Annotated in this window: 443 protein-coding genes, 5 tRNA genes and 4 pseudogenes (2 of these 452 only partly in view); 197 read left to right on the top strand and 255 right to left on the bottom strand. The window is 66.7% G+C overall.

What is annotated here, in order from left to right; genetic code table 11:
- Positions 1–831: the 5' portion of an acyl-CoA dehydrogenase family protein gene (locus ACZYZF_RS03360; protein WP_463834519.1), read on the bottom strand. Its footprint begins 372 nt before the window's first position; 831 of the gene's 1,203 nt are visible here — the first part of the coding sequence; the start codon lies at positions 829–831; its stop codon lies beyond the left edge, outside the window.
- Between the two features lie 59 nt (positions 832–890).
- Here ACZYZF_RS03360 and ACZYZF_RS03355 point away from each other — a divergent pair, with 59 nt between their 5' ends.
- Positions 891–2,027: an FAD-dependent oxidoreductase gene (locus ACZYZF_RS03355; RefSeq protein ID WP_463743530.1), complete on the top strand. Its 1,137-nt coding sequence runs from the start codon at positions 891–893 to the stop codon at positions 2,025–2,027.
- Here the strand turns inward: ACZYZF_RS03355 and ACZYZF_RS03350 are convergent.
- From ACZYZF_RS03350 to ACZYZF_RS03340, 3 genes are all read right to left on the bottom strand, one after another.
- On the bottom strand, positions 2,003–2,416 hold the full coding sequence (locus ACZYZF_RS03350; protein ID WP_463834518.1) for a cupin domain-containing protein: 414 nt from the start codon (positions 2,414–2,416) through the stop codon (positions 2,003–2,005). The two genes, ACZYZF_RS03355 and ACZYZF_RS03350, sit on opposite strands and share 25 nt — an antisense overlap.
- Before the next feature lie 97 nt (positions 2,417–2,513).
- Positions 2,514–3,773, bottom strand: coding sequence for an esterase family protein (locus ACZYZF_RS03345; protein ID WP_463744159.1), 1,260 nt, complete (start codon positions 3,771–3,773; stop codon positions 2,514–2,516).
- An 89-nt stretch (positions 3,774–3,862) separates the two neighbouring features.
- Complete coding sequence (locus ACZYZF_RS03340) at positions 3,863–4,741, bottom strand: helix-turn-helix transcriptional regulator (protein ID WP_463743532.1); 879 nt, start codon at positions 4,739–4,741, stop codon at positions 3,863–3,865.
- Between the two features lie 74 nt (positions 4,742–4,815).
- Between ACZYZF_RS03340 and ACZYZF_RS03335 the strand changes: the two genes are divergently transcribed.
- On the top strand, positions 4,816–5,409 hold the full coding sequence (locus ACZYZF_RS03335) for a class I SAM-dependent methyltransferase (RefSeq protein ID WP_463834517.1): 594 nt from the start codon (positions 4,816–4,818) through the stop codon (positions 5,407–5,409).
- Here ACZYZF_RS03335 and ACZYZF_RS03330 read toward each other — a convergent pair.
- From ACZYZF_RS03330 to ACZYZF_RS03315, 4 genes are all read right to left on the bottom strand, one after another.
- Positions 5,378–7,327, bottom strand: a complete 1,950-nt coding sequence (locus ACZYZF_RS03330) for a CocE/NonD family hydrolase (protein WP_463834516.1) — start codon at positions 7,325–7,327, stop codon at positions 5,378–5,380. The two genes, ACZYZF_RS03335 and ACZYZF_RS03330, sit on opposite strands and share 32 nt — an antisense overlap.
- Before the next feature lie 45 nt (positions 7,328–7,372).
- Positions 7,373–7,771: a heme-binding protein gene (locus ACZYZF_RS03325; RefSeq protein ID WP_463743535.1), complete on the bottom strand. Its 399-nt coding sequence runs from the start codon at positions 7,769–7,771 to the stop codon at positions 7,373–7,375.
- A gap of 303 nt (positions 7,772–8,074) precedes the next feature.
- Complete coding sequence (locus ACZYZF_RS03320; protein ID WP_463743536.1) at positions 8,075–8,512, bottom strand: DUF4383 domain-containing protein; 438 nt, start codon at positions 8,510–8,512, stop codon at positions 8,075–8,077.
- Positions 8,513–8,551: 39 nt separating this feature from the next.
- Positions 8,552–10,099 carry an acyl-CoA carboxylase subunit beta gene (locus ACZYZF_RS03315; protein ID WP_463834515.1) on the bottom strand — a complete coding sequence of 516 codons (1,548 nt, stop codon included), beginning with the start codon at positions 10,097–10,099 and terminating at the stop codon, positions 8,552–8,554.
- 49 nt (positions 10,100–10,148) lie between these two features.
- On the opposite strand from ACZYZF_RS03315, the gene ACZYZF_RS03310 reads away from it, so the two are divergent.
- Entirely contained in the window at positions 10,149–10,595 is a 447-nt protein-coding gene (locus ACZYZF_RS03310) for a PPOX class F420-dependent oxidoreductase (protein WP_463834513.1), read from the top strand.
- Positions 10,596–10,601: 6 nt separating this feature from the next.
- Here ACZYZF_RS03310 and lipE read toward each other — a convergent pair whose 3' ends face one another.
- From lipE to ACZYZF_RS03285, 5 genes are read right to left on the bottom strand one after another with little or no spacing between them, the layout of a single operon-like run.
- Positions 10,602–11,837 carry a lipase LipE gene (gene lipE, locus ACZYZF_RS03305; protein ID WP_463834511.1) on the bottom strand — a complete coding sequence of 412 codons (1,236 nt, stop codon included), beginning with the start codon at positions 11,835–11,837 and terminating at the stop codon, positions 10,602–10,604.
- Entirely contained in the window at positions 11,834–12,319 is a 486-nt protein-coding gene (locus ACZYZF_RS03300) for a peroxynitrite isomerase (protein WP_463834509.1), read from the bottom strand. The genes lipE and ACZYZF_RS03300 overlap by 4 nt, the downstream gene beginning before the upstream one ends.
- Positions 12,320–12,376: 57 nt before the next feature.
- Positions 12,377–13,012 carry an SRPBCC domain-containing protein gene (locus ACZYZF_RS03295; RefSeq protein ID WP_463834507.1) on the bottom strand — a complete coding sequence of 212 codons (636 nt, stop codon included), beginning with the start codon at positions 13,010–13,012 and terminating at the stop codon, positions 12,377–12,379.
- Positions 13,009–13,362 (bottom strand): ArsR/SmtB family transcription factor, encoded by a 354-nt coding sequence (locus ACZYZF_RS03290; RefSeq protein WP_463743542.1) that lies wholly within the window; start codon positions 13,360–13,362, stop codon positions 13,009–13,011. Before ACZYZF_RS03290 ends, ACZYZF_RS03295 begins: the two co-directional genes overlap by 4 nt.
- A gap of 32 nt (positions 13,363–13,394) precedes the next feature.
- Positions 13,395–14,036 carry a class I SAM-dependent methyltransferase gene (locus ACZYZF_RS03285; protein WP_463834505.1) on the bottom strand — a complete coding sequence of 214 codons (642 nt, stop codon included), beginning with the start codon at positions 14,034–14,036 and terminating at the stop codon, positions 13,395–13,397.
- 62 nt (positions 14,037–14,098) lie between these two features.
- Here ACZYZF_RS03285 and ACZYZF_RS03280 point away from each other — a divergent pair, with 62 nt between their 5' ends.
- Together ACZYZF_RS03280 and ACZYZF_RS03275 are read left to right on the top strand one after the other, a co-directional pair.
- Positions 14,099–14,641, top strand: a complete 543-nt coding sequence (locus ACZYZF_RS03280) for a hypothetical protein (RefSeq protein ID WP_463743544.1) — start codon at positions 14,099–14,101, stop codon at positions 14,639–14,641.
- Positions 14,642–14,748: 107 nt separating this feature from the next.
- On the top strand, positions 14,749–16,155 hold the full coding sequence (locus tag ACZYZF_RS03275; RefSeq protein WP_463834503.1) for a PepSY-associated TM helix domain-containing protein: 1,407 nt from the start codon (positions 14,749–14,751) through the stop codon (positions 16,153–16,155).
- Between the two features lie 2 nt (positions 16,156–16,157).
- Here the strand turns inward: ACZYZF_RS03275 and ACZYZF_RS03270 are convergent, their stop codons facing one another.
- Positions 16,158–17,258, bottom strand: coding sequence for a helix-turn-helix transcriptional regulator (locus ACZYZF_RS03270; protein ID WP_463834501.1), 1,101 nt, complete (start codon positions 17,256–17,258; stop codon positions 16,158–16,160).
- A gap of 230 nt (positions 17,259–17,488) precedes the next feature.
- Here ACZYZF_RS03270 and ACZYZF_RS03265 point away from each other — a divergent pair, with 230 nt between their 5' ends.
- Positions 17,489–17,647, top strand: coding sequence for a hypothetical protein (locus ACZYZF_RS03265; RefSeq protein WP_463834499.1), 159 nt, complete (start codon positions 17,489–17,491; stop codon positions 17,645–17,647).
- Positions 17,648–17,697: 50 nt separating this feature from the next.
- Complete coding sequence (locus tag ACZYZF_RS03260) at positions 17,698–18,366, top strand: GNAT family N-acetyltransferase (RefSeq protein ID WP_463834497.1); 669 nt, start codon at positions 17,698–17,700, stop codon at positions 18,364–18,366.
- Between the two features lie 9 nt (positions 18,367–18,375).
- Here ACZYZF_RS03260 and ACZYZF_RS03255 read toward each other — a convergent pair whose 3' ends face one another.
- Positions 18,376–18,990 (bottom strand): TetR/AcrR family transcriptional regulator, encoded by a 615-nt coding sequence (locus ACZYZF_RS03255; RefSeq protein ID WP_463743549.1) that lies wholly within the window; start codon positions 18,988–18,990, stop codon positions 18,376–18,378.
- A 110-nt stretch (positions 18,991–19,100) separates the two neighbouring features.
- Here ACZYZF_RS03255 and ACZYZF_RS03250 point away from each other — a divergent pair, with 110 nt between their 5' ends.
- The 5 genes from ACZYZF_RS03250 to ACZYZF_RS03230 all read left to right on the top strand — a co-directional run bounded on the left by ACZYZF_RS03250 (position 19,101) and on the right by ACZYZF_RS03230 (position 24,322).
- On the top strand, positions 19,101–20,093 hold the full coding sequence (locus ACZYZF_RS03250) for an NAD-dependent epimerase/dehydratase family protein (protein ID WP_463834495.1): 993 nt from the start codon (positions 19,101–19,103) through the stop codon (positions 20,091–20,093).
- A gap of 5 nt (positions 20,094–20,098) precedes the next feature.
- Positions 20,099–22,318: an acyl-CoA dehydrogenase family protein gene (locus ACZYZF_RS03245; RefSeq protein WP_463835126.1), complete on the top strand. Its 2,220-nt coding sequence runs from the start codon at positions 20,099–20,101 to the stop codon at positions 22,316–22,318.
- Between the two features lie 79 nt (positions 22,319–22,397).
- On the top strand, positions 22,398–23,549 hold the full coding sequence (locus tag ACZYZF_RS03240; protein ID WP_463744161.1) for a thiolase family protein: 1,152 nt from the start codon (positions 22,398–22,400) through the stop codon (positions 23,547–23,549).
- A gap of 5 nt (positions 23,550–23,554) precedes the next feature.
- Positions 23,555–23,965, top strand: coding sequence for a Zn-ribbon domain-containing OB-fold protein (locus ACZYZF_RS03235; RefSeq protein ID WP_463834493.1), 411 nt, complete (start codon positions 23,555–23,557; stop codon positions 23,963–23,965).
- Positions 23,966–24,043: 78 nt separating this feature from the next.
- Positions 24,044–24,322: a hypothetical protein gene (locus ACZYZF_RS03230; protein ID WP_463834492.1), complete on the top strand. Its 279-nt coding sequence runs from the start codon at positions 24,044–24,046 to the stop codon at positions 24,320–24,322.
- Here ACZYZF_RS03230 and mhpA read toward each other — a convergent pair.
- Genes mhpA through ACZYZF_RS03215 form a run of 3 tightly spaced genes read right to left on the bottom strand, consistent with a single transcriptional unit; the run spans position 24,273 to position 27,795 of the window.
- A complete protein-coding gene (gene mhpA, locus ACZYZF_RS03225; protein ID WP_463834490.1) occupies positions 24,273–25,814 on the bottom strand; it encodes a bifunctional 3-(3-hydroxy-phenyl)propionate/3-hydroxycinnamic acid hydroxylase MhpA in 1,542 nt (513 codons plus the stop codon). The genes ACZYZF_RS03230 and mhpA overlap by 50 nt on opposite strands.
- The gene (locus ACZYZF_RS03220) at positions 25,784–26,722 is read right to left on the bottom strand and encodes a fumarylacetoacetate hydrolase family protein (RefSeq protein WP_463834488.1); all 939 of its coding nucleotides are present in this window, start codon (positions 26,720–26,722) and stop codon (positions 25,784–25,786) included. The genes mhpA and ACZYZF_RS03220 overlap by 31 nt, the downstream gene beginning before the upstream one ends.
- Entirely contained in the window at positions 26,719–27,795 is a 1,077-nt protein-coding gene (locus ACZYZF_RS03215; protein WP_463834486.1) for a VOC family protein, read from the bottom strand. Before ACZYZF_RS03215 ends, ACZYZF_RS03220 begins: the two co-directional genes overlap by 4 nt.
- A gap of 100 nt (positions 27,796–27,895) precedes the next feature.
- Between ACZYZF_RS03215 and ACZYZF_RS03210 the strand changes: the two genes are divergently transcribed.
- Both ACZYZF_RS03210 and ACZYZF_RS03205 read left to right on the top strand, forming a co-directional pair.
- On the top strand, positions 27,896–28,552 hold the full coding sequence (locus tag ACZYZF_RS03210) for a TetR/AcrR family transcriptional regulator (RefSeq protein ID WP_463834484.1): 657 nt from the start codon (positions 27,896–27,898) through the stop codon (positions 28,550–28,552).
- Positions 28,549–29,451: an SDR family NAD(P)-dependent oxidoreductase gene (locus ACZYZF_RS03205; protein WP_463743557.1), complete on the top strand. Its 903-nt coding sequence runs from the start codon at positions 28,549–28,551 to the stop codon at positions 29,449–29,451. The genes ACZYZF_RS03210 and ACZYZF_RS03205 overlap by 4 nt, the downstream gene beginning before the upstream one ends.
- Here ACZYZF_RS03205 and ACZYZF_RS03200 read toward each other — a convergent pair.
- Both ACZYZF_RS03200 and ACZYZF_RS03195 read right to left on the bottom strand, forming a co-directional pair.
- On the bottom strand, positions 29,448–30,113 hold the full coding sequence (locus tag ACZYZF_RS03200; protein ID WP_463834482.1) for an enoyl-CoA hydratase-related protein: 666 nt from the start codon (positions 30,111–30,113) through the stop codon (positions 29,448–29,450). The genes ACZYZF_RS03205 and ACZYZF_RS03200 overlap by 4 nt on opposite strands.
- The gene (locus tag ACZYZF_RS03195) at positions 30,110–30,742 is read right to left on the bottom strand and encodes a TetR/AcrR family transcriptional regulator (protein ID WP_463834481.1); all 633 of its coding nucleotides are present in this window, start codon (positions 30,740–30,742) and stop codon (positions 30,110–30,112) included. Before ACZYZF_RS03195 ends, ACZYZF_RS03200 begins: the two co-directional genes overlap by 4 nt.
- Positions 30,743–30,844: 102 nt before the next feature.
- Here ACZYZF_RS03195 and ACZYZF_RS03190 point away from each other — a divergent pair, with 102 nt between their 5' ends.
- The 6 genes from ACZYZF_RS03190 (at position 30,845) to ACZYZF_RS03165 (ending at position 39,183) form a co-directional block, all read left to right on the top strand.
- Complete coding sequence (locus ACZYZF_RS03190) at positions 30,845–31,558, top strand: TetR/AcrR family transcriptional regulator (protein WP_463834480.1); 714 nt, start codon at positions 30,845–30,847, stop codon at positions 31,556–31,558.
- Complete coding sequence (locus ACZYZF_RS03185) at positions 31,558–34,131, top strand: ABC transporter ATP-binding protein/permease (RefSeq protein WP_463834479.1); 2,574 nt, start codon at positions 31,558–31,560, stop codon at positions 34,129–34,131. Before ACZYZF_RS03190 ends, ACZYZF_RS03185 begins: the two co-directional genes overlap by 1 nt.
- Complete coding sequence (locus ACZYZF_RS03180; protein WP_463834478.1) at positions 34,128–35,873, top strand: ABC transporter ATP-binding protein; 1,746 nt, start codon at positions 34,128–34,130, stop codon at positions 35,871–35,873. The genes ACZYZF_RS03185 and ACZYZF_RS03180 overlap by 4 nt, the downstream gene beginning before the upstream one ends.
- A 101-nt stretch (positions 35,874–35,974) precedes the next feature.
- The gene (locus tag ACZYZF_RS03175; protein WP_463834477.1) at positions 35,975–37,357 is read left to right on the top strand and encodes a hypothetical protein; all 1,383 of its coding nucleotides are present in this window, start codon (positions 35,975–35,977) and stop codon (positions 37,355–37,357) included.
- A 129-nt stretch (positions 37,358–37,486) separates the two neighbouring features.
- The gene (locus ACZYZF_RS03170; protein ID WP_463743564.1) at positions 37,487–38,695 is read left to right on the top strand and encodes a cytochrome P450; all 1,209 of its coding nucleotides are present in this window, start codon (positions 37,487–37,489) and stop codon (positions 38,693–38,695) included.
- A 65-nt stretch (positions 38,696–38,760) separates the two neighbouring features.
- Positions 38,761–39,183 carry a hypothetical protein gene (locus ACZYZF_RS03165; RefSeq protein ID WP_463743565.1) on the top strand — a complete coding sequence of 141 codons (423 nt, stop codon included), beginning with the start codon at positions 38,761–38,763 and terminating at the stop codon, positions 39,181–39,183.
- Positions 39,184–39,194: 11 nt separating this feature from the next.
- Here the strand turns inward: ACZYZF_RS03165 and ACZYZF_RS03160 are convergent, their stop codons facing one another.
- Positions 39,195–40,457 carry an amidohydrolase family protein gene (locus ACZYZF_RS03160; RefSeq protein WP_463744162.1) on the bottom strand — a complete coding sequence of 421 codons (1,263 nt, stop codon included), beginning with the start codon at positions 40,455–40,457 and terminating at the stop codon, positions 39,195–39,197.
- 25 nt (positions 40,458–40,482) lie between these two features.
- Here ACZYZF_RS03160 and ACZYZF_RS03155 point away from each other — a divergent pair, with 25 nt between their 5' ends.
- Entirely contained in the window at positions 40,483–41,355 is an 873-nt protein-coding gene (locus tag ACZYZF_RS03155; RefSeq protein ID WP_463743566.1) for an AraC family transcriptional regulator, read from the top strand.
- Here ACZYZF_RS03155 and ACZYZF_RS03150 read toward each other — a convergent pair.
- Positions 41,264–42,082: a DUF2127 domain-containing protein gene (locus ACZYZF_RS03150; RefSeq protein WP_463743567.1), complete on the bottom strand. Its 819-nt coding sequence runs from the start codon at positions 42,080–42,082 to the stop codon at positions 41,264–41,266. The two genes, ACZYZF_RS03155 and ACZYZF_RS03150, sit on opposite strands and share 92 nt — an antisense overlap.
- 27 nt (positions 42,083–42,109) lie before the next feature.
- A complete protein-coding gene (locus ACZYZF_RS03145) occupies positions 42,110–42,691 on the bottom strand; it encodes an O-methyltransferase (protein ID WP_463744163.1) in 582 nt (193 codons plus the stop codon).
- A gap of 107 nt (positions 42,692–42,798) precedes the next feature.
- On the opposite strand from ACZYZF_RS03145, the gene ACZYZF_RS03140 reads away from it, so the two are divergent.
- The 3 genes from ACZYZF_RS03140 (at position 42,799) to ACZYZF_RS03130 (ending at position 44,984) form a co-directional block, all read left to right on the top strand.
- Entirely contained in the window at positions 42,799–43,506 is a 708-nt protein-coding gene (locus tag ACZYZF_RS03140; RefSeq protein ID WP_463743568.1) for a histidine phosphatase family protein, read from the top strand.
- Between the two features lie 129 nt (positions 43,507–43,635).
- Complete coding sequence (locus tag ACZYZF_RS03135; protein ID WP_463743569.1) at positions 43,636–43,944, top strand: hypothetical protein; 309 nt, start codon at positions 43,636–43,638, stop codon at positions 43,942–43,944.
- A 113-nt stretch (positions 43,945–44,057) separates the two neighbouring features.
- Positions 44,058–44,984: a DMT family transporter gene (locus tag ACZYZF_RS03130; RefSeq protein ID WP_463743570.1), complete on the top strand. Its 927-nt coding sequence runs from the start codon at positions 44,058–44,060 to the stop codon at positions 44,982–44,984.
- Here ACZYZF_RS03130 and ACZYZF_RS03125 read toward each other — a convergent pair.
- Positions 44,981–45,631 (bottom strand): winged helix-turn-helix transcriptional regulator, encoded by a 651-nt coding sequence (locus ACZYZF_RS03125; protein ID WP_463834475.1) that lies wholly within the window; start codon positions 45,629–45,631, stop codon positions 44,981–44,983. The genes ACZYZF_RS03130 and ACZYZF_RS03125 overlap by 4 nt on opposite strands.
- Before the next feature lie 76 nt (positions 45,632–45,707).
- On the opposite strand from ACZYZF_RS03125, the gene ACZYZF_RS03120 reads away from it, so the two are divergent.
- Positions 45,708–46,112, top strand: a complete 405-nt coding sequence (locus tag ACZYZF_RS03120; RefSeq protein WP_463743572.1) for a DUF1761 domain-containing protein — start codon at positions 45,708–45,710, stop codon at positions 46,110–46,112.
- A gap of 6 nt (positions 46,113–46,118) precedes the next feature.
- On the opposite strand, the gene ACZYZF_RS03115 is transcribed toward ACZYZF_RS03120, so the two are convergent.
- The 3 genes from ACZYZF_RS03115 to ACZYZF_RS03105 form a co-directional block, all read right to left on the bottom strand.
- On the bottom strand, positions 46,119–47,270 hold the full coding sequence (locus ACZYZF_RS03115; protein WP_463744164.1) for an MCE family protein: 1,152 nt from the start codon (positions 47,268–47,270) through the stop codon (positions 46,119–46,121).
- A 240-nt stretch (positions 47,271–47,510) separates the two neighbouring features.
- Entirely contained in the window at positions 47,511–48,227 is a 717-nt protein-coding gene (locus tag ACZYZF_RS03110; protein ID WP_463743573.1) for an SDR family NAD(P)-dependent oxidoreductase, read from the bottom strand.
- A 42-nt stretch (positions 48,228–48,269) separates the two neighbouring features.
- Entirely contained in the window at positions 48,270–48,848 is a 579-nt protein-coding gene (locus ACZYZF_RS03105) for a TetR/AcrR family transcriptional regulator (RefSeq protein ID WP_463743574.1), read from the bottom strand.
- Between the two features lie 88 nt (positions 48,849–48,936).
- Between ACZYZF_RS03105 and ACZYZF_RS03100 the strand changes: the two genes are divergently transcribed.
- The gene (locus ACZYZF_RS03100; protein WP_463743575.1) at positions 48,937–49,497 is read left to right on the top strand and encodes a carboxymuconolactone decarboxylase family protein; all 561 of its coding nucleotides are present in this window, start codon (positions 48,937–48,939) and stop codon (positions 49,495–49,497) included.
- 7 nt (positions 49,498–49,504) lie between these two features.
- On the opposite strand, the gene ACZYZF_RS03095 is transcribed toward ACZYZF_RS03100, so the two are convergent.
- Positions 49,505–51,667 (bottom strand): elongation factor G-like protein EF-G2, encoded by a 2,163-nt coding sequence (locus ACZYZF_RS03095; RefSeq protein ID WP_463743576.1) that lies wholly within the window; start codon positions 51,665–51,667, stop codon positions 49,505–49,507.
- A 118-nt stretch (positions 51,668–51,785) separates the two neighbouring features.
- Between ACZYZF_RS03095 and ACZYZF_RS03090 the strand changes: the two genes are divergently transcribed.
- Positions 51,786–52,607 (top strand): hypothetical protein, encoded by an 822-nt coding sequence (locus tag ACZYZF_RS03090; RefSeq protein ID WP_463834474.1) that lies wholly within the window; start codon positions 51,786–51,788, stop codon positions 52,605–52,607.
- On the opposite strand, the gene ACZYZF_RS03085 is transcribed toward ACZYZF_RS03090, so the two are convergent.
- From ACZYZF_RS03085 to ACZYZF_RS03060, 6 genes are all read right to left on the bottom strand, one after another.
- Positions 52,587–53,930 (bottom strand): hypothetical protein, encoded by a 1,344-nt coding sequence (locus tag ACZYZF_RS03085; RefSeq protein ID WP_463834473.1) that lies wholly within the window; start codon positions 53,928–53,930, stop codon positions 52,587–52,589. The two genes, ACZYZF_RS03090 and ACZYZF_RS03085, sit on opposite strands and share 21 nt — an antisense overlap.
- A 7-nt stretch (positions 53,931–53,937) precedes the next feature.
- Positions 53,938–54,690: a hypothetical protein gene (locus ACZYZF_RS03080; protein WP_463834472.1), complete on the bottom strand. Its 753-nt coding sequence runs from the start codon at positions 54,688–54,690 to the stop codon at positions 53,938–53,940.
- Complete coding sequence (locus tag ACZYZF_RS03075; protein WP_463834471.1) at positions 54,687–55,874, bottom strand: hypothetical protein; 1,188 nt, start codon at positions 55,872–55,874, stop codon at positions 54,687–54,689. The genes ACZYZF_RS03080 and ACZYZF_RS03075 overlap by 4 nt, the downstream gene beginning before the upstream one ends.
- 102 nt (positions 55,875–55,976) lie before the next feature.
- Positions 55,977–56,261, bottom strand: coding sequence for a WXG100 family type VII secretion target (locus ACZYZF_RS03070; RefSeq protein ID WP_463743581.1), 285 nt, complete (start codon positions 56,259–56,261; stop codon positions 55,977–55,979).
- 96 nt (positions 56,262–56,357) lie between these two features.
- Positions 56,358–56,801, bottom strand: coding sequence for a TIGR03668 family PPOX class F420-dependent oxidoreductase (locus tag ACZYZF_RS03065; RefSeq protein ID WP_463834470.1), 444 nt, complete (start codon positions 56,799–56,801; stop codon positions 56,358–56,360).
- Between the two features lie 34 nt (positions 56,802–56,835).
- Positions 56,836–57,249, bottom strand: a complete 414-nt coding sequence (locus tag ACZYZF_RS03060; RefSeq protein WP_463834468.1) for a hypothetical protein — start codon at positions 57,247–57,249, stop codon at positions 56,836–56,838.
- Between the two features lie 151 nt (positions 57,250–57,400).
- Here ACZYZF_RS03060 and ACZYZF_RS03055 point away from each other — a divergent pair, with 151 nt between their 5' ends.
- From ACZYZF_RS03055 to ACZYZF_RS03040, 4 genes are read left to right on the top strand one after another with little or no spacing between them, the layout of a single operon-like run.
- Positions 57,401–58,540 carry an ABC transporter substrate-binding protein gene (locus ACZYZF_RS03055; RefSeq protein WP_463743584.1) on the top strand — a complete coding sequence of 380 codons (1,140 nt, stop codon included), beginning with the start codon at positions 57,401–57,403 and terminating at the stop codon, positions 58,538–58,540.
- 9 nt (positions 58,541–58,549) lie between these two features.
- Entirely contained in the window at positions 58,550–59,422 is an 873-nt protein-coding gene (locus tag ACZYZF_RS03050; RefSeq protein ID WP_463743585.1) for an ABC transporter permease, read from the top strand.
- Positions 59,419–60,192, top strand: a complete 774-nt coding sequence (locus ACZYZF_RS03045) for an ABC transporter permease (protein ID WP_463743586.1) — start codon at positions 59,419–59,421, stop codon at positions 60,190–60,192. The genes ACZYZF_RS03050 and ACZYZF_RS03045 overlap by 4 nt, the downstream gene beginning before the upstream one ends.
- Positions 60,189–61,229 carry an ABC transporter ATP-binding protein gene (locus ACZYZF_RS03040; protein ID WP_463834467.1) on the top strand — a complete coding sequence of 347 codons (1,041 nt, stop codon included), beginning with the start codon at positions 60,189–60,191 and terminating at the stop codon, positions 61,227–61,229. Before ACZYZF_RS03045 ends, ACZYZF_RS03040 begins: the two co-directional genes overlap by 4 nt.
- Positions 61,230–61,243: 14 nt before the next feature.
- Here the strand turns inward: ACZYZF_RS03040 and pyrE are convergent, their stop codons facing one another.
- The 3 genes from pyrE to ACZYZF_RS03025 are packed head-to-tail and all read right to left on the bottom strand — an operon-like array spanning position 61,244 to position 63,079.
- Positions 61,244–61,813: an orotate phosphoribosyltransferase gene (gene pyrE / locus ACZYZF_RS03035; protein ID WP_463743588.1), complete on the bottom strand. Its 570-nt coding sequence runs from the start codon at positions 61,811–61,813 to the stop codon at positions 61,244–61,246.
- 60 nt (positions 61,814–61,873) lie between these two features.
- On the bottom strand, positions 61,874–62,668 hold the full coding sequence (locus tag ACZYZF_RS03030) for a HugZ family pyridoxamine 5'-phosphate oxidase (RefSeq protein ID WP_463743589.1): 795 nt from the start codon (positions 62,666–62,668) through the stop codon (positions 61,874–61,876).
- Positions 62,669–62,689: 21 nt separating this feature from the next.
- Complete coding sequence (locus ACZYZF_RS03025; protein ID WP_463744165.1) at positions 62,690–63,079, bottom strand: hypothetical protein; 390 nt, start codon at positions 63,077–63,079, stop codon at positions 62,690–62,692.
- A 294-nt stretch (positions 63,080–63,373) separates the two neighbouring features.
- On the opposite strand from ACZYZF_RS03025, the gene treS reads away from it, so the two are divergent.
- From treS to ACZYZF_RS03010, 3 genes are read left to right on the top strand one after another with little or no spacing between them, the layout of a single operon-like run.
- The gene (treS, locus tag ACZYZF_RS03020; protein WP_463743590.1) at positions 63,374–65,122 is read left to right on the top strand and encodes a maltose alpha-D-glucosyltransferase; all 1,749 of its coding nucleotides are present in this window, start codon (positions 63,374–63,376) and stop codon (positions 65,120–65,122) included.
- Positions 65,119–66,441 carry a maltokinase N-terminal cap-like domain-containing protein gene (locus ACZYZF_RS03015; protein ID WP_463743591.1) on the top strand — a complete coding sequence of 441 codons (1,323 nt, stop codon included), beginning with the start codon at positions 65,119–65,121 and terminating at the stop codon, positions 66,439–66,441. The genes treS and ACZYZF_RS03015 overlap by 4 nt, the downstream gene beginning before the upstream one ends.
- A gap of 13 nt (positions 66,442–66,454) precedes the next feature.
- Positions 66,455–67,909 (top strand): MFS transporter, encoded by a 1,455-nt coding sequence (locus ACZYZF_RS03010; RefSeq protein WP_463743592.1) that lies wholly within the window; start codon positions 66,455–66,457, stop codon positions 67,907–67,909.
- Here ACZYZF_RS03010 and ACZYZF_RS03005 read toward each other — a convergent pair.
- From ACZYZF_RS03005 to glgX, 6 genes are all read right to left on the bottom strand, one after another.
- The gene (locus tag ACZYZF_RS03005) at positions 67,859–68,959 is read right to left on the bottom strand and encodes an acyl-CoA dehydrogenase family protein (protein WP_463743593.1); all 1,101 of its coding nucleotides are present in this window, start codon (positions 68,957–68,959) and stop codon (positions 67,859–67,861) included. The genes ACZYZF_RS03010 and ACZYZF_RS03005 overlap by 51 nt on opposite strands.
- An 8-nt stretch (positions 68,960–68,967) precedes the next feature.
- On the bottom strand, positions 68,968–70,125 hold the full coding sequence (locus ACZYZF_RS03000; RefSeq protein ID WP_463743594.1) for an acyl-CoA dehydrogenase family protein: 1,158 nt from the start codon (positions 70,123–70,125) through the stop codon (positions 68,968–68,970).
- Positions 70,126–70,196: 71 nt separating this feature from the next.
- Positions 70,197–70,949, bottom strand: a complete 753-nt coding sequence (locus ACZYZF_RS02995) for an ABC transporter permease (RefSeq protein ID WP_463744166.1) — start codon at positions 70,947–70,949, stop codon at positions 70,197–70,199.
- A 43-nt stretch (positions 70,950–70,992) separates the two neighbouring features.
- Positions 70,993–71,820: an ATP-binding cassette domain-containing protein gene (locus tag ACZYZF_RS02990; protein WP_463743595.1), complete on the bottom strand. Its 828-nt coding sequence runs from the start codon at positions 71,818–71,820 to the stop codon at positions 70,993–70,995.
- A complete protein-coding gene (locus ACZYZF_RS02985) occupies positions 71,817–72,269 on the bottom strand; it encodes a MarR family winged helix-turn-helix transcriptional regulator (protein WP_463743596.1) in 453 nt (150 codons plus the stop codon). Before ACZYZF_RS02985 ends, ACZYZF_RS02990 begins: the two co-directional genes overlap by 4 nt.
- Before the next feature lie 298 nt (positions 72,270–72,567).
- A complete protein-coding gene (gene glgX / locus ACZYZF_RS02980) occupies positions 72,568–74,691 on the bottom strand; it encodes a glycogen debranching protein GlgX (RefSeq protein ID WP_463743597.1) in 2,124 nt (707 codons plus the stop codon).
- A gap of 62 nt (positions 74,692–74,753) precedes the next feature.
- Between glgX and ACZYZF_RS02975 the strand changes: the two genes are divergently transcribed.
- Positions 74,754–75,569 (top strand): enoyl-CoA hydratase/isomerase family protein, encoded by an 816-nt coding sequence (locus tag ACZYZF_RS02975; RefSeq protein WP_463743598.1) that lies wholly within the window; start codon positions 74,754–74,756, stop codon positions 75,567–75,569.
- Here ACZYZF_RS02975 and ACZYZF_RS02970 read toward each other — a convergent pair.
- The 7 genes from ACZYZF_RS02970 to ACZYZF_RS02940 form a co-directional block, all read right to left on the bottom strand.
- Positions 75,562–76,113, bottom strand: a complete 552-nt coding sequence (locus ACZYZF_RS02970; RefSeq protein WP_463744167.1) for an isochorismatase family protein — start codon at positions 76,111–76,113, stop codon at positions 75,562–75,564. The genes ACZYZF_RS02975 and ACZYZF_RS02970 overlap by 8 nt on opposite strands.
- Before the next feature lie 25 nt (positions 76,114–76,138).
- Positions 76,139–77,422 carry a hypothetical protein gene (locus ACZYZF_RS02965; protein ID WP_463743599.1) on the bottom strand — a complete coding sequence of 428 codons (1,284 nt, stop codon included), beginning with the start codon at positions 77,420–77,422 and terminating at the stop codon, positions 76,139–76,141.
- Positions 77,419–77,844 (bottom strand): hypothetical protein, encoded by a 426-nt coding sequence (locus ACZYZF_RS02960; RefSeq protein WP_463834465.1) that lies wholly within the window; start codon positions 77,842–77,844, stop codon positions 77,419–77,421. The genes ACZYZF_RS02965 and ACZYZF_RS02960 overlap by 4 nt, the downstream gene beginning before the upstream one ends.
- Positions 77,841–78,032, bottom strand: a complete 192-nt coding sequence (locus ACZYZF_RS02955) for a hypothetical protein (RefSeq protein WP_463743601.1) — start codon at positions 78,030–78,032, stop codon at positions 77,841–77,843. The genes ACZYZF_RS02960 and ACZYZF_RS02955 overlap by 4 nt, the downstream gene beginning before the upstream one ends.
- Positions 78,029–79,855, bottom strand: a complete 1,827-nt coding sequence (locus tag ACZYZF_RS02950; RefSeq protein ID WP_463743602.1) for a hypothetical protein — start codon at positions 79,853–79,855, stop codon at positions 78,029–78,031. Before ACZYZF_RS02950 ends, ACZYZF_RS02955 begins: the two co-directional genes overlap by 4 nt.
- Positions 79,856–79,931: 76 nt before the next feature.
- A complete protein-coding gene (locus ACZYZF_RS02945) occupies positions 79,932–80,735 on the bottom strand; it encodes a DUF427 domain-containing protein (protein WP_463834464.1) in 804 nt (267 codons plus the stop codon).
- A gap of 36 nt (positions 80,736–80,771) precedes the next feature.
- A complete protein-coding gene (locus tag ACZYZF_RS02940; RefSeq protein WP_463835124.1) occupies positions 80,772–81,050 on the bottom strand; it encodes a hypothetical protein in 279 nt (92 codons plus the stop codon).
- A gap of 136 nt (positions 81,051–81,186) precedes the next feature.
- On the opposite strand from ACZYZF_RS02940, the gene ACZYZF_RS02935 reads away from it, so the two are divergent.
- The 5 genes from ACZYZF_RS02935 (at position 81,187) to ACZYZF_RS02915 (ending at position 85,357) form a co-directional block, all read left to right on the top strand.
- Positions 81,187–81,744, top strand: a complete 558-nt coding sequence (locus ACZYZF_RS02935) for a cysteine peptidase family C39 domain-containing protein (RefSeq protein WP_463834462.1) — start codon at positions 81,187–81,189, stop codon at positions 81,742–81,744.
- Complete coding sequence (locus ACZYZF_RS02930; RefSeq protein ID WP_463743606.1) at positions 81,719–82,174, top strand: PPOX class F420-dependent oxidoreductase; 456 nt, start codon at positions 81,719–81,721, stop codon at positions 82,172–82,174. The genes ACZYZF_RS02935 and ACZYZF_RS02930 overlap by 26 nt, the downstream gene beginning before the upstream one ends.
- A 130-nt stretch (positions 82,175–82,304) precedes the next feature.
- Positions 82,305–83,552 carry a glycosyltransferase family 4 protein gene (locus tag ACZYZF_RS02925; RefSeq protein ID WP_463743607.1) on the top strand — a complete coding sequence of 416 codons (1,248 nt, stop codon included), beginning with the start codon at positions 82,305–82,307 and terminating at the stop codon, positions 83,550–83,552.
- Positions 83,546–84,268, top strand: a complete 723-nt coding sequence (locus ACZYZF_RS02920; RefSeq protein ID WP_463743608.1) for a class I SAM-dependent methyltransferase — start codon at positions 83,546–83,548, stop codon at positions 84,266–84,268. Before ACZYZF_RS02925 ends, ACZYZF_RS02920 begins: the two co-directional genes overlap by 7 nt.
- A gap of 9 nt (positions 84,269–84,277) precedes the next feature.
- Positions 84,278–85,357 (top strand): prenyltransferase, encoded by a 1,080-nt coding sequence (locus tag ACZYZF_RS02915; protein ID WP_463743609.1) that lies wholly within the window; start codon positions 84,278–84,280, stop codon positions 85,355–85,357.
- Here the strand turns inward: ACZYZF_RS02915 and ACZYZF_RS02910 are convergent.
- Entirely contained in the window at positions 85,354–86,025 is a 672-nt protein-coding gene (locus ACZYZF_RS02910) for a class I SAM-dependent methyltransferase (RefSeq protein WP_463743610.1), read from the bottom strand. The genes ACZYZF_RS02915 and ACZYZF_RS02910 overlap by 4 nt on opposite strands.
- A gap of 54 nt (positions 86,026–86,079) precedes the next feature.
- Between ACZYZF_RS02910 and ACZYZF_RS02905 the strand changes: the two genes are divergently transcribed.
- Positions 86,080–86,649, top strand: a complete 570-nt coding sequence (locus ACZYZF_RS02905) for a TetR/AcrR family transcriptional regulator (protein ID WP_463743611.1) — start codon at positions 86,080–86,082, stop codon at positions 86,647–86,649.
- On the opposite strand, the gene ACZYZF_RS02900 is transcribed toward ACZYZF_RS02905, so the two are convergent.
- Positions 86,626–87,210 carry a TetR/AcrR family transcriptional regulator gene (locus ACZYZF_RS02900; RefSeq protein WP_463743612.1) on the bottom strand — a complete coding sequence of 195 codons (585 nt, stop codon included), beginning with the start codon at positions 87,208–87,210 and terminating at the stop codon, positions 86,626–86,628. The genes ACZYZF_RS02905 and ACZYZF_RS02900 overlap by 24 nt on opposite strands.
- A 79-nt stretch (positions 87,211–87,289) precedes the next feature.
- Between ACZYZF_RS02900 and ACZYZF_RS02895 the strand changes: the two genes are divergently transcribed.
- Positions 87,290–88,666: a cytochrome P450 gene (locus tag ACZYZF_RS02895; protein ID WP_463744168.1), complete on the top strand. Its 1,377-nt coding sequence runs from the start codon at positions 87,290–87,292 to the stop codon at positions 88,664–88,666.
- Between the two features lie 4 nt (positions 88,667–88,670).
- Here ACZYZF_RS02895 and msrA read toward each other — a convergent pair whose 3' ends face one another.
- Positions 88,671–89,183, bottom strand: a complete 513-nt coding sequence (msrA, locus tag ACZYZF_RS02890) for a peptide-methionine (S)-S-oxide reductase MsrA (RefSeq protein WP_463743613.1) — start codon at positions 89,181–89,183, stop codon at positions 88,671–88,673.
- A gap of 35 nt (positions 89,184–89,218) precedes the next feature.
- Here msrA and ACZYZF_RS02885 point away from each other — a divergent pair, with 35 nt between their 5' ends.
- From ACZYZF_RS02885 to ACZYZF_RS02870, 4 genes are all read left to right on the top strand, one after another.
- Positions 89,219–89,623, top strand: a complete 405-nt coding sequence (locus ACZYZF_RS02885; RefSeq protein ID WP_463834461.1) for a hypothetical protein — start codon at positions 89,219–89,221, stop codon at positions 89,621–89,623.
- Between the two features lie 42 nt (positions 89,624–89,665).
- Complete coding sequence (locus tag ACZYZF_RS02880; RefSeq protein ID WP_463743615.1) at positions 89,666–90,172, top strand: nuclear transport factor 2-like protein; 507 nt, start codon at positions 89,666–89,668, stop codon at positions 90,170–90,172.
- Positions 90,169–91,197 carry an NAD-dependent epimerase/dehydratase family protein gene (locus ACZYZF_RS02875; protein ID WP_463743616.1) on the top strand — a complete coding sequence of 343 codons (1,029 nt, stop codon included), beginning with the start codon at positions 90,169–90,171 and terminating at the stop codon, positions 91,195–91,197. The genes ACZYZF_RS02880 and ACZYZF_RS02875 overlap by 4 nt, the downstream gene beginning before the upstream one ends.
- 62 nt (positions 91,198–91,259) lie before the next feature.
- Positions 91,260–92,078, top strand: a complete 819-nt coding sequence (locus ACZYZF_RS02870) for a class I SAM-dependent methyltransferase (protein ID WP_463743617.1) — start codon at positions 91,260–91,262, stop codon at positions 92,076–92,078.
- A 9-nt stretch (positions 92,079–92,087) separates the two neighbouring features.
- On the opposite strand, the gene ACZYZF_RS02865 is transcribed toward ACZYZF_RS02870, so the two are convergent.
- Entirely contained in the window at positions 92,088–92,309 is a 222-nt protein-coding gene (locus ACZYZF_RS02865) for a hypothetical protein (protein ID WP_463834459.1), read from the bottom strand.
- A 135-nt stretch (positions 92,310–92,444) separates the two neighbouring features.
- Here ACZYZF_RS02865 and ACZYZF_RS02860 point away from each other — a divergent pair, with 135 nt between their 5' ends.
- Together ACZYZF_RS02860 and ACZYZF_RS02855 are read left to right on the top strand one after the other, a co-directional pair.
- Positions 92,445–93,818: an NAD(P)/FAD-dependent oxidoreductase gene (locus ACZYZF_RS02860; RefSeq protein ID WP_463743619.1), complete on the top strand. Its 1,374-nt coding sequence runs from the start codon at positions 92,445–92,447 to the stop codon at positions 93,816–93,818.
- 131 nt (positions 93,819–93,949) lie between these two features.
- The gene (locus tag ACZYZF_RS02855; RefSeq protein WP_463834457.1) at positions 93,950–95,461 is read left to right on the top strand and encodes an HNH endonuclease signature motif containing protein; all 1,512 of its coding nucleotides are present in this window, start codon (positions 93,950–93,952) and stop codon (positions 95,459–95,461) included.
- 46 nt (positions 95,462–95,507) lie between these two features.
- Here ACZYZF_RS02855 and ACZYZF_RS02850 read toward each other — a convergent pair whose 3' ends face one another.
- From ACZYZF_RS02850 to ACZYZF_RS02805, 10 genes are all read right to left on the bottom strand, one after another.
- Positions 95,508–96,095, bottom strand: a complete 588-nt coding sequence (locus ACZYZF_RS02850) for a heme peroxidase (RefSeq protein WP_463834456.1) — start codon at positions 96,093–96,095, stop codon at positions 95,508–95,510.
- 207 nt (positions 96,096–96,302) lie between these two features.
- Positions 96,303–96,830, bottom strand: a complete 528-nt coding sequence (locus ACZYZF_RS02845) for a hypothetical protein (protein ID WP_463745825.1) — start codon at positions 96,828–96,830, stop codon at positions 96,303–96,305.
- Positions 96,831–96,851: 21 nt separating this feature from the next.
- Complete coding sequence (locus ACZYZF_RS02840) at positions 96,852–97,832, bottom strand: hypothetical protein (RefSeq protein WP_463745824.1); 981 nt, start codon at positions 97,830–97,832, stop codon at positions 96,852–96,854.
- 69 nt (positions 97,833–97,901) lie between these two features.
- Positions 97,902–98,243: a metal-sulfur cluster assembly factor gene (locus ACZYZF_RS02835; RefSeq protein WP_463745823.1), complete on the bottom strand. Its 342-nt coding sequence runs from the start codon at positions 98,241–98,243 to the stop codon at positions 97,902–97,904.
- On the bottom strand, positions 98,240–98,692 hold the full coding sequence (gene sufU, locus ACZYZF_RS02830; protein WP_463745822.1) for a Fe-S cluster assembly sulfur transfer protein SufU: 453 nt from the start codon (positions 98,690–98,692) through the stop codon (positions 98,240–98,242). Before sufU ends, ACZYZF_RS02835 begins: the two co-directional genes overlap by 4 nt.
- A 2-nt stretch (positions 98,693–98,694) precedes the next feature.
- Entirely contained in the window at positions 98,695–99,951 is a 1,257-nt protein-coding gene (locus ACZYZF_RS02825; RefSeq protein WP_463834454.1) for a cysteine desulfurase, read from the bottom strand.
- Between the two features lies 1 nt (position 99,952).
- The gene (gene sufC, locus ACZYZF_RS02820) at positions 99,953–100,726 is read right to left on the bottom strand and encodes a Fe-S cluster assembly ATPase SufC (protein ID WP_463834453.1); all 774 of its coding nucleotides are present in this window, start codon (positions 100,724–100,726) and stop codon (positions 99,953–99,955) included.
- On the bottom strand, positions 100,726–101,934 hold the full coding sequence (gene sufD / locus ACZYZF_RS02815; protein WP_463745819.1) for a Fe-S cluster assembly protein SufD: 1,209 nt from the start codon (positions 101,932–101,934) through the stop codon (positions 100,726–100,728). Before sufD ends, sufC begins: the two co-directional genes overlap by 1 nt.
- On the bottom strand, positions 101,934–103,364 hold the full coding sequence (sufB, locus tag ACZYZF_RS02810; RefSeq protein ID WP_463745818.1) for a Fe-S cluster assembly protein SufB: 1,431 nt from the start codon (positions 103,362–103,364) through the stop codon (positions 101,934–101,936). Before sufB ends, sufD begins: the two co-directional genes overlap by 1 nt.
- Positions 103,361–104,137, bottom strand: coding sequence for a helix-turn-helix transcriptional regulator (locus ACZYZF_RS02805; RefSeq protein WP_463745817.1), 777 nt, complete (start codon positions 104,135–104,137; stop codon positions 103,361–103,363). Before ACZYZF_RS02805 ends, sufB begins: the two co-directional genes overlap by 4 nt.
- Before the next feature lie 116 nt (positions 104,138–104,253).
- Here ACZYZF_RS02805 and mptB point away from each other — a divergent pair, with 116 nt between their 5' ends.
- From mptB to ACZYZF_RS02785, 4 genes are all read left to right on the top strand, one after another.
- On the top strand, positions 104,254–105,930 hold the full coding sequence (gene mptB / locus ACZYZF_RS02800; protein ID WP_463745816.1) for a polyprenol phosphomannose-dependent alpha 1,6 mannosyltransferase MptB: 1,677 nt from the start codon (positions 104,254–104,256) through the stop codon (positions 105,928–105,930).
- Positions 105,927–106,859 carry an ABC transporter ATP-binding protein gene (locus tag ACZYZF_RS02795; protein WP_463745815.1) on the top strand — a complete coding sequence of 311 codons (933 nt, stop codon included), beginning with the start codon at positions 105,927–105,929 and terminating at the stop codon, positions 106,857–106,859. Before mptB ends, ACZYZF_RS02795 begins: the two co-directional genes overlap by 4 nt.
- Complete coding sequence (locus tag ACZYZF_RS02790) at positions 106,856–107,638, top strand: ABC transporter permease (RefSeq protein WP_463834451.1); 783 nt, start codon at positions 106,856–106,858, stop codon at positions 107,636–107,638. Before ACZYZF_RS02795 ends, ACZYZF_RS02790 begins: the two co-directional genes overlap by 4 nt.
- Positions 107,639–107,735: 97 nt before the next feature.
- Positions 107,736–108,638 carry a COX15/CtaA family protein gene (locus tag ACZYZF_RS02785; RefSeq protein WP_463745989.1) on the top strand — a complete coding sequence of 301 codons (903 nt, stop codon included), beginning with the start codon at positions 107,736–107,738 and terminating at the stop codon, positions 108,636–108,638.
- On the opposite strand, the gene ACZYZF_RS02780 is transcribed toward ACZYZF_RS02785, so the two are convergent.
- Positions 108,639–109,577, bottom strand: coding sequence for an ATP-grasp domain-containing protein (locus tag ACZYZF_RS02780; protein ID WP_463745813.1), 939 nt, complete (start codon positions 109,575–109,577; stop codon positions 108,639–108,641).
- Positions 109,578–109,609: 32 nt separating this feature from the next.
- On the opposite strand from ACZYZF_RS02780, the gene ACZYZF_RS02775 reads away from it, so the two are divergent.
- Positions 109,610–110,584 (top strand): quinone oxidoreductase family protein, encoded by a 975-nt coding sequence (locus tag ACZYZF_RS02775; protein ID WP_463835122.1) that lies wholly within the window; start codon positions 109,610–109,612, stop codon positions 110,582–110,584.
- On the opposite strand, the gene ACZYZF_RS02770 is transcribed toward ACZYZF_RS02775, so the two are convergent.
- Together ACZYZF_RS02770 and ACZYZF_RS02765 are read right to left on the bottom strand one after the other, a co-directional pair.
- A complete protein-coding gene (locus tag ACZYZF_RS02770) occupies positions 110,581–111,510 on the bottom strand; it encodes a DUF1254 domain-containing protein (RefSeq protein WP_463835121.1) in 930 nt (309 codons plus the stop codon). The two genes, ACZYZF_RS02775 and ACZYZF_RS02770, sit on opposite strands and share 4 nt — an antisense overlap.
- Positions 111,511–111,570: 60 nt before the next feature.
- A complete protein-coding gene (locus tag ACZYZF_RS02765) occupies positions 111,571–112,503 on the bottom strand; it encodes a heme o synthase (protein WP_463745812.1) in 933 nt (310 codons plus the stop codon).
- Between the two features lie 232 nt (positions 112,504–112,735).
- On the opposite strand from ACZYZF_RS02765, the gene tkt reads away from it, so the two are divergent.
- From tkt to pgl, 5 genes are read left to right on the top strand one after another with little or no spacing between them, the layout of a single operon-like run.
- Complete coding sequence (tkt, locus tag ACZYZF_RS02760) at positions 112,736–114,826, top strand: transketolase (protein WP_463745811.1); 2,091 nt, start codon at positions 112,736–112,738, stop codon at positions 114,824–114,826.
- A gap of 23 nt (positions 114,827–114,849) precedes the next feature.
- Positions 114,850–115,965: a transaldolase gene (gene tal / locus ACZYZF_RS02755; protein WP_463745810.1), complete on the top strand. Its 1,116-nt coding sequence runs from the start codon at positions 114,850–114,852 to the stop codon at positions 115,963–115,965.
- Positions 115,962–117,512, top strand: a complete 1,551-nt coding sequence (zwf, locus tag ACZYZF_RS02750) for a glucose-6-phosphate dehydrogenase (protein WP_463745809.1) — start codon at positions 115,962–115,964, stop codon at positions 117,510–117,512. The genes tal and zwf overlap by 4 nt, the downstream gene beginning before the upstream one ends.
- Positions 117,509–118,420, top strand: coding sequence for a glucose-6-phosphate dehydrogenase assembly protein OpcA (gene opcA / locus ACZYZF_RS02745; RefSeq protein WP_463745808.1), 912 nt, complete (start codon positions 117,509–117,511; stop codon positions 118,418–118,420). The genes zwf and opcA overlap by 4 nt, the downstream gene beginning before the upstream one ends.
- Positions 118,417–119,148: a 6-phosphogluconolactonase gene (gene pgl / locus ACZYZF_RS02740; RefSeq protein ID WP_463834450.1), complete on the top strand. Its 732-nt coding sequence runs from the start codon at positions 118,417–118,419 to the stop codon at positions 119,146–119,148. Before opcA ends, pgl begins: the two co-directional genes overlap by 4 nt.
- A gap of 9 nt (positions 119,149–119,157) precedes the next feature.
- Here pgl and ACZYZF_RS02735 read toward each other — a convergent pair whose 3' ends face one another.
- Positions 119,158–119,307: a hypothetical protein gene (locus ACZYZF_RS02735; protein ID WP_463745806.1), complete on the bottom strand. Its 150-nt coding sequence runs from the start codon at positions 119,305–119,307 to the stop codon at positions 119,158–119,160.
- Positions 119,308–119,363: 56 nt separating this feature from the next.
- Here ACZYZF_RS02735 and ACZYZF_RS02730 point away from each other — a divergent pair, with 56 nt between their 5' ends.
- From ACZYZF_RS02730 to ACZYZF_RS02715, 4 genes are all read left to right on the top strand, one after another.
- Complete coding sequence (locus tag ACZYZF_RS02730) at positions 119,364–119,741, top strand: ATPase (RefSeq protein WP_463745805.1); 378 nt, start codon at positions 119,364–119,366, stop codon at positions 119,739–119,741.
- A gap of 169 nt (positions 119,742–119,910) precedes the next feature.
- A complete protein-coding gene (locus ACZYZF_RS02725; RefSeq protein ID WP_463834449.1) occupies positions 119,911–121,203 on the top strand; it encodes an MFS transporter in 1,293 nt (430 codons plus the stop codon).
- Entirely contained in the window at positions 121,203–122,477 is a 1,275-nt protein-coding gene (locus tag ACZYZF_RS02720; RefSeq protein WP_463834448.1) for an ABC transporter substrate-binding protein, read from the top strand. Before ACZYZF_RS02725 ends, ACZYZF_RS02720 begins: the two co-directional genes overlap by 1 nt.
- A 17-nt stretch (positions 122,478–122,494) precedes the next feature.
- Positions 122,495–123,619, top strand: a complete 1,125-nt coding sequence (locus ACZYZF_RS02715) for an FAD-dependent oxidoreductase (RefSeq protein ID WP_463834447.1) — start codon at positions 122,495–122,497, stop codon at positions 123,617–123,619.
- Positions 123,620–123,641: 22 nt separating this feature from the next.
- On the opposite strand, the gene ppc is transcribed toward ACZYZF_RS02715, so the two are convergent.
- From ppc to uvrC, 13 genes are all read right to left on the bottom strand, one after another.
- Positions 123,642–126,458: a phosphoenolpyruvate carboxylase gene (ppc, locus tag ACZYZF_RS02710; protein ID WP_463834446.1), complete on the bottom strand. Its 2,817-nt coding sequence runs from the start codon at positions 126,456–126,458 to the stop codon at positions 123,642–123,644.
- Between the two features lie 52 nt (positions 126,459–126,510).
- Entirely contained in the window at positions 126,511–126,744 is a 234-nt protein-coding gene (secG, locus tag ACZYZF_RS02705; protein WP_166904538.1) for a preprotein translocase subunit SecG, read from the bottom strand.
- 45 nt (positions 126,745–126,789) lie between these two features.
- Positions 126,790–127,575 (bottom strand): triose-phosphate isomerase, encoded by a 786-nt coding sequence (gene tpiA / locus ACZYZF_RS02700; RefSeq protein ID WP_463745800.1) that lies wholly within the window; start codon positions 127,573–127,575, stop codon positions 126,790–126,792.
- A gap of 22 nt (positions 127,576–127,597) precedes the next feature.
- Positions 127,598–128,833 (bottom strand): phosphoglycerate kinase, encoded by a 1,236-nt coding sequence (locus ACZYZF_RS02695; RefSeq protein ID WP_463745799.1) that lies wholly within the window; start codon positions 128,831–128,833, stop codon positions 127,598–127,600.
- 3 nt (positions 128,834–128,836) lie between these two features.
- Positions 128,837–129,859 (bottom strand): type I glyceraldehyde-3-phosphate dehydrogenase, encoded by a 1,023-nt coding sequence (gene gap, locus ACZYZF_RS02690; RefSeq protein WP_463745798.1) that lies wholly within the window; start codon positions 129,857–129,859, stop codon positions 128,837–128,839.
- An 81-nt stretch (positions 129,860–129,940) separates the two neighbouring features.
- Positions 129,941–130,933: a phospholipase D-like domain-containing protein gene (locus ACZYZF_RS02685; RefSeq protein ID WP_463745797.1), complete on the bottom strand. Its 993-nt coding sequence runs from the start codon at positions 130,931–130,933 to the stop codon at positions 129,941–129,943.
- On the bottom strand, positions 130,930–132,705 hold the full coding sequence (locus ACZYZF_RS02680) for an ABC transporter ATP-binding protein (protein ID WP_463745796.1): 1,776 nt from the start codon (positions 132,703–132,705) through the stop codon (positions 130,930–130,932). Before ACZYZF_RS02680 ends, ACZYZF_RS02685 begins: the two co-directional genes overlap by 4 nt.
- Positions 132,706–132,835: 130 nt before the next feature.
- Entirely contained in the window at positions 132,836–133,765 is a 930-nt protein-coding gene (locus tag ACZYZF_RS02675; protein ID WP_463834445.1) for a sterol desaturase family protein, read from the bottom strand.
- A 16-nt stretch (positions 133,766–133,781) separates the two neighbouring features.
- Entirely contained in the window at positions 133,782–134,450 is a 669-nt protein-coding gene (locus ACZYZF_RS02670) for a TetR/AcrR family transcriptional regulator (protein ID WP_463834444.1), read from the bottom strand.
- A gap of 371 nt (positions 134,451–134,821) precedes the next feature.
- The gene (gene whiA / locus ACZYZF_RS02665) at positions 134,822–135,799 is read right to left on the bottom strand and encodes a DNA-binding protein WhiA (protein WP_463745793.1); all 978 of its coding nucleotides are present in this window, start codon (positions 135,797–135,799) and stop codon (positions 134,822–134,824) included.
- Positions 135,796–136,857, bottom strand: coding sequence for a uridine diphosphate-N-acetylglucosamine-binding protein YvcK (gene yvcK / locus ACZYZF_RS02660; RefSeq protein ID WP_463745792.1), 1,062 nt, complete (start codon positions 136,855–136,857; stop codon positions 135,796–135,798). Before yvcK ends, whiA begins: the two co-directional genes overlap by 4 nt.
- Positions 136,854–137,741: an RNase adapter RapZ gene (rapZ, locus tag ACZYZF_RS02655; RefSeq protein ID WP_463835120.1), complete on the bottom strand. Its 888-nt coding sequence runs from the start codon at positions 137,739–137,741 to the stop codon at positions 136,854–136,856. The genes yvcK and rapZ overlap by 4 nt, the downstream gene beginning before the upstream one ends.
- 64 nt (positions 137,742–137,805) lie before the next feature.
- The gene (uvrC, locus tag ACZYZF_RS02650) at positions 137,806–139,950 is read right to left on the bottom strand and encodes an excinuclease ABC subunit UvrC (protein WP_463834443.1); all 2,145 of its coding nucleotides are present in this window, start codon (positions 139,948–139,950) and stop codon (positions 137,806–137,808) included.
- Between the two features lie 50 nt (positions 139,951–140,000).
- Between uvrC and ACZYZF_RS02645 the strand changes: the two genes are divergently transcribed.
- Complete coding sequence (locus ACZYZF_RS02645) at positions 140,001–141,944, top strand: gamma-glutamyltransferase family protein (protein ID WP_463834442.1); 1,944 nt, start codon at positions 140,001–140,003, stop codon at positions 141,942–141,944.
- Between the two features lie 10 nt (positions 141,945–141,954).
- On the opposite strand, the gene ACZYZF_RS02640 is transcribed toward ACZYZF_RS02645, so the two are convergent.
- The 4 genes from ACZYZF_RS02640 to ACZYZF_RS02625 form a co-directional block, all read right to left on the bottom strand.
- On the bottom strand, positions 141,955–142,419 hold the full coding sequence (locus ACZYZF_RS02640) for a PH domain-containing protein (RefSeq protein ID WP_463745788.1): 465 nt from the start codon (positions 142,417–142,419) through the stop codon (positions 141,955–141,957).
- Between the two features lie 7 nt (positions 142,420–142,426).
- On the bottom strand, positions 142,427–142,906 hold the full coding sequence (gene ribH, locus ACZYZF_RS02635) for a 6,7-dimethyl-8-ribityllumazine synthase (RefSeq protein ID WP_463834441.1): 480 nt from the start codon (positions 142,904–142,906) through the stop codon (positions 142,427–142,429).
- Positions 142,903–144,231, bottom strand: coding sequence for a bifunctional 3,4-dihydroxy-2-butanone-4-phosphate synthase/GTP cyclohydrolase II (locus ACZYZF_RS02630; protein ID WP_358018203.1), 1,329 nt, complete (start codon positions 144,229–144,231; stop codon positions 142,903–142,905). Before ACZYZF_RS02630 ends, ribH begins: the two co-directional genes overlap by 4 nt.
- 95 nt (positions 144,232–144,326) lie before the next feature.
- Entirely contained in the window at positions 144,327–144,926 is a 600-nt protein-coding gene (locus ACZYZF_RS02625) for a riboflavin synthase (protein ID WP_463745786.1), read from the bottom strand.
- Between the two features lie 74 nt (positions 144,927–145,000).
- On the opposite strand from ACZYZF_RS02625, the gene ACZYZF_RS02620 reads away from it, so the two are divergent.
- Together ACZYZF_RS02620 and ACZYZF_RS02615 are read left to right on the top strand one after the other, a co-directional pair.
- Positions 145,001–145,714, top strand: a complete 714-nt coding sequence (locus ACZYZF_RS02620; protein ID WP_463745785.1) for an LppX_LprAFG lipoprotein — start codon at positions 145,001–145,003, stop codon at positions 145,712–145,714.
- Positions 145,714–147,369, top strand: coding sequence for an MFS transporter (locus tag ACZYZF_RS02615; RefSeq protein ID WP_463745784.1), 1,656 nt, complete (start codon positions 145,714–145,716; stop codon positions 147,367–147,369). Before ACZYZF_RS02620 ends, ACZYZF_RS02615 begins: the two co-directional genes overlap by 1 nt.
- Before the next feature lie 5 nt (positions 147,370–147,374).
- Here the strand turns inward: ACZYZF_RS02615 and ACZYZF_RS02610 are convergent, their stop codons facing one another.
- The 8 genes from ACZYZF_RS02610 to ACZYZF_RS02575 form a co-directional block, all read right to left on the bottom strand.
- The gene (locus ACZYZF_RS02610) at positions 147,375–147,530 is read right to left on the bottom strand and encodes a hypothetical protein (protein WP_463745783.1); all 156 of its coding nucleotides are present in this window, start codon (positions 147,528–147,530) and stop codon (positions 147,375–147,377) included.
- Positions 147,531–147,683: 153 nt separating this feature from the next.
- Positions 147,684–148,685 (bottom strand): bifunctional diaminohydroxyphosphoribosylaminopyrimidine deaminase/5-amino-6-(5-phosphoribosylamino)uracil reductase RibD, encoded by a 1,002-nt coding sequence (gene ribD, locus ACZYZF_RS02605; protein WP_463745782.1) that lies wholly within the window; start codon positions 148,683–148,685, stop codon positions 147,684–147,686.
- On the bottom strand, positions 148,682–149,359 hold the full coding sequence (rpe, locus tag ACZYZF_RS02600) for a ribulose-phosphate 3-epimerase (RefSeq protein WP_463745781.1): 678 nt from the start codon (positions 149,357–149,359) through the stop codon (positions 148,682–148,684). Before rpe ends, ribD begins: the two co-directional genes overlap by 4 nt.
- A gap of 5 nt (positions 149,360–149,364) precedes the next feature.
- Complete coding sequence (locus ACZYZF_RS02595; protein WP_463834440.1) at positions 149,365–150,774, bottom strand: RsmB/NOP family class I SAM-dependent RNA methyltransferase; 1,410 nt, start codon at positions 150,772–150,774, stop codon at positions 149,365–149,367.
- Positions 150,771–151,700 carry a methionyl-tRNA formyltransferase gene (fmt, locus tag ACZYZF_RS02590; protein ID WP_463745779.1) on the bottom strand — a complete coding sequence of 310 codons (930 nt, stop codon included), beginning with the start codon at positions 151,698–151,700 and terminating at the stop codon, positions 150,771–150,773. The genes ACZYZF_RS02595 and fmt overlap by 4 nt, the downstream gene beginning before the upstream one ends.
- Positions 151,701–151,733: 33 nt before the next feature.
- Entirely contained in the window at positions 151,734–152,270 is a 537-nt protein-coding gene (locus tag ACZYZF_RS02585; RefSeq protein ID WP_463745778.1) for a LemA family protein, read from the bottom strand.
- Positions 152,264–154,084, bottom strand: a complete 1,821-nt coding sequence (locus tag ACZYZF_RS02580) for a DUF2207 domain-containing protein (RefSeq protein ID WP_463745777.1) — start codon at positions 154,082–154,084, stop codon at positions 152,264–152,266. The genes ACZYZF_RS02585 and ACZYZF_RS02580 overlap by 7 nt, the downstream gene beginning before the upstream one ends.
- Positions 154,085–154,175: 91 nt before the next feature.
- Positions 154,176–154,964, bottom strand: coding sequence for an SDR family NAD(P)-dependent oxidoreductase (locus ACZYZF_RS02575; RefSeq protein WP_463745776.1), 789 nt, complete (start codon positions 154,962–154,964; stop codon positions 154,176–154,178).
- Here ACZYZF_RS02575 and ACZYZF_RS02570 point away from each other — a divergent pair.
- Complete coding sequence (locus ACZYZF_RS02570; RefSeq protein WP_463745775.1) at positions 154,963–155,520, top strand: MarR family winged helix-turn-helix transcriptional regulator; 558 nt, start codon at positions 154,963–154,965, stop codon at positions 155,518–155,520. The genes ACZYZF_RS02575 and ACZYZF_RS02570 overlap by 2 nt on opposite strands.
- Before the next feature lie 44 nt (positions 155,521–155,564).
- Here ACZYZF_RS02570 and ACZYZF_RS02565 read toward each other — a convergent pair whose 3' ends face one another.
- Positions 155,565–157,565 (bottom strand): primosomal protein N', encoded by a 2,001-nt coding sequence (locus ACZYZF_RS02565; RefSeq protein WP_463834439.1) that lies wholly within the window; start codon positions 157,563–157,565, stop codon positions 155,565–155,567.
- Positions 157,562–158,248 (bottom strand): lysoplasmalogenase, encoded by a 687-nt coding sequence (locus tag ACZYZF_RS02560; protein WP_463835119.1) that lies wholly within the window; start codon positions 158,246–158,248, stop codon positions 157,562–157,564. The genes ACZYZF_RS02565 and ACZYZF_RS02560 overlap by 4 nt, the downstream gene beginning before the upstream one ends.
- A gap of 34 nt (positions 158,249–158,282) precedes the next feature.
- Here ACZYZF_RS02560 and ACZYZF_RS02555 point away from each other — a divergent pair, with 34 nt between their 5' ends.
- Complete coding sequence (locus ACZYZF_RS02555; RefSeq protein ID WP_463745772.1) at positions 158,283–159,230, top strand: alpha/beta hydrolase; 948 nt, start codon at positions 158,283–158,285, stop codon at positions 159,228–159,230.
- Between the two features lie 3 nt (positions 159,231–159,233).
- Here the strand turns inward: ACZYZF_RS02555 and ACZYZF_RS02550 are convergent, their stop codons facing one another.
- Positions 159,234–159,800 carry a cytochrome b gene (locus tag ACZYZF_RS02550; RefSeq protein WP_463745771.1) on the bottom strand — a complete coding sequence of 189 codons (567 nt, stop codon included), beginning with the start codon at positions 159,798–159,800 and terminating at the stop codon, positions 159,234–159,236.
- Positions 159,797–160,876: a catalase family peroxidase gene (locus tag ACZYZF_RS02545; RefSeq protein ID WP_463745770.1), complete on the bottom strand. Its 1,080-nt coding sequence runs from the start codon at positions 160,874–160,876 to the stop codon at positions 159,797–159,799. The genes ACZYZF_RS02550 and ACZYZF_RS02545 overlap by 4 nt, the downstream gene beginning before the upstream one ends.
- A gap of 239 nt (positions 160,877–161,115) precedes the next feature.
- Between ACZYZF_RS02545 and ACZYZF_RS02540 the strand changes: the two genes are divergently transcribed.
- Positions 161,116–162,258 carry a suppressor of fused domain protein gene (locus ACZYZF_RS02540; RefSeq protein ID WP_463834437.1) on the top strand — a complete coding sequence of 381 codons (1,143 nt, stop codon included), beginning with the start codon at positions 161,116–161,118 and terminating at the stop codon, positions 162,256–162,258.
- A 16-nt stretch (positions 162,259–162,274) separates the two neighbouring features.
- Here ACZYZF_RS02540 and ACZYZF_RS02535 read toward each other — a convergent pair whose 3' ends face one another.
- Positions 162,275–163,321 (bottom strand): AraC family transcriptional regulator, encoded by a 1,047-nt coding sequence (locus ACZYZF_RS02535; protein ID WP_463745768.1) that lies wholly within the window; start codon positions 163,319–163,321, stop codon positions 162,275–162,277.
- 85 nt (positions 163,322–163,406) lie between these two features.
- Between ACZYZF_RS02535 and ACZYZF_RS02530 the strand changes: the two genes are divergently transcribed.
- Positions 163,407–164,786, top strand: a complete 1,380-nt coding sequence (locus tag ACZYZF_RS02530; protein WP_463745767.1) for a cytochrome P450 — start codon at positions 163,407–163,409, stop codon at positions 164,784–164,786.
- Positions 164,786–166,258, top strand: coding sequence for a flavin-containing monooxygenase (locus ACZYZF_RS02525; protein ID WP_463745766.1), 1,473 nt, complete (start codon positions 164,786–164,788; stop codon positions 166,256–166,258). The genes ACZYZF_RS02530 and ACZYZF_RS02525 overlap by 1 nt, the downstream gene beginning before the upstream one ends.
- A 4-nt stretch (positions 166,259–166,262) precedes the next feature.
- Here ACZYZF_RS02525 and ACZYZF_RS02520 read toward each other — a convergent pair whose 3' ends face one another.
- On the bottom strand, positions 166,263–166,736 hold the full coding sequence (locus ACZYZF_RS02520) for an SRPBCC family protein (protein ID WP_463834436.1): 474 nt from the start codon (positions 166,734–166,736) through the stop codon (positions 166,263–166,265).
- Between the two features lie 99 nt (positions 166,737–166,835).
- Here ACZYZF_RS02520 and ACZYZF_RS02515 point away from each other — a divergent pair, with 99 nt between their 5' ends.
- A complete protein-coding gene (locus ACZYZF_RS02515; protein ID WP_463745764.1) occupies positions 166,836–167,435 on the top strand; it encodes a TetR/AcrR family transcriptional regulator in 600 nt (199 codons plus the stop codon).
- Positions 167,436–167,567: 132 nt separating this feature from the next.
- Here ACZYZF_RS02515 and metK read toward each other — a convergent pair whose 3' ends face one another.
- The 5 genes from metK to mihF form a co-directional block, all read right to left on the bottom strand.
- On the bottom strand, positions 167,568–168,767 hold the full coding sequence (metK, locus tag ACZYZF_RS02510; protein WP_029107520.1) for a methionine adenosyltransferase: 1,200 nt from the start codon (positions 168,765–168,767) through the stop codon (positions 167,568–167,570).
- Between the two features lie 143 nt (positions 168,768–168,910).
- Complete coding sequence (gene coaBC / locus ACZYZF_RS02505) at positions 168,911–170,158, bottom strand: bifunctional phosphopantothenoylcysteine decarboxylase/phosphopantothenate--cysteine ligase CoaBC (RefSeq protein WP_463834434.1); 1,248 nt, start codon at positions 170,156–170,158, stop codon at positions 168,911–168,913.
- 19 nt (positions 170,159–170,177) lie between these two features.
- Entirely contained in the window at positions 170,178–170,498 is a 321-nt protein-coding gene (gene rpoZ, locus ACZYZF_RS02500) for a DNA-directed RNA polymerase subunit omega (RefSeq protein ID WP_463745762.1), read from the bottom strand.
- A 94-nt stretch (positions 170,499–170,592) separates the two neighbouring features.
- The gene (gmk, locus tag ACZYZF_RS02495) at positions 170,593–171,186 is read right to left on the bottom strand and encodes a guanylate kinase (protein WP_463834433.1); all 594 of its coding nucleotides are present in this window, start codon (positions 171,184–171,186) and stop codon (positions 170,593–170,595) included.
- An 11-nt stretch (positions 171,187–171,197) separates the two neighbouring features.
- On the bottom strand, positions 171,198–171,512 hold the full coding sequence (gene mihF, locus ACZYZF_RS02490; RefSeq protein WP_003880790.1) for an integration host factor, actinobacterial type: 315 nt from the start codon (positions 171,510–171,512) through the stop codon (positions 171,198–171,200).
- Between the two features lie 498 nt (positions 171,513–172,010).
- Here mihF and ACZYZF_RS02485 point away from each other — a divergent pair, with 498 nt between their 5' ends.
- Positions 172,011–172,535 carry a hypothetical protein gene (locus ACZYZF_RS02485; protein WP_463834432.1) on the top strand — a complete coding sequence of 175 codons (525 nt, stop codon included), beginning with the start codon at positions 172,011–172,013 and terminating at the stop codon, positions 172,533–172,535.
- A gap of 193 nt (positions 172,536–172,728) precedes the next feature.
- Here the strand turns inward: ACZYZF_RS02485 and pyrF are convergent, their stop codons facing one another.
- The 10 genes and pseudogenes from pyrF to ACZYZF_RS02435 form a co-directional block, all read right to left on the bottom strand.
- The gene (gene pyrF, locus ACZYZF_RS02480; RefSeq protein WP_463834431.1) at positions 172,729–173,556 is read right to left on the bottom strand and encodes an orotidine-5'-phosphate decarboxylase; all 828 of its coding nucleotides are present in this window, start codon (positions 173,554–173,556) and stop codon (positions 172,729–172,731) included.
- A 2-nt stretch (positions 173,557–173,558) separates the two neighbouring features.
- Positions 173,559–176,912, bottom strand: a complete 3,354-nt coding sequence (carB, locus tag ACZYZF_RS02475; RefSeq protein WP_463834430.1) for a carbamoyl-phosphate synthase large subunit — start codon at positions 176,910–176,912, stop codon at positions 173,559–173,561.
- Positions 176,912–178,078: a glutamine-hydrolyzing carbamoyl-phosphate synthase small subunit gene (carA, locus tag ACZYZF_RS02470; protein WP_463745757.1), complete on the bottom strand. Its 1,167-nt coding sequence runs from the start codon at positions 178,076–178,078 to the stop codon at positions 176,912–176,914. The genes carB and carA overlap by 1 nt, the downstream gene beginning before the upstream one ends.
- Entirely contained in the window at positions 178,075–178,575 is a 501-nt protein-coding gene (locus tag ACZYZF_RS02465) for a PH-like domain-containing protein (protein ID WP_463745756.1), read from the bottom strand. Before ACZYZF_RS02465 ends, carA begins: the two co-directional genes overlap by 4 nt.
- A 116-nt stretch (positions 178,576–178,691) precedes the next feature.
- A pseudogene (locus ACZYZF_RS02460) lies at positions 178,692–179,978 on the bottom strand (dihydroorotase); the annotation flags it as partial.
- The gene (locus ACZYZF_RS02455; protein ID WP_463745754.1) at positions 179,975–180,931 is read right to left on the bottom strand and encodes an aspartate carbamoyltransferase catalytic subunit; all 957 of its coding nucleotides are present in this window, start codon (positions 180,929–180,931) and stop codon (positions 179,975–179,977) included. The pseudogene ACZYZF_RS02460 and the gene ACZYZF_RS02455, both read right to left, overlap by 4 nt.
- Positions 180,928–181,485: a bifunctional pyr operon transcriptional regulator/uracil phosphoribosyltransferase PyrR gene (gene pyrR / locus ACZYZF_RS02450; RefSeq protein WP_463745753.1), complete on the bottom strand. Its 558-nt coding sequence runs from the start codon at positions 181,483–181,485 to the stop codon at positions 180,928–180,930. Before pyrR ends, ACZYZF_RS02455 begins: the two co-directional genes overlap by 4 nt.
- 100 nt (positions 181,486–181,585) lie before the next feature.
- Positions 181,586–182,869, bottom strand: a complete 1,284-nt coding sequence (locus ACZYZF_RS02445) for an MFS transporter (protein ID WP_463745986.1) — start codon at positions 182,867–182,869, stop codon at positions 181,586–181,588.
- A 117-nt stretch (positions 182,870–182,986) separates the two neighbouring features.
- Positions 182,987–184,399 carry an aldehyde dehydrogenase family protein gene (locus tag ACZYZF_RS02440; RefSeq protein ID WP_463834429.1) on the bottom strand — a complete coding sequence of 471 codons (1,413 nt, stop codon included), beginning with the start codon at positions 184,397–184,399 and terminating at the stop codon, positions 182,987–182,989.
- A gap of 17 nt (positions 184,400–184,416) precedes the next feature.
- A complete protein-coding gene (locus ACZYZF_RS02435; protein ID WP_463745751.1) occupies positions 184,417–185,544 on the bottom strand; it encodes an NDMA-dependent alcohol dehydrogenase in 1,128 nt (375 codons plus the stop codon).
- 158 nt (positions 185,545–185,702) lie between these two features.
- Here ACZYZF_RS02435 and ACZYZF_RS02430 point away from each other — a divergent pair, with 158 nt between their 5' ends.
- Both ACZYZF_RS02430 and ACZYZF_RS02425 read left to right on the top strand, forming a co-directional pair.
- Positions 185,703–186,905 carry a serine hydrolase domain-containing protein gene (locus ACZYZF_RS02430; protein WP_463834427.1) on the top strand — a complete coding sequence of 401 codons (1,203 nt, stop codon included), beginning with the start codon at positions 185,703–185,705 and terminating at the stop codon, positions 186,903–186,905.
- 48 nt (positions 186,906–186,953) lie between these two features.
- Positions 186,954–188,168 (top strand): FAD-dependent monooxygenase, encoded by a 1,215-nt coding sequence (locus ACZYZF_RS02425; RefSeq protein WP_463834425.1) that lies wholly within the window; start codon positions 186,954–186,956, stop codon positions 188,166–188,168.
- A gap of 7 nt (positions 188,169–188,175) precedes the next feature.
- Here ACZYZF_RS02425 and ACZYZF_RS02420 read toward each other — a convergent pair whose 3' ends face one another.
- Together ACZYZF_RS02420 and ACZYZF_RS02415 are read right to left on the bottom strand one after the other, a co-directional pair.
- Entirely contained in the window at positions 188,176–188,379 is a 204-nt protein-coding gene (locus ACZYZF_RS02420; protein WP_463745748.1) for a hypothetical protein, read from the bottom strand.
- Positions 188,380–188,434: 55 nt separating this feature from the next.
- On the bottom strand, positions 188,435–191,041 hold the full coding sequence (locus ACZYZF_RS02415) for a LuxR C-terminal-related transcriptional regulator (protein WP_463834423.1): 2,607 nt from the start codon (positions 191,039–191,041) through the stop codon (positions 188,435–188,437).
- A gap of 195 nt (positions 191,042–191,236) precedes the next feature.
- Here ACZYZF_RS02415 and ACZYZF_RS02410 point away from each other — a divergent pair, with 195 nt between their 5' ends.
- Both ACZYZF_RS02410 and ACZYZF_RS02405 read left to right on the top strand, forming a co-directional pair.
- Positions 191,237–193,507 (top strand): hypothetical protein, encoded by a 2,271-nt coding sequence (locus ACZYZF_RS02410; RefSeq protein ID WP_463834422.1) that lies wholly within the window; start codon positions 191,237–191,239, stop codon positions 193,505–193,507.
- Positions 193,504–193,803 carry a hypothetical protein gene (locus ACZYZF_RS02405; protein WP_463834421.1) on the top strand — a complete coding sequence of 100 codons (300 nt, stop codon included), beginning with the start codon at positions 193,504–193,506 and terminating at the stop codon, positions 193,801–193,803. The genes ACZYZF_RS02410 and ACZYZF_RS02405 overlap by 4 nt, the downstream gene beginning before the upstream one ends.
- 75 nt (positions 193,804–193,878) lie before the next feature.
- Here the strand turns inward: ACZYZF_RS02405 and ACZYZF_RS02400 are convergent, their stop codons facing one another.
- From ACZYZF_RS02400 to ACZYZF_RS02370, 7 genes are all read right to left on the bottom strand, one after another.
- The gene (locus ACZYZF_RS02400; protein WP_463745744.1) at positions 193,879–194,373 is read right to left on the bottom strand and encodes a DinB family protein; all 495 of its coding nucleotides are present in this window, start codon (positions 194,371–194,373) and stop codon (positions 193,879–193,881) included.
- Between the two features lie 168 nt (positions 194,374–194,541).
- Positions 194,542–197,238 (bottom strand): fumarate reductase/succinate dehydrogenase flavoprotein subunit, encoded by a 2,697-nt coding sequence (locus ACZYZF_RS02395; RefSeq protein WP_463834420.1) that lies wholly within the window; start codon positions 197,236–197,238, stop codon positions 194,542–194,544.
- A complete protein-coding gene (locus tag ACZYZF_RS02390) occupies positions 197,235–198,008 on the bottom strand; it encodes an ABC transporter ATP-binding protein (protein ID WP_463745742.1) in 774 nt (257 codons plus the stop codon). The genes ACZYZF_RS02395 and ACZYZF_RS02390 overlap by 4 nt, the downstream gene beginning before the upstream one ends.
- On the bottom strand, positions 198,005–198,817 hold the full coding sequence (locus ACZYZF_RS02385) for an ABC transporter permease (RefSeq protein WP_463835118.1): 813 nt from the start codon (positions 198,815–198,817) through the stop codon (positions 198,005–198,007). The genes ACZYZF_RS02390 and ACZYZF_RS02385 overlap by 4 nt, the downstream gene beginning before the upstream one ends.
- A gap of 44 nt (positions 198,818–198,861) precedes the next feature.
- Positions 198,862–200,292 (bottom strand): ABC transporter substrate-binding protein, encoded by a 1,431-nt coding sequence (locus tag ACZYZF_RS02380; protein ID WP_463745741.1) that lies wholly within the window; start codon positions 200,290–200,292, stop codon positions 198,862–198,864.
- A 10-nt stretch (positions 200,293–200,302) separates the two neighbouring features.
- Positions 200,303–200,530, bottom strand: coding sequence for a 4Fe-4S dicluster domain-containing protein (locus tag ACZYZF_RS02375; RefSeq protein WP_003880761.1), 228 nt, complete (start codon positions 200,528–200,530; stop codon positions 200,303–200,305).
- Positions 200,527–201,282, bottom strand: coding sequence for a GntR family transcriptional regulator (locus tag ACZYZF_RS02370; RefSeq protein WP_463745740.1), 756 nt, complete (start codon positions 201,280–201,282; stop codon positions 200,527–200,529). The genes ACZYZF_RS02375 and ACZYZF_RS02370 overlap by 4 nt, the downstream gene beginning before the upstream one ends.
- A gap of 266 nt (positions 201,283–201,548) precedes the next feature.
- Here ACZYZF_RS02370 and ACZYZF_RS02365 point away from each other — a divergent pair, with 266 nt between their 5' ends.
- Positions 201,549–203,102 (top strand): HNH endonuclease signature motif containing protein, encoded by a 1,554-nt coding sequence (locus ACZYZF_RS02365; protein WP_463834418.1) that lies wholly within the window; start codon positions 201,549–201,551, stop codon positions 203,100–203,102.
- A 63-nt stretch (positions 203,103–203,165) separates the two neighbouring features.
- Here the strand turns inward: ACZYZF_RS02365 and ACZYZF_RS02360 are convergent, their stop codons facing one another.
- The 4 genes from ACZYZF_RS02360 to ACZYZF_RS02345 form a co-directional block, all read right to left on the bottom strand.
- A complete protein-coding gene (locus ACZYZF_RS02360; RefSeq protein WP_463834416.1) occupies positions 203,166–205,421 on the bottom strand; it encodes a molybdopterin-dependent oxidoreductase in 2,256 nt (751 codons plus the stop codon).
- Positions 205,422–205,512: 91 nt separating this feature from the next.
- Positions 205,513–205,998: a transcription antitermination factor NusB gene (gene nusB, locus ACZYZF_RS02355; RefSeq protein WP_463745737.1), complete on the bottom strand. Its 486-nt coding sequence runs from the start codon at positions 205,996–205,998 to the stop codon at positions 205,513–205,515.
- Between the two features lie 2 nt (positions 205,999–206,000).
- A complete protein-coding gene (gene efp / locus ACZYZF_RS02350; protein WP_463745736.1) occupies positions 206,001–206,564 on the bottom strand; it encodes an elongation factor P in 564 nt (187 codons plus the stop codon).
- Positions 206,565–206,588: 24 nt separating this feature from the next.
- Entirely contained in the window at positions 206,589–207,674 is a 1,086-nt protein-coding gene (locus tag ACZYZF_RS02345) for a M24 family metallopeptidase (protein ID WP_463745735.1), read from the bottom strand.
- Between the two features lie 33 nt (positions 207,675–207,707).
- Between ACZYZF_RS02345 and ACZYZF_RS02340 the strand changes: the two genes are divergently transcribed.
- Positions 207,708–208,277, top strand: coding sequence for a B-4DMT family transporter (locus ACZYZF_RS02340; protein ID WP_463834415.1), 570 nt, complete (start codon positions 207,708–207,710; stop codon positions 208,275–208,277).
- A gap of 57 nt (positions 208,278–208,334) precedes the next feature.
- Here the strand turns inward: ACZYZF_RS02340 and aroB are convergent, their stop codons facing one another.
- The 9 genes and pseudogenes from aroB to ACZYZF_RS02295 all read right to left on the bottom strand — a co-directional run bounded on the left by aroB (position 208,335) and on the right by ACZYZF_RS02295 (position 217,691).
- Positions 208,335–209,414 carry a 3-dehydroquinate synthase gene (gene aroB, locus ACZYZF_RS02335; protein ID WP_463745733.1) on the bottom strand — a complete coding sequence of 360 codons (1,080 nt, stop codon included), beginning with the start codon at positions 209,412–209,414 and terminating at the stop codon, positions 208,335–208,337.
- A 181-nt stretch (positions 209,415–209,595) separates the two neighbouring features.
- Positions 209,596–210,120, bottom strand: a pseudogene (locus tag ACZYZF_RS02330) (shikimate kinase); the annotation flags it as partial.
- Positions 210,120–211,319 carry a chorismate synthase gene (aroC, locus tag ACZYZF_RS02325; protein ID WP_463745984.1) on the bottom strand — a complete coding sequence of 400 codons (1,200 nt, stop codon included), beginning with the start codon at positions 211,317–211,319 and terminating at the stop codon, positions 210,120–210,122. The gene aroC and the pseudogene ACZYZF_RS02330, both read right to left, overlap by 1 nt.
- 118 nt (positions 211,320–211,437) lie before the next feature.
- Positions 211,438–211,860 carry a prepilin peptidase gene (locus tag ACZYZF_RS02320; protein WP_463745732.1) on the bottom strand — a complete coding sequence of 141 codons (423 nt, stop codon included), beginning with the start codon at positions 211,858–211,860 and terminating at the stop codon, positions 211,438–211,440.
- 9 nt (positions 211,861–211,869) lie between these two features.
- Positions 211,870–212,703, bottom strand: coding sequence for a shikimate dehydrogenase (locus tag ACZYZF_RS02315; protein WP_463835116.1), 834 nt, complete (start codon positions 212,701–212,703; stop codon positions 211,870–211,872).
- Between the two features lie 37 nt (positions 212,704–212,740).
- Positions 212,741–213,985, bottom strand: a complete 1,245-nt coding sequence (locus tag ACZYZF_RS02310) for an endolytic transglycosylase MltG (RefSeq protein ID WP_463834414.1) — start codon at positions 213,983–213,985, stop codon at positions 212,741–212,743.
- Positions 213,978–214,496, bottom strand: a complete 519-nt coding sequence (ruvX, locus tag ACZYZF_RS02305) for a Holliday junction resolvase RuvX (RefSeq protein ID WP_463834413.1) — start codon at positions 214,494–214,496, stop codon at positions 213,978–213,980. Before ruvX ends, ACZYZF_RS02310 begins: the two co-directional genes overlap by 8 nt.
- Positions 214,497–214,501: 5 nt before the next feature.
- Positions 214,502–217,192, bottom strand: a complete 2,691-nt coding sequence (gene alaS, locus ACZYZF_RS02300) for an alanine--tRNA ligase (RefSeq protein ID WP_463834412.1) — start codon at positions 217,190–217,192, stop codon at positions 214,502–214,504.
- Between the two features lie 109 nt (positions 217,193–217,301).
- A complete protein-coding gene (locus tag ACZYZF_RS02295; RefSeq protein WP_463835115.1) occupies positions 217,302–217,691 on the bottom strand; it encodes a secondary thiamine-phosphate synthase enzyme YjbQ in 390 nt (129 codons plus the stop codon).
- Positions 217,692–217,818: 127 nt separating this feature from the next.
- On the opposite strand from ACZYZF_RS02295, the gene ACZYZF_RS02290 reads away from it, so the two are divergent.
- Positions 217,819–218,439, top strand: coding sequence for an antibiotic biosynthesis monooxygenase (locus ACZYZF_RS02290; RefSeq protein WP_463834411.1), 621 nt, complete (start codon positions 217,819–217,821; stop codon positions 218,437–218,439).
- A gap of 88 nt (positions 218,440–218,527) precedes the next feature.
- The gene (locus ACZYZF_RS02285) at positions 218,528–218,836 is read left to right on the top strand and encodes a GlsB/YeaQ/YmgE family stress response membrane protein (protein ID WP_463745726.1); all 309 of its coding nucleotides are present in this window, start codon (positions 218,528–218,530) and stop codon (positions 218,834–218,836) included.
- A 65-nt stretch (positions 218,837–218,901) separates the two neighbouring features.
- On the opposite strand, the gene ACZYZF_RS02280 is transcribed toward ACZYZF_RS02285, so the two are convergent.
- Positions 218,902–220,209 (bottom strand): replication-associated recombination protein A, encoded by a 1,308-nt coding sequence (locus ACZYZF_RS02280; RefSeq protein ID WP_463835113.1) that lies wholly within the window; start codon positions 220,207–220,209, stop codon positions 218,902–218,904.
- Between the two features lie 108 nt (positions 220,210–220,317).
- Positions 220,318–221,151, bottom strand: a complete 834-nt coding sequence (locus ACZYZF_RS02275; protein ID WP_463745725.1) for a DUF3097 domain-containing protein — start codon at positions 221,149–221,151, stop codon at positions 220,318–220,320.
- Positions 221,152–221,208: 57 nt separating this feature from the next.
- Here ACZYZF_RS02275 and ACZYZF_RS02270 point away from each other — a divergent pair, with 57 nt between their 5' ends.
- Positions 221,209–222,525 (top strand): serine hydrolase domain-containing protein, encoded by a 1,317-nt coding sequence (locus tag ACZYZF_RS02270; RefSeq protein WP_463834410.1) that lies wholly within the window; start codon positions 221,209–221,211, stop codon positions 222,523–222,525.
- Here the strand turns inward: ACZYZF_RS02270 and ACZYZF_RS02265 are convergent.
- Genes ACZYZF_RS02265 through ACZYZF_RS02255 form a run of 3 tightly spaced genes read right to left on the bottom strand, consistent with a single transcriptional unit; the run spans position 222,512 to position 227,167 of the window.
- A complete protein-coding gene (locus ACZYZF_RS02265) occupies positions 222,512–223,537 on the bottom strand; it encodes a zinc-binding metallopeptidase family protein (RefSeq protein WP_463745723.1) in 1,026 nt (341 codons plus the stop codon). The two genes, ACZYZF_RS02270 and ACZYZF_RS02265, sit on opposite strands and share 14 nt — an antisense overlap.
- Complete coding sequence (locus ACZYZF_RS02260) at positions 223,530–224,459, bottom strand: transglutaminase family protein (protein ID WP_463745722.1); 930 nt, start codon at positions 224,457–224,459, stop codon at positions 223,530–223,532. Before ACZYZF_RS02260 ends, ACZYZF_RS02265 begins: the two co-directional genes overlap by 8 nt.
- Positions 224,456–227,167, bottom strand: coding sequence for a circularly permuted type 2 ATP-grasp protein (locus ACZYZF_RS02255; RefSeq protein WP_463834409.1), 2,712 nt, complete (start codon positions 227,165–227,167; stop codon positions 224,456–224,458). Before ACZYZF_RS02255 ends, ACZYZF_RS02260 begins: the two co-directional genes overlap by 4 nt.
- 178 nt (positions 227,168–227,345) lie before the next feature.
- Between ACZYZF_RS02255 and ACZYZF_RS02250 the strand changes: the two genes are divergently transcribed.
- A complete protein-coding gene (locus tag ACZYZF_RS02250) occupies positions 227,346–228,050 on the top strand; it encodes a GAP family protein (protein WP_463745720.1) in 705 nt (234 codons plus the stop codon).
- Here ACZYZF_RS02250 and ACZYZF_RS02245 read toward each other — a convergent pair.
- The 3 genes from ACZYZF_RS02245 to ACZYZF_RS02235 are packed head-to-tail and all read right to left on the bottom strand — an operon-like array spanning position 228,037 to position 230,851.
- Positions 228,037–228,969, bottom strand: coding sequence for a DUF389 domain-containing protein (locus tag ACZYZF_RS02245; RefSeq protein WP_463745719.1), 933 nt, complete (start codon positions 228,967–228,969; stop codon positions 228,037–228,039). The two genes, ACZYZF_RS02250 and ACZYZF_RS02245, sit on opposite strands and share 14 nt — an antisense overlap.
- A 56-nt stretch (positions 228,970–229,025) precedes the next feature.
- Positions 229,026–230,381 carry a DUF4253 domain-containing protein gene (locus ACZYZF_RS02240; protein ID WP_463834407.1) on the bottom strand — a complete coding sequence of 452 codons (1,356 nt, stop codon included), beginning with the start codon at positions 230,379–230,381 and terminating at the stop codon, positions 229,026–229,028.
- Complete coding sequence (locus ACZYZF_RS02235; RefSeq protein ID WP_463745717.1) at positions 230,378–230,851, bottom strand: winged helix-turn-helix transcriptional regulator; 474 nt, start codon at positions 230,849–230,851, stop codon at positions 230,378–230,380. The genes ACZYZF_RS02240 and ACZYZF_RS02235 overlap by 4 nt, the downstream gene beginning before the upstream one ends.
- A 96-nt stretch (positions 230,852–230,947) precedes the next feature.
- Here ACZYZF_RS02235 and ACZYZF_RS02230 point away from each other — a divergent pair, with 96 nt between their 5' ends.
- The gene (locus tag ACZYZF_RS02230) at positions 230,948–232,135 is read left to right on the top strand and encodes a thiolase family protein (RefSeq protein WP_463745981.1); all 1,188 of its coding nucleotides are present in this window, start codon (positions 230,948–230,950) and stop codon (positions 232,133–232,135) included.
- 97 nt (positions 232,136–232,232) lie between these two features.
- Here the strand turns inward: ACZYZF_RS02230 and ACZYZF_RS02225 are convergent, their stop codons facing one another.
- Complete coding sequence (locus ACZYZF_RS02225) at positions 232,233–232,694, bottom strand: nitroreductase family deazaflavin-dependent oxidoreductase (protein ID WP_463834406.1); 462 nt, start codon at positions 232,692–232,694, stop codon at positions 232,233–232,235.
- Positions 232,691–234,466 (bottom strand): aspartate--tRNA ligase, encoded by a 1,776-nt coding sequence (aspS, locus tag ACZYZF_RS02220; protein ID WP_463834405.1) that lies wholly within the window; start codon positions 234,464–234,466, stop codon positions 232,691–232,693. The genes ACZYZF_RS02225 and aspS overlap by 4 nt, the downstream gene beginning before the upstream one ends.
- An 85-nt stretch (positions 234,467–234,551) precedes the next feature.
- Here aspS and ACZYZF_RS02215 point away from each other — a divergent pair, with 85 nt between their 5' ends.
- Both ACZYZF_RS02215 and ACZYZF_RS02210 read left to right on the top strand, forming a co-directional pair.
- Positions 234,552–235,484 (top strand): oxidoreductase, encoded by a 933-nt coding sequence (locus tag ACZYZF_RS02215; RefSeq protein WP_463834404.1) that lies wholly within the window; start codon positions 234,552–234,554, stop codon positions 235,482–235,484.
- Between the two features lie 36 nt (positions 235,485–235,520).
- Positions 235,521–236,024, top strand: coding sequence for an SRPBCC family protein (locus tag ACZYZF_RS02210; RefSeq protein WP_463834403.1), 504 nt, complete (start codon positions 235,521–235,523; stop codon positions 236,022–236,024).
- A 4-nt stretch (positions 236,025–236,028) separates the two neighbouring features.
- On the opposite strand, the gene ACZYZF_RS02205 is transcribed toward ACZYZF_RS02210, so the two are convergent.
- On the bottom strand, positions 236,029–237,504 hold the full coding sequence (locus ACZYZF_RS02205; protein WP_463834402.1) for a carboxylesterase/lipase family protein: 1,476 nt from the start codon (positions 237,502–237,504) through the stop codon (positions 236,029–236,031).
- Positions 237,505–237,578: 74 nt separating this feature from the next.
- On the opposite strand from ACZYZF_RS02205, the gene ypfJ reads away from it, so the two are divergent.
- The 7 genes from ypfJ (at position 237,579) to ACZYZF_RS02170 (ending at position 244,574) form a co-directional block, all read left to right on the top strand.
- The gene (ypfJ, locus tag ACZYZF_RS02200) at positions 237,579–238,472 is read left to right on the top strand and encodes a KPN_02809 family neutral zinc metallopeptidase (RefSeq protein ID WP_463745711.1); all 894 of its coding nucleotides are present in this window, start codon (positions 237,579–237,581) and stop codon (positions 238,470–238,472) included.
- The gene (locus tag ACZYZF_RS02195; protein WP_463834401.1) at positions 238,465–240,099 is read left to right on the top strand and encodes a DUF885 domain-containing protein; all 1,635 of its coding nucleotides are present in this window, start codon (positions 238,465–238,467) and stop codon (positions 240,097–240,099) included. Before ypfJ ends, ACZYZF_RS02195 begins: the two co-directional genes overlap by 8 nt.
- A gap of 153 nt (positions 240,100–240,252) precedes the next feature.
- Positions 240,253–241,134, top strand: a complete 882-nt coding sequence (locus ACZYZF_RS02190; protein WP_463835111.1) for an RNA polymerase sigma-70 factor — start codon at positions 240,253–240,255, stop codon at positions 241,132–241,134.
- Positions 241,134–241,580: an SRPBCC family protein gene (locus tag ACZYZF_RS02185; protein WP_463834400.1), complete on the top strand. Its 447-nt coding sequence runs from the start codon at positions 241,134–241,136 to the stop codon at positions 241,578–241,580. The genes ACZYZF_RS02190 and ACZYZF_RS02185 overlap by 1 nt, the downstream gene beginning before the upstream one ends.
- Positions 241,581–241,612: 32 nt before the next feature.
- Complete coding sequence (locus tag ACZYZF_RS02180) at positions 241,613–242,197, top strand: TetR/AcrR family transcriptional regulator (RefSeq protein WP_463745709.1); 585 nt, start codon at positions 241,613–241,615, stop codon at positions 242,195–242,197.
- A gap of 2 nt (positions 242,198–242,199) precedes the next feature.
- Positions 242,200–243,759 (top strand): flavin-containing monooxygenase, encoded by a 1,560-nt coding sequence (locus tag ACZYZF_RS02175; RefSeq protein WP_463745708.1) that lies wholly within the window; start codon positions 242,200–242,202, stop codon positions 243,757–243,759.
- Positions 243,756–244,574 (top strand): mycofactocin-coupled SDR family oxidoreductase, encoded by an 819-nt coding sequence (locus ACZYZF_RS02170; RefSeq protein ID WP_463834399.1) that lies wholly within the window; start codon positions 243,756–243,758, stop codon positions 244,572–244,574. The genes ACZYZF_RS02175 and ACZYZF_RS02170 overlap by 4 nt, the downstream gene beginning before the upstream one ends.
- A 16-nt stretch (positions 244,575–244,590) precedes the next feature.
- Here the strand turns inward: ACZYZF_RS02170 and ACZYZF_RS02165 are convergent, their stop codons facing one another.
- The gene (locus ACZYZF_RS02165; RefSeq protein WP_463745706.1) at positions 244,591–245,487 is read right to left on the bottom strand and encodes an acyl-CoA thioesterase; all 897 of its coding nucleotides are present in this window, start codon (positions 245,485–245,487) and stop codon (positions 244,591–244,593) included.
- Positions 245,488–245,500: 13 nt separating this feature from the next.
- Entirely contained in the window at positions 245,501–246,337 is an 837-nt protein-coding gene (locus ACZYZF_RS02160; protein WP_463834397.1) for an LLM class flavin-dependent oxidoreductase, read from the bottom strand.
- A 110-nt stretch (positions 246,338–246,447) separates the two neighbouring features.
- Here ACZYZF_RS02160 and ACZYZF_RS02155 point away from each other — a divergent pair, with 110 nt between their 5' ends.
- The 5 genes from ACZYZF_RS02155 to ACZYZF_RS02135 all read left to right on the top strand — a co-directional run bounded on the left by ACZYZF_RS02155 (position 246,448) and on the right by ACZYZF_RS02135 (position 251,415).
- Positions 246,448–247,086: a TetR/AcrR family transcriptional regulator gene (locus ACZYZF_RS02155; protein WP_463745704.1), complete on the top strand. Its 639-nt coding sequence runs from the start codon at positions 246,448–246,450 to the stop codon at positions 247,084–247,086.
- A 112-nt stretch (positions 247,087–247,198) separates the two neighbouring features.
- Complete coding sequence (locus tag ACZYZF_RS02150) at positions 247,199–248,428, top strand: amidohydrolase family protein (RefSeq protein ID WP_463745703.1); 1,230 nt, start codon at positions 247,199–247,201, stop codon at positions 248,426–248,428.
- Positions 248,429–248,467: 39 nt separating this feature from the next.
- The gene (locus ACZYZF_RS02145; RefSeq protein WP_463834395.1) at positions 248,468–249,628 is read left to right on the top strand and encodes an acyl-CoA dehydrogenase family protein; all 1,161 of its coding nucleotides are present in this window, start codon (positions 248,468–248,470) and stop codon (positions 249,626–249,628) included.
- Positions 249,625–250,899 (top strand): acyl-CoA dehydrogenase family protein, encoded by a 1,275-nt coding sequence (locus ACZYZF_RS02140; RefSeq protein WP_463834394.1) that lies wholly within the window; start codon positions 249,625–249,627, stop codon positions 250,897–250,899. The genes ACZYZF_RS02145 and ACZYZF_RS02140 overlap by 4 nt, the downstream gene beginning before the upstream one ends.
- 81 nt (positions 250,900–250,980) lie before the next feature.
- Entirely contained in the window at positions 250,981–251,415 is a 435-nt protein-coding gene (locus tag ACZYZF_RS02135) for an SRPBCC family protein (protein ID WP_463745700.1), read from the top strand.
- Here ACZYZF_RS02135 and ACZYZF_RS02130 read toward each other — a convergent pair.
- Positions 251,412–252,422 carry an Rv2578c family radical SAM protein gene (locus tag ACZYZF_RS02130; RefSeq protein WP_463745980.1) on the bottom strand — a complete coding sequence of 337 codons (1,011 nt, stop codon included), beginning with the start codon at positions 252,420–252,422 and terminating at the stop codon, positions 251,412–251,414. The two genes, ACZYZF_RS02135 and ACZYZF_RS02130, sit on opposite strands and share 4 nt — an antisense overlap.
- 232 nt (positions 252,423–252,654) lie before the next feature.
- On the bottom strand, positions 252,655–253,842 hold the full coding sequence (locus ACZYZF_RS02125; protein ID WP_463834392.1) for a hypothetical protein: 1,188 nt from the start codon (positions 253,840–253,842) through the stop codon (positions 252,655–252,657).
- Between the two features lie 143 nt (positions 253,843–253,985).
- On the opposite strand from ACZYZF_RS02125, the gene ACZYZF_RS02120 reads away from it, so the two are divergent.
- Positions 253,986–255,419 (top strand): hypothetical protein, encoded by a 1,434-nt coding sequence (locus ACZYZF_RS02120; RefSeq protein ID WP_463834390.1) that lies wholly within the window; start codon positions 253,986–253,988, stop codon positions 255,417–255,419.
- Between the two features lie 61 nt (positions 255,420–255,480).
- On the opposite strand, the gene ACZYZF_RS02115 is transcribed toward ACZYZF_RS02120, so the two are convergent.
- Complete coding sequence (locus tag ACZYZF_RS02115; protein ID WP_463745697.1) at positions 255,481–255,915, bottom strand: hypothetical protein; 435 nt, start codon at positions 255,913–255,915, stop codon at positions 255,481–255,483.
- Positions 255,916–256,151: 236 nt separating this feature from the next.
- Here ACZYZF_RS02115 and urtA point away from each other — a divergent pair, with 236 nt between their 5' ends.
- The 5 genes from urtA to urtE are packed head-to-tail and all read left to right on the top strand — an operon-like array spanning position 256,152 to position 260,936.
- Positions 256,152–257,420, top strand: a complete 1,269-nt coding sequence (gene urtA, locus ACZYZF_RS02110) for an urea ABC transporter substrate-binding protein (RefSeq protein WP_463834389.1) — start codon at positions 256,152–256,154, stop codon at positions 257,418–257,420.
- Positions 257,421–258,305, top strand: coding sequence for an urea ABC transporter permease subunit UrtB (gene urtB, locus ACZYZF_RS02105; protein ID WP_463745695.1), 885 nt, complete (start codon positions 257,421–257,423; stop codon positions 258,303–258,305).
- A complete protein-coding gene (gene urtC / locus ACZYZF_RS02100; RefSeq protein WP_463745694.1) occupies positions 258,302–259,432 on the top strand; it encodes an urea ABC transporter permease subunit UrtC in 1,131 nt (376 codons plus the stop codon). The genes urtB and urtC overlap by 4 nt, the downstream gene beginning before the upstream one ends.
- 56 nt (positions 259,433–259,488) lie before the next feature.
- Complete coding sequence (gene urtD, locus ACZYZF_RS02095; protein ID WP_463835109.1) at positions 259,489–260,244, top strand: urea ABC transporter ATP-binding protein UrtD; 756 nt, start codon at positions 259,489–259,491, stop codon at positions 260,242–260,244.
- On the top strand, positions 260,244–260,936 hold the full coding sequence (gene urtE / locus ACZYZF_RS02090) for an urea ABC transporter ATP-binding subunit UrtE (protein ID WP_463745693.1): 693 nt from the start codon (positions 260,244–260,246) through the stop codon (positions 260,934–260,936). The genes urtD and urtE overlap by 1 nt, the downstream gene beginning before the upstream one ends.
- Positions 260,937–260,949: 13 nt before the next feature.
- Here the strand turns inward: urtE and hisS are convergent, their stop codons facing one another.
- Positions 260,950–262,212 (bottom strand): histidine--tRNA ligase, encoded by a 1,263-nt coding sequence (gene hisS, locus ACZYZF_RS02085; RefSeq protein WP_463834388.1) that lies wholly within the window; start codon positions 262,210–262,212, stop codon positions 260,950–260,952.
- Positions 262,209–262,889: an MBL fold metallo-hydrolase gene (locus ACZYZF_RS02080; RefSeq protein WP_463834387.1), complete on the bottom strand. Its 681-nt coding sequence runs from the start codon at positions 262,887–262,889 to the stop codon at positions 262,209–262,211. Before ACZYZF_RS02080 ends, hisS begins: the two co-directional genes overlap by 4 nt.
- A 134-nt stretch (positions 262,890–263,023) precedes the next feature.
- Between ACZYZF_RS02080 and ACZYZF_RS02075 the strand changes: the two genes are divergently transcribed.
- From ACZYZF_RS02075 to ACZYZF_RS02065, 3 genes are read left to right on the top strand one after another with little or no spacing between them, the layout of a single operon-like run.
- Entirely contained in the window at positions 263,024–263,899 is an 876-nt protein-coding gene (locus ACZYZF_RS02075) for a peptidylprolyl isomerase (RefSeq protein ID WP_463745690.1), read from the top strand.
- 7 nt (positions 263,900–263,906) lie between these two features.
- Positions 263,907–264,908, top strand: a complete 1,002-nt coding sequence (locus ACZYZF_RS02070) for a peptidylprolyl isomerase (protein ID WP_463834386.1) — start codon at positions 263,907–263,909, stop codon at positions 264,906–264,908.
- Between the two features lie 19 nt (positions 264,909–264,927).
- Positions 264,928–266,028, top strand: a complete 1,101-nt coding sequence (locus ACZYZF_RS02065; protein ID WP_463834384.1) for a preprotein translocase subunit SecD — start codon at positions 264,928–264,930, stop codon at positions 266,026–266,028.
- Here ACZYZF_RS02065 and ACZYZF_RS02060 read toward each other — a convergent pair.
- From ACZYZF_RS02060 to yajC, 6 genes are all read right to left on the bottom strand, one after another.
- On the bottom strand, positions 266,004–268,373 hold the full coding sequence (locus ACZYZF_RS02060; RefSeq protein WP_463745687.1) for a RelA/SpoT family protein: 2,370 nt from the start codon (positions 268,371–268,373) through the stop codon (positions 266,004–266,006). The genes ACZYZF_RS02065 and ACZYZF_RS02060 overlap by 25 nt on opposite strands.
- Before the next feature lie 41 nt (positions 268,374–268,414).
- Positions 268,415–268,972 carry an adenine phosphoribosyltransferase gene (locus tag ACZYZF_RS02055; RefSeq protein WP_463745686.1) on the bottom strand — a complete coding sequence of 186 codons (558 nt, stop codon included), beginning with the start codon at positions 268,970–268,972 and terminating at the stop codon, positions 268,415–268,417.
- Positions 268,939–270,606, bottom strand: coding sequence for an ABC transporter substrate-binding protein (locus tag ACZYZF_RS02050; protein WP_463834383.1), 1,668 nt, complete (start codon positions 270,604–270,606; stop codon positions 268,939–268,941). The genes ACZYZF_RS02055 and ACZYZF_RS02050 overlap by 34 nt, the downstream gene beginning before the upstream one ends.
- Positions 270,607–270,612: 6 nt before the next feature.
- Positions 270,613–271,878 (bottom strand): protein translocase subunit SecF, encoded by a 1,266-nt coding sequence (gene secF / locus ACZYZF_RS02045; RefSeq protein ID WP_463745684.1) that lies wholly within the window; start codon positions 271,876–271,878, stop codon positions 270,613–270,615.
- A gap of 4 nt (positions 271,879–271,882) precedes the next feature.
- Complete coding sequence (secD, locus tag ACZYZF_RS02040) at positions 271,883–273,697, bottom strand: protein translocase subunit SecD (protein WP_463834382.1); 1,815 nt, start codon at positions 273,695–273,697, stop codon at positions 271,883–271,885.
- A 72-nt stretch (positions 273,698–273,769) separates the two neighbouring features.
- On the bottom strand, positions 273,770–274,123 hold the full coding sequence (yajC, locus tag ACZYZF_RS02035) for a preprotein translocase subunit YajC (protein ID WP_463745682.1): 354 nt from the start codon (positions 274,121–274,123) through the stop codon (positions 273,770–273,772).
- A gap of 182 nt (positions 274,124–274,305) precedes the next feature.
- Between yajC and gabT the strand changes: the two genes are divergently transcribed.
- Entirely contained in the window at positions 274,306–275,646 is a 1,341-nt protein-coding gene (gene gabT / locus ACZYZF_RS02030) for a 4-aminobutyrate--2-oxoglutarate transaminase (protein ID WP_463745681.1), read from the top strand.
- A gap of 4 nt (positions 275,647–275,650) precedes the next feature.
- On the opposite strand, the gene ACZYZF_RS02025 is transcribed toward gabT, so the two are convergent.
- Positions 275,651–276,271 carry a hypothetical protein gene (locus tag ACZYZF_RS02025; protein ID WP_463834381.1) on the bottom strand — a complete coding sequence of 207 codons (621 nt, stop codon included), beginning with the start codon at positions 276,269–276,271 and terminating at the stop codon, positions 275,651–275,653.
- A 67-nt stretch (positions 276,272–276,338) separates the two neighbouring features.
- Between ACZYZF_RS02025 and ACZYZF_RS02020 the strand changes: the two genes are divergently transcribed.
- The 3 genes from ACZYZF_RS02020 to car (ACZYZF_RS02010) all read left to right on the top strand — a co-directional run bounded on the left by ACZYZF_RS02020 (position 276,339) and on the right by car (ACZYZF_RS02010) (position 284,296).
- Positions 276,339–276,974, top strand: coding sequence for a maleylpyruvate isomerase N-terminal domain-containing protein (locus tag ACZYZF_RS02020; RefSeq protein WP_463745679.1), 636 nt, complete (start codon positions 276,339–276,341; stop codon positions 276,972–276,974).
- Positions 276,975–277,154: 180 nt separating this feature from the next.
- Entirely contained in the window at positions 277,155–280,640 is a 3,486-nt protein-coding gene (gene car / locus ACZYZF_RS02015) for a carboxylic acid reductase (protein ID WP_463834380.1), read from the top strand.
- A 182-nt stretch (positions 280,641–280,822) separates the two neighbouring features.
- Positions 280,823–284,296 carry a carboxylic acid reductase gene (gene car, locus ACZYZF_RS02010; protein WP_463834379.1) on the top strand — a complete coding sequence of 1,158 codons (3,474 nt, stop codon included), beginning with the start codon at positions 280,823–280,825 and terminating at the stop codon, positions 284,294–284,296.
- Positions 284,297–284,373: 77 nt separating this feature from the next.
- On the opposite strand, the gene ACZYZF_RS02005 is transcribed toward car (ACZYZF_RS02010), so the two are convergent.
- Complete coding sequence (locus tag ACZYZF_RS02005) at positions 284,374–286,026, bottom strand: outer membrane protein assembly factor BamB family protein (protein WP_463834378.1); 1,653 nt, start codon at positions 286,024–286,026, stop codon at positions 284,374–284,376.
- Between the two features lie 163 nt (positions 286,027–286,189).
- Between ACZYZF_RS02005 and ACZYZF_RS02000 the strand changes: the two genes are divergently transcribed.
- Positions 286,190–287,458, top strand: coding sequence for an HNH endonuclease (locus ACZYZF_RS02000; protein WP_463834377.1), 1,269 nt, complete (start codon positions 286,190–286,192; stop codon positions 287,456–287,458).
- On the opposite strand, the gene ACZYZF_RS01995 is transcribed toward ACZYZF_RS02000, so the two are convergent.
- The 4 genes from ACZYZF_RS01995 to ruvC are packed head-to-tail and all read right to left on the bottom strand — an operon-like array spanning position 287,455 to position 290,055.
- Positions 287,455–287,841: a DUF1304 domain-containing protein gene (locus tag ACZYZF_RS01995; protein ID WP_463745676.1), complete on the bottom strand. Its 387-nt coding sequence runs from the start codon at positions 287,839–287,841 to the stop codon at positions 287,455–287,457. The two genes, ACZYZF_RS02000 and ACZYZF_RS01995, sit on opposite strands and share 4 nt — an antisense overlap.
- 5 nt (positions 287,842–287,846) lie before the next feature.
- Positions 287,847–288,902 carry a Holliday junction branch migration DNA helicase RuvB gene (ruvB, locus tag ACZYZF_RS01990; RefSeq protein ID WP_463745675.1) on the bottom strand — a complete coding sequence of 352 codons (1,056 nt, stop codon included), beginning with the start codon at positions 288,900–288,902 and terminating at the stop codon, positions 287,847–287,849.
- The gene (gene ruvA, locus ACZYZF_RS01985; RefSeq protein WP_463834376.1) at positions 288,902–289,489 is read right to left on the bottom strand and encodes a Holliday junction branch migration protein RuvA; all 588 of its coding nucleotides are present in this window, start codon (positions 289,487–289,489) and stop codon (positions 288,902–288,904) included. The genes ruvB and ruvA overlap by 1 nt, the downstream gene beginning before the upstream one ends.
- Positions 289,486–290,055 (bottom strand): crossover junction endodeoxyribonuclease RuvC, encoded by a 570-nt coding sequence (gene ruvC / locus ACZYZF_RS01980; RefSeq protein WP_463745673.1) that lies wholly within the window; start codon positions 290,053–290,055, stop codon positions 289,486–289,488. The genes ruvA and ruvC overlap by 4 nt, the downstream gene beginning before the upstream one ends.
- Positions 290,056–290,149: 94 nt before the next feature.
- Here ruvC and ACZYZF_RS01975 point away from each other — a divergent pair, with 94 nt between their 5' ends.
- A complete protein-coding gene (locus tag ACZYZF_RS01975) occupies positions 290,150–290,809 on the top strand; it encodes an NAD(P)H-binding protein (RefSeq protein WP_463834375.1) in 660 nt (219 codons plus the stop codon).
- On the opposite strand, the gene ACZYZF_RS01970 is transcribed toward ACZYZF_RS01975, so the two are convergent.
- From ACZYZF_RS01970 to ACZYZF_RS01950, 5 genes are all read right to left on the bottom strand, one after another.
- A complete protein-coding gene (locus tag ACZYZF_RS01970; RefSeq protein ID WP_463834374.1) occupies positions 290,778–291,179 on the bottom strand; it encodes a hypothetical protein in 402 nt (133 codons plus the stop codon). The two genes, ACZYZF_RS01975 and ACZYZF_RS01970, sit on opposite strands and share 32 nt — an antisense overlap.
- Positions 291,179–291,934, bottom strand: a complete 756-nt coding sequence (locus ACZYZF_RS01965; protein ID WP_463745670.1) for a YebC/PmpR family DNA-binding transcriptional regulator — start codon at positions 291,932–291,934, stop codon at positions 291,179–291,181. The genes ACZYZF_RS01970 and ACZYZF_RS01965 overlap by 1 nt, the downstream gene beginning before the upstream one ends.
- 77 nt (positions 291,935–292,011) lie before the next feature.
- On the bottom strand, positions 292,012–292,338 hold the full coding sequence (locus tag ACZYZF_RS01960; protein WP_463834373.1) for a hypothetical protein: 327 nt from the start codon (positions 292,336–292,338) through the stop codon (positions 292,012–292,014).
- Positions 292,339–292,366: 28 nt separating this feature from the next.
- The gene (locus ACZYZF_RS01955) at positions 292,367–293,803 is read right to left on the bottom strand and encodes an acyl-CoA reductase (RefSeq protein ID WP_463834372.1); all 1,437 of its coding nucleotides are present in this window, start codon (positions 293,801–293,803) and stop codon (positions 292,367–292,369) included.
- On the bottom strand, positions 293,800–295,137 hold the full coding sequence (locus tag ACZYZF_RS01950; protein ID WP_463745667.1) for a hypothetical protein: 1,338 nt from the start codon (positions 295,135–295,137) through the stop codon (positions 293,800–293,802). The genes ACZYZF_RS01955 and ACZYZF_RS01950 overlap by 4 nt, the downstream gene beginning before the upstream one ends.
- A gap of 75 nt (positions 295,138–295,212) precedes the next feature.
- On the opposite strand from ACZYZF_RS01950, the gene ACZYZF_RS01945 reads away from it, so the two are divergent.
- The 4 genes from ACZYZF_RS01945 to ACZYZF_RS01930 are packed head-to-tail and all read left to right on the top strand — an operon-like array spanning position 295,213 to position 298,029.
- Positions 295,213–295,845, top strand: coding sequence for a TetR/AcrR family transcriptional regulator (locus ACZYZF_RS01945; protein WP_463745666.1), 633 nt, complete (start codon positions 295,213–295,215; stop codon positions 295,843–295,845).
- 48 nt (positions 295,846–295,893) lie between these two features.
- Positions 295,894–296,286 (top strand): carboxymuconolactone decarboxylase family protein, encoded by a 393-nt coding sequence (locus ACZYZF_RS01940; RefSeq protein WP_463745665.1) that lies wholly within the window; start codon positions 295,894–295,896, stop codon positions 296,284–296,286.
- A complete protein-coding gene (locus tag ACZYZF_RS01935) occupies positions 296,279–297,169 on the top strand; it encodes an NAD(P)-dependent oxidoreductase (protein ID WP_463745664.1) in 891 nt (296 codons plus the stop codon). The genes ACZYZF_RS01940 and ACZYZF_RS01935 overlap by 8 nt, the downstream gene beginning before the upstream one ends.
- On the top strand, positions 297,166–298,029 hold the full coding sequence (locus ACZYZF_RS01930) for an SDR family NAD(P)-dependent oxidoreductase (RefSeq protein ID WP_463834371.1): 864 nt from the start codon (positions 297,166–297,168) through the stop codon (positions 298,027–298,029). The genes ACZYZF_RS01935 and ACZYZF_RS01930 overlap by 4 nt, the downstream gene beginning before the upstream one ends.
- Here the strand turns inward: ACZYZF_RS01930 and ACZYZF_RS01925 are convergent.
- The 12 genes from ACZYZF_RS01925 to ACZYZF_RS01870 all read right to left on the bottom strand — a co-directional run bounded on the left by ACZYZF_RS01925 (position 298,019) and on the right by ACZYZF_RS01870 (position 310,073).
- Positions 298,019–299,905, bottom strand: a complete 1,887-nt coding sequence (locus ACZYZF_RS01925; RefSeq protein WP_463745662.1) for an ArnT family glycosyltransferase — start codon at positions 299,903–299,905, stop codon at positions 298,019–298,021. The genes ACZYZF_RS01930 and ACZYZF_RS01925 overlap by 11 nt on opposite strands.
- Positions 299,906–299,966: 61 nt before the next feature.
- Entirely contained in the window at positions 299,967–300,548 is a 582-nt protein-coding gene (gene pdxT / locus ACZYZF_RS01920) for a pyridoxal 5'-phosphate synthase glutaminase subunit PdxT (RefSeq protein ID WP_463745661.1), read from the bottom strand.
- Positions 300,549–300,570: 22 nt separating this feature from the next.
- Positions 300,571–301,419 carry an acyl-CoA thioesterase II gene (tesB, locus tag ACZYZF_RS01915; RefSeq protein WP_463745660.1) on the bottom strand — a complete coding sequence of 283 codons (849 nt, stop codon included), beginning with the start codon at positions 301,417–301,419 and terminating at the stop codon, positions 300,571–300,573.
- Positions 301,420–301,452: 33 nt separating this feature from the next.
- Positions 301,453–302,364 carry a pyridoxal 5'-phosphate synthase lyase subunit PdxS gene (pdxS, locus tag ACZYZF_RS01910; protein WP_463745978.1) on the bottom strand — a complete coding sequence of 304 codons (912 nt, stop codon included), beginning with the start codon at positions 302,362–302,364 and terminating at the stop codon, positions 301,453–301,455.
- Between the two features lie 101 nt (positions 302,365–302,465).
- The gene (locus tag ACZYZF_RS01905; RefSeq protein WP_463834370.1) at positions 302,466–303,524 is read right to left on the bottom strand and encodes an NUDIX hydrolase; all 1,059 of its coding nucleotides are present in this window, start codon (positions 303,522–303,524) and stop codon (positions 302,466–302,468) included.
- Between the two features lie 2 nt (positions 303,525–303,526).
- Positions 303,527–304,651, bottom strand: a complete 1,125-nt coding sequence (locus ACZYZF_RS01900; protein WP_463745658.1) for a glycosyltransferase family 4 protein — start codon at positions 304,649–304,651, stop codon at positions 303,527–303,529.
- Between the two features lie 34 nt (positions 304,652–304,685).
- Positions 304,686–305,528, bottom strand: coding sequence for a phosphatidylinositol mannoside acyltransferase (locus ACZYZF_RS01895; RefSeq protein WP_463745977.1), 843 nt, complete (start codon positions 305,526–305,528; stop codon positions 304,686–304,688).
- A 65-nt stretch (positions 305,529–305,593) separates the two neighbouring features.
- Positions 305,594–306,280: a phosphatidylinositol phosphate synthase gene (pgsA, locus tag ACZYZF_RS01890; RefSeq protein WP_463745657.1), complete on the bottom strand. Its 687-nt coding sequence runs from the start codon at positions 306,278–306,280 to the stop codon at positions 305,594–305,596.
- On the bottom strand, positions 306,277–306,894 hold the full coding sequence (locus tag ACZYZF_RS01885; RefSeq protein ID WP_463745656.1) for an ATP adenylyltransferase: 618 nt from the start codon (positions 306,892–306,894) through the stop codon (positions 306,277–306,279). The genes pgsA (ACZYZF_RS01890) and ACZYZF_RS01885 overlap by 4 nt, the downstream gene beginning before the upstream one ends.
- Positions 306,891–308,951, bottom strand: coding sequence for a threonine--tRNA ligase (thrS, locus tag ACZYZF_RS01880; RefSeq protein WP_463834368.1), 2,061 nt, complete (start codon positions 308,949–308,951; stop codon positions 306,891–306,893). Before thrS ends, ACZYZF_RS01885 begins: the two co-directional genes overlap by 4 nt.
- A gap of 61 nt (positions 308,952–309,012) precedes the next feature.
- Positions 309,013–309,444, bottom strand: coding sequence for a TIGR02611 family protein (locus ACZYZF_RS01875; RefSeq protein ID WP_463745654.1), 432 nt, complete (start codon positions 309,442–309,444; stop codon positions 309,013–309,015).
- A complete protein-coding gene (locus ACZYZF_RS01870; protein WP_463745653.1) occupies positions 309,441–310,073 on the bottom strand; it encodes a PaaI family thioesterase in 633 nt (210 codons plus the stop codon). The genes ACZYZF_RS01875 and ACZYZF_RS01870 overlap by 4 nt, the downstream gene beginning before the upstream one ends.
- Before the next feature lie 31 nt (positions 310,074–310,104).
- Here ACZYZF_RS01870 and ACZYZF_RS01865 point away from each other — a divergent pair, with 31 nt between their 5' ends.
- The 6 genes from ACZYZF_RS01865 (at position 310,105) to ACZYZF_RS01840 (ending at position 315,441) form a co-directional block, all read left to right on the top strand.
- Positions 310,105–310,602, top strand: coding sequence for a DUF1990 domain-containing protein (locus tag ACZYZF_RS01865; protein ID WP_463745652.1), 498 nt, complete (start codon positions 310,105–310,107; stop codon positions 310,600–310,602).
- Positions 310,603–310,721: 119 nt separating this feature from the next.
- Complete coding sequence (locus ACZYZF_RS01860; RefSeq protein WP_463745651.1) at positions 310,722–311,369, top strand: ABC transporter permease; 648 nt, start codon at positions 310,722–310,724, stop codon at positions 311,367–311,369.
- Positions 311,362–312,549 (top strand): ABC transporter ATP-binding protein, encoded by a 1,188-nt coding sequence (locus ACZYZF_RS01855; RefSeq protein WP_463834367.1) that lies wholly within the window; start codon positions 311,362–311,364, stop codon positions 312,547–312,549. Before ACZYZF_RS01860 ends, ACZYZF_RS01855 begins: the two co-directional genes overlap by 8 nt.
- The gene (locus ACZYZF_RS01850) at positions 312,546–313,325 is read left to right on the top strand and encodes an ABC transporter permease (RefSeq protein WP_463834365.1); all 780 of its coding nucleotides are present in this window, start codon (positions 312,546–312,548) and stop codon (positions 313,323–313,325) included. Before ACZYZF_RS01855 ends, ACZYZF_RS01850 begins: the two co-directional genes overlap by 4 nt.
- Complete coding sequence (locus ACZYZF_RS01845; protein ID WP_463834364.1) at positions 313,325–314,284, top strand: glycine betaine ABC transporter substrate-binding protein; 960 nt, start codon at positions 313,325–313,327, stop codon at positions 314,282–314,284. The genes ACZYZF_RS01850 and ACZYZF_RS01845 overlap by 1 nt, the downstream gene beginning before the upstream one ends.
- 89 nt (positions 314,285–314,373) lie before the next feature.
- Positions 314,374–315,441: an NAD(P)H-dependent amine dehydrogenase family protein gene (locus tag ACZYZF_RS01840; protein WP_463745647.1), complete on the top strand. Its 1,068-nt coding sequence runs from the start codon at positions 314,374–314,376 to the stop codon at positions 315,439–315,441.
- On the opposite strand, the gene ACZYZF_RS01835 is transcribed toward ACZYZF_RS01840, so the two are convergent.
- From ACZYZF_RS01835 to ACZYZF_RS01820, 4 genes and pseudogenes are all read right to left on the bottom strand, one after another.
- The gene (locus ACZYZF_RS01835) at positions 315,442–316,239 is read right to left on the bottom strand and encodes an SDR family NAD(P)-dependent oxidoreductase (protein WP_463745646.1); all 798 of its coding nucleotides are present in this window, start codon (positions 316,237–316,239) and stop codon (positions 315,442–315,444) included.
- 10 nt (positions 316,240–316,249) lie between these two features.
- Positions 316,250–317,113, bottom strand: coding sequence for a metal-dependent hydrolase (locus ACZYZF_RS01830; RefSeq protein ID WP_463835108.1), 864 nt, complete (start codon positions 317,111–317,113; stop codon positions 316,250–316,252).
- Between the two features lie 138 nt (positions 317,114–317,251).
- A pseudogene (locus ACZYZF_RS01825) lies at positions 317,252–318,028 on the bottom strand (NADPH-dependent oxidoreductase); the annotation flags it as partial.
- Positions 318,028–318,966 carry a TauD/TfdA dioxygenase family protein gene (locus ACZYZF_RS01820; RefSeq protein WP_463745643.1) on the bottom strand — a complete coding sequence of 313 codons (939 nt, stop codon included), beginning with the start codon at positions 318,964–318,966 and terminating at the stop codon, positions 318,028–318,030. The gene ACZYZF_RS01820 and the pseudogene ACZYZF_RS01825, both read right to left, overlap by 1 nt.
- Before the next feature lie 297 nt (positions 318,967–319,263).
- Here ACZYZF_RS01820 and ACZYZF_RS01815 point away from each other — a divergent pair, with 297 nt between their 5' ends.
- Together ACZYZF_RS01815 and ACZYZF_RS01810 are read left to right on the top strand one after the other, a co-directional pair.
- Positions 319,264–320,196 carry a LysR family transcriptional regulator gene (locus ACZYZF_RS01815; protein ID WP_463745642.1) on the top strand — a complete coding sequence of 311 codons (933 nt, stop codon included), beginning with the start codon at positions 319,264–319,266 and terminating at the stop codon, positions 320,194–320,196.
- On the top strand, positions 320,193–321,209 hold the full coding sequence (locus tag ACZYZF_RS01810; RefSeq protein ID WP_463745641.1) for a ketopantoate reductase family protein: 1,017 nt from the start codon (positions 320,193–320,195) through the stop codon (positions 321,207–321,209). Before ACZYZF_RS01815 ends, ACZYZF_RS01810 begins: the two co-directional genes overlap by 4 nt.
- Here ACZYZF_RS01810 and ACZYZF_RS01805 read toward each other — a convergent pair.
- The gene (locus ACZYZF_RS01805; protein WP_463745640.1) at positions 321,206–322,507 is read right to left on the bottom strand and encodes a cytochrome P450; all 1,302 of its coding nucleotides are present in this window, start codon (positions 322,505–322,507) and stop codon (positions 321,206–321,208) included. The two genes, ACZYZF_RS01810 and ACZYZF_RS01805, sit on opposite strands and share 4 nt — an antisense overlap.
- Positions 322,508–322,626: 119 nt before the next feature.
- Positions 322,627–323,496, bottom strand: a complete 870-nt coding sequence (locus ACZYZF_RS01800) for a polysaccharide deacetylase family protein (protein WP_463745639.1) — start codon at positions 323,494–323,496, stop codon at positions 322,627–322,629.
- Between the two features lie 59 nt (positions 323,497–323,555).
- Here ACZYZF_RS01800 and ACZYZF_RS01795 point away from each other — a divergent pair, with 59 nt between their 5' ends.
- Positions 323,556–323,912 carry a MerR family transcriptional regulator gene (locus tag ACZYZF_RS01795; protein ID WP_463745638.1) on the top strand — a complete coding sequence of 119 codons (357 nt, stop codon included), beginning with the start codon at positions 323,556–323,558 and terminating at the stop codon, positions 323,910–323,912.
- 8 nt (positions 323,913–323,920) lie between these two features.
- Here ACZYZF_RS01795 and ACZYZF_RS01790 read toward each other — a convergent pair whose 3' ends face one another.
- Positions 323,921–324,325, bottom strand: coding sequence for a DUF302 domain-containing protein (locus ACZYZF_RS01790; RefSeq protein ID WP_463745637.1), 405 nt, complete (start codon positions 324,323–324,325; stop codon positions 323,921–323,923).
- A gap of 90 nt (positions 324,326–324,415) precedes the next feature.
- Here ACZYZF_RS01790 and ACZYZF_RS01785 point away from each other — a divergent pair, with 90 nt between their 5' ends.
- Positions 324,416–325,129 (top strand): TVP38/TMEM64 family protein, encoded by a 714-nt coding sequence (locus ACZYZF_RS01785; protein ID WP_463745636.1) that lies wholly within the window; start codon positions 324,416–324,418, stop codon positions 325,127–325,129.
- A 3-nt stretch (positions 325,130–325,132) separates the two neighbouring features.
- Here ACZYZF_RS01785 and ACZYZF_RS01780 read toward each other — a convergent pair whose 3' ends face one another.
- Together ACZYZF_RS01780 and ACZYZF_RS01775 are read right to left on the bottom strand one after the other, a co-directional pair.
- Positions 325,133–327,523: a Tex family protein gene (locus ACZYZF_RS01780; RefSeq protein ID WP_463745635.1), complete on the bottom strand. Its 2,391-nt coding sequence runs from the start codon at positions 327,521–327,523 to the stop codon at positions 325,133–325,135.
- A gap of 105 nt (positions 327,524–327,628) precedes the next feature.
- Positions 327,629–327,703: transfer RNA gene (locus ACZYZF_RS01775), tRNA-Val, on the bottom strand.
- Positions 327,704–327,914: 211 nt separating this feature from the next.
- Here ACZYZF_RS01775 and ACZYZF_RS01770 point away from each other — a divergent pair.
- The 5 genes from ACZYZF_RS01770 to ACZYZF_RS01750 all read left to right on the top strand — a co-directional run bounded on the left by ACZYZF_RS01770 (position 327,915) and on the right by ACZYZF_RS01750 (position 329,200).
- Entirely contained in the window at positions 327,915–328,325 is a 411-nt protein-coding gene (locus ACZYZF_RS01770; protein WP_463745634.1) for a hypothetical protein, read from the top strand.
- Between the two features lie 109 nt (positions 328,326–328,434).
- Positions 328,435–328,507: transfer RNA gene (locus ACZYZF_RS01765), tRNA-Gly, on the top strand.
- 31 nt (positions 328,508–328,538) lie between these two features.
- Positions 328,539–328,612 (top strand) — tRNA-Cys (locus ACZYZF_RS01760).
- 17 nt (positions 328,613–328,629) lie between these two features.
- Positions 328,630–328,704: transfer RNA gene (locus tag ACZYZF_RS01755), tRNA-Val, on the top strand.
- A 169-nt stretch (positions 328,705–328,873) separates the two neighbouring features.
- On the top strand, positions 328,874–329,200 hold the full coding sequence (locus ACZYZF_RS01750) for a hypothetical protein (RefSeq protein ID WP_463745976.1): 327 nt from the start codon (positions 328,874–328,876) through the stop codon (positions 329,198–329,200).
- Between the two features lie 64 nt (positions 329,201–329,264).
- Here the strand turns inward: ACZYZF_RS01750 and ACZYZF_RS01745 are convergent, their stop codons facing one another.
- Entirely contained in the window at positions 329,265–330,974 is a 1,710-nt protein-coding gene (locus ACZYZF_RS01745) for a serine/threonine-protein kinase (protein WP_463745633.1), read from the bottom strand.
- Positions 330,975–331,156: 182 nt separating this feature from the next.
- On the opposite strand from ACZYZF_RS01745, the gene ACZYZF_RS01740 reads away from it, so the two are divergent.
- A tRNA-Gly gene (locus ACZYZF_RS01740) sits at positions 331,157–331,229 on the top strand.
- 11 nt (positions 331,230–331,240) lie between these two features.
- Here ACZYZF_RS01740 and ACZYZF_RS01735 read toward each other — a convergent pair.
- Together ACZYZF_RS01735 and ACZYZF_RS01730 are read right to left on the bottom strand one after the other, a co-directional pair.
- Entirely contained in the window at positions 331,241–331,693 is a 453-nt protein-coding gene (locus ACZYZF_RS01735; protein WP_463745632.1) for a hypothetical protein, read from the bottom strand.
- A gap of 38 nt (positions 331,694–331,731) precedes the next feature.
- On the bottom strand, positions 331,732–333,369 hold the full coding sequence (locus ACZYZF_RS01730) for an alpha/beta hydrolase (protein ID WP_463781822.1): 1,638 nt from the start codon (positions 333,367–333,369) through the stop codon (positions 331,732–331,734).
- A 160-nt stretch (positions 333,370–333,529) separates the two neighbouring features.
- On the opposite strand from ACZYZF_RS01730, the gene ACZYZF_RS01725 reads away from it, so the two are divergent.
- From ACZYZF_RS01725 to ACZYZF_RS01710, 4 genes are all read left to right on the top strand, one after another.
- Positions 333,530–334,096, top strand: coding sequence for a TetR/AcrR family transcriptional regulator (locus ACZYZF_RS01725; protein ID WP_463745630.1), 567 nt, complete (start codon positions 333,530–333,532; stop codon positions 334,094–334,096).
- A 91-nt stretch (positions 334,097–334,187) separates the two neighbouring features.
- On the top strand, positions 334,188–334,841 hold the full coding sequence (locus tag ACZYZF_RS01720; RefSeq protein ID WP_463745629.1) for a biliverdin-producing heme oxygenase: 654 nt from the start codon (positions 334,188–334,190) through the stop codon (positions 334,839–334,841).
- 224 nt (positions 334,842–335,065) lie between these two features.
- Positions 335,066–336,664: a PPE domain-containing protein gene (locus ACZYZF_RS01715; protein WP_463745628.1), complete on the top strand. Its 1,599-nt coding sequence runs from the start codon at positions 335,066–335,068 to the stop codon at positions 336,662–336,664.
- A gap of 118 nt (positions 336,665–336,782) precedes the next feature.
- Positions 336,783–337,592 (top strand): hypothetical protein, encoded by an 810-nt coding sequence (locus ACZYZF_RS01710; RefSeq protein ID WP_463745627.1) that lies wholly within the window; start codon positions 336,783–336,785, stop codon positions 337,590–337,592.
- Here the strand turns inward: ACZYZF_RS01710 and ACZYZF_RS01705 are convergent.
- On the bottom strand, positions 337,589–338,647 hold the full coding sequence (locus tag ACZYZF_RS01705) for a 3-deoxy-7-phosphoheptulonate synthase (RefSeq protein ID WP_463745626.1): 1,059 nt from the start codon (positions 338,645–338,647) through the stop codon (positions 337,589–337,591). The genes ACZYZF_RS01710 and ACZYZF_RS01705 overlap by 4 nt on opposite strands.
- A gap of 269 nt (positions 338,648–338,916) precedes the next feature.
- On the opposite strand from ACZYZF_RS01705, the gene ACZYZF_RS01700 reads away from it, so the two are divergent.
- Entirely contained in the window at positions 338,917–339,864 is a 948-nt protein-coding gene (locus ACZYZF_RS01700; RefSeq protein WP_463834363.1) for a LysR family transcriptional regulator, read from the top strand.
- A gap of 64 nt (positions 339,865–339,928) precedes the next feature.
- On the opposite strand, the gene ACZYZF_RS01695 is transcribed toward ACZYZF_RS01700, so the two are convergent.
- Both ACZYZF_RS01695 and ACZYZF_RS01690 read right to left on the bottom strand, forming a co-directional pair.
- Complete coding sequence (locus tag ACZYZF_RS01695; protein ID WP_463834362.1) at positions 339,929–341,062, bottom strand: TDT family transporter; 1,134 nt, start codon at positions 341,060–341,062, stop codon at positions 339,929–339,931.
- Positions 341,063–341,129: 67 nt separating this feature from the next.
- On the bottom strand, positions 341,130–342,383 hold the full coding sequence (locus ACZYZF_RS01690) for a CynX/NimT family MFS transporter (protein ID WP_463834360.1): 1,254 nt from the start codon (positions 342,381–342,383) through the stop codon (positions 341,130–341,132).
- A 47-nt stretch (positions 342,384–342,430) separates the two neighbouring features.
- On the opposite strand from ACZYZF_RS01690, the gene ACZYZF_RS01685 reads away from it, so the two are divergent.
- The gene (locus tag ACZYZF_RS01685) at positions 342,431–343,093 is read left to right on the top strand and encodes a FadR/GntR family transcriptional regulator (RefSeq protein WP_463745622.1); all 663 of its coding nucleotides are present in this window, start codon (positions 342,431–342,433) and stop codon (positions 343,091–343,093) included.
- Positions 343,094–343,104: 11 nt separating this feature from the next.
- Here ACZYZF_RS01685 and ACZYZF_RS01680 read toward each other — a convergent pair whose 3' ends face one another.
- Complete coding sequence (locus tag ACZYZF_RS01680) at positions 343,105–344,448, bottom strand: sensor histidine kinase (RefSeq protein ID WP_463745975.1); 1,344 nt, start codon at positions 344,446–344,448, stop codon at positions 343,105–343,107.
- Positions 344,449–344,614: 166 nt separating this feature from the next.
- Between ACZYZF_RS01680 and ACZYZF_RS01675 the strand changes: the two genes are divergently transcribed.
- Genes ACZYZF_RS01675 through ACZYZF_RS01660 form a run of 4 tightly spaced genes read left to right on the top strand, consistent with a single transcriptional unit; the run spans position 344,615 to position 346,968 of the window.
- On the top strand, positions 344,615–345,361 hold the full coding sequence (locus ACZYZF_RS01675; RefSeq protein WP_463834359.1) for a Clp protease N-terminal domain-containing protein: 747 nt from the start codon (positions 344,615–344,617) through the stop codon (positions 345,359–345,361).
- A 39-nt stretch (positions 345,362–345,400) separates the two neighbouring features.
- Entirely contained in the window at positions 345,401–345,826 is a 426-nt protein-coding gene (locus ACZYZF_RS01670; RefSeq protein WP_463745620.1) for a PPOX class F420-dependent oxidoreductase, read from the top strand.
- A 46-nt stretch (positions 345,827–345,872) separates the two neighbouring features.
- On the top strand, positions 345,873–346,406 hold the full coding sequence (locus ACZYZF_RS01665; RefSeq protein WP_463745619.1) for a hypothetical protein: 534 nt from the start codon (positions 345,873–345,875) through the stop codon (positions 346,404–346,406).
- Between the two features lie 28 nt (positions 346,407–346,434).
- Positions 346,435–346,968 carry a GNAT family N-acetyltransferase gene (locus ACZYZF_RS01660; protein ID WP_463834357.1) on the top strand — a complete coding sequence of 178 codons (534 nt, stop codon included), beginning with the start codon at positions 346,435–346,437 and terminating at the stop codon, positions 346,966–346,968.
- Here the strand turns inward: ACZYZF_RS01660 and zapE are convergent.
- Positions 346,965–348,002 carry a cell division protein ZapE gene (gene zapE, locus ACZYZF_RS01655; protein ID WP_463834355.1) on the bottom strand — a complete coding sequence of 346 codons (1,038 nt, stop codon included), beginning with the start codon at positions 348,000–348,002 and terminating at the stop codon, positions 346,965–346,967. The two genes, ACZYZF_RS01660 and zapE, sit on opposite strands and share 4 nt — an antisense overlap.
- Before the next feature lie 34 nt (positions 348,003–348,036).
- Here zapE and ACZYZF_RS01650 point away from each other — a divergent pair, with 34 nt between their 5' ends.
- From ACZYZF_RS01650 to aftC, 3 genes are all read left to right on the top strand, one after another.
- Positions 348,037–348,807, top strand: coding sequence for a pyrimidine reductase family protein (locus tag ACZYZF_RS01650; protein WP_463834353.1), 771 nt, complete (start codon positions 348,037–348,039; stop codon positions 348,805–348,807).
- Between the two features lie 87 nt (positions 348,808–348,894).
- Positions 348,895–350,472: an alpha/beta hydrolase gene (locus ACZYZF_RS01645; protein ID WP_463745615.1), complete on the top strand. Its 1,578-nt coding sequence runs from the start codon at positions 348,895–348,897 to the stop codon at positions 350,470–350,472.
- 33 nt (positions 350,473–350,505) lie between these two features.
- Complete coding sequence (gene aftC, locus ACZYZF_RS01640) at positions 350,506–351,798, top strand: arabinofuranan 3-O-arabinosyltransferase (protein WP_463835106.1); 1,293 nt, start codon at positions 350,506–350,508, stop codon at positions 351,796–351,798.
- Here the strand turns inward: aftC and ACZYZF_RS01635 are convergent.
- Entirely contained in the window at positions 351,790–352,353 is a 564-nt protein-coding gene (locus tag ACZYZF_RS01635) for a class I SAM-dependent methyltransferase (protein WP_463834352.1), read from the bottom strand. The genes aftC and ACZYZF_RS01635 overlap by 9 nt on opposite strands.
- Before the next feature lie 101 nt (positions 352,354–352,454).
- Between ACZYZF_RS01635 and ACZYZF_RS01630 the strand changes: the two genes are divergently transcribed.
- Together ACZYZF_RS01630 and msrB are read left to right on the top strand one after the other, a co-directional pair.
- A complete protein-coding gene (locus ACZYZF_RS01630) occupies positions 352,455–353,198 on the top strand; it encodes a helix-turn-helix transcriptional regulator (RefSeq protein ID WP_463834351.1) in 744 nt (247 codons plus the stop codon).
- A gap of 71 nt (positions 353,199–353,269) precedes the next feature.
- Entirely contained in the window at positions 353,270–353,686 is a 417-nt protein-coding gene (msrB, locus tag ACZYZF_RS01625) for a peptide-methionine (R)-S-oxide reductase MsrB (RefSeq protein WP_463745612.1), read from the top strand.
- A gap of 9 nt (positions 353,687–353,695) precedes the next feature.
- Here the strand turns inward: msrB and ACZYZF_RS01620 are convergent, their stop codons facing one another.
- From ACZYZF_RS01620 to hemE, 4 genes are all read right to left on the bottom strand, one after another.
- Positions 353,696–354,439: a class I SAM-dependent methyltransferase gene (locus tag ACZYZF_RS01620; RefSeq protein WP_463745611.1), complete on the bottom strand. Its 744-nt coding sequence runs from the start codon at positions 354,437–354,439 to the stop codon at positions 353,696–353,698.
- Between the two features lie 120 nt (positions 354,440–354,559).
- The gene (gene hemQ, locus ACZYZF_RS01615) at positions 354,560–355,255 is read right to left on the bottom strand and encodes a hydrogen peroxide-dependent heme synthase (RefSeq protein ID WP_463745610.1); all 696 of its coding nucleotides are present in this window, start codon (positions 355,253–355,255) and stop codon (positions 354,560–354,562) included.
- A 4-nt stretch (positions 355,256–355,259) separates the two neighbouring features.
- Complete coding sequence (locus ACZYZF_RS01610; protein ID WP_463834349.1) at positions 355,260–356,615, bottom strand: protoporphyrinogen oxidase; 1,356 nt, start codon at positions 356,613–356,615, stop codon at positions 355,260–355,262.
- A complete protein-coding gene (gene hemE / locus ACZYZF_RS01605) occupies positions 356,612–357,673 on the bottom strand; it encodes a uroporphyrinogen decarboxylase (RefSeq protein ID WP_463834348.1) in 1,062 nt (353 codons plus the stop codon). The genes ACZYZF_RS01610 and hemE overlap by 4 nt, the downstream gene beginning before the upstream one ends.
- 111 nt (positions 357,674–357,784) lie before the next feature.
- On the opposite strand from hemE, the gene ACZYZF_RS01600 reads away from it, so the two are divergent.
- Together ACZYZF_RS01600 and ACZYZF_RS01595 are read left to right on the top strand one after the other, a co-directional pair.
- Entirely contained in the window at positions 357,785–358,366 is a 582-nt protein-coding gene (locus ACZYZF_RS01600) for a DUF3000 domain-containing protein (protein WP_463834347.1), read from the top strand.
- Between the two features lie 6 nt (positions 358,367–358,372).
- Positions 358,373–359,644, top strand: coding sequence for an HRDC domain-containing protein (locus tag ACZYZF_RS01595; RefSeq protein ID WP_463835104.1), 1,272 nt, complete (start codon positions 358,373–358,375; stop codon positions 359,642–359,644).
- Positions 359,645–359,656: 12 nt separating this feature from the next.
- Here the strand turns inward: ACZYZF_RS01595 and ACZYZF_RS01590 are convergent, their stop codons facing one another.
- A complete protein-coding gene (locus ACZYZF_RS01590) occupies positions 359,657–360,556 on the bottom strand; it encodes an alpha/beta fold hydrolase (RefSeq protein WP_463745606.1) in 900 nt (299 codons plus the stop codon).
- Between the two features lie 78 nt (positions 360,557–360,634).
- On the opposite strand from ACZYZF_RS01590, the gene ACZYZF_RS01585 reads away from it, so the two are divergent.
- Positions 360,635–361,141 carry a phosphate-starvation-inducible PsiE family protein gene (locus ACZYZF_RS01585; RefSeq protein ID WP_463745605.1) on the top strand — a complete coding sequence of 169 codons (507 nt, stop codon included), beginning with the start codon at positions 360,635–360,637 and terminating at the stop codon, positions 361,139–361,141.
- Here the strand turns inward: ACZYZF_RS01585 and dxs are convergent.
- On the bottom strand, positions 361,138–363,051 hold the full coding sequence (gene dxs / locus ACZYZF_RS01580) for a 1-deoxy-D-xylulose-5-phosphate synthase (protein ID WP_463745604.1): 1,914 nt from the start codon (positions 363,049–363,051) through the stop codon (positions 361,138–361,140). The two genes, ACZYZF_RS01585 and dxs, sit on opposite strands and share 4 nt — an antisense overlap.
- Positions 363,052–363,078: 27 nt before the next feature.
- On the bottom strand, positions 363,079–364,371 hold the full coding sequence (gene nhaA / locus ACZYZF_RS01575; protein WP_463834346.1) for a Na+/H+ antiporter NhaA: 1,293 nt from the start codon (positions 364,369–364,371) through the stop codon (positions 363,079–363,081).
- Positions 364,372–364,561: 190 nt separating this feature from the next.
- Between nhaA and ACZYZF_RS01570 the strand changes: the two genes are divergently transcribed.
- Positions 364,562–365,650, top strand: a complete 1,089-nt coding sequence (locus tag ACZYZF_RS01570) for a GGDEF domain-containing protein (RefSeq protein ID WP_463745602.1) — start codon at positions 364,562–364,564, stop codon at positions 365,648–365,650.
- A gap of 20 nt (positions 365,651–365,670) precedes the next feature.
- Here the strand turns inward: ACZYZF_RS01570 and ACZYZF_RS01565 are convergent, their stop codons facing one another.
- Both ACZYZF_RS01565 and ACZYZF_RS01560 read right to left on the bottom strand, forming a co-directional pair.
- Entirely contained in the window at positions 365,671–366,900 is a 1,230-nt protein-coding gene (locus ACZYZF_RS01565; protein ID WP_463834344.1) for a class I SAM-dependent RNA methyltransferase, read from the bottom strand.
- Positions 366,897–368,891, bottom strand: coding sequence for an APC family permease (locus ACZYZF_RS01560; RefSeq protein ID WP_463745600.1), 1,995 nt, complete (start codon positions 368,889–368,891; stop codon positions 366,897–366,899). Before ACZYZF_RS01560 ends, ACZYZF_RS01565 begins: the two co-directional genes overlap by 4 nt.
- Positions 368,892–368,999: 108 nt before the next feature.
- On the opposite strand from ACZYZF_RS01560, the gene ACZYZF_RS01555 reads away from it, so the two are divergent.
- Both ACZYZF_RS01555 and ACZYZF_RS01550 read left to right on the top strand, forming a co-directional pair.
- Positions 369,000–369,674 (top strand): potassium channel family protein, encoded by a 675-nt coding sequence (locus ACZYZF_RS01555; RefSeq protein ID WP_463745599.1) that lies wholly within the window; start codon positions 369,000–369,002, stop codon positions 369,672–369,674.
- Entirely contained in the window at positions 369,674–370,342 is a 669-nt protein-coding gene (locus tag ACZYZF_RS01550) for a potassium channel family protein (RefSeq protein WP_463745598.1), read from the top strand. The genes ACZYZF_RS01555 and ACZYZF_RS01550 overlap by 1 nt, the downstream gene beginning before the upstream one ends.
- Here the strand turns inward: ACZYZF_RS01550 and ACZYZF_RS01545 are convergent.
- Together ACZYZF_RS01545 and ACZYZF_RS01540 are read right to left on the bottom strand one after the other, a co-directional pair.
- The gene (locus ACZYZF_RS01545) at positions 370,339–371,049 is read right to left on the bottom strand and encodes a DUF3159 domain-containing protein (protein ID WP_463834343.1); all 711 of its coding nucleotides are present in this window, start codon (positions 371,047–371,049) and stop codon (positions 370,339–370,341) included. The two genes, ACZYZF_RS01550 and ACZYZF_RS01545, sit on opposite strands and share 4 nt — an antisense overlap.
- Complete coding sequence (locus ACZYZF_RS01540) at positions 371,046–371,417, bottom strand: OB-fold nucleic acid binding domain-containing protein (protein WP_463745596.1); 372 nt, start codon at positions 371,415–371,417, stop codon at positions 371,046–371,048. The genes ACZYZF_RS01545 and ACZYZF_RS01540 overlap by 4 nt, the downstream gene beginning before the upstream one ends.
- Before the next feature lie 134 nt (positions 371,418–371,551).
- Here ACZYZF_RS01540 and ACZYZF_RS01535 point away from each other — a divergent pair, with 134 nt between their 5' ends.
- Positions 371,552–372,271 carry an alpha/beta fold hydrolase gene (locus tag ACZYZF_RS01535; RefSeq protein ID WP_463834342.1) on the top strand — a complete coding sequence of 240 codons (720 nt, stop codon included), beginning with the start codon at positions 371,552–371,554 and terminating at the stop codon, positions 372,269–372,271.
- 12 nt (positions 372,272–372,283) lie between these two features.
- On the opposite strand, the gene ACZYZF_RS01530 is transcribed toward ACZYZF_RS01535, so the two are convergent.
- Together ACZYZF_RS01530 and dut are read right to left on the bottom strand one after the other, a co-directional pair.
- Positions 372,284–373,090 carry a DUF3710 domain-containing protein gene (locus ACZYZF_RS01530; protein ID WP_463834341.1) on the bottom strand — a complete coding sequence of 269 codons (807 nt, stop codon included), beginning with the start codon at positions 373,088–373,090 and terminating at the stop codon, positions 372,284–372,286.
- Complete coding sequence (dut, locus tag ACZYZF_RS01525) at positions 373,090–373,554, bottom strand: dUTP diphosphatase (protein WP_463745593.1); 465 nt, start codon at positions 373,552–373,554, stop codon at positions 373,090–373,092. Before dut ends, ACZYZF_RS01530 begins: the two co-directional genes overlap by 1 nt.
- A 25-nt stretch (positions 373,555–373,579) precedes the next feature.
- Between dut and ACZYZF_RS01520 the strand changes: the two genes are divergently transcribed.
- Positions 373,580–374,062 (top strand): DUF3093 domain-containing protein, encoded by a 483-nt coding sequence (locus tag ACZYZF_RS01520; protein ID WP_463834340.1) that lies wholly within the window; start codon positions 373,580–373,582, stop codon positions 374,060–374,062.
- 19 nt (positions 374,063–374,081) lie between these two features.
- Here ACZYZF_RS01520 and ACZYZF_RS01515 read toward each other — a convergent pair whose 3' ends face one another.
- Positions 374,082–374,384: a DUF4193 domain-containing protein gene (locus ACZYZF_RS01515; RefSeq protein ID WP_209917335.1), complete on the bottom strand. Its 303-nt coding sequence runs from the start codon at positions 374,382–374,384 to the stop codon at positions 374,082–374,084.
- Positions 374,385–374,549: 165 nt separating this feature from the next.
- Between ACZYZF_RS01515 and cei the strand changes: the two genes are divergently transcribed.
- Complete coding sequence (gene cei, locus ACZYZF_RS01510) at positions 374,550–375,197, top strand: envelope integrity protein Cei (protein ID WP_463745591.1); 648 nt, start codon at positions 374,550–374,552, stop codon at positions 375,195–375,197.
- Here cei and ACZYZF_RS01505 read toward each other — a convergent pair.
- Positions 375,171–376,028 carry an inositol monophosphatase family protein gene (locus ACZYZF_RS01505; RefSeq protein ID WP_463834339.1) on the bottom strand — a complete coding sequence of 286 codons (858 nt, stop codon included), beginning with the start codon at positions 376,026–376,028 and terminating at the stop codon, positions 375,171–375,173. The two genes, cei and ACZYZF_RS01505, sit on opposite strands and share 27 nt — an antisense overlap.
- Before the next feature lie 168 nt (positions 376,029–376,196).
- Here ACZYZF_RS01505 and ppgK point away from each other — a divergent pair, with 168 nt between their 5' ends.
- Both ppgK and ACZYZF_RS01495 read left to right on the top strand, forming a co-directional pair.
- The gene (gene ppgK, locus ACZYZF_RS01500) at positions 376,197–377,018 is read left to right on the top strand and encodes a polyphosphate--glucose phosphotransferase (RefSeq protein WP_463745589.1); all 822 of its coding nucleotides are present in this window, start codon (positions 376,197–376,199) and stop codon (positions 377,016–377,018) included.
- Positions 377,019–377,223: 205 nt separating this feature from the next.
- A complete protein-coding gene (locus ACZYZF_RS01495) occupies positions 377,224–378,663 on the top strand; it encodes an RNA polymerase sigma factor (protein ID WP_463834338.1) in 1,440 nt (479 codons plus the stop codon).
- A 65-nt stretch (positions 378,664–378,728) separates the two neighbouring features.
- On the opposite strand, the gene ACZYZF_RS01490 is transcribed toward ACZYZF_RS01495, so the two are convergent.
- Both ACZYZF_RS01490 and ACZYZF_RS01485 read right to left on the bottom strand, forming a co-directional pair.
- The gene (locus tag ACZYZF_RS01490) at positions 378,729–380,201 is read right to left on the bottom strand and encodes a histidine phosphatase family protein (protein ID WP_463834337.1); all 1,473 of its coding nucleotides are present in this window, start codon (positions 380,199–380,201) and stop codon (positions 378,729–378,731) included.
- 176 nt (positions 380,202–380,377) lie between these two features.
- Positions 380,378–382,024, bottom strand: a complete 1,647-nt coding sequence (locus ACZYZF_RS01485) for a flavin-containing monooxygenase (RefSeq protein ID WP_463834335.1) — start codon at positions 382,022–382,024, stop codon at positions 380,378–380,380.
- Positions 382,025–382,228: 204 nt separating this feature from the next.
- Between ACZYZF_RS01485 and ACZYZF_RS01480 the strand changes: the two genes are divergently transcribed.
- On the top strand, positions 382,229–383,005 hold the full coding sequence (locus ACZYZF_RS01480) for an SDR family oxidoreductase (RefSeq protein WP_463834334.1): 777 nt from the start codon (positions 382,229–382,231) through the stop codon (positions 383,003–383,005).
- 5 nt (positions 383,006–383,010) lie between these two features.
- Positions 383,011–383,802, top strand: a complete 792-nt coding sequence (locus tag ACZYZF_RS01475) for an SDR family NAD(P)-dependent oxidoreductase (RefSeq protein WP_463834332.1) — start codon at positions 383,011–383,013, stop codon at positions 383,800–383,802.
- A 31-nt stretch (positions 383,803–383,833) separates the two neighbouring features.
- On the opposite strand, the gene ACZYZF_RS01470 is transcribed toward ACZYZF_RS01475, so the two are convergent.
- On the bottom strand, positions 383,834–384,901 hold the full coding sequence (locus ACZYZF_RS01470) for an acyl-CoA dehydrogenase family protein (protein ID WP_463834331.1): 1,068 nt from the start codon (positions 384,899–384,901) through the stop codon (positions 383,834–383,836).
- A 134-nt stretch (positions 384,902–385,035) separates the two neighbouring features.
- Between ACZYZF_RS01470 and ACZYZF_RS01465 the strand changes: the two genes are divergently transcribed.
- Entirely contained in the window at positions 385,036–385,926 is an 891-nt protein-coding gene (locus tag ACZYZF_RS01465; RefSeq protein WP_463834330.1) for an IclR family transcriptional regulator, read from the top strand.
- A gap of 11 nt (positions 385,927–385,937) precedes the next feature.
- Here ACZYZF_RS01465 and ACZYZF_RS01460 read toward each other — a convergent pair whose 3' ends face one another.
- Positions 385,938–387,074 carry an acyl-CoA dehydrogenase family protein gene (locus tag ACZYZF_RS01460; RefSeq protein WP_463745581.1) on the bottom strand — a complete coding sequence of 379 codons (1,137 nt, stop codon included), beginning with the start codon at positions 387,072–387,074 and terminating at the stop codon, positions 385,938–385,940.
- A 36-nt stretch (positions 387,075–387,110) separates the two neighbouring features.
- Here ACZYZF_RS01460 and ACZYZF_RS01455 point away from each other — a divergent pair, with 36 nt between their 5' ends.
- Positions 387,111–388,124 carry an acyl-CoA dehydrogenase family protein gene (locus ACZYZF_RS01455; RefSeq protein ID WP_463834329.1) on the top strand — a complete coding sequence of 338 codons (1,014 nt, stop codon included), beginning with the start codon at positions 387,111–387,113 and terminating at the stop codon, positions 388,122–388,124.
- On the opposite strand, the gene ACZYZF_RS01450 is transcribed toward ACZYZF_RS01455, so the two are convergent.
- Positions 388,071–389,510, bottom strand: a complete 1,440-nt coding sequence (locus tag ACZYZF_RS01450; protein ID WP_463834328.1) for a wax ester/triacylglycerol synthase family O-acyltransferase — start codon at positions 389,508–389,510, stop codon at positions 388,071–388,073. The two genes, ACZYZF_RS01455 and ACZYZF_RS01450, sit on opposite strands and share 54 nt — an antisense overlap.
- A gap of 147 nt (positions 389,511–389,657) precedes the next feature.
- Here ACZYZF_RS01450 and ACZYZF_RS01445 point away from each other — a divergent pair, with 147 nt between their 5' ends.
- Genes ACZYZF_RS01445 through ACZYZF_RS01430 form a run of 4 tightly spaced genes read left to right on the top strand, consistent with a single transcriptional unit; the run spans position 389,658 to position 393,898 of the window.
- Positions 389,658–391,304, top strand: coding sequence for an AMP-binding protein (locus ACZYZF_RS01445; RefSeq protein ID WP_463834327.1), 1,647 nt, complete (start codon positions 389,658–389,660; stop codon positions 391,302–391,304).
- Between the two features lie 26 nt (positions 391,305–391,330).
- Positions 391,331–392,275 carry an alpha/beta hydrolase gene (locus tag ACZYZF_RS01440; RefSeq protein ID WP_463834326.1) on the top strand — a complete coding sequence of 315 codons (945 nt, stop codon included), beginning with the start codon at positions 391,331–391,333 and terminating at the stop codon, positions 392,273–392,275.
- A 40-nt stretch (positions 392,276–392,315) separates the two neighbouring features.
- On the top strand, positions 392,316–393,113 hold the full coding sequence (locus ACZYZF_RS01435; RefSeq protein WP_463834324.1) for an SDR family NAD(P)-dependent oxidoreductase: 798 nt from the start codon (positions 392,316–392,318) through the stop codon (positions 393,111–393,113).
- Positions 393,114–393,115: 2 nt separating this feature from the next.
- The gene (locus ACZYZF_RS01430) at positions 393,116–393,898 is read left to right on the top strand and encodes a glucose 1-dehydrogenase (protein WP_463834323.1); all 783 of its coding nucleotides are present in this window, start codon (positions 393,116–393,118) and stop codon (positions 393,896–393,898) included.
- Between the two features lie 3 nt (positions 393,899–393,901).
- Here the strand turns inward: ACZYZF_RS01430 and ACZYZF_RS01425 are convergent, their stop codons facing one another.
- The 5 genes from ACZYZF_RS01425 to ACZYZF_RS01405 all read right to left on the bottom strand — a co-directional run bounded on the left by ACZYZF_RS01425 (position 393,902) and on the right by ACZYZF_RS01405 (position 397,831).
- Positions 393,902–394,339 carry a hypothetical protein gene (locus tag ACZYZF_RS01425; RefSeq protein WP_463834322.1) on the bottom strand — a complete coding sequence of 146 codons (438 nt, stop codon included), beginning with the start codon at positions 394,337–394,339 and terminating at the stop codon, positions 393,902–393,904.
- Between the two features lie 72 nt (positions 394,340–394,411).
- Positions 394,412–395,464, bottom strand: coding sequence for an alcohol dehydrogenase catalytic domain-containing protein (locus tag ACZYZF_RS01420; RefSeq protein ID WP_463835103.1), 1,053 nt, complete (start codon positions 395,462–395,464; stop codon positions 394,412–394,414).
- Positions 395,464–396,687 carry an LLM class flavin-dependent oxidoreductase gene (locus tag ACZYZF_RS01415; protein ID WP_463834321.1) on the bottom strand — a complete coding sequence of 408 codons (1,224 nt, stop codon included), beginning with the start codon at positions 396,685–396,687 and terminating at the stop codon, positions 395,464–395,466. The genes ACZYZF_RS01420 and ACZYZF_RS01415 overlap by 1 nt, the downstream gene beginning before the upstream one ends.
- Positions 396,688–396,774: 87 nt before the next feature.
- Positions 396,775–397,413 carry a TetR/AcrR family transcriptional regulator gene (locus ACZYZF_RS01410; RefSeq protein ID WP_463745573.1) on the bottom strand — a complete coding sequence of 213 codons (639 nt, stop codon included), beginning with the start codon at positions 397,411–397,413 and terminating at the stop codon, positions 396,775–396,777.
- Between the two features lie 43 nt (positions 397,414–397,456).
- On the bottom strand, positions 397,457–397,831 hold the full coding sequence (locus tag ACZYZF_RS01405) for a DUF952 domain-containing protein (protein WP_463745572.1): 375 nt from the start codon (positions 397,829–397,831) through the stop codon (positions 397,457–397,459).
- A gap of 159 nt (positions 397,832–397,990) precedes the next feature.
- On the opposite strand from ACZYZF_RS01405, the gene ACZYZF_RS01400 reads away from it, so the two are divergent.
- Complete coding sequence (locus ACZYZF_RS01400; RefSeq protein ID WP_055113266.1) at positions 397,991–398,182, top strand: DUF7455 domain-containing protein; 192 nt, start codon at positions 397,991–397,993, stop codon at positions 398,180–398,182.
- A gap of 64 nt (positions 398,183–398,246) precedes the next feature.
- A complete protein-coding gene (locus tag ACZYZF_RS01395) occupies positions 398,247–399,239 on the top strand; it encodes a YihY/virulence factor BrkB family protein (protein WP_463745571.1) in 993 nt (330 codons plus the stop codon).
- Here ACZYZF_RS01395 and ACZYZF_RS01390 read toward each other — a convergent pair.
- Positions 399,229–399,465, bottom strand: a complete 237-nt coding sequence (locus tag ACZYZF_RS01390) for a DUF3039 domain-containing protein (protein WP_044517849.1) — start codon at positions 399,463–399,465, stop codon at positions 399,229–399,231. The two genes, ACZYZF_RS01395 and ACZYZF_RS01390, sit on opposite strands and share 11 nt — an antisense overlap.
- Positions 399,466–399,542: 77 nt before the next feature.
- Between ACZYZF_RS01390 and ACZYZF_RS01385 the strand changes: the two genes are divergently transcribed.
- The 3 genes from ACZYZF_RS01385 to ACZYZF_RS01375 all read left to right on the top strand — a co-directional run bounded on the left by ACZYZF_RS01385 (position 399,543) and on the right by ACZYZF_RS01375 (position 401,983).
- Positions 399,543–399,971, top strand: a complete 429-nt coding sequence (locus ACZYZF_RS01385; RefSeq protein WP_463745570.1) for a DUF3099 domain-containing protein — start codon at positions 399,543–399,545, stop codon at positions 399,969–399,971.
- Positions 399,972–400,088: 117 nt separating this feature from the next.
- Complete coding sequence (locus tag ACZYZF_RS01380) at positions 400,089–401,078, top strand: sigma-70 family RNA polymerase sigma factor (RefSeq protein ID WP_463745569.1); 990 nt, start codon at positions 400,089–400,091, stop codon at positions 401,076–401,078.
- A 215-nt stretch (positions 401,079–401,293) separates the two neighbouring features.
- Positions 401,294–401,983, top strand: coding sequence for a metal-dependent transcriptional regulator (locus ACZYZF_RS01375; RefSeq protein ID WP_463745568.1), 690 nt, complete (start codon positions 401,294–401,296; stop codon positions 401,981–401,983).
- A 4-nt stretch (positions 401,984–401,987) separates the two neighbouring features.
- Here ACZYZF_RS01375 and ACZYZF_RS01370 read toward each other — a convergent pair whose 3' ends face one another.
- Positions 401,988–403,055 (bottom strand): DUF4192 domain-containing protein, encoded by a 1,068-nt coding sequence (locus ACZYZF_RS01370; RefSeq protein WP_463745567.1) that lies wholly within the window; start codon positions 403,053–403,055, stop codon positions 401,988–401,990.
- 176 nt (positions 403,056–403,231) lie between these two features.
- Between ACZYZF_RS01370 and sthA the strand changes: the two genes are divergently transcribed.
- Positions 403,232–404,647 (top strand): Si-specific NAD(P)(+) transhydrogenase, encoded by a 1,416-nt coding sequence (sthA, locus tag ACZYZF_RS01365; RefSeq protein ID WP_463745566.1) that lies wholly within the window; start codon positions 403,232–403,234, stop codon positions 404,645–404,647.
- Here sthA and ACZYZF_RS01360 read toward each other — a convergent pair.
- Entirely contained in the window at positions 404,644–405,450 is an 807-nt protein-coding gene (locus tag ACZYZF_RS01360; RefSeq protein ID WP_463745565.1) for a trypsin-like serine peptidase, read from the bottom strand. The genes sthA and ACZYZF_RS01360 overlap by 4 nt on opposite strands.
- 188 nt (positions 405,451–405,638) lie before the next feature.
- Between ACZYZF_RS01360 and ACZYZF_RS01355 the strand changes: the two genes are divergently transcribed.
- The 3 genes from ACZYZF_RS01355 (at position 405,639) to ACZYZF_RS01345 (ending at position 408,477) form a co-directional block, all read left to right on the top strand.
- Positions 405,639–406,664 carry a proteasome assembly chaperone family protein gene (locus ACZYZF_RS01355; RefSeq protein WP_463745564.1) on the top strand — a complete coding sequence of 342 codons (1,026 nt, stop codon included), beginning with the start codon at positions 405,639–405,641 and terminating at the stop codon, positions 406,662–406,664.
- Between the two features lie 36 nt (positions 406,665–406,700).
- Positions 406,701–407,723 (top strand): alpha/beta fold hydrolase, encoded by a 1,023-nt coding sequence (locus ACZYZF_RS01350; protein WP_463745563.1) that lies wholly within the window; start codon positions 406,701–406,703, stop codon positions 407,721–407,723.
- 67 nt (positions 407,724–407,790) lie between these two features.
- On the top strand, positions 407,791–408,477 hold the full coding sequence (locus tag ACZYZF_RS01345) for a PhzF family phenazine biosynthesis protein (RefSeq protein ID WP_463745562.1): 687 nt from the start codon (positions 407,791–407,793) through the stop codon (positions 408,475–408,477).
- A gap of 12 nt (positions 408,478–408,489) precedes the next feature.
- Here ACZYZF_RS01345 and nrdR read toward each other — a convergent pair whose 3' ends face one another.
- Entirely contained in the window at positions 408,490–408,945 is a 456-nt protein-coding gene (gene nrdR / locus ACZYZF_RS01340) for a transcriptional regulator NrdR (RefSeq protein ID WP_463745561.1), read from the bottom strand.
- A 164-nt stretch (positions 408,946–409,109) separates the two neighbouring features.
- Positions 409,110–409,637, bottom strand: a complete 528-nt coding sequence (locus ACZYZF_RS01335; RefSeq protein WP_463745560.1) for a LysM peptidoglycan-binding domain-containing protein — start codon at positions 409,635–409,637, stop codon at positions 409,110–409,112.
- A gap of 242 nt (positions 409,638–409,879) precedes the next feature.
- On the opposite strand from ACZYZF_RS01335, the gene lexA reads away from it, so the two are divergent.
- Positions 409,880–410,599: a transcriptional repressor LexA gene (lexA, locus tag ACZYZF_RS01330; RefSeq protein WP_463745559.1), complete on the top strand. Its 720-nt coding sequence runs from the start codon at positions 409,880–409,882 to the stop codon at positions 410,597–410,599.
- Positions 410,600–410,649: 50 nt separating this feature from the next.
- On the opposite strand, the gene ACZYZF_RS01325 is transcribed toward lexA, so the two are convergent.
- Together ACZYZF_RS01325 and ACZYZF_RS01320 are read right to left on the bottom strand one after the other, a co-directional pair.
- Positions 410,650–413,001, bottom strand: a complete 2,352-nt coding sequence (locus ACZYZF_RS01325; protein WP_463745558.1) for an LGFP repeat-containing protein — start codon at positions 412,999–413,001, stop codon at positions 410,650–410,652.
- Between the two features lie 179 nt (positions 413,002–413,180).
- Entirely contained in the window at positions 413,181–414,341 is a 1,161-nt protein-coding gene (locus ACZYZF_RS01320) for an acyl-CoA dehydrogenase family protein (RefSeq protein ID WP_463745557.1), read from the bottom strand.
- 100 nt (positions 414,342–414,441) lie between these two features.
- Here ACZYZF_RS01320 and ACZYZF_RS01315 point away from each other — a divergent pair, with 100 nt between their 5' ends.
- Both ACZYZF_RS01315 and ACZYZF_RS01310 read left to right on the top strand, forming a co-directional pair.
- Positions 414,442–416,730 carry a molybdopterin-dependent oxidoreductase gene (locus ACZYZF_RS01315; protein ID WP_463745556.1) on the top strand — a complete coding sequence of 763 codons (2,289 nt, stop codon included), beginning with the start codon at positions 414,442–414,444 and terminating at the stop codon, positions 416,728–416,730.
- A 108-nt stretch (positions 416,731–416,838) separates the two neighbouring features.
- Positions 416,839–418,347: a PE-PPE domain-containing protein gene (locus ACZYZF_RS01310; RefSeq protein ID WP_463745555.1), complete on the top strand. Its 1,509-nt coding sequence runs from the start codon at positions 416,839–416,841 to the stop codon at positions 418,345–418,347.
- Between the two features lie 9 nt (positions 418,348–418,356).
- Here the strand turns inward: ACZYZF_RS01310 and hflX are convergent, their stop codons facing one another.
- From hflX to ACZYZF_RS01290, 4 genes are read right to left on the bottom strand one after another with little or no spacing between them, the layout of a single operon-like run.
- Positions 418,357–419,766 (bottom strand): GTPase HflX, encoded by a 1,410-nt coding sequence (gene hflX, locus ACZYZF_RS01305; protein WP_463745554.1) that lies wholly within the window; start codon positions 419,764–419,766, stop codon positions 418,357–418,359.
- Positions 419,767–419,811: 45 nt separating this feature from the next.
- Entirely contained in the window at positions 419,812–420,678 is an 867-nt protein-coding gene (gene dapF, locus ACZYZF_RS01300; RefSeq protein ID WP_463745971.1) for a diaminopimelate epimerase, read from the bottom strand.
- A 19-nt stretch (positions 420,679–420,697) separates the two neighbouring features.
- On the bottom strand, positions 420,698–421,636 hold the full coding sequence (gene miaA / locus ACZYZF_RS01295) for a tRNA (adenosine(37)-N6)-dimethylallyltransferase MiaA (protein ID WP_463745553.1): 939 nt from the start codon (positions 421,634–421,636) through the stop codon (positions 420,698–420,700).
- Positions 421,624–422,310, bottom strand: a complete 687-nt coding sequence (locus ACZYZF_RS01290; protein ID WP_463745552.1) for a class III extradiol ring-cleavage dioxygenase family protein — start codon at positions 422,308–422,310, stop codon at positions 421,624–421,626. The genes miaA and ACZYZF_RS01290 overlap by 13 nt, the downstream gene beginning before the upstream one ends.
- Positions 422,311–422,538: 228 nt before the next feature.
- Here ACZYZF_RS01290 and ACZYZF_RS01285 point away from each other — a divergent pair, with 228 nt between their 5' ends.
- Positions 422,539–423,894, top strand: coding sequence for a DUF349 domain-containing protein (locus ACZYZF_RS01285; RefSeq protein WP_463745551.1), 1,356 nt, complete (start codon positions 422,539–422,541; stop codon positions 423,892–423,894).
- Positions 423,895–423,900: 6 nt separating this feature from the next.
- Here ACZYZF_RS01285 and ACZYZF_RS01280 read toward each other — a convergent pair whose 3' ends face one another.
- Complete coding sequence (locus tag ACZYZF_RS01280; protein ID WP_463745550.1) at positions 423,901–424,554, bottom strand: Rv2732c family membrane protein; 654 nt, start codon at positions 424,552–424,554, stop codon at positions 423,901–423,903.
- Positions 424,542–426,098: a tRNA (N6-isopentenyl adenosine(37)-C2)-methylthiotransferase MiaB gene (gene miaB, locus ACZYZF_RS01275; protein WP_463745970.1), complete on the bottom strand. Its 1,557-nt coding sequence runs from the start codon at positions 426,096–426,098 to the stop codon at positions 424,542–424,544. Before miaB ends, ACZYZF_RS01280 begins: the two co-directional genes overlap by 13 nt.
- A gap of 158 nt (positions 426,099–426,256) precedes the next feature.
- Between miaB and ACZYZF_RS01270 the strand changes: the two genes are divergently transcribed.
- Genes ACZYZF_RS01270 through ACZYZF_RS01255 form a run of 4 tightly spaced genes read left to right on the top strand, consistent with a single transcriptional unit; the run spans position 426,257 to position 429,452 of the window.
- Positions 426,257–426,985: an amino acid ABC transporter ATP-binding protein gene (locus ACZYZF_RS01270; protein ID WP_463745969.1), complete on the top strand. Its 729-nt coding sequence runs from the start codon at positions 426,257–426,259 to the stop codon at positions 426,983–426,985.
- A 24-nt stretch (positions 426,986–427,009) separates the two neighbouring features.
- A complete protein-coding gene (locus tag ACZYZF_RS01265; protein WP_463745549.1) occupies positions 427,010–427,822 on the top strand; it encodes a glutamate ABC transporter substrate-binding protein in 813 nt (270 codons plus the stop codon).
- 21 nt (positions 427,823–427,843) lie between these two features.
- The gene (locus tag ACZYZF_RS01260; RefSeq protein WP_463745548.1) at positions 427,844–428,524 is read left to right on the top strand and encodes an amino acid ABC transporter permease; all 681 of its coding nucleotides are present in this window, start codon (positions 427,844–427,846) and stop codon (positions 428,522–428,524) included.
- Between the two features lie 31 nt (positions 428,525–428,555).
- Positions 428,556–429,452, top strand: a complete 897-nt coding sequence (locus ACZYZF_RS01255; RefSeq protein WP_463745547.1) for an amino acid ABC transporter permease — start codon at positions 428,556–428,558, stop codon at positions 429,450–429,452.
- Positions 429,453–429,518: 66 nt separating this feature from the next.
- Here ACZYZF_RS01255 and recX read toward each other — a convergent pair whose 3' ends face one another.
- From recX to ACZYZF_RS01230, 5 genes are all read right to left on the bottom strand, one after another.
- On the bottom strand, positions 429,519–430,082 hold the full coding sequence (gene recX, locus ACZYZF_RS01250) for a recombination regulator RecX (RefSeq protein ID WP_463745546.1): 564 nt from the start codon (positions 430,080–430,082) through the stop codon (positions 429,519–429,521).
- On the bottom strand, positions 430,051–431,106 hold the full coding sequence (gene recA, locus ACZYZF_RS01245) for a recombinase RecA (RefSeq protein WP_463745545.1): 1,056 nt from the start codon (positions 431,104–431,106) through the stop codon (positions 430,051–430,053). Before recA ends, recX begins: the two co-directional genes overlap by 32 nt.
- 157 nt (positions 431,107–431,263) lie before the next feature.
- Positions 431,264–431,467, bottom strand: coding sequence for a hypothetical protein (locus ACZYZF_RS01240; RefSeq protein ID WP_463745544.1), 204 nt, complete (start codon positions 431,465–431,467; stop codon positions 431,264–431,266).
- 56 nt (positions 431,468–431,523) lie between these two features.
- Entirely contained in the window at positions 431,524–431,718 is a 195-nt protein-coding gene (locus ACZYZF_RS01235; protein ID WP_463745543.1) for a DUF3046 domain-containing protein, read from the bottom strand.
- Between the two features lie 10 nt (positions 431,719–431,728).
- The gene (locus ACZYZF_RS01230) at positions 431,729–432,901 is read right to left on the bottom strand and encodes a glycosyltransferase (protein WP_463745542.1); all 1,173 of its coding nucleotides are present in this window, start codon (positions 432,899–432,901) and stop codon (positions 431,729–431,731) included.
- Positions 432,902–432,941: 40 nt separating this feature from the next.
- Between ACZYZF_RS01230 and ACZYZF_RS01225 the strand changes: the two genes are divergently transcribed.
- The gene (locus ACZYZF_RS01225; protein ID WP_463745541.1) at positions 432,942–433,376 is read left to right on the top strand and encodes a limonene-1,2-epoxide hydrolase family protein; all 435 of its coding nucleotides are present in this window, start codon (positions 432,942–432,944) and stop codon (positions 433,374–433,376) included.
- A gap of 4 nt (positions 433,377–433,380) precedes the next feature.
- Here the strand turns inward: ACZYZF_RS01225 and pspM are convergent, their stop codons facing one another.
- The 5 genes from pspM to pgsA (ACZYZF_RS01200) all read right to left on the bottom strand — a co-directional run bounded on the left by pspM (position 433,381) and on the right by pgsA (ACZYZF_RS01200) (position 436,751).
- On the bottom strand, positions 433,381–434,199 hold the full coding sequence (gene pspM / locus ACZYZF_RS01220; protein WP_463745540.1) for a phage shock envelope stress response protein PspM: 819 nt from the start codon (positions 434,197–434,199) through the stop codon (positions 433,381–433,383).
- A 20-nt stretch (positions 434,200–434,219) separates the two neighbouring features.
- Positions 434,220–435,035: a phage shock protein PspA gene (pspA, locus tag ACZYZF_RS01215; RefSeq protein ID WP_463745539.1), complete on the bottom strand. Its 816-nt coding sequence runs from the start codon at positions 435,033–435,035 to the stop codon at positions 434,220–434,222.
- Between the two features lie 207 nt (positions 435,036–435,242).
- Complete coding sequence (clgR, locus tag ACZYZF_RS01210; RefSeq protein ID WP_463745538.1) at positions 435,243–435,584, bottom strand: transcriptional regulator ClgR; 342 nt, start codon at positions 435,582–435,584, stop codon at positions 435,243–435,245.
- Between the two features lie 95 nt (positions 435,585–435,679).
- Positions 435,680–436,168 (bottom strand): CinA family protein, encoded by a 489-nt coding sequence (locus tag ACZYZF_RS01205; RefSeq protein ID WP_463745537.1) that lies wholly within the window; start codon positions 436,166–436,168, stop codon positions 435,680–435,682.
- On the bottom strand, positions 436,146–436,751 hold the full coding sequence (gene pgsA, locus ACZYZF_RS01200; RefSeq protein ID WP_463745536.1) for a CDP-diacylglycerol--glycerol-3-phosphate 3-phosphatidyltransferase: 606 nt from the start codon (positions 436,749–436,751) through the stop codon (positions 436,146–436,148). Before pgsA (ACZYZF_RS01200) ends, ACZYZF_RS01205 begins: the two co-directional genes overlap by 23 nt.
- A gap of 42 nt (positions 436,752–436,793) precedes the next feature.
- On the opposite strand from pgsA (ACZYZF_RS01200), the gene ACZYZF_RS01195 reads away from it, so the two are divergent.
- Positions 436,794–437,315 carry an amino-acid N-acetyltransferase gene (locus ACZYZF_RS01195; protein ID WP_463745535.1) on the top strand — a complete coding sequence of 174 codons (522 nt, stop codon included), beginning with the start codon at positions 436,794–436,796 and terminating at the stop codon, positions 437,313–437,315.
- A 56-nt stretch (positions 437,316–437,371) separates the two neighbouring features.
- On the opposite strand, the gene ACZYZF_RS01190 is transcribed toward ACZYZF_RS01195, so the two are convergent.
- The gene (locus ACZYZF_RS01190; protein ID WP_463834319.1) at positions 437,372–439,948 is read right to left on the bottom strand and encodes a DNA translocase FtsK; all 2,577 of its coding nucleotides are present in this window, start codon (positions 439,946–439,948) and stop codon (positions 437,372–437,374) included.
- Between the two features lie 159 nt (positions 439,949–440,107).
- Between ACZYZF_RS01190 and ACZYZF_RS01185 the strand changes: the two genes are divergently transcribed.
- From ACZYZF_RS01185 to ACZYZF_RS01175, 3 genes are read left to right on the top strand one after another with little or no spacing between them, the layout of a single operon-like run.
- Positions 440,108–440,422: a putative quinol monooxygenase gene (locus ACZYZF_RS01185; RefSeq protein WP_463745533.1), complete on the top strand. Its 315-nt coding sequence runs from the start codon at positions 440,108–440,110 to the stop codon at positions 440,420–440,422.
- Positions 440,422–441,249 carry a mycofactocin-coupled SDR family oxidoreductase gene (locus ACZYZF_RS01180; protein WP_463745532.1) on the top strand — a complete coding sequence of 276 codons (828 nt, stop codon included), beginning with the start codon at positions 440,422–440,424 and terminating at the stop codon, positions 441,247–441,249. Before ACZYZF_RS01185 ends, ACZYZF_RS01180 begins: the two co-directional genes overlap by 1 nt.
- A complete protein-coding gene (locus ACZYZF_RS01175; RefSeq protein ID WP_463745531.1) occupies positions 441,246–442,115 on the top strand; it encodes an SAM-dependent methyltransferase in 870 nt (289 codons plus the stop codon). Before ACZYZF_RS01180 ends, ACZYZF_RS01175 begins: the two co-directional genes overlap by 4 nt.
- Here ACZYZF_RS01175 and ACZYZF_RS01170 read toward each other — a convergent pair.
- Positions 442,112–442,516 (bottom strand): group III truncated hemoglobin, encoded by a 405-nt coding sequence (locus ACZYZF_RS01170; protein WP_463745530.1) that lies wholly within the window; start codon positions 442,514–442,516, stop codon positions 442,112–442,114. The two genes, ACZYZF_RS01175 and ACZYZF_RS01170, sit on opposite strands and share 4 nt — an antisense overlap.
- 176 nt (positions 442,517–442,692) lie before the next feature.
- On the opposite strand from ACZYZF_RS01170, the gene ACZYZF_RS01165 reads away from it, so the two are divergent.
- Positions 442,693–443,130, top strand: coding sequence for a hypothetical protein (locus ACZYZF_RS01165; protein ID WP_463745529.1), 438 nt, complete (start codon positions 442,693–442,695; stop codon positions 443,128–443,130).
- Here ACZYZF_RS01165 and ACZYZF_RS01160 read toward each other — a convergent pair.
- The 4 genes from ACZYZF_RS01160 to thyX are packed head-to-tail and all read right to left on the bottom strand — an operon-like array spanning position 443,116 to position 447,227.
- Positions 443,116–443,790: a hypothetical protein gene (locus ACZYZF_RS01160; protein WP_463745528.1), complete on the bottom strand. Its 675-nt coding sequence runs from the start codon at positions 443,788–443,790 to the stop codon at positions 443,116–443,118. The two genes, ACZYZF_RS01165 and ACZYZF_RS01160, sit on opposite strands and share 15 nt — an antisense overlap.
- Positions 443,791–443,837: 47 nt before the next feature.
- Positions 443,838–445,514, bottom strand: a complete 1,677-nt coding sequence (locus ACZYZF_RS01155; protein ID WP_463745527.1) for a ribonuclease J — start codon at positions 445,512–445,514, stop codon at positions 443,838–443,840.
- Complete coding sequence (gene dapA / locus ACZYZF_RS01150; protein WP_463745526.1) at positions 445,514–446,416, bottom strand: 4-hydroxy-tetrahydrodipicolinate synthase; 903 nt, start codon at positions 446,414–446,416, stop codon at positions 445,514–445,516. The genes ACZYZF_RS01155 and dapA overlap by 1 nt, the downstream gene beginning before the upstream one ends.
- 58 nt (positions 446,417–446,474) lie before the next feature.
- Positions 446,475–447,227: an FAD-dependent thymidylate synthase gene (gene thyX / locus ACZYZF_RS01145; protein ID WP_463834317.1), complete on the bottom strand. Its 753-nt coding sequence runs from the start codon at positions 447,225–447,227 to the stop codon at positions 446,475–446,477.
- Between the two features lie 197 nt (positions 447,228–447,424).
- Here thyX and ACZYZF_RS01140 point away from each other — a divergent pair.
- The 8 genes and pseudogenes from ACZYZF_RS01140 to ACZYZF_RS01105 all read left to right on the top strand — a co-directional run.
- Positions 447,425–448,279 (top strand): annotated as a pseudogene (locus ACZYZF_RS01140) (hypothetical protein); the annotation flags it as partial.
- A gap of 27 nt (positions 448,280–448,306) precedes the next feature.
- The gene (locus tag ACZYZF_RS01135) at positions 448,307–448,516 is read left to right on the top strand and encodes a DUF4926 domain-containing protein (RefSeq protein ID WP_463745968.1); all 210 of its coding nucleotides are present in this window, start codon (positions 448,307–448,309) and stop codon (positions 448,514–448,516) included.
- Positions 448,517–448,667: 151 nt separating this feature from the next.
- Positions 448,668–449,156 carry a hypothetical protein gene (locus ACZYZF_RS01130; protein WP_463834316.1) on the top strand — a complete coding sequence of 163 codons (489 nt, stop codon included), beginning with the start codon at positions 448,668–448,670 and terminating at the stop codon, positions 449,154–449,156.
- 205 nt (positions 449,157–449,361) lie between these two features.
- Positions 449,362–449,658, top strand: a complete 297-nt coding sequence (locus tag ACZYZF_RS01125; RefSeq protein ID WP_463745523.1) for a hypothetical protein — start codon at positions 449,362–449,364, stop codon at positions 449,656–449,658.
- A 71-nt stretch (positions 449,659–449,729) separates the two neighbouring features.
- Positions 449,730–450,515 (top strand): bestrophin-like domain, encoded by a 786-nt coding sequence (locus ACZYZF_RS01120; RefSeq protein ID WP_463834315.1) that lies wholly within the window; start codon positions 449,730–449,732, stop codon positions 450,513–450,515.
- Between the two features lie 145 nt (positions 450,516–450,660).
- A complete protein-coding gene (locus ACZYZF_RS01115) occupies positions 450,661–451,272 on the top strand; it encodes a TetR/AcrR family transcriptional regulator (RefSeq protein ID WP_463834314.1) in 612 nt (203 codons plus the stop codon).
- Positions 451,269–452,345, top strand: coding sequence for a DUF1214 domain-containing protein (locus tag ACZYZF_RS01110; RefSeq protein ID WP_463745520.1), 1,077 nt, complete (start codon positions 451,269–451,271; stop codon positions 452,343–452,345). The genes ACZYZF_RS01115 and ACZYZF_RS01110 overlap by 4 nt, the downstream gene beginning before the upstream one ends.
- Positions 452,342–452,716, top strand: the beginning of a protein-coding gene (locus tag ACZYZF_RS01105) for a sulfotransferase family protein (RefSeq protein WP_463834313.1). Its footprint extends 888 nt past the window's final position; 375 of the gene's 1,263 nt are visible here — the first part of the coding sequence; the start codon lies at positions 452,342–452,344; its stop codon lies off the right edge, out of view. Before ACZYZF_RS01110 ends, ACZYZF_RS01105 begins: the two co-directional genes overlap by 4 nt.

Below are 452,716 nucleotides of genomic sequence, written 5' to 3'. Positions count from 1 at the left end.
ACGCAGCCAGAGCTGAGTCAGCCGATCGCGCAGCACCGGGGTACGCAGATCGGAGCGAGATGCCCACAGTGCCACGGCATCCGAGATCGTCCCGGCTCCGCGCCGGTTGCCGCTGCCACCGAGCGCGCTGCGCTCGTTCATGAGCGTCGTCATCGCGACGTTCCAGCCGTTGCCCACCGCGCCGAGCCGGTGCGCATCGGGGATACGCGCGTCGGTGATGTAAACCTCGTTGAATTCGGCCTGGCCGGTCATCTGTCGCAGCGGCCTGGTCTCGACGCCCGGACCGTGCATGTCCAGCACGAAGTACGTCAGGCCCTTGTGTTTGGGCACATCGGGATTCGAACGGGCCAGCAGGAGGCCCCAGCGCGCCCGGTGGGCCAGGCTGGTCCACACCTTCTGCCCGTTCAGCACCCACTCGTCCCCGTCGAGGACCGCGGACGTGGCCAGTCCGGCCAGATCCGATCCGGCGCCCGGCTCGGAGAAGAGCTGGCACCAGATGTGTTCGGTACTGGCCAGCGGCCGCAGCCAGGACTTCTTGAGTTCGTCGGACTGGGCGTGCTCGCGCACCGTCGGCGCGGCCATGCCGTAGCCCATCGGATTGAGGCTCAACGGTATGGGGCCGCCGGCGCCCTGCAGAATGCGGTCGGCGACGGCTTGCAGACCGCGCGACACCCCGAGACCGCCGAGGCCCTCCGGGAAGTGCACCCAGGACAGGCCCGCGTCGTAACAGGCGGCCAGGTACTCGGGGATCGGAACTTTCGTGGGGTCGTGGTCGGCCACGACCCGGCGGGCGAGGTCGGCGACCCGGTCCGCATCAGCGACGCTGCTCATCCAGCCACGATAGGGAAAGGGATCTGATGGCCTGCAGGCGGGCGGTAGCGTCCACGAGCATGGACCGAAAGCGCGTGGTGATCGCTGGACTCGGCGACACCGGCGTGCTCACCGCGATCCGCCTGGCGCGCCGCTTCGACGTGGTCGGCATCTCGGTGAATCCTGGCCTGGTCAGCGGTCAGGAACTGGGCACGCGGCTGGCCCGGCCCGATGCCTGGGCGCGCGACTACTGGATCGGCTTCGACCGGTTTCGCGAACTCGACCGGGTCCGCACCGTGCACGGCACCTTGATCGGGGCCGATCTGTCGGCCCGCACCGTCAGCGTGCGCGATGCCGACGGGAACCCTCGGGTCGAACACTACGACGCACTCGTCATCTCCACCGGTGTGACGAACGGCTTTTGGCGCCAAGCGGTTCTGCAGTCAGCCGGTGATGTCGATGCCGGGCTGCAGACTGCGCACGAGCGGTTGGGGTCGGCCCAGTCAGTGGCCGTCATCGGCGGCGGCGCTGCGGCGGCCAGCAGCGCAGCCAACATCGCCCTTCGGTGGCCGGATATCAGGGTGGGGCTGTACTACCCGGGCGAACGCCCTCTGCCGCAGCATCATTGGCGTGCCCGCCGGCGCGTCGAAAGCAGGCTGACTGAGGCAGGGGTGGCGCTGCACCCCGGGCATCGAGCAGTGGTGCCCGAAGGCTTCGACTGCGCGGCCATCACGTCCGACCCCGTCCGCTGGAGCACCGGCCAGCCGCCCGCGAAGTCCGACGCGGTGTTGTGGGCTGTCGGCCGGGTTCGGCCGAACACGGCCTGGCTGCCGGCAGACGTGCTCGATGAGGATGGTTTCGTGCGGGTGACTCCCGAACTGAGGGTGCCGGGCCTTGACAGCGTGTTCGCCGTCGGCGACGTGGCCGCTACCGACCCGCTGCGCTCCTCGGCGCGCAATCGGGCCGATGGGTTGCTCGCCCGCAATGTCACCGCCTACTTCTCCGGAGGACGGATGCGCAGTTACCGGCCACCGGCCAGCCGTTGGGGATCGGTGCTCGGCGTGCAACCGGACGGGTTGGAAGTCTTCGCGCCCAACGGGTTTGCATTTCGATTTCCAGCCTGGTCCATCGATCGGATTCTGCAGCCGTGGATCGTCCGGCGCGGCATCTACCGTGGCGTGCGGTCCGGGGATCAATACATGGTCACCAACGGTTGATCGACGGGCACCACGTAGGTGGACAACATCAGTGTCCGCACGGTGCCGACGTTGTGGGCGTCGTGGATGACCCCGGCCGGGATGAGGAACGGGTCGCCCGAATGCAGGTGCTGGGTGGGCCGATCGTCGAAGACCATGTCGACGTCGCCCGCGACGATGTAACCCACTTCCGGTCCGGGGTGGCTGTGGCGGCCCGACTCCTTGCCCACCGGGATCTCGAAGCGGGTCTGGATGATCTCGAACCCGGGGGTCGGGGCGGCCGAGCGCTGAAGCTCGGTGCGGGAGACACCCGCTGTCGGGTCGTCGGCGAGAGCCGTGGGAGCGCTGAAGGTCGCGGCTGCCGCGGCGATCGACGCGAATGCGGCCAGGGCGAGACGTGTGCGTGTCATGCCTCCATGACAGTCGCCTCGGCCAATCGAGTCCAACGATGCTTTTAGATGGAAGTCATCTCTGTTGGTGATGCTGCTTTCGCGTTACGCATGTGGCTCACGCCCGCGGCAGTGCTACCGGAACCGTCTGCAGGCCGGGGCTCAGCGGAGCGACCGGAGCGGCCGGAGCGACCGGAGCCATGCCCGGCACCCCGGCTACCCGAGGCGCGGCGGCTAGACCCGGCACCTGGCCGGGCACCTGGCCCGGTATGACCGGTGCAGCGGGTGCTGCCGCGACGCCCGGCACCTGAGCCACTTGACCTGGCACCGGAGCGACCTGACCGGGCACGGCCGGCGCCGGAGCGACCTGACCGGGCACGGCCGGTGCCGGAGCCGCGGGCGGGGGCGCGGCGGCCGCGGCCGCGTTCTGGTCCAGGACCCGCAGCATGTCGGGCTTCATCTGCTGCAGCTGCGATCCCCAGTAGTTCCAGCCGTGGGTGCCGTTCGGCGGGAACTCGAACCGCGCGTTGCGCCCGCCCGCGGCCACATACTTCTGCTGAAAATCCTTGTTGGAGGCGATCGTGATGTTCTCCAGGAACTGTGCGCTGTACATCGTGCCGAAGTTCCCGCCAGGACCGTCGAGTTCGGAGGGAACGCCGTTGCCGCAGTAGACCCATACCGCGGTGTTGTTGGCCACCAGCCGGTTGATGTTCACCGTCGGGTCGTTGCGCCGCCAAGCCGGATCGTTCGTGGTGCCCCACATGTCGCTGGCGTTGTAGCCGCCGGCATCCTTCATCGCGAAACCGATCATGGTTGGCCACAGGCCTTGCGACGGATTCAGGAAGCCGGACAGGGCGCCGGCGAAGATGAACTGGGCGGGGTGCCAGATGGCCAGGTTGAGGGCCGCACCGCCGGACATCGACAGCCCGACAACGGCGTTGCCGGTCGGCGCCACATCGCGTTTGGCGGCCAGGTAAGCCGGAAGTTCCTGGGTGAGGAAGGTTTCCCACTTGTAGGTGGTGGTGCCGGCGCTGCCGGCCGCGGGGCGGTACCAGTCGCTGTAGAAGCTGGATTGCCCACCCACCGGCATGACCACCGATATGCCCGACTTGTAGAACCACTCGAACGCCGCGGTGTTGATGTCCCAACCGTTGTCGTCGTCCTGCGCGCGCAACCCGTCGAGCAGGAACAAAGCGTGCGGGCCGCCGCCCTGGAACTGAACCGTGATGTCGCGGCCCATCGCGGCCGACGGCACTTGTAGGCGTTCCACCGGCAGGCCATCGCGCGAATACGCAGCGGCGGTCGGTGCCGGTCCGGCGATGGCCAGCCACGGCAGCATCAGCCCTGAAATTGCCACTGCCGCCACGCGGCGCGACATCCGACCGAAATTTCTCAGTCTCACACCGGCACGCTAACAACGCCTGAGCTGTGGCTACTGTGGCCGCGCCCGGCGTAACCCCTCTGTTATCAAGGTGATTCGGTTCTGATGCCGGCCGAGTTTGGTCGGCGCCACTCCCGCGGCGACATACCGTGCGTCCGGCGGAACTGGCGGCTGAAGTATCCAGGGTCGGCCAAGCCCACCCGCCTGGCGACCTGGGCGACGGAAAGGTCCGTATCGCCGAGCAGTGCCCGCGCCCGACTCATCCTGCGCTCGTTGATCCACTCACCCACGGTGCGTCCGGTCCGCCGGCGCACCAACGTGGTGAGGTGACCCGCTGTCATCCCGATCTCGTCGGCGACGTCGCTCAGCGAAAGGGGATCCGACAACCTACGGTCGATCACCGAGAACACCTCGGCCAGCAACGGCTCGCCGCTACGCCGCAGATCGCTCACCACGTCGTCGGCCAGGCGGGCCAGGTCGATGAGTAGCAGGGTCAGATGGGCCAGCACCGCTTGGCGGTAGCCCTCACACCGGGCGGCGAGCTCCTCCTCGATCGATCGGATGGTGTTGTCCCACAGCGGCTGTCGATAAGCGGGCACGTGCAGTTGCAGCAGTCCGCCCGTCCTGCCGTGGAGGAACGGGAACAGTAGGGGGTGGGCCTGCCAGGTGGGCCAGGGCGACGCCGGGTCGTGCCCCAGCGCGGTGGGGTCGAAGTACACGCCGATCCCATCGGCGTCGGTGGTCAGCGGCCGTGGGTCGATCACCTCGCCTGCTGCCACCACATGGATTACCCCGTCGGTCGGTACGTACCAGAGCACCGGGAAATCATGGATGTGCGGCCGGTGCTCGGGGAGTTCCGCACGCCGGCCCCGGGTCACGGACACCGGCGGCGCGTCACGTTCGGTCCAGTACCGGTAGACCGGTACGCCGTCGCGGTGGCGAACCAAGCGTGACATGTCGGGCACGATGCCAAAGATAATCCTGATATTGCCGATCGTCACCCAACTATCGGGGTATCAGCCGCAGGACCATGGAGGTCATGACCGAACATCGTCCACATCTTCTGACAAACCGGCACGACTACCTGCCCGCCGCGGGCCACGACGTGTTCCTGCCCGGCTACGACCTGCTGACCCGGCTATTGGGGATGAACCCCGCCTATCGCGAGTTGGTCGCGCAGGCCGGACTCTCGGCCGGCCAGCGGGTCATCGAAATAGGTTGTGGAACCGGTAATCTCACCGTCCGGGTCAAGAGGGCCTGTCCGGGTGCCGAGATCATCGGGACCGATCCTGATCTGCGCGCGCTGCACCGGGCGGAGCGAAAAGCGAAGGGCATGACGGGCATCGGGTTCACCCGGGCCTATGCCCAGGAACTCCCGTTCGGCGACGGCGAGTTCGACCGGGCGCTGTCGTCGATGATGATGCATCACCTCGACGAGGTGACCAAGGTGGCCGCCGTCGGTGAACTGTTCCGGGTCTTGCGCCCGGGCGGTCGGTTGCACGTCGTCGATGTACGTGGCGACGCCTTGCCGCGGATGCTCGAGAGCGCCGGATTCGATTGCGCGGTAGTGGGATCCGGACATATCCGGCTGGCCGGAAGTCTCACGTACCTCCGCGCGACGCGTCCGGTGTGAACGCTGCGGGTGTGGCCAACGGGATGAGCAGACTCGACGGCGAATGCCCGCCCTGACGGATACGGTATGTGCCCGCGTTCAGTGCCGCCCGTGCCGGCGCTGTGGGAACCAGATGCGGAAAGTCGTAGGTGGTCAGGGTCAGCCGTAGCCGGTGGCCCGGTTCGAGCACGGCGGCGGTGGGGAAGATCTCCAGGTCGTATCGGGTCAGCTCACCGCGCACGACCGGTTGGGCCGCGGCGCGGGTGCTGAAGTGATGCGGCCGTAGCACTTCTCCTTCTGGCCCGTCCGGCGTAAACCACGTCTTCTCCGGATCCAGGGCCCGGTGCGAACCCAGCAGGGCTCCCTGGGTCAGCGGCCGGCTGGCGCCGTCCGGGGCGACGTCGTCGAGGTGGGCCACCCACAGGGTCTCGGTCGTGTCGGCCGTCGCCTGCACGGTGAGGGTGACCGGGCCTGCGATGAGCCGCGCTTCGGTGAACTCGGCCGTGGTGTAGGTCAGGGCCTCGCGCTGGAGGCGGCGGTTGTCCAGGTCGTAACGGATCCGCCGTCCCGTCTGGGCGGCCATGAAACTGCCCATTCCCAGGGTCCACTGCTCCAGGCTGCGACCCGACACCGGACCGCGCACCGTGTAGCGCAACGTGGCCTCGGTTTGGTCGGTGGCCGGTTGGGAGACAAGGTGCCCGCCCTCGGCCAGGTACATCCGGGTCGGTGTGGGCTCGGGGAACGGATAGTCCTGCGCCTGGAACCATTCCGAGCTGCCGATGGCCTGGAACCGGATGGGCGAGCCGGTCACCCCGGCGTCGGTGTCGTCCTTGAGCCAGCGATCGAACCAGCGCAATTGCAGCGCATGCAGATGCAGGCCGTCCAGGTCGGAGACGTGGTACCAGGGGCCCATGATCAACTGCACCCGGTCCGTCACCGGTTGGCCGGGCTGCATCGGACTGTTCGGCGGCCGACCGGTGTAGGCGTTCTGCAGTGCGGCGTAGTTCAGCGGTGCACCGCGCTGGAAGGCATCGTGCCAGCCGCCGACCAGGAAGACGGCAACGTTGTTGTCGGCGATCTGAGGCAGCACGTCCGAAGCCCGCATGGTGTCCCAGAACGGCCCGTCGAAAGCGGTGTCGCCGCCGGCGGTCGCGTCCCCGATCATGGTCCGGAAGTACTGGCGCTGGTCACGTCCGCGCCGGCGCACCGCGGCCAGGCCCCCGGCCCGGGGCCGTTCATGAGTGCCGCGTTTGGCGAACTCCAGCACCGGGTTGACCACATTGAGCAGTGAATAGACCGCGCCATAGGCGCGCACGGTGCGCATGTGCGGCACCCCGCCCATGGTGACCACATCGCGGTAGAAGTCATTGGCGGCCATCACCGGAAAAATTGCCTTCAACGGTGAGTCGGGGCCGACGGCCGCGGCAGTGAGAAGTTGGTTGATGGCCAGATAGGAGATGCCGAACATCCCGACCTTGCCATTCGAATTCGGCAGCCGTGCAGCCCAATTCACCAAGTCGACACCGTCCTGGGCCTGGACCGCGCCCAACATCTCGAACGATCCGCCCGAGGCTCCGGTGCCCCGCACGTCGGCCATCACCTCGATGTAGCCGCGCCGGATCAGGTACGGGGTGGCCCCGCCACCGATCTGGGCGGCCGGCGGCGGGGCCTTCTTGCCGTAGGGCGTGATGGACAACAGCACCGGGAACGGCCCAGGTGCCGGTGCCCCCGTCTCGGGGACCGTCGGATAGTGGATGTCGGCTCGGAGAACGGTGCCGTCGGAGGCGCGGACGGCCACATTGTGGTGGATCCCGACGCCGTAGCGGGCCGGCTCAGGCGTCCAGGCCGGTTCCAGCGGTGACGGGGTGCGTTTGCGGACGCGGGTGGTCGACTGTCCGGCGACCTTCCTACCTCGGACCATCTGCCACGGGTTCGCCATCCGTCCTCCTTGACGTGTCGGCCTGGCTCCACGGTATCCAGTGGACTACCCGGCCATGAACTCCGAGTAGGCCGAGGCCAGTTCGGGCGACAGTCCCGTGACGTTGCACGTGCGCTGGGTGTCCCCGATCGGGGCCAGGATGCCACGCAGGTCGTTGTACTCCTGCGGGTTGGCGGTGAAGTAACCACGCAGCGTCGCCGCGGCCTGCGGACGCGGCTGGGTGAACGCGGTGCTCACGGCCTGGTTGGCACCCGGGTGACTGTCGAGGTACGCACGTGCGGCGCCGGTGGTGCTGCTGACGGTGCCGGCCACCCCGCTGGCACTGCAGTCGGGTGCGGCGGCTGCGGTCGGTGCGCCGATCATCGTTGCGGCGACCCCGCCGAGCAGGCCCGCAGCACAAGCGCCGGCAATTCCACGACGCGCGGTGATTCCAGTGAATTTCATGATCATTTCCTTCGGGATTCTGGGATTCTCATTGGGTCGCGATCAGTGATCGCTCATGTCCCCGGCCCGAATTCGAAAGTAACCGCAGCGCAGACGAGCAAATCTTCTGCCGCGTGAAACAGCTGTGGCGGGTGTGGTGGTGTTACAGCGGACCCCGTGAACTGCGCCTCAATACCGCCGAAAAGTGGCCGATGATCTTGAAATGTCTCAAAGACCGGAGACCATTCTTAATTGATCGTGATCTGTGCCGCCGGCTGCGGTGACCGAATTGTTATCCGCAGGCCGCTCAGCTAACTGATTTGTTCACCGCTTCAGGGTTAGCCCGGACAGCGAGTTACCTAGACCGCCATCGCGGTAGATCTGCACACCCGCCACGGCCAGCATCACCGCGGCGGTTGCCAGGTGCACGACCGCGTCGGTGGTGTTGTTGGGGAAGGCGAATATGTAGGCCACCTGGTTGGAGAAGAACGCCCAGATTCCCGGCAGCGCCCCGGCCACCGCGGCCAGCAGCAGATAGAGCACGGCCCAGGATTTTCTCCAGCACAGCACCAGGCCCGGACCGAACAAAGCCAGGCCGGCCACCGCATGCCAACCGTTGTAATCCATGCCGAGAATCGGGGTCGTCGGCGCGTCCGGGCCGATGGCGAAACTCGGCTCGGCAATGAATCCGATGATTGCCTGCACCACGTGGAACAGCGAGATGATCAGCAGTCCCCATTGAGCGAAACTCCACCGCCGCATGCCCGGACGTTACGTCTACTACAGCGTGTAGTCAACGGTTCACCAGGTGTCGACGAACCTCGCGCGTGGTGCGGGCCGTTCGTGCTGCGCGGCCGCGGCGAGTGTTGCGGCGATCAACTTCCGGGTCTCCGCCGGGTCGATGACGTCGTCGATCTCGAACAACGATGCGGAGTTGAGCGCCCGCGCGTTTTCCTCGGCGGCTGCCGTGGCAGCCCGAACGGCCTGCTCGCGCTCGTCGTCGTCGGCGATGGCCTCCAGTTCCTTCCGCAGACCGAGTCGGACGGCGCCCTCCAGGCCCATCGGACCCAGGTGGGCGCCCGGCCACGCCACCGTGAGCAGCGGCTCGTGGAGGCTTCCACCGCACATCGCCTGTGCCCCAAGACCGTAACCGCGCCGCAGGATCACCGCCACCAGCGGCACCGTCAGTGCTGCACCGGCCACCAGCATTCGGGACCCGCGGCGCACCAGGGCTTCGGCTTCGGCAGCCGGACCGACCATGAATCCGGGGCAGTCCACCAGCGACACCACCGGCAGACCGAATGCGTTGCACAACTGCAGGAACCGGGCAGCCTTGTCGGATGCCGCGGCGGTGATGGCGCCGGCCATCACCATGGTGTTGTTGGCGATGACACCGACGGGCCTACCGTCGATGTGCGCCAGGGCCGTCACCATCTCCGGGGCGAACTTCTGACGCAAGAAGGTGACCGAGCCGGCATCGGAGAGGGTCTCGATGATCGGTGCCACCGGATAGGCACGCCGCGCCCGTTCGGGAATCATTGTGCGCAGGGCTGTTTGGTCGGAAGCTGGGCCTGATTCCGTCGACCCGGTGAAGTACCCCATCAGCTTCCTGGTGGTCGCGACCGCCTCCTGTTCGTCCGCCACGACGATGTCGACGACGCCGTTGGGTGCCTGCACCGAGATCGGGCCGACCTCGTCGGGGGCGACCTCGCCGAGGCCACCGCCGGCGATCATCGCCGGTCCGCCCATCCCGATCGAGCTGTCCTCGGTCGCGACGATCAGATCGGCCGCACCGGCGATCACCGCGTTGCCGGCGAAACACCGGCCCTTGACCACGGCAATGCGCGGAACCAGGCCGGACAGCCCGGCCCACAACGCGAATGCCCGGATCTCCAGGGACGACACCGTCGGGATGTCGGTGTCACCCGGGCGGCCACCGCCGCCCTCGGCGAAGAACACCGTCGGCAATTTCAGCCGCTCGATGATCTCGAACAACCGGTCCTTCTTGCGGTGGCCGATGGCGCCCTGGGTTCCGGCCAACACGGTGTAGTCGTACGAGAGCACCGCACACGCGGCGCCGTCGATCCGTGCCGTTCCGGCCAGGAGACCGTCGGTCGGGGTGCGTTCGATCAGGTCGTCGAGGCTGCGACGCTGTCGCTGAGCCGCGATCGCGAACCGCCCGTACTCGACGAACGATCCGTCATCGATCAGGTCGGTGATGTTCTCCCGGGCGGTGCGGCCTCCCGCGGTGTGGCGGCGGGCCACCGCCTCGGGTCTGCCGGCGTCTTCCGTGAGCGCCTTTCGGCGCAGCAGTTCGGTGAGATCCTCGCGGAGGGCATCGTCGGGCATTCGGCAGCTCCTGGAATAGCGGGCGTGCGGTCGGAGGTTGCGCACAGATGTGACCGCCAACACCTCATCTAACCCGCCGTTCGATCCGCGCGATGTACTGGCCGAGGCCCGGTTGGGCGTGCTGGCCACCATCAAGGCCTCCGGCGTCCCGCAACTCTCGCCGGTGACGCCCTATTTCGACCGGGCCGCCGGCGTCATCTACGTGTCGATGACGGAAGGACGCGCGAAGACGGTCAACTTGCGTCGAGATCCGCGTGCCGTGCTCGAAGTGACCAGCGCCGACGGCTGGTCCTGGGCCACTGCCGAAGGTGCGGTAACGCTCACCGGGCCGGGAACCGACCCGCATGGCCCCGAGGTCGAGACGCTGGTCGACTACTACCGCCGCGCGGCCGGGGAGCATCCCGACTGGGATGAGTACCGGTCGGTGATGGTCTCCGATCGCCGGGTACTGATGACCCTGACCGTCGAGCGGGTGTACGGGGAGAAACTGCGCTGACTCGCCTCAGCCGAGCGGAATCTCGGCCGAGATCCGGTTCAGCACAGCGGGGTAGCGGTTCGCCTCGCGGTGTGCCCCGGGTTTGCCGCTGCTGACGATCGCGGCCGAGAGGCTGCGCTGCGGGTCGGCCCAGACCGCGATGTCGACGAGGCCGGTGTGTCCGAACGCCGAGGGCGTGTTGCGGCCGAAGGGTCCGAACCGCTTTCCGCCGAGCATGTAGCCGGTGCCCCAGCGCATCGGTTTGAGGCCGGTCGCCACATCCGGACGCATCCGGCGGCACGGCGCGGTCGCGGCCTGAAGCGTCTCGGGCTTCATGATCCGGACCCCGTCGAGTTCACCTCCGCGACGCAGGATCTCGGCGAACCGGGACAGCTCGTCGGCGTTGGACACGGTGGTCGACGAGGGGATGACGCTGGTGAGGAACAACGGCGTATTGCTGAGCGGGATGATCCGGTCCAGCGTCCCGCCCACTGCGGCCCGGAATGCCGCCGCGATCGGAGCCGGCAGCGGCTTGCCGGTCACGTGGCTGGGTGCCACCAGCGGAACCTCTTCTGGGGCAACACCGTAATTCGTCCACCGGAAGCCCAGCGGGTCGAGGATCTCGTCGGCCAGGATGTCGCGGATGTTGCGACCGGTGGCCGCCGAGACGATCTCGCGGATCAGCGGACCCCAGGTCAGGCCGTGGTAGATGTGCACCAGGCCCGGCCGGTACACCGGTTTGAGGAGGGCCAGTTGCTCACGGGTGTACTCGCTGTCGTCGACGCGGGTGACGTCGGGACGTGGTCCGGTATGGATCGGGACTCCGGCACTGTGGGTCACCGCATGCCGGATGGTGGTGCGGTCCTTGCCGTGGCTGGTGTAGCTGGGCAGGTAGTCGCAGACCCGGTCGTCGAGGGAGAAATGCCCCTGCTCGACGAGCATGTGCACCACGGTGGTGCTGATCGCCTTGGCCGCCGAGTAGACGCAGAACGGGGTGCCGGTGGTGACGGGAATCTTCTCGGCATCGGGCGCGTCGTCGGGACCGTTGCCCCAGCCGTGGCCGATGGCGCGGTTCAGTACAGTTTTTCCGTTGCGCCGCAAGCACACCTGGATGGCGGGGTGCATGCCGGATCCGTACCAGTACCGCACCGATTCCCAGATGCGCTCGACGGCTCGCGGGTCGATCTCCGAGTGATCCTCGTCGCCGATGTCGGTGACGGTGTCGAGGTCGGAGGGGAGGGCGATCTTGCCGTCTTGGCTCATGCGGTCTTCCTGGTCAGCGTGGCGGAAAGATGGTGCTGCAGTGGTTTTCCGACCGCGCCCATCTGCAGGGTGTACGTCAGTAGGTCGCCGTCGACATGGACGGAACGTGACAGTGCCGCAACATTTTTGGCCGAGGCGGTCAATCCGATCGTGGTCGCGGACAGCTCCATGTCGATGCGTCCGTCGACGGCACGCACGGTGCCTTCCTGGATCTCGGTGATGCCCGTCGGGTGTGCCAGCACCCATTCGACCCGGCCGGGTTCGGGGACCCGGAGGTATCCCGTCTCGGCGTGCAGCGGGCGGCCGTCGTCGGGGGCCGCGGTGCGCTGGCTGTAGGTCAGGAACGGCTTGCCGACGTGACCGAAGGTGATCTCTTCGAGGTACTCGAACGCCTCGATGGTCGGATACTCACCGGCGCCGGGCCCGGACCAGGTGCCGAGTAGGGGAGCCAGCGCGGTCAAGTTCGGGTGGAGGTCAGGCACACCGACAGGGTACGGCCGTGGTCCGGCAGCTCCCTGTCACGGGCGCGTCTGCCCAGGTCAGCCCCCGGTGTATGCCGCTGAGGTGCGATCCGCCGCGGCGCGTGCCTGAGCGGGATCCTCGCCGCCGGCCAACGCGGCCTGGTACCAGAGTTCGCTCGCGGACGTCATGAACTCGCGGCCCTCGTCGCCGGCCGCCCAGGCCGCACCCTCCTCCGGTGTGATGCGATCACCGCTGCCGAGGTATCCGGCGAGACCGAGAAGCCCAGAGTCCCAACCGACTCCGACCGCTCCCGGCCCGAACTGAAGCCAGAACTCGTCATCGTCCTCGGCGTGCATGATGTGGTCGAGGGTGAAGGTGGCGCGGTTCTCGCCCGCTGCGGTGATGGTGACCTCTACCCAGCTGGTGGCCCCCATGGACTCCCACGTGGTCGTGAAGGAGCGCGGCGGTTCGCAGGTCAGCACCTCACCGGAAGCGTTTCCTTCCAGTTGGAAACGGCCGCCCACCTGTAGATCACCCGTGATCGGCAGGAACCAGCGCGGGATCCGCTCGAGGCTGGTGCAGGCATCCCAGAGATCGGCGGCGTCGGTGTCGTAGGTCTGGCTGACGCTCACGACGCGCGCCGCTCGGGCTTCGAACGTCTGGCGGCCCACACTGCGGCGGACAGCGTTGAGCTGGTGTTGGACGTCGATCACGGGGAAGCCTCCTTGTTCGTGGTTCTTCTTCGTTCACGTTTGCCGCGCGCGATCTCGGTCGCCAGCGCATCCAGATGCGGTGTCCAATTACGCCGGAAGCGCTCAAGCCACTGGTCGACCTCGCGTAGCGGCGTGGCGTCGACGCGGTACAACCGCCGCGTGCCCTCCGCCCGCACGCTGGCGAAACCGTTGTCCCGCAACACCTTGAGGTGTTGTGATACCGCGGGCTGGCTTATCTCGAACTCGGCTCGGATCACCTCGGTGATGGCACCGGATGACAGCTCGCCGGCCTGGATGAGCTCCAAGATCCGCCTGCGCACCGGGTCTCCGAGAATGTCGAAGGCGTGCACAGCTTCAGAATAGAAGCGGGGGCTTATATAAGTCAACAGTTATTCGTCTGCGCGATCACCATGGCCTGGGCCGTGGGCTCATCCAGCTGCGCCTGACGGGCGCGCTTGGTTGTCGCGTACACGGTGTATCCCGCCGACTCCAGGGCGGCGCACACCGCGGCGGTGTCGTGGCGCAGGAACGTCAGTTCCACGTCCCGGCCGAAGGCGTGGTCGTAGACCGCGGGTTCACCGTCGGTTTGGAAACCCAGCAGTATCCATCCGGCGTTGCTCAGGACCCGGCGGTACTCGGTGAACAGTTCCGGCAGAGCCACGGTTGGGGTGTGGATGATCGAGTACCAGGCACATACCGCATCGAAGGTCCCCGCCGTATACGGGAGATCGAACATGTCGGCGGTCTGAAACCGCAGCCGCGGCCACCGCTGGGCGGCCAGAGAAACCATCGCCGCCGAGCCGTCGATGCCTTCGACCCGAAGGCCGCAGTCGGCAAGCTCGGCGGTGGGCTCACCGGGCCCGCAGCCCACGTCGAGGGCGCTCGTGCCGCCGGACCGCACCACCAGGTCGGCGAAGGACCGCAGGACCGCGCGATCGAACGGCCGGTCGTCGAATTCGCCGGCAAAGGCCCGGGCGTACTCGGTGGCGATCAACTCATATTGCTCATAGGCCCCGCCGGTCACGCCGCCAACTCTAGGGCGCGACACGGGGAGCCCAGCTCAGGCTGGACGGTAAGGTTCCGCAGGTGAGCACCCCCGTCAAGCACGCCGCGTACTTGCGCGGTGGCCTGGTCGGTGGGTGCTCGGCGCTCACCGCAGCGGTCGCTCACACCGCGGCCGGCGGCATGGCCCCGACGAGTAGCCCGTTGATCGTGTTGCTGCTGTTGTGTGCCGCCCTCGGTGCCGCCGTCGGCGGGTTGAACACCCAGACCCGATGGGCCAGGACCGGCCTGCTGATCGCCGGCCTCGGCGCCGGACAACTCCTGGGCCACCTGGCACTCGCAATGTCCGGCGGCCACCATCACGCGGCATCGCTGCTCACAACCCCGATGATCGGGATGCATGCCGCTGCGGCGGTCGGCCTCGGCTTGGTGATCGGTATGGCCGAATACCTGTACGTGGTGTGCGCCTCGGTGCTGTCCTGGATGCGGATCTTCGCCGCCGCCCAGATCCACCCGTCGGTGCGCGAGCTCTGGCGGCCTTCGAATATCGTTGTGGCGCGGCCTGTTCTGCTGCGCACCGGCCTCGGAATGCGGGCACCGCCGGCAACGTCCGGCATCGGCTTCTAACCCCGCCTCCTTCATCTGAGCCCGTCGTCAGCGACGGGCTGTTACGCGTTGTGCCCTGTGCGCACCTCTCTGGTTCTCTCAAAATTCTTTTCCGCGAAGGCATTTCCATGACCATCACACCTGACGATCAACTCCGCGAGGAATCCCCTCCGCCCGTCAGCCGCCACTCCCTGCGTCCCCTTCTGGTGCGGCTGCACTTCTATGCCGGCATATTCGTCGGGCCGTTCATCCTGATCGCCGCCGTCACCGGCCTGCTCTATGCGCTGATCCCGCAGATCGACACGCACGTCTACCGGCACGAGCTGACGGTCGACCAGGTGGGCACCGAGCGGCTGCCGCTGGCAGACCAGCTTGCCGCGGCGCGGCACGCTCATCCGGAAGGCGTGGTCGAGAGCATCCGCCCGCCGGCTGCGCCTGACGAGACCACCCAGATCCGCCTGCTGGTGGGACCGGAATTCAAGGACATTCCGCCGGACTACTCGCGCACAGTGTTCGTCGATCCCTACACCGGTGAGGTGCGCGGGGCGCTGACCACCTACGGGCAGTGGATGCCGGTGCGGGCCTGGTTCGACGAGCTGCATCGCAACTTGCACCTCGGCGCGTTCGGACGCAACTACAGCGAGCTGGCTGCCAGCTGGATGTGGGTGATCGCACTGGCCGGGCTGGCCCTGTGGATCATGCGTCGCCGGGAGAACCGCACGATGCGCGACCTTGTCCTGCCGGACCGCACAGCTTCGGGGCGTCGACGCACGCTGTCCTGGCACGGTGCGGTGGGCGTGTGGATAGCGGCGGTCCTGCTCGCGTTGTCGGTCTCGGGTATCACCTGGTCCCGTTATGCGGGCGAGACGGTCAACGGGATCCAGGCACAGCTGAACACCACGGCACCTGCCGTCGACACCTCCCTGTCGGGTGGCCCGGTCGCTGAGGCCGCACACCACGGCCACCACGGCGGCCCGTCCGAGTTGCGCGGCGCCGACACCGTGTTGCGGACGGCTGAGCAGGCCGGGCTCCGCGGCCCGATGTGGATGTATCCGCCGGCTGAAGCCGGTCAAGCCTGGAAAGTGGCTGAACGCAAACGTGATTGGCCCACGCGTGCCGACGAGATCGCGGTCGACGCTGATTCCGGGAAGGTGACCGACCGGGTGAACTTCGCACAGTGGCCCATGCTCGCCAAGCTCACCGACTGGACGATCGATGCCCACATGGGCCTGCTGTTCGGTATTGCCAACCAGGCTGTGCTGGCGCTCACCATGGTCGGATTGATCACCGTCATCGTGCGGGGTTATCGGATGTGGTGGCTGCGCCGGCCCACGCGGGGGTCGGCCTGGGCGGTGGGCCGCCCACCGCTGCGCGGGGCGCTGCGCCAGTTGCCGCCGTGGGGCAGCGTGGCCGTGGTGGTCGTCGTCGCCGTCATCGGATGGTCCTTGCCGTTGTTCGGGTTGAGCCTGCTGGCCTTCCTGATCGTGGATGCGATCATCGCCATGCGGAAGCGCAGTGCCCACGGCCGGGGCTGAACTCAGGCCACCGGATGCAGGGTCAGGAGTAGCCGCACCAGTTCGACCTGGCGGTGGGTGTCGGTCTTGTCGAACACCCGGTGCAGGTGGGTGCGCACGGTGGTGATCGACACCGACAGGTCCTCGGCGATCTGCTTGGGATCAGCGCCGTGCGCCACCCGCAGCGCGATGTCGGCCTCGGTGCGCGTCAGGTGGTACAGGCGTTGCAGGAGGTCCGTGCCGGGTTCGGGCTCATGGCCCGGATCGGCCAACACCACCAGCGCCCGCCGGCGGTCGGGCTCGTCAAAGCGGTGGAGCGGCAGCACGTGAATCACGAATGGCCTGGTACCCGAGGGTCTTTGGGCGGTGAACGAGTGACCTCCCCGCACGCTGTCGGAGGTGCCGGTCAGCGCCGAGCGCAGAGCACGGTGCAGGGTCCGATTGGTTGGGGCATTGGCCGCCGTGATGCGCCTGGACACCACCTGAAGGCCGTCACCGTCACGCAGGACCTTTTCGGCCGCGGCGTTGAGGTTCAGTACCTGGCCGCCTGCCCCGATCACGACGATGCCGTGATCCACGGAATCCAGGGCGGCCTGCAGGTCTGCGTCCTCGCGGGCGAAGTCGTCGAGTGAGTGTTGCGCGCGTAGGGCCTGTTGCAGGTGCGGAACCAGGCTGCTGAACTGTTTGACCCTGTCTCTGGATCCGAACGACTCGGATGCCAACGGGGCGTGGACCAGGAAGCACGCCGGGCGCGGCCCTTGGGAGAGCCGGGCGAACAGGCCGTCCTCCAGTTCATTGGGGTGCAGCCAGTCGGTGTAGAACTCCGAATTGCGATGGGGGACGACCAGTTCTGTCCCGGTCCGGACGGTCCCCACCGCGCCCTTCTCGACGGTCGCCAGGGGCGCGTCGAGCCGGTGGTAATACTCGGCGTAGCTGGCGGCCGCGCCCGTGGGCAGAATCGAGTTCTGGATCGACCAGATCGACTGGTTGGCGGTGAGCAGCGCTCCGCCGTTGCCGCCGATCGCCCGGTGGATGTCGCGGATCGTGGACTCCCAGTGCTGGGGAGCGATCGCGGCGGCGTAGACGCCGGCTACAAGACGCGAGAATCCTTCGACCGTGAGCATGTCACGCGTCCCGATTCGTTCGTAGGCAGATGCATCGGCAGTTGGTGTGTCGGTACGTAGCTGGTGGACCTCGTTGGTGCCGACCGGTCCAGATGTCCGAGTAAACCACAGTCAATATCAACCGGATAGAGGATGTCCGGCTCCGATCTGGGTGGTTGTCTGCGGTGATGAATGGCGCCGGATGTTGATCACCGGGTCGCCGAAAATGAAGCCAGCAAAGGGGGCTCGGCATGTTTTCGTTCACCTCACCACGACCATCGGAGGTTGCCGGACAATTGTGGCGACGGCCGATCGACGGTCACGACCATGGGCGGCACTCCTACGAGTGCGCCTCGCGGTTGGTCTATTTCGAGTGGTCGGTGATGGCGCGGGAAATGGACCGGTTGTGACCTGACGGCTGCACTCCACAGAGCACAGACCGCTGATCTACGCTCGCGGTATGACCGATCACGACAAAGCCGCGGCGCGGCGCGAAATTGCCGACGCTCTGCTCAACGCCCTGAACCGGCGCCACGAGGTGCTCGACGTGATCGTGGACGCCGACGATCGCGCGGCCGCGGTCGAGGCGGTTGCCCAGCTTCTCGGCACCTCGCACGTGGCGTCGGAGGCCGTGGTGGGGTTGTCGTTCGCACAGATCACAAAGGATTCGCGACGGGCGATCGCGGCCGAACTCGATGACCTGAACAGCCAGCTCAGCTTCACGGTGTCCGAGCGCCCGGCGGCTTCGGGCGAATCCCTTGAGTTGCGGCCGTTCAGCGCCGACACCGACCGCGACATCTTCGTCGCCAGGACCACCGACGTGGGTGCCTCCGGCGACGGGTCGGGCGCTCCGGCGGCCGATGTCGACGACGAGATCCGCGCCGCGCTGCGCCGGGTGGACGCCGAAGAGGCTGCCTGGTTCGTGGCGTCGGAGGGCGACCAGAAGGTCGGCATGGTGTTCGGTGAGCTGACCCACGGTGAGGTCAACGTCCGGATCTGGATCCACCCGGACTTCCGTAAACGCGGCTACGGTACCGCCGCGCTGCGCAAATGCCGTTCGGAGATGGCGACGTACTTCCCCGCCGTGCCGATGGTCGTGCGAGCGCCGGGGGCCGAACCCCGCGCGTAGCTGACAGCCTCAGCTGTCAGTCTGGCCCCGCAGGCTCGCGACGATGGTGCGCGCCACGGTTTCGGCTCGCTGCCGGGAGTAACTCTGACCCTCGGACAGCAGCGGGTAGACCACTCCGCCGAGCAGGGCATCGGCGGCCGCCGACGCCAGGTCGGGCTCGATCCGGTCGGCCAGCAGTCGGGTGCGTACCGAGTCGAGGAGTGGCCGGCTGAAGCCTGCCCGCAGCCGCGCTGCGGTGTCCTCGTGTTCCAGTGAGGCGGCGGTCAGGATGCGCAACATGGCGTTGCCGCGCTTGGTGGTCAGGGCCGAGGCGAGCGTGCCTGCCCACGAGACCAGGTCCGCGGTGACGTCGTCGGTGTGGGGCATGGTGGCCAGGATCTTGTCGGCGTCCTCCAGGAGCACGTCGGCGACCAGTGCGGGCCGGCTCGGCCACCACCGGTAGATGGTCTGCTTGCCCACCCCGGCCCGCGTGGCGACCGCCTCGATGCTCAGCCCGTCAAAGCCCCGGTCCAATAGCAGGGCGCGGGTGGCCTCGATGATGGCCACCCGCGATTTCTCGCTGCGCCGCCGGGTCGGCCCTGAGTTTGTCGGCACTGTTGCGTCGCTGGTCGGGGTCGTCGGCATGCCCTTCTCGGTCCTTTGCAGGGATCTTTACACGGAAAGCTACCCACCGTAGTCTCCCACAAGACGAGACGTAGCGTCTCGTAAAACTGGAGAGACGAACGCAAGGGCACATGGCAAAAAAGAAACTGGTCATCGGGGCCAGCGGATTCCTCGGCTCGCATGTTGCCCGACGACTCGTCGAGCGCGGCGAGGATGTTCGCGTGCTCATCCGTAGCACCAGTTCCACCCGCGGTATCGACGATCTCGACGTGGAGCGGGTCTACGGCGACATCTTCGACCTCGAGTCGGTGCGCGCCGCGATGGACGACTGCGACGTGGTGTACTACTGCGTCGTCGACGCCCGCGCCTGGCTGAGTGATCCGGCTCCACTGAGGCGAACCAATGTCGAAGGGCTGCAAGGGGTCTTGGATGTCGCGGTGGAAGCGGGCCTACGAAAATTTGTTTTCACCAGCTCGATCGCCACGATCGGTATCGCCGAATGCGGGCCGGCCACCGAGGATCTGCCGCACAACTGGCTCGACATCGGCGGCGACTACGTGCACACCAGGGTGCTCGCCGAACAGATGGTGCTGCACTACGCCCGCGAGCGCGGCCTGCCCGCCGTCGCGATGTGTGTGTCGAACACCTACGGCCCGGGGGACTGGCTGCCGACGCCGCACGGCGGTCTGGTCGCCGCCGCCGTCCGGGGCAAGATGCCGTTCTACGTCAAGGGCGCCGCGGCCGAGACCGTCGGCATCGCCGATGCGGCCGAGGCGCTGGTCCTGGCCGGTGAACGGGGCCGGGTCGGCGAACGTTACATCGTGTCCGAACGATTCCTGAGCGCCCGCGAGATCTACCGAACCGCCTGCGCAGCAGTGGATGTCGAGCCACCACGGCGCGGTGTTCCGATCCGCCTGCTGGCGGGGGCGGGTGCAGTGGTCGATCCGCTGGCGCGACTGTGCAAGAAGGAGAACAAGCTCAGCCCGCTGACCGTGCGACTCATGCACGTGATGTCGCCGATGGATCACGGTAAGGCGGTCCGTGAACTCGGATGGCAGCCCAGGCCGACGACGGAATCCATCGCCGAGGGTGCCCGCTTCTTCGCCGCCAGGAGGCGCTCGTGACCCATGTGTCCATCGCTCTGACCCCGGAGCAACAACAGCTCAGCGAGGCCGTCGAGCAGTTCGCGGCCCGCCACGCACCGATCGACGCGACCCGGTCCGGGTTGGACGATCTGGCCGCAGGCCGGTTGCCAAGCTGGTGGGACGCACTGGTGGACAACGGCTTCCACGCCGTACATCTACCGGAATCAGTGGGCGGCCAGGGTGGTGGACTGGAAGACATGGCCTGCGTGCTCGAGGCCGCTGGATCGACCCTCCTGCCGGGCCCCCTGCTCACCACGGCGATCACCGGGGCCGCGGCGGCCTCGCAGCCGAGCCCCGCCGCCGATGCGTTGCTCAAGGAGATCACCGCCGGCACCCCCGCCGTCGTGGTGTCCGGAGACCACTCGGACTTCACGGCCCGGCGCGACGGCGACGAGTGGCGCCTCACCGGTTCGACGGGCCTCACCCTGGGAATGTGCTCGGCCCAGCGCGTCGTGGTGCCGTTCACCGACGAGACGGGCGCCCTGCTCTGGTTGGTGCTGAACCCGGTCGAGGGGCAGGTCGAGCCGCGTCGCGGCACCGACCTGACCACCGATCTGGGAATCCTGCGCCTACGCGATCACGCGGTGCCGGCCGGTGCGGTTCTGACCGGGTTGGACGCCGGCCGGGTCAGCGATCTGACCGTCGCGTTCACCGCCGCGGCGGCGGCCGGCATCACCCAGTGGTGTGTCGACACCGTCACCGAACATCTACGCACCCGTGAGCAATTCGGCAAGCCGATCGGCACATTCCAGGCGTTACAGCACAAGGCGGCAATGCTGCTGGTGAACAGCGCGCTGGCGACAGCAGCGGCCTGGGATGCGGTGCGGGCACTCAATGGGTCCACCGACACCGACCAGCACCGGCTGACCGCCTGCTCGGCCGCGGTGATGGCGGTCATGCCGGTTCCCGGCCTGGTGCTCGAGGCACTCACCATGCTCGGAGCGATCGGGTTCACCTGGGAACACGACCTGCACCTGTACTGGCGGCGGGCCACCAGCCTGGCTGCCTCGATCGGTCCGGTGTCGCGCTGGACCCGTAACCTCGGCGAGTTGTCGGCCAGCGCCACCCGCGATGTCACGGTGAACCTCGGCGAGTCAGATGCCGAATTCCGGGCCCGGGTTGCCGAGGTGCTCGACCGCGCACTCACATTGTCCGACAACGGCTTCGGGCGGCAAGGCGACTACCCGGAGTTCGCGGTGGGTGCACGGCGTGACCTGCTGGCCGACGCGGGGTTGATCGCCCCGCACTGGCCCGCGCCGTGGGGCCGTGACGCCAGCGTGCGCCAGCAGCTCATCGTGGACGAGGAGTTCGGCAAGCGCGCCGACCTGGGGCGACCTTCGGTGGGTATCGCCGAATGGATCCTGCCGAGTGTCATCGCGGCCGGAACTCCCGAATTGCAAGAACGTTTCGTGCCCGCGACGCTGCGCGGCGACCTGTCCTGGTGCCAGCTGTTCAGTGAGCCGGGCGCGGGCTCCGACCTGGCCTCGCTGAACACCCGGGCGGTGCGGGTAGAGGGTGGTTGGCAGATCAACGGGCACAAGATCTGGACCTCACTGGCTCATCGGGCCGATTACGGTGCGCTGCTGGCCCGAACCGATCCCGACGCCCCCAAGCACCGCGGTATCGGCTACTTCATCCTCGACATGCGCTCCCCCGGAGTGGAATTCCGTCAGATCACCCAGTCCAGCGGGCGGGCCGAGTTCAACGAGGTGTTCCTGACCGACGTATTCGTGCCCGACGAGATGCTGCTCGGCGACCCAGCTTCGGGCTGGCAGTTGGCCATCAGCACCATGGCCCACGAACGGGTGGCGATCAGCGGCTACGTCAACATCGACCGGATGGGCGCTCTGCGCGAACTTGTCACCGTCAGCATCGATCCCGATCCGGTGCTGCACGCCATCGGTGAGATCGACGCCTACACCAACGCACTCAAGGCGCTGGGGGTGCGTGAGACGTTGCGTCTGCTCGACGGGCAGGCGCCGGGTCCGGCGTCGAGCATCGCGAAGGTGGCCACCAATGTGATGTTGCGCCGCGCAGCCGAACTCACCCTGGGACTGATCGGACCGCTTGCCCTGGAACAGGACAGCCAACCGGCAGTGGTGGCGCCCTACCTGGACCTTCCCGCCGAGCTCATCGGCGGCGGAACCACCGAGATTCAGCTCAACATCATCGCCCAGCTGATCCTGGGTCTACCCCGCAAATAAGGAGACGATATTGGGATCGCGTAGGGGACTACGGGGCGAGGCCGCGATCGTCGGCTACGTCGAGCTTCCGCCCGAGCGGATGGCCAAGGCTGCGCCGGCCCCGTTCACCCTGGAACAGTGGGCGCTGTTGGCGGCCGCGGCTCTGGAGGACGCCGGTCTGTCGGCTGAACAGGTCGACGGCATCGTCACCTCGCACCTGGGTGAGTCTGAGATCTTCGTACCGTCCACGGTGGCCGAATATCTGGGCGTGCGAGCGAACTTCGCGGAGTTGCTGGACCTCGGCGGGGCCAGCGCTGCGGGCATGGTGTGGCGGGCAGCCGCCGCGATCGAACTCGGCCTGTGCGACGTGGTGCTGTGCGCCCTGCCTGCGCGTTACATCACCGCGACCTCCGAGCGGAAACCAAAGGTGCTGACCGACGCGGTGTTCTTCGGTTCGTCCAGCAACCAGTTCGGCTCGCCGCAGGCCGAATTCGACATTCCTTACGGCAACCTCGGCCAGAACGGCCCCTATGGCCAGGTCGCTCAGCGCTATGCCTATGAGTACGGCTATGACGAGCGGGCGATGGCCAAGATCGTGGTGGACCAGCGGGTCAATGCCAACCACACCGACGGCGCCATCTGGAAAGACAAGCCGCTGACCATCGAGGACGTCCTGGCCAGTCCGGTGATCGCCGACCCCCTGCACATGCTGGAGATCGTGATGCCCTGCGTCGGTGGGGCCGCAGTCGTCGTGGCCAGTGCCGAGGTGGCGGCACGCGCCCGCAACCGGCCGGTGTGGGTCAAGGGGTTTGGCGAGCATGTGCCGTTCAAGACACCCACCTACGCGGAGAACCTGCTGGACACCCCGATCCGTAAGGCCGCCGACACCGCGTTCGGGATGACCGGGCTAACGCGCGACCAGATGGACATGGTGTCGATCTACGACTGCTACACCATCACGGTGTTGCTCAGCCTGGAAGACGCGGGGTTCTGTGAGAAGGGCAAGGGCATGTCCTTCGTGTCCGATCACGACCTCACCTTCCGCGGCGATTTCCCACTCAACACCGCCGGCGGCCAACTCGGGTTCGGACAAGCAGGATTGGCCGGAGGTATGCACCACGTGTGTGATGCCACCCGCCAGATCATGGGCCGAGCGGGTGCGGCCCAGGTCGACGATTGCAACCGGGCGTTCGTCTCCGGCAACGGCGGCATCCTGTCTGAGCAAACCACCCTGATCCTGGAAGGCGACTGAGATCGATGACCGGATTCGCCCGGCCCATGCCGGTGAAAACCCCTACCAGCGAACCCTTCTGGGATGCGTTGGCGCAGCATCGCATCGTCATCCAGTATTCACCGTCGACGCAGGCCTGGGTGTTCTACCCCCGGGTGCTGGCACCCCGCACCCTGGCCGATGACCTGCAATGGCAGGAAATATCCGGGATGGGCACGTTGTACTCGTATACGGTGGCGCGCAGGCCCGTCGGGCCGCATTTCGCCGATGCCGTTCCGCAAATTCTGGCGATCGTCGAATGGGACGAAGGGCCGCGGTTCTCCACCGAGCTGGTCGATGTCGCGCCCGAAGATGTCAGCGTCGGGATGCGGGTGCGTCCGGTGTTCTGTGACTACCCGGAGTGCGACGTGACAATGCTTCGCTACACACGCGCCTGACCTCTGCGTTTCTCCAAAGATGGTGTCCGCCCTCACAAATTACTTGGCAGCGGGCTCACAGGAGAGGAGTATGGAGTCATGCTAACCATACGAAAACTCATGGGGTCAGTGTTCGTAGCGGGAGCGGCAGTCGCGATTGCAGCAGGACCCACTGCTGCACTTCTCACCGACGCGCCTACTACAACAATCAGTGCTCAGCCCAGCGGCGGCGGCGACGCCGGCGGTGGTGGTGGCTGCGACAGCGGACCGGGCTGGAACGGCTGCGGCGGCTGGAACCCGGCCCAGGGTGGCTTTGGCCACGGCTGCATCAACGGCGTCTGCGGTGGCTGGGACGGCCAGCGCGGCTGGGGCGGCTGACCAACCCCGCTGACGACGGCACCCACCGGCAGAGCGCTGCGGCATCTGTCCCCGATCGCATCACGGTGCCGTCGGGCCGGATGACCGCGGCCGTGGCTCGGCCGGTGCGTAACCACCGACCCAGATCGCTGTCGGCTCTGACCACGAGGACCGTCGTTCCCCGTTCGGTCAGTGCGTCGTGGGCAGCGGGGGGCACTGGTGTCGTCGAGACGAACGCAAAGCCTTTCGACTGCACTGTGATAGGGCAAAGCCTGCCCGCGAGCGACCGCTGACACCACGATCGGTGTACGAGCGCTGACCGTCGCAATGGCGGGGTGACTCCATCGAGCAGCCGCAGACGCAGCGCGGGAAGCTGGCTCAGTCCGGGCAGCAGCACGCGGCGCACGGCGTTGCCGAACCCACCGCCGGCGGTCATCGCCCATCCCATTGCCAATGCGAGCCGGATCAGGGCGCGGGCATGGGGCATTCGTTCCTGCGGGTAACTGTCCAGGATGTGCTCGGACAGGTCGCCCGCGATCACCGCAGCCAGTTTCCAGCACAGGTTCACCGCATCCCGCACACCTGCACCCATGCCCTGGCCGATGAACGGCGGTGTGAGATGCGCGGCATCCCCGAGCAGGAACACATTTCCGGCGCGCCAGCGCTCGGCGATCGCCGCCCGGAACGTGTACTCGGCTACCCGTACCAACTCGATGTCGCCGGCGGCACCCACCCATGGCGCTATCAGCGGCCGAAGCGTGTCGAGTGTCGCGTAATCTGCGGTCGATTCGTTCGGCAGGAGCCGGAACTCCCAGCGATAGCGGTCGTCCCCGATTCGCATGTAGGTCGCGGCACGATCCGGGTTGCACACCTGGTGCACCCCGTCCCACTGCCTGAGGTCGACGGTGCTCCGTAGGTCGGCAACCAACCAGCGTTGCTCGAAGTGCATGTCGGTCATCGCCACACCGAGCGTCCGACGGATCACACTGTTGGCCCCGTCGCAGCCGAGCAGGTAGTCGGCCTCGACATGTTCGATGGCCGTGGTGGTGCGGTCGACGAATGTCACCTGAATGCGGTCCTGGCCCAGCCGGGTGAAACCGGTGACCTCGACGTTGCCCCGCAACCGAACCTGGGGATACTGCGCCAGATTCGTGCGAAGCAGGTCCTCGAGCTGGGGTTGGTCGAACATGTTGGCTTGAGGGAAACCGTGCCTGCCGACGGGCTCACGAGTGAATCGGGCCAGCACCTGCAGGTCAGCGTCGAGCAGCTGCAACCCAGCTGCGGGTCGGGAGATCGCCGCGAACTGTTCGGAGAGACCGAGATCAGCCAGGACGCGGTAGATCTCATCGTCGAGGTGTACGGCACGTGGCTGCCGGTAAACCCCGGGCCAGCGATCGAGCACCAGGCAGTCGACTCCGTATCGGGCCAACAGTGTTGCGGCCATGACGCCGGTCGGTCCGGCACCGACGATGACGACCGAGGTCACTCGAACCGCACGGTGTTGCGTTGGCATCCGAGGTCGATCACGCCGTCGTCGGTGGAGATCGAAGCCTCGACCACGTCACCCTGGTGCAGGTAGCGCGGGTTGTTGGCCTGGCGTTTGAAGAATGCCTTCCACTTCACCGCCGGCGGAAGCAGCGCGCCGATCATCTCGATCGGCTTGGGAGGCGCGCTCAACGCCGTGCCCGCCGGGGTGCCGGTGAGGATGAGATCGCCGACGGCCATGTCCTGGAACCGGGCCAGGGACTGCAATGCCTGCGCGGGTCGGTACAGCATGTCGCCGTCGACCAGCATGTCCTGACGGACTTCACCGTTGACCCGAAGCCGCAGCCTCAGCTCGCCGAACCGGGCGAGCTCGTCGCCGTCGAGCAGGACAAGCGCGGGTCCGGTCGGAGTGAAGCTCGGGTAGGACTTGGCTTCGTAGAACTGTGTCTGCGGCAACTGGACGTCGCGGGCTGACACGTCGTTGGTGACCACCAGCCCGGCGATGTAATCCGCGAGACGGTCTGCGGAAACGACGGTGCCGGCCGGGATCTCCCGCCCGATCACCAGTCCGATCTCCACCTCGTAGTCGAGCAGCCGCACGTGAGCCGGTTTGACGATGTCGCCGTGCGGGCCCGTGATCGAGGCCGACGACTTGCGAAAGAACGTCAGCGGAACGTTGTCCGGGTCCATCCCGGAATCCCGGACATGTGAGGCGTAATTGGTCATCTGAGCCACGACCCGGCAGGGCCTGGTGATCGGAGACACCAGGTCCAACGAGTCCACGGGGACGGTCTCGGTGCCGGACGCCGCCGCGCGCACGGCTTCGCGGTCGGCCAGCAGCCCGGCTGTGGTGGTGGCCGGCGTGGCGATCCTGGCCGCACCCGAAGATGTATGCAGCCACCAGGATTCAGCGGTGCGAAGGACGGAAAGTGTCATGACTGGGCAACTTTCATCAGGCCGAGCAGGCGGTTGAGGTCGAACTCGTTGGCGGAACGCAGCGCGCTGAACATCGAACGCGCTTCGCCGGGAATCGATCTGGGGCCGATACCGAGGAAGTCCCGGGTGACCGGTGGGCCCCACTGGGCCAGCCCGGACGCGGTGAACGGGGACCATTCGGGTGTTGCCGTGCAGTCGAACATGTCGCCGTCCGTGAAGTGTTCGACGAGGAATCCGTCCGGATCGCGCCAGTAGTCGAACAGCTGACTGCCCTGGATGTGGCGACCGATACCCCATGACCGCCGGTAGCCGCGGTCCGTAAGGTGCTGACCGCCCGCGGCGAGTGCGTCGAGGTCGCACACCTGAAAGGCTGAGTGCACGTAGCGGTTTGCGGGTCCGAGCGCGAGCGCCAGGGTGTGATGGTCGGTGGGCGTCGTGCCGCGGTCACAACGGATGAAGCTCATCGTGGGGCCCCGCTCGCGTTGTCCGGGGAAGTACAGGAAATCGCTGACGATCAGTCCGAGATGTTCCAGATACCAGTCAAGAGTTTCGCGGTAGCGCGTGCTCTGGAGTACCAGATGTCCGAGGCGCTGCACTGTGGCGGGGACCCGAGGCGGGCGCTGGGTGGCGTTGATGCGCGGGACGTCGTGACCGAAGTTGAGCGGCAGCGGTTCCTGGGTTCTCAACCGTCCGAGTTGGTGGGTTCCGGTCACCACGCGCACCGGAAGGCCGGTTGGATCGGACAGCTCGACCGCGATGCCGCCGAGCGATTCGGGCAGTGGCCGGACCGGAGCGCCCGTGTGCTGTGCCAGCGTGTGCACGTCGCGTTCGTCGGCCGCGGTGAATGCCACCGCGGTGAAGCGTGAGCGGGAACCCGGCCGAGCAAGAACACAGGGCGGACCCGGGTCGGTGCCGCGCAACTGCAGTTCGGTCGGTGCGCGTGCGGCGATGCCGAACCCGAAGGCACGGGCGAAAGCCTCGGCCTTGACCAGATCGGGCTTCTCGAATTCGAGCCAGGCGAGGTCGTGGACTTTGATCACCGGGTTGGGTGCCCGGCCGGGGTGCTCCTGCATCGCTCTCTCCTTTAGCTGACGAAATCGTCACATACGACGCAACCATCAGTCAATAAGATTTGACGAAACCATCAGAACTGAATGTGGCCTGTTAGCCTGGGTGACCGTGAGTGGCGAGGAACAACCGAGGCGACTCGAGCGGCGCAAGCAGCGCACCCGAGCGGCATTGATCGGCGCCGCGCAGTCGTTCATCGCAGCCGGGAAGCTGAATGCACCGGTGCTGGAGATCACCCAGGCGGCAGATGTCGGAATGGGCTCGTTCTACAACCACTTCGACAGCAAGGAACAGCTGTTCGATGCGGCCGTCGCCGACGTGCTCGATGCCCACGGCGCACTGATGGACCGGCTCACCGAAGAAATCGACGACCCGGCCGAAGTCTTCGCCGGCAGTTTCCGGCTGACCGGACGGATGTTCCGCCGGCGTCCGCAGGAAAGCCAGATCATGCTCGCCAACGGGCTGCAATTGCTGGCATCCGATCGGGGCCTGGCGCCGAGGGCCCGGCGCGACATCGAGGCCGGCGCGCGCGCCGGGCGGTTCGCGGTGGACGACCCCGACCTGGCGCTGGCAGTCGCGGCGGGCGCGCTGATGGGTCTGGGCCGGCTGCTTCGCGATCAACCCGACCGCGACGACGCCGCGGCTGCCGACAAGGTCACCGAGGATGTGCTGCGGATGCTCGGCATGGATGCCTCGGAAGCGAAGGAGATCTGCGGCAGGCCGCTGCCCGATCTCGACGCGTCACTACTGTCACCGATGTGACGACTCAAGGAAACCTCAGGTGGACGCCCAGCCGGCTCGGCGATCTCACCGGCAAACGCATCATCGTGACCGGGGCGACCAACGGTGTCGGCCTCGGTACGGCCAAGGCGCTGGCGCGCGCTGGCGCCCACGTGATCCTTGCTGTACGCAACACCGCGCTGGGCGCGCAACGTTCGGCGGAGATCGGCGGATCCACCGAGGTGATCGAACTCGACCTTGCCGACCTCTCATCGGTGCGCGCCTTTCCGGGGCGGCTGGACGGTGACGTCGACGTCCTGATCAACAACGCCGGCGCGCTCACGCAGCATCGGACCGACACGGTCGACGGTTTCGAGATGACCATCGGCACAAACCTGCTCGGCCCGTTTGCGTTGACGAATCTGTTGTTCGACCGAATTGGCTCGCAGATCATCAACGTCGGCTCGGACGCGCACCGGTCCGCCACACTGCAGCTGGACGATCTGCACCTGCGCCGCAACAAGTGGACGGTGATGGGCGCCTACGCTCGGTCCAAGCTCGCGGTGATGCTGTGGGGACTCGAGCTGGACCGGAGACTGCGAGTAGCCAAGTCGCCCATCATCACTCAACTGACCCACCCGGGTTGGGTTGCTTCCAACCTGCCGAACGTCTCTGACAAGCCACTGATGTCGGTGGTACAGCGCGGGGTCAAGGCGGTGGCCGACGTGTTCGCCAACGACATCGACGCGGGAGCCGCCCCCACGCTGTACTGCCTGAGCGAGCCGATTCCACCCGGCAGCTACGTCGGCGTCGACGGCAGATTCGGATTGCGCGGCGGGCCGGTGCTGATCGGGCGGTCTGCGGTGGCCTGTGACTACGAAATCGCCGCAGGTGTGGTCGAATTCGCCGAGCGGGAGACGGGGACGACGGTCCCCGTCTAGCCCGCGGAGGGGGCGGTCAGGGCCTGCACCGCAGGGCCGAACATGCCCTGCTTGATGGCGCCGAGGGTGCCAGAGTCCTTGCCGCTCAACGGGCGCAGCAGGTCGGTGGCCGCCGTGGTCACCGAACCCTCGGGCGCGGTGGCGTCGACCAGTGCGTAGGCCTTGGCATCGACCCCGCCGAACCGGCGGCCCGTGGTCATGGACGCCATCGCTGCCTGCGGGGTCAGCTTGGCCTGGATCAGCGCGGCCATTCCCGGAGTGAACGGGATCCGGATGTCGACCTCGGGGAAACAGAAGAAGCCGCGGTCGTCTCGCATCACCCGGAAGTCGTGGGCGATGGCGAGCATCGCGCCGGCGCCGAACGCGTGTCCCACGACCGCGGCAGCCGTCGGGATCGGCAGCGTCAGCATCCGCGCCAACAGGCCTTGCACCCGGCCGACGTACCAATCGCCTTGATCGCTGTGGGCGCCGAGCCAATCCAGATCGAGGCCGTTGGAATAGAACTTGCTGTCGGCGGTGGTGACCAGGCCGTGCGCGCCCTTGGTCAGGACGGCGTCGAGGTGTGCGTCGACCGTATCGAGGAACTCGGGGGAGAACCGGTTCTCGTCGTCGCCCAGGTCAAGGATGGCGATGTCGCCGTCGTAATCCAGGGTGGGGGTCATGAGATTCCTTTCTTGAGGGGCTGTTTCTGGACGTGTTTCGGGGCGGGGCCCACCGCCAGTACGGCCGCCACGGCTGCATTGAGATGGGCCCGGGCGGTCGGGTCGGCGAGGCGGTTGCGGTGCAGCAGGATGGCGGTCGGCAGGTCGATGATGCACGTCGTCACGGTGTCCACCGCAGCCCGGTCACGCCGATCCCAGGTAGCCATGGCGAGTTCGATCATCAAGTCCACCAACTGTTTTTCCAACTCCTGCGCCTGCTCGGCCAAATCTGCGGGTAGGTCGTCGCCGAGTACCTGCTCGCGTCGGACCTGTAGCAGGAGTCGCGCCGAGGCCGGGTGCCGTTCGGCGAAGATCACCGGTGCGTAGGCGGCGGCAGCGATCGCGTCGGCACCGCGATGCGCCGCCTCGACCAGTTCACGTTGCAGCATCAGGAACCGCCGTCCGGCACGGAGCCAGACCTGGCCGAGCAGGCCAGCCCGCGAGCCGAAGGAGTGGTACAGCGCGCCATTGGACAGCCCGACCGCGTCGCTGATGGCGCGGATGGTCACCGATGCCGGTCCCGAGCGCACCGCGAGGGCTTCGGTGGCATCGAGGACCGCATCTGGGTCGTAGACGCGAGGGCGTGGCACAGCGCAACAATAACAGAGCAGCTGCTCTGTTATTGAGCGGGCGGTTGACGATCACTAAGGTGACCCTTAGTTTGTGGGGGTAACTTTCCTGTGGAGGTGGTCGTGGCCGGATCCGGTGTCCCCGCGCGAGTAGGCGGACGTCCGCCGCTCATCGCGGTGCCCGACATCGTCTCCGCGGGCCGCGACCTCGGCATGCGCAACCTGAGCATCAACGCGGTGGCCGCCCGTCTGGGGGTGTCCGCGACCGCGCTGTATCGCCACATCAGCGGCCGCTGGGAGTTGGAACGCCTGGTCGGGGAGAGCCTGCTCGCCGAGCTTGAGCTCGCCGATGATCCAACCCGATCCGCTCAAGACCATCTCCTGGCCTTCGGGGTGAACCTGCACCGCTACGCACTCGGTCACCCCGGCCTGGCTGCCTACATGCAGGTGCTGTTCCCGCGCGGCGAAGCCGGCGCCCGGTTGCTCTCCGACGAGATCGCCGCATTGGGCCGGCGTGGCTATACCGCCGAGGGCGCAGCGCTGCTGAGCAGTTCGGTGGCCGTGCTGGCCATCGGGCTGGCCGCCCAGCACGAGCTCAAGGCCGAGGCCAGCGGCGGCGACGACGGGTTCGTCCTGGAACGGGACGCCGCCGCCGAGCGGCTGGCAGGCGACGCCGCGCTGGGTCCGGTGCACACCGCGGGCATGCAACTGAGTGGCCCGCAATACCTGGAACTTCTGATGAATGCGCTGATCCGGGGACTGCTGACGTCCGTTGTCCCCGGCAGGCCGATCACCGACATCGTGGCGGAGCTGACCGCCACAGGAGAGGACCGCTGATGGCACGCGGATTTCAAGGAGTGATGATGCGCGGCTTCGGCGCGCGCGATCACCAGGCCACCGTGGTCGAGACCACCTACCTGACGCCGAACATGCTGCGCCTGCGCATGGTGTCACCGACCGTGTTCGAGGACGCCGTCGCCGAGCCGACGTCGTACCTGAGATTCTGGGTTCCAGACCCTGACGGCTCGAAAACCGAGTTCCAGCGGGGCTACACCATGTCCGAAATGGATCCCGCCACCGGGCATTTCGCGGTCGACGTGGTGCTGCACGAACCGTCTGGCCCGGCGTCGAAGTGGGCCAGGACCGCCAAGCCGGGCGACACCATCCCGGTGATGGCCCTGGGCTCGACGGGATTCACCGTGCCCGAGGATCTGCCTGCCGGATACCTGTTGATCGGTGATGCGGCGGCCACGCCGGCCATCAACGGCATCATCGGCGTTCTGCCGCATGACATTCCGATCGAGGTCTATCTAGAGGAGCACGACGAGAACGACCTGCTCATCCCGATCGCCGAGCATCCGCGACGGCGGGTCCACTGGGTCAAGCGTCACGATACGACGTCACTGGCCGCCGCCATCGAGGCCCGGGACTGGTCGGACTGGTACTGCTGGGTGACGCCGGAGGCCGGCTCGCTCAAGCATCTACGCACCAGGCTGCGGGACGAGTTCGGCTTTCCCAAGTCCGAACTGCATCCCCAGGCCTACTGGACCGAGGGCCGGGCGATGGGCACCGATCGCACCGAAGCCGAGCCGGGCACCGCGACCGACTCTGAAGCCGCGGTGGCCGAGCCCGCCCCCGCGCCCGCAGCGCCCGCACGCGGCACCTGGCGGGCACAGGGCGCCGGGCGCCTGCTGTCCCCGCTGAAAACCCCGTTGATCGTGTCGGGTGTCTTGCAGGCGCTCATCACCCTGATCCAGCTCGCCCCGTTTGTCCTGCTGGTCGAATTGGCTCGGCTGTTACTGGCCGGGGCCGAGGAATCCCGGTTGTGGACACTGGGTTTGACCGCCGTCTGGCTGCTGGGCCTGGGCGCGCTGCTGGGTGCCGGCCTGACCCTGTGGCTGCACCGCCTCGACGCCCGGTTCGCCCGTGAACTGCGGACCCGATTGTTGACCAAGATGGCGCGGCTGCCGCTGGGCTGGTTCACTGCGCGCGGGTCGGGTTCCATCAAGCAACTGGTGCAGGACGACACCCTGTCGCTGCACTACCTGGTCACCCACGCCATTCCCGATGCCGTCGCCGCGGTGATCGCGCCGGTGGCCGTGCTGGTGTACCTGTTCACCGTCGACTGGCGGCTGGCGCTGGTGCTGTTCATCCCGGTGCTCACCTATCTGGTGCTGATGTCGGTGATGACCATCCAGTCCGGAGCCAAGATCGGCCAGGCACAACGCTGGGCCGACCGCATGAGCGGCGAGGCAGGCGCCTACCTGGAAGGCCAGCCCGTGGTCCGGGTGTTCGGCGGTGCGGCATCGTCGAGCTTCCGGCGCCGACTGGACGAGTACATCGGCTTCCTGGTCGGCTGGCAGCGTCCCTTCACCGGCAAGAAGTCGTTGATGGACCTGGTGACGCGGCCCAGCACCTTCCTGTGGTTGATCGCCGCCGTCGGCACCCCGATGATCATCGGCGGCTCGATGGACCCCGTCGACCTGCTGCCGTTCCTGTTGCTGGGCACCACATTCGGGGTTCGGCTGCTGGGAGTGGGCTACGGGCTGGGCGGAATCCGCGGCGGCATGCTGGCCGCCCGGCGCATCCAGAACGCGCTCGACGAGGCGGACCTCGCGGTCCGGGAGGACGCAGGTGGGGCCGGTCAGCGGGGTGCCGTGATGTTCGACCGCGTGACCTTCGGCTACCGGCCGAGCGTCCCGGTGATCCAGGACGTGTCGCTGACCTTGCGCCAGGGCACGGTGACCGCGCTGGTCGGCCCGTCGGGCTCCGGTAAATCCACCCTCGCCGCTCTGCTGGCCCGCTTCCACGACGTCGACTCGGGTTCGATCATGCTGGACGGCAGGGATATTCGATCATTCGCGGCTGACGAGCTGTACCGGCAGGTCGGATTCGTGCTGCAGGAGACCCAGCTGGTGGCCGGCACCGTCGCCGAGAACATCGCCCTGGCCGACCCCGAAGCCGATCAAGAACGGATCGAACAGGCCGCGCGCGACGCTCAGATCCACGAACGCATACTGCGGTTGCCCGACGGCTACCAGACGGTGCTTGGCGCCGCGTCGGCCTTGTCCGGCGGTGAACGGCAGCGGCTCACCATCGCCAGGGCCATCCTGGCCGACACCCCGGTGCTGATCCTCGACGAGGCCACGGCCTTCGCCGACCCCGAGTCGGAATACCTTGTGCAGCAGGCACTCAACCGGCTCACCAAGGACCGCACGGTCCTGGTGATCGCGCACCGGCTGCACACCATCACCCACGCCGACCAGATCGTGGTGCTCGACGGCGGGCGCATCGCCGAAACCGGGACCCACGGAGAACTGCTGGCCGCCGGTGGGCGCTACCACCAGCTCTGGCAGACCGGCCAGTCGTTGCGCCCCGGCGATGCCGTCACCGCAGGAGAGGCACGATGATCCGCACCCTGATCAACCTCATCCCGACGGACCGCCGGGCCCGAGTAGGCATCTACGCCACGCTCACCCTGGCCTCGGTGGTGATCCGCGCGGCAGGCACGGTCCTGCTGATCCCATTGGTGGCAGCATTGTTCAGCGATGCGCCGCGTGAGGCGTTGCCCTGGCTGGGCTGGCTGACTGCCGCGACCGTCGTCGGCTGGATCATCGACACCGCGACCTCGCGGCTGGGATTCGACCTCGGATTCGCGCTGCTCGACCACACGCAGCACGATGTGGCCGACCGGCTGCCCAGCATTCGGATGGACTGGCTGAGTGGCCAGAGCGCGCAAGGCGGAGCGAACACCGCCAATGCGCGCCAGGCCATCGCGGCCACCGGACCGGAGCTGGTCGGAATGGTGGTCAACCTCCTGACCCCGTTGATCGGGGCGATCCTGCTGCCCGCAGCCATTGCGCTTGCGCTGCTGTTGATCTCGGTCCCGTTGGGACTGGCCGCACTGGCCGGTGTCGTGGTCCTGCTCGGCGCCTTCTGGGCCTCGGGCCGGCTGAGCCGCAAGGCCGATGCGGTGGCCGACGAGACCAACCGGGCGTTCACCGAGCGCATCATCGAATTCGCCCGTACCCAGCAGGCGCTGCGCGCCGCCCGGCGCGTGGAGCCGGCCCGCAGCATGGTCGGCGATGCGCTGGCCGCCCAGCACGGGGCGAGCATGCGGCTGCTGCTGATGCAGGTGCCCGGGCAGCTGCTGTTCAGCCTGGCCAGCCAGCTCGCCCTGCTGATCCTGGCCGGGATGGCCACCGCCCTGACGGTGCGCGGCTCACTCGGCGTGCCCGAGGCGATCGCGATGATCGTCGTCGCCGCCCGCTACCTCGAGCCGTTCACCTCACTGTCGGAGCTCGCCCCGGCGATCGAATCCACCCGGGCCACGCTCGGCCGGATCCGCGCCGTGCTCGACGCCCCGGTGATGGCCACCGGCACCGCCACACTGTCCGGGAACGCCGCGCCCCGCATCGAATTTGACGGCGTCACCTTCGGTTACGGGAGCACCCCGGTGTTGCAGGATGTCAGCTTCGTACTGGAGCCCGGCGGCACCACCGCGATCGTCGGCCCGTCCGGGTCGGGAAAGAGCACCATCCTGTCCCTCATCGCCGGGCTGCACCACCCGAGCTCGGGACGGGTGTTGATCGACGGTGTCGACACCGCCCAGATGGATGCCGAAACCCGCAGGGCAGCAACGAGTGTGGTGTTCCAGCATCCCTATCTTTTCGACGGGTCCATCCGGGACAACATCCTGGTCGGTGATCCTGGTGCCGACCCCGTGCAGCTCGCCACCGCGGCACGGTTGGCTCGCGTGGACGAGTTGACGGCGCGGTTGCCAGATGGCGACGACGCCTTGGTCGGTGAAGCCGGAAGTGCACTGTCGGGCGGCGAGCGTCAGCGCGTGAGCATCGCTCGCGCCCTGGTCAAACCGGCGCCGGTGCTGCTGGTGGACGAGGCGACGAGTGCGCTGGACACCGAGAACGAGGCCGCGGTGGTCGACGCTCTGACCGCCGATGAGCGGTCCCGGACCCGGGTGATCGTCGCGCACCGGCTGGCCAGCATCCGGCACGCGGACCGCGTGCTGTTCCTCGACGGCGGAAAGGTTGTCGAGGACGGCAGCATCGACGAACTGCTGGCCGTGCGCGGCCGGTTTGACGAGTTCTGGAATCAGCAGCGCGAGGCTGCCGACTGGCAGCTCACCCACTGACCGAACTGCGCTGTCCCTGAGCTCAAATTGGTGTCCGGGCTGCCCTCCCACCATTGCTAATGTCGCCGTTGTCCGGGCCGACGAAATTTGGGGGGTATCGCGTGCGTGAGTCGGAAGCGGAATCCGGTGGGCGCTGCCGGAAGTGGTGGCCGGCGACGTTCGTCGGCATCGCAGGCCTCCTCAGCGGCTGTTGGTTCCCTTTTCCGTCCGCGGTTGAACTCGATCCGGTCACGTACCCCGGCAAGGTCGGTGTGCCAGGCCAGAGGTTGTTGCCCTCGCTGCAATCGGAGCCGGTGCCAGGGTGGCGGGTGGATCTCAACAAGCTCCTTTCGGAACCGGTCAGGATGAATGCCGAATACATCGGCAACGACGGCGACCGCGCTTACTTCACTGTCGAGTACCTTGTCCGCACAAAGGGACTGAGGAAAACCGCGGTGCTGGGCACCGATGTCTCCAACGGTACGACGCTCTTTCCTCCGGTGGAGATCCCCGATGCCCGATCAGCGGACTGCTTTCTCAACGGCCCGCGACGGCTCGTGTGTGTGAACGATCAGTTGAGCGATGACCGCGACGATGTGTGGGTGGTCGACAGTGACGCAGGTGCAATCATCGCGCACGTTCCGACCGGACTGCGTTCACCACAGGAAGGCGCGGAAGCGCTCGAAGTCAAGCAGGTGGGCAACTATGCGGTCGCGTTGGAAGGTGGTGTGGGCGCGCACGGTATCGGCGACCAGGGACAGCTGACGTGGTCGGTGGCGGGCGACGGTGACCTGCTGTCCACGTTTGACCAGAGCCGATTCCCCGGCGACCCACCGGCAACGGTCGCGGCGACCATGAACGCTGACGGTCCGGAGACCGTGTTCTCCGTCGCCGACGGGGCGGTGCTGGCCGAAAACGTCGACCGGCACGTCGAACCCGTCATCGGCGGCTTCATGGTGGACGAGCAACGCGGCCGTGGCCCCCAGGTGTTCGGGTTCTACGACGAGCAGGGCACCAAGGTCGGTGAATATCGCCCACCTCAGGGGGCATCAGCTGTGCCCACCGGTGAAGGTGAGTTGCCGGTGTTGGCGATCAATCTCGACGACGCGCAGCTCGTGCTCGACAATCACGGCACCCCGATGTCAGTGGTCAAGACGGAGAATGCCGTAGCGACCCGATTCATCGGCGAACACCTCTTCATCAACCACGACCTCGGGGTCCACGGCAGTGACGTGGTGTGGAAGAAGTTCGACTTGGCGACCGGAGACCGAGTCTCGACGTGTTCCGGGGTACCGCTGGATTCGATGGACTTCGTCGGCTCCGACGGCACGGTGGTGGTCGGGCGTTTCGAACGTGACGGGGCATTGCTGGCAGTCGACACCAATACCTGCGAGACGCGGTGGCAGATCGCCGATCCGCCCGACATGTGGGCGGCCGGTTCAACGCTTGTGCAGCTGCTGCCGCAGAGCGCCGAGTTCACCGCGCTGGTGCCGCCGACCAGGTGACGACGTCGTACCGGTGTGTGGGGGCATTCCCACGGTAGCCGATCGGATACTTGAACTGAACCTACTGTAACTATTACAGTTGGGCGTCCCGGAATGATGTCGGGTTTATTGCCTATCCGGCGGGAGATCATGTTGACGACGTCGCAGGTGGTGTTCGATCCGTTTTCGGCGGATTTCTTCAACGGCCCGTACGAGACGTATCGGCGCATGCGGGAGGAAGCTCCGGTCTACTACAGCGCCGAGTACGACTTCTACGCGCTGACGAGGCACGTCGATGTGGCGGCGGCGTTCAAGGACTTCGAGACCTACTCGTCGGCGTACGGCGTCGATCTGGCCATGGTCCGGACCGGGCAGAAGGCGCCGGCGAAGATGATCATCTCGCTGGATCCGCCCGAGCACCGGCACATGCGCAGCCTGGTGAACAAGGTCTTCACCCCCAGGGCGATCGGCGCGCTGCAGGACATGGTCGCCCAGCAGATCGACCGCTACCTCGCGGCCGTCGATCCGGTGGAATTCGACGTGGTGTCCGACTTCTCGGCGTACTTCCCGGTCGAGGTGATCACCACGATGCTCGGGGTTCCCGCGGAATCACGCCAACAGGTGCGGCTGTGGATCGATGCTTCGTTGCATCGCGAGCCGGGTCAGATCGAGATGTCGGAATCCGGGATGGAGGCGATGGCTCAATCGTGGCTGTTGTACTACGACCTGATCGGCAAGCGGCAGGCTGAACCGCGCGACGACATGATCAGCCGGCTGATCGCCGCCGAGGTCGAACGCGAGGACGGTGAGGTAACCCGCCTGCGGAATTCCGAAATCGCCGGCTTTGCCACACTTCTCGGTGGTGCCGGCGCGGAGACGGTGACAAAGCTGGTGGGTGCGGCCGTGGTGATGTTCGCCCGCCATCCCGATCAGTGGCAGCGACTCGTCGCGGACCGCAGCAAGATCCCCGCCGCGATCGAGGAACTGCTGCGCTACGAAGCTCCGGCCCAGTACAACGTGCGGCGCTCGCAACGTGAGATCCACCTGCACGGTGTGACGATTCCCGAGGGTAAGCCCGTGTTCCTGGTCGGTGGCTCGGCCAACCGTGACCCCGACGCGTGGACGGACCCCGACGCCTTCGACATCGACCGGGACCGCACCCAGGCCCAGAACCTCGGATTCGGATACGGGATCCACAGTTGCCTCGGCGCCGCGCTGGCCAGACTGGAATGCAACATCGCTCTGGACAAGCTCCTGGACTTCATGCCCCGTTACGAGGTGGCCTGGGACCGCTGCGAGCGAGTGAGTATGCAGAACGTCGCGGGATGGGCCCACGTCCCGGTGCGGGTACTGCGATGAAGGGCGAAAAGCCCTGCGGCACCGTGACTTACCGCATGCATGTGGTGGCTCGAGATGTGGCTGAAATGGCCGTCAATGCCGGCGGACTGATGGTCGACCGGATGATGAGTGGTTGGCGGGTGAGCGTGCAGCTTTCGCACGAAGGCGACGTACGGCCGGTGCAGATCCTCGGCGCGGAGTTGGTCGATGCGGTGACGTCACCGGACCTCGGGGACGAGGAACGGTGTGTCCTGGTCATGGCCGCCGATGCGTATGCCCGCGCGATGTCCGGCGATGATCGACAACTCCCGGCCGGTTGGGTAGAGGCCCTGGTCTGGGGTGAATCCCCCGACCAGGGCCACATATTCGGCCACAACCTGAGTGCAGCCGCGCGGGCGTTCAAGGCCCAGGCGTTTGCCGCCGCTCACCTCGCTGTCGAAGAGGTGGCCGCCGCCGAGGCGTTCACGTCGATGAACGCCGGAGTCAGCGGCGTCACCCTGCGCGCCTGAGCCAACGGCGGTCAGGCCTTGGAGAGCTGCTTCTGCTCGTAGATGCGTGCCCACTCTGCGCGCGGGCGGATCGAGGTGTCGACATCGGTGGCCTGGGCGCGCAGTGCACCGACGGTCGCCTGATTTCGGGGGGTCAACTTGAACGGGTCCCAGCCGAAGAAGCGCGCCGAGTTCTCCCAGGTGATCTTGTTGATGTCGGAATCGCTTGCGCCGGCGGCATTCAACTCGGCCAGCACCTGCTCCGGAGCATCGGGCCAGAAGCAGTCGCTGTGCGGGTAGTCGCACTCCCAGGCGATGTTGTCGATGCCGATCTCGTGGCGCAGCTTCAGCGAGGTCTTGTCGGTCACGTAGCAGGCCAGTGAATGCTCGCGGAACACATCCGAGGGCAGCTTGTTGCCGAAGTCGCGGCGCAGCCACTTCTGGTTCGTGTAGTGCCGGTCGCTGCGATCGAGATAGAAGGGGATCCAACCGATTCCGCCCTCGGAGAAGGCGAACTTGAGGTCGGGGTAGTTACGCATCGCCGGTCCCCACAGCAGGTCCTGGGCGCACATCGCCGAGACCTGGGTGGCCAGGATGATGAGGTTGTCGATGGGGGCGTTGGGCGCCATGCTGATCGCGCCGAAGCCAGTGCCGATGTGCAGGCACATCACCACGTTCTCCTCCGAGAGCGTCCGGAAGACCGGGCCCCAGTAGTCCTCGTCGTGGTAACTCGGCAGACCCTCGAGGTGTGGCAGTTCGGGCATCGTGACCGCGCGGCAGCCCTTGGCGGCCACGCGGCGGATCTCGGCGCACATCCCGTCGGGAGTCCACGTCGGCAGGATCGCGATGGGGATGAACCGGTCCGGATAGCTGCCCGCCCACTCGTCGATGTGCCAGTCGTTGTAGGCCGACACCATCACGAGTGTGACGTCTTCACGCGTCATGTTGAGGTGCCGGGCGGAGAACCCGGTGAAGGTCGGGAAGCACATCGAGGCCAGGATGCCGTTGCGGTTCATGTCGCGGACCCGCTCATGCACGTCGTACACGCCCGGGCGCATCTCGGCGAATCCCGCCGGATCGCGGCCCCATTCCTCGGCCGGCCAGGACACCACGGCGTTGAGTCCGGACACCCCCTGCGGGCGTCCCTGATACATCCACTGGTCGACGCCCTTGTCATCGGTCACCACGATGGGCGCCTCGGGCTTGAACTTGGCCGGCACGTGGTTGAGGAACATGTCGGGCGGCTCGACGACGTGGTCGTCGATGCTGATGAGGATCAGGTCGTCGGTCTGCATCATTCAACTAGTACTCTCGGACAGCGTGACCGTCTCTGCACTTTCGGACAGAGGTTTAGCCGAATCGGCCAAACCTCGGCATATCGATCTGCGCCGAGGCGGACGAGCAACGGCAGGGAGCTATCTCTACGAGGGCGAAGGGCTCATCACCGGCTGGCACTTCCACGACGTGCATCAGATCGAGTACGCCCTGCACGGGGTGGTCGAGGTGGAAACCGAGACCGCGCACTACCTGCTCCCACCGCAGCAGGCCGCCTGGATCCCGGCCGGACTTCGCCACCAGGCGGTCATGAATCCCGACGTCAAGACCATTGCGGTGATGTTCGACCCCCAACTCCTCCCCGACGGTGGTGACCGGGCACGGATCATCGCGGTGTCTCCGTTGATCCGCGAGATGATGGTCTACGCGCTGCGCTGGTCGATCGAGCGGCCCCCCGGCGACGAGGGCGACGGTCACGTATCCGACACGTTCTTCGGGACCCTTGCCAACCTGGTCGCCGATGCGCTCGATCACGAAGCTCCGCTGAGCCTTCCGACCACCGAGCACCCGATCGTGGCGGCCGCGCTGGCCTACACCAAGGAGCACCTCGCCTCGGTGACAGCAGAGGACGTCAGCCGGGCCGTAGCGGTGTCCGAGCGGACGCTGCGCCGATTGTTCGCCGAGACGATCGGAATCTCTTGGCGCACATACCTTCTACATGCACGGATGCTGCGGGCGATGGCGCTGCTGGCCGGGCCTGACCAGTCGGTCCAGGCGACCGCCACGGCCGTGGGATTCGAGAACCTCAGCTCGTTCACCCGTTGCTTCAGTCAGTTCTGTGGTGAGACTCCGTCGGCGTATCGGTACCGCGCACGTGAGGAGCATCTGGAGCAGCCAGCCCGGCCCGCTCGACACTGAGCAGGCTCTCGGTGTGATGCTCGGCGCGGTAGGCCTCGCCGCCGCCGTTGATTCCGAAAAGCCTTTTGCTCCAGAGCAACCAGATCACCGCGGCCAGGTTGATCGTCAGCGCGCCGACGCGTAGTACGGTCACCTTCTCGGTGAGCTCATAGATTTCCAGCGGCAGGAAGACGCCGGTGGCGATGACCGCGAAGTACTCGCCCCACCGTTTCATGAGCCACAGCCCCACGGCTTCGGTGAACTCGATGAGGGCATAGGCGGCCACCCCGGCGGCGATCCACAGCAGGGTGGTCGACGACAAGGTGAACGCCTCGCCGATGTGCCGCACGATCTTGGAATCGTCTATGTTCCAACCGATTTGATCGGCCAGCGGCCGCATCAGCGGGATGTCCTTCTCGAACGCGTCCTGTAGCTGACTGCGTGACGCACGGACTTTCAGGATGCCCACCGCCAGCAGCACGAAGACGATGCCGCGGACCGCACGCTCGGCGGCGAGCAGTCGCATGATGGTGCGGTCTCGCAGGAGCCGGCCGCGGGGGATCTCCGGTGCGGTGTCGGCAGGCCCGTGACCGCGAGGAGGCCCGACGACAAACGTCTCGCACCGCAGGCAACGCCACGCCTCACCGACGGGGGTGTCTACGCGCAACCGGACGCGCAGTTCCGGTTCATCGGGGGCGAATGTCGCGTGCCCGCGCAGCCCGCACGACCGCAGGGCGAAATCCACCATGCCAGCACCGTAGCGCTGCCGAACCGGCTAGGTGCGGCAGCTGAGCTCCATGCTGTCGCTGTCGCGGGCCAGGAAGTTCACGCTGACATACCCGTTGGCGGGCTCGCGGACATGGTCGAGATAGGGCTCGGTGTCGGCCATCGACGTGTTGTCCGCGACCAGCAGCGCGCCCGTCGTGAGCTGCGGCTCCAGGAGTTCGACCACCGGCAGGTAGAGCTCCTTCCAGCCGTCGAGCAGGACGAAGCCGATGTCGCCCGTCACCGACTTCAGCGTCTCCAACGCATCGCCGTCGAGCACGGTGATCACATCGTCGAGACCGGTTTCGGCGAACGTCTTCTTGGCCGCGGCGATCTTCGTGGCACTCAGTTCGGTGGTGAACACCTGCCCAGATCCGTTGTCGCGCACCGCCGATGCCAGGTGCAGCGCCGAGAGCCCGAACGACATCCCGAACTCGACCACGATCGCGGGCCGGGTGGCCCGAACCAGGGAGTACAACAACCGGCCGGCCTCCCGGGTCACCGGCATGTATATGTCGCTGAGCGCATCCGCACGTTCCTGTGCGCTGGCATTCGACAGATCGGCGAACCGGCGCGACCCGTCCTCGCGCATCTTCTTGAACTGCTCGTCGGCCGCGGCGTACATCCGGTCCAGCGCGCCGGCGACCTTGTCATCGTTGAGGGTAGTCACGCTAACGAAGCTACGCCCGAGGGTGAATTATGGCCGGTGTGCGAAAACTACGAGCACTCCCGCTGTCCGCCGCAATCGTCCTCGTCCTCGCCACACTGGTGGCGCCGGTGGCGGCCGCAGGTGGCTACCGCTCCATCACCCTGACCTTCGTCCGTCACGCCCAGTCCGCGGGCAATGCCTCAGGCCTGATCGACAGCTCCACACCGGGGCCGCCGCTCACCGATCTGGGTCGGCAACAAGCCGTCGCCAGTGCGCAGCGCCTGGCGCCGCACCATTACGACGGAATCTTCGCCTCCACGATGATCCGGACCCAGCAGACCGCCCAGCCCATGGCCGACACGCTTCACGAGCCGGTCACCGTGCTGCCCGGACTCCACGAGATCGAGGCCGGCATCTATGAGGGGCAACCTGAGGCGAGCGCCGTGGAGACCTATTTCGCCGCGCCGGAACAGTGGTTGCGTGGCGACCGGAACGCCCGGATACCCGGATCGACCGACGGCAACGAGTTCGACGCTCGCTTCGACGAGGCGGTGCAACAGATCTACGACAGCGGCGACGACGATCCCGTCGCGTACTCGCACGGTGCCGCGATCATGTTGTGGGTCCAGATGAACGTCCGCAATCCCGATCCTCAACTGCTGATGCAGCACCCGCTCGACAACACCGGCTACGTCGTCATCAAAGGCAACCCGACCGACGGTTGGACGCTGACCGACTGGGACGGGGCCGGAAGCTAGCTGCCGGCCAGGAGCAAAAGTGATCCGCCGGCCATAAACTGGCGGAATGCGGCGCCGGTCACGTCTGGGTGGCACCACGCCCGGGCGCGGATACTGTGAGCCAAGGCAAGCGGAGATGGGAGCGGGGCTATGAGGTTTCGGTTGTTGCCATACGTGACCGTCGAGGTCGACGACCGGGTCCGACTGCGGGCGCGCAGGGCCGGCGAGCGGCTCCGGGTCAACCTCAGGGCCTACCTGCGTAGTGCTGCCGACGAGGTCGAGACCGCCAGCGGCCGGGTCCGCGACCTGTGCGACACCGCGGTTGACCGCGTCGACCACGCGGTGGCCAGCGTCAACGACAAGATCGCCCCCGAACCGCAGTCCGCCCCCGACGCCCCGTTCACCGGATCCGTCGGCACCTCCGACGAGCCCCCGAAACGGCATCTGCAGGTCGTCTAGCTCCCGGTCCAACCCCGGGCGGCGCGACAACCGTCGGCGCTCTACGGTTGGAGGGCACTGGCCTTCTCCCTCTGGAGGGGTCGACACATCGGCCCGGGAGGGGTTGACGAGGCTTGCTCGGCAACAGTCTTGCGGTGCTGTTCGCCCTGTGCGCAGCAGTTTTCGCGGCTGTCGGCATCGTGGTGCGACAGCGCGCCACCATGGACGTTCCGCCAGGGAAGGGCGTCAGCACGGTCATGCTGCGCACCCTGCTGCGCCGCAGGTTGTGGTGGGCGGGAACCGCGTCGGCTGTGGCCGGGTACGTGTTCCAGGCGTTGGCGCTCGGGTTCGGCTCGCTGCTACTCGTCCAGCCGGTGCTCGTGTCGGCGTTGTTGTTCGCACTCCCCTTGAGCGCCCGACTGGCCCACCGGAAGGTCAGCCGCGCCGAATGGGCCTGGGCCCTGCTACTGACCGGGGCGTTGACCGTGTTCGTCGCGCTGGCCAGGGCCAGCACCGGGACTTATGGGGTATCTGTGGCCACCACGGTCACCGTCGTCATCGTGTGCGCAGCGGCCGTCGGCCTGTGCGTCCTGGCAGCCACGCGGAGCACCAATTGGCGCCGCGCGGTGCTCTTGGCACTTGCGGTGGGCGTGATGTTCGGCGTGGTCGCCGTGCTGACCAAGATCGTGATGCACACGATCGCCGTGGACGGCGTGCTCGCCGTGCTGACCACGCCGGCCCTGTACCTGGTGGTGGCGCTCGGAGTGGTCGCGACGCTGCTTCAGCAGTCGGCATTTCACGCCGGATCGCTGCAGACCTCGGTGCCGACCATGCTGGTGCTCGAGCCCGTGGTGGCAGTCGTGCTCGGCTCAGTCGTCCTGGGCGAGCACCTGTCGATCACGGGCTGGGAACCGGTGGCCCTGTCCGTGGCGGTCGGAGCGATGGCCGCAGCCACCATCGCACTGGGCCGTGACGAGGGCGCCTACGAGGAGAAGCTCGAGGCCGAACTCGAAGGCAAGGCTGCCGTGCCGCGCATCCAGACGGCCGGCGAGGACCGCTAGGTTTTCGGCGCGTTTCGCCGGAACGCTTTGCGCAGGTCTGTGGCACGGCCCTGCAGGTGCCCCGTGTTGATCGCCTGATCGACTGTGATTGTGCCGGCTGCGAGAGTGACCACGGTGTCTGCCGATGCGCTCAAGATCGTGTGCGGACGCGGATCGGGGCCGGCGCTGGCGTGAGGACCGGTTTGATCGATGCGGAGATTGATGAGGAAACCATCGACCTCGAGGCCGATGGAAACAGGCGGATTCGCCGTCGCGCCCTGGAGCAGCGCGGGGATCGCGAGGACGAGCCAGCGGGGATGGAAAGAATCGTCGCCGCGGCCTGACGCCACGAGCGGGGCGCCCCACCGGCCCAGTGCCTCCATCGGTTCGCGTAGTTCGGAGCCCCATCGCGTGAGCGCATAGACGACCCCCGACTCTTCCAGGCGGCGTTCAAGAATCCCGTTGCCTTCGAGGCTCCTCAGCCGCTCGGCGAGCAGGTTCGTGGCGATTCCTGCGAGCGAGCTTCTCAGTTCGCCGTATCGCAGGGGGCCGGGCAGCAGTTCTCGCACGATCAGCAGGTTCCAGCGGTCGCCGACGACGTCGAGCGCCCTTGCCAGCGCGCAGAACTGGCCGTAAGAACGTGAAGTAGAACGCTTGACTTCATCCATCGCGATTGATTTTATAAACTACCAGCGTTTCGCCGCAAGGTGTACTTCAGTCAACCGACAGTCAGGATGCCTTGACATGCAAATCAATTGGCTCAGCGTCGTGCTCGCCCTGATGGCGGGCATGGTGGTTGCCGGTGTCTGGTACGGGAAGCTGTTCGTCGAGGTCTGGTGGAATCTGACCGGCATCACCCCGGAGCAGTCCAAGGCGGCAAGCAAGCGGAACATGGTCCAGCTGTTGATTGCCAACGCAGTCACTGCGGTAGGGCTCGCTGCCGCGATCGCGGTGACGGTTTCGGCAACCGGGATCCACTCGGTCTGGCTGGCACTCGTCGTCGGGTTCGCAGCATGGCTGGCGTTCTCGGCGACGACGCTTTTTCAGCACAACGCATTCGAACTCAAGCCGCCGAAGTTGACGGCGATCAATACCGCGTATCAGCTCACGCTCTTTCTCGCGATGAGCTTGGTGATCGGTCTTTTCTAGCGACGGCTAGGGGTTGATCGTGTGCTCGCCGATCTGGCGTCCCCACACGTACTCGGACACCAGCGGCTGGCCGAGTTCGAAGTGGTTGTAGGGCGCGATCGAGGCACCGATGTCCATCACCAGATACGGGGCCGGCCACAGGTCCTTGGTGACCGGCTGCCAGCAGCCGGGCCGGCCTTCGGGCCCACCGGTGGCATTCACCCGCGGCAGGTTGTCCGGATACACCCACGCATTGGGCGCACCGACGAGGAAGTCCTGTAGCTCGAATCCATAGCCGTTTCGGGTCTGCTGGGCGAACTTGGGGGCGGCCAGGGCGTAGTTGTGGATCATGCAATACAGCGCCGGGCTGTTGCGGTCGAGCATCGCACTGACCGGCAGGAGGTCCTGTGCGCCGCGGACCAGGTAGGGGCCGCCGCGCTCGAAGATGTCGCCGCCGGTGTTGCCGAAGCCGACCGCGGCCACGAGGGCCTGGTCGAGGTTGCCGCGCTGCTCGTTGAGGGTGCGGGCGGTGGTGACGGCGTTGGTCAGGCCGTCGAACAGGTCCGGGGCGGCGTTGGCGTAGACCTCGCCCAGATCGGCCAGACCCGAGATGTCGCGCCGGATCTGGGGCATGCGCGGGTTGAGGTCGGACAGGATGTCGTTGCCGTTGACGATCGACTGGCCGAACTTGTCACCCAGACCGTCGAGCGCCTGCGCGGTCGCGGTCAGGGTTTCGTTGAGTTTGATCGGGTCGATCTGCTCGGAGATCGCGGTGATCGTCTCGAACAGTGTGTTGAACTCCGTCGTCACGCCCTCGGCCCGGATCGGCGTGTCCGGGGAAATCCGCTGTGGCGACGGATTGTCGGGCGCGACGAACGAGATGTACTTGTTGCCGAACACCGTGGTGGCCTTGAGTTCGGCGGTCACATTCTCGGGGATCAGCCTGAGGTATTTGGGCTTGACGTCCACGGTCAGTCGGGCCTGCTGGTCGCCGTCGACCTCCGCTACGTCCACGGCGGTCAACCGGCCGATGGGCACCCCGTTGAAGGTGACCTTCGAGCCCGGGTCCATCGACAGGCCAGACCGGTTGGACAACACCGTGAGCTGCGTTTTTTCCTCGAAAACCCCGCGGAACTGCATCCACGTCAGCACCAACACCGCGACCACGAGGATGACCATGCCCGCGCACGCGGACTTATACGGTGGGTCGTACCGCCAGTGCTTGAACCGCTGTTGGAAGCGGTCCCGCACCGTCGCGGTGGATGAGGCCACGGCAAACCTCCGACGTATTGACGCAGCCAGCTAGTAAGTGAGCAAACTTTCGCAAACAACTAGAGACAACTGCAACTACAAGCCGCCCAGTGCGGCGAACATCAAATTGCCAACTCTGGGAGACCCCCGTCACAGCGTAAGCGCTGATCAGGTATTTCTGCCGCCATTCACCCCGACGACCTGGCCGGTGATGTAGCCGGCCTCCTCCGAGATGAGGAATGAACACGTTGCTGCAATGTCCTCCGGTCGCCCTATCCGCCGGACCGGGGTGGCGTCGATGGTGTTCTGGATGTCGCCTAGCTCGCCACGGGATTCGGCGGCGCGCAGCATCGGCGTGTCGATGAAACCCGGCGGGACGGCGTTCACCGTGACCCCGGCCGGACCGAATTCCAGTGCCAGAGACTTGGTCAGCCCGTTGACGGCGGACTTGGCGGCCACATAATCGGACATGTACGGGACACCGGAGTGCGTGCTCGACGAGGAGATGTTGACGATGCGGCCCCAGCCCGCGGCGATCATGTCGGGCAACGCGGCCTGCACGACGTGGAAGACGCCGTTGAGATTGACGTCGACGACCTTCTGCCAACGCTCGAAGGTGAGGTCGGTGAACGGCGTGAAATCGCTGAGACCGGCCGAGTTCACCAGGATCGTGACGGGGCCCAGCTGCTCACGGACCGCCTTGAACACCGCGTCGACCTGGGCCCGGTCGGTGACATCGGCGGCGTAGGAGTGCTCGTCGTCAGTCGAGTTGAGGTCGAGGGTGGCGACCCGGTATCCGTCGGCGGCGAGGCGGTCGGCGATCGCCTTGCCGATTCCGGATGCGCCTCCGGTCACCAGTGCTGTTTTCTGTTGCGGGGTGGTCATGCCTCGTCCTTTCGACAATTCGTTGAATATCAAGCGTTTTCGTCAACGCCGCGGAGTCCGCAGGCCGAGCGTGCGGCGCGCCGCGTCGACCAGGTAGCGCGAGAGGTCCTCATCGGAGGCATCCGCTCCGGCGACGCCGGCCGCCCCGGCGATCCCGGCGAACACCATTGCTGCCTTGACCGTCCCGGCCGGGCCCGGATCGACATCGGCCAGCAGAGCCATCTGCCGGTTGATCACGCCGTCCCATTCCGGTCGGTTCCGCAGCGCCTCGTTCACACTGGGATCGTTGGCCAGAGCGGACACCAGCGCCCGGTTGCGGACCGCCAGTTCGGCGTAGCCGCACACCATCTGATCCGCGCGGGCCGCCGCGCTGCGCTGAAGCTCGGCATCCTCGATCACGGTCAGCATCCGAGCCAGGAATGGCTCGACGACCGCGGTCAACAGCTGTTCGCGGGTGCGGAAGTGGTAGTAGATGGCAGCTTTCGTGAAGTCCAATTCATCGGCGATCATCTGCAGGGACGTGCCGGCGAAGCCGTGTCGGGTGAACAACCGGACGGCAGCCTCGACGAGGCGTTCGCGGGTGGTGTTGGAGCCGGCCGGTTCGGCCGTGCCGGTGTCCATCGGTGCATCCCCTCGTGTGCGCTGCAGCTGAACTTCCTTTACGATCGTAAAGGAAGTTACTAGTCGATCGTAAAGTAGGGCTATTCGCATGTTGACGCCATTGCCGGCCGAGGACTGGGACGATGAGGCACGCGAGGCGTTGGCCTCCACGGTGCCACCGGAGCGCCGCCGCCCGGACAAGGTGGGCAACGCGTTGTCGACGCTGGTTCGCCACCCCGCGCTGGCCGCGACCTTCCTGCCGTTCAGCGCATACCTGCAGAAGGACTCCACGCTGCCCGAGCGCATTCGCGAGTTCGTCATCCTGCGGACCTCTTTCCATCATGGCTGTGCGTACGAGTGGGCACATCACAACGCGATGGCGCGCCAGGTGGGGTTGACCGATTCCGATATCGAAGCAGCTCAAAGTGGTTCGGCGGCGGATGAATTCGACCAGGCCGTGCTGGACGCAGTCGATGAACTGCATTCCGGATCCCGGATATCCGCCGCGGTCTGGGAGCGCCTGGGGCAGCGACTCGACGACCGGCAGCGGATGGACCTGATGTTCACCTTCGGCGGCTACAGCACACTTGCCTTCGCCCTCAACACCTTTGACGTCCAGCCTGAGGAAGGCGCAGGCAGCGAGGAGTTCTACGCCACACAGGCGAACTGAAGAACCGCTATGCCGAGCGGCGCACCCGAGCCGCAGCCGATTCGGGCATCGGCTCGTAGCGGGCGAACTGCCGGGTGAACGCTCCGGACCCGTGCGACAGGGACCGCAGGTCGATCGCGTAACGGGTCAGCTCCACCTCGGGAATTTCCGCCTTCACCACGGTCCGGTCCTCGTCGGCCTTGTCGGTGCCCAGTACGCGGCCGCGCCGGCTGGCCAGATCGCTCATCACCGCACCCACCAGATCGTCGGGAACCACCACGGTCACGTCGTCGATCGGCTCGAGCAGGTTCACACCGGCGGCCGCAGCGGCTTCCCGCAAGGCCAGCCCGCCGGCCATCTGGAAGGCGAAATCCGAAGAGTCGACACTGTGAGCCTTGCCGTCGACCAGCGTGACCCGGATATCGACGACGGGGTAGCCGGCCTCCCCGTGATCGACGGCCATTCCCTTCTCCATCTGGGCCCGCACGCCTTTCTCGACGCTCGGAATGAACTGGCGCGGGACGGATCCGCCGACGACCTTGTCGACGAACTCAAATCCGGTGCCCTCCGGTAGCGGCTCGACCTCGATATCGCAGACCGCGTACTGTCCGTGCCCACCGGACTGTTTGACGTGCCTGCCGTGTCCTTTTGCCTTGCCGCCGAGCGTTTCCCGCAGTGGTACCCGCAGCTCGACGGTGTCCACCGTGACTCCGTAGCGCCGGGACAACGCGTCGAGCACCACCCCGGCGTGCGCCTCACCCATGCACCACAGCACGATCTGGTGGGTTTCGGGATTCTGCTCGATGCGCAGCGTGGGGTCCTCGGCGGCCAGCCGCTGCAACCCGACGGAAAGCTTGTCCTCGTCGGTCTTGGCGCGGGGCTGCACCGCGATCGGCAGCAACGGGTCGGGCATCGTCCACGGGCGCAACACCAGGGGATCGGCCTTGTCGCTGAGGGTGTCGCCGGTCTCGGCCCGGCTGAGCCGCCCGATCGCGCAGATATCGCCCGCCACCACCGACGGTGCGGGGCGCTGCTGCTTACCCAGGGGGAACGACAGAGTGCCGATGCGCTCGTCCTCATCGTGATCGGCATGTCCGTGTGACCCCTTGGCAGCCACAGAGTCGTTGAAGGCAGAAAAATGGCCCGACACATGCACGGTGGCGTCGGGCCTGATGGTGCCGGAGAAAACCCGGACCAGGCTGACCCTGCCGACGTAGGGATCCGACGTCGTCTTCACCACCTCGGCCAGAAGCGGCCCGGACGGATCGCAGGCCATCGGCTTGCGGGAGGCACCGCTGGCGGCGAACACCTCGGGCAGACGGTGCTCGGGCGGTGACGGGAAGCCACGGGTGGCGATCTCGAGCAGTTCGAGCGTGCCGACCCCGGATCCGCTGCACACCGGGATCACCGGGAAGAACGAGCCGCGGGCCACGGCCTTCTCCAGGTCGGCGATCAACACCGCCTCGTCGATCTCCTCGCCGCCGAGGTAGCGCTCCATCAGCGTCTCGTCCTCGGACTCTTCGATGATTCCCTCGATCAGGGAGCCGCGGAGTTCGGCGATCTCGTCGTCATAGGCGCCGTCGGGCGGCTGGGTGGTCCTGGTGCCGCCGCTGTAGCAGTAGTAGGTGCGGGTGAGCAGACCGATCACTCCGTCCTGGGCCGGGAAGTAGAGCGGCGCGACCTTGTCACCGAAAGCCTGCTGGGCGCCGGCCAGCGCATTGGCGTAGTTGGCGCGCGCGTGATCGAGCTTGGTGATCACCACCGCCCGCGGCATGCCCACTGTCGCGCATTCCTGCCACAACGCCTTCGTCGGTTCATCGATGTCCTCGTTCGCCGCGATGACGAACAGCGCGCAATCGGCGGCGCGCAATCCGGCACGGAGTTCCCCGATGAAATCCGCGTATCCGGGAGTGTCGATGAGATTGACCTTGATCCCGTTGTGCTGCAACGGGGCCAGCGACAGCCCGACCGAGCGCTGCTGACCGATCTCGGCCTCGTCGAAATCGCAGACCGTCGACCCGTCGACCACCGAACCCGCGCGGGTCAGCACACCGGCGGCGACCAGCAGTGCCTCCACGAGGGTGGTCTTGCCTGCACCCGAGGGGCCGACGAGCGCGACGTTGCGAATGGCGGCGGGGCTGTCCGCGGTGGGAACAGCCCCGTTGCCGGCCGAATGGGATTTGTCCGCCATGGCACTCCTCCTGGTGTCCCCGGGGCGCCCCGCTGCGGCCCGCCGGACCTGCTCTCCACAATTCCCCGATGTGACCTGGAGCACAAGATCTGCCGGATCAGGCTGTCAGAATATGTCCATGACGCATGCGCCCAGCCTCGGTACGACAGAGCCTCTGCACGCGGTGGGCGCTGTGGCGGTGGTCGATCTGGAGGCGGCCTGCGAACTGTATGGCCGCGACACACTGCCGTTTCCGTTGGGCCGCAGTCGACCGGTGGGGTCGGTGTGGCTTCTCACCAGACAAGTGGGGCCGATCGAAGATCGCCTCAACGGTGGCGATCTTGCCGGAGTCCGGGCGTGGGTGGAAGCCTTTGTGCGGGCTGATGATTGCGTGGGATGCCGGGTGAGCTTCTCCGATCAGGGCACCCCCGATCTTCGTCTGAACGGCCTGCTGGCGGATGAGTCGGGGTTTGTCGCGGTGCAGCGTACTGACCATGACGGTGTGGACACCGTTGACATCTACGCGGTCGCACCGGGGGACGTGAGCGCGGTGATAGCTGATTCGGTCGGCCTGCTCGGTGCCGGTTCACATGCGCGTATCACGGTTGCAGGCTTGGGCGATCGACTTCCGGCGCCACCACGTGAGGCGGTCGAAATGTATGACGACCTCGGCTTCCCGATTCCCCACGCTGAGCCGGAAGGCCCGCCGGTGCGCGTTGTGGATGGGAGTGAAGTCGTGGCGATCGGGACAGTGCATTCGGCGTCCGGCCTGTTTCGGTACTGGGTCAACGTCGACGATGATGGCGACTACCTGTACGCGCCTGATGATGCCGGCTATGCCGAACCGCTTGACGCCGAGACCCTGCGGGCTTGCATCGATGGATCTGTCGCCGACGACGTTGCTGATTTGGGCAGCGAGATATCAGGCGGGTGGGACGAGTCAGCCGGGTGGGACGAGTGACGAAAGCTCGTTGTTGACGCGTAGGACGAGTGACGTGTTCACCCGCCAGATGTCTTTGGCTTCGTCGGTGGTAGCTCCGGGTAGCGTCCACAGGATTTCACACGTATTCAGATCCATGGCCTGAGCCAGAGCCGGCGTCCGACCACCGCTCATCACGACCACGTCGCCGCTGGAACCCAGGTAGGAATACCAGAGCGCTTCGTTGTCGCAGGTTTTGCCTTCTTTGCCGGTCCGCAGGTCGAACTGCCTCCAGACCCTCCGGTCCTCATCAGTCGAGACCAGCAGTGTCGTGCCGGCCAGGCGGGTGTAGGGCATCAGTTTCGGTTGCGGCAGCTCCAGGAGGGGCTTGCCGGCCATGGTGAGGAATCGGTCCGCGGTATCGGTTCGTGCCACCGGAATGACTTCAGAGCCGGAGAGCAGCTTTGCCTCACCGTCGAGTCGGCCCTGTTCGCGGCCGGCTTTGTCGAAGAATGTGATGCCGGCATCTCTGTATCCGCGCTCGCGCTGGTAAGCAAAGCCATTCGGGTAGACGACAGCTCCGCGAGCTTCTTCACCGGCGGGCACCGTCGGTGGGAGCACCTTGCCATCGGCGAGAGAGAACACCGCGTCGGGTTCACGGAGGCGGGACGCCACGGCCAGGGACGGCGCGGGGACATCGCTGGCGTCGTCTTTCGGGAAGTCCACGAACCCGGTGCCGGGCACGTGCCAGGTCAGTTCGGCGTGCGGGCCGACACCGTAGACGCCCCGATTGTCGACGGTGGCCACCAGGTAATCGCCGAGTTGCTGGACGGCCGGATCTTCCTTGGGCATGGACCATTTCAGGTCGGTCGGCCCGTCATACAGCAATCCACCGGTGTCGGTGTCGATGACCCAGGCATGTGCCGGGACACCCGTCCCACCTCGAAGACAAACGACCATCTTCGGGCCATTGCCAAAACAGGCCGAGCCCAGCATGGCTTCGGCGCTTTCGTGACGGCCCAACCGGATTGCATCGAACAGTTTGTGTCCACTGCTCACGTCGATGCCGATCACGGACCAGTCCTGAACGGTCGTCGCCAGAAAGATCGCCCGGTCCCCGAGGTTGCGGATCGGTGTGTAACGGATGCGGGCTTTGGGATCCAATCCGAGTGTGGCTGCGCCGAGCCTCCAGCCCCGTACCGGCCGGCTGTGCATCGGCATCGCGAACAGGGATTGCTGGGGCAACCCCAATTCTGTTGCGGTCGGCAATGCGTCGCGCACCGGGCGCCCGTCGACGACACACGCGGTGGCGGTCAGCAGCACGAGCACGCAAAGTGCCGCAGTCAGGCGAGACCGGATACGCATTGCGGAGTCACCAGACGTCGAACTTCTCATCATCGAGTCGCTGCAGGGCACGTCCGTCGGTCAGTTCGTCGCGGCATTCGGGATGCTGCCAATAGAACCGCACCCACTCGCGCAGCGCATTGCTGTTGGCGGTGATGGTGCCGGAGCCCAGCTTTGCGCTGCGACCGTTGGGGAGGACGAAGACAATCAGATCGGTGAATGACGTCTTGCCCTTGAGGGGGTGGTCCAGGATCTGTTCGGCATTTTCCCACGGCCCACGTGCGAATGAATTCCACTGGCTGTCCCACATTTCGAAACCTTGTGGACCCAAGTGAAGATGCTTTCCGTCCCGGTATTTGAAAATTCGATAGAGTACCGGCGCACCATAGATGACGTAGAAAATGCAACCGGCCGGCAAAATCAGGCGGTTGGTCCCCGATGGAATGAAATCGACCATATCGAACTGCGCGAATATGAGAAACGCACCCGCAGACAAGACGCCCAACAAGAGGCCGATGCTGAATATCAGATCGGCATGTCTCTGCGGGCGGACCTTGGTGCCTTCGGGACCGCACTCGACCCTCGGATGAGCTGTCCCTGACAGTGGGTAAGCAAGGTGGAACAGCAAGCTGAAGAGCAACAGCGATGCGCCGAGGCAGAGGGCTGCCGTCAAATAACTCGCGCGCGTGAACCAGATGACGGCCCAAGCGGCGACGAAGCCGCCGCCAGCAGTCAATATGCCGAGGATGAATGCCAAACGTAGGTAACCGGAGGTCTTCATCGGGGACAAAAGGTGTTGCCGATCCAGTTGCCGAGGGCTTCGCCGCCCAGGGCAGCGGTCAGGCCGATCGGTATGGCGAGCGGGCCTGTCTCTGACGCCGCGATGCCCGCGAGCGTACCGGCGGTAACCGAGGTGACGCCCTCAGCTGTGGCGACGCATTTCTGGAAACTCGTCTCTGCCACGGCGATGTCCCACAATGAGGTGGCAATACTTACGCCCGGCCCGAAGTATTTGCCGGTAGCGCCCAGCGGGCTCAAAATAGGATGGTCGATGAGGTTGATGGGAACGTCTGCCTGACGACCATCCGGTGTGCGGACGTAGGCGGTTTCCTTGCCATCTGGCCACTTCGTCACCTCGGCGATCGTGCCATTTGCGTATTGGGTCGTGCTGATGGTCTTTCCGGCCATCCCGTACTGAGCCCAATCCGCAAAAGTGACAGTCGTTGTCCTGGAAACCTCGTTCCCGTTTTTGTCGATATGCACGTTGGTGGTGAGCGGCCCTCGATCTGAGAAATTCGGTTTGGCATCGACGGTCTCGATGTGCTTGCTGCCGTCCATCATGTATCTGGTCGTGGTTGTCGAGACCGCTTCTCCGGTGGCGGGGTTGTACTGCGTCTCCACTTTTGTTTCCCGGACAGTTTGCGACATGTCAGTGTCGCGCAGCATGCCCTGCTGCAGCATTCCGATCGTTGACAACGGGTTCGGCACCTCGTCGCCGGGCTTCTGGATGCCGGGCAACAGACTGCCCAGGCCGCCTGGGTTGGGCACCTCGAATCCGTGCTGTTGCGCCGCACTCGTCACTTTCCCGGCTGCATCCTCGTCGGCCGCACCCACCTTCGCCAGCAGCAAGTTGACATTGACTTGCTCGGACTGAGCGCGCTTCTCCAGCGCGGCAGCCTGTTCGACGGTCATCTGACCGCCGTGGATCAACACCACCCACTGATCGCTGACATGCAATTGGCCGGTTGCGTCGATCTCGTCGGCTTTGTTCAGCAGCGCGGTGCGGGCACTACCGATCGGGCCGGCGGCGCCGCTGAGCGCATCACCCACGGCCGTGGTGTATTTCGAGAATTCATCGGTCTGCTTTTTGGCCCGGTCGAACATGCCCGTCGCGGCGTTGTGCGCATCGCCTGACCATGCCTTGGTCTCCGGCATGGCCTTGAGGTTGCTGTTGATCCGGGACACGGCTTCACCGACGGCCGTACCGGAACTCTTGATGGCTTGTCCAGCGGGCGTCAGCGAGTCTGGATTCCAGCGTTCCAGTCTGGGGCGTGAGGGCAACACCGGTCAGAAGATCCCTTTGAAGCTGCCTGCCAGGTCGGCGTCGCTCACCTCATAAGTGTCGCCCGCACCACGCACCGCGGTACCCATCGCGTTCACACTGGTGGCGATTTTCTCGGCCACCTGTTTGACGTGCGCGCCGACGAGGCGTGCCGCCCACTGCGTGGTCGATCCGTCCAAGCCGTCCGCCGCGGTGGCGACCTTGTTGCCGACATCGGCCTCGCGGATCAGCCCCGACGCGATATCCACCTGACCGGCAAAGGCGCGCAGGACCTCCGGGTCAACCTCCATGACGGCCTCCGTTCAGCTGTTGGCTCGTTGCATCATCAATGATGTTAGGGCAGGTCGGTGGCCGCGCTGATCACCAATTTGGCTGCTCGGAGACGTTCACACCTGCCAGGACGACCAGCGCGTGACCTCGACGGTGACAACGGGGCCGTTGAGCGCAATCCGCTCGTACTGGGGGTATTTCGCGCGCAACAGCCCATAACCGGTGGCCATCGCATCACCGCTGTGATGGACTGCGGCCCGTCCGTCGGCGCGTACCCACCACAGGTGCGCCCACTCGTCGGCGTAGTGGTCGACCAGCAGGCTCACCCGGGAATCGCCCTCGATGTTGGCCAGCCTGCGCAGCCGCTGGGTGGACTTGGGCTTGGCGTCCACCGCGGTGTAGATGGTGGCCGGTGTGGGTCCGTCACCGGATAGCAGCACCGCGAACACCACCGGCACCAGATGCGGTGCCCCGTCGGCACCCAGCGTCGCGAGTACCGCACAGGGTGCCGCGGCGAACCGCGCTGCGGCATCGAGAGCTGCGGCATCGAGATCGGCCATCACTCCAGACTATGTGGATGACGCCGGCAAAGTCTCAGGGCGGCGGTACGTCGCCGGGCAGCTCACCGTCATCCGGCAGCGGCGGCAGCTTCATCAGCTCGTCGTAGGTCAGGTCGTCGCCCTCACCCGGTGGCGTGGGCCGGCTCGGCATGACGATGGTGGGCCGGTAGTCCTCCGGCGGATTCTCGACGGGCGCGACGCAGCCTACGCCGTAGGTGGTGTTGGCAGGCACTCCGGCGTTGTCGACGCAGCAGGTTGTGGCGACGGCGTCGAAGTTCTGGTCGGGACCGGGTGCCGTCGTAGAGGTACATGCCTCGTATCCCTGCACGTCGAAGGCCGCCGAGGCGGTTGCGATCGTCGATTGACCTGCGGCGCAGACGGCCACGAAGATGGCAGCTGTGGCGAGCGGACGCCGCCGACGTGTGAGGCTGGTGCGGATGGGCGTCATGGGCGCCAACCCTAATCAGCCGGTATCGCCACCGTCCACTGTCGGGCCCGCGGTGCGATTCGGGTCCAGCGGATTTCGATGAGTCTCGCGTTCGGTGACGTCGCGATAGGGTGCCGGTGCGCGCGCTTGGTGACCGACGGAGGGTTTCGTAATGATCACGTCCCGGATCGTGACAGCATCGGCGGCTCTGGCCGCCTCGGCCCTCGTCGCGGCGGGTCTGGCGGCGTGCGCGCCGCCGCAGAAAGGCGCGGCGGGCGGCGATACCGATACCGGCGTCAAGATCGCCGAGGCCACGTCTGCGGCCGACTTCGGGGGGATGGAGAAGCTCGTCGCGGCGGCCAAGGCCGAAGGCGAACTCAATGTGATTGCGCTGCCCCCGGATTGGGCGAACTACGGCGCCATCATCAAGGCCTTCGAGGAGAAGTACGGCATCGAGGTGAACTCGGCGCAGCCCGACGGTTCCAGCCAGGAAGAGATCAACGCGGCCAACCAGCAGAAGGGCAAGAGCACCGCGCCCGACGTGTTCGATCTGGGACAGTCGGTAGCACTCGCGAACACCTCGATGTTCGCTCCGTACAAGGTGGCCACGTTCGACGACATCCAGGAGAACCTCAAGGACCCCGACGGCACCTGGGTCAACGACTACGGCGGCTTCATGTCGATCGGCTTCGATTCGACGAAGGTCCCGCCGATCACCTCTGTCGAAGACCTGCTCAAGCCGGAGTACCACGGCAAGGTTGCGCTCAACGGGGACCCGACCCAAGCCGGCGCAGCCTTCGCCGGGGTGTTGATGGCGGCGGTGGCGCAGGGTGGGTCGGCCGATGACATCGCTCCCGGAGTCACGTTCTTCGAAAAGCTCAACGAGGCAGGCAACTTCCTGCCACTCGACCCGACCCCGGCCACGATCGAATCGGGGCAGACCCCGGTGGTGATCGACTGGAATTACCTCAACGGCACCGAGAGCCAGAAGGTCCCGGGCTGGCAGGTGGTGGTTCCCCACGAGGCCCTGGTCGCGGGGTACTACTACCAGGCGATCAACAAAGACGCACCGCATCCCGCCGCAGCCCGGCTGTGGCAGGAATTCCTGTTCAGCGACGAAGGCCAGAATCTGTATGCCAAGGGTGGGGTTCGCCCGGTGCGCGCGGACAAGATGATCTTGGCGGGCACTGCGGACCGCGCAGCATTCGGTCAGTTGCCACCCATCGACGGTCCGGTGACGGTTGCGACCCAGGCCCAAACCGACACCGCCAACAAGTATCTGGCCGACAACTGGGCCAAGGCGATCGGCTGAGGTACGCCAATGCCGGGTAGTACTGCTCGCCGGGATCTACGCGCGGATATCCGGGACGCGCTGCCGTTGCTGCCGTTCGTCGCGGTGGTGACGGTGTTCCTGATCGTGCCGACGGTGACGGTGATCGTCATGGCGTTCTTCGCCGACGGATCCTTCTCTTTTGACCGAATCGCCGCGCTGTTCTCCGGTACCGCACTGGCCGCGCTCGCCAAAAGTATTGCGCTGTCGGCCAGTACCGCACTGATCGGGGCGGTACTGGGCGCCGCGCTGGCGTGGTTGATCGTCAGCAGTCCGCCGGCGTCGATGCTTCGCCGCACGGTGCTGGCCCTGTGCAGTGTGCTGGCCCAGTTCGGCGGTGTGGCGCTGGCTTTCGCTTTTCTGGCCACCATCGGGCTCAACGGCGTACTGACGCTGTGGGTTAGAGAGAACCTCGGCTGGGACCTGGCCGGCTCGGGCTGGTTGTACGGGTTGGGCGGGCTGATCCTGGTTTACAGCTACTTCCAGATCCCGTTGATGGTGATCGTCTTCCTGCCCGCCCTCGAGGGGTTGCGTGCGCAGTGGCGCGAGGCCGCGGTGAGCCTCGGCGCGTCACGGTGGCAGTACCTGCGGGAGGTCGCGGTGCCGCTGCTGACCCCGGCGTTCCTGGGATCGGCGTTGTTGTTGTTCGCCAACGCGTTTGCCGCGTATGCCACCGCGGCCGCTCTGGTCAGCCAGGGCAGTCCGATCGTGCCGCTGTTGATCCGGGCCGCCCTCACCAGCGAGGTCGTGCTGGGTCAGTCCGGCTTCGCCTATGCGCTGGCGTGCGAGATGATCGTGGTGGTGGCCGTGGTGATGATCGCCTACAACGCGCTGGTGCGCCGCACGGCGAGGTGGCTCAAATGAACCGGGCTGCCCGCGTGGCGCTCTGGGGGGCGTTCGGCCTGTTCTTCCTGTTTCCCCTGTACGCGATGGCCGACTTCTCCACCCGCAACCTGCTGGCCGGCGGCCGCACCGGTGCGGCATGGCGCAACCTGGTGGCCGATGAGGCGTTGTATCAGGCCATTCTGATCTCGCTGCTGCTTGCGGTGTTCACCGTCATCGCGATGTTGGCGCTGCTGGTGCCGACGATGATCTGGGTGCGCGTGCGGGCCCGCTGGGCCGCACCGATGGTGGAGTTCCTGTGCCTGCTGCCGTTGACCATCCCGGCCCTGGTGATCGTGGTGGGCCTGCGCAATGTGTACCTGTGGGTCACTTACCTTCTCGGCGAATCGGCGCTGACCCTGACTTTCGTCTACGTGGTGCTGGTGCTGCCGTTCGCCTACCGGGCAATCGATTCCGCACTGTCGGCGATCGACCTGCAGACGTTGTCGGAGGCCGCCCGATCGCTGGGGGCCGGTTGGTTGTCGACGATCACCCGGGTGATCGTGCCCAACATCTGGTCCGGGATCCTGTCTGCAGCCTTCATTTCCATTGCCGTGGTGCTCGGTGAATACACGGTCGCTTCGTTGAGCGGTTTCGAGACGCTCCCGGTCCAGATCGTGGCGATCGGTAAGAGCGACGGGGCGACATCGGTGGCGGCCTCGCTGGCCACCCTGCTGCTGGGGTTCGCCCTGTTGTTGGTCTTGGCAGCGCTCACGCGGGGCCGCCGTCGGACGTTGGGAGTTCAGACATGAGTCTCGGGGCCGGTGTGCGCGTTGAACTTCGTGACCTCACCCGCACTTACGGCAACGTCCACGCACTCGACGGGCTGAGCCTGTCCATCGAGCCGGGGGAGTTGGTGGCGCTGCTCGGGCCGTCGGGCTGTGGCAAGACCACTGCGCTGCGAATCCTGGCCGGACTGGAGGAGGCCACCTGCGGAACCGTGCTCGTCGGTGGTCGTGACATCAGCTCGATGCCGGCGAACAAACGAGATATGGGCATGGTGTTCCAGGCCTACAGCCTGTTCCCGCACCTGACCGTGTTGGACAACGTCGCCTTCGGTTTGAAGATGCGCGGAAAGTCCAAGCAGGACAGGCTGTTTCGAGCCGCAGATATGCTCGATCTGGTGGGCCTGGCCGCGCACAAGGGCAAGTATGCCGGCGAGTTGTCCGGCGGCGAACAGCAGCGGGTGGCGCTGGCCCGGGCCCTGGCGATCGAGCCGAGGGTGCTGCTGCTCGACGAGCCGCTATCGGCGCTCGATGCCAAGGTGCGTTCCCAATTGCGCGACGAGATCCGGCGGGTGCAGCTCGAGGTCGGCACCACGACGTTGTTCGTCACGCACGACCAGGAGGAGGCCCTGGCGGTTGCGGACCGGGTCGGCGTGATGAGTCATGGCAAACTCGAGCAGCTCGCCGCTCCGGCCGAGCTCTACGCCCGCCCGTCGACGCCGTTCGTCGCCGAATTCGTCGGCTTGCACAACAAGGTGCGCGCTCGGGTGTCGGGCGGACGGGCCAGACTGCTGGGCGCCGAGTTGCCGACGCTGCCCGGATCGATCAGCTCGGGGGCGGGTACTGCGATGGTGCGGCCGGAGTCGATCCGGGTGCGCGCCGATCCGGACGGGCCGGCGGTGGTGGAATCCGTGGCGTTCCTCGGCCCCACATCGCACGTGTACATGTCACTGCCCGACGGCTCGCTGATCCACGCGCAGCTGCCCAGCTCACGCGCTCGTGCCTTCCGGTCCGGCGTGGTGGTCAGCCTCGCCCTGGAGCGGACGCCGGTGCTGGTGATCTAGCTCAGACGCCTGCTCTAAACATCCTTGACCGGTTCGATTCCCAGATCGCGGTAGGTGACCAGCGCTGCGAACGGCACGCCACGCTTGGCGAACCTTCCGGTGGCCACGTCGCCACGGTCGACCATCGGGATGACGCCGGTGACGACGGCGCCGACGGCGGTGACCCGCTCGTAGGCGATCTCGGTGGACCCGCCGGTGCTGATCACGTCGTCCACCAGAAGCACCCGGGTGCCTTGCTCGAGCCGGGTGCCTTCGATCCACTGCTCGCGACCGCGTGACTTCTGTTCCTTGCGCACCGAGAACCACGCCTTGCCGGTCACCATCGCGACACCGTGGGCCAGCGGGTCGGCGCCCATTGTCAGCCCGCCGACGGCATCGAATTCGATACCGGTCGCGGCCGCGAGATCGGCGACCGCGCGACTGACGATGGCCATCCGCTCGCCGGTGTCGATGGCGAACTTGCCGTCGATGTAGTCGTGGCTCAGCTGTCCGCTCGCCAGCCGGAACGGTTCCTCACGGTGTTCGTAGCCGCGGGTGCGGATCAGATCGAAGGCGGCTTGCCAGGTCTCGGGGCGCTCAGGCATACCCGCGATCGTATTGCACGCCCCCGACGGGTCGCGGGCCCAGCCGGCGCGGTGCGCCGATCAAGCCTGAGCGCGCTGAGCCAACTCGACGGTGGCCGCCCGCAACTCGCCGTACGAGCTGATCGGTGCGGCGTAGCCGACGCGGGTGTAGGCGATCCCGCGCTCGGTGGTGACCCGCAGATCCAGGCCATAGCGATCGGCCCCGGCGCATACCGCCGCGTCGGCGTCGGGATAGCCGCCGAGGGTGCGCGCCATGTCGGCCAGCGAATCGGCGTGATCGGCGTTGAGATGCTCGATCGCGCCGGCGGCGTGCGGTGCGACGGGGTCGGGTTGGGCGGCGGCATAGGCCTCGCCGGTGGTCGAGTCCATCCGGCCGTATCCGCCGACCCAGCGCACGCGCCGTACGCGCAGCACCCAGAGCGAGAAGTCGCTGAAATCGATGTAGTAGCGCGCGGCGGCCACCGCGTCCAGGTGGGCCTGGCGGGCTGCGGCGAGCTCGTCGCCGGTGGGCCGCTCGACGATCCCGGCCAGGGTGATGCGGCTGCCGGCCAACGGATCTGACCCGGTGTCGGGGGCGACGACGGAGATGCTGGCCCGGGGATCACCGATCAGGTTGCGGCCGTGCTCGGCCATGTTGGACACGCACAGCACCGGTGCGCCGGCCAGCAACCCGTAGGTGATGAAGGACGCCCACGGGTCACCGTCGGCGGTGAGCGAGGCCAATGTGCCTGCGTTGGTCGACGCGGCGACCGTGCGGGCTTCCTCGGCCGCAGACGGGCGTGCCCCCTCGATTACCTCCGTAAGCGGGGGAGGAACCGAGGGGGCATCACCGGGGTCACCATGATCTCGAGTCACGCAGCGACCCTATCGGGCGGCTCAGCCGCCGAGTGCGGCGATCAGATCCTTGATCTGAGCGGTTTCGGCTTCGGTCGCGGGCTCCTCGGCCTCGACGGCCTCGATGAGATCCTTGCGCAGTCCGACGCCGTTGGCGGCTTCCGCGGTGGACAGCTTCGCGCGGCCGCGCGCAACGTAGAGACGCTGACCGAGCGTGGCACCGGGGCCCTCCGACGCCGTCGTCATCAACTCGTCGTAACGGTGCCGTACGCCGCTGAGTGCGACGATCACCGACGGGGTGACCCGGCTGCGGCCGGCCGCCTCCGACAGCGACGTCTGCAGCTTGCGCAGACCGCTGAGGACCACGGACGCCCGGTCGGCGTACTCCGGGTCGCCGGTCGGCGGTAGCGCGTCGATCGCGGCGATGTACATGTGCATCGCCGCATCAGACAGACCAACGATTACTGGTGCTTCACCGTCATTTGGTGCGGACTCACCCACAGGCCATCCCTCGTCGAATGTGTTATCGCCGGCCCATAGCCGACGAGGAGATCAAATGCGGGAGAAACGTAACCCGTCGCCGTCTCTTATTCAACCGTTAGTTTTTCCGCAAACACGTCCTTGGCGGTGAATTACGTTGCTGCAGGATCGTTTCGGATCGTCATGCTCCGGGCGAGGTTCCGTGCAGGTGTCGAGGACGGATGAAGTGGGTACGTTGGGAAGCTGATGGACAACGTTCACGATGATCACTGCATGGTCGAGCACCCGACCGCCGAGGACTTCGACCATGCCAGAACGCTGCCCACCGACCGAGACTGGTTCAAGCGGGCGGTGTTCTATGAGGTGCTGGTCCGGGCGTTCTACGACTCGAACGCCGACGGTGTCGGTGATCTGCAGGGTCTGACCCAACAACTCGACTACCTCAAATGGCTGGGTGTGGACTGCCTCTGGCTGCCGCCCTTCTACGATTCGCCGCTGCGTGATGGTGGCTACGACATCCGGGACTTCTACAAGGTGCTGCCCGAGTTCGGCACCGTGGAGGATTTCGTCACGCTGCTCGACGGGGCGCACCGCCGGGGCATCCGCGTCATCACCGACCTCGTGATGAACCACACCTCCGACTCACACGCCTGGTTCCAGGAGTCGCGGCACAACCCCGACGGTCCCTACGGGGACTTCTACGTCTGGAGCGATACCAGCGACCGGTACGCCGATGCGCGCATCATCTTCGTCGACACCGAGGAGTCGAACTGGACCTTCGACCCGGTGCGCCGGCAGTTTTACTGGCATCGGTTCTTCTCGCACCAGCCCGATCTGAACTACGACAATCCGGCCGTGCAGGAGGCGATGATCGACGTCCTGCGGTTCTGGCTGGATCTCGGTATCGACGGCTTCCGGTTGGACGCGGTGCCCTACCTGTTCGAGCGCGAGGGCACCAATTGCGAGAACTTGCCCGAGACGCACGCCTTCCTCAAGCGCTGCCGCAAGGTGGTCGACGACGAGTTCCCCGGCCGGGTGCTGCTGGCCGAGGCCAATCAGTGGCCGGCCGATGTGGTCGAGTACTTCGGCGATCCGGGTACCGGTGGCGACGAATGCCACATGGCCTTCCATTTCCCGTTGATGCCGCGGATCTTCATGGCCGTGCGGCGCGAGTCGAGGTTCCCGATCTCGGAGATCCTGGCCCAGACACCGGAGATCCCGGATACGGCGCACTGGGCGATCTTCCTGCGCAACCACGACGAGCTGACCTTGGAGATGGTCACCGACGACGAGCGCGACTACATGTACGCCGAGTACGCCAAGGATCCGCGGATGAAGGCCAACGTGGGTATCCGCCGCCGGCTGGCTCCGCTGTTGGAGAATGACCGCAACCAGATCGAGCTGTTCACCGCGCTGCTGCTGTCTCTGCCCGGATCCCCGATGCTCTACTACGGTGACGAGATCGGCATGGGCGACATCATCTGGCTCGGCGACCGCGACAGCGTGCGCACCCCGATGCAGTGGACACCGGACCGCAACACCGGGTTTTCCACCGCCAACCCCGGCCGGCTGTACCTGCCGCCGAACCAGGACGCGGTTTACGGGTATCAGTCGGTGAATGTCGAAGCCCAGCGGGACAGTTCGACGTCGCTGCTGAATTGGACCCGCAGCATGCTGGCCGTCCGTGGCCGCCACGACGCGTTCGCACTCGGCACGTTCCGCGAGCTCGGTGGCTCCAATCCGTCGGTGCTGGCCTACGTCCGCCAGATCGAGAGCGACGGCGATGCGGTGCTGTGCGTGAACAACCTGTCGCGGTTTCCACAGCCGATCGAGCTGAATCTGCAGGAGTGGAGCGGATATACGCCCATCGAGATGTCCGGCCAAGTCGAGTTCCCCAGTGTCGGTCAGTTGCCTTACCTGCTGACCCTTCCCGGCCACGGGTTCTACTGGTTTGAGCTTCGCGGGCCCGAGCGAGATCCCGGAGTGCAGCAATGAGCCTCGAATTCGGTGATTGGCTGAGCCAGCAGCGCTGGTACGCCGGCCGTGGCCGCGAGTTGGCCGCCGTCACACCAGGTCTGGTGCTTGAGTTGGCCGACGGTCTCGATCTGGTGCTGCTGCTGGTGTCCTATGCCGACGGCGGCGCCGAGCGCTACCAGGTGCTGGTGAAGTGGGATGCCGACCCGATCGACGAGTACAGCTCCGTGGCCACGATCGGCAGCGACGCCGGGCGGACCGGCTATGACGCCCTCTATGACCAGGACGCCGCGCGATACCTGCTGGAGATGGTCGACCGGTCGGCCACGGTGGGCACGCTGAGGTGCACCAAGGAGCCGGGGGCCACGCTGCCCTTGGATGCGCTGCCCCGGGTTTCGGCGGCCGAGCAGAGCAACACCAGTGTGGTGTTCGGTCAGGATGCGGTGCTCAAGGCGTTCCGCCGGATCACTCCTGGCATCAACCCCGACATCGAACTCAACCGCGTGCTGGCCCGCGTTGGCAATCCGCATGTGGCCAAGTTGCTCGGATCGATCGATATTGACTGGGACGGCGAGTCTTTCGCCTTGGGTATGGTGACCGAGTTCGCCGCCAACTCGGCCGAGGGCTGGGACATGGCCAACGCCAGCACCCGCGACCTGTTCGCCGAGGGCGATCTGTATGCCGACGAGGTCGGCGGTGACTTCGCCGCCGAGTCCTACCGGCTGGGGGAGGCCGTCGCCTCGGTGCACGCCTGCCTGGCCGAAGAGCTCGGCACCGAGTCGGTACCCTTCCCTGCCGAGCTGATGTCCGCGCGCCTGGCCACTGCCGCAGCGGCGGTACCCGAACTGCGCGAACATGTCTCGTTGATCGAGGACCGTTACCGCAAGCTGGCCGACGAGCAGGTGAGTGTGCAACGGGTGCACGGCGACCTGCATCTCGGGCAGGTGCTGCGCACCCCGGAGCGCTGGCTGCTGATCGACTTCGAGGGTGAGCCCGGCCAGCCGTTGCAGCTCAGGCGCAGCCCGGACTCCCCGCTGCGCGACGTCGCGGGGATGTTGAGGTCCTTCGACTACGCGGCGTACGCCCGCCTGGTGGACCTGGCCGGAGACGATGACCGGGCCCGGCAGTTGGCTGCCCGGGCCCGGGAGTGGGCCGACCGCAACAGCACGGCGTTCTGCGACGGCTATGCCGCGGTGGCCGGCGCCGACCCGCGCGAGCACGCCGCGTTGCTGGCGGCCTACGAGCTGGACAAGGCGGTGTATGAGGCCGCCTACGAGGCCCGCTTCCGGCCCAGTTGGCTGCCCGTTCCCCTGGGGTCGGTGGCACGGCTGATCGGCTGATACCTTCCTTAGCGTGCCTAATCAGCCTGTGCGCCGATCGGCGCCCGACGGGCTGCTGATCGCCGTTCTCGCGGCGGCCGGGATCAGCGTCTCGCTGATGCAGACCCTGATCATCCCGTTGATCCCGCAGTTGCCTGCGCTGCTCGACACCACCGGAGCCAACGCATCGTGGGCGATCACCGCGACCCTGCTGACCGGCGCCGTCGCCACCCCGATGTTGGGCCGGCTCGGAGACATGTACGGTCCCAAGTGGATTCTCGTGCTGTGCGCGGCACTGCTGTTCATCGGATCGGTGATCGCGGCCCTGACCACCTCGCTGATCCCTTTGATCATCGGGCGTGGGCTGCAAGGGTTCGGCGTCCCGGTGATCCCGCTCGGCATCAGCGTGCTGCGTGCTGCCCTGCCGCCTGAGCGGGTGGCCTCGGCCATGGGATTGATGAGTGCGTCATTGGGCGTCGGCGGCGCGCTGGGCCTGCCGTTGTCGGCGGTGATCGCCGAACAGTTCAACTGGCATGCACTGTTCTGGTGTGCGGCCGCACTGGGCCTCGGCTCGGGAGTCCTGTTCGTCCTGCTGGTGCCTGACCTCGAACCGGTGTCCGCCGATCACCGCTTCGACCCGATCGGCGCCATCGCGCTGGGCACCGGCCTTGTGTTGCTGCTGCTGCCGATCTCCAAGGGCGGGATGTGGGGCTGGACCAGTACCACCACGGTCGGCATGTTCGCCGCCGCGGTGGTGACCTTCGGGGTCTTCACCTGGTGGCAGTACCGGGTGCCCTCGCCCATCGTGGACATGCGGACCACGTTGAAACGACCTGTGCTGCTGACGAATCTGGCTTCCATTGCGGTGGGCTTCGGCATGTTCGCGCTGTCGCTGGTGGGCCCGCAGTTGCTGGAGATGCCCCGCGAAACCGGATTCGGCCTGGGCCAGAGCATGATCGCCACCGGTCTGTGGATGGCGCCCGGCGGCCTGGCGATGATGGCCGCGGCTCCGGTCGCCGCGCGGGTGGTGTCGTCGCACGGGCCGAAGATCGTGCTGGTGATCGGCAGCACGATCATCGCCACGGGCTACCTGGCCGGCACCCTGATGCTCGGCAGCCCCGTCGGCCTGTTGGTGCTCGGCCTGATCGTCAGCTTCGGCGTCGGGTTCGCCTTCGCCGCACTGCCCGCCTTGATCAACGCCGCGGTGCCGGTGTCGGAAACCGCATCGGCCAACAGCATCAACTCACTGGCCCGTTCGCTGGGTACCTCGACGTCGAGTGCGGTGATGACCGCGGTGCTGGCCCAGATGACCATCAACTTCGCAGGGCACGCGCTGCCCTCGTTGCCGGGATTCCGTGTCGCACTGTTGATTGCCGCGGCTGCGGCCGCCGGTGCCGCCCTGGTCGCGATGGCGATCCCGAAAGCGCCCGAGATTCCCTCAGAGCGTGGCGATCTCGTAGCTGTCGAGCTGACCGACCAGCGTCCGTAGCTGATCGGCGGACGAGCCCAGGGTGTGCTCGATCGCGGTCAGCCGGGCGGCGTAGTGCCCGATCGGGTACTCCGCGGTGACACCGATACCGCCGTGTAACTGGATCGACTCCTGCGAGATGTGCCGTCCCGAGCGGCCGATCTGCAGCTTGGCCCGCGCCGCGATCACCGGGTCGAGTTCGCCGTCGGCAATGGACATCGCGGCGTAGGTGCCCATGCTCCGCGCCAGCTCGAGCGACATGTACATGTCGGCAGCGCGCTGGGTCAGGGTCTGGAACTTGCTCAGCGTGACCCCGAACTGCTTGCGCTGCTTGAGGTAATCGGCGGTCAGGCGCAGCGACTCGTCCATCACTCCGACGGCCTCGGCACACAGTCCGGCCGAGATCCGTACCAGCGCACGGGTGATCGCGGCACCGGCATCGGCGGCCTCGCCCAGCGGCTCGGCGGGCGTGGCATCCAGCGTGACCTGGGCGCCGCGCTGGCCGTCGAACGTGCGGTAGCCCTGACGCGCGACGTCGGCTGCGTCGACCAGGAACAGTCCGGTCCCGCCATCGGGCAGCGCTGCGGTCACGATCAACGTGTCCGCGACGTCGCCGGCCAGCACCGGGTTCTTGGTGCCGCTCAGCGTCCACCCGTCCCCGGTGCGCGTCGCGGTGGTCGTCACACCGGCCGATCCGCGCACGCCCGGTTCGGAGTGGGCGAAGGCCAGAATCCGCTCGCCGGAAGCGACTTCGTCGAGAAGTGCGCGCTGGGCGTCGGTGCCCACCTCGGCGATGATCGCGCCGGGACCGATCGCCCCGTGCAGCACCGGCTCGGGCGCCAACCGGCGCCCGATCTCGCCCAGCACCACCATGATCTCGATCTGGCCACCGGAGTCCTCGTCGAAACCCAGTCCCAGAACGCCGATCTCGGCGAGCTGTCCCCAGACCTGGCGGTCGAATCCGGGCTCGGACTCCACCACCTTGTTGCGCTTTTCGGTGTCGTAACCCGACAGCAGGTCACGGGTGGTGTCGGCCAGCAGGGCCTGTTCATCAGTTAGCTGAAAGTCCATGGCTCAACTCACAATCCGAGAATGGTGGACGCGATGATGGTGCGCTGCACCTCGTTGCTACCGCCGTAGATCGAGGTCTTGCGGTAGTTGAGGTAGTGCGGAGCGGCCTGCTGGGCCCATTCCGGCGAGGCGATGTCGCCGGCCTCATACGGCAGCGCGTCGGCGCCGGCGACCTCGACGAGCAGTTCGGTGGCGGTCTGCTGCAGCTGGCTGCCGCGCAGCTTCAGCACCGAGGACGCCGGGCTGGGCTTGCCGTCGGCCGAATCGGAGGTCACGCGCATCTGGGTGACCTCCAGTGCCAGCACGTCATTTTCAGCCTCGGCCAGGCGCGCGGCGAACAGTGGATCGGCCAGCAGGCCATTGGCCGCGGCGCGTTCCTTCACCTCGGCGAGACGTACCTTGGTCCGGGCCACCTGGGCGATCCCGGTGCGCTCGTTGCCGAGCAGGAACTTCGCGTAGGTCCAGCCCTGGTTCTCCTCGCCGACGAGCTGGTTGGCGGGCACCCGGACGTCCTCGAAGAACACCTCGTTGACCTCGTAGCTGCCGTCGATCAGCTTGATCGGACGCAGCGTCACACCGGGGGTGTCCATTTCGAACAGCAGGAACGAGATACCCGCCTGCTTCTTGGGCGCCTGCGGGTCGGTGCGGACCAGGCAGAAGATCCAGTCGGCGTGCTGACCCAGCGTGGTCCAGGTCTTCTGGCCGTTGACCACGTAGGTGTCCCCGTCGCGGATCGCGGTGGTGCGCAGGGAGGCCAGGTCCGAGCCGGCCTCGGGCTCGGAGAAGCCCTGGCACCACCAGATGTCCAGCGCCGCGGTCGGCGGCAGGAAGCGTTCCTTGACCTCCTGCGAGCCGAACTCGGCGATCACCGGGCCGACCATCCTGGCGTTGAAGGTGAGCGGCTCGGGGACGCTCGCCAACTGCATCTCGTCGAGCCAGATCTGATGCTGGTTGGGCGTCCAGTCCTTGCCGCCCCACTCGACCGGCCAGTTGGGCACGGCGAGGCCGTGCTCGTGCAGGATCTTGTGCGCAGTGACGATGCCCTCTTTGCCGAGGGGTAACCCGAGCCGATTCTGTTCGCGAAGCTCGGCGGGGATTTTCGTCGTATAGAAGGTGCGCAGCTCATCGCGGAAAGCTGCTTCCTCCGGTGTGAGCGCCAGTTGCATGACCGTCTCCCTGTCGGTGGATCTGACTGCACACTAAACCACCCGGTTGGTTGGGGACGCCAGGGTTCGGTCTACCGGACCAGCCGGCGCAACAACAACGAGGCGACGGCGACGCCGAGCACCGCGGCCGCGATCAGCACGCTGATGTCGAGCGCCCAGTTGGTCGGGGTGCCGATCAGCAGCCCGCGCAGCGCGTTGACCTCGTAACTGAGCGGGTTGACCGTGGACAACCAGCGCAGCCAGGTCGGCATGATGTCGACGGGGTAGAGCGCGTTGGACGCGAAGAACAAGGGCATGGTGATCGCCTGGCCGATACCCATCAGCCGGTCCCGCTTGCGCACCAGCCCGGCCAGCGTCATCGACAGGCACGCGAAGAAGGCCGCCCCGAGCGCCACCACGGCCATCGCGGCCAGGATGCGCAGCGGATTGACCGTCATCGCGATCCCCATCAGATATGCCAGGAGCACGACGCCGACCACCTGCACCACCGAGCGCACCCCGGCCGCGAATGCTTTGCCCGCCACCAGCGCCGAAGCCGGCGCGGGAGTGACCATGAGCTTGGCCAGGATGCCGGCGTCGCGATCCCAGATGATCTGGATGCCGTAGAAGATCGAGATGAACAGTGCCGACTGGGCGATGATCCCCGGTGCCAGGAAGGCCAGGTAGCCCACACCGCCGGTGTCGACGAGGTGCAGGCGGCTGAAGGTCTGGCCGAAGATCAACAACCACAGCGCGGGCTGGACCATCCGGGTGAACAACTCGGTGCGGTCGTGGCGCAGCTTCTGCAGTTCGACCAGGGCGAAGGCCGACATCCGCCGTGCCATCGCGCGGACCCGGCGCATCCCGCGCGGGGCCAGGACCAGTGCTTCAGCTGACACGGCGGGCCGTCCTACGGGTCGCCCGAACCTCACGCATGCCGCCGGGTTGATGCCCGGCATCGGTCAGGTCCGACCCGGCGTAGTGGCGGAAGACGTCCTCGAGAGTGGCGTTCTCGGACTCCTCGGCCGTCGACACTCTGGCCTTGAGTTCGGCCGGCGTCCCGAGCGCCTGCAACCGACCATGGTGCATCAGTGCCACCCGGTCGCAGAGGGCGTCGGCCTCGCCCATGTAGTGCGTGGTGAGTAGCACTGTCATCCCGAACTCGGCCTGCATCCGGCCGACCTGTGCCCAGACGCTGTCGCGCGCGATGGGATCCAGCCCGACCGTGGGCTCGTCGAGGATCAGCAGCTGCGGACGGTTGACCAGTGCCTGAGCCAGCTCGAGGCGGCGCACCATGCCACCGGAGTACGTGCCCGCCACGGCACCGGCGACATCGAGCAGTTGCATCGACTCCAACGCCTGGTTCACCCGATCGGCGCGTTCGGCCCGCGGCACGTCGTACAGGCGCGCGAACAACTCGACGTTCTGTCGGCCCGTGAGCGCTGCTTCGATCGAGAGTTGTTGCGGGACATAGCCGATGTTGTGCCGGATGTCCATGGTGTGCCGGTCCGCGTCGAGACCGAATATCCGGACCTCGCCCTCCTGTACCGGCGTCAGGGTGGTCAGCACCCGCACTGCCGTGGTTTTGCCCGCGCCGTTGGGACCGAGCAGCCCCAGGGTCTCCCCGCGATGGACCTGCAGGGTCAGGTCGTCGACCGCGGTGAAGGCGCCGTAACGATGGGTCAGGTGCCGGCAGTCGATGGCCGGGGCGCTCATGTTTCGCTCTCGTGCAGGAGCCGGGTCAGTTCGTCCATGACATCCAATCCGTTTGCCAGATCGTTGATCTGGCCGTCGTCAAGTTGTGCCAGCACAGCCGACAGTGCGGCCCGGCGGGCCGCCCTGGACTCGTCGGCGATCGCCTGCGCGGGCGGGGTGAGCCGCAGGCGGCCGACGCGCCGGTCCGCGTCGTCGGCGGTTCTGGTGAGCATCCCGTCGGCGACCAGGCGTGACACCAGCGTGGACGCGGAGTTGGGCACCAGGCTGAGTTCGGCGGCCGCTTCCCGCACCGAGATGCCGGGCCTCCGGCCGACCAGGCGTAACAGTTCGCCCTGCGACTGGGTCAACCCGGTGCCGTCGAATCCGCCACCGGTGGACCGGCGCAGCTGTCTGCGGAACCGGCCGACGACGGAGAACAACTCGCTGACGAGATCGTGTCGGGCCTCCATGCATCCACAATAGCTCTGTTACAGAGGTATTGTGGATGAGAGAACTTTGGGGACTCGATGAGAAACCGATTTGAATGAGTTCGGAAGTGTTGCGGCAAACCCGAGGAGACGCCGCAGCCGTGGCCGCAGGGTAGTTGCCGCCGCTCTTCGGCTCGTACCCCCCAGCCCGCCCGGCCGGTGACATCAAGCAAGCGCTCGACGTCTACTTAGGCGGCCACGGCTGCTACATGTTCAAGGTACCAGACTTCCTGGTTAGGGCAGGGACTTCGGGCTGATGAGCAACGCTTTGAATTGACGCTCAATCTGATTCGGCCTGCAGCACCAGGACGGCGCGCGCATCCACGAGGACGGTGTTGCCGGCAGCGACTGCATCGCGTGTGGAGTTTGCCGAAGTGCTGATCGCCGGAATCCAGCGGGCGCCGAATTGTGCCGGTGGTAACGCGAACTCGATCGGTTCATAGTGCGCGTTGAAGCACAGCAGGAACGAGTCGTCGACCACCCGCTGACCCCTGACATCCGGATCGGCGATGCCCTGTCCGTTCAGGTACACGGCCACCGACTTGGCATACCCGGTCTCCCAGTCCTCGGCCGTCATGTCGGACCCATCGGGTGCGAGCCAGGCGATGTCGGGCAATCCGGCGGCGCCCGCCTCGCGTACCGGCCGGCCGTCGAAGAACCTGCGGCGCCGGAACACCGGATGCGCGGCGCGTAGGGCCGACACCGAGCGGGTGAACTCGATCAGATCGAGATCCGCTGTGGTCCAGTCGATCCAGGAGATTTCGTTGTCCTGGCAGTAGACGTTGTTGTTTCCGCGCTGGGTGCGGCCCAACTCATCGCCGTGCGAGATCATCGGAACGCCCTGGGAGAGCAGCAGAGTGGCCAGGAAGTTGCGTTGCTGGCGGCCGCGCAACGTGTTGACCGCAGGATCATCGGACGGACCTTCGGCACCGCAGTTCCACGATTTGTTGTTGCTCTCCCCGTCGCGGTTGTCCTCGCCGTTCGCCTCGTTGTGTTTTTCGTTGTAGGACACCAGGTCCCGGAGGGTGAATCCGTCATGGGCGGTGACGAAGTTGATCGAGGCGAACGGGCGACGGCCGGTCTGCTCATAGAGATCGGCCGAACCCGTCAGCCGGTAGGCGAACTCGTCGAGCGTGGCCGGCTCGCCACGCCAGTAGTCGCGCACGGTGTCGCGGAACTTGCCGTTCCATTCGGTCCACTGCGGCGGGAAGTTACCCACCTGGTAACCGCCGGGCCCGACATCCCATGGCTCGGCGATCAACTTGACCTGGCTGACAATCGGATCCTGTTGCACCAGTTCGAAAAAGGCGCTCAACCGGTCCACGTCGTAGAACTCGCGGGCCAGCGTGGCGGCCAGGTCGAAACGGAATCCGTCGACACGCATCTCGGTGACCCAGTACCGCAACGAGTCCATGATCAGCTGCAACGAGTGCGGATGGCCGACGTTGAGACTGTTACCGGTACCGGTGTAGTCCATGTAGTACTGCTTGTCGTCGTCGACCAGCCGGTAGTAGGCGGCATTGTCGATCCCGCGCATCGACAGCGTCGGCCCCAGGTGGTTGCCCTCGGCCGTGTGGTTGTAGACGACATCGAGGATCACCTCGATGTCGTTGGCGTGCAGTTCACGCACCATGGCCTTGAACTCCTGGACGTGACCGCCGGGGGTGCCCGCCGAGCTGTAGCGGGGGTCGGGCGCCAGGAACCCGATCGTGTTGTAGCCCCAGTAGTTCGACAAGCCTTTGTCGACCAGGGTGGAGTCATCCACGAAGTGGTGTACCGGCATCAGTTCGATGGCATTGACCCGCAGTGCTTTCAGATGCTCGATGATCGCCGGATGTGCGACGGCGGCGTAGGTTCCGCGCAGCTGCTCGGGGATGTCCGGGTGGGTTTGGGTGAGCCCCTTGACATGGGCCTCGTAGATGACGGTGTCCGCGTACTCGTGACTCGGCGGGTGGTCGACGCCCCAGTCGAAGTACGGATTGATCACCACGGCCTTGGGCATGTGGGCCGCCGAATCGTCGTCATTGCGGCTGTCCGGGTCGTCGAAGTTGTAGGAGAACAACGGCTGGCCCCAGTCGAAGGAGCCTTCGATGGCCTTGGCGTACGGGTCCAGCACGAGCTTGTTCGGGTTGCAGCGCCGGCCGGACCCCGGATCGTACGGGCCGTGCACCCGGTAGCCGTAGCGTTGGCCGGGCTCGATCCCGGGAATGAAACCGTGCCAGACGAATCCGTCGACCTCGGGCAGCGTCACCCGCGTCTCATGCAGCGCCCCCGACTCGTCGGGATCGAACAGACACAGTTCGACTCGCTCGGCCACCTCGCTGAACAACGCGAAATTGGTACCCGAGCCGTCATAGGTCGCGCCGAGCGGGTAGGGCTTGCCGCGCCACGTTTCGGAGGTCACTAATCGACGATACGGCGCCCGGGGACCTGCGGCCGGATGAATGTTCGGCGGTACAGTCAGCCGTGACCATCAGCTCTGACCCGCCGGAATACCAGACGGTGCGGGTCACCCTCGACAACGCGGTCGCGATCATCACGCTGGACCGTCCGCAGCAGCGCAACGCCTTCGGCGGCGGGATGCGCGAGGAGTTGGCCGACGCCTACCTGCGTTGCGACGCCGACGACGCGATCCGGGCGATCGTGCTGACCGGCACTCCACCGGCGTTCTGCGCCGGCGCGGACCTCGGCGCGGGGGAGCAGACCTTCACCGAACCGGGGCAGGAATTCAGCGCCGCCGGCCTGGCCGTGCCGGCCTGGACCCTGGACAAACCGGTGATCGCGGCGGTCAACGGACACGCCATCGGCATCGGGCTGACCCTGGCGTTGCAGTGCGACATCCGGCTTTTCGCCGCCGATGCCCGGTACGGCGTGGTGCAGGCCCGGCGCGGCATGGTCGGCGACGCCTACTCGCATTGGGTGCTGCCCCGGCTGGTGGGCCTGGCCAATTCCGCGGAGATCCTTTTGACCGGAGCCACGTTCGACGGATATCGCGCGGTCGAACTCGGCCTTGGCAGCCGCGTGCTCCCGGCCGAGCAGGTTCTGCCTGCCGCACTGGAAATCGCACACGACATCGCGGTCAACACCGCGCCGATGTCGGTCGCGGCCAGCAAACGGCTGCTGTGGGATTCCTATGATCTCGACCGCGCGGGAGTCGGTGCCCGGGAGACCCGGATACACCTGGAGTTGATGGCACACGACGACGCCCGTGAAGGCGTGCGTGCCCACGTCGAGCGTCGGGACCCGCGCTGGACCGGTCGGCCCGTCGACCCGACTAAGTGATTTCCACCCCGGTGGAACGCAATTCGGCCAGTGCCGCAGTGCTGCTCTCCGGCGCGACACCGGCGGTCAGGCCGGTCAGCACACGGGTGCGCAGCCCCGCCTTCACCGCATCGGCCGCGGTGGCCGCGACACAGTAATCGGTGGCGATGCCCACCACGTCGACCGCATCGACGCCGCGCTCGGCCAGCCAATCCGCCAGGGGTGTCCCGGAAGCGTCGACGCCTTCGAACCCGCTGTAGGCCGCCGAATGGTGGCCTTTCTCGAACACCGCCTCCACGGTGGTCGAGTCGAGATCGGGATGGAATGCCGCACCCGGGGTATCGGCCACGCAGTGCCGCGGCCACGACGTCCGGTAGTCAGGGCTGTCGGAGAAATGCTCACCCGGGTCGATGTGGAAATCCTTGGTGGCCACCACATGGTCGTACCCGTGGTCGGAGGCCAGTAGTGCGGTGATGCCCCGCGCCACCGCTGAACCACCCGCGACCGCCAGCGAACCACCCTCGCAGAAATCGTTCTGCACGTCGACGACGATCAGTGCCCGAATCTGCCTGGAGGACATGGTTCCGACGCTACCCGCCGAACAGCAGGTACAGCCCGGTGAAGGTATAGCCGACCATCACCAGCATCGTCGCCAATTGGCCGGTGAGCTGGTGTTGTTTCGGCAGCAGGCGCAGGGCTCGGTCGTGTGCGGCGATCACCCCGGCGACGTGACCGGCCAACACGAACCCGACCTTGAGACTGGCCAAGAGCGTGGGGTGAGCGGAGAGGAAGTAGCTGACCTGCACGTCGTGGAGCCCGAAGAGCAGGATCACTGTCTGCTGGCCGCGCTCGACCAGATAGGACAGGTAATGCGCGAACACATAGCCGATGACGATCGGGATCAGCGAATGCGCCATCAGCCCAGGCAACTTCCGCCGCAGCTCGCGATCCACCCCGCCCGTGGTGCGGGTAGCCGCCCAGAACGTGACCGCCACCGTGGACGCGAACACCAGCAGGCCCGCGGTACGGATCAGGCTGGAGCCCAGCGGCGAGCCCGCATGCGCGTCGACGAAGTTACGCCACTGCGGCATCGCCGAGAAGCTGTCGAACGCGGTCGATCCCAGCAGCACGGCAAGCACGGCGACCAGCCCCGGCCGCACCGGCAGCGAGGGCAGGTGATCGAACGGGTTACCGATCACGATCCGGCCATCGTGGCGGCGCAGCGGTGAGAGCCTCGATGCGACCGTGCTGTACACCTCGAACGGGTCCGCGCTCTCCAACCAGCGCTGACCGCAACACAGTGCACCGGCGAGCGTCACCACGAGGTAGATCAGCAGCCAGTTACGAATGGCCACAACCGATCCCGGGTCGGGGCTCGCCAGCTCCAACCACACGAACGCGAACAGCCCCGCGGCAGCCGGCCAGTAGCCGAGCCGTTCGGGATAGCTTCGGCCACCAGTCGGTAGGAACCGGGACAACGTACGGACCGGCGAGATCAGCCGCCACACCGGGCCGAACAGCACCGAGGCGGCGACCAACCCCACCCACAGCAGCACATAGAAGACCCCCGGCAGCGGATTGGCACCAGGCGGCCGGGCGAACGCGGTGTACGCCACCCACCCGGTGAACACGAGCGCGAGCAGGCCCACACCCCAGCGGGTCACGGGAGAGTCGAACGCCGTCGTCACCCAGCGCGGCAGCCCCAGACCTGGCTTGTCAGGATCGAACCGGGGCCGCCGCCAGGCCAGCGCCACCACCGCAAAGGTGAACGTCAGCGTCCAAGCCGCACCGATCAGGGCGTACGTGTAGGGGATCGGGAGGTCGGTCGAACCGCCCAGACCGTGGGCCAGTACCGCGGTCGCCCCGGGCGTCACTGCTGCACTTGCACGCCGGCGATCGTGCGGTTCAGGTGGTGCAGCTCGATGTCGACGGTGCCGGGCACGTCGACGGTGAACTGGAACTGCTGACCGTTACGTGCCTCGATCTTGAAGCTGTGTTCGGGATTCGAGTGCACGTGCAACTCATCGGCGGCGTCGCTGTTGACCCGCACCACGATCGGCTCGCCGACCTTGCCCGTCAGCCGCTCGTTGGTCGGAGTCACCTGACCGGCCTGGATGGTGACGTCGATCAGCAGCCGGGCGGGGGCCTGCTGCTGGTTGGTCATGTCCGACGGACTGACGGTGGTCGCCGAGGGAGCGGCAGACTCGGCGGACTCGCCGGAGCCGCCGCCACAACCGGCCGTCACCAGGGCGAGGGCGGACGTCAGGACGATGACACTGCTTTTGAGGTTGATCACGGTGAACCATCTTCGCCGCAGGAGTGCGTACCTTCATCTTGAGCGTCGCCGCTGTCGTCATCACGCGGCCTGCGCCGGTCGCGCATGGCGACGTACACCACGACACCGACCACGACCAGCGCCGGCGCGAAGGCCGGCAAGGCCAGCAGCAGCGTGTGGTCGGCCTGATACTCGATCGGATACGTCATGTGAGCCCGGCGGGTTCACGGCCGGCGGCCAGCTCCCTGGCGTTGATGCGGCCGGCACCCCAGGTCAGCCCGGCGATCAGGAGCAGCGTGCACACCAACACCACCAGCGACGCCACGTTGTACAGCCAGGACGGGTGATCGAGGTTGCGTTCACGCTGCAGAATCGTGATCTCCTGCACGAACTCTCGGCTGCTCGAGGTCAGCGCCGGGGTTTCGGGCGCTCCGATACCCGGGTCGGCGGGCAGGAAGATCGGGACACCGGCCATGGTGTTTCCGTCCTGCACGCGCAGCAGGGTCTTCCAGCTTCCGGACACCGGGATGGGCTGCGTCGAGCGGTAATGCCCCGGGCCCACCTTCTCCAACGGGTCGACGATCAGGCCACGGTCGTTGGGCAGGCCTCCCTGCCACGCCAGGATCGACACCCACTCCGGATTGTCGCTGACCACGTCGGCCGGGCTGATCTGCACATCGGCCGAGGCCATGCGATGCCCGTTGTGGGCCGGAAGATCCGTCAGAGTGATGGTGGCACTGGCATTTTGCGGAACTTCGGTGCGTAGCCCGTTGGCCACGGCGCCGCCGATCACCAGCACGGTGGCCACCACGATCGAGATGCCCACCGCGGGCCGGGGCAACGCCTGGCCGGTGAGCACCAGGGCCAGCAGTGCGCCACAAAGGCCCATTCCGACGGCGACCGGTATCGCCATGCCCAGCGCCTCACCCCACATGCTGGTCGGCCAGGGGTAGTGGTAGACCGCGCCGATCCACAACGATTCCAGCCACAGCCCCACGGTGCCGACGCCCAGCCCGCCTACCGCGCCAAACAGGATGGGTCGCTTCACAAGTGGGGTCAGGGCAATGAGCTCGACCACCAGTGCCGGCCCCAGGTACAGCGCGAACCAACTTGTTGGCGCACCCAGAACCGGGCCCACGATCAAGGCGACCGCTCCACGCAGCGCGATCGCGAACCCGGCGGCGATCAGCGCGGCACCGGGGCCGAGGACCAACCGTGCCGCGACTGCGGCGAATGCGGCCGCGGCGGCGATCATCATCGGTTGCAGCACCAACCGGAACTGCTCGACGCCGAAGTCGTATTCGATCTGGAACACCGACAGGCCGATGAACAGACCGCCGAAGGACAGGAAGTAGAGGAACTTGTTGAACTTACTGTCCTCACCTGCGTCCGGGCCAATCGCCACCCGTCCCTCGTGCTCGAGCAGCAGCACGGCGATCAGCGACAACCCGGCGCCGCCGATGAGCATCAAATGCGTTGGGCCCCAAAGGGTGACATCCTGGCCGAAGATCCGGTGCCAGATGTCGTCGAGCGGGAAACCGATGAGCGCATAGAGGCCGCAGAGCGCCATCAACACACCACCCACCGGGGCGTACCAGCTGCGGGTGATCCGGATGGCTGCCGGGCCGGGCTTGTCGTAGGGCAGGACGATGGCCATCGAACCGGCGATGAACAGCAGGAACAGCCCGAACAGGATGAAGTAGTGCGCAGGGTTGGCCAGGGGGCCCGGATCCCGGCCCTTGCCGATGTGCAGGCTGACATCCCAGATGAAGCCGAACAGCGCGCAGATGATGGTCGCGGTGAACAGGAACACCTGCAGCGCCACCCACGGCGGCCGGTGGAATTTGCGGCCCAACCATTCGGCGAAATCGTTGAGCCAGGTGATGCGCCGGTTGCGGTGCAGGTAACCGATCCACAGCAGGGCGACGGTGACGATGAGGGCGACCACCGACATGCCGACCACCTGGTCGAGTGCGGCGCCACCGCCCTCCGTCCCGGTGGCCGCGGTGAGCGTGACGTCCGGTGAGCTCATCATGACCTCCGGTCAACTGACAGTGGTGTCGGTGACAGATGTTGCCAGAAGCGGGCGGCCGCAAACAGGCGTTCCGTTAGCTCCGTCGGCTCCACGGTGTGACGGGACGGTCCACCCGCTCGCCGTCGACGAACACATCGACGTGCTCGTCGAAGAAGCAGACGCGGTCGCCGACCGGCACCGCGTCGTTCAGCGGTTCGTGATAGGCCCAGGCCAGATCGGTGGCCCCGCCGGGCACCGAGTAGTACGTGGCCCGGCCCTTGTATGCGCAGTATGTGACGGTGTTGCTCACGGCGAGTGCGGTGGTGACGTCTTCGCGGGGCAGGTAGTGCCGGGTGGGGAGCCCGGTCTCGAATAACAGCATGGGATCGCAGGATTCGGCCAGCACCCGTCCGTCGAGTTCGACGCGGATGCGTCGCCGGCTGCGCCGGATGTCGATCCGGTGGAACGGGTCGTGCGGGTGCGCGACGATCGCCTCGTCTTCCTCCCGCCATTCGAACGTCGAGAAGTCCAGGATCAGGTAGTCGGCCAGGTCCGCGTCGTCGGGCTGAAAGGCCGCGGCGGCACCGGCTTCGTCACCGGCGATGACGTCGAACGTTGTGCCCGGGCAGGTGTGCGCGGTGAACGGCACCGACGGGTCCAGGAAGCCGGGGATCTCGTCGTCGCCCACCTCCCCGCCGGCCGGAACCAGTTGTGCCGTCAATGCCGAACGCGGCACCGCGTACGTCGGGACGATCCGGCGTGGTTCCCAGACCAGGACCGCCGAATCGGTGTCGGCCACCGGCTCACCGCCCAGACAGATCCGAATTCGTTTGGCAGTGGGCTGGTATCGAAGGGAGTCAAGCCTGCTGCCCAGCAGATCCGCCATGTTCACTGCCATGCGGTCATTATCGACTCCTATGGCGGTGACTGTCTGCTACTTGACGTCGACGTACACGGTCCGCTGGGTGAGCGCGCTCAACGTGTCGGTGCGGCTGAAGTTAGGGCCGGGCCGAACGGCGACCACCGAAGCCTTGTCCAAGGGTGAGGAACCGAGACGATTGACTATCACCGTATAGCCCTGGGATTGCAGCTCTTTGATCGTCTGTTGGGCGTTGCTGGGCCCGTTGGGCGCGGCCGCGGCGGGGCCGGCCGATCCGATGACAGCCGCCACCGCGACGCCCACTGCCGCGGCGACGATTCGTGACCTACCGATGGCATTTCGCACTGGAGTGTCCTTCCCTGTTCCGGTTCGCGGCATTTCGATACGCTGCGATATGTCGGGTAAAACCGCCAGCTCAGAAGCTTTAGTTCCGATGGCAGGAATTGATCGATTCAATGACCGGATCTGTGTGAAGCCAGCGAAATTGGCGGCCTTACGGCTACGCCAGCGTGACGGGATCACTTGTGGCCCTACGGTCGCCGTGGTGGCCGGCGCCTTGCTGGATCACACCTATCGCGCGGAGTTGCTGAACCCCGACGGCCATACCTGGTTCGCCGAGGAGCAGGGCCGAATTCACGCTGCGGTCAACCGGATCTGGCCGCGACAGCTCGGGACCACGCCGGTGGGAATGGCCCGCGCGCTGTCCGACCACAGCGCGAAGCGTGGAGTCGGGTACCGGTGGCGGCGCTTCCGCGGCGCCCGCGACACGTTGTCGGATGTGCGTGGTGCTGTCGCGGAGGGCTGGCCCGTGGCAATGCTGATCGGTGAGCGCGGTATTCCACGGCACTGGGTGCTGATCGTCGATGCGGATGGCGATGTGCTGCAGTGCTACGAACCGTCGTCGGGCAAGGTGCTGCCGATCGACGTCGCGGCGGTGACCGGCGCGCGGCTGACGGGGTTGGGCTTTCCCCGGCCGTTCGCCTTTGTCCTACCGTCGAGGCATGGCCCGAAAGTATGCGACCGCTGACAACGTAGGAATCGACGAACTCCTGGACTTCGTGCGCCCACGTCACCACATGGTGCTCACCACATTCCGGGCCGACGGTTCGCTGCAGACCTCGCCGGTGACCGGCGGGGTCGACGAGCAGGGGCGCATCGTGATCGCGAGTTACCCGCAGCGGGCGAAGGCAGCCAACCTCCGCCGCACGCCCCGGGCCAGCGTGACGGTGCTGTCCGAGGAGTTCAACGGTCCGTATGTGCAAGTCGACGGTAATGCCGAGGTGATCGAACTGCCGGACGCGGTGGAGCCACTGGTCGACTACTTCCGCGCGGTCGCCGGCGAACATCCGGACTGGGACGAATACCGGCAAGCGATGGTGGACCAGGGCAAGTGCCTGATCAGGATCACTCCGACGCACTGGGGCCCCGTTGCCACCGGTGGCTTCCCTCCGGCCTGAGCGTCGGCCGACGCGTTGCGTTGGCTAGCAGGTCAAACTATAGTCTGGACACATGTCCAGAGGGTTCGGAGTCGACGCGTGAGCGTGTATTCCCAGCTCAGCAGTATTCCGGCCGTCGGGTGATCTCATTATGCGTATCGCGTTGCTGTCCTATCGGAGCAAGACTCACTGCGGTGGCCAGGGCGTCTATGTGCGCTACCTGAGCCGCGGGCTCGCCGAACTCGGCCATGACGTCGAGGTGTTCTCCGGCCAGCCGTATCCCGAGGGTCTGGACCCGCGGGTGACGCTGACCAAGGTTCCCAGCCTCGATCTCTACCGCGAACCGGACCCGTTCCGGGTGCCCAGGCCCAGTGAGATCCGCGACCACATCGACGCCCTGGAACTGGGGACGATGTGGAGCGCCGGGTTCCCGGAGCCCCGGACGTTCACCATGCGCGTCGCGCGGATCCTGGCAGCGCGCCGCGACGAGTTCGACGTGGTCCACGACAACCAGAGCCTGGGCTCGGCATTGTTGAAGATCGCCGCCCTCGGCCTGCCGGTCGTCGCGACCGTGCACCACCCGATCACCCGCGACCGGGTGGTCGAGATCGCCGCCGCCAAGTGGTGGCGCAAGCCGCTGGTGCGGCGCTGGTACGGGTTCGCCGAGATGCAGAAGAAGGTGGCCCGCAGGATCCCCGAGTTGCTCACCGTGTCGTCGTCCTCGGCCGCCGACATCGCCGAGGACTTCGGGGTGACGCCGAATCAGCTGCACATCGTGCCGCTCGGTGTGGACACCGAACTGTTCAAGCCCAGCGACCACCGGGTGAGCGGGCGCATCATCGCGATCGCCAGCGCCGACGTCCCCCTCAAAGGGGTCAGCCATCTACTGCATGCAGTGGCCCGGCTGCGGGTGGCACGCGACCTCGACGTCCAGTTGGTCTCCAAGCTCGAACCTAACGGGCCGACCGAGAAACTCATTGCCGAGCTTGGTATCTCGGACATCGTGCACAGCTCCAGTGGGCTGAGTGACGGGGAACTCGCCGCGCTGCTGGCCTCCGCCGAGGTGGCCTGCATCCCGTCGCTCTACGAGGGCTTCTCGTTGCCTGCCGTGGAAGCCATGGCCAGCGGCACCCCGATCGTGGCCAGCCGCGCGGGCGCACTGCCCGAAGTGGTCGGTGACGACGGCGCCTGCGCCCGGCTGGTGCGCCCCGCCGATGTCGACGAGCTCACCGAGGTGCTGGGTGAACTGCTCGACTCGCCGTTGGAACGCCGCAAGCTCGGCGCCGCCGGGCGGCAGCGGGCGCTTGACGTCTTCAGTTGGGAATCGGTGGCCGCACAGACGGTATCGGTATACGAGATGGCCCGTGAGCGGGTAGAAGCGAAGGAGGGCTCATGCTGACCGTCGATTTCGACCGTCTCGGTGTCGGACCGGGCACGACGGTGATCGACGTGGGCTGCGGTGCGGGCCGGCACACGTTCGAGGCCTATCGGCGCGGGGCCTCTGTCGTCGGCTTCGACCAGAGCGTGTCCGACCTCAACGACGTCGACACGATGCTGCAGGCGATGCGGGAAGCGGGCGAGGTTCCGCTGTCGGCCAAGGGTGAGGCCGTCAAAGGTGACGCTCTCGACCTGCCCTACCCCGACGCCAGCTTCGACTGCGTGATCGCATCGGAGATCCTGGAGCATGTACCGCAGGACGACCGCGCCATCGCTGAACTCGTGCGGGTCCTCAAACCCGGTGGCTCGCTTGCCATCACGGTGCCACGCTGGCTCCCGGAGAAGGTCTGTTGGCTCCTGTCGGACGAGTACCACGCCAACGAGGGTGGCCACATCCGCATATACAAGGCCGACGAGTTGCGGGACAAGGTCCTTGCGCACGGGCTGACGCTCACCCAGACGCACCATGAGCACGCGCTGCACGCACCGTACTGGTGGCTCAAATGCCTTGTCGGCACCGAGAAGAACGACCACCCCGCGGTCAAGGCCTACCACCGGCTGCTGGTGTGGGACATGATGGGCCGGCCCTGGCTCACCCGCACCGCCGAGTCGGTGCTGAACCCGGTGATCGGCAAGAGCGTCGCGCTGTACTTCCGCAAGCCCGAAATCGACGGGTAGGCCCGGGCGGTGCTAGTTCCTGAGATCCCCGGTGTGCCCGGAGTTTTGACGCCAGATGAGTGCCTGCAGACGGCACGTTCGATTGCCGAGACCCAGGAATCGTCAGGGGCTCTGCCGTGGTTCGACGGCGGTCACACGGACCCGTGGGATCACGTGGAGAATGCCATGGCGCTGACCGTGGCCGGATTGATCGAACCGGCCCGGGCGGGCTTCGACTGGTGCCGCAGCATGCAGCGTGCCGACGGCTCCTGGCCGATCCAACTGCGCAACGGGGTCATCGAGGACGCCAACAGCGACAGCAACTTCTGTGCCTACGTGGCCACCGGCGTCTGGCATCACGTGCTGATCACCGGGGACCGGGCCTTCGCCGAGTTGATGTGGCCGGTGGTGACCCGAGCGCTCGACTTCGTGCTGGGTCTGCAGGCCTCCGGAGGCGAGATCTACTGGGCCGCAAGTCCGTCCGGTCCGGTTGAGGAGGCGCTGCTGACAGGTTGCGCCAGCGTGTACCACAGCATCCGGTGCGGGCTGGCGCTTGCCGACTACCTCGACGATCCCCAACCCGAATGGGAGGTCGCCGTCGGACGTCTCGGCCACGCCATCGCCGCTCATCCGGAGGCGTTCTCCGCCAAGGACACCCACGCGATGGAGTGGTACTACCCCGTGCTCGGCGGTGCGCTGCGCGGGTCGGCTGCCCGAACTCGGATCGACGACCGTTGGAACGATTTCGTGGTGCCCGGACTGGGCATCCGCTGCGTCGATCACCGTCCCTGGGTCACCGGTGCGGAGACCTGCGAACTGGTCATGGCCCTTGACGCGATCGGTGACACCCGGCGGGCCCGCGAGCAGTTCGCGGCCATGCAGCACCTGCGCGAGGCCGACGGATCCTATTGGACCGGGCTGGTTTTCGCCGACGGCAAGCGCTGGCCCGAGGAGCGCACCACCTGGACCGGTGCGGCCATGATCCTGGCTGCCGACGCGCTGTCGCAGACCACCCCGGCCAATGGCATCTTCCGGGGCGTCGGGCTTCCGCGCGGCCTTGAGGGCGAGTACGACTGTGAGTGCGTCGGCGGGAAGGCCGGCGACCGCTAGCCCAACTGGCCCGGCTCGCCCGAGGTCCGCTCCAGCACCCGCATCGACCCCATCACCACGACTTCGTCGAACGCGCCCGTCGCCAGCGCGCGCTGGTAGATGTGGAACGGCGCCTGGCCGCCGTCATCGGGATTCGGGAACACATCGTGGATGATCAACGCGCCGCCCACCTCGACCCAGCGGGCCCAGCCGTCGAAGTCCCGCTGCGCCGCCTCTTCGGTGTGGCCACCGTCGATGAACAACAGCTGCAACGGCATTCGCCAGCCGCGGGACACCACGGGTGACCGGCCGACGACGGCGACCACATGTTCGTCCAAGCCGGCGGCGTCCAGGGTGTGGCGCATCGTGGGCAGGGTGTCGAACAGTCCGGTGACCGGATCCACCATGGTGGTGTCGTGGTACTCCCAGCCGGCCTGATGCTCTTCCGAGCCGTGGTGGTGGTCGACGGTGTAGAGCACCGAGTTGGTCTCCTGCGCGGCCGCGCCCAGCATGACGGTCGACTTACCGCAGTACGTGCCGATCTCGACGCCGACCCCGCCGCCGAGGTATCGGAGGCCGGCGTCGTAGAGGGCGCGGCCCTCGTCGGCGGGCATGAAGCCGGTGACCTGCTCGGCAAGGGCGAACAGGCGCTCGGCGCGGGCGGGCAGGGCGGTGTCAGCGGTGCTCATGAATGCCCAACCTACCGTTGCTGGCCATCGGCTGTTGTAGTAGCGTCCGGACACGTGTCCGAGACGGCTCTGGAGTCGACGCGCCGCCGTCTGAGTGCACGGCAGGCCGATACTGTCGAGCGCCTGGGTAAGGCCGCATTACAGCTGATCACCCGGGACGGATTCGCCGGACTGACGGTGCGCCGGGTGGCCGCCGAGGCGGGGGTCGGGGCGGCCACGGCCTACACCTACTTCTCCTCCAAAGAGCACCTCGTCGCCGAGGTGTTCTGGCGCAGGCTTTCCGCTGCTCCGCCGGCCGCTCATGAATCGCCCGACCCGGCCACCCGGGTGGTCGAGGTGCTGCAGCACATCGCCTCGCTGGTGGCAGACGAACCAGAGTTCGCCGGCGCGGTCACCAATGCTCTGCTCGGCAAGGACCCCGACGTGGACGCACTGCGGCAGCGCATCGGTGCGGATGTGCGGGGCCGGCTGGTCGCCGCACTCGGGCCTGACGTGGACCTCGATGTGATCGAAGCACTCGAATTGCTCTACACCGGCACGCTGGTGTGGGCCGGGATGGGATACGAGACCTACGCCGCCATCTCGCAGCGGTTGGAGAAGTCAGCGCGGTTGGTGCTGAGCTGAATTCGCAGTCATGATCGCCGTCGATGCGGCGACCGCGGGCCCGTAGATCTCCTGGATGTCCCCGCCGTCCTCGACGATCAGCGCGGTCAATTCGCGAAGCCCGCCCAGCAGGATGATGGCCATCGGCTCGGTGAGCCGGGGCAGGCCGGCGCGTTGGAAGCCTGCGCTGCCGCTGAGTTCGATCAGCAGATCGGTCAGTTCGCGTAGGGCTGCGCGCTGCAGCGGGCGCGCCCTGCTGCCCAGCGCCGGCAGTTCGCGGATCCAGCTCAGGGTGATGGCCGGGGCGGACGCGATGTGGTCGACATAGGCGCCCACGGCCTGTGCGATCTGGTCCGGCCACGACTCCTCGGGGTCGACGGCGGCCTGGATGCGGTCGACGAGTGCGGCGTTGTTGGCCCGCAACAGCTCGAGGAAGCCGTCCTCCTTGGTGCCGAACTGGTCGTAGAACGTGCGCTTGGATGTGCGCGCGTGGCGGACGATGTCGGCCACGGTGGTCTCGCGATAGCCCTTGTCGTTGATCGCCGCGGCGAGTCCGTCGAGCAGGCGCAACCGGTAGGTCATCGAGTCCAACCCCCCTTGCGCTGCCTGGTACCTGGTAGTACCGTACCTCACAACCGATTGGTACCACGCGGTACCAGGACTGGCTGGAGATGGTATGACCGAGCTTGCAGCTGCTGAGAAGACCACCGGCAACCCAGCCGCGGGCGCCGCGCCAGGCCGGATGCCGCCTCCGGCGCGATTTCCGAAGCCTTTGCAGGCCATCGGCTTCGCCCTGGCCAGGCGCCGGGTCGTCAAACAGCTCGCCCGCCGTCAAGGGGACGTCTTCAAGCTCAAACTCCCCATCTTCGGGCCCACTGTGATCGTCGCCGACGCTCAGCTGGCCAAGCAGCTCTTCACCGCCAACACCGACGACGTCGGCAACATTCAGCCCAACTTGAGCCGCATCCTGGGATCGGGATCGGTGTTCGCGCTCGACGGCACCGATCACCGTCGCCGTCGCAAGCTGCTGACCCCGCCGTTCCACGGCAAGAGCATCAAGAATTACGAGGAGATCTTCGAAGAAGAGACCCTGCGCGAATCGGCGAACTGGCCGCAGGGGAAAGAGTTCGAGACGCTCGAGCCGATGATGCGGATCACTCTCAACGTGATCCTGCGTGCGGTCTTCGGCGCCGACGGCGAACAGCTCGACGAGCTACGCCGCATCATCCCGCCGTGGGTCACCCTGGGTTCGCGGCTGGTGGTGGTGCCCACTCCGGCCCACACCTACGGCCGGTTCAGTCCGTGGGGCCGGCTGGCCAGATACCGCCAGGAGTACGACGCTGTCATCGATCGATTGATCGACAAGGTCGAAGCCGATCCGGACTTCGGCCGGCGCGACGACATCCTGTCCTTGCTGCTGCGTAGCACGTATGAGGACGGATCGGCCATGTCCCGCAAGGACATCGGCGATGAGCTACTGACCCTGCTGGCCGCCGGGCACGAAACCACGGCCTCGACCCTGGGCTGGGCCTTCGAGCGCATCACCCGCCACCCCCAGGTGCTGGCTGAGTTGGTGGACGAGGCGGCCACCGACCGCAACGAATACCGCCAGGCCACCATCCTGGAGGTCCAGCGCAATCGCACCGTCATCGACTTCTCCGGCCGCCACGTCTATGCGCCGTCGATCCGGCTGGGAGAGTGGGAGATTCCGCGCGGACACTCCATCATCGTGGCGATCTCGCAGATCCAGGAGTCCGAAAAGGAATTCCCCGATCCGGACCGGTTCGATCCGCAGCGATTCGTCGGTAGCCGCCCCGGCCTGGGCTGGCTGCCATACGGCGGTGGCACCCGGCGGTGTGTCGGTGCCGTGTTCGCGAACGTGGAAATGGACGTGGTGCTGCGAACGGTGTTGCGGCATTTCGTCATCGAGACCACCACCGCACCGGGCGAAAAGGTGCACTCCCGCGGTGTGGCCTACACCCCCGCGGCGGGCGGGCGCATCGTCGTGCATCGGCGCGCCACGCCGCTGGGGAACTGAGCAGCTATCCCGCGGTCTGACGTTTGGGCAGCGTCCAGCCCGCGCGCGGGAAATGGCAGGTGTACCCGTTCGGGTAGTGCTGCAGGTAATCCTGATGCTCGGGCTCGGCCTCCCAGAAATCGCCCGCCGCGGTCACCTCGGTGACCACCTTGCCCGGCCACAATCCCGAGGCATCCACGTCGGCGATGGTGTCCAGCGCAATGCGCTTCTGCTCGTCGTCGAGGTAGAAGATCGCCGACCGGTAGCTGCTGCCGACGTCGTTGCCCTGCCGGTCCTTTGTCGACGGATCGTGGATCTGGAAGAAGAACTCCAGCAGCGCCCGGTAATTGGTGCGAGTCGGATCGAATTCGATCTCCACCGCCTCGGCGTGACCGGGATGGTTCCGATACGTCGGATGGTCGTTGCGTCCGCCGGTGTACCCCACCCGGGTGGAGACCACGCCGGGTTGCTTGCGGATGAGGTCCTGCATACCCCAGAAGCAGCCGCCCGCCAGGATCGCTGTCGAATAGTTACCCATGTGCCCCATTGTGCTCCGTGGTTACCGTGGTGGTCATGCGTGTAGTTGCAACCGCGGCGCTCGTCGGTTCACTCCTGCTGGCCGGCTGCCCCACCGCGGCGGCCGATCCGGCCCCGGTCGCGGTGCCCGAGGTGCCTCCTGATCCCGCACGGACCCTCTTCACCGACAACCCCGCCATCGTCGATCCGCACATCACCCGGATCGAATCCTTCAGCCGTGATCAGGAACGCCTGCTGGTCAACTTCACTGCAGGTACCCCGGACTGCTTCGGCGTCCACGTGATCGCGCAGGAAACCGCCGATGCCGTCACGATCGACCTTCGCGGCGGGACACCGCCGGAATCCGTCGGCCGCATGTGCATCGCCCTTGCCGTGCACGGCACCGCGGAGGTGGCTCTGCAGGCCCCGCTGGGATCCCGTCACGTGCTGGCTGCGCAGTGACGGGTCTCGACAAAGGTCGATAGAACGTGTTCTAGTTTTGAGGTGACGAGCAGGTCTTTCAGCCGCGATGAACTCGCCGCTGCCTTTGAAACCTTCGAGCAGACCGTGGACCGGGCCGCGCAGACCAAGAACTGGGACGTGTGGGCGGACCACTACACCGTCGACGTCGACTACATCGAGCACGCCGTGGGCACCATGAAGGGCCGCGAGCAGGTCCGGCCCTGGATCTGGAAGACCATGACCACCTTCCCGGGCAGCTACATGACCTCGTTCCCGTCGCTGTGGTCGGTGATCGACGAACCCACCGGCCGCATCATCTGCGAACTGGACAACCCCATGCGCGACCCCGGTGACGGCACCATCATCAGCGCCACCAACATCTCGATCCTGACCTACGCGGGCGACGGCTTGTGGTCACGTCAGGAAGATGTCTACAACCCGCTGCGGTTCGCCTCCGCGGCCCGCAAGTGGTGCCGCAAGGCCGCTGAGCTCGGCACCCTGACAGACGAGGCCGAGGCGTGGCTCAAGAAATTCGGTGGCGGTAAATGAGCGCCAAGCTGGTCATCGGGGCCAACGGGTTCCTGGGCTCGCATGTGCTGCGGCAATTGGTCGCCGCAGACGAATGCGACGAAAACAACACTGAGATCCGGGCCATGGTTCGGCCGGGCGCCAACACCATCTCCATCGATGACCTCGACGTCCGGCGTTTCGAGGGCGACGTCTTCGACACCGAGGCCCTGCGAGAGGCGATGACCGGCTGCGACGTCGTCTACCACTGCGTCGTCGACGCCCGCGGATGGCTGCGGGACCCGGCACCGCTGTTCCGTACCAACGTCGAGGGCACCCGCAACGTGCTCGACGTCGCCGCTGGGATCGACGGTTTACGGAAGTTCGTCTTCACCAGCAGCTACGTCACCGTCGGACGCAAGCGGGGAAAGCGGTCCACCGAGGCGGACATCGCCGACGTGTCGAAGGTGACGCCCTACGTGCGTTCGCGGGTTCAGGCCGAGGAGCTCGTATTGAGGTACGCCCGCGAACGCGGGCTGCCCGCCGTCGCGATGTGCGTGTCCACCACCTACGGCAGCGGCGACTGGGGCCGGACCCCGCACGGGGCGATCATCGCCGGAGCCGCGTTCGGCAAGCTGCCGTTCGTGATGAGCGGCATCGACCTGGAGGCCGTCGGCATCGATGATGCGGCGAACGCCATGCTGCTTGCCGCCGAACGCGGCACCCCCGGTGAGCGCTACCTGATCTCCGAGAAGATGATCAGCAACGCCGAGGTGGCCAGGCTTGCCGCCGAGGCCGCCGGCGTCGCACCCCCACAGCGGTCGCTCCCGCTGCCGATGTCCTACGCGCTGGCCGCGGCAGGCACGCTCAAGGGCAAGCTACGCGGCACCGATGAACGGTTGTCGCTGGAATCCCTGCGGCTCATGCGGGCCGAAGCCGAGCTCGACCACTCCAAGGCCGTGCGTGAACTCGGTTGGCAGCCAAGGCCGGTCGAGGAATCGATCGCCGAGGCAGCGAAGTTCTGGGTGGGCCTGCGAGCGGCCAAACGCGCACAGAAGAGCAGCTGAACACCACGCCGTGCCGCGTTAAGCCACTGGGCGGCAAGCGTATTGCGGCCTAACCTGGCGATATGACCGACAAGCTGAAAGTCGACCTCTCCGGGGCACCGCAGACCATGCTGGCGACGTTCTATGCCAAAGCGCTCGATGCCGGCATGCCCAACCCGGTCCTCGGCGACAAGTTGGCGAAAGACATCGCCGACCGCATCGACTACGACTGGAGCCGCACCTCGATCACCGAGGCGACCTCACCGTCGGTGACCACCCGCAGCGCGCATTTCGACCGGTGGACCCGCCAGTTCCTGGCCGTGCATCCCGACGCCGTGGTGCTGCACCTGGGGTGCGGTCTCGACGGCCGATTCTTCCGGGTTGAGCCCGGCCCCGGCGTGGAGTGGTACGACATCGACTACCCCGACGTCGCACACCTGCGTGAGCAGCTCTACCCGTCCGCCGAGCACTATCACGTCATCGCCGCCTCGGTGACCGACCCGGCCTGGCTGCGCGACGTGCCCGCCGACCGGCCGACCCTGATGGTCGGTGAAGGATTGACGATGTACCTCACCGAACACGACGGGGTCGCGCTGCTGCGGCGCATCGTCGACGGATTTCCTTCCGGGGAAATACAATTCGACGCGTTCAACACCCTCGGAATCAGATCGCAGTGGGTCAACACCGTGGTGCGCCGATCCGGGGCCAAACTGCACTGGGCCATCAACAGTCCCGAAGACATCCTGCGTGCGGTGCCCGGCACCCGCTTGCTGATCAGGGAATCGCCCTTCGACGATCCCATATTCACGACGCTGCCCTGGTACTACCGATTGATGCTGGCCGTCATGAAGCCGGTGCCGGTGCTGCGGTACATGGCGCAGTATCACCGCTACGCGTTCTGAGCTTCGGTGTCAGCGGGCGCCGCTGTGCCGAACAGTGGTGTCCACCTTCGGAACCACCGGCTTGGGGTGTAGCCGATCGAGCCAGTCGAGGCGGTCGACGCCTGCGGAGAAAGTGATGCTGCTGGGGGCCGCGGTGTGAGCGGGCTCGGCGGCCTGGGCAGGTCCGGCCAGACCCAGGACGGCGACGCTCAGCCCGCTGGCCGCGATGACTGCGAATCCGAACTTCTTCATTTCTCTGCTCTCCCTGTCTCACGGTTGTTATGCCTGTGTAAACCGAGAGGTCAGCCGGACAATTTCCAGTGGCAGAAACTTATCGGCGCATGGCAGAAAGAAGTATGTTCAGCCATCTCCTGGCAGAATCCAGCAGTGCCCAACACGCTAAACGGCCAGGTCTCCCACTGGTTCGACGAACTGCCTGCGCCCCGGCCCGCTCTCCCCGGGGACCGTGACGCCGACGTGTGCATCGTCGGCGCCGGATACACCGGGCTGTGGACCGCCTACTACCTCGCCCAGGCCGACCCGTCATTGCGAATCACTGTGCTGGAGACGCGATTCGCAGGTTACGGGGCCTCCGGCCGCAACGGCGGCTGGCTGTCCGGACTGGCGCCCGGTGACCGGCACCGGATGGCCGAGCAGCACGGCCGTGAGCGCGTGTTGGCCTGGCAACAAGCACTCAACGAGGCTGTCGACGAGGTCATCGCAGTGGCGGACCGCGAGGGCATCGACGCCGGAGCGGTAAAGGGCGGGACCCTGGAGATCGCCCGCAATCCCGCCCAGGCGGCCCGCCTGGCTGCTGCTGTCGCAGAGGAGCGGTCGTGGGGTATCGATGTGGCGGAGCTGTCGAAAGACCAAGCTGCCGAACGCATTCGCTTCGACGGTGTGCTATCCGCCTATCACACACCGCATTGCGCCCGGATCCAGCCGGCGCGGCTGACCCGTGGACTGGCCGAGGCCGTCGAACGCCGCGGTGTGACGATCTACGAGGACACCCCCGTCAGCGAAATCGCTCCGGCACGGGCGGTCACCGCCCGCGGCACAGTGCGAGCCCCGATCATCCTGCGCGCCACTGAGGGCTTCACCCCGGCGCTGCCCGGATTGCGGCGCAACTGGCTGCCCATGAACAGTTCGATGATCGCGACCGCTCCCATCCCGGCCGCGTTATGGGACGAAATTGGTTGGGAGGGACGCGAAACCGTCGGTGACAGCGCCCACGGCTTCTTCTACGCCCAGCGCACTGTCGACGACCGAATCGCGATCGGCGGACGCAGCGTCCCTTACCGCTTCGCGTCACGTACCGACGACGACGGGCAGGTACCTGCGCGCACGATCCGGCTGCTCACCGACGTGCTCCACTCGATCCTGCCGCAGGTGCGTGACGTGCCGATCGCTCACGGCTGGTGCGGCGTGCTGGGAGTCCCACGCGACTGGCAGGCCGGGGTGGTCCTCGACAAGGCCAGCGGACTGGGCTGGGCCGGCGGCTATGTCGGGCACGGAGTCACCGCGACCAATCTGGCCGGGCGGACGCTCGCCGATCTGGTGCTGGACCGCGACACCCCGATCACCGGGCTGCCGTGGGTCGGGCACCGATCGCGCAATTGGGAACCCGAGCCACTGCGCTGGCTCGGGGTGCGCGGCCTCTACGTCGCCTACAAGCTGGCAGACCGGCATGAGGCCGGCGGAAGTGCCCAGACCTCGCCGATCGCGCGCGTCGCCGACATCATCACCCGCAAGCCGCACTAGGCCTGTGCGGACGCGCAAGTGTCACCACCAAGACCGCCGGAACTGTCACCGATGTCCTGATGCAGAACTGTCACCGATGTCTTGATAGATAACACCTCCGCGTGTCGGGGGTGCATGGCATAATCGAACACATGTTCGACACCGATTCTGCTGCTGACCTGATCGACCGGGTCAGTGCCGGGGCGCGGGCCGAATCGGCGGCGATCGCGGGACGCCTGGCCGCGATCGGGGCATTGGATTCGCTGCGCGCACACGAACTGGCCGAATCGATCTTTTGGACCACCGACCCCTTCGCCGAGGTGGCCGCCGAAATCTCGGCTGCCCTGCGGATCAGCCGGCACCGGGCCGGCACCCAGATCCACCACGCCCGGGTGTTGCGCGACAAACTGCCCCTGGTCGCAGCCCGCTTCGCCACCGGGGACATCGACTATCGGGTGGTGCAGATGATCATCGCCCGCACTGGCATCGTGGACGCCTCGGTGTGGTCAGGGCTCGATGAGGAACTGGCCACCCGCGCACACCGGTGGATGCGCCTGTCCGAAAACCAGCTCCGCGACCGTATCGATCAGTGGATCGCCAAACTCGACCCCCACGGGGTACGGGTGCCACCCAATGTGGCCGAGGAACGGTTTGTTCAGGTCGAGGTGGGCAGCCCGGGCAAGGCCACGGTGTGGGCCAATGTGGATGTCACCGACGGGGCCGCCCTGGATCAACGTCTGGATGCTTTGGCCGACACGGTGTGTGAGCACGATCCCCGCACTCATGCCCAGCGCCGGGCTGATGCGATCGGTCCGCTGGCCCGCCTGCAATCCCAGCTGCAATGCCGGTGCGGGTTACCCGATTGCCCGGCCAGCCAGCAGCGGGCCGCCGCTACCGCCGCAATGGTCCATGTGTTGGCCACCGAGTCGACCCTAGACGGTACCTCTGATGATCCGGGCTATCTGCCCGGCTACGGGATCCTGCCCGCCGAGACGGTGCGTGACCTGGCCGCCAACGCCAAACACAAACCGGTCGTGGTGCCCGCCACTGACACCGGCACACACACCGGCACCGACACACACACCGAGAACACTGCGCAGACGGCCCACACCGAGAACGCTGACGCCGGCGCGGGCGAGCCGCAGTACCGCCCGTCAGCAGCATTGTCGGAGTTCATCCGGTTCCGCGATCTCACCTGCCGCTTCCCCGGCTGTGACGCCCCGGCGGTGGTTTCCGATATCGACCACACGGTGCCCTACCCCCTGGGCCCGACACACCCCTCCAACACCAAGCTCTATTGCCGCGCACACCACCTGGTCAAAACGTTCTGCCCCGGCTGGTCGGACCGCCAATTTCCTGACGGCACCATCGAATTCAGCTCACCCACCGGACACACCTACACCACCGAACCCCACGGCGCCGCCCTGTTCCCCACCCTGGCCCAACCCACCGGGAACCTGAACCTCCCCGAACCCGAACCGCACGCCCCAGAGACCAACCGCGGCGCCAAGATGCCCACCCGCAACCAAACCCGCGAACAAGACCGCCAAGACCGCATCGCCGAAGAACGCCGGCTACGCGCCGAAATCAACAACGACCTCAAATTCGAACGCGACTTCCAAGCCTGGATCGCCGAAGAATACGGACCGCCACCACCCTTCTGAGTGGGACGGGTTGCGCCGCTCGGTTCGACCGCGAGCGGCGACACCGTCATGACACGAGATCGCGTTGATGTGGCCGTCCGGAGTCGAAACGCCATATCGCGTGATCGAGCGCAAAGACATCCCAGCCCGCGGATGCAGCAACCTCACGCACCATCTCAGCTGCGCGTTCGGCACTGACGGCGCCGACTTGGCGGCCCACGTAGTCCGTCACCACACGGCCGGCCCTCGCGCCAGGAATCTGTGTGAGCTTCAGCGCGTACTCCCATGTGACACCCGACCGCTGCCCGGGCACTGCGCACCACGCCTTCTTGGCCTGTTCCCGGCGGTCCTCCTCCTCAACTACGGCACGCAGGTCAGCGGACGTGTGAACGCCCAGTGCGACAAGCGCTTCCGCGACCTGCTCGACGGCAACCGACTTCAACGGAGCGTTTGCCGTAGTCGAGGTGGGCCGGCGGTTCCCGATCTGTGTCGCCCATGGGTCGGGCCCGCCCAGCTCGGTGATGTTCTGCAGGAGTTCGGCGGCGCCATCGGCGTCGGCGTTCGCGCCCTGCACCGCCCGGTAGCCGCGGTACCGGGCGACGATCTTCTCGACGGTGGCATACTGCGCCCCGGTCGAATAGATCGAATCAATCACACACAGTGCCAATGAATCTGGATATCCGATCGGGCTGAACCACCGCTGTGGATCACCGAGATCGCGCAGGCATGCTTCGTGCAATTTTTCGACGTCCGAGCACATTGCAATTCCTTCCGGCTGTTCGGAACCCCTTCGGTTCCTGATGAGCTGGAAGCTAGCGAGGTCGGCCGACAGAAACCGGCCGGAATTCACGCACTGGCCAAGTTATCCACAAGCCTGTCGGACATTTGCCAGCAGCTGAGCCTCGCGCTTGGGCCACCAGACCAACTCCAAGACCAGTGCCGCCAAGTAGACGACCGAGACCACGGCATTGCCGACCGACCCGAATGCCGCGTCCCACAACGCGCTCGCCACCGCGACGACGAGCGCCAACGGCAAGAGCCAGCGAAACGGGCGGGCCGCCTGGGCGGCCTCAAGCACGCCCCGGCCGTAGTCGCGGGCAGCCTCGACCAGTCGCGGATCATCGATCCGTTCACCGATGCGGGCCGTGCGCACCACCGTGACCCGATCAACGCCGGTCAATTGTTTCGACATCGGCCAATACCGTGCCATGCGTCGCGCCATCCAGACGCCGTAGAACGTGCCCACGATGACGAGGACCAGCACGCCGGAGATCCAGAACCCCGAGTCCAGCCAGGCAAGCACACCCAACACGAAGCCCACGCTGCCGCCGATCATCAGCGCTCGGCCCCAGAAGCCGCTGCGCCAGATGAACGCCGGGACGGTCACCATGAACACATACGGTATCCCCCGTTACCAGCCTCCATCGGCAACGACGTCACCAGCCCCATCCTTGAGCGTGACAACTGTCGCGGGATCAACAGGAACAAAAGGCATTTCGCCTTCGCCGAACCACTCGCCGACACTCTTGACGTTCGTCAACGCGTCGGTGGCCGCCAAGTCTTGGGCGTCCGCGTCGTAATAGTCGAACCATGGCAGACCAGCTTCGACATAGGCGTCGCGGTCCACAGGAGTCGGTGGCGGCACCTCACCCGTGATCGCGGTCCACTGCGCCGCACTGCACAGATGCACAAACACCCGCCAGGAGCGGTCCTCGTCGTAGTCGGACAGCGGACGGTCGTCGGCGTAGACCTCCTGGCGCATCCGGCCGCCGGCACCCAGACCCATCGCCGGCGCAGCACAAGTCACCGGGAGAATGTCGCAAGAGTCGTAGTCGACAAAAACGTCCTCGAACCGAGGACGTGCCCGCCACTCCCGAAGTGCCTGCGGCGTCAGGCCGACAGCGCGCAGTTGGACACCGCCATGGACTTCCTGCCCGGTGACCTGTCCTTCGACCGTCGCCCCGGAACCGAGCGGCACGGCCACGAACTGGCGGATGAATCCGTCACCCGCGTTGATGCCGTCGAGCCACGGCTGATCGGGCAATGCGACATAGTTCTGCGGATCCCGGCCGAGGCGGTCGCTCCAGCCCTCGCCACTGACCGCACAAACCTTGCCGATGCCGACCTGGAGCGCGGCAGGTTCGGCCGAGTGGAACGACAACCACATCGCCTCACGTTGATAGACCGGAAGCATGACCCCGCCGCGTGCCAGCCACTCGGCCGGCACGCTGTCGGGGTAATCCTGAACTCGGCGCAACGGAAACGAACCGAGACTCGGTGGGAGCGGGTGTAATCCGGTGTTCGGGATCCGGAGCGTCCGCTCGAACGCCACTGTGGCCGGCCCCAACACCAATCCGTCATCGACGACCTTTACCTCAGGGCTGTGTCCCATCCGTGCCTCCATATTCGCCTGTTGGCGATATTGGTAGCACCGGGTACCGACAGCCCGAGGATTCAGGCGTCAGACAGTGAATCCGAGAGCACGCAGCTGTTCGCGACCGTCGTCGGTGATCTTGTCCGGGCCCCACGGCGGGTTCCATACCCAGTTGAGCTTGATGTCGCTGACCAGACCGGCACCGACCAGCGCGGTGCGGGTCTGATCCTCGATCACGTCGGTCAGCGGACAGGCCGCCGAGGTGAGGGTCATGTCGATCAGTGCGACCGAGCCCTCGTCGCCATCCTCGAGGTTGAGGCCGTAAACCAGGCCCAGGTCGACGACGTTGATGCCGAGCTCGGGGTCCACCACGTCGCGCATGGCCTCCTCGACGTCGGCGAGCAGTTCGTCGGAAGTGGTCTCGCTCATCGCTGTTCCTTCACGTCATCGCTGGCCTGCACCAGCGCGTCTTTGAATGCCATCCAACCCAGCAACGCGCACTTCACCCGCGCCGGGTATTTCGCGACGCCGGCGAACGCGATGCCGTCACCGAGTACATCTTCGTCCCCCTCCACGTTTCCGCGGGAGGAAATCATCTCGGTGAAGGCCTCGACCGTCTTGAGGGCATCGCCGACGCTCTGGCCGATCACCTGGTCGGTGAGCACCGAGGTCGCGGCCTGGCTGATCGAACAGCCCTGCCCGTCATAGGAGATGTCCGCCACCGTCTCGGCGTCGTCGGAGAGCGTTACCCGCAGAGTCACCTCGTCACCACAGGTCGGGTTGACGTGATGCACCTCGGTGGCGAATGGCTCGCGCAGTCCGCGGTGATGCGGATGCTTGTAATGGTCCAGGATCACTTCCTGGTACATCTGTTCCATTCTCACGAGAAGAACTCCACAGCACGTTTGATGCCGGCCACCAGGCGGTCCACTTCGTCGAGCGTGTTGTACACCGCGAAGGATGCCCGAGCGGTGGCCGCGATCCCGAAGCGACGATGCAGCGGCCAGGCGCAATGGTGCCCGACGCGCACCGCGATGCCCTCGTCGTCGAGCACCTGCCCGACATCGTGAGCGTGGATCCCGTCGACCACGAAACTGACCGGCGACCCGCGATGTTCCATCGACTGTGGCCCGATGATCCGCACCTGCGGAATCCCGGACAGCCCTTCCAGCGCAGCCGCGACCAACTCGGCTTCATGCGCCTCGACCGCATCCATCCCGATCGCAGTCAAATATCGTGCGGCAGCGGCTAATCCGACCACCTGTGAGGTCATCGGCGTACCAGCCTCGAACCGCTGCGGGGCCGGCGCGTAGGTGGTCTGCTCCATCGTGACGGTCTCGATCATGGAGCCACCGGTGATGAACGGCGGCATCGCATTCAGCAGATCCTGCCGTCCGTACAGAACTCCGATGCCGGTGGGCCCCAGCATCTTATGACCGGAGAACGCCGCGAAATCGACGTCGAGCGCGTGGAAATCAACCGGCTGATGCGGCACCGACTGGCAGGCATCCAGCACGGTGAGCGCACCGACGGACCTGGCCCGCGACACCAACTCGTCGACCGGCGCGACCGCACCCGTGACGTTCGAATGATGACTGAAGGCAACGACTTTCACTCGCTCGTCGAGCTGCAGCGAGTCGAGATCGATACGGCCGTCTTCCGTGACGCCATACCATTTCAGCGTCGCACCGGTCCGCTGGGCCAACTCCTGCCACGGAATCAGGTTCGCGTGGTGTTCCAGCTCGGTGGTGACGATGATGTCCCCCGGGCCGACTCCGCGGTCGAACCGCTTGTCTCCCAGCACATACGACACCAGGTTGATCGACTCGGTGGCGTTCTTGGTGAACACCAACTCGTCAGGCTCGGCACCGACCAACGCCGCGATGTCGGCACGGCCCTGCTCGTAGGCGTCGGTCGCCTCTTCCATCAGCTGGTGTGCACCGCGGTGCACCGCGCCGTTGGAAGTGGTGAGGAATTCCCGTTCGGCGTCGAGGACCTGCAGGGGCTTCTGCGACGTCGCACCGGAATCGAGGTACGCCAACTGCTTTCCACCGCGCATGACCCGGCTCAGAATCGGGAAATCAGCTCTGATCCTGGCCAACCCGGCTTGGTCCAACGTCGTCGCCGAAGTGGTCATATCAGGCTCCGACGGCTTGGGTGAAGCGCACGTATCCGTTCTCTTCGAGCTCGTCGGCGAGTTCCGGCCCGCCCGATTCCACGATGCGGCCGCCGACGAACACGTGCACGAACTGTGGCTGGATGTAGCGCAGGATGCGGGTGTAGTGCGTGATCAGCAGGACGCCGCCGTTCTCGGCCTCGGCGTAGCGGTTGACGCCCTCGCTCACGATGCGCAGTGCGTCGACGTCCAGACCCGAGTCGGTCTCGTCGAGGATCGCGATCTTGGGCTTGAGCAGACCGAGCTGAAGGATCTCGTGCCGCTTCTTCTCGCCACCGGAGAAGCCCTCGTTGACGCTGCGCTCACCGAACGCCGGGTCGATGTCCAGCTCGGACATCGCGCCCTTGACCTCTTTGACCCAGTGCCGCAGCTTGGGCGCCTCGCCCCGGACAGCGGTGGCCGCCGTGCGCAGGAAGTTCGACATGGACACCCCGGGCACCTCGACCGGGTACTGCATGGCGAGGAAGAGACCGGCGCGCGCACGCTCGTCGATGCTCATCTCGAGGACGTCCTGTCCGTCGAGGGTGATCGAACCGGAGGTGACGGTGTACTTGGGGTGCCCGGCGATCGCGTAGGACAACGTCGACTTGCCGGAGCCGTTGGGACCCATGACCGCATGGGTCTCCCCCGACTTCACGGTGAGGTCGACGCCCTTCAAAATCGGGATCTCGGTGTTCTCAGCGCCTTCGGTGGCGTCGACCGAGACGTGCAGGTCCTTGATTTCCAGAGTGGTCATTAGTGCGATGCTTTCGATTCGGTGATGGCAAGTTCTCTTTCGATGGCTGTGGTCAGGCGCTCACGCACCTCCGGGACAGCGATCTTGCCGATGATTTCGTTGAAGAATCCGCGCACGACCAGGCGTCGGGCCTGATCCTCGGGGATGCCGCGGGCGCGCAGGTAGAACAGCTGCTCGTCGTCGAAACGTCCGGTGGCACTGGCGTGTCCGGCGCCGACGATCTCGCCGGTCTCGATCTCGAGGTTGGGCACCGAATCAGCGCGGGCGCCGTCGGTGAGCACCAGGTTGCGGTTCACCTCGAAGGTGTCGGTACCGGTGGCCTCGGCCCGGATCAACACGTCGCCGATCCACACTGTGTGTGCATCGGGCTTTTTGGAATCCGGATCTCCCTGCAACGCACCCTTGTAGAGCACATCGGACTTACAGTGCGGCTGCGCGTGGTCGACCAACAGCCGGGACTCGAAGAACTGACCGTCGTCGGCGAAGTAGGTGCCGAGCAACTTGGCGTCACCGCCGGGCCCGGTGAACCGCACCGTGGCCGAGGTACGCACCACATCGCCACCGAGCGTGACGTTGACGTGTCCGAGTACCGCATCCTTGCCGAGCTTCGCGTGGTGGGCGCTGACATGCACCATGTCGTCGGCCCAGTCGGCGATCCAGATGACGCCGAGGCCGGCCGAATCACCGACGATGATCTCGACGTTGTCGGCGTAGGTTCCGCTGCCCCGCAGGTCGACCACCACGATCGCCCGGGACAGTTCCTCGACCCGGATCTGAAGATGCCCGTAGCCCACGGTGTCCACACCCGGGCCATCGATGACGATCTCGATCGGCTCGACCACCTCGGTGTCACGCTTGACCGTGACCACCGTCGCCGTCTCGAACGACGAGAAAGCTTGGGCTGCAACGCGATCGGTGGGCGTACCGCCCTCGCCGAGTCGTTTGTCGTCACGGCCGACGGTCTCCACGGTGACTCCCGGCCGCTCGGTCACGGTGACGCCGGCTTTGCCATTGGCGACGGCGGAGCCGTCGTGCAGGCCGCGAAGCCGCTTGAGCGGGGTGAACCGCCACAGCTCGTCGCGGCCGCCGGGCACCTCGAACGCGTTGACGTCGAACGACGCGAAAAGCTCGCCCTTGTTGGCCGCAGCCAACGTCGAGCCTGAGCCGCCGGCGGCCCCCTCGACTGCCTCTGTCAGGTTTGAACTCACTAGCCGACCGCGCCTTCCATCTGCAGCTCGATGAGCCGGTTCAGCTCAAGCGCGTATTCCATGGGCAGTTCCTTGGCGATGGGCTCGACGAAGCCGCGCACCACCATCGCCATTGCCTCGTCCTCGGTCATACCGCGGCTCATCAGGTAGAACAGCTGATCCTCGCTGACCTTGGACACCGTGGCCTCATGGCCCATCGTGACGTCGTCCTCGCGGATGTCGACGTAGGGGTAGGTGTCGCTGCGGCTGATCGTATCGACCAGCAGCGCATCGCATTTCACGCTCGACTTGCTGCCGTGCGCACCCTTGTTCACCTGGACCAGGCCGCGGTAGGACGCCCGGCCACCGCCGCGAGCCACCGACTTGGAAACGATGTTGCTCGACGTGTGGGGGGCCAGGTGCAGCATCTTGGCACCCGTGTCCTGGTGCTGGCCCTCACCGGCGAACGCCACCGAGAGCACCTCACCCTTGGCATGCTCACCGGTCATCCAGACGGCGGGGTACTTCATGGTGACCTTGGAACCGATGTTGCCGTCGATCCACTCCATGGTGGCACCGGCCTCGGCCCGGGCGCGCTTGGTCACCAGGTTGTAGACGTTGTTCGACCAGTTCTGAATGGTGGTGTAGCGCACGCGCGCACCGGGTTTCACGATGATCTCGACGACCGCGGAGTGCAACGAATCGGACTTGTAGATCGGCGCGGTACAGCCCTCGACGTAGTGCACGTAGGAGCCCTCGTCGGCGATGATCAGGGTCCGCTCGAACTGGCCCATGTTCTCGGTGTTGATCCGGAAGTAGGCCTGCAGCGGGATGTCGACGTGAACACCCTTGGGCACGTAGATGAACGAGCCACCCGACCACACGGCGGTATTCAGCGCCGAGAACTTGTTGTCACCCGCCGGGATCACGGTGCCGAAGTACTGCTTGAACAGCTCCGGATGCTCCTTGAGAGCGGTGTCGGTGTCCAGGAAGATGACGCCTTGGGCCTCGAGATCCTCACGGATCGAGTGGTAGACCACCTCGGACTCGTACTGCGCGGCAACACCGGAGACCAGGCGCTGCTTCTCCGCCTCGGGGATGCCGAGCTTGTCGTAGGTGTTCTTGATGTCGGCGGGCAGGTCATCCCATGTGGCGGCCTGCTTCTCGCTCGAACGCACGAAGTACTTGATGTTGTCGAAGTGGATGCCTTCGAGGTTGGAACCCCAGTTGGGCATCGGCTTCTTACCGAAGGTGCGCAGCGCCCGCAGTCGAATGTCGAGCATCCATTCGGGCTCACTCTTCTTGGCCGAGATGTCACGCACGACGGCTTCGGACAGGCCGCGCTGCGCGCTAGCGCCGGCGACGTCGGAGTCCGACCAGCCGTAGCCGTAGTTACCCAGCGACGCGATGGTCTCTTCCTGGGTCAATGGCGTTTCGGGCGTGATGGTCATGTCGCCGCTCCTTGTTTGCTCGCTGTCGTTTGGCTTGTCGCTGCGTCCGTCCGGGCTGGGACGTCCGCATCGAGTGGAACGTGGGTGGTGCAGGCGCAGTCACCGTTGACGATGGTGGCCAGGCGCTGGACGTGGGTGCCCAGAATCTCGGCGAACGCCTCACTCTCTGTCTCGCACAACTCCGGGAATTCCTCGGCGACGTGCGATACCGGACAGTGATGCTGGCAGATCTGCACCCCGTGAATCGGACCGTCCACCGGATTCGTCGTGGTGGCATACCCGGCCCGGGTCAATGCATCCGCGACACGCTCGGCCGCGTCGGCGACTCCGCCGGGCCCCTCGCTGACGCCGGCCAGGATGGTGTCCATCCGGCGCCGCGCGAAAGTCCGCACGGCATCCTTGCCGCCGATCTCACGCAGTTGCCGAATCGCGGCGACGGCGAGGTCGTCGTAAGTGTGGCCGAGCTTGGCCCGACCTGCAGCCGTCAACCGGTAACGCTTGGCCGGGCGGCCCCGGCCGTTGTGCTGCCACGCGGCGGCGGCACTGGCCTGCGCGTCCCCCGCCTCGATCAGAGCGTCGAGGTGTCGCCGTACGCCGGCCGCCGAGATACCGAGCCTGTCGCCGATCTGCCCCGCGGTGATGGGACCCTCGAGCAACAGGTGGATGATCGAGCGCCGGGTGTGCCCGTCAGATGCCGGCACGACATCGTTGACCGACTTCGGCACACCAGCCGAAGCAGGGCTCGAAACCAAGCCCGTAGTCTCCCGACGCATTTTCACAACACCATTGTGACGGAATTCCACTCCTGGTTCTAGCAAGGGCACCCTTACGTGATCTGGGCCACCGCTGCCCGGCGAAGACCGCTCCGGCCGACGGTTAGGCTGCCCTGGTGGCAAGCCGCCTGTCGACCTTCAGCACATCGATCGCCCGGTGGCACGGCGACGAACGGGCTGTCGGGTCCCCACTCAACGCCGCCGAGGTCGTCGCACAACGTCGCACCCGGCTTTTCGGCGCCACCGGCACCGTACTGATGGCGATCGGCGCACTCGGTGCGGGCGCCCGTCCCGTCGTACAGGACCCGACCTTCGGGGTGCGGCTGCTCAACCTGCCCTCCCGCATCCAGACCGTGTCACTGACCATGACCACGACCGGGGCAGTGATGATGGCGCTGGCCTGGCTCATGCTCGGGCGATTCGTCCTCGGCCCACGCCGGATGTCGCGCAGCCAACTCGACCGGACGCTGCTCCTGTGGGCCATCCCGCTGCTGGTCGCGCCGCCGATGTACAGCAAGGACGTCTACTCCTACCTGGCCCAGAGTGAGATCGGCTACATCGGCCTCAACCCGTATCAGGTCGGCCCGGCCACCGGCCTCGGCCTCGATCACGTGTTCACGTTGTCGGTACCCAGTCTGTGGCGCGAAACTCCGGCGCCGTACGGCCCGCTGTTCCTGTGGATCGGCGAGAGCATCTCCGCGCTGACCGGTGAGAACATCGTCGCCGCCGTGCTCTGTCACCGCGCGGTTGTGCTGCTCGGCGTCGGGCTCATCGTGTGGGCGACGCCCCGGCTGGCCCGCCGTTGCGGTGTCGCCGAGGTCAGCGCACTGTGGCTCGGCGCATGTAATCCGCTGCTCTTCATGCACCTGGTGGCCGGGATCCACAACGAGGCACTGATGCTCGGCCTGATGCTGGCGGGTACCGAGTTCGCACTGCGCGGCATCGACGCCGCAGCACCGCTCATCCCCCGGCCGTTGACCTGGCCACATTCACGCGAGGACTGGGACCACTGGTATCCCGCGGGGATGCTGCTGATCGGCACGGTGCTCATCACGCTCTCCTCCCAGGTCAAGCTGCCGTCACTGCTCGCACTCGGATTCGTCGGGATGGCGCTGGCCTGGCGCCTGGGCGGCACGATCAAGGCGTTCTTCGTGGCGAGCGTCCCGCTCGGCGTGATCTCGCTGGCGGTGATGGCCGTGATCGGCTGGGCCAGCGGGCTGGGCTTCGGCTGGCTGTCCACCCTCGGCACCGCCAACGTGGTGCGCAGCTGGATGTCGCCGCCGACCCTGCTGGCGCTGGGCACCGGTCAGGTCGGCATCCTGCTGGGCCTCGGCGACCACACCACCGCGGTGCTCGCACTCACCCGCGCCATCGGCGTCTTCCTGATCGCGATCCTGGTCAGCTGGCTGTTGTGGGCCGTGATGCGCGGCCGGTTGCACCCCGTCGGCGGACTGGGCGTCGCTCTGGGCGGCACCATCCTGCTGTTCCCGGTGGTGCAACCGTGGTACCTGCTGTGGGCGGTGATCCCGCTGGCCGCGTGGGCCACCCGACCGGGCTTCCGTGGGTCCACGATCGCCATCACGCTGGTTGTCGGGATCTTCGGACCGACGGCCAACGGCGACCGGTTCACCCTGTTCCAGATCGTGATGGCCACCCTGGCGAGCACGTTGATCGTGCTGATCCTGATCGGGCTGACATGGCGCCGACTGCCGTGGCGCCCGTCACGCGAACCGGACACAAGCCCACCGCCGACACCCACACAATCCCCCGACGCCTACGCTGAATCCCCGTGACCTCGCGTTCTGATCAACCTGTGCTGCTCCGCGGCGTCAGCAAGCGCTACGGATCGACGACAGCGGTCGCCCACCTGGACCTCGATGTTCAGCGGGCCGAGGTTCTGGCCCTGCTCGGCCCGAACGGCGCGGGCAAGACCACCACCGTCGAAATGTGCGAGGGATTCATCCGCCCCGACGACGGCCGGGTCGAAATCCTCGGGTTGGATCCCGTTGCCGACAACGCCCAGGTGCGCGAGCGAATCGGCGTGATGCTGCAGGGCGGCGGCGGCTACCCCGCCGCCCGGGCCGACGAGATGCTCAACCTGGTTGCCTCCTATGCTGCCGATCCACTCGATCCGGCCTGGTTGATGGACACCCTCGGCCTCACCGAATCCGCCCGCACCACCTACCGGCGACTGTCGGGCGGACAGCAACAACGCCTGGCGCTGGCCTGCGCCGTGGTCGGTCGACCCGAGCTGGTGTTCCTCGACGAGCCGACCGCCGGGATGGATGCCCACGCCCGAATTGTGGTGTGGGAGTTGATCGATGCGTTGCGCCGTGACGGTGTGACGGTGGTGCTGACCACCCATCACCTGGCCGAGGCTGAAGAACTGGCCGACCGGATCGTGATCATCGATCACGGTGTGGCGGTAGCCACCGGCACACCCGCCGAGCTGACCCACAGCGGAGCCGAGAACCAGTTGCGTTTCAGTGCGCCGCGCAAGCTCGACCTGTCCCTGCTGACCGCGGCCCTGCCCGAGAAGTACAAGACCACCGAGACGGCACCCGGCGAATACCTGGTCGAGGGGCACATCGATCCGCAGGTGCTGGCGACCGTGACGGCGTGGTGCGCCCGACTGAACGTGCTGGCCACCGACATGCGGGTGGAGCAGCGCAGCCTCGAAGATGTATTCCTCGACCTCACAGGACGGGAACTGCGGTCATGACGAGCGCTCCGAACCGATTCGCCCCGGGCACTTTCTCCCCCGATCCCCGCCCGGCCAAGGTCCCGGCCATGCTGGCGGCGCAGTACGGGCTGGAACTGAAGTTGCTGCTGCGCAACGGCGAACAACTTCTGCTGACCATGTTCATCCCGATCACCCTGCTGGTGGGGATGACGCTGCTGCCGCTGGGCTCGTTCGGCGACGATCGGGCGGGAACCTTCACCCCGGCGATCATGGCCCTCGCCCTGATCTCCACGGCGTTCACCGGCCAGGCCATCGCGGTGGCTTTCGACCGCCGGTACGGCGCCCTGAAACGCCTCGGCGCCACCGCACTTCCGGTGTGGGGAATCATCGCCGGCAAGTCACTGGCGGTGGTGACCGTTGTCTTCTTGCAGGCGATCCTGTTGGGCGCCATAGGCTTTGCGCTGGGTTGGCGGCCGTCGCCGCTGGGGCTGGCGCTGGGTGCGGTGATCATCGCACTGGGTACCGGCACCTTTGCCGCGTTGGGACTGCTGCTCGGCGGCACCCTCAAGGCCGAGATCGTGCTGGCGTTGGCGAACCTGCTGTGGTTCGTGTTCGCGGGCCTGGGCGCGCTGACCTTGGAAGGCGGCCCGGTGCCGTCGGCCTTGCGCTGGGCTGCCCGGCTGACTCCGTCGGGAGCCCTCACCGAATCCCTGACCCAGGCGATGACGCTGTCGATGGACTGGTTCGGCGTGGCCGTACTGGTGGCGTGGGGTGCCATCGCCGCGATCTGCGCCCTGCGCTGGTTCCGGTTCACCTGATCCACGCGGGCCCTACTACAGGCTGTAGTTCCTGATCAACTACGATCAGGCCGTGCCCGGCGGAACAGCTTTCCAGCGACTGGTCGACCTGCTGCCCATGCCGAGCCTGCGGGCCCAGCGCCTGATCGCGTTCCTGGTGATCCTCACCCAGGGCGGTATCTCGGTCACCGGAGCGATCGTCCGGGTCACCGCGTCCGGCCTGGGCTGTCCCACCTGGCCCCAGTGCTTCCCCGGTAGCTTCACCCCCGTCCCGCACGCCGAGGTCGCCGTCGTGCATCAGGTGGTCGAGTTCGGCAACCGGATGATCACGTTCCTGGTGGTGCTGACCGCCATCGCCGCCGTGCTGGCAGTGACCCGGGCCCGCCGACGCCGCGAGGTGTTGATCTACGCCTGGCTGATGCCCGCCTCCACCGTGGTCCAGGCCGTCATCGGCGGTATCACGGTGCGGACCGGCCTGCTGTGGTGGACCGTGTCGATCCACCTGCTGGCGTCCATGGCCATGGTGTGGCTCGCGGTGCTGCTGTTCGTCAAGATCGGCCAGCCCGACACCGGCGCCCCTACGACCACCGTGCCGAAACCGTTGCGGCAGTTGACCGTCCTGAGCGCCGTCATCCTGGCGGCAGTGCTGGTGACGGGCACGCTGGTGACGGGCGCCGGTCCGCACGCCGGGGACAAGAGCCTCGATCGGGTGGTGCCGCGCCTGCAGGTCGAGATCACCACGCTCGTGCACATGCATTCGTCGCTGCTGGTCGCCTATCTGGCCCTGATCGTCGCGCTCGGCTTCGGTCTCGCCGCGGTGCGCGCCGCCCGCCCGATCATGATCCGGCTCGGCGTCCTGGTCGCGCTGGTGTGTGCGCAGGGGCTCGTCGGGATCGTGCAGTTCTACACCGGGGTGCCGGCCGTGCTGGTCGCCGTGCACGTCGCCGGTGCGGCCACCTGCACCGCGGCTACCGCTGCGCTGTGGGCGTCGATGCGGGAGCGGGTCGAACCCGGCGCCTAGCTAGATCCCGCGGTGCGACAGCGGGCCCAGCCCGAAGCGCTCCAGCGCATTCTCGACGCCCACCGCGAACTGACGCTGGGCATGCTCCCGGTCCATCTGATCGAGCTGGCGGAATCCCAGTCCCGGCTCAACCAGCTCCAACTCGAGCAGGCGTGGATCGTCCGGTCCGCCGATCACGTCGACCCGCGCGTACAACAGATCCTGCGGCAACAGGTCGAACCTGCGTATCACCGCGTCGAGCGCCTGGCGACCGACCGCCCAGACCTCGTCGCCGGGATTCGCCGGCGACAACGACTCCTGCGCGTAGGTGCCCGTCTCCTCGAACTCGGGTGACTGTCCAGCCGCAGGCAGGATCGGCCCCTTGGTGAATGCGTGCGATTCCTCGCCGTCCAGGAACACCAGCGCGGTCTCACCGTCCGCGATCCGGGGGTCGTACGGCTGCACCAGCACCGCGCGGCCCTCGGCCTGCAGGGCCGCCGCGTGGGCCAGGGCCTCCGATGCGTCGACGAACCGCTGCGCGCCGGTCGAGCCGGCACCCACCGCCGGCTTGACCACCACTTCGCCATCGCGAACGCTGACCGGCTCACCGACCGCGAAATACCGCGTCGGCACCACGGGAACCCCCATCCGGTGCAGATCGCCGAGGTACCGCTTGTCGGTGTTCCACTCGACGATCTGCGCCGAGTTGATCAGGTGGGGCACCGCGCGCGCCCAGCCGAGGAACTCGTCGAGACGCTCGGCGTAGTCCCACGTGGCCCGGAGGATCACCAGGTCGGCATCGAGCGTGGCCGGGTCGTCCCACGGCAGCCAGCGGGCGTGCAGACCGCGATTGCGCAGCGCCATGACCAGGCCGGCGTCGTCGCCGTCCCCGTCGGGCAGTGCTGCGCAACCGGCCAGCACGATGCGGGGATGGAACACATCCGGGCGGGCGAGCTTCACCTCCGCGATGATAGGTGTGGATGATGGATGGCGTGTATGCCATCGAAGTTGCCGAGACCGGCGGACCGGAAGTCCTGAGCTACGTCGAGCGGCCAGAACCCGCTCCCGGCCCCGGCGAGGTACTGATCAGAGCCGAGGCCGTCGGCGTCAACTTCATCGACACCTACTTCCGCTCCGGGCTGTATCCGCGGGACGTACCGTTCATCGTCGGGTCCGAGGTGTGCGGCACCGTCGCCGCCGTCGGCGACGATGTCGCCGCGCTGGCCGTCGGAGACCGCGTCGTGACCGCGAACGCGACCGGCGCATACGCCGACTCCTGTGTTGCCCCAGCCGATTTCGTCGCCTACGTGCCTGACGGTGTGGCTCCCGACGCGATCGCGTCAGCACTGCTGAAGGGCATGACCGCGCACTACCTGATCAAGTCCACCTATCCGGTGCAGCCGAGCGACACAGTGCTGGTGCATGCCGGGGCCGGCGGCGTCGGCCTGATCCTCACCCAGTGGGCCACCAGCATCGGCACCCGCGTGATCACGACGGCCTCGACGCCCGAGAAGGCGGAGTTGTCCCGCCAGGCCGGCGCGATCGAAGTGCTCGAGTACCCCGAGGATCCGACCGAGTTCGGGGACAAGATCCGCGACCTCACCGGCGGGGCGGGCGTGGCCGCGGTCTACGACGGAGTGGGCGCGTCGACGTTCGACGCCAGCCTGGACAGCCTCGCGGTGCGTGGCACGCTGGCCCTGTTCGGTGCGGCCAGCGGCCCGGTACCACCGGTGGACCCGCAACGGCTCAACGCGGCCGGCTCGGTGTTCCTGACCCGGCCGACGCTGGCCCACCACACCCGCACGCCCGACGAGTTCTCCTGGCGTGCAGGTGAATTGATCAACGCCATCGCGGACGGATCGATCACCATCACCGTCGGCGGCCGGTACCCGCTGGCCGAGGCGGCCCAGGCCCACACCGACCTGCAGGGCCGCAAAACTGTCGGCTCGGTCGTCCTGGTCCCCTAGATCGGCTGCGCGTCGGGGAACGTCCACGAGCCGTCGAGGATTTCGGGGCGCGGGCGATAGAGACGCACGAGGTAATTCCAGCCCTCGGTGACCGGCAACAGGTTGGCTGCGCCGGTACCACCGAACTGCACCGTGGCGGCGCCGTCGGGATCCTTGACCGCGGTGACGTTGTTCACCGAGTAGGCGTTCTGCGGGTTCGGCGTGAAATAGCCGTCCTTGTTGTAGACGGTCACCGACCAGAATCCGTCCACCGGGACGTCTTTCACGGTCAGTCGGTGCACCGTCGTGCCGTCGTTACGCGGTGGCACCACGGTGAGATACAGCGCGTCGCGTGCCGGGTTGCCACCCCACGCGAAGGCCGAGCCGATCAGGTGACGTACCGGCTCCACTGCGTACCTGGGTCCGAACATGGATTTGGTGTCGCCGAGGGTGGTCGACAGGGTGATGAGTGCATCCCGAACCGTCTTCTGGCTGACCGGATCCCACTGCGGGATCTCGAAGAAGCCCGGCTCGACCTGTGACACGCCGATCGCGTCCTGCAGGGCGTGCACCGCGGCCAGGTCGGCGGCGTCGGCGGGATCGGCCAGGATGCGTACCGCCACGGCCGCATAACGGGTGTCCACGGAGTCGCGACTGAACGTCAGCTCGGCCGGCGCGTAGACCACGTTGGTGGTGTAGTGGTCCTCGCTGATGACCTGCAGTGACATGAACCTGCCCCCGACGTCGGGCAGCGTGATGGTGACCGGTCCGGCGTCGAGGTCGAACACCGCCGCGGAGTAGAGGGTGTCGCGGTTCTGCCGGATGACGATCTGGTGGTCGATCGAGCTCATCTCACGGTTGTGGAAGAACTGTCCGAAGCCGCCGTCGTTGACGATGCCGGCGAAGTACAGGTCGGATTCGGCGCGCGCGAAGTTGTCGGAGCTCACCAATTCGGTCATGGCCGCAACGCTGCCACACCGAGGAAGTGCCGGCAGCGGTTCGCGGGCTCAGTGACCGAAGATCGTCGGCAGCGCCAGCGCCGAGTCGATGGCCAGTGCGCAGAACACCACGGCCAGGTAGTTGTTCGACTGGAGGAACAACCGCAGCGGCTTCACCGGCTCGCCACGCTTCACCCCGGAGTACAACTGGTGGGCCATTACCAGGAACCACGCGCCCGCCAGCAGGGCGACCGCGCCGTACAACCATCCGGTGGTCAGCGCCAGCGCCAGCGTGGTGAGGACCGTCAACCAGGTGTAGATCAGGATCTGGCGAGTGACCTGACGCTCGGTGGCCACGGCGGGGAGCATCGGCACCCCGGCCGCCTTGTAGTCGTCCTTGTAACGCATCGCCAGAGCCCAGGTGTGCGGCGGCGTCCAGAAGAAGATGATCAGGAACATCACCAGTGCGGGCCACTGGATCGTGCCGGTCACCGCGGACCAGCCGATCATCACCGGCATGCAGCCGGCGGCCCCGCCCCACACCACGTTCTGCGAGGTGCGGCGTTTGAGCAGCAAGGTGTAGACGAAGACGTAGAACGCGATCGTGGCCACCGCCAGCACCCCGGACAGCAGGTTCGACGTCCAGGTCAGCCAGCAGAACGAGGTAACTGTCAGCACCAGTCCGAAGATGAGTGCGTGCCGCGTCGGTACCGAGGCCAGAGCCAGCGGGCGGCGGGCGGTGCGCTTCATCACCTTGTCGATGTCGGCGTCAGCCACACAGTTGAGGGTGTTGGCGCCGGCCGCGGCAAGCATGCCGCCCACCAACGTGTTCAGGATCAGGAGCGGGTCAACGGTGCCACGGTCCGCCAGCAACATTGCCGGAATGGTGGTGACCAGCAACAACTCGATCACACGTGGCTTGGTCAACGCCAGATACGACAAAAGGGTGGACCGTACTCGGCTCGGCGCCCCATGGATGAGCCGGCGCTCGCGAATGCTCACGCAAATAACTCCTCGGGTGGCGTCACGCGGCTTCTACTACAGACGATGGTAGACCGCGGCCCGCACGCCTCGGCACCGCAGGGTCTGTTCGGGGCAACAACCGGGTAAACGAGCGGGTATCGGTGCGAGAACCAGTCTGCATCGGATGAGTCCGCCCTACTAGGGTGTTTGTCGTAGCAGCATGGCAACCGCGCGCACCTGCCAGCAGATAGAAGACGAGGAAGTGAGCTTAGTGACCACCGCCGAAGAGATCACCGCTCTCACCCAGCCCAACCACCCGGAGGATTGGACCGAAGTCGACAGCGTTGCCGTCGACACCGCCCGGGTGCTTGCGGCTGACGCGGTGCAGAAGGTCGGCAACGGCCACCCGGGAACCGCGATGAGCCTGGCTCCCCTCGCCTACACGTTGTTCCAGCGGCAGCTGCACCATGATCCCAGCGACACTCATTGGATCGGCCGGGACCGTTTTGTGCTGTCCTGTGGGCATTCCAGCCTCACGCTGTACATCCAGCTGTACCTCGGCGGTTTCGGCCTGGAGCTGGCCGACATCGAGGCGCTGCGCACGTGGGGCTCGCTGACCCCGGGACATCCCGAGTACCACCACACCAAGGGTGTCGAGATCACCACGGGCCCGCTGGGCCAGGGTTTGGCGTCGGCGGTCGGGATGGCGATGGCCGCGCGCTACGAGCGCGGGCTGTTCGATCCGGACACCGCCCCGGGTGAGAGCCCGTTCGATCACTACATCTACGTGGTGGCTTCCGACGGCGACATGGAAGAGGGCGTCACCAGCGAAGCATCGTCGCTCGCGGGCACCCAGCAGCTGGGCAATCTCATCGTGTTCTGGGACGACAACAAGATCTCCATCGAGCACAACACCGACATCGCGCTGAGCGAGGATGTGCCCGCGCGTTACCGCGCCTACGGCTGGCACGTCCAGGAGGTCGAGGGCGGCGAGAACGTCGTCGGTATAGAAGAAGCCATCGCAGCAGCCAAAAAGGTCACGGACAAGCCGTCGTTCATCGCGCTGCGCACGATCATCGGCTACCCCGCACCCACCAAGATGAACACCGGTGGTGTGCACGGCTCTGCGCTGGGCGCCGACGAGGTGGCGGCCACCAAGAAGATCCTCGGCTTCGACCCCGACAAGAGCTTCGAGGTGCGTGACGACGTCATCGCCCACACCCGCGAGCTGGTGGACCGTGGCAAGAAGCTGCACGCCGATTGGCAGGTGGCCTTCGACGCCTGGGCCGAGCGCGAGCCCGAGCGCAAGCAGCTGCTGGACCGGCTGCAGGCAGGCAAGCTTCCTGAGGGCTGGGACGCCGACCTGCCGCATTGGGAACTCGATTCCAAGCCGGTGGCCACCCGGGCCGCCTCCGGGGCCGTGCTGGCCGCCGTCGGGCAGACGCTGCCCGAGTTGTGGGGTGGTTCGGCCGACCTGGCCGGCAGCAACAACACAACCATCAAGGGCGCGAACTCGTTTGGCCCGCCGTCGATCTCGACCGAAGACTGGAACGCGACCTGGTACGGCCGCACCCTGCACTTCGGCATCCGTGAGCATGCGATGGGCGCGATCCTGTCCGGCATCGTGCTGCACGGCCCGACCCGGCCTTACGGCGGGACGTTCCTGCAGTTCTCGGACTACATGCGCCCGGCTGTGCGTTTGGCCTCTTTGATGAACATCGATCCCATCTACGTCTGGACGCACGATTCGATCGGCCTCGGCGAGGACGGCCCGACGCACCAGCCGATCGAGCACCTGGCCGCGCTGCGCGCGATCCCGAACCTGTCGGTGGTCCGGCCGGGCGATCCGAACGAGACCGCCTACGCGTGGAAGACCGTCCTGGAGCGCACCGCGAGCACCGGCCCGGTGGGATTGATCCTGACGCGCCAGGGCGTCCCGGTGCTCGAGGGCACCAGCGCCGAAGGCGTCTCCCGCGGCGGCTACGTGCTGGGCGGCACGCCGGAGGACAACCCCGACGTGGTGATCATCGCCACCGGCTCCGAGCTCCAGCTCGCCGTCGCAGCGCAGAAGCTGTTGGCGGACAAGGAGATCAACGCCAGCGTGGTGTCGATGCCGTGCGTCGAGTGGTTCGAATCCCAGCCCAAGGAATACCGCGATTCGGTGCTGCCGCCCGCAGTGTCGGCCCGGGTGGCGGTCGAGGCCGCGGTGGCGCAGAGTTGGTACAAGCTGGTCGGAGACACCGGCGAGATCGTCTCGATCGAGCACTACGGCGCCTCCGCCGACGACAAGACGCTGTTCCGCGAGTTCGGTTTCACCGCCGAAGCTGTGGCAGCCGCGGCGGAACGATCCCTGGACAACTAGCAGACGACGAGGAGAAGGCGAACATGACTCAGAATCCGAACCTCGCAGCGCTGAGCGCCGCGGGGGTATCCGTCTGGCTCGATGATCTGTCGCGCGAGCGGCTGCAATCAGGGAACCTGACGCAGCTCATCAATACCCGCAGCGTCGTGGGCGTCACCACCAACCCGTCGATCTTCCAGGCTGCGCTGTCGAAGGGCACCGCCTACGACGCCCAGGTCAAGGAACTGGCCGAGCAGGGAGCCGACGTCGACGCCACCATCCGCACCGTCACCACCGACGACGTCCGCAACGCGTGCGATGTCCTGGCCAAGCAGTACGAGGCCTCCGACGGCGTCGACGGCCGGGTATCCATCGAGGTCGATCCGCGGCTCGCACACGACACCGACAAGACGATCCTGCAGGCCATCGATCTGTGGAAGACCGTCGACCGGCCCAACCTCCTGATCAAGATTCCGGCGACACTTGCCGGCCTGCCCGCGATCACCGCGGTGATCGCGGAAGGTATCTCCGTCAACGTCACGCTGATCTTCTCGGTCGAGCGGCACCGCGGCGTGATGGACGCTTACCTCGCCGGGTTGGAGAAGGCGCGCGACGCGGGCCACGATCTGTCCAAGATCCACTCGGTCGCGTCGTTCTTCGTGTCCCGCGTGGACACCGAGATCGACAATCGGCTGGAGAAGATCGGTTCCGATGCGGCGCTGGCCCTGCGAGGCAAAGCCGGTGTGGCCAACTCGCGTCTCGCCTACGCGGCCTACGAAGAGGTCTTCGGGGCCGAGCGCTTCGCCGCGCTCAAGGCCGACGGCGCCCGGGTGCAGCGCGTGCTGTGGGCGTCCACCGGCGTCAAGAACCCGGACTACTCGGACACGCTCTACGTCACCGAGTTGGTGGCCCCGCACACGGTGAACACCTTGCCGGAGAAGACGCTGGAAGCCGTCGCCGACCACGGCAAGATCACCGGTAACACCATCGCCGGGACCGCGGCAGCATCACAGGAGACCTTCGACCAACTGAGCGCCGTCGGCATCGACCTGGTCGACGTGTTCAAGGTGCTCGAAGACGAGGGTGTCGACAAGTTCGAGAAGTCGTGGCAGGAATTGCTCGACGCGACACAGGGCCAACTCGACGCTGCCACGCGATGAGCCCCGCCGACGGCAGGCCGAATACCGCCTGGCGTAATCCGCTGCGGGACAAGCGCGACAAGCGCATGCCCCGCATCGCGGGGCCGTGCGCGGTGGTGATCTTCGGCGTCACCGGCGACCTGGCCCGCAAGAAGCTGATGCCGGCCATTTACGACCTGGCCAACCGCGGCTTGCTGCCACCCAGCTTCGCGCTCGTCGGTTTCGCGCGCCGGGATTGGGCGGACGAGGACTTCGGCAAAGTGGTCTACGACGCCGTCAAAGAACACGCCCGCACCCCGTTCCGCCAGGAAGTCTGGGACCGGTTGGCCGAAGGCTTCCGATTCGTCCAGGGCACGTTCGACGACGAGTCCTCATTCGAGCGGCTGAAGGCGACCCTGAACCAACTCGACGTCGAGCGCGGCACCAGCGGCAATCATGCGTTCTACCTGTCCATCCCGCCGAAGGCGTTCCCCCAGGTCTGCGAGCAACTGTCGAAGTCGGGGCTCGCCGACAAGCCCGAGGGCAGCTGGAGCCGGGTGGTCATCGAGAAGCCGTTCGGGCACGACCTCAAGAGCGCCGAGGAACTCAACGGTGTGGTCAACAGTGTCTTCCCGGAGTCGTCGGTGTTCCGCATCGACCACTATCTGGGCAAGGAGACCGTCCAGAACCTCCTGGCACTGCGGTTCGCCAACGAGATGTTCGAGCCGGTTCTGAACTCGCACTATGTCGACAGCGTGCAGATCACGATGGCCGAGGACATCGGTCTCGGCGGGCGCGGCGGCTACTACGACGGTGTCGGCGCTGCCCGTGACGTCATCCAGAACCATCTGCTGCAGCTGCTGGCGCTGACGGCGATGGAGGAGCCGGTGAGTTTCTCCCCCGCCGAGCTGCAAGCCGAGAAGATCAAGGTGCTCTCGGCGACGCGGCTCGCCGAGCCGCTGGACGAGACCACTTCCCGCGGGCAGTACGCCGCGGGTTGGCAGGGCGGCGAGAAGGTCGTGGGCCTGCTGGACGAAGAGGGCTTCTCCAAGACCTCGACCACCGAGACGTTCGCCGCCATCACACTGGACGTGGACACCCGTCGCTGGGCCGGTGTGCCGTTCTATCTGCGCACCGGAAAGCGCTTGGGCCGCAGGGTTACCGAGATCGCACTGTTGTTCAAGCGTGCGCCGCACCTGCCGTTCGATGCCACGATGACCGATGAGCTCGGTCAGAACGCTCTGGTGATCCGGGTACAGCCGGACGAAGGCATCACCCTGCGGTTCGGGTCCAAGGTTCCGGGTCACATCATGGAGGTCCGCGATGTCAGCATGGACTTCTCCTACGGCTCGGCCTTCGCCGAGGAGTCTCCGGAGGCGTACGAGCGCCTGATCCTCGATGTGCTGCTGGGCGAGCCGTCGCTGTTCCCGGTCAATGCCGAGGTGGAATTGTGCTGGAAGATCCTGGATCCCGCACTGGAGTACTGGGCGACCCACGGTAAGCCCGATTCGTACGAGTCCGGAACGTGGGGCCCAGATTCGGCGTTCGAGATGTTGCGCCGGTCGGGCCGGGAATGGAGGCGACCGTGATTGTCGATCTGCCCGAGACCAATACCGGCGCGATCAACAAGAAGATCGTCGCTCTGCGCGAGGAAGGCGGCGCGATCACCCTCGGCCGGGTGCTGACGCTGGTCATCGCCCCCGATACCGAAGCGGTGCTCGAGGAGTCGATCGAGGCGGCCAACGCAGCCAGCCGCGAGCATCCGTGCCGCGTGATCGTGGTGATCCCCGGGGATCGCTTGACCACCGAGGCCCGGCTGGATGCCCAGCTGCGGGTGGGCCGCGACGCCGGCGCCAACGAGGTTGTGGTGCTTCGATTGTCCGGTCCGCTGGCCAACCACGCCAGCAGTGTGGTGACGCCGTTCCTGCTACCCGACACCCCCGTCGTGACGTGGTGGCCCGATCTCGCGCCTGCCGTCCCCGCGCAGGATCCACTGGGCAAGTTGGCGATTCGCCGGATCACCGACGCCACCAACGGCGCCGATCCGCTGGCCTGCATCAAGAGCAGGCTCAACGGTTACACCGCCGGTGACACCGATCTCGCCTGGAGTCGGGTCACGTACTGGCGTGCGCTACTGGCCGCGGCGATCGACCAGCCGCCGCACGAACCCATCACCGCGGCGCTGGTGTCCGGGCTCAAGGATGAACCCGCGCTTGACATCCTGGCCGGCTGGTTGGCCAATCGGATCGACGGACCGGTGACCCGGACAACCGGCGAGCTGAAGGTCGAGCTGACCAGGCCCAGTGAAACCGTGACCCTGGTCCGTCCGCAGACCGGTGTCACCGCCGTGCTGAGCCGCACAGGCAAGCCAGATGCGTTGGTGCCCTTGGCCCGCCGCGAGGCCAAGGAGTGCCTGGCCGAGGATCTGCGCCGCCTTGATGCCGACGAAATCTATTACGACGCACTCACGGGAATCGACAAGGTCCAGTACGTATGAGCACTGTTATCGAGCGTTACGCCGACACCGACGCGCTGGTGGCCGCTGCCGGCGATCGGTTGGTGGCTGCCATCACGTCGGCGATTTCGGCGCGAGGTCATGCGAACATCGTGCTCACCGGCGGAGGCACGGGAATCGGCCTGCTCAAGCGAGTCGGTGAACGCGGCGGCGAGATCGACTGGTCGAAGGTCCACGTGTACTGGGGCGACGAGCGTTTCGTGCCACAGGACGACGACGAGCGCAACGACAAGCAGGCCCGCGAGGCACTGCTGGATCATGTCGGGATCTCGGACGTCAACGTCCACGCGATGGCCGCCAGCGATGGCGAATTCGGTGACGATCTGGCCGCGGCCGCAGCCGGGTACGCACAGCTGCTGGCTGCCAACTTCGACGCTCCCGGGCCGGAGTTCGACGTACATCTGCTCGGCATGGGCGGCGAGGGACATGTCAATTCGCTGTTTCCCGACACGGCCGCGGTGCGGGAAACCGACCGCATGGTGGTGGGTGTGCCGGACTCCCCCAAGCCACCGCCACGCCGAATCACGTTGACGCTGCCCGCGGTTCGCAACTCTCGCGAAGTGTGGCTGGTCGTCGCTGGTGCGGCCAAGGCCGACGCGGTCGCCGCCGCGATCAATGGTGCCGATCCGGTGGACATCCCGGCCGCCGGCGCTGTCGGTCGCGACCGGACGGTCTGGTTGCTCGATGAGGCGGCCGCAAGCAAGCTGTGAGTCGACCGACTAATCGTCGGTGACACTCCCCGGCCGCTCGCCTGCCCGGTCGGCCAACGCCTCGGCATAGCCGGCCAGGTAGTCGGCCACTTCATGGTTCGTCGTACCCCTGTCGGCCGGCACCACCGGCCGGGCCCGGTATTCGCAGAATTGCCCCACATCGATTCAGACGCAGTTGGTCCGCGCTTGGTTCCGTTCCGGCCATACTGTCTGCCATGGCAGACAAAGGGGACGGCCGTGCTCGCCCTGCTTCAGGGCGGCAACGCATCCGGACACTGACGCAGGCCGCACTCAATGCCGATATGACAGTCGAGCAGGTCGACACCCTGCTCACCGATCTGAGCACCACCCTCGTCGACCTGAACAAGTCAACCGGCGGCCTCGATGCCACGCTGGACCGATTCAACGACACCATCACCCGCATCGATGAGCTCGCGCCACGCCTCATCGGCGTGGTCGAGCGCCTGGAGTCGATCGTGGATCGGGTCGAGGCCATCGTCGGGATCGGCGAGGCGGTGATGTCGCCACTGGCGGCGACGGAGAGCGCGGTGCGCGCCGTGGTCAGCCGGATTCGCAAGAGCGCAGGCCTGTAGAGCTGGTCCGCTCCGCGCCTCGGTTACAGTGGTTGCCATGGGTGCCGGATTCGATCGCGCAGACGCACACGCCGCGTCGATCTGGAACCGGGCACGTCTGGCGCCGCTGAAGAGGATCTCGGGTTAGCTCTCGCTGCCCATTTGATCCTGCTATCAGCTTCGAGGCGTCATGAAGCCGTCCCTATACGCCGTTGCGGCGTCGCTCTACCTGACCGAATACACCCTCTACTCCAACTCGTCGTCGGCTGTGCTGTTGAACTCGGCGATTGGCGACTACTTCGGCATCCCGTTCGCACAGGCCGCCTACATCGGCGTGGCGTTCCTGGCCGGATTCTGTCTGGCGTTGCTCCCCGCGGGCCTGCTGTCGCACCGCTACCGGCCCACGGCCGCGTTCTTCGCCAGTTCGGCGGTGCTGGTCGTCCTCGGGATCGCCGCCGGTCTCAGCCCTGAGTTCTGGGTCCTCCTCGCGTTGCGGTTCTTGCAGGGCATCGCCTCGGCGGTGCTCGCGCCCCAGATATTCCGGATCATCCGGGCGCAGTTCTATCCCGACCACCACTCGGCGGTCCTGGGCGCGTGGGGCCTGGTGGTGTCGGCATCGGCACTGTGTTCACCGCTGATCACCGCGTTGCTCAACGACCTGTGGGGCTGGCGTTCGTTCCCCTACGAGACGGTGGTGACCACTGTCGTGGCGATGGCGCTGCTCGCCATTTCGCCAGGCGCGGCAGATTCCGACGACGACACCACGACCACCCGGGCAGCAACTCCGGTGGTGGCTCTCGCGGTGGTGCAGCTCGCGATCTTCCTGGCGATCGGATGGTCTACCGCGCTGCACACCAAGGTGACGTTGCTTGTGGTGGCGATCCTGCTCGGGATCACTGCGATCGCTCTGCGCGGCCGGTCCCAGCCGCGGGTACTGTCCCGAAGTCTGGTCGTGGTCTTCGTGGCCGGCATCGCCACCAACGTGTTCACCCTGTCACTGGTGTATGTCCTACAACAGGAGCGCGGGCTGAATTCCTATGGCTCGGCACTGTTCCTGTTGCCGATGGCGTTCTTCGCCGGGCTGATCCCGATGCTGAAATTCGGTAGGCCCGGCGACAGTCGGAAGAGCACCCGGCTGGTGTGCATCGGCTCGGCGTTCCTGATCGTCGCCGGTCTGAGCCTGTTCGGACACGTGCCGCTGAGCAGTGCCGCGTTGATGGGCTGCGCGATGGGGTTCCTGTGGAGTTCGTTGGCCGGCAACGTGCTGGCCAATTCGAGCGAGATAGCCTTCGATTCCAGCCTCTACCACTATCTTCGGGCGCTGGGTGCCGCGATCGGAGTGGCAGCCGGGGCGACGATGATCGACGGCCTCGGCGGCCGGCTGTTCAGCGGCGTGGCCGTGCTGGTGGCGGTGGCCGGGTTGGCGGCGGCGCTTGCGGCTGGTTCGGCCTGGCAGGCAACGCGATTGGCGCCGGTGCGATGATGCGCAACCTCACGTTCGGCTGGCCGACCCATCAGCTCACCGACGATCCACGGCTGGCCTACAACGGCATCTCCAAGACGTATTGCCGGCTGATCTATGAGAGCCTGCTCGACACCGATCCGGAAACCGGCAAGCTCCTCCCCTGGCTGGCCACTTCGTGGCACTACCGCGACCCGTTGACCCTGGACCTGTCGATTCATCCTGACCGGCATTTCTCCGACGGCACACGGCTCACCCCGGACGCCGTCGCACAGAGCTTCGCCGGCATCGCTGCGCTCCAAGCGGTTTCACCGCTTCCGGCCGCCGTGACGATGCTCGCCGGGCTCGAGTCGGTCGAGGCGGGGACTGACACCGTGACGTTTCACTTCGCGCATCACAATGCCGCGTTCCTGCGTTCGCTCGCCAGTGTCAGCCTGGCGATCCGCAACACGCACGGGCTGGGTACCGGCCGATGGCAGGCTGTCACGGGCGGGGTGACCGACGGATCGCGCCGATTGACGTTCGAGCAGGCCGACGTCGGTGACCTGTACGCCGGTTCGGTCGACGGCTACCACCTGGCCGAAATACACAACCCGGGGATCAGTTACGGGTTGTGCCCCAACGCTTCCCGTGGCCCCTTGGCCGACCCCCGCGTGCGGCGTGCCCTGTCGCTGCTGATCGACCGCCCCGCACTGACGCCGATCCTCGATGCCGAGGGGTATTCAGTCGCCTCGTCGGTGCTCACACCGACCACCGACGGGTATCGGGACTGCTCCGCTGAGCTGGCCTACGATCCGGTGGCGGCCCACCGACTCCTTGCCGCCGCAGGCGCGCAGCGGCTTTCGTTCGAGGTGGTGTTCAACAGCACGTTCTCCCCCATCGACGCCGCTGTCCTCACCGCGGTCGCGGAACAATGGAGCGAGCATGGCATCGACCTGGCGCTCACCGACGTCGACTTCGCGGAACTGCGCAGCCGCCAGCAGGCCGGTGACCATGACTTCCGGTTCTTCTACTTCACCGGCAGTGACCCTGACCTGCTGCGCTACCAATTCGCCGTGACGCAGCGAAACATGAACCGCCGCACAGAATCAGATCACCTGGACATCCTGCTCGACGCCCAGCTCACCTGTGCGGACCCCGACGCCCGCCGCAAGTTGGTGGACGACATTCAGCGCCGGATCCTCATCGGCGGCCTGTGGCTGCCGCTCTGCAATGTCCGAACCGTCGCCAGCTACCAGCCCGGCGCGCTGTCCGGTGTCTACCTCGACGCCGAAGCCCTGGCCCGGATCCCGTGAACCCGAGAGGAACCTCCATGGACATCGCCATCATCGGCGCCGGCCTCGGTGGCCTGGCAGCGGCCGTCGCCCTCCAGCACCACGGCCATCGTCCGGTCATTTTCGACAAGACCCGCGCACTCGGCGAGGTCGGCGGCCCACTGGGCATCTCGCCGCAGACCCTGCGATTGTTCCGGCAGTGGAACGTCGGCGCTGCGTTCGACGAGATATCCTCGGCCACCCGGTACTTCGAGAACCGCGATCAGCAGGGGCGGCTGGAGAAGATCACCGACTACGCGGCGACGCCAGAGGCCGGCGCCGAACACGGCCGGTTCGGCTACGCCGACGCCGACCTTTCTCCCCGCACCGTGCACCGTGCGGATCTGCACGCCCTGCTGGTCTCGGCCGTGGAGCCCCAGCGGCTGCGGCTTTGCCATGAACTGTCCGGCATCACCGAGCGTGACGATCATGTCGAGCTCGCCTTCACCAACGGTGAGGTCACCCGGGCCGGTCTCGTGATAGCAGCCGACGGACTGCGCTCGAGAGCACGGAAGCTGTTCAGCGACGACGCCATTCACTACTGCGGGTCGGTGATCTTCCGGGCCGTCAGCCCCGCCGCCTGCCTCGATCTGCCCAACGACCGACTGCGCTCCTGGCATTCGGCGGACTATGCCAAACACGTCATCTCCATGCCGGTGCGGGCCGGGCGACTGGTGGCCGTCGACGCTACCCTCGGGGTGGACGAGCCGCCGCGGCATCTGTGGTCGGCGCAGGCCGATCTGCCGGCGTTGGCCCGCCAGTTCGACGAGTTCGCCCCCGTGGTCGGTCGGATGCTGCGTGCCACGACGAGCCCGGTCTACATGCATCCGGTGTATGACCGAGACCCGATCACCCGGTGGACCACCGCGCGGGTTGCCCTCCTCGGGGATGCGGCGCACCCGATGACGCCGTTCGGTGGCCAAGGTGCCAATCAAGCCATCCAGGATGCCGCCGAGCTGGCCACCCAGATCGCGACGGTCCACGATGGCGACCACGCCGAAGCGCTGCAGCGTTATCAATGCGTCAGGACGGAACAGACCGCGGAAATCCAGCGTGCCGCACGCGGTTACGCCGAGCGCCGGGCCAGGGTGTCGCTGCGGCTGGCCGAGATCCTGGTGGGTTAGCCACCGTCACGACAGCGACAATTCAGCCACTGTTGCGTAGCGCTGTCGCCAATCCGCTCATGGTGAGCAGGATTCCGCGCTGCACCAGTTCATCCGTGTCCCCGCCGCGATACCTGCGCAGCAGCTCGACCTGCAGGTGATTGAGCGGTTCGAGGTAGGGGAACCGGTTGAACACGGAGCGGGCCAGGGACGGGTTGTCGGCCAACAGATCGTCCTGGCCGGTGATCAGCTTGTACATGTCGATGGTGCGGGCGTGCTCGGCAACGATCTTGTCGAACACCCTGGCCCGCAATTCCTCGTCGTCGACCAGCTCGGAATACCGTGCCGCCAAACCCATGTCCGACTTGGACAGCACCTGGGCCATGTTCGACAGCACCGTGCGGAAGAACGGCCATCGCTGATACAGATCCTGCAATACCGAGACTCGGCTCGCGTCGTCGCCGATCCACTGCGCGAACGCGGTGCCCGTGCCGTACCAACCGGGCAGCATCACGCGGGATTGGCTCCAGGCCAGCACCCACGGGATGGCCCGCAGATCGGCGATCGAGGTGGTCGGTTTACGTGAGCTGGGCCGGCTGCCGATATTGAGTGCACCGATCTCGCTGACCGGTGTCGAGGCCTTGAAGTACTCGACGAATCCCGGTGTCTCATGGACCAATTCGGCGTAGGCCCGCTGGGCCAGGGCTGCCAGCTCATCGAGCACCTGATAGGCGGGGCCGGCCTCATCGCCGAGCCCTTCGACGTCGAGCAGGGTGGATTCCAGCGTCGCGGCCAGCAGCGTCTCCAGGTTGCGGTGCGCGATCCGCGGCTCCGCGTACTTCGCCGCGATCACCTCGCCCTGCTCGGTGATCCGCAACGAACCCTTCACCGCGCCGGGAGGCTGCGCCAGGATCGCGTCGTAGCTGGGTCCACCACCGCGACCCACGGTGCCGCCCCGACCATGGAACAGGCGCAACCGGATCCCGGTGGTGCGCGCCGCTTCGACGAGGTCCAGTTCGGCCCGGTAGAGCGCCCAGTTGGCCGCCAGGTAGCCGCCGTCCTTGTTCGAGTCCGAGTAGCCCAGCATCACTTCCTGATGTTGTCCGCGTGCGGTGATGATGCTGCGGTAGACCGGCAGGGCGAGCGCCGCCTCCAGGACCGCCGAACCCTGCTGCAGATCCTCGATGGTCTCGAACAACGGCACGATTCCGACCGGTGCGTACACCTCGCCGTGCGCTGCACCCGAAACATCGAGCAGGCCGGCCTCTTTGAGCAGGATCGCCGCCTCGAGTAGATCAGACACCGACTGGCACATGGAGATGATGTAGTTGGGCACCGCCTGTGCACCGAAGACGGTGACTGCCCGGGCCGCCGCCCCGACGATGTCGAGTTCCTTGCGAGCCAACTCCGACAACTCGGCGCCCTCGCCGATCAGCGGGCGACGGGTGGAGATCTCGGCCGCGAGCAGTTCGACCCGCCGCGCTTCGGGCAGGGATGCGTAGTCGGGATGCACTCCGGCCCAGGCGAGCAACTCGGCGACCACCTGCTCGTGTACGTCTGAGTTCTGTCGCATGTCCAGGCCGCACAGGTGAAATCCGAATACCCGCACCGATTCTCGTAGCCGAGCCAACCGGTCGTCGGCTAGCACTGTGCTGCCGTGGCCACGCAGTGAGGCGTCCACGGCGTCGAGGTCGGCGAGGAACTGTGCCGGGGCGCGGTAGGCCGCAAGGCCAAGATCTAGCTCGTGTTCGGGCTGTTCATCGAGGATTTCGCGGCCGGTAGCGGTCAGGCGGGCATGGATCACCCGCAGTGCCCGTCGGTAGGGCTCGTCGGCACGCGCCGGCTCGCCGCAGGCATCGGCCAGCACGGTGAGCTCGTCACTGACCGTGACCAGCCGCGCCGACATCGACAGCTCTTCTTCCAGCGCGGTGAGCTCGGTGAAGTAGTGCGCGAAAGCCATGTGGGCGGCGCGACCGGTGGCCAGCCGCACCACGCCCGCATCAACATTGGGATTGCCGTCACGGTCACCGCCGATCCAGCTTCCCGGCCGCAGGATCGGTTGCTCCAGCAGTTCCGCCCCGGGCCAGCGGGCCTGCAACGCGGTGCGCACCTCGGCGTTGACCTGTGGGATGACCTCGAAAAATGCTGCCGGGTAATAACGCAGCCCGGTTTCGATCTCGTCGGAGATCTTGAGTCTCGACAGGCGTACCAGCGCGGTCTGCCACAGCGTGAGGATGTGGCGGCGCAATTCGACTTCGATGTCGCGGCCATCGGCGGTGTGGGTCAGGCCGTGCATGCGCATCCGCATCAACTCGGTGATCCGGTGCTGGGTGTCGAAGACGGTCCGGCGCCGGGTTTCGGTGGGATGCGCGGTGATCACCGGCGCGACCAGGGCACCGTTCAAGGCGTCGGAGACGGTCGCCGAGCTCAGTTCCGCAGTTGAGATCGCCCGGTCCAGCTTGAGATACGTCGCTTCCAGGCTGCTGTCCTGTGGCGGCTCGCCGGCCGCCACGTGCACTGCGCGTCGCCGCTCGCGGTGGATGTCCTCGGCGACGTTGGCCAACAGCGCGAAGTGGGTGAAGGCACGGATGACCGGGATCGCCTGGTGGACATCGATACCGGAGAACAGGTCGGCCAGCTCGGCCCGGTCGATCTCAGAGCGGCGGACCCGGAAGGATTCCACCCGGGCCCGCTCGACCAGGTCGAAGACCTGGGCTCCGTTCTGTTCGCGCACGGTGTCACCGAGGATCGCACCGAGCAGCCGGATGTCGTCGCGCATCGGCTCGGTGGCCTCGCGGCCCACCGGAGTGCGCTGAACCGCACCGATCGGGTCTAGTGCAGTGTCGGTACCGTCAGCCATGTACCCAGTATCAGTGCCGCCACGACGCGCCGCATGGTGGCCGGGTAGCGGTTTAGCCGTACTTGATCAGCAGCGCGACGCCGACGATCGAAACCACCCAGATGCCGGTCACGAACAGCGTGAGCCGGTCGAGGTTCTTCTCGACCACCGTGGAGCCGGACAGGCTGGACTGGACACCGCCGCCGAACAGGGTGGACAGACCGCCACCTTTGGCACGATGCAGCAGCACCAAGAGCACGACCAGCACGCTGGTCACGACCAGAGTGATCTGCAGAGCCAATTCCATGGCTGTAAGACTACCGGGTGCGGTGCCCGCCCCAGGCCCCCGGGGTTACGGCAGCGGTCCGCCTGCGGCGATCGCCGACAGCGTCGCGAACTGCTCGCCGTCCAGCGAAGCACCGCCGACCAGGGCCCCGTCGACATCACCCTGAGCGACGATCTCGCCGACGTTCTTGGCATTGACCGAACCGCCGTAGAGCACCCGCACACCGGCCGCGAGCTGCGGCGACGCCAGGTTCCCCAGCTCGGCGCGGATGGCCTTGCAGACCTCCTGGGCATCGGCCGCGCTGGCCACCCGGCCGGTGCCGATGGCCCACACCGGCTCGTAGGCGATGACGGCCTGACCGATCTGCTCCGCGGTCAGTCCGGCCAGGGACCCACGCAGGGAGTTCACGTTGAATTCGACGTGATTGCCCGCCTCGCGCACCTCAAGCTGCTCGCCGATGCAGATGATCGGCGTGATGCCGTGTTTGAACGCCGCAGCGGCCTTGGCCGCCACCAGCTCGTCGGTTTCGCCGTGGTAGGTACGCCGCTCGGAGTGCCCCACCACCGCGAAACTGCATCCGAGCTTGGCCAGGAACGCCCCGCTGATCTCCCCGGTGTACGCGCCCGAATCGTGCTGCGACACGTCCTGGGCACCATAGGTGAGCCGCAGCTTGTCCCCGTCGACCAGGGTCTGCACGCTGCGCAGATCGGTGAACGGCGGGATCACCGTCACATCCACCTTGTCGAAGTACTTGTCCGGCAAGGCGAATGCGATCTTCTGCACCAGGGCGATGGCCTCGAAATGATTGAGGTTCATCTTCCAGTTGCCGGCTATCAGCGGCTTACGAGGCATAAGTAACCTTTGTCCAGTACTACTATTTCAGGATTTCAATGCCGGGCAGGGTCTTGCCCTCAAGGTATTCCAGCGACGCACCGCCACCGGTTGAGATATGGGAAAAGCCGTCCTCGCCGAGGCCCAGTTGACGCACCGCGGCTGCCGAATCGCCACCGCCCACGACGCTGAACGCGCCCTTTTCGGTGGCACCGATGATCGCCTCGGCCACACCCTTGGTGCCCGCTGCGAACGCCGGGAACTCGAACACACCCATCGGGCCGTTCCAGAACACGGTCTTGGCGTTGGACAGCAGCGCGGTGAAACGCTTGACCGACTCAGGACCGATATCCAGGCCCATCTTGCCTTCGGGGATGCGATCAGAGGCCACAGTCTGCGCTTCGGCATCGGCGGCGAACTTGTCGGCCACCACGATGTCCACCGGCAGGTGGATCACATCGGCGTAGGTGTCGAGCAGCCGCTTGCACGTGTCGATCATCTCCTCCTGCAGCAGCGAGGTTCCCACCGAAACCCCTTGTGCAGCAAGGAAGGTGAAGCACATGCCGCCACCGATGACGATGCTGTCGGCCTTGGTGGCGAGGTTCTCGATGACCGCGAGCTTGTCCGAGACCTTGGAGCCGCCGAGGACGACCGCATACGGGCGCTCGGTCGAGCTGGTCAGCTGCTCGAGCACCTTGACCTCGGTCGCCACGAGCGTGCCCGCGTAGTGCGGCAGCAGGGTGGCGACGTCGTAGACGGAGGCCTGCTTGCGGTGCACCACCCCGAAGCCGTCGGAGACGAAGGCACCCGGCGAGCCGTCGGCACCCTCGACCAGGGCCGCCAGGGCCTTGGCCAGTGCCAGCCGCTCGGCGTCGTCCTTGCTGGTCTCGCGCGGATCGAAGCGGATGTTCTCCAACAGCAGCACGTCACCGTCGGTCAGGCCTTCGGCGCGGGCCAGCGCATCGGTGCCGACGACGTCGCCGGCCAACTGCACGTGACGTCCCAGCTTCTCCCCCAGCGCCGCGGCAACCGGGGCGAGTGAGAACTTGGGATCCGGGCCGCCCTTGGGCCGGCCCAGATGTGCGGTGACGACGACCTTGGCACCGGCCTCGGCCAGTGCTTTGAGCGTCGGCACCGAGGCGATGATGCGACCCGGGTCAGAAATTCGAGCGATGTTGCCATCCTGGTACTCCAGGGGCACGTTCAGGTCGGAGCGCACGAGCACGCCCCGGCCCTCAACACCCTCTTTCAGCAGATCTTCGAGCGTTGCGACAGCCATGGGTTAGAGCGACTTCCCGACGAGCGCGACCAGATCGGCGAGGCGGTTGGAGTAGCCCCACTCGTTGTCGTACCAGGAGACGACCTTGGCCTGGTTGTCGATCACCTTGGTCAGGCCCGAGTCGAAGATCGAGCTGTGCGGGTCGGTGACGATGTCACTCGACACGATCGGTGCGTCGTAGTACTTGAGAATGCCCTTCATCGGGCCCTCGGCGGCGGCCTTCATGGCCGCGTTGATCTCGGCGGCACTCGCCGGCTTGGCCAGCTCGGCGGTCAGGTCGGTGACCGAGCCGGTGGGGATCGGCACTCGCAGGGCGTAGCCGTCCAGCTTGCCCTTGAGCTCCGGGAGGACCAGGCCGATGGCCTTGGCGGCACCGGTAGACGTCGGCACGATGTTCAGCGCGGCGGCGCGGGCACGGCGCAAATCCTTGTGCGGACCGTCCTGCAGGTTCTGGTCCTGGGTGTAGGCGTGGATGGTGGTCATCAGGCCCTTGACGATGCCGAACTCATCGTTGAGGACCTTGGCCAGCGGGCCGAGGCAGTTCGTGGTGCACGAGGCGTTGGAGATGATGTTCTGGCTGCCGTCGTACTTGTCGTCGTTGACGCCCAGCACGATGGTGATGTCCTCATCGCTGGCCGGCGCGGAGATGATGACCTTCTTGGCTCCGGCGTCGAGGTGACCCTGCGCCTTGGCGCGGGCGGTGAAGATGCCGGTGGATTCGACGACGACGTCGACGCCGAGGTCGCCCCACGGCAGTGCCGCCGGGCCTTCCTTAACTTCCAGTGACTTGATCTTCTTGTCGCCGATGACGATGGTGTCTTCGCCCTCGAGGCTGACGTCCTGCGGCAGGCGGCCCAGGATCGAATCGAATTTCAGCAGGTGAGCCAGGGTGGCGTTGTCGGTGAGGTCGTTGACCGCCACGATCTCGATGTCAGTGTTCTTGCCCTCGGCCTGCTGCGTTGCCAGGGCCCGGTAGAAGTTGCGCCCGATGCGGCCGAAGCCGTTAACGCCTACCCGGATGGTCACGTGATTCTCCCTCAGTTGCCGGTAACTGCCCGCCGCCAGCCTAGTGGTGATGCTCACTCTCCGTGCGGCCTGGTCAGTGCATCAGATGTCGGGGTCGCGTAGGGCGAGTTGGTCGAGTTCGCGCGGGTCCTGGCCGACCAGATCGGCGATGAGTCCGTCGTCCGACAGGTCCATCGGTTCGGAGTGTTTCCAGTCGTGATGGGCCACCTCGTTCAGGCGTTTGATGATGTGGTGGTCGGTCACCTGGATGGCCAGTTCACGGCGATGGTCGAAACTGCCCGGGGAGAAGTTGATCGAGCCGACGATGGCCCGTTCGTGATCGGCGAGAATCATCTTCGCGTGCAGCTTCATGTGCTTGAGGCGGTGAATCTTGATACCCACGTCGTCCAGGATGCGCATCCCGCTCACGCCTTCGAGGAGCTTGCCCGACTTGAGATGGTGGGCCGCGCGGGCCATGACGTGAACCTTCACCCCGCGGTGCGCCGCGCGGACCAGACGCTCGATGATCACCGGGTCCTGATAGCGCTCGTTCTGGACGAACAACGTGTGTTTGGCGGTGTCGATGAACTCGGCGATGCGATGCCTGCCGTTGGTCGGGCACCAGATCAGGTGTGCCCCGCCACCGGGATCAAAGTCCTCCCGCGCCCAGTCGGCCTCGAAGCAGTCGATGATCTCGGCGACCTCGTAGGCGCTGGGCGTGACGACGGCGTAGTCCCTCGTCACGGTGAAGTTCTCCTCGGTCCAGTTCAGGGACTCGACAAACGCGCACTCGTCGTCCACGACCATGGACTTCTCGTGCGTCAGGTCGAAGGCGGGGTTGCTCTCGCGGACCGCGATACCGAACCGCTGCAACATCTCTCGGGCGACGTCGTTATCGGTCTCCCCGTCGCGCCGCTCCGGATTGAGCATGACCTTGACGTCCACACCGCGCCGGTGGGCGGCCACCACGGCCTCCAGCAGCGGCAGGTGGTTGAACGCGAACATCTTGATGCGCACCGACCGCGTGGACTCGCCGATCGCATCGATCACCGGCTGTGCGGAGTCGTCGGGCAGGATGATCAGCGAACGTGTCACGATGGCTCGTCCTCGTATTGGATGCGGTGCAGGTCGGCATATCTGCCGCCCGCGGTCAGTAGCTCGCTGTGCGTGCCCTGTTCGACGACCCGGCCCTCCTCGAGCACGACGATCTTGTTCGCGTCACGAATTGTGCTGAGCCGGTGGGCAATCGTGATCACCGTGCGGTCTTTCATCAACCGCTGCAGCGCGGACATCACCAGACGCTCGGACTCCGCGTCGAGGGCCGCGGTCGGTTCGTCGAGGATGAGGATCGGGCTGTCCCGGATGAGGGCCCGCGCTATTCCGATGCGCTGACGCTGACCGCCGGAGAGGGTGAGCCCGCGCTCGCCCACCGGGCTGTCGTAGCCCTGCGGCATCGCGGAGATGAACTCGTGGGCGTTGGCCAGTTTGGCCATCTCGACGATCTCGTCATGGTCGGCGTCGGGCCGGCCGAAGGCGATGTTGTCACGGATGGTGCCTCGGAACAGGACCGTGTCCTGCAGTACGTAGGCGATCTGGCGGCGGAGTTCGTGGAGTTTGTAGTCGCGCAGATCGACTCCGTCGACGCGGACGGTGCCCGTGCTCGGGTCGTAGAACCGCGGAATCAGGCTGACCAGACTGGATTTTCCGCTTCCGGTGTGTCCGACGACGCCGACGAGCTGGCCCGGTTCCACCTCGAAGGTGACATCGCGCAACACGGGCGTCTCGCTGTCGTAGCTGAACGCCACCCGCTCGAAGCTGATCGCACCCCTGATGCGCTCGGCATCGATCGCATCAGTTTTCTCCTCGACCGACGTCTCCGCTGTGAGCAGGGCGTTGACGCGGTCCACCCCGACGGACGCCATGGCGATCGTGTTGGTGAGCTTGGCGAGATCCTGCACCGGTTTGAAGAACGACGCCAGGTAGGAGATGAACACCGTCAACGTGCCTGCCGTCATCGCACCGGCGAGGATGAGCGCCGAACCCCGCCACAAGACCACCGCGGTACAGGCGGCCACCACGACGCCGACGATCGGCGAGACCACCGATTTCACGCGCCGCGCGTTGAGTGCGGCGTCGACGGCCTGCTGGCCGGCGATCGCCAGTTCACGTTCCTGCATGTCCTCGCGATCGAACGCCTTGACCACCCGGATGGACTGCAGGCCCTCCTCCGCGACCGCGACGATGTCGGATTCCCGTCTGCGCACTTCGTGGGTCGCGGCCTTGACGGACTTCCGGATCCGGGACACGAACAACAGCAGCAGCGGCGCCACCGCGAGCGCGATGAGCGTGAAGTCCCACTGCAGCCACAACATCATCGCCAACATGCCCACGATGGTCAGCAGGTCGGTTGCGATGCCAAGGGTCGAGGACGACGCGAAGCCCTGGATGGTGTCGACGTCGTCGGTGAGCGTGCTCAAGATGGGGCCGACGCGGTGGGTGTCGAAGTAGTTGAGGGACAACTGCTGCAGGTGGTGGTAGGCACGGGTTCGCAGGTCGTTGCCGATGCGCTGGCCGACGGTTTCGGTCAGGTAGTTCGCCACGTACGTCGCGATTGCCGCCACCACGGCGATGATGACCACCATGATCGCCGCGAGGCCGGCGATGTGCATCTTGCCTTCGCCGCCCAGCAACGGCTGCAGCAGTCCGTGCAGCCATCCGGGTAGCGGGTGGTGGCCGACCACGCTGTCCAGCACGACCTTCAGCGGCCATGGCGCGGCCAGGCCGGTGGCGATCTGCAGCAGCAGCACGGCAAAGATTCCGGCGATCAGCAACCGGTACGGGCGGATCAGCTCAAGAATCAGTCTCATCGCGAGCGCCGCCTCGATTGTTGGTGTTGACGTCGAAGTTTGTCGCCACACATTACAACGCCATGGTGACGTCGGTGCGCCGCAAGGGTGACATCCCGGTAGGTGTCGGCAACGACGGCGACCGACGCGCCTAGGTCATCACGCTCTGGACCGAGGGCTTCTGTTCGTTGCGCTCGACAGTCGTTGCAGGGTCGGCGTTTTCACTCCACCCGGGCGGGCCGAACAGGTAGCCGAGCCTGCCGCGCCAGGTCCGTGCCCGCCAGACGTCGCCGACCATGGTGGCGAACTCGTGATAGTTCACCTTGATCGGGTTGTGAGTGTCGATGTTCTTGGTCAGGCCGTAGCGGACTGGCTCCCCCTCGGCGACGAAGGTGCCGAACATCCGGTCCCACAGGATGAAGATGCCCGCATAGTTCTTGTCGAGGTAGGGATTGTTGGCTCCGTGGTGCACACGATGGTGCGACGGGGTGTTGAACACATACTCGATCGCGCGGGGAAGCCGATCGATGCGCTCGGTATGGATCGGGAATTGGTAGAGCAGCACGATCGCCTGCGACAGGAAGACCAACCAGGCTGGGATACCGATCAGGGCCAACCCCACATAACCGATGGAGGCCAGGAACGATCCGGGAATCAACCAGGACAACCGCAGGGCCGTGGACAGGTTGAAGTACTGGCTCGAGTGGTGCACGTTGTGCGCGGCCCAGAACATCCGGATGCGGTGCGACATCCGGTGTTGCAGGTAGTAGGCCAGATCGGCCAGCACGATGGCCAGCACCCAGACCCACCAGTGCGACGCCGACAGATGCAGCGGCGTCAGCGATGCGGCGATCGCGACGATCGGAACCGCGATGAATTTGCCCAACGGGCGCAGGACAATGCCCAGTGCGTAGATCGAGACGTTCGTGGCACTGTCCCGCCACGAGATCCCCGCCCGGGGCCGGGCTGAACTGTTGTCATCCTTGGCTTTGTCCTTGTCGAAGCGGTAGCTGACGAACTCGATCGCCATCAGGACGAAGAAAGCGGGCATGGCGTAGAGCCCGATCCGAATTGGATCCATGGCGGTGTCTTCCCCTCTACCTGTTCTTGGCCGACGCCGATTTCCGGCCCGACGCCTTCGGCATGCCAGCGAGTTGCCAGGCCAATGCCTGGCCGAAAAGTTCGTCGGGCACCCGGTTGGGGTCGATGCGCCGCTGCCGGATCAGACCCTGGAAGAGGGCGAGAACGACAACGGTGAACCCCTCCACGGAGACGCTGTCGTCGATGCTGTTGCGCTCCAGCGCATCGGCGAGGATCTCGCGTAGTGAGGCCAGCGTGCGCGCCGAGCGGTCCCGCAGGATCTGCATGGCATCGGGGTTGCGGACGGCATGCAACCAGAATTCGGCCTGGATCGCCTCGAACTCGATGTCATTGTCCGCGATCTCGACGAGTACGCGGCTCAGGGCCATCAATGGCCTCCGGTCGGCGTTCTCCTCGATGGTCTGCACCACTTGGTCGATCCGACCGGAGGCACGCTCTGCCATCAACTCGGAGAACAACTGCTCCTTGCTGGAGAAGTTGGAATACACCGCGCCGACCGAATACCCCGCTGCGGCGGCGATCTCGTCCACCGATGCAGCGGCGTAGCCCTTCCGGGCACAGGTCTGGGCGGCTGCGTCCAACAGCGCCGCACGGGTCCGTGCCTGATTCTCAGCCCGCGTCAGCCGTACCGGCGTCGCGTCCTTGTCACTGCGGTCATCGATCATATTTCAGATAGTAACTATTATTCGAATAACAGTCACTATTCGAATGGCGTGACCCGGCGCAGCAGGCGGTTGTCGTCAATGCCGCATGGCAGTCGTGGCAGCAGTGATGGTCATCCGCACCCTGGCGTCCATGACGGCAGGCAGGTCCCCGATCCGGAACATTCTCGTGAACTTCACGGGATCGATCGGACTGGAACGATCGTCGTCAACACCGGTCCAACTTGATGGCTATGCGCCCGGGTGGGTGCACCGCGAGAACGTTTGTGACATCCAGTATCCCGTCGATCGCGGTGTCCCCGATCACCGTGTTCAGCGTCGTCTGAACTTTGCCGTCACCGCAATCGCTTGCAGTGCTGGTGATTTCGCGCGACTCAGGCGTCGTCGAGCAGGTCCGGGGTCACCGCCGACTCGGTGTCGGGCAGCCCTTCCTGCTTGGCCTTGCGATCGGCCATCGAGAGCAGGCGCCGGATACGGCCGGCCACAGCATCTTTCGTCATCGGCGGATCGGCGAGCCGGCCCAACTCTTCCAGAGACGCCTGCCGGTGCTCGACCCGCAACTTGCCCGCCGCAGCGAGGTGATCGGGCACCCCCTCACCGAGGATGTACAACGCACGCTCCACCCGGGCGGCCGCCGCCACCGCGGCCCGCGCCGACCGGCGCAGGTTCGCATCGTCGAAATTGGCCAGGCGATTGGCCGTGGCCCGGACCTCGCGGCGCATGCGCCGCTCCTCCCATGTCAGCCGCGTGTCCTGGGCGCCCATCCGGGTGAGCAGCGCGCCGATCGCTTCCCCGTCGCGCACGACAACGCGGTCAGCGCCACGCACCTCACGGGCCTTGGCACTGACGCCGAGCCGCCTGGCCGCACCGACCAGGGCCAGGGCCGCCTCCGGACCGGGGCAACTGACCTCGAGCGCCGAGGACCGCCCCGGCTCGGTCAACGAGCCGTGGGCGAGGAAAGCGCCACGCCAGGCCGCCTCGGCGTCACCGACGCTGCCGCCGACCACCTGTGCGGGCAGGCCACGCACCGGGCGTCCACGAAGGTCGAGCAATCCGGTCTGCCTGGCCAAGGCCTCGCCGTCGGCGGCCACCCGCACCACGTAGCGCGTGTTCTTGCGGATGCCGCTGGCCGACAGCACGTGCACCACCGCGTTGTACCCGTACAGGTCGTAGATGTCCTTGCGCAGGCGGCGCGCGATGATCCCGAGATCCACCTCGGCTTCCACCACCACCCGGCCGGCCACGATGTGCAGGCCGCCGGCAAAACGCAACAACGACGCCACCTCCGCGCGGCGAGCGCTCACCGAGTTCACTACCAGGCGGCTCAGCTCGTCCTTCACTTCGGCTGTCATCGCCACGGATCGTCCCCTCTCGGTGTATTCGGCGCCGGCTCCTGCTGCGCAACGTCGACCGACCTCGCAGCGGGCGTGGGAACGGTGGACTCCTGCACTCCCCGGCCAGGCCCCGTCGCGCGCAACCGGACCCCCTCCAGCACCGCGGCCAACTTCGCCGGGTCATGTAAAGGTGTACCAGGTCGGGACACGTCAGCAAACTCAACGCGGGCATTGAGGATGTTGGCTGTGCGGCTGAGTTGCTCCCGTTCACGGTCGCTCGGCACTCGGCTGGCATCGACGATGATGTCATGCACGCTGAAGTCCGGAGCATGCTGGGCCAGAACGTGGATGTGACGCTCGGCGGAGAACCCCGCCGTTTCGCCCGGCTCCGCAGCCAGATTCAACACGAGCGCACGCCGTGCCGTCGTCGCCCGCAATGCCGCCGCCAACTGCGGCACCAAAACGTGCGGGATCACACTGGTGAACCACGACCCCGGACCGAGCACCACAAGATCGGCACTCATGATGGCCTCCACCGCCTGCCTGGTGGCCGGCGGATCCCCGGGCAGCAACCGCACCCGCCGCACCTTGCCCACGGTGGTGGCGATCGCCACCTGACCGCGGATCACCCGGCTCATCCGAGGGTCGGACTCCAGGCCCGCGACATCGGCTTCGATCTGCAGGGCGATCGGGCACATCGGCAGCACCCGGCCCTTCACCCCCAGAATCCGTCCGAGCTCGTCGAGCGCCGCGACGGGGTCGGCCAGTACCTCGCTGAGGCCCGCCAGAATCAGATTGCCGATCGGATGCCCGGCCAGCGCGCCGCTGCCACCGAACCGGTGCTGAATGATGGTCGCCCACAATCGACCATGCGGACTGTCAGAAGCCAAGGCCGCCAACGCCATTCGCAAGTCACCGGGCGGCACCACGTCGAGTTCGCTCCGCAGCCGACCCGATGAACCGCCGTCGTCGGCAACCGTCACGACAGCCGTCACATGCGGGCTGAGCCGCCGGGCCGCCGACAAGGTGGCGTATAACCCGTGCCCTCCACCGAGGGCGACGATGCGCGGGGTCATTCGCGACCCAGATCTCGATGCAGCACGTGGACGGTGAGCCCATCACCGCCCTGCAACCGTTCCGCCAGTGCCTCGGCCATCGCCACGCTGCGATGTTTGCCGCCGGTACACCCGATGGCGACGGTCATATAACGCTTCCCCTCCCGGCGGTAACCGGCGATCACCACGTCCAACAGACGATGGTAGGTGTCGAGAAACTCTCTGGCGCCCGGTTGGCCCAGCACGTACTCGCGCACATCCGGATGTTGACCGCTGTGCGGGCGCAATTCGTCGACCCAATGCGGGTTCGGCAGAAAACGCACATCCATCACGGTGTCCGCATCCATCGGCAGCCCGTACTTGTAGCCGAAAGACTCCACGGTCACGTTGGTGTAGGCGACAGTCTCGCCGCCGAAGGCCCGCTCGATGCTCTCACGCAAGGCCGGCACCGGCAGTGCCGAGGTGTCGATCACCAGATCGGCGGCCGCGCGTACCGGGGCCAGCAACGCCCGCTCGGCGGCGATCCCCTCGGCCAGAGTCTGCGTGCCCTGTAGCGGGTGGCTACGCCGGTTCTGCTCGTAACGGCGCACCAGAATGTCGTCGGACGCCTCCAGGAACAACACCCTGGGTGTGATGCTCCGCGCCGCCAATTCGTTGCGCACCCAATCCAGATCACCGGTGAAGCCCCGGGACCGGACATCCATCACCACGGCCAGCTGGGTGATCCGCGATCCGGCGGCCAACCCCAGCTCGACCATGCGGGCGATCAGCTCCGGCGGCAGGTTGTCCGCCACATACCAACCGAGGTCCTCCAGTACCTTGGCCGCGGTACCGCGGCCCGCCCCCGACAAGCCGGTGACGAGAACCACGTCGATGCCAGAATCCGCGTCCGCGCCACCCACCATGCCGCCCTCGCGCAGATGTTCATTCATGCACGATCCGCCTGGCTGCTCATATCCCCGTTACCTGTCATCCCGACACCCTGTGTCGATCATCCTCGATAACCGTTGCAGGCGTCCCTGAATCGCCCAGTCCGGCGCTGTTCTCGCTTCGCGGATCACCACTTTCGACCAGTGGGGGCTGCCTGTTTTCAGGTGATGGCGGCGCGCCGTGCTTGATTGGCGGCTCGCCGCCGAGCGCCTCGAGGACGGCCTTCGCCGTCGCCACCCCGATCCCCGGCACCGCGGTGATCTCCTCCACGGTGGCGTCCTTGAGGCGCGCCACCGAGCCGAAATGCGTCACCAATGCCTTGCGCCGCTGTTCCCCCAGCCCACGTACCGAATCGAGTGCCGAGGCGGTCATCCGTTTGGAGCGCTTGCTCCGGTGGTAGCTGATCGCGAACCGGTGCGCCTCGTCGCGCACCCGCTGCAACAGATACAGGCCCTCACTGTTGCGCGGGAAGATCACCGGATCAGGTTCTGACGGCACCCACACCTCTTCCAATCTCTTCGCCAATCCGATCACCGCGACATCGGTGACACCAAGCTCTTCGAGCACCGCCGACGCAGCGTTGACTTGTGGGGCACCGCCGTCCACCACGAACAGATTGGGCGGATAGGCGAACCGGCGCGGACGCTGATCGGTACCGACCTCGGGCTGTGTATCGCTGACATGCCGCAGGAAACGACGTCGGGTCACCTCGGCGATCGAGGCGACGTCGTCCGAGCGGCCGCCACCGGCAGCCTCACGGATCGCGTAATGCCGGTAGTCCGACTTGCGCGGCAACCCATCCTCGAACACCACCAGTGAGGCCACTACATCGGTGCCCTGCACATGGCTGATATCCACGCATTCGATCCGCAGCGGCGCAGCGGCCAGTCCCAGGGAATCCTGAATGCTCTGCAGTGCTTCCGATCTCGCGTTGAAGTCGCCGGCCCGCTTGAGCTTGTGCTGGGCCAGCGCCTCGTGCGCATTGCGTTGGACGGTCTCGGCCAGGGTGCGTTTGTCGCCGCGCACCGGCACCCGAAGACTCACCCGCGAACCACGGAGCCCCGACAACCATGCCGCGAGTTCATCGGAATTGGGCGGCAGCACCGGCACCAGCACCTCACGCGGCACCGGGTTGGTGGCCTCATCGGCCGCGCCGCCCAGTTCGGCCTGCTCGCCGTAGAACTGGGTGAGGAACTGCTCGACCAATTGTTGTCGCCCGGACTGTTCGGGACCCGAATCACGGGTCGCCTCCGGCTCCGAATCATGGGTCGCCTCCGGCTCCGAATCACGGGTCGCCTCCGGCTCCGAAGACTTCTCGACGATCCAGCCACGCTGGCCCCGCACCCGGCCACCCCGCACGTGGAACACCTGCACGGCCGCCTCAAGATCGTCGTCGGCGAACGCCACCACATCGGCATCGGTGCCGTCACCGAGCACCACGGCCTGCTTCTCCAGGGCACGCTTGAGCGCCGCGATGTCATCGCGCAGCCTGGCGGCGCGCTCGAAGTCCAACTCCTCGGCGGCAGCCGTCATCTGCTGTTCCATGTCGCGGGCCAGCCGGTCGGTCTTGCCTGCCAGGAAGTCGCAGAAATCGAGCACGATCCGTCGGTGTTCCTCGGCGCTGACGCGACCGACGCATGGCGCCGAACACTTGTCGATGTAGCCGAGCAGGCACGGACGGTCGATCTGCCTGTGCCGCTTGAATACTCCCGCCGAGCAGGTTCTGGCCGGGAAAACTCGGGTCAGCAGGTCGAGTGTCTCGCGGATGGCCCAGGCATGCGAATAGGGGCCGAAATACCGCACACCCTTGCGCCGCGGCCCGCGGTACACCATCAGCCGCGGATACTCCTCGTTGAGCGTCACCGCCAGCACCGGGTACGTCTTGTCGTCGCGGTAGCGGATGTTGAAGCGTGGATCGAACTCCTTGATCCAGTTGTACTCGAGCTGCAGGGCCTCGACCTCGGTGGCGACCACGGTCCACTCGACACTGCCCGCTGTCATCACCATCTGCCGGGTGCGCGGCGCCAGGCTCGCAATGTCGGCGAAGTACGACGTCAGCCGGCTGCGCAGGCTCTTGGCCTTACCGACGTAGATGACCCGGCCGTGCGGGTCCCGGAACCGGTATACGCCTGGCTCCACTGGTATCGATCCGGGCGCCGGCCGGTACGTCGCTGGATCAGGCACGGTTTCCAGGTTACTGCCGCGCGCCGACTGAACTCCGCTACCGTCGAACTGTGCGGTTGCTGGCGTCCACCCGTTCGGTCATCACGCTGCTCAGTGTCGTCGCTGTGATTCTTGCCGGATGCGCAGATGGCAGTCGGCGCCCGGCGAGGACCGACGCCGGGCCGTGCCAGATCCTGTCCAACGGCACCCCGGAACCCAAGGCCCCGCAGGCCCCGACACCGACCCGGGACCTGGCCACCAACCCCGAGGTCGGCACCGGATATCGCAGCGACATGACGGCCGTCCGCACCTCCACCTATGCGGTGGCCACCGCCAATCCGCTGGCCACCGAAGCCGCCTGCAAGGTGCTGCGCGACGGTGGCACCGCGGCCGACGCGCTGGTGACCGCGCAGGCAGTACTCGGCCTCGTCGAACCGCAGTCCTCCGGGATCGGCGGCGGCGGCTTCCTGTTGTACTACGACGCCGCGGGCAATGCGGTGCACACGTACGACGGGCGTGAGACGGCGCCGGCCGCGGCGACCGAGAACTACCTGAGATGGGTATCGGACACCGACCGCACCGTCCCCAAACCCGATGCACGGTCATCGGGCCGCTCGATCGGGGTGCCCGGCATCGTGCGGCTGCTCGACGATGTCCACCGCCAGTTCGGTAAGAAGGCCTGGCGCGATCTCTTCGACCCGGCAGTGTCGATGTCCGATCAGGGATTCGACGTCAGTCCGCGCCTGGCTGCCGCGATCGACGATGCCGACGGCCAACTCCGGCTGGACCCCGCCGCCGCCGGCTACTTCCTCAATCCCGACGGCAGCCCCAAGCCGGTGGGTACCCGCATGACCAACCCGGCCTACGCGAAAACCTTGGGTGCCATCGCTTCCGGGGGCGCCCAGGCCTTCTACACCGGCGACATCGCTCGCGCTGTCGTGGCCGCGGCCACCGATACCAGCGGTGGCCGCACGCCAAGTGCCATGACCGAGCCGGACCTCGCAGGCTACGCCGTCAAACAGCGCGACCCGGTGTGCACCACCTACCGTGGCCGCGAAGTCTGCGGGATGCCGCCGCCGTCATCGGGCGGCATGGCGGTGGCGGCAACCCTCGGGATGCTCGAGCACTTCCCCATGAGCGACTACAAGCCGGCCCGCGTCGATCGCAACGGCGGTCATCCTTCGGTGACGGGGGTACACCTCATCTCAGAGGCCGAACGGCTCGCCTACGCCGATCGCGACCGCTACGTCGCCGACACCGATTTCGTCCCGCTACCCGGTGGATCACCCGAAACCCTGCTCGACGGCGCCTACCTCACCGGCCGGGCCGCGCTGATCTCCCGCAACCACACGATGGGCGTGGCCGCGCCCGGGGACTTCGCGCCACCGATAACCATGCCGCCGGCGCCGGAGCACGGCACCAGCCAGATCAGCGTGATCGACCGTTTCGGCAATGCGGCGTCCCTGACCACCACGATCGAGTCGGCGTTCGGTTCGTTCCACATGGTCGACGGATTCCTGCTCAACAACCAGCTCACCGATTTCTCGGCCGAGCCGACCAGCGCCGAAGGCAGGCCGGTACCCAACCGGGTTCAACCCGGAAAGCGCCCACGCAGCACCATGGCGCCCACCCTGGTCTTCGACAAGGCCGGGCCACAGCGAGGTGCCCTGTATGCCGTCCTGGGTTCCCCCGGCGGCTCGGTCATCATCCAGTTCGTCGTGAAAACCCTTGTCGGCATCATGGATTGGAACCTTGATCCGCAACAGGCGGTTTCGATGATCGACTTCGGCGCGGCCAACACGCCCGTCACCAACGTGGGCGGCGAGCATCCGTCGGTCGACACCGTCGCCAACGGCGACCGCGATCAACTGGTCGAGGGCCTGCGCGCACTCGGACATCAGGTTTCGCTGGCCGATCAGTCCAGTGGGCTCTCAGCCCTCGTGCGCACGTCGCCGGGCTGGATCGGCGGGGCCGACCCCCGCCGCGAAGGTCTGGTGCTGGGCGACGCCGGCTGATCGCCGGGGGTCAGCCCAGATTCGAGCGGTACCGGTCGATCAGGTCACGAACCTCGTCCATGGCCGCGACTGCACGCCCCTTGTCGATCGCCTGGATCGCCATCACCGGAATGTACTCGTCGTCGGGCAGATCCACTCTGGCCCAACGAGCTCCGACCGGAAAGGACACGCCGATCACGTCGGACCAGGGAATCACCTTGAACCCGATCAGATTCCGGACCGCGACACCCGCGGGACCGACCTTCAGGCGAGGCCGCGCGAACATCAGCACCACTCCGCCGATGATCGCTCCCAGCAAGGCGATGGCCACCTGATCCGAGGTTTGGAAGAGCACTCCGGTCGAACCGACCTTCAGCAGCACGCCCACCGCGACGTGCGCCAGAAAGATGACCAGTGCCGCCCCGTAAGCGAAATAGGGTGTGCGGTAAGGCCGGATATCGAGATCCCAGGTATCCGTCGTCATGTCTTTGGTCATCGGCGTGTCATGCGTTTGCGCGCAGTTCCCGCAGGGTCAGCGCCGTGGACAACGCCGCTGCCGCCGCCTGGGCGCCCTTGTCCTCGGTGGAATCCGGCAGACCGGCGCGATCCAGGGCCTGCGCCTCGTTGTCGGTGGTCAGCACTCCGTTGGCGACAGGAGTCGACGCATCCAGCGACACCCGGGTCAAGCCCTGCGTCACCGCATCGCACACGTAGTCGAAATGCGGGGTCTGCCCACGGATTACCACGCCCAATGCCACCACCGCATCGTGGGTGGCCGCCAATTCCTGTGCCACCACCGGGATTTCGATGGCCCCGAGCACACGCACCACTTTCGGCTCGTCGATGCCGGCCTCGGCGGCGACCTTGCGTGCACCGTCGAGCAGCGCATCACAGATCTGCGTGTGCCAGGTGCTGGCCACGATCGCCAGCGTCACGTTCGAGGCATCGACCTGGGGCAGATCGGGGACTCCGTGGCCGCTCACAGGCTCGAACCCGAATCGGTGGGGCTGGGCGGCCGACGGTCGCCGAGCAGGTACACCGCCTCGTCGTAGTCGTCCATGCTCACCGCTTCGTCGTAATCCTCGAGGCCGACGAGGTCGTGACCCATCCGGTCCCTCTTGGTCATCAGGTAGCGGATGTTCTCCGAGTTCGCCCGCACCGGCAGCGGAACCCGCTCGATGATGTGCAGCCCGTAACCGTCCAGACCGACCCGCTTGGCGGGGTTGTTGGTCAGCAGTCGCATGGACCGGATACCCAGGTCGACCAGGATCTGCGCGCCGATGCCGTAGTCCCGAGCGTCGGCAGGCAGGCCGAGCTTCAGGTTCGCGTCGACGGTGTCCTCCCCGGCGTCCTGCAGCTGGTACGCCTGCAGCTTGTGCATCAGACCGATACCCCGGCCCTCGTGCCCGCGCATGTACAGCACCACACCGCGGCCTTCTCTGGCCACCATCGCCATCGCAGCGTCCAGCTGGGGCCCGCAGTCACAGCGCCGGGAGCCGAACACGTCACCCGTCAGGCATTCGGAGTGCACCCGGACCAGGACGTCGTGGCCGTCGCTGGCGGGTCCGGAGATGTCGCCGCGCACCAACGCGACATGTTCGACATCCTCGTAGATGCTCTTGTAACCGACGGCGACGAACTCGCCGTGCCGGGTCGGGATCCGCGCCTCGGCGATGCGCTCGATGTGCTTCTCGTGCTTGCGCCGCCACTCGATCAGATCCGCGATCGAAATCAGGGCCAGGTCGTGATCGTCGGCGAAGACCCGCAGCTCATCGGTGCGCGCCATGTCGCCTTCGTCCTTCTGGCTGACGATCTCGCAGATGGCCCCGGCGGGCTGCAGCCCGGCCAGGCGGGCCAGGTCCACGGCGGCCTCGGTGTGTCCGGGGCGGCGCAGAACGCCACCGTCCTTGGCCCGCAGCGGAACCACGTGGCCGGGCTTGGTGAAATCGTCGATCGCGGAGCCGGGATCGGCGAGGGCACGCATCGTGGTGGCCCGGTCGGACGCCGAAATGCCGGTTCCCACATCCTTTTTCGCATCCACTGTGACGGTGTAGGCGGTGCCGTGCTTGTCCTGGTTCACCGCGTACATCGGCAGCAGGCCCAACCGGTCGCAGATCTCACCGTCCAGCGGCACGCACAGGTAACCGGAGGTGTAGCGGACCATGAACGCCACGAGTTCGGGGGTGGCCTTCTCGGCAGCGAAGATGAGGTCGCCTTCGTTCTCGCGGTCCTCGTCGTCGATCACCACCACGGCTTTGCCCGCCGCGATATCGGCTATCGCCCTCTCGACGGAATCGAGCCTGGTCATCTGCGCCACCTTGCCTGTTCGAATGCCAGGTCCCGATGCTGGACCCGACGCCACTCCAGTATGAACCACCGAAATCCAGCGGTTATTGCCAGCTCTTACTCACCGGGACCGGCCATCAGCCGTTCCACGTATTTGGCGATGATGTCGACCTCGAGGTTGACCGTCGTTCCCACGATCGCCTGACCCAACGTGGTGAGCTCGCGCGTGGTGGGAATCAGCGACACCTCGAACCAGTCGTCAGCCACGGCGGAGACCGTCAGTGAGACTCCGTCGACGGTGATCGAGCCCTTCTCCACCACGTAGCGCGACAGCGCGGCCGGCAGGCCGATACGCACCACTTCCCAGTGGTCGAAGGGCGTGCGGGAAATCACAGTGCCGGTGCCGTCCACATGACCCTGCACGATGTGGCCACCGAGGCGGCTGTTGACTGCGGCAGCCCGCTCCAGATTGACCTGGCTGCCGACGCCGACCCCGGCCAGGCTCGACCGGTTGAGCGTCTCCCCCATGACATCGGCGGTGAACGCGCCGTCGGGCAGCACGTCGACCACGGTCAGGCAGACCCCGTTCACCGCGATCGAGTCGCCGTGACCGGCATCGGCAGTAACCACAGGGCCGCGGATGGTGAACCGGGCGGCATCCGTCAGCTCCGCCTTGTCGACCAGGACACCCAGCTCTTCAACGATTCCGGTGAACACGCCGACCAGACTATTCGGCCCCATGGTGGGCGAGAGAAAACGCCCCGGTGCCGCGAGCCTCTACGATGCAAGTCATGCAGACGCGCCCACGCTTCGCAGTCCAGTCCTTACTCGCAGTTCTCTTCGCAGCGGCCGCGCTCGTCGCGGGTTGCTCGTCCTCCTCGGAGACGTCCAACGCCCCGCTGCCCGATGCGACCCAACTCCTGCAGGAGTCCGCGACCAGCACCAAGGCCCAGCAGAGCGTGCACCTGCTGCTGACCGTGCAGGGCACGATCGAAGGCCTTCCCGTCGAGAAACTCGATGGTGACCTGACCAATGCCCCCGATGTCGCTGCCGAGGGCACCGCCGATCTGATCTTCATGGGTCAGAAACTGGCTGACGCCAAGTTCGTCGTCTCCGGTGGCGACCTGTATGCCGCGCTGACGCCCGGCGACCCGCTGTCCAATTACGGACCGGCCGAGAAGATCTACGACATCTCGGCCATCCTGAACCCCGAAACCGGACTGGCCAACGTGCTGGCGAACTTCAGCGACGCCAAGGCCGACGGCCGGGAATCGATCAACGGCACCGAGGGTGTCCGCGTGACCGGCAATGTCAGCGCCGACGCGGTCAACAAGATCGCCCCGCAGCTCAAGGCCACCGGCCCGGTTCCGGGAACCGCCTGGATCACCGAGGACGGGAACCACACCCTGCTGCAGGCCAAGCTCGAGCCCACCCCCGGAAACAGCGTCACCATGACCCTGACTGACTGGGGCAAGCAGGTCACCGTCACCAAGCCCGCACCCTGATGCGGGCCGCGCAGGCGGTGAGCACCGGCCGCAGCCGCCACATCGCGATCAGCGCGGGCAGCCTCGCCGTGCTGCTCGGCGCCCTCGACACCTACGTCGTGGTCACGATCATGACCGACATCATGTCCGACGTCGGGATCGCGATAAACAAGATCCAGCAGGTCACGCCGATCATCACCGGCTACCTGCTGGGCTACATCGCCGCCATGCCACTGCTGGGCCGGGCCTCGGACCGGTTCGGCCGCAAGATGCTGATCCAGGTCGGTCTGGCCGGTTTCGCGGTCGGCTCGGTGATCACCGCACTGTCCGGCGACCTGACCACCCTGGTCATCGGCCGCGTGGTGCAGGGCACCGCGAGCGGCGCGCTACTGCCGGTGACGCTGGCGCTGGCCGCCGATCTGTGGGCTGCCCGTAACCGGGCGGCCGTGTTGGGCGGCGTCGGTGCCGCACAGGAGTTCGGCAGCGTCCTGGGCCCGCTGTACGGCATCGGCGCGGTAGCGCTGTTCCATCACTGGCAGGCCGTGTTCTGGATCAATGTGCCGCTGGCCGTCATCGCCATGGCGATGATCCACTTCAGCCTTCCGGGCAAGCAGCCCAGCGACCGTCCCGAGAAGGTCGACGTCGTCGGCGGCATCCTGCTGGCGATCGCGTTGGGTCTGGCCGTCGTCGGCCTGTACAACCCCGAACCGGACGGCAAGCAGATCCTGCCCAGCTGGGGCCTTCCGGTCCTGATCGGTGCGCTGGTGGCAGCCGTCGCGTTCTTCGTGTGGGAAAAGATGGCCCGCACCCGGCTGATCGAACCCGCAGGTGTGCGGTTCCGGCCGTTCCTGGCCGCGCTGGCCGCCTCGTTGTGTACCGGTGCGGCGCTGATGGTCACACTGGTCAATGTCGAGCTGTTCGGTCAGGGTGTGCTCGGCAAGGACAAGTACGACGCCGCGTTCCTGTTGCTGCGGTTCCTGATCGCGCTACCGATCGGCGCGCTGATCGGTGGCTGGATCGCCACCCGCGTCGGGGACCGCATCGTCACCTTCGTCGGCCTGATGGTCGCGGCCGGCGGCTTCTGGCTGATCACCAAATGGTCGATCACCGTGCTCGACGAGTACCACGACCTGATCCTGTTCCGGCTGCCGGCACTGGACACCGATCTCGCGATCGTCGGGCTCGGGCTCGGGCTGGTGATCGCCCCGCTCACCTCCGCTGCGCTGCGCGTGGTGCCTGCCGCACAGCACGGTATCGCCTCGGCATTCGTGGTCGTGGCTCGGATGATCGGCATGCTGATCGGCATGGCGGCCCTGTCTGCCTGGGGCCTGTTCCGCTTCAATCAGCACCTGGCCAGCTTGGCGGCCGCGGCGAACACCAGCCAGATGTCACTGCAGGAGCGGCTGGCGTCGCAGGCGGTCCGCTACCGCGAGGCATATGTGTCGATGTACGGCGATATCTTCGGGATCACCGCGATCGTCTGCGTGGTGGGTGCGGTGCTCGGGCTGCTGATCGCCGCGCGCAACGTTCACGTCGACGAGGTTGACGAGTTGACCGGTTCTCCCGAGAGCGGCGACACCAGCGGCGGGCACGTTTACCTACCCGGCGAACTGGTGGATCCTGATGTGGAGACGCCGCAGAACCAGGAACCTCCAGGCCGTCACCGGTCGGGCTGACGAGCTCAGCAGCGTTCGACCCCGGGGGTCAGCAATCGTGGTGCCCGGTCGGTCTCAACGGGCCGGCCGGGCATCACCATGCGTAGCGGGACACGCACCAGCGCCCGAATCGTGCGGGGAGTCCACGGTGTGATGGGGAGCCAGTCCTGCAGTGCAGTCATGCTCGCGTCCTTTGCTCGTGTTCACTCGGCGCTTATTCGGCAGTGAACGCGCTCTGGTACGAGTGTACCGATTACGACCGACAAGGCCCGGCATTCAACCAGCGTTAATTAGGTCACCCTAACTTCCGCTGGCTATCTGCTGCGAGCCCGCTATCAGTTGGGTACGAGGCTCAGGCGAACATCCGGCCCGATGGCGTTGATGCCGTCGAACCGCCACCGCTGCGCGTGCACCATGCTGAGCACCCCGATGTCATCGACCGCGGTGATCGGTCCGCCCAGCAAAATCGGCGCCACATAGGCCACGATCCGGTTCACCACGCCCGCACGCAGGAACGCCCCGGCCAGAGTCGGGCCGCCCTCGAGAAACACATCGGTGCGATCGCCCAGGGACCGCATCACCTCGTGTGGATCATGAGTACGGATCAGCATCGTGTGCGAATCCTCGTTGAGCACCTTGGCATCCGGTGATACCTCGCGCATACCCACCACCACCCGCAGCGGCTGGTGGCTGGTAAGTGAGCCGTCGGCCCGCCGCGCCGTCAGCGTCGGATCATCGACGAACACCGTTCCGGTGCCGACCACGATCGCATCGGCCGCCGCTCGCTTGCGATGAACATCCGCCCGGGCGGCCTCACTGGTGATCCACTGACTCGAACCGTCGGCGGCGGCGCTACGGCCGTCCACGCTGGTGGCGAATTTCCATGTGACATGGGGTAACCCGGTGCGCTGCTTGTGCAGCCACTCACGTAGTGATCCCAGCTCGACCTGATCGGCCAGCACGCCGGCACTGACGGTGACGCCGGCTTCGGCGAGGCGCTGCGCCCCGCCTTCGGCTTCCGGATTGGGATCGGACACCGCAAAGTTGACAGTCGAAATCCCTGCTGCCAGAAGCGCATCCACGCATGGCGGGGTGCGGCCGTGGTGATTGCACGGCTCCAGCGTGACGACGGCGGTGCCGCCCTTGGCGCGGTCTCCGGCCGCCTGCAATGCCACCACCTCGGCGTGCGGGCCGCCGACCGGTTGCGTCCCGCCGACCCCGGCGATCTGACCGTCGCGGTCCAGGATCACGGCACCGACGGGCGGGTTGGGATAGGTCGAGCCCTTGACCTGTTCGGCTTGCTCGATGGCCAGCCGCATCGCGGACTCGGGTGTCATAGCGTCAGATGTCTCGAGGCGCTCGCTGCCTGCCGGCGCAGGGATTTCACCGCGTCCGCCGGATCGGCCGCGCTGTAGACCGCGGACCCGGCGACGAAGCAGTCCACGCCGGCCTCGGCTGCCTGCTCGATGGTGTCGGCATTGATGCCGCCGTCGATCTCGACGACGATGGTCAATTCTCCGGCGTCGACGAGCCGGCGCACCGTGCTCACCTTCGAGAGCACCTCCGGGATGAACTTCTGCCCACCGAACCCGGGCTCCACCGACATCACCAGCAAGGTGTCGAACTCCTTGAGGATCTCCAGATACGGCTCCAGCGGCGTGCCCGGTTTCACCGACAGACCGGCCTTGGCGCCGGCGGCGCGGATATCGCGGGCCACGCCGACCGGGTTGTCGGTGGCCTCGGCATGGAAGGTGACGTTGTAGGCCCCCGCCTCGGCGTACGGCGGGGCCCAACGCTCCGGCTGATCGATCATCAGGTGGCAGTCCATCGGGATGTCGGTCACCTTGAGCAGTGACTCCACCACCGGCATGCCCAGCGTGAGGTTGGGCACGAAGTGGTTGTCCATGACATCGACATGCAACCAGTCGGCCCCGGCCACCGCGGCGACCTCATCGGCCAGCCGCGCGAAATCTGCGGACAGAATGGACGGGGCGATCAGGGGTTCTGCCATGGCGATCACCCTACTTTTAGCGCGGCGGCGAACATCGCATCGGTCCCGTGCCGGTGCGGCCACAGCTGGACGTGCGGTCCGCCACCGAGGTCGTCGGCCGGGGCAAACAGCTCCCGCGCGTCCAGTTGAGTCACCGGATGCCGGCGCACCGCGTCGGCCACCACCCCGACCGTCTCGGCCAGGTGCGGCGAACAGGTCGCGTAGAGCACCACCCCACCGGGGCGCGTCAGCTTGATGGCCGCCGCAAGCAACTCACGCTGCAGTTTCGCCAGCCCGGGCACGTCCCCCGGCTGGCGACGCCACCGCGCCTCCGGGCGACGGCGCAGCGCACCCAACCCGGTGCAGGGGGCATCGACGAGCACCCGGTCGAATCCGGGTTCCAGGCCGGACTCCCGCCCGTCCACGCGGCGCACGTCGACGTAGAGCCCGCGAACGTTCTCCTCGACCAGATCGGCGCGGCGCGGCGCGGGCTCGACCGCGGTGACCCGCGCACCCGACGCCGCACCCATGGCGGCCAGCAGGGCGGTCTTGCCGCCCGGTCCGGCGCACAGATCGAGCCAGCGGCCGGTGTCGGGGCCGTCGAGTTCGGCCAGCGTCAGCGCACGGGCCACCAGCTGGCTGCCCTCGTCCTGAACTTGGGCACCGCCGTCGCGCACGGCCGGCAACTGTCCGGGATCACCACCGGGCAGGTACACCGCGTACGGCGAGAAGCGGCCGACCGTGCCGTTGCACTGGGCTGCCAGTTCGGCCGCGGTCAGGGCGGGGGGCCGCGCCGCCAGGTGCACCAGGGGACGCTCGTCGTCACTGGTCAACAGGGCGTCGAGTTCACCCGCCCTGGCGCCGAGCCCGTCGGTGAACGCCTGGGCGATCCACCGGGGGTGGGCGTGCACGAACGCCGCATGCCCGACCGGGTCGGTGGCCGCCGGTGGCGCGAGCTGCTCCATCCACTCCTGTTCGCTGCTGCGCGAAATCGTGCGCAGCACACCGTTGACGAAACCTGCTCGGGCCGTGTCGAATTCGATGCCGGCCTGTTCAACGGTGGTGGATACCGCGGCGTGCGGCTCGACCCGGGTGCGCAGCAGCTGGTATGTGCCCAGCCGCAACAGGTCGAGCAACACCGGATCGATCTGTTCAGGCGGGCGCCCGGCCGCGGCGGCGATGACCGCGTCGAGCAGGCCGCGGGTGCGGCAGGCGCCGTAGGTCAGTTCGGTGGCGAAGGCCGCGTCACGCCCCTCGATCCCCCGCTCGCGCAGCAACGCGGGCAACGCCAGGTTGGCGTAGGAGTCACGCTCCGATACGGCACGCAGGACGTCGAATGCCGCCCGGCGGGCCGGGTCCAGCGGGGTGCGCCTTGTCGGGCGCTTGCCTTGTGTTTTCCGGTCGGGCCGGTTCGGGCGGTGTGATGGCCTGCTCATGATGCGCGCACCGTTTCCTCCAGCCGTGCGCCGCGGGCCCAGTCGGCGGCGTTCATGAGTTTCTTGCCGGGCGGCTGGATCTGCCCGAGCCGTACCGGTTGCGAGCCCGTACCGACCAGCACCGTGTTGCGTTCGACCCGGATCTCGCCTGGGGCCAATGCAACCTCCGACTGCTCCACCGTGACCGGACCGACCTTGACCCGCAGGTCCCCGATCGTCGTCCAGGCACCGGGATTCGGGGTGACCGCGCGGATGCGCCGGTCGATGACGTGGGCCGGGAGATCCCAGCGCACCCGGGCCGACTCCACCGTGATCTTGGGCGCCAGGCTCACCCCATCGGCCGGCTGTGGCACCGCGGTGAGTGCTCCCTCGGCAATGCCGTCCAGAGTGGACTCCAGCAACGCGGCTCCCGAATCAGCAAGCCGCCCAAGTAGTTCGCCCGCGGTGTCGGTGTCGCGTACCCGCTCGGTAACCACTCCGTAGACGGGGCCGGAATCGAGCGCCGGTTCGATCAGGAACGTCGTGGCTCCGGTCACCTCTTCGCCCGCCGCCAGGGAGGCCTGTACCGGTGCCGCCCCGCGCCAGGCGGGCAGCAACGAGAAGTGCAGATTGATCCAGCCGTGCTTCGGCACGGCGAGCAGCCGTTCGCTCAGCAGCGCACCGTAGGCGACCACGGCACAGCAGTCCGGTGCCAGCTCTGACAGCTCGGCGATGAACTCGTCGGAGTTGGGCTTGGCCGGTTTCAGAACGGGGATGTCGTGCTCGAGCGCCAGCTGCGCGACCGGTGACGGCGCAGGTTTCCCACGACGACCGGCAGCGGCGTCGGGCCGGGTCAGCACCGCAACCACATCGTGGCGGGACGAGTCGATCAGCCGCTGCAACGACGGGAGGGCTGGCTCTGGAGTTCCGGCAAAGACAAGACGCACCGCCCCAGTTTAGGGATCCCGCCCGTCACATCCCTAATGCTGCGAGCGGTAGTACTCCCGTTCCGATACGCCGGCCAGCGGCGCCAGGTACACCCACGGGATGGTTCCGACGAGCCGGTTGAGGGTGGCCACCGCATCGTTGTAGTACTGCCGGGCGAACGCGAGCTTGTTCTCGGTGTCGGCCAGGTTCTCCTGCAGGTTCAGGAAGTTGTCGGACGAATTGAGTTGCGGGTAGGTCGATCCCAGCGCCATCACGCCGGTGAGTGCGTCGCCCAGATCGCGTTCGGCCGCGCTGCGCTGCACCACCGACGGGCCACCGGTGGCCGAGGCCAGTGCGGCCTGGGCGCTGCTGACCCGACCGAGAACCGCCGTCTCGTGTGAGGCGAAGGTCGCCACGGTGTGCACCAGCGCCGGGATCAGCGCAGCCCGGCGGGTCAGCTCGACGTCGATGCCACCGAGCGCCTCCGCGACGTGCACGTCGGCCGCCTTCAACTTGTTGTAGCCGACGACGAATCCCACCAATGCCGCCACCGCGAGTACCAGCACCACAACCAACAGCAGTCTCACCACGATCCGCCTCCTCCACCACCACCGCCGCCACCGCCGCCACCGGACGACGACGACCCGCCGCTCGACGATGATGACGACGATTGCGAGGCCGTGTACGCCCCGATCGATGATGACAGCGCCGATTCGAAACTGTCGAAGTCCGCACCGCCCGAACCGCCCGTGAACCCGTGGCCACTGTCCGACGAAGTCGACGAGTTGTACCAATCCGGTTGGGGCGGGGCAGCGCCCATGGTGTCCTGGTACCTCTTGGCCCAGAGCGCGGCTGCACCGCCGGCTACCGCGAATGGAATGTAGGCCAGGTAGAGATCCTTGCGGGCCGCGAAGTCAAAACGCGACTCGGCCGAATCGGTGGAGAGCAGACGGTGGAATCCCTCCGCCCGCGACCACAGTTCCCGGCCGGCGGCGGTTCGGCGGGTCCCCACGCCGCCGGACCAGACACTCACCGAGCACACGAAGAACGCCGCAAAAGGCAATCCCCACAACGTGATCGGGATTCCGAACCACAGCCAGAAGCAGGCGACCGCGGCCAGAAATGCCACCACGTTGGCGACGAGAACCCACCATTCCTTGCGGCGCTTGACCATGAAGCCGCCGTCGAAGGCCCATTTCCGCACCGCGACCGCCATGTCAGCTCTGGCCTTGGCCAGCTTCTTTCCCGACGTCGCCGTGTTCTTGGCGGAGAATTCGGCACCCGGCGACATCACCTTGAGCGCTGCCCCCACGTCGATGGCCACCGGATCAACATCGGCCCACTCTGCCGGCTTCGCGAGACCTTTGATCTCCCAGTGCTTGTCACTGACCTGCCGCAACTCGACGAGACCACGCTCGGCGAGGTGGAACAGCGTCGCGCTCAGCCCGTTCTTGGGGATGTTTTCGGTTCGGATGTACTCGACCTGCACCGGCCCCAACCCTTCCGGCGGCGCGTACTGCACCGGAAATCCCGGTGACTGTTCGACGGTGGTCCGCGACCAGAAATAGGCGAGCAGCCCCATTCCGGCGGTCAGCGCGGCCATCCAGACCAATGCGCTCACCGAGCGGCCGAGGATCCGGTCCCAGGTGTACGGCCATGGCAGGGTGATCTGCGGTGGCGTGGCCACGTCGACGCCGGCCCGCACCGTCACCGGGGTGTGCGGCTCCAGATCGGTGGCCCCGAACCGCACGGTGTTGCCTTCGGTGCGCAGATCCGTGCAGGCGCTGCCCACGCCCGATCCCACGCTGCAGCCCGCACCGGTCATCTCGCCGGGCAGGGTGACCGAGATATCGGCCCGCTCGATTGTGTTGTTCCAGGCCGGAGCGATCACGTTCCAGTAGAAGGCCGAGCGGGCGTCGGGGTTGCCGGTGCTCGCGGCGAACGTCCGGTTGGCACCGACGGTGCCCGGATCGAGGACACCGTCGATCGTGTAGCGGATCTCGAAGACGTGGGGTCCCCAGTCCAACGTGGTGTCGGGGTCACCGATCTTGGCCACCCGGAACCGCTTACCGTTCTCCCACAGCAATTCATACGGCACGGATGCGCCATCCACGGTGATCGACGAGATCTCCGGCACCTGGCGGAGCCGGGAGTTGTTCTGGTTTGCCACATCCCAGTAGCGGAAGAGTCCGTGCCGGCCGGAAGGAAAATTGCCGGTGATGGTCTCGACCGCGGTCATCCGCCCATCGGCGTCGACGGTGAAATCGGCCCGGTAATCGGTGATGATCACCGGATCGGCCGGTCCCCCGGCCCCCGACCCGGAACCGCCGGTGAAGATCAGCGGCCACAGTAGGCCAAAAGCGATGAGCCCCAACGTGAACAACCATGACAACACCCGGCGCATGGCAGCCTCCTGGTTCGGGACTCACCGATAACGGGTGAATATCGGCCTCAGCCTATGCGCAACGGGTCGATTTGGTTCGAAACTCGCACGTCTAACGAGTCGTCCACTCGCCGCCGTTGACGGCGATGGCCTGACCAGTTATTTGACGTGCGCCGGGCGAGGCAAGGAACCGTACGGTCGCCGCAATATCACCCGGCGCCCCCGCCCGACGTGTCATCGCTGCGTCAATCAGAGCGTTCTTACGGTCGTCAGTGAGCTTGTCCCGGAAGAATTCCGTATCGGCGATGTACCCCGGTGAGACGATATTTGCGGTGATGCCTCGATCGCCGATCCGCCGGGCAAGGTCGACGTTCCAGGACGCGACGGCCGCTTTGGCGGCTCCATATGAACCAGCCCCTTTGTCCGCGGCAATCGAACCGATCGTGATGACAGCCGACCCACTGGGCATGGCTGGAAGCAGCGCCGTCGTCATGAGCACCGCGGTCATCACGTTGCTTTCCACGTTCAGACGCCATGCGTCGGCGACTTCGCGCAATGTCTGCGGTTCATTCTGGTCGAAGTCGGTGTTACCGCCGGCGTTGTTGACCAACACGTCGACGGCTCCGATGTCTCGTGCCGCGTCGGCAGTTTTCTCGGGGTCTGTTCCGTCCATGGCGATGGCGCGAACCGAGCCGTCAATCGCGTCCACCGCCATCTGTAGAACGTCATCACGGCGCCCGGTGATGACAACATGGCAACCCTCCGCAGCGAATTGGGCGGCAATCTCGCGGCCGATTCCCGTGCCGCCACCGGTGACTACGACAGTGCGCATTGGTGCATCTCCTGCTATGTTCAGACTAGATCGTTTAGGTCTAAACAACACACTAGCAGGAGAACTCATGAAGGCAACGCCAGACGATGCCGTCGATGCGATCGCGGCCGCCTGGAAGCGTGAATTACCCGATGTTCCAGTGCATTCCATCGGGATTGTGACGCGGATATGGCACCTCGCGAAACTTCTCGGTGACGACCGGGCCCGCCTGTTACGCGACCATGACGCCGACATGGCCACCCTGGATCTGCTGTCCACGTTGCGCCGCCACGGAAAGCCGTACCGCATGACCACCCGCGAGCTGGCGACTGCCTCACTCATCACTGCCGGGGCAATTACGCAACGCGTGGATCGGGCGGAGGCACAGGGTCTGGTCAAACGAACTGGTCGTCGCGAGTCACGTGCGGTTGACGTCGAACTCACCGCGCTTGGCCGGGCTACAGTCGACGACCTCGTCGGCGCCGTCCTGGCGCGCGAGTGTCAGCTACTCGATGGCCTACCGAGGCAACAGCAAGAACACCTCGAGCGCACCCTCAGACTGCTGCTCGACCACCTGTCGACATTTCTGGGCGCCGATCGGCAACCTGGGCATGTCGGGCACTCCGGCACCCGGCATGGCACGTGATGACCCGCCGCAGCCGTCCGCTGTGAATCATGTGGTGCCGCCGATCACCCGACGTGCAACGGGTCGATTTGGATGCGACATGGTTGCTGATCCTTGCGCGCGCTGAGCACCGCGGTGGCCCGGCGCAGTGCTGCCGCCAACTCCAAACCCGCATCGCGCGGTACCCGGACGAGCATCCGGCTCACCTCGGCGTCGGGCTCCAGCCCCGGCGGGCGACGCGCGCCGGGCGGCAGTTCCACCGGCCCGAGGGTTTCCGCGACGTCGGGCAATTGGGCGGTCTCGAGCAATGCCTCGACCGCTGCGGTCGTACCATCGATGGCTGCCATGTGCACCGCCGGCGGCAGTCCCACCTCACCACGGCTGTCGAGTTCGGCATCGGCATGTGCGACCGGATCCCAGCGGATCAGCGCCTGCACGGTGGCGATCCCCGACTCGGCGACCACGGCCACCACGCCGCCTTCGGTGCGCGGCCGCACCAGGGCCGCCGCGGCCATCCATCGGCGCATCGTGTCCTCGGCGGCACGCAGATCCTGCCGGCCCAGCAGCGCCCACGCGTCGAGCAGCAGGGCTGCGCCGTAACCGCCTTCGGCGATCGGCTCCGCGCCGGGCGTGCAGACCACCAGGGCCGGGCCATCCTTCACCGCATCGACCATCGCGTCGCCGCCAGAGGTGATCACCGAGGTACCGGCAAAGGCACGACCCAACTCCTCCGCAGTCCGCCTGGCCCCCACCACGACCGCCCGTACCGCATCCGAACCGCAACGCGCACAACGCAATGCGGGCTCCACCCGACCGCACCACCGACATTCCGCAGCCGCACCGCCCCGGTCCGGCAAGGCCAGCGGACCGGTGCAGTGCCGGCAGCGTGTCACCGCGCGGCACCGCGCACAGGCCAGCGCGGGCACGTACCCGCGACGCGGAACCTGGATCAGCACCGGGCGCTCCGCCTGCAACGCCGAGCGGGCCGCCTGCAGCGCCATGGACGGCAGCCGCGCGGTGTGTGCTGCCGGATCGCGCTCCTGGGCGTACCCGCTGTCTTCCAAGGCGACCACCCGCGGTGCGGCGGCCCGGACGACCGGCCGGGGCGCCACCACGTCGTGGGCCCAGCGCGTCCGCACCAGCGCCTGCGCCTCGGCGGTGCGCGCGTAGCCGCCGATCATCGCGGCGCAGCGCAGCTGGTGGGCCCGCAGCATGGCGACCTCGCGGGCATGCGGATAGGGCGCACGGGGCTCGGCGAGGTTGTCGTCGCCGTCGTCCCACACCAGGACCAGCCCGAGGTTGGCCACCGGTGCGAACACTGCGCTGCGGGTGCCGATCACCACCTGCGCCTGTCCCCGCAGCGCCGCCAGCCAGCGGCGGTACCGCGCCGACGGGCCCAGCCCGGCCGACAGCGCCACCACGCGTGACTCGGCCACCTGTTCGATCGCCGCGGCATACAGCGCGTCCACATCGCGTTGATCGGGCACCACCGCAACCACGCCCAGCCCCGCATTCACCGCCACCGCGGCCGCCTCGGCCAACCGCTGTGCCCAGTTCTCCCCCGGCAGTGCCTGCCACACCGCCCGCGCCGCACGGCCCTCACCGACTGCGGTCAGGAACTGTTCACCGCGGCCGTAGCGGGCCCAGGCACTGGTGTCGACGGGAACGACCGAGACCGGTTCCGGCTCCTCCAAGGTCTGCTTCTCGACCCTGGCGTGGCGCGGTGGCACCGCCAGGCGCAGAACGTCGGCACGTGTCCCCGCATAGCGGGCGGCGACGGCGTCGACGAGCCTGCGGACCTCGGGGGTGAGCACCGGCTCAGGCGAGACGACGCGATCGAGCCAGCCGAGCTTGCCGGTGTGGTCGGTGTCGGATCGTCGCTCCAGCACGTAGGCGTCGACCAGCCTGCCGTTGAACCGCACCCGGACCCGCACACCGGGCTGGGCGTCGTCGGACTGTTCCTCCGACACCAGATAGTCGAACTTCCGGTCCAGGTGCGGAACGGTGAGAAGGGGAAGCACCCGCGCGATGGGTTCATGATCCGCGGCGCGACGGGTGATGGTCACTGCACAGCTTTAGCAGACTTGTCCGACGTCCGGCCGAAGAACAAACCCGCCGTGATCAGCACCAGTGACGCCGCGTACCCCCACCAGATCGGGACGGCGAGCAGTTGGTCACCACGCACGAACTGGCTGATGCCGATCATCGCGTCCGACACCGCGAAACACACGGCCCCGAGCGCGGTCCACGGCGTGGGCAGCCGGGCCAGGAGGGCGGCGCACACCATCGCCCCCAGCACCGCGATGTACGCGACCACCGGGACGGCCATCCCCTGCTCGACGAGCCGGGGCCAGAACCAGGTCAGCAGCGCCACACAGGCGAGGACGGTGAGCGCGACGGCGATCATCCGCGGCGTCGAACGTCGCGCCAGCGGCACCAGCGCGCCGAGAAAGCACAGGTGCGCGACGAGGAAGGCGGCCAACCCCAGCACGAACGACGGTTCCCACCACGGGATCGCCAGCAGAAAGTCCCCGAGGGCCGAGAACACCAGCGCACCGACGAGCCAGCGCCGCTCCCGCACGATCGGATGAGCGCACGCGGCCACCGCCAGCAGGATCGCTGCAAGCGCCTTCACCGCAGGTTGGAGGGTGAACTGACCCGTCAGATCGGCACCCGTCGGCAACCGCATCGCCGTGACGATCAGAAACACCCCGTAGCCCGCCGCGACGGCCACGGCCGCCACCCACATCCACACCGTGACACGGTGTGCGTACGGTTGCGGAATGTCCGTTGCTGACGAGAAACCAGCTGTCGATGCCATCCTGCAGAAGGTACTGGAGGCGGTGCCGTTCCAACTGTCGACCGACATCAGTGTCGAGGAAGCCCGCCGCCAGTTCAGCGAGATCCCGCGGCTGCCGGCCCATCCCGAGGTGAAGACCGAGGACCGAGAGGTCCCGGGCCCGGCCGGCCCCATCCCGGTGCGGGTGTACCGGCCACCGACCGCCGACGGCACGACCCTGCCGGTGGTGGTGTTCATCCACGGCGGCGGCTGGGCACTGGGTGACCTGGACAGTTACGACGGCACCGCGCGCCAGCACGCCGTGGCCGCCGACGCGGTCGTGGTGTCGGTGGAATACCGGCTGGCCCCCGAGCATCCCTACCCCGCCGCGGTCGACGATGTGTGGGCGGCGACGCAGTGGGTGGCCGCCAACGCGGAAGAACTGGGTGTCGATGCCGACCGGATGGCCGTGGCCGGGGATTCGGCGGGCGGCAACCTCAGCGCCGTCGTGGCGCAGCTGACCCGCGACACCGGCGCTCCCGCGCTGCGCTTCCAGCTGCTCTGGTACCCCGCCACCACCTGGGACACCAGCCTGCCGTCGTTCACCGAGAACGCCGAGGCGCCGATCCTGGGGCTCGACGCGGTCCAGGGGTTCTCCCGCTGGTATGCCGGACATGTGGACCTTTCCGATCCGCCGAGCACGCTGGTGCCGGCGCGCGCGGCGGACCTGTCCGGACTGCCGCCGGCCTACATTGCGGTGGCCGGGCATGACCCGTTGCGCGACGACGGCATTCGTTACGCCGAAATGTTGGCTGCCGCCGGTGTTCCCGTGCAGCTGGACAACGCCGAGACCTTGGTGCACGGCTACCTCGGCTACGTCGGCGTGGTCCCGGCTGCCACCGAATCGTTCGACCGGGCAATGGCTGCCCTGCAGGCGGCGCTGCACGGCTGACCGCTAGCGCTTCGTCTCAGTTCTGCCGGGCCACAACGACATTCGACGGATGATCCCATCGCGTAGCGCCAGAGTGTGGAACACGACGGCACAGATGTGCGCGGTGAACGTCGCGAACAGCAGGTAGGCCGCCACGGTGTGGGCGGTGCGCAATACCGCGTAAAGGGTGATGTTGTGCGGGGCGATCGCCGGAAGGTGCAGCGTCCCGACCAACACGACAGGTGACTGGGCAGCCGACAGCATCGCCCACCCGATCATGGGCTGCACCAAAAGCAGTGTGTACAGCAGATATTCGGAGTAGCTGGCGACGCGACGTTCCAGCGGTCCCATCGTCGTCAGGAACGGCGGCAGCCGGCGGGTGAGCCGGTTGATCAGCCGCACGACCGCGAACACCAGGATCGCGATCCCCAGCGGGCGGTGGATCGCGAGCAACAACGGGTAGTAACTGAGCGCCGCGATCATCGTCACACCTATGAAGAACTGCGCGATCACCATGATCGCCATCGACCAGTGCAGCAGCCTGGCGGCCAGGTTGAACTTCGTGATCGGCGGTTTCGTCTCGGTGGTCATCGCGCATCCCCGGGGACGACGACTGCGCTGGGCGACTTGGGTTCTCGGGCCCTCCGGTTGAACGAGCGGGCGTATACCGCCGACCGCGCAGCCGGCAGCGGGTCATCGGAGGGGGCCAACCCGTCGGGCAGCACCAGCGGGTCGAAGTTGGTGTCGCGGGCGTTGCCGGGAGCCTCGGTCTGCACGGCGTCGATGGTGATGGTGCCTGCGTCGATGGTTTTGCGGTCTGCCGGCCACGGCAGCGTGGCGTCGTGGGTGGGATCGGCGGGATCGGCCAGGGTGAGGATCAGCTTCCAGCTCACGGGGCCGCGGGCAACCGTGTCGATGAGTGCGTCGAACAGAGCGTTCTTGTCGTTGCCGTGGGCCTGCCCGGCGGGCTGCTCCCCTGCGACCGGCACCGCCGCCCACCGGATCGCCGCCGTCTCGCCCTGGGCGTTGGTGGCGCGAAAAGCGTTGAGACCGCAGTACGTATCCTCGGCGAACCCTGCACTGGGCGGAGCCTGCTTGATGATCTTCATCGCCGCTGCGGTTTCCGGATGGGCGGCCAGAAACGCCGCCATCGCCTCCGGGTCCGGCTTTCCGGTCTCGGGTACGGGCCGCGAGGCCAGCATGCGATCGAAGAAGCCCTGCGGCGTGCTGTCGGGGAACACCGGAAGATTCACCATCGCGATGCGCCACTGCTCGCCGTCGGGCAGCCGGAACATCAGACCGAGTCCCCGGACCGTGTCGGGTTTGTCGGGTTGGTCGGGCAGCCCACCGGACAGCGAGAACCGTCCGACGACGGGCACAGTGCCGGGTTTGAACACCGCGGCCTTGCTCACCCGGGTGCCCGCACCGGTGCTGGTGAACGTTCCCGTCGCGGCCAGACCCTTGGCGTGGTTGCGCCGGAATCCGTCGTGGCGGCCGGAGATCTGCTCGAAGCGGTCGGTGAACCGGGCCGGTGTCAGGGCGTCCTGCCGCAGCCAGCCCGCTGCCTCGGCCAGGCCGCCCACGCCGACGGCGACGACTCCGCCGACCGCGGCCAAACCGAGCAACGCCCTCCGGCGGTTGAGCTCCGGAACGTCATCGGATTCCATCGTGATCGCACCTCTCCTCGCCACCGGACTCCGTCCAGTGTGAAACGGTATGCCGTTGCGCGCCGTTCAATCGGGCGAATGCGATGCCGTGCGGGTGTCTGCGGGGGCTTCTACCCCCTTAGATGCATGCATTGGTTGACGCAACGGTGCTAGCGTCCGCTGTGATCTCAGCCGTCAGTGGAGGAGACGGCGGAACTCAAACGGTTCCGTACACAACCGAATAATCGAGCAGAGGACCAATGACCCGCAACGAGGAAATCTCGTCCGGCACGGAGTACCCATCCGATCCACTCGGCGCGACCGATCCGCGCGACCTCACGCTGCCGCTGTACGGGGCCACCTTCGGCCAGGCAGTGTCGCGCTTCTTCCGCAGCTACGCCCGCTTCTCCGGACGCGCGTCGCGCAGCGAGTACTGGTGGGTCCAGCTGGCCGTCGCAGTAGCCGCCGTTTTCTGCTTGGCCGTCGTCGCCGTAGCCGGCGATGCCAGCGCGCTCGGGCGCCTGTCCCTTGTACCCGTGGCGGTATTCGTACTGGGGTGCGCGATTCCAAGCTGGGCACTCCTGGTCCGCCGACTCCACGACGCCGACTTGTCAGGATGGCTGTCCCTGCTATTCCTGTTGCCCTACATCGGATCCGTGTTCCCGATCGTCTTCGGCGTGCTACCCGCAAAGCCGCTGGGTGAACGTTTCGACCGCCGTGATGTCTACGATGACGACAACGATGACGACGACGACGATTCGGCTCCCGGATGGGACGCAATCGATTCCGCCTTCGCACGGCTGTACCCAGGGCTCGGTGATGTCGCACCTCATTTCGGACGCACCGATGCGCGTCTGCCCGGTGAGGGAATCTGGGGCATCACCGCCTACCCGAATACCACGGCCCCTCAGCCGCATTGGCACCTGGTCACCTACGGGTTCTCCAACGTGTTCGCTTCCCACCCATCCCCCGACGAGGACGAACCCTGGGCAGACTTTGAGTGGACCTTCCGAGTAGCTGCCGACATCGACGTCACTCAGCCACTTGCACCGCAAGTCCCCACGTGGTCCCTTCGGCTGCTGCAACGGCTCGGCGACCTGGTTTTCAGCGGAACAGATACGCTCGACATCGGTCACCGCATCAAAGTCGGCGGCCCGATCACACTAGGCGAACCCCAAACCGACCTGACCGCAATCATGTTCGGCGAGGATCCTCAACTCGCTCCGATCGACACCGGATACGGTCGCCTGCGCTTCGTCCAGCTCGTCGGGGTTACCGATGACACTGTCGCTGCCGCACAATCGCTAGGTAACGGTACCGCCGGCACATTGCAGATACTCGAGAAGATGGCCAAGACCAATCCCCTGCTGGTCACCGACATCAACCATTCCGCAGCAACGTGAGCGTGCGCATGAGCATTCAAGTGTGGAATGCACTCGGCGGCACACCGTGCCAGCGTTTGAACGCATGGCAGAACGTCGAGATCTCGGTGTAGCCGAGACGTCGCGAAACCTCCTCGACGGTAAGTCCCACGCTGCACAACAGATCGACTGCCAACGCTGACCGCGCCTCGTTGATCAGGGCCCGAAATGAGGTGCCCTCGTCGGCCAGCCGCCGCCGCAGGGTTCGCGGGTGGACACCCAGTTCGGCGGCAACCTCCGGCAAGGCTGGAAACCGGCCGGGGTCGCGAAACAACTTGCTGCGCACCACAGCTGTGATACCGCGACGTTGTTCATATCGCTGCATCAACACATCGCACTGCGCGATACACAGATCGAGGGTGTACGGATCAGCTTGCGGCAACTGCTCGTCGAGCATCGCGCGGGGGAAGTGCAAACGGGAGTGTGCGCGGCCGAACGCCACATTCGGTAGCGGCATCAAGACCAGCAGCGGCTGCATCACTTCCTCGTCGATCGACACCTCGGCAGATATCCGGTCGGCGTACTGCGACACCACCGGATACGCAAAACTCGTTGTGGTGGCTACTATTCCGGCGATATCCCGTTCGACAAAGAAGCGCTGGACATCGCTGGGTAGATGGCCGGCGTTGATTTCCAGTAGGCACTCGTCGGCACCGTCGAACAGCTGCAGGTCGATCTGCAGCGTGGTCAGGGCGAAGTAGCGCATCGCGATGCTGAACAGTTCTCGCAGCGTGGCACAGGACATGACCGCGAACCCGAAGAGGCCCATGTGCGTCAGGGCCGACCGGCCACCGACGTCCACCCCCAATCCGGGTTCATCGGGCAGCCGAGCCTGCAGGTGACGGACCGCGAGGATCTCGTCGTGCGCGCTGATCACCCCGTCGGGATCATCTAGGTCCGCCGGCGTGACGCCGGTTCCGGCCAGGACCTGCGCCGCCGGGACACCCCGCTCGGCCGCCACCTCACACAACACCCGGGTGGCATGGATCGGATGGCACACATCGGCCGTCCAAGTTGATCCCGAGATCGATCCTGACCTGGCCATCAGCCCCCAGCCTGTGTCCCAAAATCACAACTCTGTGTCCGATAGTCCCATTCCTCGGCAGTCCTGTCACTCATACGCTGGATTCATGGCGGCACCCGCGGCACGACTGAGCACCTGGACCATGACCCGCGAGGCGATTACGGTCGGATTCAGCACCGACAGCGGTTTCCTGACCCGGACACAGGGCCGGAACATCACCAGATACCGCTGCGCGGGAAGACGTTTCGTGTCGATCGCACATCCCGACTACGTCGACCATGTGCTGCACCAGGCCCGCCTTCGCTACGTCAAGTCCAACGAATACGAACCGATCCGCGCCGCGGCCGGAATCAACCTATTGACTGACGAGGGCGACTCCTGGGCCGGCCACCGGGCGGCGCTGAACCCGACGTTCGCGCGCCGTCACCTCAACGAGATGGTCGACCTCATGATCGATCCGGTCCAGCGCGCTACCGACGAGCTCACCGAACAGGGCGATGGCGTGCGGTTCGACATGCACACGGCGATGGTGGAAACGACCCTACGGGTGGTCTCCAACGCCCTGTTCAGTCAGGATTTCGGACCGATTGTGCACAGCATGCGCGATCTCACCACGCGTGGGCTCAGGCGCACCGAGAAGCTGGCCCGGCTGGGCCTTTTGGGCCTGCTCCCCCGCCCGGTCTACGAGGCCATGGCGGCGAGCACGTACTCCGGGATCCCGCTGCCCCCACCGCTGCGCGAAGGGCAGCGGATCGCCTTGGCCCTGGATGAAGCGGTGAACACCGTGCTCGACGAGCGCCTCGCGCATCCCACGGAATCGGCGGACCTGCTCAACGTGTTGTTCGGCGCCGACCACGGAAGCTGGCCCCGCCAGCGCGTCCGGGACGAGGCGCTGACGTTCATGCTCGCTGGGCACGAGACGACCGCCAACGCAATGTCGTGGTTCTGGTACCTGATGGCGCGCAATCCCGACGCCCGGGACCGGATGCTGGCCGAGGTGGACTCTGTAGTAGGTGCGGGACGTCCGGCGGCCGCCGACCTGACCCGGCTCCCGTGGACCACCGCGTGCCTCCAGGAGTCGCAGCGGTACTACTCCGCCGTGTGGATCATCGCGCGCGAGGCCGTCGAGCCCGACGACATCGACGGCCACCGCATCCGGCCAGGCACGACAGTGATCATCCCGATCCACCAGATCCACCACGACAAACGGTGGTGGCCCGACCCGGAAACCTTTGACCCCAACCGATTCCTCGGTGACGCTTCCAAGAGCCGGCCGCGCTCGGCGTACCTGCCGTTCGGGGGCGGGCGCCGGATCTGCATCGGACAGAGTTTCGCGCTGATGGAGATGGTGCTGATCGCCGCGATCATGAGCCAACGGTTTGTTTTCGATCTCGATCCTGGCCACTCGGTGGAGATGGAGGCTACGTTGACATTGCGACCCAAACACGGCGTCCACATGGTCGGACGCAGCCGAGAGGTGGCCTGATGCCCGACTTTCACACCCTCATCGTCGGCGCCGGATTCTCCGGTATCGGCACTGCCATCGCGCTGGACAAGGCCGGCCTGCACGATTACCTGATCCTCGAAGCCGGGGACGGAGCAGGCGGCACCTGGTACTGGAACACCTATCCCGGTGTGGCCGTGGATATCCCGTCGTTCTCCTATCAGTTCTCGTTCGCACAGTCACAGAAGTGGTCCCGTACCTACGCCCCAGGAAACGAGCTGCGGGGCTACGCCGACGACTGCGTCGACAAATACGGTCTGCGGCCCCGCATCCGGTTCAACGCCACCGTCGCCCGCGCGGTCTTCGATGACGACGAGAGCATGTGGCGGCTCGAACTCGATTCCGGCGACGCACTCACAGCCCGATTTCTGGTCAACGCCAGCGGGGTGCTGACCATCCCGAAGTTGCCCGAGATCGACGGCGTGGACTCCTTCGCCGGGACCACCGTGCACACCGCCCGGTGGGACCATACCCAGGATCTGACGGGCAAGCGGGTCGCGATCATCGGGACCGGCGCCTCTGCGGTCCAGGTCATCCCCGAGATCGCGCCGAAAGTAAAGCAGCTCACCGTGTTTCAGCGCACCCCCATCTGGTGCTTCCCGAAATTCGACGTACCGATCCCGCCGGTCGCCCGGCGGCTGATGCGGCTCCCCGGCGGGAGGACGCTGCACCGGCTGATCAGCCAGGCGTACGTGGAGTTCACCTTCCCGCTGGCCGCCCAGTACTTCACGATCAATCCGTTCGCCAAGCGGGCGGGCGCGGCCGGGCGGGCCTACCTACGCCAACAAGTGCGGGATCCGGAGGTACGCGACAAGCTCACCCCGCGCTACGCGGTGGGATGTAAACGACCGGGCTTCCACAACAGCTACCTGGCCACCTTCAACCGGGACAACGTGCGGCTGGTCACCGAGCCGATCGACAAGATCACCGGTTCCGGTGTCGCCACCACCGACGGGGACAGCCACGACGTCGACGTGCTCATCCTGGCGACCGGTTTCAAGGTGATGGATGTGGACGCGCTGACCTTCGACATCGTGGGGTCGGGCGGGCAGTCACTGAGCGAGTTCTGGATGCAGCACCGGATGCAGGCCTACGAAGGCGTGAGCGTGCCCGGCTTCGCGAACTTCTTCTCGGTGATGGGCCCATACGGCTATGTCGGGTCGTCGTATTTCGCGTTGATCGAGGCCCAAACCCGCCATCTGGTGCGCTGTATCGCCCAGGCCGACCGGCGTGAGGCCCGTCGCGTCGAGGTCCGCCAGGAGGCCAACGACCGGTACTTCGCCGAGATGATGCGCAAGCGTCACCGCCAGATCTTCTGGCAGGACAGCTGCTCACAGGCCAACAGTTACTACTTCGACCGCAACGGCGACGTGCCGTTGCGGCCCGCCACCACAGTGGAAGCCTACTGGCGTAGCAGAACTTTCGACCTCGACGATTACGCGTTCACCTCGTAGCCATTCAGGACTCGGCGCATGCCTTGATCGCGGCGAGGGTCTGCTCCATTCCGGCTTCCAGCAGTTGGGTGAAGGCCTGCTGTCCACCGAGGTGCGACTCGGTCAGTTCGAGCGAAAGTTGCGATATTCCGTCGGGGGTCTCGCGCCGTTGTGTGAGCACCGTGGCAGCAGCACCGTCAGCGCTGATCGAGAACGACCAGATCGCGTAGTTCTCGGTGATGCGGAAGGCCACCTCTTTCTCGGACTCGTACCGCACTACCTCTCCGTGCGTGACCCACTCGAGCTCACCCTGGCGGTTGAGGTTGGTGAACGTGGAACCGAGCCGGATTCCATCGTCGGGTTCGCGCAGCTTCACTGATATCACCTGCGGACTCCACTGTGGCATGCGTCGGATGTCGCGGATGATGTCCCAGACCACGGAAGGTGTTGTCTCGATGGTGATCCGGCGTTCCAGTAGCGCCTTGAAGCTGGTGGTCATTACCCCTCCGATCTATACGACCGATCGGTCGCATATTGGTCAACGCCGACCGTACGCGACTCGGCCGCCCTACGTCCAGAGTGTGGCTACTGTGACCTGATGACCGTTTTGCCTGCAGCTGACGGGCGGAGAGCGCGTGGCGATGCCACCAGGCGGCTGGTCGCGCGTACCGCTGCAGACATCGCCACCACACACGGCCTGGACGGGATCACCGTGGGTGGCTTGTCCACATCGACCGGGGTGAGCAAAAGCGGAATCCTCACGGTCTTCGACAACCGGGAGGCGATCCAGCTGGCCGCAGTAGCTGAAGCGCGCCGGGTCTACATCGACGTCGTAATCCGTCCGGCGCTGAGCTGTCCGTCCGGAGCCGCGCGGCTCGACGCCCTTCTCGATTCCTGGTTGGCGTACCTGCGTGCCGAGGTGTTCCCCGGCGGCTGCTTCGTATCGGCGACATCGGTCGAGTTCGGGCATCGCACCGGCACCGTGGCCGATGCGGTGCGAAACCTGAAGCGGGAGTGGCTGGATCTGCTGGAAAACGAGTTCTCCGTGGCAGGTTCACCCGATCCCGGCGAAGACGCCTTCCGGTTCGATGCCTACCTGACTGCGGGCAACACTCGCCGCGAGCTTTTCGGCACCGATGCCGGACTGGAGTGGGCACGCATACTCGCCGGTCGCGTTGTCGAGCCCTACCGCACCTGATCGACCCCGCCCAGATCAACGCAATGGTCGCTGCGCCCTAGGAATCACAACCATGGCGTAGATCTCGCGGCGATGCCGCCCGGGCAACACAACAGCCCCCGATCAGCGATCGGGGGCTGTTCGCAGGAAAAGTTACACCGAGGCCTTCAGGTCGTCGACCTTGTTGAGCTGCTCCCAGGGCAGCTCGATGTCGGTGCGCCCGAAGTGGCCGTAGGCCGCAGTCTGGGCGTAGATGGGCCGCAGCAGGTCCAGGTCGCGGATGATCGCGCCGGGGCGCAGATCGAACACGCTGCTGATGGCCTTCTCGATGCGGGCCGGGTCGACGGTCTCGGTGCCGAATGTCTCGACGAACAGGCCGACCGGGGCAGCCTTGCCGATCGCGTAGGCGACCTGCACCTCGACGCGCTCGGCCAGGCCGGCAGCGACGACGTTCTTGGCCACCCAGCGCATCGCGTACGCGGCGGAACGGTCCACCTTTGACGGATCCTTGCCGGAGAAGGCGCCGCCGCCGTGGCGGGCCCAGCCGCCGTAGGTGTCGACGATGATCTTGCGGCCGGTCAGACCGGCATCACCCATCGGGCCACCGAGCACGAACTTGCCGGTCGGGTTGACCAGCAGACGGAAATCGGAGGTGTCCAGCGTCTCGTGGTTGAGATCGGCCAGCACCGTGTTGACGACCTTCTCCCGGATGTCCGGGGTCAGGGTGCCGTCCAGGTCGATGCCGTCGGCGTGCTGGGTGGACAGCACCACGGTGTCGAGCCGCACCGGCGTCTTGTCGTCGTACTGGATGGTGACCTGCGTCTTGCCGTCCGGGCGCAGATAATCGAGCACGCCGTTCTTGCGCACCTCGGTCAGCCGCCGCGACAGCCGGTGGGCCAATGCGATGGGCAGCGGCATCAGCTCGGGGGTGTCACCGATGGCGTAGCCGAACATCAGACCCTGGTCGCCGGCGCCCTGGGAGTCCAGCGGATCACCGGCGCCTTCGACCCGCGCTTCGTGGGCGGTGTCCACACCTTGGGCGATGTCAGGCGACTGTGCGCCGATCGCGATGTTCACACCGCACGAGGCGCCGTCGAAACCCTTGGTCGACGAGTCATAGCCGATCTCCAGGATGCGATCGCGCACGATCTTGGGGATGTCGGCGTAGGCGGAGGTCGTGACCTCTCCGGCGACGTGTACCTGACCGGTGGTGACCATGGTCTCCACCGCGACGCGCGACTTGGGATCCTGCTCCAGCAGCGCGTCGAGCACCGAGTCGCTGATCGCGTCACAGATCTTGTCGGGATGTCCTTCGGTTACCGACTCACTGGTAAACAGGCGACCTTGGCTCACGGTCTGCTTCCTTCCTTGCCGATCTGAAAAAGTTTTCAGTATCAAACTACTTAGTTAGGCGAATGATATCTATGCCCTGTTGCACCCAAGCGCGTGGGACGCCGAAGCGCAACCCTTATCCGCACATCGATGCGTGCGTGGCGTCACCCGTCGTGCGTGCCCAGAAACGCCCCGATCGCGTCCACGATACGGGTGGCCATCAGAGTCTTCGAACCGTGTTCCAAGGCGGCCTCCGCGCCATCGGCGCTCAGTAACCAACCGTCGTTGCTGTCCACCTCGAACGCACGGTTCTCCCCCACTGCGTTCACCACCAGCAGGTCACATCCCTTGCGCCGGAGTTTGGCCCTGGCGTGGAACAGGACGTCGCCATTGGCATCGCCGGTCTCGGCGGCGAAGCCGACGATGGCCCGCATGTTCGGCAACTGCCCCTCGGTCCGGGCGCGCACCGCTCCGGCGAGCACGTCGTCATTGCGGACGAGGTCGATGGAATTGGGCTCCGAGGCGCTGCCCTTCTTGATCTTGCTGGTCGCCACCTGCGCAGGCCGGAAATCCGCGACGGCCGCGGCCATCACCAGGACATTGGACTCGGGGGCGTACTTGGACACCGCATCACGCAATTGCGCGGCCGAACCGATGTGTACGACGTCGACACCGGCCGGGTCGACCAGACCCGCGGTGTTACCGGCGACAAGGGTCACCTCTGCGCCCCGCTGAGCCAGGACGCGGGCCACCGCATATCCCTGCTTGCCGGAGCTGCGGTTGCCGATGAACCGCACCGGATCGATGGGCTCACGTGTACCGCCGGCAGTCACCAGGGCCTTGACCCCGGCCAAGTCGTAGGGCAGCGCGTCGCTCCGCTCGAGCAACAGATGCGCGAACGTTGCGATCTCTTCGGCCTCAGGTAGCCGCCCCGCACCGCTGTCAGCCCCGGTGAGCCGTCCCGCCGCGGGTTCCAGCACCACGGCGCCCCGACGACGCAGAGTGGCGACGTTGTCGACCGTGGCCGGGTGGAACCACATCTCCGTGTGCATGGCCGGGGCGAACAGCACCGGACATCGCGCCGTGAGGAGCGTGGCAGTCAGCAGGTCGTCGGCGCGGCCGGCCACGGCACGCGCCAACAGGTCGGCCGTGGCGGGTGCGACGACGACGAGATCGGCCTCCTGACCGATACGCACATGCGGTACCTCGTGGACGTCGGTGAAGACGCCGGTGTGCACCGGATTGCCCGACAGGGCTTCGAACGTGGCGGCCCCGACGAAGCGCAGGGCCGACTCGGTGGGCAGCACGCGCACCGAGTGGCCGGCCTCGGTGAGCTGACGGACCAGGGTGCACGCCTTGTAGGCGGCAATGCCGCCGGCCACACCGACGACGACTCGCTTACGAGCGCTCACGTGCCCAGTCCTGGCCTGACTACTCGGCGCCCTCGGTGTGCTCGAGCAGGTCCTCGTGGATCTCCCGCATCGCGATCGACAGCGGCTTCTCCTGCAGACCGGGCTCGACCAGGGGGCCGACGTACTCAAGAATGCCGTCGCCCAACTGGTTGTAGTAATCGTTGATCTGACGCGCGCGCTTGGCGGCGTAGATCACCAGCGCGTACTTGCTCGACGCGCGGTCCAACAACTCGTCGATGGGCGGGTTGGTGATGCCCAGCGGAGTGTCGTAGGCGCTGGCGGCGGACGAATCGATGTCGTCCGCAGCGGCCAGCTGCGCATCGGCGTGCGGGGTGCTCACTAAAAAGTCTCCTGGCGGTTATGGCGAAAATGCGTTTTGAGAACAGCCTGCTGGTGGCTCGCGGATCCGATCGCGTCGGTCCCGCCACGATGAGTCAGCGACTGTCCACCAGCAAGGATACCAATTCAGCACATGCAGTATCCAACTGGCGGTTCACCACGACCTGGTCAAAATCAGATTTGGCGGCCATTTCGGCCCGCGCCGTCTCCAAGCGCCTGGCCATGACCTCGGGCGTCTCGGTCCCACGGCCGGACAGCCGGCTGACCAGCTCGTCCCAACTCGGCGGTGCCAGGAACACCGATACCACCTCGGGCATGGCCTTCTTGACGGCCTGCGCTCCGGCCAGATCGACCTCGATCAGCACCGGGCGCCCGGCCCGGGTGGCGTCCCGAACCGGCAGGGCCGGCGTCCCCGAGCGGTGCAATCCGCCGTGGATGTCGGCCCATTCGAGCAGCTCACCGTCATCGATCAGCTGCTGGAACCGCTCTTTGGACACGAATGTGTAGTCGACTCCGTCGACCTCCCCCGGCCGCGGTGCCCTGGTCGTGACCGAGACGGAGAAATACAGGTCGGGAAGCCGCTCCCGCAGACAGCGGACCACGGTGGACTTCCCGACGGCGGAGGGGCCGGACAACACGACGACCGGAGCCGTCGCTGTGCGTTGCCCAGCCCCCCTACCAGCGCTCAATGCGGGAGCCTCTACTGGTCGAACTTCTCCAGAAGGGCCTTGCGCTGACGATCACCGAGGCCGCGCAGACGGCGGGTCGGGGCGATCTCCAGCTCGGTCATGATCTCCTGTGCCTTGACCTTGCCGACCTTGGGCAGGGCCTCGAGCAGCGCGGAAACCTTCATCTTGCCCAAGACCTCATCGGTCTCGGCATCGGTGAGCACCTGCTTGAGGTTGGTGCCGCCACGCTTGAGCCGATCCTTGAGCTCGGCTCGCGCTCGACGTGCGGCAGCAGCCTTCTCCAACGCTGCCGCGCGCTGTTCGTCGGTCAACTGGGGAAGGGCCACGGTTTCCTCCGTCTCCTGGCGATTTCTCTTCGGCCATCTCTTGTTTTTTACGGCTGGAGTGCAAACCAGCCAGCGACGACGAACCTACCCACGCTGGCTGACTAAAGCGAACGCCACCCCCTGGTTACGACGCCAAAAGCCCAGCGTGTAGTGCGCGCAGACGACACCCGACTTCCCCGCGAAATCGTCTCCTGGCATCGCCTCCGGCGCCGCACAGGGTCGGATATTCCTGCAAGTCAAAGGGTTTCGAGCGACCGATAGCTAATTAGCCAGGCGTCCAGCAGTGGTTCCGGCACCCCCGCACCCGGTTACCGCCGGGTATTCGAGAAAATTTTCGCTGGTCACGGCGTGTCGGGCGTGTCGGAGCCCCTGACACGCACGTCAAGGCGATGCGTTTCATGACGCCTAAGCCGCGCCTAGTTGCCACATAGCGATTACACAGCTTGGCTAAATAGCCTCCCCAGGTCGGGTATCCATGACCCCGAAGGGAAGCTGGACATGAACATCAAGCGTCTGACCTGCATTTCTGCCGTCGCCATAGCTCTGGGAACCGCCACCTTGGCAGCGGGAGCCGGCGCGGCAGCCGCGCAACCCGGGCCGCCATGCGGATTCGGCAACTGCCAGGGCCCCGGCGGGCCGGGTGGACCGGGCGGCCCCGATCATCCGGGTGGACCGGGTGGACCGGGCGACCGTGGCGGACCAGGTTGGCAGGGTGACCACGGCGGACCTGGTGGGCCCGGCGACCGCGGTCCGGGAGGACCAGGTGACCGGGGCCCCGGAGGACCGGGTGACCGCGGCCCTGGCGGCCCTGGCGGACCGGGATGGCCGGGTGACCATGGCGGACCTGACGACCGCGGCGGACACTGGGGCCCGCCACCCCCCGATCTGTCCTGGCGCGGGATGGACCAGGGCAGGTTCGACCATCAGCCGTTCAACTACAACGGCAGGTGGGTGACACCGCTGTTCAATCCGGACTTCAACGGATGGGGCTTCTGGTTCTTCGGAATCTGGATCCCGCTGTGACCCGCTGCGCCGCAATGATTCTGACGGTCGTCTGACCAATCCGATTGCCGCTCAGTGGCTTTTCGAGTCATCGCTTTCCACGCCCGGCTCGCGACAGCGCGACGACCGCGGCCCAGGCGTGGAAAACGGCGCTGGGACACGACGGAAGCGTCGGCTGGGCCCGCACCATGGGCCTGCCGACGCTTCACCGCGCTCAGGCGAGATAGGCGACCTCGTCGCGCAGCCGTTCGGCCGCCGCGCGCAGATCGGCCACCGCCGGGCCCTTACGCAGCACTTCACGTGACACTGCGGGCAGCACCAATCGGGCACCGCCGAACCCACGCAGTGCGTCGGCACGCCCGCCCTGGGCTCCGACACCGGGAACCAACACCGGCCCGCCCAGCGCAGTGAGATCGGGCAGTTCGGTCACCGTCGCCCCCACCACGACACCGACCGATCCAGTGGAGGGGGTGGCAGCCCGATTCACAGCGGCTCGATTAATACGGGCCACGTCATCGACGATGGACTGTGCCACGGTGCGTGACCCGGCCATCGCGCGCTGCACGCTCGGCCCCTCCGGGTTGGAGGTCGCAGCCAGCACGAACACCCCACGGCCATGGGCCGCGGCAGTGTCCAGCAGCGGCTGCAATGACCCGAAGCCCAGATACGGCGATGCGGTGACCGCATCTGCCGCCAGCGGCGAATCTCCGGCCCACGCCGCGGCATAGGCCGCCATGGTCGAGCCGATATCGCCGCGCTTGGCATCGGCCAACACCAGTACCCCGGCCTCGCGCAGAGCCGCCATCGTGCGTTCGAGCACCGCGAAACCCGCTGAGCCGTAAGCCTCGAAGAACGCCACCTGCGGCTTGACAATCGCGAATCCGGCGAACGCTGTCACACAGATGTCGCTGAACGCAGCCAGGCCCTCGGCGTCGGTGGACAGACCCCACGCCCGCAGCAGTTCGGGATGCGGGTCGATGCCGGGGCACAGAGGCCCCCGCTCCGACACCGCGTCGGCCAGCCGTTGCCCGAAAGCGTCCATCGTCAGCGCGATTCCAGCGTGCTGTGCAGTTCCTGCAGTGACATCACGCCGATGTCGCCGCGGATAGCCGCTTCTATACCCTGTACCGCGGCCGAGGCGCCCTGCACCGTCGTCACGCACGGGATGCTCATCGCCACTGCGGCCGAACGGATCTCGTAACCGTCGACGCGCGGACCCGAGTTTCCGTACGGCGTGTTGATCACCATGTCGACCTCACCGGCCTTGATGGCATCCACCGAGGAGGGTAGATCGCCGGTTCCACTGGGTTTCTCCGAATGCTTGCGCACCTCGTCGCAGGGAATACCGTTGCGGCGCAACATCTCCGCGGTGCCTTCAGTAGCCAGCACCCGGAATCCGAGATCAGCCAGCCGCTTGACCGGGAACACGAGGGAACGCTTGTCGCGGTTGGCCACCGACACAAAGACCGTGCCCGAGGTCGGCAGCGACCCATAGGCCGCGGTCTGGCTCTTGGCGAACGCGGTACCGAAGTCGTGGTCGATACCCATGACCTCACCGGTCGACTTCATCTCGGGTCCCAGCAGCGAGTCGACCTGGGCGCCGTCGGCCCGGCGGAACCGGTGGAACGGCAGCACGGCTTCCTTGACCGCCACCGGCGCGTTGCGGGCAATGTTGGCCCCGTCGCCGGTCTTGTTCAGAACACCCTCCGCACGCAACTCGGCGATGGTGGCACCCAGCATCACCCGGGCACAGGCTTTTGCGAGTGGCACTGCCGTAGCTTTTGAGACGAACGGCACCGTGCGGCTGGCGCGCGGGTTGGCCTCCAACACATACAGCACGTCGTCCTTGAGCGCGTACTGGACGTTGAGCAGTCCGACCACGCCGATGCCGTGGGCGATGGCCTCGGTCGCGCGGCGTACGGCTTCGATGTCGCTGCGGCCCAACGTCACCGGGGGCAGCGCGCACGCCGAGTCGCCGGAGTGGATACCGGCTTCCTCGATGTGTTCCATGATGCCGCCGATGTACACCTCGTTGCCGTCGCACAGGGCGTCGACGTCGATCTCGATCGCATCCTCGAGGAACCGGTCCACCAGCACCGGGTGCTCCGGGGACAATTGGGTGGCACGGGCGATGTAGCCCTCCAGAGTCGCTTCGTCGTAGACGATCTCCATGCCGCGTCCGCCCAGGACGTAGGAGGGCCGGACCAGCACGGGATAGCCGATGTCGGAGGCGATCCGCCGGGCCTGCTCGAAGCTGGTGGCGGTACCGAACCGCGGTGCGGGCAGGCCGGCGTTGACCAGGACCTCGCCGAAAAGCCCACGGTCCTCGGCCAGGTCGATGGCGTCGGGCCCGGTGCCCACGATCGGAACCCCGGCTTCTTCGAGGCGCTTGGCCAGGCCCAGCGGCGTCTGGCCGCCGAGCTGAACGATCACACCGACGACGCCGGGACCGGCTCCGTCCTCGCCCTTGCCCGACGTGTCCTCGGCGTAGTAGACCTCCAGCACGTCCTCGAAGGTCAGCGGCTCGAAGTACAACCGGTCGGCGGTGTCGTAGTCGGTAGACACCGTCTCGGGGTTGCAGTTGACCATCACTGTTTCGAAGCCGACCGCACTCAACGTGGTCGCGGCATGCACACAGCTGTAGTCGAACTCGATGCCCTGGCCGATCCGGTTCGGACCGGAGCCCAGGATCAGTACCTTGGGCTTCTCGGTCTGCGGGGCCACTTCGGTCTCGGCAGCGGGGTCGAGCTCGTAGCTGCTGTAGTGGTAGGGCGTCTTGGCGTCGAACTCGGCGGCGCAGGTGTCGACTGTCTTGTACACCGGGTGGATACCGAGCCGACGACGCAGTGCACGTACACCCTTCTCTCCGGCCAGTTCCGGTCGCAGCGCGGCGATCTGGCGATCCGAGAGCCCACTGTGCTTGGCCCGCCGGAGCAACTCAGCGTCCAGCACCGGCGCTTCCAGCAGTTCGACGCGCAGCGCGACCAGACTGGCGATCTGCTCGATGAACCACGGGTCGACGCCGGACGCTTCGGCCACCTGTTCGACGCCGGCACCCAGCCGAAGCGCATGTTCGATGTCGTAGAGCCGACCGTCGACCGCGGTACGCAGCCCGGCCAGCAACTGCTCGACCGTGAGATCGGGGTCCGGGCCGGTCCAGAACCCGGCCCGGCTGGTTTCGAGGGACCGCATCACCTTGCCGAGTGCCTCGATGAAGTTGCGGCCCAAGGACATCGCCTCACCGACGGACTTCATCGTGGTGGTCAGCGTGGCGTCGGCGCCGGGGAACTTCTCGAAGGCGAAGCGCGGCGCTTTGACCACCACGTAGTCCAGCGTGGGCTCGAAACAGGCGGGGGTCTCTTTGGTGATGTCGTTGATGATCTCGTCGAGGGTGTAGCCGATGGCCAGCTTGGCCGCGATCTTGGCGATCGGGAAGCCTGTCGCTTTCGACGCCAATGCCGAGGACCGCGATACCCGCGGGTTCATCTCGATGACGATGAGGCGGCCGTCGCGCGGGTTGATCGCGAACTGGATGTTGCAGCCACCCGTGTCCACACCCACCTCACGCAAGATCGCGATCCCCAGGTCACGCATCTTCTGGTATTCGCGATCGGTCAGCGTCATCGCCGGCGCCACGGTCACCGAGTCGCCGGTGTGCACACCCATCGGATCGAAGTTCTCGATCGAACAGACCACAACCACGTTGTCGCGGTGATCGCGCATCAGCTCGAGCTCGAATTCCTTCCAGCCGTAGATCGATTCCTCGATGAGCACGTTCGCGGTCGGCGAGGCGGCCAGGCCCTCACCGGCCATCCGATCGACGTCCTCGGCCGAGTACGCCATGCCCGAGCCCAGGCCGCCCATGGTGAAGGACGGACGCACCACTACGGGCAGGCCCAGTTCGCCGACCGTCTCACGGACCTCGTCCATCGTGAAGCAGACACGCGACTTCGCGGACTCGCCACCGACCTTCGCAACGATGTCCTTGAACTTCTGCCGGTCCTCACCGCGCTGGATGGCATCGAAATCGGCGCCGATCATCTCGACCCCGTAGCGCTCCAGGATTCCCCGGTCGTGGAGGCCGACCGCGGTGTTCAGCGCGGTCTGCCCGCCGAGCGTGGCCAGCACGGCGTCGATCTTGTTGCCTCGCTCGGCCTGCTGCGCCAGCACCTTCTCGACGAACTCCGGCGTGATCGGCTCCACGTAGGTGTGGTCGGCGTACTCCGGGTCGGTCATGATCGTCGCCGGGTTCGAGTTGATCAGGCTGACCTGGATGCCCTCGGAACGCAGCACCCGGCAGGCCTGGGTGCCCGAATAGTCGAACTCGCAGGCCTGGCCGATGACGATCGGGCCGGACCCGATCACCAGAACGTGGTTGAGGTCAGAGCGGCGTGGCATTACTTCTCTCCTGCCATCAGGTCGACGAACTGGTCAAACAGGTACTCGGCGTCGTGCGGGCCGGCCGCGGCCTCCGGGTGGTACTGGACCGAGAACGCCCGGCCGTCGGCCAGCCGGATGCCTTCCACCACACCGTCGTTGGCGCAGGTGTGGCTGACCTCGGCCGAGCCGAAGGGAGTGTCGAACTTCTCCCCCGCTTCTCCTTCGAGGGCGAAACCGTGGTTCTGGGCGGTGATCGCCACCCGACCGGTGATGTGGTCGATCACCGGAATGTTGATGCCCCGGTGGCCGAACACCATCTTGTAGGTGGACCGACCCAGTGCCCGGCCCAGAATCTGGTTGCCGAAGCAGATGCCGAACAGCGGGATGCCCGCGCCGAGCACCTCCCGGGTCACCGCGACAATGTGGTCGGCGGTGGCCGGGTCGCCGGGTCCATTGGACAGGAACACGCCGTCGGGTTTGAGATCGGCGATCTGATCGAAGGTCACCGATGATGGCAGCACGTGGCTGCGGATCCCACGCCGCGCGAAGTTGCGCGGAGTGTTGGTCTTGATACCCAGGTCGATCGCTGCGACGGTAAACCGTTGGGTGCCTTCGGCTTCCACAATGTAGGAGCTATCAGTACTGACCTGTCCGGCCAGATCGGCACCCAGCATCGACGGCTGGTCGAGAACCCGGGCCACCAGTTCGTCCAAGGACGCGGCACCTGAGCCCGATGTCGCCGCTAGCGCGGCTCCGCCGAACACCCCGGCCTTCATCGACCCGCGGGTGCGCAGGTGGCGCACCACCGCCCGGGTGTCGATCCCCGCGATGCCCACGATGCCCTGGCGGATCAACTCTTCGTCGAGCGTCCCGCTGGCGCGCCAGTTCGACGCCCGCGGCGAGGGGTCACGCACGGCATAACCGGCGACCCAGATCTTGTCGTCGCGGCTCTCGCCGTCCTCGCTGTTCCACCCGGTGTTGCCGATCTGCGGCGCGGTGGCGACCACGATCTGGCCGTGGTAGCTGGGATCGGTGAGCGTTTCCTGATAGCCCGACATGCCGGTGGAGAACACCGCTTCCCCGAGGGTCTGCCCGACCGCACCGAATGTCGTACCCGTGAAGATGCGCCCGTCCTCAAGTACCAGGACCGCCTTGCCGTTGCTCGTTTTCGCCTTGTTCGTCATGCCTCTTCCTCCAGCCAGCGGTCGTACTCTGCGCGATTGTCGGCGCGGAACCCGGTGTCGATCTCGGTGCCCGAGGGCAGCCGCCACCTGATGGCCAGGATTCCGTCGTAAGTTAGTGCCTTGCCTGCGATTCCACGCTCGGTCCTGATCGCAGTGACCGACTCGGCGGGAATCCAGATCGGCCCGGCCCCGCTGCGCTGCATCATGATTCCCTCGGGGTAGCGGGTCAGCACGGCCTTGGCCCGGAAGCCCAGACTGGCTGCGGCCACCTTGTCGTTCCAGTGCGGTACCACCGTGCTGCCGACATACATGCCTTTGACGGGCGGGATGATGGCCGCGCCGACGGAGTCGGGCAGCGACGGCAGGGTGCCGATCAATTCGGCCTGCCGCTGTGCCCGGTGCAGCCATCCGCGCATCATCTGGCGGATCAGGAACGCGATCAGGACGGCCAGCACGGCGGCCAGGACCAGCGACGCGATCAGCGTGGGGGTGTTCACTCTGACGATCCCCGGGTCGCTGCGCTCCTGCCCGCCGGTACCGATCCCCCGGTCGCTGCGCTCCTGCCCGCCGGTGCCGATCCCCCGGTCGCTGCGCTCCTGCCCGCCGGAAGACACTTCCCGTGCAGCGCGGTGACCTTGCCCCGCAGCAGTGTGGCGGTCACGGTCGCCGGCAGCGTCATCGATTCGAAGGGCGTGTTGTCCGAGCGGCTGGCCAGCTCATCGCCTTCGACTGTCCAGGTCGCGTCGGGATCGATCACCGTGAGGTTGGCCGGCTCGCCCACTTCCAACGGCCGGCCCTGATCGGGCAGCCCGACGATGGCCGCGGGGGCCTCGCTCATCACCTTGGCGACCCCGCGCCAGGTCAGCAGGCCGGGGCGCACCATGGTCTCGGCCACCACCGACAGCGCGGTCTGCAGGCCGAGCATGCCCGGGCGGGCGACCGAGAATTCGCAGCACTTCTCGTGCTCGGCGTGCGGCGCATGGTCGGTGGCCACGCAGTCGATGACTCCGTCGGCCAGCGCCTGACGCAGTGCGACGGCGTCGCTGGATTCCCGCAACGGCGGGTTGACCCGGTTGCGCCCGTCGTAACTCGCCAACCGGCCGTCATCGAGCAACAGATGGTGCGGGGTGACCTCGGCGGTGATCGAAATACCTTGCGCTTTGGCCCATTTCAGCAGCTCAACGGTTCCCGCGGTGGACGCGTGGCAGATGTGCACCCGGGCCCCGGCATCGCGGGCCAGGATCGCGTCGCGGGCCACGATCGACTCTTCGGCAGAACGCGGCCAACCCGCCAAGCCGAGCTTCGCGGCGTTGGGCCCCTCGTGCGCAACGGCGCCGACGGTCAGGCGCGGCTCTTCGGCGTGCTGTGCGATGAGCACCCCGAGGCCGGTGGCGTATTCCAGCGCCCGCCGCATCACCAGCGGGTCATCCACGCACAGACCGTCGTCGGAGAACATCCGCACCTGGCCGACACCGTCTGCCATCAGGCCCATCTCGGTGAGCTGCTTGCCTTCCAGGCCGACCGTGACCGCGCCCACCGGGTGCACGTCGACCAGGCCGACCTGCTGGCCGCGGTTCCACACGTGGTCGGTGATCACCGCGGAGTCGGCCACGGGGTCGGTGTTGGCCATCGCGAACACCGCGGTGTAACCGCCCAGAGCCGCTGCCGCCGAACCGGTTTCGATGTCCTCGGCGTACTCGCGACCCGGTTCACGCAGATGGGTGTGCAGGTCGACAAAGCCCGGCAGCAGCACCTGGCCGGAAGCCTCGATCACCTCGGCGTCCTTGGGAGCTGTGAGAGCCGAACCGATCTCGGCGATCTGTCCGTCGGCGATCAGCACGTCGAGCGGCTCGCCCTCGCCGTAGAGCCGGACCCCGCGAATGAGTACCTGGTTCGTCATACGCTGATCGCCTCCCGATCCGCGCCCACCAGCAGATGGAACAGCACCGCCATCCGCACGTGAACACCGTTTGAAACCTGTTGCAGAACAGCCGATTGCGAGGAATCGGCAACCGGGAACGCAATCTCCATGCCGCGCAGCATCGGGCCCGGATGCAGTACCACGGCGTTGCCGGGCAGCATCGCCTGACGCTTCTCGGACAGCCCGTAGCGCACCGAGTACTCACGCGCGGACGGGAAGAACGCACCGTTCATGCGCTCGGCCTGGACCCGCAGCATCAATACCGCGTCAGCGGCGGGCAACTCGGCATCCAGATCGTGCGACACCGTGACCGGCCACCCGGACACCCCGACCGGCAGCAGTGTCGGCGGCGCCACCAGCACCACCTCTGCGCCCAGTGTGCTCAGCAGCGACACATTCGATCGCGCCACCCGGCTGTGCAGGACGTCCCCGACGATCACCACCCGTCGGCCCTCGACAGAGCCCAGCCGTTGACGGATGGTCAACGCGTCGAGCAGGGCCTGGGTCGGATGCTCATGGGTGCCGTCACCGGCGTTGATCACGCTGGGCCCGCCGCCGCTCTCCTCGGTGGTCCACTCGGCGAGCTGTTGCGCCGCACCCGAATGCGGATGGCGGATGATCAGTGCGTCGGCTCCGGCAGCGCGCAAGGTCAGCGCGGTGTCGCGCAGCGACTCCCCTTTGGCCACCGAAGATCCCGACGAGCTGACGTTGATCACGTCGGCGCTCATCCACTTGCCGGCGACCTCGAACGACACCCGGGTCCGGGTGGAGTTCTCGTAAAACATCGTGATGATGGTGCGGCCGCGCAACGTGGGCAGCTTCTTGACCTCACGGCCCAGCAGTGCCTCGCGGAAACGGTCGGCGTCATCGAGGATCGCCGTCGCGTCGTCACGGGTGAGGTCCTGCGCCGAAAGAAGATGACGTGTCGTCATTTTGCAATCACCACCCCATCACGGTCATCGTCCTCGGACAGCAGCACATGGACGCTCTCGGTCCGCGAGGTCGGCACATTCTTGCCGACGTAATCGGCGCGGACCGGAAGCTCACGGTGCCCGCGGTCGACCAGCACCGCCAGTTGCACCACCCGCGGACGGCCGATGTCACGCAGTGCGTCGAGCGCTGAGCGCACCGAGCGCCCGGAGTACAGGACGTCGTCGACGAGGATCACGACCGCGTCGTCGATGCCACCGGGCGGGATCGATGTTGCGGCCAGTGGTCGCGGAGGCTTGAAGTTGAGGTCGTCGCGATAGAGCGTGATGTCGAGCGCACCGACCGGCAACGCCACATCGGCGAATTCGTTGATCTTGTCGGCCAGCCGCCTGGCGAGTGTCACACCGCGCGTGGGGATGCCGAGAAGGACGACCCGCTCACGTTCGGCGGGATCGTCAAGAGCGGTCTTTTCGATGATCTGATGGGCGATCCGGGAAATGGTGCGGCCGACGTCCGCCGCAGACAACAATTCCCGGTCGGCACTTGAAGAGCCCATGAGGTGACCCTGACCTCCTTCTCCGCCTCTCGGGACGGATCGTTAAAGGACGTCGAACTGCCGCGTAGCTTAGCAGGCCGCAAACGCGAGCCCGCCACGATCACCTCGCAGAGTCGCTGATGACGGCGTCCAATTCGGTTCCCTTTGTCTCGGGCAACAGCACGGTCGAGACGATGCTGACGACGACGAATGCCGCCATCATCGCCCCAACAGCCCAGCTACCCAGCGTGGCCACCAGAACTCCGGCGACCAACGGCGGAATGGCCCCGCCCACGATGCCGGCCAGATTGAACGCGAGACCCGCGCCGGTGTAGCGGTAGCGGGTGGCGAAGATCTCAGGCAGGAATGAGGCGATCGGCCCGTAGGACAGCCCGAAGATGCAGAAGATTCCGGCGATCGCGACCGCGAAGCCCACCGCGGAACCCGAGTCGATCAGTGGCATCACCACGAACGCCCACGGCAGGGCAAGGACGAAGCCGGCCAGGATGACGCGTCGCCGGCCGTACCGGTCACACAACACCGCCGATATCGCCGAGAAGATCATCAGTGCGACGCCGGCGAGCACACCGATACCGAGGATCAGGCTGCGCGGGTGCCCGATGCGGGTGCTGGCGTAGCTCATCAGGTAGGTGCCGCCCAGAAAGCTCATCGTGAAGATGCCCACCATGCACCCAGCCGCCAGCGCCACCTGCCTGGTCTGGGCGCGGAACAGTTCGGCGAGCGGGGCCTTGGGCACGCCACCGGTTACCTGCTCCCGGGCGAAGACCGGGGTCTCGTCGATGCTCAACCGCACATACAGCGCCACAATCAGCAGTACGGCGCTGAACAGGAACGGCAACCGCCAGGCCCAGTCCAGGAACATCGCGCTCTTCTCGCCGATGGTCACACTGACCGTGAAGACCACCAGGTTGCTCACCGCAAGCCCGGCACCCGCACCGAGTTGGGTGAACATTCCGTACATGCCGCGTTTCCCGGCCGGTGCGTACTCGGCACTCAGCAGTGCCGAACCGGCCCACTCCCCGCCGACGGCGAAGCCCTGCAACAGCCGCAGCGCCAGCAGGATGATCGGTGCGGCCACTCCGATCGTCGCCGCACTGGGCACCAACCCGACACAGACGGTCGACAGACCCATGATCAACAGCGTCGCGATCAGAGTCTTCTTGCGGCCCAGTCGATCTCCGAAATGGCCGAACACCGCGGCACCGATGGGGCGGGACAGGAACGCGACCGCGAACGTGCCGAGTGAGGAGATGGTCGCCATGGTCGGCCCCATGTTCGGGAAGAACACGTGGGGAAAGATCAGCGCGGCGGCGGTGCCGTAGATGTAGAAGTCGTAGAACTCGATGGCGGTGCCGACGAAACTCGCGAACGCCACTCGCCTCATGGGATTGCGCTCGCTGCCGGGCGCCGAACTCGGTTCGTCCTCGACCTGATCCTGCTGGGTCATCTGTCTCTTCTCACGCCGGGATATTCGCCAGAGAAGTATTCACTTCCGCGCCGCTCACCGCTGTATCGACTTGATCTCCAGGAACTCCTCGAGGCCGTACACACCTGCCTCACGCCCGTTGCCCGACTGCTTGTATCCGCCGAACGGTGCATTCACGTTGAAGGCACCTGCGTTGATCTGCACCTGGCCGGCACGGATCCGGCGGGCGATCTTCTCGGCCCGATCCTTCGACCCGGACCAGACGGCGCCGGCCAGGCCGTAATCCGTGGCGTTGGCGATGCGTATCGCATCGTCCTCGGAGTCGTAGGCCTCGATCACCAGAACCGGACCGAAGACCTCCTCCTTGTGGATCGTCATGTCTTCGGTGACATCGGAGAACACCGTCGGCCGCACGAAGGCACCCGGCCCGCCGGTTTCGGTCTCACCACCGGTGACCAGGCGCGCCCCTTCCGTCACCGCCGCGCGGATATGGCCGAGCACCCGTTCCTGCTGCGCCCGAGACGACAGCGGACCCAGCGCGGTGCCTTCGTCGGCCGGATCGCCCACCGGCAGCGCATCGGCAGTCGCCTTCGCGAGTGCCTCCACCTCGGACAGCTTGTCGCGCGGGACGATCATCCGGGTCAGCGCCGAGCAGGTCTGTCCCGAGTTGAGCATCATCGTCTTGACCGATGCGGGTACGACCGATTCCAGGTCGGCATCGTCGAGAATGACATTGGGGCTCTTGCCTCCCAGCTCCAGCGAGACACGCTTGATGGTGCGGGAGGCGACTTCCTGCACCCGCCGGCCGGCCCGCGTGGAGCCGGTGAAGCTGACGATGTCTACGTCGTCATGCCCGGCGATCGCCTCACCGACATCCGTTCCGGTACCGAACACCATGTTGAAAACACCTGGGGGAAGCCCGATCTCGTCGATGATCTCGGCGAGCTTGATCGCGCACAGCGGGGTGATCTCGCTGGGTTTGACGACGACGGTGTTGCCGGCGGCCAGACCGTAGGCGACCTTCAGAGCGATCTGGTGCAGCGGGTAGTTCCAGGGTGTGATGGCACCCAGTACCCCGAACGGCTCGCGCACGATCGTCGATCCCCGGTACTCGCTTTCGAACTCGTACTCGCGCACGATGTTGGCGGCCTCGGCGAAACTGTTGAGCGGCAGCCCCAACTGGATCGCCCGGGAAATCGAGATGGGACAACCCATCTCGGAGGAGACGGTACGGGCCAGGCCCTCGGCGCGCTCGGCCAGCTTTCCGGCGATCGCGGCGAGGTAGTCGGCACGTTCACCGACCGAGGTCGCCGACCACGCCCCGAAGGCGGCGCGCGCGGCCGCGACGGCGGCATCGACATCGGCCGCGGTGCCGGCCACGACCTCGGCGATCACCTCGTCGTTCGCCGGGTTGATCACGGGTATGCGGGCCGTGCCACTCGAAACCGCCCACTTGCCGTCGATGTAGTTGCTGTCGTGGATCTGCATGGTGTCCCTTTTCCGGTTCAGTAGTCGGCGTCGGAGTAGACGATCAGACCGCGAAGGTTCTTGCCGTCGAACATGTCTCGGTAACCCTGGTTGATGTCCTCCAGGCGGTAGCGAGTCGTCACGAGCTCATCGAGCTTGAGATTCCCGGAGCGGTAGAGATCGAGCAGCTTGGGTATCTGGGTGCGGGGCCCGACGCCTCCGAACACGGCACCCTGCACCCGCTTCTGCAGCAGCGTCAGCTCGAACAGGTTGAGGTCGACGGTCGACTGGGTGAAATCGCCCATGCCGGTGACGATCACCTGTCCGCCCTTTCCGGTCAGGCTCAGCGCCTGCTGGATGTGTTCGCCTTTGATCTCACCGACCGTGATGATCGAGACCTGGGCCATCTTTCCCCAGGTGAGATCGGGTAGTTCAGCTGCGGCCGCCTCGACGGACGCGAAGGTATGGGTGGCGCCGAACTCGAGCGCCTTCTTCCGTTTGAAGTCGACGGGGTCGATCGCGACGACAAAACGGGCACCCGCGAACCGCGCACCCTGCACGGCGTTGATCCCGACCCCGCCGATCCCCATCACGACGACGGTGTCCCCCGGCCGGGTGTCACCGATCTCGGTCGCCGAGCCCCAACCGGTGGAGACACCGCAGCCGAGCAGCGCGGCCACCTCCAGCGGCACGTCATTCTCGATCTTGACCACCGACGCCTCGCTCACCGTGACGTAGGGCGCGAAGGTGCCGAGCAGGCACATCTGGATGACGGGCTGACCGTCGCGGGTGACCCGATAGGTCTTGTCGGAGACGGACAGCCCGGTCAGCAGGCCGGCGCCCTCGTCGCAGAGGTTCTGAAGCCCGGTGGCACACGACGGACACGTGCCGCAGGCCGGGACGAAGGCGAGCACGACGTGATCGCCTTCAGCGAGCCCGGTGACTCCGGGGCCGACCTTGGTGATCACGCCGGCCCCCTCGTGGCCGCCGAGGACCGGCATGAAGGGCACCGGGCTGCTGCCTGCGACGACATGTGCGTCGGAGTGGCACAGGCCCGATGCCGCCAACTGCACCTGAACCTCGCCGGCAACAGGATCGCCGAGCTCGACCTCACAGATCGTCCACGGCGCGTCGATCTCCTCGACGACAGCTGCCTTTACCTTCACGGGAATCTCTTTTCTCGTGGTGCCGGACACACTATTGGATCAACTGAGATGTAGATCACTACTCGAACCGTAGAGGCAAGGCGCCAACTCCCCTGGCCCGGGTCGAGGTATTCGGGCTAGGGCCGATGGCAATGCCGCCGCTGGATAGGCTGCTCCGGATGAACCTCGACGGCAATCAGACGTCCATCCGTGAGGCGATCGATGCCGGGCTGTTGGCCGGCGCGGTCACGCTGGTGTGGCAGGCGGGCAAAGTGCTTCAGGTGAATGCCCTGGGTTACCGCGACGTCGATGCCCAGTTGCCGATGCAACGGGAGACCATCTTCCGGATCGCGTCCATGACAAAGCCTGTCACGGTGGCGGCGGCGCTGGCGCTGGCCGAGGAAGGCAAGCTCGCGCTGAACGAGCCGGTCACGCGATGGCTGCCCGAGCTGGCCGACATGCGGGTGCTGCGCGACGCGCGCGGCCCGCTGGACCGCACCGAGCCGGCGCGGCGGCCCATCACCTTCGACGACCTGATGACCCACCGCAGCGGGCTGGCCTATGTGTTCTCGGTCCTCGGGCCGCTTGCCTCGGCCTACGGCAAGCTGTCGCTGCGCCAGGATCAGGACCGCTGGCTGGCTGAGGTGGCCGCATTGCCGCTGGCGCATCAGCCCGGCGAGCGCCTCACCTACAGCCACTCCACCGATGTACTGGGGATCGCGCTGTCCCGCATCGAGGGCAAGCCGCTGGCCCAGGTGCTCGATGAGCGGATCTTCCAGCCGCTGGGCATGGCCGACACCGGGTTCTCGGTCGACGCGGCAGGCCGGCGGCGCACCGCGACGATGTACCAACTGACCGCCGACAACAAGCTCACCCACGATGTGATGGGCCCGGCACCGATCACCGATCCCCCGTTCTGTACCGGTGGAGCAGGATTGTTCTCCACGGCCGACGACTATCTGAAGTTCGCCCGAATGTTGTTGGGCGGCGGCATGCTCGACGGCGTGCGGGTACTTTCCGGGGAATCGGTGCGGTTGATGCGTACCGACCGGCTGACACCCGAGCAGAAGCAATTCCAGTTCCTCGGCGCTCCCTTCTGGGTGGGCCGGGGCTTCGGCCTGAACCTGTCGGTGGTGACGGATCCGGCGAAATCGCGACAGTTGTTCGGTCCGGGCGGGCTGGGCACCTTCAGTTGGCCCGGCGCCTACGGCACCTGGTGGCAGGCCGACCCCTCAGCGGACCTGGTTCTCATCTATCTGATCCAGAACCATCCGAACCTGGGCGTGGACGCCGCGGCCATCAGTGGCAACACGTCGCTGGCGAAACTGCAGACCGCGCAACCCAAATTCGTTCGACGGACGTATCAGGCGCTCGAGCTCTGACCATCTGATCGACTCGTAGTCACGGCCGCTGCGCATACGCTGTGGCGCATGACGCAGCCCACCGTTCTTGTCAGCGGCGCCGGGGTCGCCGGACCCGCACTGGCCCATTGGTTGAGCGACTACGGCTACCGGGTGGTCGTGGTGGAATCCGCGCCCGGGATCCGGCCGGGCGGGCAGACTGTCGACTTGCGTGGCGCCGGTCGCGACGTGGTGACCCGAATGGGCCTGATGGACGAAATGCAGCGCCGATTGATCGATCAGAAGGGAATCGCGTGGGTCCGGGCCAACGGCACCCGTCGCGCCGAGATGCCGGTGACGGCGTTTCACGGCAACGGCGTGGTGTCGAAACTGGAGTTCCTGCGCGGTGATCTGGTGGACGCGCTGTACGAATACACAAGGGCACGCACCGAATTCCGGTTCGACACCCGCATCACCGCGCTGCGCCAGATCGGCGGTCGAGTCGAGGCCACGTTGAGCGACGGCGCCATGGTGACCGCGGATCTGGTGGTCGGGGCCGACGGGCCGCACTCCGCGGTCCGGCGGCTGGCGTTCGGACCCGAGGAGCAATTCGTCAAACTGCTCGGCGGCTACAACGCCTGGTTCACCGCTCCTGACACGGCCGGCCTGGACGGCTGGTACCTGATGTATCAGGCGCCCGGACTCAACGCGTCGATGCGCCCGGCACATGACCCGGCACTCTGCAAGGCCGGTTTGGCGTTCCGGTCCGGGCCCCTGTCGTTCGACCGCCGCGATCCCGACGAGCAACGGACTTTGCTGGCAAGACATTTCGCCGGCGCCGGGTGGCATTGCGAAACGCTGCTGGCCGCAGCGGCCGACGCCGGCGACTTCTACTTCGACGCCTTCCTACAGGTGCGGATGCCGACCATCTCGACCGGCCGCGTGACGCTCGTAGGTGATGCCGGCTACTGTGCCTCACCGTTGTCCGGGATGGGTACCAGCCTGGCCCTGGTCGGCGCTTACGTCCTGGCCGGCGAACTCGGTCCGGCCGAGTCCCTTGATACCGACAAAATCCCGGATGCGCTGACGCGGTACGAGGCAGTGATGCGGCCCTACATCGACCGGTGCCAGGCCCTGTCGCAAGGCATTGACGGCTACCTCCCCAAGTCGTCCAGCGATGTCGCGGTGACCGCTCAGGTGATGAACTGGATGCAGCGCCGGCCGTTCCGTGGGTTCGCCGAGCGCAAATGGTTCACCACCGCCGACGCGGTCGACCTGCCGCACTACCCGTTGCCGTCGCGCTGAGGCGCCGCTAGGCGTCCGCCCGGTCCGCCGACGCCGCGGCCAATTTGGCCTCGGCGATCCGGTAGAAGCCGTCGAGCGCGGGCTCTTCGATGCTGAGGTACTCGCACACGACGTCGCGTGCGACCCCGGCGTCGCGCAGCCGCAAGGCCAGCGAGTACGGCAACGGAAGCTGCCGCAGCGCCCGTTCGTGTTGCTCGCCCTCGTCGGCCATGCGATCCAGCATGGGACTACTCAGCGGAGCCGGAGCGAGTAACCCCCTACCCGAATCATCGGTGCCGTCGGGGTAGCAGGCCGATCAGCTCGTCCCGGGTGGACACACCGGTTTTCGCCATGGCGCGGTAAATGTGTCCCTCGACGGTGCGCACCGAGAGTTGTAACCGGTCCGCGATGGCCCGGCTGGACAACCCCGTGCCGATCAGCATGGCGATCTCACGTTCGCGGTGGGTCAAGGGCAGATGCGCCGCCGCAGCGAGCAACGCCGGCGTGGCCGCACCGCCGCAGGCCTCGGCCAGCGCCGTGGCCCGCGCCGCCGCAGCCATCGCCGAGCCGCGCATGTCCTTGCGCCGAAACGCCACCGCGGCCAGACCCGCCGCGTCGGCGGCGGCCACCAGGTCGCCTAAAACCTCGAATTCGATTGAGGCCTTTGCCAACCCATCGCCGTCATCGCGGGCAAGGGCCCGGCACAGCGCGGCCGCGGCGCCTACCCGTGGCCCCTCGACCAGCCTGGCCAAGTCATCGAGCCGGTGCCTGCGGGCATGGTCTCCGAACTGCGCCGCGATCTGCAGGCACCACACCTCCGCCGCCAATTGCCCGTTGGCCCTGGCGGTGTCGGCGGCAGCGAGCGCGATCTGGACACCCTCCGACACCGCACCCTGGGTTGCAGCGACCCATGCCCGCACCAGGGAGTGTTCGTAGGCGAGGTAGTGCCAGCTCGCGTGACGGCAATCATCGAGTTCGGCCAGCGCGGCGTCGTCGGCCAGACCCGCGATGGCCAATGCCGTGACCCTGGGCAGGTGAAACCGGTAGCCGAACCCGTTCGACTCCCCCGCGGCCCGCATCATCTCGACCGCCGGGTCCAGCAATCCGGATGCCACAGCGAGGTCACCGGCTGCGAAGGCGGCACGGCCTGTCAGCGCGACACCGAATACCTGTGCCGCACCCGGCCGCCCGGCGGCTCGACGGCTCATCTGCTCGGCCTCCTCGCGCGCCTCACGGATGCGCCCGGCCAGCAGCAGCGCGCCGATGTGGGCGTCGGCAATGACGAACCGCGTATGTGCGGCATCGAAGGAGTTGTCCGTGATGCGGTAACCGACATGCGCGGCGGCCACTGCGTCGTCTGTGCGCCCCGCGTCGCCGCACGACGCGGCCACCGCCCACGCGGTCACCGCGCCGACGATGGCAGGCAGCGCGTCCAGATCCAGGTCGCGGGATGCGGCCTTCGCGCGCTCAGGATCGCCGTGCGCGGCCCAGTGCACCGTGTAGAACGCGTCGATCGCACCCCGCGCGTCCGCCGGGATGCCCGCCGCCGCATCGTCGACGTGCCGCTTGGCGCCCGCGGGATCGGCAAGCGACCACAGCATGTTGGAGGCACGTAGGAACGCCAGCCGGGCGCGACCGTCGTCGGTGAGGCCGGTGGAGTCGATCGCATCGAGCACCGCATCCGATTCCTCGCCGCGGCTGAGCCACGACAGGGCATGGGCGCGAATGAAATTCGCCTCGGTGTCGGCTCCGGCGGTGATGGCCCCCTGGGCCAGCCGGTCGGCCAGTGCCAGATCGGACAGCCAGACCGCGCCTTGCGCCGCGCGGGTCAGCAGCTCGGGATCGACCGGTAGATCGGAATCGAGCATCAGTGTGGCGCGCCGTACCAGCACCGGCATCGCGTCGCGATCTCTCCGATCTCCGAGTGCGGTGGCCACCAGCCCGCGCAGCCGGCGCAATCGAGCGCCCGCCAGCCGGTTGCGGCGCACCTCGGCGTACAGCGGGTGAGCGACGCGGACCTCGTGGTCGGCGGTATCGATCGTGATCAGTCCACGCGTCTCGGCCGCGGCCACCGAATCGGCATCGGTGATCGCGGTCAGCTGATCCAGCTGGACCGGCTCAGCCACGGCGAGCACATCGACGACCTCGCCCACCGCCGGTGGTAGCGCACCGATCCGGGTCTCGATCAGTTCGACCAAACCGGGCGGCATCACCGGATCTCCTGTCCACCGCCAGACACCGTCGCGGCAGGCGAGCCGCCCCTGAGTGACCTCCTGCTCGACGATGTTGCGCAGATAGAGCACGTTGCCCCGGGTAAGCCGCCACAACCGATGCGCCGCTTCGGCATCGAGTGAGCCACCGAGCGCCGCAGCCAGCAGCCGGGTCGACTCGTCCCGGGACAGTGGTTGCAGATCCAGTCGCTCGAACCGGCCGCCGTCACATGCCGCCATCACCTCCGCCGGTAGCGGTGCACCGGAGCGCACCGTCAGCAGGAGCTTGGCGGCGCGGCGCTGCACGATCTGCTGCAAGACGAAACCCGACAACCCGTCGAGCAGGTGCGCATCATCGACGCCCACCAGCACCGGTCGGCCATTCGACGCGGAGGTCAGTCCGTCGATCACCCGGCCCACCAATTCCGCACTGTCGGCGTCCGAGGTTCCCACCCACCGGGCGAACGTTCCCAAGGGCAGGGTACGGGCAGCCGATGTGCCTACCGCCCAGCGCGTTTCGTCCCCCTTGGCGTGCGCCGCCGAAAGCGCTTCACGGGCGATACGGCTCTTGCCGACCCCCGCACTTCCATAGATCACGACCCCGGACAGCTCGGCGGAGGCCAGCGCGGCGCCGATCAGCCGGGTCTCCTCCAACCGCCCTGTCAGCGGCCAGGCGAGTCGCACGCATCGAGATTAAGCCGAGGTCCGGTCGTTAGCGGCGTTAACGACGAACTTCGAGTCAATACGTTTGAGCGTCGGCACGGGGTCTGCCGGGAAATTGAAGTAGTGCAGTACGCGCGTCACCTCTGGGCCTGCGGTGGAACGGTGATGATCTGTCGATCCATGAGGGATCCGGCGCGAGTCGAGAGGGCCGAAGAGATGACTTACATCGAAATTCCCGAGAGCCGCAGCCGGGACAAAATCGACATTGCCGGCGGCGAGACAACAGAAAGTCTTGACGAGCTCGACGCTCCGGTAATTCCTATTCCGCCGTGGCTCATCCCCGCCGCAAGCGGGCTCTACACCTGGCGGCTCGTGGATGTCCTGAATCTTCCTCCTACCGATGCAGGGGTGGACGGACAGGCGAGGGGTAACGGACAAGAATCATCGCTGCCTCCGATTCTCTTGCGGCGCGAGGAATTACGTCTCGACATCGATCGGCAGTACCCGCAGATGACAGCGAGTGGGACATCGTTCGCCGTGACAGAGCGCTATCACTGGGTAGCGTCGCTGGCGAAGATCGGAGTCAACCATTGGTCCGGTCCGATTTGGTTCAAGGACGGCGATGTTGCGGCCTTCGGATACACCAATGTCGATGTCAGGGCTGTGAAGAGTCCCTTTGTCAATCAGCGGTCGGCGAAGGTCACGTTCAGTGGCGGCGGGCAGAGAATCTTTACTCGGATCTACCGGTGGACATCGTCAGCGTTTCACCCAGTCGAGTTCGAGTTCGACCACACGCCTGATGCCAACCCGGTGTATGCCATTGACACCCATGCGCATCCGAACCGGCCGGTGTCGTTGCCGTCGGAGAATTTGTCGATCGAGGATGTGTTCGCCCGCGCGGGCTTCAGTGTGACGAAGTCAAGCGGCGACAGTGTCGTTCCCGTCGGTGGAGCCGGCGCCAACGGAATGTGGAGCGACGCGGAGATGCACGATGCCATGCAGACCTACTGGTCGCGTTTCAAGAATGCCCCGCAATGGTCGATGTGGACCTTCTGGGCGGCACTGCATGATCAGGGAACTTCGCTGGGCGGGATCATGTTCGACGATATCGGCCCCAACCACCGCCAAGGTACGGCAATCTTCACCGAAGCATTCATCAAAGACCCACCCACCGGCGATGCGGCTCCCGACGCCTGGGTGGCGCGTATGCGGTTCTGGACTGCGGTGCACGAGATGGGTCATGCTTTCAATCTGGCCCATTCGTGGCAGAAGGCTCTCGGCACGCCCTGGATCCCGCTTTCCAACGAGCCCGAGGCCCGTTCGTTCATGAACTACCCCTACAACGTCCAGGGCGGACAGGGGGCGTTCTTTGCCGACTTCCCATTCCGGTTCAGCGATCCTGAGTTGCTGTTCATGCGCCACGCGCCGGCTCGCTTCGTACAGATGGGTAATGCCGACTGGTTCGACCACCACGGGCTTGAGCAAGCCGAGCTCGATGCACCGTCGACGTATCGCGTGGAGGTGAGGGTCAATCGGGACAGGCCAGTGTTCGAGTTCCTTGAGCCCGTCATATTGGAAGTCAAACTCACGAATACCGACAGCCAGCCAAAGCTTCTGCCCTCAACTGCCATCGACCCGCAGGACGTGCTCGTAATCCTCAAACAGAAGGGCAAGCCGGCGCGCCAATGGATGCCGTACTCACGGCAGTGCCTCAAGCTCGACATGACTGTCCTGCAACCGGGTGAATCGATGTACCAAGCGCTGCCGGTTTTCGCCGGGCTCAACGGATGGGACGTTTCGGATCCCGGGGTCTATCAGATTCAGGTTGCGGTCGACGTCGGCGGACGGGTGGTTACCAGCGCCCCGCTCCAGCTGAGAATCGCGCCGCCCCGAACCTGGGACGAGGAAGACGTTGCGCAGGAGTTCTTCTCCGAGGATGTGGGCCGCACGCTGGCGTTCACCGGTACGGCAGTCTTGACGTCGGCCAACGAAGTGCTGCGTGACACCGTCGAACGGTTGCCCCAGAGCCGGGCAGCCATCCATGCCGCGGCGGCTCTGGCGGCCCCGCTCGCAAAGGATTACAAATTGCTGGTGATCCCGGAGGCGCCGATCTCGACGAACCGCGTGGCTGAGGCAGGCGGCATCGTCGAGCAACGACCGGCGCGTGTCGATGATGTGGTGAAGCTGATCGGGGATAGTGTGCCGACACTTGAAGCTGCAGAAACCTTTGGCCACATAACCTTCCGCCGCAACGTGGAGGCGATCAACCAGGCTCTGGCATCCAGTGGCGCAGTCCAGCCCGCCGCGGCGATGCAGAAGTCATTGGGCGACATCCTGGGACAACGCGGCGTTCTGCCTTCCGTGGTCGAGGCAGTCGACGACAAAGCCAAAGCGCTCGCTGCCGTGGCTTCGAGGGGGGCCGGGAAGAATCGACGGGCCAACGGCAGCAATGGGGATCGGCAAGCACAGAAGCGGCGGGACTCGTGAAGCTGCACATCGAACTGCAGGAGGGGTGGGGCGGCGATCTCGTCGAGGTCACCGTCGGCGGCAAGCGAGCCTACGACGGCCGCCCCACGACCCGAATGCAGACGGGCTATGCCGCCGGCGTTGAAGTTGATCTACCGGACGCCGAGGAATCGGTGCCTGTCGAGGTCCGTCTTCCTGATCGCGGCATCGTCGCCCGCCACGAGGTGAGCACCCGACATGAAACGTGGGTCGGCCTGAGCCTGGAGGGCGAGGTCGTGCGGGTACGCGAACAGCCAAATCAGTTCGGCTACGTCTGAATCGACTTGGGCGGTGATCGAGCTCGTCCGCACGAATTGATCGTGCGGAGTCGCGAGTGCATTGCGCCCGCGTGTTCACCGACCGGTGGTGCCGTCGATCAGTTCGCGCAAGATGTCCGCGTGACCCGCATGGCGGCCGGTCTCTTCGATCATGTGGGCCATGGCCCAGCGGACGCTGGCCGCGGGGCGCCCCGGCCGGGATCGCGGAAGCGGTGCCGCGAGGTCGGTGCAGTCGTCGAGCACCTCGTTGGCCTGCTCGACGGCATCGCGATAGCGGGCCACCACATCGGCCATGCTGTCCGACGGTTCGACCGAGAACGTGGCCTTCCAGTCGGCGACGTCTTCGCCGAGAAAAATCCACCGTTCGACGTGGGTCAGGTGATTGAGAAGGCCGAGCAGTGTGGTGCCCGACGGCACCGAGAACGCCCGGGCCGCCGGCTCGGGCGCGCCGTCGACCTTTGCGGCGATGGACGTGCGGAGATAATCGAGAAATCCCCGCAGCACCTCGGATTCGCTGTTGCCCGTCCCAGGCGGCGGGCTGTCGCGCCTGCGTTGCTGACTGGTGTGCACGATGCCCAGTATCAGCGTGATCGCGCCTCACGGCACGGAACTTGCTGTCCGGGCAAGGTGCCGCTCAGCCGGCCACAGCGGCGGTGCCGCTCAACCAGCCACAGCGGCGGTGCCGCTCAACCAGCCACAGCGGCGGTGCCGCTCAACCAGCCACAGCGGCGGTGCCGCTCATCCAGCCAGCGCCTGACGCGCATAGGCGCGCACGTCGGCGTCACTGTCGTCCAACGCCACGGTGAGGGCCTGACGGGCCGTCGATTCCGATCCCGCCCACCTGCTCAGGCTCAGTACCGCCGCCTTGCGGACATCGAGGTGCTGGTCCTCCAGCGCCCGCGACAGGGTGGGTACCGCGACCGCGGGCACCGCCCCGGCCAATGCCCGCGCCGCGCCCTGGCGGATCTGCCAGGCCGATTCGGTGAACGCCTTCTCGACGCTGACGACGTCATCATCGGTGCAGCCGACGGCGCCGAGAGACGCCAGCGCCGCCGCCCGCACGAGCGGGTCGGGGTCATCCAGCGCAACCCGCACCGCTTCCGCGCCGGCCCGCAGGGTCGCCAGGCCTCCCACCGCGGCGATCCGCACTTCCCGGTTCTCGTCAGTGGTGGCCGCGGCCACACCCACGTGGTCGTCGACCGATACCAGGGCCCGCACCGCTTCGATCCGGACCCGGTGGTCGGCATCGGTCGACGCGTCCCGGTACGCCTGGGCGCTGCCGACGCGCCGGGAACTCGACAGGTACACCGTGGCCGCCCGAACCACCGGATCGACGGAGCCCAGCCGGTCGACGAACGCAACCGGATCGGGCAGGACTTCGACGAGTTCGCGAACCGCATCCGAGGTTTCCCGCCGCACCCCGGCGTCGTCGTCGGCCAGTGCGGCCACCAGCGCGGGCTGGTACCCGTCGGGCAGATGCTCGACGAGCGTGGCGACCGCGGTACGGCGCACGCCGGCGTCCGCGTCGGTCAGGTAGGTATTCAGATCCTCCAGCGTGGGTTCTTCCAAGGCCAGCACCGCGGCGATACGCGGTGACGGCGGCTGGGCCGATCCCGCGCGGACCCGGGAGTGCTCGGCCGACGGAGCCCTGCCGCCGTGCAGATGGGGTTGTTCGACTCTGGTCACCGGATCCTGCGACGTCAGGTGGTCCAGCTCGGGCACTGCGACGAAATACGGTGCCACGGGACGTTTCACGAACTGCATGACACCGTCGGCGTCCTTGTAGAGGTTGAGGTGATAGCGCCACTCCTGATCGTCCCGCTGGGGCAGATCGGCACGGTCGTGGTAGAGGCCCCAACGTGATTCGGTCCGGGTCAACGAGGACCGGGCCGCCATCTCCGCGCAATCACGGATGAAGGACACCTCGGCGGCACGCATCAACTCGTGCGGGGTCCGGGCGCCGATACCCTCGACCTCGCTGACCATGCGCTCAAAGGTCTGCACTGCGATCGACAGCTTGGTGGCTGTCTTCGGCGGTGCCACATAGTCGTTGACGAACCGCCGCAGCTTGAACTCGACCTGCGGTTGCGGCGGGCCATCCGGGTGCCGCAGCGGCCGGTAGATGAGCTCGTGGGCCTGGGCGATCTGATCATCCGGTAGTTGCTCGGGTGCAGCAAGTTCCGACAGCGTCGAAGCCGCGTGCTCACCGGCCAGATCCCCGTAGACGAACGCGCCGATCATGTAGTTGTGCGGAACGCATGCCAGGTCGCCGGCCGCGTACAGACCGGGCACCGTGGTGCGGGCATGCTCATCCACCCACACACCCGACGCGGAATGCCCGGAGCACAAACCGATCTCGGAGATGTGCATCTCGATGTCGTGGGTCCGGTAGTCATGCCCCCGGTTGGCGTGGAACGTTCCCCGGGTGGGACGTTCGGTGGTGTGCAGGATGTTCTCCAGCGTGGTCAGCGTTTCATCGGGCAGATGGCTGACCTTGAGGTAGATCGGTCCGCGGGCCGATTCGATCTCCTCCTTGACCTCGGACATCATCTGACCCGACCAGTAGTCGGAATCGACGAACCGCTCCCCCAGTGCATTGACCTGGTAGCCGCCGAACGGATTGGCCACATACGCGCACGCCGGGCCGTTGTAGTCCTTGATCAGCGGATTGACCTGGAAGCACTCGATTCCGGAGAGTTCGGCGCCGGCGTGATAGGCCATGGCGTATCCGTCACCGGCGTTCGTCGGGTTCTCGTACGTGCCGTACAGATAACCGGACGCGGGAAGCCCGAGTCGACCGCACGCCCCAGTGGACAGGATCACAGCCTTCGCCGCCACAGTGACGAATTCGCCTGTGCGAGTGTTGAATGCCGCGGCGCCGACCGCGCGGCCCTGATCGGTGAGCACACGCACCGGCATCAACCGGTTCTCGATGCGGATCTTCTCACGCATCGAGCGTTGGCGCAGCACCCGGTACAGCGCCTTCTTGACGTCCTTGCCCTCGGGCATCGGCAACACATAGGAGCCCGATCGGTGCACGCGCCGTACCGCGTACTCACCGTGCTCGTCCTTCTCGAACTTGACCCCGTACCGCTCGAGCCGCTGCACCATGGCGAATCCACGGGTGGCCGTCTGATAGACGGTGCGCTGGTTGACGATTCCGTCGTTGGCGCGGGTGATCTCGGCGACGTAGTCCTCAGGCTCGGCCTTGCCGGGGATGACGGCGTTGTTCACGCCGTCCATCCCCATGGCCAGCGCACCGGAATGCCGAACGTGGGCTTTCTCCAGTAGCAGCACCTGGGCACCGTTCTCGGCTGCGGTCAGCGCCGCCATGGTGCCCGCGGTGCCACCGCCGATCACCAGTACGTCGCAGTCGATCCGGACGGCCTGCGAAATTTCTGGGGCGGCGTTTGAATGCTCGGTCAATTCAGTCACGGTTGCTCCAGTGCGGCAATGATCTCGGCGCGCAGCGCGGATCGTTCGGGATGGTCGGTTCGGGGCTGAGCCACCTCGATGAGCGCACGCAACGGCTGCCCGGCACGACCGAGCACCGCGACGCGGTCACCGAGCGTGAGCGCTTCATCGACATCGTGGGTGACGAACACGATCGTGGTCGGATGGGCCTTCCAGGTGTCGATCAGCAATCGCTGCATGGCCGAGCGGGTCTGGGTATCCAGGGCGGCGAACGGCTCGTCCATCATGACCGCGCGCGGTGCACCCGCCAGACCGCGCGCGAGTTGAACCCGCTGCCGCATACCGCCGGACAGATTCTTCGGCAGGAAGTCGGCGAAGCCGGACAGGCCTACCTCGGCGATCCAGCGGTCGGCCCGCTCCCTACGGCTGTTACGCGGCTCGCCGCGGCGACCGGCCTTCGGCTCCCCGCGGAGCTGCAGTGCCAGTTCGATATTGGACCGCACCGTACGCCACGGCAGCAGCGCGCTGTCCTGGAACACCATGCCGCGGTCCCGTGAGGTGGTGGTGACCGGGTCGCCGTCGGCAAGCACTCGGCCACCGTCAGGCCGCAGCAGTCCGGTCAACGCACGTAGCACCGTCGACTTACCGCAGCCCGACGGACCGGTGAGCACCAGGATCTCGCCGGGCTCGACGGTAAGGCTCAAGTCCTCGATCACCGGAGCACCGGTGTAGGACAACCGGATTCGATCGAGTTCCAGCCGCATCCCCGTACTGGTCAAGGTTGTGGTCATCGCGTCACCTCCTCACCACGCGGCAGCCATCTGGTCGCCCGGCGGCCGATAAGCTCTACCGCCGCGGCGGTGAGGAAACCGAGCACACCGATCGTGATGATGCCCACGAACACGTCGGGATAGTTCAGGACCGTGTAGGCCTGCCAGGTGCGATAGCCCACACCGAGACGGCCCGAGATCATCTCGGCCGAGATCACGCAGATCCAGGCCACCCCCATTCCGACCGAGAGCCCGCCGAACAGTCCCGGCAGGATGCCGGGCAGCACCACCTGGCGGAGCACGTCGAGGCGGCCACCACCCAGGGTGCGAACCGAGTCTTCCCAGATGGTCGGTAGGGCGCGCACCGCGTGCCGGACGCTGACCATGATCGGGAAGTACGCCGCCAGGAACGTGATGAACACGATCCCCGCCTCATCGCTGGGGAACAACAGAATTGCCACGGGCACGATGGCGATCGCCGGGATGGGCCGCGCGAGTTCAGTGAGCGGTCCGAAGATATCGGCGAACCATGCGGTGCGTCCCAACAAGATTCCGGTGATCACACCGACCACTGCGGCGATACCGAACCCGGTGAGAATCCGGATCAGCGACTGGCCGAGGTCCAGCCAGTACTCCGGTGTGCCCAACCGGTTCACCAGGGCTGCAGCGATTTCGGTGACGGTGGGCAGGGTGTCGAACCGCAGACCGAAGCGCACGTCGTTGGCCGTCAACAGCTGCCACAGTACGATCGCGCTGACCACCGACGCCAGGCGCACCAGGCGGTGCGGCCAGGCAGAGGGCGTGCGACGGGTACGGACATCCTCCGGCACGGCCGGCGGGTCGCTTACCGCCGCCGGAGCGGTGTCGGTGGTGGTCACACCGCACCTGCGAGTGCTTGCTGATAGTCGACGATCGCCGCACCGGGATGCGTCGCCGTGTAGCGCTCGGCACCGGCCTGAGTTCCGAACGGCAGATAGCCCTCACTACCTGGAGCGGGCAGACGCACCCACACAGACTTGTCGGCGAACCAACGGGTACCCAGTTCAGCGTCGGAGATGTAGGCGGCGCGGACCTTCTTGCCCTCGCCTTGTGCCTGGCGGATCGCCTTGAGCAGGCAGACCGGGGTCGCGGCCGCCGTGGTGGCATCAGATCCGTCGAGCCAGAGTTCACCAGCGGTGGCAGGATTGTCGACCGTGCTGTGGCACACCGGATCGGTGCCGCTCAACGCCGACGGATTGGCGTTCGAGGCCAGCGCTTTCTCGTAATCCTGGCCCCGCGCGGCGAACGCCGCACGCAACGGCGCGTCTTGCACGAAACCGGGCACATCGAGATCGGCGAAGTTGTCGATCGACTTCAGGTAGGGCACATCACCTTTGAGCGCATCGACCAGCGATGGCTTGAGCGTGGCGTCGAACGAGGTGCCACCCGGCCCGTTGTACAGGTAGACGACCTCCTGTGGCAGCCCACTGCCCTCGGCCACGAGGCGGGCCGCCTCCAACGGCTTGGTGTTGAGAAAGTCGGTGGCATCCAGTTGGGCCTGCAGGAAGGCGTCGAGGACCTCCGGATGATCAGCCGCATACGCCCGGCGCACCACCACGCCGTGCAAGGTCGGATAGTTCAGCTCGGCCCCGTCGTAGAGCAGCTTGGCCTTGCCCTGCTGGACCAACAACCCCGGCCACGCGACGAACTGTGAAAGCGCCTGAACCTGGCCCGATTCCAGCGACGATGCGCCGACCTGCGGCTGCTGGTTGAGCACCTCTACCCCGGTCTTGGCATCGAGACCGGTCTTGCCGAGTGCTTGCACCAGCATGCCGTGGCCCGCCGAACCGACGCTGGCCGAGACCTTCTTTCCGGCCAGGTCGGTCAAGGACTTGGCCGGCGAATCAGGTGCCACCACAACCATGTTCAGCGCGCCTTTCGGGTTGTACCCGGTGACCGAGACGATCTCGGTCTTGGCGCGTTCGTTGGCCTGCGTCTTGGACCCGTTGATGAGCATCGGATAGTCGCCCATGGAACCGATGTCGATCTTCTCGGCGACCATCTGCGCGGTGATGGGTGCGCCGGTGTCGTAGTCCTGCCACGTCACGTTGTACTTGGTGCCGGTACGGGTGGTGATATCGGCCAGGCGGCGTTCCAGGTATCCCTGGGCGCGCAGCAAGGTTCCGGCGGTGACGGTGTTGATGGTCTTGGATTGGTAGCCGACGACCACATCGACTGTGTCGGAAGATTTCGTCGCCGAGTCCAGGGAGCAGCCGGCGGTCACGAGTGTGAGACCGGCGGTGAGGGCGATCAGGGCTGTTTTCACGTCGGGTCCTCTAGCGGATGAGATAGGGCATGTTGACGGTCACGGCGCCGGTGGGACAGCGGGCCGCGCAGGGCCCGCAGTACCAGCACTCGTCGACGTGCATGAAGGCCTTACCGTTCTCAGGATTGATTGCCAGTGAATCGAGCGGGCACACGTCGACACACAATGTGCAGCCCTCGATACACAGGGACTCGTCGATGGTCACCGGGACATCGGCGCGTTGATTGACCAGCGTCATGCGTCTCTCCTAATAAGGTTGCCGCGCATGGTGATTCGGTCACCACGCATCCTGATGTACTCCAGGTCGACGGGCGTTCCGTCATCCAGACTGGTCAGCCGTTCGGCCATCAGCAATGCCGATCCGGCCGGCACCTGCAATGTCGCTGCGGAATGCGGGTCGGCCGAAACCGCTTCCAGGGCAAGGCTCGCCCCACCCAGGCGCCGCCCGCTGACCCGCTCGATGAGCGCGAAGATGTCATTGCTCTCCAGCGGATGGCCGATCACCTCCTCACCGATGTCGGGAGCCAGGTAGGTCAGATCCAGCGACAGCGGCAGATCGGCGAGGTAGCGCAGGCGCTCGATGAACACCACTTGCGTTCCCGGCTCAAGCGCCAGCTTTCGAGCCACTGCCGGTGGGGCCGAGAGTCGCTGGACGGCACGGACTTCGTTGCGCACGTCGCCGTAGTCCTTGAAGGTCTCTTTCAGACCCACCAGCGCGTCGAGGCCGTGATCGTACTTGCGGGCCGCCACGTGCGTGCCCACCTTGGTGCCGCGGTCGATGAGACCCTCGGTCTTGAGCACCGCGAGGGCTTCACGGATGGTGTTGCGGGAGACGAAGAATTCGGCGGCCAGGTCCGCCTCGGCCGGTAGGGCACCGTCATAGGTGCCTTCGTAGATCTGATGGCGGAGCACGTCAGCCACCTGGCGGGCCTGATCGGCGCGCGCACGCCGGCTCGGCAGCGATAAGGGATGGGCTTCGGGCTGCGACACGCACTCAAGGTAAGGGGCGATCCAGGCGCCGCGCAGTGCCGCGAATTCACCGTCGGCGCAGGTTAACGGATTGCGCCGCCGACGGACGTGCCGTACCTGGCGAAACCGACGTGCCGACCGTTATTACGCCACCTCGCGCTCGAGGAGAATTTACAAATCGCGATGATCGAAATGTCGTTTGGGTCGGCTCAAAAACTTTGGCCACTTTGGTCTCACCAGTCCCAAACAGCGTTTTCTTGTCGGAGTATCGAACTAGTGTTCGAATCATGAACATCGGGTTGGTGCAGAGTCGGGACGCAGCGCAGACCGCGCTGGCCGGCCACCTGGCAGCAACCGCGACGCTGGCCGATGTTGATTTCACCGGTTTCGACACCGCGGAGTTGTTGGCGATCCAGTCCGGACGCGAACGGCAGGCCCGCTCCCAGGCCATGATCGATCACCGCATCCAGTCCGCACTGATGGCCCGGACCAGCCCAGCCGAGATCGGTGCCAAATCATGGACCGATGCCCTTGCCACCCGGATGCGGATCAGCCGCAAGGAAGCATCACGCAGAGTCGCCGCGGCAACAGACTTGGGGCCGCGCTACGGCCTCACCGGCGAGGTGCTCGAACCGTCGCTGCCCGCCTGCGCCCAGGCGCTCGGCTCGGGAACGATCAACACCGAACACATCACGATCATCGGCGGCACACTGGCGAAAGCCGAAAAGTACGTCAGCACAGCTGAACTCGCCCAGATCGAATCCGACCTGGTGAGCGCAGCGGCCCGAGACACTCCCGAAACACTGAAAGCCGCCGCCGACAAGCTGCTGTATCTGCTCAACCAGGACGGCGATAGCCCCGACGTCGCAGCACATCTGCGTGGGCTAAGTATCGGCAAACAGGACCCAGACGGACTGGTGCACGTGCAGGGCTGGCTGGATCCCGAGACCGCTTCGTATCTGACAACCGTCACCGGCGTGTGGGGCGCGCCCGGCCTCAACAACCCCAGTGACCAACAACCGGTCCATAACCCCACACCCAACCCACTAGATATTCCCGATGCCCCTGACGCCGAGGCTGCTGACGTTGAGGCTGCTGACGTTGAGGCCGAGCCCGAGGCGGCTGCTACCGAGATCCCGGACACCGGCATCGATTCGGCCGATCCACAGGCCCGCGCCACCGGCACATCCCCAGACCAGCAAGCTCAGCAAGAGCAGCAGACCGCCGCCGACCGCGACACCCGAACCCAGGCTCAACGCAACCACGACGCACTCAAGGCCGCGCTGCGCGAACTACTGATGTCCAAACGACTCGGCCAACATGGCGGGCTCCCGGTCACCGTGGTCGTCTCCACCACACTGGCCGAACTGGAAGCCGGAGCCGGCGTCGCCGTCACCGGGGCGGGCATCCGAATACCGATGACAGACCTCATCCGGCTGGCATCGCACAGCTTCCACTACCTCATCGTCTACGAACACCACACCGCCGAACCGCTCTACATGGCCCGCACAAAACGATTGGCCACCAAAGCCCAACGACTCCTGCTCTACAACCGTGACCGCGGCTGCACCCGCCCCGGATGCACCGCACCGGCCGACCACTGCCAAGTCCACCACGCCAAGACCGACTGGCAACACGGCGGCCACACCGACGCCCCCGACCTCGCACTGAGTTGCGGACCCGACAACCGCCTCGTCGGACTGGGCTGGACCACCAGCGTCGATCCCGACACAGGCCGGATCCACTGGCACCCGCCACCCCTGATGGATACCGGGCAGGACACCCTCAACCACCACTTCCATCCCGAGGAACTACTGGTTGCACCGGAACAAAGTTCTTGACGCAACGAACGCCCCCTCGACTCATCTCGACCACGCAGGCGTGCACCGCGATTGAGTTCCGCCCTAACCTTCGGTCAGCGTCCGGCTGACTGTCACCGGTATGCCGTTGAGTGCACCGTTTCCGGACGGTTCATCGATGAAGTCCGGCAGCGACAGGATGTTGGTGTTCACCCCCGGTGCCGCGTTGGCGACGCCGAGCCGGGTGCCGGTCTGACCGTGCCCCCAGCCGTGCGGCATCGACACCACTCCCAGCTTGATCGCGTCGGTCACCTCGACGGGCACCACGATTTTTCCGGCGGTCGACGCCACTTCCGCATTGTCGCCATCGGCAATCCCGCGAGACGCCGCATCCTGGCTGTGCATCAGCAGGGTGCACCGATCGCGGCCCTTCATCAACGAACCGACGTTGTGCAACCAGGAGTTGTTGGACCGCAGATGCCGGCGGCTGACCAGCACCAGATCCTCGGGAGCGCGGTCGAGTCGCTCGGACAGCCGGGGCAGGTCGTCGAGCAGGTACTGCGGCGCCACTCGGATCTTCTGATCGGAGGTCCCGAGTACCTCGGGCACTCGAGGCACCATCGGGCCGTAGTTGATCCCGTCCGGATGCGCCTTGAGCTTGTCCAGGGTCAGGCCGTCCGGGTTATCGCCGTATCGGTCGCCGAACGCGGCGGTGCGCAGCGTCAGGTCGAGCATCCGTTCGGGACCACCGCCGTCGTAGTGCTTGCGGATCTCGGCGCCGTCGAGCCCCTGGGTGAAGCACAGGTAGTCGAACCAGCCGTCGTCGAGCGCGGCGATGTCGACGTCCTCGGCCGGGGTGCCGGTGCACAACCCGGTCAGCCGGATCAGGATCTCCCATTCCTCCGGTGCGTCGGGATCCTCGCGATGGAACACCGGCGGCGAGTAGCGCGCGAAGCTGTTGATCGCCGCGCCCAAAAGCAGATCGGCGGAATGGGGCTGCTCGAGCGCCGAGGCACCGGGCAGGATGACATCGGCGTGCTTGGTGGTCTCGTTGAGCCACAGGTCCACCGAGATCATGGCGTCCAACTGCGGCAGCGCCTCGTCGAGTTTGTCGCCGCCCGGAGTCGACAGCACCGGGTTGCCGGCCACCGTGATGAGGGCCTTGAGCTGTCCCTCGCCGGGGGTGGTGATCTCTTCGAGCATGCACGACACCGGGACCTGACCCATCACCTCTTTGGCCCCGCGGACCCGCGTGCGGTAACGGCCGAAGTTCGGCGCCCCGTCCTCCAGCCCCGGGATCGGCTGGCTGGTGACCGTCCACGCGGTCGGGGTGGCGAACATCGCGCCGCCGGGGGTGTCGAAGTGACCGGTGACGATGTTGACCACGTCGACCAGCCAGCTGGCCAGGCTGCCGAACTCCTGGTTGCAGGTGCCGATCCGGCCGTAGACCACCGCACGCGGTGTGCCCGCCAGTTCACGGGCCAGTCCGCGAATCCGCTCCGCAGCGATACCCGTTGCGGCAGAGACCCTTTCGGGCGACCATTCGGCAACCACCCGCTGTAGCGTCGACACCCCGTCGAGGTGGCGCTCCAGGTCGCCGAGATTGACCAACCCTTCGTCGAACACCGTGTGGACGATCCCGAGCAGCAGGGCCGCATCGGTGCCAGGGGTGATCGGCAGCCATTCGTCGGCCTTGGCCGCTGTGGCGGTGCGCACCGGGTCGATGACGATCACCTTGCCGCGCTTGCGGATACCGCCGATGATGCCCATCACGTCAGGCGCGGCCAGCAACGAGCCCTGCGAGGCAGCGGGGTTGGCGCCCATGACCACCAACAGGTCGGTGCGCTGGATGTCCGGTGTCGGAAACGCCCACCAGCTGCCGTACATCAGGTGCGACGACAGGTTCTTGGGCCACTGGTCGATGGTGCCCGGCGAATAGGTGATCGGCATGCCGGACAGGCCGAGCAGGATCGCCGCATACCTGGACAGCGAAAATGAGTGTGCCAGTGGGTTTCCGGTGTACGCGGCGACCGCGCCGATGCCGTACTTCTCGATGACGGGCGCGAGCAGTTCGGTGCAGCGACGGAACGCGGTATCCCAGTCGACCTCGTGCCACTGCCCGTCGACCTTGATCATCGGCCGGCGGATGCGGTCGGGATCGTCATGCAACGCGGCCAGCGAGGCGCCTTTCGGGCAGATGTGCCCCGCGCTCCACTGGTCGGCCTTGTTCGGCCGAACGCTCGCCACCTTGCCGTCGGAGACCTGAATCTCCAAGCCGCACATCGCCTCACACAGCGGACAGGCGTGCAGATGCAGGCCGTCCTGGCCGATATCCGCGATTTTTCTCGGCTCGTGTCCCATCAGCGGCCTCCGATGTTGTTACGTGTGCCAACACACGTAACAGCATCGTGGCACCGAATGCACCGGTGATCCCGATGTTCGGGACAGGTACCTACTGGTCGGAGTTGTCCTGGACGCCTTGTACGGCGGCGGCGGCCGCGCGGATCTGCGGCGTCACCAACATCACCTGGCCCAGCACACCGTTGACGAACCCGGGCGATTCATCGGTGGACAACTCCTTGGCCAGTTCGACGGCCTCGTCCACTGCCACGGGCTCGGGAACATCCTCGGCGTGCAGCAGTTCCCACACGGCCACCCGCAGGATGGCCCGGTCCACGGCGGGCAGCCGCTCCAGCGTCCAACCCTGGAGGTGCGCCGAGATGAGGTCGTCGATGTGCGCGGCGTGCTCCGTGACGCCGCGCGCCACCAACACCGTGTAGGGGTTCAGCGGGCTGACGTCGTCCTGATCCTCGGCCAGCGCGGCACGACCATCGGCCACCGCCTCAGCCGTCAAACCGCGGGCCTCGGCCTCGAACAGCAGATCGACGGCCCGCTTACGGGCCTGGTGACGGCCCCGGTCACCACGACGGTCAGGCATGGTCAGCCATTCACGCGGCCCAGGTAGCTACCGTCACGGGTGTCAACCTTGAGCTTGTCGCCGGTGTTGATGAACAACGGAACCTGGATCTCGGCACCGGTCTCCATCGTGGCGGGCTTGGTGCCGGCGCTGGAACGGTCACCCTGCAGGCCCGGCTCGGTGTGGGAAACCACGAGCTCGACGGACACCGGCAGCTCCAGGTACAGCGGAACGCCGTCGTGGAAGGCGATCTGCACCGGCAGACTCTCCAGCAGGAAGTCGGCCAAACGGCCGACGAGCGCCTCGGACAGCGGATGCTGGTTGAAGTCTTCGGAATCCATGAAGACGAAGTCGTTGCCGTCGCGGTACAGGTACGTCGCGTCGCGGCGGTCCACGGTGGCGGTCTCCACCTTGACACCGGCGTTGTAGGTCTTGTCGACGACCTTGCCGGACACGACGTTCTTCAGCTTCGTCCGCACGAAGGCCGGGCCCTTGCCCGGCTTGACGTGCTGGAATTCGACGATCTGCCACAGCTGTCCGTCGATCTGCAGGACGAGCCCGTTCTTGAAGTCGGCAGTCGATGCCATGAGGGTGTAGCTCCTAAGCTTTTGTCACAAAATGGCCAGTTCTTTGGGGAACCGGGTAAGCAGGTCGGGCGCCGCCTCGCCGACGACCAGGGTGTCCTCGATGCGGACACCGCCGCGATCGGGCAAGTAGACACCTGGCTCGACGGTCACCGCAGAGCCAGCAAGCAGTGTACCGGCGGCAGCGGCATTGATTCCCGGTGCTTCGTGGATCTGCAGTCCGACGCCGTGTCCGAGGCCGTGACCGAAGTTCTCGCCGTAGCCCGCATCGGCGATGACCTGGCGCGATGCCGCATCGACCGAGCTCAACACAACGCCGGGGGCCAGCGCGTCGCGCCCGGCCTGCTGCGCGGTGGCGACCAGGTCATAGATGTCGCGCTGCCACTGCGCCGCCGGGCCCAGCACGAACGTGCGCGTCATGTCGGAGTGGTAGCCGGCCACCAGGGCACCGAAATCGATCTTCACGAAGTCCCCGGCGGCCAGCACCGCATCCGTCGGCCGGTGGTGCGGGATGGCGGAATTCGCGCCCGTCGCCACGATCGTCTCGAAGGAAGGCCCGTCGGCGCCGTGATCGAGCATCAGGGCCTCCAGCTCGTTGCGGACCTCCCGTTCGGTGCGGCCGGGCCGCAGACCACCGCGTTCCAGCAGATCGGTGAGCGCGGCGTCGCCGGCCTCACACGCCAACCGCAGCATCGCGATCTCGCCCGCGTCCTTGACCTCCCGCAGGGCCTCCACCGTGCCGGCCGCGCGTACCCACTCGACCGAGTCGCCGGCCGCCTTCGTAAGCGCCGTGTAGGCGTCCACGGTCACCACGTGGCTCTCGAAACCCAACCGCACGGCTCCGGCTCGGGCGGCCCGCCCGGCCAAGTGCGACCCGCAGGCCCGCTCGATGACCACCTCGGCGTCCGGCGACTGCTGCGCGGCCTGCGTGCGGTAGCGCCCATCAGTGGCCAGCACCGGCACGACGTTCTCGGCGAGGATCAGCAGGGCCGCGTTCGAACCCGTGAATCCGGACAGATAACGCACGTTGACCAGGTCAGTTACCAACATTGCGTCCAGGCCCGAGTCGGCTAGTCGACGCCGCAGCCGGTCCCTGCGCTGGGAAATAGTCACGGTCGGTGACGCTACTCGCTACAGTGTGCCCCCATGAGCAAGTGGTTACTGCGTGGAGTGGTGTTCGCAACAGCGATGGTCATCGTGCGCTTACTGCAAGGAGCACTGATCAACGCCTCGCCGGGTAATGCCACCTGGTTCAGCCTGGGGCTCGTCACGTTGTTCGGGATCGGAGTGCTGATCTGGGGTCTGCTTGACGGCCAGAGCGACGCGCGTAACAATCCGGATCCGGATCGTCGTGCCGACATGGCGATGATCTGGCTGATCGCCGGCCTGTTCGCCGGCATCGTCAGCGGCGCGGTGGCGTGGTTCATCGGGATCTTCTACAAGAGCCTGTACACCGATGCGCTGTTGAACGAGGTCACCACGTTCGCGGCGTTCACAGCGCTGCTGGTGTTCCTGCTCGGCGTGGCAGGCGTGACCGTGGGCCGCTGGCTGGTGGACCGCAAGGCCCCGCCGCAGCCCCGCCAACGCCACCACGGCCTGGCCGCCGACGATCGCGCCGACACCGACGTGTTCGCCGCCGTGAGCGCCAACGGCGCCGCCGAGACCACCGACGACACCACTCAGACCATCGAGTACCCCGAGCAGCCCAAGCAGTAGCCATCCCCTGCCTGTGAGGGGCAGAGCAGAATTCTCAGTCAGAAGTGGCGCGGGCGATCAGGCCCGCGCCACTTCTGCGTATGCGGCCGCCAACAGCGACGGGTCAGGGCCTTCCAGTCGGCCCGGCTTCGCCAGTCCGTCGAGCACGACGAACCGCAGAATCCCCGAGCGGTTCTTCTTGTCGCCCGCCATGTAGTCCATCAACTGGGGCAGTGCTGCGGCGTCGTAGGTGACCGGCAATCCGAGCGCCGTCAGCACCGAACGGTGCCGGTCGGCGGTCTCGTCGTCGAGACGCCCGGCCAGCCGGCCCAATTCGGCCGCGAACACCAATCCCACCGACACGGCGGCGCCGTGGCGCCACTTGTACCGCTCGCGGCGCTCGATGGCGTGTGCGAGGGTGTGGCCGTAATTGAGGATCTCACGCAACTGCGATTCGCGTTCGTCAGCAGCAACTACCTCAGCCTTCACCGTGATCGCGCGACGGATCAGTTCGGGCAGGACGGTTCCGGTGGGATCGACGGCCGCCTCCGGATCAGCCTCGATCAGATCGAGGATGACGGGGTCGGCGATGAAGCCGGCCTTCACAATCTCGGCCATCCCGGCGACAATCTCGTTGCGCGGCAAGGTTTCCAGGGTCGCAAGATCCACCAGCACCGCGGCCGGCTGATGAAACGCGCCGACGAGGTTCTTGCCGGCATCGGTGTTGATCCCGGTCTTTCCGCCCACCGCCGCGTCGACCATACCCAGCAGCGTGGTGGGTACGTGCACGATGTCGACGCCGCGCAACCAAGTGGCCGCAGCAAAGCCTGCGACATCAGTGGCCGCTCCCCCGCCCAGGCTGACGACGGCGTCTTTACGGCCAATGCCGATGCGCCCCAGCACTTCCCAGATGAAGCCGACGACGGGCAGTTCCTTACCCGCCTCGGCATCTGGAATCTCGATGCGGTGGGCTTCAATTCCCTTGTCGGCCAAGTGTTGCCGCACGGCTTCGGCGGTCTGGGTCAGCACCGGCTGATTCAGGATCGCCACCTTGTGGCGCCCCTCCAGCGTGTTTCCCAGCTCGCCCAGCAGGCCGGTTCCGATGATGACCGGGTAGGGCCGGTCCACCAGTACCTCGACGATTACCGGGTCAGTCATCATGTCGCTCCGCGTTGCGAGCGGCCAGGGCCGCTGGGGTGGGTATGGCTTTCGATTCAGTATCGGAAGAGGTAGCTGGGGGTTTGCCGCCGGTGGACTCAGAACCAGATGTCGCCCCCGAAGCCGGACCGCGCCGCCAGGGCGGGCGACGCCGCCGCCGCTTGCCGGTCCGCGGCTGCTCGGCCTGTTTCTGGGGTGGGGAGTCTTCCAGTCGCGTGACGATCGTGCGCACCACCGCGCCCGGATTGCGCCGGTTGGTGTTGATCCGCATGGTCGCCACCCGCCGGTACAGCGGCACCCGCTCGGACATCAGGGCACGGAACTTCTCGGCCCGGTCCGGCCCGGCCAGCAGTGGCCGGACCGTGGAACCGCCCGTCCGGCGCACCCCCTCGGCCGCGCTGATCTCCAGGTACACCACGGTGTGACCGGCCAGGGCGGCACGCACTCCAGGGGTGGTGACGGCGCCGCCGCCCAGCGACAGCACGCCGTCGTGGCTGGACAGCGCCGAGCGGATGACCTCTTCTTCGATACGGCGGAACTCCGCCTCACCGTCGGTGGCGAAGATGTCGGCGATCGTGCGGCCGGTGGTCTCCTCGATCGCGGCGTCGGTGTCGAGCATCGTGAGGTTCAGCGCCTTGGCAAGCCGGCGGCCGATGGTCGACTTGCCCGAACCCGGCAGGCCGATCAGTACCGCCTTGGGGGCCATCAGCCCAGGGCCTGCGCCGCCGGCTCGCGCTCGGCGACGGCCCGCAGGTAGGCGTCGATGTTGGCGCGGGTCTCGGCCAGCGAGTCCCCGCCGAACTTCTCCAGCACGGCACGGGCCACCACGAGGGCGACCATGGTCTCCACCACCACACCTGCCGCCGGCACCGCGCACACGTCGGACCGCTGGTGAATGGCGACGGCTTCTTCGCCGGTGGCCATGTCGACGGTCGCCAGTGCCCGAGGGACGGTCGAGATCGGCTTCATCGCGGCCCGGACCCGCAGCGCCTGGCCGTTGGTCATGCCGCCTTCGAGGCCGCCGGCCCGGTTGGTCGAGCGCAGGACTCCGTCGGGGCCCGGGTACATCTCGTCGTGTGCGACGCTGCCGCGACGGCGTGCAGTCTCGAAGCCGTCGCCGATCTCCACGCCTTTGATCGCCTGGATGCCCATCACCGCGGCGGCCAACTGGCTGTCCAGGCGGTTGTCACCGCTGGTGAACGAGCCCAAACCGATCGGCAGACCCGCCACGACGACCTCGACGACACCACCGAGGGTGTCGCCGTCCTTCTTGGCATCCTCGATCTCGGCGATCATCAACGCCTCGGCGTCCTTGTCGAACGCCCGGACCGGGCTGTCGTCGATCGCCTCCAGATCGGAGAACTGCGGCGGCGGGCCGTCATACGGCGCCGACGCTCCGATGGAGATGACGTGGGAGACCACCTCGACACCGAGCGCCGCTCGCAGGAAGGCCCGGGCCACGGTGCCTGCCGCCACGCGTGCCGCGGTCTCGCGGGCACTGGCACGTTCCAGCACCGGGCGGGCGTCGTCGAAGCCGTACTTGAGCATGCCGGCATAGTCGGCATGCCCGGGGCGGGGACGGGTGAGCGGGGCATTGCGTGCCACATCGAGGTCGGCCGGATCGACCGGGTCCGGCGACATCACGGTCTCCCATTTGGGCCATTCGGTGTTGCCGATCTCGATCGCGATCGGCCCGCCCAAAGTGGTGCCGTGCCGCACCCCGGCCAGCATGGTGACCTGGTCCTGTTCGAACTTCATCCGGGCGCCTCGGCCGTAGCCGAGACGACGACGCTTGAGCTGTACCCCGATCTCCTCAGAGGTGATGGGCACGCCGGCAACCATCCCTTCGAGCATGGCCACCAGGGCGCGGCCGTGGGATTCACCAGCTGTGGTCCATCGCAACACGGCTGTCATTCTCCCACGTCGGGGTTTGCCTCCCGAAATCCGTGGTCCTCGGCGACGAACGTCGGCTTGTGGGCGAGATTCCGGCCGAGGGTCGAACACGAACCGGAACTCGGTGCGGCTAGGCGAGAACCAGCGCCACCGCGGCCGCGCTGGCCGCACACATCGACGGTCCGTGCGGCACTGTCCTGATCCCGCGCACGGCCGCACCGAGTGCCAGGAATGCGGTGACCAACGGTGCGGCCAACGCCGCCAACAACCACACATCGGCACCGAAGGCGCCGGTCATCGCACCCAGCCCGACCGCAAGTTTGACGTCGCCACCGCCCATGGCCCGTGGCGATGCCAGATGCACCACCAGATACAGCACCGACAAAGCCGCGGCGCCGGCCACTGCGGCGGGGCCATGTCCACCCAGTGTCGCCGCACCCAGAATCAGCGCCGCCCCGGGAAGCGTCAGCCAGTTCGGCAACCGCCGTTCCCGAATATCGAACGCGCTCAACGTCACCAGCCACACCACGATGACGGCTACCCCTACCCCCATCAACCGAGGCTAAGGCCGGAGCAGCGCGTCTCTCATCGCCTCTTTGGGTGCAGGCATTCCGGTGAACTGCTCCACTTGGGCGAAGGCCTGGTTCAGGAGCATCTGCAGCCCGCTGATCGCCTCGCCGCCTGCCGCCTCGACGGCCTCGGCCAGCGGGGTCGGCCAGGGGTCGTAGATGGCGTCGAGCACCCGCGGCACCGCGGCCAGTTTGCCCGCGTAGGCGGCCGCCACGTCGGCCGGGATGGTGCTGACCGCCGCATCCGCGGTGGCCACCGTGTCGCTCAGCGCCGTGCCGCCGATGTCGCACCAGCTGCCCTGCGCTCCGCACCGACCGGCCAACTCCACCAAACGCAATGCCTTGGTCTCGTCGCGGGCGACGATGGTGATCTGCCGCGCGCCGAGTTCGGCCAGGGCGACCACAGCGGCCGGAGCCGTACCGCCGGATCCGATGACCAGTGCCGAGTCGCCGGCCGTGCCGAGCGCGCCGATCACTCCGTCGATATCGGTGTTGTCGGCGCGCCACCCACCCGTGGACGTCCGGACCAGGGTGTTGGCCGAGCCCACCAATTGGGCGCGGTCGGTGCGCTGATCGGCAAACTCCAAGGCGGCGAACTTGCCGGGCATGGTGACCGACAGGCCGACCCATTCCGGGCCCAGCGTCCCGACGAGGCCGGGCAGTTGTTCGGCCGTGCACTCGATGCGCTCATAGGTCCATGACGGCAGCCCCAGCGCGCGGTAGGCGGCCAGATGCAGCTGCGGCGAACGCGAATGGGTGATCGGCGAGCCGAGGACTGCGGCTTTGCGGCCGCTATCTGGCACGGCGGCGGGCCGGCGATCTGGCACGGCGGCGGGCGGCCGATCTGGCACGGCGGCGGGCCGCCTATCTGGCACTGTCGAGGACACCGTTGTGCTGCGCCTGTTCGATGTTGGCCAGGTGTTGTTCGTAGTCGCGGGTGAACAAGGTGGTGCCCTGCAGATCCACGGTCACGAAGTACAACCAGTCCCCTGCCGCCGGATGCTCGGCCGCGGCGAGTGCATCGGTGCCGGGCGAGCAGATCGGTGTCTGCGGAAGCCCTTGACTCATATAGGTATTCCACGGGGTGGTCTTTGCCCGGTCGTCGTCGGTGGTCGCCACCTCCTGGCGGTCCAGCGGATAGTTCACCGTCGAGTCGAACTCCAGCTTGCGGTGTTCGGCGAGTCGGTTGTAGATCACCCGGGCAACCTTGTCGAAGTCCTGCGGCTTGGCCTCGCGTTGCACCAGAGACCCGACCGTGAGGATCTCGTACGGCGACATCTGCATGGCCGCGGCAGTGTCCAGCAGTCCGCTCTGGGTGTACATGGTGGCGCTGCCGGCGATCAGGGTGGACAGGATGTCCTGCGGCTTCCCGGCCGGGTCGACGTTCCAGGTGCCGGGCGCGATCAGCCCTTCGAGCCGCCGGTGATCGTTGGGCATTGCCGCAACCGGACCAGCGGCCCAGTCGGGTACCGCCAAGGCTGCGGCGGGCGCCGTCTGCGCGGCCGCCCGTAGCTCCTCGACGGGTACGCAGCGCTTCGCGCCGTCGAGTTCGACGCAGGAGGCCTGCGAGATCAACGTGAAGATGCCTTCGGTGACGGCCTTGGTCCTGACATCCGCGGTGTCGTCGAGCTGACGACCCTCCGGGATGGTCAGCTTGCCCACCCGGCTCTCCGGATCAGTCAGGCGCTCAACGGCGTTCGCCGCCGGGATCTCGGTGCGCAGCTTGTAGAACCCGGGTTGGATCGCCGAGATCGCCTCGTTCTTGTGGGCCGCGTCGACGAAGACCTTGATCGTGGCGACGACCTTCTGTTCCTGCAGGGTCTTGGCGATGGCTGTCGTGGAATCGCCGTCGTGGACCTGGATGACGACATCGGCGACACCGTCCCCGGCGTAGTCGCCGGCGGACCCTGACATGCCGTGCCACAGCCTGGACCCGAGGAACACCGCGCCGATCACCACCACGATGAGCGCTGTGAGTGAGAAGCCCCTGGTGACGCGTCGCTTCCGGTCATTGCGGGCTTTGCGGGCCCGCTCGGCCTTGCTCAGCCCGCGGCGCGGTGGTCCGACCACCTCGGGCTTGGCCTTGTCGGCGCCCCACTTCTCAGCCATTCATGCCCTCTCCGCGCGCAGCCAGTGCCGCACGCCGCTGATCGAGCCAGCTCTGCAGAATGCCAACCGCAGCGGCCTGATCGATCATCGCCTTTTGTCCCTTTGCCCGAACCCCCGCTTCACGCAATGATCGCTGCGCCGAAACAGTAGTGAGCCGCTCATCGGCCAACCGCACCGGTATCGGGGCGATCCGACGGGCCACCAGATCCGCCAGTTCGATGGCGTCGACTGCGGATGAGCCGGCCCGGTCGGCGAGTGTGCGTGGCAGTCCGACGACGACCTCGACGGCCTCGTACTCGCCGATCAACGTCACCAGTCTGCGCAGGTGTCTACCCGACCTGTCCCGCTTGTCCCGCTGAACGGTCTCGACCGGGGTGGCCAGAATCCCGTCGGGATCGCAACTGGCCACACCGATCCGAACGGTTCCGACATCGATGCCGATACGCCGACCCCGTCCGGGGTCATCGTCCCCTGGGCGGTCCGGTAGTCGATCGTCGACCGTGTCGGACACGAGGCTTAGCCTCGGCCGATCTCGGCGCGCAGCGCAGCCAATGCCGCGTCGATACCCGCCGCCCCCTTACCGGAACCTTGTGCCATGTCAGCCTTGCCGCCACCGCGGCCGTTGACCGCCGCACCGAACTGCTTGACGAGTTCGTTGGCGCGTAGGCCCAGATCCTGTGCGGCCGGGTTGACCGCCACCACGAAGGGCACCGAGTCGTCCTCGCCCTCGGCGATCAGCGCGACCACTCCCGGGTCGGAACCGAGCTTGCCCTTGATGTCGCCGACGAGGCTGCGCAGGTCACCGGCCGACATGCCGCCGGCCATGCGTTGTGCGACCAGTCGGACCTTGCCGATGGTCTCCGCACCGGCGGCCGCGTTGGCCGCCGCGGCGCGGGCGTTGGCCAACCGGGCCTTGTCGAGTTCCTTCTCGGCCGCCTTGAGTCGTTCCACCAGGTTCGCCACCCGGGCGGGCACCTCTTCGGAGGGCACCTTGAGCGACGAGGCGAGTCCTGCCATCAGGGCGCGTTCCTTGGCCAGATGGCGGAAGGACTCCAGCCCGACGTAGGCCTCGACCCGGCGGATACCGGAGCCGACCGACGATTCCCCGAGGATGGTGACCGGGCCGATCTGGGCCGAGTTGTGTACGTGGGTGCCGCCGCAGAGCTCCAGCGAGAACGGGCCGCCGATCTCGACCACCCGCACCTCGTCGGGATAGTTCTCACCGAACATCGCCATCGCACCCATCGCCTTGGCCTTGTCCAGTGCGGTGAGGAAGGTGTTCACCTGGTAGTCGGCCTCGACGGCCTGGTTGGTCACTTCTTCAATCTGTGAGCGCTGGTCGTCGGTGAGCGCGCCCTGCCAGTTGAAATCGAACCGCAGGTAGCCGGGACGGTTCAGCGAACCGGCCTGAACGGCGGTGGGGCCCAGCACCTGTCGCAGCGCGGCGTGCACCATGTGAGTACCGGAGTGGCCCTGGGTTGCGCCGTGGCGCCACTTGGGGTCCACTGCGGCGGTGACGGTGTCGCCCTCGACGAACTCACCGGACTCAACCGAAACACGATGCGCCCACAGGGTTTTGGCGATCTTCTGCACATCGGTCACGGCGGCCTTGGCGGTGGCCGACGACCCGGTGCCGGCAATGGTGCCTTCGTCCGCGATCTGGCCACCCGCCTCGGCATAGAACGGGGTGCGGTCCAGGATGAGCTCGATCCGCTCGGCATCCAGCCCGTCGTGGGTCACCACCGGTACCCGCTTGCCATCCACGAAGATCCCGAGAATGCGTGCCTCGGTGGATAATTCGTCGAATCCGGTGAACTCGGTGGGGCCGGCATCGACCAGCTCGCGGTACGCGGACAGGTCGGTGTGGGCCTGTTTGCGCGCGGCGGCGTCGGCCTTGGCGCGCTGTCGCTGCTCGGCCATCAACGACCGGAAGCCCTGCTCGTCGACAGACAGACCGGCCTCGGCCGCCATCTCCAGGGTGAGGTCGATCGGGAAGCCATAGGTGTCGTGCAGGGTGAACGCGTCACTCCCCGACAGCACGGTGGCCCCAGATTTCTTCGTCGCCGCGGCCGCGTCGTCGAACAGCCGCGAACCCGACACCAGGGTGCGGTTGAACGCCGTTTCCTCGGCCACCGCGATGCGCTGGATCCGCTCGAAATCGGCGACCAGCTCGGGGTAGGACGGGCCCATGGCGTCGCGCACGATGACCATCAGGTCGGCCATGATGGGCTGATCGACACCGAGCAGCTTGGCGGCGCGGATGATGCGCCGCAGCAGCCGGCGCAGCACGTACCCGCGGCCCTCGTTACCGGGGCTGACACCGTCGCCGATGATGATCGCCGCGGTGCGCGTGTGGTCGGCGATGATGCGGTAGCGCACGTCGTCCTCGTGGCTGCCTTCGCCGTATCCGCGGGGCGCCACGGCGGCGACGGCGTCGATCACGGGACGCAGCAGATCCGTCTCGTAGACATTGTCCACGCCCTGCAGCAGGCAGGCGACGCGCTCGATACCCATCCCGGTGTCGATGTTCTTGCGGGGCAGCGGCCCGAGTATCTCGTAATCCTCTTTCGAGGTGCCCTCACCTCGCTCGTTCTGCATGAACACGAGATTCCAGATCTCGATGTAGCGGTCCTCGTTGGCCACCGGGCCACCGTCGACGCCGTATTCCGGCCCGCGGTCGTAGTAGATCTCCGAGGAGGGGCCGCACGGCCCCGGGATGCCCATCGACCAGTAGTTGTCGGCCATGCCCCGGCGCTGGATGCGCTCGGCGGGCAGGCCGGCGACTTCCTGCCACAGCTCGATCGCCTCGTCGTCGTCGAGATAGACCGTTGCCCACAGTTTTTCCGGGTCGAATCCGTAGCCACCTTCGCTGACCGGGTTGGTCAGCAAGCTCCAGGCGAGCTCGATGGCGCCCTTCTTGAAGTAGTCGCCGAACGAGAAGTTGCCGGCCATCTGGAAGAAGGTGTTGTGCCGGGTGGTGATGCCCACCTCGTCGATATCGGGCGTGCGGATGCACTTCTGGACGCTGGTGGCCCGGTCCCACGGCGGGGTACGCGCGCCGAGGAAATAGGGCACGAACTGAACCATGCCGGCATTGACGAACAGCAAGTTCGGGTCGTCGAGGATCACCGAGGCGCTGGGCACCTCAGTGTGACCCGCCTTCACGTAGTGATCGAGGAAGCGCTTCCTGATCTCGTGTGTCTGCACGTCGCCTCTGTCCTCGTGTTCGTGGGTGGCTGAGGTTGCGCGAGCAACCACCAGTTCGACCGCCTTACATTACCGTTCTGCGCGTTCGCCCCGAACAGGGCGACAAGCCTCACGCGCCCAGGAAGCTCAGCCGCACCGAACGTTGCGGGTTGTCGCGGTTGAGATCGACCAGCACCACGCTCTGCCAGGTTCCCAGCAGCGGGTTCCCACCCTGGACCGGCAGGGTGACCGACGGCGACACCAGGGCGGGAAGGACGTGATCTGCGCCATGGCCCCTCGACCCGTGGCTGTGCCGGTAGCGATCGTCACGCGGCAACAACCGTTCCAGGGTATCGAGCAGGTCGTCGTCGGAGCCGGCGCCGGTCTCGATGATGGCCACACCTGCCGTCGCGTGCGGGACGAACACGTTGCACAGGCCGTCACGGTGTTCACCGCAGAACTGCCGCACGGTGTCGGTGAGGTCGACGATGCGGCGCCGCGAGGTGTCCACGTCGATCACGTCGGTATCCATCCGCCCAGCCTACGAGGCACCCGCCGACCCATTGCCACCTGCGACGTACCGGAGGAAGGTGGGGATGGAGCCGGTGGCGCCACCGGGGCGCCGCCCTGGCAGGAAGGGGTGGATCGTGTTCGCACGTTCAACCACGATCGCGGCGCGCAACCAGGCCATCGACGCCGGTATCGCCCATATCCGCGATGATGTGATGCCGGCCCTCGACGACATCGACGGCTGCGTCGGCCTGTCCCTGATGGCGAATCGGGAATCGGGCGAGTGTGTCCTCACGACGGCATGGCGGTCCGAAGAAGCCATGCATGCCAGCGCCGCCGCGATAGCGCCGATGCGCCATCGCGTCGTGGAGACATTCGCCGGCACCGCCACCGTCGACGAATGGGAGATCGCGGTGGTTCACCGCGAGCAGTACTCGGCACCCGGCGCGTGTGTGCGGGCGACCTGGCTGCGGACCCGCCCCGAACTGTTCGACCGGGCCGTGGAGTTCTACCGGACCTCGGTGTTGCCGGCGATGGAGGACCTCGAGGGTTTCTGCAGCGCCAGCCTCATGCTCGACCGCGGATCGGGCCGGGCAGTGTCCTCGGCCACCTTCGACAGTGCCGAGGCGATGGACCACAACCGCGACCAGGCCAGGGCGTTGCGCACGGCCCGGCTACGCGATCTGAGCGCCGATCAGATCGACGTCGGTGAGTTCGAACTCGTACTGGCCCACCTGCGCGTACCCGAGATGGCCTGACCGAGAACGCGTCCAGAATTGACGGCACCGTTTGGGCGGTAGTCGCCGGGGGTATCTCCCCTCCAGCCCAATACCGCCTGGAGGAGAAATGACCATCACCGGCATCATCAGCGCGATCTTGATCGGCATTGTCGTCGGCCTGATCGGCCGGCTGATCGTCCCCGGCAGACAACCCATCGGCATTCTGGTGACGATCCTGGTCGGCATCGTGTCGGCATTCATCGGCAGCGCCATCGCCCGTGCACTCGGCATCCCCACGATGACCAACGGCATCGACTGGCTCGAATTGCTCGTCCAGGTCATCGTCGCCGCCATCGGCGTGGCACTCGTGTCCGCCTTCATGGGACGTGGAAGGACAGGCATTTTCGGTACCCGACGGTCCGGCCTGCTGCGCTGACCATCGAATCCACACCACGGCCCCGGTTGAATATTCAACTGGGACCGTGGTTTTCGATTGGGCCGTCAGCGACGGATGTTGCGGATGATGGCCCGCAGCTTGCCCACCCGGGTGACGAGCTCGCGTTCGAAACCGCGCCCGGTCGGCTGGTAATAGTCCGTCCCCACCAGATCATCTGGCGGATACTGCTGCGCCACAACACCATCGGGATGATCGTGGGCGTATCTGTAGCCCACGGCGTTGCCGAGTTTCTGTGCACCCGAATAGTGGCCATCCCGCAGATGCGGAGGCACCAACCCGGCCTTGCCCGCCCGGATGTCGTTCATCGCCGCGCCGAGCGCAGTGGTCACCGCATTGGACTTCGGCGCGGTGGCCAGGTGCACGGTCGCATGGGCCAACGTCAACTGAGCCTCGGGCATGCCGATCAGCTGCACAGTCTGGGCCGCAGCGACCGCGGTCTGCAGCGCGGTGGGATCGGCCATCCCGATGTCCTCGCTGGCCAGGATCATCAGCCGGCGCGCCACGAACCGCGGGTCCTCCCCCGCCACCAGCATCCGGGCCAGGTAGTGCAACGCGGCGTCGACATCGGATCCGCGCACGGACTTGATGAAGGCGCTGACGACGTCGTAGTGCTGATCGCCGTCGCGGTCGTAGCGCACCGCGGCCTTGTCCAGCGACTGCTCGATGGTCTCGACGGTGACGACGCCACCCGGCGCTCCGGCTGTTTCAGTTGCCACCTCCAACGCCGTCAACGCCCGACGGGCATCGCCGGCGGAGAGCTGCACCATGAGGTCCACGGCGTCATCGGTGACCTCGACCGCGCCACCCAGACCCCGCGGGTCGGTGATCGCGCGGCGTAGCACCATCTCCACGTCCTGCGGGGCCAGCGGCTGCAACTGCAAGATCAGCGAGCGCGACAACAGCGGCGCGACCACCGAGAACGACGGGTTTTCCGTGGTGGCCGCCACCAACAGCACGACCCGGTTCTCCACCGCGGCCAGCAACGCGTCCTGCTGGGTCTTGGAGAAGCGGTGCACCTCGTCGATGAACATCACGGTCTGTTCGCCGTGGTGAACGAGGGCCGTCCGCGCCTTTTCGATGACGGCGCGCACCTCCTTGACCCCGGCGCTCAGTGCCGAGAGCGCCTCGAACCGGCGGCCGGTGGCCTGCGAGATCAACGACGCCAGGGTGGTCTTGCCGGTGCCGGGCGGGCCGTACAGGATGACCGATGCCGCGCCGGATCCCTCCACCAGGCGGCGCAAGGGCGAACCGGCCTGCAACAGATGCGATTGGCCGACGACCTCATCGAGGCCGGCTGGACGCATCCGCACCGCCAACGGCGCCGACGAGCGCTCGCGCGAGGAGCCGACCAACCCCGTGCCGGGCGCAGCGAGCGAACCGGGGGCATCCGGCCCCGGGTCACCTGGCACGTCGAACAATCCGTCGGACACGCCTTCTGCTTACCACGCCGCCACGACGGCCTACGCCGGTGCGGTGACGAAGTCGATCAGTTCCTCGACCCGGCCGATCAGCGCGGGCTCCAGATCATTCCAGTCGCGAACCCGGCCGCGGATCCGCTGCCATGCCCGCGCGATGTCGGCCTGGTCCTGGTGCGGCCAGCCCAGCGCATCACAGATGCCGTGTTTCCACTCCACGCTGCGCGGGATGGTCGGCCAGGCTTTGATCCCGAGGCGGGCCGGCTTGACGGACTGCCAGATGTCGACGAACGGGTGCCCGACCACCAGCGTGTGCTCCCCTCCGGGGCCTCTGCGCACCGCCTCGGCGATGCGCGCCTCCTTCGAACCCGTGACGAGGTGATCGACCAGCACGCCGAGCCGCCGGCCCGGTCCGGGTGCGAACTCGGCCACGATGTCGGCCAGGTCATCCACACCGCCCAGATATTCGACGACGACGCCTTCGATGCGCAGATCGGCACCCCAGACCTGCTCGACGAGCTCGGCGTCGTGCCGGCCCTCGACGTAGATCCGGCTGGCCAGCGCAACCCGCGCCTTGGCCTTCGGTACCGCGACCGATCCAGATGCCGTGCGCGCCGGCGCTGCGGCCCGCTTGGGCACCACGAGGCTGACCGGCTTGCCGTCGATCAGGAAGCCCGGGCCCATCGGGAAAGTCCGCACTTTGCCGCGGCGGTCTTCGAGCTCGACGCGGCCGCCCTCGATCCGCACCACAGCACCCACGAAACCGCTCTGGGCATCCTCGACGACCAGGCCCTTCTCCGCGGGCTGTTCTTTCGATCGAGTCAGCTTGGGCGTGTGCGGGTTTCGGGACAGGATGTCGGAGCCGTAGCGATCAGTCACGCCGCGATCCTAGAAACGCCTGCGGCGATAGCGGGGTTGCGACATACGATCGTGATCGTGCTGTTAACTCGCACGCTGGCTGCCGCATCAGCGCTGATGCTGGTGGCTTCGGCGGGTGCCTGCAGTCCGCGAACTGAACCCGCCTGTGGGATCGCGGGAATGACCGTGTGTCCCAAGCCGCTCGATCATGAGCTGCCGAATGTGGCGGACATGCTCACCTGGAATCAGACGCAGCGGGTGGTCGGATTCCGCAACGATTACCGGGCCTACCCCGGTGATCTGTTCCGCCACGGCGACCCGTTTCCGCTGCCCAGCGCCGATCGTCAATTGACCGACACGTCCTACACCGTCGGCGGCGTCAGCCACGATCTCGACGACTATCTGGAACGGCAGAGTATCACCGGGATGCTGGTGCTCAAGGACGGCAAGATCGCCTATGAGCACTACGGCGCCGGAAACGACCCTTCCACGCTGTGGACGTCGCGCTCGGTCGGCAAGTCCGTGGTGTCCACCCTGGTCGGCGTTGCGGTCAAGGACGGTGCAATCGGTTCTCTCGACGACCTCGTCACCGAATACGAGCCCGACTTCGCCGGTACCGCCTTCGACGGTGTCACGCTACGACAGCTCATCACGCACACCTCCGGGGTCGAATGGAACGAGGACTACACCGACCCGGGTTCGGATTTCGCCAAACTCACGGCGTGCGAGGCTGCTGACGACACCTACCGGTGCGTGTACTCGCTCGTCCACGGTCTCAGTCGGAAACCCGGCGTCAAACCGGGTGAGGTGTGGTCGTACACCACGGGCGGCGCCTGGTTGCTCGGCGACATCCTGGAGAAGGCCACCGGAACCAATATCGCCACGTATCTGCAGGACAAGATCTGGAAGCCGTTCGGCATGGCCGACGACGGTGTCTGGCATTCCTACGAACTGGGTCGTCACGACATGGGCGGGCACGGGTTCAACGCCACCCTCACCGACTGGGGACGCTTCGGGCTGTACGTCATGCGCAACGGCGAACTGCCCGACGGCACCGAGACCCTGCCCGACGGCTGGATGCGCGATGCGCGGACGTGGACGACAGCCCGGGGTTCGGTGACCGCGAGCCATCCCGAGGGCACCTACGGCTACCAGTGGTGGAACAACAGCATCGCGGCCGATGCGGGTGAGGTGAGCCCGCCACGAACTGCGGGGATGGACGAAAATCTCTGGGCACTCGGCATATTCGGGCAGGTGATCATGGTCGACCAACGGCAGAACCTGGTGCTGGTCCAGTGGTCGACATGGCCGCAGGCCGAACCGGCCTTCAACACCCTGCCGCTGGAGACATCGCTGATGTTCAGCGCGATCGCCCGGGAACTCAGCCGGCCGTGACCTCGTCCACGACGGCATGGACGAAGCGCATCTTCTCCAGCACCGCGGGCGCCAGCACGAACGGGTACAGATCGTCGTGGCCCATCGACCGGTTCACCATGTTCAGCGACCAGGCGAGCGGCAGCCACATCTCGATGATGGTGTCGAACCCGGCTGGCCCCAGAAAGCGTCGTCCGAAAGCCGCCCCGGCGGGGGCGAACCCGAAAGCCGCAGCGGTGTCGAGGGTGTCGCGGATGTGAAGGTAGTGCGCGAAGGTCTCGGCCCAGTCCTCGGCGGCGTGCATGGTCGCATAGGACGAGACGCAGTGGTCCTCCCATCCCGACGGGGGACCCTGTGCGTAGTGGCGGTCCAGCGCCGCCTGATAATCGGCGTCGGCATCCCCGAACAGTCGGGTGAACCGCGTGCGGTAGTCCGCTGACGGGGTGATCAGCCGATAGAAGTAGTAGTGACCGATCTCGTGGCGGAAGTGGCCCAGCAGCGTGCGGTACGGCTCGTCCATCGCGATGCGTAGCTGTTCACGGTGTACATCGTCGCCCTCGGCCAGGTCCAGGGTGATGACACCGTTGTGATGGCCGGTGAGCACCTGCTCGAACCCGCTGGAGAGCAGGTCGAACGCCAACCCGAACCGAGGGTCCTCGTCGCGGCCCACGATCGGCAATTTCAGTTCGTGCAGTTCGGCGATCAGCCGGCGCTTGGCCTGTTCGGCCTCGGCGAACGACGCCAACGCCGCGGTATCGGCATCGGCGGGGCGGGTCCTGGTGAGCCGGCACGACGCGCACAACGGATGTTCACCGATGCGTACCAGCCAATTGCATTCGGCCAGATGAAGATTCGCGCACAGCCGGTACTGATTCTCATCGACGGCACCGGCGTGGCCGCTCCGGGTGGAGTCGGTGATCACCAGCAGCGCCATGTCACCGAGTGAGAAGCCGAGCGCACTGCGGCACGACAGACACAGGCTGTTCTCGAATGCCAGCCGCTGGCCGCAGTTGGGGCAGTTGAAATCACGCATGCAGCAACCGTCCTCGGTCCGGTGGGCACGGCGCCACGTCGACCGACACCTCGATCACGCTGCTGTCCGAGTCCGTGTAGATGATGCCGCGGACCGGGGGGATGTCCGCGTAATCGCGGCCGAACCCGGCCACGATGTAGCGCTCGTCGACCATCTGATCGTTGGTGGGATCCATTCCCAGCCAGACGTTCTGCGGCGTCCACACGGACGCCCAGGCATGCGTGGCGTCGACCCCGATCATGCGTTCCTTACCGGGCGGCGGATCGGTGGCCAGGTAACCCGAGACATAGCTGGCCGCCAGGCCGTTGGCCCGCAGACAGGCGATGGCCAGCCGGGCGAAGTCCTGACAGACTCCCTCGCGCGCCGCCAGCACCTCGGCCACCTGGGTGGACACCGTCGTCGATCCCGACCGATACGTGAAATCGCGGTAGATCCTCGACGTCAGCTCACGAAGCACCTCGATCAGCGGTCGCCCGGGCACGAAACTGGGTGCGGCGTACGCGCGCACAGCGTCGGTGATCTCCGGCGGCGCGAGGTCGAGGGTGAACTCCGCGGCCAGCGCGCCGTCGCCGCCGATCGGGCGGGCCAACTCCCACGGCGCCCTGGCTGATGCGCCCGAATAGTGTTCGGGTGCAAACGGATCCACCTCCACCACGGATCGGCTGGTGATACTCAGGGTGCGGTGGCGTTCGGTGACATGAAAATACGAACTGATGTTGCCGTAGGCGTCGCGGCTGGTGGAACGGTCGGCCGCGTCCGGGTCGATCACCAAGAGGTGGGACAGACACCGCTGCCATGGCAACTCACGCGGTGTGAGAAAGCCGCGCCCGTAGGAGCTGGTGACATCGTCCGAATAGCGATAGACGGTGCGATGGGTGATCTCGTAACACCGGTTGCCCGCCGCGCCCGTGGGTCCGGTCATGGCACCACCCGCCGTTCGTCGGGCCCCCACAGCGGTTGCATGCCACCGGGCAGCGACAGGTGCGCCTCGGTGATGACACCCGCGAGATCGCTGAGACCGGCGTGCACGGCGTCGAGCAGACCGGCGAGTGCGGCCCGGGTCCCGTCCTCGGCGACCTCCTCCAGATCTGCCGGGTCGAGACGACGCAATCGGGTGGCCAGTTCGTCGATCAGGCGTTCCGGGCGCGACGAGCCCGACGCTCCGGGCAGGGGCTTGAGGTCCGAACGGATGCGCTCCAACTGGTAGATCAGCGATCTGGGGTTCTCGGCGTCGAACAACAGCAGTTCGGCCACCGCGGCAATGCTGATCTGTCCGGGGTTACGCCGCCGGTAGATCACCGCGGATTCACAGACCACCAGGGTCGACTCGGTCACCGCGCGTTCGGCTGCCGCAGTACGCACCGTCGTCAAGGTGGCTCGCAGTAGTGCAGTCAGCGTGAGCCCGCGCTCGATGCGCTTGCCGAGATCCATCGTGGTCCAGCCGACGTCCTGCACCATCGATTCCGCGGTCACCCCGGACAACGCCAACATCCCGGCCAGGGTCTGGCTGTGCGCGGTGGCAAGGTATGCCTCTGCGACATTGGGCGACTGGGGCGGGACGGCCGATGGCCGTAGCACGGCACGTTCGACACCGGCCAGCACCATCCAGGTGTCGTTGGACATCTGGTCGCGGACCGCCCGGGCGGCCAACCCGAGCCGTTCCACCGATTGGGTGAGCGATCCCGGCCGATGCCGGTCGACGGTGGCCGACCACAGCGTGGTCGGGGCGATCGCGATCATCTCGTGGACATCCGCGGCGTCACCGGTGTCGGTACCGGTGATCGAACCGAGCGCGGTCAGCAGCACCGGAACACACTGACTCTCTTCAAGATCCCGACGGTAGCGGTATTCGTGGTAGCGCTCCCGGGTGACGGTGAGCAGTCGCGCCATGCACTCGGCACGTTCGGCGTACCGGCCCATCCAGAACAGGTCGGCGAGCACCCGCGGCGAGCTGACCGCCCGGGTCGGGCTGGAAACCGCGCCCGGTGAGACCAGCTCGTCCGAGACCGTCGGGATGCGCTCGGCCGTGACGCGTTGCGGGCTGCGCACCCAGACATCCTTGGCGGCAAGGGTGTTCATCCGGTATGCAGTGTTTCCGGGAGCTACGACGTAGCCCAGTCCACCGATCATCGGCGCGTACCCGCCGCGCTGGGCCACGGTGAACAGCCGCATACCGACATTGCCTGCGGAAAACCCTCTGGACCGGTAACTGGTCGGTGCAGTGGAGAACTGGGGCAGTTCCTGGCCCACCCACTGCGCGGGATCGGCCTCGATGCGCGCCGCCAACTCCTCGCGATCCGCGCCCGAGAGCATGGGCCCGACGATCGTGGCGCCGCCGGTCACCGGCCGGATCAACAACGATGACAGTTTGGTGAGCAGATGGGAACGCTCGATGTCGATGCCGCCCCAGTACATCGGCGCGGTCGGCAATTGCGGTGTCTCACCGACCAACAGATCGGCCAGCTGCGGCAGAAACCTTGCCAGACCGGGACTTTCGAGAATGCCGCTGCCCAAGGTGTTGACCACCGTCACGGACCCGCGACGCAACGCCTCGACCAGTCCCGCCACGCCGAGCCGAGAATCGGGCCGCAGATCCAGTGGATCCACGTAATCGGCGTCGACCCGGCGTAACACCACGTCGACAGGTTTGAGCGTGCCCAGCGACCGCATCCACAACCTGCCGTCCCGGACCACCAGGTCGGCACTCTCCACCAATGGGAAGCCGAGTACCCCCGCCAGGTAGGCCTGGTCGAAGGCGGTCTCGGAATGGCTTCCCGGGGTGAGCACGACGACCGTCGGCTCTTCGGCGGCCTCGGGGGCCGCGTCGAGCAGCGCGAGCCGCAAGGCCTGAGCCCACGGTGAGGAGGGCCGGGGACCCACCCGCTCGTACAGGTCGGGGGCCGCGTGCGCGATGACGCGGCGATCAGCCAACGCGTAGCCGGCACCCGAGGGTGCCTGGGTCCAGTCGGCATTCACCATGAACGCGCCGTCGTCGCCGCGGCTGATGTCGCAGCCGTGGAGAAACAGCTGGTGACGGCCGGGCACCACGATGCCGCGCGCGGCCCGCAGGTACCCGGGATGGGCGAACAACAGCCGGGACGGCAGAACCCCGCTGGTGATCGAGCGGCGGGCCCCGTACAGATCGGTCAGCACCGCATCGAGCAGCCGGGACCGCTGCACCAGGCCTGATTCCAGGCAGTCCCAGTCCGCGGCGGAGACCACCAGGGGCAGGGCGTCGAGATGCCAGGGGCCCGGCACCGCGGTGCCGTCATCGTCGGTGACCACGTCCCCGTAGGGATCCAGCTCGATGTAGGTGATGCCGTCGTTGTCGACGAGGCTGCGCACCATGACACGCAGTCGGTCCAGGCCGTCACGGCCCCGCTCGCCGACGCCCGCGGCCAGCTCACGCCAGGCCGGCCGGACATTGCCCGAGCCGTCGACCAACTCGTCGTAGCCGGCACCGGCGCCGTCGTCCCGAACGTCGAACAATGCTCGTTGGGCCCTGGAACGGCGGTAGCCGGCCAGCACACCGTCGACGTCTGTCCCGTAGGCAGCACGACTCGCACCGGTGTCCAGGGCAACACCGGCGGCCTGAGCGGACTCCGGTGAGCCGTTCGCGCGAAGAGCCATCAGTGAAGAACGGTACGCACTCGACGATGATCCGGGCTTGCTGGCGCACCGGGCCGAGTGAATCGGCGACAGTCGGCCCGCGTGCGCACGATCACGCCGCCCAGATGCGGCCGGATTTGCCCGACGCTGGTTGAATTCAGCGGTGAGGTAACCGAGCGAAGGGATGTGGCCGCCCGCGATGTGGAGCACCGTGCTGGTGATGGCCGTCGTGGCGGCAGTCGATCCGCTCAGAATCGGGGTCGTTGCCTTCATGCTGTCGCGGTCACGGCCGGTGCGGTTGTTACTCCCCTTCTTTCTGTTCGCCTTCACCGCCAATGTCGCGGTGGGCGCCGCGGTGGTGTTCGTGTTCAAGAACGTCACCGGCGACGGCGGACGCACCATGCCCCCAGGACTGGAGATCGGCATCGGTGTCGTGGCGCTGGCGATCGCCGTGCTGTCCATAACCGGGGTGCTCGAACGCCTTGTCAATCGAATACGGACGCGCCGGACGGTGCCGGCCGCACCCACGGCGGACTCGGTGCCGGGCCTGTCGAACCTGCCGGCCGGGATGCAGGCCGCGTTGCGCGGCGAGGCGCCATGGGCAGCTGGACTGCTGGGCCTGATCAACGGTTTTCCCACCCCGTACTACCTGGCCGCGATGGCTGCCGCCCTGACATCGGGCGCCGCGGTGGCCGAGCAGATGGCCGCGATGGTCGTGTTCAATCTGGTCGGTTTCCTCGCGGCCATCATCCCGATAATCAGTTTCTGGGTCGCCCCGGCGGCCACCAGGTCCGGCGTCGAGCGGATCTACGAGTGGATGGGAATCCACCATCGACTCGTGGTCGCCGTGATCGCCGGCGCGGTCGGCATGTACTTCCTGGCCACCGGCATCAGCCACCTGTGACGGCGCGGCGGCGCACCTGGGCGCGACGATAGACCGACAGCACCAACAACCCTGCCAGCGTGATACCCACCAGGTTCACCACCAGTTGCAGGACGGACTGGGCGGCCACATCCCACTCCCCGACAGTCGCCGCGACCACCGCGAAACCAGCCGCAGGCACGGTCGTGACCGAGATGAAGACGCCCACCAGAGCTGCCGACTTCGACGACACCAGCGACAGCATCCCGGCCGCTCCGGCCAGCAGCGCCACGACGAAGGAGAACGGGCCGACCTGGAAGATGAAGTCGACATCCTGCAGTTCCCGCGTGCTGGTCAGCGTGACCCAGCCCAGCGCCTCGAACCCGAGCGTGGCCACGGCGGTCACCACCATTGCCAACGGAAACCCGATCGCCAATGCCGCCGACGCGCGTCGCGCCAATGACGTCCGCCGCTGGACGAGAGCGACGGCCAGTGCGGCGAGCGGACCGAACTCGGGACCGACGACCATCGCCCCGACCACGGTGACGGGTGAATCGGTGAGCACGCCGACCGCTGCCAGCATGCAAGCGATGCAGAGGAACATCATGTAGGTGACGTTCAGATGAGATTCCTCGCGGGTCCGGGAGACGAGTTCGTCCCACACCACCGCATCGGCACCATCTCCTTCCGCGGCATCCTCCGCGTGGTACGCCAGACTGGACAACACGGTGTCGAGCGGCTCCAGGGTGATGGCGCCGAAGTGGTGCACGTCAAGGGATTTCAGCCGCTCGACGACGTCGTTGGCCGCCTCCCTGGCGACATCGGCGGTGATCTGGTCACCGGCGGGTTCAACCGCTGCGTCGGCGAGCAACACGATGTTGGCGACACCGGGCTGGGCGTGCAGGACATGGAGAATCGGTTCGCGCAGATCTGCCGGCGCTATGACGCGTAAGTGCAGCACAATCCGACAGTATCGGCAGTGCGGCCGGTTCCCGCTGATCGGCGTTCGTCAGTTGCTCAGTCCCACCAGAAGACCCACAACGGGTGCGCCAGCCTGCGCGCGAGCGCATCGAGTGAACCCGCCTCGGTGTTGACCGAATCGTCGCAGTACAGGTAGGCCTCCAGGGCCGCGGTGAGCGCCTCGGGCCGGCTGGACGGTGGCTGATTCGCCACGAGCACCAGAAACTCGTCGTCGAGAGCCAACACTTCGGTCCGATAGCGGGCGGACCAGCGGCGCAAGATCGCCGCGTGTTCGACGCCGAGGACGTCGGAATTGATTGCTCCCGACCACTGGAGCAGCCCGGGAACCAGCCAATCCGCGGGCGTGGGAATCAGCGCCAGCCGTGAGTACTCACCGCGGGAATCGAAGTCGGCGAACGGCTGCCGCCAGTCCCCCGGGTCTGCACCGTCGAACCCGGACGGATGGCGCGGGATGTCGCACTCGGCGGTACGGGTGGCGAATTCTCGTTCCAGCCAGCGGGCGCCGTCGAGTTCTGCTGCCAACAACGGTGTTTCGTCGGCGATGCCGTCCATCCCGATCCGGTGCCAGGCCATGTCGGTGAGCAGCACGGGCCACAACCCCGTCGCTGGGAACCGCGCCCGGGCCGCAAGCCACGCCTCCGTCGCCGGAACACCCGGCGGCACAGGTACCGACCACATAGGCGCTCGGTGGGCCAGCACGTCATCGTGGCGTTGCAGTTCACCCACGACTATCCCCGCCTCGGCGAGGGCCGCGGCGGGATCGCGGGGCGGGGCCACCGCCACCGGCGGCGCCATCACCGGATCCGGCGCGAAAGGCGGTGCCTCCAGCGCCGGGACACCCGGACTGGCCGCCGGCGCCGGCAGGAACGGTGGGTCACCGGCGGACGCGGGTGGCGTCACGGGCCGGCCGGTGAGCAGTTGAGCCAGCCCGATCAGATCCGCGGCCACGGCGGTCACGGCCATGCCGTGACCGCCGTCTTCGACGGCCCACACCGTGGGATCACCCGGACCCTGCTTCAGAAAAGCCACCCCGTAAACCGGTATGACCCTGGGTTCTTCGGCGAGCTTCGCGCTGGCCAGCTTCCACGCCGCGTCGCCACCGGGGTTGTCGCCCCATGCGGGATGCCACAGCGCACCCGCGCGCACGGCGTGCAGCAACTCGCGCACCGGCCGGCCGATGTGTGCCCGAAGCGTCACTTCGTCGGCGTTGCGCCAGTCCGGCCAGCCGGACCCCACCGGTAGCCCGGCCGACAGAAAGCCGCGGTGATCATCGCTGAACCACAAGGAAAACCGTGATTCGAGGGCGTTCAGTTCGGCCTCGGTGAGCCCCGGCTCGATCCGCCATGGGCCGTGTTCGGCCAGGATCTGCAACGCTTCGGCTGCCCGGCTCACGAGGTGGGACGTTCGAAGCGGACGACGAGTTCGTCGGCCGGCACGTGGTGCCCTTCGTCACAACGGATTTCGACTCCGGCCAGCGCGCCACACCCGTCGTGTGCGAGCCGCAGCCCAGTGTCGCCGAGATGCTTGCGACCCCACTCGAACATCGCCCACACCACCGGCATGAAGTCGGTACCGGATGCGGTGAGGACGTACTCGTCGCGCTCCCGCTGGCCCGGCTCGCGGTAGGGCCGCTTTGCCAACAGGCCGGCCGCCACGAGGTCAGAAAGCCGCGCCGAGGTTGCCGCCTTGGTGATCCCGACCCGACGGGCGAAGTCGTCGAACCTAGTGGTGCCGTAGAAGGCCTCGCGCATGATCAACATCGCCGACTTGGTGCCTGCGAACGCCATGGTCCGCTCGACCGGACAGTGCCCCACCGCCGACCAGCTGTCGCGATCGGCCAGCTTGCCCTGCAGCATTCCCACGGAATCAAACTCCCTATCTGAGTTGTTCTAACTATACCCAGGTGCTATATCTGGGTAGCCATCACAATACTCAGCGTGGAGCATCAGGAGGCCAAGATGACCGGATATGCAGACCGGGACGCAGTCATCGTCGGAGCGGTCCGTACCCCGATCGGCAAGGGCAAGGCCAGCGGCGCACTGCACGGCGTCTTGCCTGCGGACCTGCTGGCGCACAGCCTGCGGGAGCTGATCACCCGCACCGGCGTCGACCCGGCACTGGTCGACGACGTCATCGCCGGGGCCGTCACCCAAGTAGGCGATCAGGCGGTCAACATCGCCCGTAACGCCCTGCTGGGCGCGGGCTTCCCGGAAACCGTTCCCGGAACCACGGTGGACCGGCAGTGCGGCAGCAGCCAGCAGGCGATCAGCTTCGCCGCCCAAGGCGTGCTGGCCGGCGCCTACGACATCGTGATCGCCGCAGGCGTGGAATCCATGTCGCGGGTACCGATGGGCAGCTCGGTATTGCCGGGCAGCGACCCGTTCGGCCTGGCCTTCGCCGAGCGATATTCCGAAGGCCTTGTCCCGCAAGGGATCAGCGCAGAGCTGATCGCAGCCAAGTGGGGCTTCTCCCGCGCCCAGCTCGACGAGTTCTCCGCGAGCAGTCACGAGAAGGCAGCCCGCGCCACCAAGGACGGACTGTTCGAGGCCGAACTCGCCCCCATCGCCGGACTGAGCACCGACGAGATCATCCGGCCGGGGACGACGGTGGACACGCTGTCCGTGTTGAAGCCGGCGTTCTACAACGAGGCCTACGCCGCCCGATTCCCTCAGATCAACTGGGAGATCACCCCCGGTAACTCGTCACCGCTGTCCGACGGCAGTGCCGCCGTGATGATCACCAGCGGTGCGACGGCCAAGAAGCTCGGGCTCAAGCCGCTCGCCCGGATCCACACCACCACGGTGGTCGGGTCGGACCCGCTCTACATGCTCACCGGTGTCATTCCGGCCACCGAAAAGGTCCTGGCGCGTGCAGGTTTGACGCTGGCCGACATCGACCTGTTCGAGGTCAACGAGGCGTTCGCGCCGGTGGTGCTGGCCTGGGCTCACGATGTCGGAGCAGACCTCGCCAAGACCAACGTCAACGGCGGAGCCATCGCGATCGGCCATCCGCTCGGCGCCAGCGGTGCGCGCATCATGACCACTCTGGTCAATGCCCTGGCACAGCGGGGTGGACGCTACGGCCTGCAGACGATGTGTGAGGGCGGCGGCATGGCCAACGCCACCATCATCGAACGGCTCACCTGACCCCCGCCTGATGCCCACCTGATCCCCGCCGAAACGGCATTCCGGCAGAGAATGTTCGAGTAGGGCCCTGCTGGAATGCCGTTTCGGCGCGAAGAGGCTAGGCGCGGACCAGTTCGAACAGCGGGATGGCCCGAGTGGTCTTCGACTGGTATTCGGCGAACACCGGGGCGCGCTCGATGATCTTCGGGTACGCCGCATCGCGCTCGTCGGCGGGCAGCTCCCGGGCCGTCGCGTCATAGGCATCGGTGCCCACCTCGATGCGCACATTCGGGTTGGCCCGCAGGTTGTGCACCCAGGCCGGATCCTTGGGCCCACCGGCGTAGGAGCCGACGATCAGCATCCTGCCGTCGACTTCCAGGTAAGCCAGCGGCGACAGCCGGGGCTGACCCGACTTGGCCCCGATGGTGTGGAGGAGCAGCAGCGTGCCGCCCTCGAAAGGCCCACCCACCTTGCCGCCATTGGCCCGGAATTCCTCGACGACGCCGCGGTTGAAGTTGTCCAGGGCCGCCACATCGGCGACCAGCTCGGTCTTGTCGAAGTTCGGATCGGTTTCGGTCATGACTTCTTGAGCTCCTCGGGCTTGGCGTCTATTCCCGATTCCTTGCGCTGCTGCGCGGTGATCGGAGCCGGCGCGTCGGTCAGCGGGTCGACGCCGCCGCCGGACTTGGGGAACGCGATCACCTCACGGATCGAGTCGACCCCGGCCAGCAGAGCGGTGATGCGGTCCCAGCCGAAGGCCAGCCCACCGTGCGGTGGTGCACCAAAAGCGAAGGCGTCCAACAGGAATCCGAACTTGTCCTGGGCTTCGGCGTGGTCGATGCCCATCATCGCGAACACCCGCTCCTGGATGTCGCGGCGATGGATACGGATCGAACCGCCGCCGATCTCGTTGCCGTTGCAGACGATGTCGTAGGCATCGGACAGCGCGTTGCCGGGATCGGTGTCGAAGGTCCCCTCCGATTCGGGCTTCGGCGCGGTGAAGGCGTGGTGCACGGCAGTCCAGGCACCCGAACCCACGGCGACGTCGCCCGAGGCGGTCGCCTCGTCGACGGGTTCGAACATCGGGAAGTCCACCACCCAGGTGAATGCCCAGGCGGCCGGGTCGATCAGGTCGAGGCGCTTGGCGATCTCGATGCGGGTGGCGCCGAGCAGCGAACGCGCCGACTTGACCGGGCCGGCCGCGAAGAACACGCAGTCACCCGGCTTGGCGCCGACGTGGGCGGCCAGGCCGTCCCGCTCGGCGTCGGTGAGGTTCTTGGCCACCGGACCACCCAACGTTCCGTCCTCGGCGACCAGTACGTAGGCCAGCCCCTTGTGACCGCGTTGCTTGGCGAACTCCTGCCAGCCGTCGAGGGTGCGGCGCGGCTGCGATGCCCCGCCTGCCATGACGACAGCACCCACGTAGGGCGCCTGGAACACCCGGAACGGGGTGTCCTTGAAGTACTCGGTGCACTCGATGAGCTCGACGCCGAATCGCAGGTCGGGCTTGTCGGAACCGAACCGGCGCATCGCGTCGGCGTAGCTGATCCGGGGCAACGGCAGCGGCAGGTCGTAACCGATGGTCGACCAGACCGACTTGAGCACCTGCTCGGCGATGGCAATCACGTCGTCGGCGTCGACGAAGCTGAGCTCCATGTCCAGCTGGGTGAACTCCGGCTGGCGGTCGGCACGGAAATCCTCGTCGCGGTAGCAGCGCGCGATCTGGTAGTAACGCTCCATGCCCGCCACCATGAGCAGCTGCTTGAACAGCTGGGGGCTCTGCGGCAGCGCGTAGAACGAGCCGGGCTGCAGTCGCGCGGGCACCAGGAAGTCGCGGGCGCCCTCGGGGGTGGAGCGCGTCAGGGTCGGGGTCTCGATCTCGACGAACTCGTGCTCGGCCAGCACGTTGCGGGCAGCGGCATTCACCTTGGAGCGCAACCGGATTGCGTTGCCCGGTCCTTCGCGGCGCAGATCCAGGTAGCGGTACTTGAGCCGGGCTTCCTCGCCTGCGGTCTCGTCGAGCTGGAACGGCAGCGGAGCGCTCTCGCCCAGCACCGTGAGCGACGTCGCGTTGACCTCGATCCCTCCGGTCGGGATCTCGGCGTTCTCGTTGCCTTCGGGACGTACCTCGACGAGGCCGGTGACGGCGATGCAGAACTCGGCGCGCAACCGGTGGGCGGCGGCGAGCACGTCGCCCTCGCGGAACACCACCTGAGACACGCCCGACGCGTCGCGCAGATCGATGAAGATGACACCGCCGTGGTCACGGCGACGCGCCACCCAACCCGCCAGGGTCACCGTCTGTCCGGCATCGGTGGCCCGCAACGAACCGGCGGCATGACTGCGCAACACGAAAACTCCTGAATGTCGAGTCGGAAGAGACTGGTGGTGACGAGTGAACAGTCTAGAGAGTCGCTTGTCCCGGTAACTTGGCAGCGTGGATGAGCGCTCGCGCGAAGACCCGGCATCACTGAACAACTCCCCCATCGCGGTCATCGGCCCGGGCGCCATCGGGTCCACCGTCGCGGCGCTGTTGCATGCCGCCGGACAGCCGGTCCTGCTGTGTGGACGCACCCCGCGCGACGGCATCGAAGTCCGGCCCGACGACGGGCAGCCCATCCGGGTGCCAGGCCCGGTGCACACCGATCCGGCGGCCGTCGACGGCCCGCTCGACGTGGTGTTTCTCGCGGTCAAGGACACCCAGAACGCGCAGGCGGCGCCGTGGCTGGACCGGCTGTGTGACGAGAAGACCGTGGTGTGCGCGTTGCAGAACGGCGTCGAGCAGGTCGAGCGCGTCAGCGCCGTCAGCCGGTGCACCGACCCGGCTCACGTGGTGCCCGCGGCGGTCTGGATGTCATCGGAAGTGCAGCCCGAGGGCTGGGTGCGGCTGCGCAGCGAGGCCAGACTCGTGCTGCCCGACACGCCGGCGGCCGCGACCGTGGCCGACGCCGTGCACGGCACCGCGATCACCGTCGAACACGATCCCGACTTCCGCCGCGCGGCCTGGCGCAAGCTGCTGGTCAATGCCGTGGTCGGGTTCATGGTGCTGGCCGATCGGCGCGCGGGAATGTTCCGCCGTGACGATGTGGCCGCACTGGCCCGGCGCTATCTGACCGAATGTCTGGCGGTGGCGCGGGCCGACGGCGCGGATCTGGGTGATGAGGTGGTCGACGAGATCGTCGGCATGCTCGCCTCGGCCCCGGAAGACCTGACCACCTCGATGCTGACCGACCATCAGGCCGGCCGGCCGCTGGAGTGGGATGTGCGCAACGGTGTCATCGCCCGCAAGGCAGCCGCACACGCGCTGCCCACCCCGATCAGCGATGTGGTGGTACCGCTCTTGGCGGCCGCCGGCGACGGCCCGGGCTGACCCACCAGTAGACACTCTGCCCTAGGGTGTCTACCCATGGCCCGGACCTACCCGTGTGAGCGCGTCGAATTGGACTTCTTCGACCGCGCCCCGTTCCGTTTCGTCAGCACCGTCGACCTCGCCATCACGCCCGAGCAGCTGTTCGAGGTGCTCAGCGACGAGACCTCCTGGCCGCACTGGGCGACGGTTATCACCAAAGTGGAGTGGACCAGCCCCGAGCCCCGCGGCGTGGGCACCACTCGGACGGTCACGATGCGCGGGCACATCACCGGCGATGAGGAATTCCTGGCCTGGGAACCTTTCTCCCACATGGCTTTCCGCTTCAACACCAGCACCTCGAACGCGATCTCGGCCTTCGCCGAGGACTACCGCGTGGTGGAGACGGCCGACGGTTGCCACCTGACCTGGGTGATGGCCATGAAGCCCAGCGGGCTGGCCGGGCGGCTCGGGATGACGATGGGCCAGCCGGTGATGGCGTGGCTGTTCCAGCGATTCCTGTACAACCTCCGCCGTTACAGTAACGAGCGCTTCGGCAAGTAGGGCGCTAGCCCAGGCCTTCCCACACCTGGCGTCGCACCGCGTCGGGATCGGCCACGGTCTCGTCCCGCGTGGAGCGGATCACCCGGGTCAGGCGCTGCCCGACGTCGTATTCCGGCCAATCGGCAACCTCGGCCCGGGCGAAATCGAGCCAGGTGCGTTGCATCCGCCGACCGACCGACGGCTGCACCCGGCGACCCAACGGGTGAAGCTTGCGCCCCAGATACGACCCGTAGCTGTGCTGGATGTGCACGATCTCGCTGCCGTGGGTCGCGCCCAGCCCCAGCACCTTGAGCGTCCAGGTGGTGTGGTCGAACCGGTACACGTGGGTCGGCGCGTGCCCGCTGTAGGCGTCGGCGAACGCCCAGGTCGGTGCGCCGAACATCACGTCAGAGCCGAACGCGATCAGCGCCCGGCGGCGCGGGAAAGCGGGATAGGCGGCCAGCACCCGATCCCTGGCCTGCGGGTCGTGGCGGCGGAGATAGTCCTCGACCCCCGCCAGCGTGGTCGGCAACATCGGCGGCTTGCCCCAGGCGAACATCGACGCCTCGTGACTGTTGGTGCCGATGATCAACGGAATCGCGGACACCGCACCCGCGCGTGCTGCCTCGATCGGGTGCAGCGGCAACAGTTCGACGCCGTGCGTCAGCCCGTAGGCCAATGTCGGTGTCCGCTGGGCGCTTTCCAGTTGCAGCTGCCCGGCGGCGCGGCGCAGCTGCCGTTGCGGCAGCACTTTGAGTTGCTCGGCCCCCACCCCGAGGAGCTGCATGAAACGGCGCGACTGACGGGCCCGCTCTTCCCGGTCGGCGATCAGCGGCAACGCCGGACTCTGCGCGATGCCCCGGGCGAACAGCCCGTCGGCCGCGGGGCTGGCCAGCAGGGCCAATACCGATGTGGCACCGGCTGATTCACCGAACACCGTCACTTGTTCGGGATCGCCGCCGAACGCGGCGATGTTGTCGCGTACCCATTGCAACGCGGCGATCTGGTCCCGCAGACACAGGTTGTCGTCGAATCCCTCACCCAGGTCACCGAGTTCGAATCCGCCGAACACGCCGAGCCGGTAGGTGACATTGACGACCACCACGTCGCCGTTCTCGGCCAGCCGCGAACCGTTGTACAGCTGCAACTGGCCGGCGCCGTAGACGAACGCCCCGCCGGGGATCCACACCATCACCGGCAGCGACCCGCCCGTATCCGGAGACCAGACGGTGACGGTCAGGCAAGCCTCGTCGCGCACCTTGGGGTCGTCACGGCCTCCCCCGACGAACGAACGGCCTTGTGGCGGCAACGGGCCGTGCTCCACAGCGTCGCGGACCCCGGACCAGGGCACCACGGGCTGCGGCGCCAGGAAGCGCAGCGCGCCGATGGGCTGCTGGGCGTACTCCACACCCCGCCAAACGCTGACCCCGCCTTCACGGGTGCCGCGTAACCGCCCCAGCGAGGTGTGGGCGATGGTCGAATGTTCCGCAACGACGGACACGTCTGAATCGTAGTGTGAAAAGCTTAACGGGCTGTTGAGCACGCACCTACCGGCGAATGCGATGGAGTGACGGGATGACCTTCAACGAGGGTATGCAGATCGACACGAGCACCACTTCCAGTTCCGGCGGTGGCCGCGGCCCCGGCCGTGGCATCGCGATCGGCGGAGGTCTCGGCGGTCTGTTGATCGTTGTGCTCGCGATGTTCCTGGGCGTCGACCCCGGCACCGTCATGCCTCAACAGCAGCAGCCGATAGACACCAGCAGTGCCGGGGGCGAGGGATTCGACCTGAACCAGTGCAAGACCGGTGCCGACGCCAACAGCAAGGTCGAGTGCCGAGTGGTCGCCACCGGCAACTCGGTCGACGGCGTGTGGCAGCAGCTGTTGAAGGGATACACCCGTCCGCACGTCCGGCTGTTCAAGGGGCAGGTCCAGACCGGGTGTGGTCCGGCCACCAGTGACGTCGGCCCGTTCTACTGCCCCGTGGACAAGACGGCGTACTTCGACACCGACTTCTTCCAGGTGCTCGTCGACCAGTTCGGTTCCAGCGGAGGCCCGCTGGCGCAGGAGTACGTCGTCGCCCACGAGTTCGGCCACCACGTGCAGGACCTGCTGGGTGTTCTCGGCCGGGCCCAGCGCGACCCTGAGGGCGCCACCGGCGCCGGTGTCCGCACCGAACTGCAGGCCGACTGCTACGCCGGCGTCTGGGCGCATTACGCGTCGATCACCCGGCAGGAGGGCACCGACGTGCCGTTCCTGGAACCACTGAGCGACAAGGACATCACCGACGCGCTGTCGGCGGCCTCCTCGGTGGGCGACGACCGCATCCAGAAGCAGGCCACCGGCCGGGTCAACCCGGAAGCCTGGACCCACGGTTCCTCCGAGCAGCGGCAGAAGTGGTTCACCATCGGCTACCAGACCGGTGATCCGAACAAGTGCGACACCTTCGCCGCGAACAACCTTGGCTAGGGCAACCACTGCCGTCGACGCGGTAGCAGAGCGCTACCTCGATACGTATGCACGGCTGGATCCGTGCGCCGCAACAGAACTGGGCATCACCGGCCACGACGATGACGTGACCGACTACTCCCCGCAGGGGGTGGCCGCCCGCGCCGAAGCTGCCCGCGCGACCTTGCGGGAGCTCGACGGGGTCGAGCCCGCAGACGAGGTCGACGTGGTCACCGTGGCCGCGCTGCGCGAACGCCTCGGCGCGGCCGTCGACGTGCACGATGCCGGCCTGGATATGGGTGAGATCAATGTCATCGCCTCGCCGCTGCAAGCCATGCGCGACGTATTCGACCTGATGGCCACCGACACCGATGACGACTGGGCGCTGATCGCCGCGCGGTTGGCGAAGGTGCCCGAACGTGCCGCAGGCTACGCGGATGCACTCCGTGCAGCGGTCCGCGGCAGTCACGCCCCGGCCCTGCGTCAGGTGACCCGCGGCGTCACCCAGGCCCGGCAGATCGCCCAGTTGTTCGCCGAGATGGCTACCGGCGCGGCACCCGGAAACCGGCGGCTCCAGGCACAGCTACGGCAACGCACCGAAGCCGCGGCCGATGCCTACCGGCAGTTGGGCGACGTGTTGTGTGAGGACATCGCCCCGCGTGCCCGCCAGTCCGACGCCTGTGGGCGCGACACCTACCGCCTGATGTCACGGTTGTTCCTGGGCAGCGCCGTCGACCTCGACGAGGCCTACGAGTGGGGTTTGGGGCTGCTCGATGCCGTTGTGGCCGAACAGGAATCGATCGCCCAGCAGCTCTATCCGGGCGCCACGGTGTCCGAGACTCTCCGCCGGTTGGACGATGAACCGCGATACGTCATCACCGGCACCGATGCACTCCAGGCCTGGATGCAGGACCTTTCCGATCGCACCGTGGACGCGCTGGCCGGCACCCACTTCGACATCGACGGCCCGCTTCGCACCCTGGAGTGCCGGATCGCGCCGACCCAGACCGGCGGCATCTACTACACCGGGCCGTCCGAGGACTGGTCGCGACCCGGACGCATGTGGTGGTCGGTTCCACCCGGCGTCGAAGAGTTCCACACCTGGCAGGAAACCACCACGGTGTTCCACGAAGGTGTCCCCGGCCATCATCTGCAGATCGGCCGCGCGGTGGCCCTGGCCGACGAGCTCAACCGGTGGCGCCGGATGGGCTGCTGGGTATCGGGGCACGGCGAGGGCTGGGCTCTCTACGCCGAGCGGTTGATGGCCGAGCTGGGCTGGCTCGACGATGCCGGCGACCGGATGGGAATGCTTGACGCGCAACGGTTCCGCGCGGCCCGCGTGGTCATCGACATCGGCGTCCACTGCGGTCTCACGGCTCCCGACGGGGAGGTGTGGGATGCCGAACGGGCATGGAACTTCCTGACCTCGCATTCAGCCATGGCCGAGGAGAACCTGCGCTTCGAACTGGATCGCTATCTGGGCTGGCCGGGCCAGGCGCCGTCATACGCCATCGGTCAACGGATCTGGCACGAGCTCCGCGACGAGGCCCTACGCCGTGGATCCTCGCTGCGGGAGTTCCACAGCCGGGCACTCGATCTGGGCGGGCTACCACTCGATGTGCTCAGATCGGCGTTGTCGGCGGATTGACCGGCTGAGAGGACCGTGGCCAACCATGCGCACGACGTCTCACATATGTGACACAGCCACTGTGTGACGCGGTTCACAGCCGAAGGCTGTCACGGTTCGGCCTATCGGCGGTGTCTGAGAGTGTGACTGTGCCGACGCCGAAAGGGGGCTGCACTGAACACGACCGAGGTATTCGCCGGCTACCGTCCCCTGCTGTTCACGCTTGCCTACGAAATCCTGGGCAGTGCGACCGATGCCGAAGATGTCGTACAGGACAGTTACCTACGCTGGATCAAGGCGGGCGAGGTCACCCATCCGCACGCCTATCTCGTGCAGATCGTCACGCGGCAGGCCCTCAACGCACTGCGCGCCAGCAGGCGTCGACGCGAAGATTATGTCGGCAACTGGCTTCCCGAGCCCATCCAGACCGCCCCGGATGTGAGCGAGGACGCCGTCCTGGCCGAATCCGTTTCCATGGCGATGCTGCTCATCCTGGAGACGCTCAGCCCCGACGAGCGCGTGGTGTTCGTCCTGCACGAGGTGTTCGGCTACAGCCAACCCGAGATTGCGCTCGTGGTGGGTAAGTCCGACATCGCGGTGCGCCAAATCGCCCATCGTGCACGCGAGCACGTGCAGGCTCGACGACGGCGCTATACACCGGACAGGCAACTGGCGCGGGCCACTGTGACGAAATTCCTGCGGGCCGCCCGCACCGGGGACATCGACGGTCTCGTCGCGGTGATGGCGCCCGAGGTCGTTGCGTTGTCCGACGGTGGCGGACAGGTATCAGCTGCGCGTCGTCCAGTCGTCGGGCCACAGCGAGTCGCGCAGTTCATGGCAGGACTGGCCCAAGGTGGCATGGCCGGGTTCGACGTCTCGTTCGGCAGCTACAACTCGATGCCGGCCGTGTTATTCGGCCGCCATGGTGTTTTGGACTCGGTCCTGCTCATCGATGTGACCGATGGACTCATCACTGCGCTCTATGCGATACGCAACCCCGACAAACTCCGCGGCGCCGCCGCAACCCGCACCCTGACCAGACAGCAGGAGGACTGATGCAGACCGTCACCGTCGAACGGACCATCGCGGCACCGCAGGATGAGGTGTTCGACTTCATAAGCAACGCAGGCAATTTCACGCGCTCTCCGCTCGTGCTCCGGCAGCGGCTGGCCGAACCGGGTCTGCACGCTCCCTACGGACAAGGAGCGGTGCGCATCCTGCTGTGGACCATCGGCTGGTTCCGGGAACGCATCACCGCCTACGACGCGCCGCATTCCTTCGACTACACGGTCGAACGCAGTTTCCCGCCGTCGGAACACCGGCACGGTCACGTCGGCTTCACCGCCGTGGACGGAGGCACCCGCGTCGTATGGACCACGACGTTCCGGGTGAAGTTTCCACTCATCGGCGAGGTACTGACCCGGTGGGTCGGCCGGCCGATGCTGACCAGGGTGTTCAACGACGTGTTGGATGCCGCTGCGGCAGATTTGTCCAAATGCTGACCATATTGAACACATTTCGATAATGTGTTCAAATGCCCGAAGCGGACCGAGCGGTGTCACCCGTGCTGCTCGCTGCCACAGCTGAGACGCTCAGGCGTTTGGGCCCAAGACAATTCAGTCTGACAGCGGTCGCCGAACACGCGGGGGTATCCCGTGGCACCGTCCACAATGCATTGGGCAGCCGTGACAACGCGATCAGAAACGGGCTCGATCACCTGGCCGGCGCGTTCATCGAGACCATCGCCGCCGAGGCCGGCCGGCACGACACCCTGGCCGGCCAGGTCGCCGCGGCCGCGGCCGTCATCTGCGCGCACCGTCAGCAGTCGGACTCCGTGGCACCGCGCGGCATCAACGAGAGCATCCTGGTGTTGCTCCTGCGCAATACCGGTGACGATCTGATGCGACGCTCGATCGAGCTGTGGAAACCGCGGGTCCGGGCCGCCCAGGAGCGCGGCGAGGTCGGCGCGGGCGTCACCCCGGCGCGGGCCAGTGAATGGATCGTGCGCCTGCTGCTGAGCTTCGAACTTCTCCCACCGATCGGCGTGAACCTCGACAGTCCGCGTGCGGTGAAACGATTCGTGTCCGACCACATCGTCGTCGGCCTGACCGGAAGGTAGTCATGACGGAGCCAGATTACGAGGTGGCGATCATCGGCGCCGGCCCCGGCGGCATCGCAACGGCACACCTGTTGCGCCAGAGAGGTATTCACGACTTCGTCATCATCGAACGCGGAACCGACTTCGGCGGCACCTGGCGCGACAATCACTACCCCGGCCTGGCCGTCGACATCCCCACCCTGTGGTATCAGCTGTCGTTCGCCCCCAACCCGAACTGGAGCAGGTTCTTCGCGCCCGGCCCGGAGATCCATCGCTACCTGCAGGACACGGCGGCCGGTCTCGGGCTCTACGAGCACCTGCGTCCCAACTCCGAGGTGATCCGCCAGCAGTGGGACGACGAGCACGGCTTGTGGCGACTCCAGATCCGCGGCGGCGCGCCGGTGACGGCACGTTTCGTGGTCAGTTCGGTAGGCGGATACGTCAACGCCAAGAACACCGTCGACATCGACGGCGTCGAAGACTTCACCGGAACGATCCTGCGCCCCAACGCCTGGGACGACAGCTACGACACCGACGGGAAGCGCATCGCGGTGATCGGCACCGGATCCTCCGGCGTCCAGATCACCGCCGCCGTGTCCGCCGAAGCGGCCAATCTCGACGTCTACCAACGCACCCCGGCGTGGGTGCTGCCCAAGATCGACTTCGACATCACGCCGCGGATGCGCCGGTTGTTCCGGCTGCCTGGATTCGTCCCACTCGTCAACGCGGCCGGCCGGCTGGCGATGGACGTCTTCATGGTGGCGCCCATCGTGCACATCTTCTCCCGACTGCCCGACAAAGTGCTGCGCCGCATCATGCCGCTCTACGACGGCTGGTCCCGACTGCTGTACCGGCTGCTGCTGCGCGCCGTCGTCGACGATGCGGCGACGCGGCGAAAGCTGGTGCCGCGTTACGGCATCCTGGCCAAGCGGCCGGTGATCTCCAGCGCATTCCTACCGGCGCTGAACAATCCCAACACCAACCTGATCACCACACCGATCGACCGGATCACCGCGACCGGGATCCGCACCACCGACGGCGTCGAGCACCCAGCCGACCTGCTGGTGCTGGCCACCGGCTACGAACTGTGGATCGACCCCGAAACCTACCGACCGGATACCGTCCTGGGCGCGCGCGGTTTCGACCTCGCCCAGTACTACCGCGCGCACGGTCTGCACAGCTACGCGGGCACGGCCCATCCGCGCCTGCCCAACCGCTGGGAGATCGTCGGCCCGCTCGGCTTCGTCGGGTTCGCCTGGCTGGACTATGTCGAGACCGTGGCCGCACATGCCGTGCGGATCATCGATGAGACCCGGCGCCGCGGCGCGCAGGCCGCCGCCGTCAGTCAGGATGCGTTCAACCGGTGGAATGCGCGCATGCGCCGGGATGGCCGTGTCGCGCACCTGTACTACACCGCGACTTCCGGGCTGAACACCTATTTCGTCAACTCGCAGTACGAAACCCCGTACTACCGACCGCAGACGATCACCGGATCACGGCAGTTCGCCCGTCACTCTCCACTGTCCGACTACGAATTCACCAATGTCCGCGTCGCGGCATTACCCGAGGAGCAGCTCGCATGACTACCCCATTGGCCGGCCGGGTTGCCTACGTCACCGGCGCCGCACGCGGGCAGGGCCGCTCGCATTGCGTGCGACTGGCCCGCGCCGGCGCGGACATCGTCGCGCTCGACGCTTGCGCACCAGTCGCCGAACACAACGGATATGCCGCCGCCACCCCGGAGGATCTCGCCGAGACGGTGGCATTGGTCGAAGGCGAGGGACGCAAGATCCTGGCCCGTGAGATCGACGTGCGCGATGCCGAGGGCCAACAGCGGCTCGTGGCCGACGCGGTCGAGCAGTTCGGCCGCCTCGACATCGTCGTCGCCAATGCCGGCGTGCTCAATTGGGGCCGATTGTGGGAAATCTCGGCCCAGCAGTGGCAGGACATCCTCGACATCAACCTCACCGGCGTGTTCAACACCGTGCAGGCGACGGTGCCGGCCATGATCGCGGCGGGCAACGGCGGATCCATCATCGCGGTGAGTTCGGCCGCCGGGATCAAAGCCGTGCCGGGGTGCGGTCACTACTGTGCCAGCAAGTTCGGCGTCGTCGGGCTGACCAACTCACTCGCCATCGAGCTGGGTGAGTTCGGCATCCGGGTGAATTCGATCCACCCGTACGGCACCGACACCCCGATGGGCAACGACCTGTCGATGTATCAGATGTTCGCCGACCATCCGACCTACATCCACAGTTTCTCGCCAGGCGCGCTGCCGACGGATTCGCTGGCCCCGCCCGACACGATCTCCGACATCGTGGTGTGGCTGGCCGGCGACACGTCGTCATTGGTCACCGCCGCCCAGATCCCCGCAGACAAGGGCTATTTGAAGATCTGAGCGGCGGGCACCGGACTCACAACCGCGAGTGCTCGGAGATACTCGTATCGGTGGTGCGCAGCGGGCGGATCAGCCCATCCTGGCTGAACGACGCGATCAGTTCACCTTCCTCGGTGTGCACTGCACCGCGCACGTACGACATGCCCGAGCCGACCTGGGTGCTCTCGTGGCTGTAGAGCAGCCAGCCATCCCAGCGGACCGGCTCGTGGAAACTCACCGTGACCGTCATCGGCGCGGTCGAGACGGTGAGGTGGGCCTGGGCGGTACCGATGCCCTCATGCGCGCGCATGGTGGTCGAAATACCAAGGTGTCCGGTGAAATACGCGATCAGCGCCTTGGCCAGGTCGTCGCGGACCGGCACGGGGTCGTAGTGCAACCAGGCGTACAGCTCCGGCGGTCCGACCTCGTCGGGGCTGTTGACGTCGACCACGTCGACCAGTCGCAGCTCACGTCCGATCATCGGCATGGGCGAGACGTTCGAGTCGCCGGGGCCGGCGACCTCTGGCCGCGGCAGATGATGACGGATGACGTCACCGGACGGCACGTCGGCGAACACCGTGATGGTGATGCACCGCTTGCCGTTCTGCGAGGCGGCGATCACCGCGGTGGCCGTCGAGCGGCCCTCACTGATCACATCGATGTCGAGCTCTACCTGCGGACCCACCATGACCGCGCGGGCGAATACCGCGTGTGCCGAGCGGATCGACTTGCCCGGGAAGCGTTTCGCTGCCGCGACGATCGCGGCACCGACGATCTGGGTTCCTTCGACCACCTGGCGCTCGTCCACACCGGCGATACCGGTCGGCACCGTGAAACGGTTCTCCCCCGCCGGTTCGGCATCGAACAGGTCGAGCAACATCTGCAGCGTCCACTGCGTCGGTTCTGCCTCTTTGGGTTCAGCTTCTGCGGTCATGAGCATCTTCCTTTCACGCGTTGATGACTGTCTCAGCGAATTCTGAAATGGTTTGGGGTGCAGCGAAGTCGGCGAACCACACGTAGAAGCGCTCAACACCCTGCGCGGACAATCCAGCGAAGTGGGCGGAGAGTTCCGCGGCGTCGCCGCACACCAAGCCGTCACCGAGATGCCCGAACAGTCGGGCGCTGCGCTCGGTCACCGCAACGCGGTCGGAGTCGCGCCCCACGAAGCCGACCATCTGTTGCAGGGAAACCCGCACCGTACCGACGGTCGGAAGCAGTGCGGGCAGCCGGTCCAGCTGATGCGAGGGAATGTTCCACCAGTCGGCATGGGTGCGTACCAGGTCCATCATGCGCTTGCCAGTTCCACCCAATACCAACGGAATTGGATGGGCAGGCCGAGGCGTTTGGGCTTTTTCGTCGTCGCCACCCCAATACTGGTGCAGCAACTGCAGATTCTCGCCGAGCCTGCCTACTCGCGCTGCGGCGTCACCCGTCTCGATGCCGAACCGCTCGAACTCCTGTGGCCACGACCCCGAGCCCAACCCCAGCTCGAACCGGCCGCCGCTGGCCGCCGAAAGTGTGACGGCCTGTTTGGCCAGCACGGCCGGATGACGGAACGCATCGCACAACACCAGATGCCCGATCCGCAAGCGCTCGGTGCGGGCGGCCACCCAGGTGGCGACAGTCATTGCCTCCCAGATGTTTTGGTGGGTCGCGCCCGGGGCTTCCAGATGGTCGATGAAGGCGATGCCATCAAATCCACTGGCCTCCGCCACCCGCGCCCGTTCAACGACGTCATCGACGCCGAGCCGCACCTGGGGCAGGAACAAAAACCACTGACTCATCGCTGCACCGCCCGCAGTCGATCCAACACAGTAATCACAAGCCGCCTATTGCTTCTACAGAAACGGTAACGTCATTCTCGCAAGTGCAGCATGACGGAGGTGATGGCGCAATGGCCAGTCCGGCCGGACGACCGACCGAAGGCGCGCGCGCCGAGGCGCAGGCGGACCGGGCCCGCCGGTTCATGAAATCGGCACTCGCCATCCTCGGCGAGACGGGGCGCACCGACTTCACCGTGCTGGAGGTCGTGGAGCGCTCCAAGACCTCACTACGGTCCTTCTACCAGCATTTTTCAACCAAAGACGAGCTGCTCCTGGCCCTCATCGACAAGATCATGGCCGAGTCCACACTGCGTTGGCGCGCGGACACCGACGGCCTGACCGGACCCGAGGCGCTGCGGTCGCTCATCGAGCGCATCACCGTCCCGGCGTCCTCGAGCACTCAGGACAGCATCAACCGCGGCCTGACTTTCTACAACGACCATCTCGCCGAGTCCCTGCCCCGTGAATACGCACGGGTGCTCACACCGTTACACCAGCTCATCGGCGACATCCTGCGGCGCGGAGTGAACTCGGGAGCCTTTCGGCCCGACATCGATGTCCAGAGCACCTCAGCCTTGATCATGCAGTCGGTACTGGGTGCGATGAGGCTGCGATCGCTGGGCGTCGAACTCAACGGCGCACCGATCGACGGCGAGCACATCTACGAGTTCTGCGTCCGCGGCCTACTGGCACCCGAATCCCCCGCCTGACCAGCAAATTCCCACCTTCCTGAGCGGTCGCCCGAATGCCCTCGTCCGCGCCGGTCGTCCCGTGGTAACGTCATTACCAGTTTCGAAAACACGACTCTCCCAGGAGGCGAAGATGCCCTCACGCGAGCTTCCCTATCCGGTGTTCGACGCCGACAACCACTTTTATGAGCCCAAGGAAGCGCTCACGAAATTCCTGCCGGAGCACCGCAAGGGCGTCATCGACTACATCGATGTCCGCGGCCGCACCAAGATCATGGTTCGCAACGTGGTCAGCGACTACATCCCGAACCCGACGTTCGAGGTGGTCGCCCGCCCCGGCGCACAGGAGGACTACTTCCGGCACGGCAGCGGCGGCAAGAGTTACCGCGAGGTGATGGGCAAGCCGATGAAGGCCATCCCTGCCTTCCGCAATCCGCAAGCGCGCCTTGAGGTTCTCGACAGCCTCGGCCTGGACTACACCCTGATGTTCCCGACGCTGGCCAGCCTCGTCGAGGAGCGCCTCAAGGACGATCCCGACCTGATCCTCGACATCGTGCACGCACTCAACGAGTGGATGTACGAGACCTGGCAGTTCAACTACGAGGGCCGCATCTTCTCCACCCCGGTCATCAATCTGGGCAACGTCGACCGCGCACTCGAAGAACTGGAATGGTGCTTGGAGCGCGGCGCCAAGACCGTCCTGGTCCGGCCCGCGCCGGTGCCGGGTTATCGCGGTAGCCGCTCCATGGGTGTGGAGGAGTTCGATCCGTTCTGGGACGCCTGCGTGAAGGCAGGTATCCCGGTGTCGATGCACGCCTCGGACAGCGGATATTCCAATTACCTCAACGACTGGGAACCGGCCACCGAGTTCAAGCCGTTCGCGCCCACCTCGTTCCGGATGGTCGCCATGGGCAAGCGTCCGATCGAGGACACCATGGCCGCACTGGTCTGCCACGGCGCGCTGACCCGCAACCCGGACCTGCGCATCCTGTCGGTGGAGAACGGCGCCTCCTGGGTGCCTTACCTGCACTACCAGTTCAAGGACGTCTACTCGAAGATGCCCGATGGATTCCCGGAGGATCCGATCGAGGCGTTCAAGCGCTGCGTGTACGTGGCACCCTTCTGGGAGGACGACTTCAAGAAGATGGCCGACCTGTGCGGCGTCGACAGGGTGATCTTCGGTTCCGACTGGCCGCATCCAGAGGGCCTGGCCGATCCGATCAACCTGGTCGACGACCTGCAGGCGCACGGCCTCGACGACGAGGGCGTCCGAAAGGTGATGGGCGGCAACCTCGTCGACCTCTTCAAGGTCGAGAACAAGAAGGTCTACCGGCCCGATGTCCCGGCACTCGTACTGAACTGATCCAGTCCCCTCCTCTACCTACGAAGCTGGGCCGACTACATGACAGATGTGGCAAATCCCGAACAGATGCTGTTCACCTCCACCGCGCAGGCCTTCCTGGAAAAGGAGGTGCCACTGAGCCGAGTGCGTGAACTACACGCCGCGCACATTCCGTTCGACACCGGATGGTGGGGCCGCGCAGCCGAATTGGGGTGGGCCAGCCTTCTGGTACCCGAGGAACTCGGCGGCGGCAGCCCGTCCGGGGACGGTGTCACCGACCTGGCGTTGCTCGCCGAGCAGGCCGGCCACACCGTGGCCCCCGGTCCCCTGCATCCGGTCAGTGTCGTGCTGGCCGGCCTCGTCGAATCACCCAGCGGGCACGAGGAACTGATCGAATCGCTGGTCGCCGGCGAGACCGTGGGGTCCTGGGCGGCCTATGAACCCAAGCGGCCGTTCGGAGCTCTGCAGGCCGTCACCGGGATCGGCACCACGGCCACCCGGACCGACGCGGGCTACCGCATCGACGGCGTCAAGGACCGCGTCGAAGCCGGTGACCAGAGTGACACGTTGCTGGTGGTGGCCGCCTGCGACGGCCAGATCCGGCAGTTCGTGGTGCCGACCGACGCCGCCGGGGTAACGGTCAGTCCCCAGAACTCGGTGGACCTGGTCAAGCGTTACGCCCGAGTGCAATTCGACGGCGTCGCAGTCGGCGAGACCGCCGTGCTCGGCACCGCCGAGCAGACACCGGCGATCATCGAACGCCAGCGCGAGGTCGCCCTGGTGCTGCAGTGCGCCGAGATCGTCGGAATTCTGGACGTGGTGCTCACCATGACCAATCAATGGCTGGCAGACCGGCACAGTTTCGGCCGCCCGCTGGCCTCATACCAGGCCCTCAAACATCGTGCCGCTGACATGAAGATGTGGTTCGAAGCCGCGCGCGCCACCACCGCGGGAGCCGTCGCCGCGGTGGCCCAACGCTCCCCGGAAGCGCCCAAGCTCGTCAGCGTCGCGAAAGCCTATGTGGCCGAACGTGCTCCCGTGATGCTGCAGGACTGTGTGCAGTTACACGGCGGAATCGGCGTGACCTGGGAGCACGATCTGCACCTGTACCTGCGGCGGGTTGCGTTGTATCGCGCGTTGTACGGATCACCCGAAGACCACCACCGCGCCGTATATGCGCTGAGCCGCAAGACCCGCGCAGCCGAGGAGATCGGGGCATGACCGACACCGTGAGCACCACCGCAACCACAGAGTCCGTCGAGGAGTTCGCACTGCGTGCCCGGACCTGGCTGGCCGAGAACATGCCGGCAATCGATCCGGGCAATCCTCCGTTCGCGGTACGCGCGGAATCCGAATCCTGGGAACGGGCAAAGGAACTGCAGAAGCGCCTCTACGAAGGTGGATTCGCCGGAATCTGCTTCCCGCGCGAGTACGGCGGCCTCGGCCTGGACTACGCGTACCAGAAGGCATTCAACGACGAATGCCGAAACTACGAGATGCCGCTGATCCTCAACACCCCCTCGTTCACCATTTGCGGCGCAACGATTCTCGACATGGGCAGCGAAGAGCAGAAGCGCGAACGCATTTCGGCTGCGGTCCGAGGCGACGAGGTGCTCTGCCAGCTGTTGTCCGAGCCCAGCGGAGGCTCGGATCTCGCCGGCGTGATCACACGCGCCGAGCTCAAGGGCGACACGTGGATCATCAACGGCGCCAAGACGTGGAGTACCAGCGCGTTTGCCGCGGACTACGGATTGATGCTGGCCCGTACCGACTGGGCCGTGCCCAAACACGAGGGCCTGACCATGTTCCTCGTCCCGCTGAACGCACCGGGGATCACGATGCGCCGGATCACCGAGGTGAACGGCAATGAGGAGTTCTGCGAGGAATTCTTCGACAACTTGGAGCTTCCGGCGGACGCCGTCCTGGGCGAGGTCAACGACGGCTGGACCGTCGCCTCTCGCCAGCTGCACCACGAGCGTCGGGCTGTCGGTGGCGGTTCCGAGTTCGCCAGCGGGACCGGTGCCGAGAACGCGAACGAGATGCCGCCCGATCATGTCGGGCTGGCCGAGGCCACCGGGCAGGGTGACGACGCCCGGGTCCAGGATCTGGCCGGGCGCGCCCTGGTCCGGCGCATCGTCAAGAAGCAGCTCATCGATCACGTCGGCAAGGCGATCGGAAACGGTTCACTGCCACCGAATGCGGGCACGTTGATCCGGCTGTTCCATGCCGAGACCACCGAGCTGGAGGTGGACACCGCACTGGCGATCGCAGGCACGGCCGGTGTGGTCGACGAGGGTTCGGAAGGTAGCCCAGAGTTGGCCGGTTTGATGGAGATCGGTGTTCGCTATCTATCTCGGCAGACCGGGTCCCTGGGCGGTGGCAGCTCGGAGATGGCGCGCAACGTCATCGGCGAGCGGATCCTTGGCTTCCCACGCGAACAAGCGGCCGACCGCGGCGTGCCGTTCAATCAGGTCAGGCGCAACAAGAGCTGACTGTCTTTCGGCGCTGAGGCACGGTCATCTCGACAGGTTTGCCGCGTACGGTGGGGACCAGCCTACGCAGGGGGAATCCTGATGCCGACCATTCATTTGGAACGAGTGATCGCAGCACCGCTCGAGCAGGTTTTCGACTGGATGGCCGACCCGGCGGGTCTGGCCACCGCACCGCTGGTGCTGCGGGCGGGATGGGCGGCGGGTTCGTCGGAACCTGCGGTGGGGGCCGTCCGGGCGGTGACCGGAGCCGGCATGTGGTTCCGGGAGGAGATCACCGCGTACGACCGCCCGAACAGTTACTCGTATCTGATCATCGGGTCATTCCCGCCGTTCGATCATGACGGCGGCACACTGACTTTCGCACCCCGCGGCGACCGTACGCATATCGACTGGACGACGAGCTACACCCACCCGGCACGCGCCGGTGGAAAGGCGATGGAGGCCATCAGCTCACGGCTGCTCCCGTGGAATTTCCGCGTCATCCTCGCCAATTGCGCCAAGGCACTGGAGCACTAGAAGAGGGCTGGTTGCGTCGGTGCCGCGATTTCACGTACGGCACCGATGCGCGCCATGGGCGCCGGCCCAGTCAATCCGTACCGGGCAACCAGCGGTGCCACGCGGGTACGAAGCATGTCGCGATAGTCCGGTGGCAGATACGCCCCCCGCCGGTACAACCGCTGATAGTCGGCAAGCAGTTCAGGATGTTCACGCTGCAGCCAGGACATGAACCAGCCACGGGTCGACCCCCGCAGATGCAATCCGAACACCGTCACTCCGGTGGCCCCCGCCGCAGCGATGCGGCCGAGCAGTCCGTCGAGTTGTTCGGCCGAATCGGTGAGATACGGCAACACCGGCGCGACCATGACATGGCAGCGCAACCCGGCGTCGCGAATAGCGGCGATCAAGCCCAACCGCGCTTCGGGGGACGGAGTGCCGGGTTCGACGGTGCGGTGCAGCTCCGGATCACCGACTGCCAGCGACACCGCAACACTCACCTCGACGCGACGCGATGCCTCCACGATCTGCGGAAGGTCACGCCGCAACAGCGTGCCCTTGGTCAGGATCGAGAACGGCGTCCACGAATCTGCCAACGCCGCAATGATTCCCGGCATCAAAGCGTATCGGCCTTCGGCGCGCTGATAGGGATCGGTGTTGGTGCCGAGCGCGACGGTCTCGCGCGTCCAGGACCGGCGACGCACCTCTCGCGCCAATACGTCGGCGACGTTGGTCTTCACCACCACCTGGGTGTCGAAGTCTGTGCCGCTGTCGAAGTCGAGGTACTCATGGGTGGGGCGGGCGAAACAGTACCGGCAAGCGTGGCTGCAGCCGCGATAGCCGTTGACGGTGTACCGGAAGGGCAGCATCGACGCCGCCGGCACTTTGTTCAGGGCCGACTTGCACAGCACCTCGTGAAATGTGACGCCGTCGAACTGAGGTGTACGAACGCTGCGGACGAAACCGAGCCGCTGCAGCCCGGGCAGCGACCCGTCGTCAACGCCCACCGCCTGACCGTCCCATCGCACATTCATATCGAACAATTGTTCGATATGAATGTCAAGGTGATTCCCACGTTCGACCTCGAAGGAGACTGGGTGCGCCGGTGCCGCGGTTTCGGGTACGGCACCGGCGCCCGCCGTGGGCGAACGCCCAGCCAGTTGCGCAATCAGACGGCAGTGAAACCGTCTCGGCGCATACGTGCATCGAACAACAGTTCGAACATCATCGCAACCTTGATCCCAATCCGTGGGATCCGGATCAGGCCGAACCGGACCCAGGCTCGAGCGCCAGCCGAACCTGCGACTCGATCGCGGCGACGACCGGACGAGGCAGGTGCACCCGGCCCCGCCCATCGAGGTCGACCACTATCTGCTGCACCTTGCGCAGGTAGGACGTCTTCTCCCCCGGCTGGTCGGTGGCCTGCGCATGGTTGTAGAGCTTGGCGGCGGTGTCGAGGTCCGCACGGTCGTCGTCGGCCAGGTAACTGGTTCCCGTGGCTTTGCCGTCGCGTTCGCACCGTGCCCACTGGCGCCGCAGTGCATCGACCGCCGCGCGGTAACGCCCGGCGAATCCGGCGTCGCCCGGGTAGGTATCGGTGGCCAGTGCCTGGGCCTCCTCCAACGCAGTGTGGAAATCCATCACGTGATCGCGGGTGATGTCGGTGACTCCCGGATAACGCAGGTACAACGCGGGATCCAACTCGTAGGTGCCGTATTCGGACAACACCCGCCGGTGCACGACGCGTGCGGCCTCCCACAACCGGAGATCGGCCGCCGGCGACGCGCTGGTCCCGGCCACCGGGGACACAGACGGCTCGGCCGTCGCGACCTCCGGTGCGGCGGGCTCGGGCGGTGGTTCCTCCGCGGTAGCAGAGTCTTTGGACGTGCCGCGCGGACCCGCCGGCCTCATCGGCTTGTACCTGCGCGGCTCGTCGGGAACCGCGCGCCGCAGTCGCCGCAGGATTTCGGCGCCAACAGGATCGGCCTCCAGGACTGCGACGTGATAGCTGGCGTCATCGCCGAAGGTCAATTGCAGATAGTGCGCGCCTTTGACGCGAAGGTCGCGGTCAGCGGGTGCGATGCGGGTCTCCGTCGACACGTCGGCGGACAGACCGACGTCAACGAGGTCTGCCAGCGGGCGCACCACATCCTTGCTGTCCTCGGTGCCGATCAGAACCTGCCCGTCGACCAGGGCGAGCCGCACCGCGGCTCGCCGCCCGGTCATGCGCCCGGCGATGCTGAACAACACCGAACCCGTCAATGAGCCGCCCACCACGAGCATTACGAGCTGAGGGGCGACCCCACTGACGACTAGGACGAAGAGCAACGGCACCGCCGCAAGCACCAGCGCCGCACAGACGCCCTTGCGGACGCGAGTCCGGGTATCGAGGTATTCGGTGCGGGAGATCAGCGCGAGATTCTCACCGGCCGGCGCGTCAACGCTCATGCTGCCGCAACCATCCAACGCACCCCGACGACACTACCGTGCAGCTACTGGCCAGTGGCCTCTGCGTATGGTTGACCCATGCCTGAAGACCTGCAGCAACGCCGACGGGCCAGGTTTGACCGCCGAAAGGTGGTTGGGCAGAGGTGAATCCGATAGTTCGCGCGATCCTGGGCGGCGTGTGTGTCGGTAGCGGCATCGCAATTGGGGCCTATTCCGGGGGCTGGTTCCTCCTGCTCGCGGTCGTTCTCGCCGCGATGGGGGTCGGGCTGATCGCCGGTGCGTTCACGCGATCGATCACTGCCGGTTCCGCCGGTGAACTGGTCCCGGTGACCGTCGACCTGATCGACCGGTCGGCGCCGAGTCCCGCGTTCGCGTCGACCCTCGTCGCCGGCGAGGCACGCCCGCGCGGAGACGTACCGTTCCGGTTTCACAATCTCGCGAACCTCTCGCGCTCGCAGATCGCCGGCATCGTCGCCGACGGTCGGGGCGAGTTGCCGTCCGAAGCGCTCGGCAGTCCCGGCAGCCCTGCCATCACCGAACACCGTGCCGTGCGGGCACACGCACCGGCGGCCCTGACGGCGGTCGCGGCGATGTGGGCCACGATGCTGCTGCCTCCGACCGACATCTGGGACCTCAAGCCGCTGACGCGGAGCGCCTCCTCGGCCGAGGTACCGTCCGTCAGCACCGGTGACCCCGACGCGCGACCACTGTGGCAGTGGTACGACGAAGCACTCGACCATCTGCGCGCCGAGGCGCACGAATCGCTCGACTCCCTGCTGAGCTTCGACATCCGCGACAACCGCGTCGACGTAGAGGTGTACCTGGGCGGCGACCGGATGCGGGCCTATCAGGGCGACATCGACGGTTGGGAGACCAGCGAACAGTCCACCAACTCCCGCAGTCGCGACACGTTCACCATCGACGACCTACAGGGATTCTCCGCACGCGACTTCCTGACCGGTGCGGCCGCGATGCTCCCCCCTGACCGAAGGGAGATATCCCGCTTGGAGATCGAACGCAACACTGACGACATTTTCGGCGCCGCGCGTCCGGTCCTGGCCGAAGCCACGTTCGGCGACCCGAGCATCCCGATCGACGGAAAACTGGACGGCACCATCGCGACGTGGTGGCCAAAAGACGACGTTGCGGCCGGACTGCACCAGGTCGAGGCTGCACTGGCCGCCAGAGGGGTAGCCACCGACGCCGCGGTGATCAAAGAGCTTGAGCTTTCCGCCGACCACGGCTTCACCCTCGACTTCTACCGGGGCACTCCGTATTACCGGACCAGGGCACACGCCGGCAGGTTCGCCAGTCCCGACGACCTCATCGGGGAAGGTGTCTTCTCTCGCTTTCGGTTCTCCGACGTCTCGGCAGACGTGGTCACCGCTTCGCGTGACGACGCGATGCGCCGGTACGACGTCGATCTGGTGGACCGCGGCAAGGCCGACATCACTATCGGCGAATGGGGCAGCGAGGGCGGTGACCGCGAGGACGAGGTCGTGATCGAGGTGGACTACAACGACGCGCACGGCGGGAAAGCGGTGTATGCGTTATCCGGCGAGTACCTCACCGGATAGCGCGGGTCGGATCACCACACCCGCGGGCGGGTCAGATCACCACACCCGCGGGCGGGTCCGATCACCACTGGCCGAGCTGGCACCGCGGGCTGTACGGATGATCGTTCTGGACGGCGATCTGACCGTCGACGGCGATCTCACAGTGAGCGTTCGGCTGGGCCTGGCCGCCGTGCGTCGTGCTCGCGACGGTGAAGATCGCCCACTGCGGGTCGGCAAGCGTGGTCTCGAAGACCCAGGGCGCGTCAGGGCCGACGTTCACCGTCGCCTTCTGCAGGTACTTGTACGCGTCAGCGTTGTAGGCGTCTTTGCTCGCAGGCTGCGTCGTCAGGTAATAGAGGTCGAATTCGTAAGGCGCGCCGGACGTGAGCGTGTACTTGACCTGATGGCCTTGGCCCGCCGGGTCCGCATACGACGTTGCGTTGGAGACCGCCATACCCGCGGCCGCCAGAACCAGCGCCGCACCCACCGTGGTTGTCGCTTTTCGCATGTTCCTCATATCGACGCAGGCTACCGCCTTGTTACAGGTGCGACCAACGGGTCTCGTGACACCGCGCCAACGGCAAACCAACTCGGTCTAGCTTGAGGTTAATTTGTTTGTCACACACAGACATTTCCCAGTAACAGCGGCGCTCTAACGTCCCGATTCGACACCACGCACCGTGTGTTCAAGCTCTTGCACGCCGCCGACCGTGATCGGCCGAGAAGCGCTGCAATCAAAGGGAAAGGTCGCCCATGCGAGATCCAGGACGTGCCCCGTTGCGCCGGTCGACGTTGGCTGCAGGGAGTTTGATTGCCGTCGCCGGTTTGTTACTGGCGGGCTGCGGCAGCCGGGCGAGCGACAGCGACACAGCAAACGCGGCATCCTGTGTGGACACATCCGGCCCGAAAATCAAGGTCGGGTCGTTGAACTCGCTGTCGGGCACGATGGCCATTTCCGAGGTAACGGTGCGCGACTCGATCAAGCTCGCGGTCGAGGAGATCAACGCCAAGGGCGGCGTTCTGGGCAAACAGATCGAGCTGATCGGTGAGGACGGCGCTTCGGAGCCCACAGTGTTTGCCGAAAAGGCCGAGAAACTGATCAGCAGCGACTGTGTGGCGGCGGTGTTCGGCGGCTGGACGTCGTCGAGTCGCAAGGCAATGCTTCCGGTGTTCGAGAGCGCCAACGCGCTGCTGTACTACCCGGTGCAATACGAGGGCCTTGAGTCGAGCAAGAACATCTTCTACACCGGCGCCACCACCAATCAGCAGATCGTCCCGGCGCTGGACTACCTCAAGGAGAAGGGCGTCAAGTCGCTCTACCTCGTGGGCAGTGACTATGTGTTCCCCCAGACGGCCAACCGGATCATCAAGGCCTACGCCAAGGAGAACGGCATCGAGATCAAAGGCGAGGACTACACCCCGCTGGGCTCGACCGACTTCTCCACCATCGTCAACAAGGTCCGCAGTGCCGACGCCGACGCCGTGTTCAACACGCTCAACGGCGACTCGAATGTGGCGTTCTTCCGCGAATACAAGAACGTGGGGCTGACCCCGCAGGAGATGCCGGTGGTCTCGGTCTCGATCGCCGAGGAAGAAGTCGGCGGGATCGGTGTGCAGAACGTCACCGGCCAGCTGACCGCATGGAACTACTACCAGACGATCGACACCCCGGTGAACAACGCCTTCGTCAAGGCCTACAAGGACTTCGTCAAGGATCCCAAGAAACCGACCTCGGATCCCATGGAAGCCGCCTACGTCTCGGTCTATCTGTGGAAGAACACCGTCGAGAAGGCCAAGTCGTTCGATGTCGCGGCGATTCAGGAGAACGCGAACGGTGTCAGCTTCGACGCCCCTGAAGGCAAGGTCACGATCGACGGCGAGAACCACCACATCACCAAGACCGCACGGATCGGCGAGATCCGCCCTGACGGTCTGATTTACACGATCTGGGAGTCCAAGGGCCCGATCGATCCGGACCCGTACCTGAAGTCCTACCCGTGGGCTGCGGGGCTGTCCGGCTAGATGGATATCCTTATCGGCCAGCTGGCAACAGGATTGAGCCTCGGCTCAATCCTGTTGCTGGCCGCGCTCGGCCTGTCCCTGACCTTCGGCCAGATGGGCGTCATCAACATGGCGCACGGCGAGTTCATCATGGCCGGCTGCTACACCGCCTATGTGGTTCAGCAACTCATCACCAATGCAGGTGCCTCACTGCTGATCTCGCTCGTGGTCGGCTTCCTTGTCGGCGGTGCGATGGGCGCACTCCTCGAGGTGACGCTCATCCAGCGGATGTACGGCCGTCCGCTTGACACGCTACTCGTCACATTCGGTGTCGGCCTGATCCTGCAACAGGTGGCCCGCGACATCTTCGGTGCGCCTGCGGTCAATGTCGTTGCTCCGGAATGGCTCTCGGGTGGGGTCGAGATTCTCGGCGCCGTGGTGCCCAAGACCCGCATATTCATCCTGGTGCTGGCTGTCGTGTGCGTGGCGGTGCTGGCCACCGTGCTCAAGACCAGCCCGATGGGCCGGCGGATCCGGGCAGTGGTCCAGAACCGGGATCTGGCGGAGACCAGCGGCATCTCTTCGCGCAGAACCGATATCACCACCTTCTTCATCGGGTCCGGCCTGGCCGCGGTGGCCGGTGTGGCACTGACGCTGATCGGCTCCACCAGTCCGACCATCGGCCAGAGCTTCCTGATCGATGCGTTCCTGGTGGTCGTGGTTGGCGGTCTCGGTCAGATCAAGGGCACCGTGATCGCGGCGCTGACCCTGGGCTTCCTGAACTCGTTCATCGAGTACAGCACCACAGCGTCGCTGGCCAAGGTGATCGTGTTCGTCATCATCGTGATCTTCCTGCAGGTGCGCCCGCAGGGGCTGTTCACCGTTCGAACGAGGAGTCTGGTGTGACGAGATTCTTGGGACGTTGGCAAACCTGGGCAGGTTTCGCGCTCGCCGCGGTGGTGCTGTTCGGGGTGGCACCGGTGGCGCTGTCCGACTTCCGGCTCAGCCTGCTCGGCAAGTTCCTGTGCTTTGCCATCGTGGCGGTGGGTATCGGATTGGCTTGGGGCCGTGGCGGAATGCTGGTGCTTGGGCAGGGCGTGTTCTTCGGCCTCGGTGGCTACCTGATGGGTATGCACCTCAAGATCGCCGATGCCCAGATCCGTGGCCATGATGTGCCCGACTTCATGCAGATCGCCGGGGTGCGCCAACTGCCCGGCTACTGGGCACCGTTCGCCTCCCCGGCCTTCACACTGTTCGCGATCCTGGTGATCCCGGCGGGTATCGCGGCGCTGCTGGGATTCGGCGTGTTCAAAAGACGCGTCAAGGGCGCCTATTTCGCGATCCTGTCGCAGGCACTGGCTGCGGCACTGGCGATCCTGCTCGTCGGCCAGACGAGCCTCGGCGGAAGCAACGGGTTGACCAATTTCCGGACCTTCTTCGGGTTCAACCTCAATGACCCGGCCAACAAGCGGATGGTGTACTTCATCGCGGCAGCCACGCTGCTGATCGTGGTGGCCGTGGTCCGTCAACTGATGTACAGCCGCTACGGCGAGTTGCTGGTTGCCGTGCGTGACGGTGAGGAGCGCGTGCGGTTCCTGGGTTACGACCCGGCCAACATCAAGGTCGTGGCGTACACCCTGGCCGCATTGTTCGCCAGCATCGCCGGTGCCTTGTTCGTGCCGATCGTCGGATTCATCGCGCCATCGCAAGTCGGCATCGTGCCATCCATCGCGTTCCTGATCGGGGTCGCGATCGGCGGACGCACGACACTGCTCGGCCCGGCCCTCGGCGCCATAGGCGTCGCTTGGGCGCAAACCCTGTTCTCCGAACGGTTTCCGTCCGGATGGATCTACGCCCAGGGCCTGCTCTTCATCGTCGTGGTCGGCTTCTTCCCCGCCGGCCTGGCCGGCCTCGGTGTGCTGTTCTCCCGGTGGCGGCGCAAGCGGTCTGCCGAAAACGATGCCGACGACTCCCACCCTGAGACGGCACCGGACACCGATTCCGATGCCGAGAAAGTAGGTGCCGCATCGTGACGGAAACCGAGGAGGCAGAATCCACACCGAAGCCGTTGGCCGGCGGCAACGCGGGCATGGGTGCCGAATACCTTGAAGTCCGGGGCCTCACGGTCGATTTCGATGGATTCAAGGCGGTCAGCGATGTTGATCTCACGCTGTTCCAGGGAGATCTGCGCTTCCTGATCGGACCCAACGGTGCGGGAAAGACGACCGTCATCGACGCCATCACCGGACTGGTGGGCGCCACCGGTTCGGTGAACAAGTCGGGGGTGGAACTGCTCGGCAAGAAGGTGCACCAGATCGCCCGGGCAGGTGTGGGCCGCACATTCCAGACCGCCAGCGTGTTCGAACAACTGACTGTGCTGCAGAACCTCGACATCGCCGCGGGTGCCGGTCGCTCCTCCTGGACCCTGCTGCGCCGGCGGCGCGGCATCCTGCCCGCCATCGAAGAAGCCCTGGAAACCACCGGGCTGGTAGATCTCGCGGACCAGCCGGCCGGCGTCCTGGCTCACGGGCAGAAACAGTGGCTGGAGATCGGCATGCTGCTGGTGCAGAACGCCGAGGTCCTACTGCTCGACGAGCCGGTGGCCGGGATGAGTCACGAGGAACGTGAGGAGACGGGAAACCTGTTGCGCCGCATCGGCGGAAAGCGCACCGTCGTCGTGGTCGAGCACGACATGGACTTCATGCGGGCATTCGCCACCTCGGTGACGGTGCTGGCCCGCGGCAAGGTGATCGCCGAGGGGTCAGTTGCCGAGGTACAGGCCAACCCGAAGGTCCAAGAGGTCTACCTCGGCACCGCCGCGGCCGGCGTGGAAGGAATCGCCTGATGCTCGAAATGCTTGATGTCCGGACCGGTTACGGTCGCTCCGAAGTGATCCACGGCGCCAGCATCGCAGTGCCGTCCGACGGTGTCGCGGCGGTGATGGGGCACAACGGCGCCGGTAAGACGACGCTGTTGAGGGCGGCTGTAGGACTACTCAAATGCACTGCGGGCAAAGTCCTTTTCGATGGCGAGGACATCACCAGATTGCGACCGAGCGCGCGCGTGGCCCGCGGCCTGGCGTACGTGCCCCAGGGACAGCAGTCGTTCGGCCAGCTGACCACCGCGGAAAACCTGCAGGTGGTCGCCGACGGCCGTCGAAACGGCAAGGCGCTGATCGACGAGCAACTGGACCTGTTCCCCGCGCTGAAGGAGCTGCTCAACCGGCGGGCCGGCCTCCTTTCGGGCGGACAGCGGCAGCAGCTCGCGATCGCCAGGGCGTTGATCACCACGCCCAAGTGCCTGATCCTCGACGAGCCGACAGAGGGGATCCAGCCGTCGGTGGTCGCCGAGATCGAAGCCGCGATCACCTCGCTGACAGCAGGCGGCGATCTGGGCGTGTTGTTGGTGGAGCAGCACATCGGGTTCGCACTGGAATCCGCTCAGCGCTACTACATCCTGGAGTCCGGCCGCGTCACCTCCAGCGGCGCCGGTGGCTCGACTTCGGAGGCCGACGTCCGCGCCGCCATGGCCATCTGATCCCCCGTGACGGTCAGGCGAGGCGGGAAAGGACCTCGGCCACAACGGAATCGGCGGCGACATCGATCTGCTCGCCGGTCGAGAGATCCTTGAGGCCGACCGTGCCGGCTTCGATGTCGCGGTCGCCGGCCACCAGAGCGTATTTGGCTCCGGAGCGGTCGGCCGCCTTCATCGCGCCCTTGAGCCCGCGGTCACCGTAGGCGAGGTCGACGCGCACGCCGCCGGCCCGCAGCCGCGCGGCCAGCTTGGCGAGCTCGAGCTTGGCCGCATCGCCCAGCGGCACACCGAACACGTCGATGCCCCCCACCCCGGCCACCGTCTTGCCCTCGGCCTCCAGCGCCAACAGCGTGCGGTCGACACCGAGGCCGAAGCCGATCCCCGAGACGTCCTGACCACCGAGCTGACTCATCAGACCGTCATAACGGCCACCGCCGCCGATGCCGGACTGTGCGCCCAGTCCGTCGTGCACGAACTCGAAGGTGGTCTTGGTGTAGTAGTCCAGCCCGCGCACCATCCGCGGGTTGATCACATAAGGCACGCCGAGTGCGTCGAGGTGTGCCAGCACCACCTCGAAGTGAGCCTTGGCGCTGTCCGACAGATGGTCGAGCATCAGCGGGGCGTCGGCCGTCATCTCCCGTATGTGCGGCCGCTTGTCGTCGAGCACCCGCAGCGGGTTGATCTCGGCGCGTCGCCGAGTGTCTTCGTCGAGATCCAGCTTGAACAGGAATTCCTGCAGCAGCTCCCGGTACGCGGGCCGGCAGGAGTCATCGCCCAGCGAGGTGATCTCCAACCGGAACCCGTCCAGGCCCAACGACCGGAACCCGGCGTCGGCCACCGCGATCACCTCGGCGTCAAGTGCCGGGTCGTCGATCCCGATGGCCTCGACGCCGACCTGCTGAAGCTGACGGTAACGCCCGGCCTGGGGGCGTTCGTAGCGGAAGAACGGGCCGGCGTAGCAGAGCTTGACCGGCAGCGCGCCCCGGTCCAGCCGGTGCTGGATCACCGCGCGGATCACCCCTGCGGTGCCCTCGGGGCGCAGGGTCACCGAGCGGTCACCGCGGTCGGCGAACGTGTACATCTCCTTGGACACGACGTCGGTGGACTCGCCCACACCGCGGGCGAACAGCGCGGTGTCCTCGAAGATCGGCAGCTCGATGTCGCCGTAGCCGGCGCGACGCGCCGAGGCCAACAGACCGTCTCGCACCGCCACGAACTGTGCCGACTCGGGCGGAAGATAGTCGGGCACGCCCTTGGGCGCCTGGAATGCAGAAGTCACAGAGTCAAACCTTCGAGAAACGGGTTGGTACGGCGTTCTTGCCCGATGGTCGTGCGCGGGCCGTGCCCTGGTAATACCACGGTGTCGTCGTCGAGTACCAACAGCTTTGTCACGATCGACTCGAGAAGGTCACGTCCGCTGCCACCGGGCAGGTCGGTGCGGCCCACCGAGGACCGGAACAGCGTATCGCCCGTGAACACGGTCTGGGCGTCCGATGCTTTCTCCGGCCCGCCCGAGACCCGGAACACCACCGATCCCCTGGTGTGGCCCGGCGTGTGGTCGACGGTGACCGAGACGCCGCCGAGATCGAGTACCTGGCCGTCGCGGTCCAGCTCGACAACCTGTCTGGGCTCGGAGAACAGCACACCGAACGCCAATTGGGCGAGGCGCGGCCCGAATCCCTTGATCGGATCGGTCAGCATGAAGCGGTCTTCGGGGTGGATGTAGGCGGGGCAGCCATAGGTGTCGGCGATCTTCTGGGCCGACCAGATGTGATCGATGTGACCGTGGGTCAGCAGGACCGCCGCCGGGGTCAGGCGGTTTTCGTCGAGAATCCGGCGCAGCCGGTCCATCGCCCGCTGACCCGGATCGACGACGATCGCGTCGGCTCCTGGTCGCTCGGCCAGGACGTAGCAGTTGCACGCCAGCATCCCGGCCGGAAATCCGGTAATGAACACGGCCCCAGTTTCCCACGTGGCCGCTTCCCCGATGTGCCGCGACCTTGCGGTTCCCGCGGGTCGCAGAACCGGCATCCAGATTCGCCTGGCAGACTCGTGGCCAACCTCACCCGCCTACAAGGAGGACTGCCGCGGTGCCGACCAACGAACAACGGCGTGCGACGGCCAAGCGCAAGCTGGAGCGCCAGCTGGAACGTCGCGCCGCCCAGGAACGCAAACGACGCATCCTGACCATCACGGGGACCGCGGTCGCAGCCCTCGTCGTCGTCGGGGCCGTCGTGGCCACGTTCGTCTTCACCAGCAAGGACTCGGGCAGTACCACCGCCTCGGCGTCCACCACCACCGCAACGTCGGGCACGCCTGCCCAGCCTGCCGCCGAAGGTCAGCTGCCGGCCTTCGCCGCACCCGCCGACCTGGGCGCCAACTGCCAGTACCCGGCCGCCGCGGCTGCCAGCAAGTCGGCCACCCCGCCGCGCACCGGAAAGGTCCCCACCGATCCGGCCACGGTCAGCGTCAGCATGGTCACCACCCAGGGCAATATCGGGCTCCAGCTCGACAACGGCAAGGCCCCGTGCACGGTCAACAGCTTCGCGAGCCTGGCCGGGCAGAATTACTTCAACGACACCCCGTGCCACCGGCTGACCACCAGCGGTATCTCCGTGCTGCAGTGCGGTGACCCGACCGGCCAGGGCACCGGTGGCCCCGGCTACCAGTTCGCCAACGAGTACCCCACCAACCAGTTCCAGCCGGACGACCCGGCGCTGCAGAAGCCGGTCGTGTATCCGCGCGGAACGGTGGCGATGGCCAACGCCGGGCCCAACACCAACGGCAGCCAGTTCTTCCTGGTGTACCAGGACTCCCAACTGCCCCCGAACTACACGGTGTTCGGCAAGATCGATGACACCGGCCTGGCCACCCTCGACAAGATCGCCGCGGCCGGTGTGGCCGGAGGCGGAGCCGACGGTAAGCCGACGCTCGATGTTCAGCTGAAGTCTGTGGCTCTGGATTAGTCCCCCATTGACTCTCCCGCCACCCTACGGCGGTTACCAGCCGGAGCATCCCAGTTACCCGTCGGAATACCCGGTGGGATATCCGGCCGGGTATCCCCCGCCTGCCCACACCAACGGCATGGCGGTCGCCGCACTGGTGTGCTCGGTCGTGTTCGCGCCACTGGGCATCGTGTTCGGGCACATCTCGCTGTCGCAGCTCAAACGCAGCGGTGAGCAGGGTCGCGGCCTCGCGATCACGGGCCTCGTCATCGGGTACGTGATGACGGCACTGGCCCTCGTGGCGGTCGTGCTGACGGTCGTCTTCGCCGTCATCGTCGTCAAGGCCGCGGAGAACATGCCGCGCCAGGACCGCTACACGGCCTCCCCGGGTACCGGCCAGGAACTCCCCGAATTCGCACCGCCACAGAACCTCGGCGCCAACTGCCAGTACCCGGCCACCACCGAACCTGCCACCAAGCGGGCCACCCCGCCGCGCACCGGCACGGTGTCGACCGAACCTGCCACGGTGCCCGCAGGCATCGTCACCGACCGCGGCAGCATTGGCCTCAAGCTCGCCAACGGCAAGGCGCCGTGCACGGTGAACAACTTCGCGAGCCTGGCCGGGCAGGGATTCTTCGACGGTACCCAGTGCCACCGGCTGACCACCGGCGACCTCGCGACACTGCAGTGCGGCGACCCGTCGGCCAGTGGAACCGGCGGGCCCGGTTACCGGTTCCCCAACGAGTATCCGACCAACCAGTACCGGCTCTCCGACCCAGCCGTGCAGCGGCCGGTGGTCTACCCGCGTGGCACCGTCGCGATGGCCAACTCCGGCCCGGGCACCAACGGCAGCCAGTTCTTCCTCGTGTACGAGGATTCGTTCCTGCCGCCGACATACACGGTGTTCGGCACCGTCGACCAGACCGGACTGGCCACACTCGACGCGATCGCCGCGGGCGGGGTTGCCGACGGCAGCGACGACGGCAGGCCCGCCGCGCCGGTGACGATCACATCGGCGAGCGTGGACTGACCCGGGCGAGGAGATTGCGGTGTCCTATCCAGTTCCATCCCAGTTCCCACCGCCACCCCAGCCCAACGGCACCACCGCGTTGACCCGCACGCTCGGGGTGCTGTTCCTGGCGGTACTGATGTGCGGCTACGCGACAGCGGTGTTTCTGACGCGGCACATCTGGGAGAACCGCGAAGCCACCCGGATGACGTATTCGACCGCGACGGCAGACGGCTCGCCATCGTCACCTGACGCCGTGGCGAGAGCGCGGGCGGTCGTCGAGAAGCGCCTCTACGAGATCGGGTTCTCCGGATCCGAAGTGGGTGTCGACGGAGACACCCTGGTGGTGACGGTCCCGAGTCGTGACCCCGACGCGCTCCGGGACATCGCCATGCCGGGACGGCTGACGATTCGTCCGGTGGTCCACGCGATGGCCGCCAAGACCGGATCCTCGTCACCCCCGGCGACACCCGCCCCCGGCGTTACGAAACCCGCTCAGGCACAACGGATTTCCGACGAGAAGGAACTCCGGCAGAGCACCAACCCGTCGATCCAGATCCTGGCGCTGCAGTACCAGGCCAGCCGCTGCGGCGATGACGACGACGTGCTCGCCGGCCACGACGACCCCGACCTGCCGCTGATCACCTGCTCCACCGACGGGGAAACCGTCTACCTGCTCGGCAAATCCGTGATGACCGGCGCGGAGATCAGCGACGCCGATTCGGGCTACCGCAGAGACGCGGGACAATACGCCGTCGATGTGGCGCTCAGCGGCGCCGGAACGAAGACATGGGCCGACTTCACCTCCGCCAACATCGGCACCCAGACCGCATTTACCCTGGACACCCGAGTGGTCAGCGCACCAGAGATCCGTGAGGCCATCACCGGCGGCCGGGTTCAGATCACGGGTAACTTCACCGCCGATTCGGCGCGCGAACTGGCCGGCGTCCTGAAATCGGGCTCGTTGCCGTTCTCGTTGTCGCTGGAAACCTCCCAGGACGCGACGCTGCCGGCGGCGGCGATCGCCAAGATGCTGCGCGTGCTCATCATCGTGGTCGGGATGGGCGTCCTGGCGATCACCGTGGCCGGGGTGGTCTACCTGGCACGGCGGCGCGATCAGGCCGCACTGGTGATGCGGTAGACGTCGTAGACGCCTTCCACATTGCGCACCACGCTCAGCAGGTGGCCGAGGTGCTTGGGATCGCCCATCTCGAAGGTGAACCGGCTGATCGCCACCCGGTCGTTGGAGGTGGTCACCGATGCCGAGAGGATGTTGACCTTCTCGTCGGCCAGCACCCGCGTCACGTCGGACAGCAGACGGTGCCGGTCCAGCGCCTCGACCTGGATGGCCACCAGGAACACCGACGACGGCGACGGCGCCCAGTTCACCTCGATGATGCGCTCCGACTGTTGTTGCAGCGAAGCCGCATTCGTACAGTCGGTGCGGTGCACGCTGACGCCGCCACCGCGGGTCACGAAGCCCATGATGGTGTCGCCCGGCACCGGGGTGCAACACTTGGCGAGCTTGGTCAGAGTTCCGGGTGCTCCCGGCACCGCGACGCCGGTGTCGTCGGTGCTGCGCTGACGCACCGGCATGGTCAAAGGTGTGGAACGCTCGGCGAGTTCGTCCTCGGCCGCGTCGTCGCCGCCGAACTGGGCAAGCAGACGCTGCACGAGGTGGCGCGCCGAGACGTGGCCCTCACCGACCGCGGTGTAGAGGGCGGAGACGTCGGTGTAGCGCAGTTCGCGGGCCAGCGCGCCCATGGAATCGGCATTGATCAAGCGCTGCAACGGAAGTCCGCCCCGGCGGACTTCCCGCGCGATGGCGTCCTTACCGGACTCCAAGGCTTCTTCGCGGCGTTCCTTGGCGAACCACTGCCGGATCTTGGCCTTGGCCCGCGGCGACACCACGAACGTCTGCCAGTCGCGTGACGGTCCGGCGTTGGGGGCCTTTGAGGTGAACACCTCGACGACTTCGCCGTTCTCCAGCTTGCGCTCCAGCGCGACGAGCCTGCCGTTGACCCGGGCCCCGATACAGCGGTGCCCCACCTCGGTGTGCACTGCATAGGCGAAGTCGACCGGCGTCGACCCGGTCGGCAGGTTGATCACGTCGCCCTTGGGGGTGAAGACGAAGATCTCCTTGACCGCAAGGTCGTAACGCAGGGACTCCAGGAACTCGCCGGGGTCCGCAGCCTCCCGCTGCCAGTCGAGCAACTGGCGCATCCAGGCCATGTCGTCGATCTCGGTGGCGGCGTGGCTGTGCGGAACTCCGTTGCGGCCCTTGGCTTCTTTGTAACGCCAGTGCGCCGCGATACCGTATTCAGCGGTGCGGTGCATGTCGCGGGTGCGGATCTGCACCTCCAGCGGCTTGCCCTCTGGCCCCACCACCGTGGTGTGCAGCGACTGGTAGACGCCGTAGCGAGGCTGGGCGATGTAATCCTTGAACCGGCCCGCCATCGGTTGCCACAGCGAGTGCACGACGCCGACAGCCGCGTAGCAGTCCCGGATCTCGTCGCACAGGATCCGCACGCCGACCAGGTCGTGGATATCGTCGAAGTCGCGGCCCTTGACGATCATTTTCTGGTAGATCGACCAGTAATGCTTGGGCCGGCCCTCGACCACCGCGTTGATCTTCATCGCGCTCAGTGCCACGCCGATCTCGGCGCGCACCTTGGCCAGGTACGTGTCACGCGACGGCGCCCGGTCGGCGACCAGTCGCACGATCTCCTCGTACTTCTTCGGATGCAGGATCGCGAACGACAGGTCCTCAAGCTCCCACTTGACCGTCGCCATGCCGAGTCGATGGGCAAGCGGCGCAATCACTTCCAGTGTCTCGCGGGCCTTGCGGGCCTGCTTCTCCGGTGGCAGGAACCGCATGGTGCGCATGTTGTGCAGCCGGTCGGCCACCTTGATCACCAGCACCCGCGGGTCGCGGGCCATCGCGATGATCATCTTGCGGATCGTCTCGCCCTCGGCGGCCGAGCCGAGCACCACCTTGTCCAGCTTGGTGACCCCGTCGACCAGGTGACCCACCTCGGCCCCGAACTCGGCGGTCAACGCCTCCAAGGTGTATCCGGTGTCCTCCACCGTGTCGTGCAGCAGGGCAGCCACCAGCGTGGTGGTGTCCATGCCGAGCTCGGCCAGGATGTTGGCCACCGCCAGCGGATGGGTGATGTAGGGATCACCCGATTTGCGCAATTGGTCGGCGTGGCGCTGGTCGGCCACGTCGTAGGCCCGCTGCAGCAACTGCAGGTCGGCCTTGGGGTAGATCTCGCGGTGTACCGCGACAAGCGGTTCCAGGACCGGGTTGACCGCACTGCGCTGCGCGGTCATCCGGCGGGCCAGGCGCGCGCGCACCCGACGGGAAGCACTGGACTTGGTCGTATCGGGGACTTGAGCGGGGTCGGATCCGGTGGCTCCGGGCAGCGCCGGGGGCAACTGGGCCGTCTGGCTCGTGCCCGGGTCCGTAACCGGTTCGCTGGCCATCCTCACCTCCCGCTGTTGACCTGAGATATCGAGGATATCCCTCACACGGTGTGCAGGCTGCTGACCCTCAGCGGTGCCACCACGTCCCGGCCGCCCAGGGCCGTCAATTCCAGCACCACGGCGGCACTCAGTACGTTGGCACCGCCGGCCTCGAGCAGCCGTGTCGCTGCTGCCAGTGTCCCGCCGGTGGCCAGGACATCGTCGATGATCACGATGTTGCGACCGGTGATGTCAATCCCGTCGGCGGGGATCTCCAGCGTCGCGCTGCCGTACTCGAGCTGATAGGTCACGCTGTGCACCGGAGGCGGAAGTTTCCCGCCCTTGCGTACGGCCAGGACGCCGGTACCGAGTCGGGTCGCAACGGCGGCACCCAGCAGGAAACCGCGCGCGTCGAGGCCTGCGACCAGATCGGCGTCGGCCGCGGTGGCGGCCAATGCGTCGGTCACCGCGCTCAGGCCCTCGGCGTCGGCCAGCAACGGGGTGAGGTCTTTGAACTGCACGCCGGGCTCGGGAAAGTCGGGGACCTCCCTGATCAGTTTCTCGACCAGCCGGGAAACATCCCGGCTCACGTGGACAACTTCCAGCGGTCCATGTTCCATCCCGCGCCCCACCGCGTCGGATTGCTGCTCACGGCATACATCTTGTTCGATGTCAGCACGGTGCGCTGCTGGCGATACAGCGGCAGGGTCGGCATGTCGTTCCACAGGATCGGCGCGCCCTCCCCCGCCAATCGGGCGAGTTCCTTCGGATCGTTCGTGACGGCCTGCGCATCGATGATGCCGTCGATCCGCTCGTTGAAATACGCGGGCAGGTTGTTGCCGTTACCGGAGTGGAAGGCGTAGGCATCGATCGCCGAAGAACCCGAGGAACCGCTGCCCGCCGCGCCGCCGGTGCCCGCCAGCAATCCGTCGATCTCGTTGTTGCGCAAGGCCACCGGCCCGGCCGTCGCTGATCCGGCGTCCTGGACGGTGATGCCCGCGGCGGCGCACGATTTCGCGATGGCGCCGACGGTCGCGGCCAGTCTGGCGTTGGGCGTCTGGTACCCGATGCGTACGGTCAACGGCTTGTTGTTCAGGGCGGCGCGGGCCGCGCCAGGGTTGGCCACAGCGTATTGCGCGGCCTCGCCGACATTCTCGGCCGCGCTGAACGCGTCGTCGCTGACCGGGCTGAGCCGCGAGTTGACGATCGGCGTCGCGGCGTTACGGGCGATCACGTCACGCGGGGTGCACAGCGCGACGGCCCGCCGGGCCGGTGGGGCGGCCAGCGGACCACCCGGCGCGAAGATCAACTGCTCGATACCGGCGGACGGGCTTTCGGTGCTGACGTAGTCGTCGGGCAGGTTGAGCAGGCCCGAGGATCCGGACTCGATGTCGACGACGTCGAAGGAGCCCTGGTTGACCCGCTCCTGGATGTCGGCCCCGCGTGGCCATACCGCGATCCGGTTGGTGACGGGCGGGGTGCCCCACCACTTGTCGTTGGCGACCAGGACCACCACGCCGTCCTTGGACACCGAGTCGATCCGGTAGGGCCCCGACGACGGGAACCGCTTGAGGTCGAGGTCCGGCTTGAGATCCCAGATGGTGTTCCACGCCTTGGCGATGCGGTCGATGGTCGGCTGGTCGCCGTTCTGCAGCGCGGTCGCCACACCTCCGTCGCCAAGGTCGAGTTCGTCGGCGAGCACGTGCGCGGGCATCAGCGCGGTGGCCGCGAACAGCTGGCCGTAGTCGAGGAATCCGCGGTCCTGGGCGAAGGACACCCGGGCCCGCTTCTGGCCGGGTGCGCAGTCCACCGAGGCGATGTCGCGGTAGCCCGCTTGGCTGGCGGCATCGAACACGGGGAACCGGCCGGACTGAGCGCCCCAGGTCAACACCAGATCGTCACAGGTGACGGGCTTGCCGTCGGAGTAGACGGCCTTGTCGCTGATCACGTAGTCGAGCACCAACGGGGCGCGGCCCACCACCGACACCGAACCGAAGTCGTTGTCGGCGACCACCTGGCCTTCGGGACCGTGATAGGCGAACCCGGTCAGTGCCCGGGCGAACGCCTGGGGTCCGGCGGACGCGGCTCCGGCCACCGTGTTGGTGTTGTAGGTGGTCAGTGTGCCGTCCACGGCGTAGTCGATCTCGTCAGCCGAGCCGCCCGAGCATGCCGCCAGTCCTATCCCGGCGACCATGGACACCGCGGCCACCGTCGCCGTTGTCCGGCCCCGGGCCATGGCCCGCCACTGCACCATCGACGTTTACCGCCGGGTGTTCCGCTTGCCCGACGGACGTCCGGTCCGCGGTCCCGGACGCGCGCCCGGGGCCGGCTTGGCCGGGGCCGGCTCGGCAGCGACCGACACCGACACCGTCTCGCCGGCGGTCTCTTCCGCCTCGGTGGCATCGGAGACGTCCTTGGCCGGCGCCGGTTTGGCGCCCTTCTCCCGGCGGTTGAGAACCCGCTTGGTGTGCTTGCGGACCAACTCGGTGCGCTCGCGCAACGTGACGAGCAGCGGCGTGGCGAAGTAGATCGACGAGTACGTACCCACGATGACGCCGACCAGCTGGACCAGAGCCAGGTCCATCAGGGTTCCGACGCCCAGGAGCCACACCGCCACGACCATCAGCGCCACGATCGGCAGAACCGAGATCAAGCTGGTGTTGATCGAACGCATGAACGTCTGATTGACGGCAAGGTTGGCCTGTTCGGCGAACGTTCGGCGAGTGGTGTGCTCGAAGCCGTGGGTGTTCTCCTCGACCTTGTCGAACACGATCACCGTGTCGTAGAGCGAGAAGCCCAGAATCGTGAGCAGGCCGATCACGGTGGCCGGGCTGACCTCGAATCCGACCAGCGAATACACGCCGGCGGTCACGACGAGGTCGAAGACCAGGGTGGCCATCGCGGCCATCGCCATGTAGCGCTCATAGCGCCAGGCGATGTAGATCGAGGCCAGCACGATGAACACCACGAGCGCGATCAGTGCCTTGTCGGTGATCTGGCCGCCCCAGGTCTCCGACACTTTCGAGTCGCTGATTGCCTGCTTACTGGGCTGGCCGTCGCTGCCCTTGGGGTGGAACTCGTCGAACAGCGCGGTCCGCAGCTGCTCGATCTCGGGTTCGGACAACGTCTCCGAACGGATCTGGACCGTGGCCGAGGCGCCGCTGCCGACCAACACGACCGACTCGGGCGTCCGGTTCAGGGTCTTGTTGTAGACGTCCTCGACCTGTTGGACCGAGACGATCCCCCCGGAACCGGCCGACGGCATCGACACCTTCGTGCCGCCCTCGAAGTCGATCCCGAACGTGAACCCACGCAGCACCATACTGGCGATGCAGATCGCGACCATGATGCCGCTGACCGCGTACCAGAGCTTGCGACGGCCGATCACCTCGAAGGCGCCGGTTCCGGTGTAGAGCCGGACGAAGAACCCGTGCTTGGGCATTGCCGCAGAAGTGGATTCGATGCTCGGCGTCTCCACCGAGGTGTCCTTCACGTCCTCGACGGTGGTGTCGTCTTTATCTGCCATGTGCTTATCCCCGTCCCGCGGTCGCATGCGAAGCCTCACGGCGTTCCCGCGCGATCTGCTGCACCGCGCCGAGACCGTTGAGGGCAGGTTTTGCCATCGTCGGGGACTTGGACGCCAGGTACACCAACGGCCAGGTCACCAGGAACACCACCACGATGTCCAGGATCGTGGTCAACCCCAATGTGAACGCGAAGCCCTTGACCTGACCGATCGCCAGGAAGTACAGCACCGCGGCGGCCAGGAAGGTCACTGCGTTGCCGGACACGATCGTCTTGCGGGCGCGCGCCCAGCCTCGGGGCACCGCCGACCGGAAGGACCGGCCCTCGCGGATCTCGTCCTTTATTCGCTCGAAGAACACCACGAAGGAGTCCGCGGTGGTGCCGATACCGATGATCAGACCGGCAATACCGGCCAGGTCCAGCGTGTAGCCGATGTATCTGCCGAGCAGCACGAGGATCGCGAAAACCATTGCGCCGGCAGCGACCAACGACAGGGCCACCAACAGACCCAGTACCCGGTAGTACAGCAACGAGTACAGCAGCACCGCCGCCAGGCCGACCGCGCCTGCGATCAGACCAGCCCGCATCGAGGACAGGCCCAGGGTCGCCGAGACGGTCTCGGCTTCAGACGACTCGAACGACAGCGGCAGTGACCCGTACTTGAGCACGTTGGCCAGTTCCTTGGCCGTGTCCGAGTTGAACTGGCCGGTGATCTGAGTGTTGCCACCGGGAATGGCTTCCCGGATCTCAGGGGCGCTGACCACCTGCGAGTCGAGGGTGAACGCTGTCTGCGTGCCCACGTTGGCCGCGGTGAAGTCGGCCCAGGTCTTGGCTCCGCCACTCTTGAAGGTCACGTCGACGACGTACTGGCCCTGCTGCTGGTTCAGGCCCGAGGTGGCGTTCTCGATCTCCTCACCGCTCATGATCGAGGGGCTCAGCAGGTACACCGTCTGGCCGTCGGTGGAGCAGGTCACGAGTGGCAACTTCGGATCGTCGTTGCCGGCCAGCACGTCGTCCTTGTCGCAGTTCTGGGCTCGCTCCATGATCGCCTGGATCTGCATCATCGGGTTGGTGCTCTGGCGAATCGCTTTCGCCAGCGTGATCAACGCGGCCCGAGTCTGCGCCTCGCTGACTTCTGTGGGCGCACCTTGCGCCGGAGGCTGCGGGGCTGGTTGTGGCGCCGGCTCACCGGGTCCCGGTGCCGGTGCGGGCGCCGGTGCAGGGGTGGGTTCCCCTGGCGTCGGTGCCGGATCCAGCGGGTACGGCCGCGGCTGCGGCGCCGGCTCAGGTGCACTCACCGGCGGCGCTGCGGGCGCCTCGGCAGGCGCACCCGGTGCCTGACCCGGAACCGCGCCAGGCGAGCCGGGCACCGCTCCCGGTGCGCCCGGTGCGCCCGGTGCACCTGGTGCCCCGCCTTGTGCGAGTTGCTTGAGCTGTGCGACCGGCACGGCGCGGGCGACCGGCCGGATGTACAGGCGGGCGGTCTGGCCCAGGTTGCGGGCCTCGCTGCTGTCATTGCCGGGAACGGTGATCACCAGGTTGTCGCCGTCGATGACGACCTCGGAGCCCGAGACGCCGAGACCGTCGACGCGGGCACTGATGATCTGCTGGGCCTGGTTGAGTGCGTCTCTGGTCGGCGTCGAGCCGTCCGGGGTGCGCGCTGTCAGCGTCACCCGCGTACCGCCCTGCAGGTCAATGCCGAGTTTCGGCTTGGCCTGCTTGTCGCCGGTGAGGAACACCAGCAGATAAACGCCGATCAGAAGGACCAGGAAAAGCGTCAGGTAGCGCGCAGGATGCACCGGCGCCGAAGACGATGCCACGTTTCTAGGGTCTCCTCGAGATCAGTTCGTCAGCACCGCAAAGGGTACGTGCTTGTCCTGGGTGCTCTGCGGTCAGTCTTTTTTGAGGCTGTCGGTGTCGGAGACACCGGTGCTCTCGGTCAATTCGGTCGCCGCTGTCGAGACGTCGGGATCGGCGTCTTCGTCGACATCCGGCTCGATGCGGTCGCGCACGGCGAGCTTCATCCAGGTGGTGACGACGCCGGGAGCAATCTCCAGGTCGACGTTGTCGTCGGTGATACCGGTGATCGTGGCCAGCAGGCCCGAGGTGGTGTGCACCCGATCGCCGATCTGCAGCGATTCGTGCAGGTCGATGGTGGCCTGCATGGCCTTCTTCTGACGACGCGACGCGAAGAACATAAACGCGCCCATGACGATCAGCAGGGGCAGGAAAATGACGAGATCCATGTCAACTATGTCTTTCGTGTTGTGTCATATGTCAGGGCGACCGAGGCCACGATACCGCCGACGACCCGGGCGACCCCATTCGCCGCCGACAGGCGGGTGAGACGGCTACGCTCGAAACGCGTTCTTTCCGACGCCGCCCTTGCAGTAACCGGCAGTGCCGTTCCAGTTTTCAGGAGGCAGTGTTGAGCCATCCCGAGCAGAGCCGCCATCTGGCCACCGCGATTCCGGGCCCGAAATCCGAGGCGTTGATCGGCCGGAAAAAGGCCGCCGTCGCCCGGGGCGTCGGCACGACCATGCCGGTGTACGCCGCCCGCGCCGGGGGCGGCATCGTCGAGGACGTCGACGGCAACAGGCTCATCGACCTGGGCTCGGGCATCGCCGTCACCACCATCGGCAATTCGTCGCCGCGCGTGGTCGAGGCGGTGGCCGCGCAGGCCGGCGAGTTCACCCACACGTGCTTCATGGTGACGCCGTACGAGCAGTACGTCGCGGTCTGCGAGCATCTCAACCGGCTCACGCCGGTGCGCGGCGAGACGCGGTCGGCCTTGTTCAATTCGGGTTCCGAGGCCGTGGAGAACGCGGTCAAGATCGCCCGGTCCTACACCCACAAGACCGCCGTCGTCGCGTTCGACCACGCCTATCACGGGCGCACCAACCTCACGATGGCGCTGACCGCCAAGGCCATGCCGTACAAGCACGGCTTCGGCCCGTTCGCGCCCGAGATCTACCGGGCGCCGTTGTCCTACCCGTATCGCGACGCCGAGTTCGGCAAGGAGTTGGCCACCGACGGCGCTCTGGCGGCCGAGCGGGCCATCGATGTGATGGACAAACAGATCGGCGCGGACAACCTGGCCGCGGTCATCATCGAACCCATCCAGGGCGAGGGCGGGTTCATCGTCCCGGCCGACGGGTTCCTGCCCGCGCTGTTGGGATGGTGCCGCGACAACAACGTGGTGTTCATCGCGGACGAGGTGCAGACCGGGTTTGCCCGGACCGGCGCCATGTTCGCCTGCGAGCACGAGGGCATCGATCCCGATCTCATCGTCACCGCAAAGGGAATCGCCGACGGCCTGCCGTTGTCGGCGGTGACCGGTCGTGCCGAGATCATGGACTCGCCGCACGTCTCCGGGTTGGGCGGCACCTACGGCGGCAACCCCGTCGCGTGTGCCGCGGCGCTGGCCACCATCGAGACCATCGAGACCGACGGCCTGGTCCAGCGGGCAGCCCATATCGAGGTGTTGATGAAGGACCGGCTGGGCCGGTTGCAGGCCGAGGACGATCGGATCGGCGACGTGCGCGGCCGGGGCGCGATGATCGCCGTCGAACTGGTCAAGTCCGGCACCACGGCGCCCGACCCGGAGCTGACCAAGGCACTGTGCGCCGGTGCCCATGCGGCTGGGGTGATCGTGCTGTCCTGCGGTACCTACGGCAACGTGCTGCGCTTCCTGCCGCCGCTGACCATCAGCGACCAGCTGCTCGTCGAGGGGCTCGACGTGCTCGAACTGATCCTGCGCGACCTCTGACGCGTCAATGCGCGTGTGTGTGACGCCGGCCGAACATGCCGCCCCAGGGCCGGCGTTCATGCGCGTCCACCACGTCGGTCGGCTGAGCGTCGGCGACCGCTTCGGGCTCGGCTGACGCAGACGATGCGACGGGCCGTTGCAGGTACTCGACGTCACGCACGCTGCGGACCGACAGCCGGCCCACCGCGACGGCTCCGAGGAACACGATCAACGCGCCCAGTCCCGAGAAGTAGGCCAGCTCGAGGCTGACGCGCTTGGCGTCGGTGACGGCTATCGGCATCCCGGCGTCGCCGATGCCCAGCGGTCCGGCCAGCGCACGGCCCACCACGAACCAGGCTCCGCCCGCCACCGCCAGCCACCCACCGAATACCGCCGTGGCACGGTTCCCCGAACCCAGCAGCAGTAGGCCGCCCAACGCCGTCGCCGCGCCCGGAAGCACCTCCAACCAACCACGCGCGGACGTCCAGAACCAGCTCTGATCCGGCGTGAACGCAAAGTCGAAGTACGGCCCGACGAACGGGATCAGCGCACCCCAGATTCCCAGTAGCACCAGCAAGAACCCACTGGCCGCTCCGCGGCTGCGGGGCATGCGCAGCCGACTGCCCCGGCTATCGAATTCGGTCATGATGCCTCCTTTGACACACCGGTGGGTACCCCAAACCGAGCGGGAGTAACGCTCCTAACCTGAGGAGATGCGTCTCGTCGACGGTGCTCTGCGCGACACATTGGCCGACGCCTGGGAACGGTGGTCGCAGCGGTGCACCGAACTCACCGCGTCTCAGTGGCGCACCGCTACCCGGTGTGAGGCCTGGGATGTGCAGGCTCTGGTCGCTCATGTGTGCCCGGAGGCCGCCACATTCGACTCCCTGGCAAGTGCTCGGGTAGACGGGCCGGCGGCAGTGACGGACGCGGCCGAGTTGCTGCGCATCTTCAACCAACCCGACGGTGTCGCCAATACGACGGCGGACCGGATCGCCGAACAGGCCGCGGCACAGGCTCCGACCCTGACCTCGGCAGCAGCGGCGGCGCGATTCGCCGAAGCGGCCGAGCGGATGCGTCGCATGCCCGAGATGGACCGCGCCGGCGAGATCGTGATCCGCTACCCGGTCGTCGGCAGCGCCACGTTCGCGGTGGTTGCCGAAGTCGCGCTGGCGGAAGCCACCGTGCATCTGCTGGACCTGGCCGATGCCGTCGGCGGCATCGCGCCATCGGCGCTCGCCGTGGCTGCGACGCGCGACCTTCTGATCGCAGTGCCCGATCCCACTGCGGCGGTGGAGGTCCTCGCCGGGCGAACCACTCCACGATCGGCGATTCCAGCAATCCGATGACGCGACCCGCTGGGCCCTACCGCAGGCCGTTGGGCCGTACGACGGAACGATGAAACTCACAGCACATTGACAGCTGAGAAGCTGGTTTTCCGGAAATAAGTTTAGCTTCACTAACGTAGTAGTTCGGTAGCGCAACGTCGCGCCGGTGATAATTTCCGCTATCTGTAAAGAGGGTTTTTGATGTCGTTTGACACTCGCGATGAACAACTGGCGATCCGTATCGCCGATCTGACCGCCACCGATCCGCAGTTCGCCGCCGCGATACCCAGCGACACCGTCACCGCCGCCGTCGACGCCCCCGGCCTCTTGTTACCCGAGATCGTCGAGACCCTCCTGCAGGGATACGCCGACCGGCCGGCCCTCGGGGAACGCGCCCAAGAATTCGTCACCGACCCGGCAACCGGTCGGACCACGGCCCGCCTGCTCCCCCGATTCGACACCATCAGCTATGGCCAGCTCGCCGACCGCGTCCGCGCCGTCGCCGCGGCCCTGCACGCCTCGGGTGTGGCGGCCGGCGACCGGGTGGCCATCCTGGGATTCACCAGCGCCGACTACACCGTGATCGATACTGCACTGGGCCAGATCGGTGCGGTGTCGGTCCCGTTGCAGACCAGCTCTTCGCCCGAGGCGCTGGTGCCCATCGTGACCGAAACCGAGCCGCGGGTGATCGCCGCAAGTGTCGACCACCTCGCCGATGCCGTCGAGCTGGCGCTCACCGCCCACGCTCCGGCCCGCGTGGTCGCCTTCGACCACCATGCGCAGATCGACGACCATCGCGATGCCGTGGCATCAGCTGCCCAGCGACTGGCCGGGGCCGGCGTCGCGGTCGAGACCCTGGCCGACCTGCTGGCCCGCGGCAGCGAGCTGCCCACGCCTCCGGCCCCCGAACATGACGGCACCGATCCGCTCGCGTTGCTGATCTACACCTCCGGCAGCACCGGCGCACCCAAGGGCGCGATGTACCTGCAGAGCGCGGTCGCCAAGTTCTGGCGCCGCAACAGCAAGGCCTGGCTCGCACCGACCAGTTCGGCGATCAACCTGAGCTTCATGCCGATGAGCCATGTCATGGGCCGGGGCATCCTGTACGCCTCACTGGCCGCGGGCGGCACCTGCTACTTCGCTGCCCGCAGCGATCTGTCGACGCTTCTGGAAGACCTCGCCCTGGTGCGGCCCACCGAGCTGAACTTCGTCCCCCGGGTGTGGGAGATGATCCACAGCGAGTACCAGAGCCGGGTCGATCAGCGCCTGGCCGAAGGAGGCCAGGACCATGACGCGGTCGAGGCCGAGGTGCTGGCCGAGGTGCGCGACGGGGTTCTCGGCGGACGGTTCGTCGCGGCGATGACCGGATCGGCACCCATCTCGGCCGAGCTGAAGACCTGGACCCAGGACATGCTGGGCATTCACCTGCTCGAGGGTTATGGCTCCACCGAGGCCGGAATGGCGTTGTTCGACGGTGTCGTCCAGCATCCGCCGGTGATCGACTACAAGCTCGTCGACGTCCCTGATCTCGGGTACTTCGGCACCGACCAGCCGCACCCACGCGGAGAGCTGCTGATCAAGACCGAGAATCTGTTCCCCGGCTACTACAAGCGTCCCGAGGTCACCGCGTCGGTGTTCGACGAGGACGGCTTCTACCGGACCGGCGACGTCGTCGCAGAGATCGGCCCGGATCAACTTCGCTACGTCGACCGGCGCAACAATGTGCTCAAGCTCGCCCAGGGCGAGTTCGTCACGCTGGCCAAGCTGGAAGCAGTCTTCGGCAACAGCCCTCTGGTGCAACAGATCTACGTCTACGGCAACAGCGCGCAGCCGTACCTGCTGGCCGTGGTGGTGCCTACCGACGCAAGCATCTCAAAAGAAGCGATCAGCGAATCCCTGCAAGAGGTCGCCAGAGATGCCGGTCTGCAAAGCTACGAAACTCCTCGTGACTTTCTTGTAGAGACCACACCGTTCAGCCTGGAGAACGGCCTGCTGACCGGCATCCGCAAGCTGGCGTGGCCGAAGTTGAAGGCACACTACGGGGATCGGCTGGAGCAGCTGTACACCGATCTGGCCGAGACTCAGGCCGCTGAGCTCAAGGCGCTGCGCTCCTCGAGTGCCGACACTCCCGTCCTGGAGACCGTGAGCCGGGCTGCCGGCGCCCTCCTGGGTGCCGCGGCGTCCGATCTCGCCCCCGACGCCCACTTCACCGACCTGGGTGGAGATTCCTTGTCGGCGTTGACCTTCGGAAACCTGCTGCGCGAGATCTTCGACGTGGACGTGCCCGTCGGCGTGATTGTCAGCCCGGCCACCGATCTGGCCGGCATCGCCGGCTACATCGAAACGCAGCGCAGCGGATCGAAGCGTCCCACCTTCGCATCGGTGCACGGCAGGCACGCTGCCGAGGTCGGTGCTGCCGACCTGTCGTTGGACAAGTTCCTCGACGCCGACACCCTGGCCGCCGCACCGTCGCTGCCCAAGGCTCCGGCCGAGGTCCGCACCGTGCTGCTGACCGGCGCCACCGGCTTCCTGGGCCGCTATCTGGCCCTGGAATGGCTGGAGCGCATGGACCTCGTCGACGGGAAGGTCATCGCCCTCGTGCGTGCCAAGTCCGACGAGGAGGCCCGGGCCCGGCTCGACGCCACCTTCGACAGCGGTGACGCGAAACTGCTTGCCCACTACCAGGATCTGGCCGCCGACCACCTCGAAGTGATCGCCGGCGACAAGGGCGAGGAGAACCTCGGCCTTGATCAGCAGACCTGGCAGCGACTGGCCGACGAGGTCGATTTGATCGTCGACCCCGCTGCCCTGGTCAACCACGTGCTGCCCTACAGCGAGCTGTTCGGGCCCAACGCCCTGGGCACGGCCGAGCTGATCAAGATCGCGCTCACCACGAAGATCAAGCCGTACACCTATGTGTCGACCATCGGCGTGGGAGATCAGATCGAACCCGGGAAGTTCGTCGAGAAGGTGGACGTCCGGGAGATGAGTCCCATCCGCAAGATCAACGACGGCTATGCCAACGGCTACGGCAACAGCAAGTGGGCCGGTGAGGTCCTGCTGCGCGAGGCCAACGATCTCTGCGGGCTGCCGGTGGCGGTGTTCCGCTGCGACATGATCCTCGCGGACACCAGCTACTCGGGCCAGCTGAACCTGCCCGACATGTTCACCCGGATGATGTTCAGCCTGGTGGCCAGTGGTATCGCGCCCGGCTCGTTCTACGAACTGGACTCCGAAGGCAACCGCCAGCGCTCGCACTACGACGGGCTGCCGGTGGAGTTCATCGCCGAGTCGATCTCGACGCTGGGCGGGCAATCGGTGGAGAGCTTCGAGACGTACCACGTGATGAACCCCTACGACGATGGCCTCGGCATGGACGAGTTCGTCGACTGGTTGATCGAGGCCGGCTATGCAATCGAGCGCATCGCCGACTACGGCCAGTGGATCCAGCGGTTCGAGAGCACCCTGCGGGCGTTGCCGGACAAGCAGCGCCAGGCCTCCCTGCTGCCGCTGCTGCACAACTACCAGAAGCCCGAAAGGCCGATGCTGGGCGCGCTGGCCCCGACGGACCACTTCCGGGCCGCGGTGCAGGAAGCCAAGATCGGGCCCGACAAGGACATCCCGCACGTCAGCCCGGCGATCGTCGTCAAGTACATCACCGACCTGCAGCAGCTCGGGTTGCTCTAAGTCCCCCGTGAGGTCCCCCGTGCGCCCGTCCCACATCGGAGTGGGACGGGCGCACGTCGGGCGTGACGAATCTCGCAGCCGCGGGACTGGCATCTCGAAATATAATTAGTTTTACTAACGTAGTAATTAGTAGGCGCGGCAAACGCGCCGACCGATTTATTTTGATTGCTCAGGGGACCGATATGACCACCGAAACACGCGAGGACCGGCTCGGACGCCGGATCGCCAAGCTCTACGAATCCGATACCCAATTCGCCGGCGCGCGCCCCAGCGACGCCGTCAACACCGCCGTCGCCCAGCCCGACCTGCGACTGCCCGCCGTCGTCAAGGGTGTGTTCGCCGGCTACGCCGACCGCCCCGCGCTCGGACAGCGCGCCGTCGAATTCGTCACCGACGCCGATGGCCGCACGTCGGCCGCGCTGCTCCCCCGTTTTGACACCATCACGTACCGGCAGCTGGGCGACCGCGTCCAGGCGGTGACCAACGCCTGGCACAACCATCCGGTGAAGCCCGGCGACCGCGTCGCCATCCTCGGGTTCACCAGCGTGGACTACACCACCGTCGACACCGCCCTCATCGAGCTGGGCGCCGTGTCGGTTCCGCTGCAGACCAGCGCCCCGCTCACCACGCTGCGTCCCATCGTCACCGAAACAGAACCGACCGTGATCGCGGCAAGCATCGACTTCCTCAGCGACGCAGTGGAATTGGTCCGCTCCGGACCCGCGCCTCAGCGCCTGGTGGTGTTCGATTACCGGCCCCAGGTGGACGCTCAGCGTGAGACCTTCGAAGCGGCCAAGGCCGCCCTGGCGGATAGCGGCGTGGTCGTCGAACCGCTGGCCGACGTCCTCGACCGCGGACGGTCGCTGGCCGATGCCCCGCTCTACACCCCGGGCCTGGCCGACCCGCTGACCATGCTGATCTACACCTCCGGCAGCACCGGCACCCCCAAGGGCGCGATGTACCCGGAGAGCAAGGTCGCCAACATGTGGCAGCTCGCGTCGAAGGCCACGTGGGACGAGAACCAGGCTGCGCTGCCCGCGATCACCCTCAACTTCATGCCGATGAGCCACGTCATGGGCCGCGGCATCCTGATCGGCACGCTGAGTTCGGGCGGCACCGCATACTTCGCCGCACGCAGCGATCTGTCGACCTTCCTGGACGATCTCGCCCTGGTCCGGCCCACCCAGCTCAGCTTCGTGCCGCGGATCTGGGACATGCTGTTCCAGGAGTACCAGAGCCGTGTCGACCGTGCCGGAGCAGGATCCGAGGACGCAGTCCTCGCCGAGGTACGCAACGACCTGCTGGGCGGACGGTTCGTCTCCGCGATGACCGGTTCTGCACCGATCTCTGCCGAGATGAAGACCTGGGTGGAGCGCCTGCTCGACATGCACCTGCTGGAGGGATACGGCTCGACCGAGGCCGGTTCCGTCTTCGTCGACGGCCATATCCAGCGTCCGCCGGTGATCGACTACAAGCTGGTCGACGTCCCGGACCTGGGGTACTTCCGTACCGACCGGCCGCACCCGCGTGGTGAGCTGCTGGTGAAGTCCGAGCAGATGTTCCCCGGGTACTACAAGCGCCCGGAGATCACCGCCGAGATGTTCGACGAGGACGGGTATTACCGCACCGGTGACATCGTCGCCGAGCTCGGCCCGGACCACGTCGAATACCTCGATCGGCGCAACAACGTGCTCAAGCTTTCGCAGGGCGAGTTCGTCACCGTGTCCAAGCTGGAGGCAGTGTTCGGCGACAGCCCGCTGGTGCGGCAGATCTTCGTCTACGGCAACAGCGCCCGTTCGTATCTGTTGGCCGTGGTGGTGCCCACCGATCCGTCCGCGTCGAAGCAGGCGATCAACGATTCACTCCAGGACGCGGCGCGTATCGCCGGCCTGCAGTCCTACGAGATCCCGCGGGATTTCATCGTGGAGACAACACCGTTCAGCCTGGAGAACGGCCTGCTGACCGGCATCCGCAAGCTGGCGCGGCCCAACCTGAAGGCCCACTACGGCGAGCAGTTGGAACAGCTCTACACCGAGCTGGCCGACGGCCAGGCCCACGAGCTGAGTGAACTGCGGCGCAACGGCGCGCAGGCTCCGGTTCTGGACACCGTCGGCCGTGCCGCCACCGCCCTGCTGGGCGCCGCGAGCTCCGATGTCGGACCGGATGCGCATTTCACCGATCTTGGCGGAGACTCGTTGTCGGCGTTGACCTTCGGAAACCTGCTGCAGGAGATCTTCGACGTCGAGGTTCCCGTGTCGGCCATCGTCAGCCCGGCGTCGGATCTGCGGACCATCGCCGAGTACATCGAGGCTCAGCGCTCCGGTACCAATGTGCGGCCGACCTTCACCTCGGTGCACGGTCGCAACGCGACCGAAGTCCACGCGTCCGATCTGACGCTGGACAAGTTCATCGACGCCGCAACGTTGGCCGCCGCACCGAGCCTGCCGGGCCCAGCCAGTGAGATCCGCACCGTATTGCTCACCGGCGCAACCGGTTTCCTGGGGCGTTACCTGGCCCTCGAGTGGCTCGAGCGCATGGACCTGGTCGACGGCAAGGTGATCTGCCTGGTCCGCGCGAAGTCGGACGAGGAAGCGCGGGTCCGCCTCGACGCCACGTTCGACAGCGGCGACGCGAAACTGCTTGCCCACTACCGCGAACTCGCCGCCGACCACCTCGAAGTGTTGGCCGGCGACAAGGGTGAAGCCGATCTCGGACTCGAGCCCGAGACCTGGCAGCGCCTTGCCGACACCGTCGATTTCATCGTCGACCCGGCCGCCCTGGTCAACCACGTGCTGCCCTACAGCGAACTGTTCGGTCCCAACGCACTCGGTACTGCCGAGCTCATCCGCATCGCACTCACCACGCGGATCAAGCCGTTCGCCTACGTGTCGACAATCGGCGTGGGTGGGGGCATCGAGCCCGGAAAGTTCGTCGAGGATGCCGATATCCGCGAAATCAGCGCGACCCGTCGCGTGGACGACAGCTACGCCAACGGCTACGGCAACAGCAAGTGGGCCGGCGAGGTCCTGTTGCGCGAGGCCCACGACCTCGCCGGTCTGCCGGTGACGGTGTTCCGCTGCGACATGATCCTGGCCGACACCACCTATGCCGGACAGCTGAACCTGCCGGACATGTTCACCCGCATGATGTTCAGCCTCGTCGCCACCGGTGTCGCGCCGCGCTCGTTCAACCAGCTCGACGCGGACGGCAACCGCCAGCGTTCGCACTACGACGGCCTGCCCGTCGAGTTCATCGCCGAGGCCATCTCCACCCTGGGCTCCCATGTTCAGGACGGCTTCGAGACGTACCACGTGATGAACCCGCACGATGACGGCCTCGGCATGGACGAGTTCGTCGACTTGCTCATCGAGGCCGGTTACCCGATCCAGCGCGTCGCGGATTACCAAGGGTGGCTGTCCCGCTTCGAGACCACGCTGCGGTCCCTGCCGGACCGGCAACGGCAGGCCTCACTGCTGCCGCTGCTGCACAACTACCAGCAGCCCGGTGTGCCGGTGAACGGTGCGATGGCACCGACCGACGTGTTCCGCACCGCGGTGCAGGACGCGAAGATCGGTCCGGACAAGGACATTCCACATGTCGCCCCGGAGATCATCGTCAAGTACATCAGTGATCTGAAACTGCTCGGATTGCTGTAACAGACTTCCCCACAAGGGAAGATCCCCTGAGCGGCCGCGGTCCCCACCAGGACCGCGGCCAATCAGTATGTGCGGACTCAGGCGTGTGCTGGTACCAGGCCGGCGACGTAGCTGTTGCCACATTGTGCGATGACGGCGCCGGCGACCGCGTCTAGTTCGCGCAGCCTTTCATCGCGCGGGCACGGTGATTCGACGCTGACCGGGTTATCGGACGGCCGGGCCGGGTCCACGATCTGCAGGCGTTGCGGGTACTCATATCGGGTGGTGATGACCAGGCGCTGATTGAGCCAGGCAGTTTCGATGGTGTCCAGTCCGTAGCGCGTTTCGATCCGAAGCGGTAGCGGTGACGAGCGGTGGTTGCGGTAGTCCCGTAACAGCCAGGAGTCACCGCCGCCGTAGACCAGCAGCATTCCATCGCGCGCCTCAGACATGGGATAGGTTGCGGGGACCTCGTCGATCATGCGGCCGTCCGGGCTCACCACACGAGTCACGTCTGATTCGGTCGGATCCTGGTGTGGCCGAGGGTCGGACACCACGTACACGTCCGAGCCCGCGTCCGGGGCATATTCGCCGGGCATATCGGTGCGGTGCCCGGTATGTGCATCGATGACTGCGGGCTTGCCGGTGCAGCGGTAGGAGAACTGGCCGGGCGTCCCTGGATCCAATGTCGGATTGCTGCAGTCGATGAGGTCGCTCCAGCGCTCCGCGCCGGTCGCGGGATCTAGAGAGTGAAGGCGCGTGCGACTGTTGTCGATTTCTGGTGCGTCCGCCGTGAATACGACCACGCCGAGGGCGTCGATGGATCCGGTCGCCGCGGTCACCTTGCCACCTGGGCTGTGTTCGCGGCGCCACAGCACCTCGCCGGTACTGCCGTCGAACGCAACGATCGCGCCGTAGAGGAACAGAACAACGATCCCTGCCTCGTCGTCACCATCACGCCGCACCACTAGAAGCCGTCCACTGGTCCCGAAGTCACCTGCATGCCAACGTTTCTTGCCAGTCACACCGTCATAGGCGGTCACCCCGGTGCGGGTGTCGACGACGAAGCCGTTACCGACCGAGTAGATCCGGAGAATTTGATCGCCGCCCACCAACGGCGCCCGGTAACGGACAGAACCGATCTCGTCAGGCACCGGCGCAGGTGTCGCCGCGGCTGCGGTGAGGTCAGGATGCCACACTGCGGCGCGGTGATCCTGAACCGACCGATAGGTCGGCAAAGTGGTCACGAGCACAACGACCAGAAAGGCGCTCAACGCGATTCGCGTGCTGACATCGTGCGCGAATGCCACCCCCACCACGCCCAGGACCGCCGCTGCGACCGCGGACGCCAACGCGGCAGCACTGAGCACCGTCGCCCCGGTGGAGTCGACAAACGCTACGGCGTCACGCGATTCGTACAGATCGACGAGCCGGAGGATGCTCCAGATGGCCAGCGCCGCGGCAGTGAATCCAACGAGTGCGATCAGGGGTTTGCGCCAAGAGCGCCGACTTCGCAGCCCGACGCACAGCAGCACAAGAACGCATACGCAAAGTCCGATGATGATGGCCACCACGCCCATGGCGGTCTGCGAGTACGACATGACATCCGTCGAGGAACGGATCGTCCACATCGCCAATGCGCTTACGATCGCCGCGATCGCAGCCGCGACCGAGGCACCAACGGCCACGCTGGCCAACGGCCGGCGCGGGGATCGATACCACGGGCGGTCAGCTGCGGAGTCCTCGGACATCGGCCAATTTTAAGGGCCGACAACGGCGCCAGCCTGCGGCAAATTCGTGAGGTGGCGCAAATCCCAGATGCAGGGAATCCAGCCGACAACGGGACCGGCAATTGATGGCGCTGGCCGGGCCACCTATTCAGGATTGTCACCGCCCGCGCGTAGACTCGAACACATGTTCGAAACATTCTCGTATGTCGACCCCGATGCCGGTGAGGCCGAGCTGCGGGATCGCATCACCGAACTCGAACGCCTCAAATCGGCCGCCGCAGCCGGCCAGGCGCGCGCCACCGCCGCTCTGGATATCGCCCGCCGCGCCGCAGAATCTGCGGCCGGGGTACCCATCGCCCGACGGGGCCGCGGGCTGAGTTCCGAGATCGGGCTGGCCCGCCAAGAATCCCCGACCCGTGGTCACCAATACCTCACCGACGCCCGCATTCTGGTCCACGACCTGCCGTGCACCCTGGCAGCCCTGGAGCGTGGGGTGCTCACCGAGTGGCGAGCCGGATTGATCGCTCGGGAAGCCGCTTGCCTCTCCCCCGCCGACCGGCACCGCCTCGACGAACAACTCTGCGCCGACCCCACGACGCTGATCGGCCTTGGCGACAAACGCATCAGGGGCGACGCCAAAACCATTGCCTATCAACTTGATCCACAAGCCGTCATCGACCGGGCCACCCGTGCTCCAGAAGACCGCACCGTCACCTTCCGGCCCACCGCCGACAACATGGCCATCATGACCGCCCTGCTACCTGCCGCCGAGGCGGCGACTGTCCACGGCGCGCTCAACGATGCCGCCGACCGTTGCACCGACGGTCGCAGCCGTGGCCAGGCCATGGCCGATACGTTGGTAGCACGCACCACAGGACGCGACACCACAACGCCAGTTCCTGTCTCGGCCAACCTCGTGCTCTCCGACGAAACCCTGTTCGCCGGGTCAGCCCAACCCGCGCGGCTGGAGGGCTACGGACCCATTCCCGCCTCCATGGCGCGCCGACTGATCAGAGACGCCGTCGCCAACGACGATTCCTGGGCCACCTTGCGGCGGCTGTACGCCGCCCCCGACACGGGAGCCTTGGTCGCCATGGAATCCCGCTCACGGCGCTTTCCGAAGCGCCTCGCCCAATTCATCGCATTGCGCGACGACATCTGTCGGACCCCGTACTGCAATGCCCCGATAAGACACATCGACCACGTCACCCCGCATCACCGCCATGGGCCGACCAGCGCTGCCAACGGCGAAGGATTGTGTGAGCGTTGCAACTACGTCAAAGAAGCACCCGGCTGGCGCGTCGTGGCCGCCGTCGACGAGTTCGGCCGCCACTGCACCGAACACATCACCCCCACCGGCGCCGTCTACCGCTCGACCGCGCCGCCACTGCCCGGGGGGATCCGAAGACTCACCCGCGAAATCCACGTGGTGATCAACAGGGGCGCCGCTTAGATCAGCAACGCCGCGACCAGCAGCACAACCGCGATCAGCGGGAAAACGCCCTGGGTGATCGCTGCCCGCGCCTTGTCCGGCGAGGTGATCAGCAGCACCGCCGCAGCGGCCAGCATCGACCCCACCCCGGCGAACACCAGAGCAGCCCCAACCCCGTTGTGCCCCAGGCTCATCGCGACGATGCCCACCACGGTGACGATCGCCAGGAACAGGTTGTAGAAGCCCTGGTTGAACGCCAGCTCTTTGGTTGCCTGAGCCTCCTCCGCACTGATCCCGAAGGTGGCGCGGGTGCGTGGTGAAGTCCAGGTGAGCGACTCCATCACAAAGATATAGACATGCAGAGCCGCCGCGAGTGCGGCAAACACCAAACCGGCGATGACCATGTGGTCTATTCAAACAGCCCGGTCTGTCCAAGTCCGGTAATCGGCGGTTGCATGCCAAGATGCGTCCATGCCAGCGGCGTGGCCACCCGGCCTCGTGGGGTGCGGGCCACCATGCCCGCGCGCACCAGGAAAGGTTCGCAGACTTCCTCGACGGTGGTGGCTTCCTCGCCCACGGCCACTGCCAGGGTCGACACCCCGACCGGACCGCCACCGAAACTGCGGGTGAGCGCCGACAGCACGGCACGGTCGAGGCGATCCAGCCCGAGCTCGTCGACGTCGTAGACCTCCAGCGCGGCCTTGGCGATATCGCACGTGATCACCCCATCGGCGCGGACCTCGGCGTAGTCGCGAACCCGGCGCAGCAGCCGGTTGGCGATGCGGGGCGTGCCACGGGAGCGCCGGGCGATCTCAGTACCGGCCTCACTGCCCAAGTCGATTCCGAGGATGCCGGCCGACCGGGCCAGCACCCGCTCGAGTTCGACAGGTTCATAGAAGTCCATATGCGCGGTGAATCCGAACCGGTCCCGCAGTGGGCCGGTCAGCGCGCCGGACCGCGTGGTCGCCCCCACCAAGGTGAAGGGTGCGACCTCGAGCGGGATCGACGTGGCGCCAGGGCCTTTGCCGACCACCACGTCGACACGGAAATCCTCCATCGCCAGGTACAGCATCTCCTCTGCCGGCCGAGCGATGCGGTGGATCTCGTCGATGAACAGCACGTCGTGTTCGACGAGGTTGGACAGCATCGCGGCCAGGTCCCCCGCCCGTTCCAGGGCCGGCCCCGAGGTGAGCCGCAGTGAGGAGCCGAGCTCAGCCGCGATGATCATCGCGAGCGATGTCTTGCCCAGCCCCGGTGGGCCGGACAGCAGGATGTGATCCGGTGTGCCACCGCGATTCTTGGCGCCTTCGAGCACCAGCGACAACTGCTCACGCACCCGCGGCTGACCGATGAACTCCCCCAGTGAGCGCGGGCGCAGGCTGGCGTCGACATCACCCTCACCGACCGTCAGGGCGGGTGAGACCTCCCGATCCTCGGGCTCGTCGGCGTCGTCGAAGCGACCCATTACTTCTTACCCAACATGGACAGCGCCGCCCGCAGTGCGGAAGCCGTCGTCGCCTCGGGATCGTTGGCCAGAACCTTGTCGGTGGCCTCCTCGGCTTGTTTGGCCGCAAAGCCAAGTCCGACAAGGGCTTCCACCACCGGTGCGCGTACCGCGTGACCGACGGACCCGCCGATGGCCCCTGGGGTGACCGGCCCGATCTTGTCGCGCAGTTCGAGCACCATGCGCTCGGCTCCGCGTTTGCCGATACCGGGAACCCGGGTCAAGGCCGTCACGTCACCGTCGGCCAGGGCCTGACGCAGGTGCTGCGGGTCGTAGACCGCCAGGGTCGCCAATGCGATCTTGGGGCCGACGCCGGATACCCCCAGCAGGGTGAGGAACAGGTCCCGGGCCTCGCCGTCGGCGAACCCGTAGAGCGTCATCGAATCCTCGCGGACGATCATCGCGGTGATCAGCCGTGATTCGGTGCCACGGCGCAGGTTGGCCAGAGTCGACGGGGTGGCCATCACCTTGTAGCCGACGCCGGCGGCCTCGATCACGGCATGGTCGAGGGCGATGTCGATGACCTCACCGCGAACCGACGCGATCATGCCCGCGCCGCCTTCGCGGTGGATTTCAGCTTGGCCTGATACTTGCGGCGCTGCTCGGCGGCCATGGCCTCGGCGGCTGCCATACGCTCGATCATGGGGGCGCGCCAACAGTGACAGATGGCGAGGGCCAGCGCGTCCGCGGCGTCCGCCGGGGTCGGCTTGGCCTGCAGCGCAAGGATTCTGGTGATCATCTCGGTGACCTGCGCCTTGTCGGCGCGGCCGTTGCCGGTGACCGCCGCCTTGACCTCTGAGGGGGTGTGAAAGTGCACCTCGATGTCGCGCCGGGCGGCGGCCAGTGCGATCACTCCGCCTGCCTGGGCGGTACCCATCACGGTCGAGACATTCTGTTGGGCGAAGACCCGCTCGATCGCGATCACGTCGGGCCGGTGGGTGTCCATCCAGTACTCGGCCACATCGCTGATCTCCAGCAACCGTTTCTGCAGCGGTGCGTCGGCCGGGGTGCGGACCACGTCCACATCCAGCGCCGTGACCTGCCGACCACGGCCGCTCTGGACCACCGACAAGCCGCAGCGCGTCAACCCGGGATCCACTCCCATCACCCGCACACGAACCCCTTCGTCAGAACATCTGTTCGAGAGCCTAGCGTGATCCGGCGACAGCCTGCGGCAGGGACACGCAGACATCCGTAGGGTCGAAACCATGCGCGTAGTGATAGCCGGCGGACACGGCAAGATCGCCCTCATCCTGGAACGCCTGCTCACCGAGCGCGGCGACGAAGTGGCCGGGCTGATCCGCAACGCCGCCCAGGCGGCCGACCTCCAGGCTGCCGGCGCCACCGCCATCGTGCTCGACCTGGAGCAGGCGTCGGTCTCCGAGGTAGCCGACGCGGTACGCGACGCCGATGCCGTGGTGTTCGCCGCCGGCGCCGGACCCGGCAGCGGGGCGGCCCGCAAGCAGACCGTGGACCGCGATGCCGCCATCCTGCTGGCGGACGCCGCCGAAGCCGCGGGTGTGGACCGCTACGTGATGGTGTCGGCGATCTCCGCCGACGACCGTTCACTGGACGACAACTACGACGACGTCTTCCGGGCCTATATCCGGGCCAAGTCCGAGGCCGACGCCGACGTGCGGGGCCGCGCCGGATTGCGGACCACCATCGTGCGCCCGGGCGGGCTCACCGATGATCCGGGTACCGGAAACGTGACGATCGCGGAGTCGACCGGCCGGGGAAGCATTCCGCGCGAGGACGTGGCACGCGTGCTGCTCGCCGTGCTACACGAACCCGAGACTGCCGGACGGACCTTTGAGGTGATCTCGGGCGAGACGCCTATCGACGCAGCGCTGCACCCGACGCGATGAACGACGTGATCTGATCGATACGGGCGTTGGTCGCGCCCCAGCCGCGCACGGCTTCCTCACCGAGAGTCCTGTGGTCACGGCGAATCACGATGATCCACGGCGTGCCGAACAGCGAGCGGGCCAACACCCACAGCGGCAGCAGGAGCAGCAACAGCAGGAACTCCGCGGCCACCAGCAGCGCCAACACCAGCACAGGGATCAACAGCACCACAAGGGCGATGTTCAGCACGATGCTGATGATGTCGTCCCCATCGGTGAAGGATGCGTCGCCAAAACCCCAGTCGTCGGGCATCTTTCGGCGCGGCCGCCACGGCAACCAACGCCGGCGCACCGTCCACTTGACACCCTCAGAGTCGAGGACGCTCGCCACTACTCTTCGTCGAGCAGTGCGGCGACATCATCGGGGATGTCGATGTTGGTGTACACGTCTTGCACGTCGTCGCTGTCCTCCAGCGCATCCACGAGCTTGAACACCTTCCGGGCGCCCTCCAGGTCGACCGGCACGCTCACCGACGGCTGGAAGCTGGCCTCGGCCGAGTCGTAGTCGATGCCGGCATCCTGCAGCGCGGTGCGCACCGCGACCAGGTCAGTGGGCTCGGAGATGATCTCGAACGAGTCGCCGAGATCATTCACCTCTTCGGCGCCGGCCTCCAGGACGGCCATCAGCACGTCGTCCTCGGTCAGACCGTTCTTCTCCAGCGTCACCACGCCCTTGCGGGAGAACAGGTAGGCCACCGAGCCAGGGTCCGCCATGTTGCCGCCGTTGCGGGTCATCGCGACCCGCACCTCGCCGGCTGCCCGGTTGCGGTTGTCGGTCAGGCACTCGATGAGCACCGCGACACCGTTCGGTCCGTAGCCCTCATAGGTGATGTTCTGCCAGTCGGCCCCGCCGGCCTCTTCACCACCGCCACGCTTGCGGGCGCGCTCGATGTTGTCGTTTGGCACCGAGCTCTTCTTGGCCTTCTGAATGGCGTCGTAGAGGGTCGGGTTACCAGCCGGGTCTCCCCCGCCGACACGCGCCGCGACCTCGATGTTCTTGATCAACTTGGCGAACATTTTGCCGCGCTTGGCGTCGACGACGGCCTTCTTGTGCTTGGTGGTGGCCCACTTGGAATGGCCGCTCATGCAGGTACGCCCCTCTTCCGGTTAAAACTCCGGCCCTCCAGTTTACGTGGCGGGCCCTCACGCGCTCGATACGACGTCTACAAGGCCTTCAGCAAGACGAATGTCGTGCCCGCCGCGGCGGTACACAGCACCGGCCAGTACCAGATGTGCCAACGCCGCCAGTGCCCGATCGCCATGCCGATCGGGGCGAGGACGACGGTCGCGAGGGTCAGCACCGCCCATCCGGCCATCGTCGACGCCTCGTCGGCGTGCTCGGGATACGCGCCACTGAAGCCCATCGGAAAGATCGCGGCGAACGCCAGCAACACGGCAAGCAGACCGACGACGACCCATGCGGCCCAGCTGATCACCGACTCCGCGACACCAGGCCGGCGCCGGACGGACGCTGGCGACGACGCAGACATGCAGGCAGCGTACGCCGACACGTGGGCGTCACCCGGCACTTGCCGGCAGCGCCGCATTGGCGTCCGAGCCGCAAATGTCATCGTCCCCCATCCAGTGCACCAAACGGGCCAGCGGGTACATGGCGTCGTGCGGGCCACCGGCGACGTGACCATTGGCGGTGCCCACCCGGCACACCCGCTGACCACCCGCGCCGGCCAAGGCGTCACGCAACTGCGCCTTGCGGTCGAACGGGTATACACCGACGGTCTGGGTTGCGACGTTGACATGGCGGACCGCGTCGTCCAGCGATCCCACCATCACCACGTTGGAGATCTTGTTCGACGGATGAAAGTCCACCGGCGCGTCGGACAGCAGCACCATGCCGCGGCCGTCGAAGCGGCCGAACACCTCGAGTTCGTCACCCATCGCGCCCATCACCTCGATCTCGTCCCGGATGTCGGTGGGCGGCAGCGGCGCCTCGGCCGATCCGAACAGTCGGTCAACGCCCAGACGTGGCAGCAGCGTGGCGCAGAACCGGCGAGCCTCGGCCCGATCGGTGGTCTCGAGGAACACGAAACGGCTGGCCAGACAGGCCTCCTGGTTGAAGACACAGGTGTCGGCCGCGACCCGCTCGGCCACCTCGGCGAGCGCCTCGTCGGAGGCGAACACCTCACGGCCGATCATCGAGATCGAGCTCTTGGGGTCGAAGGACACCAGTTGGATGCCGGGGCCGAGGTATTTGATGACGTTGTTGATGGCCGGACCGCCGCCCCAGGCCACGATCTTGTCGAAGTACTGGGGGCGGTAGATGGCGCGCTCGACCGCCTCGTCACCGCCGGCCCAGTACACCGCCGACATCGACTGCACCACAGGATGATTCGGATCGACCTCGGCCATGGTGCGCAGCACCGCCACGGTGGTGAAGGGATCCGAGGAGGGCATCTTGAACAGGCTGACAGCCTTGACGAGAGCGCCTTGGGCGATCGAGGCGATGCAGCCTGCCGGGGCGTTGCCGGCCAGCATGTGCACCATGCGGGGCGGGAAAGCCCGAATCGCACCGGCGTTGCCGGCCGCATCCGTCCGGCTCACCCAGCCGTCGAGCACCGCCGGGTCGGCGAAGTTCGACTCGACCTGTGCCCACAGACTGTTCCGGCTCAACAACGCCGGCGCGCTCCGGTAGAGATTCTCCACCACCCGGCGCGGTAGCGGATTGGTCTCGGCCACCAGATCCAGACAACGCTGCAGGTGCGCGTTGTCGTCGAGCGCCAGGCGCTTGCCGGTTTCGACGAGGAAGTCGACGATCTCGGCCAGCGGCACGTTCAGCAGCGGGGGAAGCTCCGCCCGGGGAGTGATCAGGGCATCGAGATCGATTGCCGGCGTGACGAAGTCGATGCCGAGGTCACGCGAGCTGTGCGGGATGGCACCGTCCTCCGGCGCATCCACCAGCGCCCCTCGGATGATGAACGGGGCCCGCAGCACGCTCATGCCTCGCCCCGCACGTAGGCGTCGATGGTGCCCGAGCAGGTGATCTTGTCCCCACCCAGATCGGCATAGCGGGTGATGTCGGGACCGACGGTCGGCCCCTGGTGCCCGCAGCCGCACGGCCCGAAATCGGCGTCGATGCGATCACCGGAGATGACTCCACCCCAGCGGCCGTCCAGCGACAGGTCGAAGAACGCGCCTCGCGCCTGCACCGGCCCCGCCGAGGTGTCGATGAGATTCTCGCCGGGTTCGTCCAACGGCAGCAACAACACCCACGGCGGCACGTGGTAACGCCCGGCCCGGCACTTCGGGAACGGGGTGTTCAGTTCCTGCATCGTGTAGAAGTGATACACCCGCTCGTCGGCGATGTTGAAGGTGCCGAAGATGAACTCCCGGTAGTCCGGCGGCAGTGCCGCACCTTTGAGACCGCCGGCCACCAGCAGCGCCGTATCGTCGCGGAAGTCATTACCGGAGAATCCTTTTGCCCGCACCCCCTGCGCCACCTGATAGAGCGAGGCGAACATTCCGGTAAGCAGCAATTGCCGGTCGCGCCCGGCGATCAGCTCATCGACCGCTGCGGCGGTCGCAGTGTCCATCGCGCTCTGCCGGCCGGCACTGGTGGTTTCGAAGGAGGCGATCTCCGAAGGGCCTGCGCTGCCGTCGGCGATGCGGCGGCGCAGGTCGATCATCGCCATGATGGAGCCGACCGAGATGGGCTCGACGGGCAGCTGATAGCTGTCGGCCTCGGACGAGAATGCCCCCACCAGCGCGATACGGGTACGTTCGTTCCGCTCGACATTGGTGCGTGGCCCCAGGCCGAACATCTTCCGGCTGCCGTCGGCCGGTATGCCGGTGGCCCAGGTCAATCCGGTGACATTGGCGCGCGAGGCAACCTCCAGGTCGGACTCCGAGCAGGCGATCATGGCCGGTTTTCCGCTGGTACCACTGGAGCAGGTCAGGTAGCACCCCACGGACTCCATCCTGGCCACGAAGTCGTCGAGCCCGGCCACGCCGTCGACGTCGACACCGGACGGATCGCAGGCCGATACCGTGCCGACCCACTTGGCCATCCGGTCCCACCTGCCCTCGGTCAGCCAGTTCTGTGCGTAGCTCTTGTAGGCGCCGTGCGCGAAGAGTAGTGGAACCAGCTCTTGATACTCGACCACCTTGGTGATCTCGGCAGACTGAGAGCGGTTGCGCAGCAACGGGATCTGGTCGACGTGCGCGGAGAACCGCTCGTTGACCGCATCGAGCTGCAGCTGCCGCACGTCGGCGGGTGCGATGTCGTAGCGATCGGGCGCCGTCTGCAGAGCAAGTAGTTGATCGACCGCGGTCATGGCGACTCCTGAGAGAAAGGGGCGAACCCGCATTTAATAGCACCTAATGCGTTTCATTACTGCTACTGTGACGTGGTGGACCGAATTCGTCAAGTGGGCCGCCCCACCCGGGAGCAGGCTGCGCAGCGCCACGTCGAGTTGCTCGACTGCGCGCTGGAAATGTTCTTGGAGAACGGATTCGAGCGCTCCAGCATCGACGGAATCGCGGCGGCCGCCGGCATGGCAAAGCGCACCATCTACGGCCTGTATCCCGACAAGGCCGCATTGTTCGAAGCCTCGGTGCAACGCGCGGTGGACCGGTGGCTGGTCCCGATCGAGACGCTACGTGCGGCCGAGACCGACGACCTGGAGGAAACCCTGCTCGCGATCGGCCGGATCCGGTTGGCCGGTATCACCAGTCCGGCCGGTATCGCGTTGCAGCGCATCCTCAATGCCGAGGGCAACCGCTTCCCACGACTGTTCCGGCTCGTGTACGAACAGGGCACCCTGCCGGCGCTGACATTCATCGCCGAGGTCCTCGCCCGCCACGCCGAGGCCGGAATCATCGAGATCGACGACCCCGCGGTGGTCGGCGGCGCGTTCTTGAGCATGGTCGTCGGCGGGCCCGCCACCGGCGCACTCTGGGGTGTGTCCTGGGATCCTGACGACCTTGAGAAGCGCATGCGGATCTTGGTGCGGCTGTTCCTCGACGGGGTACGACCGCGATGACCGGAACGCGGCAGTACGACAACTGCCCGAACCTCTGAAAGGCACGCCATGGATCAAGACACGTACGACAAGGGATTGGCGATCCGCACCGCCGTCCTGGGCGAGGACTATGTCCGTAAGGCGGCCGGCAACGTCGACGCCTTCTCCAAACCGCTACAGGACCTGGTCACCGAATACTGCTGGGGCGCGGTGTGGGGTCGCGAAGGCCTGGAACTGAAGACCCGCAGCATGCTGAACCTGGCGATGATCGCGATACTCAATCGACCCAACGAATTGAGCACCCACATCCGGGGCGCGCTCACCAACGGCGTCACCCGCGAGGAGATCTGCGAGATATTCCTGCAGGTCGGCATCTACGCGGGTATCCCGGCCGCCGTCGACAGCTTCCGGCTGGCCCGCGCCGTGTTCGCCGAGCTCGACGAGAGCCCGGCCGATGAGTGAGCCGATCGGCTTCATCGGCTTGGGCAACATGGGGTTTCCGATGATGGGCCGGCTGCTGAGAGCCGGCCACCCGGTGGTCGCCTTCGACGTCCGCGAGGACGTGCTCGCCAAGGCGACCGCGCTGGGTGCCCAGCCGGCCCACTCGGTACGCGATGTGGCAGACCGGGGTGAGACGGTACTGGCCAGCCTGCCGACCCCGCAGGTCTCCGAGTCCGTGGTGGCCGACGTCGCGGCCGGGTCCCGGGTCAAACGCTTCGTCGACCTGTCCACGGTCGGAGGCGCCGCCGCGCAACGCAATCACGCCGTTCTGGCCGCACACGGCATCGCCGCGCTGGACAGCCCGGTCAGCGGCGGGATGCACGGCGCCCAGGCCGGCACCCTGGCGGTGATGGTGTCCGGTCCGCGCCACGAATTCGACGCACTGGAAACGGTTTTCGAGACCCTCGGTCGGGCGATCTTCGTCTCCGAACAGCCCGGCGCCGCGCAAACCATGAAGCTGATCAACAACCTGATGGCCGCCACCACCCTGGCCGCGACCGCCGAGGTGATGGTGATGGGCGTCAAGGCCGGACTGGACGCCGACGTGATGATCGATGTGCTCAATGCCGGGTCGGGCGGGACACACGCCAGCCGAGACAAGTTTCCGCGCGCCGTACTCCCCCGCACCTTCGACTACGGGTTTGCCACCGGCTTGATGGCCAAGGACGTCGGACTGTACCTCGATGAGGCCGCCTCCCTGGGCCTGCCGGTCGAGATGGCCACTACCGTGCAACGGATCTGGGAGCAGACACTGCGCACCGAAGGCGCCGAATCCGACTTCACCTCCGTCATCAAACCGATGGAGGAGGCCGCCGGCGTCGTGGTCGAGGGACAACACCGATGAGCATCCGTGGGAAGACGTGCGTGATCACCGGAGCAACCTCCGGACTGGGCCGTGAGTCCGCCCGGGCCCTGGCTTCGGCCGGTGCGCACGTGGTGTTGGCGTCCCGCAACGCCGACACACTCTCGCAGACCCGTGACGGGATCCTCACCGAAATGCCCGAGGCACACCTCTCCGTCGTCGTCGTCGATCTCGCCTCAGTGGCCAGTGTTCGCACGGCCGCATCGCAGATCGCCGACATCGCCCCGGTGATCGACGTGCTGATGAACAACGCCGGGGTGATGTTCACCCCGTTCGGCCGCACCCAGGACGGCTTCGAAACACAGTTCGGGACAAACCATCTGGGACATTTCGCGCTGACAAACCTATTGCAGCCGCAGTTCGTCGAGGGCACCCGCATCGTCAATCTCTCCTCCGAGGGCCATCGTCTCGGTGGCATCGATCTGGGCGATCCGAACTGGGAGCGCCGCGATTACGACAAGTTCGCCGCGTACGGCGCGGCCAAGACCGCCAACATCCTGCATGCCGTCGAGCTCGACCGGCGGCTTCGTGGTCGGGGTATCCGTGCGTTCGCCGTGCATCCGGGAATGGTCGCCACGAACCTGGCCAGGCACATGTCGCGCGAGGATGTGATCGCGGTCAGCGGGCAGGCCCGCTCACGGGCCATCGAGGTGTCCACGCCCGAGCAGGGCGCGGCCACCCAGGTGTGGGCGGCGGTCAGCACCGACCTCGACGGCCGTGGCGGGCTGTACCTGTCCGACTGCGCGGTGCGCACCGATGCCGAGCCCTATGCCACGGATCCGGACCGGGCCGAAAAGCTCTGGGAGGTTTCGGAATCCCTGTGCGCGACGGCTATTTCCTAAGCGGCGCGCTCAAGTCGTACACCGTGTCCGAGCCCACCTTGGTCGAGGTGAAGTTCGCCTTCACCCAGTCGGAGATATCGGTGTGCGAATTGTTGGTGAAGAAACCGCCGTGGTCCTTGTCCTTGGGCTCGGGCAGGATGTAGTAGCTGACCTGCCGGTCGGCGACGTAGGTCTGGAACTGCGCCAGCGTGGGCACCGGATCACTGCCGGTGAAGCCACCGATCGCCATGACTGCTGTGCCGGTGGACAATTCGAGGCCGGCCGCGGCCCCGGACCGGTTGATGGCCGCCGACCACTTGGTGGTGGTGGCCCGCAGCATCGCATTCACCTCGGGATTGTCGGAATGCCAACCGTGCCCGTGGCCGTCGTCGGGATCGGCCGGTCCGACGCTCGGCCCGCCTCCGGTGTGCGGCTGCCCCAGGGTGGCCACCGTGTATCCCGTCGTGCCGCTCAGTCCACCGATCAGCGCCGCCACCAGCGCGACGGTCGCCGCGGTACGGTTTCCGCCACGCAGCGCCCACAGCAGGCCGGCAGTGGCCACCACGGTCACGATCAGGATCGACCACCGCAGGGGTGGAAGCCACGACGCATTGCGGCCCAGAATCCAGAAGCTCCACACTCCCGTGCCCAGAAGCATCGTGATCAAACCGATCTGACCCAGCCGGTCGTCGCGCCGCCGCCACATCTCGTGGATGCCGATCGCAAACATTGCCGCCACCGCGGGCACCAGAGACAGGCAGTAGTAGGCGTGCACGCTGGTCTTCATGAAGCTCAGCACCAGACCGTCGATCACCAGCCAGGTGCCGAACAAGATGGCCCCGGCCCGCACGATGTCGGTGCGCGGCGCTCGACCGCGTGACACCAGCACCAGCACCACCGCCAGCAGGGCGGCAGGCACCAGCCAGCCGATCTCGAAACCGAACTCGCCGGTGAACAATCGCGGCAGGCCCTGGGTCTGGTTGCCGAACCCGCCGAAACCATTCCGCTCGGCGGCGTGGGCCACCGGATCGACGTCCACGTGCGTGCCGTAGTGGTTGTGACCGAGGACCCGGCCGAACCCGTTGTAGCCCAACACGAGATTCATGAAGTTGTTGTCGGTGGACCCTGCGAGGTAAGGCCGCGACGAGGCCGGCCACACGAGGGTGAGCAGCACGAACCAGCCCGACGACGCGAGGAACGCGGCCAGTGAGCCCAGCAGGTGCAGCAGCCGGCGCCGGACCGTGACGGGTGCGGCGAACAGGTAGACCAGCCCGATGGCAGGCATGACCATCAGCCCTTCGAGCATCTTGGCCAGGAACGCGAACCCGAGCGCGACACCGGCCAGCGCCATCCAGCGTCCGCCGTTCTGCTCCAGTGCACGCACCGCGAAGTAGGCGGCGGCCGTCATCAACAGGACCATCACCGCATCGGGATTGTTGAACCGGAACATCAGCGCCGTCACCGGCGTGACGGCCAGCGCGGCACCGGCCAGCAGCGCGGCGCGCGGGCCGCAAATCCAGCGCACGGCCCCGTAGATCAGCGCGACGGCGCCGACGGCCATCAACGCTTCCGGGATGAGCATGCTGGCGCTGCTGAATCCGAACAACTGACCCGAGAACGCCATCACCCACTGCGATACCGGTGGCTTGTCCACGGTGATGAAGTTGTTCGGATCCAGCGACCCGAAGAGCAGTGCCTCCCAGTTGGTCGATCCGGCCTGTACCGCGGCGGCGTAGAAGTCGTTGCCCATCCCGTTGACGGTGATGTTCCACAGGTAGGCCGCGGCCGTGGCGATCAGCAGCGCTGCGAACGCCAGGCGCTCACGATCGACTCGCGGGGCACTGGGCGGGGCTTCGATCGCAGGCTCAGTGGAGGCATCCTCCAACGTCGTCGTCACACGTCCATTAAGTCGGCGCCGGCTATGACTGAGCTATGCGGCCGCCGTGGGTTTGCTGGGGTCAGAGCGAATCGACGAACAGTTTGTGGATGCGACGGTCCCCGGTCATCTCCGGATGAAAAGACGTCGCCAGCATCGAGCCCTGGCGCACCGCGACGATGTGATCGGCGGCACGGGCCAGCACCTTGACGTCGGGGCCGACCCGCTCGACCCACGGTGCCCGGATGAACACCGCATGCACCGGGGTGTCGAGCCCCTCGAAGTCGATGTCACCCTCGAAGGAATCGACCTGACGACCAAAAGCGTTGCGCCGCACCGTCATATCGATACCGCCGAGAGGCAGCGCGGCCCGGCCCGGCACACCGGCATCGGCGATCTCACCGGCCAGCAGGATCATGCCCGCGCAGGAGCCGTAGCAGGGCAGCCCCGCAGCGATCCGTGCCCGCAACGGTTCGAGAAGTTCGAACTCGCGCAGCAGGTGGCTCATCGCAGTGGATTCCCCACCGGGGATCACCAGGGCGTCGACCGCGTCGAGTTCGGAAAGTCGCCGCACAGTGCCCGCTTCGGCACCCGCCGCACGCAGCGCGGCCAGGTGCTCGCGAGTGTCACCCTGCAACGCGAGCACCCCGACCCGGGGGCTCACGACCCCACTCCGACCCGGAGGGTCATGAGCCCTCCGGCGGGACGAAATTGCGTTGGAAGCGGGTCAGACCCTCCTGCATCACCGCGGCCACCATCTCGCCGTAGCGGTTGAAGATCTTGCCCTGGGTCAGTGAACGCCCCCCACACGCCGAAGGTGAGGACTGGTCGTAGAGCAGCCATTCGTCGGCCCGGAACGGCCGCATGAACCACATCGCATGGTCGAGGGACGCCACCATCAGATGCTTACGTACATCGAGATGGCTGACCTGGGCCGAACCCAGCAGGGTGAGATCGCTCATGTAGGCCAGTGCGCAGATGTGCAAGACGTGATCGTCGGGCAGCGGGTCACGGTGGCGGAACCACACCTGCTGCTGGGAGGCCTTGCCGGGAATGCGCGTCACCCGATCCCGCGGAACGATCCGGACGTCCCATTCGTCGAACTGGGCGAAGCCGGCGTCATCGAACGCTCCACCGGACCGGAATCCCGGCAGGTCGTCCGGCGCCGGGGCCTCCGGCATCGCGTCCTGGTGTTCGATGCCGGTCTGGTCCGTCTGGAAAGACGCCGACATCGTGAAGATCGTCTCGCCGTGCTGGATCGCACTCACCCGGCGCGTGGCGAACGAACCGCCGTCGCGGATGCGTTCGACGATGTAGACCGACGGTGCCCTGGCGTCGCCGGGCCGCAGAAAGTAACCGTGCAGGGAGTGCACCTGAAACCTCGGATCCACCGTGCGCACCGCCGAGACCAGCGATTGGCCCGCTACGTGGCCGCCGAAGGTGCGCTGCAGGAAGCCCGACTCGGGGCTGAACACCCCGCCGCGATAGATGTTGACCTCGAGCTGCTCCAGATCGAGGATCTCTTCAATCGCCATGCAGTTAACTTTGCCCTTCGCGCAAGCGGCTCATCACCAACCGCGTTCGGCGAGCCGATGCGGTGCGGCGATCTCCTCGACATTGATGCCGACCATGGCCTCACCGAGACCACGCGACACCTTGGCCAACACATCGGGATCGTCGTAGAACGTGGTGGCCTTCACGATGGCCGCGGCACGCTGCGCCGGGTTGCCCGACTTGAAGATGCCCGATCCCACGAACACACCCTCAGCACCGAGCTGCATCATCATCGCCGCGTCGGCGGGGGTGGCGATGCCGCCCGCGGTGAACATCGTGACCGGCAGCTTCCCGGCCCGGGCCACCTCGACCACCAGGTCATAGGGTGCCTGCAGCTCCTTGGCCGCGACGTACAACTCGTCCTCGCTCATCGAGGTGAGCCGACGGATCTCGCCGCCGATCTTGCGCATGTGGGTGGTGGCGTTGGAGACATCCCCGGTGCCGGCCTCGCCCTTGGAGCGGATCATCGCCGCGCCCTCGGTGAGACGACGCAGGGCCTCGCCCAGGTTGGTGGCACCACACACGAACGGCACGGTGAACTTCCACTTGTCGATGTGGTTGGTGTAATCGGCCGGGGTCAGCACCTCGGACTCGTCGATGTAATCCACACCCAGGCTCTGCAGGATCTGCGCCTCGACGAAGTGGCCGATGCGCGCCTTGGCCATCACCGGGATGGTGACCGCGGAGATGATGCCCTCGATCATGTCGGGATCGCTCATCCGCGACACCCCGCCCTGGGCCCGGATATCGGCGGGGACGCGCTCCAGCGCCATGACGGCGACGGCTCCCGCGCCTTCGGCAATCTTTGCCTGCTCGGGGGTGACGACGTCCATGATCACGCCGCCCTTGAGCATCTCAGCCATCCCCCGCTTCACGCGTGCGGTACCGGTCTGGTTGCTCGAACCGTTCTGCGCTGCGGCAACGATTCCCCGGTCGCTGCGCTCCTGCCCACCGATATCCATCGCAATTACCTCCAAATTCCCACTGATTCAGTCTAGTAAAGCCGCCAAATCCATTAAATCCGCAATCACCGGATGGCTTGCAGCTCCCGATGCGCGTTTCCACGCGTATTCGCCGGCGGCGCTGTCGACTGTTCGGCCAGTTCATTGGCCTGAGCCAGCAGCTCACCCAGTTGAAGCGGATACACGGCCTCCCCGCCGGCAACCAACTCGGCGATCATTGTTGCATCGCACCAGCGGTGGCCGTGAATGTAGTGCCGTTCCAGCGTCGTGCGCCCCGTTACCGACGGTTCGAACCGGGCGGTCCGGTGGATGAAGAAGAACTCCTCGCTGCGGATCACCGAGGCGTTGAAGTCGATGACGGCCTCGCGCCGCCACACCGGCCCCACCAGCTGGGCCGGCGCCGCCTGCAACCCGGTCTCCTCGGCGAGCTCACGCACCGCCGCGGCCGCCATGTCCTCCCCGGGGCGGACGGCGCCGCCGACGGTGAACCACCACCGCGGCGCCGGATTGTCCGGATTGTCGATCGCGGGGTCGCTGCCGTGCAGCAGCAACACCGCGCCGGTCTCGTCGAGAAGCACCACACGGGCGGAGGTCCGGCGGCTCACCGGGTTCATCTCGGCTTGAGAGTCCGGGCGTTCCACGATCTCGAAATAGGTTGGCAACGCGGCTGTTCCACCGAGCCGGAGCGCCCGCACCATCGGACGCTCCCGCAGCGCCAGGGTGTCGCGGACGGCGTCGTTGTGGAAGCGTCGGGCCAGCAGCACCCGGGCTTCGGCATCGGCGAGTTCGGCGACCAGCGCCACCGGCAGATCGGCCGGGTCGACTGCCGTCAGTGCCGCCGACAGATCGTTCTCGGCCGCCTCACGCGCCGCACGGGGCGCCCGCTCGGCGACGTCCGCCAGCTTCGCCAGACGTTTGCCCTCGGGAGCGCCGGCATAGGCATCGACCGCGACGGCACGAGCCACGACGGCACGACGGGCCAGTGCGCCGTCCAGCGCCAGCCACGACAGGTCGTAGCGCACGTGGAGCCGGTCGAGCCGGTTGGCAGTCTGGTACGCCCATCCGCCGACGAGCAGCAGAACGACCACCAGGGCCACTGCCGCGATCACAATCCAGGTCAACATGGTTAGTCGCCCACCTGCACTTTCACCCCGGGGCTTGCCACCGTCTCATAGACCCGCAGGATCTGGCCGGCCACCACCGACCAGTCGTATCGTGCCACCCGCCCGGAGGCCGCCTCGATGTACCGCTCGCGCTGTGCATCGTCGCCGAGGACCTCGATGAGCGCGTCGGCCAGGGCGTCGGGGTCACCGACCGGCACCAGGCGCCCGGCCTGACCCTGATCGAGAACGCGGGCAAAGGCATCCAATTCACTGGCCACCACGGGCGTCCCGGCTGCCATCGCCTCGACCAGAACGATGCCGAAGCTCTCCCCGCCGAGGTTGGGTGCGCAGTAGACATCGGCGCTGCGCATGGCCGCGGCCTTGGCGTCGTCGTCGACCTGCCCCAAGAAATGCAGGTGCCCGGCGAGCTCACCGGCCTCCGCACGGAGCGCGTCCTCATCGCCGCGCCCCACGACCAGAATCTCGATGTCGGCGAACCGCCGCACCAGTTTCGGCAGGGCGCCGAGCAGAACCGGCATCCCCTTTCTGGGTTCGTCGAAGCGCCCGAGGAACAACACGCTGCGGCCGGGCCGCGGATAGCCTTCGAGCCGGGGCGCATTCGCGAACGACGGCACATCGACACCGTTGGGGATCTCGACCGCATCCGAGCCGAGAGCCTCCATCTGCCAGCGCCGCGCCAGGTCCGACACCGCGATCCGGCCGACGATCTTCTCGTGATAGGGACGCAGAATCCCCTGAAAAACGCTGAGCGTCAACGATTTTGTCGTCGACGTGTGAAAGGTCGCCACAATCGGCCCTTCGGCGGCCTGCAGTGCCAGCATGGAGAGGCTGGGTGCATTGGGCTCGTGCAGGTGCAGTACGTCAAACTCACCCTCGGCGATCCACTTCTTGACCTTGCGGTGGGTGGCCGGACCGAACCGCAGCCGGGCCACCGAGCCGTTGTACGGGATCGGTACGGCCTTTCCGCCCGACACCACGTAATCGGGCAGCTTCACATGCGGCGACGACGGCGCCAGGACGCTGACGTGATGCCCGCCCGCGCGCATCACCTCGGCCAGTTGCAGCACATGGGATTGCACACCGCCCGGGACATCGAACGAGTACGGGCAGACCATCCCGATACGCATGGCTAGCTCCGTCGCCTCTTCGCGCAAGCGCTCATCAGGTGGTACCCAGTCGGGCACGACGCTCGTGGGACAGATCGGCCAACCACTGCGGCTGCAGCATGTGCCAGTCAGCCGGATGCGCGGCGATGTTCGCCGCGAACCGGTCGGCCAACGCCTGGGTCACCGCGGCGACATCCCCCGAAGAAGTGTCGAGGGCGTCGAAAATCTCGACCACACAATCGTCCCCGTCATAGTGAACATGTGCCGGGTGGAGTGGGGACCCGGTTTCGATCGCCAGTTTGGCCGGCCCCGCGGGCATCCGGGTGGGCTCACCGAAGAAGTCGACCTCCACACCGTTGCGGGTGAGATCCCGGTCGGCCATCAAGCAGACGAACTTGTTGTCCCGCAACCGCTCCGAGAGCACCTCGAACGGTGGACGCTCGCCACCGGACAACGGGAACACCTCGAATCCCAGGCTCTCCCGATAGTCGATGAAACGCCGGTACAGCGACTCTGGCTTGAGCCGTTCGGCGACAGTGGCGAAGGTGCCGAACTGCTGAGCCAGCCACACCCCGGCCATGTCCCAATTGCCGCTGTGCGGCAGTGCCAGCACCGCGCCGCGGCCCGCCGCGTGGTCGGCCCGCAGTTTGTCGGCGCCGATGAACACCTCATCCACGCGCTCGGCCACGGCGATCAAATCCATCGACGGCAACCGGAACGCCTCCCGCCAGTACCGGGCGTAGGAGGCCAACGCGGCGCGCATCAGCTCATCCGGGACCTCGGCCGGGGCCACGCCGACCACTCGTGCCAGGTTCTTGCGCAGCTGCTTCGGGCCGCCACCGCGGGAGGCGTACAAGGCACCCGCGTCGAACACGTTGCGCGCCACGATCTCCGGCATCGCGCGGACGAGCTGCCAACCTGCCGCATAACCCAGATCGGTCACCTGCCCGGACAGCGGAATGTTCACGAGTCTCCCGGATCCGTTGTGTCGCTACCTTCGGGCTGTGAGGGCTGCAGTGGTTGCAGCAGGTCCATGGCGCCCGCCGAAGTACGCACCGCGTGCAGCCGCTGCGCCACGGTGATGACGCTGGCCACGGCAAGCAGCCACGCGGCGACGTGCAGCAGCCACGGCACATGCAGGATCGGCACACCGGACAGTCCGGCTCCGACCAGCACGATGACCAGCCGCTCCGGGCGCTCGATGATGCCGCCGTCGCCGCGCAGGCCGCTGGCCTCCGCGCGTGCCTTGATGTACGAGATCACCTGTGAGGTGACCAGGCAGATCAGGATCGCCACCACCAGCGTGGCGCTGTGGAGGCCGAATGCAGCCCACCACAGCAGGCCGGCGAAGATGGCACCGTCGGCTATCCGGTCACACGTCGCGTCCAGCACGGCGCCGAACCGGGTGCCGCCACCGCGTTCTCGGGCCATTGCCCCGTCGAGCATGTCGGCCAGGACGAAGACGAACACCGCGAACGCGCCCCACCACAACTGGCCCATCGGGAAGAGGGTCAGCGCGGCGGTGACCGACCCGGCGGTGCCGACGATGGTGACGATGTCCGGGGTCAGGCCTGCGCGCAGCGCCGCCTTGGCCACCGGCCGCGACAGCTTGGCGTAGGCCGCCCGGCTCATCAGGAACAGATTGCTCACGGCCGACGGGCCCATTCTGTCGCCAGCAGTTCCCGGGTCTCGCTCAGGAGCTGCGGAATGACCTTGGCGCCGCCGATGATCGTGATGAAGTTCGCGTCGCCACCCCAGCGCGGCACCACGTGCATGTGCAGGTGCTCGGCCAGCGATCCCCCGGCCGACGTGCCCAGGTTCAGGCCGACGTTGAATCCGTGGGGGCGCGAGACGGCCTTGATCACGCGAATCGCCTTCTGCGTGAACGCCATCAGCTCGGCGCTCTCGGCCTCGGTGAGGTCCTCCAGTTCCGACACCCGCCGGTACGGCACCACCATGAGATGGCCCGGGTTGTACGGGTAGAGGTTGAGCACGGCGTACACCAGTTCGCCGCGGGCCACCATGAGCCCGTCCTCGTCGGACATCTCGGGGATGTCGGTGAACGGCTGCGACGAACCGGCCGAGCCGATCTTGTTGTCGCTCTTGACCGCATCGACGATGTAGCTCATCCGGTGCGGGGTCCACAACCGCTGCAGGTGGTCGGGTTCACCCACACCATGGTCGATGATGGCGTCTCCGCCGCCGTGGTCCGTGTTGGCGTCTCCGCCGCCGTGGTCGACGAACGACCGCTCGTCGTCGGTCACTGGCTGGTTCCCACTTTGACCAGATCGGCCGTCGGCACCGCATTGTTGCGGTCGGCGATCCACTTCACGATCGCTTCCACGGCGTCGTCGAGAGGCACTCCGTTGATCTGGGTGCGGTCACCGAACCGGAAGCTGACGGCTCCGGCTTCAAGGTCCTTGCCCCCGGCCAGCAGCATGAACGGGATCTTCTGGTTGGTGTGGTTGACGATCTTCTTCGCCATCCGGTCGTCGCTGCCGTCGACCTCGACCCGCACGCCGCGCGACTTCAGTTGGGCGGCAACGTCATACAGGTAGTCCAGGTGGGCATCGGCGACCGGGATACCGACCACCTGCACCGGCGCCAGCCAGGCCGGGAACGCACCGGCGTAGTGCTCGGTGAGCACCCCGAAGAAGCGTTCGATCGAGCCGAACAGGGCGCGGTGGATCAGCACCGGACGCTGCCTGCTGCCGTCTGCCGCCGTGTACTCCAGCTCGAACCGGTCGGGCATGTTGAAGTCAAGCTGGATGGTCGACATCTGCCAGTTACGACCCAGCGCGTCCTTGACCTGAACCGAGATCTTGGGTCCGTAGAACGCCGCGCCGCCCGGATCCGGCACCAGATCCAGACCAGAGGCCTCGGCCACCTCACGTAGCGTCTGAGTCGCCTCCTCCCAGACGTCGTCGTCGCCGACATACTTCTCGGGATCCTTGGTGGACAGCTCCAGGTAGTAGTCGTCCATCCCATAGTCCGAGAGCAGGTCGAGCACGAACTGCAGCAGGGAGGTCAGCTCGTCGCGCATCTGCTCACGCGTGGTGTAGATGTGCGCATCGTCCTGCGTCATGCCGCGCACGCGGGTCAGGCCGTGCACCACACCGGACTTCTCGTAGCGGTACACCGAGCCGAACTCGAAGAGCCGCAACGGAAGTTCGCGGTACGAGCGGCCCCGCGCCCGGTAGATCAGGTGGTGCATGGGGCAGTTCATCGGCTTGAGGTAGTAGTCCTGCCCGGGCTTGCGCACGGTGCCGTCGTCGTTGTACTCCGCGTCGATGTGCATCGGCGGGTACATGCCGTCGGCGTACCACTCCAGGTGACCCGACGTGATGTAGAGCTGTTCTTTGGTGATGTGCGGGGTGTTGACGAACTCGTAGCCGGCCTCGGAGTGCTTGCGCCGCGAGTAGTCCTCCAGCTCCTTACGGATCACACCGCCCTTGGGATGGAAGACCGGCAGACCGGAGCCGAGCTCGTCGGGGAAGCTGAACAGGTCCAGCTCCACGCCGAGCTTTCGGTGGTCCCGGCGCTGCGCCTCCTCGATGAGCTCGAGGTGACGGTCGAGGGCCTCCTGGGACTCCCAGGCCGTGCCGTAGACGCGCTGGAGGCTGGCGTTGTTCTGGTCACCGCGCCAGTAGGCGGCGCTGCTACGGGTCAACTTGAACGCCGGGATGTACCTGGTGGTCGGGATGTGCGGGCCGCGGCACAGATCGCCCCAGACCCGTTCCTTGGTGCGGGCGTTGAGGTTGTCGTAGGCGGTGAGCTCGTCTCCACCGACTTCCATGACCTCGGGATCGTCCGCGCCCGACTTGTCGTCGACCAGCTCGAGCTTGTACGGCTCACCAGCCAGTTCCTCGCGCGCCTGATCCTTGGATTCGTAGACGCGCCGGGAGAACAGCTGACCGTCCTTGACGATCTTCTGCATCCGCTTCTCGAGCTTTTCCAGGTCCTCTGGGGTGAACGGCTCGGCGACGTCGAAATCGTAGTAGAAGCCATCGGTGATCGGCGGCCCGATACCCAGCTTGGCCTGCGGAAACAGGTCCTGCACGGCCTGAGCCAGCACGTGGGCACACGAGTGCCGGATCACGCTGCGCCCGTCGTCGGTGTTGGCGGCCACCGGCGTCACCTCGACATCGGTGTCCGGGGTCCAGGAAAGATCACGCAGGCGCCCCTCGCCGTCACGCACCACCACGATCGCGTCGGGGGTCCCCCGACTGGGCAGATCCGCCTCGCGCACCGCCGCGCCGGCGGTAGTCCCGGCCGCGACCCGGATCGGGGCAGCGGGGGCTGGGCTGGGGGCGGCGCTCATCGGGGAGTCTCCTACCATGCGAGGGCTAGTGCGAACGCTGTCATGCTATCGGTGGCCCTGATCAGGACCCCAGCCCGATAGGGCTCTCGAGCCACTGTTGCTCCAGTCCGACCAGTCCGGCGCTCCAGCCGATGACGCCGAACAGCCACAGTGTGCCCACCACGACCAGTCCGGTGAACGCCGCGCTGAGCCCCTTGACCGCGATGTGCTGGCGATCGAACCAAGCCATCACGGCGTCGTAGCGGGCCCGGACGTAACGCAGCGCGCGTTTCGCGAAGTCGAATTCGCTGGCCAGGATCGCCAAGCCGAGAAACACGATGGCCCAGCCGGGACCCGGATACGGGATCGCCACGATGCCCACCGCCAGCACGAGCGTGCCGACGACACCGACGACGATGCGGTAGGTGAATTCGGCGGCCGGGCGTGACCGCAAACGCTCCCGCCAGCGCGTCCAACGCTGCTTCACCGCGGTGAGATTGGCGGCCAGGCTCATGGCTGCCCCGGCTTGAGCCGGACGAACAACGCTTCAGCGTCCGCGAGCACGTCGTCGCCGTCGAGCAGGCGGCCCTCGACGAAGATCTTGCGTCCCTCGATCCGGTCGATGCCTGCCTGCACCTGTAAGTCCTTCTCGATCGGGGCGATCTTGCGGTAGTTGACATGCAGATACGCGGTGCGCTGATACATGCTGCCGGTCAGCTTGGCGGCGGTGTAGCCGAGCAGCGAATCGAACAGCAGGGCCAGCGAACCGCCGTGTACCGCACCGTTGCGCCCCAGGTGAAAGCGCCGGAAGTGGGCGGTTCCGGCGATCCGGTTGTCGGCGGTCCGTTCCAGATGCACCGGCACGTTGTTGACGTTGCCACGGTTGGGCAGGTCCATTCGGCGACCGGACGGTGAATTCCATTCGTCTGCTTCATACGGCGCCAGCAGCGCCGACACCTTCTCGATCAGGTCGGCGGCCTCGGTGATCACCTCGTCGGGTGCGTCGGCGCTGCGTGCATGGTCGCCAAGCGTGCGCACCGCTTCGATGAACCGGCCGTAATCGGGGCCGCCGCGATCGGTGGGATCTGGCGGGTTGAACCCACCGCCGGGGTGGTTGCCGGCGGTGTCGATGTCTGGGGCCACACCGCCACCGTATTGGTGTCATGGTGGTGACGTGAAACTGCACGACCTGGCACGGCTGTCTTTGACTTATCCGGAGGTGGGCGCCACAGCGGGTGACCTGCCCGCGGGTTACCACCACATCCGGGCGTCGGCGGAGATCGGCACCGGCCGCGATCGCTTCGAGCGGGCGGGCGCGGACGTGTTGCGATGGGGTATGCAACACGGCGCGGGCTTGCGGGTGCGGGCCACTTCTGAAGCCGCCGAGCAGGGCACCGAACTGATCGTCCGGCTGGGCCCGGTACCGGCGCCATGCCGGGTGGTCTACGTGCTCGACGAAGCCGACCGGCGGGGTTTCGCCTACGGCACGCTGGCCGGACATCCCGAGTCCGGTGAGGAGCTCTTCTCGGTCCGGTACGACCCGGCGACCGACACCGTGCACGCCGAAGTGGTTGCGTTCTCCCGTCCCGCCACCTGGTGGAGCCGGTTGGGCGGGCCGGTGACCCGGCTGCTCCAGCGGGTCGTCACCGGCCGATATCTGAAAGCGGTCTGACGGCGTGCCGACGCCGCCCGTAATGCGCCGGCGACCGCCCGGCCTTGACTAGGCTCCTATTTGCCCGGCGACGGGGAGCTGCTGTCCCCGGGTAACCGACTGGAGGCGCTGCGTCGTTCATGGGCTTTTTCGAGTTTGTACGAGACCGCTGGTCGGTCCTGTCCTTTCTCGCCTATCAGCACATGAGCCTGGTGGTGCAGACGCTGCTCATCGCAACCGTGGCAGCACTGTTGGTCGGGGTATTGATCTATCGCTCGCCTTGGGGCAGCGCGCTCGGAAACACCCTGACGTCGGTCGGCCTGACGATCCCCTCGTACGCATTGCTCGGCGTGCTCGTCGGCATCGTCGGTATCGGGGTGCTGCCGTCGGTCCTCATGCTGGTGTTCTTCGGCTTCCTGCCGATCCTGCGGAACGTGCTGGTCGGCCTGGCCGGCGTGGACCGCGCCCTCATCGAGTCCGCCCGCGGGATGGGCATGGGCCGACTGGCCACCCTCGTCCGCCTCGAACTGCCACTGGCCTGGCCGGTGATCATGACCGGGGTACGGGTGTCCGCGCAGATGCTGATGGGCATCGCCGCCATCGCCGCATATGCCCTCGGCCCTGGCCTGGGCGGCTACATCTTCTCCGGCATCTCCCGCACCGGAGGCGCCAACGCGACCAACTCGATCGTGGCCGGCACTGTCGGCATCCTCATCCTGGCAGTCATCTTGGACACCGTCCTCAACGTCATCACCCGCCTGACCACACCGAGGGGGATCCGTGTCTGACCCGGCCACCAATGATTCCGAAACCGTCGAGACAAGTGGCGTGCGGATCCTGCTCGACGGCGTGAGCAAGCGCTACGACGCGAAATCCGCTCCGGCAGTGGACAACATCACGATGGAGTTCCCTGCCGGCGAGATCGTGATGCTCGTCGGCCCGTCCGGTTGCGGCAAGACCACCACGATGAAGATGATCAACCGGCTGATCGAGCCGACCAGCGGACGCATCCTGATCGGCGACGACGACGTCACCCGTCACGACCCCGACCAACTCCGGCGCCACATCGGCTACGTGATCCAGGGCGCGGGATTGTTCCCGCATTACACCGTCGGGGAGAACATCGCGATCGTCCCGAGGTTGCTGAAATGGGACAAGGAGCGGATCTCCGCCCGTATCGACGAGCTGCTCGAGCTGGTGAATCTCGATCCGGCCCAGTACCGCGACCGCTACCCGCGCGAGCTGTCCGGCGGCCAGCAGCAACGCGTGGGCGTGGCACGGGCGCTGGCCGCCGACCCGCCGGTGCTGCTGATGGACGAGCCGTTCGGCGCGGTCGACCCCATCACCCGCCAGCGACTGCAGGACGAACTGCTGCGCCTGCAGGATGAGCTGCGCAAGACAATCGTCTTCGTCACCCACGATTTCGACGAGGCGGTCAAACTCGGCGACAAGATCGCGATCCTGCAGCAGGGTTCGGAAGTCGTTCAGTACGACACACCCGAACAGATCCTGGCCAATCCGGCCAACGACTTCGTCCGCGGCTTCGTCGGACACGGTGCGGCGCTCAAGCAGCTCACCCTGACCCGGGTCCGCGATGTCGAGTTGCACGAGGCGGCCGTCGCCCACGTCGGCGGTGATCCAGCCGAAGCGATCCGTGCCGCGCGGGCCATCGAGCGTGAACACGTCATCGTTTTGGACAGCCAAGATCGCCCGCTGCGCTGGATGTCGCTGGCAGAGCTGGAAGACCCGCGATCCCTTCAGCAGGTGCGCCGGGACGAGGATCTCGAAAAGGTCAGTCTCGCTTCGACACTCAACGATGCGCTCGATGTCATGCTGACCTCGTCGCACGGCGTGGTGGTGGTGACCGGGCGGCGCAATGTCTACAAAGGCGTGATCCGGGTGGAGACCATCATGGACGCGATGGCCGACGTGCGCAGCGCGGCACACCCCGCGGAGCCGACCACATGACCACCGCCACACCGGAATTCGAGGCCTCGGCCCTGCCGGCCGAGCCATCCGCACGGTTGGGGCTCGGACGCTGGCTGGTGCAGCCGCTGGCCTGCATTGCGGCCGTGGTGGGTTCACTCGTTTACGTCAACGTCGCGCACGTGTCGGAATCCGAGCAGCGGTCACTCGGCATCAGCCAGCTACTGACGCTGCTGCGCCAGCACATGATGATCAGCGTGGCCGCCACGGTGCTGACGTGCCTGGTGGCGATCCCGCTCGGGATCGCGCTGACCCGCGGCCCGATGCGGCGCTACGCCAAACCGATCATCACCGTCGCCGGGTTCGGGCAGGCCGCACCGGCAATCGGATTGATCGCGCTGGGCGCGGTGCTGTTCGGGATCGGCAGCCTGGGCGCCATTGTCGCGCTGACGGTCTACGGCGCGCTGCCGATCGTCGCCAACACCGTCATCGGACTCGACGGCGTCGATCGTCGACTGGTCGAGGCGGCGCGTGGCATGGGTATGTCAGCGTTCGCCACGCTCGTCAAGGTGGAGCTGCCGCTGGCGCTGCGGGTGATCGTCGCGGGTGTCCGCACGGCGCTGGTGCTCATCGTCGGCACCGCGGCGCTGGCCGCGTTCACCGGCGGCGGCGGGCTGGGCCAGCTCATCACCACCGGCATCAAACTGCAGCAGACCGTGACCCTGGTAGTGGGCGCGATCCTGGTGGCGGCGCTGGCGCTGTTCATCGACTGGTTGGCGCGCATCGTCGAAATCGTCGCCGCACCAAAGGGACTCTGATGCGAGGTCCCCTGCGCCTTCTTCTCGCCGTGGCCGTGGTGGTTGCGGTGGCGGCGGGGTGCGGGCTGCGGTCGGCGAGCGGCGCGGTGCTCGAAGCGAAACCGGGAACCATCCAGCATTACGACTCGCTGGAGGGCGTGTCGATCACGGTCACCGCGAAGGATTTCACCGAGCAGCTGATCCTGGGCAACATGGTGTCCATCATCCTCAACGCGGCCGGCGCCGATGTCACCAACATGACCAACACTCCGGGCAGTTTCGGTGTGCGCCAAGCCATGCTGGACGGCACCGCGAATGTCTCACCGGAATACACCGGCACCGGATGGATCAACTACCTGGGTAACGAGCAACCCATCAAGGACCCGGTGGCGCAATGGCAGGCCGTCAACGAGGCCGACAAGGCCAACAACCTGACCTGGCTGCCGCCGGCACCGATGAACAACACCTATGCCTTCGCGATCCGCGAATCGGAGGCCCAGCGGCTCGGGGTGACCAAACTCTCCGACCTCAAGCGGCTCCCCCGGCACGACCTGACGTTCTGTGTGGAAAGCGAATTCGCCAACCGCAATGACGGATTCGTGCCCATGCTGCAGACCTACGGGCTGACCCGCGGCGACCTGGGCCGGGTGACCCATCTGGACACCGGCGTCATCTACACCGCAACCGCCAACGGTGACTGCAACTTCGGAGAGGTGTTCACCACCGACGGCCGCATCCCCACCCTGAATCTGCGGGTGCTGGAGGACGACAAGCAGTTCTTCCCGCTCTACAACCTCACCGAGGTCATCGCCACCGACCTGCTCGACGCCCATCCCGAGCTCGCCGAGATCTTCGCCCAGCTCAATCCGCGGCTCACCAACGAGACCATGATGATGCTCAACGCGAAAGTGGACAGCGACGGCGACGATCCGGCCATCGTGGCGCGCGAGTGGCTGATCGCCGAGGGGCTGCTGACGTAGCCCGATTTCTCCGACCGCCGTACACCGGGACGCAAAATGGCTAGCCTGTCGAACCATCGCACTGCGGCGAAATCGAAGGCGGAAAACGTATGGCATACCGGGTAATTCAATGGGGTACCGGCGCGGTGGGCGTGGAGACGCTGGGGGCGACCCTCGACGACCGCCCTGACCTGGAGCTGGCCGGGGTCCGGGTGTACTCGGCATCGAAGGACGGCGTCGACGTCGGCGACCTGCTGGGCCGGGAGCCGATCGGTATCCGCGCCACCACCGATGTGCAGGCGATCCTCGCGCTGGACGCCGACTGTGTCGTCTACACCCCGCGGATCGCCGTTCTGGATGACGTGTGCGCGATCCTGGCCAGCGGCAAGAACGTGGTGACGACGGCATTCCTGTTCCACCCGCGGCGTCTGCCCGAGACCGACCGCGACCGACTGCTGGCGGCCTGCACGGCAGGGGGCACCACTGTGCACGGCAGCGGTATCAACCCGGGCAATCTCTCGGGCGCGTTGCCGTTGGTGCTGTCGGGGATGAGCCGCACGATCGACAAGGTCACGCTGCAGGAACGTGCCGACTGGTCGGACTACGACAGCACCCACATCACGTTCGACAACATGTCGTTCGGGAAGCCCGTCTCCGACATCGGAGCGGACGCCACCGAGTTCCTGGCGTTCAACAACGAGATCTTCTCCCAGCAGGTGTGGCTGCTGGCCGATGCGCTGGGCGCCGGCATCGACGAGGTCACCACGTCGGTGGATGCTGTCGCCGCGCGCCACGACCACCAGATCTTCGACCACGTGCTGGCCGCCGGAACCACTGCCGGGCAACGGTGGAACTGGGTGGGAGTGCGTGACGGTGAACCGCTGATCGAGATCGAGGCGCTGTGGACCGTCGGCAACGAGTACCCCGATCATTGGCCGCGGCCCAAGCACGGTTGGACGCTGACCATCGAAGGTGACCCGTCCATGCAGACCCACTTCGTCAGCCTGGCGAGCTTCACCCGTGAGGCCACGATGGCCGAGCACGTGCGGTCGGCCAACGTCGCCACGGCGATGCAGGTCCTCAACGCGGTACCCGAGGTGTGCGACGCCGAGCCCGGTTTCGCGACGCTCGCGACGCTGCCACTGATCCGCAGCCACACCGGTTTTCGGCGGCGCTGATTACCTGACGATGGCCGAGCTGGGTTCCCTCGGCGCCCCCAGCATGTCGCGGTGGGACGGCGGCACCCGCCCGCCTTCGTCGGTGATGCCGTAGCGGGTCGCCAGTTCGGCACCGATCACGGTGTGACCGGACAGCTGCGCCAGCTCCGGGTCCCGATACAGCGCGTCGATCAGATACCCGGTGAACTCAGGGGTTTCCGCGTGCTCGGCGGTCTTGGCCAGCGCATCGGGGTGTCCGGCGAACGCAGCCTTGAACTTCTCGGTGAGCAGGATGCCCATCCAGATCGACACCGTCGACACCCCGGTGTCGGCGAAATCGACCGCCATATCCGCGGCGAGCTTGTCCACGCCGGCCTTTTGGGCTCCGTAGGCGGGTCCGTGCATGTAGGCCACCGATCCGGGTGACGACGTGAACGCGATCAGGCCGTGCTCGGCGGCCAGCAGCAGCGGTGCGGCATACCAGGACGCCACGTACGACGACCGCAAGCCCACGTCGAGGACATCAGCCAGCTCGATCGGCTTCTCCCAGAAGGGTTTCGGGTTGACCAGATCGTCGTGGACCGAGGCAGCGTTGTTGACCAGGAGATCGAGCCGACCCTCCTGCTCTCCGATCCGCTCGAACAGCGCTCCCACGGCGGCGTCGTCGGAATGGTCGAGCTGCACCGGGATGCCGCCATCGGCATCTGTCACGGTGCGGCCGGTGACGTATACCCGCCACCCCTTCGCGATCAAGGCCGTGGCAATCCCGCGGCCAGCCCCGCGGCTTCCTCCCGTGACGACGGCAACCGGTGTATCCACAGGGTCCAACCTACGGTGCGCCGTTTCTCGTGTGCGTGAAGGACGTCATGTCGGTGCCGCGTTCGTATTCGGCCATCCAGGTATCGGCCCACGCGGGCAGCGGCTGAGCGGCCGGGTTGTGGTTGGGCATCTGGGACAACGCCAGCCGCCACACCATCTTGGCCAGGTCTCCGGTCGGCACCGTGCCGAACAGGGTCGCGGGACCCCGTTGCCGCGCCTTGCGGCGACTGCCACCGGGACCGCGGTAGGAGAACTCGTCGACCAGGAGGCGGATCGACATCAGTTCCTCGGCCGATACGGCGCGTTGTTCGAAGGGGACGACCTCGTCGACGACCCGCGCGATCGCCGCGGCCACCTCACCGATGTGGCGGAACGTGGCGCGCACGTGACGAACGCGGTACCACGCGTCGTCGCTGAGGTGCCGGTACAGCAGGAGCCCGGAGCTACGGTGCTCGATCTCCTCGACGAAATGCCACGTCATCAAGGCGGCCACGCGCCCGTCCGATCCGTCGAACAGCGAATTGCGGTTGTCCAGTATGACTTTGAACAGCGGGGTAAAGGTGGCTTCCAGGTTGGCGATATAGGCGGCGTGGAACTCGACGGGGTGGGCAGCGATGAGATTGTCGAAGGACCGCGTCGCCGCATCGTAGGCCCGCTGCAGCCCCGGGTATTGCGCGATCAGTGCAGCCATGTGCTTGCGATGCGCCGCGGCGTGCTGCCCCTCCTGGCGCAGGAACGCGTCCGCCTCGACGGCGACCTCGGGCGACTCATCGAGCCTGTCCTGCGCCGTACGCAGCGCCTTGATCAGATACCGCTCGAACGGGACCGCGATGAAGGTGACACATTGCAGAACATGCCGAAATTCGGGTTGCACGGTTGCCACAGGAACGGCACCGTCGGGTCGAACTCCCAGCGGATCTTGCGTACAACCAGGTCGGTCATCTCTCGAGCGTGGCAGTTCCGCGCCCGTGCGTAAACCCGGCGATTGGACCCGACCGGTCACCGCGAGGGGCAGGCCGAGGCGTTCGAGCTGCTCACGCAGGCGGTGTCGTCCGGACAGGGAGTGCGGGCCGGCCAACCGGCTCAGCACCCGTTCGCTCCAGCTGCCCGACAGTCCGTAGCGCGTGTTGTAGACGGCCAACCGCTCGTCATAGGCGGACAGATGCGAGTCGGCGGAGCCTGCGTCGTACTGCTCTTGGTGCAGTACCGCAGCCTGGGGCAGCCGCGGTTTGATCCCGGCGTTCTCCGTCGGATCGGGGTTGCCGACGGCCAGCCCGAACGTCGCCACGGCGTGCGGCGGCAGACTCAGCTCTGCCGCCACCTCCTCCGGATGGTTGCGGACGGCACCGACGAAAACTGTTCCGAGACCCTGCGATTCGGCCGCCACGACGGCGTTCTGCGCGGTGTCGACGAACCCGGTGATCGTGGTTTCGAGGTAGTCCGCGCCGTCCAAGGCCACGCGGAACCGCTGCGCCAACCGGCGGGCCCGCCCCAGATCGGCCACCCAGACCAGGAACAGCGGGGCCTCGTTGACGAACTGCTGGTTGTTGGCCAGAGCGGCCAACCGGGCTTTGCGCAGCGGGTCCCGCACGGCGATCACGCTCCACGGTTGCAGGTTCGACGAGGTCGCCGCGGACTGAGCCGCGGCGACCAGCGCCGCCAGTTGCTCATCGCCCACGGGTTGCGCGGTGAACTTGCGTACCGAACGGTGCGCCAGTTGCAGTGCCAGCGTGGGGTTGTGGACGTCGAGCGTCGCATCGACATCGCCGTAGCGCGCGATAACCGTCATCAGGATCCCAGGAACGGCACGCCGGAGACCGATTCGGACTCGCGGCCGTCGACACCCTTGGGGATGTCGCCTTCGAGGGTGACGCGGTAGAGCACCCGGTCGTAGTCGAGGTGCCCGGCGTCGGGAATTGCCAGGTGTGCGGTCGCCCGGTTGTCCCAGAACGCGATACTGCCCGGGGCCCAACGGAACCGGACGGTGTACTCGGTGCGGGTGGCCTCGTCCCACAGCAGTTTCAGGATCGCCTCGCTCTGCGACGGGGTGTAACCCCGGATCTTGCGCGCACCCCGGGTGAAGCCAGGGCTCACGAACAGGGCGCGCTCCCCCGTGACGGGATGTACCCGGACGGCAGGGTGGTACGACACGAGATTCGCCTCACGCACCTTGCGATCGCGCTGGCTGCCCTCGACGGCCTGAGTGTTGAACTGGTGCTTGATGTCGAGCTTGTCGGCGAAGTCACGGAGCTCCTTGGGCAGGTTCTCGTAGGCCGCGACAAGGTTGGTCCACGCGGTGTCACCTCCGTACGGCGGCAGGATGTGGGCCCGCAGAATCGAGGCAGCCGGCGGATTCACCAGTGCGGTCACATCGGTGTGCCAGCTGCTGTCGTACGACGTGCGCTTACGGCCGAGATGACGCTCGTAGCGGCGGCTGTCGATCGGAAGGATCTCGGGGAAACCCTCCGGCGGCTCCTCCTCGTGCGGGTGGGCCGGGGTCACCTTACCGAAGTGCCGGGCGAAGGCGATCTGCTCGGCGTGACCGATCTCCTGATCGCGGAAGAAAATCACCTTGTAGGTGTGCAGCGCAGTGCGGATCTCCTCGATCACGCTGGGCTCCAGCGTGTTACGCAGGTCGACTCCGCGGATCTCGGCACCGATGTATCCGGCTTGTGGAACGACGTCCAGACCGGTGTCGGTGAGTCGCTTTTCGGTGACGTCGGTCATCTGTGGGCTCCCTTGTGGTGGTGTGATCGTGGGCCGAGCGAGGCGGCATTGCCCGCCTCGCTCTCGTCAGCGTCAGCGCGGAGGCGACCCTGAACAAGCGTCTTTCGCTACCGGAACCTTTCAGTGCGACTTAACATCTCAGGCGATGCCGGCAGGCACGAGAATTACAACCGCCGTGATTCCTACGCTCCACGCCGCACAAAGCCCTGATCAGAGCCTCGGCGCTGGTCAGAGGACGCGACACAACGGCCGTACCCCTCCGCCGGTCTGCGACCATCACCTCGCAGGAGGTAAGAGATGCTGGACTTACGTCGGATGATGTTGTTGTCCGATCTCGCAGACCTCGGCTCGGTGACCGCCGTGGCCGAACACCGCAACATCACGAGTTCTGCGGTATCCCAACAGCTTCGCGTCCTCGAAGAGGAAGTGGGTGCGGTGCTGTTCCGCCGGGACGGGCGAACCCTCGGACTCACCCGTAGCGGTCAGGTCCTCGCCGAACACGTGCGCCGCGTTCTGGCCGCCGTCGACGAAGCCATGAGCGCGGTCGCCGAAACCAGGGATCGGGTGGCGGGGCAGGTTGCGATCGCCACGTTCAACATGGGGATCCCGACCCTGGCTGTTCCCCTGATGCAGCAGCTCGGTGCCGAGGAGCCGAATCTGCGGGTGCAGGTTCGACAGGACACGAGCGTGGCCGCAATACGGTTGCTGCGTCAGAGCGAGGTCGACGTCGCGATCACGTGCCAATACGACTTCCTCGGGCCTGATTCCACCGGCGGCCTGACCACGGTGCCGTTGCTGTTCGAGCCGTTCGTGCTGCTCGCTCCCACCCAGTCGCACCTGCGTATCCGCACGCAGGGCCTGTCCGCACTTGCCGACGGGTTCTGGGTGACCGGCCCGCAGAGTTCCGGCCTGGACATCGCCGCCACAAAGGCATGCGAGAAGGCCGGTTTCACCCCGCAGGTCAAGCATCGGCTGATCGGCGCCCAGAACATCTGCGAGCTGGCGGCCACCGAGGTAGCGTCGGCCATCGTGCCCAGGTTGTCTGTTCCGTCCAAGCTGCACGGACTGATCGTGGATGGCCTCGCGCTCGGCGGACGCACCATCAGTGCTGTGGTCCGCGCCGGCCGGCAGCGCGATCCCAACATCGCACTGATCCTGCGCACCCTGCGGACGATCGCGGATCAGGCGCTACCCGGGCAGTCCGCCGAGTCGCTGGGCGTCGCATCGTGACAACGCCTCGACCACTCGTGGTGTACGGAGTCGGCGCGATCGGCGGTGTGATCGCCGCCCGACTGTGGCTGGCCGGTTTCGACGTTACCGCCGTCGCCCGGGGCGAGCACCTCGACGCAATCCGCTCCCGCGGCCTCACTCTGGTGACGCAAGCCGGGGCGGACACCGTGGCAATACCGACCGCGGCGGGCGCCGGCGAGGTCGACTGGTCGACCGACCCAGTGGTGATACTGGCGGTCAAGAGTCACCAAACTGCCTCGGCCCTGGACGATCTCAGTGCGCACGCCCGGCCGGAAACGCCGGTGCTCATCGCTCAGAACGGCGTCACCAACGAGGCTGCCGCCCTCCGGAGGTTCGCCAACGTGTACGGCGTGACGGTGATGCTCCCGGCCGCCCACCTCGAACCCGGTGTGGTCATCCAACAGAGCCATCCGGTGGCGGGGATTCTCGATCTCGGCCGCTACCCCACCGGCCATGACAGGCTGGCCGAACAGACGGCCGCGACGCTGCGCGAGGCCCGGTTCCATTCGCTGGTTCGCGATGACATCGTGGCCTGGAAATACCGCAAGCTGATCGCCAATCTCGGTAACGGGGTGATCGCGGTGTACCGTCCGGGACCCGACGCTGACGAATTGGTCGCCCGCGCCCACTCAGAGGCCGAACATGTACTCACCGCCGCCGGGATTCCCTTCGTCACTGCCGAACAGGACGCACTGCGCCGCGGAGACCTGCTGCAAGGCCGGGTCAACGGCGACTACTTGAGCTCCACTTGGCAGAGCGTGGCCCGGGGTCACACTCAGGTCGAAACCGACTGGTTCAACGGCGAGATCGTGTTGCAGGCCCGCCTGCACGGTTTGCGCGCACCCGTCAACGAGCTGATCCAGCGGGTCACCGCCGACCATGCCCGGGTAGGGCGTCCGGTGCGTTCACTCGACGCCGCCGCCGCGCTCAAGAAACTCGGGGCCGCCACGATCCCATCGCGCCCCAACGGCATCCCTATCGCGTCGGCCTAGACAGCCGTGGTCCAGGCGACCGGCAGGTGTTTGACACCGTGCACGAATGCCGACCGCAGGATGGCGGGTTCACCGATCGCCACGATGTCGGGCACCTGGCGGCGCAGTTCGTCGAAGGCCACCCGGATCTCCCGCCGGGCGAGATTGGCTCCCAGACAGAAGTGCACGCCACCCCCACCGAATCCGATGTGCGGATTGGGGTTTCGCAACACGTCGAACCGCCACGGGTCAGCGAAGGTCTGCTCGTCACGGTTGGCCGAGTTGTACCACATCGAGACCTTGTCGCCCGCCTTCATCTGGACGCCGCTGCGCTCCACGTCCCCGGTGAGCGTGCGCCGCATGAAGATGATCGGTGTCGCCCAACGCACGATCTCTTCGACTGCCGTCGGCGATACCGCGTCGAAGTCGTTCCACCACGTGGCACGTTCGTCGGGATAACGGCTGAGCGCCACCATGCCGTGGCTGATCGCGTTGCGCGTCGTATCGTTGCCCGCGGCGGTCAACAAGATGAAGAACGACGCGATCTCGTTGGACGACAACCGTTCTCCGTCGACTTCGGCCTCGACGAGACTGGTCGTCAGGTCGTCGCCGGGGTGTTCACGGCGCTGTTCGGCCAATGCGACGCCGTAGCCGGCCAGCTCGGTGGCCACCTGCAGATACGAGCTGAATTCGTCGGTGGACACCTCGTCGTCCCCGGCCCCCATGAGGACCGATGTCCAGTGGAAGAGCTTGGCCTGATCTTCTTCGGGGACGCCCATCATGTCGCAGATGATCTGCAGTGGCAGAGGCGAAGCCACCGCCTCGACAAAGTCTGCGGTGCCGCCCGGATGTGCGTCCACCATCTCCGAGACCAGGCGATGCGCGCGGTCCCGCACACTCTGCTCGATCCGCGCGATCACCTTGGGTGTGAAGGCACGGTTGACGATGCACCGCAGCCGGGTGTGGCGGGGGTCGTCCAGCGTGATCATCGACCCGAAGAACTCTGCGATCTCGGCGGGGACGTCGTTGAGGGTCGTGCTCGTGGGACTGGAGCTGAACAGCTCCGGATGCCGGCTGACGAAGTGCACGTCGTCATGGCGGGTCAGCGCCCAGTGCCCGGAGCCACCGGGGAATCCGGCGTACTCAGCCACCTCGAAAAACGAGATCGGGGCGTCGCGCCGGAGGGTGGCGAAGGCTCCATCCCTGACATCGTCGTCACGCCCCCAGAAGTCGAGCGATCCGAGGTCGATCTCGGCGAGCGGCACCGACGGTGGCGTGGCGCCGTTGGTGCGGTGGGCGATGCCGGTGATTGCTGTCATCGTGGTCCTCTCCGCGTTACCTGGCGACACGAACCAGCGATTATCGGCCCCGCCGCTTATCCGCAGTGTGACATCCACCACAGCGCGGGTCCAGCATTGTGAGCCCAATCGTGCTGCGGTTACTGGCGTTCGCAATCAATCCGTTGGGTTGCCGCGATCTCGTCGCTGGTCGTCAACCACGCATCAGGTTGCGCGGCAAGGTACTCCAGGACCTGCTCGAGGTACTTGTGCCGGAAGGGTTGTCCGATCACGAACGGATGCAGCGCCAACGCCATTACCCGACCACTGGTAGCGGAGTCCGCATGCAGCTGCTCGTACTGGTCGATCACCATCTGCACGAACTCGGGCCCGGTGAAACCTTTTCCGAAAATCAGAAGGTCGTTGAGTTCCACCGAATACGGCACGCTGAGCATGTCTGGGACTATCAGCGGGTACGGCTGGTCATCGTTGGTCCAGTCGAGGACATAGTGAAAACCGAGTTCGGCCAACAATTCCGGGGTGTGAGCGGTTTCGGTCAAGCCCGGCCCCATCCAGCCGCGCGGGCGCCGGCCCGTCGCATCCGTGATGTCGTCCGCGATCCTGGCGAGAATCCGACGCTCCTCCCCGACGCCGAAACCGGTGTGCAGTATCGAATTGGTCTGCCCGTGCGCCAGCCATGTCCAATTGCGTTCCACACCGGCGGCCACGATCTGCGGATGGTGTTCGATGACAGCCGAATTCAGCAGCACACTGGGTTGTACACCGTACCGGTCGAGGGCCTCGATCATGCGCCAAATCCCCACTCGGGCGCCGTAATCGCGCCAGCCGTAGTTGAGCGCATCCGGGGTCAGCTCCGCGGTGCCCGGCCAGATACTCGTCGAGGGCCGGTCGGCGAGGAAGTGTTCGACGTTGAGTCCGATGTACACCGCGACACGCGCGCCACCGGGCCAATGGATCGGCGCGCGTTCAGTGATGGGGCTGTAGGTGAAAGGCGGCTGCGACGTGGTCATGACGAACGGTACGAGCTGACACCGATGTCAGGGTCAAGTCACGTCGGTATAACTGGCATATGCGTATAGGCGAACTCGCGCACCGCACCGGGGTCAGCCAACGGTCGCTGCGCTATTACGAGGAGCAGGGCCTGTTGGTGTCCGACCGCACCCCGGGCGGGCAACGCGAGTATCTGGAGAATGCCGTCGACCGCGTGATACGCATCCAGGAGCTCTACGCGGCAGGGTTGCACAGCCGCACCATCTCATCGCTCCTGCCGTGTATGCGCGATGCCGACGGCGGACCTGCCCCGGAGGCCACACCCCGCCTACTGAGCGAGCTTTCCGCCGAACGCAACCGGCTCGAGCAGGCGATCCGGGACTTGTCGACGTCACGCGAGATTCTCGACGGGGTGATCGACGCGGCGTCGGGGTGACTCGGCTCCTACAGAGTGTCGAGTGCTGCCTGCAGGCGTCGGCCGACTTCGGCCGCGATATCGACCAGGGCCGGCGCGTCAGTCACCTCGGGCATCAGGCTGGGATTCATCGCCTCGACGACGATCACCGCGTCATCACCAGGACCGGCGCGCAGCACCACATTGCACGGCAACAGCACGCCGATCTGCGGAAACGCGTTGAGCGCCTGCTGCGCGAACTGAGGGTTGCAGGCACCCAGGATCAGATAGTCCCCCAAGGCCTCGCCGGCACCACCGCCTAGTTTGGCATTCAGCGTCGCCCTGATATCGATCTCGGTCAACACCCCGAACCCCTGGCCGGCCAGCGCTTCTCTCGTGCGAGCGACAGCCTCGTCGAACGGCCCTCTTGTGGTGGTCACCAATGCGATGTCCATCTCCTATTCCTTCCGTCCTCTCGTCGCACCCGCATCTGACCTCACGCTACGCGTCGAGATGTCGCACGATGCGGAACAATCGTGGCCGACATGACTGACGCCAATCCCCCCGCCATCAACCGGCGACCGCACATACTGCGGCTCGTCGCCTTCGCGGCATTTCTGTTCGGCCTGTTCTACCTGGTGGCCGTGGCCCGCGTCATCGATGTCGACGACATCCGGGCCCTGGTCGCCTCGACGGGACCCGCTGCACCACTGGCCTACGTCGTGGTCTCGGCCTGTCTCGGCGCGCTGTTCGTCCCCGGCCCGATCTTGGCCGCGGGAAGCGGTGTGCTGTTCGGCCCGGTCCTGGGCACCTTCGTGACCTTGGGCGCCACGGTGGGCACGGCCGTAGTGGCCAGCCTCGTTGGTCGGCGCGCCGGCCGTGACAGTGCCCGGGCCCTACTCGGGGCGCAGCGGGCGGACCGGCTGGACCACCAGATCCAGCGGGGCGGCCTGTGGGCGGTCGTCGGGCAGCGTTTTGTTCCAGGCCTGTCCGACGCCCTGGCCTCCTACGCCTTCGGGGCATTCGGTGTGCCGTTGTGGCAGATGGCGGCCGGGGCCTTCATCGGCTCGGTGCCGCGCGCATTCGTCTACACCGCACTGGGCGCGTCCATCGGTGACCTTTCGGCACCGTTGGCCTACACCGCGATCGGCGTGTGGTGTGTCACCGCCGTCATCGGGGCGTTCGCCGCCCACCGCGGCTACCGCTCGTGGCGTCGCCACCACTCCGGGGCCGACCAGGCCCCGGAGCAGACGTCGTAACCGCTACTTTCCGAAACCGGCGTTACGCAGCGCCTCGGCCATCGACCCCGTCGGTTGGCTGGTCTCGCGACGCCCGGAGTTGTTGCCGCGGTTCTGGTTTCGCCGATCCCCGCCCCGGCTCTGATTTCCGCCGCGGTTCTGGCCTCCCTGACCACCCTGGGCGCCTTGGCCGCCCCGGTCGGGCCGCTTGCCCTGCTGCGGGGTGTCGTTGAGCCTCAGGGTCAAGCCGATGCGCTGCCGCTCCACGTCGACTTCGACAACCTTGACCTTGACCACCTGTCCGGACTTCACCACCTCGTGTGGGTCGGAGACGAACCGGTCGGCCATGGCCGAGACGTGCACGAGCCCGTCCTGGTGCACACCCACGTCGACGAATGCACCGAAGGCCGCCACGTTGGTCACCACACCCTCCAGGACCATGCCGGGCTTGAGGTCCCCGACCTTCTCGACACCGGCAGCGAAGGTGGCCGTGGAGAACGCCGGACGCGGATCACGCCCCGGCTTCTCCAGTTCGGCCAGGATGTCGGTCACCGTGGGCACACCGAACCGCTCGTCGGCGAACTCGGCAGGCTTGAGCTTCCGCAGGGTGCGCTCGTCACCGATCAACTCGGCCAGCGTCACGTTGGAGCGGTCCAGGATGCGCCGCACCACCGGGTAGGACTCGGGGTGCACCCCGGAAGCGTCCAGTGGGTCCTCACCGTCGCGGATCCGCAGGAAGCCCGCGCACTGCTCGAAGGCCTTGGGGCCCAGGCGCGGAACATCCAGCAGCGCCTTACGGCTACGGAACGCGCCGGCGCTCTCGCGGTGCGCCACGATGGCCTCGGCCAAGGATTCGGTAACCCCCGAGACCCGGGCCAGCAGCGGCACCGAAGCGGTGTTGAGATCCACTCCCACCGCGTTCACCGCATCTTCGACAACCGCATTGAGGCTGCGCGCCAACGAGCCCGGCGTCACGTCGTGCTGGTACTGCCCCACCCCGATCGACTTCGGATCGATCTTCACCAGCTCCGCCAGCGGATCCTGCAGCCGGCGGGCGATCGAGACCGCGCCGCGCAGCGTCACATCGAGGTTCGGCATCTCGCGGGCCGCGTATTCCGACGCCGAGTACACCGACGCACCCGCCTCGCTGACCATGGCCGTCACCGGCGCCTTCGCCCCCGCGGACCGGATGTCGGCGATCAGCTCACTGGCCAGGGCATCGGTCTCACGCGAGGCCGTCCCGTTGCCGACGGCGATCAACTCGACGTTGTGCCGGGCGATCAGCGCCGCCAGGACGGCTTTCGACTGGTCCCACTGCTTCTGCGGCTGGTGCGGGAAGATCGCGCAGGTGTCGACGACCTTGCCGGTCGCGTCGACTACGGCGACCTTGACCCCGGTGCGGAAACCCGGGTCCAAGCCCAGGGTGGTGCGGGTGCCGGCCGGTGCGGCCAGCAGCAGGTCCTTGAGGTTGCGGGCGAACACCGCCACCGCCTCCTCCTCGGCGCGCTGACGGAGCCGGATGCGGGCGTCCACCGCGGCCGAGATCATCAGCTTCGCGCGCCAGGCCAGCCGCACGGTGGTGGTCAACCACGGAGTGGCCGGGGCCTTGGCGGCCATGTCGATGCCGAGCGATTGGGCGATCATCGCCTGGTACAGCTCGTCCTCGCCACCGTCGAAGTTCAGTGACAGTGCCTGTTCCTTCTCGCCGCGCAGCACGGCGAGCACCCGGTGCGACGGCATGTTCTCCAGCGGTTCGGAGAACTCGAAGTAGTCCCGGAATTTTTGCGCGGCGGGGCTTTTCGCCGCTTCCTCGGACCACGGCGCAGTGCGCAGCGATCCGTCGGCCCAGAACTTCTCGCGAGTCGCGCCGACCAACTCGGCGTCCTCGGAGGCCCGCTCGATGATGATGTGGCGAGCCCCTTCGAGCGCCGCCGGCGCGTCGGCGATCTCGTCGTTGAGGAACTCGCCGGCAACCTCGTCGGGCACCAGCGTCGGATCGGCCAGCAGCCGCTCTGCCAGCGGTTCCAGGCCGGCTTCCTTCGCGATCTGCGCCTTGGTGCGACGTTTGGGCTTGTAGGGCAGGTAGATGTCCTCGACCCGAGCCTTGGTGTCGGCGGCCATCAGAGCCGTCCGCAGCTCGTCGGTGAGCTTGCCCTGCTCCTCGATGGAGGCCAGCACTGCCTCTCGACGCTGGTCGAGCTCACGCAGGTAACCCAGGCGCTCCTCCAGGAGGCGCAGCTGGCCGTCGTCGAGGCTGCCGGTGACCTCCTTGCGGTACCGGGCGATGAACGGCACCGTTGCGCCCTCGTCCAGCAGGGCCACTGTGGCGACGACCTGCCCCTCACGCACGGCGAGTTCCTCGGCCAGACGGGCAGTTACGGATTTGATGGTTCCGACGGTCACGCTCTGAGTCACGTCGGAGGACCCTACCGAATCGGACGGACAACACTCGGTCACGCCGACGTGTGTGTCCGGCCACTAAAAAACGGCCCCGGATTTCTCCGAAGCCGTTTGTGATGATGGTGGTCCCGGCTGGTATCGAACCAGCGACCTTCCGCGTGTGAGGCGGACGCTCTCCCACTGAGCTACGAGACCGTGGGAACGACGTCGAACACTAGCACGCGTGGGCGGTCAGCCCCGAATCGGCGCCCACGCATTCGACTTGTTTGATTTGCCAAATATGCACGCCGATGCGGGCGTATGGTCACCCGTCATGGTTCACCTGCAGGTCCGCTGGCCGGCGGTCGGCGGCGCCGTTTTTGCTGCTAGTGCACTGTTTTCGGGCTGCCACAGCGCCCCAGACCCCATGACAGATCGAGTTCCGGCCGTAACGCCCAACATCCAGAGCGTCGCCGACCTGGTGAACCGGCAGGTCACGGGGCCGACCGGCTTCAGCTCACCCTCGGGCAACGTGCGGTGCCACCTTGATGCCACGACGGCGCGCTGCGACATCGCCGAACGTAACTGGGCCCCACCACTGCGACCGGCCAGCTGTGCGTTCGACTACGGCCACGGGATCACGCTCAGCCCGGGGCGTCCCGCGCAATTCGTCTGCGCCGGCGACACCACGCCGAGTGCGGGTGTCCAACTGGGCTACCGAGACTCGATCACCGCCGGCACGCTCCGCTGCGAGAGCGCTGGGACCGGCATCACATGTGTCGACACCAAGACCCGCCATGGATTCACCCTCTCGCAGGCGGCTTATCACCTGTTCTGAAACACCGTTTTTGGCCGCACGTTGCCCGCTCGTAATGGGGATTTGTGTCTGCGCACTTCGGTGGACTAATGTTCTGCATCGCGACGGGCGACGATCTCGCTCGTGGCGCGCGGATGTAGCGCAGTTGGTAGCGCATCACCTTGCCAAGGTGAGGGTCGCGGGTTCGAATCCCGTCATCCGCTCGAAGGTGCGATTTGTGGCATCAACCCCATTGGTGGAGTGGCCGAGTGGTGAGGCAACGGCCTGCAAAGCCGTGCACACGGGTTCGATTCCCGTCTCCACCTCCAAGAAAGAGATTCAACCCGCGCGATTAGCTCAGCGGGAGAGCGCTTCCCTGACACGGAAGAGGTCACTGGTTCAATCCCAGTATCGCGCACCATATCTTCGCAGGTCAGGCCCGGTATTCCGGGCCTTTCTTGTTTGTCTGCACAAGTTCGACTTCCCTGCAGCCCTCGATAATTCGCGAACACACAGACTGATGGGCCGACGTCATACGCGATGGCATCTCGTTCGATCACCTTCGAACATATGATCGATATGTGGGTGACATGCAGGCGATCGGCTACGGCGGGCAACCCGTCCGTGACGCGTTCCGCGTCGTACGGCCACCCGCGCCCGTCCTGGTCGATCTGGTCGCTCTGTTCCCCCGCGAACCACACCTCACGGGCCGCTACCACCCGCTGGGGATCCAGATGAACAAAGTTGTCGAAGGCACGTTGACCTGCTGGGCGCTGTGTGAACAAGGCCAATGGTGGGGCCTCGTCACGTACCCCATTCGCTTTGGCGCGAACGAGAAGACAGTGACCCACTGGATCCCCGCATGGACACTCAAGCCTTATGAGGGACCGGGGGCAAGAGCGTCGGCCAGCACGTAAGTAGCACCCGGGCGGCGCTTTTCGGCAGAGCGGCTGAATTCCTGTTGCCGCCCGGCCCCGGCATCTACGCCGGCGGGAGTGGCGGAGCGGCGGGTGGCATGGGGTTCGGCAAGATCGCGCCGATCGCCGGCGGCGGCGCCAACGGAGGGGCGGCCGGCAGCGGTGGCGGAGGCGGCGCAAGCGGCGGTGGCGGGCCAGCCGGTACCGGCGGGGGCAATTGAGGAGCGGGTGGCGGCAATTCGGCGACCGCGGCAGGGTCGGCGACCGGGTTGCCGGGTGGAACATCCTCGAGCCGGGTGGCACGAACGGGCACGGTGATCACCGCGCCTTGCAACCCGCACTCGTTGGATTGGATGGTGGTGGTTTGAGCGCCGGCCAGCCCGCCGTCCGGCTGCGGCGTCAATGCCAACGCCGTGTCCATTGCCTGCGCCTGGCCGGCGTTCGGCGCCTCGCAGGGCAGTGAACCCCGCCCCGGATCGCCCAACCAGGAATTGTTGACGAAGCGGAACACGGCCGTCATGCCGCCGCCCTCGAGGTAGGGGACGGCATGGTTGGTGCTGTCCATACGCGTCGACGTCGCAACACATCCCGAGGGTTTGCACGTCGATCGGGAAGCCCACCAGTAGCTTGCGATTTGATTGCCGGCCGCCGGCCACGGATTGCCGTTGAGGGTCGCGTGGGGGTTGTCGTAGTCGAGTCGGTAGAGGCCGTCGAAGACCGGACTGCTGGGCGCCGGGGTCGCCACCGCGTTCGTGGCGCTCGCAACGGCTGTGCTCGGCGGCGGGCTCGCCTGCTCACTCGCTGCGGCGTCGGCGGACGGCCAGAGCTGCCACATGCCGACGCCGGCGATGACACAGACGGCGGCGGTCACCGCGATGGGCACCCAGCCTGGTTTCTGAGGTAACCGAAACTCGGGCGCGGGCGTCGGGGCGGCCGGCGCAGGCACCAAAGTCAACGCGGGCAACGGGGTTTCATCGGCCAGGGCATGTGCGAACGCACCGCAGCTGGCGAACCGGTCAGCCGGGTTCTTGGCCAGAGCTTTGGCCAGCACGGGGTCGAGATCGGCCAACTCGGGCCGGATCTCGGCCAACGCCGGCGGCTTGGAGTTGACGTGGCGGCTGACCACGACGGCGGGATTGGCGTGGGCGAACAGTTGCGTACCGGTCAATAGGTGGTACGCGGTGCAGGCCAGGGCGTACTGGTCTGCACGGCCGTCGACGTCCTCCCCCATCAGCTGTTCGGGTGCGCGGTAGCCGGGCCCGTCCTCGGCCCGGAGGTCGCGAGCGATACCAAGACCGACCAGAACGGCGCACGACTCGGCATCACCCTCGATGTCGGTGAGGATGATGTTGGCCGGCCCGACGTCGCGATGCAGCAAACCGTGCTTGTGTGCGTAGTCGAGCGCCCCGGCCACCGCGATGACGATGCGGAAAACCTGCTCGCGCGGCAAGCCGTTCGGGTACCGCTGATCGAGGAGACCCGCGAGATCCGCGCCATCGACGAAGTCCGTCGATATCCAGAACTGACCGTCGTGTTCCCCGCGACCACGAACCCTGGCGATGATCGGGTGCCACAACGTGGCGGCCCCATCCGCCTCGCGGTGAAACCGCTCCCGGTAGCCGGGCTCGGTGCACCAGTCCTCGGGCAGCACCGTCAACACCTCACGGCCACCACGCCTGGGATGCTGGGCGAGGTAGACCTCCCCCGTCCCACCTGACTCCAGCGGTCGAACGATCCGGAACACGGAGAACGTCTCACCGACGTTGAGCGGCATCCAGGAATCCTACGAACTGCCCTCCGACGCCTGCCGCCGGCATCCCTATCACCGAGGTCCTCGGCGCGGTGCGCACTTTTCTCCTTGCCCCACAATGCAAGTCAGACCGACGAATTTGTGCCTGCGCGCATCGGTGGGCTAGTGTTCGGCTTCGCGACGGGCGACGATCTCGCTCGTGGCGCGCGGATGTAGCGCAGTTGGTAGCGCATCACCTTGCCAAGGTGAGGGTCGCGGGTTCGAATCCCGTCATCCGCTCAAAGGTGCGATCAACGCTTGACCGCGTACCGCTCGGTCGTCCATCGGCCCAGCTCTGTGCGCCACGTCAGCTCAACCTCGGTGTCGCCTGCAGCGGCCAACACAACACCCAGGCTGACGGAGTCCCCCGGACCCACCGAACTCACGGTCTTTTCGGCCGACCCGGAGGAATTCGACGTCTTGGCTGTGACCGAGCGAGCCTTGTCACGTCCGGTGTTCTGCACTCGCATGACACCGTCTTCGGCCCAGTCGACGCGCCATGCGACGAACGATTTCTCCGTACCCAGCTCGCGACCGCGCGCAGCCTCCTCCATCGCCTGTCCGACGAGGATCCCGAGCTGAGCCTGGTTCACGCGAATCCGCTTGGCGAGCACTTCGTTGCGCCACGCAACAGCACCGATCGCGAGCAAGACCGGCCAGAACAAAAACACCACACCGATGACCCACCCGAACAGTCCATCCACGGATGCGCAGCCTATGCGAAGTCCGCCGGACAATTGGGTCACTCGGGCAGCGCGGCCCCCACGATCGCGTCCTGGATCCGCTGGGTCAGCGCCGGGTCCCATCCGCGCGGTGCCAGGATGTCGACCCACAGGTCAGCGGCATCCGGACCGAAGGCATGTCCGTACCCGTAGGGCACGTCGGCGGAGAAAATCATGTCGAGCGTCACCTGCCAGAAGGTGACCAACGGCAGCCACCGCATCCCCGGGTCCACATCGGGTCCCAGCGGTTCCCGCAACCAGTCCGGGCGGTGCAGCAACAGGTCGAACGACCACCACGTGATCGGATCGCTGGCGTGCTGCCAGAACACCACGCGCGGAAAATCCCAGGGTCCAGCCAGATTCACATCAGAGGTCCGGGAGGCAAAGCGGATGTGGCGGCCTCCGTCGATCACCGGGAGGCGTTCGGGCGAGCCGGGGTCCCGGCTGGCGGTGAGCCTGCCCCACGGCTGCGCGAAGTTGGGCGTTCCCACCAACAACGCGCCATCGGTGCGGCTGACGATATCGGCGCCGGAGGCGAACGCCGACTGGCCGCCGAAGGAACCCAGGCTCTCACCGAACACAACCAGTTTCGGCCGCTTGGCTTCCGGCAGCGCTGCCCAAACCCGGTGCACCGCTTCGAACAACGCCTGGCCGGCCAAGGACGGAGTCTCCCGGTCGGCGATGAAGGAGAGCGCGCTCGGCAGGAACGAATACTGCATGGACGCGATCGCGGTGTCCCCGCCGTTGACGTATTCGAGGGCAGCCGCCACGTTCGGGTTCACCCAGCCCCGCCCGGTGGTGGTCACCACGGCCAGCACCTTGCGCTCGAAGGCATGTGTACGACGTAGTTCGGCGACCACCTGCGCGGCGATGCCCTCGACGCTGTCGGAGGAGGTGCGTCCGGCGTACACCCGGATCGGGGTACGCGCCGGGGCGCCCGTGACCTTCGAGATCTGTTCGGCGCCAGGTCCGTCGGCCACGAACGTACGGCCTTCGCGCCCCAGGGTGTCCCACGCCTGCGCCGAGGCCGGCGAACCCGAGCGTTCGGGCGCGGTCGGCCGCACCACTCCCTGCGCCGTGGTCTTGTCGGCCACTTTGGCCGAACGTTCAGCCATGCTCAGCAGGCCGCGATGTAGCGCTCCGTCGAGCCCCATCACCACCAGCGCCACCACGACCACCACCGCGGCCAACCGAGCCACCGGGCCGGGTACGACCCGGCCGCCGAGATCGGTCAAACGATTGGTGGCCCACCGTAATCCACGCCCGGCAGCCACGAGCGCCAGCGCAATCGCCAGGGCGAGGAACAGCACCACGATGTAGAACGACCGCTCAGCACGCGGCATACCGATCAGGTCGCGCAGGATCTGCTGCCACCACGACCCGAGCACCAGAAACGTCGGGACGACCACGACGGCGGCACCGGCCAGCGTCCACCACCCGATCCGTCGGGTGCGCGAGGACCATGGCGGACTGATGCCGCAACGCCGCACCACCCACGCCGTCGCGCACCCCAGCCCGTATCCGATCCCGACGCTGATGCCCGTCGCGACCCCCTGCAGATACCAGGCCCGCGGCAGCAGTGACGGGCTCATCGACCAGGCGAAGAACAGCAGCGCGACCGACAATCCGACCGGATGCAGGGCGCGAGCGGCGGTCACCACGCGCCCACGGAGGGGAAAATCCCGCAGGGCACGCAGCACGAAGTACCGCCCTTCGATTGGTTGGGGTATCGAGACTGTAGTGGACCACCCGGGCACCGCCCGGCAGCTAAGCCTGGACTAACAGAATCCGCTGGCAGAGCCGGCGTTAGAGTCGAGCGTGCCCAGGATCAGCGCCTCATCGGTCGAAGAACACCGCGAGCTGGTCCAACAGCGCATCTTCGAGGCTTTCGCGGCACTGATGGCCGACCACAGCTTCGACGCGATCACGATGGCCAAGCTCGCGGCCGAGGCCGGGATCGGGCGGACGGCCATCTATCACCACTTCCCCGACAAGGAATCGGTGGTGATCGCGTTCGCCTCGCATGAGACGACCCGTTACCTCGACGGATTGCGGGCCGTCCTGTCCGAGGTCGACGACCCCGCCGAGCGTCTGAAGGTCTACATCCGTCACCAGCTGGAGGCCGGGCAGGAATTCCACATGGGCATGGGCATGCAGCTCTACGGTGCGTTGTCGACCGAGACCATGCTGGCCATCCGCGACCACGTGGTCGCCGTCGAGGACGTGCTGCGCGAGATCCTGTCCCAGGGCGTGGCTTCCGGGCAGTTCGCCATCGACGACGAGGCCGCCACGATGTCGCTGATTCATGCGTGCCTGGCGCCACGCCACCTTCCGGTGACGGCCATCGAGCAGTTTGTCCTGCGCGCACTGTCCGCGAAAACGTAGGACCCCACGCCGCGCGACCCGGTGCTAGGTTTCCTGACAGATTGTCGGCATGATGTTGACAACCTGTCGTTAAAACACCTGGAGCCAGAGTATGCCGAGCGCCGTTGCCCCCGAGACCGTCCGATCGCTGTCCGTCGCGATGCGCGAGGACTCGCGAAGCGAACACGCCGCCGCCGAGCAGTCGTCGTTCATGTCGGAGTTGCTCAACGGGCGGCTCAACAGCCAGGGCTACGTCGACTATCTGCTGCGACTGCGCGCGGTCTATCGCACGTTGGAGGACACGGTCCGGGCCCGGCGGACCGACCCCGTCATCGGCGCTTTCCACGACCCGATGCTGGAACGGTCGGGCACCATCGAGGCCGACCTCGACCATTGGGCACCGGACTCAGCACGCGAAGTCTCCTCCCCCGCCGCCCAGGCCTACTGCACCCGGATCGCCGAATCTGCTTGGGGTGGCGCCCTTCTGGCCCACCACTACACCCGCTACCTCGGTGACCTGTCGGGCGGCCAGGCCATCGGACGGGTGCTCGACCGGTCCTTCGACCTAGAGGGCGCCGGCCTGTCCTTCTACGAATTTCCGATGCGCCCCAAGCCGTACAAGGATGCCTACCGGGCCCGCCTCGACGGCCTCGACCTCGATCAGGACGACATCGACCGCGTCGTCGATGAGGTCAAGGTGGCCTTCGCGCTGAACCAGGCGTTGTTCGACGAACTCACCGCCAACCTGCCCGCTTACCGCCGCTGATCTCGCCCGCCCCAAATTGACGATTACGGCAAGTACATAGCAAGTTCATACCCCAAATCGGCAAAAGTTAGCTTATGCTAACCATACTTAGCCACCGGGGGGCAAAGCGATCGAGAGGAGAACCGGGCCACCTGCACGCACTGCCCGGACAATGCGATGACTATCTGCACCCCCATCCCCACTTCGGCAAACGACGCCACTTCGCCCGTCTTCGGTGGTCTGCGATGACCGCCCCGGTGTGGATGGCGCTGCCACCCGAAGTGCATTCAGCGCTGCTCAGCAGTGGTCCTGGCGCCGGACCACTGCTGGCGGCGGCGGGGGCATGGAGCTCGCTGAGTACCGAATACTCCTCGGCTGCAACCGAATTAACTACATTAGTGGGCGCCGTGCAGGCCGGGGCGTGGGAAGGTGCCAGCGCCGAGCGGTACACGGCGGCACACCTCCCCTACCTGGCCTGGCTGGGCGCCTCGAGTGCAAGTAGCGCACGGGTGGCCGCCCAGATCGAGACCGCGGCGGCCTCGTACACCGCCGCCCTGGCGGCCATGCCGACACTGGCGGAGCTGGCCGCCAATCGCGCGACCCTCGGTGTGCTGGTGGCCACCAACTTCTTCGGGATCAACACCGTACCCATCGCGGTCAATGAGGCCGACTACGTCCGGATGTGGATTCAGGCCGCGACCACGATGACCGTCTACCAGTCGTCCACCGAGGTTGCGGTGGCGACCGCACCGCCGTCCACGGCGGCACCGGTACTGCTCGCACCGGGGGTTGGGGAAGCAGGTTCCGCATCGGCCACGATGATGCAGTCTGCCGCCGTGGCCCGGGCCGGCGAATCGGGCTCTTCCCTCAGCTTGAGCGACGTGATCAGTTCGTACGAGGAGTTCATCGAGTGGATCAAAGCCAACGACCCGATCGGGAACTGGCTGGCCGGGCAATCTGAGCACTTCTACGGAATGTACGACCAGCTCAGGCAATTCATTCTCGAGCCTTGGCGAATCCCGCAGGTCCTCGCCGAGATCATCGCCGATCCGTCCTTGTTGTTCAGCACATATATCAACGTGTTCTTCCTCGGTGCCTACACGGCAGTGTTCGCCGTACTGGGCACCCCGCTGTACGCCGCGGCGGTCGCCGCGGCCTCCCCGGCGATGCTCGGCCTGCTCGGGATCGTGGGGCTGGCACAGGCTTACGACATTCCGATCGACACGCCCACCGAGGCGGCCACCCCCGCCGAGCAACCCGCGGTCGCCGCGCTTCCCGGCTCCTCGGCACCGGCATCGGTGGCTGCGGGCGCCGCACCAACGACGGCGCCTACCTCGGCGCCTGCCGCCCCTGCACCGTCAACTCCCACTCCGATGCCCGCCGGGGCCGAGACCGCCCTCTATGCCGTGCCGGGCGGGGGCGCAGGATTCGGATTCGGCTCGACGTCGAAATACAGCGCCACTGCCCAGGCCTCGGACTCCGTCGGGGCCTCTGCGGCAGCCGCGGCGACCGCCGCCGCCATCAACAAGCGAAGGGCTCAGGCCCGCAAGCGGCGCGCGGGGACAGCAAAGGACCGCGGTTACCGCTATGAGTTCATGACGGCCGACGGTGCCACTGCCGCAGCGCCGCCCGAGCAGCCCGTCACCACGAGCGCCTCCGACAGCGGCGCCGGAAACCTCGGATTCACCGGCACCGCAGTGAAGTCCACCGTTGCCGAACCGGCCGGCATGACCACGTTGGCCGACGACACCTTCGGAAACGGCACCACGATCCCGATGATGCCGGGAAGCTGGCAGGTCGACACCGGCACGCCACTGGGAGCCGACCGCGAAGGCGATGCCTAACCGATCCATGTTGAGGCTGTGAACAATTCGTGAGAACCGGCGGAATCAGCCGTCCACGGGGCGCGATACTCCGGAGCTCACGGCAATACTGGTGATTCCGGGAAGTAGGGAGCACCACGTGACCAGTGACATCACCCAGTCCTCCACGTGGGAGAGCACGCTCCCACACTTCTCCGCCATCGAGAAGCACGGTCGCATCACGGTGCCGATCACCAAACCGTCGGAGACACTGCGATTCTTCGCCGTGCTCACCTTCATCCTGTGGATTCCGGTCGCCGTCGGAGCGGCTTTCTGGTTTCACAGCATGCAGACTCACAATCCGTCGACGTGGGTGGGCGTCGCCTCGATCGTCGGTTCGTTTCTCCCCGCCATCCTCGCGAGCATCGTCGCCGACGAGGCCCGCGATACGTTTGGGCAACGCAGGACCGGCAATTGGATCGCATGGATACCAGCCTTGTCCGGTGCCGCAGTCGGGTTGCTCGGCGCCGCGATCTGGTTCAGAGATTTCACCGGCGGGGTGCTGGCGGTGGTCAGCGTGGTGTGCTCGGCCGGCGCGGCGATCGCCACAATCGCGGCGTGGCGGGGCGTCCGGTACACCCGTCGCCGCCAGGACCGGTTGGCGGCGCTGCGCCGGCACGGTGTGCGTTCGCCGGGTGTACTGCGCAACGTGAAATTCCTGAACCGCTGGACCGGCGACGAGCCCGAATTCACCGTCACCGTCGCATTCGAGGGTTCGACCGGACGGCGGACGGTGATCGCGAACATGGTCGCCAATCACGCTCGCGTTCCGCTGGCGGGGTCACGCCTCGTCGTCTTCGGTGCGCCGCACGACACCGGCGACGACGTCCTCATCGAACTCGACCCCACTGATCCGCCCCACTTCGACCGTGATCCCAGCGGCCGGTACCGCAAGCCGACCGGGAATTAGCCCTCGCGCTTGGCCAGCTCTCGCAGCACCAGGTCGGTTGCGTCCCAATCCATGCACTTGTCGGTGACCGACTGGCCGTAGGTGAGCGGCCGGGCCTCGGGCGACTGCGCACCGGCGACCAGGAAGCTCTCCAGCATCACACCACTGATCGGCAGCCCGTCGCGCACCAGCTGGGCCACTTCCGCGGCCACCGATGCCTGGCGGACATGATCCTTACCGGAATTGGCATGGCTGCAATCGATCACAACCCGACCGGGCAGCCCGGCGCCGGTCAGCTTGGCGGCGGCCTCGGCCACTGCGTCGGCCCCGTAGTTGGGTCCGTCGGTTCCACCGCGCAGGATGACGTGGCAGTCCTCGTTGCCTTCGGTGCTCACCACAGCGCCACGGCCCAGATCATCCATGCCGAAGAAAACATGCTCGGCGGCAGCGGCTTTCACCCCGTCGACCGCGACCTGGATGTTGCCGTCGGTACCGTTCTTGAACCCGACCGGCATCGACAGGCCCGATGCCAACTGGCGGTGCACCTGAGACTCGGTGGTCCGGGCCCCGATGGCCCCCCACGCCACGGCATCGGCAATGTACTGCGGGCTGGTCGGTTCCAGGAACTCGCACCCGACGGGCAGGCCGATGTCGATGATGTCGAGCAGCAGTTGACGGGCGATACGCAGCCCGCGGGCCACATCGAAGGTGCCGTCCATTCCCGGATCGTTGATCAGGCCCTTCCAGCCGATGGTGGTGCGCGGCTTCTCGAAGTACACCCGCATCACGATCTTGAGCCGGTCTTTGAGCTCATCGGCCACCTTCACCAGGCGGCTGGCGTACTCCAGCGCGGCCGCCGGGTCGTGTACCGAACACGGGCCGACGACGACCAGCAGGCGGTCGTCACGACCGGCCAGGATGTCAGCGATCTCATCGCGGTCGCGGGCCACCCGCTCCGCACGGCGCTCCCCCAGCGGGAATTCGGTCAACACATCGTGCGGGCTGGGTATCGCGCTGAAACTGCGGACCCGACGGTCGGATGTGGCGGGGGCTTTGGCGATCTGCGCCAAGTTCATCTTCAGGTGCCTTCCTGGTGGTGGGCACCTGGCAAAGGTTCCGGCGCCCTGTAACGACGAAAGGCAGCGACCGATGGTCACTGCCTGGGCTCCGGGTGGATGCGTGCTTAGTGCTGCGCTTTATCGGCTCCGCCCGGAGCCTCGATAAAGCGCCAATAGCTGGCACACACACCGATAGTCACGTCGGCCAGGCTACACCACGTCCCGTGCAGCGCCACAACCGGTGCGTTCACAACCGCGAATTGTGACCACGCCCTACGATCCTGGGCATGCCGCTCAGCCCCCGGATGCCCGAGCTGGCAGCGTTCGAAGTGCTGCTGGCAATCGCGCGGGCCGGCAGCCTCGGAGCAGCCGGACGTGAGCTGGGTCTCACCCAGCAGGCGGTATCCGCGCGGCTGGCGTCGATCGAATCGCAGACCGGGGTGCGGCTGGTACAGCGCAGCCCGCGTGGATCCCAACTCACCGCGGCCGGCGCGGTGGTCGCCGAGTGGGCCGACCAATTGCTCGACGTCGCAGGGCGGGTGGATGCCGGGCTGGCCTCGCTGCGCACCGAGAGCCACGGTCGCGTCACCGTCGCGGCCAGCCTCACCATCGCCGAACAACTCATGCCACGCTGGCTGGTATCGCTGCAGGCCGATGCGGCACGCCGCGGCGCGCGCACACCCGAGGTCATCCTTACCGCCGCCAACAGCGATCAGGTGATCGCTTCCGTACAAGGCGGTTCGGCCGACCTCGGATTCATCGAATCACCCGGCGCACCAACCGGACTGCACAGCCGGGTGATCGCCCATGACGAGCTGGTCACCGTCGTGCCCCCGGATCACAAGTGGGCGCGCCGATCGGCGCCGGTCAGCCCCGACGAGCTCAACGAAACCCCGCTGGTATCGCGCGAAACCGGTTCGGGAACAAGGGATGCCCTCAGTTCTGCGCTGCGCGCCGCACTGGGACCGTCGAGCAGCCAGGCCGACCCCGCGATCGAATTGTCCTCGGCAACCGCGATGCGCGCCGCGGTGCTGGCCGGCGCCGGGCCGGCGGTGATGAGCCGGCTGGCCGTCGAGGACGATCTCATCCTGGGCCGGCTACGTGAGGTGCCCGTGGCCGGGCTGGACCTGCGCCGCGAGTTGCGCGCCATCTGGTCGGGAGGCCGCACTCCGCCGGCGGGTGCGGTGCGAGATCTGCTCAGTCACATCGCGTCGCATCAGTACCGCCGAGAGTGACGCAAAGGTTCGATCCCGGAACGATTTACGACATCTGCGTCACACTCGACGCAGCTGTGAACGGTCAGCCGCGCAGGAGCCGGCCCGACCGCACACCACGCAATGTGTTGGTGGCAACGGTTCCCCAGGCGCCCAGCAGCACCACGTACAGCACGACGGCGAGCCAGGAGATCACTACCGCACCGGTGGCCGCACCCAGAGCAGACGCACCCGTGACGCAGGTTCCGACCGGGAAGGTGAAGCTCCACCAGGTCAGGCTGAATGACAGTCCACGGCGCGCACCGTGCACCGTGAGTGCCGTCGCGAGGCAGAACACGAACGCACCGAAGCCACCCATCACCAGGCCGTACACGACGCCGAAGGCGTGCAGCGCGGACACCGTGGCCGCATCGGTGAGCACCGACCCGGCATGGGACGCCAGCAGATTGGCCGCGGTGATCGACTGGCCGACAACGCCGAGCACGATCCACACCGTGGGAATCGCCTGCACCTGACTGAAGCCGCCGTGCATGAGCCGCGAATACACCATGGTGGTGGTGATCAGGCCGGCCAGCAGGCTCAACCCGAACATCCCGTAACAGGCCACCAGCAAGGTCATCCCCGCCTGCCCGGGCCCGAGGTGCGACAGCAGCAGGGCACCGGTGGAGGCCGAGACCATGGGCGAGACCACCGGCATCATCCAGGCCGGCACCGCCTCCACATCGGTGTGATCTTCACGGGTGATCATCGCGAACGGAAGCCACAGGCTGACAACCAATCCCAGCACCGTGCCGGCGATCCACAGCGCCACGTCGAGGGCCAGCGCCGCGGACGGGCCGATGACGCCCGGTCCGAACAGCAGCGCGCCCGCTCCGACGGTCAGCAGCGCCATGGCCGGCGCGCCGTAGAACTGCCCCACCACCTCGTGGGCGGCATAGGCTTTCGCCTGTTCCCGGTGCCGGATCCAGTGCATGGCAAACGCCACGGTCAGGATCACCAGCACGATAGCGGCGAGAATCCATACCGCAGTGGCAAATTCGTGCAGTCCCGGCAGGTGCAGCGGCAGCGTGGCCGCGGCCGTCGCAACGATTCCGGTGCCCATGACCGACGCGAACCAGTTCGGCGTGATGTGACGGAAGGCCGAACCGGCGCCGTCCAGTTCGGCCAGCAGGGCGGTGTGGAACGGCCTCGGCGCGATGTAGGTGGTCACCTCACCCATGCTGGTGGCTGCGACCGATCACCGGTAGGCACCACAACGTTGTGGCGTCACAAATCGAGCTTGTGACTCACACGTATCGGTTCCGGCCGGCCAGCGCACCCGCCACCATTTGCACCAGGTAGATGACGAGCACCATGGCAAACGGCGCCATCCAGCCGGCGGTCATATCGTGAAGCAACCCGAACGAGAACGGACCCACGCCCGCCAGCAGATAGCCGAAGCCCTGCGCCATCCCGGACAGCCGCGCGGTGTCCTCGGCGTTGCGCGCGCGCAGAGCAATCACCGTGAGCGCCAACGAGAACACGCTCATCCCGATGCCCACGAAGAAGCTCCACAGCAGCGGCGCCGCGCCGGGATCGACGAGCAGACCGATCATGCCGATCATGCCGACCACACCGAGCCCCACGATCCAGCCACTCTGGTTCTTCTGCTTGGCCGCCAGCGGCGGAACGATCAGGCTGATCGGCACGGCCAGGATGGACACCAACCCGAGCAGCAGGCCGGCGTCGGTTTTCGCGACCCCGCTGTCGATGAACACCTCGGGCAGCCAGCCCATGATGATGTAGGCCAGGAACGACTGGCAGCCGAAGAACAACGTGATGGTCCACGCCAACGGACTGCGCAGCAGTGAGCGACCGGCCGTCCCCGCCGCGGCCGCTTCGGTGCGGGCCGTGCTGATTCCCCGCGCGCCGATCAGCCAGAACAGCAGCGCAAGAATGGCGACCAGGGCCCAGGAGCCCAACGCCCCCCGCCAGCCGCCGAGCAGCGGCTCCAGCGGCGGGGTGACCGCTGAACCCAGCGCTCCACCGCCCTGCAGTGCCGCGGTGTAGACACCGGTCATCAGACCGATCTGGGCCGGGAACGAACCCTTGATCACGACCGGGATCAGGACATTGACCAGCGCGATACCGCCGGTGGCCACCAGCGTTCCGCCGATCACCACGTACGGTCCGTCCAACACGCGGACGACGAGGCCGATGCTCAGGATTACCAGGGCAACCGAGATCGCCCGGCCCAATCCGATCCGCCGTGCCAGCCACGGCGCGGTCAGGCCCGCGGCGGCGAAGCACAGCCCGGGCAGCGTGGTCAGCACGCCGGCCCAGACGGCCGAGGCGCCGAGCGACTCACGCATCTCGCCGAGAACCGGTCCGATGCTGGTGATCGCCGGGCGCAGGTTCAGCGCAGTCAGGACCACCGCAACGACCAGCAGCGCACCGCCCGCCGCCATCTGGGCGGGGCGGACCTCTACGGCACCGTCGAGCTCGAGCTCCAGATCATGCTCGTAACTGTTCGGGGTTTTGTTGCGCAGGGTCCTACTCACCCGGTTATGATGCCATACATCCTATGATTGGATGAAAGGATTTTAGAGTGCCGCTCGCCACAACGCGACGCACGGGCCTGGTCGACCAGGTGATCGAGCAACTGCGCACCCTGGTCACCTCGGGCGAATGGCCGGTCGACAGCCGCATCCCCACCGAGTCCGAACTGGTGGAAGCCCTCGGCGTCGGGCGCAACACGGTGCGCGAGGCGGTCCGAGCCCTGGCCCACAACGGCATCTTCGAAGTACGACAGGGCGACGGCACCTACGTGCGTGCTACCAGCGAGGTATCCGCAGCCTTGCGCCGACTGTGCGGATCCGAACTGCGCGACGTGCTTCAGGTCCGACGCTGCCTCGAGGTGGAGGGGGCCCGGCTGGCCGCCGTCGCCCGCACCGAAGAGGACCTGACCGAGCTGCGTGCCCACCTGGCCCACACCGACACCACTGACCACGCACGATTCACCCACTCCGACACCGAATTCCACCTGGCCGTCGTGCGCGCGTCGCACAATCCGGTACTCATCGAGATCTACCGCGGACTCCTGGAGGCGATCACCGCCAGCGTCGCGACGGCAAGCGCGGGCCCCGGCGGGATGTTCCCGCATGACGATCTGGTCGAAGCGATCGCCGACGGCGATGTCGACCGTGCCGGGCGGGAGGCCGCAGGGTTCCTCGATGAACTCCTGGAACGGGCTCCGGCTCAGGGCCGCTGAACACCCCTGACTCAGAAGGGCGCATCCTCCACCCGCGCCCGGGTCAACGGCAGTTGGAGCAACAACCGCGCACCCCCCAGCGGGCTCTCGGTCAAAGCAGCTGTGCCCCCGTGCAATTCGGCTTGTTGAGCGACCAGCGCCAGGCCCAGTCCGGATCCCGACCGCGATGCCGTCGATCCGCGGGCGAACCGCTCGAACACCTCGGCCCGCTCAGCCTCGGGCACCCCGGACCCGTTGTCGTCCACCACGATCTGCACATCATCGGCCGAACTGACTGCGCTGAGTCGGATTTCGGTGGCCCCACCGTGCTTGACGGCGTTGGCGATGGCGTTGTCGATCACCAACCGCAGACCCGCGGGCATACCCAGCATCAGCACCGTCGGCGAGGGCATCAGCGTGGTCCGCAAGCCCGGATAGGTCCGCAGAGCGTCGTGCGCCGCGCGGTCGAGCAACTCCGTGACATCCATCGGCACGAAATCCTCGACCGTGGTCAACTCCCCCTGAGCCAGCCGCTCCAGGGCGGTCAGGGTGCCTTCGATGCGGCTCTGCGTGCGCATGACGTCCCCGATCACCTCCTGGCGCTGGTCGTCGGTCATATCCAGGGTCGAAAGCACTTCCAGGTTGGTGCGCATCGCGGTGAGCGGGGTCCGCAGCTCGTGGGAAGCCACTGCGGCGAAATCGCGAGCCGATTCGAGTGCGGCCTTGGTGCGCTCCTGCTCGTTGCCGATGCGCGCGAGCATGCCCTCGACCGCCTCGGCGATCTCCACCGCCTCACGCACACCGCGCACCTGCACCTCGTCCGGTTTGGACTGGGCATTGATGGCGCGGGCCTGTTGAGCCAGCAGGCGGAACGGCGTGATCATCACCAACGAGATCATCCAACCGACCACGATGGTGCTGCCGATCACGCCGCCACAGATCAGCAACACCCGCAGGTGCAGTTCATCGATCCGGCGCTGCGTCTCGGCCAGCGGCGCCCCCAGGGCGATGGTCGCCGGGCCCGCCGTGAACGTCCGCACGCGGTACTCGACCCCGTCGATGGTGGTGTTGGTGTAACCGTTCTCCAGCTTCGGCAGGACGATGTCGCTGGGTACCGAGACGCTCACGCCGCCGATGTGCGCGGTGCGGACCAGACCGCCATCGTCGGGCATGGCCTTGTCCGCCGACCCCTGCTTCGTGGCGGTCAGCAGCGTGCTGACATCACCGAGACTGCTCAGTGAATCCAGACGCCGGTCCAGCTGGCTGTACTGGTCGTTGGTGACGCCGATCCACACCCAGGTACCGAGGGTGATGACGGTGACCACCACCGACAACGCGCCCACGATGACGATCGTGCGCAACGACAGCACGCGCATCACCGGCCGCAGCACGGGCCGCAGCAGCGCAAGCACGCGATCTTCGAGATTCACCGGCGCTATCTTGCCCGATCCGCGCGGGCCGGCGTCCCCAGCATCGTGCCACCGACGAAATCAGCGTCAACTCACGGTTGACGATGGTCAACCGTCAACCTACAGTTGACGCATGAGCAAACCCGTCACCATCTCCAACCCCGTCCGCCTCGACGACCTCATCGGTGCGATCAAGAAGGCTCATACCGAACCGCTCGAGCAGTTGATCGACGCCGTGATCGCCGCCGACGCCCTCGGCGAGATCGCCGACCACCTGATCGGTCATTTCGTCGACCAGGCCCGGCGCTCGGGCGCCTCCTGGACCGACATCGGCACAGCCATGGGCGTCACCAAACAGGCAGCCCAGAAGCGGTTCGTGCCAAAGGTTCCCGATTTCGACCCGGCCACACTCGACCCCAACGCCGGTTTCGGCCGGTTCACCCCGCGAGCCCGCAATGTCGTCGTGGTCTCCCAGAACACCGCGCACGGAGCCGGCAACGCCGAGATCACCCCCGAGCACCTGCTGCTGGCACTGTTCGCCGAACCCGACGGACTCGCCGCCAAACTCCTTGCCAACCAAGGCATCACCGCCGAAACCGCCCGGGCAGCCATCACGCTCCCCCCGCCCGCGGGGACTGTCCCGGCTCTGATCCCGTTCAATGCGGGTGCCAAGAAGGCGCTCGAACTGACATTCCGCCAAGCACTTCGACTCGGCCACAACTACATCGGCACCGAGCACATCCTGCTCGCCCTGGCCGAGGCCGAAGGCGAAGACGGCCCACTGCACCGGCTCGGCGCCGACCCCGACCGGTTCGAGACCGAGCTGACCGCGGCCCTGGCACAGTTCACCACCGCCAGTCAGGACAACACCGAGGACTGAGCGGGGAATGAAACCGCCGGCGCAACCGTAGAACCTGACGTGTTACTCAACGACGCCGCACGCGATTTCATCGGCGCAGGGGCCGACGCCACGCTCGTGACCCTGAACCCGGACGGCAGCCCGCAGGTCACCCTGGTCTGGGTGGCGCTGCAGTCCACCCCGGACGGCGACGAGCTCGTCACCGCGCACCTGGCCGAACACAAAAAGGTCCGTAACGTCCGCCGGGACCCACGTGTCGCCCTGACGATCGTCGATCCGGGTCGGGTGGGCGAGGCGATGCGCCCGTACCTGTCGATCACCGGCACCGCCCGCGTCGTCGAGGGCGGCGCACCGGAACTCCTCAGGGGACTCGCGCAGATCCTGGCCGCCCCCGGCGTTCCGTTCCCACCCGAGGACGCGCCGCCCGGTTGGCTCACCCGCATCCGGATCGACAAGGTCGGCGGCGTCGGTCCCTGGGTGTCCTGAGCCCATCCGGCTGTAACACGTTTCAGTCTGTGCGATCATGCCTGGCATGCCTCGCTGGTTTGCGCTCATGTTCACGGCCTTGGTGGTGGCGGCCACCGCCCTGGTTACCCCGACGGCGGCCTCGGCCGAAAGCACACCGATCGGCAACATCGGCGACACGCTGCGCGTCGAGACCGCCAACGGCATCGTCGCCGACGTCACCGTGCACGACGTGCTCGCCAGCGACGTACCGCCCGGCTGGGGCTGGAACGGTTCGCCGCGGTGGCGCGCGCAGGGCGGCCCGTGGCGGGCTCCGATCACGGTGACCACCGTCGCGGCACCCAACCCGTACGCGATGGCGCTGGCGTTCACGTTCAACGGCGTCACGCCCTACGCCGACGCGTATGCGCCCAAACACACCGATGCGCCCAACCGACTCGAAGCAGCACTGCGCAACGCACCGCCTGGTGCCACCGTCAACGGCGACGTCTACTGGGACGTCTACCGGGCACTGGTCACCAACGTGGTGTTGACCGACACCAAGACCGGCGCACACCTGGCGCAGTGGAATCTGTGGCAGCCGGGCGCGCCCCTGCCCTGATAACCGACGAGCGCTCGCGCGAGGACCCATGGAGATAGCGCGTGCCACGGCGAGCGACCTCGCGGAACTCGCCGCGGTCGCGGCCGCCACTTTTCCACTGGCCTGTCCCCCCTCGGTGACACCGGACAACATCGCCGCATTCATCGCTGAAACCCTGTCCGAGGAACACTTCGGCGACTACCTCACCGATCCGAACCGGATCGTGCTGGTGGCCCGCGACACCTCGATCACCGGCTACGCCATGCTGATTCACGGTGTTCCCGAGGACGCCGATGTGCAGCGGGCGGTGAGGCAACGCCCCGCGCTCGAACTGTCCAAGCTCTACGTGCTGCCCGATCGCCACGGCGGCGGTGCGGCCCGGGCCCTGATGGCCGAGATCCTGCAGACCGCCGCCGATTCCGGCGTCGGCTGTGTATGGCTGGGGGTCAACCAGGAGAACCGGCGTGCCCTGCGCTTCTACGCCAAGAACGGTTTCACCGTCAGCGGCACCAAGTCCTTCCGGCTCGGGACCGGTGTGGAGAACGACTACGTGATGGTGCGGCCGGTCGCACCGCCGAACTAGGCCGTCTTCTGCGCGGCGGCGGTCAACGCCAGCAGGCGCGAGGTAGCCCGCAGGTACTTCTTCCGGAAACCGCCGGCCATCATCTCCGGGCTGAAGATGGTGTCCAGCTTGGTCCCTGACGCCAGCACCGGGATGCCCGCGTCGTAGAGCCGGTCGGTCAGCGCCACCAACCGCAGCGCCACGCTCTGATCCTCGATCGGGTGCACCCCGGTGATGAAGACCTCGGTGACACCCTCGATCAGCGCGTGATAGCGCGACGGATGCATGGTTGCCAGATGCGCACACAGCACGTCGAAGTCGTCGAGGGTCGCGGCGGTGACACCATCGGCCCGCTGCGCCACGTCCTCGTCGGACAACGGCTCGGGGGCCGGCGGCAGGTCACGATGCCGGTAGTCGGGGCCCTCGATCCGGACGGTGGTGAAGATCTGGGCCAGCGTGTTGATCTCGCGCAAGAAGTCCTGGGCGGCGAACCGGCCCTCACCCAGCTGCTCGGGCAGTGTGTTCGAGGTGGCCGCGATCGACACGCCGCGCTCCACCAACGCCGAGAGCAACCGCGAGATCAACGTGGTGTTGCCCGGGTCGTCGAGCTCGAACTCGTCGATGCACACCACCGAGTAGTCGGAGAGCAGGTCGATGCACTCGTTGTAACCGAACACACCGGCCAGCTGGGTCAGCTCCCCGAAGGTGGCGAACGCGGTCGGGGCATCGCCCTGCGACAGCGTGTAATACGTGGAGGCCAGCAGGTGGGTCTTGCCGACACCGAACCCACCGTCCAGGTACAGGCCAACCCCGGGCAGCACCTCACGCTTGCCGAACAGCTTCTTCTTTCCGGCCCGCCGAACTGCGGCCTGTTCACAGAAACTGCGGCAGGATTGCACCGCCGCGGCCTGGGACGGTTCGGCCGGATCAGGGCGGTAACTGTCGTAGCTGACGTCGGCGAACGTCGGCGGCGGAATCAACTGTGCGACCAACCGCTCCGGCGTGACGGTGGGATGACGATCGGCGAGATGAGCGACGCCGCTGGACCCGTGCATTCAGGCAGCGTAACGACGTGCTCCAATTCAGTTCATGTCCGATCACACCGCCGGGACAGACCTGACCGTGCTGGGAAACGTCGACAAAATCGCCGACGGACAGCTGGCCGACTACTACGCCTACCCCGATGACCTGCAACGATGTTGGGTCCGAGGCAACATGATCAGCAGCCTCGACGGCGGCGCCACCGAGGACGGTAAGTCCGGTGGTCTGGGCGGGCCGGGCGACCGGGCTGTGTTCAATCTCATGCGCCAGACCGCCGACGTCATCCTGATGGGCGCGGCGACGGTGCGGATCGAGAACTACTCCGGTGTGCAGCTGTCAGTGGCACAACGGCAGGAACGCCAACGACGCGGACAGGGCGAAGTGCCGCCGATCGCCGTCGTCACCGCCTCAGCCGCGTTCGACCACGACGCCAAGTTCTTCACCCGCACCGAGACGCCACCGCTGATCCTCACCGCCACAAAGACCGTCGCCGACGCGCGCCGCCGGCTCGGCGCGGTCGCCGAGGTGCTCGACGCGTCCGGAGCGGACCCGACGCGCGTCGACCCGGCCGTGGCATTGCGAATCCTCGCCCAACGCAAGCTCTTCCGGGTGCTGACCGAGGGCGGCCCGTCGCTGCTGAGCCTGCTGATCGAAAGCGATCTACTCGACGAGTTGTGCCTGACCGTGGCACCGATCATGGTCGGCGGGGTGGCCCGGCGCATCGCGACGGGTCCGGGCCAGGCGCACACCCGGATGCGGCCCGCACACCTGCTCACCGACGACGACGGCTACCTGTACACCCGCTACGTCCGCGGGTAAAGACGCCGACGAACGCTCGCGCGAGGAGCATCGAAACCGACGAGCGCTCGCGCGAGGAGCATCACAACTGTCGCTACTGTGGTCAGCATGCGTCATCAGCTGGTGAAAGCCCTGAGGAGGTCGGCGGTCGCCGCTCCCGTCCTGTCACTACTGCTCACCGCATGTTCACCTCTGCTTGCCGCTGATCCGCGCTATGCCACCAACTCCGGCGCTCACCCGCAGGGACAGCCCGAGACCACCTCGGCAGCCCCACCCGGGCCCCCAGGCATCGAAGCACCCAAGAACGACCTGTCGTGGCGGGACTGCACCCCGCGGGTGTTCAACGGCGCCGGCATCCAGCCGCTACCTGACATCACGCTGGACTGCGCGACCTACGATGCAGACCTCGACTCGATCAACGGAGCCACCGGCACGCTCAGCATCGGCGTGGTGCGGGCGCGCTCCTCGCAGACCCCGCCCGATGCCGGCCCGCTGGTGATGACCACCGGATCCGATATCCCCACTTCGGTGCAGCTGCCGACGTGGCTGGCGCGCTCGGGAACCGACATCCTCAAATCGCATCCCATCGTCGCGGTGGACCGGCGCGGCATCGGCATGTCCGGCGCGGTGGATTGCCGCGACGTCTACGACCGTCAGGAAATGCTGGACCAGACACAGTTTCAGGCCGGCGACGATGCGGTGGCCAACCTCGGTGCGGTCACCATGACCGCGACCACCAGTTGCACCGACACGATCGCCCCCGGCGACTCGGCCTACGACAATTCGCACACCGCCGAAGATCTGGAACGGCTGCGCAGCACCTGGGACGTGCCCACTCTCGCGCTGCTGGGCGTCGGCAACGGTGCCCAGGTGGCACTTGCCTACGCCGGTTCGCACCCCAACAAAGTGTCCCGGCTGATCCTGGACTCCCCGCTACCGTTGGCAATCGGCGCCGAGGCCGCGGCCGAGCAACGCGTCAAGGGTCAGCAGGCCGCACTGGACGCGTTCGCCGCGCAGTGCGTGGCCACCAACTGCCCGCTGGCGCCGGATCCGAAGGGGGCCGTCGACGCACTGCTGGCCGAAGCCCGGGCCGGCCGCGGCCCCGGTGGGGCCTCGGTGGCCACCCTGGCCGACGCGATCACCACGGGGCTGGGTTTCCCACAAGGTGACCGGGTGGCGGCCACCAACAACCTGGCGGGCGCCCTGGCCGCGGCGCGCGCCGGTGACGCCGGCCCGATCTCGGGCCTCATCACCCAGGCCGACAACCTGCGCCAATCCGACGGGCAATTCGTCAACTCGTGCAGCGACGCACTCAACCGGCCCACCCCGGACCGCGTCCGCGAACTGGTGGTCGCCTGGGGCAAGCTCTACCCGCAGTTCGGCACGGTCGGTGCGCTGAACCTCGTCAAATGCCTCAACTGGCCAAGCGGCACCGCACCGAAAGACCCGCAGAACCTCAAGATTCCGGTGCTGCTGCTCGGCGTACACAACGATCCGATCGTCGGCAATGAGGGCGTCGCCGCCGTTGCCGCGACCATCATCAACGCCGGCGCCAACAACCGGCGGGTGATGTGGCAGGGCATCGGCCACGGTGCCAGCATCTACACCGCGTGTGCGCTCCCGCCCCTGACGAGTTACCTCGACAGCGGCAAACTGCCCGAGACCGACACGTACTGTCCTGCCTGACGCCGGGCTCGATCGGCGTCGGTGTACGGTTCGCTGGTGGCCGAAGCAGAACCCCCGACCAATTCAGTCAGAGTCGGTCTTCTGAACTCCTTCCGTCCCCGCACCTCAGCGCCGAGCACCGGTTCGGTGCTGCGCTCGGTGTTGTGGCCGATCGCGATCATGTCGATCATCCACCGCAGTTACGTGCTGGCCACCAACGGTTACATCACCGATGACTTCGGTCCGGTGTACCGCGCGGTCTCGAATTTCCGTCGGCACTGGGCCATCTACAACGAGCACTTCAACTTCGTCGATCCGCACTACCTGTACCCGCCCGGCGGCACTCTGCTGCTGTCTCCGTTCGGGTTCCTGCCGGAGTTCGCGTCGCGCTTCTGGTTTGTCGCGTTCAACACGGTGGCCGTCATCATCGCCGCCTGCCTTCTGGTACGGCTGTTCAAGTTCTCCCTGACCTCGGTGGCGCTGCCGGCCCTGCTGCTGGCCATGTTTTGCACCGAATCGGTCACCAACACACTGGTTTTCACCAACATCAACGGCTGCATCCTGCTAGGCGAGGTGCTGTTCTTCTGGTTCCTGCTCAAGGGCGGCACCCGCAACGAACTGCTGGCCGGGGCGGCGATCGGCCTGACGCTGGTGGTGAAGCCGTCACTGGCGCCCCTGCTGCTGTTGCCGTTGCTCAACCGTCAGTGGCGCACCATGATCACCGCGTTCGGCGTGCCCCTGGTGTTCAACGCCGTGGCCTGGCCACTGTCGGCTGACCCGATGGGCTTCGTGCGCAACACGGTGCCCTACATCTTCGAGACCCGTGATTACTTCAACTCCTCGATCCAGGGCAACGGCGTCTACTACGGCCTGCCGATCTGGCTGATCCTGGTGCTGCGACTGACGGCGGCCGTACTTGCGGTTGTCAGCCTGTGGCTGCTGTACCGCTACTACCGCGAGCGCGACCAACTGTTCTGGATCCTGACCTCGTCGGGCGTGCTGCTGATCGCCTGGTGGCTGGTGCTCGGGCTCGCCCAGGGCTACTACTCGATGATGCTGTTCCCGTTCCTGATGACGGTCGTGCTGCCGAACTCGGTGATCCGTAACTGGCCGGCCTGGCTGGGGGTCTATGGGTTCATGACGATGGACCGCTGGCTGTTGTGGCGCTGGCCGACCACCGGCCGGTTCCTGGAGTACATGAAGATCACCTACGGCTGGTCACTGTTGTTGGTCGTGGTGTTCTGCGTGCTGTACTTCCGCTACCTGGACGCCAAGCAGGACGGCAGGCTCGATGAGGGCATCGACCCGCCGTGGCTGAGCCGTCCCAAGGAAGCCGAATCAGTCTGACGTGAACTGCATGACCTGACCCGCCAGCCGGGTCCGGGTCTGCATCGCCAGCCCGTGCTGCGCGCAGACCTCGTCGAGTTCATCGGGATTCACCAGCCGGAACGGCGACCGGTCGAGCCGATGGATCGCCGTCGCCACCGGCGTGCGGGTCAGGTCATAGCCGGTGAACACACCGCCGGGCCGCAGCACCCGGGCGATCTCGGCGATTGCCTTCTCCCAGTCCACGATGTGGTGCAGCATCAGGCAGCTGAGCACCGAATCGAACGAGTCGTCGGCGAACGGCAGATCGGTGGCGTCGGCCCCACGCACGGTCACACCTGGAAGCGCCTGCAGCCGGCGGGCCGCGGTGCGCACCATCGCCGGGTCGAAGTCGGTGGCGGTGATGGCCAGCTCCGGATTGGCCTGCCGCAGCCGGGCCGCGATATCGCCACTGCCCGAACCGATTTCGAGAGCATCACGGCCCAGGCGATCGACCGGGATGCTACCGAGCACGGCCTGCCCGGTTCCGCCCCGCCACAGCGCCGTCTTGCAGAATGCGCGCTCGATCTGTGACATTGCCGGCATATGAGCTCCCGTCCTCGATGTGCTGATACTCCACCCTGACCGGTTGTCGCCGTCAACGCTTGTACCGATCGGTCGTATGAGAGATTGAGGTGATGAGCGAGGACCGCGCCGCATGGTCAGGTGCATTGGCGGTCGTCGCTGGTGCCCTGTGTTACACCGGCACGTTGTCCGATGCGCAGCAACATCACCACGCGGCCGCCCAGGTGGTGCGGGCCTGGGCAGGTCCGTTCGAGCTGGCCGATGCGCACGGACGCCGGGAGGTGACCTCCGCTGCGGTCATCCCATCCGGGCGTGAGCATTCGATACGGATCCTCACCCCCACATCGGGGATGCTGGTCTTCCTCGACCCGAGCGTCTTCAGCCGTACCGCCCCCGACAGTGACGACGTGGCCGAATGGGTGGCGACCGGTCGCGAACTTCCCTGCTGGACAAGCCCGTTGCCACCCGAACAGCTGCTCGACGAGCTGATGGCCGCCCCGCCCACCGGATACGCCCGGCCGACGGCAGACGTCTGGCACGCCAGCGTGCTCGCCGCGGTCGAGTTGATCCCGCGCCTGCTTCCGGACCCGGTCCGGCTCACCGACGTCGCACAACAGGTCGGACTGTCACCGAGCCGGCTCGGTCGGCTGTTCAATGGACAGGTGGGACAGTCGTTTCCGACGTACGTGCGCTGGGCGCGCCTACGCTGCGCGGTGGAAGCCCTGCGCGACGGGGCATCGCTCACCGACGCAGCCCATGCGGCCGGCTTCACCGACAGCGCGCACGCCAACCGGGTCTGTCACGAGATGTTCGGAATGGCACCGAGCCAGGCCAGCCGAGAACTGGTGTGGGCGTAGAAGGCGATCTGTCCGATCGCCGCGGGCGAGACCAGTGGCGCCGACCACCGGGCAGAACGTAGCTTGGGAATATGACGACCGAGGGCCCCAAGGTGCAACTGACCGACGACGAGTGGCGCGAAAAGCTCACCCCCGAGGAGTTCGCGGTGCTGCGCCGGGCCGGCACCGAGCGCCCTGGCGTCGGTGAGTACACCGACACCAAGACCGAAGGGGTGTACGAGTGCCGGGCCTGCGGCGCCGAGCTGTTCCGCAGCACCGAAAAGTTCGAATCCCACTGCGGCTGGCCGTCGTTCTTCGACCCGGCCGATTCGGCGGCGGTGATCCTGCGGTCGGATACCTCGCTGGGCATGCGCCGGGTCGAGGTGCTCTGCGCCAACTGCCACAGCCACCTGGGGCATGTTTTCGAGGGCGAGGGCTATCCCACCCCGACCGATCAGCGGTACTGCATCAACTCCATCTCACTGAAGCTGGTGCCCAAGACGGAATGACGCCGGGCCTCAGTCCGCGCGCGTGGCGTGCACCTCCCAGAACGGCATGTGCACCCGACCGTCGACCAGCCACGGCTCGATCACCCGCAACCGCTCCAGAAGCGGGGTCATCTGGTCGGCCATGTCGGGATTGCGGGCCGCCATCATCTCGAAGACCTCGACGCTGACGTTGCCCTGGTAAGTGGTCGTGCCCAGATAGGTGATCTCCCAACCGGCATCGGGAAGCACCCCGCGGAAATCGTCGGCCGTCATCGATCGCGGCATCTTGAAGCCGTTGACGGTGTGCTCACCGAACTCGTACATGTACAGCCGCGCACCGGGTTTGGTGGCCCGGTGCAATGCCCGCGCGTACGAGTTCTGCAGCTCGGGTTCATCGGTGAAGACGTGATAGAAGGCGGTGTCGACGACAGTGTCGAACTTCCCTTCCAGGCCCTCCAGCTTGGTGGCATCGGCCACCCGGAAGTCCACCGTCACGCCGGCGTTCTGCGCGTTCTGCCGAGCCCGCTCGATGGCGGCCGGGGACGCGTCGATACCCGTCGCCGACAAGCCTTTTGACGCGTAGTGGATGGCATGGTGACCGGGCCCGGTGCCAGGATCGAGAACTTCGCCCTTGACGGCGCCCAGCGCGACGAGTTGCTGCACGACCGGCTGCGGCCCACCGATGTCCCACGGTGTGGCGGCGGGCAGTCCGTGCGCCGTCCGCTCGTCGCGGTACATCTCTTCGAAGCGATCGGATTCTTGCGGAGCAGTCATGTCCGCGAGGGTAGACCCGCTAGCCGAAATCCCTGGTCAACTCCTATGCCGAGCAGACACAAAACTGCCCTTTTTCGCGGGGAAATGGACAGTTTTGTGTCTGCTCGCGCAAGGGAGAAGCTACGGCAGTTTGGCGACCAGATCCTCGACGCTGACCCGCGGGCCGGTGAAGAACGGCGTCTCCTCGCGGGTGTGGCGACGGGCATCGGTGGCCCGCAGGTCACGCATCAGGTCGACGATGCGGTGCAGCTCGGGCGCTTCGAAGGCCAGGATCCACTCGTAGTCGCCGAGCGCGAAGGCCGGCACCGTGTTGGCCCGTACGTCCTTGTAGCCGCGGGCGGCCATGCCGTGCTCGGACAGCATCCGGCGGCGCTCCTCGTCAGGCAGCAGGTACCACTCGTATGACCGCACGAACGGGTACACGCAGACGTAGTTGCCCGGGTCCTCGCCGGCGATGAACGCGGGCACGTGGCTCTTGTTGAACTCGGCCGGCCGGTGCAGGGCCACGCCGCTCCACACCGGGTCGCTGATCCGGCCCAGCGCAGTGGTGCGCCGGAAGTCCGAGTAGGTCGCCTGCAGCGCCTCGATGGTCTCGGCGTGGGTCCAGACCATGAAATCGGCGTCGGCCCGCAGGCCGGCCACGTCGTACACGCCGCGCACGACCACACCACGCTCTTCCTGGGTCTTGAAGAACGACGCCGCCTCGTCGGTCACCTGGGTGCGTTCTTCGCCCAGTTCCCCGGGGTTCACGGCGAACACCGAGAACATCAGGTAGCGGATGGTGGAGTTCAGTTCGTCGTAGTCGAGCTTGGCCATGCGCCTATCGTGCCACGCCGCTGCGCACCAGTTTCGCGGCCGCCCGAGTGGCGGTGCCCACACATGCCGGCACCCCGATCCCGTCGAGATAACCGCCGGCCACCGCGAGCGTCGGGGGCAACCCGGCGCGCAGTTCGGCGACCAATTCACCATGGCCCGGCCCGTACTGCGGCATCGCGTCGATCCAGCGGTGCACATGGCTGTCCACCGGATCCACGGTGACACCGAACAGCGTGTTCAGATCGCGCGCCGACCACGCCAGCAGATCCTCATCGCCGGTGTTGGCCGCCATACCGTCGCCGTAACGGCCGAAGGACAGCCGCACCATCTCGACGTTCCCGCGCCGGCCCCACTTGCGTGAGGACATCGTGATCGCCTTGGCGTTGAGACGCTCCCCCGCGGCCACGAGCACACCGGATTGCTGCGGCAGCGGTGTCCCGCCCGGCAGTGCGAGGGCCACTACCGCCGCCGACGCCACCCGGATGCGGCGGGCCGCAGCGGCCGTCTGCGGCGCGATGTGCTCGATCAGCGAGGGCAGGTGCGGCGCCTGGACCGCCAGCAGAACCCCGTCGGCGTACCAGCTCGCCCCCTCGTCGTCGAGCACCGACCAGCCGTGTCCGCGGCGATCCACCCGCACCGCGGTGACCTGGGCCCACCGCACATCGGCCCGGCGGCGCAACTCCTCGAGCAGCACGGTGTAGCCGCCGTCGACCGCGCCGAACACCGGTGCGGTGGACGGCGGCGGCAGCGCCTCGCGCACCGCCTCGGTGAGGCTGCGGGCCCCGCGGTCCAACGCGGCAGCCACCGACGGCACCGCCGAACGCATCCCGATCGTGGCCGATGACCCGGCGTACACACCGGTGAGCAGCGGGTCGACGGACCGCGTCACCACCTGCGGGCCGAATCGGTCACCGACCAGCTCGGCGACTGACGGATCGGCGCCCGGGGTCCAGTTCAGTGGCCGGGCCCGTTCGTCCAGGATGCGCGCCACGGTCTCGTCGTCCACGAGCCCGAGCAGCGACGACGCCTGCGCCGGAATGCCCTGCACGGTGCCTTGCGGCAACTGATGGAGCCGCGCGCCGCTGTAGATCAGCGGACGGGTGCCGGTAGGACTGAGCCGGCGCCCGGCCAGCCCCAGTTCACCCAGCAGATCGAGCATCTCGGGCCTGCGCACGATGAATGCCTCGGCGCCGACATCGAACGGCTGCCCGCCGACCCGTTCGGTGCGCAGCACGCCGCCGAGCCGGTCAGCGGGATCCAGCAGCGTGATCTGCGCCCGGGGCCCGGCCGCGAGCCGCAACCGATACGCCGCGACGAGCCCTGAAATACCGCCGCCGACAACACAATAGGTAGCACTCACAGGGAGTGCACCAGGGTCACCGCCTCGGTGATGACGCCGGGGTCGGTCGCCGGCAGCACACCGTGGCCCAGGTTGAAGACGTGACCGGCAGCTCCCGCGGCCACCGCGGCCTGCCCGTCGTCGACCACCCGACGCACCGCCGCCTCGGCCACCGGCCAGCCCGCCAACAACACCACCGGATCCAGGTTGCCCTGCAGGGCGGTGCCCGGCTTGACCCGCGCCGCGGCATCCACCAGCGACGTGCGCCAGTCCACCCCGACCATGGTGGCCGGTACCGAACCCAACGCCTCCGACATCGCCCCCAGCAGTTCTGCGGTGCCGACGCCGAAGTGCGTCATCGGCACGCCGGCCGCGGCCATGGTGGCGAACACCCGGGTGGTGTGCGGAAGCACGTAGGTGCGGTAGTCGGCCAGCGACAGCGTCCCGGCCCAGGAGTCGAACACCTGAACGGCATCCACCCCCGCGTCGACCTGGGCCTGCAGGAAGGCGATGGTCAGATCGGTCAGCGAGGACATCAGGGCGTGCCAGGTGGCCGACTCCCCCAGCATCATGGCCTTGGTGCGTTCGTGGTGACGGCTCGGACCCCCCTCGACCAGGTAAGAGGCCAGCGTGAACGGGGCGCCCGCGAAGCCGATCAGCGGCACCTCGCCCAGCTCGCGCACCAGCATCGAGACCGCTTCGGTGACGGGCGAAACCTGTGCCGGATCAAGGGGCTTCATGCCTTCGACATCAGCCGTCGTCCGGATCGGCTGTTCGATCACCGGGCCGACGTCCGGGACGATGTCGAGGCCGATCCCGGCGGCCTTCAAAGGCACCACGATGTCGGAGAACAGGATCGCGGCATCCACGCCGTGCCTGCGCACCGGCTGCAGCGTGATCTCGCAGACCAGTTCGGGGTCGAAGCAGGCCTCCAACATGCGGTGCTGGGCACGCAGCGCCCGGTATTCCGGCAACGATCGGCCGGCCTGCCGCATGAACCACACCGGCACACGGCGCGGGGTGCGGCCACTGGCGGCGGCAAGGTAGGGGGATTCGGGCAGCTCCCGGCGGGTACTCATCGGCTCCTATGGTGCCACGAGCCCGCTGACGCGGGCCGTTGCCGGTTCGTGACGGCCTCACTCCGGCGCGCCTGCGAACCGTCCTGGCCTTATCAGCTAGCGTCAGATGCCGTGACCTCTGCCGAACCGGCCCAGTTCCGGACGGCGGTGGCGGCGATGAGCGCCACCACCGTACGGCCGGAAATCGAGCTGGGTCCGATACGACCGCCCCAGCGGCTGGCGCCCTACAGCTACGCGCTGGGCGCCGAGGTTCGGCACCCTGAGACAACGGTTGTCCCGGAGCGTTCCGAGGGTGACGCCTTCGGGCGGTTGATCCTGCTGCACGACCCCGACGGCGCCGAGGCCTGGGACGGCACCATGCGGCTGGTCGCCTATATCCAGGCCGACCTGGACTCCACCGAAGCCGTCGACCCGCTCCTGCCCGAGGTCGCCTGGAGCTGGCTGGTGGACGCCCTGGAAGCGCGCGCCGAGCACGTGACCGCCCTGGGCGGCACCGTCACCGCCACCACCTCGGTGCGCTACGGCGACATCTCCGGCCCGCCACGGGCACACCAGCTCGAGCTGCGGGCCTCCTGGACCGCCACCGATCTGGAGTTGGGTCCGCACGTGGAGGCATTCTGCGAAGTTCTCGAGCACGCCGCCGGGTTACCGCCCAGCGGCGTCACCGACCTGAGCTCCCGTACGCGCGCATAAAAGATGATGAACGAGGACCCTCAAGTCTCATCCGACCTGGAAGCTGCCGAGCCCGAAGAGGGCGAAGAGGCCGAATCAACCCCGCTGCTCTCCCCCGCCGACGGGGTACCCGAGCTCTGCGTCACCGCCGGTGAAATATCATCTGCAGCAGCGTCTCTGGCGAAAGGCAGCGGTCCGTTCGCGATCGATGCGGAACGCGCATCGGGCTTTCGCTACTCCAACCGCGCGTACCTGGTGCAGATCCGCCGCTCCGGCTCCGGCACCGCACTGATCGATCCGGTCAACCACGGCGGCTCACCCATCGACGCAATGGCGCCGGTAGCCGATGCCCTGTCGCAGGACGAATGGGTGCTACACGCCGCCGATCAGGACCTGCCGTGCCTGTCGGAGATCGGCCTGCGCCCGGGCAAGCTGTACGACACCGAATTGGCCGGCCGGCTGGCCGGTTTCGAGCGGGTCAACCTGGCCGCGATGGTGCAGCGGTTGCTCGGCCTGCAGTTGATGAAGGGCCACGGTGCCGCCGACTGGTCCAAGCGCCCGTTGCCGGCCGAATGGCTCAACTATGCCGCCCTGGACGTCGAGGTGCTGGTGGAACTGCGCGACGCGATCGCCGCAGTACTCGAAGAGCAGGGCAAAACCGATTGGGCAGCACAGGAATTCGAGTATCTGCGCACCTATGTCGCACAACCCACGCGGCGTGACCGCTGGCGGCGCACCTCCGGTATCCACAAGGTGCGCAACCCGCAGACACTGTCTGCCGTACGCGAGTTGTGGACCACCCGCGACACGATCGCCCGCGGTCGCGACATCGCGCCCGGCCGGATCCTGCCCGACGCCGCGATCATCAACGCCGCCACGAGTGACCCCAAGACGATCGACGAACTGACCGCACTACCGGTGTTCGGCGGCTCCAAACAGCGCAAGAGCGCGAAGGTGTGGCTGGACGCGCTGGCCCGGGCCAGGGACAACACCGACCCGCCCGAGGCCAATGACGCTCAGAGCGGCCCGCCGCCGGCGGCGCGATGGGCCAGGCGCAAACCGGAAGCCGCGGCCCGCCTCGAAGCCGCCCGGGCCGGCCTGGCCGAACTGTCGCAGCGGGTCTCGGTGCCCGCCGAAAACCTCATCACCCCGGAAGTGGTGCGCCGCCTGTGCTGGGATTGGCATCCGGTCGGCGACGTGGCCACCGCAGTGGAGGAGTTCCTCGTCGAGGCCAATGTCCGTCCGTGGCAGCGGGTACTGACGGTGCCGGTGCTGACCGCCGCCCTCAGTACCGACTGAACCGCCGACGATTCACCCGCCCACGCGGTCGATGTGGGCCAGGAAATGCGTCAGGACTCCCTGCGGATCCTCGATCTGCGGCCAGTGCGCGATGTCTTCAGGCAGCATCACAATGTCGGGATCGGGAATGACCTCGAGGTAACGCTTGGCCATGTGCCGCCCCGAGTTCGGGTCCGACGGCCCGTCGATCAGCCGCATCGACACTTCAGTCTCCCGCATGGCCCGCACCCACCGATTGCGGTGCGTGTAGCGGTCGTTGACGAACCGGCCGACTTTGTGGACGACCCGCTTGCCGTCGTTGTATTCCAGGATCTGGTGGAACTTCTCCATCAGCTCCGGCGACGGTTTGGTTCTCACCCCAAACATCTCCCTGATGGTGGGCTCCACGAGCCGGCGCGACAACCGGCTGCCCTGCAGCGGACTCATGATGTCGCCCAACGGGGTTCGTGACATCACCTTCTGAAGCAGCCGAGGAGTGTAGGCCTCGTTGAACAGCCCGCCGTTGAGCCAGGTGATCGACTCGATGTCCAGTGCCCCGTAGGACCGGTCGCCGAATTCGTGCCGGGCCAGCATTTCCTGACCGACCGAATCACCCAGGTCGTGAGCCAGAATGTGGGCAGTACCGACACCGAGGTGATCCAGCAGCGCCTCGTGCATGTCGGCGTGGTCGGACACCGTGTACCCGTAGGCGACCGGCTTGTCGGAGAACCCCATCCCGATCATGTCCGGCGCGATGACGGTGAACCGGTCGGTCAACGTGGGCCAGATCAGCGACCAGTCCCAGGAGTTGAACGGATAACCGTGGATGAGAAGGAGATTCGGTCCGCTTCCCTCGACCCGGTAGAAGATGTCGAAGCCCAGGTAGTCGAAGAACTGCCCGGCGTCCTTCCAGTTCTGCAATTCGGCGTCCATGTCTGCAACTTAGGCGGTGGCGGACGTTCGCGGTGAATTCGCGCGTGTTCGGAGCCGGACCGGAATAACGTCAGTACAGTGGCGCAGTCGAAAGAAACCGAAGCGGAGCAGGAGCGGGAGCGCTTCGCCGACCGGGTCCTGAGGATCGCCGAGGACGCGGTCTACTGGTCGATCGCCGTCCTGCTACTCGCCGGGTCGGCCGTGCTGATCGCCGCGCAGGTCAACACCTTGCTGCGACTGGGTAGCAGCCCGGCCACCCCCATCATGCTGGAACTGTTGGACGGCCTGCTGCTGGTCTTCATCTTTGTGGAACTGCTCTATGCGGTGCGCACCTCACTGCGATCTCGCGAACTCGTCGCCGAGCCGTTCCTGATTGTCGGCATCTTGGCCTGCATCAAAGAAATCGTGGTGGTGTCGGTGGACGCGGCCAAGTTGCTCGACAAAGGGCCGGAGTTCGCCCGCGCCATCGTTCAGGTCGGCGTGCTCGGCGGCCTGGTACTCGTCCTGGCAATCGCCATCTTCGTACTGCGGCTGCAGCACCGCGGCGCCGACCACATGCGCGACAAGCCGGACGACGACTGCTAGTCGACCTGGTGGCTGACTTCCCGCTCGCCCACCGGTGCACCGATCGCGGCGATCCACCCGGTGATCTGGCGAGCGATGTGCTGGTCGGTCAGACCGACCGCGGCCAGCACCTCCCCACGCGAGGCGTGCTCCTGGAACACCTGCGGGACACCGAGATCCCGGCACGGCACGTCGATCTCAGCGTGGCGCAGCGCGGCCGACACCGACGAGCCGATGCCGCCGTGCACGCCGTTGTCCTCGATCGTCACCACCAGTTTGTGACGGCGGGCCAGCTGACCGACGGCTTCCGGAACCGGTAGCACCCAGCGCGGATCCACCACCGTGACACCGATGCCCTGATTGCGTAGCCGCTCGGCGACCGCAAGCGCCATCGACGCGAACGAGCCAACTGCCACGAGCAGCACGTCCTCGGTCAAACCCTCCGAGGGGACGGCGAGCACGTCAACTCCACCGCGCCGCTGAAGCGCCGGAATATCTTCGCCCACATCACCTTTGGGGAACCGGAGGGCCGTAGGGCCGTCGTTGACCGCCAGCGCCTCCCCGAGCTCCTCCCGCAGACTGGCACCGTCACGGGGGGCGGCGACCCGGATACCCGGGATGATGCCGAGGACCGACAGGTCCCAGACCCCGTTGTGGCTGGCCCCGTCGGGCCCGGTGACACCGGCTCGGTCCAGCACCATGGTGACCGGCAGCTTGTGCAGCGCCACATCCATCATCAGCTGGTCGAACGCGCGGTTGAGGAACGTGGAGTAGAGGGCCACGACCGGGTGCAGGCCACCCATGGCCAGGCCCGCCGCCGACGTCATGGCGTGCTGCTCCGCGATACCCACGTCAAAGAACCTGTCCGGGAACCGATCCCGGAACGCACTCAGCCCCGTCGGCCCCGGCATGGCCGCAGTGATCGCCACGACGTCACGCCGTTTGGCACCGACCTTGACCAGCTCGTCGGAGAACACCGACGTCCAACCGGGGGCCGAAGCCTTCGTCGGCAGTCCCGTCTCCGGGTCGATGACGCCGCAGGCGTGCATCTGATCGGCCTCGTCGTTCTCGGCATGCGCGTAGCCCATGCCCTTGCGGGTCACCACGTGCACGATCACCGGGGCATTGAAACCCCGGGCGTTGCGCAGCGCATTCTCCACCGCAGACTCATCGTGACCGTCGATCGGGCCGACGTACTTGATGCCCAGATCGGTGAACATCACCTGCGGGGCGACCGCGTCCTTGATGCCGGCCTTGATGCTGTGCATGCACTGGTAGCAGAACTCCCCGACGACGGGCAGGCCGCGCACGGCCTTGCGGCCCTCTTCCAGGATCCGCTCGTAGGCCGGCTGCAGCCGCAACCCGGCGAGGTGGTCGGCGAAGCCGCCGATGGTGGGCGCGTAACTGCGGCCGTTGTCGTTTACGACGATGACCACCGGGCGACCACCGGTGGCGATGTTGTTCAACGCCTCCCAGCACATGCCGCCGGTCAGAGCGCCGTCACCGACGACGGCCACCACGTGGCGATTGCGGTGCCCGGTCAACTCGAACGCCTTGGACAGACCATCGGCATAGGACAGCGCCGTGCTGGCGTGGCTGGACTCCACCCAGTCGTGCTCGCTCTCGCTGCGCGACGGATACCCCGAGAGGCCACCCTTCATCCGCAAGCTGTCGAAATCCTGTACGCGCCCGGTCAGCATCTTGTGGACGTAGGCCTGATGACCCGTGTCGAAGACGATCGGATCGTGCGGCGAATCGAACACACGGTGCAGCGCCAAGGTGAGTTCGACGACCCCCAAGTTGGGGCCGAGATGTCCACCGGTTGCAGCGACCTTGTGGATCAGGAACTGACGGATTTCCTGTGCCAAATCAGTCAGCTCGGACTGTGACAGGTGCTGCAGATCAGCGGGACCGCGGACCTGTTCAAGCATCCAGCCAGTGTACGCACGCATGCCGCGTCAGTCCTGTCGAGGCTGATAGACATCGGGCACACCGTCATGGTCGGCATCGACGCTCTCCAGCTGGTGAATGCGGCGATATGCGGCATTGCGCGACACCAGCACCACCGACGCGAGCAGACCGGCCACCACCGATCCGGTGACCACCGCGATCTTCACGTCATCGTCGGCAACGCTGCCGTGCCCGAATGCCAGCTCACCGATGAGCAGCGACACCGTGAATCCGATCCCGGCCAACAACGCGACGCCGAGCACGTCGCGCCAGGCAATGTCCTCGTCGAGGCTCGCGTGGGTGAAGCGGGCCAACAGATACGTGGTCCCCAGCACGCCGATGGGCTTGCCGAGCACCAGGCCGGCGATCACCCCGATGGTCACCGGATGCGACAGGGCATCGGCGAAGCCCGACCATCCGCCGACCGTCACGCCGGCGGCGAAGAACGCGAACACCGGCACGGCGAATCCCGCCGAGAGCGGCCGGACGATGTGTTCGAAGTGTTGGGCTGACGCGTGGCGGCCCAGCACCGGGACGGTGAAACCGAGCACCACACCGGCCACCGTGGCGTGGACGCCACTGGCATGCACGAGTGCCCAGGCGAGAATGGCCGGTGGCAGCAGGATCCACCACTGACGCGCACCCCGCTGCACCGCGAACGCATACACCGCTATCGGGATCAGCGCCCCGGCCAACGGTCCGAGCGCCACGTGATCGGTGTAGAAGACGGCGATCACGGTGATCGCCAGCAGATCGTCCACCACCGCCAGCGTCAACAAGAAGATCCGCAGCGCGGCGGGCAGGTGGGTGGACACCACGGCCAGTACCGCCAACGCAAACGCGATATCGGTGGCGATCGGTACCGCCCACCCGTCGATGGTCTCGGGATGGCCCGCGAACAGGTTGATCCCGACGAAAATCGCCGCAGGCACCACCATGCCGCCGACGGCTGCCGCGATGGGCAGCGCGGCACGCGCCGGGTCCCTCAGGTCCCCCGCGACGAATTCCCGTTTGAGTTCCACACCCACGACGAAGAAGAAGATCGCCAGCAGACCGTCGGCCGCCCAGGCCGACAGGCTCAGATCGAGGTGCAGCGACTGCGGGCCGACGACGAATTCCGAGAGCCGGTGATAGCCGCTCGACCACGGAGAATTGGCCCACACCAGCGCCGCGCCCGCGGCAGCCAGCAGCAACGCCCCGCCGACCGTCTCGGTGCGCAGCAGTTCGGAGACCCGCTGAAACTCCGGCCATGACCCGCGCGCCAGCAGACGTCGGCTGCTGTGTTCACGGCGATTGCTCATCGGGCTCCCTGAAATCGGCATGGACTTGAACGCCGACCAGACTTCCCGGCACACCTGCGGTTCACGCTAACAGGTGCGGTACGTGAGCAAATATCGACGAAGTCCGTGGCAGCGCCTCAAACGGGCAGTAAAACGCCGACCATCATGATTACGTAAGGTGTAAACGAAGTCGATTACTCCGGGGTGCGGGTTGAGTCCATTCGATCACTATTACGCGCGTACCGCCCTGCTTGCTGCGCAGGGCAAGCGCACCCGGATGCAGCGCCTCATCGGGGTCACCATCATCGGGTTGAGCCTGGTCCCACTGCTGTTGCTGGTCAGCCCCAAAGGTCCGCACGGCGGCCTCCAGTACGTGGCAGTGGCCGTGGCCATCGGCGGGCTGACCCTGGCGCAGTGGTGGTGGCGGCGGCAATGGCCCAGCCGCACCCAGTCGTGGACCGTCGTTTCCATCGGCACGGCCTGTATCGGCGCCACCTGCATCCTGCTGGTGGACCCCGTCGTCGGCCTCATGGGTTCCAGTTCGTTGAGCCTGATCACCGCCTACACGGCATTCCTGCACAGCCGCCGGGTACTGCACCTCACCTGGGTGGCCTCCGGCGCGATAGTGGCTTTCCTGGGTGTGCGGGTCGCGCTGACGGATGTCTGGCTGGGTGTGGTGGGCACGCTGGTGGCAGTGCTGGTGATCCTGAGTACCTCGGCGTTGTGCCGGATGGCCGTCGAGTTGATCGAACCCGACCGCGTCCAGCACCCGGGCGAGATCGACCCGCTGACCGGGCTGCTCAACCGCGAGGCATTCGACATGCACACCGCCACGATGCTGGGCTCCCACAGTCGCCACGACGATCAATACCTGGTGGTCGTGGCGGTCGGGATCGATGACATGGCGCTGCTCAGCGACATGGACGGCAGCCACAGCACGTTGCACGCCCGCGTCGCCGTCGCCCAGGCCATCCGCGAGACCGTGCGCCACAAGGTCCCGCTGGCGCATGTGTCCGACAGCGAATTCCTGATCGCCGACGTGTTCAAGACCAACGATCCGTCACCTTTGGTGAACCGGATCCGCATGGCCATCACCACCACGCCCATGCGGCTCACGGCCAGCATCGGCACGGCGTGCAGCCAACTGCGCCCGCTGACGGAGCTGCCCACCCAGCAGATCGTCGACGCCCTCGTGGCACTGGCCGATACCGCGATGAACCAGTCGAAGGCCCAGGGCGGCAACCGTGCCACCTACGCACACTTCCCCACCCCGACCATGGGCCCCGACACGCAGGAGTGACCCGGGCCCGGTCCATCGGCTCAGCGCGTCAGCACCGCGATGCACTCCACATGGTGGGTGAGCGGGAAGGAATCGAACACCCGCAACTCCTCCACGGTGTAACCCTGCCGTAGATACAACCCCACGTCACGTGCGAAGGAGGCCGCCTCGCAACCGATGTGGACGACCCTCGGTACCTCGGTGGCCGCCAGCGCGTCGATCACCTCGCGGCCGGCACCGGTGCGCGGCGGATCGAGCACCACGACGTCGGGGCGTCCTGACTCGGCAGACAGGGCCCGGCGCACCGAGTCGGTGACCACCGATACCCAGGGCAGGTCTGCCAACGCGCTGCGGGCCGCACGCGATGCTCCCCGGGACGTGTCCACGGTGAGCACCCGTCCGTCCGGCCCGACCTGTTCGGCCAGCGCGGCGGCGAAGACCCCGGCACCGCCGTACAGGTCCCATGCCGTCATGCCCGGCTGCAGCCCGGACCAATCGGCCACCAGCCCGCTGTAGAGGGCCGCTGCGCCACGGTGGGCCTGCCAGAACGCCGTCACCGGCAGCATCCACTGCCGCCCGCCGATGCGCTGCACCGTCTCGTACTCGCCCTCGATGACGCGCGTGGCATTCTTGGGACCGCCCGCGCGGCTGCCTTTGCGGCCGGTCGTCTTGGGGCCGGACTGCACAACGTGTCTGCGGCCGTCGGAATCCAGCACCGCATGCACATGGGCGCCCGGGGTCCAACGCATCTCGGCCAGTCCGTCGGTCAGCTCGGCAGGCAGTTGTGCGCAGTCGATATCGGTGACCAACTCGGCGCTGTGGTAGCGGTGGAATCCGGCCCGGCCGTCGGCGGTCGTGTCCAGCCGCACCCGGGTGCGCCAGCCGGTCACCTCGCCGGTACCCACCGGTTCGGCCGCGGGAGGCTCGTCGCACTGCTCATCGCGCCAGGTGTATGCGCCCAACCTGGCCAACTGGTTGGCCACCACCGAGCCCTTGAGCCGGCGCGCCGCACCCGGCTCGGCGAATGCCAGATCGCAGCACCCGGCACCGTCCACGCCGGCGATACGGCACAGCGAAGCGACCCGATCCGGTGAAGGAGCGATCACCTCGACAACCTCTGCGTGCCAATATGATCCGCGCTCATCGAGCACCCTGACCCGTACCGTCTCGCCGGGTAGTGCGTACCGGACGAACACCACCCGGCCGTCGTGGCGGGCCACGCAACTGCCACCGTTGGCCGCCGGACCCGTGGTCAGCGTCAGTTCCGTCATTCCAGGAATCCCCGGCGCGCGTCACCCGGAGTGGCCCGAGGCTGCAGCGCCTTCAACCGCTCCGACGAACTCAATTGCCACGGAACCGATGTCACCATCACATTGGGCATGAACAGCAGCCTGCCCTTGAGCCGCAACGCGCTCTGATTGTGCAGCACCTGCTCCCACCAGTGCCCCACCACATATTCAGGGATGAACACCGTGACCACGGTGCGCGGCGATTCCTTGGTCACCCGTTTGACGTAATCCAGTACCGGCCGGGTGATTTCGCGATAGGGCGAGGCGATCACCTTCAGCGGCACGCTGATATCGCTGTCCTCCCACTGGTGCACCAGAGCGCGGGTTTCGGCATCGTCGACACTGACCGTGATGGCCTCCAGCACATCCGGCCGGGTGGCCCGCGCATAGGCCAGCGCCCGTTTTGTCGGCAGATGCAGCTTCGACACCAGCACCACCGCATGGTTGCGGCTGGGCAACACCACGTCGCCCTCGTCCTCGTCTTCCCGTTCGAGTTCGCGGGCCACGGTGTCGTAATGCTTGTGGATGAGCTTCATGGTCACGAACAAGGCGCTCATCGCCAGGATCGCGATCCAGGCGCCGGCGACGAACTTGGTCACCACCACGACCACCAGCACCGCGCCGGTGGCGGTGAGCCCGACCGCATTGATGACGCGCGAGCGCATCATGTGGCGACGTTGTGCCGGATCGGTTTCGGTGCGCAGCAATCGGGTCCAGTGGCGGACCATGCCGATCTGACTCAGCGTGAACGACACGAACACGCCGACGATGTAGAGCTGGATCAATGCGGTCACCTCGGCCCGGAACGCCACCACGAAAGCGATCGCGGCGAAGGCCAGGAACAGGATGCCGTTGGAGAACGCCAGCCGGTCACCGCGAGTGTGCAGCTGCCGCGGCAGGAAGCGGTCCTGGGCCAGGATCGAACCGAGCACGGGGAAGCCGTTGAACGCGGTGTTGGCGGCCAAAACCAGGATCAACGCCGTCACGCCGGCGATCAGGTACAGACCCACCGGGAAGTCGTGGAACACCGCATCGGCAAGCTGGGCGATCAGGGTCTTCTGGTGATAGTCCGGTGGTGCACCGATCAGCTGCTCGTGAGGCCGCTCGGCCATCTGCACGCCGGTGGCCTTGGACAGCAGGATGATGCCCATGAACAGCGTGACCGAGATCACCCCGAGAAGCAGCAGGGTGGACGCGGCGTTGCGCGACTTGGGTTTCCGGAACGCCGGCACGCCGTTGCTGATCGCCTCGACACCGGTCAGCGCCGCCGACCCGGACGAGAACGCCCGGGCCACCAGGAACACCAGTGCAAAGCCGAGTACCTCGCCGTGTTCGGGACGTATCTCGAAACCCGCGGACTCCGCGCGGAGCGGATGGTCCAGCACGTAGATCTGGAACAGCCCCCAACCCAGCATGATGTACATGCCGACCATGAACGCGTAGGTGGGAATCGCGAACGCCGTGCCCGATTCCCGCAAGCCGCGCAGGTTCATCGACGCCAGCAGCAGAATCGCCGCCACCGCGAACATCACCTTGTGCTGAGCGACGAACGGGACCGCCGAACCGATGTTCGACATCGCCGAGGACATCGACACCGCAACGGTCAGCACGTAATCCACCATCAGCGCGCTGGCCACCGTGAGGCCTGCGGTCGGCCCGAGGTTCGTGGTGACAACTTCGTAGTCACCGCCGCCGGACGGATAGGCATGCACGTTCTGCCGGTAACTGGCGATCACGATCAGCATCACGGCCGCCACTGCCAAGCCGATCCACGGAGTCAGTGAGTAGGCCGTGACTCCTGCCACCGAGAGCACCAGAAAGATTTCCTCTGGTGCATAGGCCACCGACGACAACGCATCGGAGGCGAACACCGGCAGGGCGATCCGTTTGGGCAGCAGGGTGTGAGAGAGCTTGTCGCTGCGGAACGGCCGCCCGAGGACCAGACGGCGCGTCGCCGTCGAAAGCTTGGACACGAGAGCCAAGACTAAGCCCGAACGCGGAAAGTCGTGACAAAGCGGTAGCGTTCCGGGTGCACGGATTGAGAGCAACCGCGCTTTTCTGCCACCGGAAAGGACCAACGGGTGCGTGTAGTCGTCATGGGGTGCGGCCGGGTGGGCGCGTCCCTCGCAGACAGCCTGGCCCGGATCGGCCACGAGGTCGCGGTCATCGACCGTGACAGCACCGCGTTCCACCGGCTCTCGCCGGAGTTCGCCGGTGAACGTGTGCTCGGTATGGGGTTCGACCGCGACGTGCTGCTGCGCGCGGGCATCGAGGAGGCCGGTGCGTTCGCGGCGGTGTCCTCTGGCGACAACTCCAACATCATCTCGGCCCGGGTGGCCCGCGAGACGTTCGGCGTCGAGCGCGTCGTGGCGCGTATCTACGACGCCAAGCGTGCCGCGGTCTACGAGCGGCTGGGCATCCCCACGGTGGCCACCGTGCCGTGGACCACCGATCGTCTGCTCAATGTGTTGACCAGGGAGACCGAGACCACCAAGTGGCGGGACCCGTCAGGCAACGTGGGCGTGGCCGAACTTCCGCTGCACCAGGATTGGGCCGGGCACCTGGCCACCGACCTGGAGGCTGCCACGGGCGGCCGGGTGGCCTTCATGATCCGGTTCGGCAACGGCTACCTGCCCGAACCCAAGACCGTGATCCAGGCCGGCGATCAGGTGTACATCGCCGCGGTATCCGGACACATCGCCGAGGCGCTGGCCATCGCCGCACTGCCACCGAGCGAGGACTTGGAGTCTCACTGATGAAAGTTGCCATCGCCGGGGCCGGGGCCGTGGGCCGCTCCATCGCCCGTGAGCTGCTTGAGAACGACCATGACGTGACGCTGCTGGAGCGCAACGCCGGCCACATCGACGTCGACGCCATCCCGGCCGCGCACTGGCGGCTGGGCGACGCCTGCGAGCTCACCGTGATGGAGTCGGTCAAGCTCGAGGAATTCGACGTGGTGATCGCAGCCACCGGTGACGACAAGGTCAACGTCGTGGTCAGCCTGCTGGCCAAGACCGAGTTCGCGGTTCCACGCGTGGTGGCCCGCGTCAACGATCCCCGCAACGAGTGGCTGTTCGACGAGAACTGGGGCGTGGACGTGGCGGTGTCGACGCCGCGAATGCTCGCCTCGCTCGTCGAGGAAGCCGTCGCAGTCGGCGATCTGGTGCGCCTGATGGAGTTCCGCAAGGGACAGGCCAACCTGGTCGAGATCACGCTGCCCGACGACACCCCGTGGGGCGGCAAGCCCGTCAAGCGGCTCGAGCTGCCCCGCGACACCGCGTTGGTGACGATTCTGCGTGGATCCCGGGTGATCGTGCCCGAATCCGACGACCCTCTGGAGGGTGGCGACGAGTTACTGTTCGTCGCAGTCACCGAGTCCGAGGACGAACTGCGCGAGCTGCTCTTGCGCGCAGCGCCGCGCTAAGACGGCGCTCCGGCGCAGTCGGGGCCGTCGGTGTCCTGGGCATGTACGGCACGCTGCGCGGCCCGGATGGCCAGATACGTCACCAAGGCGGCGACGGCGGTCAGCGGCCAGCCCATCGCGATGCGCGCGAAGCCCAACCAGCCCGTCTCGTCGGCGTCGTACAGATACTGCTGCACCAGGAACCTCGACCCGAACACTGCGACCCAGGTGAGGGTGGCGATGTCGAATGCCGCCACCGCCTTACGTACGTCACGCCAGGCCCGGTCGTGGGTGTTGACCCAGCCCCAGATGTAGCCGACCACCGGGCGCCGGACGATCACCGACACCCCGAACAGCACGGCGTAGACCAGCGAGCTCCAGATGCCAAGCAGGAAATAGCCTTTCGACTCCCCCACCACGTAGGCGATCAGGGCGCTGACGCCCACGGCGAAGAATCCCGACACAGCGGGCTGAACGGATTCGCGGCGGATCAACCGCCAGATCAGGATCAGTGTCGCCACGCCGAGCGCGGCAACGATTGCCGGCATCAGCCCGAAGGCCGTGGACACCGGGACGAACACCAACACCGGCAGCGACGAATAGATCAGGCCGCTGATGCCACCCATCTGGTCCAGCACTGCACGTCCGCCGCCATGGGCAGGGGCCGGCGCCGGATCACTGTCGGGTGGTTGAGGTGCGCTGCCTCTGTTCTCTTCGGCCTGACTCACTTCTGTATTTCGTAGCGGGGGTTGTAAATCGCCTTGGCGCCGTTCTCCAGTTTGCCCACCCGGCCGTGCACCCTCAGGGTGCAACCGGATTCGATGCCTGGAATGCGGCGCTGTCCTAGCCACACCAACAACACCGTGTCAGTACCGTCGAACAACTCGGCTTTGATGCCGCCGGAACACCCCTTGCCGTTACATTCCACGCTGCGCAGAGTGCCGACCATGGTCACTTCCTGGCCGCGCTGGGCGTCGATCGCCTTCAGCGCGCCGGTGTTGGCGGCCTCTTCGCTGAGCTCTTCGACATCAAGCTGTTCGGGGTCTTCCGTCAGGCGTCGCGTAAGCCGGCGCAGATACCCTTCGGCCGTAGCCATGGCCTCTCCTGACCTTCTGCGGATCCTCTGTGAATCCGCCCAACCAACGCCACCGTAGACCTCTTGTTCACCGAATGCCACGTGGGGTGCGGGTCGGCACGCCGACGATTTGACGGGGCAGGCACGATCATGTGATGAGCGTCATCCTGCGCGGTGTCCCAACCGTTCTGCTGCCCGGCACCGGGTCCGACGACAACTACGTCTACCGGGCATTTTCCGATGCGCTGCATGACGCGGGCGCACTGGTGGTGACCCCGCCGCCGACTCCGGACCGGCTCGTCGAGGGCTACCTGCAGGCGCTTGACGACGCCGCTCGGTCGGGCCCCATCGCGGTCGGCGGGGTGTCCATCGGCGCAGTCGTGGCAGTGCGGTGGGCGTTGGACCATCCCGGCCGCAGCGTGGCCGTACTGGCCGCCCTGCCGCCGTGGACGGGCACCTCCCAGCATGCCCCCGCCGCGCTGTTGGCCCGGCAGTCGGCGGACCTGCTGCGGCGGGAGGGACTGGCGGCCACAGTGGCACAGATGCGGGCTTCCAGCCCGCCGTGGCTGGCCGACGAGTTGGCCCGCTCCTGGGTCGGCCAGTGGCCCACTCTGCCCGACGCGATGGAGGAAGCGGCCGGTTACCGCGCGCCCGGCAGTGCCGACCTCGAACAGCTTCGGGTACCGATGGGCGTCGCAGTCGCAACCGACGATCCCGTGCACCCGGCCGAGGTCGGCTACGAGTGGGTGGCCGCCGCGCCGCAGGCAGCGCTGCGGTCGGTCACGCTCGAACAGATGGGGCTCGATACCGGTGTCTTGGGTGCCGCATGTGTGGCGGCGCTACAGGAGGCCGCCAGCGACAGCGTCGCGACCTGAGGGGCGGACCGGCTAGCCCCCGGTGATGGTGCGCAGCTGCTGCATCGCCGAGCCCTGCACACTGCGCCGCGCCACCGGTTCGGCCGGCGGCTGGTCCTGCGGCAGGTCGGGTGACGCAGCGGCCTGCTGCTGGGCCGCCTGCTGCATCGCGGCCTGCTGCGCCGCGGTACGAAGTTGGGCCGCCATCGGCTCGGGCAGCTCCACCTGCAGCGGCGTACGCACCGGGAGCGGCGTGTCCCCGCGACGAATCACGGTGTCGGCCAAAGACGCCCGCGCCTCGTCGGCCAACGCATCGATGGTCTCCGGTGCGCCGTTGACCACACAGCGCACCATCCAGCGGTAGCCGTCGACGCCGATGAAGCGCACTACACCGCCATTACCCGCGCCGACCACCTCACGACCCCACGGGCCGTCCTGGATGACCACCGAGCTGGCGTCCTTGCGCAGCGACTCGGCGAGCTCACCGGCCACCTCACGCCACAGGCCGGCGCTCTTGGGCGCGGCGTAGGCGGCGATGGTGAAACGCCCGCTGGGAGTCACCACCCACACCGCACTCGGCGCCCCGGCCTCGTTGAGCTCAACCTGCACCTGGCCGCCGTCGGGCATGGGGATCAGCACCGAGCCGAGGTCGAGCCGACCCTGCACCGCAACGGCGGGGTCGTCGAAGTCCTCGACGTCGAACGGGCCCTGGTCGTCAGGCCAGTCCTCGCTCAGGTCCTCGTCAGCCGTGTCTGCCGGAGCCGGCTGCTCAACCCGCTCGTCGTCGTTCTGATCAGCCTTGTCATCAGCTGCATCGTTCTTGCGTTTTCCGAATGCCATCACAAACTCGCATGTCCGCCGGAGGAACCGTGGCCGCCGTCGCCACGGGAGGTGTCAGCCAGGCCCGCCTCGTCGAACGAGGTCACCTCGACCAACTCGGGCAGTTCTACCCGCTGAACCAACAGCTGGGCAATCCGGTCACCGCGGTTGATCACGATCGGAGTGTCGGGATCGAGGTTGATCAGCGAAACCTTGATCTCGCCGCGGTAGCCGGCGTCGACCGTGCCCGGACTGTTGACGATCGAAAGACCCACGCGTGCAGCCAAACCCGAGCGCGGGTGGATCAGGCCCACCATTCCGTGCGGGATGGCCACCGCGACGCCCGTGGGCACGAGCTCCCGCCGGCCGGGGGCCAGCTCGACATCGAGCGCGCTGTAGAGGTCTACGCCCGCGTCACCATCGTGCGCCCGGCTGGGCATCGGTAGTTCGCGGTCCAATCGGACGACCGCCAGAGAGGTGGACACGACGTCACAGATTACTCTGAGCCGCGTGTCAGACACGCGCGCAACCGCCCAAAGCGTTCACTACCGCGAACGTTTGTGGGTGCCGTGGTGGTGGTCGCTACCCGCTGCGGTGCTGGCAGGGGTGATCGCATTCGAGATCGGCCTGGCCGCCCCGGCCATTCCGGCATGGTTGCCGTACGTGCTGCTCTTCGGCGTGGCGGCGGCCGTGCTGATGTGGTTCAGCAAGACCGAATTGAAGGTGGCACGCGACAGCGCGGGCGACACCGAATTGTGGATCGGTGACGCACACCTGCCGACGAGCGTCATCTCCCGCGCCGCGGAGGTGCCGCGGTCAGCGAAGTCCGCCGCACTCGGCCGCCAACTCGATCCCGCTGCCTACGTGGTGCACCGGGCCTGGGTCGGCCCGATGGTCCTGGTGGTGCTGGACGATCCGGATGACCCCACCCCGTACTGGTTGATCAGTTCCAGGCATCCGGATCGTGTCCTCGCTGCGCTCAGCAGCGACTGAGCCGCGAATCGAGCCGCCCTCAGGCGGCGCAGTCCGTGCAGATCATCACGCCGTTCTTCTCGCTTGCCAGCCGGCTCCGGTGATGCACCAGAAAACAGCTGGAGCACGTGAACTCGTCGGCCTGCTTCGGGACCACCCGAACCGACAATTCCTCGCCGGACAGGTCTGCGCCGGGCAGCTCGAACGACTCGGCAGATTCTGTTTCGTCAACATCCACCACTGCGGACTGCGCCTCGTTGCGCCGCGCCTTGAGCTCCTCGAGCGAATCCTCAGAAACCTCGTCTGCTTCGGAACGCCGCGGAGCGTCGTAGTCGGTAGCCATCGTCTGTGTCCCCTCCCTTACCTTGCAGCAGAGCTTTGTACCAGCGTCGAACGCATTCCCCAAATGATTCGTGCCCGTATTGCCACACGTTTCACTGTGATTTACATCACAATAGCGTCTGAGCTCTGCTGCGTCGGCGAACGCGGTTGGCCTTAGAGTGCAGGTGTGGTCGCACAAATCACCGATGGCGCTGCCTTCGACCGTCACGGTCGACCGTTCCGTCGGCGCAGTTTCGTTCCCGGCATTGTGCTGTTCGTCGCACTGGCGGTGGTGACGATGATCGTGTGGATCATCGCGCTCAACCAGCCGACAGATGTGCACGAGGCCACGGTGTGCAACAACCCGCCCGCCACCGATCCGGCAGCCCCCAAGCTCGGCGAACAGGTGGCCGGCTCGGCGATGACCGAAGTCACGCCGGCACCGCTGGCCGAGGCCCGGATCCGGGTGCTCAACGCCAGCGGCCAGGGCGGCCAGGCCGGCGAGGTGGCCGGCGCGCTGCGCGATCTGGGCTTTGCCCAACCTGAGGCGGCAAACGACCCGATCTACGCCAACACCCGGCTGGAATGCCAGGGCCAGATCCGGTTCGGCCCGTCCGGCCGCGCCGCCGCCGCAGCGGTATGGCTGGTGGCCCCGTGCACCGAACTGTTCCAGGACGAAAGGCCGGACGCCACGGTCGACCTGTCCCTGGGCACCGAGTTCAGCGAACTCACCAGCAACGACGACATCAAGGCCGTGCTGGCCAGCCTTCGGCCCGACGCCACCGCCCCGTCGGATTCCGCGCTGCTGTCAAAGATCCATACCGGCACCTGCTAGGGCGTCGCGCAGGGCATCGGCGACGCCCGGCGCCGATGCCGCCGCGAACTCGGCACCCGGAGCGTCCGGCAACCAGACCGTCGCACCGGCTTCGGCGGCGATGAGCGCCGCCGCGGCCCAGTCCCATACCTGGACACCCTCTTCGTAATAGGCGTCCAACCTGCCGGCAGCGACCATGCACAGGTCGAGGGCACACGAGCCGATACGGCGCACGTCGCGCACAGAGGGCAGAACCCGTGCCAACACACCGGCCTGCCTCGCCCGCCGGGCGGGCTCATAGGCGAACCCGGTGCCCAACAGCGCCATCGACAGTTCCTCGACGGCACTGCACCGCAGCGGGGTCCGCACCCCGCCCCGCACGACGTCCGCGCCGTGTCCGAGGGCGGCCGAGTACACCTCACCGGCAGGCACATTCGCCACGGCTCCGGCCACCGACCGGCCGTCGTACTGCACGGCCACCGACACCGCATAGGCCGGGATCCCATAGACGAAGTTCACCGTGCCGTCGATCGGGTCGATCACCCAACTCAGTCCGTCACGGCCCTCCACCTGACCGCCCTCCTCCTCCCCCAGGATCGCCTCTGACGGTCGCAACACCGCCAGTCGCTCGCGCAGCCGCCGTTCGGTCTCGGTGTCGACGATCGTGACGGGGTCGGTCGGGGTGCTCTTGGATCTGACGGTCGGCGCATCGTCACGTACCCCGTCACCGTCGGGGTTCGCGACGGTGCCGAACACCTCGGCACGCCGGCGCGCGACGAACTCTGCCGCTTCGGTGGCGAGTTGCTCGGCCACGACCCTCAGGGCGGGAGCATCGAAACTGTTGTCGGTCACCGCTCTATCGCAACACCTTCTGACCGAAAAGTCGCTTCACAAGACGCCGGACCGGGATGTCGGACCGCACGCGCAGGCGTTGGCGAACTACTAGGGTGGGGGCGCGCCTTGGTTCGTCCCTCAGCTGTCCGACAGCCTCCTCACCGCCTGTCCCACAAAGGAGCACCCATGACCGCACCCGACGCGCCCGCCGCGGATCCGGTACCCGCCGCAGCGCCCCAACGCCGGGGATTCGGTGTCGATGTCGGCGGCAGCGGCATCAAGGGCGGCATCGTCGACCTCGACACCGGGCAACTCGTCGGCGACCGGTTCAAACTCGACACGCCGCAGCCGGCCACCCCGGAATCGGTGGCGAAGTCGGTGGCTGCGGTGGTGGCCGAGTTCGGCTGGACCGGCAGGGTGGGCGTCACCTACCCGGGCGTGGTCACCGAAGGCATCGTGCGTACCGCGGCCAACGTCGACAAGGGCTGGATCGGCGTGAACGCCTCCGAGGTGATCAGCACCGCGCTCGGCGGCCTGCCGGTGCGGGTCCTCAACGACGCCGACGCGGCAGGCCTGGCCGAGGAGCACTACGGGGCGGGCAAGGACAACTCCGGTGTCGTGGTCCTGCTGACCTTCGGCACCGGCATCGGCTCTGCGGTGATCCATAACGGTGTGTTGTTGCCCAACACCGAATTTGGCCACCTTGAGGTGGACGGCAAGGAGGCCGAGCACCGCGCCGCGTCGTCGGTCAAGGAGCGCAAGGAATGGAGTTACGCGCGCTGGAGCGAAGAGGTGAACAAGGTTCTCGTGACCATCGAGAACGCGATCTGGCCGGACCTGTTCATCGTCGGCGGCGGCATCAGCCGCAAGTCGGACAAGTGGCTACCGCTGCTGAAGATCCGCACCCCGATCGTGCCCGCGACGTTGCTCAACTCCGCCGGCATCGTGGGGGCGGCCATGGCCAGTCAGGATCCGGGACCGGCCGGCGCCCAAGCTACCGCCGGGTAACTTTGCCGTGTCGGGTTGGTCCGGTGGCAAAATTCGCCGCTCGGCACGGCGAACCCTCACACTGTCGTTACAATGGTCCTCGGCGGCCGCCTACCGAATAGCGGTGAATATCCCAGCCGATAAGAACGCCAACATTCGATAGCAGACGCATTCGGTGGAGTATGCCCATATCCACCGAGAATTTCGTGAGACCGAAAGGGTGTACGTGGCAGCGACAAAAGCAAGCCCGGCGACCGAAGAGCCGGTGAAGCGCACCGCTACCAAGACTCCCGCCAAGAAGGCCCCGGCCAAGCGGGCAGCCAAGAGCACGGCGGCCAAGGCCGAGGGCGGCAGCGCCACCAAGCGCGCTCCTGCCAAGAAGGCGCCCGCAAAGAAGGCGACCAAGGCCGCGGCGGGCAAGCCCGAGGACGTCAACGACGACGCGGAGACCACCGACGACCTGGAGGCAGGTCCGGGCGAGGATCTCGACGTCGAGGACACCGAACTCGTACTCGACGAGGATCTCGACACCGACGACGACGTCGAGGATGCCGCCGACGACGAGGACGACGAGGCGGAGGAAGGCAAGGACGCCAAGGCCTCCGCGCCGGCGACGGCCAAGGCGGCCAAGTCCGACGAAGACCACCCCGAGCCGTCCGAGAAGGACAAGGCCTCCGGCGACTTCGTGTGGGATGAGGAAGAGTCCGAAGCGCTGCGACAGGCACGCAAGGACGCGGAGCTGACGGCCTCGGCCGACTCCGTCCGCGCCTACCTGAAGCAGATCGGTAAGGTCGCCCTCCTCAATGCCGAGGAAGAGGTCGAGCTCGCCAAGCGCATCGAGGCCGGGCTGTTCGCCACCCAGAAGATGGCCGAGTTCGCCGAGAAGGGCGAGAAACTCACCACTCAGGTGCGGCGCGACTTCCAGTGGATCTGCCGTGACGGCGACCGCGCGAAAAACCATCTGTTGGAAGCGAACCTGCGTCTGGTGGTGTCGCTGGCCAAGCGCTACACCGGCCGCGGCATGGCGTTCCTGGACCTCATCCAGGAAGGCAACCTGGGCCTGATCCGCGCGGTCGAGAAGTTCGACTACACCAAGGGCTACAAGTTCTCGACGTACGCCACCTGGTGGATCCGTCAGGCCATCACCCGCGCCATGGCCGATCAGGCCCGCACCATCCGCATCCCGGTGCACATGGTCGAGGTCATCAACAAGCTCGGTCGCATTCAGCGTGAGCTGCTTCAGGATCTGGGTCGCGAACCCACGCCCGAAGAGCTGGCCAAGGAAATGGACATCACGCCGGAGAAGGTGCTGGAGATCCAGCAGTACGCGCGTGAGCCCATCTCGCTGGACCAGACCATCGGCGACGAGGGCGACAGCCAGCTCGGTGACTTCATCGAGGACAGTGAAGCCGTCGTGGCCGTGGACGCCGTGTCGTTCACGCTGCTGCAGGATCAGCTGCAGTCGGTGCTGGAGACCCTGTCCGAGCGCGAGGCCGGCGTCGTCCGGCTGCGGTTCGGGCTCACCGACGGCCAGCCCCGCACGCTCGACGAGATCGGCCAGGTCTACGGCGTCACGCGTGAGCGCATCCGCCAGATCGAGTCCAAGACCATGAGCAAGCTGCGCCACCCGTCGCGCTCGCAGGTGCTGCGGGACTACCTGGACTAGCGCCACAACATCGCCTGACGACATCGGCCCCCTCCGGATGAACGGAGGGGGCCGATGTCTGTTGATCAGCTGTCGGAATCGGCGGACCCGGCACCCGATGCGCTCGGGGCACCGGCCTTCGCGGTCGCCTTCTCCTTGTCGGCGCCCGGCTTGCGGATCGACGACTTCACCGACGACGCGATCTTCTCAGCCGCACCCGAAACAGCCTCGCGCACTTCGTCTCCCGCACGGTGGGTGCCCGACCACGCCTTACCCGGCCTGGCCATGTTGCCGTCCTTGAGATGGGCCCCACGGTTGAGGGACCCGGCCGACTTCGCGCGGTCGACCCTGGAATCGGCAATCGACCGGGAACCGAGGGCGGACTCGGCACTGCGGGCGGTCTCGGAATCGGCGGCGGCCTTGGCCGCGCCACTGTCGGCAACGGGAGCGGCGAGCGGCTTGAGCATGTCGGCCGCCGACCCGGTGTTGGACGCAACCGATTTCACCACGGGGGCGTCCGGCACCTTCTCGGTGCTGCCGGAATCGGGATCGGACTGGTGCCCGAACGCCTTGTCGACCCGCTTGATCACCTCGGCGCTGAACGCGCGATTGAACTTCGTGACCGAGAACGAGGCTTCGGCGACGCTGTGGTTGATCGCGGTGACGATCTTCGTCACGTCACCGGTGCCGAACGCGTCGGTCACCTGCCGCGCGGCCGCATCGAGTTGCCGCGTGAGCGTCCGCACCTGGAGTCCGATCTCGTGCTCGAACGACGGCTCCGGGGTGAACCGCTGACCGTTCCAATCGGTCAGCACCCAGCCGTCCTCGGGATTACCTTCGACGACCACATAATCGGTGTTGCCCAGCGCATGGTTGGTCAGCAGCCCGATCTTCTCCGGCGTGCTCAGATTCGTGGCGTTCATCATGGTCCAGAACATCATGGTGCCGCCGTGCGAAAACACGATGACGTTGCGGTCGCCCTTGTCGTACATGGTCTTCAGCGCACCATCGACACGCGCATCGAACTCATGGCCGTCGATCGATCCCGGGATCCGCTCATCGAGGGCACCTTGGAACGCCCAGGCGATCGGGGCCTTCAAGTAGCCGCCGAGCGCGCCGCTCTCAGGCGTGCCCTCGTAGTCGCCGGCCTCGATCTCCTGCAGTCCGGGCAGCACCTGGATGGGCAGACCGAGGTAGGCCGACATCGGCCCTGCGGTCTGCTGGGTACGGATCATCTGCGACGCATAGATGGCGTCGTAGTTGTTGTCCCCCAGCTTGTCGACCACGGCCTGCGCCTGCTCCCGGCCGAGCGGGGTGAGCGACGGACCCGGCGTCGAGGTGTCGATGTTGCCCGACGTGTTGCCCGCGGACTGGCCGTGACGCACGAAGGTGACCCTCATCGTCTCGGCCGCCCATGCGGGCAGTGCCGACATGAAGAAGAAGGCCATGGCGGTCAGTACGACACCGAGGCCTTTCCATCTTCCGCGGGTCCGTCTCCTCCTCGGACGGTGTTTCCTGGGATACGCAATGTCGTTGTCGGACTGGTTGCTTTCGGCCATTCCCTCTCCTCTGGACCTCATCCACGAACGGGTGTGACGACGGACGCATCATCCGGCGCGCTGTGATGGTGCCCACTGCCGTCAGGGCCGGGAGGTGGGAGTCTCGCTCAGCGGTACAGGTCGGTGCGAGGTGAGAGCCTGCGCGCCGAGATCGGCGCGTTGTTGCCGCCGGCCGGTTAGGCCGGCAACTCACGGTGGATGTCGAAGCCCTTGTAACCGGCCGCGGCGACATCGGCGATGATCTCGCTGTACACCCCGAAGCCGCCGACGAACGGCATGAACACCCGGGGCTTGCCGGGGATGTTGGCCCCCAGGTACCACGAATTCGCCTGCGGCATAAGTGTTCCGGCAGCACGGCGGGTGCACTCCTGCACCCACTCGGCGGCCGAGTCCTCGCGCGCCTCGATTGCGGGGGCACCCTGGGCGTCGAGGTAGGTGATCGCATCGGCCACCCAGTCCACGTGCAGCTCCGAGTGCAGCACCATGTTCGCCAGCACCGAAGGGGCGCCCGGACCGGCGATGTTGAACAGGTTCGGGAAACCGGCGACGCCGAGCCCCAGATAGGTGGCCGGTCCCTCTGCCCACGCCTCGTTGAGGGTGCGGCCGCCGCGGCCCACGATGTTGAGCTTCTGGACCGAGCCGGTCATCGCGTCGAATCCGGTGGCCAGGACGAGCGCGTCGAGGTCGTAGTGCGCGTCGGCGGTTTCGATACCGGCAGCGTCGATCCGCTCGATCGGCGTTGCCCGCAGGTTCACCAGTTGCACATGATCGGCGTTGAAGGTCTGGAAATAGTTGTCGTCGGTGCAGATTCGCTTGGCACCGATCGGGTGGTCCTTGGGGATCAGCAGGTCTGCGACGGCCGGGTCGTCGATGACGGCCCGCACCTTGCCTTCCCAGAACCGCCGTGCCGTGTCGTTGGCTTCGATGGTGACGAGCTGATCCGGGAAAGCCTTCGAGAACAGGACCCCGCCCAACTGCCAACGGCGCTCGTAGGTCTCGCGGAGTTCGTCATCGGAGACGGCCAGTGCGGACTTGGGGTGGGGCTGATGTGGTGAGCCACCGCCACTGAGCCGCGACAGCCTGCGCCGCTCGGCATAGTCGGCTTTCTGCGCGGCGCGCGTCTCTTCGTCGAGCGGCATGTTGCCGGCGGGCACGCTGTAGTTCGGGGTGCGCTGGAAGACGTAGAGCTGTTCGGCCTCTTTCGCGATGCACGGGATCGCCTGGATGCCCGAGGATCCGGTACCGATCACTCCCACCCGCTTGCCGGTGAAATCAACGCCCTCGTGCGGCCAGTGCGCGGTGTGGAAGACATCGCCGGCGAACGAGTCGAATCCGTCGATCGCCGGGATGTTCGCGTTCGACAGCGGTCCGACCGCCAGGATGCAGAAGCGGGCGGACACCACATCGCCCCGATCCGTGCGGACCTCCCAGCGCAGCGTCTTCTCGTCGAGCACCATATCGGTGACCCGGGTCTGCAACGAGATGTCGTGCCGCAGGTCGAACCGGTCGGCGACATGGTTGAGGTAGGCCAGGATCTCCGGCTGGGTGGCGTACTTCTCGGTCCAGTTCCACTCCTGCTCAAGCTCGGGGTCGAACGAGTAGGAGTAGTCGACGCTCTCGACGTCGCACCGAGCACCTGGATAGCGGTTCCAGTACCAGACGCCGCCCACGCCTGCCGCGGCCTCGAACACCCGGACCGAAAGTCCTTGGTCGCGAAGGCGGTGCAGTGCGTACAGGCCCGCGAAGCCCGCGCCCACCACCACCACGTCCACCACGTCCGGGGTGTTGTCGGCGATATCGGAAGGTGTCGGTCGGGCTGTCACAATCAATGCCTTTCGCTTGGCGCTTCGGTTCGTCACGTTACGAACGACGATGTGCCACTGGCTGCCGTTGTCTCACTCACCGGCACAAACTCAGGCCGACGTGAACGCCGGGAATATGGTGGCGTTCGGGTCAGGGGCGACGCTGAGATCGACTTCCGCCGCGATCCACACGAAAGCCGATCCACACGAAAGGAAGTTGTTGGGATGCAGGCAGGTCCGGATGCCTTGTCGGATGTGGTGGCGATCGTCACCGGCGGTGCACGCGGCCTCGGCGAGGCCTTCGCCCGGCACATCGTCGCGCACGGCGGCAAGGTCGTCATCGCCGATGTGCTGGACGACGACGGCGCGAAATTGGCATCCGAGTTGGGCGGCAACGCCCGCTTCGCCCACCTCGACGTGACCGACCCGGCGCAGTGGCAATCGGCAGTCGCACTCACCACTGCCGAATTCGGTGCAGTGAACGGCCTGGTGAACAACGCCGGCGTCTCAACCGGGCAGTTCATCGAGCACGAGCCGCTGGATCATTTCCGCACGGTGCTCGAGGTGAACCTCGTGGGCGTCTTCAACGGCCTGCAGGCCGTCATCGCGCCGATGCGCGCCGCGGGCGGCGGCTCCATCGTCAATATCTCGTCTGCCGCCGGCCTCATGGGCCTGGCGCTGACGGCCGGGTACGGCGCGTCCAAGTGGGGCGTGCGCGGACTGAGCAAGATCGCCGCGGTGGAATTGGCGCCCGACCGGATCCGGGTGAACTCGGTGCATCCCGGCATGACCTACACGCCGATGACCGCACAGATCGGCATCGCGCAAGGTGAGGGCAACTACCCCAACACCCCGATGGGCCGCGTCGGTGAGGCCGATGAGATCTCCGGGGCCGTAGGTTACCTACTGTCCGGTGCCTCTACCTACGTCACCGGTGCCGAGATCGCCGTCGACGGCGGCTGGACCGCCGGGCCGACCGTCAAATACGTGATGGGACAGTGACAATCATGAAGCGACTTGAGGGCCGCCGGATCCTGGTGACCGGTGCAGGATCCGGAATCGGTCAGGCCACCGCGCTGCGACTGCTCGACGAGGGCGCCGCCGTGGTGGGCGCCGACATCTCTGCCGAAGGCCTGGAAGCCACCCGGCAGAGCGCGCAGCAGGCCGGCACCGCTGACCGGCTCACCCCGCTCACGATGGACATCGGCGACGAGGCATCGGTGATCGAGGGCGCGCGCACCGCGGTCGAGGCGCTCGGCGGCCTCGACTCGGTGGTCAACGCCGCGGGCATGCTGCGCGCGGTGCACACCCACGAGATGAGCCTGCAGGCCTGGAACCAGATCATCGGCGTCAATCTCACCGGGACATTCCTGGTGATCCGCGAGGCGCTGCCGGCGCTGCTGGAGAACCCGCAGAGTGTCATCGTGAACTTCAGTTCGACCTCGGCGGCGTTCGCCCATCCCTACATGGCGGCCTATGCAGCGAGCAAGGGCGGGATCCAGGCCATGACGCACGCACTCGCGCTCGAGTACGGCAAGCAGGGTCTGCGGGCGGTCAGTGTGGCACCGGGCAGCATCAAATCCGGAATCACCGATGCCACACCGGGACTCGTCCCCGCTGACAGCGACTGGTCGTTGTTCGCAAAGTTGTCGCCGATCATGCCGACCACCCTGGCTTCCGGTGGGGCCGGAATGGGTGACCCGTCCGCGGTCGCCGGGGTGATCGCGATGCTGGTGTCCGACGACGGTGCGTTCATCAGCGGCACCGAGATCCGCATCGACGGCGGTACCCACGCCTGATCAAGGTGACGAAGGTCGTCGTACCGTTCGGTTACGGCGCGACGACCTTCGACTCGGTGACGACAGCCGCCAGACCGACGTGGGCGTCCCGCCACAACCGCTGCACCGGGTTGCCGCGGCGCAGGGCGTCAACGTTTGAGTGACAGACGATCTCATCGATCGCCCGCACCGCCCGGCGGGCCGCGGCGATCTGGTCGCGGCGTGCACGTGCCCGCATCCCCGTGTCGATCGGCCCGTCGAGCACCCGGTTGAAGGACGCCGTGAGCGTGTCGAGCAGGACCAGCCGCGACGCCCTGATCTCGGCGGCCGCGTGTTCTTCGACCGGACCGGGTGCGCCGGCGGCCTCGAGATGGTGACCCAGTGCGCCCTCGGCCATGCCGATCACCGCGGCCGTGATTCCCAGCGGCGCAATGGTGCTGAGCGGAATGTGGTAAATGGGATTGCGCAGGCCCGCGTGTCCTGCCGCGGTGCCGTCGACGATGCTGTTGTGGTTCAGCAGGCGATGCCCCGGGATGTACACGTCATCAATCGTGATGTTCTTACTTCCGGTGCCGATCAATCCGATGGCATTCCAGGATTCGTCGTCGATGCGCAGATCTTCCCTCGGCACAAGCGAATACCCGAGTCCGTCGGTGTCGCCGGCACCGACCACGCGGGCGCCGACGACAACCCACTCGCAATGGTCGATGGCCGCCACCGATCGCCACTCACCGGAGAGCCGGTAGCCGCCGTCGACGGGCAGGAGCAGTCCGGCCGGCGCGTGCGCCGAGGCGATCCAGACGTCGGAGTCGGCCTCCCACACCTCGTCGCGCAGGCGCCGGTCGGCAGAGGCCAATGCCCACGGCGGCACACCGACCGAACCGGCAACCCAGCCCGCCGCCCCGTCCAGCCGGGCGATCTCGAGCACGGCTTCGGCGAAGTCGCCCGGATGGGTCTCGATTCCGCCGAACTCCTCGGGCTGCAGCATGTGCATCACGCCGGACTCGCGCAGCGCCTCGACGGCCCGCTTCTCGAGCCGGCCGAGCTTCTCGTTGACGGGTCCGAGCGCCTGTATCCGATCGGCATTTTCGTTGATGCCGTCCAGAACGTCCCTGGTCATTTCAACACCACGCATCCAGAACTCCCTTGTCTGCCCTCGACCATGGTCAGGTACCGCGCCAAATGCTTGCGGCCGGATCTCACTGAGTGGGATCGTGGGTGACTCAGTGTTCGACGTCCGAGGAGCATCAACTGGTGCCGGATTCCATCAGCAAGGCGGCCTCACCGCCACCCGCCGAGCAGCGTGACACCGCTGTGTCGATGGTGGATCGCGTCGCCCTGATCCTCAACACCTTCGACGAACCGGGCAAGCATCTGAGGCTGGACCAGATCGCCGGCCGGACCTGCCTGCCCCGGTCCTCGGTACACCGGATCCTCAAACAGCTGCACAGCGCCGGGCTCCTGCAGCACCGCCCCGACGGCTATGCGCTTGCCGCCTCCCCGCTGCCGGTGACCAGGATGGTCGACCACTCGCAGTTGCGCAGCGTGGCATCGCCGACCCTGTCCCGTCTGCACGCGGACACCGGTTTGGTGGTTCACCTCGGGGTGCTGTTCGGCGGCGACGTCGTCTACCTCGACAAGGTGGCGGGACGCAACAGCGCGGTGGTGCCCACCCGCGTCGCCGGGCACACACCCGCACATGCCAGCGCACTGGGAAAGACCATGCTGGCCCAGCTGCCCGCCGAAGAGGTCGACGCCGTCCTGGGCCAACGGCTGGCACGGCACACCCGGTCCACCATCGCCGATCTGGAGACGCTGCACCGCGAACTGGCACGGATCCGGTCCCGGCACGGGCTCGCCTACGACAACGAGGAACTGGCGATCGGCCTGACCAGTGTCGCGGCCCCGCTGCGCTCGGCCGACGGCGAGGTGGCCGGCCTGTCGCTGACGGGCGCGGTTCCGTTGCACCGACTGCAGCGCACCGCACCGTTCGTCATCCGGGCGGCCCGGCACATATCCCAGCAACTCGGCTCCCGGCAATCCAGCGCGCGCGACTCCGCATCGACAGCGACGTCACAAGCGCAGGCGACCGACAACATGCTGTCCCGCGTGCTGCGGACGCTCACCTCCGACGCGTGGGTGTGACTTCCCATCGGCTACCAGATGATCTCGTCGACCTCCATGCCGAATGAGTGGCGGCCGACGAGCGCCAGCACCTGCTGCACATTGCTGGCAACGTGGGTCTGCGCGGTCTGGATGTCGCGCCACACCCGTTCCACCAGCGAGTCCCCGGTGTCGCCACCTCCCGAGTGCGCCATGAATGTCCGGACGGCCGCGACGGCACGTTCGGAGGCCAGTACCTGGTCGCGGCGCGATCGAAGCACCAGGTCGTTGTCCGGGGCAAGGTCGGCACGCACACAGTCCATGAGGTCGCCGAGGTTGCGTTCGATCTGCTGGATCGACAACTCCAGATCGCTACACGCCATGGCCACCGGATCGACCGACGAACCGGCCCGGGGCCGCAACGCGCCGAGGATGTTCTCGGCCGCTCCGAGCAGGGGAACCGTGCCCGTGTGGGTGTACATGGTCGGCTGCGGCAACCGGTACAGCGGAGCCAATGAGCTGAGCTGGTCACCGCTGACCCAGCCGAACGTGCGGTACCGCGGCACCACCGCACCCGAGACGACGACGTCGTGCGCGCCGATACCGCGCAATCCCACGCTGTCCCAAGTGGATTCCACGACGTAGTCCTCACGCGGTACCAGTGCCACCAGGAAATCCTGGGCCGCACCATCCTCACCGACCAGCACCGCAGCGGCCATCAGCCACGACGAATGGAGGATTCCGGTGCATCTGCTCCACCGGCCCGACAACCGGAATGCGTCACCCACGCGTTCGAGCCGACCGGTCGGGGCGTATGACTCACAGAGCAGGGTCCGCGGATCCCGGCCCCACACATCGCGCTGGGCACGGTGATCGAACAGCGAGAGATGCCAGGTGTTGACACCCAACCACCCGGCGAGCCAGCCCGTGGAGGTACAGGCCGCGGACAGGTCACGGGTGACCGCCAGGTACTCGGCCGGGTCGGCCTCCATCCCGCCGAACGCCTTGGGCCGCAGCATCGCAAAGAAGCCGGCATCATGCAGGCCGGAGATCACCGAGGGGTCGACGGCCGCGGCGCGGTCGACATCGGCTGCCGCCGCGGCGATCGCCGGCAGTGCCTGGCGCACCGCGCCGCGCACATTCTGCGTCATCGCTGCCGCCCTGTTCTGCCCGTCGGAGTGTGTCACCATCGTGAATACCATTCGTCGCCCCTCCCAGGAGGTCATATGGCCGAGCCGCCCGGTGTACCCGGCGTCGAGCCCAGCATCTCGGCCGTTGAATCGATTGCCGTCGTGCGTAATTCAGAATCGGGTCGGTTGCTGCAGCCGGTGCGGTACGGCGGACGCGCGGTGTCACCGGGCGAATACGTCGCGGCGGTGGCCGACCTCGCCTCGCGCGACGGATCGGCGGGATGGTTCGCCGCGGCCGTCAACGCCGCGGCTCATGCGGTGACCGCACTGGGCGACGATGCCGCCGAACGGGTGTGGAACGCCGACGCCGGAGCGTTGGTGACCGCGTGCGCAGCACCGACGGGACGGTTGGCTCCCGTGCGCGGGCAGTTTCGGCTGACCGGTCGCTGGGAATCGGTGACCGGTGCCGACGTCGCAGACTGGCTGCTGCTCAGCGCCTTGGAAGGGGATGCCGGGGATTCCGTGCGCCATGTCCTTCTCCCCCGTCGTGTCGCGCAGGTGGACGGCGGCGTCGACCGGCGTGGCCTGGACGCAGCGGGAATCGGCGACATCACGGTGTCGGACGCGGTTGTCGACGAGAGCTCCGTGTTTTCGCCATCCGATGACAATCTTTGGGGCACCGGCGAATTCGATCAGAAACCGCTGCCCTACCGGATCCTTGCCGGAGCCGGACAGGCCGCTGCCGTCGTCGGCGCAGCGTCCGGTGTGTGGCAGGCGCACGTCGGTCAGGTCCGCCGGCGGCTGGCCACCTCCTACGGCAGTGAGGACACCACCGAACTGACCGCCTCGGCGGTACTGGTGGCCACGGCGGAATCCGACATCGATGCCGCCCGACTGCAACTCACCGCAGCACTGAGCGCCGATGACGACGGCGCCGCCACAGCACTGCGACAGGCCGTCACCCGCGCGCGCAACGCCGCCGACCAACTGCTCAGCAGCGGCAGCCGGCACGCGCTCGACGCAACGGACCCGGTGGCCCGCCTCTGGCTCGACGTCCTAGCCGGATACCGCCTGACGATCCGAAGCATCGACCGGCCCGCCGGCGGCTGAACCCGCCCGCGCCGACAACTCGGCCAGAACCTGCGGCACACGGTCGGCGATACCGTACGGGTCCGACACCTGATCACCGCAGGTGAGCACACAGATCGCCATCTCGTCGCGGTAGCTCCACCCGGTGAAGTTCAACCCCATCGGGAACACGATCGGCCCGGACGAGATCAGCTGCTCGATCGGGGCACCACCCCAGTACAGCGTTTCCTGCGGGCCGCGCATGTTGGACGCGATCAGGCTGAACATCGGGCGGCGCTTCATCTTGGCCCCGAGGATCGGCAGTACCCGCGAGTACAACCAGAACAGCGGCCAGTACTCCATCCAGTCGTGCTGCAGCCAGGCATCCCGCTCTGCCTGCACCTCGCGTGCGGCCCGGGTCGCCGACGCGACCGCCGTCAATCTCTCCACCGGATCGGCGATGTGCGTCGCGAGTTCGACGTTCCATCTCGCCACCTTGTTGCCCCACTCGGCCTCGGTTTCCGTCGGGCGCATCGAGACGGGCACGACAGCGGTCAAGCTCTCCTCACCGGCCTGCCCGCTCTCGACCAGGTAGTCACGCAGGGCGCCGCCGCAGATGGTCAGGAAAACGTCGTTGATGGTGACTCCGAATGCCTTCGACACCCGCTTGATCTCCGTGACGTCGCAGCGCCGGTAGGCGAATCGGCGGCTGGCCGAGAACGGCTCGTTGAACGGCATCGCCGGAGCGGCGAAAGCTTCTGCGTAGCCGGGCTTTCCGGCCTTCTGCCGGCGGCGGATCACCCGGGTCACCGCCGCGGTACGGGCGATGATGCCGGGAAAACGGGCGAGCGCCGCAATCTGGTGACGCAGTACCAGCGGCCACCAGACCCACGGCGCGGGACGTTGCTCGTTGCGCAGTCGGGTCTGTCCGGGCTGCGGGAGCGGTGTCGCCGGATCGGTGCTGTACAGGGTTTCGAGCAGGCGCAGCGATGCGGTGCCGTCCGCGACGGCGTGGTGAATCTTGAGCACCAGGGCGACCCGGCCGTCTTTGAGGCCGTCGACGTACCACAGCTGCCACGCCGGTCGGTCGCGGTCGAGCGCCACCTCGAAGATCTCGCCGATGGTCGCGGCGAGTTCCTCGTCACCGCCGGGTGCGGGCGCGGTCGTCCGCTGGACGTGGTGCTCGATGTCGATCTGCGGCCGCGACACCCACCACGGCCGGCCGAACCCCACTCGCGGGGACAGCAACTGCCACTGCAACGGTTCGATCTGATCGACCCAGCCCTGCACGGCGGTCTTGACCCGATCGAAGGTGAGCGGTTCCGAAATCTGGTTGGGGTCCAGCACGACGGCCTTCATCGTGTGCTGCGGTTGGACCGAGCTTTCCCATGCCAGGAAGCTGTTGTCCTCACCCTTCAAACGCCGCATTCTCAACCTCGCTTGTCCGGCCGCCGACACGGCTCTTTCTGTGGCTGCCATCACTCTTATCGAATCGTGTGTCCCACCAGACAAGCTGTCCCGCCCAGCGAGACTTCGGGGCCCGCTGCCGGACCGGTGCGACCTACGGTTTGCGCCATGAAGCGAGCCATTCCGCGCCCTGCCAGCCTCGCCGCCAGGGTCAACCGGTTGCGGGTGATCGCCCGCAGCATCGCCGTGCTGCGCGAGTCCGGCCTGTCCGGCGGAGCGTCCGACGGCATCCGGCAGGCGAAGCTGGTCCGCCAGTTCGGCGGTTTCGCCGCCGTCATCGACAGCGCCGCCACCCGCGATCCCCACGCCATCGCCATCACCGACGAATGGGGCGACGTGACGTTCGCCCAACTGAACGACCGGGTGAATGCACTCGCCCGGGCCTGGAACTGCCGGGGAATCGGAGCGGGCTCGGTCATCGCGGCGCTGTGCCGGGACCACCGCGGGCTGGTCACCATCCTGGCCGCGGCCGGCAAGGTCGGGGCGCAGCTACTGCTGATGAACACCGGCTTCGCCAAACCGCAATTCGCCGATGTCGCGACCCGCGAGAAGGTCGACGTGCTGATCCACGACGAGGAGTTCACCGACCTGGTCAGCGCCATCGATCCGGGCGTGCGCCGCTTCCTGGCCTGGACCGACGAGCGCTCGAGCACCGACGTCGAGGGCTCACTGGAGGGCCTGATCGCCGCCACCTCACCGGCTCCGGTCGCCGCACCCGCCAAGCCAGGCGGCACGACGCTGCTGACCAGCGGCACCACCGGCACTCCCAAGGGCGCGCCGCGCGGCAAGACTTCTCCCCTGTTCTCCGCGCAGCTGCTGGACCGGGTGCCGCGCCGCCGCGGTCAGACCTGCATGCTCGCCGCACCGATGTTCCACGGGACCGGGCTCGGCCAGGCCGTGCTGTCACTGGCATTGGGCAACCGCCTGGTGCTGCGACGCAAGTTCAACCCGGAAGAGACCCTGCGCGCCGTGCAGAACCACCACTGTGACGTGCTCGTGGTGGTACCCACGATGCTGCAGCGAATCCTGGCTCTGCCCAAGGATGTTCGCGACAGCTACGACACCTCGTCGCTGAAGATCATCTTCGTCTCGGGCTCGGCGATGCCACCCGATTTGGTCGAGCGCACCCTCGCCGAGTTCGGCCCCGTCCTCTACAACCTCTACGGCTCAACCGAACTCGCGGTCATGACCGTGGCGATGCCCGAAGATCTGAAGCACGATCCGCGCACCGCGGGCCGGGCCCCGGTCGGATGCGCGGTCCGCCTGTACGACTCGGCGGGCCGGCAGATCACCGAACCGGGTGTGATCGGGCGGGTTTTCGCCGGCAGCGACGTGAGCTTCGCCGGGTACACCGACGGTCGAACCAAAGAGTCGATCGACGGGCTGCAGAGCAGCGGCGACGTCGGCCATTTCGACGACACCGGTCGGCTCTACATCGACGGTCGGGACGACGACATGGTGATCTGCGGTGGCGAGAACGTCTACCCGCTGGAGGTCGAGAATTTGATCACCAGCCATCCCGAGGTCGACGAAGTGGCCGTGATCGGGGTCAGTGACGCGGATTTCGGTCAACGGCTCAACGCGTATGTGGTGCTGGTCGACGGGGCCTCTCTGGGCGCCGACGAGATCAAGGACTACGTACGGGCGAACCTGGCCCGGTACAAGATTCCCCGCGACGTCGAGTTTGTGAACACGCTGCCCCGCAACGCCACCGGCAAGGTGCTGCGCGGCCAGCTGACCGGGGGTGCCAAGTGAGCGGCTCAAGCATCCAAGAAGACAACATGAAGCATGAGGTTGCCGGCCGGATGGGCGACGCGTTCGCGCCGATCCTCTCCGGTGAACTCGACCCCATCGCTGCCGCTGCCGAGGTACGCGCCCGGCTCAAGGCCAGCCGCCGGCCCGCCAAACCCGTGCCGGTGGCCGACATCACGGACCGGACCGTCCCCGGGCCGGCCGGTGACGTTCCGGTGCGGATCTACCATCCGCTCGACCCCTCAGAGTCCGGCACCGGTCTGCCGGTGCTCGTGTATTTCCACGGCGGCGGATTCGTGCTGTGCGATCTCGACTCACACGACTCGTGTTGCCGCAGGCTTGCCAACGGCATTGGTGCAATTGTGGTTTCGGTCGACTACCGGCTCGCTCCCGAGCATCCGTATCCTGCCGCGGTCGATGACGCCTGGGCGGCAACCGAATGGGTGGCTGCCCATGCCGTCGAGCTCGGCGGTGACCCGGCCCGACTCGTCATCGCCGGTGACAGCGCGGGCGGCAATCTGGCTGCCGTGGTGGCGATGACAGCCCGGGACCACGGTGGCCCGGCCATCGCATTCCAGGTGCTGATCTACCCGGTGGTGGATCAGCGTCGCAAATCGTCGCTGTCCAGCCCGCACACCCGCAGCGGGGTGCTGACCGCCGAGCACATGCAGTGGTTCACCGCGCAGTACCTCGGCGACAGCGGCGCACAGACCGACGTCTCGGCATCGCCGATTCTCGGTGACATGACCGGACTTCCGGACGGGCACGTGCTGACCGGTGCCCTCGATCCGCTGTGCGATGAGGGTGAGGAGTACGCCCGGATGCTCGCCGCCGGTGGCGCGAAGGTCAGTGTCCGGCGCTACGAGCGCGGCTTCCACGGATTCTTCAACCTCGCCGATCACCTCCCCGCCGCGGCCGAGGCCACCGAAGACGTGTGCGCCGTCGTTCGCGACGCCCTGAACAGCCCGGCCTGAACAAACCCGACCACACCTCAAACCCACTGAAAGGCAACCCATGAAGCTGAGGAACTCCCGCGCTCTGGTCACCGGCGCGAGCCGCGGCCTGGGCAAGAGCATCGCCGAGGTGCTCGCCGCACGCGGCGTCGACGTCGCGGTGGTGGCGCGCGACGCAGAGTCCCTGAACCTGCTTGCCAAGGAGATCGACGGCAAGGCCTATCCCACCGACCTCACCGATCCGGCCACTGTCGAGGCGCTCCTGGACCGGGTCGAGGCCGACGGTCCGGTCGACATCCTGGTCAACAATGCCGGAATCGACCGGGTCGGCCTGTTCCCCGATGCCAGCTCCGCCGACGTGCAGAACCTCCTGCAGGTCAACCTCGCCGCACCTTTGGAGCTGTGCCGCCAGGCCATGCCGCGGATGGTGCAACGGGGCCGCGGTCACATCGTCAACGTGTCGTCCTACGGGGCGATCGCGCAGGGCCCCGGGGTGACCTTGTACGGCACCTCCAAGGCCGGCCTGAGCCATTTCACCGCCGGTATCCGCGCCGAGCTGCGCGGCAAGCCCGTGGGCACCACACTCGTCCAGCTCGGCGAGGTGCGGACCGACATGATCGATCACATCCGGGAATTCACGCCCGCCCGCAAGACCATCGAGCGGTTCGAACGGCTGCGCATGTTGCCCTCGTCGGCACTGGAGCCCGAGGTGGTGGCCACCGCGATCGCCGACGCCGTCGAACGCAACAAGCGCCACGTCGTCATGCCGCGCCAGATCGTGGCGATGGCCAAGGTCACCGAGTTCCCGCGACGCATGTCAGAGATCCTGCTGACCGGCATCGACCAGAACGAGAAGTAGCGATGGCCGGCGCGAAGCTCATGGATCTGTCCGGCAAGGTCGCGATCGTCACCGGCGCCGCCCGCGGCCAGGGTGAAGCCGAGGCGCGGCTGTTCGCCGCGCTCGGCGCCAAGGTGGTGATGACCGACGTCCTCGACGAGGAGGGTGAGCGGGTGGCCGAATCCATCGGTCCCGCAGCACGTTTCGTCCAGCACGATGTCGGCAGCGAAACCGACTGGCACGCGGCCGTCGATATCGCGATGACCGACTTCGGACGCGTCGATGTGTTGGTCAACAACGCCGCCATCTGCAAGGTGGTGCCGCTGGCCGAGCAGGACGCCGACGGATTCGAGCGGATGCTGCGGGTGAATCTCATCGGCGCGTTCCTCGGCATGCAGGCCGTCACCGAACCGATGAAGGCCGCCGGTGGCGGCTCGATCGTCAACATTTCGTCGCAGGCCGGAGTGCAGGGACTCGCCGGCTACACCGCATACGGAGCATCCAAGTGGGGCTTGCGTGGCATGTCGAAGGTAGCGGCAATCGAGCTGGGCCCGTTGGGCATTCGGGTCAACACGGTCTATCCCGGCATGATCGACACGCCGATGATCGCTCATCTCGGAGTGGAACGCGGGCTCGGCGGCCATCCCGGTGCGCCACTCACCCGCGTCGGCACCCCTGACGAGGTCGCCGAAGTCGTCGCGTTCCTCGCCTCGGACGCGTCGTCGTACATCACCGGCGCCGATCTGACCGTCGACGGTGGCGCCAGTGCGGGCCGGATCCCGGTGACTCCGGTTCACACCGCCTGACGATCAATCGCTCGGGTAGTTGGTTTCCGCGCGCGGGACGAAGTCTTCCGGGCGAATGCCGAACTCCTGCGCGCACTCGAGTTCGAGGTCGTCGAACGAGTCGAAAACCCGTGCTCGAAAGTCCTGCGCGTTGTCCGCGATCGACACCGCGTCACCGGCGAACTGTTTGTCCACCGTGAAGACCTCAAGCTTGTAGAGCCACATGGTGTGATCGCGCGGTGCCCGGCCGAGGACGGCGATCTCCGGATACCATTCGGCGATGGATGTGCCGGTGCGGTCGATCAGGGCACAGGCACGCTCATCGAGAAAACGGATCGCAGTGAGAATCGCGAACCTGTACGCCTGACCGGTATCCCATTCGAAGTAGCCGCCTTCCCGGTCCGCTCGGACACCCGGGGGAAAGGCGTGATAGGGATCGGGGTTGAAGATGATTCCTCGCAAGATGGGGTAACCAGGGCTGTGATCTACAGCGATCCTATGGCAGCCCTGGCCACCCCTGCGCTCGGAACTGGCTCAACCCTGCGGCAGCACCAGGATCTTCACGTGCGCCTCCGGGTCGCGCAACGCCTCGAATGCGTCACCCAAGCCGTCGAGGCCGACTCGCCCGGTGATGATCGCCTCGGCGTCGATCTCGCCGTCGGCGAGTCGCTTCAGCACCGTCTCGTACGCCTCGTGGTACGGACCGTGACCGAAGTTGATGGCGATCTGCCGGAACTGTGCCACCACCGGGATGATCGTCTCGTCACCGAAAGGTGAGGCCACGACCTGGATCCGGGAGCCGAAGGGCAACGTGTGGGTCAGAGTGTTGAGGGTGCCGACGCGCCCGCTGCAGTCGTAGGCGATGAGTATGCCCGAACTGCCCCGTCCCTGCGCGAGCATCGAGTTCCACAGGTCGATCGGGTCCTGCTCATTGGGGTCAACCACGATGTCGGCGCCCATCTTGAGGGCCAGTTCCCGACGCTTGGGTGACGGCTCAGCGGCGATCACAGTATGTGCACCGTGCGCCTTGGCCGCCAGTATCGTGCCGAGACCGATTGAACCACAACCGATCACGAGCGCTGCGTCCTGCTCGGTGAGCCCGGACTGCTGAACGTGCATCTCGCCCACATGCAGCGGCTCGGCCAGGGTGGCGTGCTCGAGCGACAGGCCGGCGGGAACCTTGCGTACCCAGAACCCGTCGACGACGATGTATTCGCCGAAGGCCCCGTGGTACTCGTTCGAGTACCCGATGATCGTCGGGATCCCGGTGCCGGCCTCGGTCGCCACCCCGATACCCGCCACCCGATCGCCCACCTCGAAATCGGTGACACCCGAGCCGCATTCGACCACTGTTCCGGCGTACTCGTGTCCGAGCACGATGGGCTTGCTGTGATCGAAGACCGCGAGGGGAAACCCTCCGGCCGCCGCGACCGAGACGAACCGGCACGGGTCCTTCGACATACTCAGATCACTGCCGCAGATGCCACAGGCGGCGACCTTGATGCGTAGTTGACCGGGCCCGGTCGCGGGTGGTTCCTCGACCTCGGTGACCGTGAACTGACCCTCGAAGTATTCCGCTGCGCGCATCATGCCCATGCCCGATTGCTCCTCGCGTCCGCAACCTTGCCGGCGAGCTGCTCGGCAGGCTGGCCGTAATAGTCGGTGTGCGCCTTGGTGATCGCGCCGATGAGACCGCCGAGAAGATATTCGCTGTTGTCCTCGGCGAACTGCAGGCTGGCCTGCCGGCCCGCGTTGCGGTTCTTGAAGTGCGGGACCACCTCGGAAGCGAAGAGTTCGTAGCTGCGCAAGGTGTCATCCCAGCCGGCCATGTCCACATGCATGATCAGCAGCGTGCCGAATCCGCCGGTCTTCTCGACGAGACGCTCGATCTGGGCGATCGCATCCTCCGGCGTACCGATGATCGCCTGGCCGAACTCGCCGAGATTGTCAGTGCGCCACTGGTTGATGATGCCCTCGGGAGTCTGGGCCCACTCGGGGTTGATGCCCTGTTGCCGGTTGACGTATTCGGCGATGGCATGTATCCGGCGGCTGACGGCCCGTTCGGCCTCGGCCCGGGTCTCGGCGATGAACATCGGATTGACCAGGCGCCAGGTGGCGCGGTCCGCCTGATGGCCGTTCTCGGCCGAAACCTTCTCGTACACACCCCAGTTGCGGTCGAGCACGTCGAATCCGCTCGGCGAGCTGGCAGCCAGCGACAGCAGCGACAATCCGTGCGTGCCGGCGAGCACCGATCCGTTCGGCGAGATGGTCGAGGCGGTCGCCACCTCGATGCCCGCGGGATCATAGGTCGGCAGCTGCGCCCGCGCATCGCGCAGAGTGAACCAGTCGGTCTCCATGTCGACGACCTCGCCGCGCAGCAGCCGCAGCACCGCCTCGAGTGCTTCGCCCTGCATGCGGCGCTGGTCGATCGGGTTGATTCCCATCATGTGCGCGTCGAGCGGGATCTTGCCCGGCCCGGTGCCGACGATCAGCCGCCCACGGGTCTGCAGATCGAGCTGGGTGATGCGGTCGGCGGTGACCAGCGGGTGGTGATACGGCAACGACATCACGCCGGTACCGAATCGGATCCGCTCGGTGCGCTCGGCTGCTGCCGCAATGAACACGTCTGGGGCAGGGACGATTTCGGACCCGGTCGAGTGATGCTCGCCCATCCAGGCCTCCTCGAATCCGAGATGGTCGAGGTGCTCCATCAGGTCGATGTCGCGGCGCAGCTGCAGCGCGGGATCAGCGTTGAGGGGGTGATAGGGCGCCAGGAACGCCCCGAACCTGATCGAACTCGAGTTCCACATGTCCGGCACATTATCTGGATCGACTGATTGGATCAAGTGATCCATAAATTTGGGCGTGCCAAGCCCCCGCCGTACTGCCATGACCGGTCAGCCCCCGAGCAGCCGATCGACCCCGCCGACGACGAAACTCACCAGGTCTTCGTAGAAGTCCCGCAACTCGGCCTCGTCCAGGCGGCTCCCGTTACGGCGCCATTCGTCGGCCCGGCTCAGCGCCTGGATGAAGTTCATGATCGAGATGGCCCAGCGCAGCTCCAGGCGCGCCGGGTCCGAATCGGGAAAGGCTCGCTGTACCTGAGCGAAAAGTTCGTCGGGCAGATGCTGTTCGGTTTCGAGCATCACCGGATGGTTCTCCTGCGAGATCTGCGCGATGATCTTGATCCACCGCATCCCGCGGACCCGGTGGCGGAGCAACAGTTTCAGATAGGGCTCGGTGACCGCGCGGACAAGGGCGTCGGCACTCGGCGCAACGGCGTCGGCCGCGAGCAGCGCCACATTGGCCGCGATCTCGTCACGCACCGGCGCACCGACATCGGTGAGCACCGCGCGCAGCAGGTCGTCCTTGGACCCGAAGTGGTAGTGCACGGAGGCCGCGCCGAGCCCGGCGGCCGCGTTGACCGCCCGGACCGACACCGCATCCACTCCCTGGGCGGCGAACAATCGTTCGGCGGCCTTCACCAAGCGCAGCCTCGTGGCCGCGCCCTGCCGGTTCTGGGCGGCGACGGACACCCGACGAGCATGTCACGCGCCGAGCGGGCTGCTGAGCTGCGCTCTACGACGACGGCGTGTCGCCGGCGATCGGGGCGAACCGTCCCTCGGCGTCAGGCGCATAGGTGGTGGTGGTCATCACTGCGTTCACCGGCAGCGGACCGTACAGATGCGGGAACAACATCGCGTCGGGGTCCGTCGGTACACCGGGTTCCCAGCGCACCGGGTCGGCCAGCTTGGCCGGATCGATGTGCAGCAGCACCATGTCACCGCGACCGGAGTAGAGCCGGTTCGCCGGCAGATGCACCTGCTCAGGAGCCGAAAGGTGGACGAAGCCCTGCACACTCAGCGAGTCCGGACGATGCTCCCCGCTACGCTGGGCCGTCAGCCAATCCTCGACACTGCACAAGTGGACCAGGATCCGCGGCGATGGATGCATAGCGTCAGCTTGCCCGGCCAGCAACACGGCAGCCAAGTGAGACACGACACACCGGTGAACCCTTGGGGAACAAGGCCGGAATCCAAAACGTCTGACACAGTAGACATACGCAATCAAGGCGCCTTTGCCGAGATTCGAAGAGCAGAAGACGGAGGAGCCATGAACGCAACTCTGACAAGCCCGGAGCTAACCAGAGCCGATCGCTGCGATCGTTGCGGTGCGGCCGCACGCGTACGCGCGAAGCTGCCTTCGGGGGCCGAACTGCTCTTCTGCCAGCATCACGCCAATGAGCACGAAGCAAAGTTGGTCGAGCTTGCCGCTGTGCTGGAGACCAGCGCGGCAGACGCCTGACCGCCACCGGCCGGCACCACCCGCCTGGGCAGGAGCACGTTTCGTCAGTAATGCTTGACTGGTCATGACTGGCCAGCCACTTCCAGTACCACCATCACGCCACCACATCTGGCACATCACTCGACGCACATTGTCGAAGAGCTGGGACGATTCCATCTTCTCGGAGTCGGCACAGGCGGCGTTCTGGTGCGCGTTGTCATTGCCTCCCCTACTACTGGGGATGCTCGGCAGCCTGGCGTACATCGCACCGATGTTCGGCCCGGACACGCTGCCGACAATCCAGGATCAGCTGATCAACGCGGCGAACAGCTTCTTCTCCCCCAACGTCGTCAACGAGATCATCGAACCGACCATCCGCGACATCGTCAGGGGCGCCCGCGGCGAGGTGGTGTCGGTGGGCTTCGTGATCTCGCTGTGGGCCGGGTCGTCGGCGGTATCGGCCTTCGTGGACTCCATCGTGGAGGCGCACGATCAGACACCGCTGCGGCACCCGGTACGCCAGCGGTTCTACGCGCTGGGCCTGTACGTCATCATGCTGGTGTCTGCCATCGGGGTGGCTCCGCTCCTGGCCCTGGGGCCGCGGGCGATCTCCGAGCACATCCCCGAGAGCTGGGACAACGTGCTGCGGTACGGCTACTACCCGGCGTTGTTCCTCGCGGTGCTGGTGGGCGTGACTGTGCTCTACCGGGTCTCGCTTCCGGCTCCGATTCCGACGCACCGCCTGGTGCTCGGCGCCGTCCTGGCGACCGTGGTGTTCCTGGTCGCCACGTTCGGGCTGCGGATCTACCTGACCTGGATCACCAGCACGGGCTACACCTACGGCGCACTCGCCACGCCGATCGCGTTTCTGCTGTTCGCGTTCTTCCTGGGTTTTGCCATCATGCTCGGCGCCGAACTGAATGCGGCGATACAAGAGGAGTGGCCGGCGTCGGACACGCACGCCAGGAGACTGCGGGAATGGCTGGAGGACAAGGCCCACAACGGCGGCGCTCAGGCACCGGCGGAAACACCCGCGCCCGAGGCCGTCGAACCGCCCGGAGAGCGGCCTACTTCTTGAGCGATTCGTAGATCTTCTTGCAATCCGGGCACACCGGAGAGCCCGGCTTGGCCGATTTCGTCACCGGGAACACCTCGCCGCACAGCGCAACCACATGCGTGCCCATGACTGCACTTTCGGCGATCTTGTTCTTCTTGACGTAGTGGAAAAACTTCGGGGTGTCGTCGTCGGTCCCGTCGTCGACGCGTTCGTCGGTGTCCGGGCGCTCGATGGTCTGGGTCTGCATGGTTTTATTGTGCCTGGCTGCGGGGCATAGGGAAATCCGCATGCCACGACCCGGTCCAGGTGTGGAACAGTAGAGGCATGAAACAAAGCCACGAGCTGAGTTTCGACGACGATTTCGGCGACGATTTCGGCAAGGAAGCCCGCCCGGTTCTCATCACCAAAGCCGCACCCGCCTACGAAGTGCAGCACCGTCAGCGTGTCAGGAAGTATCTGACGCTGATGGCCTTCCGCATCCCGGCGCTGATCCTCGCCGCGGTCGCCTACAACATCTGGCAGAACGGGCTCATCTCGCTCGCGATCATCGTGGTGTCGATACCGCTGCCCTGGATGGCGGTGCTGATCGCCAACGATCGTCCCCCGCGTAGCGCCGAGGAGCCACGGCGTTATGCCGGTCACGGCGAGCGGATCCCGCTGTTCCCCACCGCGGAGCGGCCGGCGTTACAGAAGGACCCGTTTATGCCACCGCAACCGGACGCAGCGCGGCCCGACGGCGATGAGCCCAGCTGAGCGGCTTCTTTAGCCATTCTCAGGACATTCTCAGGTCGTTTCGGAAAAACCCCAGCTCAACGGGTATGAATCCGGAGATCAGCGGGAACTCTCATGGGGTCTGCGACGTTGTAGATCATGACAGTTCGAGCTGATCAGGAGGCCGTCATGGCAAATGCCACCACAAGCCGCGTCGACAGTGATCTGGACGCCCAGAGCCCTGCCGCCGACCTCGTGCGCGTGTATCTGAACGGCATTGGCAAAACGGCGTTGCTCAACGCCGCCGATGAGGTAGAGCTCGCAAAGCGCATCGAGGCGGGCTTGTACGCCCAGCACGTGTTGAACACCAAGAAGCGCCTGGGCGAGAACCGTAAACGCGACCTGGCCGCAGTGGTGCGCGACGGTGAGGCAGCGCGCCGGCATCTGTTGGAGGCCAACCTCCGCCTGGTGGTGTCGCTGGCCAAGCGCTACACGGGACGCGGCATGCCGCTGCTGGACCTGATCCAGGAAGGCAACCTGGGTCTCATTCGCGCCATGGAGAAGTTCGACTACTCCAAGGGCTTCAAGTTCTCGACGTATGCCACCTGGTGGATCCGTCAGGCCATCACCCGCGGGATGGCGGATCAGAGCCGCACCATCCGGCTCCCCGTCCACCTGGTCGAGCAGGTCAACAAGCTGGCCCGCATCAAGCGTGAGATGCATCAGAACCTGGGCCGCGAGGCCACCGACGAGGAACTGGCCGAGGAGTCCGGCATCCCGGTCGAGAAGATCAACGACCTGCTGGAGCACAGCCGTGACCCGGTGAGCCTGGACATGCCGGTCGGCACCGACGAGGAAGCCCCGCTGGGCGACTTCATCGAGGACGAGAACGCGATGTCTGCCGAGAACGCCGTCATCTCCGAACTGCTGCACACCGACATCCGCCACGTGCTGGCCACGCTCGACGAGCGTGAGCAGCAGGTGATCCGGCTGCGGTTCGGCCTCGACGACGGGCAGCCGCGCACCCTGGATCAGATCGGCAAGCTGTTCGGTCTGTCCCGCGAGCGGGTCCGCCAGATCGAGCGTGAAGTGATGTCCAAGCTCCGCAACGGCGAGCGTGCCGACCGCCTCCGCTCCTACGCAAGCTAGGCCTCCCTGGACGATGTGCCCCGCCGGTTTCCGGCGGGGCACATTGCGTATCCGGGCCATGTCGGGGTGTTTCCGGGGCCCCGCCAGCCCGTTCCGGGTCCCTGTCCTGGGGTTTTGCCCCGTTGTGTGAGGTGTCCGACGCCCCGATGTTGCGCCGCAGTTCAAGAGCCGGAAACGGTAGACTGTGCGGTGACGTTGGGGCTGGGAAGGCGCGCATGAACGATCTGGTCGACACCACCGAGATGTACCTGCGGACGATCTACGACCTCGAAGAAGAGGGCGTGGTGCCGTTGCGTGCACGCATCGCCGAACGGCTCGACCAAAGCGGTCCGACGGTCAGCCAGACGGTGTCGCGCATGGAACGCGATGGTCTGCTGCATGTCGCCGGCGACCGCCACCTGGAACTGACCGACAAGGGCCGCGCCCTGGCGGTTGCCGTGATGCGCAAGCACCGGCTGGCCGAACGGTTGCTCGTTGATGTGATCGGGTTGCCGTGGGAAGAAGTCCACGCGGAGGCATGCCGCTGGGAGCACGTCATGAGCGAGGACGTGGAGCGGCGCCTGGTGCAGGTGCTCGACAACCCCACCACCTCGCCGTTCGGCAACCCCATCCCGGGCCTGTCGGACCTCGGCGTCGGTGGGGCGGGCTTCGACGATGTCAGCCTGGTCCGGCTCACCGAACTTCCGGTCGGGTTGCCGGTCGCCGTCGTCGTCCGCCAGCTCACCGAACACGTGCAGGGTGACATCGAGCTCATCGGCCGGCTCAAGGATGCCGGCGTGGTGCCGAATGCGCGGGTCACCGTCGAGGCCAACGACCACGGCGGCGTGATGATCGTGATTCCGGGGCACGAGCAGGTGGAACTCCCCCATCACATGGCGCACGCGGTCCGCGTCGAGAAGGTCTAGCCACTCAACCCACCCGGCGCCGCCACGTCCGTCGAGGCGGCAGTTGAACGCCGAGCTGTTCGGCGAGCCGATAGCCGGTGACCGCCAACTCCCGGATTCGCTCCGGCCGCATGCCTGCTTGCAGCGCGGTGTCGAGCATGCCGGCCATTCGGTGCGTGGGGCGCGCCTCCAACGCAGCGTCGAGCGAAACCCCGGCCAGCGGCCCGTCACCTCGCGCATACGCGGAAAAGGCCAGTAGGACAAGCGCTTCGGCGCGCCATGGGTCCGGCAGACTACGGGCCAACAGCGCCCACAACGCTTCGGCCTGCTCGGCGCACTCGCCGACCGCCAGCGCATAGAGCGTGTCGCGGACCCTGGGATCGGCCAACCCCACGGCCAACTGCGCCAACACGGCGATACCGGGTGGATCCCCCTCGGCAGCTTGCACCGCCGCCCGCATCGCGGCCTCGACATCACCGCGCACCTCGGCGTCGTCCCGGGTATCCGGATACCCGGGACGCTGCGCCACGAGAGCCAACGGCCGTTTCATCGCCGCACTGGCGACCGGATCCGGCCGGATGACCTGCAACAGTTCGTCACGGCTGGCATAGAGCCGGCGACCGTCCAGCACCGCAGCTGCCGCCAGCGGTGACGCACCCGGATCGTCCACCCACCCCTGTTCGCCACAACCGTCGGCGCAGTGCCAGGATCCGCCGGCGGCCACCTTGTCCACCACGTGCGCGGCGTAGAGCTCGATGCCGTCGGCGGCAAGGGCCTGGTCGAGGTCCGCCGCCAGGCCGCGGTAGCGGTCATCGCACGCCCTGCAGTCCCTACTGTGATCGTCCACCACCACGGCGATCACCGCGTCCGCGCCGGCGCCGGCCACGAGATCGACCAGGTGCTCGATGCGTTCGGTCATGTCATCGGCCAGATCGGCGCGCATGACGCAGCCCAGCTCGCCCCGGTCGACGGTGACCAGGACGAGGCTCTGGTGCGGGACGAAGCCGAGTACCGCGGGCAGCGCGGCGATCAGCGCTCCGGGCCGGTTGAGGTGGAAGTCGAAGTCTGGCGAGGAGGGCGATGGTGTTGTCATGGCCCAACGGTGCCAACCTGCGCCGTCACGAACCGCCGCCCGAACCCGGCCGTTGCGGTGAAACCGCTGGAGCTGTGGATGAATTCGACGCTGGGGATAAGCGGTGGCATCTGTTCACTAGGTATTCGGCATGAGGTACATGCGCCGGGCCGGCGAGCCGCGTACACAGTTGTACCGTGGGTTCAGTGCAGGAATTCGACCTCATCGTCATTGGTTCGGGTCCCGGCGGGCAACGTGCCGCCATCGCCGCGGCAAAGCTCGGCAAGACCGTTGCGGTGATCGAGCGGGACATGATGCTCGGTGGCGTGTGCGTCAACACCGGCACCATTCCGTCCAAGACACTGCGCGAGGCGGTCGTCTACCTGACCGGGATGAGCCAGCGCGAGCTTTACGGGACCAGCTACCGCGTCAAAGAAAAAATCACCCCCGCCGATCTACTGTCGTGGACCCAGCACGTCATCGGCAGGGAAATCGACGTCGTCCGGTCCCAGTTGATGCGCAACGGCATCGAGCTGTACACCGGGCACGGCCGGTTCAAGGACGAGCACACGGTCGTCGTCGAGGACCCCAGCCGAGCCGAACTCGTCACTATCCGTGGCACTTTCATCGTCATCGCCACCGGAACCAAACCGGCCCGGCCCGCGGGGGTGCAATTCGACGAGGCGCGAGTGCTCGACTCCGATGGCATCCTCAACCTCACGACGCTGCCCAGCTCGATGGTGGTGGTCGGAGCCGGGGTCATCGGTATCGAGTACGCCTCGACGTTCGCCGCACTGGGCACCAGAGTCACCGTGATCGAGAAACGCGACAGCATGTTGGAGTTCTGCGATCCCGAGATCATCGAATCGCTGCGCTTCCATCTACGCGACCTCGCAGTGACATTCCGCTTCGGCGAAGAGGTGACCGCCGTCGACGTCGGAGCTTCCGGAACGATCACCACTCTGGCCAGCGGCAAGCAGATCCCCGCCGAGACCGTGATGTATTCGGCCGGAAGACAAGGGCAGACCGATCACCTCGATCTGGCCAACGCCGGCCTCGAAGCGGACCACCGCGGCCGCATCTACGTCGACGACAACTTCACCACCAAGGTCGATCACATCTATGCGGTGGGCGACGTCGTCGGCTTCCCGGCGTTGGCGGCCACCTCCATGGAGCAGGGCCGCCTGGCCGCCTGTCACGCCTTCGGCGAGCCCACCAAGGGCATGATGAGCATCCAGCCGATCGGCATCTACTCGATCCCGGAGGTGTCCTTCGTCGGGGCCACCGAATTCGAGCTGACCAAAGACTCGATTCCCTACGAAGTGGGGGTGTCACGCTACCGCGAACTGGCCCGCGGCAAGATCGCCGGTGACTCCTACGGAATGCTCAAGCTGTTGGTGTCCACCGAGGACCTGCGGGTGCTCGGCGTGCACATCTTCGGCACGAACGCCACCGAGATGGTGCACATCGGCCAGGCCGTGATGGGTTGCGGGGGCACCGTCGAATATCTCGTCGACGCAGTGTTCAACTATCCGACATTCTCGGAGGCCTACAAGGTCGCGGCGCTGGACGTGATGAACAAGCTGCGCGCGCTCAACCAGTTCCGCTACTAGCAGTCGGATTCGAGCGCCGCGGGTGCCGCGTCGCCCGGGCCGCCGGCTTCGGCGCGGATCAGCAACCGGGCGATCCGGTCATCGAAGCGCGGCGAATAGGACACGTCGTCATCGCAGCCACCGCCATCGAGTCCGCCCACCAACCCGGTGATCGTCGACCCCGAAACCCATGGGGCGCCACTGAATCCATCGGTCAGGCCCCCACAGGCCAGGGACGGGAACCCCTGCGGTGACGACTCGGTCGCGCCGCGACAGGCCAGCGGGCTGCCGCCCTCACCCATCGGGTAACCGGTCACCGTCACCGGACTGCCCGCCGCAGGCGCCGACCCGAGGGTCAATCCGCCACCGGCCGCGGACGGCAGGCTCACGCCGGAATCCCCGGTCACCTGCACGATCGCGTAGTCCGCCTGGGGGTCCTGTTCAGCGAGCCAACGTGAGTCCAGGTACACCTTGCTCACGTGCCAGGTATCACCCGCACCCGCACCGAAACCGGGGACGAAGGTGGTGTCGACACCGTCGAGCAGGCAGTGCGCGGCCGTCAGGATGAGATCCGCCGACGGGCTCGCCAACACCGAGCCGCTACAGGTGTGCGTCGTGGTGTCGCCCAGGAACAACGCCCCCACCCGCCGATCCGGCGTCACCGACTCCGCCCCGGCCTGCGACAACGCGCTGGCCGCAGCCGCTGAACTGATCGGCGGGGCCGGCTCGGGGCGGCCGGACGGTCCACCGGTCGTGGTGCCCGGAGCGGTGCACGCCGCGGCCCCGGCAACCAGCACGGCTGCCGCGACTGTGAATTTCACCATCCGGGTCACGTACATCATCATGATTTTGCCTGATCGCGGGGATACCCGCCGGAATGCCGGCCCCGGCCCAGCGCGTTCGCATGCACAGGCGGGGCGGAATACACCCGGAACCCGGGTATGCGGGACACTAGATGACACGGTGGTAGGCGCCGTCACAGCGTGCTACCGCAGCGAGGAGACGAAGCGAGATGACCGACAGCAGCGACACCCCCGAGCAGCACTACCAGCCCGATCAGAGCGGCATGTACGAGCTTGAGTTCCCGGCGCCGCAGCTGTCGTCTTCGGACGGCCGCGGCCCGGTGCTGGTCCACGCCCTGGAGGGTTTCTCCGATGCCGGTCACGCGATCCGGCTGGCCGCCGAGCACCTCAAGGACACCCTCGACACCGAACTGGTGGCTTCCTTCGCCATCGACGAGCTGCTCGACTACCGGTCGCGGCGGCCGCTGATGACGTTCAAGACCGACCATTTCACCAGCTACGAGGAACCCGAACTGAACCTGTACGCGCTGCACGACGGCGCAGGCACGCCGTTTCTGCTGCTGGCCGGCCTGGAGCCGGACCTGCGGTGGGAGCGGTTCATCACCGCGGTTCGCCTGCTCGGCGAGCAGCTGGGAGTGCGACAGGTGATCGGGCTGGGCACCATTCCGATGGCGGTGCCCCACACCCGCCCGGTCATGCTCACCGCGCACGCCAACAACAAGGAGCTGATCGCCGACCACACCCCGTGGGTCGGCGAAGTCCAGGTTCCGGCGAGCGTTTCCAACCTGCTGGAGTTCCGCATGGCCCAGCACGGACACGAGGTGGTGGGATACACCGTGCACGTGCCGCACTACCTGGCCCAGACGGCCTACCCGCCGGCCGCCGAGGCGCTGCTGACCGAAGTGGCCCGGACCGGTTCGCTACAACTGCCGCTGGAGAAACTGTCCGAGGCCGGAGCCGAGGTGTACAGCAAGATCAACGAGCAGGTGGAGGCCAGCGCTGAGGTGGCTCAGGTGGTGACCGGGCTGGAGCGCCAGTACGATGCATTCGTTGCCGCACAGGAAAATCGGTCTCTGCTGGCACGCGACGAGGAACTACCCAGTGGTGACGAGCTGGGAGCCGAGTTCGAACGGTTCCTCGCCCAGCAGGCCGGTGACAAGTTCAAAGACGACAAGTACAAAGACGGACGGGACGGCTTCGGCGACGGCTTCCCGAACGGCGACAACCACTCATAACAGCCCGACGCCGGGCCGAGGGCGAGGTTGACCAGCATGACCGAGCGCAAACCGCATCTGCGGACTGTTCGCGAGCTCACCCCGACGCTCGAATACCGCACGATCCACGGATACCGGCGGGCGTTCCGGGTCGCCGGGTCAGGGCCGGCGATCCTGCTGATCCACGGCATCGGTGACAACTCCACCACCTGGCACACCGTGCAATCGGCGCTGGCGCAACGGTTCACCGTGATCGCCCCGGATCTGCTGGGGCACGGCAGCTCCGACAAGCCGCGTGCGGACTATTCGGTTGCGGCCTACGCCAACGGCATGCGCGACCTGCTCAGTGTGCTCGACATCGACGGGGTGACAGTGGTCGGTCATTCGCTGGGCGGTGGCGTCGCCATGCAGTTTGCCTACCAATTCCCACAGCTGGTGGAGCGTCTCATCCTCGTGGGCTCCGGCGGGGTCACCAAGGACGTCAATATGGCGTTGCGGGTCGCCTCACTCCCGATGGGAAGTGAGGCGCTGGCACTGCTGCGCCTGCCCCTGGTGCTGCCGGCGTTGCAGTTGGCCGGCCGGGCCGCGGGCACGGTGTTGGGCTCAACCGGCCTCGGCCGCGATATCCCGGACATGCTGCGCATCCTGGCCGATCTGCCGGAGCCGACAGCATCGTCGGCGTTCGCCCGTACCCTGCGCGCCGTCGTGGACTGGCGTGGCCAGGTGGTGACGATGCTCGACCGCTGTTACTTGACCGAATCGGTTCCGGTCCAGTTGATCTGGGGTGAAAGCGATTCGGTCATCCCCGTCAGCCATGCCGAGATGGCGCACGCCGCAATGCCCGGTTCCCGGTTGGAGATCTTCTCCGGGTCCGGGCATTTCCCGTTCCATGACGATCCCGACCGCTTCGTCGAGGTGGTCGAACGCTTCATCGACACCACCGAGCCGTCGGTCTACGACCAGGAGCGCCTGCGCACCCTGCTGCGTACCGGGCGGACCGATTCGGCGATGAGCGGGACCTTCGACACTCAGATCGCCGTGCTCGACGCGATGGACGCGGACGAGCGCAGCGCAACCTGATCCGCTGACCGCACCGGGTCGGAGACAGCCCGCCCGACGAGCGCATGATGCGACGTAGCATCGGGTCATGGCCATCGACGTCACCGTGTTACGGGTGTTCACCGACTCAGACGGCAAGTACGGCAATCCGCTGGGCGTGGTGGACAACAGCACTGTCGCCCCGGACGACCGCCAGCGGATCGCCACCGAATTGGGTTACAGCGAAACGGTATTCATCGATCTGCCGCAGCCGGGCGGCAACTCGGCCAACGCCCACATCTTCACCCCGGTCGCGGAATTGCCGTTCGCAGGGCACCCCACGGTGGGGGCGTCGTGGTGGCTGCGTGAGGTGGGATCGCCGGTCCGTACCCTGCGGGTGCCCGCCGGGATACTCCAGGTCGAGTACGACGGAGATCGTGCCGTCGTCAACGCGCGGTCCGAGTGGGCACCGGAGTTCGCCATCTATGACCTGAGTTCGGTGGAGGAGTTGTTCGCCGCCGACCCCAACGATTTCGACGACGCCGATGAGAACTACCTGTGGGCCTGGATCGACAAGGCGAACGGCACGGTGCGCGCCAGGTCGTTCGCCCCCCATCTGGGGATTCCCGAAGACGAGGCGACCGGCGCTGCCGCGGTGCGGATGACCGACTATCTCAGCCAGGACCTCACGATCATCCAGGGCAAGGGGTCGGTGATCGAGACACGCTGGAGCCCGGAGGGCTGGGTTCGTCTGGCCGGCCGTGTGGTCAACGACGGGCCTACCCGACTGGATTGAACCTGGACTGAATTACGCCTCGGCGCGGTGCGCGCGCAGCGCCTCGATCTCGCGCTCGAAGTCCTCGGCTGAGGAGAACGACCGGTACACCGAGGCGAATCTCAGGTAGGCGACCTCGTCCAGTTCACGGAGCGGTCCGAGGATCGCCAAGCCGACCTCATTGCTGGGGATCTCCGGCGTGCCGAGGCCGCGGACCGCATCCTCGACCTTCTGCGCCAAAACGTTGAGTGCATCGTCGTCGACCTGTCTGCCCTGACAGGACCGGCGCACACCACGGATGACCTTCTCCCGGCTGAAGGGCTCGGTAACCCCGCTGCGCTTCACCACAGCCAGCACCGCGGTCTCCACGGTGGTGAACCGACGCCCGCACTCCGGGCATGATCGCCGGCGCCGGATGGCCTGGCCCTCGTCGGTCTCGCGGGAATCGACCACGCGCGAATCAGGGTGACGACAGAACGGACAATGCATTACCGCTCCTTCGTCATGCCGCCGGACAACTAGTTCGAGCGCCCTTGAGCGTACCCGCGATGCCCGCGGGAGACTCACCGCCGGGTCCAGTGGCGAGTAGGTGCTCACTCCGACACCGGCCAGTGTGGCTGTCGGCCAGGACGATTCAGCGGACATTGCACTGCTCAGCCAACCGGCGCGAGCAATGTCTGCCCGGAGTCGACCGCCACGGATTCGAGTTGGTTGAGGTCACGGATCTGCTCGACGACCCGGGCTACCGGGGCGTCCGGGGCGACCCGACGCGCCACCTGTTGCAGCGTCTCCCCCGATTTCACCTGGACCACCGCGAGCTCGGTCGGGGTCGGGGTCTCGGCCCCCATCACCCCACCGAATTGGGCCACCAGGCCGAGCCACACCGTGATACCCGCGGCGACCAGGGCCAGCAACACCGTAGTGAGCGGCGTGATGGGCCGGCTGCGATGCGATGCCCGCGACATGAGCACTCCGGTTCCGCGGTAGCGGACCGTCCCGGCGGCGGGTCGGTCGGGGGCCGGCCGCTGCACCCGGCGCACCGGCCGTGCCGTACCGGTACCGAAGGTGGCGCTGCCCCTGGTGCCGGCACCGCCTCTGGCCCGGACGCGCTGCGATGGGGACTGCGGCACGGCCCGAACAGCGCGGGAACGACTATCGGCGGGGATATCGATGATCGCCATCTGACTGCCTTTCGGTGGGACGGTTTCGCTCTTGTGTTCGAACATACTCGCTCAAGTGTTCGATGGATAGAACATGTGATCGAACTGTTGCCAAACGATAGAACAGGGCACCGACAAGTTCGGCCCGCCAACCCGACGCACGGCCGGCAACCGCCCCCCAGCCCGCCCCACCAGCAGACACGCCGCAACACGCGTCGAACACATGTTTGATTAATGTCGGATCAACGACTACATTCGGCCCCATGAGCGACGACCGCAGCAGGGACGGCAAGACCGACAGCCCGGCCGGATCGGATGGCGCGGGTCCACGCCGGGCCGAGGGGCTCACCGACCGGCAACGCACCATTCTCGACGTGATCCGCGCGTCGGTGAACAGTCGCGGCTACCCGCCGAGCATCCGCGAGATCGGCGATGCGGTCGGTTTGACCTCGACCTCGTCGGTCGCCCATCAGTTGCGCACCCTGGAACGCAAGGGTTACCTGCGCCGGGATCCCAACCGCCCGCGCGCGGTCGACGTACGCGGCGCCGACGATCCGGCGGCCGCGGCGCTGGTGTCGACCGACGTGGCCGGCTCCGACGCGCTACCCGAACCGACGTTCGTGCCGGTGCTCGGGCGTATCGCCGCAGGCGGCCCGATCCTGGCCGAGCAGGCTGTCGAGGACGTCTTCCCGCTGCCCCGCGAACTGGTCGGCGAGGGGTCGCTGTTCCTGCTCAAGGTCGTGGGCGACTCGATGGTCGATGCCGCCATCTGTGACGGCGACTGGGTGGTGGTACGCCAGCAGAGCGTGGCCGACAACGGAGACATCGTGGCAGCCATGATCGACGGCGAAGCCACCGTCAAGACGTTCAAGCGGACCCGCGGTCAGGTCTGGCTGATGCCGCACAACCCGGCATACGACCCGATCCCGGGCAATGACGCCGCGGTGCTCGGCAAAGTAGTCACCGTGATCCGCAAGATCTGACCGACCGGAGGCGGACCCGGCTGCACCAGATGGTTGCCGGGTCCTGCCGCTCAGTCCGTGCGCACGAAGCCGTTCGTGCGGGCGAATTCCTCACTGGCGAACCAAATCTCCGCCACTGCGTCGTCATACTCACTGCTGTCTGGTGCCCAGTACCGGCCCGACTGGGTGTCCGCTTTGATCGGATACCCCTCCGGTGCGCGGTGCGGGTCCTCCAGCGGTAGATGAATGGCGGTGGCACTGGGTATCTCGTCGAGTTCGATGGCGGCGTGGCGCCCGCTGTGAGCGTCACCGCCGTGGGTCTCACTGCTGTAGGCCTCACCGCTGTAAGCCTCATTGCTGTAGGCCTCGGCCTCGGTGATGACGCGGGTCGGTGCGGTGTCGACGTTGTCCTGATCGCTGGGCACTGCCAGGCCGCTCAGCGCCGAGAATCCCTGCGCCCCGTGCACTCCGCCGGCCGGACCGCTCAGTGACCCGGTGTCCGCCAGTTCCTCCTCTTCGAGCTCCGCTTCGATGTCGTCGTCGTCGCCCTCGGCAACTTCCTCGAAGTCGGCGTCGATGGGCGTATCGAGGTCCTCGTCGTCGAAGTCGTCGTCCTCGAAATCGGACTCTTCATAGTCGTTTTCGAAGTCGTCATCGTCGTCGTAGTCGTCGAATCCCTGTTCCGGGCCGGCCAGCTGCGAGGAATCCTCCGGTGGTTCCTCGTCCTCGCCAGGTGCCCCGTAAACACCCGCCGCTCCGTTCGGGGCGGCCCATTGACTGACCGGGATGGCGATATCGGTTGGCCCGTCGTACGGAGACGCCGCCCCTGCCGGTTCCGCGCCCGGCCCGGCGAACCGCGCCGTCGCGGCCTCGCCGCCATAGGCGGCGCTCGGCCCATGAACGTTCGCCGCATCGGAGCCGCGATCATCGCGGTACTCGTCGTGGTCATACCCACGCGAGCCGTAGCGGGCCTCGTCGTACCGCTCGTCGTCGTACGACGAATCCCCGGGTCCGCCGTCGTAGTCATCGTCGAACGGGTCGTGGTCGAAGTCGTCGTCGCCACCGGCGCGCCGACGGTGCCACAGCGCGGCCCCCACGATCAGCCCGGCGAGCAGCACAACCGGGACCACCGCGATCAGCCACCACCAGCTCCAATGCCAGGCGAACGGCTTCTTGGTGTCCGCACCGGAAGGCTGCGGCCCCGAGGCCGGGGTCTGACCGAGTCCCGGAACCTGCAGGCCACTCAATTCGGAGGCGAGTTTCGACGGCTCGGTGGTGAACTTGTTGGCGTCGCGGTCCCACGAGATGACTCCCCCGCTGAACCGCTGGCTGACGACACTGCCGTCTTCGGTCTGGTCGGCCATGGGGGCGCCCAATGCGCCCTTCGCCCCGCCGAGCTTCTCCCAGGCCGCGTTCATCGCGCCCCGCACGATCACCGCGCCGTAGTCCGGAGTCCAGAAGATGACGGGGTTGTCGGCAGCGGCGAAGGTGCTGATCCGGCTGTTGGGACCCAACCCGCCCTCGGACTCGCTGGTGGTCGGGAAGCCCAGATCACCCTCGGGGCCACCGACGCTTTCGTACTTCTCGAGCAGCTGGCCGGTGATGGCGTTGGCTCCGGTGGCCGGACTGTAGAAGATCTTGCCGCCGGCGTACTTCTGGCCGAACCCGCCGTCGCCGATCGGATACTGGTCGCCGTCCTTGGCTCCCAGTGGTCCCATCACGCCACCTGCTTCGCGACGCGCGGCGGCGATCGCCGAAGCAGGATCCATCGGTACGTCCAGGCCGGCAAGCTGGTCGGCGAGTTCCGGCGGCTCCGTGGTGAATGCCTTGGTTTTGCGGTTCCACGAAATCTCGCCGCCGGTGAACTTCTGTGAGATGACATCGCCGTCGAACATCTCGTCGTCAGCGGGGACGCCCAGCAATCCGGCGGAGCCACCGAGCTTGTCCCACGCAGCATTGATGGCACCCCGCACCACCCGGGCGCCGGTGGACGGAGTCCAGAAGATGACCGGGTTGTCGGGCGCGCTCAGGGTCGAGTTGCGACTGTCGGCCGCCCGTCCGGCGCCCTCATCGATCGTGGGGAATCCCATGTCGCCGTCGGCCGGACCGCCCAACGACTCGTACTTCTCCAGGATTGCGCCCTGCATGAAATGAGCGCCGGTCGGCTGGGTGAAGAACATCTTGCCCCCGGCGAAGTTCTGCGCGAAGCCAGAACCCACCGCGTACACGTCGCCCTGCCGCGGCCCCAGCGGGCCGCCGTCGCCACCGGTGGCCTCCCACGCGGAGGTGACAGCCGCGTCGGCATCCGCCTCCGGGGTGGCCGAAGCCACCGCCGGCACCACCAAACAAGCGACTACGAGTGCGAGCAGGCCGACCCCCAACCGCCACACGGCTGCGTTCAGCCTCGCTCCCGGCCTAGTCATGCGCCCTCCCCGCTCGTTCGGCAAAGTTTCCTTAGAAATGTCCCGCCCGGACAACTTTGCGTCAGCACGTGACGATAACCAAGGAACGTGGCCGATCATGACCAAAAAAGGCCCAATATCTGGATCCGTTGGCCCAGATATGGGCTTCCGGAGGCGTCACCTGGCCAAAATTGGGGCGATCAGACACCCAGACTGCGTCCGATGATCTCCTTCATGATCTCGGTGGTGCCGCCGTAAATGGTCTGAACCCGCGCATCCAGGTAAGCCCGGGCGACCGGGTACTCACGCATATAGCCGTAACCACCGTGCAACTGCAAGCAGCGGTCGATGAGCTCCACCTGCTTCTCGCTGGAGTACCACTTGGCCATCGCGGCCTGCTCCACGGTGAGTTTCTCGTCGAGGTGCAACCGGATGAACTCGTCGACCATCATCCGCACCACGGTGGCCTCGGTCGCCAGTTCGGCCAACAGGAACCGGCTGTTCTGGAAGCTGCCGATCGGCTTACCGAAGGCCTTGCGTTCCTTGGTGTACTGCAACGTCTGCTCGAGCACCGCCTCCATCGCCGCGGCGGCCATGATGGCGATCGAGATGCGTTCCTGCGGCAGGTTCTGCATCAGGTAGACAAAGCCCTGGCCCTCCTCGCCGAGCAGGTTCTCGACCGGCACCCTGACATCGGTAAACGACAGTTCCGCGGTGTCCTGGGCCTCCAAACCGATCTTGTCGAGGTGGCGGCCCCGCTCGAAGCCCTCCATGCCGCGTTCGACCACCAGCAGCGAGAATCCCAGAGCCCCCTTTTCGGGGTCGGTCTGTGCAACGACGATCACCAGGTCAGCGTTGATGCCGTTGGTGATGAAGGTCTTGGATCCGTTGAGGACGTAGTGGTCACCGTCGCGGACCGCGCGGGTCTTGATGCCCTGCAGGTCGCTACCGGTACCCGGTTCGGTCATTGCGATCGCCGAGATCAATTCACCCGTGCAGAACTTGGGCAGCCAGCGCTGCTTCTGCTCTTCGTTGGCCAGCCGGAGCAGATAGGGCGCGACGACATCGTTGTGCAGGCTGAAACCGATGCCGCTGTAGCGGCCGGCCACGGTCTCTTCGCAGACGATCGTGTTGTACCGGAAGTCGTCGTTGCCGCCGCCGCCGTACTCCTCGGGCACCGCCATCCCGAGAAAGCCCTGCTTACCCGCCTCCAGCCAGACCCCGCGGTCGACGATCTTGTCCTTCTCCCACTGGTCGTGGAACGGCGCGACGTGTTTGTCCAGGAATCCCCGGTATGACTCGCGGAACAACTCGTGCTCGGGCTCGAACAACGTGCGGTCGTACTTCACGACACTGCCCATGGTGTGACCTCCGGTACTGGTTACGGATTTGGGCCAACCTATACCAACCGGGTGGTTGGTCAGCCCGGGGAGGGGTGGGGACCGGCCGTAGACTCCGGTCATGCCCAGGTCGCCCGTGAGCCTCGCGCACTGGGGTGCCTTCACCACGGACATCGCAGACGGCGACATCGCCGCCGTCACCCCACTGGACGGTGACGCCGATCCATCTCCGTTGCTCGGCAACCTCGCGGGCTCGATCCGACACCGCTCGCGGATCGCCGGACCGGCGGTGCGACGCGGCTGGCTGCGCGACGGCCCCGGCCCCAGTACCGAGCGGGGCGTCGACGAGTACGTCTCGGTGACCTGGGATGAGCTCACCGACCTGCTGGCCGGCGAGCTACGCCGGGTCGTCGACACCTACGGCAACGAGGCGATCTACGGCGGCTCCTACGGCTGGGCCAGCGCGGGACGCTTCCACCACGCCCAGAGCCAGGTGCATCGGTTTCTGAAAATGCTCGGCGGCTATACGTTTTCCCGCCACTCCTACAGCCTGGGTGCCACCGGAGCGATCATGCCGCGAGTGGTCGGCACCCACGACGACCTGTTCAAGCGCTCCACCGATTGGGACGTCATCGCCGAACACACCGACCTGCTGGTGTGTTTCGGCGGTGTCGCGATGAAGAACACAGGTATCAATCACGGTGGCACCACGGCACATCCGGCCCGCGGCGCGCTGCACCGGATGCGTGCACGCGGCGGACAGATCGTGTCGCTGAGCCCGCTGCGCGACGATGTCGACGGCGACTGTCGATGGCTGGCTCCGGTGCCGGGTACCGATGTCGCGGTGATGCTCGCGCTGGCCTATGTCCTGGCCACCGAAGGGCTGGCCGACCGGGATTTTCTCGACACGTACTGCACCGGATACCAACGGTTCGAGCGCTACCTGCTGGGCGGCGATGACGGCGTTGCCAAGACTCCACAGTGGGCGTCTCGACTCAGCGGTCTACCTGCCGACGAGCTCACGGCGCTGGCCCGGCGGATGGCCGCCTCACGCACCCTGGTCACCGTCAGTTGGTCGTTGCAGCGCATCAGGTACGGCGAACAGGCGCCGTGGATGGGGCTGACCCTGGCCGCCATGTTGGGCCAGATCGGTATTCCCGGAGGAGGTTTCGGGCACGGCTACGGGTCGATGAACGAGCCGGGGTTGCCACCGCTGCGGTGCGGGCTGCCTGTGCTGCCGCAGGGCCTCAACCCGGTGCAGACGTTCATCCCGGTCGCGGCCGTCACCGACATGTTGCTGCACCCGGGTCAGCCGTTCGATTACAACGGCCTGCAACTGACCTACCCCGACATCAAATGCGTGTACTGGTCCGGCGGCAATCCATTTCACCATCACCAGAACATTCCGAGGTTGCGCCGGGCCCTGTCCCGGGTGGACACCATCGTCGTGCACGACCCGTATTGGACGGCGATGGCCAAGCATGCCGACATCGTGGTGCCCTCGACCACCGCCTATGAGCGCGAGGACTACTCGGGTTCGCGCAACGACCCACTCCTGGTCGCCATGCCCGCGCTGACCCAGCCGTACGCCGACTCCCGCGACGACTACACCACGTTCTCGGCGTTGGCCGAGCAGCTCGGCTTCGGCCCGCAGTTCACCGAGGGTCGCACGGCGCGCGAGTGGCTGGTCCACATGTATGAAAAGTGGTCCACCGGACTGGATTTCGAGGTTCCCGGGTTCGAGGAGTTCTGGGCCGCAGGACAGTTGCGGCTGCCCACCGAGCCGGGACTGACGCTGCTGGCCGATTTCCGGGCGGATCCCCTCGGGCGCCGGTTGGCCACCCCGAGCGGCCGCATCGAGATCTTCTCGGACACCATCGACGGATTCGGCTACGACGACTGTGCCGGTCATCCTCGCTGGTACGAGCCGACCGAGTGGCTGGGAGGTGAGCGTGCCCAGGCATATCCGTTACATCTGCTGGCCAATCAACCTGCGGCCCGGTTGCACAGCCAACTCGACGGCGGCGCAGTCAGTCAGGCGTCGAAAGTGCGAGGGCGCGAACCTATCCGGATCCACCCGACCGACGCCGCGGCCCGCGGGCTCACCGATGGCGACGTGGTGCGGGTGTTCAACGATCGCGGAGCCTGCCTGGCCGGGGTGGTGATCGACGACCGACTGCGTCCGGCGGTGTTGCAACTGTCGACCGGGGCCTGGTTCGACCCGGCCGATCCGGCCGACCCCGACTCGATGTGCGTACACGGCAATCCCAATATGCTCACCGACGATGTCGGTACCTCCTCGCTGGCCCGCGGCTGCACGGGAGCCCATGTGCTGGTGCAGGTGGAGAAGTTCGACGCAGCACTCCCCCCGGTCCGGGCACACGAGCCGCCGGTGATCCGGGCACGCTGAAATCATTGGGCGGCAGGCAGTTCCGCCGTTTGCCCGATGGCGCATACGTGCCGGTGCAAAGATCCCCTCAGCGCTGACGGCGTCGTCAGCAGAAGGAGATCCCGGCCGATGCGATTCTCACCCCGTTCTGCTGCCAGGTCAGTGCTGGTCGGCGCCGTCGCGGTATCCGGCTCGGTGGTCATCGGCCTGACGCCCATCGGCACTGCGGCGGTCGGCCTGGTCGTGGCCGTGACCCCGCTGGTCGTGCCCGGCACGGGAACCCCGAATCCGCAGGACTCCAACAACTACCTGGCCAACGCAGTCGCGTATTACGTACAGCCGAGCGGCAGTTGCGGTGCCCAGGACTGTGCCGCCCCGGTGGCAATCCCCTATATCGCTCAGTTCTGGCCGATCCCGCTCGCGGGCTGGGGCGGGTTGGAGGGCGCCAAGTGGAACGTGTCCGTTGCCAGCGGTGTCAGCCGGCTGACCAGCGAACTCGTAGGCGCCAACAATCCCAGCGCGGCGCACCCGGTGGCGGTCTTCGGCTATTCGCAGGGCGCCACCGTGGCCAGCATCGTCAAAGGCAATCTCGCTGACCTGACCGACGAGCAGAAACAGAACCTGAGCTTCGTCCTGATCGGTAACCCGAACCGCCCCGACGGCGGGCTCTTCGAACGGCTGGCGATCCTGGGTACCGTCCCCATCCTCGATGCGACGTTCGGCCAACCGACCCCGACGGACACGGGCATCGAGACCTACGACATCGCGCTGCAGTACGACGGTGTCGCCGATGCTCCCTCCTGGGTGCTCAATCCGCTCGCCTTGGCAAACGCGCTGGCCGGATTCCAATACGTGCACGGCACCTATCTGGATCCCAGGGGCGATGACCCCGACACCGCAACCCCGTACGGCTACACGCCGGAGCAGGTGCAGGCCGCGATCGAGAACGCCAAGGCGAGCTGCACCACCGAAACCCACTGCCAGAAAGTCGACGGCAGCGACACGTACTACGTCACCCTGCCGGCGAAGACCTTGCCGATCATGCAGCCCTTCCTCGACCTGGGTGCCGCGACCGGCACGTCGGCCCTGGTGGTTCCGCTGGTCGACCTGGTTTCCCCGATCGCGCAGACCCTGATCGAAACCGGTTACACCAGAACCGACTACAGCACGCCGACGCCGTTCCAGCTGCTGCCCCGGGTCAACCCGGTGAAGTTGGCCGGCGACCTCATCAACGACATCCCCGAGGGCGTCCGGGCGGCGCTCGACCCCGGACTCGACCCACTGCCCGGCTGGACCGACCCGACCCAGTCCGGCGATACCGTCACGGTGCAGGGCACCCCCGACGACGCCGTTCTCGCCACCACGAAGATCGCCGCGACGTCCGACCGCAAACCGGTGGTCCGGGTGAGCACGGTCGCCAAGCCGGAGACCGCGCTGAGCACACCCGATGACGACCAGACCACAGTTCCCGAGCCGGCCCGTCCGTCGTTGCGTAAAACCCTTGGCATCAAGGGACATCCGGCGCGCGACGCGGCGAAGTCCATCGGCAGCACGGTGCGTAAGGCCCTGGGTCAGGACACGGCAAAAGACGACGCCAAGCCCGCCCGCGCCAACGCCAAGAAGAAACCGGCCGCCTGACGCTCGTGCTCAGAAGGTGGCGAACTCGCTCAGGCCGGCGGCCAGCGCCATGGGTACCCGCGCCTTGATGCGGGTGCCATCGGCGGTGTGTTCGGTGGCGTCCACCCGGCCCTCGGCGTGCACCCGCGCCACCAGATCCCCACGGTCGTAGGGAATGGTCACGTCCACCGTGGCGTCGGTTGGCGGAATCATCTCCGCCATGCGGGCCCGCAACCGGTCCAGCCCGTCACCGGTGTGCGCGGAGACGAACACCGCGTCGGGCAGGGCACGCCGCAGCGCGGCGAGCCCGAGATCGGTGGCCGCGTCGATCTTGTTGACTACCAACAACTCCGGCGGTGGGGTGATGTTGTATTCGACAACCACCTCATTGACCACCTGCCGGACCGCGTTGACCTGCGCCAGCGGATGCTCGTCGGAGCCGTCCACGACGTGCACCAGCAGGTCGGCGTCGACCACTTCTTCGAGCGTCGACCGGAACGCCTCGACCAATTGGGTGGGCAGGTGCCGGACGAAGCCGACGGTATCGGTCAGCACGAACGGCCGCCCGTCGTCGAATTCGCCACGCCGCGTGGTGGGTTCGAGGGTGGCGAACAGGGCATTCTCGACCAGCACGCCGGCCCCGGTCAATGCGTTGAGCAGGCTGGACTTGCCGGCGTTGGTGTAGCCGACGATGGCCACCGAAGCGGAATCCGAGCCCAGCCGTCGGCTGCGCTGGGTGTCGCGGATCTTCTTCATATCGCGAATCTCGCGGCGCAGCTTGGCCATCCGCTCACGGATGCGGCGACGGTCGGTCTCGATCTTGGTTTCGCCGGGTCCGCGGGTGCCCACACCACCACCGGCGCCGCCGGCGCGACCGCCGGCCTGGCGCGACATCGATTCACCCCAACCGCGCAGCCGGGGCAGCATGTACTCCATCTGGGCCAGCGACACCTGCGCCTTGCCTTCCCGGCTGGTGGCGTGCTGGGCGAAGATGTCCAGGATCAGTGCGGTGCGGTCGATGACCTTGACCTTGACGACCTTCTCCAGCGAGTTGAGCTGGGCAGGCGAGAGTTCGCCATCGCAGATGACGGTGTCCGCGCCGGTCGCCAGCACCACCTCGCGCAGTTCGATGGCCTTGCCCGAGCCGATGTAGGTGGACGGGTCGGGTTTGTCTCGGCGCTGGATGAGCCCCTCGAGTACTTCCGAGCCGGCGGTCTCGGCGAGGGCCGCCAACTCGGCCAGGCTGGCGTCGGCGTCGGCCGCACTGCCCTCGGTCCACACTCCGACCAGGACCACCCGCTCCAGCCGCAGCTGGCGGTATTCGACCTCGGTGACGTCGGCGAGTTCGGTGGAGAGCCCTGCGACGCGGCGCAACGAGGCGCGGTCTTCGAGGGCAAGCTCACCGGTGCTGGGGGTGACGGGGTGTTGTGGATGAGTCATATGTACTTACAGGGTGTCACGTGGATCGGGCCGCGCGCACCCCAATTAGGCGTGCGCAGCGTTCCACCACTGCTCGGACAGGTCACCGCGTGCCACCAGTACGGAGGGGCCGCGCAGATAGCTGGTGGAGTCGGTGATGGTCACGGTGACCTCGCCGCCCGGGATGCGCACCCGCAACGTCCCGGTATCGACACCCTGGTGGGCCAGGGCAGCCAGCGTGGCCGCGACGGTGCCGGTGCCGCAGGAGCGGGTCTCGCCGACGCCACGCTCATGCACGCGCATTGACACTGCGCCGTCGAGCGGAACCGTGAGGACCTCGACGTTGACGCCCTCGGGGAACAGGTGCGTGTCGAAGGACACGGGCGCACCCACATCCAGGTCGGCCAACTCGTCCTCGGTCAGGCCGACACATGCCAGGTGCGGATTGCCCACGTCGACGGCCAGCCCGCTGACACTGCGGCCCCCGACCACCGCGGTCCCCGCCCCGAATTGGTTGGCCTTGCCCATCTCGACCGTGACGTCCGCAGTGGTGGCGCCGACGCTGTGCAGCACCACCGGACGCGGCCCGGCCAGCGATCCGACCACGAACTCGTCGGCGGATTCCAACCCCGAGGCCCTCAGGTAGTGCGCGAATACCCGCACCCCGTTGCCGCACATCTGCGCGATCGACCCGTCGGCATTGCGGTAGTCCATGTACCAGTCGTTGGCCGCAACCCCGTCAGGCAGCCTCTCGAATACTCCGGCAGCATGTGCGGCACCGGCCGTCGTCACCCGCAGCACGCCGTCTGCGCCCAGGCCACGGCGCCGGTCGCACAGTGCGGCCACGGCGGCCGGTGTCAGTGACACCGCAGCGTCGAGGTCGGGCAGCACCACGAAATCGTTCTGGGTGCCGTGCCCTTTCACAAAGCCCACGCCGTCGAAGATCACCTGATCAGGATACGTGCCGCCACACTCGCAGTGCGTCGTGCACCAGCCCGTCGGCTGCGCCGTCCAGCCACACCACCCGGTGGTCACGCCGGAACCAGGACCGTTGCCGGCGCACATAGCGCCGGGTGCCTATAAACGTGGCACGTCGGGCCTCACGGAAATCCGAACCATCGCCCCCGGCATCGAGGTCAGCCAGCACCTGCGCGTATCCGAGTGCCCGCGCCGCGGTGACCCCGTCGCGCAGTCCGCTGTCGATGAGCCCGCGCACTTCGTCCACCAGTCCGGCGTCGAACATCAGGTCCGTGCGTCGCTGCAGACGTTCATCGAGAATGGCTGTGTCCCAGTCCAACCCGATGATCACGGTGTCCCATCGGGGTGCGCCGATGCTCGGCGCCGACGCCGCGAAGGGCTGACCGGTGAGCTCCACGACTTCCAGGGCCCGCACGATTCGCCGACCGTCGGTCGGCAGGATCGACGCCCCCGCCGCTGGGTCCACCCGGGTCAGCTCGACATGCAGGGCGGCCACCCCCACCTCGGCCAACCGGGCCTCCCACCGGGCCCGTACCTGCGGGTCGGTGGCGGGGAACGTCCATTCGTCCAGCAGTGACTGGATGTAGAGCATGGAACCGCCCACGATCACCGGAACCGCGCCGCGAGCCGCGATGGCCTCCACGTCAGCCGCGGCATCCCGTTGGTAACGGGCCACCGTGGCGGTCTCGGTGACGTCGAGGACATCGAGTTGGTGGTGCGGGATGCCGCGCCGCTCGGCGACCGGCAGCTTCGCGGTGCCGATGTCCATCCCGCGGTACAACTGCATCGCATCGGCGTTCACTATTTCGGCGCCTCGTGCCCCGCCCAGATTCTCGGCCAGGGCCAGCGCCAGTGCCGACTTCCCCGTGCCGGTCGGCCCGATGACCGCGATGGGCCTGGTCACGGGAGCCATTCGCCGACGAAGTAGCCGACGCCGTACGGCGCTCCACGGTAGAGCTCACGGGCCGAGCCCGGCTCGGGTTCGGTCAGCCCGGCCAGCACCTGGTAGGCGACCCGGCCGAGGACGGTCCCGGGCTGTTCGGCCAGCGCTGACAGGTCTCCGGTGGCCAATGCGTCGTCGAGCTGCTGTTGGACCGGAACCGAGTCCGGATCATGGCCGCCGGGGGCCGTCGGGGTGAGCGTGTTCAGGCCGTCGGCGACCACGAGGACACCGACCGGATCCGGCGATTCTTCGAGTCGGGCGCGCAGGACCCGGCCGCGGGCCAGCGCCTCACCGACGGGGTGTGAGGCAGCGTAGGCGTGCACTTCGATGCCGACACCGGGTGTGGCCTGTCCGCGGATCCAGCCGGCGACCAGCGCACACAGCGGTAGCTCAACCGGCTCCCCCACGGGCCCGGGACCGAGTGCCACCGGGACGTCGACGCCGTAGCCGGCGAAAGTCCCGGCACAGTCCGGCCCGTACACCGCGTCGCGGGGGCCGGCGCCGATCGCCAGCCACTTCGGCGGCAACGAGCCCGCGGCGGCAATGACGGCCTCACGTAACCCGGCGACCTCGACCGTGGCCGCGCCCACCAGTTGGGGCACCAGAACCGGTGTGGCGGGGACGATCGCGATGGCGCTCAGCACCTCACCAAACTAGTGCGCGGCCACGGCTGCGCTGCGCGCCGAGGGCCGGTAGGACGCTCAAGAACGGCCCGTCGCGGGCACCGCGCATCCGAGTTTGTCAGGGCATTGCGCCGAAAGCCGTGGGCACGGCACAGCACGACCTGCTTCAATAGCGGACAAAGCGACAGCATCAGGCGCCGCGTCGCGCGGCAGATGCGCGGGTAACCGTGCGGAGTACGAGGAGCGGATATGACAACCAGTGAGCCAGGCGAAGCCACCCCCCCGACCACCTCCGGGCCCGCGCCGAAGCCAACGCCTTCATCTATCCCAAGGCCCGGACCACCCCGCCCCGTTCCCCGCCCGAGCCGGGTCGCGCCGGTGGTCGCGGTGGCACCGACGGGCGATCCGCACGAATTCGGTCGAGTGGATGCCGACGGCACGGTGTGGCTGGTCAACGGATCCGGCGAACGTGTCATCGGCTCGTGGCAGGCCGGTGACACCGAATCGGCGTACGCGCACTTCGGCCGGCGCTTCGATGATCTGCACACCGAGGTCGCTCTGCTGGAACACCGGCTGTCCTCCGGCACCGGCGATGCCCGCAAGATCAAGTCGGCGGCCGCCACGCTGGCTGAAAGTCTGCCCACCGCAGCGGTTCTGGGCGACGTTGATGCGTTGAGCGCACGCCTGGCCGCAATTCTGGAGCACGCCGACGCGGCTGCGGCGACCGAGCGCGCCCAGCGTGACGAGCATCGCGCCGCCCAAACCGCACGCAAGGAAGCGCTCGCCGCCGAGGCCGAGGATCTGGCTGCCAACGCCACCCAGTGGAAGGCCGCCGGTGACCGGCTGCGCGAGATCCTCGATGAGTGGCGCACCATCACCGGGCTGGACCGCAAGCTCGACGACGCGCTGTGGAAGCGCTACTCGTCGGCTCGCGAGACTTTCAACCGCCGTCGCGGGTCGCACTTCGCCGAACTGGACCGCGGCCGCGTGGGCGCCCGTCAGGTCAAAGAGGCGCTGTGCGAGCAGGCCGAGCAACTGTCCGGCTCGACCGATTGGGGCGCCACCGGTGCCGCGTTCCGTGACCTGCTGGCCCAGTGGAAGGCCGCCGGGCGCGCCGCCAAGGACGTCGACGACGCGTTGTGGCACCGGTTCAAGGCCGCTCAGGACACGTTCTTCGGGGCCCGAAACGCCGCCCACGCCGAACGTGACGCCGAGTTCAAGGCGAATGCCGCCGCCAAGGAGGCGTTGCTGGTCGAGGCGGAGAAGATCGACACGACCGATCTGGATGCGGCCCGCGCGGCTTTGCGCACGATCGGCGACAAGTGGGACGCGATCGGCAAGGTTCCCCGCGAGCGAGCCACCGATCTGGAGCGACGCCTGCGTGCCGTGGAAAAGAAGGTCCGCGACGCTCCGACGGGCGGTGTCGACCCCGAGGCCAAGGCTCGTGCCGACCAGTTCCGCTCACGTGCCGAGCAGTTCGAGAAGCAGGCCGAGAAGGCCGAGGCCGCCGGCCGCGCCAAGGACGCAGCCGACGCCAGGGCGAGTGCCGAACAGTGGCGTCAGTGGGCAGATGCCGCGGCCGCCACGCTCGGAGAGCGCAACTAGGCGAAACTAGGTCTGATCCGGCTGGTCCGGCTTCTCGCCGGCCGTATCGGGCTTGGTGACGTCGGTGGTGGTGACGTCGGTTCCGGTGTCGCCGCCGGGCATAGGGATGCCGAGCACGTTGCGCTGCTGATGCTGCGCGGCTTCGCGGCGCCGATCCGCCTCGGCCGCCAACTGCAGTGCGGTACGCGACCACACCACGCGGGCCCAATGGAAAGTCAGCACGATCACGGCCAGCCAGCCGATGATCAGCCCGATTCCGGGGCCCGGATGGCCTGCAGCGGTCTGACGCGACCACACCGCAAGCATCCCGAGCGCACTTGCCACGGCCGAACCGGCCAGCGCGGTCCAGGCCAGCGCCCAGCGGCGAGTGATCAGCGCCAGGGTCGAGAACCCCACCGAGAACACCAGCGCCAACCAGGTGAACACCCGCGACGGCAGTGAGATGCCGTCGTTGATCGCCGTGGCGTCACCGACCAGGACGTCGAACCCCTTGGTGGAGCCCGTGTGCGGCAGCACGAACGACAGCAGTACCACGAACACCAGGATGGCCACGACCATCGCCCGCGGACCCGAGTCGAACTCGCGGGTGACCTTGCGTTCGACGGCAGCCAGGTCGTCCTTGAACCGGTCGAAGTCGCTTTCGTTGTTCAACAGCCACATCCTCCTGATGACGGCAGGGATTCCGGCGCACCGATCCGCGGCAACCCGAGACCGACGCCGGTACGCGGGCGCTGCCCCGCCTCGTGGGCGTCACCGGCGCGGGTGCGCCGATGGGTGGCCAACGGGGCGTCGGCGATCAGATGGTGCGGCGCGGCGCCGGTCACGGTCGTGGTGACGATGTCGCCGGGCCGGATCCGCTCCGCGTCGGCGCCGGGGCTGAAATGCACCAGCCTGCCGTCACGTGCCCGGCCCGACATGCGGGCGGTGCTGGCGTCCTTGCGGCCCTCGCCCGTGGCGACCAACAGTTCCACCGCCCGGCCGATCTGAGCTTGGTTCTCCTCCAGGGAAATTCGCTCCTGTAGCTCGATCAGCCGTTGATAGCGTTCGGTGACAACCGCTTTCGGCAACTGATCGGGCATCTCGCCGGCCGGGGTACCGGGCCGGATGGAGTACTGGAACGTGAACGCGGTGGCGAACCGCGACCGCTCCACGACGTCGAGCGTGGCCTGGAAGTCTTCCTCGGTCTCGCCCGGGAAGCCGACGATGAGGTCGGTGGTGATCGCGGCGTGCGGGATCGCGGCGCGGACCTTGTCGATGATGCCCAGGTAGCGCTCGGCCCGGTACGAGCGGCGCATTGCCTTGAGGATGCGGTCCGACCCGGACTGCAGCGGCATGTGCAGTGTCGGGCAGACGTTGGGGGTCTGCGCCATCGCCTCGATCACGTCGTCGGTGAACTCGGCCGGGTGCGGTGAGGTGAACCGCACCCGCTCCAACCCTTCGACCTGGCCGCAGGCGCGCAGCAGCTTGGCGAATGCACTGCGGTCGCGGGACACTTCGGACCAGTTCATCGGGTCCTCGCGCAAGCGCTCGTCCGCGGCAAAAGACACGCCGTAGGCGTTGACGTTCTGGCCCAGCAGGGTGACCTCGAGCACGCCCTGGGAGGCGAGGGTCTGTACCTCGGCCAGGATGTCCCCGGGGCGGCGGTCGACCTCCTTGCCGCGCAGCGACGGCACGATGCAGAACGTGCAGGTGTTGTTGCAGCCCACTGAGATCGACACCCATGCCGCATAGGCGGACTCCCGCGTCGCGGGCAGAGTGGACGGAAACTCCTGGAGCGCTTCGACGATCTCGACCTGGGCGGCGCGGTTGTGGCGGGCCCGCTCCAGCAGCGTGGGCAGTGACCCGATGTTGTGGGTGCCGAAGACCACGTCGACCCACGGGGCGCGGCGCAGGACCGCATCGCGGTCTTTCTGGGCCAGGCACCCGCCGACGGCGATCTGCATATTCGGATCGGCCTGTTTACGCGGAGCCAGGTGACTGAGATTGCCGTAGAGCTTGTTGTCGGCGTTCTCGCGCACCGCACAGGTGTTGAACACCACGATGTCGGCGTCGGCTCCGTCGGGGGCCCGCCGGTATCCGGCGTCCTCGAGTAGGCCCGACAGCCGCTCGGAGTCATGCACATTCATCTGGCAGCCGTAGGTGCGGACCTGATAGGTGCGTGCGCAGCCGAGGGCCGGGTCAGCCGATGCGTCCCGGTTCACCATCGTCGTCACGGCCTCAATGGTACGGAGCCCCCGGAAACGTTAACGCGGCGGATTCACGAGATCCGGGCAGGCAGGGCGTTCCCTGGGTAAGGTCACCTGCCATGGGTAGCCCCGGCGAGCAGCCGCAGGTCGACGACGCAGCAGCACCAGATGTGCCGATGATCTCACTGTCGGGAGTCAACAAACACTTCGGACCCCTGCATGTTCTCAACGACATCAACCTCGATGTGGCCCGCGGCCAGGTGGTGGTGGTGCTCGGCCCGTCAGGTTCTGGCAAGTCCACGTTGTGCCGCACCATCAACCGGCTGGAGACCATCGACTCCGGGCAGATCGCGATCGACGGTCAGGCGCTGCCGGCCGAGGGCCGAAAGTTGGCCCAACTGCGTTCGGATGTCGGCATGGTGTTCCAGTCCTTCAACCTGTTCGCGCACAAGACAATTCTGGAGAACGTCATGCTCGCACCGTTGAAGGTGCGCAGGAAGTCCAAGGCGCAGGCCCGCGAGAGCGCGATGGCCCTGCTGGATCGCGTCGGGGTGGCCAACCAGGCCGACAAGTACCCGGCTCAACTGTCGGGCGGTCAGCAGCAACGCGTCGCCATCGCGCGCTCACTGGCGATGAACCCGAAAGTCATGCTGTTCGACGAGCCCACCAGCGCACTCGATCCCGAGATGATCAACGAGGTTCTGGCCGTCATGACGTCGCTGGCCGGCGAGGGAATGACGATGGTGGTGGTCACCCACGAGATGGGCTTCGCCCGCCGGGCGTCTGACCGCGTGGTGTTCATGGCCGACGGCGCCATCGTCGAGGACTCACCACCAGCCGAGTTCTTCGACAACCCGAAATCGGACCGCGCAAAAGATTTTCTCGGCAAGATCCTTCACCACTGACGCTCCGCCGAAAGGAACCCGCAAATGCCCTCCGTGCCGTTCAAGTTGGTCGGTACCCTCGCGCTCGCGATCGCACTCCCCTTCACCGCGACCGCATGCGGCGGCGGTGGCGACTCCAGCAAGATCATCATCGGCAGCAAGTACGACCAGCCCGGCCTCGGCCAGAAGAAGCCTGACGGCACCATGTCCGGGTTCGACGTCGACGTGGCCAAGTATGTGGCGAACGAACTCGGCTACCCCGAGGACAAGATCGAGTGGAAGGAAGCCCCCTCGCCGCAGCGCGAGACGCTGATCCAGAACGGTCAGGTCGAATACATCGTCGGTACCTACTCGATCACCGATGCCCGCAAGGAGAAGGTCGACTTCGCCGGCCCGTACCTGCTGACCGGGCAGAGCCTCCTGGTCCGCGCCGACAACACCGACATCACCGGGGCAGCATCGCTGGAGAACAACAAGAAGCTGTGCTCGGTATCGGGATCCACCCCGGCGCAGAACATCAAGGACAAGTACCCGAAGGTGCAGCTGCAGCAGTTCGACACCTACTCGGCGTGCGTCGATGCGCTCAAGAACGGCATCATCGACGCGGTGACCACCGACGAGGTGATCCTGGCCGGCTTCGCCGCGCAGAGCCCGGGCACCTTCAAGATCGTCGGTGACACGTTCTCCGAGGAGCGTTACGGCATCGGCCTGAAGAAGGGCGACACCGAGCTGCGCAAGAAGATCAACGACGCGCTCGAGAAGATGGAGTCCAGCGGCGCCTGGAAGGAAGCGTTCGAGCGCAATCTCGCACCGGCCGGTATCCAGACCCCGGCGCCACCCGCCGTCGACCGAAACTGAGCCGGAGACAGCACACCGACCGTGGAGATTTTCGACGCACACCGCGACCAGATATTCGCGGCGTTCTGGACCACGATCCAGCTGACGGTGTACTCCGCGATCGGTGCGCTGATCCTGGGCACGGTGCTGGCCGCGATGCGGCTGGCACCGACGCCGGTGATGAACTGGCTGGGCACCACCTACGTGAATATCGTGCGCAACACACCGTTGACGCTGATCATCCTGTTCTGCTCGTTCGGGGTGGGCCAGACGCTGGGCATCACCCTGGTCGACCCTCATTCACCGACTTCGATCGCAGACAGCAACTTTCGTCTGGCCGTGCTCGGGTTGACCGTCTACACCGCGTCTTTCGTGTGTGAGACGGTGCGGTCCGGGGTCAACACGGTTCCGCTGGGCCAGGCCGAGGCGGCCCGCTCACTGGGCCTGAGTTTCGGCCAGAATCTGAGGATCATCCTGTTGCCACAGGCTTTTCGGTCGGTGATCATCCCGCTGGGATCGGTGCTCATCGCATTGGCGAAGAACACCACCATCGCCTCTGCGATCGGGGTGGCCGAGGCCGCACTCTTGATGAAGGAGATGATCGAGAACACCGCCGCCCTGTTGACGATCGGCGTGATCTTCGCGACCGGGTTCGTGATCCTGACCCTGCCACTGGGGCTGGTCTTCGGATGGTTGGGTAAGAGACTGGCGGTGGCCAGGTGATGAGCGCTTGCGCGAAGAACGGACAGACACAGTGAGCAGCGCATCGGTTCTCTTCGACGCACCCGGCCCACGGGCCCGAATCCGCAATCGTCTTCTCACCCTGCTGACTGTGGCCGTCGCTGCTGTGCTGCTGGGTTTCGTGATCTGGCGGATGTCGGCCAAGGGCCAGCTCACCAGTCAGAAGTGGGAGCCGTTCCTGACGGCCGACCTGTGGCAGACGTACGTCCTGCCCGGCGTGCAGGGCACGCTGACCGCCGCGGCGGTCTCCATCGTGTTGGCGTTGATCCTGGGTGTGCTGCTCGGGGTAGGCCGACTGACCCCGATTGCGCCGATCCGTTGGGCGTGCGCGGTGATCGTGGAGTTCTTCCGCGCGGTTCCCGTGCTGATCATGATGATCTTCGCGTATTTCCTGTTCGCCGTTTACGACGTGTTTCCGTCGAAGCAGCTGGCGCTCGCCGGTGTCATCACGGGGCTGACGCTCTACAACGGTGCCGTGATCGCCGAGATCGTACGGGCCGGCATCAATACCCTGCCCCGCGGTCAGCATGAGGCCGCCGCGTCGCTCGGCATGTCCTGGGGACAGACAATGCGGTTGATCCTGCTACCGCAGGCGGTCACCGCCATGCTGCCGGTCCTGGTATCCCAACTGGTGGTGGTACTCAAGGACACCGCGATCGGCTATCAGATCACCTTTGTCGAGATGGTGCGCCAAGGCACGGTCATCGGGTCGGCATACGGCAACTACCTCCCGGCGCTGATCGTTATCGCCATCTTGATGATCACGGTGAACTTCACGCTGTCCTGGTTCGCGACCTGGCTGGAACGGCGCCTGCGCCAATCTGCTCGCGGCCCCGCCCCGATGGAGGCCGAGGCCGTCGAACAGGAAGGTGCACCGGGCGCGCAGGTGCTGCACACACAACGCGATTGACGGGCTCAGACCTCGCCTTGATCGGACTGGGCGATACCGTCGCCGCCACCGGACGTAAAGACTGACCTACACCCGGCGGCGCTCCCGCTCGCCGGCTAGCTCGACGCTGACGACGTCGAAGGCCATCGACTGGTTGTAGCCGCGTCGCGCCAACATGCCGACGAGCCGACGCGTCACCTTCACATCGCCGTCATCGTCAGTGAGCCGCTCGCGACGCAGCTTGTCCCGAACCAACTGTTCGGCCCGTTGCCGTTCGGCCGCCGGATCCAGGTCAGCCAGCGCGGCGTCGATGACCTCCTTGTCGACGCCCTTCTTGCGAAGCTCGACGGCCAAGGCGCGCTTGCCTTTTCCTGAGTTGGCGTGCCGGGACCGCACCCACTGCTCGGCGAAGTCCTCGTCATTGATCAGCCCGACCTCGGTCAGCCTGCTGAGCACGGTGGCACTGAGGTGCTCGTCATAGCCCCGTTTGGTGAGCTGTTCGGTCAACTCGGCGCGGGTGCGGGCCCGCACGGTGAGCAGGCGCAGGCAGACATTCTTGGCCTGCTCCTCGCGTTTACGAGGATCCTCCGCCTGCTCCCCCTCGGGCTTACCCGACGGCTCAGAAGTCAACCGGGGCGGGAAGGACGTCATCAGCCTTCACCTCGGCGGTCACGACAGCACCGATACCGAGCTTTTCCTTGATCTTCTTCTCGATCTCGTTGGCGACATCGCCGTTCTCCAACATGAACTTCCGGGCGTTCTCCTTGCCCTGACCCAACTGCTCACCCTCATAGGTGAACCAGGATCCGGACTTGCGGATGAAGCCGTGCTCGACGCCCATGTCGATGAGCGAACCTTCGCGGCTGATGCCGTGGCCGTACAGGATGTCGAACTCAGCCTGCTTGAAGGGCGGCGAGACCTTGTTCTTGACAACCTTGACACGGGTCCGGTTACCGACCGCGTCGGTACCGTCCTTGAGCGTCTCGATACGACGAACGTCCAGACGGACCGAGGCGTAGAACTTCAAAGCCTTACCACCCGTGGTGGTTTCGGGTGAGCCGAACATCACACCGATCTTCTCGCGAAGCTGGTTGATGAAGATCGCGGTGGTACCCGAGTTGTTCAGCGCACCGGTCATCTTGCGAAGGGCCTGGCTCATCAGGCGGGCCTGCAGACCGACGTGGCTGTCACCCATCTCGCCTTCGATCTCGGCGCGGGGCACCAGCGCCGCCACCGAGTCGATCACGAGGATGTCCAGGGCGCCCGAGCGCACCAGCATGTCGGCGATCTCCAGCGCCTGCTCACCGGTATCGGGCTGACTCACCAGCAGCGAATCGGTGTCCACACCGAGCTTCTTGGCGTACTCGGGATCCAGGGCGTGCTCGGCGTCGATGAACGCCGCGATACCGCCGGCGGCCTGGGCGTTGGCCACCGCGTGCAGCGCCACAGTGGTCTTACCCGAGGATTCCGGGCCGTAGATCTCGACCACGCGGCCACGCGGCAGGCCGCCGATACCGAGTGCCACGTCCAGGGAAATCGAACCGGTGGGGATCACCGAGATCGGCTGGCGCACCTCCTCGCCGAGGCGCATCACCGAGCCTTTACCGAAGTTCTTGTCGATCTGGGCCATCGCCAGTTCGAGCGCTTTTTCGCGATCAGGGGCCTGTTGCGCCATGATGGTGCCTCTCCGAGTAGTCGTGCTGACCGGTGTTCCGATCGGTTGGCCGTGACGCTAAAGCAAGCCACCGACAACCTCGGTTTTCCAGCCGAACACCGCCCACACTAGACGAACATCTGTTCGATTCAAGAGGACACGCCGGAGATGGCCCCGGTCAGCGACGCCAGTTGGGAAAGTTGTCGAGATCCCGCAGCGTCATGACGAACCCGAATGCGCCAACGGCGATGGCCACGAAATATCCGAGAGCGGCCTGCCATCCAGCCAGAGTTGACGCGACCAACCAGCACAGCAGCACTGCTGCGATCACCAGCAGGACACCGTAGAGGGGCGTCCGCATCGGATGGTCACCGAGACCCATGACTCCGGTATACGCCGAAAATTCACATAGTGGAAGCCGGTCGGCTCACCGCGGATTCACCACAATTCGCGCGGGACATCGAAGTCGGCGCACAGCGCCCGCCACACATTGCGCGGGTCCACCCCGTCCTCGATGGCCTGTACGGCCGTGCGGCCGTCGAGAGCAGTGAGCACGTGGTCGACGAGCAGCGAACGACCCCGCATCTCGCCGAACTGGCCGTCTACGAGCTCATTGAATTCCGTCAACCGCACGAGCTCAAACCTACCCAGTTCCGGTGAGAGCGTCTTGGCACACCCGTACCGGATCTGCCACCTCGGCCAGCGAGGCGCCGGCGCGCTGCGCAGCCACCCGGTAGGAGGAAGACCCGAGCACGGTGCCGACCGCGGCCGTCAACGCCTCTCCGGACAGCGGCCGCACCAGCTGCGCACTACCTTGGCGCACAACACGATTGGCGATCTCCCACTGATCACCGCCGCCGGGCACCACCACCATCGGTACACCCGCGAGCAGCGCCTTGGACACCAGGCCGTGCCCGCCACCGCAGATCACCAGGTCGGCGTGCGACAACAACTCGTCCTGGCGGCCGAGGCCCACCGCCGCCCACGGGGGCACGTCGACATCGGCCCCGCCCAGCCGCGACACCACCACGCGGGCCCCTTCCGGCAGCGTCTGGCCCGGGCGCAACGAATCGAGAACCAGTTCGGCCATCCCCTGCGTCCCGGTGGTCGCGGTGGAGGGCGCCACCATCACGACCGGCCCCGAACCCGGCGGCACGGTCAGCACCGCGTCGGTCGGCTCGAAATGCAGCGGGCCCACCACCACGGCCTCGGCCGGCCAATCCGGACGGGGCACCTCCAATGCCGGCAGCGTGGCGATCAACCGGCGCAAGGGCCCGGGGTCCTGCGCGGGCAGGCCGATCGCGGCCCGCACCGCGGCCCGCTCAGCCAGCCCTGCCCGCACGGACCGTGCGGTCAGCGCCCGCATCACACCGTCGCGCAGTCGTCCCCGGATGCCGACACCGGCGGCCAGCCCGCTGCCGAGCGGCGGGAGCCCCTTCGACGGCAGGTACAGCGGGTGTGGGCTGAGCTCTACCCACGGCAACCCGAGCAGCTCGGCAGCCAGCCCGCCACAGGCGGTGATCACGTCGGAGACCACGAGATCCGGGTGCAGCTCCGCCAGCCCGGGGACGTTGAGCTGCGCCATCCGCCCGGCGCGCTGGTGGATCTTGGACCCGGCGTCGGCATCGTCGTCGACATCGGTCGGATCGAGACCGACGAGCTCCACCGCATCGATGCCGGCGGCCCGCGCGGTGTCGAGCCATTCCACCCCGGTCAGCAGCGTCGGGATATCGCCCGCAGCCAGGAACTTCAGGCACAACGCAAGGGCCGGGAAGGCATGTCCGGGATCGGGTCCGGCGACGACGGCTACGCGCACCGGCCTACCTTGCCACAGCCGTGCCCACTAGGCTTCGGGCATGTCTGACCAATCCACCACCGCAACGCAGACCCCGACCGCGACGGTCGAGACGTTCCTCAACGCGCTGCAGGAGCAGGACTTCGACACCGCCGAGAACGCGCTGGCGCAGAACCTCGTCTACCAGAACGTGGGCCTTCCGACCATCTACGGACGCCAACGTGCGATGAAGCTGTTCCGGTCGATGCAGGGCAAGACCGGATTCGAGGTGAAGATCCACCGGATCGCCGCCGACGGCGCCGCCGTGCTGACCGAACGCACCGATGCCCTGGTTTTCGGGCCGGTACGCCTGCAGTTCTGGGTATGCGGTGTTTTCGAGGTGCACGAAGGCCGAATCACCCTCTGGCGGGACTACTTCGACTTCTTGGACATGTTCAAGGCAACTCTGCGTGGCTTGGCCGGCGCGGTCGTGCCGTCGCTGCGTAGCTCGATGTAGCGATTCAGGCGCGGCGCAGCTGACCGAGCTCGTCGAACGCCTGCGCCCAGCCCACCAGACGATCGGTGGCGCTGGTCAGTTCGTTGCGGTAGCGCTGTTGCGACAGTGGCGACGCCGCGGCCTGACCACTGTTCACCGTTGACACGAGTTGCGCTGCGGCAGTGACCATCTCGTTGTACTGCCGCACGCCCTGGCCGAGCTGGGCGGCGAACGCGTTGATGGTGGGCACCAGATGCTGGCGCGACTGCGGAGCATTGCTGATCGCGCGCTCCATCGAGACCACCTCGGTGGCGGTGGCCGCCATCGTCCGCGCGGTCTGGTTGGCCACCGAGGTCAACTCCCGCAGTTCGCCGGCGGGCAGAACCCGCCCGCGCTCCAGCACGCCGAGTAGCGAGAACATCCCCCGCTCAGAAGCCATCAGCGCCGCCATGGGCTGACGGGCCGCCGAGCCCCAGGGCGGCAGCCGGCGTCCCGAGGCCGGCCGCTCCGCCGGGAGCGGCTCGGCACGCAGCCACCGGTAGCGCAACCAGAACAGCGTCGCCGGGAACGCCGCGCCCGCCGCGATCGTGCCGGTGATGATCAGGCCCCAGACCGGTGTGCTCCACGACGCCAGCAGCGCCGTCACCAGCACCCAGAACCCACTCGAAAGGGTGAAGAACACCCCGAAGCGCAACGCCCACCGCCGCTTGCGCAGCAGCTTTGCGCGCGGATCGGCGGCAGCGCTGAGCTTTTCGGTGAGGGCCCCGGACAGGTCTGCCGCGGTGTCAATCCCCCGTTGCACCAACGACTTCCAGGCGTCGGGTCGACCGGTCTTGGTAGCCATGATCTGGGACACTCGAATCTCTACTGGCCGAGCGGGTTTTCAGGGGTGGCAGGGGTTTGGTTGGCCGCCGGGGAGGCCGGTGTGGCCGGGGAGGCACCGCCGCTGGGCAGGGAATCACCGCGCATCGACGCCCGGATCTGCTCGAGGCGGGAATGGCCGGCCATCTGGACGCTGGCCTGCTGCACCTCCATCATGCGGCCCTGCACCGAGTTCTGCGCGAGCTCGGCCTCGCCCATGGCGTTGGCGTAGCGGCGTTCGATCTTCTGGCGCACTTCGTCGAGGCTCGGGGTGTTACCCGGCGCGGCGACCTCACTCATCGACCGCAGCGAGGAACTGACCTGCTCCTGCATCTTGGCCTGCTCCAGCTGCGACAACAGCTTGGTGCGCTCGGCGATCTTCTGCTGCAGCATCATCGCGTTCTGCTCGACGGCCTTCTTGGCCTGGCCGGCAGCCTGCAGGGCCTGGTCGTGCAGACCCTTGAGGTCCTCGACGCTCTGCTCGCTGGTGACGAGCTGGGCGGCGAATGCTTCGGCGGCGTTGGTGTACTCGGTGGCCTTGGCCGCGTCACCGGCAGCTGTGGCCTGGTCGGCCAGGTTCAGCGCCTGCCGGACGTTGACCTGCAGCTTCTCGATGTCGGCGAGCTGGCGGCTGAGCCGCATCTCCAGCTGGCGCTGGTTGCCGATGACCTGCGCGGCCTGCTGGGTGAGCGCCTGGTGCTGACGTTGCGCGTCCTCGATGGCCTGCTGGATCTGCACCTTCGGGTCGGCGTATTCGTCAACCTTGGAGCTGAACAGCGCCATCAGGTACTTCCACGCCTTGACGAACGGATTGGCCATGGGTTCGTTCCGCCTTATCTGTCGGGCTTGTCTGCCAGGCCCCTAATCGGGCCATGTCGTTCAGGTTGCCGCAATTCCTCTGATGCCAACTTATCGGTTCTGGACATGCAGCCACAGCCCCGCAGCCTGTTCGTCTGGGCGTTTTGCGAAAATTCGCGCCTCCGGCACGAACAGCACAATCAGGCCGGCGTCGAAACCGCACTCATGTCACGCAACGGCCATCGACACGACCTGCGGAATGACCACCTTGGTCGCGGCATCGATGTGGGCGAGATGGGCGTGCGCCGGCACCTCAACCGCTGCGGATGCGTGTTCGCGCTCGGCCAGGTTCTCACCCGCATCGGTGAGCACCTGCGACAGCGGGACATCCAGCGCGTCGCAGATGGCGCTGAGCAGCTCGCTGGAGGCCTCCTTGCGGCCCCGCTCGACTTCGGAGAGATACCCGAGGCTGACCCGGGCCGAGTCGGACACTTCACGCAACGTCCGTCCCTGTTCGGTGCGGGCGTGACGCAGCACGTCGCCGATCACCTCACGCAGCAATGCCGTCATCGTGCCCTCCTTCGACTGGCGGGTCGCAAGTCCGCTTACTGACCAACGCCGCGGAACACCGCATGGTTCCCGAAAGGTCCGGCTGCTGAATGTGGCTACTGGTTCTCGACCAGGAAACGCAGCCGGGCGATCGCCGCGTCGACGGCGGCGCGGCGGATGTCCCAGCGCGAGCCGGACAGGGACAGCTCGACTACCTCGGTATCGACCGGCCCGGCCAGCCCGATGAACACCTTGCCCACCGGGTGTCCGCCGTGTGGCTCCGGGCCGGCCACGCCCGTGAGGCCGACGCCCCACGTAGCTGCGCAACGCTGCCTGGCGCCGACGGCCAGTGCCCGCGCCGTGGGCGCCGCGACCGGGCCCACCGCGTCCAGCACCTGCGGAGCCACTCCTGCCAGCCAGATCTTGGTGTCCTCGTTGTAGGTGATCAGTCCGCCCTGCAGGACCGCGCTGGCACCGGTGACGCCGGCCAGCGTCGCCGCGAGCAGTCCGCCGGTCAGCGACTCGGCGGTCGCCACGCTCTGTGAACGCACCGTCAGGTCGGCGACCAGCACCCTGGCGTCGTCACTGAGCAGCGGATCGTCCACGGGAATCCCTGATCGCGGATATGACGTAATCGGCGCCGGTGAGCACGGTCAGCACCACAGCGGCCCACATGATCACCCAGGCCACGTCGAGCCAGATGTCGGGCCACGAATGCAGCGGCAGCACGAACAGCCCGATCGCCACGGCCTGCACCAGGGTCTTGAGCTTGCCACCGCGACTGGCCGGGATCACCCCGTGACGGAGCACCGCGAATCGCAGCACAGTGATTCCGATCTCACGGGTCAACACCACCGCGGTGATCCACCACGGCAGGTCGTGAAGCATCGACAGGCCGATCAGCGCCGCCCCGATCAGCGCCTTGTCGGCGATCGGGTCGGCCAGGGTGCCGAATTCGGTGATCATGCCGTAGCTGCGGGCCAACGCGCCATCGAGATGGTCGGTGATCACCGCCACCGTGAACACCGTGAAAGCGGCGATCCGCCAGACGGATTCATGACCGTCGCCGACGAACAGGAATACGAGGAAGACCGGAACGAGCACCATCCGTACACCGGTGAGCACGTTGGCGAGGTTGGCCACGCGCGCACGCGGGACCACCGGATCGGTTGAAGGTTGGCCCGGCACCGCAACAGAATATCGGTTGCCGTAACGGATACTCTTGCGCCTGTGACCCCAGGCAGTGCCGAGCCGGCCCCGCACCCCGTGGTTCGCCGCGCCAGCACGTCCGATGTCCCGGCCATCAAGAGCTTGGTTGACGTCTACGCCGGCAGGATCCTGTTGGAGAAGAACCTGGTCACGCTGTACGAGGCGGTCCAGGAATTCTGGGTCGCCGAACTCGACGGCGAACTCGTCGGATGCGGTGCGCTCCATGTGCTGTGGGCCGATCTGGGCGAGGTGCGCACCGTGGCGGTACATCCGAAAGTCCGCGGCACCGGCGTCGGGCACGTTCTGGTCGAGCGGCTGCTCGACGTCGCGCGCGATCTGCATCTGAGCCGCATCTTCGTGCTGACCTTCGAAGTCGACTTCTTCGGCAAACACGGATTCGAGGAGATCGACGGGACTCCGGTGACCGCCGAGGTGTACGAGGAGATGTGCCGCTCGTACGACACCGGCGTGGCGGAGTTCCTCGACCTGTCCTACGTCAAGCCCAATACCTTGGGCAACACCCGAATGCTGTTGACGCTCTAGGCGATTTGTGGAGTCTTACCCGTACTGGTCACGGGTAGGACTCCACAAATCCCGGGCTAGAACTCGTCCGGATCGTCGTCGGCATCGGCACCGTTGGCGTCGGCCCCGCCGCGGATCAACGCCAGCGTGCCGGCCAGCTCGTCGGGCTTGACGAGCACCTCGCGCGCCTTCGAGCCCTCGGACGGCCCGACGATCTGGCGCGTCTCCATCAGGTCCATCAACCGGCCCGCTTTGGCGAACCCGACCCGCAGCTTGCGCTGCAGCATCGAGGTGGAACCGAATTGCGAGGACACCACCAGTTCGACGGCCTGCAGGAGGACGTCCATGTCGTCGCCGATGTCGGGGTCGACGTCCTTGCGTTCCCCGGCCTTCACGGCGGTGACGCCCTCGACGAACTCCGGCTCGGCCTGGGTCTTGGTGGCCTCGACGACGGCGTGGATCTCCTCGTCGGTGATGAAAGCGCCCTGCATGCGCTTGGGCTTGTTGGCGCCCATCGGCAGGAACAGGCCGTCGCCCATGCCGATCAGCTTCTCGGCGCCCGGCTGGTCCAGGATGACGCGGGAGTCGGTGAGCGACGAGGTGGCGAAGGCCAGCCGCGAGGGCACATTGGTCTTGATCAGACCGGTGACGACGTCCACCGACGGTCGCTGGGTTGCCAGCACCAGGTGGATACCGGCGGCGCGGGCCTTCTGGGTGATCCGCACGATGGCGTCCTCGACGTCACGCGGCGCGGTCATCATCAGGTCGGCGAGCTCGTCGACGACCGCGAGGATGTACGGGTAAGGCTTGTAGACCCGCTCACTGCCGAGCGGGGTGCTGATCTCCCCGGAACGCACCTTGTCGTTGAAGTCGTTGATGTGACGCACCCGGGACGCCTTCATGTCCTGGTAGCGCTGTTCCATCTCCTCGACCAGCCAGGCCAGCGCTGCCGCAGCCTTCTTGGGCTCGGTGATGATCGGCGTGATGAGGTGCGGAATGCCTTCGTAGGGCGTGAGTTCCACCATCTTAGGGTCGATCAGGATCATCCTGACCTCTTCCGGGGTGGCCCGTGCCAGCAGTGAGACCAGCATCGAGTTGACGAAGCTGGACTTACCCGAACCGGTGGAACCGGCCACCAGCAGGTGCGGCATCTTTGCCAGGTTGGCCGAGACGAAGTCGCCCTCGATGTCTTTGCCCAGCCCGATGACCAACGGGTGGTGATCGCGCCTTGTCGAGGCTGCGGTCAGCACGTCGGCCAGCCTGACCATCTCGCGGTCGGTGTTGGGCACCTCGATGCCGACGGCGGACTTGCCGGGGATCGGCGCGAGCATGCGGACGCTCTCGGTAGCCACCGCGTAGGCGATGTTGCGCTGCAGGGCAGTGATCTTCTCGACCTTGACACCCGGGCCGAGCTCGACTTCGTAACGGGTGACGGTGGGCCCGCGCGTGCAGCCGGTGACGGCGGCGTCGACCTTGAACTGGTCCAATACCGAGGTGATGGAGTCGGCCATCTGATCGTTGGCGGCGGTGCGCAGTTTCGGTGGATCACCGGCGATCAGCAGATCCAGCGAGGGCAGCATGTAGGGCCCCTCGACCACCCGGTCCATCACCAGGGTGTCGTCGGGTTTGGGCTTCGGCTCCGATTTGGCTTCAGCCTTCTTGCGCCGGGATTTGACCGCGGGCTCGGGGACGGTGGGCGCGTCCTCGACCAACGGGTAGTTGTCCAACGGCGTGCCGGTCGGAGCCTTGGGTGCCTCGATGGCGGCTGTCGGCCAGGTCTGAGCCTGCGTGTCACCGCGTGCGGTGTCGTCGTCGTAGTAGCCGTCGGACAGGTCGTCGTAGCCGTCCTCGTCATCGAATTCGTCGACGTAATCGCCGTCGTATTCGTCGTCGTAGTCATCGTCGTGGAACGCCCGCGTGCTGAACATGGTCCGCAGGGTCGAGGGCACCTCGCGGATCGTCGTGCCGGTGACGAGCAACAGACCGAACAGCGCGCCCATGAACAGCAGGGGCGCGGCGATCCACTCGGTCAGGCCGTCCGAGAGGGGCCCGCCGATGGCAAAGCCGACGAATCCGGCGGCGTGCTGACGAGCGATGGGATCCTGCGGCGATCCCGACCACAGGTGCCACAGGCCGAGCAACGGCAGCGCGATCATTGCCGATCCCAGGATCAGCCGGGGTCGCGACTCCGGATCCGGCTCGGTGCGCATCAGGACGACGGCGACGGCACCCAGGACGACGGGAACCAGGACAACCGGGCCTCCGATGAGGGTGCGCAGCGCCGTGTCGATCCACTGCCCCACCGGACCGGCCGCGTGGAACCACGAACTCGCGGCGACGACGACCGCGATTCCGAGCAGTGCCAATGCCAGGCCGTCCCGACGATGTCCGGGTTCGATATCACGGGCGCGGCCCACCGAACGGGCGGTCGAACCGGCGCCCTTGGCGAGCATCAGCCAACCCGCGCGGGCTCCCTGACCGAGCTTCTGTCCGGCGGCGGAAACAGGTGAGGCCTGTGGCCGGCGTGCGGGCTTGCGCCGTGGCGCTGCCGGGCGGCCCTTACGGGCCGGCGCCTGACGCCGCGAACCGCCCCGCGAGCTGGCGTTCGACCTGCTCGAACGCGGTCCGGATCGGCCGGCGGTCTTGTTAGCCATGCCCGCAAGCCTAGTCGCATATGCCCCACAATCACCATCTGCCACACGGGTCACAAGACGGTATCGAATGACACTTAGCCATACGAACCGAATCCACCGGCCCATCGCTTAAGGTGGACACTCGTCCAGTTTCGGCACTCATCGAGGAGTTCTGCACCTATGCCTGTTGTCGTCGTCGCCACCATGAAGGCCAAGCCCGAGTCCGTCGACGCCGTGCGCGAGGCCTGCACCAACGCCGTCGCGACCGTGCACGACGAGCCAGGCTGCCAGCTGTATTCACTGCACGAGTCCGACGGCACGTTCGTCTTCGTCGAGCAGTGGGCCGACGCCGATGCCCTCAAGACCCACAGCACCGCGCCGGCCATCGGCACGCTGTTCGGCTCGATCGGCGAGCTGCTCGACGGCGCTCCCGATATCAAAATGTTGCAGCCCGTCGTCGCCGGTGACCCGGCCAAGGGCCAGTTGCGCGCCTAATGAGCAGCGAGGCTCCCCTGGCCGGGAAGGTCGCATTCATCACGGGCGCCGCGCGCGGCCAGGGTCGGGCCGAGGCTCTGCGGCTGGCCACCGACGGGGCCGACATCATCGCGATCGATCTGTGCGAACAGATCGAGTCGGTGCCCTATCCCCTGGCCACACCCGATGATCTGGCTGCCACGGTCAAGCTCGTCGAGGACGCGGGTGGCCGGATCATCGCGCTGCAGGCCGATGTCCGTGACGAGCAAGCCCTAGGGGCGGCGCTACAGACAGGTGTGGACCAGCTCGGCCGGCTCGACATCGTCGTCGCCAATGCCGGGATCGCGCCGATGCAGTCGGGCCCCGACGGCTGGCGCGACGTCATCGACGTCAACCTGTCGGGTGTGCACCACACCGTCGAGGCGGCGATTCCGATCATGGTCTCCCAGGGTGACGGCGGGTCGATCGTATTGATCAGTTCGGCGGCCGGACTGATCGGTGTGGGTGGCGGCGACCGCGGCTCGCTGGGTTACACCGCAGCGAAGCACGGTGTGGTCGGACTGATGCGGGCCTACGCCAATTTCCTTGCTCCACACAGTATTCGGGTCAACACAATCCACCCCACCGGGGTGGACACCCCGATGATCAACAACGAGTTCACCCGTGGGTGGCTGAAACACATCGCCGAGGAGTTGAACGCGCCGACCGATTTCAGCAATGCCCTACCGGTGCAGGTCATCCAATCGGAAGACGTTGCGAATGCGGTGGCCTGGCTGGTGTCCGATCAGGCGCGCTACATCACCGGCGTGACACTTCCGGTGGACGCCGGCATCGTCAACAAACGATGAGCAACCCCGTCGCCGCAACCGCACTCGGCCCGATGGTGCTGGCCGCCGTCGAGCAATACGAACCGGTGCAGCAACGGCTCGTCGACGACGACATGGCGTTGTCCTTCCTGCCGGCCGGGCTGCGCGCGTTCACCCGGACCACACGCTGGTCAGTTGCCCGCAGGCTTCTGATCCTGGCCACCGAGCGCTCCGGCCCGGGACTGTGGGCGAATCTGACCGGCCGCAAGCGATACATCGGGGACAAGCTCACGCAGGCGCTGCCCGATATCGACGCCGTGGTGATTCTCGGCGCAGGCCTGGACACCAAGGCTTACCGGCTGGCACGGCACAGTGCGATGCCAGTGTTCGAGGTGGACCTGCCCGTCAACATCGAGCGCAAACGCTCGGTGGTGCACAGCGCGCTGGGAGCCGTGCCGGACTCGGTACACCTGGTGCCGGTGGATTTCGAACGCGACGATCTGGCGGCCGAACTCGAGCGGCACGGCCACCGCGGTGAACACCGCACCTTCTTCGTCTGGGAAGGCGTGACTCAGTATCTGAGCGCCGACGGCGTCGAGGCGACGTTCCAGTTCCTTCGTTCGGCAGCGCCGGGCAGCCGATTGGCATTCACCTACGTCCGCAGCGATTTCATCGACGGCACCAACCGCTACGGGGCCGAATCGCTGTATCGCCGGTTCCGCGTTCGGAGCCAACTGTGGCAGTTCGGGTTGGACCCAGACCGGGTGGCAGGGTTCATCGAGCCCTACGGTTGGCAGTTGATCGAGCAGGCCGGGCCCGATTACCTCACCGAGCACTACATTTCGCCATCTGGCCGGAAGCTGACCGCCTCGCAGGTGGAATGGACCGCTTACGCCGAAAAGCGTTAGCAGGCCAGAGCGTCGAGTTCAGCGGCATCAGAACCGGCCAGTCTCCGGTGCATGGCCCTGGCGATGCGGCCGGCCTGGAGCTTGGCCCGCTCGGCATGCGGGCCCTCGAAGAGCTCGTCGACGGTATCGGTCCACAGGGTCAGCCAGCGCACGAAATGCTGTGCCGCCAGCGGATGACGAGCATGCAGTTCACGATGAACAGTCAGGGCGCTGCCCCGGTAGAGCCCGGCACGGAACAGCACGGTCTCCCAGAAGTCGCCCATGACCGGGATGTGGGACCGCAGCCCTTTGGCGCGCAGCTCGGCGAACGGCTCGGCAAGCACGGGGTCGGACAGCGCCTTGCTGTAGAACCGCCACAGCAACAGCTCCACGTCGTCGCGTCCTGCCAGGTCTTCAGCCATCGGACGGACCCCTTTCCAGGCGGTGACACATAGTTTTTACAATTAATTCTTGTATAAACTCTAGCCGTGATCACCGCGCCGATCCACCTCGGATCGATGCAGGGACTTTTGGAAAGCTGGCAGGCGCCCGCCGACAGGAAAACCGGCCGAGCAGTCGGCCCACTGGGAGGTATGTGATGAACGCCGGTTTGGCCGTGGCGGTTGCAATCGCCTTCTGCTGGCTGGGCATGGTGCTGGCGATCTCGTTCCTCGAGGCGCCGCTGAAGTTCGGTGCCCCGGGTGTGACGCTACAGATCGGACTCGGCATCGGACGCAGGGTTTTCCGCGCGCTCAACGCGGTGGAGACCGCATTCGCCGTCGTCATCATCGTGACCTTCGCCATGCACCGCCCGTCGGCAGCGGTGATCGCGGCCTTCGCAGTTGCCATCGCGGCACTGGCGGTGCAATTGATCGCGGTGCGGCCCAAGCTGATTCAGCGGTCCGACGCCGTGCTGGCCCTCGCCCCGGGCGAAGAGGCGGCGCCACGTTCGCACGCGCACTACTACTACGTCGGGTTCGAGCTCATCAAGGCGATCGCACTACTGGTCGGCGGGGTCCTGCTACTGGCCGGCTGACTCCGGGCTGGGCGTATTTACCTGGACCACAACACCGTTCGTATACGGCCGGTGCGGGTCGCGCGGATTCGTCTCGGGAAGTATCAGGCGCCACCCCTTGTCCGGGTTCTTGTCCCGGGCCACCAGGAACCCACCCCGGGCGCCCGGGCCGGCGAGTTCGTCGGCACTGCGAATCGGACCGTCTGCGAACAGACCGCCGGCCTGAGCCTGCCCCGCCGGGTCCGCGGCTGACCGCGCGAGCCAGGTGGCGATCGCGTCGTGGACATACGCCGCCTGCGCGTCGGACAGCCGGGTGTCGATCAGGATCGCGGCTTTGGCATCGGGGAAACCCGCCCGGTACACGTCACACAGCACGCCACCCTGCATCACCCGGTCGTAGAAGCGCCGCATCAGGACGGACGGCATGAGCCTCGACCCCACCAGGACAGTGGCAAGCGCCACCACGAAGACGATGGTGACGATTGTGTCGGGTCCGTGCTCTCGGACGACGACCGCATACAGCGCCCAAGGGAACATGAGCGCGCACAAGACGCCACCTACGACGAGCAGATATCGAAGAAAGTAGGGGTACTCCACAGCACGCTTGATCTCTTCCGCCGAACTGTGCGGGGGCATCGGACGACGTCGTGCGAATGGCACCTCAGGTGCGGGGCGGCTCACCGCCCCAATCTAACCGCACCGGCAGATGGCTCAGCGCACCAATTCGGCTAGATCTCGATGACGGTCGGAACGATCATCGGCTGGCGCCGGTAGGTCTCGCCCACCCACTTGCCCACGGTGCGCCGGACAGCCTGGGCGATTCGGGTCGGGTCGGTGATGTTATCTGCGGCAAGGGTTTCCAGCTCCCGCTCGACATTGCGGGCGACTGACTCCAGCGCCTTCGGATCCTCGGAGAATCCACGGGAAGACAGATGGGCCGGCGCGGCGGGCTTTCCGGTTTCACGGTGCACGACCACTGTCACCGCCACGAAACCCGAAGACAGGATGAGGCGTTCACCGAGCGTGGCGTCGCCGACATCCCCCGTCACCAATCCGTCGACGAACATCTTGCCGACGGTCACCGCGCCGGAGATCGACGCCTTACCCGCCACCAGGTCCACACTCACACCGTTCTCAGCCAGGACGATGTTCTCCGGCGGCACCCCGGTACTGGCGGCCAGCGCCGCGTTGGCGCGCATGTGACGCCAGGTGCCGTGCACCGGCATTACATTGCGTGGCCGCACCCCGTTGTAGAGGAACAGCAGCTCACCTGCGTAGGCGTGGCCGGAAACATGAACGCGCGCTTGGGCATTGGTGACGACACGAGCACCGATCTTGGCCAGCGCGTCGATGACGCCGTAGACCGCTTCCTCATTACCCGGAATCAGCGATGAGGACAGGATGATCAGATCGCCCGCCGTCAGCGTGATGCTGCGATGCTCGCCGCGCGACATCCGCGACAGCGCGGCCATCGGCTCACCCTGGGTACCGGTGGTGATCAGGACGACCTTCTCGGCCGGCATCATCTCCGCCGCGCCGATGTCGAGGATGTCGGCATCGGTCACCCGTAGGAGGCCGAGCTCACGGGCGATACCCATGTTGCGCACCATCGAGCGCCCGACGAACGAGACCCGTCGACCCAACGCCACCGCGGCGTCGACGATCTGTTGCACGCGATCGACGTTCGAAGCAAAGCAGGCCACGATCACGCGGCCCTCGGCACCGCGGATCAGCCGGTGCAGTGTCGGACCGACCTCACTCTCGGACGGGCTGACGCCCGGGTGTTCGGAATTGGTCGAGTCACACAGGAAAAGGTCGACGCCGGCGTCACCGAGCCGGGACATGCCGGGCAGGTCCGTCGGGCGGCCGTCGAGCGGTTGCTGGTCGAGCTTGATGTCTCCGGTGTGCAGGACGGTGCCGGCGCCGGTGTGGATCGCGACGGCCAAGCATCCCGGGATGGAGTGGTTGACCGCGAAGTACTCGCATTCGAAGACGCCGTGCTGGCTGCTCTGCCGCTCGGCGACCTCGACGAACACCGGTTTGATGCGGTGCTCGCGGCACTTCTCCCGGATCAGCGCGATGGTGAACTTCGAGCCGACCACCGGAATGTCCGGACGCTGCTTGAGCAGGAACGGGATCGCCCCGATGTGGTCCTCGTGGGCGTGGGTGACGACCAGTGCCTCGACATCGTCGAGCCGGTTCTCCACGTGACGCAGGTCCGGCAGGATCAGGTCGACGCCGGGTTCGTCGTGTCCCGGGAAGAGCACCCCGCAGTCCACGATCAGCAATTTGCCCAGGTGCTCGAACACCGTCATGTTGCGGCCGATTTCACTGATTCCACCCAGCGCGGTAACTCGCAGACCGCCGGGGACCAGTGGCTTGGGGGGCGCGAGTTCGGTGCTCACTATCGCAACACCGCCGCCGCACGCATATCGATAGCCAGCGCCTCGATTTCAGCGGGCGTGGCTGGGATCTGCGGCAGCCGTGGCACGCCGGCGTCGAATCCCTGCAACCGCAGGCCCTCCTTGGACATGGTGACCCCGCCCAGGTGGGCCTGGGCACGGGCCAGTGGGGCCAGTGAGAGGTTGATCTTGCGGGCCGTCGCGATGTCACCGGAGTTGAACGCGGTCAACATGTCTCGCAACTGACCTGCGGCCAGATGCCCCCAGACGCTGACGAAACCGACCGCACCCATGGCCAGCCAGGGCAGGTTCAAAGTGTCGTCACCGGAGTAGTACGCCAACCCGGTCTCGGCGAGGATCTGGCCACCGCCGTGCAAATCGCCCTTGGCGTCCTTGACGCCCACGATGTTCGGGTGCGCGGCCAAAATGCGGATGGTCTCCCAGGCGATCGGGATCGAGGATCTCGGTGGAATGTCGTAGAGCAGGTTCGGCAGATCGGTGGCGTCGGCGACCGCATTGAAGTGCGCAACGAGACCGGCCTGCGGAGGACGTGAGTAGTACGGCGTCACCACGAGCAGACCGTGTGCCCCCTCGGCTGCGGAGGCCTTGGCCAGGTGCACGCTGTGCGCGGTGTCATAGCTGCCCGCTCCGGCGACGATACGGGCCCGGTCCCCCACGGCCTCCAGCACGGCGCGCAGAAGCGCCAGCTTCTCGTCGTCGGTGGTGGTGGGCGATTCGCCCGTGGTACCCGAGAGCACAAGACCATCGCAGCCGGCGTCGACCAGGCGATTGGCCAGGCGAGCGGCAGTTTCGAGATCGAGCGAACCGTCGGGCTTGAACGGAGTTGCCATTGCGGTCAACACCGTGCCCAACTGGGCTGTTACATCGATTCCGCTCGTGCTCACGCGCCAAGATTACCCCGGGTCGATCGGACCTCCGTCGCGGTGTTGACCGGCCACTCCGTCAAGCCTCCGTGGCCAAAGGCGACGTTGCCACCTCACTGCCGTCCGCGAGCGTCGAAATCTCGAAATCGGAGAACACCGCTGGGGCCGCTTCGACGAGCTCACGCAGGCACGCGATCGCCAGCCTGCGGATCTCCACATCGGCATGTTCGCTGGCCCGCATCGCGATGAAGTGGCGCCAGGCGCGGTAGTTGCCGGTGACCACGATGCGGGTCTCGGTGGCGTTGGGCAGCACCGCGCGGGCGGCTTGCCGGGCCTGCTTGCGACGCAGGACAGCGTTGGGCTGGTCTGCGAACTTGGCTTCCAGCCGTGCCAGCAGGTCGATGTAGGTCGCGCGGCTGGCATCGACGGCAGCGGTGAAGAGCTCCACCAATTCCGGGTCGTCCTCGAACCCGGGCGGAACCACCACCTCGGCGTCGTTCTCCGGGACGTAGCGCTGGGAGAGCTGCGAGTAGGAGAAGTGCCGGTGCCGGATGAGTTCGTGGGTGGCCGACCGGGAGATGCCGCTGATGTAGAAGGACACCGACGCGTGTTCGAGGACCGAGAAATGGCCGACGTCGATGATGTGGCGGATGTAGCTCGCGTTGGTCGCCGTCCGGGGATTGGGCTTCGACCAACTCTGGTAACAGGCCCGGCCCGCGAACTCGGTGAGCGCGGGCCCGCCCGCGGCATCGGTGCTCCACGGCACGTCCGGCGGTGCCTGGAATTCCGTCTGGGCGATCAGCTGCACGCGCAGCGGCGCGATCTCGGCCACTCGCCCACCCTACTGTCGAGCCGTTTGCAGCGGCATGGCAGCGCGCCGACATCTACGCCAGGGCGGTTGGTCGGACGGCGCCACGACCCCGCTGCAGAAATCGGCAACCGTTCGACCCAACGCGATCGGTATCGCTCCTAGACTTTCCTGATGTTCTGCGCCGTCCCCTCGCCATCGGCACACCACGACGGTTCACAGTGCTGATCGGCGTGGCCGCCGCGCTGCTGGCGTGTGTCGGTTATGGAACGGCCTCTGTGTTGCAGTCGTATGCCGCGGGACGTTCGGGCGCGACGGTGGCCGGCACCACGGACAGCGGCCCCACCCTGCGGTCGACCATCGGCGCGATGCTGGCACCGGTCTTCATCGCGGGAATAGCGCTCGACCTTCTCGGCTTCGTGGGCAGCCTGGTCTCGGCTCGGTTGATTCCGCTGTTCCTGTCGCAGACGATCATCAGCGCCAATCTCGTGGTGACCGCGGTGTTGAGCATCTTCGTTCTCCACGTTCGACTGCACCGGCGCGACTGGACCGCGATCGCCATTGTTCTTGTGGCGCTGTGCATCCTGGGCGCGACTGCCGGGCGTCTGGGCGACCGCGATCCGGGCGCAATGATGCACTGGGGTGTGCTGGTGGTGTCCGCGATCATCCTGGGCCTGGGCGCCGCACTGGTCGGGTTTCTCGGACGGCGTGCTGCCGTGCCTGCGGGCCTCATCGCCGGTGTCCTCTACGGGGCGATGGCGGTGGCGATACGACTCGTCGACGGTCTCGATCCCCTGAACCTCCGGGTGCTGGTCGCCGACCCGGCGACATGGGCCGTGGTGGTCGCCGGTCTCGGTGGTTTCTACCTCTTCACCGTTGCCCTGCAGGTGGGGTCGGTGAACGGCGTGGCTGCGGCATTGGTGGTGGGCGAAACCGTGGTGCCCGGCATCGTCGGCGTGGTTCTGCTGGGTGATGTTTCCCGGCCGGGATACGGCGCTCTGGTGGTCATCGCCTTCATCGCAGCCGTGGGCGGAGCCGTCGCGCTCGCGGTTTCCAGCGCCGCCGAGTACGAGCAGGCGCAGGGTTCCCGCCGGGGCGAGCCGATGAAGCCGGAGGAATACGGACAGGTCCGACTGAGACGGCCGATGCCCGAACACAACCTGCCGGCCGGGGCGGTCGGGACCGTCGTGATGGACCACACCAAATATGGGCAGTCCGACCTCCCACCCGCCTATGAGGTGGAGTTCATGGATCCGCAGGGCAATACCGAAGCGGTCGTCACCGTGCTCGAGGAATTCCTCGAAGTCATCTGACGCCCGGAGTTCTCACCCCGCACCCTCGCCTGACCGAACTTGTCGGTCCCCTCCTCTTTACTGTCCTGTTCCCCGGACACCGGGTGGCAGGTTCACAGCTTGGACCCTGCCCCGCCACCCGGCCCGCCCACCTGAAAAGGAAGGTCGATCGATGCTACGCAAAATCACCGGCAAGGCCATTGCCGCTGCCGGCAACAAGCACCGAATCACTCTGGCCCTGTGCATACTTGGCACATCACTCGCGTTGGCGGGCTGCGTGTCGCCAGACCGGGTCTCGACGAACCCGACTGACACACCGAAGTGGGGCGCGGGGTTGTCGTCGTCCTCGACGCCGTCACCGGCCGCACCGTCACCCACCGCAGCCGATTTCGTCATCGGCGTCGTCGTCACCCAGCAGAAGTGCTACGGCTCGGCGGGATGCAACTACCGGTACACCATCAACCCGCAATACATCAGTGCAAAGCCATTGCCGGACAAGACGACCGTGGTCTTCAAGGTGACCGGGGGCGATCAGGATCAGGTGGGCAACTTCACCATCGACGCGGACGGAACCGCGACCTTCGACCGGGAGACCGGCATCACCGGCCCCGAAGGTGCTGACCTGCAAGCCACCGTCACTCAGATTCTGCCCGGGCGCTGAGCCACCCAGACCGATGGATCGGTCGCTGATCGAGGGGCAGCGACCGATCCGTCCAACTTTGTCCCCCGATCGGCTGATCGGGAGTTGGCCCTGGCGGTGGTCCGATCAGCGGACAGACGCCGGACGCCGATTGAACCAAGCTCAACACCATGTCGATAGCCCTGTCTCGCAATACATCTCCACCAAACGACGATCGAGAACGATCATGAGAGGAACCACCGTGCACTACGAGATGCTGGATCTGGTCACCGAACGCGCCAACGAGAAGGACTGGGATCTGATCTTTGACAGCGGACCCAACGCCGAGTACCGCACGATGGTGTGGGAACACCCGCTGCTCAGCGCAACCGGCGTGGTGACGGAGCTGGAAATCGGGTTCAGCCCCGACGGTCGCATCATCTTCTCCGAGAGGCGACGCGGCGGGGTCACCCACAAGCGCGTCAAGCCCGCGAGAGCGTTCGCCTCGACTGATGTCTGCCTCGCGGCCCTGCAGATGATCTGATCCGTAGCCGCCGCCCCGAAACCGAACGATCAGCCTCCGCGACGAGAAGTTTGCTGCCATCCTGGTCAGCTATGGGCGACTTTGGGATGGTCGGCGCGTGGATCATGCTTGCTGTCGTTGTCATCGGGGCGGTGGCGCTGGCTGTCGGCAGTGTGCTGCTGGCCAGTCGGGTCATTGCCCGTGACACGCGACCAGAACACAACGGGATACTGTCGCCGTTCCTCACGGTTGTCGGACTCGTCTATGGCGCGCTTCTCGGGTTCACCGTGGTCGTCGGTTGGCAGCAATACCTTTCGGCTGAGACCAATGTGTCCAACGAAGCCTCGACGTTGGTAACCATGTATCGCCAGACCGTGGCCATGCCGCAGCCGGAACAGGCTCAGGTGCGCGAACAACTCCGCAGCTATGCAGCCGCGGTACAGGGGCCCGAGTGGGGCAAGGAGGAGTTCGGCACCATCAGCAACAATGGCCGATACGCGCTCACCGAGATGTACCGCATCGTCGGCACCGCCAAACCGGACCCCGCCGCGAGCGCGATCAACAGCCAGTTCCTCAGTCAATTGGCCGTCCTGACCTCGGACCGCAGCGCCCGGATCCTCAACTCGAGTCCGCGAATACCTCCTTTGTTGTGGGGCGCCCTGGTCTTCGGCAGCCTGGTCTTGATCAGCCTGGCCAGCTTCATGCGGCTCGAGAACAACCGCGCCCACATGGTCCTGGTGAGTTCGGTGACCGTTCTACTGGCGTTGCTGCTCTACCTGGTCTTCACGCTCGACCATCCTTATGGCGAGATCGGCGTGACCCCACATCGTTTTGCACATGCAGTGATGGTGTTCGACCTGATCGATCGCGGAACGTGAACGGTCCGCGCCCCACACGCCTCGCCGTTTCCGACCCGACGGCCGTTGACCGACGACGACCACGATTCAGGTGTCGAAACGGCCGAGAAAAGCGACTTCAGCGCAACCCTTGACCTAATTACGTGACGTATCGTAACGTAATCGTGTGTCCTCACTCACAGGCCCCGGACGGCCGCGTGATCCACAAACCCAGCGCGACATCATGCGTGCCACCCGTGCCTTGCTGGCACGTGATGGTTATGACCAACTGTCCATTGAGGCCATTGCCCGTGAGGCCGGTGTCAGCCGGCCCACCATCTACCGGCGTTGGCCCTCGAAGGCCCATCTGGTCTTCGATGCCGCATTCGGCCAGCCACCCGGCGGTGAACTCCTCACGGTCTCAGGAGATTTCGAGTCCGACCTGCGGGGCTTCACTTCCGCGGTACTCACCTTCTGGCGTGATCCGGTGGTCGAGGCCGCCGCGCTCGGCATCCTGACCGAACGTCGCCGCGACCCGGAACTGCACATCAAGACCCAGCAGCTGCTCGACGAGCAGACCAAGGGCGCTTTCCGCTCCCTCGTCGCCACCGGCGTGGAGCTGGGCCGGGTCCGTCCCGATGTCGACGTCGACATGGTTTACCAGGCGGTGATCGGTACCGCGTTCTTCACCGCCCATATGGAACCCGAGATCGATGTCGAAAACACCGCAGATCGATTGTGCTCCTTGCTGATCGAAGGAGCAGGACGTACCAACCCACCCAGGAAGGACCAACCATGACCGACAAGGCCGAGCTGTCCGAGGCGTTCAATGCGCTTCTCGACGAGGTGCGCAGCATCGAGCAGAAGTTGCTCACCGCCGAACCTGCACTGAGCGAACCCGATCTGCTCGACGGATATCGCCTGGCGTTCAGCGTGCTGCAGGTCAGCGTCGACGCCTACGTGCGGGGCGACCGCGACAAGCCGATGCTGATCGACGTCACCAGCCCGTATCTCAAATGGGGCGGGGACAACGCGGACGCCTTCTATCAGCTCGCCCCGCTGAACCCGGACCGCACCTTCCGCGTCACAGGCAATCGCGGTGACGCGGTGTACCTGTCGATGACCGTCTACGGCGGGCCGGGCGAGGGCCGCTACAGCGACCGCATCGTCGGCACCATCAACGATCACGACCTGGAATTCGACGAGGAAGGCAACTTCGAGTTCATCATGAGCCCGGACACCCACCCGGGCGCCTGGCTCAAATTGGAAGCCGATGCCGAATTCGCCTTGACCCGTGACTATCTGAACGATACGGCCACCGGGCGCCGGCCGGTGTGGCGGATCGAGACCCTCAATCCGCCCGCCCGGCGTTCAGACAGTGCCGCGGACCTGGCCCGCCGCTTCCGCTACGCCAAGAACTGGCTGCACGAACAGGTTTCCTTCCTGCCCACCAAGGTGGAGCCCGCCAACCAGCTGCACCCACCGTTCCCGGTCCCCCAGAACGCCTACGGGTGGTCCGCCGGTGACGCGGCGTACGCCATGGGCGCCTACGACCTGGCGCCGGATCAGGCCCTGATCATCGAAGGCACCTCACCGGAGTGCGAGTTCTGGAACCTCTGCCTGTGGAATCCGTTCTTGCACACCTTCGATTACACCCATGAGCGGGTCACCATCAACGGCGCCCATGTCACCTACGAACCCGACGGATCCTGGCGCATCGTCATCAGCGACAAGGACCCGGGCCACCCGAACTGGGTGTCGACGGCCGGCCGATCCAAGGGCCTCATCTGGCTGCGCTGGTTCCTGCCGGCCGAAACCCCGGCGCACCCACAGTGCCGGGTCGTCGACGTGGCCGAGGTCGCGGCCCTGTGACCACCAACCTGCAACGTCCGGCGCCGATCCGGTTCGATGACCTCGCCAACCCCGCGTATCCGCCGGCCGCCCAGGCGTTCCGCGAGGGGCTGACTGCCTACGGTGCGAATCTGGAGTTGAACCCGGAAGCACTGCTGACGGCCGCGACCGAGCGGTCCGGGCTGGACGATTTCGGCGACGCCGCGTTCCGGGAACGTCTCGATGTGCTCTGTACCGCATTTCGCGATGAGGCGAACCTTTCCGGCACCGGCGTGGCGATGGCGTTCGAACAGGTGGTGGGACATCTGGTCAATCGGTTGCGCCTGGAGGCGTTGATCACCGACCATCCCGAGATCGAGGCCATCGAGATCGAACGGCCGATCATCATCTGC

The organism is Mycobacterium sp. IDUB_24 (assembly GCF_055419385.1).
The sequence above is the reverse complement of the archived record's forward strand: the minus strand, read 5'-3'. Positions and strand labels throughout refer to the sequence as shown.

Excerpts from the sequence above, each read along its gene's own strand:
- ACZYZF_RS03355 (WP_463743530.1), top strand. The coding sequence starts at position 891 with ATGGACCGAAAGCGCGTGGTGATCGCTGGACTCGGCGACACCGGCGTG.
- ACZYZF_RS03350 (WP_463834518.1), bottom strand. The coding sequence starts at position 2,416 with ATGACACGCACACGTCTCGCCCTGGCCGCATTCGCGTCGATCGCCGCG.
- ACZYZF_RS03345 (WP_463744159.1), bottom strand. The coding sequence starts at position 3,773 with ATGTCGCGCCGCGTGGCGGCAGTGGCAATTTCAGGGCTGATGCTGCCG.
- ACZYZF_RS03335 (WP_463834517.1), top strand. The coding sequence starts at position 4,816 with ATGACCGAACATCGTCCACATCTTCTGACAAACCGGCACGACTACCTG.
- ACZYZF_RS03330 (WP_463834516.1), bottom strand. The coding sequence starts at position 7,327 with ATGGCGAACCCGTGGCAGATGGTCCGAGGTAGGAAGGTCGCCGGACAG.
- ACZYZF_RS03325 (WP_463743535.1), bottom strand. The coding sequence starts at position 7,771 with ATGAAATTCACTGGAATCACCGCGCGTCGTGGAATTGCCGGCGCTTGT.
- ACZYZF_RS03320 (WP_463743536.1), bottom strand. The coding sequence starts at position 8,512 with ATGCGGCGGTGGAGTTTCGCTCAATGGGGACTGCTGATCATCTCGCTG.
- ACZYZF_RS03315 (WP_463834515.1), bottom strand. The coding sequence starts at position 10,099 with ATGCCCGACGATGCCCTCCGCGAGGATCTCACCGAACTGCTGCGCCGA.
- lipE (WP_463834511.1), bottom strand. The coding sequence starts at position 11,837 with ATGAGCCAAGACGGCAAGATCGCCCTCCCCTCCGACCTCGACACCGTC.
- ACZYZF_RS03275 (WP_463834503.1), top strand. The coding sequence starts at position 14,749 with ATGACCATCACACCTGACGATCAACTCCGCGAGGAATCCCCTCCGCCC.
- ACZYZF_RS03270 (WP_463834501.1), bottom strand. The coding sequence starts at position 17,258 with ATGCTCACGGTCGAAGGATTCTCGCGTCTTGTAGCCGGCGTCTACGCC.
- ACZYZF_RS03265 (WP_463834499.1), top strand. The coding sequence starts at position 17,489 with ATGTTTTCGTTCACCTCACCACGACCATCGGAGGTTGCCGGACAATTG.
- ACZYZF_RS03260 (WP_463834497.1), top strand. The coding sequence starts at position 17,698 with ATGACCGATCACGACAAAGCCGCGGCGCGGCGCGAAATTGCCGACGCT.
- ACZYZF_RS03255 (WP_463743549.1), bottom strand. The coding sequence starts at position 18,990 with ATGCCGACGACCCCGACCAGCGACGCAACAGTGCCGACAAACTCAGGG.
- ACZYZF_RS03250 (WP_463834495.1), top strand. The coding sequence starts at position 19,101 with ATGGCAAAAAAGAAACTGGTCATCGGGGCCAGCGGATTCCTCGGCTCG.
- ACZYZF_RS03240 (WP_463744161.1), top strand. The coding sequence starts at position 22,398 with ATGGCCAAGGCTGCGCCGGCCCCGTTCACCCTGGAACAGTGGGCGCTG.
- ACZYZF_RS03235 (WP_463834493.1), top strand. The coding sequence starts at position 23,555 with ATGACCGGATTCGCCCGGCCCATGCCGGTGAAAACCCCTACCAGCGAA.
- ACZYZF_RS03230 (WP_463834492.1), top strand. The coding sequence starts at position 24,044 with ATGCTAACCATACGAAAACTCATGGGGTCAGTGTTCGTAGCGGGAGCG.
- mhpA (WP_463834490.1), bottom strand. The coding sequence starts at position 25,814 with ATGCCAACGCAACACCGTGCGGTTCGAGTGACCTCGGTCGTCATCGTC.
- ACZYZF_RS03220 (WP_463834488.1), bottom strand. The coding sequence starts at position 26,722 with ATGACACTTTCCGTCCTTCGCACCGCTGAATCCTGGTGGCTGCATACA.
- ACZYZF_RS03215 (WP_463834486.1), bottom strand. The coding sequence starts at position 27,795 with ATGCAGGAGCACCCCGGCCGGGCACCCAACCCGGTGATCAAAGTCCAC.
- ACZYZF_RS03200 (WP_463834482.1), bottom strand. The coding sequence starts at position 30,113 with ATGACCCCCACCCTGGATTACGACGGCGACATCGCCATCCTTGACCTG.
- ACZYZF_RS03185 (WP_463834479.1), top strand. The coding sequence starts at position 31,558 with ATGGCACGCGGATTTCAAGGAGTGATGATGCGCGGCTTCGGCGCGCGC.
- ACZYZF_RS03180 (WP_463834478.1), top strand. The coding sequence starts at position 34,128 with ATGATCCGCACCCTGATCAACCTCATCCCGACGGACCGCCGGGCCCGA.
- ACZYZF_RS03170 (WP_463743564.1), top strand. The coding sequence starts at position 37,487 with ATGTTGACGACGTCGCAGGTGGTGTTCGATCCGTTTTCGGCGGATTTC.
- ACZYZF_RS03165 (WP_463743565.1), top strand. The coding sequence starts at position 38,761 with ATGGCCGTCAATGCCGGCGGACTGATGGTCGACCGGATGATGAGTGGT.
- ACZYZF_RS03160 (WP_463744162.1), bottom strand. The coding sequence starts at position 40,457 with ATGCAGACCGACGACCTGATCCTCATCAGCATCGACGACCACGTCGTC.
- ACZYZF_RS03150 (WP_463743567.1), bottom strand. The coding sequence starts at position 42,082 with ATGGTGGATTTCGCCCTGCGGTCGTGCGGGCTGCGCGGGCACGCGACA.
- ACZYZF_RS03145 (WP_463744163.1), bottom strand. The coding sequence starts at position 42,691 with ATGCGCGAGGACGGGTCGCGCCGGTTCGCCGATCTGTCGAATGCCAGC.
- ACZYZF_RS03140 (WP_463743568.1), top strand. The coding sequence starts at position 42,799 with ATGGCCGGTGTGCGAAAACTACGAGCACTCCCGCTGTCCGCCGCAATC.
- ACZYZF_RS03135 (WP_463743569.1), top strand. The coding sequence starts at position 43,636 with ATGAGGTTTCGGTTGTTGCCATACGTGACCGTCGAGGTCGACGACCGG.
- ACZYZF_RS03125 (WP_463834475.1), bottom strand. The coding sequence starts at position 45,631 with ATGGATGAAGTCAAGCGTTCTACTTCACGTTCTTACGGCCAGTTCTGC.
- ACZYZF_RS03120 (WP_463743572.1), top strand. The coding sequence starts at position 45,708 with ATGCAAATCAATTGGCTCAGCGTCGTGCTCGCCCTGATGGCGGGCATG.
- ACZYZF_RS03115 (WP_463744164.1), bottom strand. The coding sequence starts at position 47,270 with ATGGTCATCCTCGTGGTCGCGGTGTTGGTGCTGACGTGGATGCAGTTC.
- ACZYZF_RS03110 (WP_463743573.1), bottom strand. The coding sequence starts at position 48,227 with ATGACCACCCCGCAACAGAAAACAGCACTGGTGACCGGAGGCGCATCC.
- ACZYZF_RS03105 (WP_463743574.1), bottom strand. The coding sequence starts at position 48,848 with ATGGACACCGGCACGGCCGAACCGGCCGGCTCCAACACCACCCGCGAA.
- ACZYZF_RS03100 (WP_463743575.1), top strand. The coding sequence starts at position 48,937 with ATGTTGACGCCATTGCCGGCCGAGGACTGGGACGATGAGGCACGCGAG.
- ACZYZF_RS03095 (WP_463743576.1), bottom strand. The coding sequence starts at position 51,667 with ATGGCGGACAAATCCCATTCGGCCGGCAACGGGGCTGTTCCCACCGCG.
- ACZYZF_RS03090 (WP_463834474.1), top strand. The coding sequence starts at position 51,786 with ATGACGCATGCGCCCAGCCTCGGTACGACAGAGCCTCTGCACGCGGTG.
- ACZYZF_RS03085 (WP_463834473.1), bottom strand. The coding sequence starts at position 53,930 with ATGCGTATCCGGTCTCGCCTGACTGCGGCACTTTGCGTGCTCGTGCTG.
- ACZYZF_RS03080 (WP_463834472.1), bottom strand. The coding sequence starts at position 54,690 with ATGAAGACCTCCGGTTACCTACGTTTGGCATTCATCCTCGGCATATTG.
- ACZYZF_RS03070 (WP_463743581.1), bottom strand. The coding sequence starts at position 56,261 with ATGGAGGTTGACCCGGAGGTCCTGCGCGCCTTTGCCGGTCAGGTGGAT.
- ACZYZF_RS03065 (WP_463834470.1), bottom strand. The coding sequence starts at position 56,801 with ATGGCCGATCTCGATGCCGCAGCTCTCGATGCCGCAGCGCGGTTCGCC.
- ACZYZF_RS03060 (WP_463834468.1), bottom strand. The coding sequence starts at position 57,249 with ATGACGCCCATCCGCACCAGCCTCACACGTCGGCGGCGTCCGCTCGCC.
- ACZYZF_RS03055 (WP_463743584.1), top strand. The coding sequence starts at position 57,401 with ATGATCACGTCCCGGATCGTGACAGCATCGGCGGCTCTGGCCGCCTCG.
- ACZYZF_RS03050 (WP_463743585.1), top strand. The coding sequence starts at position 58,550 with ATGCCGGGTAGTACTGCTCGCCGGGATCTACGCGCGGATATCCGGGAC.
- ACZYZF_RS03045 (WP_463743586.1), top strand. The coding sequence starts at position 59,419 with ATGAACCGGGCTGCCCGCGTGGCGCTCTGGGGGGCGTTCGGCCTGTTC.
- ACZYZF_RS03040 (WP_463834467.1), top strand. The coding sequence starts at position 60,189 with ATGAGTCTCGGGGCCGGTGTGCGCGTTGAACTTCGTGACCTCACCCGC.
- pyrE (WP_463743588.1), bottom strand. The coding sequence starts at position 61,813 with ATGCCTGAGCGCCCCGAGACCTGGCAAGCCGCCTTCGATCTGATCCGC.
- ACZYZF_RS03025 (WP_463744165.1), bottom strand. The coding sequence starts at position 63,079 with ATGTACATCGCCGCGATCGACGCGCTACCGCCGACCGGCGACCCGGAG.
- treS (WP_463743590.1), top strand. The coding sequence starts at position 63,374 with ATGGACAACGTTCACGATGATCACTGCATGGTCGAGCACCCGACCGCC.
- ACZYZF_RS03015 (WP_463743591.1), top strand. The coding sequence starts at position 65,119 with ATGAGCCTCGAATTCGGTGATTGGCTGAGCCAGCAGCGCTGGTACGCC.
- ACZYZF_RS03005 (WP_463743593.1), bottom strand. The coding sequence starts at position 68,959 with ATGGACTTTCAGCTAACTGATGAACAGGCCCTGCTGGCCGACACCACC.
- ACZYZF_RS03000 (WP_463743594.1), bottom strand. The coding sequence starts at position 70,125 with ATGCAACTGGCGCTCACACCGGAGGAAGCAGCTTTCCGCGATGAGCTG.
- ACZYZF_RS02995 (WP_463744166.1), bottom strand. The coding sequence starts at position 70,949 with ATGGCACGGCGGATGTCGGCCTTCGCCCTGGTCGAACTGCAGAAGCTG.
- ACZYZF_RS02990 (WP_463743595.1), bottom strand. The coding sequence starts at position 71,820 with ATGAGCGCCCCGGCCATCGACTGCCGGCACCTGACCCATCGTTACGGC.
- ACZYZF_RS02985 (WP_463743596.1), bottom strand. The coding sequence starts at position 72,269 with ATGGAGGCCCGACACGATCTCGTCAGCGAGTTGTTCTCCGTCGTCGGC.
- ACZYZF_RS02955 (WP_463743601.1), bottom strand. The coding sequence starts at position 78,032 with ATGACGTATCCGATCGAGTATCAGGCCGACCACACGCTGCTGCTGGCC.
- ACZYZF_RS02950 (WP_463743602.1), bottom strand. The coding sequence starts at position 79,855 with ATGAGCTCACCGGACGTCACGCTCACCGCGGCCACCGGGACGGAGGGC.
- ACZYZF_RS02945 (WP_463834464.1), bottom strand. The coding sequence starts at position 80,735 with ATGGCAGTGAACATGGCGGATCTGCTGGGCAGCAGGCTTGACTCCCTT.
- ACZYZF_RS02930 (WP_463743606.1), top strand. The coding sequence starts at position 81,719 with ATGGCCCGAAAGTATGCGACCGCTGACAACGTAGGAATCGACGAACTC.
- ACZYZF_RS02925 (WP_463743607.1), top strand. The coding sequence starts at position 82,305 with ATGCGTATCGCGTTGCTGTCCTATCGGAGCAAGACTCACTGCGGTGGC.
- ACZYZF_RS02920 (WP_463743608.1), top strand. The coding sequence starts at position 83,546 with ATGCTGACCGTCGATTTCGACCGTCTCGGTGTCGGACCGGGCACGACG.
- ACZYZF_RS02910 (WP_463743610.1), bottom strand. The coding sequence starts at position 86,025 with ATGAGCACCGCTGACACCGCCCTGCCCGCCCGCGCCGAGCGCCTGTTC.
- ACZYZF_RS02900 (WP_463743612.1), bottom strand. The coding sequence starts at position 87,210 with ATGACCTACCGGTTGCGCCTGCTCGACGGACTCGCCGCGGCGATCAAC.
- msrA (WP_463743613.1), bottom strand. The coding sequence starts at position 89,183 with ATGGGTAACTATTCGACAGCGATCCTGGCGGGCGGCTGCTTCTGGGGT.
- ACZYZF_RS02885 (WP_463834461.1), top strand. The coding sequence starts at position 89,219 with ATGCGTGTAGTTGCAACCGCGGCGCTCGTCGGTTCACTCCTGCTGGCC.
- ACZYZF_RS02875 (WP_463743616.1), top strand. The coding sequence starts at position 90,169 with ATGAGCGCCAAGCTGGTCATCGGGGCCAACGGGTTCCTGGGCTCGCAT.
- ACZYZF_RS02870 (WP_463743617.1), top strand. The coding sequence starts at position 91,260 with ATGACCGACAAGCTGAAAGTCGACCTCTCCGGGGCACCGCAGACCATG.
- ACZYZF_RS02865 (WP_463834459.1), bottom strand. The coding sequence starts at position 92,309 with ATGAAGAAGTTCGGATTCGCAGTCATCGCGGCCAGCGGGCTGAGCGTC.
- ACZYZF_RS02855 (WP_463834457.1), top strand. The coding sequence starts at position 93,950 with ATGTTCGACACCGATTCTGCTGCTGACCTGATCGACCGGGTCAGTGCC.
- ACZYZF_RS02845 (WP_463745825.1), bottom strand. The coding sequence starts at position 96,830 with ATGGTGACCGTCCCGGCGTTCATCTGGCGCAGCGGCTTCTGGGGCCGA.
- ACZYZF_RS02840 (WP_463745824.1), bottom strand. The coding sequence starts at position 97,832 with ATGGGACACAGCCCTGAGGTAAAGGTCGTCGATGACGGATTGGTGTTG.
- ACZYZF_RS02835 (WP_463745823.1), bottom strand. The coding sequence starts at position 98,243 with ATGAGCGAGACCACTTCCGACGAACTGCTCGCCGACGTCGAGGAGGCC.
- sufU (WP_463745822.1), bottom strand. The coding sequence starts at position 98,692 with ATGGAACAGATGTACCAGGAAGTGATCCTGGACCATTACAAGCATCCG.
- ACZYZF_RS02825 (WP_463834454.1), bottom strand. The coding sequence starts at position 99,951 with ATGACCACTTCGGCGACGACGTTGGACCAAGCCGGGTTGGCCAGGATC.
- sufC (WP_463834453.1), bottom strand. The coding sequence starts at position 100,726 with ATGACCACTCTGGAAATCAAGGACCTGCACGTCTCGGTCGACGCCACC.
- sufB (WP_463745818.1), bottom strand. The coding sequence starts at position 103,364 with ATGACCATCACGCCCGAAACGCCATTGACCCAGGAAGAGACCATCGCG.
- ACZYZF_RS02805 (WP_463745817.1), bottom strand. The coding sequence starts at position 104,137 with ATGCGTCGGGAGACTACGGGCTTGGTTTCGAGCCCTGCTTCGGCTGGT.
- ACZYZF_RS02790 (WP_463834451.1), top strand. The coding sequence starts at position 106,856 with ATGACGAGCGCTCCGAACCGATTCGCCCCGGGCACTTTCTCCCCCGAT.
- ACZYZF_RS02785 (WP_463745989.1), top strand. The coding sequence starts at position 107,736 with ATGCCGAGCCTGCGGGCCCAGCGCCTGATCGCGTTCCTGGTGATCCTC.
- tal (WP_463745810.1), top strand. The coding sequence starts at position 114,850 with ATGACTCAGAATCCGAACCTCGCAGCGCTGAGCGCCGCGGGGGTATCC.
- zwf (WP_463745809.1), top strand. The coding sequence starts at position 115,962 with ATGAGCCCCGCCGACGGCAGGCCGAATACCGCCTGGCGTAATCCGCTG.
- pgl (WP_463834450.1), top strand. The coding sequence starts at position 118,417 with ATGAGCACTGTTATCGAGCGTTACGCCGACACCGACGCGCTGGTGGCC.
- ACZYZF_RS02730 (WP_463745805.1), top strand. The coding sequence starts at position 119,364 with ATGGCAGACAAAGGGGACGGCCGTGCTCGCCCTGCTTCAGGGCGGCAA.
- ACZYZF_RS02725 (WP_463834449.1), top strand. The coding sequence starts at position 119,911 with ATGAAGCCGTCCCTATACGCCGTTGCGGCGTCGCTCTACCTGACCGAA.
- ACZYZF_RS02720 (WP_463834448.1), top strand. The coding sequence starts at position 121,203 with ATGCGCAACCTCACGTTCGGCTGGCCGACCCATCAGCTCACCGACGAT.
- ACZYZF_RS02715 (WP_463834447.1), top strand. The coding sequence starts at position 122,495 with ATGGACATCGCCATCATCGGCGCCGGCCTCGGTGGCCTGGCAGCGGCC.
- ppc (WP_463834446.1), bottom strand. The coding sequence starts at position 126,458 with ATGGCTGACGGTACCGACACTGCACTAGACCCGATCGGTGCGGTTCAG.
- secG (WP_166904538.1), bottom strand. The coding sequence starts at position 126,744 with ATGGAATTGGCTCTGCAGATCACTCTGGTCGTGACCAGCGTGCTGGTC.
- tpiA (WP_463745800.1), bottom strand. The coding sequence starts at position 127,575 with ATGCCTCGTAAGCCGCTGATAGCCGGCAACTGGAAGATGAACCTCAAT.
- ACZYZF_RS02695 (WP_463745799.1), bottom strand. The coding sequence starts at position 128,833 with ATGGCTGTCGCAACGCTCGAAGATCTGCTGAAAGAGGGTGTTGAGGGC.
- ACZYZF_RS02680 (WP_463745796.1), bottom strand. The coding sequence starts at position 132,705 with ATGAGACTGATTCTTGAGCTGATCCGCCCGTACCGGTTGCTGATCGCC.
- ACZYZF_RS02675 (WP_463834445.1), bottom strand. The coding sequence starts at position 133,765 with ATGGATCCAATTCGGATCGGGCTCTACGCCATGCCCGCTTTCTTCGTC.
- ACZYZF_RS02670 (WP_463834444.1), bottom strand. The coding sequence starts at position 134,450 with ATGATCGATGACCGCAGTGACAAGGACGCGACGCCGGTACGGCTGACG.
- whiA (WP_463745793.1), bottom strand. The coding sequence starts at position 135,799 with ATGACAGCCGAAGTGAAGGACGAGCTGAGCCGCCTGGTAGTGAACTCG.
- yvcK (WP_463745792.1), bottom strand. The coding sequence starts at position 136,857 with ATGACCCCGCGCATCGTCGCCCTCGGTGGAGGGCACGGGTTATACGCC.
- rapZ (WP_463835120.1), bottom strand. The coding sequence starts at position 137,741 with ATGGTGGGTGGCGCGGACGCGGATTCTGGCATCGACGTGGTTCTCGTC.
- ACZYZF_RS02640 (WP_463745788.1), bottom strand. The coding sequence starts at position 142,419 with ATGACCAAAGACATGACGACGGATACCTGGGATCTCGATATCCGGCCT.
- ACZYZF_RS02630 (WP_358018203.1), bottom strand. The coding sequence starts at position 144,231 with ATGACCAGGCTCGATTCCGTCGAGAGGGCGATAGCCGATATCGCGGCG.
- ACZYZF_RS02620 (WP_463745785.1), top strand. The coding sequence starts at position 145,001 with ATGCAGACGCGCCCACGCTTCGCAGTCCAGTCCTTACTCGCAGTTCTC.
- ACZYZF_RS02615 (WP_463745784.1), top strand. The coding sequence starts at position 145,714 with ATGCGGGCCGCGCAGGCGGTGAGCACCGGCCGCAGCCGCCACATCGCG.
- ACZYZF_RS02610 (WP_463745783.1), bottom strand. The coding sequence starts at position 147,530 with ATGACTGCACTGCAGGACTGGCTCCCCATCACACCGTGGACTCCCCGC.
- ribD (WP_463745782.1), bottom strand. The coding sequence starts at position 148,685 with ATGACACCCGAGTCCGCGATGCGGCTGGCCATCGAGCAAGCCGAACAG.
- rpe (WP_463745781.1), bottom strand. The coding sequence starts at position 149,359 with ATGGCAGAACCCCTGATCGCCCCGTCCATTCTGTCCGCAGATTTCGCG.
- ACZYZF_RS02595 (WP_463834440.1), bottom strand. The coding sequence starts at position 150,774 with ATGAGCAGGCCATCACACCGCCCGAACCGGCCCGACCGGAAAACACAA.
- ACZYZF_RS02580 (WP_463745777.1), bottom strand. The coding sequence starts at position 154,084 with ATGCGCCGGGTGTTGTCATGGTTGTTCACGTTGGGGCTCATCGCTTTT.
- ACZYZF_RS02570 (WP_463745775.1), top strand. The coding sequence starts at position 154,963 with ATGAAGGCAACGCCAGACGATGCCGTCGATGCGATCGCGGCCGCCTGG.
- ACZYZF_RS02575 (WP_463745776.1), bottom strand. The coding sequence starts at position 154,964 with ATGAGTTCTCCTGCTAGTGTGTTGTTTAGACCTAAACGATCTAGTCTG.
- ACZYZF_RS02560 (WP_463835119.1), bottom strand. The coding sequence starts at position 158,248 with ATGTGGGTGGCGGCCGTGGCCGTCGCGGCGGGCTACGGGGTGTTTCTG.
- ACZYZF_RS02555 (WP_463745772.1), top strand. The coding sequence starts at position 158,283 with ATGTCCGTTGCTGACGAGAAACCAGCTGTCGATGCCATCCTGCAGAAG.
- ACZYZF_RS02550 (WP_463745771.1), bottom strand. The coding sequence starts at position 159,800 with ATGACCACCGAGACGAAACCGCCGATCACGAAGTTCAACCTGGCCGCC.
- ACZYZF_RS02545 (WP_463745770.1), bottom strand. The coding sequence starts at position 160,876 with ATGGAATCCGATGACGTTCCGGAGCTCAACCGCCGGAGGGCGTTGCTC.
- ACZYZF_RS02540 (WP_463834437.1), top strand. The coding sequence starts at position 161,116 with ATGACCCGCAACGAGGAAATCTCGTCCGGCACGGAGTACCCATCCGAT.
- ACZYZF_RS02535 (WP_463745768.1), bottom strand. The coding sequence starts at position 163,321 with ATGGCCAGGTCAGGATCGATCTCGGGATCAACTTGGACGGCCGATGTG.
- ACZYZF_RS02530 (WP_463745767.1), top strand. The coding sequence starts at position 163,407 with ATGGCGGCACCCGCGGCACGACTGAGCACCTGGACCATGACCCGCGAG.
- ACZYZF_RS02525 (WP_463745766.1), top strand. The coding sequence starts at position 164,786 with ATGCCCGACTTTCACACCCTCATCGTCGGCGCCGGATTCTCCGGTATC.
- ACZYZF_RS02520 (WP_463834436.1), bottom strand. The coding sequence starts at position 166,736 with ATGACCACCAGCTTCAAGGCGCTACTGGAACGCCGGATCACCATCGAG.
- ACZYZF_RS02515 (WP_463745764.1), top strand. The coding sequence starts at position 166,836 with ATGACCGTTTTGCCTGCAGCTGACGGGCGGAGAGCGCGTGGCGATGCC.
- ACZYZF_RS02485 (WP_463834432.1), top strand. The coding sequence starts at position 172,011 with ATGAACATCAAGCGTCTGACCTGCATTTCTGCCGTCGCCATAGCTCTG.
- pyrF (WP_463834431.1), bottom strand. The coding sequence starts at position 173,556 with ATGGACGCTTTCGGGCAACGGCTGGCCGACGCGGTGTCGGAGCGGGGG.
- carB (WP_463834430.1), bottom strand. The coding sequence starts at position 176,912 with ATGCCACGCCGCTCTGACCTCAACCACGTTCTGGTGATCGGGTCCGGC.
- carA (WP_463745757.1), bottom strand. The coding sequence starts at position 178,078 with ATGACGAACAAGGCGAAAACGAGCAACGGCAAGGCGGTCCTGGTACTT.
- ACZYZF_RS02455 (WP_463745754.1), bottom strand. The coding sequence starts at position 180,931 with ATGACGACACGTCATCTTCTTTCGGCGCAGGACCTCACCCGTGACGAC.
- pyrR (WP_463745753.1), bottom strand. The coding sequence starts at position 181,485 with ATGGGCTCTTCAAGTGCCGACCGGGAATTGTTGTCTGCGGCGGACGTC.
- ACZYZF_RS02445 (WP_463745986.1), bottom strand. The coding sequence starts at position 182,869 with ATGAGGCGAGTGGCGTTCGCGAGTTTCGTCGGCACCGCCATCGAGTTC.
- ACZYZF_RS02440 (WP_463834429.1), bottom strand. The coding sequence starts at position 184,399 with ATGCAGATCCACGACAGCAACTACATCGACGGCAAGTGGGCGGTTTCG.
- ACZYZF_RS02430 (WP_463834427.1), top strand. The coding sequence starts at position 185,703 with ATGAACCTCGACGGCAATCAGACGTCCATCCGTGAGGCGATCGATGCC.
- ACZYZF_RS02425 (WP_463834425.1), top strand. The coding sequence starts at position 186,954 with ATGACGCAGCCCACCGTTCTTGTCAGCGGCGCCGGGGTCGCCGGACCC.
- ACZYZF_RS02420 (WP_463745748.1), bottom strand. The coding sequence starts at position 188,379 with ATGGCCGACGAGGGCGAGCAACACGAACGGGCGCTGCGGCAGCTTCCG.
- ACZYZF_RS02410 (WP_463834422.1), top strand. The coding sequence starts at position 191,237 with ATGACTTACATCGAAATTCCCGAGAGCCGCAGCCGGGACAAAATCGAC.
- ACZYZF_RS02390 (WP_463745742.1), bottom strand. The coding sequence starts at position 198,008 with ATGACCACAACCTTGACCAGTACGGGGATGCGGCTGGAACTCGATCGA.
- ACZYZF_RS02375 (WP_003880761.1), bottom strand. The coding sequence starts at position 200,530 with ATGACGCTGGTCAATCAACGCGCCGATGTCCCGGTGACCATCGACGAG.
- ACZYZF_RS02365 (WP_463834418.1), top strand. The coding sequence starts at position 201,549 with ATGAACATCGGGTTGGTGCAGAGTCGGGACGCAGCGCAGACCGCGCTG.
- ACZYZF_RS02360 (WP_463834416.1), bottom strand. The coding sequence starts at position 205,421 with ATGGGACACGAGCCGAGAAAAATCGCGGATATCGGCCAGGACGGCCTG.
- nusB (WP_463745737.1), bottom strand. The coding sequence starts at position 205,998 with ATGCCTGACCGTCGTGGTGACCGGGGCCGTCACCAGGCCCGTAAGCGG.
- efp (WP_463745736.1), bottom strand. The coding sequence starts at position 206,564 with ATGGCATCGACTGCCGACTTCAAGAACGGGCTCGTCCTGCAGATCGAC.
- ACZYZF_RS02340 (WP_463834415.1), top strand. The coding sequence starts at position 207,708 with ATGAGCAAGTGGTTACTGCGTGGAGTGGTGTTCGCAACAGCGATGGTC.
- aroB (WP_463745733.1), bottom strand. The coding sequence starts at position 209,414 with ATGACTGACCCGGTAATCGTCGAGGTACTGGTGGACCGGCCCTACCCG.
- ACZYZF_RS02320 (WP_463745732.1), bottom strand. The coding sequence starts at position 211,860 with ATGGGGGTAGGGGTAGCCGTCATCGTGGTGTGGCTGGTGACGTTGAGC.
- ACZYZF_RS02310 (WP_463834414.1), bottom strand. The coding sequence starts at position 213,985 with ATGGCTGAGAAGTGGGGCGCCGACAAGGCCAAGCCCGAGGTGGTCGGA.
- ACZYZF_RS02285 (WP_463745726.1), top strand. The coding sequence starts at position 218,528 with ATGACCATCACCGGCATCATCAGCGCGATCTTGATCGGCATTGTCGTC.
- ACZYZF_RS02265 (WP_463745723.1), bottom strand. The coding sequence starts at position 223,537 with ATGCGTGATTTCAACTGCCCCAACTGCGGCCAGCGGCTGGCATTCGAG.
- ACZYZF_RS02260 (WP_463745722.1), bottom strand. The coding sequence starts at position 224,459 with ATGACCGGACCCACGGGCGCGGCGGGCAACCGGTGTTACGAGATCACC.
- ACZYZF_RS02255 (WP_463834409.1), bottom strand. The coding sequence starts at position 227,167 with ATGGCTCTTCGCGCGAACGGCTCACCGGAGTCCGCTCAGGCCGCCGGT.
- ACZYZF_RS02250 (WP_463745720.1), top strand. The coding sequence starts at position 227,346 with ATGTGGAGCACCGTGCTGGTGATGGCCGTCGTGGCGGCAGTCGATCCG.
- ACZYZF_RS02230 (WP_463745981.1), top strand. The coding sequence starts at position 230,948 with ATGACCGGATATGCAGACCGGGACGCAGTCATCGTCGGAGCGGTCCGT.
- ACZYZF_RS02225 (WP_463834406.1), bottom strand. The coding sequence starts at position 232,694 with ATGACCGAAACCGATCCGAACTTCGACAAGACCGAGCTGGTCGCCGAT.
- ACZYZF_RS02210 (WP_463834403.1), top strand. The coding sequence starts at position 235,521 with ATGGCCCGGACCTACCCGTGTGAGCGCGTCGAATTGGACTTCTTCGAC.
- ypfJ (WP_463745711.1), top strand. The coding sequence starts at position 237,579 with ATGACCTTCAACGAGGGTATGCAGATCGACACGAGCACCACTTCCAGT.
- ACZYZF_RS02185 (WP_463834400.1), top strand. The coding sequence starts at position 241,134 with ATGCAGACCGTCACCGTCGAACGGACCATCGCGGCACCGCAGGATGAG.
- ACZYZF_RS02180 (WP_463745709.1), top strand. The coding sequence starts at position 241,613 with ATGCCCGAAGCGGACCGAGCGGTGTCACCCGTGCTGCTCGCTGCCACA.
- ACZYZF_RS02175 (WP_463745708.1), top strand. The coding sequence starts at position 242,200 with ATGACGGAGCCAGATTACGAGGTGGCGATCATCGGCGCCGGCCCCGGC.
- ACZYZF_RS02170 (WP_463834399.1), top strand. The coding sequence starts at position 243,756 with ATGACTACCCCATTGGCCGGCCGGGTTGCCTACGTCACCGGCGCCGCA.
- ACZYZF_RS02165 (WP_463745706.1), bottom strand. The coding sequence starts at position 245,487 with ATGACCGCAGAAGCTGAACCCAAAGAGGCAGAACCGACGCAGTGGACG.
- ACZYZF_RS02160 (WP_463834397.1), bottom strand. The coding sequence starts at position 246,337 with ATGAGTCAGTGGTTTTTGTTCCTGCCCCAGGTGCGGCTCGGCGTCGAT.
- ACZYZF_RS02155 (WP_463745704.1), top strand. The coding sequence starts at position 246,448 with ATGGCCAGTCCGGCCGGACGACCGACCGAAGGCGCGCGCGCCGAGGCG.
- ACZYZF_RS02150 (WP_463745703.1), top strand. The coding sequence starts at position 247,199 with ATGCCCTCACGCGAGCTTCCCTATCCGGTGTTCGACGCCGACAACCAC.
- ACZYZF_RS02145 (WP_463834395.1), top strand. The coding sequence starts at position 248,468 with ATGACAGATGTGGCAAATCCCGAACAGATGCTGTTCACCTCCACCGCG.
- ACZYZF_RS02140 (WP_463834394.1), top strand. The coding sequence starts at position 249,625 with ATGACCGACACCGTGAGCACCACCGCAACCACAGAGTCCGTCGAGGAG.
- ACZYZF_RS02135 (WP_463745700.1), top strand. The coding sequence starts at position 250,981 with ATGCCGACCATTCATTTGGAACGAGTGATCGCAGCACCGCTCGAGCAG.
- ACZYZF_RS02125 (WP_463834392.1), bottom strand. The coding sequence starts at position 253,842 with ATGAGCGTTGACGCGCCGGCCGGTGAGAATCTCGCGCTGATCTCCCGC.
- ACZYZF_RS02115 (WP_463745697.1), bottom strand. The coding sequence starts at position 255,915 with ATGAGGAACATGCGAAAAGCGACAACCACGGTGGGTGCGGCGCTGGTT.
- urtA (WP_463834389.1), top strand. The coding sequence starts at position 256,152 with ATGCGAGATCCAGGACGTGCCCCGTTGCGCCGGTCGACGTTGGCTGCA.
- urtB (WP_463745695.1), top strand. The coding sequence starts at position 257,421 with ATGGATATCCTTATCGGCCAGCTGGCAACAGGATTGAGCCTCGGCTCA.
- urtD (WP_463835109.1), top strand. The coding sequence starts at position 259,489 with ATGGGTGCCGAATACCTTGAAGTCCGGGGCCTCACGGTCGATTTCGAT.
- urtE (WP_463745693.1), top strand. The coding sequence starts at position 260,244 with ATGCTCGAAATGCTTGATGTCCGGACCGGTTACGGTCGCTCCGAAGTG.
- ACZYZF_RS02060 (WP_463745687.1), bottom strand. The coding sequence starts at position 268,373 with ATGGCCAGCGAACCGGTTACGGACCCGGGCACGAGCCAGACGGCCCAG.
- ACZYZF_RS02055 (WP_463745686.1), bottom strand. The coding sequence starts at position 268,972 with ATGGAACATGGACCGCTGGAAGTTGTCCACGTGAGCCGGGATGTTTCC.
- ACZYZF_RS02050 (WP_463834383.1), bottom strand. The coding sequence starts at position 270,606 with ATGGTGCAGTGGCGGGCCATGGCCCGGGGCCGGACAACGGCGACGGTG.
- secF (WP_463745684.1), bottom strand. The coding sequence starts at position 271,878 with ATGGCAGATAAAGACGACACCACCGTCGAGGACGTGAAGGACACCTCG.
- yajC (WP_463745682.1), bottom strand. The coding sequence starts at position 274,123 with ATGGATCTCGTCATTTTCCTGCCCCTGCTGATCGTCATGGGCGCGTTT.
- ACZYZF_RS02025 (WP_463834381.1), bottom strand. The coding sequence starts at position 276,271 with ATGACCGAATTCGATAGCCGGGGCAGTCGGCTGCGCATGCCCCGCAGC.
- ACZYZF_RS02020 (WP_463745679.1), top strand. The coding sequence starts at position 276,339 with ATGCGTCTCGTCGACGGTGCTCTGCGCGACACATTGGCCGACGCCTGG.
- car (WP_463834380.1), top strand. The coding sequence starts at position 277,155 with ATGTCGTTTGACACTCGCGATGAACAACTGGCGATCCGTATCGCCGAT.
- car (WP_463834379.1), top strand. The coding sequence starts at position 280,823 with ATGACCACCGAAACACGCGAGGACCGGCTCGGACGCCGGATCGCCAAG.
- ACZYZF_RS02005 (WP_463834378.1), bottom strand. The coding sequence starts at position 286,026 with ATGTCCGAGGACTCCGCAGCTGACCGCCCGTGGTATCGATCCCCGCGC.
- ACZYZF_RS02000 (WP_463834377.1), top strand. The coding sequence starts at position 286,190 with ATGTTCGAAACATTCTCGTATGTCGACCCCGATGCCGGTGAGGCCGAG.
- ACZYZF_RS01995 (WP_463745676.1), bottom strand. The coding sequence starts at position 287,841 with ATGGTCATCGCCGGTTTGGTGTTTGCCGCACTCGCGGCGGCTCTGCAT.
- ruvB (WP_463745675.1), bottom strand. The coding sequence starts at position 288,902 with ATGGGTCGCTTCGACGACGCCGACGAGCCCGAGGATCGGGAGGTCTCA.
- ruvA (WP_463834376.1), bottom strand. The coding sequence starts at position 289,489 with ATGATCGCGTCGGTTCGCGGTGAGGTCATCGACATCGCCCTCGACCAT.
- ACZYZF_RS01975 (WP_463834375.1), top strand. The coding sequence starts at position 290,150 with ATGCGCGTAGTGATAGCCGGCGGACACGGCAAGATCGCCCTCATCCTG.
- ACZYZF_RS01965 (WP_463745670.1), bottom strand. The coding sequence starts at position 291,934 with ATGAGCGGCCATTCCAAGTGGGCCACCACCAAGCACAAGAAGGCCGTC.
- ACZYZF_RS01960 (WP_463834373.1), bottom strand. The coding sequence starts at position 292,338 with ATGTCTGCGTCGTCGCCAGCGTCCGTCCGGCGCCGGCCTGGTGTCGCG.
- ACZYZF_RS01955 (WP_463834372.1), bottom strand. The coding sequence starts at position 293,803 with ATGAGCGTGCTGCGGGCCCCGTTCATCATCCGAGGGGCGCTGGTGGAT.
- ACZYZF_RS01950 (WP_463745667.1), bottom strand. The coding sequence starts at position 295,137 with ATGACCGCGGTCGATCAACTACTTGCTCTGCAGACGGCGCCCGATCGC.
- ACZYZF_RS01940 (WP_463745665.1), top strand. The coding sequence starts at position 295,894 with ATGGATCAAGACACGTACGACAAGGGATTGGCGATCCGCACCGCCGTC.
- ACZYZF_RS01935 (WP_463745664.1), top strand. The coding sequence starts at position 296,279 with ATGAGTGAGCCGATCGGCTTCATCGGCTTGGGCAACATGGGGTTTCCG.
- ACZYZF_RS01930 (WP_463834371.1), top strand. The coding sequence starts at position 297,166 with ATGAGCATCCGTGGGAAGACGTGCGTGATCACCGGAGCAACCTCCGGA.
- tesB (WP_463745660.1), bottom strand. The coding sequence starts at position 301,419 with ATGGCGATTGAAGAGATCCTCGATCTGGAGCAGCTCGAGGTCAACATC.
- ACZYZF_RS01905 (WP_463834370.1), bottom strand. The coding sequence starts at position 303,524 with ATGTTGACCTGGATTGTGATCGCGGCAGTGGCCCTGGTGGTCGTTCTG.
- ACZYZF_RS01900 (WP_463745658.1), bottom strand. The coding sequence starts at position 304,651 with ATGCGTATCGGGATGGTCTGCCCGTACTCGTTCGATGTCCCGGGCGGT.
- ACZYZF_RS01895 (WP_463745977.1), bottom strand. The coding sequence starts at position 305,528 with ATGCCGGAGATCGTGGCGCGCAACGTGTTCGACGCGGGTGCCTTGTAC.
- thrS (WP_463834368.1), bottom strand. The coding sequence starts at position 308,951 with ATGAGCGCCGCCCCCAGCCCAGCCCCCGCTGCCCCGATCCGGGTCGCG.
- ACZYZF_RS01875 (WP_463745654.1), bottom strand. The coding sequence starts at position 309,444 with ATGAGCCTGGCCGCCAATCTCACCGCGGTGAAGCAGCGTTGGACGCGC.
- ACZYZF_RS01860 (WP_463745651.1), top strand. The coding sequence starts at position 310,722 with ATGGGCTTTTTCGAGTTTGTACGAGACCGCTGGTCGGTCCTGTCCTTT.
- ACZYZF_RS01850 (WP_463834365.1), top strand. The coding sequence starts at position 312,546 with ATGACCACCGCCACACCGGAATTCGAGGCCTCGGCCCTGCCGGCCGAG.
- ACZYZF_RS01845 (WP_463834364.1), top strand. The coding sequence starts at position 313,325 with ATGCGAGGTCCCCTGCGCCTTCTTCTCGCCGTGGCCGTGGTGGTTGCG.
- ACZYZF_RS01840 (WP_463745647.1), top strand. The coding sequence starts at position 314,374 with ATGGCATACCGGGTAATTCAATGGGGTACCGGCGCGGTGGGCGTGGAG.
- ACZYZF_RS01820 (WP_463745643.1), bottom strand. The coding sequence starts at position 318,966 with ATGACCGACGTCACCGAAAAGCGACTCACCGACACCGGTCTGGACGTC.
- ACZYZF_RS01815 (WP_463745642.1), top strand. The coding sequence starts at position 319,264 with ATGCTGGACTTACGTCGGATGATGTTGTTGTCCGATCTCGCAGACCTC.
- ACZYZF_RS01805 (WP_463745640.1), bottom strand. The coding sequence starts at position 322,507 with ATGACAGCAATCACCGGCATCGCCCACCGCACCAACGGCGCCACGCCA.
- ACZYZF_RS01800 (WP_463745639.1), bottom strand. The coding sequence starts at position 323,496 with ATGACCACGTCGCAGCCGCCTTTCACCTACAGCCCCATCACTGAACGC.
- ACZYZF_RS01795 (WP_463745638.1), top strand. The coding sequence starts at position 323,556 with ATGCGTATAGGCGAACTCGCGCACCGCACCGGGGTCAGCCAACGGTCG.
- ACZYZF_RS01790 (WP_463745637.1), bottom strand. The coding sequence starts at position 324,325 with ATGGACATCGCATTGGTGACCACCACAAGAGGGCCGTTCGACGAGGCT.
- ACZYZF_RS01785 (WP_463745636.1), top strand. The coding sequence starts at position 324,416 with ATGACTGACGCCAATCCCCCCGCCATCAACCGGCGACCGCACATACTG.
- ACZYZF_RS01770 (WP_463745634.1), top strand. The coding sequence starts at position 327,915 with ATGACAGATCGAGTTCCGGCCGTAACGCCCAACATCCAGAGCGTCGCC.
- ACZYZF_RS01750 (WP_463745976.1), top strand. The coding sequence starts at position 328,874 with ATGCAGGCGATCGGCTACGGCGGGCAACCCGTCCGTGACGCGTTCCGC.
- ACZYZF_RS01745 (WP_463745633.1), bottom strand. The coding sequence starts at position 330,974 with ATGCCGCTCAACGTCGGTGAGACGTTCTCCGTGTTCCGGATCGTTCGA.
- ACZYZF_RS01720 (WP_463745629.1), top strand. The coding sequence starts at position 334,188 with ATGCCGAGCGCCGTTGCCCCCGAGACCGTCCGATCGCTGTCCGTCGCG.
- ACZYZF_RS01715 (WP_463745628.1), top strand. The coding sequence starts at position 335,066 with ATGACCGCCCCGGTGTGGATGGCGCTGCCACCCGAAGTGCATTCAGCG.
- ACZYZF_RS01705 (WP_463745626.1), bottom strand. The coding sequence starts at position 338,647 with ATGAACTTGGCGCAGATCGCCAAAGCCCCCGCCACATCCGACCGTCGG.
- ACZYZF_RS01700 (WP_463834363.1), top strand. The coding sequence starts at position 338,917 with ATGCCGCTCAGCCCCCGGATGCCCGAGCTGGCAGCGTTCGAAGTGCTG.
- ACZYZF_RS01695 (WP_463834362.1), bottom strand. The coding sequence starts at position 341,062 with ATGGGTGAGGTGACCACCTACATCGCGCCGAGGCCGTTCCACACCGCC.
- ACZYZF_RS01680 (WP_463745975.1), bottom strand. The coding sequence starts at position 344,448 with ATGCGCGTGCTGTCGTTGCGCACGATCGTCATCGTGGGCGCGTTGTCG.
- ACZYZF_RS01675 (WP_463834359.1), top strand. The coding sequence starts at position 344,615 with ATGAGCAAACCCGTCACCATCTCCAACCCCGTCCGCCTCGACGACCTC.
- ACZYZF_RS01665 (WP_463745619.1), top strand. The coding sequence starts at position 345,873 with ATGCCTCGCTGGTTTGCGCTCATGTTCACGGCCTTGGTGGTGGCGGCC.
- ACZYZF_RS01660 (WP_463834357.1), top strand. The coding sequence starts at position 346,435 with ATGGAGATAGCGCGTGCCACGGCGAGCGACCTCGCGGAACTCGCCGCG.
- zapE (WP_463834355.1), bottom strand. The coding sequence starts at position 348,002 with ATGCACGGGTCCAGCGGCGTCGCTCATCTCGCCGATCGTCATCCCACC.
- ACZYZF_RS01650 (WP_463834353.1), top strand. The coding sequence starts at position 348,037 with ATGTCCGATCACACCGCCGGGACAGACCTGACCGTGCTGGGAAACGTC.
- ACZYZF_RS01645 (WP_463745615.1), top strand. The coding sequence starts at position 348,895 with ATGCGTCATCAGCTGGTGAAAGCCCTGAGGAGGTCGGCGGTCGCCGCT.
- ACZYZF_RS01635 (WP_463834352.1), bottom strand. The coding sequence starts at position 352,353 with ATGTCACAGATCGAGCGCGCATTCTGCAAGACGGCGCTGTGGCGGGGC.
- ACZYZF_RS01630 (WP_463834351.1), top strand. The coding sequence starts at position 352,455 with ATGAGCGAGGACCGCGCCGCATGGTCAGGTGCATTGGCGGTCGTCGCT.
- msrB (WP_463745612.1), top strand. The coding sequence starts at position 353,270 with ATGACGACCGAGGGCCCCAAGGTGCAACTGACCGACGACGAGTGGCGC.
- ACZYZF_RS01620 (WP_463745611.1), bottom strand. The coding sequence starts at position 354,439 with ATGACTGCTCCGCAAGAATCCGATCGCTTCGAAGAGATGTACCGCGAC.
- hemQ (WP_463745610.1), bottom strand. The coding sequence starts at position 355,255 with ATGGCCAAGCTCGACTACGACGAACTGAACTCCACCATCCGCTACCTG.
- hemE (WP_463834348.1), bottom strand. The coding sequence starts at position 357,673 with ATGAGTACCCGCCGGGAGCTGCCCGAATCCCCCTACCTTGCCGCCGCC.
- ACZYZF_RS01595 (WP_463835104.1), top strand. The coding sequence starts at position 358,373 with ATGAACGAGGACCCTCAAGTCTCATCCGACCTGGAAGCTGCCGAGCCC.
- ACZYZF_RS01590 (WP_463745606.1), bottom strand. The coding sequence starts at position 360,556 with ATGGACGCCGAATTGCAGAACTGGAAGGACGCCGGGCAGTTCTTCGAC.
- dxs (WP_463745604.1), bottom strand. The coding sequence starts at position 363,051 with ATGCTTGAACAGGTCCGCGGTCCCGCTGATCTGCAGCACCTGTCACAG.
- nhaA (WP_463834346.1), bottom strand. The coding sequence starts at position 364,371 with ATGAGCAATCGCCGTGAACACAGCAGCCGACGTCTGCTGGCGCGCGGG.
- ACZYZF_RS01565 (WP_463834344.1), bottom strand. The coding sequence starts at position 366,900 with ATGACGGAACTGACGCTGACCACGGGTCCGGCGGCCAACGGTGGCAGT.
- ACZYZF_RS01550 (WP_463745598.1), top strand. The coding sequence starts at position 369,674 with ATGAAAGTTGCCATCGCCGGGGCCGGGGCCGTGGGCCGCTCCATCGCC.
- ACZYZF_RS01540 (WP_463745596.1), bottom strand. The coding sequence starts at position 371,417 with ATGGCTACGGCCGAAGGGTATCTGCGCCGGCTTACGCGACGCCTGACG.
- ACZYZF_RS01535 (WP_463834342.1), top strand. The coding sequence starts at position 371,552 with ATGAGCGTCATCCTGCGCGGTGTCCCAACCGTTCTGCTGCCCGGCACC.
- ACZYZF_RS01530 (WP_463834341.1), bottom strand. The coding sequence starts at position 373,090 with ATGGCATTCGGAAAACGCAAGAACGATGCAGCTGATGACAAGGCTGAT.
- ACZYZF_RS01515 (WP_209917335.1), bottom strand. The coding sequence starts at position 374,384 with ATGGCTACCGACTACGACGCTCCGCGGCGTTCCGAAGCAGACGAGGTT.
- ppgK (WP_463745589.1), top strand. The coding sequence starts at position 376,197 with ATGACCGCACCCGACGCGCCCGCCGCGGATCCGGTACCCGCCGCAGCG.
- ACZYZF_RS01490 (WP_463834337.1), bottom strand. The coding sequence starts at position 380,201 with ATGGCCGAAAGCAACCAGTCCGACAACGACATTGCGTATCCCAGGAAA.
- ACZYZF_RS01480 (WP_463834334.1), top strand. The coding sequence starts at position 382,229 with ATGCAGGCAGGTCCGGATGCCTTGTCGGATGTGGTGGCGATCGTCACC.
- ACZYZF_RS01475 (WP_463834332.1), top strand. The coding sequence starts at position 383,011 with ATGAAGCGACTTGAGGGCCGCCGGATCCTGGTGACCGGTGCAGGATCC.
- ACZYZF_RS01470 (WP_463834331.1), bottom strand. The coding sequence starts at position 384,901 with ATGACCAGGGACGTTCTGGACGGCATCAACGAAAATGCCGATCGGATA.
- ACZYZF_RS01460 (WP_463745581.1), bottom strand. The coding sequence starts at position 387,074 with ATGGTGACACACTCCGACGGGCAGAACAGGGCGGCAGCGATGACGCAG.
- ACZYZF_RS01455 (WP_463834329.1), top strand. The coding sequence starts at position 387,111 with ATGGCCGAGCCGCCCGGTGTACCCGGCGTCGAGCCCAGCATCTCGGCC.
- ACZYZF_RS01450 (WP_463834328.1), bottom strand. The coding sequence starts at position 389,510 with ATGCGGCGTTTGAAGGGTGAGGACAACAGCTTCCTGGCATGGGAAAGC.
- ACZYZF_RS01445 (WP_463834327.1), top strand. The coding sequence starts at position 389,658 with ATGAAGCGAGCCATTCCGCGCCCTGCCAGCCTCGCCGCCAGGGTCAAC.
- ACZYZF_RS01440 (WP_463834326.1), top strand. The coding sequence starts at position 391,331 with ATGAAGCATGAGGTTGCCGGCCGGATGGGCGACGCGTTCGCGCCGATC.
- ACZYZF_RS01435 (WP_463834324.1), top strand. The coding sequence starts at position 392,316 with ATGAAGCTGAGGAACTCCCGCGCTCTGGTCACCGGCGCGAGCCGCGGC.
- ACZYZF_RS01430 (WP_463834323.1), top strand. The coding sequence starts at position 393,116 with ATGGCCGGCGCGAAGCTCATGGATCTGTCCGGCAAGGTCGCGATCGTC.
- ACZYZF_RS01420 (WP_463835103.1), bottom strand. The coding sequence starts at position 395,464 with ATGCGCGCAGCGGAATACTTCGAGGGTCAGTTCACGGTCACCGAGGTC.
- ACZYZF_RS01415 (WP_463834321.1), bottom strand. The coding sequence starts at position 396,687 with ATGTGGAACTCGAGTTCGATCAGGTTCGGGGCGTTCCTGGCGCCCTAT.
- ACZYZF_RS01405 (WP_463745572.1), bottom strand. The coding sequence starts at position 397,831 with ATGCATCCATCGCCGCGGATCCTGGTCCACTTGTGCAGTGTCGAGGAT.
- ACZYZF_RS01400 (WP_055113266.1), top strand. The coding sequence starts at position 397,991 with ATGAACGCAACTCTGACAAGCCCGGAGCTAACCAGAGCCGATCGCTGC.
- ACZYZF_RS01395 (WP_463745571.1), top strand. The coding sequence starts at position 398,247 with ATGACTGGCCAGCCACTTCCAGTACCACCATCACGCCACCACATCTGG.
- ACZYZF_RS01390 (WP_044517849.1), bottom strand. The coding sequence starts at position 399,465 with ATGCAGACCCAGACCATCGAGCGCCCGGACACCGACGAACGCGTCGAC.
- ACZYZF_RS01385 (WP_463745570.1), top strand. The coding sequence starts at position 399,543 with ATGAAACAAAGCCACGAGCTGAGTTTCGACGACGATTTCGGCGACGAT.
- ACZYZF_RS01380 (WP_463745569.1), top strand. The coding sequence starts at position 400,089 with ATGACAGTTCGAGCTGATCAGGAGGCCGTCATGGCAAATGCCACCACA.
- ACZYZF_RS01375 (WP_463745568.1), top strand. The coding sequence starts at position 401,294 with ATGAACGATCTGGTCGACACCACCGAGATGTACCTGCGGACGATCTAC.
- ACZYZF_RS01370 (WP_463745567.1), bottom strand. The coding sequence starts at position 403,055 with ATGACAACACCATCGCCCTCCTCGCCAGACTTCGACTTCCACCTCAAC.
- ACZYZF_RS01360 (WP_463745565.1), bottom strand. The coding sequence starts at position 405,450 with ATGGTGAAATTCACAGTCGCGGCAGCCGTGCTGGTTGCCGGGGCCGCG.
- ACZYZF_RS01355 (WP_463745564.1), top strand. The coding sequence starts at position 405,639 with ATGACCGACAGCAGCGACACCCCCGAGCAGCACTACCAGCCCGATCAG.
- ACZYZF_RS01350 (WP_463745563.1), top strand. The coding sequence starts at position 406,701 with ATGACCGAGCGCAAACCGCATCTGCGGACTGTTCGCGAGCTCACCCCG.
- ACZYZF_RS01345 (WP_463745562.1), top strand. The coding sequence starts at position 407,791 with ATGGCCATCGACGTCACCGTGTTACGGGTGTTCACCGACTCAGACGGC.
- nrdR (WP_463745561.1), bottom strand. The coding sequence starts at position 408,945 with ATGCATTGTCCGTTCTGTCGTCACCCTGATTCGCGCGTGGTCGATTCC.
- ACZYZF_RS01335 (WP_463745560.1), bottom strand. The coding sequence starts at position 409,637 with ATGGCGATCATCGATATCCCCGCCGATAGTCGTTCCCGCGCTGTTCGG.
- lexA (WP_463745559.1), top strand. The coding sequence starts at position 409,880 with ATGAGCGACGACCGCAGCAGGGACGGCAAGACCGACAGCCCGGCCGGA.
- ACZYZF_RS01325 (WP_463745558.1), bottom strand. The coding sequence starts at position 413,001 with ATGACTAGGCCGGGAGCGAGGCTGAACGCAGCCGTGTGGCGGTTGGGG.
- ACZYZF_RS01320 (WP_463745557.1), bottom strand. The coding sequence starts at position 414,341 with ATGGGCAGTGTCGTGAAGTACGACCGCACGTTGTTCGAGCCCGAGCAC.
- ACZYZF_RS01315 (WP_463745556.1), top strand. The coding sequence starts at position 414,442 with ATGCCCAGGTCGCCCGTGAGCCTCGCGCACTGGGGTGCCTTCACCACG.
- ACZYZF_RS01310 (WP_463745555.1), top strand. The coding sequence starts at position 416,839 with ATGCGATTCTCACCCCGTTCTGCTGCCAGGTCAGTGCTGGTCGGCGCC.
- hflX (WP_463745554.1), bottom strand. The coding sequence starts at position 419,766 with ATGACTCATCCACAACACCCCGTCACCCCCAGCACCGGTGAGCTTGCC.
- miaA (WP_463745553.1), bottom strand. The coding sequence starts at position 421,636 with ATGGCTCCCGTGACCAGGCCCATCGCGGTCATCGGGCCGACCGGCACG.
- ACZYZF_RS01285 (WP_463745551.1), top strand. The coding sequence starts at position 422,539 with ATGACAACCAGTGAGCCAGGCGAAGCCACCCCCCCGACCACCTCCGGG.
- ACZYZF_RS01280 (WP_463745550.1), bottom strand. The coding sequence starts at position 424,554 with ATGTGGCTGTTGAACAACGAAAGCGACTTCGACCGGTTCAAGGACGAC.
- miaB (WP_463745970.1), bottom strand. The coding sequence starts at position 426,098 with ATGGTGAACCGGGACGCATCGGCTGACCCGGCCCTCGGCTGCGCACGC.
- ACZYZF_RS01270 (WP_463745969.1), top strand. The coding sequence starts at position 426,257 with ATGATCTCACTGTCGGGAGTCAACAAACACTTCGGACCCCTGCATGTT.
- ACZYZF_RS01265 (WP_463745549.1), top strand. The coding sequence starts at position 427,010 with ATGCCCTCCGTGCCGTTCAAGTTGGTCGGTACCCTCGCGCTCGCGATC.
- recX (WP_463745546.1), bottom strand. The coding sequence starts at position 430,082 with ATGACGTCCTTCCCGCCCCGGTTGACTTCTGAGCCGTCGGGTAAGCCC.
- recA (WP_463745545.1), bottom strand. The coding sequence starts at position 431,106 with ATGGCGCAACAGGCCCCTGATCGCGAAAAAGCGCTCGAACTGGCGATG.
- ACZYZF_RS01240 (WP_463745544.1), bottom strand. The coding sequence starts at position 431,467 with ATGGGTCTCGGTGACCATCCGATGCGGACGCCCCTCTACGGTGTCCTG.
- ACZYZF_RS01225 (WP_463745541.1), top strand. The coding sequence starts at position 432,942 with ATGTCTGACCAATCCACCACCGCAACGCAGACCCCGACCGCGACGGTC.
- pspM (WP_463745540.1), bottom strand. The coding sequence starts at position 434,199 with ATGGCTACCAAGACCGGTCGACCCGACGCCTGGAAGTCGTTGGTGCAA.
- pspA (WP_463745539.1), bottom strand. The coding sequence starts at position 435,035 with ATGGCCAATCCGTTCGTCAAGGCGTGGAAGTACCTGATGGCGCTGTTC.
- clgR (WP_463745538.1), bottom strand. The coding sequence starts at position 435,584 with ATGACGGCATTGCTGCGTGAGGTGATCGGCGACGTGCTGCGTCACGCC.
- ACZYZF_RS01190 (WP_463834319.1), bottom strand. The coding sequence starts at position 439,948 with ATGGCTAACAAGACCGCCGGCCGATCCGGACCGCGTTCGAGCAGGTCG.
- ACZYZF_RS01185 (WP_463745533.1), top strand. The coding sequence starts at position 440,108 with ATGCCTGTTGTCGTCGTCGCCACCATGAAGGCCAAGCCCGAGTCCGTC.
- ACZYZF_RS01180 (WP_463745532.1), top strand. The coding sequence starts at position 440,422 with ATGAGCAGCGAGGCTCCCCTGGCCGGGAAGGTCGCATTCATCACGGGC.
- ACZYZF_RS01175 (WP_463745531.1), top strand. The coding sequence starts at position 441,246 with ATGAGCAACCCCGTCGCCGCAACCGCACTCGGCCCGATGGTGCTGGCC.
- ACZYZF_RS01170 (WP_463745530.1), bottom strand. The coding sequence starts at position 442,516 with ATGGCTGAAGACCTGGCAGGACGCGACGACGTGGAGCTGTTGCTGTGG.
- ACZYZF_RS01165 (WP_463745529.1), top strand. The coding sequence starts at position 442,693 with ATGAACGCCGGTTTGGCCGTGGCGGTTGCAATCGCCTTCTGCTGGCTG.
- ACZYZF_RS01135 (WP_463745968.1), top strand. The coding sequence starts at position 448,307 with ATGAAGCCGGAGGAATACGGACAGGTCCGACTGAGACGGCCGATGCCC.
- ACZYZF_RS01130 (WP_463834316.1), top strand. The coding sequence starts at position 448,668 with ATGCTACGCAAAATCACCGGCAAGGCCATTGCCGCTGCCGGCAACAAG.
- ACZYZF_RS01125 (WP_463745523.1), top strand. The coding sequence starts at position 449,362 with ATGAGAGGAACCACCGTGCACTACGAGATGCTGGATCTGGTCACCGAA.
- ACZYZF_RS01120 (WP_463834315.1), top strand. The coding sequence starts at position 449,730 with ATGGGCGACTTTGGGATGGTCGGCGCGTGGATCATGCTTGCTGTCGTT.
- ACZYZF_RS01110 (WP_463745520.1), top strand. The coding sequence starts at position 451,269 with ATGACCGACAAGGCCGAGCTGTCCGAGGCGTTCAATGCGCTTCTCGAC.